Here is a 461373-nt window from a genome sequence, read left to right as displayed (position 1 = left end):
ATCGCAATTGCCTGCGCCTATGCCTTCCCGGAAGCCGAAGTGGACGCCGTGGATATCTCCACCGGTGCGCTGGCGGTAGCCGAACAGAACATTGAAGAGCATGGACTCATCCACCAGGTGACGCCGATTCGTGCTGACCTGTTCCGCGAACTGCCACAGCTGAAATATGATTTGATCGTCACCAATCCGCCGTACGTTGATGCGGAAGATATGGACGATCTGCCGAACGAATATCGCCACGAACCGGAGCTTGGCCTGGCGGCTGGCAGCGACGGCCTGAAGCTGGTGCGCCGCATTCTGGCCTGCGCGCCCGACTATCTTAGCGAGCAGGGCGTACTGGTCTGCGAAGTGGGCAACAGCATGGTGCACATGATCGAGCAGTATCCCGATGTGCCCTTTACCTGGCTGGAATTCGACAACGGCGGCGACGGCGTCTTTACGCTGACGCGCCAGCAGATTGTCGACGCACAACACCATTTCTCTTTTTACAAAGACTAAAAGTGGGGCGAAGCCTCGCCCGCCGAACTCTGACAAGGAAACAGCATGGCCGGAAACAGCATCGGGCAATTTTTTCGAGTAACGACTTTTGGCGAGTCCCACGGTCTGGCACTGGGCTGTATCGTTGACGGTGTGCCGCCTGGCATCCCGCTGACCGAAGCAGATATTCAGCATGACCTCGATCGCCGCCGTCCTGGCACGTCGCGCTATACTACGCAGCGCCGCGAGCCGGATCAGGTGAAAATTTTGTCCGGTGTCTTTGAGGGTGTGACCACCGGCACCTCGATCGGCCTGCTGATTGAGAACACCGATCAGCGCTCGCAGGATTACGGTGCCATCAAAGATCTTTTCCGTCCGGGCCATGCTGATTACACCTACGAGCAGAAATATGGTCAGCGCGACTATCGTGGCGGCGGCCGCTCATCGGCGCGTGAAACCGCGATGCGCGTGGCGGCTGGTGCCATCGCCAAGAAATATCTGCAGATGAAACACGGTGTCGTGGTACGTGGCTATCTGTCGCAGATTGGTGATGTCGCTTGTGAGCTGAAAGACTGGAGCATCGTGGAAGAGAACCCGTTCTTCTGCCCGGATGCCGACAAGCTCGAGGCGCTGGATGAACTGATGCGCGGCCTGAAAAAAGAGGGCGACTCCATCGGTGCCAAAGTCACGGTTATGGCAGACAACGTGCCGCCAGGCCTGGGCGAGCCGGTTTTTGACCGACTGGACGCCGATCTGGCGCACGCGCTGATGAGCATCAATGCGGTGAAAGGCGTCGAAATTGGCGACGGCTTTGCGGTGGTTAACCAGCGCGGCAGTCAGCATCGTGACGAGATCCGCCACGATGGTTTCCAGAGCAACCACGCCGGCGGCATTCTGGGCGGCATCAGCAGCGGGCAGACCATCAGTGCCAATCTGGCGATGAAACCAACCTCCAGCATCACCGTGCCAGGTAAAACCATTACCCGCGACGGCGAAGAGGTGGAGATGATCACCAAAGGTCGCCACGATCCCTGCGTCGGGATCCGCGCTGTGCCGATCGCCGAAGCGATGATGGCGATCGTCCTGATGGATCATCTGCTGCGCCAGCGGGCGCAGAACGGTGACGTCAACAGCTCTGTACCGCGCTGGTGATGGCATGAAGGCTATTTTGCTTACGCTGAGTGCGCTGCTGATCAGCGCCTCCAGCCTGGCCGCAACGCCGTGGCAACAGATTCAGCAGCCGATCAGCGGCGCACCGCAGTCAATTGGTGGCTTTGCCAACGGCTGTATTGTCGGCGCGCAGGCACTGCCGCTGAATTCACCGCACTATCAGGTGATGCGTCAGGATCAGCGGCGCTTCTTTGGCCATCCCGATCTGATTCAGTTTATTCAGCGGCTCAGCACCCAGGTGCATAACCTGCAACTGGGTAACGTGCTGATTGGCGACATGGGCATGGCGGCCGGCGGACGCTTCAGCAGCGGTCACGCCAGTCACCAGACCGGGCTGGATGTCGATATCTGGCTGCAACTGCCAAAAACACGCTGGAGCGCGCAGCAGTTGCTGAAGCCGCAGCCGCTGGATCTGGTCGGGCCGGGCGATAAGAATGTGATTGCGCGTCACTGGCAGCCGGAAATCGACAGCCTGATTAAACTGGCCGCAAAAGACGACGATGTTACGCGTATCTTCGTCAATCCGGCGATTAAAAAGCAGCTTTGTGCGGACGCGGGTAATGATCGCGACTGGCTGCGGAAAGTGCGCCCGTGGTTCGCGCATCGTGCCCATATGCATGTGCGACTGCGCTGCCCGGCGGGCAGTATCGGCTGTGAAGATCAGCCTGCACCGCCGGCTGGCGATGGTTGTGGCGCCGAGTTGCAGAGCTGGTTCCTGCCGAAACAGCCTGGGTCAGGCGCACCGGTGAAACGTGAGCCGCCGCCGTTACCGCCTGCCTGTCAGGCTCTGCTGGATAAACATCTACTGTAAGGGATTCCATGGAGTGGTTTGTTGTCAGCCCGCTGCTGGTCGGGCTGCTGTTTTTAATCGCCATGCTGGCTGGTTTTATTGACTCCATCGCCGGTGGTGGGGGGCTACTGACGGTACCTTCACTGCTGGCAGCGGGCCTCTCTCCGGCGCAGGCGCTGGCGACCAATAAACTGCAATCGGTTGGCGGCTCGTTTTCCGCTAGCCTCTACTTTGTCCGGCGCGGTGCGGTCAATCTGAATGAGCAGTGGCTGAACATCGCCATGACGCTGCTGGGGTCCATTCTGGGCGCGATACTGATTCAGCGCCTGCAGGCTGACTTCCTGCGCCAGATGCTGCCGCTGTTTTTGATCGCGATTGGCCTGTGGTTCCTGCTGATGCCAAAACTGGGCGAAGTCGATCAGGCGCGCCGCCTGCACGGCCTGCCTTATGCGCTGGTGGGCGGCGGGGCAGTGGGATTTTATGACGGATTTTTCGGGCCGGGCGCAGGCTCGTTTTATGCGCTGGCTTTCGTTACCCTCTGCGGCTACAACCTGGCCAAAGCGACCGCGCATGCCAAGGTGCTCAACTTCACCTCAAACATGGGCAGCCTGCTGTTCTTTATGTTCGGCGGCAAAGTGGTGTGGGGAACCGGTCTGATCATGATGCTCGGTGCCTTCTGTGGTGCGCGTCTGGGCGCACGGCTGGTGCTGAGCCGCGGACAGAAACTGATCCGCCCGATGGTGGTGATTGTTTCTGCCGTCATGAGCATTAAATTATTGTGGGATAGCCACGGCAGCGAAGTTCTGGCCTGGCTTGCCACGCTGCATTCGTAACCTGAAACGCGATACCGTCATGAACCCGACCCATCATTATGAACAGCTGATCACGCTGTTTGATCGCTGCTTCAGCGATGAATTTCAGACCCGCCTGATTAAAGGCGACGATGAACCGATCTATCTTCCTGCTGATGCCGGGTCGCCGTGGAACCGCGTGGTCTTTGCCCACGGTTTTTACGCCAGCGCTCTGCATGAGATCTCACACTGGTGCATCGCCGGTGAAGCCCGCCGCAAACTGGTCGATTTTGGCTACTGGTACTGCCCGGATGGCCGCGATGCGCTGACCCAGAGTCAGTTTGAAGCGGTTGAAGTGAAGCCGCAGGCACTGGAGTGGATGTTTTGTATGGCGGCAGGCTTTCCCTTCAACGTGAGTTGTGACAATCTCGACGGAGATTGTGAGCCGGATCGCATTGCCTTCCAGCGTAAAGTGCATGCTCAGGTCATGAGCTATCTGACGTCGGGCATTCCCGACCGTCCCGCGCGTTTTATTACCGCTCTGGCGGAATTTTATGGCAGGCCTTCATTAACAGCGTCGCAGTTTCCCTGGCCGGACGATCTGTGATGCAGGAAGGCATTATTAATAGAGGAATTGAGATGATCGCAGAATTTGAAGCGCGTATTCTGGCCCTGATTGACGACATGGTCGAGCATGCCAGTGACGATGAGCTGTTCGCCAGCGGTTATCTGCGCGGACATCTGACCCTGGCCGTCGCTGAAGTCGAGCAACTGGGCGAACATACGCCAGAAGCGCTGCAGATTCAGGTCTCCCGCAGCCTGCAAAATGCTATCGCTGCCGGAGAACTCTCACCGCGCGACCAGGCATTAGTGGTCGGAATGTGGGACAACCTGTTTGTTCAGGCACGCCAGCTCTCCGCATAACGTTGCAGGGCGGCGTGCCGCCCTCAGCATCGGCTAAACTGCTTTTCCCTTCAGTAATTTCCTCACCCAGTAACGATTCGGATTAAGCGCTGCCAGCGTACTCGCGTCCAGCGGCTGCGGCTCGCCCGTCAGCTGGGCTGCCAGCACTTCGGCTGCCAGCGGCGCACTGCACAGGCCGCGCGATCCCAGCGCACCAAACAGATACAGGCCCGCCAGATCGGGCGCATCAGCGATATCGTGACTTGCGGCCAGCTGAGCCGGTAAATCAGCGTACTGCAGAAGCGTAGCGTCATAATCCGGCACGCCGCCCACCATCGGCAGATGATCCCGCGTGGCGCAGCGCACACCCATTCTTGCTTCACCGTCACTGACATCAACCGTCGCTGCCCAGCCGCTGTCAGGCAGACACTGCAGCAGGCGACTGCGGTTCTCCTGCTGGTCCTCTTCCCGGTAATCTGTTGCGGTATCGCCACGGTGATAGCTGGCGCCGATACAGTGGGTGCCGAACTGCGGGCTGACGGGCGTCAGATAGCCGTCGTAACAGAGCACGGTCTGCAGCGCGTCGAGGCCCGGGGTTGACGGAACATGGCTCACCTGACCGGCCACCGGATAGGTCGGCAGCGGGGCGCTCTGCGCAACGTCGGCAATCGCATGTCCGTTAGCCAGCACCACCGTCGGATGACGGACCGCCGGACGATCGCTGAACGTCAGCGTCCAGTGATCATTATCCCGTGAAAGGCTGCTCACCCGGTGCAGCCAGTGAATGCGTAAACCCTGGGTTTCGCCATAAGCCAGCATCGCGGTGGTCAGCTCGGCCGGTGAGAGCCAGCCACCTTCAGGGTAGAAAATGCCGCTACAGCCATGGTCAACATTCGCCAGTTTCTCTGCCTCTGCGACATCCACGCCACGAGCGATGGATTCAGGCAGGCCCATCGCCAGCATCTGATCAATCTTCTTACGGCTTTTCTCATCCCAGCCCAGTTGAAGCACGCCGCTCCAGTGATGCTCATAGGTGACGGTTAACTGATCGTAGAGCCGACGGGCGAAGCTGAAGGCCGCCGGGAAAAAGGTGGCGAGCGCCGGGTCGTGCTGATTGAGCAGCGGATAGAGCGCGCCCTGACGATTACCGGACGCGCCCAGCGCGGGGGCTTCGTCGGCACAGTAAAGCGTGACCCGCCAGCCGCGACGCAGCAGCGCCAGCGCTAAAGTGGCACTGGCGACGCCGCCGCCAATCAGGGCAATATCACGCTGCTCCGCAGATTGACGATGATACCAGGGCTGCGGGCTGGGTAACGGAGGTGCATCCTGCAATGGTCCGCACAGCATTTCGCGCTTCGGTCCAAATCCCTTGCGGCGGATAACGTTAAAGCCTGCCTCCTGCAGGCCGCGCCGGACAATACCTGCGGCGGTAAAGGTCGCGAAGGTCCCTTGTGGACGCGCCAGTGTTGCCATCATGCTGAACAGCGCCGGCGTCCACATATCCGGGTTCTTCGACGGCGCGAAACCATCCAGGAACCAGGCATCCACCTGACGATGCAGGCTCTCATCCAGCTCTCCCATCAGCTGGTTGATATCGCCCAGCCACAGGTCGAGCGTGATGCGTCCGCCGTCAAACAGCAGGCGCTGACAGCCGGGCAGGGCAGCGGGCCACTGTGCCTGTAGTGACTCCGCCCATGGCGCCAGTTCCGGCCAGTGCTGCTGGGCCGCAGCCAGATCGTCACGGGTTAACGGAAACTTCTCAAAGCTGATGAAGTGCAGACGTTTTAAAGTGCCATCGGGCTGTTCGCGCTGAAACGCATCGAACGCCTGCCACAGCGTCAGAAAGTTGAGGCCGGTACCAAAACCGCTTTCCGCCACGATCAGCAGATCGCGCGGATGCTCTGCAAAACGCTCGGGAAAACCGTTGCCGCCAAGGAAGACATAGCGTGTCTCTTCCAGACCATTGTCATTAGAGAAATAGACGTCACCAAACGCTCGGGAAACAGGTGTACCCTGTTCATTCCAGTTTAGCTGTGCATGTTCAACCGGGGTTAATTTCACGGTAAAGGCTCGTTTTTCAGGCAGTGGCGCGATTCTAACGACCCACGTGACATGACGCAAATTTACAAAAGGAAATAGCTGATCGGACTTGTTCGGCGTACAAGTGTACGCTAGAGTGCATGCCAATTAAGAAGAAGTGGATGAGGAAGATTGAATGAAACGTGCTGTGATTACTGGCTTAGGGATCGTTTCCAGTATTGGTAATAACCAGCAAGAGGTGCTGTCATCTCTGCGTGAAGGACGCTCTGGCATCACCTTTTCTGAAGAGATGAAAGATTCCGGCATGCGTAGTCACGTCTGGGGTAACGTTAAATTAGATACCACCGGCCTCATCGATCGCAAAGTTGTGCGTTTTATGAGTGATGCGTCCATCTATGCTTATCTTTCCATGGAAGAAGCGATTAAAGATTCCGGCCTCACCACTGAAATGTATCAGAGCAACCCACGCGTGGGTCTGATTGCGGGTTCAGGCGGCGGTTCTCCACGCTTCCAGGTGTTTGGTGCGGATGCGATGCGCAGCCCACGCGGCCTGAAAGCGGTTGGCCCCTATGTGGTCACCAAAGCGATGGCTTCTGGCGTTTCTGCCTGCCTCGCCACGCCATTCAAAATTCATGGCGTAAACTACTCGATTAGCTCCGCCTGTGCCACCTCTGCGCACTGTATCGGTAATGCCGTTGAGCAGATTCAGCTCGGAAAACAGGATATCGTTTTTGCGGGCGGCGGCGAAGAGCTGTGCTGGGAAATGGCCTGTGAGTTCGACGCCATGGGCGCGCTCTCTACCCGTTACAACGACACGCCAGAGAAAGCGTCACGTACTTATGACAATGAGCGCGACGGCTTTGTTATCGCCGGTGGCGGCGGCATGGTGGTGGTTGAAGAGCTGGAGCATGCGCTGGCACGTGGTGCGCACATTTATGCTGAAATCGTCGGTTACGGTGCGACGTCAGACGGTGCAGACATGGTTGCCCCATCAGGTGAAGGCGCAGTGCGCTGCATGAAGATGGCGATGAACGGTGTCGATACGTCAATCGACTATCTGAACAGCCACGGAACCTCTACTCCGGTAGGTGATGTGAAAGAGCTGGGTGCGATTCGTGAAGTGTTTGGCGATAACACGCCATACATCTCTGCCACCAAAGCGATGACCGGACACTCACTGGGTGCCGCTGGCGTGCAGGAAGCGATCTACTCGCTGCTGATGCTGGAGCATGGTTTTATTGCGCCAAGCATCAACATTACCTCGCTGGACGCTGCCGCAACCGGTATGAACATCGTCACTGCGCCGATGGAAAAAGAGCTGACCACCGTGATGTCTAACAGCTTTGGTTTCGGCGGCACCAACGCCACCCTGACCATGCGTAAATATCAGGCGTAATCAGTACGTCAGTACGCTGAAGGGCCGGCTTGCCGGCCCTTTTTGTTTTTCAGCCCCTCTGCGTGACCTCGTTTACCCCTCGGTACTAAGCCTCCCGCTGCAGCAGTCGCAGCAACTTATCGCATCCTGCCACAATCTCGTCAGGCGTCAGCGCGGCGAAGCCCAGTATCCAGCCTTGCTGCGACTCAGATCCGGCATAGAGCGGACTGAGACGCGGCAGCAGCAAACCCTCTTGTGCCGCCAGCGCGGTTAAGCGCGCTTCATCTTTGTTGATTTTCACTGTGACCTGTAATCCGCCACCGCTGGCTATCGGCGTGAGCCATGGCGAGAGCCGCTGCTCAATCTGCTCAAGTAACCGATCGCGACGGCTGCGATAGAGCTGACGCATCAACCGCAGATGGCTGGCGAAATGTCCCTGCTGCAGGAAGGCGGCGGTGACAGCTTGTGGCAGCAGGGCGCTGTGCCCATCGAGCACGCTGCGTGCCTGACCGATGGGCGTAATCAGCGCGGGCGGCACCACCATCCACGCCAGGCGCAGAGAGGGAAACAGCGACTTCGAGAAGGTGCCCAGCGTGATCACCCGCTGATGGCGATCCAGTCCCTGCAGCGCAGGAACAGGCCGTTCGTCGTAATGAAACTCACTGTCGTAGTCATCTTCGATTAACCAGCACTGGTTGCGCTGCGCCCCGTCGAGCCATGCCAGCCGCCTGGGCAGGCTGAGCGTGACGCCGGTAGGGTAATGATGCGAGGGCGTCAGATACATCAGCTTCGGACTGCCGCTGGCAGGGATAGCACCTTCGGCATCGACCGCAATCCCGCGCACCTGTGCACCTGCCGCCATAAAGGCATTTCGTGCTCCGGGATAGCCAGGCTCCTCCATCCATACCTCATCACCTGGATCGACGAACATCATCGCCAGCAACTGCAGCGCCTGCTGTGAACTGGTCAGAATGATGACCTGCTCCGGCTGGCACGTTACGCCTCGTGAGAGCGCCAGATAATCAGCGAGTGCGCTGCGCAACGGCAGATAGCCGCAGGGATCGCCGTATCCCATTGCCGCGCTGCCCAGTGAACGCTGCACGCTGTTGCTCAGGCGCCGCCAGGTATCGTGAGGAAAAGCACGTAACTCCGGTGAACCGGCGGCGAATGCGTGCGGAAAAGGGGGATCCTGACAGCCGCCGGTTGCCAGCACCTGCTGGCCCCGCGCCGAAAAGCGGGCGGGCTGAGGCCGGGCCGGTAAGGTTGAAGGACTGGCAGGGATAACGATAGCGACAAAAGTTCCTCGGCCGGTTTCGCGTCGCAGGTAGCCCTCACTTTCCAGCTGTCCGTAGGCGGCTTCAACCGTCACACGAGACACCTGCAGATCCTGCGCCAGCTGCCGGCTGGAAGGTAACTGCTGACCGGCGTGCAAATGGTGACGGTTGATCGCCAGCCGCAGGGTAGAGCAGAGCCGCTCACGCACGCCGCCACTGGCCTGGTGCTGGAAAAGTTGTAACAGTGGTGAAGGCATATGGGTCTTAACCCTGCTGAATAATGGGTATCAGTAAGCAGTCCACTTTGCCGTAAACTGCGACTTCACCACAACAGGAGAATCGCTATGTCATCGGTTTTACAAATTCCGGCCGCCACGCCGCAGCAAAGCCTCGACTATCTGCAGGCAAAACTCGCTTATTACACCGACGCCTGGGATCTGGCGGAAGATCTGGCCCGTCAGGCACCAGAAATTGTGGTGATCGATGCCCGTGCGCCGGAGGCTTATCGTGCCGGTCATATCTGCGGCGCGATAAACTTTCCGCATCGCGGGATGGACGCCACTACGACGGCGCGGCTTGACCGCAGCAAAGTGTTTGTCACCTATTGTGACGGCATTGGCTGTAATGGCTCGACGAAAGCGGCCTGGAAACTGGCATCGCTGGGATTTCAGGTGAAGGAGTTAATTGGCGGGCTGGATTTCTGGAAACGTGACGGTCATCCGCTGACCTGGGGTGATGCAGCGGGCGAATGGCCTGCTGCCGCGCCCATAGCATCCTGCGGCTGCTGACTCAGAGTACCAGCCAGAGTAAAAGGGTGATGACCACCAGTGCAACAAAGAATCCCAGCAGGGGACGCTGCGCCAGCGGCTGTATCGCGGGCGGCAGCGATGCAACAAACGGTGACCAGATCGGCTGAGGTTTAATCTCGCTGGGTGCCAGCGGCTGCTCGAGAAGTTTTTCTGCCCGGTCAGCGCGACGGCTGAACAGGAAGTTCAGCAGATCCTGCGTCTGTGCCGTGGTCAGAACCATTTGCGGCGTCGCCTGAAAACGCTGCTGGCTGTAATCCTCCAGCTGCTGCCTTTCCTGCTGATCGAGCGGCTGCTTCAGGGACGCTTCCAGCAGTTGCAGCGTCGGCGCGCTGTGCTGACTCAGCGTCTGGCGCACCTGCAGATATTGTGTCAGCAGCGGGAAGTGGCGTGAGGGGATCGGGTCGCCGCTGGTCAGATTCACCAGTTTCAGCGCCGCCGACCACAGCTTACCGGTGGATTCGCCGGTGGCGGCGGCCAGACGCACCACCTGCTGATTCAGGGTATGGTGCTCGGCAGGCAGCAGCGTGCGATCGCTGACGCGGATCTGCTGCGGCTGGGGAATCGTCATCTGGCCGTTCTGCAGCATCGTCAGCACCTGGCGCAGCTGATCCTGGCTCAGCGCGCTCAGAACGGTCTGACCAAACTGCTGACGGATAAAATCGCTGACGGCCTGGCGGTTATTACCTTTCGGCAGCAGCTCGGTGAGCTGAGTCATCAGCTGGCGGGTGCCATGCCCGTTCTGCGCCTGCGTCAGGCGACTATTCAGATACTGTTCTGCCGCCGGAAAATGACGCGACTGTAACTCGGCTTCACTCTTTACACCCACTTCATGACGGACGCCCGCCCAGAGTTCAGGCGCTTTAAGATTGCTGAGCGATAAGATACGCACGATCAGACGCTCTAACGTCGTGCGCTGGGCAGGGGAGAGAGGTTGTTCGCCCGCCACAGAACCGTGACGGGTCACGCCGGTTTGCGGATTGACAGATGAACGATCGACCGGCGCACCGGGGCCGCTGAGAGGTTGCATGGCGGATTCCTTGGGAAAACAGAACAGCGTGGGGTGCGCCGGAAAACGAATAGGCCATGATAGCAAAAGCCCCCGGGAAATCCCACGGGGGACTCACGTTTCGGCGCGAGATTTACGCTTCAGTTGTGAACCTCAGCCGCCTTTATTTACCACTACCTTCAGCTGCATCTTTACTCACCGCAGCCATCCTCCGTCATCCGCAGAGGGTGCGATTCAGGATGGTGACTGAGTTACCGGTTTATGCCGGGTTAAAGGTGTACGCAGCCGCTGCGCCAGTATCACACCGCCCAGCGTCAGACCCCCGCCAATCCAGTGGTAACTGTGCAGTTGCTCATGCAGAAACAGTACGGCGATAAGTGCGGTGAATAGCGGCGTCAGATTCATAAAGATGCTGGTGGTGCTGGCCCCAAGGCGCTGCACGCCGTGGATCCATAAAAAGGGCGCGATGATGGAGGCGAACAGTCCGGCAAATGCCACCAGTGGCAGGTTATGCCAGTTTAGCGACACGTCTGGTGCCAGTAAAAAGCCGGGCAGTAACAGCAATACGCCAAATAAGATCTGCACATAGAGACTCTGCCAGATCGGCAGTGGCAGCGCCCAGCGTTTCGTCAGGACGCCATACAGCGCATAGGAGGTGGAAGCGGCCAGCATCATCAGTTCACCGTTGCCCATGCCGTGATTCAGCAGTTGCATCACGTCACCCTCACTGACCAGCCACACCAGCCCGCAAAAAGAGATGACACTGCCGAGCAGGATACCGAGCGTTGGCGCAATTCGCAGGATAACCACGCTCAGCAGCACGGTGAGCAGCGGGATCAGCGCGCCGATAATGCCCATAAAAAGCGCGCTGACGCTGTGTGCAGCGTAATAGGCGAGGCTTTGATAGAGCACCATGCCGAGCAGCCCAAGGATCGCCAGCCGCCAGAGGTGCGGTCTGATGATCTTACGCGTGCGCCACACCCCAGGCAGCACAAAGGGGGTCAGCACCAGCAGCGCCAGCAGCCAGCGATAGAAGGAGATCGCTGCCGGATCGATCGCACTGGCCGACAGTTTGCTGACAATTGAGTTGATCGACCAGATCATCACCGCAAAGAGTGGGTACAGGAAAAACATGCTGACTCTCCATACATCATCACACACCATTAATGAGGCGCAGTGTACGCTTGTCCGGATTTATCCAGATAGTTAATATCGGACAAAATGAGCAAATGAGCGGACAGAATGAGCCTGAAAGTGACCTACCAGCCGCCGGTGAATGCACCGCAGCTACGCTACTTTATGCGCTATGAACAGGCCAATGCCCGCACCGAATATCTGCCACATTCACATGCCTGGGGCCAGCTGATCATGGTGAAAAGCCACGTCCTGGAGATGCAGGTCGAGGGCGAGCGCTTGCTGACGCCGGCCGACATTCCGGTCTGGATCCCGCCAGGTCAGCTGCACAGTAGCTATAACCATCGTCAGGCGCAGTTCCGCACTTTTAATCTGGCGGCCTCGCTCTGCGCCGATTTACCCCGGCGCGCCTGTCTGATGCTGGTGGATCCCATTGCACACGCCATCATGGACGATTTCGCTGAGCAGCAAATCGAGCAACCCGCAACGGATGCGCAGTGGCGGCTGTGCGAGGTGCTGCGCGATCGTCTGAAGCTGGCGCAGGTGCAGGAGAGTTATCTGCCGACTTCAGATGATAAATTTCTGGCACCGGTGTTACATGCACTGGAAGCGCATCCTGGCGATAACACCACGCTGGCGGGCTGGGCGGCGCGGGTCTTTACCACCGAACGGACGCTGGCTCGGCGCTGCCAGCAGCATCTGCATATGACATTTGGTGAGTGGCGGCAGCGCCTGCGTTTTCTGCGCGCTATCGTGCTGCTGGAGCAGGGAGAAAGCGTGCAGAGTATCGCCCATGAGCTGGGATACAGTTCCGCCTCGGCGCTGATTGTGATGTTCCAGCAACAGGCAGGCACCACGCCCGATCGCTACCGTGCGCGGTTAGGCTAACGCGTCGCTTTGTGCCAGAATAATTGCCTCACATGTAACAGACAGGAAAGCCGTGGTGAAAATTCTGGTCGATGAAAATATGCCTTATGCCCGTGAGTTATTCAGCCGCACCGGCGATGTGGTCGCGGTGCCTGGGCGTCCGCTGCCGGTGGCTGAACTGGCCGATGCCGATGGCCTGATGGTGCGCTCAGTCACCCAGGTGAATGAATCGCTGCTAGCTGGAAAGCCGGTGAAGTTTGTCGGCACCGCGACGGCGGGCACCGATCATATCGACGAGAACTGGCTGCAGCAGGCGGGCATTGCGTTCTCTGCCGCTCCCGGCTGTAACGCCATCGCGGTGGTGGAATATGTTTTCTCTGCGCTGCTGCTGCTGGCGGAGCGCGATGGTTTTGAGCTGCGTGACCGCACAGTCGGCATTGTCGGCGTCGGTAACGTTGGCGGGCGACTGCAGAAGCGGCTGGAAGCCTGGGGCATTAAAACCCTGCTGTGCGATCCGCCACGCGCCGATCGCGGTGACGAAGGCGATTTCCTGTCGCTGGAGGCTGTGACAGAGCAGGCGGATATTCTGACCTTCCACACGCCGTTGTTTAAAGACGGCCCCTACAAAAGCTGGCATCTGGCAGATGCAGCGCTGCTGATGGCGCTGAAGCCCAACACCATCCTGATCAACGCCTGTCGCGGCCCGGTCGTGGACAACGGCGCGCTGCTGGAGGTGCTGAAAATGCGCCATGACCTCAGCGTGGTGCTGGACGTCTGGGAGCCGGAGCCGGATCTCTCGCTGCCGCTGCTGGATAAGGTCGACATCGCCACGCCGCACATTGCGGGCTACACGCTGGAAGGCAAAGCACGTGGCACCACGCAGGTTTTTGAAGCCTGGTGTGACTTTATCGGTCAGCCGCAGCAGGTGCCGCTCAGCACTTTACTGCCGGAGCCGGAATTCAGTGAAGTTACCCTGAATGGCCCGCTGGATCAGCCAACACTGAAACGCCTGGCGCATCTGGTGTATGATGTGCGCCGCGATGATGCCCCGCTACGTAAAGTGGCGGTGAAACCCGGCGAGTTTGATCGCCTGCGCAAGCAGTATCTGGAGCGCCGCGAATGGTCTTCGCTGCAGGTCAACTGTGATGACGCCTCAACGGCTGAGATGCTGAACCAGCTGGGCTTTAACGCAATCTACTCTCCGAAATAACGGGCGCTGCAGGCATGGCACCGTTTTCTGCACTGAATCAGTCGGTGACCAGAAAACGCGCATAATCCATGCCTGCCAGTGTGGCGGCAGGTTTCGGGGGGATAAATCTGAATCCCTGGGCGGTGAATATCACCGCCTTCTGTTTTTATGTCATTGTCTGGAGTAAACCAACATGTCTGACGGCTGGAATATTGCGCTACTGGGCGCAACAGGCGCAGTAGGGAACGCTGTACTGGAACTGCTGGCGGAACGCCAGTTCCCGGTTGGTGAATTATATTTGCTGGCCAGCGAAAACAGCGCGGGCGAAATCAAGCGTTACGAGGGCCGCTCGGTGCGGGTCGACAACGCAGAGACGTTCGACTGGTCACAGGCGCAGCTGGCCTTTTTCGTGGCAGGCCGTGACGCCTCGGCACGTTTTGCCGATGAAGCGGCCAACGCGGGTTGTCTGGTGATCGACAGCAGTGAGCTGTTTGCGCTGGAACCCGATGTGCCGCTGGTTGTGCCGGATGTGAACCCGCAGGTGCTGGCCGATTATCGTAATCGCAACATCATCAGCGTGGCGGACAACCTGGTGAGCCAGCTGCTGACCGCAATTAAACCGCTGGTAGATGCAGCCGGATTGAGCCGTTTACAGGTGACGAATCTGATCTCGGTTTCCAGCTACGGCAAAGTGGCGGTCGATGCGCTGGCGGGGGAAAGTGCCCGCCTGCTGAATGGTATTCCGGCTGATGAACATCACTTTGGTCGTCAGCTCGCGTTTAACCTGATGCCACAACAGGCCGACGCAGAAGGCAGCGTGGAAAGTGAACGCCGACTGATTGATCAGGTGCGCAAAGTCCTGCAGGACGAAGGCTTACCGATTGCGGTCAGCAGCGTTCAGGCCCCGGTGTTCTACGGTAATGCGCAGATTGTGCATATCGAAAACCTGCGCCCGCTTTCTGCAGAAGAAGCACGTGCCGAGCTGGCGCTGGCGTCAGATATTCGTCTGAGCGAAGAGGATGACGTGCCGACGCCGGTGACGGATGCTTCTGGCAACGGCGAACTGAGCATCGGCGCAGTGCGCAACGACTACGGTATTCCGGAGCTGCTGCAGTTCTGGTCAGTGGCGGACAACATTCGTTTTGGCGGCGCGCTGATGGCGGTGAAAACCGCTGAGAAACTGGTTCAGGAGTATCTGTAAGCATGTCCGACGGTCAGACGCAAAAACTGGCGCTCGGCATTGAGTATGACGGCAGTCGTTACTACGGCTGGCAGCGCCAGAATGAAGTCCGCAGCGTGCAGGAGAAGGTAGAGCGCGCGCTGTCGAAAGTCGCCGATCATCCGGTCAGCATTTTTTGCGCTGGCCGCACCGATGCGGGCGTGCACGGCACGGGGCAGGTGGTCCATTTCGAAACCACATCGCAGCGGCCTGATGGCGCCTGGACGCTGGGCGTCAACGCCAATCTGCCGGCAGATATTGCCGTGCGCTGGGTGAAAGCGGTGCCGGATGAATTCCATGCCCGCTTCAGCGCCACGGCCCGACGCTATCGCTACCTGATCTACAATCAGCGTCTGCGTCCGGCGGTGCTGGCGCAGGGCGTGACGCACTTTTACCATCCACTGGATGCGGAGAAGATGCAGCGCGCCGGGCAATGTTTGTTAGGCGAGAATGATTTCACCTCATTCCGCGCGGTGCAGTGCCAGTCACGCACACCCTGGCGCAACGTGATTCACCTCAACGTGACGCGTCAGGGTCCCTACGTGATTGTGGATATTAAAGCCAACGCGTTTGTGCATCACATGGTGCGCAATATCGTGGGCAGCCTGATGGAGATAGGCTGCGGCAATAAGCCGGAGTCATGGATGGCAACGCTGCTGGCGGCGAAGGATCGGACATTAGCCGCAGCCACAGCCCGGGCAGAGGGGTTGTATCTGGTGGCGGTGGATTACCCATCCCACTTTGCGTTACCACAGCCGCTGATGGGACCGTTGTTCCTCGCGGATTAATTCACTTTCAGGACTTAAAAGGGCGCGCTATGGAGTTTCTCCATTTTCTGGTCGATTTTATTCTGCACATCGATGTGCATCTGGCCGAGCTGGTTGCACAGTACGGTATCTGGATTTACGCTATTTTGTTCCTGATTCTGTTTTGCGAAACCGGGCTGGTTGTGACGCCATTCCTGCCAGGCGATTCGCTGCTGTTTGTGGCGGGTGCACTGGCTGCACTGCCGGGTAACGATCTCAATGTGCACGTGATGGTGGCACTGTTAGTAGTGGCCGCGGTACTGGGTGATGCAGTGAACTACACCATTGGCCGCCTGTTTGGCGAGCGGTTGTTCAGTAATCCAAACTCGAAGATTTTCCGTCGCAGCCATCTGGATAAAACCCATGCGTTTTATGCCCGTCACGGAGGAAAAACCATTATCCTGGCGCGCTTTGTGCCGATTGTCCGCACGTTTGCGCCGTTTGTTGCCGGTATGGGCCATATGTCCTATCGCCATTTCGCGCTGTTTAACGTAACCGGTGCGCTGTTATGGGTGCTGCTGTTCTCCTATGCCGGCTACCTGTTTGGCGATCTGCCGGTGGTGCAGGAAAACCTGAAGCTGCTGATTGTGGGCATTATCCTGGTCTCGATTCTGCCGGGTGTAATTGAAGTCTGGCGTCATCGCCGTCAGGCGAAGCAGCAGAAGCTGCCGTAAGGCTTCGCTCAGGGGTAAGACCAGATTTTTATCCACAGTCTGAACAGGTTGTGGTTTAATGAGCGACATTTACCGTCTGCTGAAGCGGTTTTCAGCAGTATCAAGACGACTGGACCAGGTCAGTTTTAAACAGAAAGGTCATCAATGAGCTGGATTGAACGCATTCTTAATAAAAGCACCACGACGCCAACGCGCAAAGCCAGCATCCCGGAAGGGGTCTGGACCAAGTGCGACAGCTGTGGCCAGGTTCTTTACCGCGCCGAGCTGGAGCGTAATCTTGAGGTTTGCCCGAAGTGTGACCACCACATGCGGATGCACGCGCGTGAGCGCCTCGGCAGTTTCCTCGATCAGGGCACGATGGTTGAGCTTGGCAGTGAACTTGAACCCAAAGATCTGCTGAAGTTTCGCGATTCCAAGAAGTATAAAGATCGTCTGGTCGCCGCACAGAAAGATACCGGCGAGAAAGATGCGCTGATCGTGATGAAAGGTCAGCTGCACAGTATGCCGGTGGTTGCGGCAGCTTTTGAATTTGCCTTTATGGGCGGTTCAATGGGCTCTGTCGTCGGTGCACGTTTTGTACGTGCAGTTGAGCAGGCGCTGGAAGATAACTGTCCGCTGATCTGCTTCTCCGCCAGTGGCGGTGCCCGTATGCAGGAAGCGCTGCAGTCGCTGATGCAGATGGCGAAAACCAGTGCGGCACTGGCCAAAATGCGCGAGCGCGGTCTGCCCTACATTTCCGTGCTGACTGACCCGACCATGGGCGGTGTTTCGGCCAGTTTCGCCATGCTGGGTGACCTCAACATCGCGGAGCCTAAAGCGCTCATCGGCTTTGCCGGCCCACGCGTCATCGAGCAGACCGTGCGTGAAAAACTGCCGCCGGGCTTCCAGCGCAGTGAGTTCCTGATTGAGAAGGGCGCGATTGATATGATCATCCGCCGCCCGGAAATGCGCTACAAACTGGCAAGCCTGCTGGCCAAAATGATGAACCTGCCGGCACCGCTGCATGACGGTGAACCGTCCGCTCCCGCGACGACTGAATCGGAAAGCAACGAGGCCTGACAGGAGATAGAGAGGCGCGCCTGTCGCGCCTCTTACCAATGCACCGTATACCGCAGCACCAGTCTGCCAGGTATAAATAAGCAAAACGGGACATATGGACAATCTTCACCTTCCTCAAGCCACGTCGCCTTTGGCCACGTGGCTTTATTATCTTGAGCACCTGCATACTCAGGCCATCGAACTGGGTCTGGACCGTATTCGTCAGGTAGCGCTTCGTCTCGACCTGCTGAAACCCGCTCCTTTTGTCTTTACCGTGGCCGGTACGAATGGCAAAGGCACCACCTGTCGCACTCTGGAAACGCTGCTGATCGCTGCGGGCTACCGCGTTGGCGTCTACAGCTCGCCGCATCTGGTGCGTTATACCGAACGCGTCCGGGTTCAGGGCGAGGAGCTTGGTGAAGCGCAGCACTGCGCCAGCTTTGCGGAGATTGAAGCCGGACGGGCTGATATTTCGCTGACCTACTTCGAATTCGGCACGCTCTCCGCACTGAATCTGTTCCGCCAGGCGCAACTGGATGTCGTGATCCTCGAAGTCGGCCTCGGCGGACGACTGGATGCCACCAACATCGTGGATGCCGATGTCGCCGTAGTCACCAGCATCGCGCTGGATCACACCGACTGGCTGGGCCCGGATCGCGAAAGCATCGGGCGCGAGAAAGCGGGTGTGTTCCGGGCAGGGAAACCGGCAGTAGTCGGTGAACCCGATATGCCACACAGCATCGCTGTGGTCGCGCAGGAAAAAGGCGCTCAGCTGTTACAGCGCAACCGCGACTGGTCCTGGCATGCCCAGGCCGAAAGCTGGTCGCTGCGTGATGCGCAGGGCGAGCTGAACGATCTGCCGCTGCCTCAGGTGCCGCTGCCTAACGCGGCGACCGCGCTGGTGGCGTTGCGTGTTTCAGGGCTTGAGGTCAGTGAGATGCAGATTCGCGCCAGCCTGCCGCTGGCGATGTTGCCAGGGCGGTTCCAGACGATAAGTGAATCACCGCGCGTGATTCTGGATGTCGCTCATAACCCGCACGCGGCAGGCTATCTGGCGTCGCGTCTGGCGACGCTGCCGAAACGCGGCAAAGTGCATGCCGTCGTGGGCATGTTGCATGATAAAGATATCGCCGGAACGCTCGCGGCATTGGCTCCAATGGTTGATGCCTGGTACTGTGCACCGCTTGACGGTCCGCGCGGTGCCAGTGCAGAGCAGCTGCTGGACGCGCTGCCGCAGGGCGAGGCCTTTGGTTCAGTTGAACTCGCCTGGCAGCAGGCGCGCGAGCGGGCTGTGCCGCAGGACACTGTGCTGGTCTGTGGTTCATTCCACACGGTGGCACAGGTCATGGAATCGATTGAAACGGAGAAAGGACGTGGCTAGTAAGTTTCAGAACCGTTTAGTCGGCACCGTTATTCTGGTCGCCGTTGGCGTGATTGTGCTGCCAGGGCTGCTGGATGGTCAGAAAAAGCATTACAAAGAGGAGTTCGCCGCCATTCCGCTGGTGCCGAAACCTGACGATCAGCAGGACAGCGAAATGGTGCCGCCGGTAACCCAGTCGCTGCCGGCTCAGCCGCCGGAAGGCGCAGGCAGCGCCGTCAATAGCAGCAATGGCAATGGTAAAACCAACGCCACGGCGGAGCAGGGGCGGACGCAGCCGGATGAAGAGAGCGATCCGGTCGTGGTCTCGCCGCCGCCGGTTCATCAGTCTGTGCCTGCGCAGACGGTGACGAAGCCGAAAGTGGCAGAGCAGCAGAAACCGAAGGCCATCGAGCAGCCTAAGCAGAAGCCGGTTGAACAGCAGAAGCCAAAAATCGTTGAGCAGCCCAAACCGAAGCCGGTTGAGCAACCTAAAGCGGTTGAGCAGCCGAAGCAGGAAGAAGCGCCAAAAGCGGCAGAGACCACGGCTCCGGCGGGGCAGGCTTATGTGGTGCAGTTAGGTGCGCTGAAGAACGCCAGCAAAGTAAATGAGATTGTCGCGCAGTTGCGGCTGTCGGGTTATCGCGCCTTTACCGTGCCGTCAACGCCGGTTCAGGGCCAGATTACCCGTATCTACGTTGGCCCTGATGCCTCGAAAGCTAAAATGCAGAGTGCAGTGGGTGAACTGAAAAACATCTCAGGACTGGGCGGTGTCGTAAAACCCTACAGCGCCCGTTAGCGCGGTGATTGGCGCTGCCGATAGCAGTAACAGGCTGCGTCTTTTACCGGGCAGGCAGCGCGCTTAACGCGCGCTGCCACGAAGAATAGTGACGATTTTCAACGGCCTGTCCGGTTGAGAATCATCCGGGCGATTGCGGTTTTTTTCATCGCCTTTTTTATGGATGCAGAAAAAGAAAACCGCTACGCAAACGTTTTCTTTTTCTGTTAGAATGCGCCCCGAACTGGATGCAGGGGTGCAATTGCACTGGCGCTGGAAGAGTTCATGATCTGGATTGATTACGTCATTATTGCGGTAGTTGGTTTTTCGGCTCTGGTCAGCCTGGTTCGTGGGTTTGTCCGGGAAGCCTTATCTCTCGTTACCTGGGGATGCGCGTTTTTTGTCGCCAGTCATTACTACGCCTACCTTGCAGTCTGGTTTACAGGTTTTGACGACGAACTGGTTCGTAACGGTATCGCCATCGGTGTGCTGTTTGTGGCGACCCTGATTGTGGGCGCCATTGTGAACTACGTTATCGGCACGCTGGTGGAAAAAACCGGCCTGTCGGGAACCGACCGGGTGTTGGGCGTCTGTTTCGGGGCGTTGCGTGGTGTGCTGATCGTAGCCGCTTTGCTGTTCTTCCTTGATACATTCACTGGCTTTTCTAAAAGTCCGGACTGGCAACAGTCTCAACTCATTCCCGAGTTCAGTTATATCATCAGGTGGTTCTTTGATTACCTGAAAAGCACGTCGAGTTTTTTACCCCGGTGATGTGACCGGGTGTGCGGCTAAATGAGGAAATGACAACATGTGCGGTATTGTCGGTATCACCGGTTTCATGCCGGTCAACCAGTCGATCTATGACGCGTTAACGGTGCTCCAGCACCGCGGGCAGGATGCCGCAGGCATTTGTACTATCGATGCGCTGAAATGTTTTCGCCTGCGAAAGGCAAACGGCCTGGTCAGCGACGTTTTCGAAGCACGCCACATGCAGCGACTGCAGGGCAATATGGGGATCGGTCACGCGCGTTATCCCACCGCGGGCAGCTCCAGTGCCTCTGAAGCGCAGCCATTCTACGTAAACTCCCCGTATGGCATCACCCTGGCGCACAACGGTAACCTGACCAACGCCCATGTGCTGCGTAAGCACCTGTTCGAAAAGGGTCGCCGTCACGTTAATACCACCTCAGATTCTGAAATCCTGCTGAACATTTTTGCGCAGGAGTTAGATCGTTTTCAAAACGATCCGCTGGAAGCTGACAACATTTTTGCTGCGGTGGCTGCGGTACATCAGCAGGTTCGCGGTGCCTACGCCGTCGTAGCGATGATTATCGGCCACGGCATGGTGGCCTTCCGCGACCCTAACGGCATCCGTCCGCTGGTGCTGGGCAAGCGCGTTATCGCCGATGGCCGCACCGAATATATGGTCGCCTCCGAGAGTGTCGCGCTGGATACGCTGGGCTTTGAGTTCATCCGTGACGTTGCACCGGGTGAAGCGGTTTATGTCACTGAAGCCGGCCAGCTTTCGACCCGCCAGTGTGCTGAAAACCCGAAAAGCAATCCGTGCCTGTTCGAGTATGTCTACTTTGCGCGTCCGGATTCCTTCCTGGACAAGATTTCGGTCTACAGCGCTCGTGTCCGCATGGGTACTAAGCTGGGCGAGAAAATTGCCCGCGAGTGGGAAGATCTCGATATCGATGTTGTGATTCCGATTCCGGAAACCTCAACCGATATCGCGCTGGAAATCGCCCGTATTCTCGACAAGCCTTATCGTCAGGGCTTCGTGAAAAACCGCTACGTTGGCCGTACCTTTATCATGCCGGGACAGCAGTTACGTCGCAGCGCAGTACGCCGCAAGCTCAACGCGAACCGCGCTGAATTCCGTGATAAAAACGTGCTGCTGGTGGATGACTCTATCGTGCGCGGTACGACTTCAGAGCAGATTATTGAGATGGCGCGTGAAGCAGGTGCAAAACGCGTTTACCTGGCCTCAGCGGCACCGGAAATTCGTTTCCCTAACGTCTACGGCATCGATATGCCGAGCGCCACGGAACTGATTGCGCACGGCCGCGAAGTGGAAGAGATTCGCCAGCTGATTAAAGCCGATGCATTGATTTTCCAGGATCTCGACGATCTGATTGAAGCGGTGCGTGAAGAGAACCCGGACATTGCACAATTTGAGTGCTCGGTGTTCAACGGTATTTACGTGACGAAAGATGTTGACCAGCAGTATCTGGAGTATCTGGAGTCGCTGCGTAATGATGATGCCAAAGCGCTTCAGCGCCAGAACGAAGTCGAAAACCTTGAGCTGCACAACGAAGGCTGATACCCATCCATAGTCGGGCAGCATAAAGCAGGGCGGGAGCAATCCCGCCCTGTTTGTTTTCAGAAACCCGCTGGCCGCGTATGATGGCGCATTGGCTGACATAAGGTTGGAATATGAAACGACTCATCATTGGCATCTCTGGCGCAAGCGGGGTGATCTATGGCGTGCGCATGCTGCAGGTGTTGCAGCAGGTGGAAGAGGTAGAAACGCATCTGGTCATGAGCCAGGCGGCACGTCAGACGCTGGGGCTGGAGAGCGACTATTCGCTGCGTGACGTGCAGGCGCTGGCCGATGTGGTGCATGACGTGCGCGATATTGCAGCAAATATCTCGTCGGGATCGTTCAAAACGCTGGGCATGGCGATTTTACCCTGCTCAATGAAAACGCTTTCAGGCATTGTGCACAGCTACAGTGACTCATTGCTGACCCGTGCGGCTGATGTGGTATTAAAGGAGCAGCGTAAGCTGGTGTTGTGCGTACGCGAAACCCCGCTGCATGTTGGCCACCTGCGGATGATGACCACCGCGGCTGAACTGGGTGCCATTATCATGCCGCCCGTGCCGGCGTTTTATCATCGGCCTGAAACCATCGATCAGCTCATCGACCAGACCGTGAATCGGGTAATCGATCAGTTCGATATCGAATTACCGGAAGATCTCTTTATGCGCTGGCAGGGTGCATAAAGTTCCGCTGGCGCACTCATTTAGTGCATAAGCGCGCCTCGGATCACTCTTCGTGCATTTGACGCACCAAAAGTTAACAACGTCGCTTTTTCTCTTTTACTTCACTGCTATATTCCCCTCACAAACACAGCGTTTTCGCCTGTCTGTCATCACGTTAACGCCGTGGATAACTTGCAGAACTGGCATGAAACATGCAAATTACTTTGCGCAAACACATCACGAACCACATAACAAAAAGCACTTCACTTGAGGGTAATCTATGAAAAAGCGTGTTCTGGCTCTTTCCCTGATGCTGGGCTTAACCAGTGCTGCCAGCGTCTTCGCTGCAGTTCCGGGTTCAATCCGTATCGGCACAGATCCAACTTACCCACCGTTTGAGTCGAAAGACGCACAAGGCAAGTTAGTGGGCTTTGATATCGATCTCGCTAACGAAATCTGTAAACGTATTCATACCCAATGTACCTATGTTGAAAGCGACTTTGATGCGCTGATCCCCTCGCTGAAAGCGAAGAAAATTGATGCCATCATCTCCTCACTTTCCATCACAGCAAAACGTCAGGAAGAGATCGCCTTCTCGGAAAAACTCTATGCGGCGAACGCGCGCTTAGTGGCACCGAAGGGATCGAAAATTGAGCCGACCATTGAGTCGCTGAAAGGCAAAAACATCGGTCTGTTGCAGGGCACCACCCAGGAAACCTACGCCAATCAGAACTGGCGGCCAAAAGGGGTGAATGTTACGCCTTATGCTAACCAGGATCTGGTTTATCAGGATCTGAACGCCGGTCGTATTGATGCGGCCTTCCAGGATGAAGTGCAGGCCAGCGAAGGTTTCCTGAAGCAGCCAGTCGGTAAAAACTACGCCTTCGCCGGTCCGGCGGTTAAAGATGACAAGATCTTTGGCGTTGGTACGGGTATGGGACTGCGTAAAGATGACAGCGAACTGAAAGCCGCCATCGACAAAGCCTTTGCTGATATGCGCAAAGATGGCACCTACGACAAGATTGCGAAGAAATACTTCGATTTCAATGTGTACGGCGACTAACCATCCTGTCGCTTTATCCTCTGTATGCTGAAGCCCGCCGGAACGGACGGCTTAATGCCGCTGCGCCCTGGCGGGCAGATGGCAGAGACGCCAGAGTGATAAAGCTAAACTGCCCGTCTCGCTGGCGGGCAGCGTTTTGTTTTCACCCCACGACAGGACCCTCTCAATGCTGTATGGCTATTCTGATGTAATTCTTCGGGGCACGCTGGTGACGCTGGAGCTGGCGCTCACTTCCGTCGTGCTGGCAGTGCTGCTGGGCCTGATTGGCGCAGGCGCGAAACTGTCGCGCAGCCGGCCACTGGCGATGATTTTTGAAGGCTACACCACGCTGATTCGTGGCGTGCCAGACCTCGTACTGATGCTGCTGATCTTCTACGGTCTGCAGATTGTCCTCAACCAGGTTACCGACGCACTGGGCATGGCGCAGTTTGATATCGACCCGATGGTCGCCGGTATCATCACGCTCGGCTTTATTTATGGTGCTTACTTCACCGAAACATTCCGCGGCGCCTTTATGGCGGTGCCAAAAGGGCAGATTGAAGCGGCCACTGCGTTTGGCTTTACCGGCGCGCAGGTGTTCCGCCGCATTCTGTTTCCGGCCATGATGCGCTATGCGCTGCCGGGCATCGGAAATAACTGGCAGGTGATCCTGAAAGCCACCGCGCTGGTTTCGCTGCTGGGACTGGAAGATGTGGTGAAGGCGACGCAGCTGGCGGGGAAAAGTACCTGGCAGCCGTTCTACTTCGCCATTGTCGCCGGTGTGATCTATCTGGTGTTCACCACGCTGTCGAACGGCGTGCTGTGGTGGCTGAACCGTCGCTATACGGTCGGTGTGAAGAGGGCGAGTTATGATTGAGATTATTCAGGAATACTGGAAATCGCTGCTCTGGACGGACGGTTATCGTTTTACCGGTGTGGCTATCACCCTCTGGCTATTAATTCTCTCAGTCACTATTGGCGGCTGTCTGGCTATTCTGCTGGCGATAGCCCGGGTTTCGCCAAACCGGTTTATCAGCTTTCCGGTCTGGCTCTTTACCTACGTATTTCGCGGCACGCCGCTCTATGTGCAGCTGCTGGTCTTCTATTCCGGCATGTATACGCTGGAAATTGTCAAAGGCACAGAACTGCTGAACGCCTTTTTCCGCAGCGGCCTGAACTGTACGCTGCTCGCCTTTACCCTGAATACCTGCGCTTACACCACGGAAATCTTTGCGGGTGCGATTCGCTCGGTACCCCACGGTGAGATTGAGGCGGCGCGGGCTTACGGCTTCTCCACCTTCAAACTCTATCGCTGCATTATCCTGCCTTCCGCGCTGCGTACGGCTCTGCCCGTCTACAGCAACGAGGTGATTCTGATGCTGCACTCCACGGCGCTGGCCTTCACCGCCACGGTGCCGGATCTGCTGAAAGTCGCACGAGATATTAACTCAGCAACTTATCAGCCGTTTACCGCCTTTGGTCTGGCGGCAGTGTTGTACCTGATTATCTCTTACGTGTTGATCAGCCTGTTCCGCCTGGCGGAACGTCGCTGGCTGGCCCACGTGAAACCCTCTTCATCGCATTGAGTAGAACTATGGCTGACAATAAATTAAGCGTCACCGAATTGCATAAGCGTTACGGTGAACATGAAGTGCTGAAAGGGGTCTCGTTAACTGCGAAAGCGGGCGATGTGATTAGTATCATTGGATCATCCGGTTCAGGGAAAAGTACCTTTTTACGCTGCATCAACTTCCTCGAAAAACCGAGTGAAGGCAGCATCGTGGTCAACAACCAGCAGATTACGCTGGTACGTGACAAAGATGGTCAGCTCAAAGTGGCTGACAAAGAGCAGCTGCGCGCATTGCGAACCAGCCTCACCATGGTGTTTCAGCACTTCAATCTCTGGAGCCACATGACCGTGCTGGAAAACGTCATGGAAGCGCCAATTCAGGTGCTGGGGCTGAGCAAAGCAGAGGCGCGTGAGCGGGCCATCCGCTACCTCGATAAAGTCGGCATTGATGCGCGGGCGCAGGCCAAGTATCCGGTGCACCTTTCCGGTGGTCAGCAGCAGCGTGTGTCGATTGCGCGCGCACTGGCGATGGAGCCGGAGGTGTTGCTGTTTGATGAGCCGACCTCGGCGCTGGATCCGGAACTGGTCGGTGAAGTGCTGCGCATCATGCAAAAGCTGGCGGAAGAAGGCAAAACGATGGTGGTGGTGACCCATGAGATGGAGTTTGCCCGTCACGTCTCAAACCACGTGATTTTCCTGCATCAGGGTAAAATCGAAGAGCAGGGGCCACCTTCGGAGGTGTTCGGCAGCCCGAAAAGCCCGCGTTTACAGCAGTTCCTCAAGGGATCGCTGAAGTAATCATGCGCCCGCGTCTGTGAGGCGCGGGCGTCAGGTTAATGCTTCACCACATCCTGCAACGCCTGCTGCAGATCGTACCAGCGGAAGCTAAAACCCGAGGCTTCAAGCCGCTTTGGCAGCACATGCTGTCCTCCCAGCACCAGCACCGACGATTCGCCCATCATCAGTTTAATGGCGCTGGCTGGCGTGCGCATAAAGGCAGGGCGGTGCATAACCTGGCCCAGCGTGGCGGCAAACTGCTCATTGCGCACGGCGTAAGGCGCGACCATATTGAATGGACCACGCAGATCATCATGTTCCAGCAGCCAGATAATGGCGTTAAGCATGTCATCAAGGTGGATCCACGGCATATATTGCTTGCCACTGCCGATAGGTCCGCCGATGCCGAGCTTAAAGGGCAACTTCATTTTGCTGAGTGCGCCACCTTCGGGGGCCAGCACCACGCCGGTCCGCAGCAGGCAGACGCGGGTGCGCTCACTTTCTGCTGCAAGCGCCAGCTGCTCCCAGCGGGCGCAGAGCTGATGCGTAAACTCATCCTGCCCCTGATCCTCTTCAGTCAGCACCAGATCGCCGGTATTGCCATAAAAGCCGGTTGCCGAACCTGAGATCAATACAGAGGGCGGCGTGGCGCTGGCGTTGATTAGTGAAGCGATCTGCTCAGTGATCTGCCAGCGGCTTTCGCACAGCTGCTGTTTATGCGGCTCCGTCCAGCGCTTGTCGGCGATGGGTTCTCCCGCCAGATTAATCACCGCATCGATGTTATCCAGATTCGACTGTTGCGCCAGGCCTGACCAGAGTGCGACGTTCTCGCCCAGCTTTTCACGCGCGCTGACCACGTCACGTGTCACCACGCTGATCTGATGCCCCAGCTGCTGCAGTCGCGGGATCAGGTGACGGCCAATCAGTCCCGTGCCACCGGTAATTAGAATGTGCATGTTGCGGCTCCCTTGATGTTTTTGTTATTTGCACCTTTCAGCATAGAAGAGTCGAGCCATTCCAGAGTGAGTCGCGTCGCGCTTTCTGGTTCCCGTGGCAGAGATCGGAGCAGCTCAGCGTTGCCTTCGCAAAAAAAAATCGGTAAACATGATGCAACCCTGACAGCCAATTGAGGTAACCGATGAATTATCCGTCCATCACCCTGTGGTCAGATTCATCATTTTTCAGTCCTTACGCTATGTCTGCCTATGTTGCTCTTACCGAAAAAGGGATCCCTTTCCAGCTGAAACGTGTCGATCTGTCGCAGAATCAGCAACACGCCGCAGCATACCGCGAGCTGTCGCTGACCTGCCGCGTGCCGACTCTCCAGATTGATGACTTCCTGTTAAGCGAATCCTCGGCGATTACCGAATATCTCGAAGAGCGTTTTCAGGCACCCGAATTTGAGCGCCTCTATCCACGCGACCGGGAAAAGCGCGCCCGTGCCCGTGAGATTCAGGCCTGGCTGCGCAGTGACTTCCTGTGGATCCGTCAGGAGCGTCCGACAGAAGTGCTGTTCGCCGGTGAACGTTTTGCGCCACTGACTGCGTCAGCGCAGCAGGCGGTGGATAAACTGGTTACCGCTGTCGATCGTCTGCTGCCTGAGGGGCAACAGAACCTGTTTGGTGAGTGGTCCATTGCGGATACCGATCTGGCTGTAATGCTTAACCGGCTGGTATTACATGGCGATCCTTTGCCCGCCCGTCTGCGGCATTATGCTGAGTTTCAGTGGCAGCGAGCCTCGGTACAACTGTGGTTAGCAGAAAGTGGTAAAAATCGGTAACAGCCAGGGCTTGCTCAGGCTGTCGGAAGTGATTACCTTACGCCACATAAAAATAACGACGTGGCAAACTGCGTACACAACTGTACGCCAAACAGGAAAGGGTTACTGATGGTGGATCAAACTGCGGATGACGGCATCGAGTGGGTCGATATCGTAAACGAAGAGAATGAAGTCGTTGCTCAGGCGACACGTGCGCAGATGCGTGCTCAGTGCCTGCGTCACCGCGCTACCTATATTGTGGTTCATGACGGTATGGGTAAGATTCTGGTACAGCGTCGCACCGAGATAAAAGATTTTATGCCGGGCAAACTGGACGCAACCGCGGGCGGCGTGGTGCAGAGCGGTGAAGATATGCTGGAATCTGCGCGACGTGAAGCAGAAGAGGAGTTAGGGATTGCTGCGGTGCCGTTTGCTGAACATGGCAAATTCTACTTCGAAGATCAGCACTGTCGTGTCTGGGGCGGTCTGTTCAGTTGTGTATCACACGGGCCATTCGCCATGCAGGAATCGGAAGTCGATGAGATTATCTGGATGACGCCTGATGAGATCACCGCGCGTTGTGATGAGTTCACCGACGATTCGCTGAAAGCGCTCTCCCTGTGGATGAGCCGCAACGGCGATAACCGGGCCTGAAAACAGGCGTTTTAATTCAGGTTATTCATCCGCATCAGACAGAGCCGCTTTATTACCGGCGAAAAAAAGGCATGCTCTGGGGCATGCCTTTTTCGTTATGACCCGCCGCTTAGCCTTCAGCCTGCTGGGACTGAATCGCCGTCAGGGCGATGGTATAGACGATGTCATCCACCAGCGCACCGCGCGACAGGTCGTTGACCGGCTTACGCATACCCTGCAGCATCGGTCCGATTGAGATCAGATCGGCTGAACGCTGCACCGCTTTGTAGGTGGTGTTACCGGTGTTGAGATCCGGGAAGATAAACACGGTGGCGCGCCCGGCAACCTGTGAGTTCGGCGCTTTGGATTTCGCCACATCTTCCATGATCGCGGCGTCATACTGCAGCGGACCATCGATCACCAGATCAGGCCGTTTCTCTTGGGCAATGCGCGTTGCTTCACGCACTTTCTCAACGTCGCTGCCTGCACCTGAGGTGCCGGTAGAGTAGGAGATCATCGCAACACGCGGATCGATACCAAAGGCGCTGGCAGAATCAGCTGACTGGATAGCGATTTCAGCCAGTTGCTCAGCGGTCGGATCCGGGTTAATTGCGCAGTCGCCGTAAACCAGCACCTGCTCCGGCAGCAGCATAAAGAACACCGAGGAAACCAGTGAGCTGTTAGGCGCGGTTTTGATCAATTGCAGCGGCGGACGAATGGTATTGGCAGTGGTGTGAACCGCACCTGACACGAGGCCATCCACTTCGCCGCTCTCCAGCATCATGGTGCCGAGTACCACGTTATCTTCCAGCTGCTCCTGAGCAACCACTTCGGTCATGCCTTTGCTCTTACGCAGCTCAACCAGACGCGGCACGTAGTTTTCGCGAACCTGTTCCGGGTCAACAATCTCAACGCCTTTGCCCAGTTCAACACCCTGAGCCGCAGCGACACGCTGAATCTCCTCCGGGTTGCCTAACAGTACGCAGGTAGCGATACCGCGTTCGGCACAGATAGCGGCCGCTTTAACCGTACGCGGCTCATCGCCCTCTGGCAGTACCACGCGTTTGCCCGCTTTACGTGCCAGCTCGGTAAGCTGATAGCGGAAGGCAGGTGGTGACAGGCGACGGCTGCGCTCAGATGTGGCAGTCAGTGACTCAATCCACTCTGCATTAATGTAGCTGGCGACATATTCCTGCACTTTCTCGATGCGCTGCGTGTCATCAGCAGGCACTTCAAGATTAAAGCTCTGCAGGCTCAGTGAGGTCTGCCAGGTATTGGTTTTCACCATAAACACCGGCAGGCCGGTCTGGAAGGCACGGTCGCAGAGACGGGCAATGCGATCGTCAATCTCGTAGTTACCGGTCAGCAGGATTGCGCCAATCTCAATGCCGTTCATCGCAGCCAGACAGGCGGCGACCAGCACATCCGGACGGTCAGCCGAAGTCACCAGCAGTGAGCCAGGACGGAAATGCTCCAGCATGTGCGGGATACTGCGGGCGCAGAAGGTAACGGATTTAACCCGGCGGGTCTGAATTTCACCTTCGTTAATGATGCGTGCATCCAGGTGGCGGCACATATCGATCGCGCGGGTGGCAATCAGATCAAAGCTCCACGGCACGCAGCCCAGCACGGGCAGCGGGCTGTCTGAGAAGAGCTGCTTAGGATCGATATTGGCGATGCTGGCTTTTGAGGAATCATCAAAGATTTCTGACAGGTCAGGGCGGGTACGTCCCTGATCGTCGACCGGCGCGTTGAGTTTGTTGATGATCACGCCAGTGATGTTTTTGTTCTTCTGACCGCCGAAGCTGCTTTGCGTCAGTTCAATGCGCTCTTTCAGCTGTGCCGGAGAGTCATTGCCCAGTGCCATCACGAAGACGATTTCCGCGTTCAGGGTTTTGGCGATTTCATAGTTCAGCGCGTTGGCAAACTGATGCTTACGGGTCGGCACCAGACCTTCAACCAGCACCACTTCCGCATCCTGGGTGTTGGCATGGTAACGGGAGATGATCTCTTCCATCAGCACATCCTGCTGGTTGGAACCCAGCAGTGACTCAACACGTGACATCTGCAGCGGTTCTGCGGCAGGAATTGATGAGTTCTTACGGATGATGGTGGTGGTTTGATCCGGAGTGTCGCCGCCAGCACGTGGCTGAGCAATCGGCTTAAAGACGCTAAGGCGAACACCTTTGCGTTCCATGGCGCGGATAACGCCAAGGCTGACGCTGGTCAGGCCGACGCTGGTGCCGGTCGGAATGAGCATAATTGTACGTGACACGTTTGAACCTCTCAGTAATGGCAGGGTGTCAGAAACAACTCCGTCAGCCTGAGCTGACGGAGAGAAGTGTTTTACGCAGTCAGACGCGCGGCGTCCTGGGCGATGACCAGCTCTTCGTTGGTCGGAATCACCAGCGCCGGGCGGGTGCCTTCTTTATTGATGTAGCCTGATTTGCCGAAACGGGCTGCCAGGTTGCGCTCGTGGTCGACGTCGAAGCCCAGCAGTGCCAGTTTTTTCAGTGAAAGTTCACGGACCATCGCGGCGTTTTCACCGATGCCGCCAGTGAACACGACGGCGTCAAGACGGCCATCCATCAGCGCGGTGTAGCTGCCGATATATTTCGCCAGGCGATGACAGAAGACATCCATTGCGCGCTTCGCATCTTCTTTGGTGGTGTAGTTATCTTCTACGTAGCGACAGTCGCTGGTAACCTCGGTCAGCCCTAACAGGCCAGACTCTTTGGTCAGCAGTTTATTGATGGCGTCAACGCTCATACCCAGCGTATCGTGCAGGAAGAAGATGATCGCCGGATCGATGTCGCCACTGCGGGTTCCCATCACCAGACCTTCCAGCGGTGTCAGGCCCATTGAGGTGTCTACGCACTCGCCATTACGAATGGCAGAAACTGAACCACCATTACCGAGGTGACAGGTGATAATGTTCAGTGACTCAAGCGGCTTATTAAGCATTTTGGCGGCTTCGTGAGTCACATAGAAATGGCTGGTGCCATGCGCGCCATAGCGACGAACGCCATGCTCTTTATATAATTTGTACGGCAGCGCATAGAGGTAAGACTCTTCCGGCATTGTCTGATGGAAAGCCGTGTCGAATACCGCGACATTCTTATCTGACAGGTGGGGGAAGTTTTTCATCGCTTCATCAATACCGATCAGATGAGCCGGGTTGTGCAACGGTGCAAAAGAAGAGGCGTCTTTGATGCCCTGTACCACGTCTTCAGTAATGATGACTGACTGAGTCAGCTTCTCGCCGCCATGAACGATACGATGGCCGATTGCAGCAATTTGTGCCGAAAGCTCAGGTTTTTGTGCCAGAATGGTTTTAACAATAAAGTTCAGCGCTTCGCTATGCGCTGCGCCAGCACCCAGAGGCGCTTCCTGTTTTTCGCCTTCCAGCTTCCATTTGATGCGGGCCTCAGGAAGGTGGAAACATTCCGCCAGGCCTGACAGGAACTCTTCACCGCTGGCAGGGTTGAGAATGGCAAACTTCAGGGAAGAGCTGCCACAGTTCAGAACCAGAACTAACTTACTCGACATGGAAGTACCTATTTTTTGAGAGTGGCTAAATAAAACGCAATCAGACTAACAGCGTAGCCCATGAAAGCTGGTAGATTAATGACAAACATCATGCGGTAGACAGAAATCTGCATTTCCGCAAAAAATTTCAGCAATCTTACGCGAAAATTTGAAGATTGCCTTGTCGAAATATGGCTCAGGCCTCTTCCCAACGGCGCATCCCGCGTGCGGAAAGGTGTTAAAACGGCGTCAGAATAGCTGGAGTCATCTTTAAATACAAAAATAATTGAAGGATGTTACGTAAAGTTGTGTGGTTATAACTATTTTTTAATCTTTGCAGTATTAGTTGAGGTGAGCCATGGCGAATGAATCTGGCAGTACCAGTTGGTTTCGGATGTTTCAGCGCGGCCAGCACTATATGAAGACCTGGCCTGCTGATAAGCGCCTGGCCCCGGTGTTCCCGGAAAACCGCGTTTCATCAGCAACGCGTTTCGCCATTCGCTTTATGCCACCACTGGCGATTTTTACGCTGACCTGGCAGATCGCGATGGGCGGTCAGTTAGGTCCTGCCGTGGCGACGGCGCTGTTTGCCTGCAGCCTGCCGATGCAGGGATTGTGGTGGCTGGGCAAGCGTTCAGTCACGCCGCTGCCGCCGACGCTGCTTAACTGGTTTCATGAAGTGCGTGCCCGGCTGGAAGAAGCGGGGCAGGCGATAGCACCGGTTGAAGGCAAGCCGACCTATCAGGCGCTGGCCGATCTGCTTAAGCGGGCGTTTAAACAACTCGACCGCACCTTCCTGGACGATCTCTGACTCATCCCGGGCTGGCGGTAAAATAATTACCGCTAACCTGCGGCCAAATCAAAGAAAGGCGATACGGCGATTTCCGTGTCGCTAACGCTGTGCAATCATTTCTCCATTGTCGATTAACTGAGCGGTCTCTGACCGGGAGAGAATGATGGAAATGACCCATGCGCAGCGTCTGATTCTTACTAACCAGTACAAAATCATGGCCATGCTTGAGCCGGAAAATGCTGAACGTTTTCGCCGTTACCAGACCATTATCGAACGCGGTTATGCGTTGCAGATGCGCGAGCTGGATAAAGAGTTTGGCGAACTGAGTGAAGCGATCTGCCGGACCGTGATCGATATAATGGAGATGCATCATGCGCTCCACGTCTCCTGGTCGAATCTTAAAGATAAAAGTCAGATTGAGGAGCGCCGTCTCGCCTTTCTGGGTTTTGATGCGGCAACGGAAGCACGCCTGCTGGGTTACGTCCGTTTTATGGTCAATACCGAAGGGCGTTATACCCACTTTGATTCCGGTACCCACGGTTTTAACGCGCAGACCCCGATGTGGGAAAAGTATCAACGTATGTTAGCTTTGTGGCAGACTTGTCCGCGCCAGTACCATTTAAGTGCAAACGAAATTGCGCAAGTGATTAATGCCTGATGAGGAGGAGCGCGTGACCTACAGAGGTTTTCTATTTGATTTAGACGGCACGCTGGTGGACTCACTGCCAGCGGTTGAACGAGCCTGGAGCCAATGGGGTGCCCGTCATGGTATCGACGCTGATGAGATCCTGGATTTCATCCATGGCAAACAGGCGATTACCTCTCTGCGTCATTTCATGGCAGGCCAGTCGGAAGAGGCTATTCAGGCGGAGTTTGTCGCGCTGGAGCAGGCTGAAGCGGCAGACACCGACGGTGTGCAGGCGCTGCCAGGCGCCCATGCGCTGCTGAACCGGCTGAACGAGCTGCAGATTCCCTGGGCGATAGTCACCTCTGGCTCGGTGCCGGTCGCTCATGCCCGGCACAAAGCCGCAGGATTACCAAAGCCCGCCGTCTTCATTACCGCTGAGCAGGTCGCTAAAGGCAAACCTGAGCCCGATCCTTATCTGCTTGGTGCAGAGAAGCTGGGATTAGCGGCGACGTCATGCGTGGTGGCAGAAGATGCACCCGCCGGTATTCTGTCTGGCCTGAACGCCGGCTGTGCGGTGATTGCCATCAACGCCCCGGCGGAAACGCCACGGCTGGATGAGGTGGCGCTTCGGCTCGACTCCCTGGTGTCTCTGATTATCACCCGCGAGTCTGACGGCAGCTTTACCTTCAGCCAGCAGGCTTAAAGATCCGCCCGGCGGCCATGCCGTCGGGTTTACAGTGGCGTATCCTGCGAAATTTCATCCAGCGACAGGCTGAAGCTCGGAATAAACACCTCAACGAAGTAATCCATCTCTGGTGAACGCCGCTGCGCTAAGGTCTTTTCCAGCCGCGCTTTGGCCAGCAAGAATTCGTTATTGCCGGCAGACAGCTCCTCAAGACATTTTACATAGGCACAGAGCGCATCCGCCTGTTTCACCACGGCCTGCTCCTCTTCGCTATGCAGATGCTCGTCGATCAGCGGGCGATAGATCGCCTGAAACTCTTCAGGCAGCATCTCAATCAGTTTCTGCTGGGCAATCTTCTCGATTTTCTTATATTCGTGGGCAATCTGTGCGTTGTAATACTTGACCGGCGTTGGCAGGTCGCCGGTCAGCACTTCGCTGGCGTCATGATAAAGCGCCAGCATGGCGATGCGGTCGGCGTTAAGCGACCCGCTGAATTTAAGGTTTTTGATAACGGCCAACGCGTGCGCCACCATGGCGACCTGCAGACTGTGTTCAGAAACATTCTCGGTACGCACATTGCGCATCAGTGGCCAGCGGTTGATCAGCTTAAGACGGGAGAGGTGAGCAAAGAAGTGGCTTTGTGTCATGCGCGTTCCTGTTAGCAGGCAGGGGAGAGACAGGCTCTCCCCAAATAGCGTCAGTATACGCGGGCGTGATTACTGGCGATAGCCTTGCAGGAAGCGACCAAATTTATTAATCGCCATCTCCAGATCATCCACACGAGGCAGCGTAACAATACGCAGGTGATCGGGCCATGGCCAGTTGAACGCGCTACCCTGTACCAGCAGCACCTTCTCCTGAAGCAGAAAATCCAGCACCATTTTTTGATCGTCAAAGATATTGAATTTTTTGGCGTCAATTTTCGGGAACATGTAGAGCGCGCCCTGCGGCTTCACACAGCTGACGCCAGGAATATCGTTGATCAATTCCCAGGCACGCTGGCGCTGCTCATAAAGACGACCACCAGGCATGATAAATTCGCTGATGCTCTGGTAGCCGCCCAGCGCCGTCTGGATAGCATGCTGGGCCGGTACGTTGGCACACAGGCGCATAGACGCCAGCATCTCCAGCCCTTCAATGTAGCCTTTCGCATGTTTCTTTGGCCCGTTCAGTACCATCCAGCCCTGACGGAAACCGGCTACACGATAGGTTTTAGAAAGGCCATTGAAGGTCACGGTCAGCAGATCGGGGGCCAGGGCTGCGATGCAGTGGTGCTGTGCCTCGTCGTAAAGGATCTTATCGTAGATCTCATCGGCAAAAATAATCAGGTTATGCTGACGCGCAATCTCAACCACCTCTAACAGCAGCTCTTTGCTGTAGACCGCGCCGGTCGGGTTATTCGGGTTGATAATCACGATACCGCGGGTACGCGGGGTGATCTTGCTGCGGATATCATCCAGGTCAGGGAACCAGCCTGCTGACTCATCACACAGATAGTGCACCGCTTTTCCGCTGGAAAGGGAAACCGCAGCTGTCCACAACGGATAGTCAGGCGCTGGCACCAGCATTTCGTCGCCGCTGTTCAGTAACGCCTGCATCGCCTGCACGATGAGCTCTGAAACGCCGTTGCCAATGTAGATATCTTCTACCGTGACATCACGCATGTCGCGCGCCTGATAGTGCTGCATGATCGCTTTACGGGCGGAATAGAGACCCTTGGAGTCGCAATAGCCCTGAGCACTGGGAAGATTACGAATCACATCAACCAGAATCTCATCCGGTGCTTCGAAACCAAACGGCGCCGGATTGCCGATGTTCAGCTTAAGAACTTTATTGCCTTCTTCTTCGAGGCGCTTCGCCTCTTTCAGGACCGGGCCACGGATGTCATAGCAGACGTTATCGAGTTTTCCGGATTTATCTATTTGAAAAGTCATTGTTACCGCCTTAACGGGCAGAATCCTTTTTGGCTGCCACTGAAATCGAACCAGCACAATGTACTCTCCTGTCGGTCACAAATGAAGGGTGCCGCCCCGTTTTGGCGGGTTCAACAACTTTTTAGACGGTGAGTAGCGTAAAAAATATTTACCAGTGCATGATGTGGTTGATAAAACCAAAAATGATGCATATAGAAATATTTTAAACTATCTAAAGCGGGGCTGAGACAACATATGGCTTGGGTATTGTGAAATGAAATATGAACGTTATGGAAAGGACGCTTTTCTTTGCACCTGAAATATACACTCAGGTAAATAGTTAAAGGATATTTTATAAATGTTCACTTTGTGGACAATTTTATGACGCGTACAACGACTACGCCTTAACACTGCTTAAGAGTGGCCTGTTTAAGGCCTTGTGATCGCCGGAAAAGTACCAAATGAAGAGGTGTTTCTGGCACGCTTTTATCAGGATTGTGAGCAGTACTTAACACTTCTTCACTAAATTTGGGAACGCTGAAGGCTTAAAAAGTGATCAATAATGTGGCATAAGGGTCCGGAAATGCCTTTAGCACAAAATTTACAGCGCTTTTCACAAAATCATTTCCATTTTGAAGTCAAAAATGATTAAGTATAATTTATTATTTAATGCACATGGCCGCTTCGTCTTGCTGGCCTGAAAAGTGCGATTTTTATCCCGCCCGATTATTTCTGGTGGGAATAAGACAACTACGCAGCTTCCTGCATTTGCGCACCCCAGCGCCATCGGTTCAGAAGTTGTACCTGTCTTGAGAGCACCGTGACCCTTTCAGTTGAGTCAGCAGTGCCGGTTCCAGATGAATTTTTTTGTGTCAGTCTTCACACAGGACTGTCATTAAGCACCATTACTGCTTATCACTTTGATAAGCTTGTAATAACACCAGGGTAGTAGTTCGTAAAAATCTTATAAGTGAAGAAAAAACATGACTAATGCAAATCGTCCGATACTCAATCTCGACCTCGATCTGCTGAGAACTTTCGTTGCCGTTGCGGATTTGAATACCTTTGCAGCGGCCGCTGCAGCGGTCTGCAGAACCCAGTCAGCAGTCAGTCAGCAGATGCAGCGTCTGGAACAATTGGTAGGTAAAGAGCTGTTTGCCAGACATGGACGTAATAAGCTGTTAACAGAGCACGGGATCCAGCTTTTAGGCTATGCCAGAAAAATCCTTCGTTTCAACGACGAAGCCTGCACTTCGCTGATGTACAGTAATATTCAGGGCGTGCTGACCATTGGTGCCTCTGATGACACCTCTGACACTATTCTGCCTTTCCTGTTAAACCGGGTAACCTCGGTTTATCCGAAACTGGCAATCGATGTTCGTGTTAAACGTAATCCGTTTATGATGGAAATGCTCAATCAGGGTGAAGTGGACCTGGTTGTGACGACCTCCAGCCCGGGTAACTTTACCTATCAGGTACTGCGTACTTCACCTACCTTGTGGTACTGCGCAGCGGATTATATCTTCCAGCGCGGCGAAGCTATTCCATTGGTGCTGCTGGATGAGCCAAGTCCTTACCGCGATATGGCGATTGACCATCTCAATGAGGCTGGCATCCCGTGGCGTATCTCTTACGTCGCTTCTACACTGGCTGCAGTACGCGCCGCGGTGAAAGCGGGACTGGGCGTGACAGCGCGTCCGGTAGAGATGATGAGCCCGGAACTGCGTGTTATGGGTGCGGCGGAAGGGCTGCCGGTCCTGCCGGATACGCAATATCTACTGTGCCGCAATCCTGACAGCGATAATGAGCTGGCACTGGCTATCTTCAACGCCATGCAGTCCAGCAACGACCCGTATAACCTGAGCAATAATCCAGACGGTACGCTGTTACTGGATGACGAAGAGTAATTTCGCTAACGTGTTGTACTCAACATTGGCGCAGTTGTCTTAACAAACGCTTATAAATAGGCCTCTCATTCCCTGAACAGAACGAGAGGCTTTTTTATGTCTGCGCCTCGCCCGACTCTCCTCACCAGCTCTTCTCCCTGACGTTACCCTCCTGAATAATTTCATCCTGCAATGAACTGAAACGTAAAGACCGAAAAAACGAACCATTTGTTCCGGATCGCTGTTTCGTGTGGAGAAAATTAGCGCATAAAGGACAGAAGTGTGTTCTGGATCAAGAAAATACCCCTGCGAAGGGGAAGGAAAACAGGATGATACCTGTCAAAATATGTTTGTTAAATGCACGATCAATGCATGTGAATACCCGCTACACTAAAATTAACCCTACAGACTGAAGCGATTTAGCTGGAAAGCGGGGCATCATTTGTTAATAATATGATGCAGGTGTGAAATAATGTTTGGATACTTTTGTCAAAGTTGACAAAAGGTTATAGAAAGGAGTAAAAAACCCCATAAAATGGCTGCTTATTACCTGATAACAGCAACATTTAAAAGGTTTTTACCCTTCCCTTGAATCGATGTGGTCAGTTTGCTGCGGGAAACGCGTGCAGGATGCCAGCGCCACTTTTGATGAGTAAGCAATGAGTATGTCAACTACCACCGAAATCATCGCTCAGCACTGGGCGTTTATCGTATTTATCGTTATTGCCTTTGGCCTGTGTGCTTTCATGCTGACCGGAGGATGGCTGCTTGGCGGCAGAGCGCGCGCCCGCTACAAAGACACGCCATTCGAATCGGGCATTGAATCCGTTGGTGATACCCATATCCGCCTGTCGGCGAAATTTTATCTGGTTGCGATGTTTTTCGTCATTTTCGACGTCGAAGCCCTCTTTTTATACGCATGGGCGACTTCAATCCGTGAAAGCGGTTGGATCGGCTTTGTGGAAGCCGCAATTTTCATTTTGGTGCTCCTGGCGGGTCTGGTCTATCTGGTACGCATTGGCGCACTGGACTGGGCGCCAGCTCGCCGTCGCGTGGTGGTGAAAACCACTACGGTCAGCCACACCAATCCTCATAAGCAGTAAAAGAGAGGCAATAAGATGGACTATACGCTCACCCGCATAGACCCGAACGGTGGTGAGAACGACCGTTATCCTCTGCAAAAGCAGGAAATCGTCAGCGATCCGCTGGAGCAGCACGTTCATCGCAGCGTTTATATGGGCAAACTCGAAAATGCCCTCCATGACATGGTGAACTGGGGACGTAAAAACTCCCTCTGGCCCTATAACTTCGGCTTGTCCTGTTGTTACGTAGAGATGACAACGTCGTTTACCGCGGTTCACGACGTGGCGCGTTTTGGTGCGGAAGTGATGCGCGCCTCACCACGTCAGGCGGATTTCATGGTTATTGCCGGTACGCCGTTTACTAAAATGGCCCCGGTTATTCAGCGTTTGTACGATCAGATGCTGGAACCAAAATGGGTGATCTCTATGGGTGCCTGCGCCAATTCGGGCGGCATGTATGACATCTATTCGGTGGTGCAGGGCGTCGATAAATTCCTGCCGGTCGATGTTTACATTCCTGGCTGTCCGCCACGTCCTGAAGCCTACATGCAGGCACTGCTGCTGTTGCAGGAGTCGATCGGCAAAGAGCGCCGTCCGCTTTCGTGGGTTGTCGGCGACCAGGGCGTTTACCGCGCCAACATGCCTTCAGAGCGTGAAAGAAAACGCTCAGAGCGCATCGCAGTCACAAACCTGCGCAGCCCGGACGAAGTTTAAAACCGTATGGATGGAAAACCGCGCCTGCAGCAGAACATCACAATTTAATGCATGGCCCCATCCTGACGCCTTCATTTGAGTGCCTGAGACCAGGCCGGAATGGTGAGTAACGTATGACAGATTTGACCACGCAAGATCTCGCTCAGCCTCTATGGCAAACCCGTGATCACCTTGATGACCCGGTGATCGGCGAGTTGCGTAACCGTTTTGGGCCGGATGCCTTCACTGTTCAGCCAACCCGCACCGGGATTCCGGTGGTCTGGGTTAAGCGTGAACAGATACTGGAAATCACCGAGTTTCTGCGTAAATTACCTAAGCCTTACGTCATGCTGTATGACCTGCATGGCGTGGATGAGCGTTTGCGTACCCACCGTGCAGGCCTGCCTGCGGCGGATTTTTCCGTTTTCTACCACCTGCTGTCGATCGAGCGCAACCGCGACATCATGCTTAAGGTGGCACTCTCTGAAAACGACATGCATTTGCCGACCATCACCCGTCTTTTCCCGAATGCCAACTGGTATGAGCGTGAAACCTGGGAGATGTTTGGTATTACCTTTGATGGCCACCCGCACCTGACCCGCATCATGATGCCGTCAACCTGGGAAGGTCATCCGCTGCGTAAAGATTACCCGGCGCGCGCCACCGAATTCGATCCTTTCACGCTAACCAAGCAGAAAGAAGATTTAGAGATGGAGGCGCTGACCTTTAAGCCCGAAGACTGGGGCATGAAGCGCAGTACCACCAACGAAGACTTCATGTTCCTCAACCTCGGGCCAAACCACCCGTCGGCGCACGGTGCATTCCGCATCATTCTGCAGCTGGATGGTGAAGAGATTGTCGACTGCGTGCCTGACATCGGTTATCACCATCGTGGTGCCGAAAAGATGGGCGAGCGTCAGTCGTGGCACAGCTACATTCCTTACACTGACCGTATCGAATACCTTGGCGGCTGTGTAAACGAAATGCCGTACGTGCTGGCAGTGGAAAAACTGGCCGGTATCGTGGTGCCCGATCGCGTTAACGTGATCCGCGTAATGCTCTCTGAGCTGTTCCGCATCAACAGCCATCTCCTCTATATCTCCACCTTTATTCAGGACGTCGGTGCCATGACACCGGTGTTCTTTGCCTTTACCGATCGCCAGAAAATCTATGACGTGGTTGAAGCCATTACCGGTTTCCGTATGCACCCGGCCTGGTTCCGCATCGGTGGCGTCGCACACGACCTGCCGCGTGGCTGGGAACGTCTGCTGCGTGACTTCCTGGACTGGATGCCGAAGCGTCTGAAGGAATATGACAAAGCTGCACTGCGTAACACCGTGCTGATTGGTCGTTCTAAAGGCGTTGCTGCGTACAACATGGAAGAAGCGCTGGCGTGGGGCACCACGGGTGCCGGCCTGCGTGCGACCGGCCTCGACTTTGACGTGCGTAAATGGCGTCCCTATTCAGGTTACGAAAACTTCGATTTCGAAATCCCGGTCGGCGACGGCGTCAGCGATGCTTACAGCCGCGTTCAGCTGAAGATGGAAGAGATGTGGCAGTCGCTGCGCATTCTTGAGCAGTGTCTCAATAATATGCCAGAGGGGCCGTTTAAAGCGGATCACCCGCTAACCACGCCGCCACCGAAAGAGCGCACGCTGCAGCACATTGAAACGCTGATTACTCACTTCCTGCAGGTTTCATGGGGACCGGTGATGCCAGCCAATGAGTCGTTCCAGATGATTGAAGCGACGAAAGGGATCAACAGCTACTACCTGACCAGCGATGGCAGCACCATGAGCTACCGCACCCGCGTGCGTACGCCGAGCTTCCCGCATCTGCAGCAGATTCCTTCCGTAATCCGTGGCAGCCTGGTATCCGACCTGATCGTATATCTGGGTAGTATCGATTTTGTTATGTCAGACGTGGACCGCTAATTATGCACGATCAACACATTGCCATTAAAACGATCGACCCTAACGAGGTCTTCGTGCTGAGCGCGGAAGAGCATCACGCTATTGAGCACGAAAAACACCACTACGAAGATGCGCGTGCAGCCTCGATTGAAGCGCTGAAGATCGTGCAGAAACAGCGCGGCTGGGTGCCGGACGGCGCGATCAACGCGATCGCGGATGTGCTGGGTATCCCGGCAAGCGACGTTGAAGGTGTGGCGACGTTTTACAGCCAGATCTTCCGTCAGCCGGTGGGTCGTCATGTGATCCGTTACTGTGACAGCGTGGTCTGTCATATCACCGGTTATCAGGGCATCCAGTCCGCACTGGAACAGCAGCTGAATATCAAACCGGGTCAGACCACGGCTGATGGCCGCTTTACGCTGCTGCCAACCTGCTGTCTGGGCAACTGCGACAAGGGCCCAACGATGATGGTGGATGAAGACACGCATGTGCATCTGACGCCGGAAGGCATTCCTGGTTTACTGGAGCAGTATCAATGACAATTAAACAGATCATTCGTACTGCTGAAACCCATCCGCTGACCTGGCGGATGCGTGACGACAAGCAACCTGTCTGGCTTGATGAATACCGCAGCAAAAACGGCTATGCCGGTGCGGAAAAAGCGCTGAAAAGCATGTCACAGGATGAAATCGTCGCGGCAGTGAAAGATTCCGGCCTGAAAGGGCGCGGCGGTGCGGGCTTTTCCACCGGGCTGAAGTGGAGCCTGATGCCGAAAGATGAGTCGATGAACATCCGTTACCTGCTGTGTAACGCCGATGAGATGGAACCCGGCACTTATAAAGACCGCCTGCTGATGGAGCAGATGCCTCACCAGCTGGTGGAAGGGATGCTGATCAGCGCCTTTGCGCTGAAAGCTTACCGTGGCTATATCTTCTTACGTGGCGAATACATTGAAGCCGCGGTGCATCTGCGCCGTGCGATTGCTGAAGCGACGGAAGCGGGTTATCTCGGTAAAAATATTCTGGGCACCGGCTTCGACTTTGAGCTGATCGTCCACACCGGCGCAGGGCGTTATATCTGCGGCGAAGAGACGGCGCTGATTAACTCACTGGAAGGCCGTCGTGCTAACCCGCGTTCCAAGCCGCCATTCCCGGCAAGTGCGGGCGCGTGGGGCAAACCGACCTGCGTAAATAACGTGGAAACCCTCTCCAACGTCCCGGCGATTCTGGCCAACGGCGTGGAGTGGTACAAAAACATCTCTAAAAGCGAAGATGCCGGTACCAAAATGATGGGCTTCTCCGGACGAGTGAAAAATCCTGGCGTCTGGGAACTGCCATTCGGTATCACCGCGCGTGAAATTCTTGAAGATTATGCGGGCGGCATGCGTGACGGATTGAAGTTCAAAGCCTGGCAGCCGGGTGGGGCAGGGACCGACTTCCTGACCGACCAGCACCTGGATCTGCCAATGGAATTTGCCAGCATCGGCAAAGCGGGCAGTCGTCTCGGCACCGCGCTGGCGATGGCGGTCGATCACGAAATCAATATGGTCTCGCTGGTGCGTAACCTGGAAGAGTTCTTTGCCCGAGAGTCGTGCGGCTGGTGTACACCGTGTCGCGATGGCCTGCCGTGGAGCGTGAAAATTCTGCGTGCGCTGGAGCAGAAGCAGGGTCAGCCAGGGGATATCGAAACCCTGCTGCAACTCTGCCGTCAGCTCGGCCCGGGTAAAACCTTCTGTGCGCATGCGCCGGGTGCGGTTGAGCCGCTGCAGAGTGCGATTAAATATTTCCGTGAAGAGTTTGAAGCTGGCATGGCACCGCAGGTGTTTGGCAATACCCGCGCCATTGGCGGGATCCAGCCAAACCTGCTGAAAGCGCGCTGGTAATTCGCCACAGCATACGGAAAAGGCCTGGTGCCGCCGCCCCGACAGTGTCGTGCGTCGGGGCAAGAATATGATTAACGCTCGTTTCTGACGAGCCTTACGGAAGCATGTCACTATGGCTACAATTCATGTAGACGGTAAAGAGTATGATGTGAACGGAGCGGACAACCTGCTACAGGCATGTCTCTCTCTGGGCCTTGATATTCCTTACTTTTGCTGGCATCCGGCGCTGGGAAGCGTTGGGGCCTGCCGCCAGTGTGCGGTAAAGCAATTCCAGAATGCCGAAGATACCCGCGGCCGTCTTGTCATGTCCTGCATGACGCCGGCCTCTGACGGCACATTCATCTCCATCGATGATGGCGAAGCGAAAGAGTTCCGCGAAAGCGTGGTGGAGTGGCTGATGACCAACCACCCGCACGACTGCCCGGTGTGTGAAGAGGGCGGTAACTGTCACCTGCAGGATATGACAGTCATGACCGGCCACAGCTTTCGCCGCTATCGCTTCACTAAGCGTACCCACCGTAATCAGGATCTCGGTCCGTTCATCTCCCACGAGATGAACCGCTGTATCGCCTGTTACCGCTGCGTGCGTTATTACAAAGATTATGCCGATGGCAAAGATCTGGGTGTCTACGGCGCGCACGACAACGTCTACTTTGGTCGCCCGGAAGATGGCACGCTGGAGAGCGAATTCTCCGGCAACCTCGTTGAAATCTGCCCGACCGGCGTCTTCACCGACAAAACCCACTCCGAACGCTATAACCGTAAATGGGATATGCAGTTTGCGCCGAGCATCTGCCAGCAGTGCAGCGTTGGCTGTAACACCAGCCCGGGTGAGCGTTATGGTGAGTTACGCCGTATCGAAAACCGTTATAACGGCACCGTAAACCACTACTTCCTGTGTGACCGTGGCCGCTTTGGCTATGGCTACGTGAACCGTAAAGATCGCCCACGTCAGCCGATGCTGCTGCGCGGCAACGACTGGGTCACGCTGAACGCAGAGCAGGCAGTTAACGCTGGTGCAGATTTGCTGCGTCAGGCGAAGAAAGTGATCGGTATCGGCTCGCCGCGCGCCAGCATTGAAAGTAACTTCGCCCTGCGTGAACTGGTGGGTGCAGAGAACTTCTCAACCGGCATGCCAGCGGACGAGCAGGCCCGTCTTGAACTGATGCTCAACGTCCTGCGCGAGGGCGGTATCTATACGCCATCGCTGCGTGAAATTGAAAGCTACGACGCGGTGCTGGTGCTGGGTGAAGACCTGACACAGGTTGGCGCACGTGTAGCGCTCTCAGTGCGTCAGGCAGTCAAAGGCAAAGCGCGTGATATGGCCGCTGCACAGAAAGTCGCAGACTGGCAGATCGCCGCCATCATGAACATCGGTCAGAACGCCAAACATCCGCTGTTTGTTACCCATGTTGATGAAACCCGTCTGGATGATATCGCGGCATGGAGCTATCGTGCGCCGGTTGAAGATCAGGCGCGCCTCGGCTTCGCTATCGCCAGTGCACTGGATGAGTCTGCACCTGCGGTTACCGATTTCGACAGCAAACTCAGCGGGAAAATGGATGTTGTCGTGCAGGCGCTGGCCGGCGCGAAAAAGCCATTAATTATCTCCGGTACCCACTCAGGCAGCAGCGCAGTGATTGAAGCCGCGGCTAACGTGGCGAAAGCCCTGAAGGCACGCGGTGCAGATGTCGGCATTACTCTGCTGGCAGGTCACGCGAACAGCATCGGACTGGGCATGATTGGCGGCAATCCGCTGGAGCAGGCGCTGGAGCAACTGAGCAACGGTGAAGCCGATGCGCTGGTCGTTCTGGAAAATGATCTCTATCGCCATGCACCGAAAGCTTTGGTGGATGCGGCGCTGGCCCAGACCACAAACGTGATTGTAGTGGATCATCAGCGTACCGCCACGCTGGAGAAAGCGGGCCTGGTGCTTTCAACCGCCAGCTTCGCCGAAAGCGATGGTACCTCGATCAACCATGAAGGCCGCGCACAGCGTTTCTTCCAGGTTTACGATCCTTCTTACTATGACAACAACGTAGTGATGCTGGAGAGCTGGCGCTGGCTGCATTCGCTGCACAGCACGCTGGAAAGCCGTCACGTCGACTGGACGCAGCTCGATCATGTGATCGATGCGGTGGTGAGTCATCTGCCACAGCTGGCCGGAATCAAGGATGCGGCACCGGATGCCAGCTTCCGTATTCGCGGACAGAAACTGTCGCGTTCACCGCACCGTGCCAGTGGCCGTACCGCGGCGCGCGCCAATATCAGCGTGCACGAACCGCGTCAGCCGCAGGATCAGGACACGATGTTCGCTTTCTCAATGGAAGGGAACAACCAGCCAGGCGCACCGCGTTCGCAGATTCCGTTTGCCTGGGCACCGGGCTGGAACTCACCGCAGGCGTGGAACAAGTTCCAGGTTGAAGTGGGCGGCAAACTGCGTCATGGCGATCCGGGCGTGCGCCTGTTTGAAGCCAGCGCAGGTGAGTTACCCTGGTTCACTACTGTACCAAAAGCCTTCGTCAGTGATGCGCAGTGGCGCGTGGCACCTCTTCACCGGTTGTTCGGCAGCGAAGAGATGTCACAGCGTTCACCGGTCTTCCAGCAGCGTATGGCTGAGCCTGCGCTGGTGATTAACCCGGAGGATGCGGCGAAGCTGGGCGTTAATGATGGCGCGGCGGTGGAATTCAGCTGTGCCGGTGAGACAGTGCGTCTGCCGGTCCGTTTCTCGGCGTCACTGCAGGCGGGACAGATTGGCCTGCCGCTGGGTATGCCGGGCGTTCCGCTATTCCTGGCGAACGGTAAAATCGACACTCTGCAGGAGGCGGCGCAATGAGCTGGTTAACACCGGACGTTATCGACATTCTGCTGGCCATTGTTAAAGCCATCGTGATTCTGCTGGTGGTTGTGGCCTGCGGCGCGTTCATGAGCTTCGCCGAGCGTCGTCTGCTCGGCCTGTTCCAGAACCGTTACGGGCCAAACCGCGTAGGCTGGGGCGGCTCGCTGCAGCTGGTGGCGGATATGATCAAAATGTTCTTCAAAGAGGACTGGGTCCCGCCGTTTACCGACCGCTTTATCTTTACCCTTGCGCCGGTCATCGCCTTTGTTTCACTGCTGCTGGCCTTTGCTATCGTGCCGGTTTCGCCAACCTGGATGGTAGCAGACCTGAATATCGGTCTGCTGTTCTTCCTGATGATGGCGGGCCTGGCGGTCTACGCGGTGCTGTTTGCCGGCTGGTCGAGTAACAACAAATACTCGCTGCTGGGTGCGATGCGCGCCTCGGCGCAGACCCTGAGTTACGAAGTGTTCCTGGGGCTGTCGCTGATGGGTGTGGTAGCACAGGCGGGCTCGTTCAATATGAACGATATCGTCAACAGCCAGACGCATCTGTGGAACATCATTCCGCAGTTCTTCGGTTTCGTGACCTTCTGTATTGCGGGCGTGGCGGTGTGTCACCGTCATCCGTTTGACCAGCCAGAAGCGGAGCAGGAACTGGCGGACGGCTACCACATTGAATATGCCGGTATGAAGTTCGGCCTGTTCTTTGTCGGCGAATATGTGGCGATTACCACCGTTTCAGCGCTGATCGTAACGCTGTTCTTTGGTGGCTGGCACGGACCTTTCCTGCCGCCGTTCATCTGGTTCGCCCTGAAAACGGCGTTCTTTATGATGATGTTCATCCTGATCCGTGCTGCGCTTCCGCGTCCACGCTACGACCAGGTGCTGTCATTCGGCTGGAAAGTGTGTCTGCCGTTGACGCTGTTGAACCTGCTGGCGACTGCCGCAGTGATTCTCTACACAGCGCCGTAAGGGGTTAACAAATGACTTTGAAAGATATTGTCGTAGGCTTTGGCACGACAGTTCGCAGTATCTGGCTGATCGGGCTGCACGCCTTCGCCAAACGTGAAACGCAGATGTACCCGGAAGAGCCGGTTTATCTGCCACCACGCTATCGTGGCCGTATCGTGTTAACCCGCGATCCGGATGGTCAGGAGCGTTGTGTCGCCTGTAACCTGTGTGCGGTTGCCTGCCCGGTTGGCTGTATCTCGCTGCAGAAAGCCGAAACCAAAGATGGCCGCTGGTATCCGGAGTTCTTCCGCATCAACTTCTCACGCTGCATCTTCTGCGGCATGTGTGAGGAAGCCTGTCCGACCACGGCGATTCAGCTGACCCCCGATTTCGAACTGGGTGAGTTTAAGCGACAGGATCTGGTGTATGAGAAGGACGATCTGTTGATTTCGGGGCCGGGTAAATATCCGGAGTACAACTTCTACCGCATGGCAGGTATGGCGATTGACGGTAAAGATAAGGGCGAAGCGGAAAACGAAGCCAAGCCTATCGACGTCAAAGGCTTATTACCTTAAGGAGCAAGGCATGGAATTTGCGTTTTATCTTTGCGGGCTGGTGGCGGTGCTGACGACGTTGCGCGTCATTACCCACACTAATCCGGTACATGCGTTGCTGTACCTGATCGTTTCGCTGTTATCGATCGCGGGCGTCTTCTTCTCTATGGGGGCCTATTTTGCCGGTGCGCTGGAGATCATCGTCTACGCCGGTGCCATTATGGTGCTGTTCGTCTTCGTGGTCATGATGCTGAACTTAGGCAAGCAGACCGAGAAGCAGGAGCGTGAGTGGCTCAGCCCGTCACTGTGGATTGGCCCGGGTATCGTCTCATTGCTGCTGCTGGTTGTAATGGTCTACGCCATCCTGACAGCCAATGATCAGGGCATCGATGGCACCATCATCGACGCCAAAGCGGTCGGCATCAGCCTGTTTGGTCCTTACGTACTGGCGGTTGAACTGGCCTCAATGCTGCTGCTGGCGGGTCTGGTCGTGGCGTTCCATATCGGTCGTGAAGAGCGTCAGGGCGAAGTCCTGAGTAACCGTAATGCTGACGCCGCTCAGGTGAAAAAGGAGAACGCATGATCCCGTTACAACATGGATTGATTCTTGCTGCCGTGCTGTTTGTCCTTGGACTGACGTCGCTGGTGATACGCCGCAATCTGCTGTTTATGCTGATTGGCCTTGAAATCATGATCAACGCCGCCGCTTTAGCTCTGGTGGTTGCCGGGAGCTACTGGGGTCAGGCAGATGGACAGGTGATGTATATCCTGGCGATCAGCCTGGCGGCAGCGGAAGCCAGTATTGGTCTGGCACTGCTGCTTCAGCTCTATCGTCGTCGTCAGACGCTGAACATTGATACTGTGAGCGAGATGCGCGGATGAATCTTCTCTATTTAACTGTCTTGTTTCCGCTGATCGGCTTTCTGCTGTTAGCGTTTTCCCGCGGTCGCTGGTCAGAGAACCTGTCGGCCACGGTGGGTATGGGATCGGTGGGTCTGGCAGCACTGACTACGGCAATGATCGGTTTCGACTTCTTCGCCAATGGTCAGCAAGCTTACACTCAGACACTCTGGACGTGGATGCATGTCGGCAACTTCGACATGAAGGTGAATCTGACGCTGGATGGCCTGTCGCTGACCATGCTGTCGGTCGTGACCGGTGTCGGCTTCTTCATTCATATGTTCGCCTCCTGGTACATGCGTGGAGAAGAGGGCTACTCCCGCTTTTTCGCCTACACCAACCTGTTTATCGCCAGCATGGTGGTTCTGGTGCTGGCCGATAACCTGATGCTGATGTATCTGGGCTGGGAAGGGGTAGGGCTCTGCTCTTATCTGCTGATCGGTTTCTACTACAGCAATCCGGAAAACGGCAAAGCGGCGATGAAAGCGTTCATCATTACCCGCGTGGGCGACGTCTTCCTGGCATTCGGTCTGTTCATTCTCTACAACGAGCTGGGCACGCTGAACTTCCGCGAGATGATGGAACTGGCTCCGGCGCACTTCGCCGCAGACAACCATATGCTGCAGTGGGCGACGCTGATGCTGCTGGGTGGCGCGGTCGGTAAATCGGCACAGCTGCCATTGCAGACCTGGCTGGCCGATGCGATGGCGGGTCCGACACCGGTTTCGGCGCTGATTCACGCCGCGACCATGGTGACGGCGGGTGTTTACCTGATTGCCCGCAGCCACGGTCTCTTCCTGCTGACGCCGGAAGTGCTGCATCTGGTCGGCATCATCGGGGCGGTTACCCTGGTGCTGGCGGGCTTTGCCGCGCTGGTGCAGACCGACATCAAACGCGTTCTCGCTTACTCCACCATGAGCCAGATTGGCTACATGTTCCTGGCGCTGGGCGTTCAGGCGTGGGATGCGGCGATTTTCCATCTGATGACGCACGCCTTCTTTAAAGCATTACTGTTCCTCTCCTCGGGTTCAGTGATTCTGGCCTGCCATCACGAGCAGAACATCTTCAAAATGGGTGGCCTGCGTAAGAGCATTCCGCTGGTTTACACCTGCTTCCTGGTCGGTGGCGCGGCGCTGGCGGCACTGCCGCTGATTACGGCGGGCTTCTACAGTAAAGATGAGATTCTGTTTGGTGCACTGGCTCATGGTCACATCAATCTGATGGTCGCGGGTCTGGTGGGAGCGTTCCTGACCTCTATCTATACCTTCCGCATGATCTTTATTGTGTTCCACGGCGAAGAAAAAATTCATGCACACGCCGGTAAAGGCATTACCCATCATCTGCCGCTGATTGTGCTGCTGCTGCTCTCCACCTTTATTGGTGCGCTGATTACGCCACCGCTGGCGGGTGTCCTGCCAGCCAATGAGTTCGGTGAAGCGGGCAAAGTGGGACTGGAAATCACCTCGGGTGTGGTCGCGATCGTTGGCATTCTGATCGCAGCCGCACTGTGGCTGGGCAAACGTGAGCTGGTAATCCGTATCGCAAACAGTGCACCAGGCCGTTTCTTCGGCACCTGGTGGTTTGCGGCATGGGGCTTCGACTGGCTCTACGATAAAGTGTTCGTCAAACCTTATCTGGGTATTGCGTGGCTGCTGAAGCGCGACCCACTGAATGGTCTGATGAACCTGCCTGCGCTGCTGTCACGCATTGCCAACAAAGGTCTGGTGGTCAGTGAAAATGGCTACCTGCGCTGGTACGTGGCGTCAATGAGCGTGGGTGCCGTGCTGGTGCTGGCTCTGCTGCTGGTGATTTAAAGATTGATGAGCGGGGCAGGTTAGTTAATCTGCCCATTGAGAATGTCAAAAATTGTCCTGAGCAAGGGCGTTATCGTCGCAGCCAGTTTGGTTACCGCCAGCGCGCAGCAATCGCAGCATACCGAGGTATGTGAGGATTGCGAGCACTGCCGGGAATCAAAATGGCAAGTAAGATAGCCCGAACTAAGACAAAGAAAAGGGAAGTGTGCCGTGTTATTACCTTGGCTAATTATCATACCCTTCGTCGGCGGTCTGATCTGCTGGCTCACTGAGCGCCTTGGCGCGAAGGTGCCACGCTGGATCGCGCTGATCACCATGGGGCTGACGTTGGCGCTTTCACTGCAACTCTGGTTGCAGGGAGGCTATTCACTGACGCAGGCAGCGGGCATTCCGCAGTGGCAGTCAAGTTTCTCCGTTCCGTGGATCCCACGCTTCGGCATCAGCTTCCATTTAGCCATTGATGGCCTGTCTCTGCTGATGGTGGTGCTGACCGGCCTGCTCGGTCTGATGGCGGTGCTCTGTTCCTGGAATGAGATTTCAAAGTATCAGGGCTTCTTCCATCTGAACCTGATGTGGATCCTGGGCGGCGTAATCGGTGTGTTCCTCTCCATCGACCTGTTCCTGTTCTTCTTCTTCTGGGAAATGATGCTGGTGCCGATGTACTTCCTCATCGCGCTCTGGGGTCATAAAGCATCGGACGGTAAAACCCGTATTTCCGCTGCGACCAAATTCTTCATCTATACCCAGGCTTCGGGTCTGGTGATGCTGATTGCGATTCTGGGCCTGGTGTTTGTCCATTACAACGCGACCGGCGTCTGGACATTCAACTACGAACAGCTGCTGCAGACGCCAATGTCGAGCGGTGTTGAATATCTGCTGATGCTGGGCTTCTTTATCGCCTTTGCGGTCAAGATGCCGGTAGTGCCCTTGCACGGCTGGCTGCCGGATGCGCACAGTCAGGCACCAACGGCCGGTTCTGTTGACCTGGCGGGTATCCTGCTGAAAACCGCGGCTTACGGCTTACTCCGTTTCAGCCTGCCGCTGTTCCCGAACGCGTCAGCCGAGTTTGCGCCAATCGCCATGTGGTTAGGTATCATCGGTATCTTCTACGGTGCGTGGATGGCCTTCTCGCAGACCGATATCAAACGTCTGATTGCCTATACCTCGATTTCGCACATGGGCTTTGTGCTGATTGCCATCTACACCGGCAGCCAGCTGGCGCTGCAGGGTGCGGTGATCCAGATGATTGCACACGGTCTGTCCGCAGCGGCACTCTTCATTCTGTGTGGTCAGCTGTATGAGCGTCTGCATACCCGTGATATGCGTCAGATGGGTGGCCTGTGGTCGCGCATCAAATGGATTCCGGGCCTGTCGCTGTTCTTTGCTGTTGCCAACCTCGGTATGCCGGGCACCGGTAACTTCGTCGGCGAATTTATGATTCTGACCGGCAGCTTCCAGGTGGTGCCGATGATTATTGTCATCGCAACCTTTGGTCTGGTGTTCGCCTCCGTCTACTCGCTGGTGATGATGCAGCGCGCTTACTACGGCGAAGCGAAATCTAAAGATCCGCTGCCAGGCATGTCACCGCGTGAGTTTATGACCATCGGTGTTCTGGTGGTGCTGCTGGTGCTGCTGGGCGTCTATCCACAGCCGATTCTGGATACTTCGCACGCTGCCATGAGCAATATTCAGCAGTGGTTTACCGCTTCAATTTCAACTACAAGGCCGTAATTCGCCATGACAATAACTCCTCACCAATTGATTGCGTTACTACCGCTGTTAATCGTCGGATTGACGGTGGTGGTTGTGATGCTGTCCATTGCCTGGCGACGCAACCACTTCGTTAACGCCACGCTAACGGTAGTTGGCCTGAACCTGGCGCTGCTCTCGCTCTACTTTGTTGGTCAGGCCGGGGCAATGGATGTCACGCCGCTGCTGCGCGTCGATGGCTATTCGATGTTCTATACCGCGCTGGTAATGCTGGCGAGTCTGGCAACCTGCACCTTTGCCTATCCGTGGCTGGCAGGCTACCCGGACAACAAAGATGAGTTCTATCTGCTGGTGCTGATTGCAGCGCTCGGTGGCATCGTGCTGGCCAGCGCTAACCATCTGGCCTCGCTGTTCATCGGTATTGAGCTGCTGTCGCTGCCGCTGTTTGGTCTGATTGGCTACGCTTTCCGCCAGAAACGTTCGCTGGAAGCCGCACTGAAGTACACCATTCTTTCTGCGGCGGCCTCATCGTTCCTGCTGTTTGGCATTGCGCTGATCTACGCTGATTCCGGTAACCTGAGCTTCGTTGCGCTGGGTCAGAGCCTGACAGACAGCATGATCCACGAGCCACTGCTGCTGGTGGGTCTGGGCATGATGATTATCGGTCTGGGCTTCAAGCTCTCACTGGTTCCGTTCCACCTCTGGACGCCCGATGTTTATCAGGGTGCGCCTGCACCGGTTTCAACCTTCCTGGCCACCGCCAGCAAGATTGCGATCTTCGGTGTCATCATGCGTCTGTTTATGTATGCGCCGGTGACCGACAGCGAAGCGGTGCGTACGGTGCTGGCCATGATCGCCTTTGTGTCGATTCTGTTCGGTAACCTGATGGCGATTTCGCAGAGCAACATCAAGCGTCTGCTGGGTTACTCCTCTATCGCCCACCTCGGTTATCTGCTGGTGGCGCTGATTGCAGTGAAAGATCATCAGCTGTCGCTGGAAACCTCGGGTGTTTACCTGGCGGGTTATCTGTTCAGCAGCCTGGGTGCCTTTGGTGTGGTGAGCCTGATGTCCAGCCCGTATCGTGGCCCGGATGCCGACTCGCTCTACTCCTATCGTGGTCTGTTCTGGCATCGTCCTATCCTGTCAGCGGTCATGACGGTGATGATGCTATCGCTGGCAGGTATCCCGATGACGCTGGGCTTTATCGGCAAATTCTACGTTATCGCGTCAGGTGTCAGTGCTCACCTGTGGTGGCTGACCGGTGCCGTGGTCGCGGGCAGTGCGATAGGTCTCTACTACTATCTGCGCGTGACGGTCAGTCTCTACCTCAGCCCGCCGGAACTGCATACCCGTGACACCCCGGCTAACTGGGCATTTACGGCCGGTGGTGTGGTCGTGCTGATCTCCGCCATTCTGGTGCTGCTGTTAGGGGTTTACCCGCAGCCGCTGATCAGACTGGTGCAGATGGCTCAGCCGCTGATGTAAGCAGGTATCTGCAACTGATGAATCAGGCCTCCGGGCCTGATTTTTTTTGCCTTAAAGACAAGGTGACCCGCAGATGCTGGATGGCGGCACTGTTCTGATGTAGCGTGTTGTGATTAGCAAGGAGAGACCATGAACATTGACTGGCAGGATAAACACCATAGCGAACTCACCGCCCGGGAACTTTACGACTTACTGGCATTGCGCAGTGCCGTGTTCGTCGTGGAACAGCAGTGTGCGTATCAGGATGTGGATGGCAAAGATTTGCAGGCGGAAAACCGGCATCTGCTGGGGATAGCGGATGGTCAGCTGGTGGCCTATGCGCGACTTCTCTCACCGGAAGATAAGAGCAGCCCGGCAAAAATCGGGCGGGTGATTGTGTCCGATCGGGTGCGTGGTGCGCGGCTGGGCAGCCGTCTGATGGAGAAGGCGATCAGCCGTTGTCAGCTACACTGGCCGGGTCAGGATCTGTTTCTCTCCGCTCAGGCACATCTGGAAAAATTTTACGGACAGCATGGCTTTGTGGCGGCAGGGGAGAGCTACCTGGAAGATGGCATTCCGCATATTGATATGGTGAAGACCGCGCTATAAAAAAGGCGAGGCCTGAGCCTCGCCTCATACTGCCGACAAACCCAGGTCAGAGTGAAACTGACAGCTACCTCTCAACTCAACGCGAAGGAAACACGGTCAGAGGAGGAAAGCGTCCCGCGCCTGGGACAAAAACGCCGGGAGCGTTTTGAACAACGTAACGCGTTGGCCCGGCTACGGGCGCACCTCAGGGATGAGGTGCGTACTAAAAACGCCGGGAGCGTTTTTGAACAACGTAACGCGTTGGCCCGGCTACGGGCGCACCTCAGGGATGAGGTGCGTACTAAAAACGCCGGGAGCGTTTTTGAACAACGTAACGCGTTGGCCCGGCTACGGGCGCACCTCAGGGATGAGGTGCGTAATCGCGCGGGCCGAGCATGTCATGGATTGGCATTAGCGACTTTCCGATCTGATCGTGTTCCCTGAGCAGACTCGCTCTCATCGCAAATCGTTGCAGACTTTGTCAGAAAAAAAGGCGAGGCCTAAGCATTGCCTGTTTCCATCAACCCACCGTCATCTGACGGTCATCTACATATTTGCGCTGATCCGGCGCAGGCGGGAAATACTGATAAAGCCACGTTTCGCTCAGCGTTTCATCCTTGCTACGCAGGAACAGACGCATCTCCACCGGCTGGGTGGAATCACTGTTCGGATACCAGTCAAACAGAATGCGGTATCCCTTCAGCGGATCGACATACAGAATTTCAACCTGCTTCACGGTGCCGGATGAGACAGTAATCACCGGCTCAATGCCTTTCGGCGCGGCAGCCTGCAGATCACCACCAATAAAATCGATGGCGAAGCGACGGCACCAGGTTTCAGGGAAGTGCTCGCCAGGCGCCCAGCCTTCCGGGAAGCCACCGATACCGGTGCGGGTGGCATCCACACGCGCCAGACCGCTTCGCACTGGCGGCAGACCACTCCAGTAGAGTTTGTAGGAGAAATTCAGCTCACTGCCCGCTTTGACCGGTTCCGCCGGTTGCCAGAAGCAGACGATGTTATCCAGCGTTTCACCCGTGGTTGGAATCTCCATCAGGTTGATCGCGCCTTTGCCCCACTTGCCGACCGGCTCAACCCACAGGCTCGGACGTTTGTCATACCAGCCAATCACATCCTGATAATCTTTGAAGTCGTGATTCAGCTGCAGCAGGCCAAAGCCACGCGGATTCTCATCTTCATAGGCGTTGAACTGCAGACGCTGCGGATTATTCAGCGGACGCGCAATCCATTCGCCTTTACCGGTCCACATCGCGAGACGATCGGAGTCATGGATCTGCGGATGGTAAGTGTTGCACATGCGACGTTCGTTGGTGCCACAGCTGAACATGCTGGTCATTGGCGAGATGCCGATCTGACGGATCTCTTTACGGGCAAACAGGTGGTTTTCTACTTCCATCACCACGCGTTTCTCTTCGCAATGAATGATGAACTTATAAGCACCGGTAAGGCTGGCACCATCCAGCAGGGCGTAACAGGTGAAAGTGGTATCTTCCGCTTTTGGCGTTTCAAACCAGAAGGCGGTGAAGTCCGGGAACTCTTCCTGACCGTTGCTGAAAGTGTTAATCGCCACGCCACGCGCCGAGAGACCGTACTGGAAGGTATCGTCAACGGCACGGAAGTAGCTTGCGCCGAGGAACGAGACGATGTCGCGACGGGCCAGCTCCGGCTTTTTAAAGGCGCGGAAACCGGCGAAGCCGAGGTCAGTTTTGCCCTCCAGCTGCTTTGTATCCACGTGGGCGTTGTTGTAGTTGAACAGCTCGGGGCGGAAATGAATTTCGCGCGCCTCGCGGCTTGCGCCGTCAACAGAGAACATACGGATGCGACGCTTAAAGCCCATACCAACATGGAAGAACTGCACATCCAGCTGACGGTCAGGCAGGTTATTCCACAGTGAGTGGTTAGCGTCATACTGAATTTCGTTGTACGCCTGCGGGGTCAGTGTAGCCAGCGTCTCCGGCAGCGCGCCTGGTGCACCGCCCCAGGGTTTTTTCGCCAGCGCGGCGGCGTTTTTCTTCAGTACGTCAAAATCGAAGCGTACGGCGGTTCCGTCAGCAATGCCATCTTCTGCCCATGCGGATTGCGCAAACAGCGTTGACAGGCCGGTCATGCCGCTGACGGCGGAGAAGGCCATTGACGCTTTCATAAACATTCTTCGATTCATGCCAGAGATCATTCCTTAGCTGTTCGAGGGTGTCGTGACTGTCGTGCAAAATGCACTTTCATGGCCCGATAATCACAGGCAACAGAGGGGTACGACAGTAGGGTTACTGGAAAATTCAGTCCCGACAAAATTTATCAGATTAATCAAAGAAGCGAAGCGAAATTCGGCGGTTGCCGCTGCGTCTTACACTTCTTTGTGCAGCGAAACGGCGCACCGCCTGAGTTGAGCAACTTTAGCAGATGAAAAATCAGGTGATTCCTGGAGCAGGAAAACAGCAGAGCGCCAGATTATGACTATAGTTAATGAACTGCTTTGCAATTCACACGGAGGAAACGATGGTAAATCAGACAAATCAATTCGAAACGGGCCTCGATGACGATATTGCGTTACTGACCGAAACGCTGGAAGAAGTGCTTAAGGCATCAGGCGATCCTGCCGATCAGAAGTACATTGAGCTCAAAAGCAAAGCCGAACAGGCGCTGAACGATGTGAAATCCCGTGTCAGCCAGGCGTCCGATAGCTACTACTATCGCGCTAAACAGGCGGCTTACCGCGCTGACGATTACGTGTATGAAAAACCGTGGCAGGGTGTCGGGATTGGCGCAACTGCCGGTCTGGTGCTCGGTCTGCTGCTGGCCCGTCGTTAATCGCGACCTGCACTGTAGCTGACAACCGTAGTAAAAAAACGGCGGGGAACTCCCGCCGTTTTTGTTGGTTTCTTATTGCCCTGAATTGACTCATCTGCGCCATTGAACCCCGCTCAACCCTCTGACTTTTAAGCGCAACGTGCTGCCTTAGCCGCAACAATCACAATCGCTGGTGATGCCGATTGTGTTTCCCGGGCGGACTTCATACAGTGAAGCAAACGTGAAAAGGAGAATCCGACGTGATTAGAGTAGAGATGCTGTCAACCGGGGATGAGGTGCTGCATGGCCAAATCGTCGACACCAATGCAGCCTGGCTGGCGGATATGCTGTTCCAGCAGGGTTTGCCCATGACCAGTCGCACCACGGTAGGGGATTCACTCGAGTCGCTGATCGCTACGCTGCAGGCGCGCAGTCATGAGGCCGATGTGCTGATAGTCAATGGCGGTCTGGGGCCAACCAGTGATGATCTTAGTGCGCTGGCCGCCGCGCGCGCCTGTGGGGTTGAACTGGCGATGCAGCAGGAGTGGCTGGAGCAGATGGAAGCCTGGTTCGCCAGCCGTGGACGGGTGATGGCGGCCAGCAATCGCAAGCAGGCTGAAATCCCGGCCAATGCGGAGCTGATTGATAATCCGGTCGGAACCGCCTGTGGCTTTGCCCTGCAACTCAATCGCTGCTGGATGTTCTTCACGCCTGGCGTGCCGTCTGAATTTAAAGTGATGGTGGAGCAGCAGATCATTCCGCGTCTGAAAGCAAAATTCTCGCCGCCCGAGCCGCCGGTTTGTCTGCGGCTGACCACTTTTGGTCGCGGTGAAAGTGATATTGCCGCCGAACTGGAGCCACTCGCCCTGCCGGAAGGAGTGCTGATGGGGTATCGCTCATCGATGCCAATCATTGAGATCAAACTTACCGGCCCGGCCAGCCAGCGGGTGGCGATGGAGCAGGTATGGCAGCAGGTGCGTCTGCTGCTGGCGGAGTGCACCATTTTTGAAGGCACCGAAGGCTTACCAGCGCTGCTGGCTCGCGAGCTGGAGCAGCGCGGTGAGCAGCTGGCGGTCAGCGAGCAATACACCGCCGGTCTGCTTTACTGGCAACTGGCGGCCGCCAGCGTGCCGTTGAGGGGCGCTGACATTCTGCCACCAAAGTCGGAGAGGCTGGAGCAGCAGGTAAGCCGCACCCGCGATCTTGCCGCGCAGCAGCAGGCAGCGCTGGCACTCTCTGTTGGCAGCCTGGAACAGGAAGAGATTTCGGTGGCGTTGCATACACCGGAGGGCAGTTTTGGTCAGCGCGTGAAGTTCAGCACCGGTCGCTATAACCTTGAAACGCGGCAGAAGGTGGTGGCGATGATGGCGATGAACATGCTGCGCCGCTGGTTGCACGGTAGTGAAGTGAGCACCGGTCACGGCTGGATGGATGTGGTTGAAACTGTCAGACAGTGAGAACAGGGAAAATAAAACGGGCACCTGAGGTGCCCGTTTTATTCTGACTGCTGGCCAGATTAGCCCTGATGGCTGCCAGATCGAGCCTGCGCAGAGAACCCGGTCAGATCGGAAAGACGCAAACAGCGTCATCCCTGACAGCTCGGCCCGCGCCGTCCATGGCGCGGGACGCTTTCCTTTACTGACCGGGTTCCCTGCGCTTTTGCTTAGCCATTGCGGTGAGTTTCACCCGCATTCAGGCAGCGTCGCAGTCAGAGAGATAGCTACCTCAGTTACAACTCAAGCTCAATCTCGCCTTTGGCCTTGCAGCAGCAGGGCAGGATCTCATCCTGCTGCACAAAGGCCAGCGGCCGCTGTGGGTAATGCACTTCGCCTTTCAGCAGCCGCATCCTACAGGAGCCACAGTAGCCTTCGCGGCACTGAAACTCCACGCAGAGATTGTTGGCTTCCAGCAGCGTCAGCAGGTTGGTGTGCTCGTCTGTGCATTCCAGTCGGGTGCCGGAACTGCGCAGAATAACAACGTCACGGCTCATGATTAAAGCTGGAAGTCGTCGAAGTCGTTAGCGCCTACTTCAGAGTCGATCTGACCGACCAGATAAGAGCTCACTTCCACTTCCTGCGGCGCGACCTGAACGTTGTCAGACACCAGCCAGGAGTTGATCCATGGAATCGGGTTAGAGCGCGTCTGGAAAGGCAGATCAAGGCCAACGGCCTGCATACGGATATTGGTGATGTACTCAATGTACTGGCAGAGAATGTCTTTGTTCAGGCCGATCATCGAGCCGCCGCTGAACAGATATTCTGCCCACTCTTTCTCCTGCAGCGCCGCCTTCTTAAACAGCTCGAAGCACTCTTCACGGCACTCTGCCGCAATCTCTTTCATTTCCGGATCGTCTTCACCGCTGCGCAGCAGGTTCAGCATGTGCTGGGTGCCGGTCAGGTGCAGCGCTTCATCGCGGGCGATCAGCTTGATGATTTTAGCGTTGCCTTCCATCAGCTCGCGCTCGGCGAAAGCGAAGGAACAGGCGAAGCTGACATAGAAACGGATTGCTTCCAGCGCATTGACGCTCATCAGACAGATATAGAGCTGCTTCTTCAGCGCACGCAGGCTGACCACAACCTGCTTATCGTTAACCTGATGGGTGCCTTCGCCCAGCTGATGCCAGTAGTTGGTCATCTCAATCAGATCGTCGTAATAGCGTGAGATATCCTGAGCACGCGCCAGAATCTGCTCATTGGTGACGATATCGTCAAACACCACCGCCGGATCGTTCACGATGTTACGGATGATATGGGTGTAAGAACGGGAGTGAATCGTCTCAGAGAACGCCCAGGTTTCAATCCAGGTTTCCAGTTCAGGAATCGAGATCAGCGGCAGCAGGGCAACGTTCGGGCTACGACCCTGAATCGAATCCAGCAGCGTCTGATACTTCAGGTTACTGATGAAGATATGCTTTTCGTGGTCCGGCAGCGCCTGGTAGTCGATGCGGTCGCGCGAGACGTCCACCTCTTCCGGACGCCAGAAGAAGGAGAGCTGCTTTTCGATCAGCTTTTCAAAGATGTCATATTTCTGCTGGTCAAAGCGCGCCACGTTGACTGACTGACCGAAAAACATCGGCTCTTTCAGCTGATCATTTTTGTTCTGTGAGAAAGTGGAGTAAGCCATAAAAGTTGTCCAAAAGTAGACGAAGCCAGGCCTCGTGAAATGAATGAGGCGGGAGAATCTCCCGCCTGACCATTAGATCTTACAGGCGCCGCTTTCGCAGCCATCATCCTGGATAGAAGGTGCCAGGTCATCCTGCGCATCTTCCGCACCGTCACGGGTGTTCTGATAGTAGAGCGTTTTCACGCCGAACTTGTACGCCGTCAGCAGATCTTTCAGCAGCTGTTTCATCGGCACTTTGCCGTTAGCAAAGCGTGACGGGTCGTAGTTGGTGTTGGACGAAATCGCCTGGTCGATGAATTTCTGCATCAGACCCACCAGTTGCAGGTAGCCGTCGTTGTTCGGCATTTCCCACAGCAGCTCGTACTGATCTTTCAGACGCTCATACTCCGGCACCACCTGACGCAGGATGCCATCTTTCGATGCTTTGATGCTGATGTGCCCACGTGGCGGCTCAATGCCGTTGGTGGCATTGGAGATCTGCGACGAGGTCTCAGACGGCATCAGTGCAGACAGGGTCGAGTTGCGCAGGCCGTGCGTTTTAATCTCTTCACGCAGGCTCTCCCAGTCGAGATGCAGCGGTTCGTTGCTGATCGCGTCCAGGTCTTTTTTGTAGGTGTCGATTGGCAGAATGCCCTGCGCATAGGTGGTTTCATTGAACCACGGGCAGGCACCTTGCTCTTTTGCCAGCTCGTTTGACGCTTTCAGCAGGTAGTACTGAATCGCTTCAAAGGTTTTGTGGGTCAGGCCATTAGCGCTGCCATCGGAGTAGCGCACACCGTGCTTCGCCAGATAGTAGGCGTAGTTGATGACGCCGATACCCAGGGTACGACGACCCATGGCACCACGCTGGGCAGCCGGAATCGGGTAGTCCTGATAATCAAGCAGGGCATCCAGCGCACGCACCGCCAGGGTCGCCAGCTCTTCCAGATCGTCGAGGCTTTCGATGGCACCGAGGTTAAACGCAGAAAGCGTACACAGGGCGATCTCACCGTTTTCGTCGTTAACATCTTCCAGCGGTTTGGTCGGCAGGGCGATTTCCAGGCAGAGGTTAGACTGGCGAACCGGCGCGATGCGCGGATCAAACGGGCTGTGAGTGTTGCAGTGATCGACGTTCTGAATGTAGATACGGCCAGTTGAAGCACGTTCCTGCATCATCAGCGAGAAGAGATCGACCGCTTTAACACGCTGCTGGCGGATGCTCTTATCCTGCTCATATTTGGTGTAGAGACGCTCAAACTCATCCTGATCGGCGAAGAACGCGTCATAGAGGCCAGGCACGTCAGATGGGCTGAACAGTGTAATGTCTTCGCCTTTCAGCAGGCGCTGATACATCAGCTTGTTGAGCTGAACGCCGTAGTCCATGTGACGCACGCGGTTGCCTTCAACACCACGGTTGTTTTTCAGCACCAGCAGGCTTTCGATTTCCAGATGCCACATCGGGTAGAACAGCGTCGCTGCGCCGCCACGTACGCCACCCTGAGAACAGGACTTCACTGCGGTCTGGAAATGCTTATAGAACGGGATACAGCCGGTGTGGAACGCTTCACCACCGCGAATCGGGCTGCCCAGCGCACGGATACGACCGGCGTTGATGCCGATACCGGCACGCTGAGAGACATATTTCACAATCGCACTGGAGGTGGCGTTGATGGAGTCCAGGCTATCGCCGCACTCGATCAGTACACAGGAGCTGAACTGACGCGTCGGGGTACGTACGCCCGACATGATCGGGGTCGGCAGCGAGATTTTAAACGTGGAGATCGCATCATAGAAACGCTTGATGTAATCCATACGCGTGTCGCGCGGGTAGCCAGAGAATAGGCAGGCAGCAACCAGAATGTAGAGGAACTGCGCGCTTTCGTAGATTTCACCCGAGACGCGGTTCTGGACCAGATATTTGCCTTCCAGCTGCTTCACCGCGGCGTAGGAGAAGTTCATGTCACGCCAGTGGTCGAGGAACTCGTCCATCTGTGCGAACTCTTCCTGGCTGTAATCTTCCAGCAGGTGGCGATCGTATTTGCCCAGATCGACCATCTTAACGACCTGGTCATAAAGCTTCGGCGGCTCAAACTGACCATACGCTTTTTTGCGCAGGTGGAAGATCGCCAGGCGGGCAGCCAGGTACTGATAGTCAGGGGCATCGCGAGATATGAGGTCTGCTGCGGCCTTGATGATGGTCTCATGAATGTCAGAGGTTCTGATGCCATCATAGAACTGAATGTGGGAGCGCAGCTCCACCTGTGAAACTGAGACGTTGTTCAGCCCTTCAGCTGCCCAGTCCAGCACACGGTGAATTTTGTCGAGGTCAATGCGCTCCTGGCGGCCATCGCGTTTAGTAACGAGCAGACTCTGGTTCATGTCGCGTTTTTACCTTTGCGTGAGTATCCAAAAATTAAAAGAAATCCCGGCTTATGCACAGCATATTCATTGTGAATAATGTGTGGATAAACACTACATCTTGGGGGTGATGGGAAGTACCATAACTACATGGGGGCTTATTTTAGTATTTTACGGCCGCTTAACAAGAGCAAAAAATGATGGATAGAGGGGTTGTATTTTTGGCGAAAATTCTTAGCCCGTGCCTTGTAAGGCCTGGCAACATGTCAACCAGATCACACTTTTTTTTCTAACTTTGATCGGACGCGTATTTCTTATTCAATCCTCCCTTTTCGGCCCTGCAGGGGAGGAAAAATAGCGAAAACAGACTACCTCCCCGGCGCGTTGCGAGATGGCGGGGACTGAAAACTAAAGCAGAAGTGAGTGGGTGTGACGTAACCCACTGGCAGATAACACTATGCCTCTGTTGCGTTGATTTCGGGGGGAGCAGGCGATGAAAAGTGGAAAGGGAAGAACAAGCCCGCCCTGATTCAGGCGGGCCGATTACTTATACGGCGCGGTGGGTGTGCACCATATAATTGACGTCAGTGCCGGGAGCCAGTTTGAAGCGGTTGGTCACCGGGTTGTAGTGCAGGCCAATGATGTGGCGTTCACGCAGGGCCGTTTCATCCACCCAGCCCAGCAGTTCGGAAGGACGGATAAATTTCTTCACGTCGTGAGTGCCGCGCGGAACCATGCGCAGTACATATTCCGCGCCGAATACTGCCAGCAGCCAGGCTTTAGGATTGCGGTTCAGCGTAGAGAAAAAGACTTCGCCGCCGGGTTTGACCAGCTTTGCACAGGCGTGAACCACCGAGCGTGGATCCGGCACATGCTCCAGCATCTCCATGCAGGTTACCACATCATATTTTCCGGCGTGCTGCTCCGCATGCTCTTCTACGGTCTGCTGCACGTAGTCCAGCGTCACGCCGCTCTCCAGAGCATGCAGGCGCGCCACGGCCAGCGGTTCAGCGCCCATATCCAGGCCCGTCACGACTGCGCCTTCACGCGCCATACTTTCAGCTAAAATGCCGCCGCCGCATCCCACGTCGAGCACGGTTTTACCAAACAAACCGTTGCTGTGCTGCGCGATATAGCCCAGGCGCAGCGGGTTGATACGGTGCAACGGTTTAAATTCACCCTCCAGATCCCACCAGCGCGAGGCAACGGCCTCAAACTTGGCAATTTCCTGCGCATCGACGTTCTGCTGATGATTCTGCGGTTGTGCATTCATTGAATCGTAACTCCTGACAAAATGTGCCCACAGTATAAACGCTTAACCGCAGTTGGCACACCTTTCAGGGGCAATGAAAAGCGGGGGAAATCGGTGGTTAACGTTCACCCGGGCATTGCAGTGTGATATACTTTCGCACCTTTAAAATCCGGGATTAAGTAGAGGGATAGCGGCTCCATGAGCGACCTTGCGAGAGAAATTACACCGGTCAATATCGAAGAAGAATTAAAGAATTCTTACCTCGGTTACGCCATGTCGGTCATCGTTGGCCGAGCTTTACCCGATGTGCGTGATGGCCTGAAGCCGGTTCACCGTCGCGTACTCTATGCGATGAGCGTATTGGGTAACGACTGGAACAAACCCTATAAAAAATCTGCCCGCGTCGTTGGTGACGTTATCGGTAAATATCACCCGCATGGTGATTCTGCTGTTTACGACACCATTGTACGTATGGCCCAGCCTTTCTCCCTGCGTTACATGCTGGTGGACGGACAAGGCAACTTCGGTTCCATCGACGGCGACTCCGCTGCAGCGATGCGTTATACCGAAATTCGCATGTCGAAAATCGCCCACGACCTGTTAGCTGACCTGGAAAAAGAGACCGTCGATTTCGTACCGAACTATGACGGCACTGAGCAGATCCCTGAAGTTCTGCCGACCAAAATCCCTAACCTGCTGGTGAACGGTTCTTCCGGTATCGCCGTAGGTATGGCAACCAACATTCCACCGCACAACTTGCGTGAAGTGATTAACGGCTGCCTGGCGTACATTGAAGATGAGAACATCAGCATTGAAGCGCTGATGGAGCACATTCCGGGGCCTGATTTCCCGACCGCCGCCATTATCAATGGTCGCCGTGGCATCGAAGAAGCGTACCGCACCGGACGCGGCAAGATTTACATTCGCGCACGTGGCGAAGTGGAAGCCGATGCGAAAACAGGCCGCGAGACCATCATCATTCATGAGCTGCCGTATCAGGTGAACAAAGCCCGCCTGATTGAGAAGATTGCGGAGCTGGTGAAAGAGAAGCGTGTTGAAGGCATCAGCGCACTACGCGATGAGTCTGATAAAGACGGCATGCGCATCGTGATTGAGATCAAGCGTGATGCGGTCGGCGAAGTGGTTCTGAATAATCTCTATTCACTGACTCAGTTGCAGACCTCGTTTGGTATCAATATGGTGGCGCTGCATCAGGGCCAGCCGAAGATTATGGCGCTGAAGGAGATTCTGGACGCCTTCGTTCGTCATCGTCGTGAAGTCGTAACGCGTCGTACCATCTTTGAACTGCGTAAGGCCCGTGACCGCGCGCATATCCTGGAAGGTCTGGCGATTGCGCTGGCGAATATCGATCCGATTATCGAGCTGATTCGTCGTGCGCCAAACCCGGCAGAAGCGAAAGCGGGTCTGATTGCTCAGGCGTGGGATCTCGGTAATGTGTCAGCGATGCTGGAACGTGCAGGCGATGACGCCGCCCGTCCGGAGTGGCTGGATCCGCAGTACGGCATCCGTGATGGTCAGTACTATCTGACCGAGCAGCAGGCTCAGGCGATTCTGGATCTGCGTCTGCAGAAACTGACCGGCCTTGAGCACGAGAAGCTGCTGGATGAGTACAAAGCGCTGCTGGAGCAGATCGCTGAGTTGCTGCACATTCTGTCGAGCGCTGAGCGTCTGATGGAAGTGATCCGCGAAGAGCTGGAGCTGATGCGCGATCAGTTTGGCGACGATCGTCGTACCGAGATCACCGCAAATACCGCCGATATTAATATCGAAGACCTGATCAATCAGGAAGATGTTGTGGTGACATTGTCGCATCAGGGCTATGTGAAGTATCAGCCGCTGACCGACTATGAAGCGCAGCGTCGTGGTGGTAAAGGCAAGTCAGCCGCACGTATCAAAGAAGAGGACTTCATTGATCGTCTGCTGGTGGCGAATACCCATGACACGATTCTTTGCTTCTCAAGCCGTGGCCGTCTGTACTGGATGAAGGTTTATCAGCTGCCGGAAGCAAGTCGTGGCGCGCGTGGACGTCCAATCGTCAACCTGCTGCCGCTGGAAGCCAACGAACGTATTACGGCGATTCTGCCGGTACGTGAGTATACCGAAGGCTTCAATATCTTTATGGCGACCGCGCTGGGTACCGTGAAGAAGACCGCGCTGAAAGAGTTCAGCCGTCCGCGCAGCGCCGGTATTATTGCCGTGAATCTGCGTGATGACGATGAGCTGATCGGCGTGGCGCTGACTAACGGCAACGATGAAGCGATGTTGTTCTCCGCAGCCGGTAAAGTGGTGCGCTTTGCAGAAACTGCAGTTCGTGCCATGGGTCGTACCGCTTCTGGCGTGCGCGGCATCAGGCTGGCTGAAGGCGATCGTGTGGTGTCGCTGATTGTGCCGCGTGAAGAGGGTGCCATTATGACCGTGACGCAGAATGGTTACGGTAAGCGTACGGCCAACAGCGAATATCCGACCAAGTCGCGTGCGACGCAGGGTGTTATCTCAATCAAAGTGACCGAGCGTAATGGTCCGGTGATTGGCGCGGTTCAGGTTGTCGATGGCGATCAAATTATGATGATCACCGATGCCGGTACGCTGGTGCGTACCCGCGTGTCAGAAGTGAGCGTCGTGGGTCGTAATACCCAGGGTGTGATTCTGATTCGTACCGCTGAGGATGAGAACGTAGTCGGACTGCAGCGTGTTGCCGAGCCGGTTGAAGAGGAAGAGCTGGATTCAATCGACGGCAGCGTGGCGGAAGGCGAAGATGATATTGCGCCGGAAGCTGAGATCGACGATGAAGAGATTGCACCGGAAGCGGATGCAGAAGATGAAGACGACGCAGCAGAAGACGAAGAGTAATTTGTCTGATGTAAGCTGAGGTTCGTTGCAGAAACGGCAGGTCAGGGGAAACCCGGCCTGCCGTTTTTTTTTTGGAGATCGGGTGTGGGTGGCTGTGAGCCGAGAGCCGCCGAAAGGCCCGCTATGCCCGATCGCAAAGGATTCCCGCATCCCTGCGGATCGGCCACGCCATCCCTGGCGTGGACGCTTTGCTCTTCGGGCATAGCCAGCCTTTCTCACTGGAATTACGGTGTTGCTTTGAGTGGAGGCAGGGTAGCAGATAACTAGCGTCGAAAGCCGGAAGCCGGAAGCCGGTGGCTGCGGGATGGGAGCCGCCGAAAGGCCCGCTATGCCCGATCGCAAAGGATTCCCGCATCCCTGCGGATCGGCCACGCCATCCGTGGCGTGGACGTTTTGCTCTTCGGGCTTAGCCAGCCTTTCTCACTGGAATTACGGTGTTGCTTTGAGTGTGGGCAGGGTAGCAGAGAACGGGAGCCGGAAGCCGGTGGCTGCGGGATGGGAGCCGCCGAAAGGCCCGCTATGCCCGATCGCAAAGGATTCCCGCATCCCTGCGGATCGGCCACGCCATCCGTGGCGTGGACGTTTTGCTCTTCGGGCATAGCCAGCCTTTCTCGCTGGAATTACGGTGTTGCTTTGAGTGGAGGCAGGGTAGCAGAGTACGGGAGTCGAAAGCCTGAAGCCGGTGGCTGTGAGGCGAGAGCCGCCGAAAGGCCCGCTATGCCCGATCGCAAAGGATTCCCGCATCCCTGCGGATCGGCCACGCCATCCCTGGCGTGGACGCTTTGCTCTTCGGGCTTAGCCAGCCTTTCTCACTGGAATTACGGTGTTGCTTTGAGTGTGGGCAGGGTAGCAGAGAACGGGAGCCGGAAGCCGGTGGCTGCGGGATGGGAGCCGCCGAAAGGCCCGCTATGCCCGATCGCAAAGGATTCCTGCATCCCTGCAGATCGGCCACGCCATCCCTGGCGTGGACGCTTTACTCTTCAGGCATAGCGGGTCTTTCTTGTCAGGACAGCGGTTTCGCTTTTTATTGGTGCACGTGTGAATGGCTTTGGGTCAGGGGTGAGACTGGCTTATTGAGTTACAGGCAGGGCTTTCGCTATCTTAAAAGATTCCCAAACCTTCCGCTAAGCCTGCGGCTGGCTGGCTTTTTTCGCCTGATAAAGCTAGTGTATGGGCATTAAAAATCGATGATGCGACTAACCTTGCCAACTGCGAGTTACCTTTGAAATATCCTGTCTCTTTCCGCACTACGCTTCGCATCTCGCGCTATCTTTTCCGCGCGCTGGCGCTGCTAATCTGGACGCTGGGCGCTGTTCTGACGGCGTTTTACATCATCAGTGTGCTGCACAATAAAGAGACGCAGGTCCGGCAGGAATTCGCCAGTAACTACGGCACGATTCAGTGGTATGTGCGTCATTCGGCGGACATGATGCGTGAGCTGAAATATATCACCGAGAACCGCCTGACCAACGCCAGCAGTGGTCTGGATGTACTGACCGGCATGATGCCAGGCAAAACTACGCAGCCGCAGTTTACGCCACTCTTTTCGGATGGCGACTGTACCTCAATGAGCAACACCTGGCGTAACTCGCTCGATTCCCTCAGCTACTACATCAATTACTGGAAGAGCAACTTCGCCTCGTCGTATGAGCTCAATCGGGTGTTCTTTATCGGTGGCGAGAGTCAGTGTCTGGCGGACTTTACCATTGGCAGCAGTAATGCCGATCGGGAACGCAGCCTGAAATCGCTGCGTGAGAATGTACTGCGCTATCGCAATAGCAGTGAGGAAGATCGCCGCAATCCGATGTACTGGATTAACAGCAGTGCGCAGCCCGGCGTCGGCACCTTCTATATGGTAGTGCCGGTTTATGTCGCCAATAAGTTACAGGCGCTGCTGGGTGTTGAGCAGAACATCCGGCTGGATGAGTTTATTCAGCCGGGCAGCCTGCCGATTATTGCGTCCATTACCGACGAAAATTACCGTCCGCTGCTTAACTCGCGGCGCGGCGGGCTGGGCTTCTCGCTGGATAATCTGCCGGATGATAAAACCTGGTTTGGTTATCTGAATGGTTATCGTCAGCTGGTGCTGAAGAAACCGCTGCCGCCGTCCGATCTTAACGTGGTGTGGTCGATACCCACAGACGTGATGGTTGATCAGCTTAAGCTGATGATTATCAATGCGCTGCTGCTTAATATTTTCAGCGCCGTAATCCTGTTTACTCTCGCATGGGTGTTCGAACGACGGATGTTCCTGCCAGCGGAGGAGAATGCCCACCGGCTGGAAGAGCATGAGCAGTTTAACCGTAAGATTGTTGCCTCTGCGCCGGTCGGGATCTGTATTTTACGTACCAGCGACGGCACCAATATTCTGAGTAACGAGCTGGCACACAATTATCTGACGTTGCTGACGCAGGAAGATCGTCTGAGGCTGAATGAGATTATTGGCGGGCAGCAGGTCAACTTTGTCGATGTGCTGACCGGCAGTAATACCAACCTGCAGATCAGCTTTGTGCATTCGCGCTATCGTAATGAGAACGTGGCGATTTGCGTGCTGGTCGATGTTTCGGCGCGCGTGCGAATGGAACAGTCTCTGCAGGAGATGGCACACGCGGCAGAGCAGGCCAGCCAGTCTAAATCGATGTTCCTGGCAACCGTCAGTCACGAGCTGCGCACGCCGCTATATGGCATTATCGGTAATCTCGACCTGTTACAGACCAAAGAGCTGCCCAGCGGCATCGACTCGCTGGTGACGGCGATGAACAACTCCTCCAGCCTGCTGCTGAAGATTATCAGCGATATTCTCGACTTTTCGAAAATTGAGTCCGAGCAGCTGAAAATCGAACCGCGTCCGTTTGCACCGCGCGAAATCGTCACCCACATCGTCGGCAACTATTTGTCGCTGGTGGTGAAGAAGCGGCTGACGCTCTACTGCTTTATCGAACATGATGTGCCGCAGGTGCTGGACGGCGATCCGCTGCGTCTGCAGCAGGTGATCTCCAACCTGCTGAATAACGCGATTAAGTTCACGCACACCGGCTGTATTATCCTCCACGCCTGGGTTGCCGAAGGCTATCTGGCCTTCCGCGTCCGTGATACCGGCGTCGGCATTCCGGCGAAAGAGCTGCCGCGTCTGTTTGATCCTTTCTTCCAGGTAGGCAGTGGCGTGCAGCGTAATTTCCAGGGCACCGGGCTGGGACTGGCGATCTGTGAAAAGCTGATCAATATGATGGACGGTGATATTGAGGTCGACTCAGAGCCAGGCATGGGCAGCCAGTTCATTGTGCGTATCCCGATCTACAAAGGGCAGAAGCCGTCACTGATGCTGCTGGAGGATTTGAAAGAGAACAAAATCTGGCTGGCGATGCGTAACGACTATCTTGCGGAGTTTATTACCCGCCAGATTCAGCAGCAGGGCATTGAGGTTGCGGAATATAACGGTAAGCCGGGTCACGACGATGTGGTGATGACCGATTACGACCTGGAAATCGACTTACCGCTGCGGGCGCTGATCACCTTTGATGGCTCGCATGTGGATATGCCGCGTGAACGTCAGCCGGGACGCTGGATCCACTCGACAGCCACGCTGCACGAGGTGCCGGCGCTGCTGGCGCGCATCTACCGTATTTCGCTGGGCCACGATGCGGCGGATGCGTTGCTGCTGGCCGCGCCAGTCGAAGAGAAAGTGCATAACGATGACATCATGGTGCTGATTGTTGATGACCATCCGATTAACCGCATGCTGCTGTCGGAACAGCTTGGCACGCTGGGCTATCAGGTGAAAACCGCGCAGGATGGTGTTGATGCGCTTAACGTGCTGAGTCGTAATGAAATCGACATCGTGCTGACTGATGTGAACATGCCAAACATGGATGGTTATCGCCTGACGCAGCGGTTGCGTCAGCTGGGCCATCTCTTCCCGGTAGTGGGCGTGACGGCGAATGCGCTGGCGGAAGAGAAACAGCGTTGTATGGATGCGGGCATGGATAACTGCCTGTCAAAACCGGTGACGCTGGATGTGCTGAAAGTGACGCTGGCCATCTATGCTGATCGGGTGCGCAAAACGCGGCCAGGATAAAGCAGGATAGGGCAGAGAAGAGGCGGTGCAGGCTGCACCGCCTCAGACGTAACTTAGTCTCTTTCTACCTGAGTCTGGCTGACAGACGACAGGTAGTTCAGCAGCGCGATATCATTATCCACGCCCAGTTTCATCATCGCTGATTTCTTCTGGCTACTGATCGTTTTGATACTGCGGTTCAGTTTTTTGGCGATTTCCGTTACCAGGAAACCTTCAGCGAACAGACGCAGTACTTCACTCTCTTTTGGTGACAGACGCTTGTCGCCATAACCACCTGCGCTGATCTTCTCCAGCAGTTTCGCAACGCTTTCCGGCGTATATTTCTTGCCTTTCTGCAGTGCAGCCAGTGCTTTCGGCAGATCGGTAGGCGCGCCCTGTTTCAGGACAATCCCTTCGATATCGAGATCCAGCACAGAACTCAGAATCGCCGGGTTGTTGTTCATGGTCAGAACAATAATCGACAGATCCGGATAGTGGCGTTTAATGTATTTAATCAGCGTAATGCCATCGCCATACTTCTCACCTGGCATAGAGAGGTCGGTGATCAGGACGTTAGCGTCAAGCTTGGACAGATTATTGATCAGTGCTGTTGAGTCTTCGAACTCACCTACAACGTTGACCCATTCAATTTGTTCCAGAGACTTTCGGATACCGAAAAGGACAATTGGATGGTCATCGGCAATAATTACGTTTAAGTTATTCATCTTATTGGTTACCTTGCTGCAGCAGTTGATTGACGTAAGCGTCAATATCACTGGTGGTATTTGTAATGTTTGAATCGTCACACGCTTTAATGTGGTGTTCTAACTCTTCACAAAGCTGTTTGCCGGGAGTCAGATTGAGCATGGCAAACACGCCCTTTAGGCGATGCGCTGTCTGAGCAAGCGAGGCGTAGTCCTTTTCCGCCGACTCAGTATACAGTCTCTTCACATCAACCGGTACTGTCTCCGTAAACAGCTGGAAATAGCCGCCGCTCATCAATGGCGTGGCCGTGTCGTCTTCCATGTCATTATCCATCACATCATGCGACAGTTGCTTCTCAATCAGGGCCAGTAAGGCATCCAGCATCGCATTACTGAGATTGAAATTGACCCGATACTGCTGGTCGTTCAGTGCATGATGACCCAGTTCATCTTCCGCCAGCAGCAGTGCCCAGCCGCTAAGCTTTGAGGGATCGTCGGTCACCAGCACATCGTGATCCTGACCGGAAATACGCTCATCGGGTGTCAGACATCGTGCGCCCCAGTTCTCCAGATGGCGGCAGACGATTTTATGCACGTCCTCCACGGTGATCTCCACCAGCGCGGTCACACCATCCAGAATCTTTTCCTCTTCTTCTTCGTGCTTCTGCTCCAGCACCAGCGGCAGCTGCATGTTATAGCGCGTGCCGATATCCGCTTTTGCCACGATATCGAGACTGCCACCCATCTGCTTGCAGAGCTGCTTACACAGGAAGAATGCCATGCCGGAAGCCTGTCCGTAGCGATCCTGACTGGTATCGCCCAGGAACGGGAAGTCGACATTCGCCAGCTCATCCACCGTCAGGCCCGCACCGGTGTCCACCAGTTCGATGATCACTCTATCGGCCTGTTTGTCCGCAGCCTTAACTTCCAGGGTGACTTTTCCCCAGCGGGTGGTGGTCAGAGCATAGTGCATCAGCGTGGTCAGCACTTTGCGCAGGGCGCGACGGTCGCCAAAGCGCGTCTCGTCATTCGCCAGATGATTATTCACCACCAGCGACAGCCCTTTGCGACGCATCAGCGGCAGGCTTTCCAGTGCGATTTCGTCCAGTAGCTCCTGCAGGTTAAAGACGGTGGCATCCGGTGACCAGTCATGCGCCTCAAGCCGGTTCAGCAGCACGATATCATCCACCAGGCGCGCCAGCCCCTGGCTCTCATCGAGCAGGTCCAGCACGGTCTCATCGGCGTCACGCTGGCTGAGTTGCACCAGCTGCGTCACCATCTTCTCCAGTGGCTGATTCAGCGCATGACCCAGATTGTGCAGCAGCTGCTGACGCATCTGATGGTTGCGGTCCAGCACCTGCTGCGCTTTCTGCAGTTTCTTGTTCACCAGCAGCTCACGATCCTGGTCACGCATCATAAACAGCTGGGTATGTGGCGACAGCACGCTGCGGGCGTGGCGAATTTCATACACTTCGTTATTGATAGTGGCCTGCAGCACGCCCTGATGCTGGTCGGACATATTAATAATCTTCTGCAGATTGAGATGCGGTAAAAGATGTTCAGCAATCTTATTGCTCAGCAGGGTGCGGTTGCTGGCAAAGTCATACACCAGCAGGCCGACCGGCAGGCTGGCCACAATCTCTTCGTTCAGTACCCGTAGCGAATCAAGTTCAGCGCTCTGATTTTCGCTGGGACGCAGCGACTGCTGGCGCAGCAGCACGATACCCGCCAGCGACAGCAGGAACAGCAGCAGGTTGATCAGCAGCGGCCAGAGCAGGTTGTGCAGGCTGTCGATAATCAGGCGGGTAATTGGCACCTGATAGACCAGCTGCAGCGACGTGCTGGGCAGGGTGGCCGTAATCTCAATATTGGGGTTAACCAGCGTGATGCGGGTGTTTTCCACCTCCTGCTGATCGGCTGTCGTGGCAGGCATTGAGCTGTCCTGACGCAGCTGGAAGTTTTCCAGCGGCATGTTCTGCGGAACAATATCGTTAACCGGCAGATCAAAGGCGACCACCGTGGCCAGATGGCCCGGCTGATTAAAGGTAGTGCGCAGCGTGAAATAGTGGTCGTTCTGGAAGGCGAGGTGGCGCAGCGGCGAGAAGCTCTCGCGTTCATCCAGCGCATTGGCCTGTTGCAGCATCTCCGCGCGGCGGCTATCCACCATTGCGCTGATAGCGCTCTCTTTATAACGCGTCGCCATATCTTTCAGCGGCAGGGTCGAGATCATAATCAGGCTGTTGTCCTGACCATTTAAAAAGTACATCGACCAGGTAGGATTTTCTGCGCCCCACAGCGTGTCGAGATAGTTCGACATCCGCATGGTCATATCCAGCGTGCTGCTGTCGTGTGAGCCGAAAATCAGCGCTTCAGTTTTACGGCGGGTTTTTTCCAGGTAATAGACGTCAGGACGCAGCCGCGTCTCCTGCAGGTTGCTGCCGGGTGTAGCGCCTGCCGCACTGGTGGAGAGATTTTCATAGATCTGCCAGGTGGCAAAGCGGTAGGCGTCGATGCGCTTCTGCACGTCACGCGCCAGATCGTCCATGGCATAGCGTTTGCCGGTCAGCCAGGCATTGACCGAGTTATGCACCATAAAGCCCAGCGCCAGCAGCAGCACCAGATTGAAAACCACAAAAAAGCGGGTGACATTGCCGGAGGTCAGTGGAAACTTATACAACATAGCGTGTCAGGTACCTGAATTATCGCGCAACTTTTCGCGCACTGGCGGCTACCGCTAACAGCAACAGCGCGATCATTAAAAATGCGCCGCTGAGGCTGATCCATTGCGAAATGAATCCGATTAAAGCCGGACCTGAGAGAATACCCGCATATCCCAGCGTTGTCATGGCAGAAATCGCCAGGTTTGCAGGCATATCCTGTTGATTCCCGGCAGCATTGAACAACATCGGCACCGTATTGGACAAACCAAAGCCCACCAGCAGAAATGCCAGCAGGGCGATCTCCGGCCACGGCAGCCAGACGGCCAGCGTCATACCTGCTGCGGCAGTCAGTGCGCCCGTCAGCATCACCGGATAGCGGCCAAACCGCTGGATGATCTTATCGCCGCTAAAACGTCCCAGCGTCATCGCTACCGAAAAGACCGCATAGCCCAGACCCGCATAAGCGGGTGACATCGCCGGATTCTGCAGCAACAGCAGTGCGCCCCAGTCCAACACTGCCCCTTCCGCCAGGAACAGGATAAAGCAGAGCAGGCCAAGAAATGCGACCCAGCCGCGTGGGATCACCAGCCAGGGCTGATCGGGCTGATGCAGGCGCTGATTCATTAACACCGGCAGTCGCCAAAGCAGCAGTAACAGCATCACGGCCATCACCACCAGGGTCGCGTGCAGCGGCGTAAACGCGCGGCTCAGCAACAGGCTCACCGTACCCGCCCCCAGAATGCCGCCCAGACTGAAGAAGCCATGAAAGCCGGACATCATCGGTTTATCGGCAGCCTGCTCAACCTGCACCGCCTGATAATTCATCGCCACATCCAGCATGCCCAGCCCGGCACCAAATAGCATCAGCGCCGCTGCCATCACCAGATGAGAGTCAGCGGTGGCCAGCAGCGGCATCATAAGCAGCACTAACAGCGTGGAGAAGCCCATGACCTGACGGCAGCCAAACCGTGCCACCAGCGTGCCGGTCACCGGCATCGCGACCAGCGAACCAATTCCCAGGCAAAGCAGTAACGCGCCCAATGACGCGCCGCTGAGCTGCAGACGATCGCGGGCAAACGGCACCAGCGGTGCCCAGGCTGACATCCCTAAACCATTAATCAGAAAGAGGGTGCGTGTGCCCCAATTCAGGCGGCTCTGATGCTTATGTTGTTGTGCAGCGTCCAGTGCAGTCATAGGTCAGATTCATCAAGGGTAAAGCGGAAAAGTGTAGCACTGGCCGTGAGTTCAGTGGCCGTTGCGCCTCTTATTAAAGTGGTGCAGCAACATCGTTTAAATGGCAAAACCGGGAGTTTACCGACTTTTGCCGCGCCGCGAATTTTTTCCAGAACTTTCCTGGTATGACCACCACCCACGCGGCGTGACTTAACTCAAATTTCAATGCTGCTTTTCAACAACTTGCTGCCCAAAAGGCGGAACAGGACCAGCCATAAATGATGGCTGAATCGCATAATTAACAAATTTATTTTTTCGCTCTCAGGTTTTTGAAAGGGTGGTTTTTTAACCGTTTTGCATCATTTGTGGAAACAGTCAGCAATAAATTGACATGAAAAAACAAGGGCAAAGCGAATTTTTCGAAAACTGAATTTCAGCTGTGGCTAATGTAATAAAGATTAAATCATAATGAAATCTGTACATTGAAATTGATTTTTACCACGGTTACGCTAAAAATTACTTTGTCAGAACCGTTACGTTTGGCATCAATCTGTACAACTAAATCTAACAATTATACCGCCACGCTTCGCTTTTTGATGGGGTTGTGACGCAGCTTTGCTTTGCCATTTCTACATACGCCAGGTTGAGACGCCTTCTGTCGTTCAGAAGGTGAAACTATGTGTGAAGGCTGTAACCATAAAATAATTTTATGTTTATAGATTCAGTATATTAGCTAATCTGGTGGAATAGAGGTTACAAATGGCAGAACTCACGCAAGGCCGTGTAGACATCATCTCGCGCGAAAACGGCACACTCCTCTCACAGACCGCTGGCGGTTCGTCGCAATCCATTAACCTCACCGAACCCAGCGTTGTGCGCATCAGCGGCACGCGCGACATGGTGACGCAGTTCGAGCGCCAGGGTAACGATCTGGTGCTGAAAATGCGTGACGGCAGCACGGTACGCTATCAGAAATTCTTCCTCGATGACGCCGATGGCCAGCACAGCGAACTGGTGTTCGATGATGGGGTTAATCCACCGGAACATGCACTCTTTCCGCAGACTGCCGAAGGCGCTGAACTCGCCTCCAGTTCGGTTACGCCCACCTATGAATCACTCGACAGCGTAGAGCCGCTACTGCTGGCGGATAACACCAACACCTCAATGGGCGTGATCACCGCGGGCGGTCTGGGTGTGCTCGGCTTAGCCGGGCTGGCCGTTGGCATCGGCGGTGGTGGTAGCGGTGGAGGAAATGGCGGCGGCAACGATGGTGGCACCGATCCCGGTACGCCGGTTACGCCAGGGACGCCTGCCATCACCCTGAATGCATTCGCTGGCGATGATGTACTGGATAACGCAGAAAAAAACACCGATCAGGTACTGAGCGGCACTACCAGCAATGTTGAAGCAGGTCAGATTGTTACCGTCACGCTGGGCGGCCAGACCTACAACGCCACCGTGGGTGCGGATGGCAGCTGGAGCGTTACAATCCCGGCTGCGGCGCTGGCGGGACTTGCGGCAGGCACCACCACCATTGACGTCAGCGTCACTAACGCAGCAGGCACGGCGGCCACCGGCAGCCTGCCGATTACCGTTGCCGCCGCCGATCCCGGCACGCCCGCGACCCCAGCTATCAGCCTGAACCCGTTTGCGGGCGATAACCTGCTGGATAACAACGAAAAAACTACGCCACAAACGGTATCCGGCTCCACCAGCAATGTTGAGGCGGGTCAGACAGTTACCGTCTCGCTGGGCGGCCAGACCTACAACGGCACCGTGGGTGCGGATGGCAGCTGGAGCGTTGCGATTCCGGCTGCGGCGCTGGCGGGACTCGCCGCAGGCACCACCACCATCGGCGTCAGCGTCACTAACGCAGCGGGCACAGCGGCCACAGGCAGCCTGCCGATTACCGTCGCCGCCGATCCCGGCACGCCTGCGACGCCGGTCATCAGCCTGAATCCGTTTGCGGGCGATAACCTGCTGGATAACAGCGAAAAAACCACGCCACAAACGCTGTCCGGCTCCACCGGCAATGTCGAAGCAGGGCAGATCGTTACCGTGACTCTGGGCGGCCAGAGCTACAGCGGCAGCGTAGCAGGCGACGGCAGCTGGAGCATCATCGTGCCTGCCGATGCGCTGAGCGCGCTGGCCTCCGGCACTACTACCGTCACGGCAACGGTCACTAACCAGGCGGGAACCGCTGCCAGCGGCAGCCTGACTCTTACCGTAGAGGCACCGCTGACCCAGCCGGGTACGCCGGTCATCACCATCGACCAGTTTGCCGGGGATGACATCCTCAGCAATGCTGAGAAAAGCAGTGACCAACTGCTGAGCGGCTCGACCACCAACGTTGAAGCCGGGCAGATTGTTACTATCACGCTGGGCGACCAGACCTATAGCGCGCTGGTGGATGCGCAGGGCAACTGGAGCATCACGCTGTCGCCTGCACAGCTGAATGCACTGGCCGCCGGGACGGTGGCCATTTCGGCGGTCGTCACCAGTCAGGCTGGCATTGAGGCCAGCGAAAACCGCGCCATCAGCGTCGATACGCCGGTGGTTACGGGCCCGCCAGCGGTCACCGTGGATGACTTTACCGGTGACAATCAGCTGAGTAACGCGGAGAAAGCCACCGACCAGACGGTGACCGGCAGCACCAGTAATATCGAACCCGGGCAGGTGGTGACGGTGACGCTGGGCGGTCAGACTTACAGCGGCAGCGTGGACGCGCAGGGCAACTGGAGCGTGACATTGCCATCAGCAGCCCTGAGCGCACTGGCGGCAGGTGAAACCACCCTGACGGTTTCGGTCAGCAATGCTGCCGGTAACACCGTGACCGGCAGCCTGCCGATCAGCGTGGAAGCGCCAGTGACGCAGCCGGGCGAACCGACCGTGACCATCGGTCAGTTTGCCGGGGATGACATTCTCAGCAACGATGAAAAAGGGACGGCCCAGACACTCTCCGGCACGACCACCAATATCGAAGCGGGCCAGACGGTAACCGTCACCCTGGGGGGGCAGACTTACCTGGGCACCGTCGATGGCAGTGGAAACTGGAGTGTGATTATTCCGGCAGCCGCGCTGGGCAATCTGCCTGCGGGCTCGAATGCCATTGGCGTCACCGTCAGTAACGCCGCGGGCGTCACCATCAGCGAAACACGCGATATTTCGGTGGATGCGCCGACAACAGAGCCAGGCGTACCGGCCCTGACTCTGAATGATTTCGCTGGCGATAACGAGCTGAGCAACGATGAAAAGGCGGTTGATCAGCTGGTCAGCGGCACCACCAGTAATGTTGAAGCCGGGCAACTGGTGACGGTTACCCTGGGCGGCCAGACCTACAGCGCCAGCGTGCAGGCTGATGGCAGCTGGAGCGTCACCGTTCCGTCAGCTGCGCTCAACGCGCTGGCAGCCGGCACGACCACACTCACCGTTTCGGTCAGTAATGCGGCGGGCGATGTCGCAACTGCCGCGCAGCCGATCACCGTCGAAGCCCCGGCAACGCAGCCGGGTCAGGCCACCGTGACCATCGACGCCTTTGCCGGGGATGACATCCTCAGCAACAGCGAGAAAGCCAGCGACCAGTTGCTGAGCGGCACCACCACCAATATCGCTGAGGGGCAGCAGGTTACTGTTACGCTGAACGGAGAGACCTTCACCGCCACGGTCGGCGCAGATGGCAGCTGGAGCGTCACGATTCCGGCCAGCTCGCTGGCTGCGCTGACAGCCGGAAGTGCGACCCTGAACGCTACCGTTAACGATCAGTCCGGCACGCCAGTCAGCGAAACCCGCGACTTCCTCGTAGAGTCATCAGGCACCGCGCCAGGCACCCCGACATTAACCATCAATGCCTTTGCTGGCGACAACGTCCTGAGCAACGATGAGAAGCTGGACGCTCAGGCGGTCTCGGGCAGCACCACCAATGTCGAAGCCGGACAGATTGTCACGGTGACGCTGGGCGGCCAGAACTACAGCGGCACGGTCGGCGCCGATGGCAGCTGGAATATCGCGATTCCGGCCAACGATCTCCTTGCCCTGGCTTCGGGCGCTGCCTCGCTGGTCGTGACGGTCAGCAATGCGGCTGGCACGCCCGTCAGCGATACGCTGGCGATTACGGTAGAACCTCTGGTTACCGAGCCAGGCCAGCCGGTGATCACAATTAATCAGTTTGCCGGTGATGACGTCCTGAGTAACGACGAGAAAACCAGCGACCAGCTATTGAGCGGTACCACCACCAACGTTGAGGCGGGCCAGATTGTCACGGTCACGCTGGGTGATCAGACCTACAGCGCCACGGTTGGTGCGGATGGCAGCTGGAGCCTGAGCGTCCCTGCCAGCGCGCTGGCGGCACTGGCGGCGGGCAGTGCCACTATCGCGGCCACGGTTACCAGTCAGGCGGGCGTAACGATAAGTGAAGATCGGGTGATCGCGGTGGAAGCGCCTGCGGAGCCGGGCACGCCGACAGTCTCGATCGCCCTGTTTGCCGGTGACGATCTGTTGGATAACAGCGAGAAGGCCGTCGATCAGACGCTGTCCGGCAGCACCAGCAACGTGGAGGCGGGCCAGACGGTCACCATTACCCTGGGCGGTCAGAATTACAGTGCGCTGGTCAACCCGGACGGCAGCTGGAGCACGCAGATCCCATCTGCGGCGCTCAGTGCCCTGGCGGCAGGCACCACGGCCATCACGGTGAGCGTCACGTCGGTAGCCGGTGCTTTAGCCACCGACAGCCGTGACATCAACGTCGCGCCGGCAGCCGGTGAACCGGGTGTGATCACTATCAGCGAGCCTGTCAGCGTTGATGGTTTCCTCAACCTGCAGGAGCTGAGCAGCGATCTGATCATCAGCGGCTCGGCGGTGGGCGTCAATCCGGGCCAGGCGGTGCAGCTTAACTTCAACGGCAACAATTACAGTGCGGTGGTGGGCAGCAACGGCTTCTGGAGCATCACCGTTCCTGCTGGCGACCTCAGTGGTATCACCGACGGCGTGAAACCGATCTCGGTTACCGCAACCGACGCCAGTGGTGCATTGCTGACCGACTCCGCTCAGCTGAATGTGGTCACCACCACGCTGCCGCAGATCACGCTGGATGAGAGCGCGCTTACCGATGGCATTCTTAATCAGACCGAAGCGGGCAGCGATCTGCTGATCGGTGGCAGCACCGGTAAAGCGGTGGCGGGCCAGTTGGTCGAAGTACAACTTAACGGCAAAACCTACAGCACCACGGTCAATGACGATGGCAGCTGGAACCTGACGCTGCCTGCCGCCGATCTCGCCTTACTGCCGCAGGGCGCTAACGGCCTGACCATTACCGCGATTGATGAGGCGGGCAACCGCGTGGACGAGACGCTGAACTTCAGCGTCGACTCGCTGCCACCGAACCTGATTGTGGCGGAGGTGGCAGGTGGCGATGGCATTCTTAACAGCACGGAAGTGGCTGCAGGGGTGCCGGTCAGCGGTTCAGGTGCGCTGCCGGGCGAAGGGGTGACGGTCTCGCTGAACAACGTCATTTATAGCGCAACCGTGGATGGGCAGGGCAACTGGACGGTGGATCTGCCGCCAGCGGCGCTGCAGGCGCTGTCAGATGGCAGCAGCTATACGCTGGTGGTTACCCTGACCGACGCCAGCGGCAACATCGCGACCCAGGCGCAGACGCTGGTCGTCAGCACGCAGCCGCCGGTTGCCACCGTCACTGCACCGGGCGGGGATGGCGTTCTGACCCGCAATGAACTCACGGAGCCGCTGTTGATCAGCGGAACCGGCACCGCGGGCGACAGTGTAGCGGTCGGGTTAAACGGTAAAACTTACGTTGTTATCGTGGACGAAAACGGTAACTGGAGTGCATCCGTCCCGGTTGCCGATCTTGCCACGCTAAGCAACCAGACTTATCCGGTTACCGTGACTGTGACCGATCCGGCTGGTAACAGCAGCACGCAGGATACCGATCTGCGGGTTGCTACTGAAGCGCCTGCTCTGACTCTTAACCCGCTGGACGCTGACGGCGTGATCAACATCAGCGACGCGCAGCAGCCGCTGATTGTCAGCGGAACCGGCGAAGAAGGTGACATCATTCGTGTCACGCTCAATAACCTGACCTACAGCGCCGTAGTGGCGCAGGGTGGCAACTGGAGTGTAACCGTTCCGGCTGCCGACCTGGCGGGTGTGCCCAACGGTACTCAGCTGGTCTCAGTCGTCGCGACAGACGCGGATGGCAATACCACCCAAGCCAGCAGTTCACTGATTTTCGCGACCACGCCGCCACTGCTGGACGTCTCGACGCCGGGCAGTGATGGTTATATCAACATCGCTGAACACACGCAGGATCTCACTATCGACGGGCGCGGGGGGACGCAGGGCGACACGGTGGCAGTGAGTTTCAATGGCGAAACCTACTCCGCTACGGTTGACACCAATGGCACATGGAGCGTGACGGTGCCCGCCGCCATCATCAGTCAACTGGGCGATGCACTCTACCCGGTTGATGTGGTAATCAGCGACGCTTATGGCAACAGCACGACCGTCGCCTCCAGTGTCACGGTGCTGGCGGCAACGTCACCGGCGCTGACCATTGATCCTGTGACCGGCGATAATCTGGTCGACAGTGCGGAACAGCTCACTGACATTCTCGTCACCGGTAACGTCACCGGCGTACCGGCAGGCCAGCCGGTATTACTGACCATTAATGGTCAGTCTTACGACGGGGTAGTTCAGGCGAACGGAAGCTGGAGTGTGACCCTGCCCGCCGGATCGCTGGGTGCCGCGGGCGATAAAACCTTTACCGTGGCGATTACCGACGTGGCCGGAAACCCGGCGCTGCCTGCTCAGGGCCAGTTCACCGTGATCACGACCAACGTACCGTCGCTGTCGATTGCCCCGATCAGTGACGACAACGCACTCAACGTGCTGGATGCACAGAGCGATCTGATCCTCAGCGGCGGTTCCGCAAACCTGCCGGCGAACAGCCCGATCAGCGTGACGCTGGTGCCCGGCGGCATCCTTTACAGCACCACAACCGATGAAAACGGCAGCTGGACCCTGACCGTGCCAGCTGCCGACCTGGCGAACCTGGCGCAGGGTAACACCACCGTTACCGTCACCTCAGGGGATGTACAGACCAGCCAGACGCTGCTGGTGGCAACGACGCCGCTGGCAGAACCCCAAATCAACACGCCTTTCACTGATGGCATTCTCAACACTGAGGAAGCCAGCACAGCGCAGACGCTGACCGGCTCCGTCCAGCCAGGCCAGGCCGTGAGCGTGACCCTGGGCGGCATCAGCTATCCGGCAACGGTAGCGGCAAATGGCGACTGGAGCGTCACGCTGCCGCCAGATGCGCTACAGGCACTGGCGCAGGGCAGCAATCCCGTTACCGTGACGGTGAGCGATGTCGCCGGTAACAGCACCAGCATCAGTGAGCCGATAACGGTGGATACCGGGGTACCGGCACTGACCGTTAACCCGATTGCCATCGATGGCATTATCAATGCGGCTGAAACAGCCAGCGATCTGACCGTCAGCGGCACCGTCGCCCCGGGCAGTAGCGTCAGCCTTGTGCTGAATGGTGAGACCTACAGCGCCACGGTTGCCGCGGATGGCAGCTGGACCGCCACCGTACCCGCTGCCGATCTGCAACAGCTGACGGATGGCCGTTACGATCTCAACGTGACCGTTACCAGCGTCAGTGGCAACGTTGCCACCACGCCATTGCCGGTCACCGTGGATACCACCGCACCCGACTTCAGCATTAATGCGCCCGCTGGCGATGGCGTGCTGAATATCGCGGAGCAGGCTGCTGGTTTCAGCTTCAGCGGCGCAGGCAGTGAAGGCGACCGCGTCAGCGTGACGCTGAATGGCGTCACCTACACCGGCACGGTTGATGCGGACGGAAACTGGGGGCTGGCCGTACCACCTGCTGCGCTTGCCGGTCTGACCAACGGCACCAGCTATCCGGTGGTGGTCACCGTCACCGACGCGGCTGGCAACAGCAGCAGCCAGAACAGTGCGCTGACGGTTGCTACCACGCCGCCGCCGCTGGTAGTCGCCCCGGTCAGCGGGGACAACGCGCTGAACACCGCTGAACTGGCGGAGCCGCTGGTCGTCAGCGGCAGCGGTCAGAACGGCGACATTGTTACGGTCCAGCTCAATGACCAGCTCTACAGCACCACCGTCGGCGTGAATGGGCAGTGGGCGCTGCAAATCGACGCCAGTGATCTGGCGGTGCTGCCTCCGGGCACGAATCCGCTGACCGTTACCGAAATCAATGCTAACGGCAACCAGAGCAGCCAGGTGGTTGATCTGAATGTGGCAACCTCGCCGGACGTGCAGCCTGTGCTGACCGTCGATAGCAGCACCTTTGCCGGTGACGGTATCGTCACGGCCGCAGAACAGTTACAGCCGGTTACGGTGCGCGGCAGCAGCAGTAACGTCGAGGCGGGCCAGCAGGTCGTCATCACCCTGAACGGCACGGACTACAGCGGCGTGGTCGGGGCCAGCGGCAACTGGAGCATTACGCTGCCTGCGGGCGCACTGGCGGAACTGGGCGAGGGCAGTCAGACGCTGAACGTCAGCGTGATCAACGCCGTCGGCAATACCGCCACCAGCCCGCTTAACTTCACTGTGGACAATACGCTGCCATCGATCGCGCTGGCACCGATCGGCGACGATAACTACCTCAATGCCCAGGAGCTGGGCGGTGCCGTTGTGGTCAGCGGCAGCACCAGCGGCCTGCCTGAGGGCAGCTTTATTACCGTGCTTGCCAACGGCACCACAGCAAGCACCAGCGTGGCGGCCGATGGAAGCTGGAGCCTGACCTTACCGGCAGGCACCTTTAACGGCGCAGCCGATGGCCCGCAGACGATTAGCGCTACGGCCACCGACGGCAGCGGACAACAGCTTGCCACCAGCGACGCTACCCTGACGGTGGTGGCCAGTGCACTGCCGGTGGCCACCCCTGGCGTGGCTTTTGATGACGGTATTCTCAACGGCGACGAAGCCGTCAGCGGCGGCGTGATCACCGGAAACACCGGCGTGCCTGGTGACGGCCAGACGGTTATCGTCACGCTGGGCGGTACGAACTACAGCGGTACGGTCGACGCAACGGGTAACTGGCAGGTCGCGGTTCCGCCAGCGGCGCTCTCTGCGTTGCCACAGGGCATCACGCCTTACACCGTGGTGGTCAGTGATGTAGCAGGCAATAGCAGCCAGGCTAACGGCAGCCTGGTGGTGGATACCCTGCCACCGGTGCTGAACTTCATCACTCCCTCCGATGGCATTATCAACGCCGCTGAGAGTCAGCAGCCGCTGACGCTGACCGGCAGCAGTGAAGCCAATGCGCTGATTGTGGCCAGCTTCAACGGCACCAGCCTGAGCACCACCGCAGACGTCAACGGTAACTGGTCGCTGGATCTGCCCGCCACGGTTTATACCGGGCTGGGCAACGGCACCTATCCTCTGACCGTGACCGCCAGCGACGCAGCAGGCAATGCCACCACCACCAGCCGCGATCTGGCGCTGAAAGTGGAAGCGGGCACGTTGCCGACCCTGACGCTGGATGCCTTTGCCGGTAACAATGTTGTCGATGGTGCGGAACGCCTCATCGATCAACGTCTGACCGGCACCACCACCAACGTCGAAGCGGGCCAGCTGGTCACCGTCACCCTTGATGGCACAGTCTACAGCGCCGCTGTGCAGGCGAGCGGAGCATGGAGCCTGATCGTGCCAGCCGGTGCGCTGGCGGCAATTGCGGATGGTAGCGCCAGTTTCACCGTGGCGGTCAGCGACGTGGCGGGCAACACCACCACCACTAATCTCACCTTTGACGTTAACAGCAATGCGTCTGGCCTGGCGATGGATGCCATCAGTCAGGACAACTATCTGAATGCGCAGGAGCTGGGTCAGCCGCTGATTGTCACCGGCACCTCGGCGAATGTGCCTGAAGGCAGTCTGGTCACGCTGCTGTTTAACAACATCAGCTACACCGCGCAGGTTTCGGCCAGTGGTCGCTGGAGTGTGATCGTTCCGGCTGAGTCACTGACGGCACTCGCCGACGGGCCTTACACCGTCACGGTCACCGCGACGGACAGCGGCGGGGCGACCCTGAGCAGCGAAGCCGCGCTCAGCGTGCTGGCGACGCTGCCAGCACCGCAGATCGTCTCTGCTTTTGGCGATGGTCTGCTTAACAGCAGCGAAATCACCACGCCACAAACTCTGAGCGGCACAACAGGTGTGACAGGTGACGGCCAGACGGTGAGCGTGGTTCTCAACGGCGTGACCTACAACGGCACGGTCGGCAGCAATGGCAACTGGCAGGTCAGCGTGCCTGCCTCCGCGCTGGCCGATCTGCCGGAGGAGACGCTTAACTACACCGTTAACGTGCAGGATGCGGCGGGTAACACCAGCAGCAGCCAGGGCAGCGTCACGGTCGATCTGACGCCACCAACCCTGTCGCTTGATCCGGTAGCGGGCGATAACAGCGTCAATATTGCCGAAAGCACCGCGCCGATTGTGCTCAGCGGCAGCAGTAATGCCGAAGCCGGTCAGCAGGTCACCCTTACCCTTAATAACCAGATCTGGACCACCACCGTGACCCAGGATGGCGACTGGAGCCTGACGCTGCCTGCGGGTGCCCTGGCAGGGATTCCGGCCGGTTCGTATACCCTGACCGTGACGGTCAGTGATGCGGCGGGCAATCCGGTTACTGAGACGCGTGAAATCACCGTCGCAACCGGTGCCCTGTCGGTCAGCATTAATACGCCGTTTGGCGACGGCTACCTTAGCCAGGCTGAAACGGCGGTCAGTCAGACGCTGAGTGGCAGTACCGGTGTGGCGGGCGAGGGCCAGACCGTCAGCGTGACGCTGGGCGATAATGACTACACTGCCGCAGTCGATGCGCAGGGCAACTGGACGCTGACCTTAACGCCAGCGCAGGTGCAGGCACTGGCTGAGGGCGTGACGACCCTGGTGGTCAATGCCAGCGATGCCGCCGGTAACAGCGGTTCGCTGACCAGCGCCGTCACGGTCGATCTCACCCCGCCTGCGTTAAGCATTAACCCTATCGGCGGCGACAACGTCATCAACTCAGTTGAGGTACTGGAAGCGGTCGCTATCAGCGGAACAGCTTCAGTCGCGGATGCCGGACAGACGGTCACCGTCAGTTTCCAGAATACCGATTACACCACCCAGGTACTCTTTGATGGTACGTGGCAGGTGACCCTGCCTGCCGGGGTTGTGCAGGGGCTGGCAGATGGGAGCTATCCGGTCGATGTAACGCTCAGTGATGCGGCGGGCAATCTGACCACGGCGACCCAGACGCTGACGCGTGATGCGGACAGCCTGAATCTGCCGACCCTGACCATCGGGGCAATCAGTGATGATAACTTCCTTAACCAGGCAGAGTCGCTGCAGGATCTGAGCATCGGCGGCACCAGCACCAATCTGGTGGAAGGCCAGCTGGTAACGGTAACGCTCAACGCCATTCAGTACAGCGGCACGGTGGCCGCAGATGGCAGCTGGACGGTGACCGTGCCGGCCGCCGATCTGGGCAATCTGCCGGATGGCGATCAGCTGCTGATCGTGGTCTCAGCGGATACCTCTGGCAACCCGGCCAGTGCCAGCGCCAGTCTGGTCGTGCTGGCCAGCGCGCTGGTTCAGCCAACGCTGACCCTGAACGTGGTGGCAGGCGATGATGTGATCAATGCTACTGAGGCTACTGCGGATGTCGTGGTCAGTGGTGCCAGCACCCTGCTGGCGGCAGGAACGCCGGTAACCGTGTCGTTTAACGGTACTGACTACAGCACCACGATTGACGCTGACGGTAACTGGACGGTGACGGTACCGTCTGCAGCCTTCATCAACGTTGCGCCGGGCAGCACGCAGACCTTTACCGTCACCGCCAGTGATGTCGCCGGTAACCCGGCGGTCGCCACACAGGAGGTCAGTTTCAGCACCACACCGCCTGTGCTGACGGATATTACGGTCAATGCGGGTGACACGCTAAACCTGGCGGAGTCGCTGCAGGATCTCACCATCAACGGCACCACCACCGGCGCTCTGCCGGTGACGGTGACGCTGAATAACGTCAGCTATACCACCACGGCGGATGCGGACGGGAACTGGACCCTCACCATTCCCACAGCCGATGTGCAGCAGCTGGCAGACGGCCCTAACGTCATTACCGTGTCGGTCACTGACGCGGCGGGCAATGTCACCACCGACACCACCACCACACTGGATGTGGCGTTTAATATCCTGCCAGCGCTGACCCTGAACACGCCGTTTGGCGATGCGCTGGTCAGTGCAGCAGATGCCGAAGGCGCGTTAACGCTGAGTGGTGACAGCACTAATCTGCCGGAAGGCAGCGTAGTGAATATTACCGTCGGCACACAGACTTTCAGCACCACGACCGATGCCAGCGGCAACTGGACGCTGAACCTGGCAGCGGGCGCACTGACGGGCCTGGACGACGGACTGACACAAGTGGTGGTCACCGCCACGGATGCGGCAGGAAATCCGGCGCAGGTTACCGCAGGCGTTGAGATCCTGCAGACCCCGCCGGTTTCCGCCGACTTTGCTGCAACACAGTTCGGCGATAACGTGATTAACATCAGTGAAGCGGGTTCCGTTCAGCTGGTCACAGGCACGTCTAATCCTGTTGCGGGCCAGACCCTCAGCGTCACAGTCGGCGATGACAACATCCCGCTGTCGGTGACGGTCGATGCCAGTGGCAACTGGACGGCCAGCCTGACACCGGAGGTGATCGCCAGCCTGGGTGCCGGTGAACACACGCTGACCCTCACCACCACGGATCGGGCCGGTAACAGCATCACAGAGACGCAGACCTTTGTCTCAGCGATTACCCCGATTGCCGCGCCAACGCTGGATACGCCGTTTACGGATGGCCGTCTTAACGCGGCGGAAGCGGCAACGGACGGTACCCTGACCGGTACAGTCAACAGTGCTGATCCGGCCTCGGTGGCGGTGACTATCAATGGCACCGTCTATGCTGCGACGCTCACTGATGGCGGTGCACGCTGGTCACTGACTCTGCCGCCTGCCGTATTGCAGTCACTGCCGGATGGCAACCTGCCGGTCAGCGTGACCGTCACCGACGTGAGCGGCAACATCGGCACCACCAGTGGTTCGCTGCAGGTCGCCGTCAATACGCTGCCGGATGTCACGCTGATCCTGCCGTTTGGTGACGGTGCGTTGAACGCCACCGAAGCGGGAACAGAGCAAATCCTCAGTGGCACCACCGGCATTACCGGTGCAGGACAGACGGTATCGGTGCTGATCGCCGGCTTTAACGGCGACCAGCCGCTGGCCGCCACGGTGCAGAACGATGGCAGCTGGTCGCTGACCCTGTCGCCAGCGCAGTTAGCCACCTTCACCAGCGGCACGCATACCATTACCGTGACCGCTACCGACATTGCGGGTAATAGTGACGTGACGGCCCTGAGTGTGGTAACCGAAGTAGCTGTGCCGGTGCCGACCTTCAACTCTGGCGCGTTTGGCGGCGATAACCTGCTGAACATCAGTGAAGCCGCGGCAGGGATTACCCTGACCGGCAACACCGGAAGCGTGGGAGATAATCAGGCGGTCAGCATTACTGTTGACTTCAATGGCAGCCTCTATTCCGGCACGGTAGATGGCAACGGTAACTGGAGCGTAGATATTCCGCCGAATGCGCTGAGTTCACTGCCGGGCGGTGCGCAGTCACTGACGGTTAACATTGTGGATGCGGCGGGTAACAGCGCATCGGCACAGCTTCCGTTCACTGCTGATCTCACAGCACCACTGCCTGCGGTCAATCCGGCATTCCTCGGCGGCTATGTGAATGGCGGCGATGTGGCCGCAGGGGTTACGCTGAGCGGCACCACCGGTGAGGCGGGCGCAAATCAGACGGTGCAGCTGACGCTGGGCGGCAACACCTACAGCGCCACAGTGGATGCGAATGGTAACTGGACGGTACCGCTGACCCAGGCGCAGCTTTCAGCGCTGCCGGATGCTACCTATCCGGTCACCGTGACGGCCACCGATGCGGCAGGCAACAGCACGACGATTAACAGCTCACTGGTGCTCGACACCACGCCACCGGTACTGAGCACTAACGCCTTTGCCGGTGACAACGCACTGAACTACGCCGAGAGCATTCAGCCGCAGATCCTCAGCGGCACGGCAACGGGTGCAGAGACGGGCGCCGTGGTCACGGTCTCGCTGAATGCCACGACCCTCGGCACCGCCGTGGTTGACGGTAACGGCAACTGGAGCGTGACGCTGACGCCAGAGCAGATGGCCACCTTTGGGGCATCCACAACCCTGGCGCTGGCAGTGACTGACCTGGCAGGTAACACCGCCAGCGGCAACGTCGCGGTGACGGTGGATCTGACGCCACCGCCAGGCCCGCTGGTGACGCTGGGCACGGTTTCGGGCGACAACATCATCAGCACCCAGGATGTCGCGGGTGGCGTCGTCCTGAGCGGCACCTCGGCTAACCTCGGTGCAGGTGGGGTAGTAACGGTGGTGGTGAATGGTGTGACCTACGCCACCACGCTGGATGGGTCAGGCAACTGGTCAACGGCTGCGTTGCCGGTCAGCGCCTTCGGCAATGCGGACGGCAGCGTCGCCATCACGGTGAATGCCACCGACGGTACGACCCCTGTCACCGTCAGCGGTAACGTGCTGATTGATCTGACGCCGCCGGCCCTGACGATCAATGCCTTTGCGGGTGACAACCAGGTCAATGGTAATGAAAGCGCCACCAGCCAGACCATCAGCGGCACCGCCGATGTCGCTGAAGCAGGCCGCACGGTGGTTGTGACCTTCAATAATCAGACGTACAGCGCAGTGGTGCAGAGTAACGGCAGCTGGTCCACCACCGTTCCTGCCGGCGCGATGCAGGCCCTGACCGATGGCAGTACGCCGGTGATCACCGCGCAGCTGGCAGATGTCGCCGGTAACGTGACGACTGCGACACAGCAGGTGACGGTGGATACCGCCGCGCCGCTGGTCCAGGTTGACGCGCTGGCGGGCGATAACGTGATTAACGCCGCTGATCTGGCCGTCAGTCAGGTGCTGACCGGCAGCGCACAGGGCGCAGAAGGCCAGACCATCGGCCTCTACCTGGGCGATGCCGCGCCGATCGCTACCGCAACGGTGGGTGCAGATGGCCGCTGGAGCATTGATCTTGCACCGAATGTCCTGTCGGGTCTCACTGACGGCGCGCTGGTGTTTGGCGTGCGGGTCAATGATTTAGCCGGTAACCAGACCGACGCCACGCTGACGGTCAACAAAGTGGTCAACAGTGCCCTGACGCTGGTGGTTGATTCGGTATTCGGCGACGGAACGCTCAGTGCGCTGGATACCACCGTCGCGCAGACCATCTCGGGAACTGCGACGTCGGCAGGTGTCGGGGCCACGGTATCGGTGGTACTGGGCGGCACCACGCTCTCTGCGTCTGTGGGTCAGGATGGTAAATGGGCCATCGTGGTGCCACCTGCGGTGCTGGATCTGGTCACCGACGGCAATCTTGCCGTTAACGTCACCCTGACCGATGCGGCGGGCAACACCCGCACCGTGGGTGAAACCGTAACGGCGATTGTCGATGCGGTACCGGTGGTGGGCGCGCTCACCGGGCTGTTTGGCGGCGATAACCTGCTGAACATTGCGGAAGCGGCAGCCGGGCAGCTGGTGGGTGGCGTAATCAGCAATGCGGCTGCAGGTTCACAGGTGACGGTGACCTTCGGCAGTAAAACTTACAACACCACCGTGCAGGCGGGCGGAGCATGGAGCGTTAGCCTGCCGGGCAGCGATCTCACCTCACTGCTGGATGGCAATCTGACGCTGGGCGTCAGCGTCCGGGATGCGGCGGGTAACGTCGCCTCGAATAGCGCGTCGATTGGCATCTTTACCCAGACACCATCCATTTCCCTGACCTCTCTGTTTGGCGATGGCGTGCTGAATCTGGCCGATATCGCCACCGGTCAGGTGATCAGCGGGGTGGTGAACAACGTTGCGCAGGGCAGTGTGGTGACGCTTTCGGTGGGCAACAGCCAGCTGACCGCGACCGTGGGTGCGGGCGGTGCCTTCAGCGCCACGGTGACGCCGGATATCCTGGGCACCCTGGCGCAGGGCAACCTGACGGTGGGGGCGTCGGTAACGGATGCAGCGGGCAACACCGCCAGCACCAGCGCCGGTATTCGCGTCGATACACTGCTGCCAACCATCACGGTAAATCCGCTGTTTGGTGACGGTCTGCTGAACGTGGCGGATGCGCTGGTCACACAGGTGATTGGCGGCGTCGTCGGCGGTGCAGAAGCGGGATCGCGAGTCGTCGTATCAGTAGGTTCTCAGCAGTTTGTGACGGCAACCGATGCCAGTGGCAACTTTAACGTCTCACTGACGCCTGCGCTGCTGCAGGGGATTGCCGATGGCAATCTCACCGTCGGCGTCAGCGTCACCGACAGCGCCGGTAACACAAGCAGCACCACCGCCGGCGCGCTGGTGGGTATTCACAATCTGCCGAAGGTTACGCTCAATCCGTTGTTTGGTGATGGCGTGCTGAACCTGGCGGAATCGCTGGTGAGCCAGACTATCAGCGGCACGGTCTCCGGCGTGGCAGCGGGCAGCAGCGTCAGGCTGGCCATTGGCAACACAACGGCCACTGCGCTGGTCAACGCCGATGGCACGTTCTCCACCACCGTTTCGCCAGCCGTGCTCTCGACGCTGCTGAACGGTAACTTCACTGTCAGCGCGGCGGTCACTGACCCGGTCGGCAACGTCAGCAGCACCAGCGCAGGCGTGTCACTGGGACTGGTGCAGCCAACCCTGACGGTGAATACGGTGTTCGGCGATGGCGTTCTGAGCGCTGCCGATCTGGCCTCGAACCAGACCCTGAGCGGGACCTCCAGCCTGTCAGCGGGTTCTACTGTCAGCGCCACGCTGAATGGCCTGACCTACACCACCAAAGTGGCGAGTGGCGGCAACTGGAGCATCAGCGTGCCGAAAGCGGATCTTGCCGCCATCACTGACGGCAGTAAAACCGTGACGGTGACCGGCACCGATGCCTACGGTAACGTGGCGAACAGCAGCGGAACACTGAGCGTTATCAGTCAGTCGACGCCTGTGGTCGCCATTACCTCACTGTTTGGTGACAATGCCCTCAGTGCAGCCGATGTCAAAACCGCGCAGACTATTTCAGGTACCGCCAGCAACGCCGAAGGATCGGTGGTACGCGTTACGCTGGGTGGCCAGACTTACAGCACTACGGTGAGCAGTAACGGCAACTGGAGTCTCTCTGTGCCGGCGGCTAACCTCGCCGCGATTGCGGATGGTCTGCAGACCGTGACGGCCAGCGTCATCAACGGCGCGGGCAGCAACGGTTCCACCTCGGCGTCGCTGGGTGTGGTGAGTCACACCACGCCGACCGTCAGTGTGAACAGTTTCTTTGGTGGCGATGGTTATCTCAACATCGCGGAAGCCAATACGGCTGAAACCATCAGAGGAACCAGCACCAACGCGGCGGGCGGCACCGTAACGGTTAACGTGGCAGGTAATGTCCTCACTACGACCATCGGCGCGAATGGGGCATGGAGCATCAGCGTGCCGTCAGCGACGCTGAAAGGGATCGCAGATGGCAGCCATCCGCTGACCGTCACGGTGACGGACATTGGGGGCAATACCGCGACCAGCACCAGCAGCTTTACTGCGCTGTCCCATAATCAGCCGCTGGTCGGGGTTGATCCGGTGCTCAGCATCGTCGGTTCTCTGCTTACCGGTCTGGTCGTGCAGGGGGGATCCCTGAATGCATCTCAGGGATCGAAAGTCAGCGTGACGCTGCTGCTCTCCAACGGCAGCAACGGACCGACGCTGAATACCACCACCGATGCCCTGGGGCGTTACGCGGTTAACTTCTCACCGTCACTGCTGTCGGTGGGAGGACTGCTGCTGTCGCTGAACACGCTGGCAAAAGTCTCCATCACTGACGTGGCCGGTAACAGCTATACCACCACCAACACCCTGTTGCTGGGTTCACTGCTGCCGGTAACGCTGGCGGCCACCGAGTCTGTGGCACTCTTCTCGGTGGCGGACGACAGCGCTACCGTCGCCAGTGCCAGCGTGGAAACGCAGCATAACAGCAGCACCAGCAGCGACGATAACAGCGCCCATGTAGCCGTGGCCTCGACGCTGATTACCGAAGCGGATACGGTGACGCCGGTCACCAGCAGTGAAACCGTGGTGGCCAGTGAAACCGCTGTGGCGGCGGCACCGGCAGAGGAGGTGGGTTACACCATTGGCGGCGTCGTGATTACGCTGGCCGATGGCAGTACGGCAGAAGGCGCTTCGGTGACCGGCAGCAGTGGGGCAGATACCGTGACGGTCAGCGACCTTAACTTTACCCATATTGATGGCGGCGCAGGCACCGATACACTGGTGCTGAATGGTGAATATCTCAATCTGGATCTCACCGCGCTGGGCCTGAAAGTTGAACACATTGAAGTGCTCGATTTGGGTAAAACCGGCACCAACTCTGTGAAACTCGATCTCAATGATGCACTTAATATTACGGATAAACAGAGTGATGATTTGCTGATCAAAGGCGCTGATGGCAGTCAGGTGACACTGGCGAACAGTAATGGTGGTATCTGGGAAGTGACCGGCGAGCGCACGGTGGAGGGCAGAGTCTTTGAGATCTACCACAACTCGGCGCTGAGCAGTGAAAACACCCTGGGTGATGTGCTGGTGCAGCAGAACCTGCAGGTCCACGTGGCGTAGTCACAGCAACGTCTGTCAGGTCGTTCTGAGAAGCGGGTGCGCAGGCACCCGCTTTTTTTTGTTTTAGTCACGTAATAATTTCACTTTCCAGATTATCGCCACTATTCATTAGCAGAATGAAAGATTAGGGTAAGCGCAGCAAACGGCGTGACGCCGTAAATCAGCATTCTGGCTCCATTTGTCGCTTTTATCAGCGTCTTCTTTCATCATCCCTGTTACCTGCGGGTAATCAGTTCCGACCAGCGGAAACGGGCAGCGTCAGCTGACCCACTACCCATCGTCAGTCTTAACGTCCGGTTTATCCGGGCGTTTTGGTCTGCGTTTCTGTTCTGAACTGAGGTTACCTATGTCAACACGCGATACGCTTCGTTCCGTCCGGTTCGAATCCATTTTCCAGACGGCGGTGAGCGACTTTGCCGTCGCCGACAGCGCGCTGCCCGCCATTGCGCCAGTCGCAACGCAGAGTCTTAATCTGCCCGTCACCCCTTTCTCTGCGGAGTCACCGCATAGCAGCCCGCTCAACTACAGTGCCCTGGCGGTCAGCGCGGTTGAGAGTACGCCACCCGCTGCTCTGCGCCCCTATGAACCGATTGCCAGAGATGGCGTCATTGCCGCCTGGGAGGCGCAAAAGCCGGTGCATCTGCGCGGCAGGGCTGAAGGCGAAGCGGGCTCAACGGTCACGCTGACGTTTAACGACCAGAGCTGGCACAGCACCGTTAACAAGTGGGGCTACTGGAACGCCTCCATGCCGGCTGATGCCCTGAAAGGGGTGCCGGATGGCAATCACAGCCTGGCGCTGACCATCACCGATAAAGCGGGCCACAGCACCACGACCGACGTCGATTTTGGTCTCTATGTTGATCGCACCATCAAACCGACTCTGACAGTAGACACGGTCAGTGGCGACAACGCGGTAAATATTGCTGAGAGCATTTACGGCGTTGAAATCAGCGGCAGCGCAACGCACCTGCCGGCGGGGTCATTGCTGAAATTAACCCTGGGCACGCAGACCACTACTGCCCACATGGAAAGCGACGGCAAGTGGTATGGCACTTTCCAGGAAAGCGATATGCAGGCGCTGCAGGATGGTGTCTACAGCCTTAAAGTGACGGCGACCGATCCGAATGGAAAAACCGCAACCGATTATCATGACCTGACGCTGATTACCCACCTGAGCAGCCTGCCAAAAATTACCTTTGATAAGGTTACGTCGGACGACGTGATTAATCTGGCGGAAACCCAGCAGGATCTGCTGCTGAGCGGCACGCTCTCTTCCGTGATGCCGGGTCACCGGCTGGTGATCACCGGGGCCAACCAGAAAGATTATGCCGCCACAATAGGCGAGGATGGCCACTGGCAGGTGGTGATCCCGGCGGCAGAGGTAAACGCGTTTATCAACCTCGGCGAGATCCGCGCCTGGTCGATCGACGGGGCCAATAACTACACGGATGCCACGCATGAGCTGAATATCCACACCGGCTTTATTCCGATCTACACTGAAATGGATCTGGGCGATGACATGACGCTTAACTATCAGGAGGCGCAGCACGATCTGAGCTTCTACGTTGAGGGCTGCAACACGCTGGAGATCAACGGCAAAACCTACCAGCCCGATGCGCAGGGCATGGTGACGCTCACCTCCGGCGAGCTGATGGCGCTGCCGGATGGCCCGGTCGCCGCCACTTTTTATCGCCACGATGAGTATGGCAACAGCGATACTCAGAACTGGGAGACACTTTTTACCGTCGCCGTGCATCAGCGGCCGACGCTGACCCTCGACACCGCCTTTGATGACAACAAAATTGATTCCGCCGATGTGAACAGCTGGCATCTGATCCAGGGCAGCTCCAGCCATCTGCAACCGGGCAGCCTGGTAGAATTAACGCTGGGCGATCAGCACTACAGCGCCAGCGTAAAAGCGGATGGTGGCTGGGCGCTGACCATTCTGGCCGGACAGCTGGCACCGCTGGATGATGGTGAGTATCAGATGACGGTCAGCGGCAAAGACAGCGCCGGTAATCTGGCTACGGCCAGCCAGACGGTGCAGGTGGCATCGCATACCGAAACGGGCAGCCTGGTGGCAAATCAGACGGTGGATCACCTGCTGGAAACGGTCACTCTGACTCAGCAGGCGGAGACCGCGCACGTGGCGCACGCCTCCACGGCCTCTGCCGTTCCGCAGGAGAGTCATCTCTTCTCCGATGTTTCTTACACCCTTGCCGATCATCTGCTACAGCATCCTGCGGCACAGCCGATAGTCTGACGCCAACACATTAGTAAAATCACTGCCTTCCGGACAGGTCTGTTAAGCCTGTCTGCATTGGCATGGATTCCTTTGTTGGTTGTTTTTCGTCCATGCAGGAGAAATATTAAAGAATTCATCTGTTTTTAGCAGGAATATACGAGGGATATGATCTAATAATGTTAAAGGTCGTTTAGCGTCCCGCTTGCGAACCATAAATAAAATAACGTAATAATGCTGTCTGGCTCTGAGATACACCCCTTTTTGCTCGCTTTGTTCACCAGGAAAAACACCATGATGATAAGAACCCCTGCTGGTATGGATAATGAACAAAGCGCGATTGACTTTTTTGTTGTGCGCCCTGAGTGGCGTGGCAGTGCCCGCGGCCTTTGCCGCACCGTTACCGAAAGCTGAATTTAACTGGCGCGCCGCGCCAACCGAAGAACAGATTGCCAGCTTAACGCTGCGCGACGCCATTCTCCGGGCCTTTGCCCGCAATCCGAAAATCTCGGAAGCGGCGGCACAGATCCACGTCGGTGAGGGGGATCTGGATGCCGCCCGCAGCGCCTGGTATCCGCAGATCTCACTGCAGGGTGCCGCGGGACGCTCTCACCAGACCGACTCCGCTGGCAGTCTGAACAATAATGGCTCCGGCGGTATCACGCTCAGTCAGCTGCTTTACGACTTTGGCCGCACCGGCAGCGCCATTGATGAACAGCATGCCCTGTCAGAGGCCTATCGTTTCGGCCTGTTCGATTCGATGACGACCGTGGCGGAAGATACGCTACAGGCCTACCTCGAAGTCAAACGCTACCAGGCGCTGTCTGAAACGGCGCACACCAATATTGCCTCGCTGCAGCGGGTACGGGATATTGCGAAACTGCGTGCCGATGCCGGACTCAATTCCCAGTCAGATGTTTTGCAGGCGGAAACCCGCATCGCCGCGATGCAGGCCACGCTGGAGCAATATCGCGCCCAGCTGCGTTCCGCCACCGCGCAGCTGACCGTGCTGACCGGTGTGGTGCCCGCCACGCTGCCCGAACTGCCCCAGGCGTTGCTGAAACAGCAGATTACCCTCGACAAAATTGCCTATGAAAGCAGCGCCGCAGTACGCAGCGCGCAGTCTAAACAGGAAGCCGCCCGTGAGCGGGTGCGCCAGGCTCAGTCCGGGCACTGGCCGACCATCAAAGTGCAGGCGGGCCGGACCCGCTATGAAAACGATCGTTCGTCTTACTGGGATGATGAAGTACAGCTGCAGGTGGAAGCGCCGCTTTATCAGGGCGGCATGGTGAATGCCAAAACTGAGTCAGCGGAGGGCGATCGCGAAGCGGCACAGGCTGCGGTGCAGCAGGCCAAACTCGCCATCAATCAGAACGCCTCGACTGCCTATGCCGACATGATCGGGGCACAGCAGCGGCAGGCCGCCGGAGAAGTGCAGCTGGCCAGCGCCGACCATACCCGTAATGTCTACGCCGATGAATATCGTCTGAGTAAGCGCAGCCTGAACGATCTGCTGAGCGTGGAACAGGATGTGTTTCAGGCCGACAGCTCACGTATCACCGCGCTTTACGATGGCTGGGACGCCACCGTGCGCTATGCCGCCGCGGTAGACAATCTGCTCGATATCATGGGTATCGATCGCCAGCAAAGCAGCGGCGATCTCCTTCCTTCGCTGCAATAGCGATAAGGCATTAATAATGAGTACATCAACCCTGAATACCGATAACTGGATTGCCGCCATGCTGCGCGTCGCCGCGCGATTCGGTAAACCTGCCGATGGCAAAACCCTGCGTCAGCAGATGCGCTGGTTTGAACATCTGCCGGTGTCGCAGCAGCTGGAGCGGCTTTCCGGGCTGCTCGGACTGCATCTGACCATGGTGCCGCAGAACAAACTGCGCTGGCGTCAGGAGATCACCCCGGTAGTGCTGGTGCTGGAAAATGCCAGCGTGGCGGTGCTGGAGAGCATCGATGCCGACGGCAGCGCACGCTACTGGCTCAGTGAAGGCGGTGATGTGGTGCGTGAAAGCGCCTTATCGGAACTGCTGGCCCGCGCTCAGGGCGATGTCGGCGTGATTGGCGTGGCGGCGCGTGGTCGGGATGCGCGCATCGACGAATTTGTTCAGCCCTATGAGCCACACTGGTTCTGGAAAAATTTTCGCGGCATGGGGCGCCGTATCACCGAGATCTCGCTGGCCTCGGTGATCAGCAATGTGCTGGCGCTGGCCGGTATCCTCTTTTCGATGCAGGTCTACGATCGGGTGATTCCGGCGCAGTCGCAGTCCACGCTCTGGGTGCTGTTTGTCGGGGTGCTGATCGCCGCGGCCATTGAGTATGTGATCCGGCTGATGCGAACCCAGGTGTCAGACCTGATGGGTAAACGCATCGACCTCAAAGTCTCGGCCATGCTGTTTGCCCGGGCGATGAGTATCCGTAATGAGGCGCGGCCAAAATCGACCGGCTCCTTTATCTCGCAGCTGCGTGAGATCGACCAGGTGCGCGAGTTGCTGACCTCAACCACGGTGGGTGCAGCAGCCGATCTGCCGTTTGTCATCCTGTTCCTGTTTATCATGTCGTTTGTGGGCGGCTGGCTGGTGCTGATCCCGCTGGCGGCGATTCCGCTGATCGTTATTCCCGGCCTGCTGGTGCAGATCCCGATGGCGCGGCTGGCTAAAGAGGGGCTGCGCGAGGGCGCGCTGCGCAATGCGGTGCTGGTGGAAACCATCGAAGGGATTGAGGATATCAAGGCGCTGCAGGCAGAACCCTATTTCCAGCGTCAGTGGGAACAGACCCACGAAGTCAGCGCTTCAATCAGCAATCAGCAGCGGTTATGGGGCGCACGCCTGACCGGCTGGGCATCGACCGTGCAGCAGCTCACCTATGCGGGGATGCTGGTGTTTGGTGTCTATCTGGTGCTCGATTCGCAAATCACCACCGGTACGCTGGTTGCCTGTAGCCTGCTCTCATCCCGCACCATCGCTCCATTAATGCAGCTGACCATGGTTTTCTCACGCTGGCAGCACGCCAAAATGGCGATGAAAGGGCTGGATGAGCTGCTGAAAAAGCCTCTCGATCAGCCTGAAGCCGCCACGCTGGCGCACTGTCCGACGCTTACCGGCCAGTACGATCTGCGCAATGTGCATTACAGTTATGATGAAGAGAATGAAAAAAATGTGCTCCACGTGCAGCAGCTGCAGATCAAGCCCGGCGAGAAGATTGCCATTCTGGGCAAAGTTGGGGCAGGGAAGTCGACGCTGCTGAAGATCCTGGCCGGTCAGGCGCTGGCCACTCAGGGCAAGGTCATTGTCGATGGCGTCGACATTGAGCGTATCGATCCTGTCGATTTACGCCGCCAGCTCGGCTGGCTGTCGCATGACACCCGTCTCTTTTTTGGCACGCTGCGGCAGAACCTGATGCTGGGTAATCCTCACGCCAGCGAACAGGAGATGCTGCAGGCGCTGCGCATCAGCGGCGCGCTGTCGCTGGTCCAGCAGGATGCCGCCAGTCTGGATCGCATTATCAATGAAGGCGGACGCGGGCTGTCAGGCGGGCAGCGTCAGATGGTGATGCTGAGCCGGATGATCCTGCGGCAGCCGCAGGTGGTGCTGCTGGATGAGCCGACTGCGGCCATGGATGAACAGCTGGAGGAACATGTGATCCGTCAGTTACAGGGCTGGATCAGTGGCCGGACGCTGGTGCTGGTGACGCACCGTCCGGCGCTGCTGAAGATGGTCGACCGTATTGTGGTGATGGATAACGGCCGGATTGTGGCCGATGGTCCGCGTGACGAGATACTGCGCCGTGCGACGACGCCAGCGACGCCAGGGAAAGGAGATGCTGTATGAGTCTGGTTATTGTTGATAAAGATCTTGCCCGTCATGAGCGCCGGACATCGGCAATTATCTGGCTCTGCACCGCCGCGCTGGCGATTTTTCTTATCTGGGCGCACTTCGCCATTCTGGATGAGGTGACCGTCGGCACCGGCAAAGTCACGCCCTCCAGCCGGGCGCAGGTGATTGACAGCCTTGACGGCGGCATCGTCAAACAGCTGAATGTGCATGAGGGCGATATTGTTGAGAAAGGGCAGGTGCTGGCGACGCTCGATCCGACGCGCTTCCAGTCCAACTTCGGCGAAGCGCAGGCCAAAGTGCGCACGCTGCGTGCCTCATCCGAAAGGCTTGAGGCGGAGTTGTCGGGCACGCCGCTGACGTTCAGCGCCGAAACCCTGAAGGAGCCGAATCTGGTCACGCGCGAACGGCAGCTCTACGAGTCGCGTCGTCGTAATCTCACCGAAACCATCAGTAACCTGCAGCAGTCGCTGAAACTGGTACAGGATGAACTGCGGCTGACGGAACCGCTGGTGGCTAAGGGCGCGGCAGGGCAGGTCGAGGTGATTCGTCTGCGCCGTCAGGTCAGCGATCTGCGCGGTAAAATTGATGAGGCGCGTAACGACTATCTGGTGCGCGCCCATGAAGAGCAGGTGAAAAACAATGCTGAACTGGATGCACAACTGCAGGTTGCTGCGGGCAAAGAGGATCAGCTGACGCGTGCTACGCTCTACTCGCCGGTACGCGGCATCGTCAAAGATATTCAGGTCACTACGGTCGGTGGCGTACTGGAGCCAGGCGGTAAGCTGATGGAAATCGTGCCGCTGGAGGATCAGCTGCTGATTGAGACGCGCATCAATCCACGTGATATCGCCTATATCCGCCCCGGTCTGGCCGCCACCGTAAAAGTGACCGCCTATGACTCTTCTATCTATGGCGACCTGCCCGGCGAAGTTGAAACAGTGTCGCCCGATACCCTGCAGGATGAGGTAAAACGCGATCAATATTACTATCGTGTTTACGTTCGTACCCAGAAAGCCGAGCTGACCAACCGTGCCGGACGAAAATTCCCGATTGTGCCGGGTATGGTGGCCAACGTGGAGATTAAAACGGGTCAGAAATCGGTCATGGACTATCTGATTAAGCCGCTGAATAAAGTCAAAGAATCGCTGCGCGAGCGCTGAAAATCAGCACCATCCCCCACTATCCGCCTGCTTAATTACGGTGATAAATTAACATGGCGGATATTTCATCATTCCGTGTGCAAAGCGTGCGCAATTTAACACTCTGTGCGGAAATGAGGCGTAGTTAATTTAACCCGCTTAAGAAAGTTTACGCGGATATAACGGAACGGCAAATTTCAGGCAAAAAAATGCCGGACGATTTGTCCGGCGGGAAATAATAAGTTGTACATCTCATTCGGGGAGAATGAAGGTAATAATGGAATAAATGATGATAGCGGGGTCTATTCTATTACCAGATCCCGCAAAAGTTTTATCATTCAGTGCTTCAGAAGTGTCTGATGCAACCTGTTGATAACAAAGAATACAAATTGAGATTGACGATTCGTGCGCTGATTTTTATCGATCCGTGCTGGTTATTAGTTCCCCGATATTTACATTAAGAAATAACTGTTTCGATCTGTGAAACACTTTTGGGAATTTAGTAGCATTTTCCTGGTGGATTATTGCCCGTTATATAACAACAATGGCCTGCCGGCTGAATTTTTAATCATTCAGTTCGCAGTGGCAAATAATAAAGGCACATAACAGAGGGTAATAAAATGAAACGTCGCGTTCTCTCCCTGGTGATCCCTGCATTGCTGGTTGCAGCAGGATCAGCAAACGCAGCTGAAATCTATAACAAAGACGGCAACAAATTAGACCTCTTCGGTAAAGTTGACGGTCTGCACTACTTCTCAGATAACGACAGTTCTGACGGCGACCAATCCTACGTTCGCTTCGGCTTCAAAGGCGAAACCGAAATCAGCAATGAGCTGACCGGTTACGGCCAGTGGGAATACCAGGCCGCGCTGAACAACGCCGAGTCTCAGGGCACTGCTGACAGCTTCACCCGTGTCGGCTTTGCTGGCGTGAAATTTGGGGATGCAGGCTCGTTCGACTACGGTCGTAACTACGGCGTAGCCTACGACATCGGCGCATGGACCGACGTGCTGCCAGAGTTTGGTGGCGATACCTATGGCGCGGATAACTTCATGTATCAGCGCGGTAACGGCATGGCGACCTACCGCAACAATAACTTCTTTGGTCTGGTGGATGGCTGGAACTTTGCAGTCCAGTATCAGGGTAAGAATGGCAACAGCAGCGAATCACCTAATGGCCGTGACGTACTGGGCCAGAACGGCGACGGCTGGGGTCTGAGCACCACCTATGATCTGGGTCAGGGCTTCGGCATTGGCGCAGCAGCTTTCCAGTCTGACCGTACCAACGATCAGAACAGCGCAACGTCAGGTATTCTTGGCCGCGGCGATAAAGCGGAAGTGTACACAGGCGGTCTGAAATATGACGCGAACAACGTCTATCTGGCAGCGATGTACTCACGTTCGTTTAACGCAACCCGCTTCGGCAGCAGCGACTCTGAAGCCTATGGCTATGCGGATAAAGCGGATAACTGGGAACTGGTTGCACAGTATCAGTTTGACTTCGGCCTGCGTCCATCTCTGGCCTATGTCACCTCACGCGGCACCGATGTTCAGAACTGGGGCAAACAGAATCTGAAAAAATATATCGATGTTGGCGCGACGTACTACTTCAACAAAAACATGTCTACCTATGTTGATTACCAGATCAACCTGCTGGACGACAACGCGTTCACCGACGCAGCCGGTATCAATACCGACGACGTGGTGGCACTGGGTCTGGTTTACCAGTTCTAAGCGTTCTGAGTTGTCAGGGAGCGCAGTTACCGCTGCGCTCCTGCATCGCCTTCCGGGCTAAGCGCTTCAGCCTTTCGCCACTTCGTGGGTTCTGGTGCTGTTGTTACCGACGACACAACACTGCCGAATCGTGCACCTTCAAATGCGACACCTGCCAGCGTAAAGGCTGAAAAGCTCAGCCAGTGATGCCACGCTGTTGGCCACTTCTGTGAATTTTTCATTCTGCACCTCTCAGAGATAAACACTGTTTCAACAGTGCAGAATTCATGCCAGCTTTACCGCTCTCACAGCCACAGACGGCGCGCCCGTTTTGGTACACTTGCCGCGCGCGTAAGAGAGGCATTGCCCCAATCAGGTGCAGCCAGGCCTGTTAATGGCGCGGCCGGGAAGGCGTCATATGACGATGACGACGCTGTTCGACCACTTTATAACTTCCGTAAACAAACAGACCCAGGGCAATAACGAGAATCGCATAAATCATCTGTAGCTCCTTACTTTGAATTAATGTTTATCGCCTGTCGGGAGGCGGGGTCAGGATAGATGACCGGTGAATGTTCTCGTGATTCAGAAAAAGATTCAACGCTATTTAAGCTAATTTACCCGAAGTTTATGCTTTGTAGCAGAGCTGAATAAAGTGTTACAAGTGAGGGAAGATGCGTTCTCAGATTAATCTGCTGTTTATAGCGATGTTAGTACTGATGTTGGCAGCCTGTGATAAGCCAGCGGCAACAACCGCACTGGTACTGGAAGGAAAAACGATGGGAACCGTCTGGCGTGTGAGCCTGGCGGGAGTGGAGAGCGAACGTAAAGCGAAGCTGCAGCAGCGCATTCAGCAGCGGCTGGACGCGGACGATGCCGAACTCTCAACCTGGAAAGCCGATTCCGTGTTATCGCGCTTCAACCAGAGCCGGGATATGTCACCGCAGCCGGTGAGTGAAAATATGGCGGATATTGTCACTACCTCATTGCGAATTGGCCGCAAAACCGGCGGGGCGATGGATATCACCGTCGGGCCACTGGTTAACCTGTGGGGTTTTGGGCCGACGAAACAGCCACGTCATACGCCGGATGCGGCACAGATCGCCGCCGCCCGGGCGCAGACCGGGTTACAGCATCTGCGGGTGGTGCAGGGCGCAGACGGGCAGTGGCTGCAGAAAGATCTGCCTGACCTTTATGTGGATCTCTCAACGGTGGGCGAGGGCTTCGCAACCGATCATCTGGCGCGGCTGATGGAGCAGCTCGGCATCAACAACTATCTGGTATCGGTCGGGGGCGCAGTGCTGAGTCGTGGTCTGAATGCGCAGCAGCAGCCGTGGCGGGTCGCGATTCAGAAACCGACCGATCGCGAAAATGCAGTTCAGGCGCGCGTTGATCTGCAGGGACACGGTATCAGCACCTCCGGCAGCTATCGCAACTATTATGAACTGGACGGCAAGCGCATTTCTCATGTGATCGATCCCGTTACCGGACGGCCCATTGAGCATAAACTGGTCTCCGCCACGGTGATCGCCACTACGGCACTGGAAGCCGACGGCTGGGATACCGGATTGATGGTACTCGGCACTGAAAAAGCCAAAGCGCTGGCGATAAAAGAGCATCTGGCGGTCTATCTGATTAGTAAGCAGGGCGATAAATTTGTCAGCTGGATGTCGCCGCAGTTTGCTGCCTTCCTGATCCCCGACAAATCCGGAGCACCCTGATGTTAGATCTTTTTAGTGAAGAGCAACCCTGGCAGGAGCCGCTGGCTGAAGGTGCTGTGATCCTGCGGCGTCGCGCGCGCGAAGATGCAGAAGCGCTTTATCAGCAGATCATGACGATTGCGGAACAGAACCCGTTTGCCCATCGTATTACGCCCGGCGGCCATCGCATGTCGGTGGCGATGACCAACTGCGGCGATTTTGGCTGGTCGGTGGATTCACGTGGCTACAATTATCAGCAGCAGGACAACCTCAACGGACGTCAATGGCCACCCATGCCGCCGCTGTTTCGTACTCTGGCACAGCAGGCGGCATCAGAGGCAGGATTCCCTGACTTTAATCCGGATGCCTGCCTGCTTAATCGCTATGAACCGGGCGCGAAGCTGACGTTGCATCAGGATAAAGATGAGAAAGATCTGCGCCAGCCTATCGTTTCGGTGTCGCTGGGCTTGCCGGCGGTTTTCCAGTTTGGCGGCTTCGAGCGCGGCGACACGACTCAGCGTGTGCTGCTGGAACATGGCGATATTGTGGTGTGGGGCGGGCCGTCGCGCCTGCGTTATCACGGCATCCTGCCGCTGAAGCCAGGCGTTCATCCGCTGGCCGGTCCCTGGCGTTATAACCTGACGTTTCGCCGCGCTTTTTGACCCGCCACGCCGGTCATGGCGTGGTGAGAATAACTATTGCTATCATTTGGCAGGCCATTACACTGCAGGCTGTTTTTAGCTGATGGATTGCCTGCATGACGTTGTTAAGCGTTGTTTTTCGCCAGTTCCGCTGGCCTTTTCTCGGGGTGATTGCGCTGACGTTGTTAAGCGCCGTGCTGGGTATCGGCATGATCGCCTTCATCAATCGCGAAATGATTGTCGCCATTAACACCTCCTTTGCGGTATTGCCGCAGTTTCTGCTGCAGCTGGTGGTGCTGATGGCGGTGACGCTGGCCTCGCAGCTGGCGCTGACGATGCTCGGCCATCAGTTTGTCTGGCGACTGCGCGGCGAGTTTATTAAGCGTATCCTCGATTCCCGGGTTGAGCGCATCGAGCAACTCGGCAGTGCGCAGCTGCTGGCGGGACTGACGAGCGATGTGCGGGCGATAACGCTGGCCTTTGTGCGCCTGCCGGAGCTGTTTCAGGGCGTCATCATTACGCTTGGCTCGGCAATTTATCTCGCCTGGCTGTCGCCCAAAATGCTGCTGGTGACCAGTCTCTGGTTGGGTGTCACGCTGGTGGGCGGCTGGATGCTGGTTTCACGTGTCTATCAGCACATGGCAAAGCTGCGGGAAATCGAAGATAACCTCTATCGCGATTACCAGACGGTGATTGAAGGGCGCAAAGAGCTGCAGCTTAACCGCTCCCGTGCGCAGCAGGTTTATGACACCGTGTATCAGGAAGATGCCCGCGCCTGGCGTCATCATATTGTACGCGCGGATACTTACCATCTCAGTGCGGTTAACTGGTCAAATATCATGACGTTAGGCGCTATCGGCATGGTCTTTTTTATGGCTAACAGCCTGGGCTGGGCTAATACCGCCGTCGCCGCCACCTTTTCCCTGACGCTGCTGTTCTTACGCACGCCGCTGCTCTCGGCGGTGGGTGCGTTACCGACGTTGCTCAGCGCCCAGGTCGCTTTCCGTAAGCTCAACGCCTTTGACCTCGCGCCTTATCAGCCCGGGTTTCACGCCCCATCTGCCGTCTCTGACTGGCAGACACTGGAGCTGCGCGACGTCTCTTTCCACTATGGTGATAATGGCTTCCAGGTGGGACCAGTTAACCTGACGCTGCGCCGGGGGGAGCTGGTATTTCTGATTGGCGGCAACGGCAGCGGGAAATCGACGCTGGCGATGCTGCTGACCGGACTTTATCAGCCGCAGTCCGGCACGCTGCTGCTGGATGGTAAAGCGATCACGGCTGACGAGCTGGATGTGTGGCGCAGCCAGTTCTCGGCAGTCTTTACCGACCTGCATCTGTTTGACCGGTTAATCGGACGGGAAGGGGTTGCGGCCAATCCGGCGCTGGTTCAGCAGTGGCTGGAGCGGCTGAAGATGCAGGATAAGCTGAAAATTGAAGGCAACAAAGTGCTGAACCTGCGGCTATCCAAAGGGCAGAGTAAGCGACTGGCACTGCTGCTGGCGGTGGCGGAAGAGCGCGATGTGCTGTTACTGGATGAGTGGGCGGCCGATCAGGATCCCCATTTTCGCCGCATCTTTTATCGCGAGCTGCTGCCGTGGTTGCAGCAGGCGGGTAAAACGGTGTTTGCCATCAGCCATGACGATCATTACTTCATTCATGCCGATCGGCTGCTGGAGATGCGCGAAGGCCAGTTAACGGAGCTGACCGGTAATGAGCGCGACCTCGCCACGCTCGACTCGGTAAAGCGCACTGACACCGGGCTTTGACGGCAGCTGGCAAAACTTAGCAGAAAAGCGCACTGGCGTGCTGCGCATCAGAAAGGCTACTTTAACAACCAGCAGAAACGTCGGTTTCTGCCATCCTGAAACGTCTTCTTTCGTCTGTGTTTACCCCGGCTAAATACTCTTGTTAAGCCGGTTTTTTAAAGCCGATGCGTGACCAGGGTGATGACCTGATTCTCCTGCCACATAAAGTCCGCTTGCAGTAACGTCCCCCTCGCAAAGCGCTCGCCGAAGTGCTGAGTCAGGCTCAGCGTGGCACTTTGCTGCGCGAAATCTACGGACACCAGTGCCGCATCCAGAAAGTCCATCGGCTGATGCAGTTGTGGCCATAGCGCTTTATATACGCTTTCTTTGAGCGAGAAGAGCAGGGTGGCGGCCGCACTGAAGGAGACGGGCAGCGTCCGCAACAGCTGCTGTTCCTGCTCGTTCATCAGCAGCGTTGCCGTTTCCTGTGCCGTGGTCTCGGACATCAACTGCTCGACATCGACGCCAACTGCGCAGGGCTGACGGGTAGCCGCCACGACGACGACACCACTACTGTGTGACAGTGACGCCTGAATGCCGGCAGGCCAGAGGGGAGATCGGTCAGGAGCGTTAGTCAGAATGAAATCATCAATGCCCAGTTCTGCCATTACTGACCGGGCAAGTAACCGGCTGGCGAGATATTCCGCACGTCTTTTATTGACCGCCTGCTGCAGTCGGGCGGGCAGCGGAATACCCCATTCGACAGCCAGCGCGTCATGATATTTTTGTGGGTCAAAGTGACTCACCGCCAGCAAAGGATCGCTGTGGTTAAGATGACAGGAAAGGATAAAGCCGCCTGCAACAGGCGGCAGCGGCAGGTCGGGATAGCGCATGCGAAACCATCATCAGAACCCAAAAAAGCATTTAATCAGGCGCGATGGTTCAGGGCAAGCAGCCCGCCGCAATCAGTCGTTGGGAGGAATGGCAAAACTTTTAAGAGAAACAACGAAATGGTGGTGACCCCTGCTGATGCGTGCACCCCGGTCGCACCAGTGGCTCGCCAGACGAAAGAAATCGTCGCTGCCAATGTCATACGCCAGTTCCACTTTGCTAATGCCTGAATGAAGTAACGCTTCTGCATCTTTCAGGCTTTTCGCTTTGATCGCCATAAAAATTATCCGTCAATTTCTGGGGAGTTCAGGGTAGTTATTTTCTGTGACATTTTTGTTTCAGTTTGATGAAAAAGCGCAGCGGGTGGCTACTTTTGTGAGGCGGATCAGGCTTTTTTGCAAGCTTTAACCTGATGATTACATAAGGAATGTTAACCCCGTTCGGGATTAATCTGAATATTAAGCAATGGGAAGCAGCGACAAAGAAAGGCCGCGTTAATCGCGGCCCTGTGGGTTACTTTTCGTCTGGCGGGGAAGGTTGCTTATCGCCGGACTCAGGTGCTTCGGTTGGATCGTCTTTTTCAATTACCGTCATAAACTCTCCTCTTGTTACCCACTTGCTATTCAGTATAGAACGTATTACGAAGGCGCGCGTAAAGTTAACCTTCGACGGCAGCCAGCCGGTGGCGTTCTTACTGACTGATGGTCTGCTGCAGGGCTGCAATGGATGAGGTTATCCCCGCGTCGACTGACATGGTTAAGTCTTCCATTTCCAGTGAGACCCAGTCGTTGTACCCCATCATGCGGACAACCGAGAAAAATTCCTTCCACCATTTAAGGTCCTGACCACAGCCTACGGCGACATAGTTCCATGCCCGGTTAGCGACATCTTCAACCGGTTTGGTTTCCAGCAGGCCATTGATCTCAACCAGCCCGCGCTCAAGACGGACGTCTTTACCATGACAGTGGTGAATTGCAGGGCCGAGTGCGCGTGCGGCGGCAATCGGATCGGCCCCCATCCAGATAAGGTGGCTGGGATCGAGGTTAAGACCGACCATCGGGCCAACCGCTTCCCGCAGCCGGAACAGCGTTTCCGGGTTCCAGACCAGCATTGAGCTGAAATTCTCCAGCGCGAACTTTTCTACGCCACAGGTTTTTGCCCGTTCCACCAGTCCCTGCCAGTAAGGGATGGCGACCTCGTTCCACTGATAGTCCAGACAGTTTTTCAGCGTGGGTGGCCAGCTGACAGTGTAGGTGATCCAGTTCGGGATGGTGTCTTCCGGGCTTGCCGGTGGCAGGCCACTCATCATCACGATCTTCTTCACGCCGAGTTCACCCGCCAGCCGCAGGGCATTTTCACTATCGCGCTTGTGTCGCTGACCCAGTTCGCCCGGGTCGAGCGGATTGCCCGATACGTTCAGTGCCGCAATCGACATACCGCGGCTTTCGATAGCCTGAAGAAACTGCTGACGTTTTGAGGCGCTTTCAAGCAGGGCGGTCGTTGGCACATGCGGTGCAGAGGACCAGCCGCCCGTCGTCATTTCAACGCCAGTCACGCCCAGCTCCAGCAGTCTATCCAGCATCTGCTCAAAGGGGAGGTGGCCCAGGCTGTCTGTACAGAAAGAGAGTTTCATCGTCTGTCCTTATTGGTAATCAACCCAGCTGGCGCCGTTGTCTGCCGAGCGCACGCAGTTTTCAATCCAGCGCACGCCTTCGGCGCCCGCATTCATGTCGGGATAGACCAGCGTTTCCAGTGTGCGGCGGTCACCGTTCTGCGTTGCGCTGATGGCTCGGGCAAACTTCAGGTAAATGTTGGCCCAGGACTCTGCCAGACCTTCCGTATGCAGTGCGCCCAGACGTTCATCCGCCAGCGCACTTTCATCAAGGTAGGGCATGCCGTGGTGAAGTATCTGGTTCGGCTGGCCCTGCACCTCAAATTTCAGTTCACCCGGGTTATAATCACTCCACTCCAGGCTGGCGCGTGAGCCGATGACGCGGATACTCTGACTGTCCATCGAACCGGCGTTAATGGCGGAAGCCCACATGCGGCCAACGGCGCCGTTTTCGTAGTGCATCAGCACCATCGCGTTGTCTTCCAGCGGCGCTCGTGAGGGAATAAAACTCTGGCGATCGCACAGCAGGCTTTTGATTTTTAAATCCGGCAGAACAAGCTGGGAAATGTAAAACGTATGTGTCGAGATATCACCCAGTACAAAAGAAGGCCCTACAATTTTTGGATCAACGCGCCACTTCTGTGCATCGCTGAACTTATCGGCATTGTCATTCGCACTGAAGCCGTGGGTATATTGCAACTCAACCATTCGAACATCGCCAATCTCACCTTTGGCGATCATCGCGCGCATCTGCATCAGCAGTGGATGGCCGGAGAAGCCGTAAGTCACGCCAACGATAAGGCCTTTTTCCGCCGCCAGTGCTTTTATTTCCCGGGCCTCTGCGGAGGTGAAAAATAGCGGTTTCTCACAGATAACGTGGATGCCGGCATTCAGGGCTGCCCGGGTAATCTCAAAATGCGTGCCGTTAGGTGTCGCTATTGTGACTACCTCAATGCCGTCGTCGCGCTTTGCCTCTTCTGTCAGCAACTGCTGATAGTTGTCATAGCAGCGTTCCGCTGACAGACCAAGATTGATACCGAACTCGCACCCCCGCGCAGCGTCAATGTCAAATGCACTGGCAACCAGCTGGTAGGCCGTGTTATCGCGCAGGGCACCTGAACGATGTTTATAGCCTACCTGGCTGAGGCGACCGCCCCCGATCATTGCCCAGCGTAGCGGGCGGGGAATCACTTTCTCACCGTTTAACATAATAACTCCTTTCGATTTTCTGCACCCGGGTGCAATTGGGGGTATATTTAAAGGCTATTTTTGTTGCTGCTGACTGAACTGCGGGTAATTCGTTTGGGTGACGGTCTGATAGGGGATCCAGTGATAGTTTGCGGTTTTCTGCTTATGGAGCAGTGCAGCGGCCACGCTCACGGCACCCGTCGCCTGCGCTCTGGCATCCTGGAAAACCGTCACCACCATTTCACCATTTTTGATAAATTGCAGGCCATCCGGCGTTCCATCGATGCCTGCCACCAGGACATCTTTTCTCTTCGCCTGATTCAGAGCCATGATGGCACCAATGGCCATTTCATCATTATTGGCAACAACGGCATTCACCGGCGTGCCGTTAAGAAGCCAGGCTGAGACGACATCCACGGCTTCATTGCGTTGCCATCGGGCGGTCTGCTTCTCAATGACCTTCATGTCGGGATGCTGTGCCACAAATTCTTCTACCGCACGCGTGCGCTCGCGGGCCTCCTCATTCGACAGTGCACCCATCAGAATCGCGATGTTGCCCCGATAGTTCATGATTTTAGCCAGTGCTTCGATCTGCATTTTCCCGCTGAGGGCTGAGTCAGAGCCCACATAGGCCATTTGCCCGGTCAGCGGCACTTCAGGTTTGCGATTAACAAAAACCAGGGGGATACCGGCACGCTTTACGGCGTTTATCATAGGCAATACGCCCTGGGTATCGACCGGATTAAGAATGATGGCGTCCACACCCTGGTTAATAAAATCATCAACCTGCTGTATCTGAAGCTCGACGTCACCCCTGGCGTCTGAGAACTGTCCTTTCATGCCCTGTGCATCCAGTTCATGAACCATCTGCGTGCGCAGTATAGAGACAAAGTTAAGGTCAAAACTGGCCAGCGCTACACCAATCCGGGCCGTTTTTGCCTGTAGGCCTGAAGAGAGCATGGCTGTTATCAGTAGCAGCACATTCAGTATCTTTTTCATCATCGGATCCTGTGGAATGGATGTCAGTCAGTCCCTGCTGCGAAGAGCTATAGCTTCCTGCCCGGTGTGACTTCTCTGCACCTAAGCCGCACTCTTAACTTCATGTTTGCACCCGGGTGCAAACATGAACTTAAGAGTGCATTCAGGAAATACAATTGCGTTGAAGATGCTACGAATGTGTAAGAGGTGTTAAATTTAGTCAATCATGTTTTAGACAATTACTGATGCGGGATCACAAAATATTTGCAACCGGGTGCATTTTTAAAATTTTCCTGTCATATTATTTTTCTTATCCATGCAGAAGATTTTGGCAGTATTAAAAGCCATTATAATCAGACAGTTAAACCTGATGACTACAATGAATACTTACCCAGGCACTGAATGAGCGATAAACCTTTAAAACGACAAAAAGTAACGGCCAGCGATGTGGCAGCTCGCGCTGGCGTTTCAAAATGGACAGTGTCACGGGCGTTTATTCCTGATGCCTCGATTTCTGAGAAAGCCCGTAACAGGGTGCTGGCTATCGCCAGTGAGCTTGGCTATCGGCCCAATCTGCTGGCTCGTGGACTATCACAAAAGCGCACCCATATTGTTGGTGTGGCCATTGATGAATTAAAAAATCCGCATTCCATGATGATGCTGGATGAAGTGACCCGTCAGCTTCAGCAGCGCGGCTATATGGCATTGCTACTGAATATTACCGGCAATAATTATTATTCCGTGATGTCACTGGCCGATCAGTTGCAGGTGGACGGCATTCTGTTTCTTGGAACTGTACTGACGCCTGAATTCGTGGCGATTGCTGCAGAAATGCACGATATTCCCCTGGTGCAGGTCTGCCGTAACACGGAAGGGCAGGAGATCGACGTTGTAAATATTGACGGGTATCAGGCCGGACGGACAATTGCGCGTCTGTTAATCGCGCAGGGACATAAGAAATTTGGCTATATGGCCGGACCGGGTGCGGGCGCACATCTGCAGCGCAAACAGGGTTTTTGTGATGAGCTTCGCGCTGCGGGCATCGAGCTGACGCTTGAACTCAGTACGGAATATTATGACCGACAGTTGAGCTATGGCTGCATAAACGCCTGGCTGCAGCACGCCTCTGAGTCTGAACGCATCGATGCGCTGTTTTGCGAAAACGATGAACTGGCACTCGGCGTGATGGCGGCCCTGCGGGACAGGGCAGGGAAGCCGGGCATCGCCGTCGTCGGCTTTGACGATATTGATGAAGCCGCGGCGCCAGGCTGGCAGCTTACAACGTATAGCCAGCGTCTGGATCTTCTGATGGAAGAGGCGCTTAATCGGCTAATTTCTGGTAAAGCAGTGCCGGACGGCCACTGGAGAAAGGGGGAGCTGCGTGTTCGTCACTCACATCTTAAGCCGCCATCCGAAGCAAACCGCTAACCCAAGGGGTCGCCTGGGGCGCAGCCAAAGCAGCGCCTGTTGTGAGGGTGCAAATAAGAGAGCGTAGCGCTATTGCGCACGGTGACGGACAAAACGGCCTGGGACGAGTCTGGAGAAACTGGAGCGCTGTAGAGATTCAGAGCAACCATAAAGTAAAAGGGCTAATCTTTCGATTAACCCTTTGACCTGTCAGAGTAATTTGGTCGGCACGAGAGGATTTGAACCTCCGACCCCGGACACCCCATGACCGTGCGCTACCAGGCTGCGCTACGTGCCGAACACTGGGAGATAAGTCTACTGGTTATCGTCATGAATGCAAGATACCCGCAAACTATTTGCCTGATAATTAATCAGTTAGCGATAAACCGCTTCTCCTCGGTGAGTACCTGCAACAGCAATGCCAGCTCTGGCTTGTGATCTTTAAGCGCGTTGCCCTGCGCATCATAAGCGCGATAGCTGCCATTGTTGTTGAGCACCAGCGTCACCTGCGGCGTGGTAATGACCAGTTTATTCTCTTCGCTGCTGGCGACCCAGTCATGGCGACGACGCGCTGCAAACAGATCTTCACCCTGCGAGTAATTCACCGGATTGGTCCGCACATGCAGCAGGCGCTGCATCAGCGTCGCCATCACATCCTGATGATCCGAAAGGCGATCAACCGTCTGCGCGGGGGTGTCAGGCCAGTGAATCACTAACGGCACCTGCAACGTCTGGCGGTTTCCGGCACTGTCAGGATTGCCGTCCAGCGCCAGACCACGCTGCGCGGTGATCACCACGACGGTGTTCTTCAGCAAATCACGTGCCTGCAGGCTGCTGAGCACCGCGTGAATCTGTTCATCAACAGCCGGAGCCTGACGCAGATAGCTGCGCTGACGCGCTTTGGCACTGTCGCCGGTCACATCAGGGCCGTTCAGGGCGATCCATGAGAACCAGGGCGCCTGTGAATCTTTCTGTTTCTCCAGCCAGTTCTGCCATTGCGCCACGGTGCTGGCGTTGGGCTGACTGCTGGTGGCAGGCAGTGAATAATCGGTCAGCAATGCCTGGCGGTAGAGCGGCGGATTAAAGCCTTCTGAGGAGAACAGGCCAAACTGATAACCCTGGGTACTCAATGCACCCAGCAGGGCAGACGGCGTCCGGGAAGCCAGGATTCCGTTCATGTAGCTGGAGGAGATACCGTAGAACAGGCCGAATAAGCCTTTCTCCGGGGTATCACCCGCGCTGTAGTGCTGCGTGAAACGCACGTTCTCGCTGGCAAACTGATTGAGTTGCGGCAGCGCTTTGGCCAGCGTGGCGTTGTTCAGACCATCGACGGTCAGCACCAGCAGGTTATTGCGTGTCCCGGCGTCACGGAACGTAATGTCGCTCAGTGGATATTCTACCGCCAGCGCTTCCGGATCCCCCTGCTGAACCAGACGGCGCTGATACTCCTGCGCATCCAGCAAGCCGTGACGCTCCAGGAAGCGGCGGGCGGTCATCGGATAAGAAAGCGGCAGATTGGCACGCTGCATGGTAATCGGGCGATAGAAGTTGGCATCGGCCCAGATATACATCAGGTGGCTGGCAAAGAAGGCGCTGATAAACAGAGCAGCGACAGGTTTACCAAATGAACGGCGATTGAGGCTGCGCAGCTTCTGCCAGCTCCAGGTCGCAAACAGCATCTCGACCAGGAAAATCAGCGGCACGCTGATAAACATCAGCTGCCAGTCACGCGCCATCTCGCTCTGATCGGGGTTAATGACCAGTTCCCACACCACCGGATTCAGGTGCAGGTGGAAACGGCTAAAGACCGCACTGTCGACCATCACCAGCGTCAGCCCGGACGTCGCAATCACCGCGGATAACACCCGCATCAGCCGCTGCGACATCACCACAAAGGTCAGCGGGAAAATAATCAGCAGATAAGCGGCAAACACGACAAAACTGAAGTGGCCAACCCAGCTGGTATAGGCGTAGATACGCCCCGCCAGCGAAGAAGGCCAGTCGGCGACCAACAGGTAGCGACTGCCTAAAATCAGCGCGAATAAGATATTAAACAGAGCAAACCAGTGCCCCCAACTGATCATCTGGGAGACTTTTTCGCGGTAGCGCTGCCGGTTGGTTACCATATTATGAAGTCAAATCAGCCAATTAATGAGCGTTGTCGTCGCGCACAGATGCCTGAAGGGCATCGGCGAAAGAGCGTGCCAGTGAACGACGTTGCGCCGGAGCGACATCGCTGTTAATTAAGTTGGTCACCATATTTCCCAGTACCATCAGGGAGAGGTCGGTGGGGGCTTTATCCTTGTGCAGGATTTGGGCCATTTCCGCGAGGAGTTGTTCCACGCGTTCGTCACTGTAGCGTGATGATTGTGCCATATCGTCGTCTAAGCTCATTTCAAAAGGCGATATATTACCGGAACAGCGCACTTTTTACCGCAATTTTATCGAAAGTACCGCGTTCGCTTTCAGCATGGAGTTGAAAGCCGATGCTGGCGGTGTTTGAATACGCGCCTGTGCTAAAAGGAGAGTCTACCATGAGTCTGGATATCGACCAGATTGCCCTGCATCAGTTAATCAAACGCGATGAAAACCAGCTTGAACTGGCGCTGCGCGATTCGCTGCTGCCTGCCACCAACACGGTCAACGCGATGGTGGAGGAGTTACACCGGGTTTACAGCGCAAAAAGCAAAGCCTATGGCCTGTTCAACGCTGAGAGTGAACTGGCAGAAGCGCTGCGTAATTGTCGTAAGGGCAACGATGATTTTCTCGCTTTTAGCCGTGCCGCGACCGGTCGTCTGCGCGATGAGCTGGCAAAATACCCGTTTGCGGAAGGCGGCGTGGTGCTGTTTATTCACTATCGCTATCTGGCGGTGGAGTACCTGCTGATTGCGGTGCTGAACAGCCAGTCCAGCATGCGCGTCAATGAGCAGCTGGATATCAGCAGCACGCATTATCTCGATATCAATCATGCGGACATCGTAGCGCGTATCGACTTAACCGAATGGGAAACCAACCCGGAATCGACCCGTTACCTGACCTTCCTGCGCGGCCGCGTTGGTCGTAAGGTTGCTGACTTCTTTATGGACTTCCTCGGAGCCGAAGTGGGATTAGACACTAAGGCGCAGAACCGCGGTCTGTTGCAGGCGGTCGATGACTACTGCAACGAATCGGAACTGGATAAGCAGGAGCGGCAGAACTATCGTCAGCAGGTTTACAGCTACTGCAACGAGCAGCTGCAGGCGGGCGAAGAGATTGCGCTGGAGGATCTGTCGAGCGAACTGCCACCGCTGGGCGAAAAAACCTTCCAGGCCTTTACCCAGGAGCAGGGCTACGAGCTGGAAGAGAGTTTCCCTGCGGATCGCAGCACGCTGCGCCAGCTGACAAAGTTTGCCGGAAGCGGCGGGGGACTGACGCTGAACTTTGATGCGATGTTGCTGGGTGAACGCATTTTCTGGGATCCGGCCACAGACACTCTGACGATTAAGGGCACACCGCCTAATCTGCGCGATCAGCTCCAGCGCCGTACCAGCAGCAAATAAAAAAGCCGGGCTTAGCCCGGCTCAAACTGCTGACCATCTCAAATCGGGTTTAAACTGGCCGCAACCAAATAATTGCGCAGAGAACACGGGCAGAGGAGGAAAGCGTCCCGCGCCATGGACGGCGCGGGCCGAGCGGCCAGGGAGTGGCATTAGCGTCTTTCCGATCTGACCGTGTTCTCTTCGCTGGCTCAATCTTTCAGCAAAGCCGATGCAGACGTTATCAAACCTAAGTCGGGCTTAGCCCGGCTTTGATTCCCTGCCCACGATGATGATTTGGCCTGGCAGCGACAAAATAAAAGGGCCGGTTTCTCAACCGGCCCTTCTGTTTTTCAACGTAATTCGCGATTAAGCGCGAACGAAGTCGATGTGGAACAGTTTTGGCTTGAACGGGTGACGCTGAACAGCCTGAACTTTCACTTTAGTTTCTTTACCGTCAACTGACAGGGTCAGAACTTCGTCGTAGAAACCTGGCTTAGCTTGCAGGTTCATGACTGAGTCGTGATCCAGATCGATGGCAACAGCCGCTTCAGAACCACCGTAGATGATGGCCGGGAAACGGTTTGCTGTACGCAGGCGGCGGCTCGCACCCTTACCCTGCTCTTTACGTTCTACTGCATTGATAGTGAGCATTAATATATCTCTTTATTTAATCCTGCTACAGGCGACCCAGTAACAGGCAGGTTATTCAATCCCGCTGATGCACATGCAAAAGCGGGCGGCAGTATAGCCGTTATGCCGGGTGGTAGCAAACGATATACCCGCCAGCAGGGATTACCGTAGCTCATTGGCGCGGCGATAACGACCCTGATAATCGAACATTTTCTCGCGGATTTGCCAGAACTGGCCTTTGGCGCGCGCCACGACAAAGTCGGGATGTCGCAGCAGGGGCTGCAACGCCAGCACGTCAGCGGCGGTCTGCCAGCCCAGCGGTACGCCGGGCGCGCGCTGATGCGGGCGCATAAAGAGCTGTTCAAACGCCTTACGCTGTGCGGGTGTCTGCAGGCGAAACCGTTCGCTGACGCTGGTGCCTTCCTCATCATGATAAGTTGCCTTCAGCCATTCACCTTTGGCGTCGTGGCCCTGTTCCAGCGTCATGCCGCCACAGCGCAGCACCAGCGCATCCTTCAGTTTCAGGGCAGCTTTAAGCATATCGTCCGGGTCGACCAGAATTTTGTCGCACTGATGGCAGCGCCGGGCGGCAATATCATTCTCTGCGCCGCAGTCGGGGCAGCTTTTAAAGCGGAAGCGGAAATCACACTGTTCGCGCTCACCCTCATCATCTTCCAGCACGCCCTGACAGCGTCGGCCAAAATGCTCAATCACCATGCCATCGGCGGTCGCCTTGCCCCAGAAGGTGTTGGCGAAACCGCAGGCGGGACAGAAAACCTGAACCGGCTGATTGTCGCTGGCCCCTTTAGGCGCGCCGACTTCGGGCGTAAAGAGATCGTGCGGATTACCGGCGTAATCCAGGATCAGACAGTCGGTTTTACCGGGCGAGAGTCGCAGCCCGCGTCCGACAATCTGCTGGTAGAGGCTCACCGACTCGGTCGGGCGCAGGATCGCAATCAGATCCACGTGCGGGGCATCAAACCCGGTGGTCAGCACCGCCACGTTCACCAGGAATTTCAGCTGCTGCGCTTTAAACGCCAGAATCAGGGCATCGCGCTCGCGGGCGGGCGTTTCGGCGGATACCAGCGCGCTGTTTTCAGGCAGCAGCTGCAGAATTTCCCGCGCATGCTCTACCGTTGAGGCGAAAATCATCACCCCCAGCCGATCTTCGGCGAACTCCACAATCTGACGGATGATATGGGGTGTCACGCGCTGCTGCTGTTTCAGTTCGCGATTCAGATCGGCTTCGCTGAACAGGCCGTTAGACTGTGCCGTCAGGCGGCTGAAATCATACTGCACCACAGGCATATCCAGCCGCTCAGGTGGCACCAGGAACTGATGCTTGATCATATAGCGCAGCGGCAGTTCATAGATGCAGTCGCGGAACAGCGACTTTTCGTCGCCACGCACCATGCCGTGATAGTGGAACTGATAAATCCAGCCTTTACCCAGCCGGAACGGCGTGGCGGTCAGGCCCAGTAAACGGAGCTGAGGATTGTGCTGACGCAGATGGTTGAAGATCTGCTGATACTGGCTCTCTTTATCATCGCCGATGCGATGACACTCATCGACGATTACCAGCGAGAAGGCGCTGTCGAACAGGTCGAGGTTGCGCGCCACCGACTGTACGCTGCCAAACACCACTTTGCGCTGGCTCTCTTTGCGCTGCAGGCCGGCGGCAAAGATATCGGCTTCCAGTCCGTAAGCCTGATATTTGCTGTGGTTCTGTGCCACCAGCTCTTTCACGTGCGCCAGCACCAGCACCCGGCCACGCGCCAGCCGTGCCAGCTCGGCAATCACCAGACTCTTTCCGGCACCGGTTGGCAGCACAATAACGGCAGGCTCCTGATGGCGACGGAAATGCGCCACGGTGGCATTCACCGCATCCTGTTGATAGGGGCGTAAGGTAAAAGACATGTTGCTCACTTTTATAAAACTGGGGGTAATTATGCCATGAAAGGGCGGTAAACGCGCTGTCAGGCTGGCGCGGATCACGTTATACTTCCCGCACATTTTCAACGGTTAACCAGGCCGTTTCAGATTCCCTCCGCAGTAACAGGCAAAACGAATTCATGCGACTCGACAAATTCATCTCTCAGCAACTGGAAATCAGCCGCGCTATCGCTCATCGCGAGATCCGTGGCCAGCGTGTCACCGTCAACGGTGAAGTGGTGCGCGACACCGCGTTTAAACTGCTGCCCGACCACGAAGTCGCCTACGACGGCAACGTGCTGCAGATGCTCACCGGCCCACGCTACTTTATGCTGAACAAACCGCAGGGCTACGTCTGCTCAACCGACGATCCCGATCATCCGACTATCCTCTATTTCATCGAAGAGCCAATGTCATTCAAACTGCACGCGGCAGGGCGTCTTGATATTGACACCACCGGGCTGGTGCTGCTGACAGATGATGGCCAGTGGTCACACCGCATTACCTCGCCACGTCATCACTGCGAGAAAACCTATCGCGTCACCCTGGAATCGCCGATCGGTGACGATACGGCCGCGCAGTTTACCGCGGGCGTGCAGCTCCACAATGAGAAGGACCTGACGAAACCGGCACAGCTGGAGGTGATTACCCCCACAGACGTGCGGCTGACCCTGAGCGAAGGCCGCTATCACCAGGTGAAACGGATGTTTGCGGCCGTCGGTAACCGGGTCATTGAGCTGCATCGCGAACGTATCGGTGACATTGCGCTGGACGACGATCTGGAACCGGGCGAATACCGGGCGCTGACAGAAGACGAGATCGCCAGTATCGGTCTGCCAAAAGAGCTGCAGGCAAAATAACCGGGCGGGCCAGGCGGCCCGTACCTGATTCATTTGTGCAGGAGAGGGTGTGCGTAAGGAAAAGAATTCGCCAACAGGACTGGTTGTCATCCTTGGTCTGTTAGCCATGCTGATGCCATTGTCGATCGACATGTATCTGCCTGCGATGCCGCAGATTGCGCGTGAGTTCGGCGTGTCAGCCGGTAGCGTGCAGATGTCGCTTAACCTCTACATCCTTGGCTTCGCGATTGGCCAGCTTATTTATGGGCCACTGGCAGACAGCTATGGGCGTAAGCCGGTGATTGCACTCGGCACCCTGATCTTCGCCTGTGCCGCCGCGGCCTGTGCGCTGTCGCAGAGCATCGACCAGCTGATTCTGATGCGCTTCCTGCACGGGCTGTCAGCTGCCGCAGCCAGTGTGGTGATCAATGCCCTGATGCGTGACAGTTACTCGAAAGAGGACTTCTCGCGCATGATGTCCTTTGTGATGCTGATTACCACCATTGCGCCGCTGCTGGCCCCGATTATCGGCGGCTGGTTGCTGGTGCTCTGGAGCTGGCATGCCATCTTCTGGGCACTTGCGGGCGCGGCACTGGTGACGACCGTGCTGGTCACTACCCAGATCCGCGAAACCCTGAAGCCGGAGCAGCGACAGCGGTTTCACCTGCGCACCACGCTGGGCAATTTCGTGACCCTGTTTCGCCACAAACGGGCGTTCAGCTATATGCTGGCGAGCGGCTTCTCTTTTGCCGGGCTGTTTACCTTTCTCAATGCCGGTCCCTTTGTTTACATCGAGCTGAATCACGTCTCACCGCAAAACTTTGGCTACTACTTTGGCCTTAACGTGGTGTTCCTGTTTCTGCTGACGCTGATTAACAGCCGCGCCGTGCGCCGCTTTGGCCCGGTAGCGATGTTCCGGCTGGGCCTGCTGATTCAGTTCTGCATGGGGATCTGGCTGCTGATTGTCAGCGCTTTCAGCCTCGGTTTCCTGCCGCTGGTGATGGGAATCGCGCTGTTTATCGGCTGTGTGTCGATGGTCTCATCGAATGCGATGGCGGTGATTCTGGATGAGTTCCCGCACATGGCGGGCACGGCCTCGTCCCTGGCGGGCACGCTGCGTTTTGGCGTCGGTGCGTTTGTGGGGGCGTTGCTGTCGCTGGTGAGTTTTAACAGCGCCTGGCCAATGGTCGGCACTATCGCGCTCTGCGCAACAATCTCTCTGCTGATCTTTTTCTACGCTTCACGTTCCCGCACTGCGCCCCGTTAATCGGGCGCAGTGGTTTCCCCGCCGTTGCCCGCAGTGATGCACATCTCGCCGGTTTTGTTTCTTACTTGTGAAAACTTTTAGCTAAAAAAGTAACCACAATGCGTCTAAAATGATTGTTAACGGCGTGTGAACGCGGTACATATAGGCTGAAGTGCGATGTAAGTCGCAAAAAATGCGCTTCTGCAATCCGCATGGACGGGCCAGTCATCCCTGTCCTGACTCTGCGGGGATCAACCCGTTTTCAGCCGGGCAGGTCGGTGTTGCGACATAAACTCATCGGGGAGAGTAACCTATGCTGCAACTTTCAATTGTGCATCGTCTGCCACAGCGTTTTCGCTGGGCCAGCGATCACCACAGTGCCATTGAATCCGATGACACAACGCTGGATGAGCAGGAGTTCGTGGCATTGCGTCTGATCAGCCATGACGGCATTCCGGCGTGGGAGATCCTGCAGCAGCTGAAAGAGGTGCTGGCGGATATTCAGGTCGATTGCAAAGTGGCCGAGTGCGAAGGGCAGCCCTGCCTGTTTATTCAGCGTCGCGACGAAAGCGCCACTAACTGCTGCCTGAAGAATCAGGGCGTGGCGATTGCGGAAACCTTTATCGCAGGTTGAGTTGCGCCGACTGCAGCAGCTCGCGGGTATACACAGCCGTCGGTGACGCAAACAACGTTTCACACTCTCCCTGTTCCACTACCTCCCCCTGACGCAGCACAATAAGCTGGTGGCATAGGGCGCGAACCACATCCAGGTCGTGACTGATAAACAGATAGCTGAGCTGACGCTGCTGCTGTAAGCGGCGTAACAGCGTCAGAATCTGCTTCTGCACCGTGCGATCCAGCGATGAGGTGGGTTCATCCAGTATCAGCAACTCCGGCTCCAGAATCAGTGCCCGCGCGATAGCAATACGCTGTCGCTGACCGCCAGAGAATTCGGCCGGATAACGATGCCGGCTTTCCGCTTCCAGTCCCACTTCTTCCATCACCGCAATCACCCGCTGCACCTGCTGGGCACTGTTCAGTTCGGGCTGATGCACCGCCAGACCTTCAGCAATAATCTGCTGCACCGTCATACGCGGATTGAGCGAGGAATTGGGATCCTGAAACACCACCTGAATGCGCTGACGCAGCGGCAGAAGTTGCCGGCGCGACAGCTGATGCAGCGGCTGGCCGTCAAACCAGACGTCGCCACGTGAGGAAATCAGCCGCAACAGCGCCAGGCCGGTGGTGCTTTTACCCGACCCGGACTCGCCCACCAGACCCAGACTTTCGCCCCGCCGCAGGCTGAAACTCAGCCTGGAAAGCACCTGCTTTTCGCTGGTCTGCCGCCGGAACAGTCCGCGCCGCTGCGCAAAACTGACCTGAAGCTGTTCGACCCGAAGAATGACCGGCGCGTCTGCGGGTAGCGGCAGCGCTTTTCCTTCCGGCTCCGCAGCCAGCAACTGCTGGCTGTAAGGATGTTGCGGCTGGTTCAGCAGTATCTGGCTGCGATTCTGTTCCACGATGTGACCCTGACGCATCACGCTGACGTTATCTGCCAGCTGACGCACGATATTCAGGTTATGGGTGATAAACAGCATGCCCATATTCAGCTCCCGCTGCAGTTCACGCAGCAGCGCCAGAATCTGCGCCTGTACCGTCACATCCAGTGCAGTGGTCGGCTCATCGGCAATCAGCAACTGCGGCTCGGTCAGCAGCGCCATGGCGATCATCACCCGCTGGCGTTCCCCGCCGGAAAGCTGGTGGGGGAAATCATTGAGCCGGGTGTCAGGCTGACGGATACCGACCCGATCAAGTACGCTGAGAATCTCACCGCGTGCCGCCGGACGACGCAGCCCGCGATGCAGTGACAGCACTTCAACCAGCTGCTTCTCCACGGTGTGCAGCGGATTGAGCGATACCATCGGCTCCTGAAAAATCATCGCAATCTGGTTGCCGCGAATCGCGCGCAGTCGTTGCTCGCGGGCGCGCAGCAGATCTTCACCGTTAAACAGAATCTCTCCACGGGGATAAACCACTGCCGCCTCATGCAGTAGTCGCATCACCGATAGCGCCGTAACGCTCTTCCCGGAACCCGACTCACCCACCAGCGCCAGCGTTTCGCCCGCGTCGATGCGCAGTGAAACGTCATCCACGACCTGGCGAAGCTGCTCGCCCTGACGAAAGGCGACCGAGAGGTGATTGATGGCAAGCAGTGGCGTTGTCATTCAGGCTCCTTTGCCCGGATCAAAGGCATCGCGCACCGCTTCACCGATAAAAATCAGCAGCGAGAGCAGGATCGCCAGGGTGAAAAAGCCCGCCAGGCCCAGCCAGGGTGCCTGCAGGTTATTTTTGCCCTGCAGCAGTAACTCGCCCAGCGAGGGCGAACCCAGCGGCAGACCAAAGCCGAGGAAGTCGAGGGAGGTGAGCGTGGTAATCGATCCGCACAAAATAAAGGGCAGAAAGGTCAGGGTAGCCACCATCGCGTTAGGTAGCATGTGACGCAGCATAATCCGGCCATCGCTGACGCCCAGCGCCTGTGCTGCGCGGATGTAATCAAAGTTTCGGGTTCGCAAAAACTCGGCCCGGACCACGCTCACCAGGCTCATCCAGCCGAACGCCACGGTGACCAGCAGCAGCCACCAGAAACCGGGCTGAATGACGCTGGAGAGGAGGATCAACAGAAACAGCGCAGGCATGCCGGACCAGACCTCAATCATCCGCTGCCCAATCAGATCAATTCTGCCGCCGAAATAACCCTGCACCGCGCCAATCACAATCCCGATGACGCTGGAGATAAGTGTCAGCAGCACGCCGAACAGCAGGGAGATGCGCGTGCCATAGAGCAGCCGGGCCAGTACGTCGCCACCGTTGGCGTCCGTGCCGAGCCAGTTCTGCGCAGAGGGCGGAGAGGGGAACGGCACCTGAGTAGCAAAATTGATGGTGCTGTCGCTGAAGCGAATCGGAGCCCATAAAGCCCAGCCGTTCTGCGCAATACGCTGCCGCAGCCAGGGATCCTGATAATCTGAAGCTGTCGCCAGTACGCCGCCATAGTCGGTTTCGCTGTAGTCAAACAGCAGCGGCACCGTCCAGCGCTGCTGGTAATGCACCAGCAGCGGCTTGTCATTGGCGATGAGTTCGGCACACAGCGATAGCAGGAAAATGACCAGAAAGATCCACAGTGACCAGTAGCCGCGCCGGTTATGGCGAAAGCGCTGCCAGCGCTGTTGATTCAGTGGAGAGAGCGTCATGAGCGGCTCCCGAAATCGATGCGCGGATCGACCAGCGTATAGGTCAGATCGCTGAGAATGTTCATCAGCAAACCGATCAGCGTGAAAATATAGAGTGTGCCAAACATCACCGGATAATCACGTTGCAGTGTCGCGTCATAGCCGAGCAGCCCAAGCCCGTTGAGCGAGAACATCACTTCGATCAGCACCGAACTGGTAAAAAACATGCTGATAAACGTGGCGGGGAAGCTGGCGATGACCAGCAGCATCGCATTACGAAAAACATGGTGATAGAGAATACGGCGTTCCGGCACGCCTTTGGCGCGCGCGGTCACCACATAGAGCTTGCGGATCTCATCCAGAAAGGCGTTTTTCGTCAGCATCGTCAGTGTGGCAAAGCCGCCAATCACCGTTGCCAGTACCGGCAGGGCGATATGCCAGAAGTAATCCACTACTTTGCCATACCAGGGCAGGGTGTCGTGCTGCGCAGACGTAAGCCCGCGCAGCGGGAACCAGTCGAGATAGCTGCCACCGGCAAACAGTACGATCAGCATGATGCCGAACAGAAAAGCCGGAATGGAGTAGCCAATGATAATAAACGCGCTGCTCCAGACATCAAAGGCGCTGCCGTTGCGCACCGCTTTGCGGATCCCCAGCGGGATCGACACCAGATAGATGATCAGCGTGCTCCATAATCCCAGACTGATGGAGACCGGCAGGCTCTCCTTAATCAGCCCGATCACCGAGGCGCTGCGAAACAGGCTGTCGCCAAAATCAAAACGCAGGTAGTTCCACAACATCTCGCCGTAGCGCTGCCACAGCGGTTTATCGAAGCCGTAACGCTTTTTAATTTCCGCAATCACTTCGGGATCCAGCCCGCGCGCGCCACGGTACTGATTATCGGCGGGATTAAGATGACTGACGCTGGCGCGTGAACTGGCGCTCTCCGCGCCGCTGCCGGGCAGGCCGGTGGTCTGACCAAACTCAATATTTGCCAGCGCCTGATCGACCGGTCCGCCGGGCGCGATTTGCACGATAAAGAAGTTAAGCGTGATGATCGCCCATAAGGTCGGGATAATCAGCAGCAATCTGCGCAGAAAGTATGCGGCCAACGGTCATCTCCTTAGCGTTTGCTGGCCGGCAGGTGTCCGGCTTTGTTTGTGTCGTACCACCAGTTTTCCAGCCCGGTGCTGTAGGCAGGCTTGCGGGCAGGGTGTGAAAACTTATCCCAGTACGCCAGCCGCTGTTCAGCGTTGTACCACATCGGGATCATATACGCATTCCACAGCAGTACCCGATCCAGCGCCTGTGCCAGCGGCCGCAGCGCGGCAGGGTCGCCCTGATGCGCGATAATCTGTTTCACAAAGTGGTCGACAATTGGGTCTTTGACCCGCGCGGTATTCCACGACGAGGTGATGTAGTCGGACTGCCAGAGGATCTGCAGACTGGAGGTCGGGATTGGCATCGCCCCATAAACGGTGGCAATCATGTCATAGTCGCCTTCACGCAGGCGCCGCAGATACTGCGAGCTGTCGATCTGCCGCAGGTTCAGCGTAATGCCGAGCCGCGCAAGGTTGTGCTGCAACGGTAACGCCCAGTCGTTGTTAGAACCGCTGCGCAACAGCAACTCGACGGTGAACGGCTGACCGGTTTTATCGTTAATCAGTCGGCGATTTTTAATCTGCCAGCCCGCCTGTTTCAGCAGGTCAAACGCGCTTAACAGACTGGCGCGGTCATAGCCGCTGCCATCGGTTTTGTGCGGCAGGTAAGGCTGGCTGAACAGCGCAGGTGGCAGCTGCGCGCGCCAGGGTTCAAGCAGCGCCAGCTGCTCTGCATCCGGCACGCCGTGGGCCGCATACTCTGTATTCTGGAAGTAGCTGCTGGCACGCTGCCAGGCACCGTAATAGAGCGCTTTGTTCATCCACTCGAAATCGAACATCAGTGACAACGCCTGGCGCACGCGGCGATCTTGGAATAGCGGTTTTTCATTGTTGAATGCCAGCCAGCGGGTATCGATAGCGGCGTCATTGGGCGCGGTTTCTTTAACAATGCTGCCATTGTCGAAATTGCGACCGCGATACTGGGTCGCCCATTTCTTCGCCGACGTCTCTTCACGCCAGTCGTACGCACCCGCTTTAAAGGCTTCGAACGCCACATTGTCATCCAGATAGTAGTCATAGCGCATGCGATCAAAATTAAAACGTCCGCGATTCACCGGCAGATCGGCGGCCCAGTAATCTTTTACCCGGCTGAACTCAATAAACTGGCCCAGCTTCCAGCGCGTGATGCGATAAGGCCCACTGGAAAGCGGTGGTGCGCTTAACGGCTCGTTAAACTTCTTATCGCGCCAGAACGACTCGGGGATAACCGGTAGCGTCAGTAACCCAAGCAGCAGATCTTTATCCGGTTTCTGTGCCTCGATGCGGACCGTGAGATCGTCCAGCGCCCTGACGGTCACGCCACGGTAGGCGACGCGGAACTGAGGCACGCCCTCGGTCATGAACTTCTGAAAGGTGAACGCTACGTCGCGGGCAGTGACTGGTGTGCCGTCATGGAACCGGGCGCGGGGATTCAGGCGGATCTCAATCCAGGTAAAATCGCTGGCGTAGCGGGCTGATTCAGCAATCAGCGGATAATAGCTGCCCGGTTCATCGTCTGAGCTGGTGTACAGGCCGTCATAAAGCGTGCCGGTGTTGATGCCCGGATTGCCGCGTGAGGCGTAGCGGTTAAAGTTGTCGTAAGTGCCCACTACCGCCAGGGTAATGCTGCCGCCTTTTGGCGCGCGGGGGTCAGCGTAATCGTAATGGCTGAAGCCGGGCGGATATTTCGCTTCGCCGGCCTGTGTGAAGGCGAACGTTTGCAGGACCGATGCAGCCAGCAGCGGGGCGCTGAAGAGGCCGCACAGCAGCAGAAATCCTAAGCGAAATAGCATGTTCTCTCCCGTTAAATGTTCGGCGCGATTCGGGCCAGAGAGTCTCAGGCGTTATGACGCCGGAAATAGTCTATCAGCGTTTCCGGTCGCAGCGGACGGCTGAAGATGTAACCCTGCAGATGAGTCACGCCACGATGGATCAGCCAGGCGGCCTGTTCGCCGGTTTCTACCCCTTCCGCCACACTTTTCAGATTCAGTTTCTTCGCCAGCTGCAGCACGGTGTCCAGCACCGGCGAGGTCAGGGTTTCTGTGCCGATGCTCTGGACAAAACCGCGATCGATTTTCAGGTAATCAAACGCATAACGTTCCAGATAGATCAGCGCACTGTGGCCGGTGCCAAAGTCATCTATGGCAATGTTAATATGCTGCTGATGCAGCCAGTCAAACAGTTCCCCGACGTTTTCATCGCGCACCATGGCGCGCTCGGTAATCTCAAACACGTAATTAAAGTGAGCTGCAGGCATGGTATCAAGCCAGCGCAGCACATCCTGCCGGAAACAGCTGTCAGCCAGATGCAGCGGAGAGATGTTGAGGCTGAGGCAGGCATGACGGGGAATGGTATGACACAGCTGGTGCGCATCACGGGAAACCAGCTGAAACAGATGCCGGGTCAGCGGAATAATCAGGTTCTGCGACTCGGCATACTGAATAAACACATCGGGCGGGATTGGGCCTTCGGTCGGATGGGTCCAGCGCAGTAACGCTTCCATACCATAAGGCTGACCATCATGGGAGGTGACCAGCGGCTGATATTCAACGTGAAACTCGCCGCGCTTCATGCCCCGAATCAGCTCTTTCCCCGGACGCTGATAAACAGATAACAGCAGCCAGCAGCCGCCGGAAACCAGCAGTGACAGCAGCAGGCTGCACAGCAGGATATTCTGATAATCACTGAACGCCAGAACCGAACCGAACAACACAAACTTCAGCGGATAGCCTGTCAGCGCCTGCTGATACAGCGGCGGCGGCAGACTTTTATTTTTCATCACGCCAGGCTGCCAGCTGGTTAAGGCACTCTTTTGCGCCATCAGCGCCATACCGGTAATTTCCGGATGCCCGGAGACCTGCAGCTGGTAGGGAGCCAGACTGATATTCAGCGTCGCGAAGACACCTGACTGCTTACTGCCAGGATTTTTAATCCACAATCCCAGCGCCGGTTTATTTGGCTGAAGCGGCGTGCCTGACATCAGCTGCAGATCGATGTCACGTGAGACATCACTATCAGGTGCGATCACATTAAGCGGCAGGCTAAAACTGCCGGTGGCCGAGGAGCAAAAGGCATTGCCGTCGTTAACCAGCAGGATGGCGCGGAGATTACCGGCAAACGCGGCGCGCGAGGTCAGTTCACGATTAATGGTATGACAGGCAGTGTGGGTGAACGGAAGCAGGGGACTGAGGGTGCTGTTGAGCAGGCTGGAAAGCGTTTGCTGTAATGCTGTGCGGCTGTTCTCCAGCAGTTGCTGATGCTGTCGTTCGCGCTTCTGCCAGGTCTGGTGAAATGACAGGGCGGCAAACAGCAGAAAGAATACGCCACCGGCCATCGCACTACTCCATGCGATTCGGCGAGGATAGGTGGCATGGCGCCTTAGCGCCCCCGACAGTGGCATGAGGAACTTCCCCTGATCAAATTATTATTATGTTATTGCACACGACTGCTTCGGTTTAAGCGACCGAGAATATAACGAGAGTGTCCGAAATGTCTCGTTATTAATCTGAAATACAATGCTTTTATCTGATAAAACGACTGCCGCTAAGAATAAGGCACGAAAAAAAACGCTGCGTAAGCAGCGTTTCATGTTCTCTGGCTGAGAGAAGATCGAAGGTGATAATCAGGTCGGGTTACGACTTAATACACGGCGTCCTTCACGGTAACGCTTTTTCCAGTAGTCATCATTGAGACTGGAGATCATGACGCCACTGCTGGTGGAGGCATGAACGAAATTGTCGTTACCCAGATAAATACCCACATGACGACCAGTCGAACCGGCACGGAACATCACCAGATCGCCAGGACGCAGTTTACTGCGGGTAATCTCTTTACCGGTGTCCTGCTGCTCAGAGGTCGAGCGCGGTAATTCTAAGCCAAACTGATCGCGGAAAGTGCGTTGTACAAAGGCGGAACAGTCGATCCCGCGTTTGGTATCGCCACCGAGGCGATAGCGCACACCTTTCCAGACGGCGTATTGTTCCATGATGCGCGACTTAACGTCGACGTTACGCACCATTTCTTCAAACTCATCCTGAGACGCCTGAAGTAAAAAACCATTGTGGTTGTTAACTTCATGATTCTCGTTATTCGCGTTTTGACTGCTATGTGTACTGCTACAAGCTGAGAGGAGTGTGGCCAGCGCCAGTGCGGGCACGATCCGCAAGATATATCTCAGTATTGGTTGAGACTTGACCATTATTCGGGTTTTCCTTCGATTTCCTTACGACAAAATTGTCGCCAGCCAGATGACAAAACAGAGAGATTAATAAGCGAAACAGCCTAAGACAAATCCTTAATTACTAAAATGTGTTAATGGACACATTTTAACGGTAAAAAATCCGAATTTTCTGCCGCTGTAGCCTCACTGCGACTGAGGTTAACTGATTACAGACGCCGTGGCGAGTGCTTTTAATCAATTTCATATAGGTTTTTTTGATGTGAAATCAAACCGTAACACACTGACTACAATAGCTACAATTGTGGTGAAATGATGATGAGAACAGGCAGTGAAAGGGGCGTCAATTCAGGGCATAGCCTCTTTTTTTGGAGTTTTCTTAATTGACAGAGGATATTGGTGGCTATTTAACCTGTCAGCAGGGTCATAACCTTTTCTTTTCGTGAATTTAATTAGCAGGCTAATAGTGGTGGGCTGTTTTTTATAAGCGCGGACGGTTAAGACCAGGGCGATTAAATCGTCCGCGCTTAACATTTACGTCACGGGCTTATATTTACCCGGTAATTTGCGATAAAACCAGTTAACCATCACGTCACTGGCCGGCGTTAATAGCCACCAGCTCAGCCCTACTAATATCACTGACATTGAACCGACGGCAATATCGGTAAACCAGTGTGCACCCGCCATGACGCGCGGCAGTGAAAATATCACCACAATAGCGGTGGCAATTAAAAAACGGCTGAAACCAAAATAACGCCAGATAAAGCAGGCGAAAATAATCAGCATCATACCGTGGTCGCCAGGGAAGCTGTCTTTCGAGGCATCTTTAGCGGGGATACCGGTCAGTTCACTGACGCGATGCACGTTCTCAAAGAACAGCGTCGGACTGGAGTGTTTCACCGGCAACAGGTGGCCCAGCTGGTTAAGCACCACGGCGGTGAGCAGCATAGTGATGCCGATAGCCAGCATCCGCCGCCGCGCCTGTGGCGTTTCACGTCGCCAGATCGACAGATAAAGCAGGCCCATGGCCAGCAATGACACCGCATCAAAACCACGAAAATTGGTAATAGCGACGATCAGTGCGAACAGCGGATGGCTCACCATCTGATTGTTGAAGCCATAGAATATAGTTTTATCAATGCCGAACCAGAAACCATGTTCTGGCGGCAGATACCACGAAAGAAAGAGCACTACGCCCAGTGCATTAAGCAGCAGGATAGTAATAAGGCGGGTTGCGCGCATAATCAAAACTCATTTAAAAAAAATAACCGCCGACAATACCTGTCTTAGCGTAAACGGCACTTCAACAACGCCGATTGTAGCCGATTCCAGTCAGCCTGCTGAGAATGGATGATCTCAATGCGGCTATCGGGTGGCAGTGTGGCGAGGGTTTCACTCTGCAACTCTTTTGCCTGGCAGTTAATACGCATTGTGCCTTCTGGCGTGCGCATCACACCTTTAACACGATCGACCGCTGCCTGCCGCACCCACTCCAGCAGTGCGCCGCTGTCGAACAGCGTATCAGCATCAAACAGCCAGCCGCAGGCGCTGTAACCCTGGCCGTGATTCAGCGCCCGACGCCAGCGCGTTTCGTCGTCAAGACGTAACGCTGCCAGACCGCTGGTAGGATTTGCCGGATGATGGTGATGCGACAGAGGGAGATCGCGGGGCTGATACGGCATATCCAGCAGAGAAAGGGGGACCTGACCAAATTCCGTCTGTATTAATGGACGCGGAGGCTGCATCTGCTGCTGCCAGTCAGCCAGGCGCTGACGGTCCGCTTCATTCCAGCAATCACGTTTGTTGGCGATGACAATATCGGCAGCCGCGAGCTGATCGCGGAAATTTTCATTGGCAACGATGCGGGGATCGGCCAGCTGACGCGCATCCAGCAGCGTCAGGGTGGCATTCAATTGCAACCACGCCTGATAAACCGGCGCGCTTAACATCTGCAACACCTGACGCGGATGACCCAGGCCAGTTGGTTCGATCAGCAGCCGATCGGGCTTGCTCCTGAGCAGCATATTCAGCCCGACCTGCATCGGCAGGCCATTTACGCAGCACAGGCAGCCGCCGGGGATCTCTTTCAGCGTGGCGCCACGATCGGCCAGCAGGGCGCCGTCGATCCCGATCTCACCAAATTCGTTGACCAGCACTGCCCACTTTTCCCCGGCGGGCCTGGCGGCCAGCAGATGGCAGAGCAGCGTGGTTTTGCCGCTACCCAGAAAGCCGGTGATCAGGTTAACGCGTGTCATAAGACCAACTCCTGCCAGAGAATAGCGTGATAATGTAATACTATAACATTATCACGCCAGGCAGAAGGCTACCGGTCAGTCTGCACGACCCATGTAGCGGCGTTCAGCGATATGGATACGGATGCGATCACCATTACTGAGGTATTCCGGCACCTGGATAGAGAGACCCGTGCTCATGCCGGCCGGTTTGGTGCGGGCACTAGCAGAGGCGCCTTTAATGCCGGGTGAGGTATCCACGATTTCCATATCCACGGTTTGTGGCAGTTCCAGTGCCAGCACCTGACCTTCCATCGTCAGTACGTGAATGCCAGGGATGCCGCCTTCAGGGATAAACAGCAGCTCTTCTTCAATCTGCTCCTGTTTAAAGGAGTAGGGAGTGTAATCCTCATCATCCATAAAAATGTATTCGTCACCATCTATATAAGAGAAGGTCACGCTACGGCGGCTGAGCGAAATCGCATCAATAATCTCGTCGCCCTTGAAGCGCTCTTCGACTTTTAAACCGGTGCGGACATCGGTAAAGCGCATTTTATACAGGGTGGCGGCACCACGTGCGCTGGGGCTCTGGACATCAATGTCCTTAACCAGCAGCAGTTTACCGTTGTGCGTGACGGCCATCCCTTTTTTGATTTCGTTGGCTTTTGGCATTGCTGTTCTCGCTATCTTGAGAGTGAAGTGCGCGCAACGTTACTCGCGCCGGTGAAAACTGGCAATATCGTGGATGCGAAATTTTGTGTCAGGCCGCGGCTTTCATGGTAATTAGCGCGGTGGACTGCTATTGTCGCCGCGACTTTCTCTGCCGGAGCACAGCATGCAATGCGGTGCCGGTTGCACAGTGCCCTCTGTTTCTTCACCGATTCCTGGCATGCCTGATGGTAAGCGATTAAAGCGGGAAGTTAAGTGTTGAAGGGTACAGTGTCGATCCCTCTGAGGTTCTGTTACTGTCTGTTGTATTCTGAAGGTCGCGTGAGAGGTATTAATGCAGTGTCGTATTGATTGTGGTGCATGCTGCATCGCGCCCTCAATCTCAAGTCCCATCCCCGGAATGCCGCAGGGTAAACCTGCTAATGTCCGATGTATTCAGTTATCGGATGAAAATTTGTGCATGATTTTCGGTTCAGACTTAAGGCCGAAAGTATGCGGAAGTCTGCAACCTTCTATTGATATGTGTCTTACAGACCGTACCTCAGCCATGACCTACCTGATTGAGCTTGAAGCCAGCACAAGCGCCTGAGAACCGATCCACACGGCTTACAATGAATCCAGACGCTTATTTGACCCAGTCTTCCAACTGCAATCCGGGTACCCGTTGAAACTCGCGTGTATTATTGGTCACCAGAATAGCCCTGGCCGCAATAGCATGCCCGGCAATCGCAGTGTCGTTAGGACCAATGGGCGTTCCGGCAGCAGCCAGCGCTGCTTTGATTTCAGTGGTTGCATCTACTGCTGCACGGTCCCATGACAGTACAGCATCAAGCCGTGCACAGAATGCATCTACCAAATGCATATGCCGCGGTGAAGCTTTCTTTCCGATCGCACCGAAACGCATTTCAGCATAAGTAATTGCAGAGACCACAATCCGATGGTTACGCAGCACCGCCTGTTCCAGTCGCCGGATGACTTCTTCAGGCTGCTCACGCATAATAAATGAGCAGATATTAGTGTCGAGCATGTAAGTGTTGTTCACAGGTCAAAACGTCCCTCATCGCTGATAACGTCTTCACGCTCTGTCATGAAGTCAGAGTCAGCTTTCTCAAGCTGGGTAAATGAACGCCATGTGGGTCTGACAGGACGCAGAATAATAGCATCTCCTTCCCTGATAATTTCCAGCTCGCTCACTCCCTCAAAATCCATGTCGCGAGGCAGGCGAATGGCGCGATTATTGCCATTTTTGAATACAGAGACGGTTCTCATGTTGGACGTTCCTCTTTAAAAATCTGGCCCGAACACAGGCGTCAGTAATAGCCTGGATAAACGTAGTGACTCAGTTTATGCCAGCCCTCAGTAAATGTATAGGTCAGGCATATGCTGCTGCTGCGAGAGTAATCTTACAGGCCGCTACAAAAATATTCAGGCACCAAGCCTGGGCAACGGTTCCCGCCATCAGGCGATGACCTGGCTGTTGCAACTCGAAGCGGATACCGCGCTCTGAGGCGCTGACGCTGCTGAAATTTCTGGTCCGGTAATCTCTGGTTTACAGCAACCGCGTCAGCCTGTTCACTTTTTATTCCCCTTAACCACCCCGAAATGTGCGTAACGTCAAAAATCTGTTACGCCATTTGCGCATTTTCTTGCCTACGGAAAGTTGCTGTACCACAATCCCTGAAACGTTTCAGCGGTGACTGCGCCACCTGTTTTCAACAGCATGGCGTAAAAAAATCCCCACTGGCTGAAACGATTCAATCTCAGCAAGCGAGGAGAATTATGTTCCAGCTCGAATTGCAGGCCATCCATACCGGAGCCAGCGCCCAGAACAAAGAAGAGGCCATTCGTCAGGTTGCTGCCGCGTTAACCGCTGCAGGCAATGTGACGGAAGGCTACGTCAACGGCATGCTGGCGCGCGAACAGCAGACCTCAACCTTCCTCGGCAACGGCATCGCCATCCCTCATGGCACCACCGATACCCGCGATCTGGTGCTGAAAACCGGTGTTCAGGTGTTCCAGTTCCCGCAGGGCATTGCCTGGGGCGATGATCAGACCGCCTATGTCGCTATCGGGATTGCTGCTAAGTCAGATGAACATCTGGCGCTGCTGCGTCAGTTGACGCATGTTCTGAGCGATGACTCTATTGCCGAACAGCTTAAAACCGCCTCTGCTGAAGATCTTCGTGCGTTGCTGATGGGCGAGAAACAAGCCGCCGAGTTCAGCTTCGACACTTCATTAATTACGCTGAACGTCGCCGCCAGCGATCTGATCACCCTGCAGGCAATGAACGCCGGTCGGCTGCAGTCCGCGGGCGTGGTGGATGCCAGCTACGTCGCAGACGTGGTTTCAACGACGCCGCTGAATCTGGGGCAGGGCATCTGGCTCAGCGACAGCAGCCTCGGCAACCTGCGCAGCGGCGTGGCTATCAGTCGCGCTGAACATGCCTTCGACCATAAGGGCGAACAGGCTGCACTGTTAATCAGCGTGTCGGCGACCGATGAGCGTCCGCTGGAAGTGCTGGGCTATCTCAGCGCATTACTGCAGCAGGGCAAAGCCGATCGTCTGCTGAAAGCCGATGCGGCAGGCATTTACGCGCTACTGACCAGCGAAGTCGATGAGCAGGCTGAGGTGCTGACCGCCGAATACACCATCCGTAACGAACATGGCCTGCATGCCCGTCCGGGCACCGCGCTGGTCAGCGTGATCAAGCAGTTCAACAGTGACATCACCGTGACCAACCTCGACGGCAGTGGTAAACCTGCCAATGGCCGCAGCCTGATGAAAGTGGTTGCGCTGGGCGTGAAGAAAGGCCATCGCCTGCGCTTCACTGCCAGCGGTGACGATGCACAGCAGGCGCTGAACGCGATTGAAGAAGCGATCACCAGTGGTCTGGGTGAGGGGGCATCATGAGCAGACGCGTCGCCACCATTACGCTGAATCCGGCGTATGACCTGGTGGGCTATACCCCTGAAATTGAACGTGGCGAAGTCAACCTGGTGAAAACCACCGGGCTGCATGCTGCGGGCAAGGGCATCAACGTTGCCAAAGTCCTGAAAGACCTGGGTATCGATGTCACCGTGGGTGGCTTCCTGGGTAAAGAGAATCAGGATGGCTTCCAGCAGCTGTTCAGCGAGCTGGGCATTGCTAACCGTTTCCAGGTGGTACCTGGCCGTACCCGTATCAACGTTAAACTTACTGAACAGACCGGCGACGTTACCGATCTGAATTTCTCCGGTTTTCAGGTGACGGGTCAGGACTGGGATCGTTTTACCTCCGACTCGCTGACCTGGCTGGGCCAGTTCGATATGGTCTGCGTCAGCGGCAGCCTGCCAGAAGGTGTCGATCACGATGCCTTCACCCGCTGGATGACCGAACTGCGCACCCACTGCCCATGCATCATCTTTGACAGCAGCCGCGAAGCACTGGTGGCAGGACTGAAAGCTGCACCGTGGCTGGTTAAACCGAACCGTCGTGAGCTGGAAATCTGGGCCGGCCGCAAACTGCCAACCCTGCAGGATGTCATTGGCGCGGCGCACGAACTGCGTGAGCAGGGCATCGCCCATGTGGTGATTTCGCTGGGCGCAGAAGGCGCACTGTGGGTCAACGCCTCAGGTGAATGGATTGCTAAACCGCCGGTGTGTGAAGTCGTCAGCACCGTGGGTGCAGGTGATTCCATGGTTGGCGGCCTGATTTATGGCCTGCTGATGCGCGAATCCAGCGAACACACGCTGCGTCTTGCGACTGCCGTGGCGGCAATGGCCGTCAGCCAGAGCAATGTCGGCGTTTCCGATCGTACTCAGTTGGCCGCAATGATGGCGCGCGTCGACTTACAACCCGTTAACTGACAGCAGGAGAGCGATAATGAAAACGCTGCTGATTAAAGACCCTGTACTGGGACTGGCTTCCGCTTATATGGCGCAACAACGTCTGACTGCTGCCGCACCTGCTGCAGGCCTGACTCTGACTGATAACCCTGCCGACGCTGAACTGGCGATCGTGCTGGGCAAAAACGTGCCGGACGATGCGGCGCTGAACGGCAAAGCGGTCTGGCTGGGCGATATCCAGCTGGCAGTTCGCGAGCCGGAAACTTTCCTGAACCGGGCGAAAGCCGAAGCCAAAACCTGGCAGGCAACCGCTGCGGTGGCCACTCCGGCTGGCGCAGCTGCTGCGGCACCGGCTCAGACTGGCGCGCCGAAACGCGTGGTTGCCGTTACCGCCTGTCCGACTGGCGTGGCGCACACCTTTATGGCTGCCGAGGCGATTCAGGCCGAAGCGACCCGCCGCGGCTGGTGGGTGAAAGTTGAAACCCGCGGTTCCGTGGGGGCCGGTAATGCGATTACCCCGGAAGAAGTGGCTGCTGCCGATCTGGTGATCGTCGCTGCTGATATCGAAGTCGATCTGGCGAAATTTGCCGGTAAGCCGATGTATCGCACCTCAACCGGTCTGGCGCTGAAGAAAACCGCGCAGGAACTGGATAAAGCGGTAGCAGAAGCGAAGCCGTATAAAGCGGCGGCTGCCGGACAGAGCAATACCAGTGAAGAAGAGAAGAAAGGCGGCGCGGGGGCTTATCGTCACCTGCTGACCGGTGTTTCTTACATGCTGCCGATGGTGGTCGCGGGTGGTCTGAGCATTGCCCTGTCGTTCGCTTTTGGTATCACAGCCTTTAAAGAGCAGGGCACACTGGCTGCGGCACTGATGCAAATCGGTGGGGGCAGCGCCTTTGCCCTGATGGTACCGGTGCTGGCGGGCTTTATCGCCTTCTCCATCGCTGACCGCCCGGGTCTGACGCCAGGTCTGATTGGCGGTATGATCGCCACCAGCATTAACGCGGGTTTCTTAGGCGGTATCATCGCAGGCTTTATTGCCGGTTATGCAGCGAAGCTGATCAGCGGCAAAGTTAAACTGCCGCAGAGTATGGAAGCGCTGAAGCCGATACTGATTATTCCGCTGTTTGCCAGCCTGATTACCGGCCTGCTGATGATCTACGTGGTGGGTAAACCGGTTGCAGGCATCATGAATGGCCTGACGCACTGGCTGGCCAACATGGGTACGGCGAATGCGGTCCTGCTGGGTGCGATTCTGGGCGGCATGATGTGTACGGATATGGGTGGTCCGGTGAACAAGGTGGCTTACGCATTTGGCGTTGGCTTACTGAGCTCGCAGACGTATGCCCCGATGGCCGCCATCATGGCCGCCGGTATGGTGCCACCGCTGGCGATGGGTCTGGCTACGCTGGTTGCCCGTCGTAAATTTAACAAAGGTCAGCAGGAAGGTGGTAAAGCGGCACTGGTTCTGGGTCTCTGCTTTATCTCTGAAGGGGCGATTCCGTTCGCTGCCCGTGACCCGATGCGCGTTCTGCCATGCTGTATCGTCGGCGGCGCGGTTACCGGCGCAATCTCCATGGCGATTGGCGCGAAACTGATGGCACCGCACGGTGGACTGTTTGTCCTGCTGATCCCTGGCGCAATCACCCCGGTTGTCGGCTATCTGATGGCGATTATCATCGGCACCGCGATTGCCGGTCTGAGCTATGCGGTTCTGAAACGTCCGGAAGAGCAGCTGGCGAAAGCCTGATGTGCAGAAGTGCCTAATCTGCTGAAGTGAAAATAACAGGGAGCCGGATGGCTCCCTGTTTGCTTTTACAGACGGCTCTCGAAATTAAAGCGATGGGAGCATACGCCTGGAGTAAAGCATCGCGGGCCAGGGATGGCCCGCGTTGAGCCTGCCAGGGATGGCGTTTATTGCGTCTTTACGGAAGGCGTATGCTCCCTGAGCCAGCGTTCGATCTAAACGAAAAGGGAGCCAACTGGCTCCCTTTTTCTATCCCTGCTGCTCGGCTTTCAGCCAGGCAATCTCATCTTTCCAGATATCGGGATTAATGGTTTCCAGAATCAACGGAATGCCATCAAACCGGGGATCTTTCATCAGCCAGCTAAACGCCGTTTTGCCGATATTCCCTTCACCCAGACTGTGATGGCGGTCAACGCGACTGTCAAAGGCGCTTTTGGCATCGTTCAGGTGCATGCCGCGCAGATAGTCAAAGCCGACAATGCGCTCAAACTCAGCAAAGGTCGTTTCGCAGTCCGCTTCGGTGCGCAGGTCATAACCGCCAGCAAATGCATGGCAGGTATCAATGCAGACGCCGACGCGCGACTTATCTTCGACATGCTCAATAATGGTGGCGAGATGCTCGAAGCGGAAACCCAGGTTACTGCCCTGACCGGCGGTATTCTCAATCACGGCGGTCACGTTCTGCGTCTGATCGAGCGCGATGTTAATCGACTCCGCAATCCGCTTCAGGCACGCTTCTTCTTCAATCTGATGCAGATGGCTGCCGGGATGGAAGTTGAGCAGCGTCAGGCCGAGCTGATCACAGCGTTTCAGTTCATCAATAAAAGCCGCGCGGGATTTCTCCAGCGCCTCTTCAACCGGATGACCAAGGTTAATCAGAAAACTGTCGTGCGGCAGGATTTGCTGCGGACTGAATTTGTACGTCTCGCAGGCGGCGCGAAAAGCATCAATCACCTCGGTGGAGAGCGGGGCGGCCTTCCACTGACGCTGATTTTTAGTAAAGAGGGCGAAGGCGGTGGCTTCTATTTCATGGGCGCGGATCACGGCCTGATCCACGCCACCTGCCGCACTCACGTGTGCGCCAATATATTTCATGCCTTTCTCCTGGGGGCTATGCACGGTTGAAGCGGCATGATACCCGATGCCGCTAGCCCATGAAATGTTGCACCAGCAGATTGATGGTGCCGCCGCCCGCGATTAACCAGCCAAATACCAGTGTGCCCAGCAGCAGCGGTTTAACGCCAGCCTCACGCAGCGCGCCAAAGCGGGTGGTTAAGCCCAGCGCGGCCATCGCCATTGCCAGCAGCAGACCCGCCAGCGCATTCAGCGTGGTCACCACCGCAGCAGGCAGCAGCTGCAGCGAGTTAAACAGCGCGACCGCGATAAACAGCAGGGCGAACCAGGGAAAGGTCACCGGCTGACGCGCCTGGCTCGCGTTGCGTTTGCCGCGGATTACCGCACTCAGGCAGAGCAGGAACGGCGCCAGCATCATTACCCGCAGCATTTTGGCAATCACGGCGCTGTTCTCAGCCTCCGGGCTGATACTGTGCCCGGCGGCTACCACCTGCGCCACTTCATGAATGGTTGAGCCAGTGAATACCCCAAACTGTGCGGCACTCAGCCCCGGAAACAGGTGATGCGCCAGCGGCCACAGCAGCGGATAGATAAAGATCGCCAGCGTGCCGAACAGCACCACGGTCGCGATAGCCACCGCAACTTTCGATGGCGCGGCTTTCACTACCGGCTCGGTCGCCAGCACGGCCGCCGCCCCGCAGATACTGCTGCCTGCGCCAATCAGCCAGACAGTATCGCGATCCAGCTTCAGCAGCCGGATGCCCAGCAGGCAGGTAACAAAAAAGGTGCTGCTCAGCGTCATCGCATCAATCAGGATGCCGCTGAAACCGACGTCAGCGATCTGTTGTAAGGTAATGCGGAAGCCAAACAGGATGATCCCCAGTCGCAGCAGCTTCTGTTTAGCCAGCGCCACGCCGCTGTCGCAGCGCGACGCCAGCGGCGTATAGACGCTATTACCGACCAGGATGCCCAGCATAATTGCCAGAGTCAGTGAACCCAGCCCTGCTGCTGCAATTGCCGGTTGCTGCGCCAGCCAGCTGGCAGCCCCGGCAATCGCGACAGTCAGCAGCAGACCAGGGAACCAGAGCGCAACGGGATGATGCGTTTTAGGGATGCTCAGTTCGGTCATGGTGTCACTCCTCGTGGTTGAGTCATGATCATGAGGGCGACTGGCTTAAAAGTGAAATTGATAATATATTTATAATTGACCAGAATAAACGATAAGGCAGTGATCATGATAGTTTCGCGTCTGCGCCGCTGGGCGACGCTGATCAAAAGAGATGTGTTCGTGCTGTGGTTCGCCTTTCGCGATCCGCGCACACCCTGGTGGAACAAGCTAGGCATGCTGGGGCTGGTTGCTTATGTGGTCAGCCCGATCGATCTCATCCCGGATGTGATCCCGTTTGTTGGTCTGCTGGATGACGCGGTGATTATTCCCTCGGGCGTCATGATCCTGCTGCGTCTGCTGCCACGAGAGGTGCGCATCAGCAGCAGCGAACGCGCGCAGTCCCAGCGTTCGCGCGGCAAAAAGATGGCAGGCTGGCTGGTGGTCATCGGGCTGATCTGGCTGGTGTTAATCATTTACCTTGTCAGGCACTCACTGAGTTAAGAGGCGACGATGCACATTACGCTGCGGCAAATCGAAGTGTTCACCGAAGTGCTGAAGAGCGGCTCTACCACTCAGGCGTCGCAACTGCTGGCGCTGTCGCAGTCGGCGGTAAGCGCGGCGCTGGCCGATCTGGAGAGTCAGCTCGGGGTACAGTTGTTTGATCGGGTCGGCAAACGGCTGGTGCTGAATGAGCATGGGCGACTGCTCTATCCGCGTGCGGTCGGGCTGCTGGAGCAGGCGGGCGAAATTGAGCAGCTGTTTAAAGAGGATAACGGCGCGATCCGCATCTTCGCCAGCAGCACCATCGGTAATTATCTGCTACCGGGCATGATGGCGGCCTATCGTCGCGATTTTCCCGGTCTGCCGCTGGAGCTGAGCGTCGGCAACAGTCAGGATGTGATTCAGGCGGTTTCCGATTTTCGCGTGGATGTCGGCCTGATTGAAGGGCCGTGCCATATGACCGAACTGGTCAGCGAACCCTGGCTGGAAGATGAGCTGGTGGTGTTTGCCGCGCCCGATGCGGCGATTCTGCAACAGCCGGTGACGCTGAAAACCCTGGCAGAAGCGCCGTGGATCCTGCGTGAACGCGGCTCCGGCACCCGGGAAATCGTCGACTATCTGCTGCTGTCTCACCTGCCAAGTTTTCAACTGGGTATGGAGCTGGGCAACTCCGAAGCGATCAAGCATGCCGTGCGGCATGGCATGGGGATCAGCTGTCTTTCGCGCCGGGTGATTGCCGATCTGCTGGAGGCGGGGACGCTGACAGAACTGACGATTCCGTTGCCGCGTCTGACCCGGACGCTCTATCGCATTCATCACCGGCAGAAGCATATTTCAAAGGCACTGACGCGCTTTTTGTCCTATTGCCGTGAGTGATTGCTAATAATTCGGGCGCGATCATGAACTTAACTTATAACAGCATGGCATCAGCTATACAGAGGCGGTCTGGCTGCTACAATCGCGCCTCATTTTTACCCAGCGTAGCGTTAACACATGCATAATGACTCAAAAACAACACAACAACCTGCATTACGACGTGCGTTAAAAGCCCGTCATCTGACGATGATCGCCATCGGCGGCTCCATCGGTACCGGCCTGTTTGTCGCCTCCGGCGCTACTATTGCTCAGGCTGGCCCCGGCGGGGCACTGCTCTCCTACATGCTGATCGGCCTGATGGTCTACTTCCTGATGACCAGTCTCGGTGAGCTGGCTGCCTTCATGCCCGTATCCGGTTCTTTCGCCACCTACGGCGCAAAATATGTCGAAGAGGGCTTTGGTTTCGCACTCGGCTGGAACTACTGGTACAACTGGGCGGTGACCATCGCGGTTGACCTGGTGGCGTCCCAACTGGTGATGACCTACTGGTTCCCCGACACGCCGGGCTGGATCTGGAGCGCGCTGTTCCTGGGACTGATATTCCTGCTTAACTACATCTCAGTGAAAGGCTTTGGCGAGGCGGAGTACTGGTTCTCGCTGATTAAAGTGGCCACCGTCATTATCTTTATCATCGTGGGCGTGCTGATGATCACTGGCATCATGCGCGGTGCAGAGCATGCGGGCTGGCAGAACTGGCAGGTGGGCGATGCGCCATTTGCGGGCGGCTTTGCGGCGATGATTGGCGTGGCGATGATTGTGGGATTCTCCTTCCAGGGCACCGAGCTGATCGGTATCGCGGCGGGCGAATCTGAAGACCCGGCAAAAAATATCCCGCGTGCCGTGCGGCAGATTTTCTGGCGTATCCTGCTGTTCTACGTGTTCGCTATCCTGATTATCAGCCTGATTCTGCCGTATACCGATCCGCAATTACTGCACAACGACATTGATGATATCAGCGTCAGTCCGTTCACTCTGGTGTTCCGCAACGCGGGTCTGCTCTCTGCGGCAGCGGTGATGAATGCGGTGATCCTGACGGCGGTGCTGTCTGCCGGTAACTCCGGTATGTATGCCTCAACGCGCATGCTGTACAACCTGGCCTCTGAAGGTAAAGCGCCGCGCATTTTCGCGAAGCTCTCAAAGGGCGGTGTACCGCGCAATGCCTTATGGGCGACCACCGTCGTGGCCGGGCTGTGCTTCCTGACCTCAAAATTTGGCAATCAGGAAGTTTATCTGTGGCTGCTGAACACCTCTGGCATGACCGGTTTTATCGCCTGGCTGGGTATTGCCATCAGTCACTATCGCTTCCGTCGCGGCTATGTCGCCCAGGGACGTGATCTGAACGATCTGCCATACCGTTCCGGCTTCTTCCCGCTGGGACCGATTTTTGCTTTCGTGCTCTGCCTGATCATCACGTTGGGTCAGAACTATCAGGCCTTCCTTAACGACAGCATCGACTGGTACGGCGTAGCAGCAACCTACATCGGTCTTCCGCTGTTCCTGATTATCTGGTTTGGTTACAAGCTGACGCGCGGCAGTCGTTTCGTGAAGTACAGCGAGATGGAGTTCCCGGTTCATAAAGATTAGCTCTGTGCGCTGACTCCTGCGCACGGTGCCTGCCGCAGTTCTGGCAGGCCGCAGGAATCGTGAAGCGATGGGAGCCTGTGCCTGTAGCAAAGCATAGCGGGCCAGGGATGGTCCGCGCTGAGCCCGCCAGGGATGGCGGGTTTTGCGTCTTTGCGAAAGGCGCAGGCTCCCTGAGCCATTCTCCCGCCTGCAACACCGTTTTTTACCCTTTTTTCACGTCTCGCTTATCTTCACGAATTGATAATTATTATCACCTGCACTATTGTGGCTGCGTTTTCTGACGTGATAGCCACACAGGGTTCAAACATGACTACCGAAACTTCGCTGCTGGCGGGGGAAGAGACGCTTCACCACACCATGCAAAATTACCATCAGGTGCTGCGCCGCCGCCTGATCTGGATTGGCGTATTACTGGTGGCCATTGTCGCCTCGCTGATCCTCGACTTCACGCTGGGTCCGGCCGGACTCTCACTTGAAACGCTGTGGAATACGCTGCTCAGCCCCGACAGCGTGGATGCCGGCACCCGCGTTATCGTCTGGGACATTCGTTTACCCTATGCGCTGATGGCGCTGGTGGTAGGGCTGTCGCTGGGCCTGGCAGGTGCAGAGATGCAGACCATCCTGAATAACCCGCTGGCCAGCCCGTTTACGCTGGGTGTCTCCTCGGCGGCGGCATTTGGTGCCGCGCTGGCGATCATTCTCGGCATCGGTATTCCCGGCATTCCTGATCAGTGGTTAATCTCTGCCAACGCCTTTGTCTTTGCGCTGTTTGCCGCGCTGATGCTGGATGCCGTGACCCGCTGGACGCAGGTTTCCTCGGCGGGCGTAGTCCTGTTTGGTATCGCGCTGGTCTTTACCTTTAATGCGCTGGTCTCAATGATGCAGTTCATCGCCAGCGAAGACACCCTGCAGGGTCTGGTGTTCTGGACCATGGGCAGCCTGGCGCGTGCTTCCTGGGAGAAGCTGGGCGTATTAACCGTCGCGCTCGCCATTCTGGTGCCGTTCTCGATGATGAGCAGCTGGAAGCTGACGGCGCTGCGTCTGGGCGAAGACCGCGCGGTGAGCTTTGGCATTGACGTGCGTCGTCTGCGGCTGACCACGTTGCTGCGTATCAGTATTCTCTCGGCACTGGCGGTGGCGTTTGTTGGCCCGATCGGCTTCATCGGTCTGGTGGCACCGCATATTGCCCGCATGATGTTTGGCGAAGATCACCGCTTTTACCTGCCCGCCAGTGCGCTGGTCGGCGCGCTGGTGCTGTCGCTGGCGTCGGTCGCCTCGAAAAACCTGCTCCCCGGCGTGATCATTCCGGTCGGCATCGTCACCTCACTGATTGGCGTGCCGTTCTTCCTGAGTATTATTCTGCGTCATCGGGGGACGGTGTGATGGAACAGGGTCTGACGTTACGCGGCTTCAGTGCCGGGTATCCCAAACATAAAGTCATTGAAAATCTCAACGTGGCACCGCTGCCACGCGGTGAGATCACCGTGCTGCTCGGGCCGAATGGCTGTGGTAAATCGACGCTGCTGCGCGCGCTGGCCGGGCTGAATAAAGGTCAGGGTGAGATGTGGCTCAACGGTGAAGATCTGATGACACAGCCGTTTGCCCGTCGCGCAAAGAACGTGGTCTATCTGCCGCAGTCACTGCCTGCGGGTGTGCATCTGCATGTGCTGGAGTCGATCATTGTGGCGCAGCGTGCTTCCGGTGGGCTGCACAGCGCCAGCAGCGAAGCGGAAATCATGCATCTGCTGGAACAGCTGGGGATTGCGCATCTCGCGATGCGTTACCTCGACCAGCTCTCCGGCGGACAGAAGCAGCTGGTCGGGCTGGCGCAGTCACTGATCCGTCGCCCTAAGCTGCTGCTGCTGGATGAACCGCTGAGCGCGCTGGACCTCAATTACCAGTTCCACGTGATGGATCTGGTCCGCCGCGAAACAGCCCAGCGCAACATCGTGACGGTGGTGGTGGTGCATGACATCAACATCGCGTTGCGTCATGCACAACACGCGCTGATGCTGAAGCAGGGCGCACTGGTAGCGGAAGGGCAGCCGGATGAGGTGATCACGCCGGCTACGCTGGCGAAAGTATATGGCGTCAATGGCCGTATCGAACACTGCTCGCGCGGCATTCCGCAGGTGATGATCGACGGGCTGACCGGACCGGCACTGGTCTGAGAATCGGGCAAGGCCTGACTTCGAGTCAGCGTTTGCGGCAGTACAGGATGCAGAAAAGTTCAGGGCCGCTATTGCGGCCCTGATGATTTACGCCAGCAGATGCTGTGCATGGAAGCGAAGATGATCTTCCACGAAGCTGGCGATAAAGAAGTAGCTATGGTCATAACCCGGCTGAATACGCAGCGTCAGCGGGAAACCGACTTCTCTGGCGATCTCCTCTAACCGCTCCGGTTGCAGCTGATCGGCCAGGAACTGATCGCTGTCGCCCTGATCGATCAGGACTGGCAGACGATGCGACACCTCCGCCATCAGCTGGCAGCTGTCATATTCCCGCCACGCTGCCTGGTCATCGCCCAGATAGGCCTGAAACGCTTTCTGGCCCCATGGCACCTGCATCGGGTTCACAATCGGCGCAAAGGCAGACGCCGAGGCAAAGCGGTTACCCAGACGCAGCGCCAGCATCAGCGCGCCGTGTCCGCCCATGGAGTGACCCATAATCGACTGACGTTCACTGACCTTGAAGTTGTCCGCAATCAGGGAGGGAAGCTCGCTGCTCAGATAGTCGAACATGCGGAAATGCGTGGCCCAGGGTTGCTGAGTGGCATTGAGATAAAATCCCGCGCCCTGACCCAGATCGTAGCCCTCATCGTTGGCAACGCCTTCGCCGCGCGGGCTGGTATCCGGCATAATCAGTACCAGACTCAGTTCCGCCGCCACGCGCTGCGCGCCCGCTTTGGTGGTGAAGTTCTCATCGTTGCAGGTCAGCCCGGCCAGAAACCAGACCACCGGCGGCGGCGCATCACCGTGCGGCTCAGGCAGATAGATGCTGAAGGTCATCGGGCAGTTCAGCACGGCCGACTGATGACGCCAGCGCTGCTGCCAGCCGCCAAAAATACGGTGTTCTTCCAGTAGCTCCAGAGTGGATGCCATAACGCCTCCTGATTATTTGTTAAAGTGCACGACCGAGCGAATCGATTTTCCTTCGTGCATCAAATCAAAGGCGTCGTTGATCTCTTCCAGCGGCATGGTGTGGGTGATGAAGTCGTTCAGGGCAAACTTACCATCAAGGTAATCCTGCACAATGCCCGGCAGCTGTGAACGGCCTTTCACGCCACCAAAGGCGGAACCGCGCCAGACGCGACCGGTCACCAGCTGGAACGGACGGGTAGCGATCTCTTCACCGGCACCGGCGACGCCGATAATCACAGACTCACCCCAGCCTTTGTGGCAGCACTCCAGCGCGGAACGCATTACGTTGACGTTACCGATACATTCAAACGAGAAGTCCACGCCGCCGTCGGTCAGCTCGACAATCACATCCTGAATCGGCTTATCGTAATCTTTCGGGTTAATCAGATCGGTGGCACCCAGTTTGCGCGCCAGATCGAATTTGCTGGTGTTGAGGTCGATTGCGATGATGCGGCCGGCCTTCGCCATTTTCGCACCGATGACCGCAGACAGACCGATGCCGCCTAGACCGAAGATTGCGACGGTGTCGCCTTCTTTCACTTTAGCGGTGTTCATGACCGCACCCATGCCGGTAGTGACGCCACAGCCCAGCAGGCAAACTTCTTCCAGCGGCGCTTCTTTACTGATTTTCGCCAGCGAGATCTCCGGGATGACGGTGTATTCTGAGAAGGTCGAGGTGCCCATATAGTGGAAAATCGGTTTGCCATCTTTAAAGAAGCGGGTGGTGCCGTCCGGCATCAGACCTTTACCCTGGGTGGCGCGGATCGCCTGACAGAGGTTGGTTTTGCCCGAGAGGCAGAACTTACATTTGCCACACTCTGGCGTGTAAAGCGGAATGACATGGTCACCCACTTCTACGCTGGTCACGCCTTCGCCCACGGCTTCCACAATACCGCCGCCTTCATGGCCGAGAATCGCCGGGAAAACGCCTTCCGGGTCAGTGCCGGAGAGGGTATAGGCATCTGTGTGACAGACACCGGTCGCGACGATGCGCACCAGCACTTCGCCTTTCTGCGGTGGCATCAAATCCACTTCTTCAATTTTCAGCGGTTCGCCAGCAGCCCAGGCAACAGCGGCACGGGTTTTGATCATGTTCATGCAATCCCTCTTCCAGTCAGATTGTGACGCGCGATGGCGTCGTGTGGTTATGGTTTAAACATAGCGTGGAACGCTTATTCCGCCGCCTGTAATGGGTGGATCAGCTCATCGTTGAGCGGACGATCGTCAAACTGTTCAATAATCAGGTACTTCAGCGCTTCAACATTCGGAGTAAAAGCATCGCGTCGCCACATCAGCCAGGTGGCGGTATCGCGATAAGCCGCAGGTAAGGTATGCGCCTGCACCCGCGACCGATCCGCCATCTGTTTCAGCACTGAAGCCGGGATCATCGCGACACCCGCACCGCCCGCCACACAGGCCAGCATGGCGTGATAGGACTGAATCTCCATCACGTTGTCGGGCGCGGTCTGGCTGTCGCGATACCAGCTCTCCAGCTTCACCCGATAAGAGCAGCTGTTGCGGAAGGCAAACAGGGTGTCGTCCTGCACGTCGCGCGCCGTGGTGATTGGCCCATGATCCAGCCCGGTGATCAGCACCATCTCCTCGCGAAAGGCGATACAACCATTCAGATCGTCATGGGAAACCGGGCCATCCACCAGCGCGGCGGCCAGGGTGCCTTCGCGGACCCGATCGATGATTTCGCCCGAGGTGCCGGTGATCAGCGACAGCGCCACTTTAGGGAAACGCTGGTGATAGGCGGCGAGCAGACTGGGCAGGCGGGTCGCTGCGGTGCTCTCCATGGAGCCAAGCGCAAAGTTGCCTGCCGGTTCGCCGGTGCGGGTCATGCTCATCGCTTCTTCGCTTAACGCCAGAATACGCTGCGCATAATTCAGGAAATTATGGCCCATCGGTGACAGGCGAATGCGCTGCTTCTCACGAATAAAGAGATCCACACCTAATTCTTCTTCCAGCTGGCGCAGCCGCGTGGTCAGATTAGAGGGAACGCGATGCAGCTGTTCGGCTGCGCGCGCCAGGGAACCCGTTTCGGCGACGGAACAGAACATACGCAGCTGAACTAAATCCATATCTTCTCTTCCCGTAAACAAGTTGGTTAATATTATTCACTTTCCGTGAGTTTAATCATCCTGCATGCTGTTAGCAAGTCAGAAGAGATCTCAGGGCAGAACAACAGGAGTTCAGCAATGGCGTTACGCGTCGCGCTCAGCGCGTTTTTGACCTTATTTGTGGCGATGGGCATTGGGCGATTCGCCTTTACGCCGCAGGTGCCGCTGATGATTCAGGCGCACCAGCTGACGCTCACGAGTGCCAGCCTGGTCGCTGCGCTCAACTATCTTGGCTATCTGTGTGGCTCGTTTGATGCCATGCGCGCGCACCGGCGGGTCGAGCTGCGACTGCAGGCGGGCGTGTGGGGCGCAGTGATCCTGACGCTGCTCTCTGCACTGGCAACCGGTCCATGGCTGCACGGTGCGATACGCTTTCTGATTGGCTGGGCCAGTGGCTGGGCGATGGTGCTGGTGGCGGCCTGGAGTAATGAACAGCTGCATCGGCATGGCCGGGCAGGGCTGTCGGCGGCCGTCTTTGCCGGGCCGGGCTGCGGCATTTTTGTCAGCGGTCTGCTGGGGGTGGCGCTGCACACATGGCAGGTCTCCGCCGGTCTGGCCTGGGCCGCTTACGGTGCGCTGGCACTGCTGCTGATTGCGCTGATTACGCGTAACCTGCCGCGTCGGGGCGAACTGCATCGCCCGGATCAGGCACCGGAGCCGCTGGTGCTGGATCGCAACCTGAAACGTCTGGTGCTGAGTTACAGTCTGGCGGGCTTTGGTTATATCCTGCCCGCCACCTTTTTGTCGCAGATGGCCGCTACGCGTTTTCCTGACGGTATCTTCGCGCAGTTTGTCTGGCCGATATTTGGCGGCGCGGCGATGATCGGCATCGTGCTGGGGATCCTGACACGGCGCTGGGGGCACAGTCACGTCCGTCTGGCGATAGTACTCTGGGCGCAGGCACTGGGCGTTTTTGCTGCGGCACTGCTGCCCGGCTTTAGTGGTCTGCTGGCCGGGGCGCTGCTGGTAGGCGGCGGCTTCCTCAGCGTGGTGCAGCTCTCGCTGCTCTGTGCCCGTGAACTGGCGCCCAACCATCTGCGATACATGGCTGGCCTGCTGACCACCGGCTACGCGGTGGGTCAACTGGTCGGTCCGCTGCTCTCTTTTCTCTCTACTGCCCTGTTACACCGGCTGGAGCCTGCCCTGTGGGTGGCCGGGGCCAGCCTTGTCTGGGCGGGCCTGCTGGTCTGGCGAAGAAGTGAGTGAAAAGCTTTCATCACCAATCTGATTGATTGCTGGATTCCCCGCAAAGAAAGTTTCACAATACGCGCCTGATTACAGGGCCCGCAGGCAAAAGCTTGCGGGCGCAACACCAGCCGGAGAAGAGTAGATGAGCACCCTAAGTCAGGAAGCTGCCCTGGTTCACGAAGCGCTGCTGGCGCGTGGACTGGAAACGCCGTTACGTGCACCGACGCGCGACATAGATAAAGAGACGCGTAAGAGCCTGATTGCCGGGCACATGACGGAAATCATGCAGCTGCTGAATCTGGATCTTGAAGATGACAGCCTGATGGAAACGCCGCACCGCATCGCCAAAATGTATGTGGATGAGGTCTTTTCCGGTCTCGATTACGCCAACTTCCCGAAAATCACCGTCATTGAAAATAAAATGAAGGTTGATGAGATGGTGACCGTGCGTGATATCACCCTGACCAGCACCTGTGAACACCACTTTGTGATTATCGATGGCAAAGCCACGGTCGCCTATATTCCCAAGGAAAAGGTGATTGGCCTGTCGAAAATCAACCGCATCGTGCAGTTCTTCGCCCAGCGCCCGCAGGTGCAGGAGCGTCTGACGCAGCAGGTTCTGGTTGCACTGCAGACGCTGCTGGGCACCAATAATGTGGCAGTCTCGATTGATGCGGTGCATTACTGTGTGAAAGCGCGTGGCGTCAAAGATGCGACCAGCGCCACTACCACGACCTCTCTGGGCGGCCTGTTCAAGTCCAGTCAGAATACCCGCCAGGAATTTTTGCGCGCGGTACGCCATAGTTGAGTTAACGGCGGGCACATGATGTTGCCCGCGTCGTCAATGCAGGGTGCCGCATGCAACAACGCTATCACGCGCTGGATTTCATTCGTGGATGTGCCATTCTCGGCATCCTGCTGCTCAATATTGTCGGCTTCGGCCTGCCTTCTGCTGCTTACCTGAATCCGGCCTGGCAGGGCAGCGTCAGCCTCTCCGATGTCTGGACCTGGGCACTCTCTGACGTCTTTGCTCAGCTCAAATTCCTCACCCTGTTTGCACTGCTGTTTGGCGCAGGTCTGCAAATGCAGCTGCCGCGCGGCAGTCGCTGGCTGACTGCCCGGCTTTCCATTCTGGTACTCATCGGTTTTCTGCACGGTGTCTTTCTCTGGGAGGGCGACATCCTGCTGGACTACGGCATCATCGGGCTGGTGGTCTGGCGGGTGCTGCGTGACGTGCCTTCAACCCGCAGCCTGATGAATACCGGCATTCTGCTCTATCTGGTAGGCTGCGGCGTGCTGCTGGTGTTTGGGTCGATCTCCGATCCCGAACCGACGCGATCCTGGCTGCCGGGCGCAGCCGATCTGCAATATGAGCAGTTCTGGAAACTGAGCGGCGGCTGGGAAGCGATACAGAACCGGCTGGACCATCTCTCGTCAGGGCTGATGGCGCTGGCGGCGCAGTATGGCTGGCAGCTGGCGGGCTTAATGATGATTGGTGGCGCACTGCTGCGCAGCGGCTGGCTGACAGGGGAGTTTCCTCTCCGCCACTATCGTCAGGCGGCGGCCCTGCTGCTGACAATGGGCTTCTCCATTGCGGTGGCCGGTGTGGCAGCGCAATGGCTGTTACATTGGGAATTCCGCTGGACCGCTTTTTACTTGCAGGCTCCGCGCGATTTCGCCAGCCCGCTGATTAGTCTGGGCTATGCCGCGCTCTGCCTGGCGTACTGGCCGCTGATCTCGCGCTGGCGCATCAGCCACGCCATCCAGTGCGTGGGCCGTATGGCGCTGACCAACTATCTGCTGCAAACGCTTATCTGCACCACGCTGTTCTATCGCTTTGGCTTCTATATGCACTTCACCCGGCTGGAGTTGGTGATGATGGTGCCTGCGGTGTGGCTCATCAATATCCTGTTTTCACTCATCTGGTTACATTTCTTCGCCCAGGGTCCGCTGGAGTGGCTGTGGCGGCGGCTTACGCTGCTCTCAGCCGGCAAATCACGCATCACCGACAACGCCAGATAATGACCGCCATCACAAAGGTTACAGAATTGTATGTAACCGTTTTCATTGATGTGACGCAATTCACGCTGCACGCCTCCCGCCCCTGACAGAATAGCGCCGGTGTTTAACCCGGCGTGATGCCCTATTTTTCCTTTCTGGAACTGCTGCATGATAACTATTCGTGATGTTGCCCGTCAGGCTGGCGTGTCAGTGGCGACCGTGTCGCGCGTTCTCAATCAGAGCAACGCTGTGACCTCTGATACCCGCGACGCCGTGTTGCAGGCGGTTGAGGCGCTGGGCTATCGCCCCAACGCTAACGCCCAGGCGCTGGCGACGCAGGTCAGCGATACGATCGGGGTGGTGGTGATGGATGTCTCTGATCCCTTCTTCGGGGCGCTGGTTAAAGCAGTGGATACCGTGGCGCAGCGCGTACACAAGCATGTGTTAATCAGCAACTCCTGGCATCAGGAAGAGAAAGAGCGTCATGCTATCGAGGTGCTGATCCGGCAGCGCTGCAGCGCCCTGGTGGTTCACGCGAAAACGCTGCCGGACGCGGAGCTGGCGGACTTTATGCAGCACGTGCCTGGCATGGTGGTGATTAACCGCATCGTCCCAGGATTCGAACACCGCAGCGTCAGTCTGGATAACGTCACCGGGGCGCTGATGGCCTCAAGAACCCTGTTGCAACAGGGGCATAGCCGCATTGGCTATCTCTGCTCCAGCCATCCCATCGAGGATGTCGCGCAGCGCCGTGAAGGGTGGATGCAGGCGATGGCAGAGCAGGGCACCCGGCCGCAGGAGAGCTGGATTGCCAGCGCAGAGCCAGATATGCAGGGGGGCGAAGCGGCGATGGTGGAGCTGCTGGGGCGTAACCTCAACCTGACTGCGGTGTTTGCCTATAACGACGGCATGGCGGCTGGCGCACTCACTGCGCTGAAGGACAACGGCATCCAGGTGCCACAGCATTTTTCTGTCATTGGCTTTGATGACATTCCGATTTCCCGTTACACCGACCCGCAATTGACAACCGTGCGCTATCCCATTGTATCTATGGCAAAAATCGCCACTGAGCTGGCGCTGCAGGGCGCAGCGGGACTGCTTGATGACACCGCAACCCACATCTTTATGCCAACCCTGGTGCGGCGTCATTCGGTGGCGCAGCGGCAAAATGTGGAGTCCGTCACTAATTCAGGCGATTCAGGCATGTAACCGTTTTCAATCTGTGATTGTATTCACAGTTAATTAACATTGCCCTCACTATGATGGCAGCGTCTTACCGGACTGAAACATTATGTAACGCCAGTGTAACGGCATCAGTTGTGGTCTCAGTAGCCGGTTAAAGGGTTTATACCCTCTTCATGGAAGCGTTCTGGCACAGGGAAGTCAGGTTTTAGACGGCGTTTAACAGCTTAACATCTTCATTATGTTAGCCAGCGCGCCGATCTGTTTTACCGATTGCGCTCCCGCACGTTTGGCGGTAGCGCTAAAAAGACCCTGCATAATAAAACCGGAGATACCATGAATAAGAAGGTTTTCACGCTTACAGCACTGGTTGCCAGCATGATGTTTGGTGCAACCGCGCACGCAGCTGACACCCGTATCGGCGTGACCATTTACAAATATGATGACAACTTCATGTCAATGGTGCGCAAAGACATTGAGAAAGAAGCGAAAGCGATCGGTGGCGTACAGCTGCTGATGAATGACTCGCAGAACGACCAGTCCAAACAGAACGATCAGGTTGACGTGCTGATGGCAAAAGGCGTGAAAGCGCTGGCGATTAACCTGGTTGACCCGGCTGCTGCTGCAGTAGTGGTAGACAAAGCGCGTGCTAATGATGTGCCCGTTGTCTTCTTTAACAAAGAACCGAACGCTAAAGTGCTGGCCGGTTATGACAAAGCTTACTATGTCGGCACCGACTCCAAAGAGTCAGGCATCATTCAGGGTCAGCTGATCGAGAAGCACTGGAAAGCAACACCAGCCTGGGATCTGAACAAAGATGGCACCATTCAGTTCGTCCTGCTGAAAGGCGAGCCGGGCCATCCGGATGCTGAAGCCCGTACTAAATATGTCATCGACACTCTGAACAAAGATGGTCTGAAGACGCAGCAGTTAGCGATGGATACGGCAATGTGGGACACCGCTCAGGCCAAAGATAAGATGGATGCGTGGCTGTCAGGCCCGAACGCTAAGAAAATTGAAGTCGTGATTGCCAACAACGATGCGATGGCGATGGGTGCCGTTGAAGCGCTGAAAGCGCACAACATGACCTCCATTCCGGTCTTCGGTGTCGATGCCCTGCCAGAAGCGCTGGCACTGGTGAAATCCGGTGCGCTGGCCGGTACCGTGCTGAACGATGCGGAAAACCAGGCGAAAGCGACGCTGGATATTGCCAACAACCTGGCAAACGGCAAAGCGGCAACTGACGGAACGAACTTCAAGATGGTCGATAAGATCGTCCGCGTTCCTTACGTTCCGGTTGATAAAGAAAATCTGTCTCAGTTCTCGAAATAAGATCGATTACGGGCGCGACCGCTGTCGCGCCTTTTTTATGTCACCACCGTTTTTTAGCCAGGTAAAATATGGCCAGTGATAACACGACCGCGCAGCGAGAATATTTGCTGGAAATGACGAATGTTTCAAAATCATTTCCCGGCGTAAAAGCGTTAGATAATGTCAATTTAAAAGTGCGGCCTCACTCTGTTCATGCATTAATGGGCGAGAACGGTGCCGGGAAATCCACCTTATTGAAATGCCTGTTTGGTATTTATAAAAAAGATACCGGCAGTATCCTGTTTCAGGGTCAAGAGATCGACTATAAAAGCTCCAAAGAGGCGCTGGAAAATGGCGTGTCGATGGTGCATCAGGAATTAAACCTGGTTCTGCAGCGTACCGTGATGGACAACATGTGGCTGGGGCGTTATCCGCGCAAAGGCTTCTTTGTCGATCAGGATAAAATGTACCAGGACACCAAAGCGATATTTGACGAGCTGGATATCGATATTGATCCGCGCGACAAAGTTGCCAATCTGTCTGTGTCGCAAATGCAGATGATAGAAATTGCCAAAGCGTTTTCTTATGACGCGAAAATTGTGATTATGGATGAGCCGACTTCCTCGTTAACCGAGAAAGAGGTGAATCACCTGTTCACGATTATTCGTAAGCTGAAAGATCGCGGCTGTGGCATTGTTTATATTTCGCACAAGATGGAAGAGATTTTCCAGCTCTGCGATGAGATCACAATTCTGCGTGATGGTCAGTGGATCACCTCTCAGCCGCTGGAAGGGCTGGATATGGATAAGATCATCGCCATGATGGTCGGCCGTTCACTGAACCAGCGCTTTCCTGACCGTACCAACGTGCCAGGCGAGACGATTCTTGAGGTGCGTAATCTGACTTCACTGCGTCAGCCATCGATTCGCGACATCTCATTTGATTTGCGTAAAGGGGAGATACTCGGCATTGCCGGGCTGGTGGGCGCCAAACGTACCGATATCGTCGAAACGCTGTTTGGCATTCGCGAGAAATCGGGCGGCACCATTAAACTGCATGGCAAACCGATTAATAATCACAGCGCCAACGAAGCGATTAACCACGGTTTTGCGCTGGTGACTGAAGAGCGTCGTTCGACTGGTATTTATGCTTACCTGGATATTGGTTTTAACTCACTTATTTCCAACATCAAAAAATATAAAAACAGTATGGGACTGCTGGATAATAAACGCATGAAGAGTGATACCCAATGGGTGATCGATTCAATGCGCGTTAAAACCCCTGGCCACCATACACAAATTGGTTCGCTTTCGGGCGGTAACCAGCAAAAAGTGATTATTGGCCGCTGGTTATTGACCCAGCCTGAAATCCTGATGCTTGATGAACCAACACGCGGTATTGATGTTGGTGCGAAATTCGAAATTTACCAGCTGATTGCTGAACTGGCGAAAAGAGAAAAGGGCATCATTATTATCTCCTCCGAAATGCCGGAGCTGTTAGGCATTACCGATCGTATTCTGGTAATGAGTAATGGTCTGGTAGCAGGCATAGTTGATACCAAAACGACCACGCAGAACGAAATATTGCGTTTAGCGTCATTACACCTTTAATGAAGCAAGGGCTGTTAACATGAAAGCGACTACAAAAAAGAATGCGCTAACCTGGTTAAAAGAGGGCGGCATTTATGTCGTTCTGCTGGTATTGCTGGCTATTATTATCTTCCAGGACCCGACATTTTTAAGTTTGATGAACCTGAGTAATATTCTGACCCAATCTTCGGTGCGCATTATTATTGCACTGGGTGTGGCGGGTCTGATTGTGACCCAGGGTACTGACCTGTCAGCCGGACGTCAGGTCGGTTTGGCGGCGGTCGTTGCCGCGACGCTGTTGCAGGCGATGGATAACGCGAACAAAGTCTTCCCGACGCTGGATACGGTGCCGATTCCACTGGTGATCCTGACCGTGTGCATCATTGGCGGCGTGATTGGTCTGGTCAACGGTGTGATTATTGCCTACCTGAAGGTGACGCCATTTATCACCACGCTGGGCACCATGATTATCGTTTACGGTATCAACTCACTCTATTACGACTTTGTAGGTGCCTCACCGATTGCCGGTTTTGATGCAGGGTTCTCGAAATTTACCCAGGGCTTCTTACGCTTTGGTGATTTTAAACTCTCATTCATCACGTTCTATGCCGTGATTGCCATTATTTTCGTCTGGATTCTGTGGAATAAAACCCGCTTCGGTAAAAACATTTTTGCTATCGGCGGTAACCCGGAAGCGGCGAAAGTGTCAGGCGTGAACGTGCCTTTGAACCTGATCATGATTTATGCCCTGTCTGGTGTGTTCTACGCCTTCGGCGGGATGCTGGAAGCCGGTCGTATCGGTTCTGCCACCAACAACCTCGGTTTTATGTATGAGCTGGATGCGATTGCGGCCTGTGTGGTCGGCGGCGTCTCTTTCGCCGGTGGTGTGGGTAGCGTGGCAGGCGTAGTGACCGGTGTACTGATCTTCACCGTTATCAACTACGGTCTGACCTATATCGGCGTCAACCCCTACTGGCAGTACATCATTAAAGGCGGCATCATCATCTTCGCCGTGGCGCTGGATTCACTGAAATATTCTCGTAAGAAGTAAGACTGATTCAACGCTAAGGAAGCGACCTTCGGGTCGCTTTTTTTATGGGCTGTGCTGGGGTAATGCTGGGATCGTTGCTTTAAGACGGAGTATGCGAAGGGAACACGGTCAGATCGGAAAGACGCAAAAGCCGCCATCCATGGCACGCTCGGCCCGCGCGATTACGCACCTCATCCCTGAGGTGCGCCCGTTGCCGGGCCAACGCGTTGCGTTGTTCAAAAACGCTCCCGGCGTTTTTGTCCCAAGCGCGGGACGCTTTCCTCTTCTGACCGTGTTCCCTGCGCTTCAGGCTTATTTATTGCTGTTAGATTCGCCTAAGCCTCAGGGAACTCAAACAGACGACTCACCCACTTAAAGCGATGGGGGCATACGCCTGGAGCCAAAGCATAGCGGGCCATGGATGGCCCGCGCTGAGCCTGCCAGGGATGGCGACCTTTGCGTCTTTGCGGAAGGCGTATGTTCCCTGAGCTAGCGCATGCCTGGCTGGCACTGCACCAGCCCCCCTCTTAATCGAAGATTTATTTCCGCAGCTTCTGTTCCAGCTCCAGCAGCTGCTCCGGCGTCACCGCCGGGTAACTCTGCGCATCTTCAGGCACATCGTGTACGGCGGGAATCGGCACCAGCGGGCCTAAGAAACGGGGTTCACGCTTAAGCAGGAAGAGATCCGCCAGCGCGCCCAGCCGGGCACCCACCTCACGGAAACGCACGCTCAGCATGTTTTTCGGTGAAGGCACCGCATAACACTGCGCCTGGATACCCAGCTGCAGGGCGATAAACAGCGCGCGCTCACAGTGGAAGCGTTGTGTGATAATAATGAAGTCGTTGGTATCAAACACTTTGCGGGTGCGGACGATTGAATCCAGCGTCCGGAACCCGGCATAATCGAGCACGATATCCGCCGGATCAACACCGGCTTTGATGAGATCGCGGCGCATCGTCATCGGCTCGTTATAGCTTTGCAGCGCGTTATCACCGCTGAGCAGCAGATAATTCACCTTGCCGCTGTTATAGGCATTGAGCGCACCTTGCATACGATAGAGGTAATACTGATTGATGACGCCGGTACGATAATATTTAGCCGTCCCCAGTACCACACCCACCTGACGATGCGGCAATGAAGCGACGTTTTCGTAGATAAAAGGCGCAGTTTTCCAGCTGATCCAGCGATCAAGGCCGAGCGCCGTTGCCACCATCAGTAAGATGATGAAAAGCAGACCAATGAGAACGCGTTTCAGCATGCGCCTGGAGACTCGATGTCAGAATGTTGAGATGGGACAAGGCTACTTGAGCAGCCGCAGCGAAGCAAGTTACTGCCGGCTGGCTGTACTCTTTTTGAACACTGCCGAATCAAGGGCGATCCGGCAGCGGGAAGATTAAATCGAGGTACGACGATAGTGACGATACTGCGGCAGCCAGAAGTTGTTGGCGATAGCCTGTGACAATACATCTTCTGAGGTCACCACGGCGACACCGGCCAGCTGAGCGGCTTTACCCACTTCCATCGCAATGATTTTCGACACGCCCTGAATATCTTTAATCTCAGGCAGCACCGGGCCTTCGCCTTCGTTCACCAGCGGAGAGCAGTCGGCGAGCGCGCGGCTGGCGGTCATCAGCATCGTATCGGTAACACGGCTGGCACCTGCGGCAATCACACCCAGACCAATGCCTGGGAAGATGTAGGAGTTGTTGCACTGCGCAATCGGGTAAGTTTTACCGTTCCAGCTCACCGGCGAGAACGGGCTGCCGGTTGCGACCAGCGCAGCACCGTCAGTCCAGGCGATAATATCGGCCGGCGTCGCTTCAACGCGTGAAGTCGGGTTCGACAGCGGCATCACGATAGGGCGCTTACAGTGCTTGTGCATCTCACGGATGATCTCTTCGGTGAACAGGCCTGGCTGGCCGGAAACACCAATCAGAATATCGGGCTGAGCATTACGCACCACATCCAGCAGCGAGATTGCATCATTGGTCACATCCCAGTGCTGCAGGCTTTCGCTCTTCTGCACCAGCTTGCTCTGGAAATCAAGTAGGTTAGGCAGCTTGTCCGTCAGCAGACCAAAGCGATCCACCATCATCACACGGCCACGGGCTTCCTCGTCGCTCAGGCCTTCTGATTTCATCTGCGCGATGATCTGTTCAGCGATACCACAACCCGCGGAACCGGCACCCAGGAACACTACTTTCTGCTCGCACAGGCGGCTACCGGCTGCGCGGCTGGCGGCAATCAGCGTGCCGACAGTAACGGCGGCGGTACCCTGAATATCGTCGTTGAAGCAGCAGACTTCATCGCGATAGCGGTTCAGCAGCGGCATGGCGTTCTTCTGGGCGAAATCTTCAAACTGCAACAGTACTTTCGGCCAGCGGCGCTTAACGGCCTGAATAAATTCGTTCACGAACTCGTCATACTCTTCGCCGGTAATGCGCGGATGACGCCAGCCCATATAGAGCGGATCGTTCAGCAGCTGCTGATTATTGGTGCCGACATCCAGCACCACCGGCAGGGTGTAAGCCGGGCTGATGCCGCCACAGGCGGTATAGAGTGACAGCTTACCAATCGGAATACCCATCCCACCGATGCCCTGATCGCCGAGGCCCAGGATGCGCTCGCCATCGGTCACCACAATCACCTTCACATTCTGCTTGGTGGCGTTTTGCAGCATATCTTCGATGCGGTCGCGGTTAGGGTAGGAGATGAATACGCCACGCGCACGACGGTAGATTTCAGAGAAGTGTTCGCAGGCTGCGCCGACGGTGGGCGTATAGATGATGGGCATCATCTCTTCAAGATGGTTATCCAGCAGGCGGTAGAACAGCGTTTCGTTGGTGTCCTGGATGTTACGCAGGTAGACATGCTTATCGTTATTGTTTTTGAAGTCCTGGAACTGACGCCAGGCACGCTGCGCCTGCTCTTCAATTGATTCCACCGCTTCTGGCAGCAGACCGTTGAGGTTGAATTCGTTACGTTCTTCGATGCTAAAGGCGCTGCCTTTGTTCAGCAGGGGAAATTCCAGCAAAATCGGGCCAGCATAAGGGATGTACAGCGGGCGTTTACTTTCGTAGTCGAGTTCCATGCGGTGATGCTCCGGTTGCAGTGTTGTCTGGCGTCACGCCGGAAAGGTAGCGCCAGTTTTCTCACCCGTTATAGCTCAGACTGCAGGTCCGGCAGCGGCAGGGTAACCGCTGCGGAAACATTCACGACCGTGCTGCTATCCTGCAACCTGAATTATTCAGAGTAATTTGTAATTGCGTGAATTCTGGCGCCAGATCCTATGAAATTTCCCGCAGAAGTACAGCGTTTGTTAATAAAAGCTCACAAAACTGTGGCCGCCCTGACAGCGGGTTATGCTTTGTACAGCGTTACCTGTAGCAGCTCACCGCAACCAAATGTCTCAAGCGTCGCCTGCGTGGCGGCGAACTGGCTTAACGTGGCATTTTCCACTTCGGCTAATACCGCTTTTTTTATCTGACGAACATCGCCGCCCTGCATGTTCAGCAGAACCAGTGCCGCCTGAAGCGGCGGGAAGCTCGGGTTAAACGCGGCATTTTCCGCATAACGACCAGCCACAATCTTGTCATCCGCGGTCAGCAGTGCAACACCGGCGTGTGACTGGCTGTAGGGTGCGTGGCTGGCATTGGCGGCGGCAACCGCAGCCTGCACCAGCTCATCGCCTTCGGCCACATAGCCGTGATCGACTTCGTCCATCAGGAAGGTGGTGATGTTGAGATCGCGCGGGCCAAACGCATCCGGCAGATAATCGGCCAGGGTGCTGGTGGCACGCTGCGGCAGGCTGATGCGAATGCTGGTGCCGCTGTTCAGTTCATTCATAAACTGACGGCAGTGACCGCACGGCGTGTAGTTAACGGTGATGGCCTCAAGCTGGCGCTCACCGCGCAGCCATGCATGAGTAATGGCGCTCTGCTCAGCGTGAACCGTCTGCTGCATCGGCGTGCCGACAAATTCCATATTAGCGCCAAAGTACCAGTTGCCGCTGACCCCACGGGCAATCGCCCCGACGTTGAAATGGGAGACGGTGGCAACGGCGCAGGACGCCGCCAGCGGCAGCAGCGTCAGCGCCAGCGTATCGGCATCCATCTGCGTCTGTTGCTGCAGTGCGGCGATCTGGTCGGCGCTGAGTACCGCGTGGAAGTCAGGATCGTCCAGCAGGGGAGTGAGTGCAGTTTGCAGCGTTGACGGCAGTGCCTCAAAAGCAGAGAGGAAACGGGAATGCATGTGAGCCTCATTAAATTCAGCAGGGCGATGTGCCAGTCACCGGTTTATATGTGATCCACATCGCTCTGACAATGTAACCTGTGTTGCATGTTTCAACTTTGCGAGATCTCTCGCAAACTTTCAGCCAAACCAGTGCATCAGCAGCGGAAAAATAAAGGGTGCCAGCAGGGAAGTGATGATGCCGCAGATCACCAGCGCCAGAGAGCTGAATGCCCCTTCCTGATAGTCAAGTTCCGCGGCGCGCGCGGTGCCCAGCGCATGCGACGCATTGCCAATTGCCAGTCCGCGCGCCGCTTTCGATTTCACGCCCAGCAGATTCAGCACCGTGTGTCCGAATACCGCACCCAGTACACCCGCAATCAGCACGCAGATGGCGCTGATGGCGGGGATGCCGTGCAGCGAGCCGGAGACGGCCATCGCGATGGGCGTAGTGACAGATTTAGGCACGATGGTGGCGGCAATTTCGGGTGTGGCACCCATCCACAGGGCAATGGCGGTGCCTGAGATCATAGCGGTCAGGCTGCCGATAAAGCAGACGCCAATAATCGATTTCCAGCGGGCACGAATCTGATGCATCTGCTCATACAGCGGCAGTGCCAGCGCCACCACCGCCGGTTGCAGCAGCTGATTAAGAATCTGGCTACCGGCGAAATAGCGCGAGTAAGGAAGCTGCAACAGCAGCAGTATCGGGATAATGATCGCCATCGCGACCAGCAGCGGATTAAGCAGCGAGATTTTCAGTCGTATCGCCAGCTTGCGCGCCAGAAAAAAAACCGCCAGGGTCAGTGGCAGTGACCACCACATGTCACTCATCGGCTGACTCTCCGGCTGGACGGCGGCTGTGAAGCTGGTGGGCGCTGACGCCGACAATAGAAAGCACCAGGAAAGTACTGACCACACAGGAGACAACAATCGGGCCAAACTGTGCGGAGAGGATATCTGTGTAGCTCATCACCCCGACGCTGATTGGCACAAACAGCAGCGCCATATAGCGAATCAGAAGATGACAGCCCGGTTTTACCCAGCTCACCGGCAGGATCTGCGATGCCAGCAGGGCGAACAGAATTAACATTCCCAGGATGCTGCCAGGCAGCTTAATAGGCAGCAGCGAAGCGATGCCGATGCCAGCGTATAAGCAGAGATAAATGATGATAAAGGCGCGAAGATAACGTCCGCAGACAGACAGCACGGTGAGCATGGCAGGCTCCTGTTTTCACTGAGCTTCATCATACGCATTAACCGCTTAGCGTGCTAGCGATCACATTTATGCCGCGGAGTAGCAGCAACGCGCAAAGCGTTTCAGCAGAAGGAAGCGGGGCAGTAGCGGTGAGAATGCGAAGCGGGAAAAATAACCCTTCGCGCCAGTGATACGGCGCGAAGGGTTCAGAACGGCACTGCGCTTAACCTGTTAAGCGTCGGCAGGCGATTACTTAACCGGCATACCCGGCACAGCACCGCTGTCGACGGAGAGCACGAACAGATCTTTGTCGCCCGGACCCGCTGACAGCACCATGCCTTCAGAGATACCAAAGCGCATTTTACGCGGCGCCAGGTTAGCCACGATAATAGTCATTTTACCGACCAGCACGGCGGGATCAGGATAGGCGGCACGAATACCTGAGAAGATCTGACGTTTCTCGCCGCCCAGGTCGAGTTGCAGACGCAGCAGCTTGTCCGAACCTTCTACCAGTTCCGCCTGCTCAATCAGCGCGACGCGCATATCGACTTTGGCGAAATCATCAATGGTGATGGTTTCACCGATCGGCGCATCGGCTAGCGGGCCCGTGGCGGCCGGTGCACTGGCGGCAGCGGCATCCTCTTTCGAAGCCTCAATCAGTCCTTCGACTTTCGCCATTTCAATGCGGCTGTAGAGCGCTTTGAACGGCGCAACCTGATGATCCAGCAGCGGCTGCGCAATCGCATCCCAGCTCAGTTCACAGTTGAGGAAGCCTTCTGCACGAGCGCTCAGTGATGGCAGTACCGGCTTCAGCCAGGTCATCAGAATGCGGAACAGGTTAATACCCATTGAGCAGATCGCCTGCAGATCGGCATCACGGCCTTCCTGCTTCGCCACCACCCAGGGAGCCTGCTCATCGACATAACGGTTCGCCAGGTCAGCCAGCGCCATGATTTCACGGATAGCACGGCTGTATTCGCGTGCTGCCCAGGCGTCACCAATCTTCTCTGACGCATCCACGAAGGTCTGATAGAGCGCCGGATCGGCCAGCTCAGCCGCCAGTTTGCCGTCAAAGCGTTTAGTGATGAAGCCCGCGTTACGTGACGCCAGGTTAACCACTTTGTTAACGATGTCAGCATTCACGCGCTGGACGAAATCTTCCAGATTCAGGTCGATATCATCGATACGTGAAGAGAGTTTCGCCGCGTAGTAGTAACGCAGGCTGTCGGCATCCAGATGCTGCAGCCAGGTGCTGGCCTTAATAAAGGTGCCGCGCGACTTCGACATCTTGGCACCGTTGACGGTGACATAGCCGTGTACAAACAGGTTGTTTGGCTTGCGGAAGTTGCTGCCTTCCAGCATCGCTGGCCAGAACAGGCTGTGGAAGTAGACGATATCTTTACCGATGAAGTGATACAGCTCGGTCGTCGAGTCTTTACGCCAGAATTCGTCGAAGTCGATGTCGCCGCGCTTGTCGCACAGGTTCTTGAACGAGCCCATATAGCCGATAGGCGCATCCAGCCAGACGTAGAAATATTTGCCTGGCGCGTCCGGGATTTCAAAACCGAAATAGGGCGCATCGCGGGAGATATCCCACTGCTGCAGACCCGACTCAAACCACTCCTGCATTTTGTTCGCCACCTGATCCTGTAGCGCACCGGAGCGGGTCCAGGCCTGCAGCATGGCGCTGAACGACGGAAGATCAAAGAAGAAGTGCTCGGAGTCGCGCAGGACTGGCGTCGCACCGGATACCACCGATTTAGGATCGATCAGCTCGGTCGGGCTGTAGGTCGCGCTGCAGACTTCACAGTTGTCGCCATACTGGTCAGGCGACTTACATTTCGGGCAGGTGCCTTTCACAAAACGGTCCGGCAGGAACATCCCTTTTTCCGGATCGTAAAGCTGCGAGATGGTGCGGTTCTTAATAAAACCGTTCTCTTTCAGACGGCCGTAAATCAGCGCAGACAACTCACGGTTTTCGTCGCCGTGAGTCGAATGATAGTTGTCATAGCTGACGTTGAAACCGGCAAAGTCGGCTTCATGCTCGCTTTTCATCTCTGCAATCATCTGCTCCGGTGCAATGCCTAACTGCTGAGCTTTCAGCATGATCGGCGTGCCATGCGCATCATCGGCGCAGATGAAGTAAACCTGATTGCCACGCATTCGCTGATAACGCACCCAAATGTCTGCCTGGATATGCTCGAGCATGTGGCCGAGATGGATTGATCCGTTCGCGTAAGGCAGTGCGCACGTTACCAGAATTTTTTTAGCGACTTGAGTCATAGTTTGCGTAGCTTTCTGTTGATTGAAAAAACGGGCTTAGATGGTAACTGAAGGCTTCTCCTGCGTAAACACAAGGGATTCACCCCTGCCAGTCGCCGCAGATCCACGAGCATCTGATATCATTGACAATACATCGCTGAAACACAGCGTAAGCACAGCAGAAATAAGGAGCAGGGGATGACAGTACAATCCCGGGAACCGCATACGCCAGAAGGCCTGCGCGCCATCGTGGCCGGCGTATTGAGAAGCTTTGAGCATCCGACCCTTAAGCAGAATCTCACCGCCCTGAAGGCGTTGCATCATGTGGCGCAGCTGGATGGAACGCTGCATGTGGAACTGCTGATGCCGTTTGCCTGGGCCAGCGGGTTCGACGACCTCAAAGAGCAGGTCAGCGCCGACCTGCTGCGTCAGACCGGCGCCAGTGCCATCGACTGGCGGCTCAGCCACGATATTGCCACCCTCAAGCGGGTGAAAAACCAGCCGGGTGTGAACGGGGTTAAAAACATTATTGCGGTCAGCTCCGGCAAAGGCGGCGTCGGTAAATCCAGCACCGCTGTGAACATGGCGCTGGCGCTGGCAGCCGAAGGTGCGCGTGTCGGGATTCTGGACGCCGATATCTATGGCCCGTCAGTGCCGAACATGCTCGGCACCCAGGATCAACGCCCGACATCGCCGGATGGCACCCATATGGCGCCGATTATGGCACACGGGTTGGCTACTAACTCCATCGGCTATCTGGTGACGGACGACAATGCGATGGTGTGGCGCGGGCCGATGGCCAGCAAGGCGCTGATGCAGCTGCTGAATGAGACGATGTGGCCGGAGCTGGATTATCTGGTGCTGGATATGCCGCCCGGCACCGGCGACATTCAGCTGACGCTGGCGCAGAACGTGCCGGTCACTGGTGCGCTGGTGGTGACCACGCCGCAGGACATCGCCCTGATTGATGCCCGCAAAGGCCTGGTGATGTTTGAAAAGGTCAATGTGCCGGTGCTCGGCGTGGTGGAAAACATGAGCCTGCATATCTGCAGTCAGTGTGGCTTCCACGAGCCAATTTTCGGCACGGGTGGCGCGCAGAAACTGGTGGAGGATTACCAGACTCAGCTGCTGGCCCAGCTGCCGCTGCACATCGATTTGCGTGAAGATCTTGATGAAGGTGAACCGACGGTAATTCGCCGTCCCGACAGCGAGTTTACCGCGCTCTATCGCCAGCTGGCCGGACGCGTTGCGGCTCAGCTTTACTGGCAGGGCGATGTGATCCCCGGCGACATCGCCTTCCGCGCGCTTTAAGCCCGACCCGACCCGCTGGCATAGTGTGAGGCCAGCGGGTAGTGCATCAACACGTAGCCGCCGTGCTCGCCTTCGCCCTGTGAAATCATCTTCCAGCCATGTTTCAGGTAAAAGTCCTGTGCCGCTTTGTTCTTCTGCAGGCATTTCAGCGCGCCGGTTGAGGTAAAGCGCGCCTCAACCGCCTCCAGCAGCGCGCTGCCCACGCCCCGTCCCTGCCAGTCAGGATCGACATAAAGACTGTGCAGAAAGTTGTCGTTTTCCAGCAGCCCCGCAAATCCAACGCGCTGTCCCTGAGCTTCCGCGACCAGCACGGTTTCCCCCAGAATCACTCCATCAAAATCTTCCAGCTGCCACTCGCTGCCGTCGAGCCAGCGCCAGTTGTGTCGCCGCGCCGCCAGAAACAGCGTGCGAAGAAAAGGACGATCGGCTTCCGTAAACGGACGAATCTCCACAGGTCAGCTCCCTTATCATCTTGTCTTACAAAACTAGCAGTGATTCGCGAAGACGGGCGAAAAGATAAAGCGGGTTAAATGTCACCAAAATCGCTGTACACTGCCTGCCGGGCCAGAGAGCATCAGGCTCTCAGCGTTTGATAGCTTTCGTTTATCAGATTGATAACGACCGCGTATTAGATGTTGGCCCGAAAATTATGTAACCTGCATCACATATTTTAACGGAGGCCACAGATGTCTATTATCAATACCAAAATCAAGCCGTTCAAAAACGCAGCATTCAAAAACGGCGAATTCATCGACGTAACCGAGAAAGACGTTGAAGGTAAATGGAGTGTGTTCTTCTTTTATCCAGCTGACTTCACCTTCGTCTGCCCGACCGAACTGGGCGACGTGGCTGACCACTACGAAGAATTCCAGAAACTGGGCGTAGATATCTACTCCGTTTCTACCGACACCCACTTTACCCACAAAGCCTGGCACGGTTCTTCAGACACAATCGCGAAAATTCAGTACGCGATGATCGGTGACCCGACTGGCGCGCTGACCCGTAACTTCGAAATCATGCGTGAAGACGAAGGTCTGGCTGACCGTGGTACGTTCATCGTTGACCCGGAAGGCGTTATCCAGGCTATCGAAATCACTGCTGAAGGCATTGGCCGTGACGCCTCTGACCTGCTGCGCAAAGTGAAAGCGGCTCAGTACGTGGCTTCTCACCCAGGTGAAGTGTGCCCGGCTAAATGGAAAGAAGGTGATGCAACACTGGCTCCGTCTCTGGACCTGGTTGGCAAAATCTAATTCCGCTTCGCCCTTTCGACCATTCTCCAATCGGGTGCTGCGGCACCCGATTTTTTGACCAGGATATCACTATGCTCGACACAAATTTGAAGACGCAGCTCAAGGCTTACCTTGAGAAATTAACCAAACCTGTTGAGTTGATCGCCACCCTGGATGAGGGTGCAAAATCAACCGAGATCCGTGAACTATTGGTTGATATCGCCGGCCTGTCTGACAAAGTCAGCTTCCGCGAAGAGAACGATCGTCAGGTGCGTAAGCCCTCATTTCTCATCACTAACCCAGGTTCGAACAGCGGCCCGCGTTTTGCCGGTTCTCCACTGGGTCACGAATTTACCTCACTGGTGCTGGCACTGTTACAGACCGGTGGGCATCCGTCGAAAGAAGCACAGAGTCTGCTGGATCAGATCGCGGCGCTGGACAGTGACTTCCATTTCGAAACTTATTATTCACTCTCATGCCATAACTGCCCTGACGTGGTTCAGGCGCTGAACCTGATGGCGGTGATTAACCCGCGCATCAGCCACACTGCTATCGACGGTGGCCTGTTCCAGAACGAGATTCAGGAACGCAACGTGATGGGCGTGCCAGCGGTTTACCTCAACGGTAAAGAGTTTGGTCAGGGCCGCATGAGCCTGGCCGAAATCGTCAGCAAAGTAGACACCAACGCCGATAAACGCGCAGCGGAAGAGCTGAACAAGCGTGACGCCTACGAAGTCCTGATTATCGGCAGCGGCCCGGCGGGCGCAGCGGCAGCGGTCTACTCAGCACGCAAAGGTATCCGTACTGGTCTGCTGGGCGAGCGTTTTGGCGGCCAGGTGCTGGACACGGTGGATATCGAAAACTATATCTCCGTGCCGAAAACCGAAGGGGCAAAGCTGGCAGGTTCACTGCGCGCACACGTTGATGATTACAACGTGGACGTCATCGAAAGCCAGAGCGCCATCAAACTGATCCCGGCGGCGAAAGAGGGCGGACTGCACGCCATCGAGACCGCCTCCGGTGCAGTATTAAAATCACGTAGCATCATCCTGGCGACCGGCGCACGCTGGCGCAACATGGGCGTGCCGGGCGAAGAAGAGTACCGCACCAAAGGCGTGACCTACTGCCCACACTGCGATGGCCCGCTGTTCAAAGGCAAGCGCACGGCGGTAATCGGCGGCGGTAACTCCGGTGTTGAAGCGGCTATTGACCTGGCGGGTATCGTTGAACACGTTACGCTGCTGGAGTTTGCCGGTGAGATGCGTGCTGACCAGGTGCTGCAGGATAAACTGCGCAGCCTCAAGAACGTTGATGTGATCCTGAACGCACAGACCACCGAAGTGAAAGGCGACGGCACCAAAGTGACCGGCCTGCACTATATCGACCGTACGACGCAGACCACCCACGAGCTGCCGCTCTCCGGTATCTTCGTTCAGATTGGTCTGCTGCCGAACACCCCATGGCTGGAAGGCGCGGTTGAGCGCAACAAAATGGGTGAGATCATTATCGATGGTAAATGCGAAACCAGCCTGAAAGGCGTGTTCGCTGCGGGTGACTGCACCACCGTGCCGTACAAGCAGATCATCATCGCCAGCGGCGAAGGTGCCAAAGCGTCTCTGAGCGCGTTTGACTATCTGATCCGTACTAAGTCGGCTGAATAACGTTTCGTCAGCCAGACAACAGCCCTTCAGCAGCCGTGCTGAGGGGCTTTTTTTATTAATAGCCCGCCAGCGTCATCAGCATCATCCATACTGGCGTCGTCACCGCCGCAAATACCGTTGAAAACAGCATACTCGCCGCGGCCGGGCCAGGAATGACATTGAACTTCTGCGACATCAGATAGACGTTAACTCCGACCGCCATCGAGCCCAGCAATACCACCACTTTACTCTCCAGCGGCGGCAAGCCGGTCAGCCAGGCAATCGCCCATACCGTCATCGGCTGCAGTATCAGCTTCAGCAGGCAGATGGTATAGCTCTCTTTAAGTCCTTCCCGCACCCGATAGTGCGCCAGGCTCATGCCCAGCGTGACCAGCGACAGGGGCGCGGCCAGTGAAGCCAGCATCTTTAACGGTTCTGCGGCGAGCATCGGCAAAGGACGTTGCAGAAAACTCCAGGCCGTTCCGCTGAGAATGCCGATGATGAGTGGATTTTTTACTACCCCAATCAGAGTGCGCCAGACGCCTTCCAGCGAGAAGCTGCCCTGTTTTGCCCACTCGACCGAAACGGTGAGTAAGGTCCAGAGGATCAGGCTGTTAAACACCAGTACCAGCGCCACCGGGGGCAGGGCTTCTGGCCCGAGCAGCACCGTAGCTACCGGGATCCCCAGCATCACGTTATTAGAAAAGATGCCGCCCAGGGCAAAGACCGAAGCCGCCACGCCATCCAGATTAAACAGCCTTGTTGCCAGCACTCTCCCCACGATAAACACCAGCAGGCAACTGCCGAAGAAGGCCAGGAGCAGACGCGCATCCACCGGCGGACTTTGCGAGAAGGTGCTCATCACCCGAAACAGCATGCAGGGCAGCGCGACGTTAAACACAAAGCGGTTCATCCCTTCACTGATGCTGGCGGGCCATTTTCCGAGGCGCGTCAGGCAGTATCCCAGCAAAATCAGGATAAACAGCGGAGCTGACAGATAAATTTGATGGCTAAGGCTTTCAAACAGCAGTGGCATAGGGAGAGTCTGGTCAGACGATGATTAGTTACCAGACTAACAAATTGCTAACTAACTGTTAACTATAACGGTGTCCGGATTGAGCGCAGCAGGGACGCTAGCCTAACCAGCGGCGTGCCTGCTGGTCACTGATATCGCGATAATAGACGCGATGAATGATTTCGCCGCAGCCCGCACAGTGTGCGGAAATATAGGTGGAAAGATAAGATCTGCCATTTGGCGCGATAGCACCCCGACGTTCAATAATAATATCCAGCCATCGATGGCGGTGAGGAATAAGCGCTGATAATCGCATCATACATCCTGAATAGTATGAAGTTCCGCTCCAGAAGTTTATTAACTCACTGAAATAAAGTGTTTTTTACGATGATGCTGCGGGCAGGTTAATTATTATAGGGTTACCAGAATCCCTGCGGAAAATATTACCCGTCAGGGTAATAAACAGGGCTACCTATAAAGAGGTATCTCGTTAACCCGCAGCATTAAGCCTTTTTTTGTACTGCTGAGAGTTGATCGGGATCATGTGAATTGTTCCAGTTCCGATTATTTTCCAGGCTTGCGTCGCTTGCTTTCGCTGCACAGCCCTCCTATGCTGCAAGCCGTAACACGACTCGGGGTGCCCTTCTTTGTGAAGGCTGAGAAATACCCGTATTACCTGATCTGGATAATGCCAGCGTAGGGAAGTCTGATGCCTGACCGCATTCGCCTTCTTGTTCGCCGGTTGGGAGCTACGATGACACATCAATCTCAACACCTTTCTGCTGCGCACTTCGCGCCCGTTCTGCACACTTTCCGCCGTCAGTCACCGCTGGTGCACTGCATGACCAATGACGTGGTCCAGAATTTCACTGCCAACGTCCTGCTGGCACTCAATGCCTCACCGGCAATGGTGATCGATGCTGACGAAGCGGCACAGTTCAGCCGCTTTGCCGATGCGTTGCTGATTAACGTCGGCACCTTAACCCGCGAGCGTCAGCAGGCGATGCAGGCTGCCGTCACCGCCGCCTGTGAGGCGGGTACCCCCTGGACACTCGATCCGGTCGCCGTCGGCGCGCTGACGTTGCGCAGTGACTTCTGTCAGCAGCTGCTCAGCCAGCAACCGGCGGTGATCCGCGGTAATGCGTCAGAGATTCTGGCGCTGGCGCAGCAGGCCAGTGGCGGGCGCGGTGTCGATACGTTGCATCAGGCGGATGCAGCACTCGATGCGGCACAGCAACTCGTTGAGACCTGGCACACGCTGGTCATTGTCACCGGCGAAGTGGACTATGCCACCGACGGTCAGCGAATCCTCGCCATCAGCGGCGGAAGCCCGTTAATGACGCGGGTGGTCGGGACCGGCTGCGCACTTTCGGCCGTAGTGGCGGGATTCAGTGCTCTGCCGGGCGATCGGCTGATGAACGTGGCGGCAGCCTGTCAGGTCATGGCCCAGGCGGGGGAAAAGGCGGCGGCGCAGGCAGCCGGGCCGGGCAGCTTTGCCACCGCATTTATTGATGCACTCTGGACGCTGGAGGTGGAGCATGAAGCGCATTAATGCTCTGACGATTGCCGGAACCGATCCCAGCGGCGGCGCAGGTATTCAGGCCGATCTGAAAACCTTCTCCGCCCTGGGCGCTTATGGCACCAGTGTGATTACCGCACTGGTGGCGCAGAACACGCAGGGCGTACAGTCGGTTTATCGCATTGAACCGAACTTTGTGGCTGCCCAGCTCGATTCGGTACTGGATGACGTGCGTATCGACAGCGCAAAAATCGGCATGCTGTCTGAAACGGCGATTGTGGAAAAGGTTGCGGCCCGGTTGAGGCGTGCTGAGATCCCATTTGTGGTGCTGGATACGGTGATGGTCGCGAAAAGTGGCGATGCGCTGCTCTCGCCAGACGCCGTGGCCAGCGTACGTGAGCAGTTATTACCACAGGTGTCGCTGATCACCCCTAATCTGCCGGAAGCGGCGGCGTTGCTGGATTGCGCTATCGCCACCGATGAGGCGGAGATGCGCGAGCAGGGACGGGCCTTGCTGGCACTCGGCTGCCAGGCGGTGCTGATGAAGGGGGGTCATCTGGCGGCGGCGGAGAGTCCGGACTGGCTGATTACTCACTCAGCGGAACAGCGATTCAGCACGCCACGCGTGCATACCCGTCATACGCACGGCACCGGCTGCACGCTGTCGGCCGCCTTAGCCGCGTTACGTCCGCGCCATAATGACTGGGCAGAGACGATTGAGGAAGCGAAAAACTGGTTGCAGCTGGCGCTGTTACAGGCGGATTCGCTGGAGGTCGGGAAGGGGATTGGACCGGTGCACCATTTTCACCAATGGTGGTAAAGGCGAAGGCCCGCATCGACCTGATATTCAGGCGGTGCGGGCAGTTTCAGGGCGCTTCAAACCAGGCGCTGTTACGCTCGGCAATCGGGGTAATTGAGAAGATCATCTCCTGCAGGTGACGACGCATCGCCGCTTCGGCGGCATCGGCATCATGGCGCTTCAGCGCGGCAAAAATCTCTTCATGCTGCTCAATCAGCCTCTCCGGGGGTGAGACTTCACTCAGCGTCAGAAACCGCACCCGGTCCATGGCCGCTTTGATGTTTTCCACCGTCTCCCAGGCGAGCTTGCAGTCAATGCTTTCAGCGATCAGGCGATGAAACTCATCGTCCAGAGTGAGGAAAGCCTGACTGTCATGCCGCCCGGCGGCCATGCGCTGCAACTGCAGATTGTGTTCCAGCGCCATCAGGGCGGGCTCGTCAATCTCCACCGCTGCCCGCCGTACTACCGACACTTCCACCGCCTCACGGATAAAGCGACCATCCGCGACACGCTTAGCGGAGATTTTGCGCACGAAGGTGCCGCGCTGCGGCAATACCTGTACCAGTCCGGCTTCAGCCAGCTTAATGAACGCTTCACGCACCGGCTGGCGCGAAACGTTGAAGCGTGCAGAGACCTCTTTTTCAGAGAGCAGCGAACCCGGCTGAATTGCGCAGGTGACAATATCTTTGCGCAGATAACGGTAAATCTGCTGATTTACCGGTTCGCTGGTAGTAATGGTATAGGCGATCGACATGCAGCAATATCCATATTACGGCTGGCATAGGCCAGCACGATGGGAAAGTGTCAGTCTAATCAGGGTACTGCGCCTGCGCCAGTGCTTTGTGACCGCAGCATTAGCTGCGGGTCAGGTACTGATGCACTGTAGCTCGTGCGCCCTGGGTGGTGAGTTGCTGATACCAGGCCGTCAGCCGGGCGACCACGTCGCCATTCTGCGCCAGATCCTCGCCGAAGACTTCGCGGATGGCGAGTAATGCCCGTACGCGAGCCTCACCCTCTTCGCTGGCGGCAACGCACTCTGCAAGCTGCGCTTTCATCGGATCACGGATCTCAATCGGCTGGCCCTGTTCATCAACGCCACCGACATAGCGCATCCAGCCCGCTATGCCCAGCAGCAGCAAATCGCAGTCACTGCCGCGCTGCAGGTGCCAGCGCAGGCTGTCGAGCATACGCTGTGGCAGTTTCTGTGTGCCGTCAGTGGCAATCTGTCCGGTGCGATGTTTAATCGCTCGGTTTTCATAACGGGCGATCAGCGAGTCGGCATAGGCATTGAGATCCACGCCCTGGGTGCGCAATGTGGGTGCCTGCTCATCGATCATCAGCGAACGGGCGGCGGCACGGAAATGGGGATCGGCCATGCAGTCGCTGATGTACTCATAACCTGCCAGGAAGCCGAGGTACGCCAGGAAAGAGTGGCTGCCATTCAGCATGCGCAGTTTCATCTCTTCATAGGGCAGGACATCACTGACCAGTTCTGCGCCCGCCTTTTCCCACGCCGGACGACCATTGACGAAGTTATCTTCAATCACCCACTGGAAGAAGGGTTCCGCTTCAACCGCAACCGGGTCGCTGGAACCCAGGCGCGCGCTCAGGGCCGCAAACGCCGCATCGGTCATCGCCGGAACGATGCGATCCACCATGGTTGAGGGGAAGGTCATGTGCTGCTGAATGTACTCTGCCAGTTCCGGATCCTGCTGCCGGGCCAGTTGCACAATCACATTTTGGGTGACGTGACCATTTTCCGGCATATTGTCACAGGACATCACGCTGAAGGCATGTAACCCCTGGTCACGGCGGCGGCGGATCGCGGCCAGAATCAGACCCGGCAGCGAGCGCGGCGCATCCGGATGCTGCAGATCATGGACGATATCGGGATGATCGGGATTTAAATTGCCACTGGCGGGCTGATGGCAGTAGCCTTTTTCAGTGACGGTCATGGAGACAATTGCCACTTCAGGCTGACTCATGGCGTTAATCACCGCCTCAATACCGTCACTTTTACCGTGCAGCGCCTGGGTAATAACGCCAATCACCCGGGTATGCAGGGAATCATCGGCCATCTCTGTCAGGGTATAGAGCAGATGCTGCTCACGCAGGGCCTGAATCAGCGCGCCGCTGTTGAGGTTCACTTCGCAGTATCCCCAGTCGCTGCCCTGTTCAGCCAGCTTATCGCTGCAGAGTGCCTGATGGGCGCGATGAAATGCACCAAAACCGATATGCACCATGCGGGTTTTTAACTGGCTGCGGTCGTAAGCGGGGCGCCGGACCTCAGCGGGCAGGCGATCAATCTGTAACATAGTCCGTCCTTATGGCAAACGGGGCGCAAAGCGCCCCAAAATCATCATTCTGTTAGCGGAACAACACTCAGACCGAAACCGGTTTATCCTCAGGTTTTGGACTGCGAATCACAAACAGCACCAGGAAAGCCCCCAGCGCGGCGACACAACCCGCCAGGATAAAGGCGCTATCGAACTTACCGGTGTGCTGAACGATAAAGCCGGTGACGATCGGCCCGATGATGCCGGAGAGGCTCCCTACCAGATGGATAAAGCCGCTGATGCTGCCAATACGGCTCTTGTGCACCACATCCTGAATAATTGCCCAGTAGATCGCGCCAGTGATGTAGAGAAAGAAAATGGACACCGACATCATCATCACGGCGGGAACCACCTCTTTTATCGTACCCGCCAGTGCCACACAAATTGCGGCTGCCAGCAGTGAGACCACCAGCACAATTTTGCGGGACAACAACAGTTTGCCGGTGATATTAAAGATTCTGTCAGAGATCCAGCCACCCAACGCCAGGCCAACGAAACCGACGATCCACGGGATCATGGTGGTGATGCTCATCGATTTGATATCCAGGCCGTGCGCCTGCACCAGATAGGCCGGGAACCAGCTCAGGAAGAAGAACAGGATGTAGTTGTAGCAGAAGAAGGCAAACGCCGTGACCAGGATAATCGGCTGGCGCAGATAGTAACCAAACGGATGTGGTGTCTCAGACAGGTCGACCTCGTCATTCGGGCTGGTGGCTTTCAGGCGATCGATCAGCAGGCGCTCTTTTTCGGTGACAAGTTTGCTCTTCGCCGGATTATCAGCGGCAAAGAAGAGCCAGAACGCCATCCATACCAGGCCGATACAGCAGACGATCACAAAGGCCGGACGCCAGCCGTAGGCCAGCGCCAGATAGCCGATGATCGGACCGGCTACCGCGCCACCCAGCGGTGATCCGGCACTGAGCAGGCCCATCGCCGTGGCGGCCTGCTTCTTCGGGAACCAGCCATTAATCGCTTTGTTAGCCGAAGAGCAGATCGGGCCTTCAGCCATGCCGAACAGCACACGCAGGATCAGCAGCGACCAGAAGCCGGTAGCCAGCGCGGTCATACCACAGAAAATGGACCAGGCACCCACGGCCACGGCCAGCACGATTTTGGGGCCATAGCGGTCAGTGGCGAGGCCACCGACAAAGTTAAACAGGGCGTAGCCGAAGAAGAAGCTGCCGAAGATCATGCCGAACTGCTCAGCATTAATCGCCAGATCTTTCTCTACCAGCGGCACGGTCAGGGACAGGGCAACACGATCGAGGTAATTGATCATGTAAACCAGGAACAGCAGCAAAACGAGGGTCCAGCGCAGATTCTTGAACATACAAACTCCGTGATCTGTTTTATCTTTTTAATTATGCCGGCGGGTACACACCGGCAAAGGACACCTGGTGTTCAGCGGGCATTAACCCATCTGAAGGATCACTTTGCAGCAGGTGCGCGGATCTTTTTCGAACAGGGTCATCGCGCGTTCAATCTCCTGCAGCGGGAAGTAGTGGGTGACCAGCTTCTCTGGCTGGATTAACCCTTTTTCCATCCATTCAATCACCTGCGGGAAGCGGTTGCTGTTAAGACGTGAGGTAAACAGCGACAGCTCTTTACTGGTAAGACTTTGCTGAGTGATGCTGCACGGTTCGCCGGAGAAGCCCAGCAGACCGATGCGCGCGGCCGGTGAGGCGAGGGCGGTGGCTTCTGCCAGGATGGCAGGATGGCAGGCCGCGTCGATAATCAGCGTGGGCTGCACGCCCTCAAGCTGTGCCGCTAACGGGATTTCGCTGTTATCAAACAGCTGATCGGCACCGCTCTGCTCAGCCAGCGCCAGACGTTCCGGCAGGCGATCTACCACCATCACCTTTTTCACCTGATAGACGCCCTTCAGCACCTGAATGGCGGTGAGCCCCATCGGGCCGGCGCCATAAATCAGCGCCACATCATCCGGCTGCGGCTTGAGAAACGCCGTGATGTTGGCTGCGATAGTGAAGGGCTCGACCAGGCTGGCGAGCTTATCGGGAATCGCGTCCGGCAGGTGCCAGGCATTTTTAGCCGGGGCCAGCGCATACTCGCTGAAGCCGCCGTCGCGGTGCACACCAATCACCTGCAGGGTGGTACAGACATTCGGACGGCCTACCGAGCAGGGATAGCAGTGCCCGCAGCTTACCACCGGATCGACTGCGACGCGCTGGCCCAATCGTGCCGCGTCGACACCGTCACCCACCGCATCGATCACGCCAAAAAATTCATGGCCAATCACTCGCGGATATTTCGCGAACGGGTTATGACCGTGCCAGATATGCACGTCAGAGCCACAGATGCTGGCATAGGCCACTTTAACCCGGACTTCGCCCGCCGCGGGTAGTGGCAGTGGACGTTCAGCTACCACCAGTTCACCTGGCTGTTCAATTACTACGCTTTTCATGGGTTTCTCCTTACCAGTTCCACAGGGTGCCATCTTCAAGACGGGCGACCGGCAGATAGGCAGGTTCATAGGGATATTTCGCCGCCAGTTTCTCGTTGAATTCAATGCCGAGGCCCGGCTTGTCGCCTGGATGCATGTAGCCCTGGTCAAAGGTCCAGTTAGCATCAAACAGCTCCATCATCTGTTCCGAGAAGCCCATGTACTCCTGCACGCCGAAGTTCGGCACCCAGAGGTCAAAGTGCAGCGCAGCCGCCATGCAGACAGGGGAGAGATCTGAAGGACCGTGCGAGCCGGTACGCACCTGATAGAGTGACGCAAAATCAGCGATACGACGCATCCCGGTAATGCCGCCCGCGTGGGTGATAGTGGTGCGGATGTAGTCGATCAGCTGCTCTTCAATCAGTTGCTTACAATCCCAGATGCTGTTGAACACTTCGCCTACCGCAATCGGCGTGACGGTGTGCTGGCGAATCAGACGGAAGCATTCCTGATTCTCAGCAGGCGTCGGATCTTCCATCCAGAACAGACGATAATCTTCCACGCTCTTGCCGAAACGTGCCGCTTCAATCGGCGTCAGGCGATGGTGCATGTCATGCAGCAGATGCTCATCGAAACCAAACTTGTCGCGGATCGCCTCAAACAACTTTGGCGTGAAATCGAGGTATTTCTCGGTTGACCAGAGCTGCTCTTCCGGCCAGTTACCTTTGGTCGCAGGTTCATAGGCCAGGCCTTTACCTTTTGCCATGCCATAGGTGGTTTTCATGCCCGGCACGCCGCACTGTGCGCGAATCGCTTTGAAGCCCAGCTCTTTGTGCTTCGCATAGTCATCCATCACTTCATCGATGGAGTGGCCGGTGGTGTGGCAATAAACCATCACGCCGGTACGTGAAGCGCCGCCCAGCAGCTGGTAGACCGGCATGTTGGCGGCTTTACCTTTGATATCCCACAGCGCCATGTCGACGGCCGAGATCGCAGACATGGTAACCGGGCCACGACGCCAGTAAGCGCCTTTATAGAAATATTGCCAGATGTCTTCGATCTGATGCGCATCGCGGCCAATCAGCTGCGGGCAGACGTGATCTTTCAGGTAGGAGGCGACCGGTAGTTCGCGGCCATTCAGCGTAGCATCACCCACGCCGGTCAGCCCCTGATCGGTGGTGATCTTCACGGTGACAAAGTTTCTGCCTGCGCAGGTTACAAATACTTCCGCCTTAACAATTTTCATCCTGGTTGCCTTTCAGTCAGCGTTCAATGATGAAAAAGTACGTGTTTTAATACTACCATACAAGTTAGTCTGGCAGAGTTGTGAAGCCAGTCACAGAGAGTTTTCTGGGGCGAAAGGGGGTAATGAACTGGCGTATTATTTGGCGACAAAAAGGGCGGCGTGGTAGTAAAACGACGGGCGGCCAGCGTGAAAAAGGGGCTTTCGCCCTCTTAAGATTATTGACAGCGTCTGCCCCTGCTGGCTGTAAGACCCAGCCGACGAAGGGAACACAGTCAGATCGGAAAGTCGCAAAAGCCGCCATCCCTGGCATGCTCGGCCCGCGCGATTACGCACCTCATCCCTGAGGTGCGCCCGTAACCGGGCCAACGCGTTGCGTTGTTCAAAAACGCTCCCGGCGTTTTTGTCCCGGACGCGGGACGCTTTCCTCCTCTGCCCGTGTTCCCTACGCTTTAAGCTAATGCGTTGCTGCTAAATTCGTTCAGCTGTGAGTTTGTCAGAAATCTGAAGGGGCTTTCGCCCCCTGACCCATACTCAGGATAGGAGTTCACACTGCGGCGGCAGGCGACAGCTCAGCGCGCCCGCCATCACCTCAATCACGAATTCGCGTCCGGAGAGCGGTTCACCATCCAGGTTAAAGGTCATCTCGTGTGGAGAGCGAATCGTCAGCGACTCCAGCTGCGTGGTGACGATGCCGGGGTTGTCATCGTCGCCGGTCAGCGAGTGCAGCAGCGTCGGCAGCAGCTCCTGCGCGGTGACAATACTGACGTCAAGCCGGCCATCGTTGATCAGCGCACCAGGGCATAAGCGCTGACCGCCGCCCGCCTGACGCCCGTTACCGATACCGATAACCAGCGCATCACCCTGCCAGGCGAAATCGGGACCGCTGATCTCGCAGGTATCAGGCTTCAGCGTATCCATGCGCATCAGGCCGTGAATAAAGTAGGAGACACCGCCCAGCGCCGACTTCAGCTTTTCCGGTGTTTCTGTGGTGATGCGAGTGCCAAATCCGCCCGTCGCCATATTGATGAAGTAGTGGCTCTGGTTCACTCTGGCCAGGTCGATGGCATGCGCTTTGCCCTGAATCGCCAGTCGCAGTGCCGGTTCCATCTCTTCCGGAATACCGACGCTGGTGGCAAAGTCGTTGGCAGTGCCCAGCGGCAGGATGCCCAGCACCGGACGATGCTCGGCATCTGATGCCGCCAGCGCAGTGGCAACCTCATTGATGGTGCCATCGCCGCCACCGGCGACGACGGTCTCCGCCTGCAGCGCAATCGCCTCTCTGACGTACCTGTCGCCATCGCCTTTTTCAAACGTGACACGCACCGCAATGTCGAAGCCTTCTTCACGCAGGGTGGTAATGGCTTCGCGCAGATCATCATTACCCGCGCCTTTCCCATTCAGGATGAGCAGCGTAAGCGGTTTATTGTCCATTTTGCGTTCCTTGAAGATCTACAGAGTAAGAAGGGAATGTATAGCACAGCTGCCAGCAGTAAATTATTGGCGAAAGAGAGAAAAAAGAAAACCCGCACGGGGGAGCCGGGCGGGTAAATGAGGTGGTTCCTGGTAAATCTGCCGTTTGTTGTTACTCGTTAGCAGCAGGCGGGACTATAAAGCAGCGCTGCGCAGGGGTCTGTGATCCTGTTCTGATTTCCTCAAATTGTTTCCGTTGGTAAACGATTATGAGGATCACGGGTATCTTCGCCGTGATCAAAATTGCGCAGCAGCAGCGCAAAACGCAGATCGACCTCTTCCGGCACCCGCAGCCAGACGCGATGGCCATCGCCGGGTGCAACCTCAGTGGGTTCGCCACGCGCATTCTGCAGCGCATCCAGCTGGCCATTCAGGTTGCCTTCGGGCGTCATGATCTCCACGCTGTCGTGCAGCATAAACTTGTTCTTCACAGTCACTTCCGCCCATTCGCCCCGACGCTCGCCGGTAAATTCACCGACAAACTGCTGGCGATCTGAGACCGAAAAGCCCTGCTGATAATTCTGGTAGCTGTCATGGGTATGACGGCGCAGGAAGCCTTCGGTATAGCCGCGATGGGCCAGGCCTTCCAGCGTTAACAGCAGTGAGGGGTCAAACGGCTTACCGGCCGCGGCATCGTCAATCGCCCGGCGATAAACCTGCGCGGTGCGGGCGCAATAGTAGTAGGACTTGGTGCGTCCCTCAATCTTCAGTGAATGCACGCCCATCTCGCTGAGCCGCTCCACGTGTGCCACTGCGCGCAGATCCCGCGAGTTCATGATGTAGGTGCCGTGTTCATCTTCGAACGCGCTCATCACCTCGCCGGGTTTCATCTTCTCTTCCAGCAGAAATACCTTGTCGGTGGGCTGACCGATACCCAGCGTGGGCGTCACATCCTGTACCGGGATGGGCTCATGAATACCGACGATATTCCCCACTTCATCCTGCTGGCCTTCAGCCACTTTATACTCCCAGCGGCAGGCGTTGGTGCAGGTGCCCTGATTCGGATCGCGTTTGTTCATATAGCCCGACAGCAGACAGCGACCGGAATAGGCCATACAGAGCGCACCATGAACAAATACTTCCAGCTCCATCTCCGGCACCTGCTGGCGGATCTCAGCGATCTCCTCCAGTGACAGCTCGCGTGACAGAATTACCCGAGTCAGCCCCATCTGCTGCCAGAATTTTACCGTGGCCCAGTTGACCGCATTGGCCTGTACCGACAGGTGAATCGGCATTGACGGGAACGCGTCGCGCACCAGCATAATCAGGCCGGGATCGGACATGATCAGCGCGTCAGGCTGCATCGCTACCACCGGCGTTAAGTCACGAATAAAGGTTTTCAGCTTGGCGTTGTGCGGCGCAATGTTCACCACCACGTAGAATTTTTTGCCCAGCGCGTGCGCTTCGTTGATGCCCAGCGCGAGGTTCTCGTGGGTAAATTCGTTGTTGCGCACCCGCAGGCTGTAGCGTGGCTGGCCGGCATAGACAGCATCGGCACCATAAGCAAAGGCATAACGCATGTTTTTCAGCGTGCCGGCGGGGGAAAGCAGTTCGGGTTTCATGATGTTCTCACTGATGTCAGGTCAGTATGCCGCCTTAAGCGACAGCAGCAGGGCCGTTAAGCCCTGCAAAAGGTGCGGAATTGTAGGCAGTGAGAAAAGGGAAGTAAATTGATCGGGATCAAACTAGATCAAATGACAGGCGTCGGCTTCCCAGCGATAGCCCATGCCGTAAACGGCACGGATAAAGGGTTGCTCGCTGTCGAGATTCTCCAGCTTGCGCCGCAGATTCTTGATATGGCTGTCGATGGTGCGATCCGTGACCACGCGATAGTCATCATAGAGATGGTTGAGCAGCTGTTCGCGTGAAAAAACCTTGCCCGGCTCCAGCGACAGGGTTTTCAGCAGCCGGAACTCCGCCGGAGTAAGATCCAGCGGCTTTTCGCGCCAGCTGGCGAAGAAGCGGCTCTCATCAACCCGCAGTAACGAGGCGCTTTGCGGCTCTTCCGCTGAACGTTTTACCCGGCGCAGAATCGTTTTCACTCGCGCCACCACTTCACGCGGGCTGAAGGGTTTGCAGATGTAGTCATCCGCGCCCAGCTCCAGCCCCAGCAGCCGATCAATCTCTTCGGTGCGGGCGGTGACCATAATAATCGGCAGTTCGGAATGACGACGGATTTCGCGGCACAGCGTTAAGCCATCAGTGCCCGGCAGCATCAAATCCAGCAGCATCAGGTCGGGTGGCGTCTGGCGCACATACTCGAGTACAGCATTACCGTCGGCGATGTGATGGGTACGGTAGTTCGAGGCGTGCAGATAATCGATCATCAGCTGCGCCAGTTTCGGCTCATCTTCGACCACCAGAATCAGCGGGTCGTGGTTTTCCTGGCTCATAAGCGTCTACACAGGGGGAACATAGCGCAAGTGTAGCGCGATTTTCAGTCCACCTAAATCAGAGTGCGCCGCATGAATATCGCCGCCGTGCGCATCTGCGATATTTTTACAGATGGCCAGGCCCAGGCCCGAACCGCCGCTGGCGCGATTGCGCGAGCCTTCGGTGCGGAAGAAGCGCTCAAAAATCTGCACCTGATGTTCTCCATCCACGCCGGGTGCGCTGTCGTCAAACTCAATATGCCAGTGGGGGGCTTCATACTTCAGCGTCACTTCAACCCGTCCACCGCTGTCGGTGTAGCGCAGGCTGTTTTCCAGCAGGTTAGTGAACAACTGCATCAGGCGGTCAGGATCGCCGAAGAAAGGCGCGTTGTCGGGCAGATTCAGCTTCAGCATCAGGCCGTGCGCGCGATAACGTTCGGCAAAGCTGCCGGCGGTCACTTCCAGCAGCTGCACCAGATCGGTCGCCTGCTTGCGGTAGGCGAGGGCACCCACGTCCGACAGCGACAGCTGATGCAGGTCTTCGACCAGCTTGGTCAGCACCACGACTTCACTCTGCAGTGAGGCGATCGCATCCGGCGTCAGTTTGCGTACGCCATCCTGCATCGCTTCCAGTTCACCGCGCAGGATCGCCAGCGGCGTGCGCAGCTCATGGGAGATATCAGCCATAAAGGCGCGGCGCATGCTTTCGTTTTTCTCCAGCGAGCTGGCCAGCAGGTTAAAGTCACCGGCCAGCTGGCCCAGCTCATCCCGGCTGCTGACCTCAACGCGGGTTGCAAAATTGCCGGCCGCCAGATGATGCGTGCCATCGACCAGCCGCTTGACCGGCGCCAGCAGGCCCCGCGCCATCAGCCAGGTCGCCAGCGCCGCCAGCAGCGTTGACAGCCCTACGATAATCCAGCTGGTGCGCCGCTGCTGTTGATCAAAGTTAATATCGGTACTGCGCGTCAGCCGCTCCGGTGGCGAGCCGATCACCCAGCCAACCACCTTACCGGTACTGGTCGTGATATTGCGTCTTGTGCCTTCCGGGGGCACCGGCCCCGGCGGTCCGACCATCACTTTATATTTCTGATCGAGGACCCAGAACTGGGTGCGCCAGCCGTGTGGCGGCAGCTGACTGCTGCTGTCAGGATTCTGCTCCAGCGAACGCAGCATGGTGAAGATCAGCCGATCGTTGTGGCGCAGAAAATCCCAGTTACCGTGTTGCTCATACTGATCGGCCAGCGCATCGCTGAGCAGATTCAGGCGCTGCTGATTGCCGCGCTTGATGTAGTCGACAAAGCCGTGTTCGAAACTGAGGCGAACGCCCCAGTGCATGGTGATCAGCACCAGCATGCAGGTGGCGAAAATCGCCATAAACAGTTTGGCCCCGATGCCCAGGCGCAGGTTAACTCTCATTTTTTTCTCCGGCGTCGCAGATCAACGTTGGTACTTACCTGTGGCGGGACGCGCCAGAACACCAGCGCGGGCAGGATGATAATCAGCGACATGCAAAGGTAGGTATAAATAAACATCTGGTGCTCCGCTGCGCTGTTTGCTGCGCTCTCCTGGGCAAACGCACCCAGCAGCAGACCGGCCACGGTGACGCCAATACTCATCGACAGCTGCATAATCATCGACAGCAGGCTGTTGCCGCTGGAGGCCAGCTCATCGGGCAACTCCTTCAGCGTCAGGGTATTCATCGAAGAGAAGCGGATGGCGTTGACCATGCCCTGCAGAAACAGCACCAGCGGCAGCAGCCAGACCCAGCCCATGAGCGCCACCACTGGGAACAGCAGGACCACCAGCGCCAGCGCTATGGTCGACATCACCAGCACATTACGGTAGCCATAGAGATTGACGATGCGCACCACAATGCGCTTCATTCCCATATTGCCCAGCACCATCGGAATCATCATCAGACCGGCGTGAAACGGGCTGTAGCCCATGCCGAGCTGCAGAAAGATTGGCGTCATAAAGGGCAGCATGCCGCTGCCGATGCGGCCGGTAAAACTGCCGAGCAGGCCAATAGAGTAAACACGATTATCAAACAGCTTCAGGCTGAACAGGGCGTTATCATTGCCACGCGCATGCATCAGGTAAAACAACAGAGAGAACATGCCAGTGAGGATCATGGCACCCAGCAGTAACGGCGAACCGCCGCTGCTGCGCTGACCATCCAGCGCCAGTGTCAGGGTAGCCATCCCGGCAGCCAGCAGGATAAAACCACCGAAATCAAAACGGCGCGTCTGCATGCGGTAGTTGGGCATCAGTATCAGGGTGGCGATAGCGCCTGCAATGCCGACCGGGATATTAATCAGAAAGATCCAGTGCCAGCTGGCGTACTCCACCAGCACACCGCCCAGAGCCGGGCCGAGCAACGGACCAATCTGGCCGGGCAGGGTCACAAAGGTCATGGCGGACATATACTGCTCGCGCGGCACGATTTTCATCACCGTCAGGCGACCCACCGGCACCATCATGGCCCCGCCAATCCCCTGAATCACGCGCGACAGCACCAGCTGATCCAGCGTGCCGGAGATTGCGCACAGCAGCGAACCCAGGCTGAACAGCACAATCGCGCAGAAGAAGATGTTGCGCACGCCAAAGCGATCCGCCAGCCAGCCGCTGACCGGCAGCATCACGGCCACCGTCAGCACGTAATAGACGATCACCGAGTGCATGTGTAGCGGGCTGACGCCCAGGTCGTCTGCCATCGACGGGATCGCGGTATTGACGATGGTGGTATCCAGCGTCTGCATAAAGAAACCGATGGCAACAATCCACAGTTGCCAGCGGACGTTAGTGCTTTGCGTAGTCATCAATCCCCCCGATCCAGGTGTCACATCCGCCGTCCGTCGCAGCCAGACCCATTACGGCTGCTGCGCGGCGGCCAGCGGGCGTTTTCTGCGCCGCAGCTTATCCATCATTAAATAGACCACCGGCGTTGTGTAGAGCGTCAGCAGCTGACTCATCACCAGGCCGCCCGCGATGGTAATCCCCAGCGGCTGGCGCAGTTCCGCACCGTCGCCGCTGCTCAGCACCAGCGGCAGCGCGCCAAACAGCGCCGCCAGCGTGGTCATCATAATCGGCCGGAAGCGCAACAGGCAGGCCTGGAATATCGCCTCCCGCGCGCTGAGCTGGCCGTTGCGTTCGGCTTCAAGCGCAAAGTCGACCATCATGATGGCGTTCTTTTTGACAATACCAATCAGCAGCAGAATCCCGATTAGCGCGATCAGGCTGAAGGGCGTATCAAACAGTTCCAGCGCCAGCAGCGCACCGACACCTGCCGAAGGCAGGGTAGAGAGGATCGTCAGCGGATGCACATAGCTCTCATAGAGGATACCCAGCACGATATAGACCGCCGCTATCGCCGCCAGCATCAGCCAGAGCTGACTGCTCTGCGACTGCTGAAACACCTGCGCGGTTCCGGCAAAGCTGCCACGCACGCTGGATGGCACGCCGATCGCCGTCATGGTGCGTTCAATCGCCTCCGACGCCTGCGACAGCGACACACCCTCTGGCAGGTTGAATGAGATGGTCGATGCCGCCGACAGCCCTTCATGATTGACCGAAAGCGGCGCATTCGCTGGCTGCCAGTGGGCGAACCACGACAGCGGTATCGCTTTGCCTTCGTTGTTAATTACGAACATCTGCGACAGGGCGCTTATATCCTGGGTGTAGCGTGGATCGACCTCCATCACCACTTTGTACTGGTTTAATGGCTGATAGATGGTAGAGATCTGACGCTGACCAAAGGCGTTATTCAGCAGGGCATTGGCCTGAGAGACGTCGATACCGAGCCGCGCCATGCTTTCGCGGTCATAGGTCAGCGCCATCTCGCTGCCTTTATCCTGCTGATCGGAGTTCACGTCCGCCAGCTGCGGCAGGGCAGAAAACGCCTCGCGGATTTTCGGCTCCCACGTCCGCAGGGCGGCGAGATCGTCCGACAGCAGTGAATACTGATAACCGGCATTCGACTCCCGGCCACCGACCCGCAGATCCTGCACTGCATTCAGATAGAGGCTGGCACCTGGCTCTTTTGCCAGCTTTGTGCGCAACCGCGCGATGATCTCAACGGCGCTCTCTTTGCGCTCTGACAGCGGTTTCAGGGAGATAAACATTGAGCCGCTGTTGGTACGCATGCCACCGGTAAAGCCCACTACGCTGTCAACAGCAGGATCGGCGCCGACAATCTCCATAAAATCCTGCAGCTTACTGCGCATCGCCTGAAACGAAATGCTCTGGTCGGCAGAGATAAAGCCGGAGAGCCGCCCGGTATCCTGTTCCGGCATAAAGGTTTTGGGGATATGAACAAACAGCCAGCCGGTCAGGAAGATGGTGGCGAAAAACAGCAGCATGACCCAGCGAGCATGGTTCAGCACCACGTTAAGCGAACGACCATACCCTTGCTGTATCGCCATCAGCAGCCGACCCGCGCCGCGCCGGCGGGGCTGGCTGCGTGGCCCGTGCGGCTTCAGCAGATACGCGCACATCATCGGTGTCAGGGTGATGGAGATAAACAGCGAGATAACAATCGACACCGACAGCGTAATGGCAAACTCAGAGAAGAAACGGCCAATCAGCCCGCCGATCATCAGCAGCGGCAGGAACACGGCAACCAGCGACAGGCTCATCGACAGCACGGTAAAGCCGACTTCCCGTACCCCTTTCAGCGCGGCGGCCAGCGGTTTCATGCCCGCTTCGACGTGGCGGGCAATGTTCTCCAGCACCACGATCGCATCATCCACCACAAAGCCGGTGGCGATGGTCAGCGCCATCAGCGACAGGTTATTCAGGCTGAAGCCGCACAGGTACATTGCGGCAAAGGTGCCGATCAGCGAAACCGGCACGGCGACGGCGGGGATCAGCGTGGCGCGACCGGAGCGCAGGAAAACAAACACCACCAGAATCACCAGCGCCACGGCGATTAACAGAGACTGCTCCACTTCATGCAGCGAGGCGCGAATGGTGGGCGAGCGATCCTGAGCAATCTGCAGATCGATGGCGGCCGGTATCACCTCATGCAGCAGCGGCATCTCGGCACGGATGCGGTCAACCGTATCGATAACGTTGGCTTCAGGCGTTTTGCGGATCAACAGCAGCACCGCCGGTTTACCGCGCGACATCCCGGCGTTACGCACGTCCTGCACTGAATCCTCGACGGTCGCCACATCTGACAGCTTCACCGCTGCGCCGTTGTTGTAGTGCACCACCAGCGGCTGATACTCACGGGCAGTCTGCAGCGCGTCATTGGTACGCAACTGCCAGCGCTGCTGCGCGTCGTCCAGTGCGCCCTGCGGCCGACGCTGGTTGGCGTTGGAGATCGCGGTGCGCACCGCATCCAGCGACACGCCCTGATTAAACAGCGCCTGCGGATTGAGCGCCACACGCACCGCAGGCAACGAACTGCCGCCCACGGTGACGTCGCCCACGCCCTCGATCTGTGACAGTTTTTGTGCCAGCTGGGTCGAGGCGTAATCATAGAGCTGACCGGGATTGTAGGTATCCGAGGTCAGCGTCATGATCATAATTGGCGCATCTGAAGGGTTCACTTTGCGATAAGTGGGACGCGACGGCATGCCGGTGGGCAGCAGGCTTTGCGCCGCGTTGATCGCGGCCTGCACATCGCGCGCCGCGCCGTTAATGTCGCGATCAAAATCGAAAACCAGAATGATGCGGGTGCTGCCCAGCGAACTGGTAGAGGTCATTTCACTGACGCCCGCGATGCGTCCCAGCGAGCGCTCCAGCGGCGTGGCCACCGACGACGCCATGATCTCCGGTGAGGCACCTGGCAGCGACGCCGAGATAACGATCACCGGGAAATCGACCTGCGGCAGCGGCGCCACTGGCAGCAGCCGGAAACCCAGCATACCCGCCAGGGCGATGGCCAGCGTCAGCAGCGTCGTCGCGACGGGCCGGTTGATGAACAGGGCAAAGAACTTCACTCTGCGGCCTCCGTGCGGCCAAAGCGACGACGGGTGGCGTGCGCCAGCCGATCAAACAGCAGGTAGATCACCGGCGTGGTGAACAGCGTCAGCACCTGGCTGAGAATCAGCCCGCCGACCATGGCAATGCCCAGCGGATGACGCAGTTCGGCCCCGACGCCGGTGCTGAGCATCAGTGGCAGCGCGCCGAGCAGGGCCGCCAGCGTGGTCATCAGAATCGGGCGGAAGCGCAGCAGGCAGGCCTGATAGATCGCATCATAAGGCTTCATACCCTGTTCACGCTCCGCCGCCAGCGCAAAGTCGATCATCATGATGGCGTTCTTTTTCACGATGCCGATGAGCAGGATGATGCCGATAATCGCCACGATATCCAGCTCATTGCCGCTGAGCATCAGCGCCAGCAGCGCGCCGACGCCCGCGGTGGGCAGCGTCGAGAGAATGGTGATCGGGTGAATAAAGCTCTCATAAAGCACGCCCAGCACGATGTACATCGCCACGATGGCCGCCACAATCAGCCAGACCGTGCTGCTGAGCGCCGCCTCGAAGGCCAGCGTGCTGCCCTGGAACTGGGTCATCAGCTCGGCAGGCATGCCAAGCTCCGCTTCCGCCTGTGACACGGCTTTTACCGCATCTTCCAGCGAATAGCCGTCAGCCACATTGAACGAGAAGGTCGCCGACGGGAACTGGTCGAGATGGTTAATGCTGAGCGGCGTGTGACGCTGTTCAATGCGGGCGATGGCGCTCAATGGCACGCTGCCGCCGTCGCTGCTGTTCAGGCGAATCGCATCCAGGCTCGCCAGCCCTGGCGTGGCATTATTATCCTGCTCCAGAACCACACGATACTGATTCGCCTGGGTATAGATGGTGGAGATCAGCCGCTGCCCAAAGGCGTTATACAGCGCGTTATCGACGTCCGCCATGCTGATGCCGAGGCGGCTGGCGCTGTCGCGGTCCACGTTGACATAAGCTTCCAGCCCCTGATCCTGCCAGTCACTGCTGACATCGCGCAGCTGTGGCAGGGTGCTGAGCCGGGTCAGCAGGGCCGGAACCCAGGTGCTGAGCGACGACAGTGAACCCGATTGCAGTGTGAACTGGTACGGTGTGCGGCTCGCCTGGGTATCAATGGTGAGATCCTGCACCGCCTGCAGCCACAGCTGCACGCCCGGCACCTCACTGACCTGCTGTTGCAGGCGCTGTTGTATAGCTGGAATCCGGTCGTCGCGCTGATCCAGCGGCTTGAGGTTGATCTGTAGCCGCGCGCTGTTCAGCGAAGCATTAGTGCCATCCACGCCGACAAACGAGGTCATGCTCTCAACCGCCGGATCTTTCATGATGATAGAGGCAACATCGCGGGTGCGCTGCGCCATACTGGCGTAGGAGACCGACTGCGGGGCCTGTAGCGTACCCTGAATAATGCTGTTGTCCTGCTGCGGGAAGAAGCCTTTCGGGATCACCATCCACAGCAGCAGCGTCAGGACCAGCGTGCCCAGCGCCACCGACAGCGTCAGCCAGGGGTGATTCAGCACCCGGCTCAGGCCTCGACCGTAGGTGGCGACGATACGATCAAACATCGCTTCACTGGCGCGCGAAAAGCGGTTCTGTTTGCGCAGCGACTCTGCGCTCAGCATCCTGGCGCACATCATCGGCGTCAGGGTCAGTGACACCACTGCTGAAATCAGAATCGCCACCGCCAGCGTGACGGCAAATTCACGGAACAGGCGGCCAATCACGTCGCCCATAAACAGCAGCGGGATCAGCACCGCAATCAGCGAGAAGGTAAGGGAGATGATGGTGAAGCCAATTTCTCCGGCCCCTTTCAGCGCGGCGGTCAGCGGTTTTTCCCCTTTCTCGATATAGCGTGATATGTTCTCAATCACCACGATGGCATCATCGACCACAAAGCCGGTGGCGATGGTCAGCGCCATCAGCGTCAGGTTGTTGATGGAAAAGCCGAGGAAATACATCGCCGCAAAGGTGCCAATCAGCGAAAGCGGGACCGCCACCGCCGGGATCAGCGTGGCGGGCACGTTGCGCAGAAACAGATAGATGATCATCACGACCAGCGCCATCGCCAGCATCAGCTCAAACTGCGTGTCGTTCACTGAAGCGCGAATATTGGTGGTGCGGTCGGTGAGCAGTTTAACGTCTACCGACTTTGGCAGGGCGGCGGTCAGGGCGGGCAGCATGGCACGGATATTATCCGCCGTGGCGATGATATTGGCGCCAGGCTGACGCTGAACATTGAGCACAATCGCCGCATCGCGGTTAGCCCAGGCTCCGAGCCAGCTGTTTTCAGCTCCCTGTTCGATAGTCGCCACATCACCCAGACGTACCGGCGCACCATTTTTATAGCTGATGATCAGCTGGCGATAATCTTCCGCCGATTTCATCTGGTCATTGGCTGACAGGGTGACGGAGCGGGTCGGGCCATCCAGGCTGCCTTTGGCAGAATTGACGTTGGCATTGCTGATGGCAGTACGCACCGTTTCGCTGGTCAGACCCAGCGCCGCCAGCGCTTGCGCATTCATCTTCACCCGCACCGCCGGACGCTGGCCACCTGAAAGCGTCACCAGCCCGACGCCGCTGACCTGAGAGATTTTCTGTGCGACACGCGTTTCCACCATGTCCTGCACCTGCGTCAGCGGCATGCTGCGCGTGGTGACGGCCAGCGTCATGATCGGCGGATCGGCAGGATTCACTTTGCTGTAGACCGGCGGATTAGGCAGGTCGTTGGGCAGCAGGTTGGTCGCTGAGTTAATGGCCGCCTGCACTTCCTGTTCGGCCACATCCAGCGGCAGCGTCAGCTGGAACTGTAGCGTCACGACTGAAGCACCGCCGGAGCTTTGCGACGCCATCTGTTTCAGCCCAGACATCTGACCAAACTGGCGCTCAAGCGGGGCGGTGATAGAGGAGGTGACCACATCCGGGCTGGCACCCGGATAGAGCGTGACGACCTGGATGGTCGGATAGTCGACTTCGGGCAGCGCCGAGACCGGCAGGAAGCGGTAGCCCAGTATCCCGGCCAGCAGAATCGCAATCATCAACAGCGTGGTGGCGACCGGGCGCAGAATAAACTGGCGTGACGGCCCGCCACTGTGATCGGGAGGCATGACCTGCATTACTCACGCTCTCCTTTTGACGGCAGGGTCGCGCGGGTGGCGCGCGGTGCGTTGCTCTGCGGCGCGACCACCTCAACTTTCGCACCTTCGGTCAGGCGATCCAGCCCGTCGGTCACCACGCGCTCACCCGCCTCCAGACCGGCGCTGATCACTACTTTGTCACTATCCTGCAGACCCGCAATTACGCTTTTTTTGCTGACCTTGTTGTCACTGTTGACCACCCAGACAAAGTGGCCCTCATTGCCCATCTGTAATGCGGCAGGCGGAATGACCACTGCATCCTGCAGGGTGTTGACCTTCAGTCGCACATTGACGAACTGGTTAGGGAACAGCGTGTCGTCCTGATTATCAAAACGCGCTTTGATTTTGATGGTGCCGGTAGTGACATCAATCTGGTTATCGAGGCTCAGCAGTTTGCCGCTGGCGATCAGATTCTGATTACTGCGATCCCAGGCCTCCACCAGCAACGGCTGGCCGCTTTTCTGCGCCTGCAGAATCGGACTGATGCTGTTTTCTGCCAGGGTAAAAACCACATCAATCGGGTGCGTCTGGGTGATCACCACGATACCGGTGGTGTCGCCGCTGGTGACATAGTTGCCAACATCCACCTGTTTCAGCCCGACCCGGCCAGCAATCGGCGCGGTGATCCGGCTGTAGGTCAGGTTGAGCTGCGCACTGGCGACGCCGCCCTCATCCGCTTTCAGGGTGCCGAGCGTTTCACTCACCAGTGAGCGCTGAGTGTCCAGTTCCTGTTGCGACACCAGCGAGGTTTTTGCCAGCTTCTCGAAGCGTGCCAGGTCGCGACGGACATTAGCCAGCGTCGCCTGATCTTTCGCCAGCTGGCCCTGAGCCTGGGTTAACGCCACCTGATAAGGCCGCGGGTCGACTTCTGCCAGCAGATCGCCTGCGTTAACCTGCTGGCCTTCGGTGAAGTGGATCGCCAGCAGGTCGCCATTGACCCGACTGCGCACCGTGGCCGTGTTAGCGGCGGTCACCGTTCCCAGTCCGCTGAGGAATTGCGGCACGCTCTGGCGGGTGGCTGTTGCCGCCTGAACCGGTGCGAGGGGACGACGCGCGCCATCACCCCCACCTTTGCTGCCACGTGGCGCTGGCGAATCCGTCTGGCTGCTGCTCTGCGGCTGGGCATTGCGCTGCCAGGCATAGTAGCCGCCAGCGGTCACGGCGATTAGGGCCAGCACGATCAGGGTTTTCTTCATAACAGGATGTCGGGTGCTCATGATTGTTGATGCTCTCCAGCAGTGACGTAGTCCCAGGCGCAGGCATGAAAGGGGTAGCCTGCAAACGAAAGATTGTAGTCGCCTCTGACGGGCAGAAGTTGAAGGAAATAAGGATATCTGTCAGGGCGAGGTAATTATGCCTGTTCCTGCATTAATCGCAGCACAATCGTCATAAAGGCGTGAAATGACTTTGCTATGCTAAAAAAACAGACCGTTTGTCAGGCAAATCAGGAGCAGATAATGAGTCAGAATCAAACCCGGCAGTTGGGTGATAGTGGTATTACGGTGCCGTTACTGACGTTTGGCGGCAACGTGTTTGGCTGGACAGTGGATCAAACCACCTCCTTTTCTCTGCTGGATGCGCTGGTGGATCGAGGCCTGTGGTTTATCGACACCGCCGATGTCTACTCCCGCTGGGCACCCGGTAACAAGGGCGGTGAGTCGGAAACCATTATTGGTGAGTGGCTGAAAAAAAGCGGCAAGCGCGATCGGATCGTGCTGGCAACTAAAGTCGGTATGGAACTGTCGCCGGAAAAAACCGGGCTGAAGCCGCAATATATCCGTCAGGCGGTCGAAGATTCACTGCGTCGGTTGCAGACCGACTACATCGACCTCTATCAGGCGCACCGTGACGATCAGGACACGCCGCTGGCGGACACGCTGAGCACCTTTGACAGTCTGATTCGCGAGGGGAAAGTCCGGGCTATTGGCGCCTCGAACTACAGCGCGGCGCGGCTTGAGGAGGCATTGCAGATCAGTGAAACGCAGGGGCTGGCGCGTTATGAAACCCTGCAACCGGAATACAACCTTTATGACCGACAGCCCTATGAGTCGGAACTGGAGCCGGTGGTCAGGGAGCACGGTTTAGGTGTGATCAACTACTACTCCCTCGCCAGCGGTTTTCTCAGTGGCAAATATCGTGATGCAGCGGATGCCAGTAAAAGCGCGCGGGGTCAGGGTGTGGTAGACAAATACCTCAACCCGCGCGGTTTGCGGATCCTTGACGCGCTGGATACGATCAGCGATGCGCATCAGGTGACACCGGCGCAGGTGGCGCTGGCCTGGCAGATTGCCCGGCCCGGTATCACCGCACCGATTGTCAGTGCTACCTCACTCAAACAGCTCGACGATCTGACTGGCGCGACGCAGCTCACGCTGACCCCGGCACAGATTGATCAACTGGACCAGGCCAGCCGCTAATTACAGGGGCGCTAGCGCCCCTTTTTACTTTGTGCCTGTTAAAAAGTGCGCATCCTGCCCGAAGAATAACCAATCAGCGATCCCGATCACAAATGCGCTAATAAACTGATGTTTCAGGAAATTATGCGCACGTATTTACAATAAATGAAGATTAGCCAGCATTATCCTCTGCCTGTCACTTTCCGTAACTTACATAAGAATAAGCAAGATGAAAAACAGACTCGCAGAACAGCGTTTTCCGCTGCGCCGTGTGGCAACCGGCACCCTGATCATGGCCATGTTTTCCGCACAGGCCATCGCCGCTGATGCTTTCAGCCCGGACTCTGAATGGATGTTTGGTGACTGGGGTGGTTACCGAACGCAGTTGCAGGACGACGGCATCAAGTTTGACGTCAACTACACCATGGAAAGCGCCGCTAACTTAGGCGGCGGAGCCGATACCAATACCACCATGCGCTACAGCGATCAGTGGACGTTCGGCACCAATTTCGATTTGCAGAAGCTGCTGGACTGGCAGGATGCCGAGTTTCAGATGACCGTCACCAGCCGTAACGGGCAGAATCTTTCCGATCAGGTCGCCGATCAGCGTACCGGTATGCTCTCCTCGGTGCAGGAAGTTTATGGTCGCGGTCAGACCTGGCGTCTGACGCAGTTCTGGTTGCGCAAAGGCCTGTTTAACGATGTGGTCGATATCAAAGCCGGACGGGTAACGGTGGGTGAAGATTTCGACAACTTCGATGGCAATCTGTTCCAGAACCTGGCGCTGGGCAGCGGACAGGCGGGTAACTGGCGTGGCGATCGCTGGTTCAACTGGCCGGTGTCGCAGTGGGGCGGCCGGGTGAAGTTTACTATCACGCCGGATGTCTTCTTCCAGGTCGGTTTCTATAATCAGAACCGCGCTAACTACGATCGCGGCGATGGCTTCCGTCTGGATACCAGCAACTCCGAGGGGAATCTGGTGCCGGTGGAACTGGGCTGGAAACCGACGTTCGGGCCGGAGAAATTACCGGGTAACTATCGCATCGGTTATTACTATTCGTCAGTGGATGGCGATGTCTATGGCAGCTGGCGCAACGGCGGCTATCAGGATCAGGCGCATTCCTACGGCGGCTATCTGTTATTGCAGCAACAGCTGACCGCGCAGGATGGCGATGTGAACCGTGGTCTGGGCGTACGTGTTCAGGCGGTGATGAACGATCATAAGACCTCGAAGACCGATAACTATCAGTCTATCGCCTTTACCTGGACAGGGCCGTTCGATGCCCGTCCGCAGGATGAGATCGGTGTGGGCGCGTCGCGTATTCATGTGAACAGCGACTATACCCGCTCACTGCGTCAGCAGAATCAGGCCAATGGCGAGAGCCGCTTTGACAGCCCGACTTATCTGCCGATTCAGGAAGGTTCAGAGTACAACTATGAGGTTTACTACAACGCCAAAGTGACGAACTGGATGTCACTGCGACCTAACCTGCAGTATGTGGTGGCGCCGGGTGCGGTGAGTGAAGTGAAGGATGCGTTTATCGGCGGTATCAGCGCCAATATTGCCTTCTGATAGCAGGCTAAAACGGCATCCTTAAAACCATTGCGGGGAGATCGTGCACAGGCTCAGGGAGCATACGCCTTCCGCAAAGACGCAAAAGACGCCATCCCTGGCGGGCTCAGCGCGGGCCATCCGTGGCCCGCGATGCTTTGCTACAGGCGTATGCTCCCATCGCTTTAAGATTCTGAGCTGTCTGTACGGAAAAGCGAGGAGCCGTTTTTACATCGATGCGCCGCATTAGCGGAACATCACTTCCGCCCAGCGGGCCAGGCCCGCGGTGACGGAGGCGAAATCATCGCCGCCGGCAATCGGCGTATCCGGCAACGTCTGCTGCAGTGCCGCGCGCAGCAATGGTGAACGCGCACTGCCGCCGGTCAGGTAAATCACATCAGGCTTGATCTGGCTGGTGGCCAGCGCGAGCTGCACCTGCTCCAGAATTTTCTCCAGCGGCTGACTGATGGCATCCTGCAACTGATCCACCCCAATCTCTGTCTCTAAAGCGGCAGCAATAAAGTCGAGCGAGGCGGTATGCGCCGGGCTGGCTGACAGCGCAATCTTGCTCTCTTCCGCGGCGCGCACCAGGCGATAACTGAGCTTCTGCTGCCACACTTTCAGCAGGCGAGCCACGACGTCACCCTGTTCAGCATCCCGCACCAGATCCCGCAGCCACTTACCGCAGGCCGGACTGTAAAAGTCACTCTGCGCCGGAACATCATTGATGGCGATGGCGTTCCACCACGGCAGGGCAGGCAACGCGGTGCCTTTCAGGGTATTACCGCCCAGGCCCAGCAATGGCATCAGGGTCTTAAACGTCAGCATAATATCCAGGTCGTTCCCGCCCACGCGGCAACCGCTGTGACCCAGCAGGCTTTCACGGCGGTCCGCCTTATCACGCCATTTTGGTCCCATCAGCAGCATCGAGCAGTCGGTCGTACCGCCGCCGATATCCACCACCAGAACCGTCGTTTCCTGCTTCAGCGTCGCTTCGAAATCGAGTCCGGCGGCGACCGGTTCAAACTGAAACTCCACGTCACGGAAACCGGCGCGGTGAGCGGCGCGCAGCAGAATGCCTTCTGCCTGCTGGTTAGACTCTTCGCTGCCTAAGCCCTGAAAGTTGACCGGCCGCCCGATCACCGCCTGATCGATGGCCTGATCAAGCTGGCTTTCACCCTGCTGGCGGATGTGCAGCATCATGGCGCAGACCAGATCTTCAAACAGGGCGATCTGCTGCGGCTTCAGTCCACTGGCACCGAGGAACGATTTGGGGGATTTAACGAACCAGACATCTTCGGGGTCGACCATGTAATGCTGCAGCGCGGTGAGGCCGAACTGCACGCTGTTGGGCTGGACTTCGATATCCTCTTCGCGGTTATAACGCATGGCACGCTGCAGCAGCGCCGTCGTTTCGCTGTCCGGTGTCGCCACCTGATGATGACGATAAAGCCATTCGCTAATCGACTCGCGGGTCGGCGCACAGATCATTGACGGCAGCAGGCGCTGATCATTTTCCAGCGTTAACAGACGTGGCGTGCCATTTTCGCTGACTGCAATAGAGCAGTTAGCCGTGCCGTAATCGAATCCTATGAACATTTTCGCCCCCATGCCGGAAAAAAGGGGGCGACTTTAGCGCAGCTTCAGCAGGGTGGCAAGCAGGCAGCGCGGGAATTAACGGATAGCGAAGATGCGATCTTCAGCCAGAGAACGCAACGGCTGACGCCCGGCCACGGCACTGCCCCAGACGCCATCCACATCAAGGGTCGCCAGCGTGCTGAGTACAGCGGGTACTGAAATCGGACCGGCCAGCACCAAGATATTGCGCTGCGTTGCCTGGCCCTGAATGATGGTCAGCAGCATCTCATCCATCAGATTATTATGGACGTTAGCAACCAGTTCAGGGGCCAGCACCAGATAATCAACCACTTCGTTACTCAGCAGATTGAAGGCATCCAGGTTACGGCCAAAATGCTGCAACACGACACGACAGCCACACTGCCGCAGTTGCATCAGCGCGGCATAGAGCTGATCGCCTTTGCTCAGCACGCTGGCGGCAGGGAAAGCGAAACCACAGCGGCTGTCAGAGAGTCCCTCGGCAACAAAGCGCTGACAGAGTTGCTGCACGAAGGCGGCATCGTTCAGTACCTGTGCATTGAGTGGCAGGATCACCGGAATGCCTTTGTTATTCAGCCTCTGCACATCGTGACGGAAAAAAGCATCCAGAATATTGTTATCCAGCCGACGACGCAGCGAATCGTCAGGCAGGTTATTGCGCAGCAGGGTTTCATCCACCAGCAGCCCGTCAGCCGTTAACAGCTGCACCTCAAGCAGCCAGATAAAGGCCGCCTGCGGTGTTTTAGGTGGCGCAACGGCCCAGGCCGGCAGTTCGATCTGCAGCGCATCAATCATTGCTGCATCCATGCCCTGATGATTACCGGGCAGCGGTAACCGATGCTGTTCGTAGATGACCAGTCGTCCGCGCCCGCTGCGTTTGGCGTTGTAACAGGCGATATCCGCCTGCGAAAGCACGTCGCCGCTCTGGCAGTTATCCGCTGAAATCTGCGTGACGCCCGCGCTGGCACCCACATGATAAAGGCGGCCCAGCCACTGGAACCGGTAATCATTGACCGCGGCGACGATGCGCTGCACCACGTCATGCGCCTGTGCGACTTCGCAATCGGGCATCAGCAGCGCAAACTCGTCGCCGCCCAGCCGGGCCAGGAAATCGCTGCTGCGTAGGTGGTGCTGCATTAAATCGGAGAGCTCACGCAGTAACGCATCGCCTGCGGCATGTCCGGCGCTGTCATTGACCGCTTTAAACTTATCCAGGTCGATAAACACCAGCACATGCTGATGCTGATGTTCAGCCGCATCAAACAGCAGACGTTTAAGCTGAAGCTCGAAACTGGCACGGTTCGGCAGGCGGGTCAGGGTGTCATGCAGCGCGCTATAGCTCAGCCGCTTCATCAATTTGCGCGACTCACTCACATCCTGAATAACCATTACGGCACCCTGTTCCAGGCCCGCTTCGGAGCGCAGCGGTGTGATACTGTAGTGAATATCAATATGGCCGCCATCGGGCGTATGCAGCACCAGATCGTCCGCCAGACCGGGGGTGATTTTTTCCGCCGGTAGCTGGCATAACAGCAGATTCTCGACTTCGGGGCCGTTACGCCCCTGAGTGATATGCAGCAGTTCACTCAGCGGCTGACCGGCTGCCTGTTCCTGCGACAGGCCACTCATCTTCTCCGCCACCGGATTCATAAAGGCGACGCGCATCTCTTTATCGGTGCTGATCACCGCTTCGCCGATGGAATCCAGGGTGATCGCCATGCGCTCTTTCTCCTGAAACAGCGCCTCATTAAGATTGCGCAGCGGCGTGATGTCCTGGCAGATGCCTAGCATGCGCTCAATGCGCCCCTCTTTGCTCAGTTGCCGGTTAGCCTGCGTGCGCACCCAGCGCTGTCCCTGGGCATCGACCACGCGGTACTCCATATGAAAAGCGCTGCGCAGCTCAATCGCCTGCTGCACCGTCAGCGCGGCATACTCGCGATCGGCGGGATGGAGCAGATGGACCCAGAGGTCATAGCTGGGTGACTCATGCGGCGCAAGGCCAAACAGGGCGTACATGCGCTTGTCCCATAACATCTCGCCGGTCAGCAGGTTCCACTCCCACACGCCGATGCCGCCCGCCTCGTTGGCCAGCGTAATACGCTCCATCAGCCGGCGGTTCACCTGCTCACTCTGCTTCAGTTCTGAGATATCGATAATCTGCGCAATAAAGTAGAGCGGTGCATGACTGCTGTCGCGCACCAGCGAGACCGTCAGCCGCGCCCAGACAATTTCGCCATCCTTACGGAAATAGCGCTTTTCGAAGGTATAAGTATCAATCTCGCCTTTCAGCAGCCGACTCACATGCTGCAGATCGAGTGACAGATCGTCGGGATGGGTAATCTGCTGAAAGGTCAGACGCTTCAGCTCTTCTGCCGGATAACCCAGAGTCTGACACAGAGATCGATTCACCTGCAGCCAGTTGCCCTCCGGTGCGACGAGTGCCATACCGATGGCGGAGTACTCCATAGCATGTCGGAAGCGGGTTTCGCTGTCGGTAATGTGGAGTTTTTCGCGTCGGGACGCATCCATCACCAGCGACATAATGTGGCTGGGGATTAACACCAGCAAAAAGGGCAGCCAGCTGGAGACCGGGCCGAGGGCGCTGTTGTTATTGACCACGTAGACCAAATCAAACGCCAGCAGCATCGAGATAAAACTGGCGTTCAGGAAGAACAGGACAAACGCCTGCAGCTTGGGCAGGCGAACGGCGCACCAGAACAGGATCACCACAATAAAGGTAAAGGGCCACGGCAAAAAACGCAGTGCCAGATAACTGGCTCCGAGGGTAAGCAGCAGCGTCAGCAGGGATTCGGCCAGGCGCAGATCGCTGAACTGCGCGCGCCGCAGCGGCCAGGGCAGCAGCAGCAGCATCGGGCCTAACACCAGCATCCCGATGATCTCGGAGATGACCCAGGTATAGAAGAAGGGAAACGAGGCATGGCCGCTGACCTGCAGCGTCCAGATCGCCAGCACGCCGCCGAGCAGCGGGGTCACGATGCCGACTGACACCACCATCCTTGCCCAGTCATGCAGCGAATTCAGCGGCGCGCGCCGATCCAGCAGGGCGCGCAGCAGCATGCCACCCACGCCTGCCTGAATAAGATTAAGCAGCGCGAATTTAATATTAGAGAGGGCAGGTCCGATGATGATGGCATTCGCCCCCGCGGTGCCCAGCACACAGGCGGTCAGCAGCAGCGGCAGCTGTCGTGACGGGCAGCGGAAAACCACGACGGTCATTAAGGTGGTCGGGAACCAGAGCGGGGAAATCTTCCCACTGACAACAATCAGTTCTAGACAGAACATCGTCAGGACAAACACCACGCAGCCAAGCACCAGGGCCGAGAGCCAGCGGTTTGGCGGGTTATTTTGCGGGGACAGGATCTCTATCGTCATGCGGACTTCCGGCAGGGTGCAGGGCTCCGCAACGGCGAATCAGGCACCAGTCATTCTCTGACTGCATGCTAGCACATTCGGCAAAGAAAAAAGGTGTGAAATCAATATTGCCCGTTATTCGGCGAATTGACGGGCAGGGTAAAATTGATTGCCAGCGTATTGATTACTGGCGGAAAAGATCGGCGCGGGTATAGGGTTTCTCCAGGCCCGCGAGGCTGGCGGAGAAGCGCTCCAGAAACTGCTGCGTCGTCGCGACGCGACCGTGACTCATCAATACAAACGGCACTAATAGCGCAGCACCCACCTGCGGCCAGCTGAAGCCTTTTAATGAGGTGCGACGCTGCGTAATCAGAAACGCGGTGCTCAGCGTAAAGCCCAGCAGCAGACCGGTAGCGACCTCACTTTTAGAGTGAGCGTGGATCACCAGACGGGAGAAACCGACCATCAGTGGGATCAGGTAACCGACGCCAATCGCCGCGATACGCCATATGGCTTTCCAGCGTCCGGAAATCAGCCATAACATGACCGGCCATAGCGTCGCGGACATGGCGCTGTGACCGCTGAAACCGGTGAAATTAAACCGGGCGCTGCCAATGCCAAATCCCAGAAACAGAATTTTCGAGAGGCTGACGGTCAGGCCAGCCAGGCCAAAGGCCACAATCCAGTAAAAGACCGTAAGACGATTGTCACTCTTCCACGGCAAAATCAGCGCAATAATCACCGCTGTCGGAATCAACAGCATGCTGTCGCCAAAATAGGTCAAAGTCTTCCAGTGCATACCACTCCTGATGCATCATTCGGTCGAAACGTTTGCGGCGCGCGTCGTCAGAACAGCGCGCCGCGCAGGCCATTTTATTTATAGTATGGTGTGACGTTAGTTTATCGGTGAAATGAGTGGCGTCCAAAGGAGAAAGTCTGAAAAGTCGCCGACGCCATTTTTGTGGCATCAAAAGGCCGAAATCCCTATACTTAGCGCGAACACACCCTCTCCATTTCGGCCCGTCCGCTGCCCGCGTAATGTGTGACCAGTGGCAGGCTCCAGTTATCAGGTCCTAAAATAGTATGACTGACAAGTCTCATCAGTGCGTGATTGTAGGCATTGCCGGCGCTTCCGCATCCGGTAAAAGTTTAATTGCCAGCACGCTCTATCGTGAAATCCGTGATCAGGTAGGTGACGAGCACATCGGGGTGATCCCGGAAGATGCTTATTACAAAGATCAAAGTCACCTCACCATGGAAGAGAGGGTTAAAACCAATTATGACCATCCAAGTGCGATGGATCATGATTTGCTGTTGCAGCATCTGCAGGCGGTGAAAGCCGGCCAGGATATTGAGCTGCCGGTTTACAGCTATGTTGAACACACCCGCACCCAGCAGACGCATCACCTGAAGGCCAAAAAGGTCATTATTCTTGAAGGCATTCTGCTGTTGACTGACGCCCGTCTGCGTCAGGAACTCAACTTCTCTATCTTCGTAGACACGCCGCTCGACATCTGTCTGATGCGCCGCATGAAACGTGACGTCAACGAGCGTGGCCGTTCAATGGATTCGGTAATGAGCCAGTATCAGAAGACCGTGCGTCCGATGTTCCTGCAGTTTATCGAGCCATCAAAACAGTACGCCGATATTATTGTGCCGCGCGGCGGAAAAAACCGTATCGCCATCGATATCCTCAAGGCGAAAATCAACCAGTTTTTTGAATAACGCACGTCCGTCCGGACGTGGTGCAGACCGGCGGCAGGCACGCATGCCGGTTTGCTACACTTATGTCATGGAGTTACCGCAATGAGATTATGCGATCGCGATATTGAAGCCTGGCTGGACACTGGCAAACTGGCCATTGAGCCACGTCCGCCGGTCGAGCGCATCAATGGTGCCACGGTCGATGTGCGTCTGGGTAATCAGTTCCGTACTTTCAGCGGTCATACCGCGGCTTTTATCGACCTGAGCGGCCCGAAACAGGAAGTGAGCGCGGCACTGGACCGGGTGATGAGCGATGAGATCGTGCTGCCTGATGGCGAAGCCTTTTTCCTCCATCCGGGTGAACTGGCGCTGGCGGTGACGCTGGAGTCTGTAACACTGCCTGACGATCTGGTGGGCTGGCTGGATGGCCGCTCATCGCTGGCGCGCCTCGGGCTGATGGTTCACGTGACGGCTCACCGTATTGATCCAGGCTGGCAGGGTCGTATCGTGCTGGAGTTCTACAATTCAGGTAAACTGCCGCTGGCGCTGCGTCCCGGCATGTTAATCGGCGCGCTGAGTTTTGAACCACTTTCAGGCCCGGCTGCACGCCCCTACAACCGGCGTGAAGATGCAAAATATCGCGGTCAGCAGGGCGCTGATGCCAGCCGTATCGATAAAGACTGATTTGAGGATGTAATGAAAAGAGTGATAACCACGCTGGCCATCCTGTTAGTGGTGGTCGTAACGGGAATGAGCGCGCTGGTGCTGCTGGTCAATCCCAACGACTTTCGTGCCTATATGGTGCAACAGGTCGAACAACGCAGTGGTTATCGCCTTGCAGTCAGCAGCGATTTGCGCTGGCACGTCTGGCCTCAGCTCAGTATCCTGGCAGGGCGGATGAGCCTCACCGCGCCGGGTGCCAGCCAGCCGCTGGTCTCGGCAGAAAATATGCGGCTTGATGTCGATCTCTGGCCACTCTTATCCCACCAGCTCAGCGTCAGTCAGGTGCTGCTGAAAAATGCGATCGTGCGGGTCACGCCAGAGAGCAGCGCGCAGCGTGCTAAAAATGCGCCCCAGGGTCCGCGCGATGCGGAGCCAGCCCCGGCGTCCAGCGGCTGGTCATTTGATATTGCTAAGCTGCGGGTAGCCGACAGTCTGCTTATCTGGCAGCAGCCGGGCGGAGACGAATATAATTTCCGCGACCTCAACATCAATATGGAACAGGACGCGAACAAGCTGGCGACCCTGTCGCTGAGCACCAGCCTGATGCGCAATCAGCGCAACGCGACCCTGAATCTCAAAGGCCAACTCGATGCCGCGCAATATCCTCATCGTCTCAGTGGCCAGCTGCAGCAGCTTGATTACACGCTTTCCGGTGCCGATATCCCGGTTCAGGGAATTAAAGGGTCACTGAGCCTGCAGGGCGAATGGAATGGCGACCGCCAGCAGTTCTCCTTCAGCAATCTGCAGCTCACCGCCAACGACAGTACGCTGACCGGGCAGGGCAGCGGACAGACTATTCCGCCACAGCAGCTTGCGCTGGATCTGAAAGCCAGCACGCTGAATCTGGATAATTTACTCACCAGCACGCCGGTCTCTGAAACGCCTGGCGTGCAGCATGCCACTGTGGCCCGTTCGCCGGTGATTGCGGCACCACGGGAGCGCAGCAACGCCGACTCTCCACTGAATGACCTGAACCTGGCGCTGAAATTACAGGCGGACAGTGTGGTATGGCGCGGCCTCACCCTGACCAGCCTTGCGGTAAACGCCAGCAATCAGCAGGGGCTGATGACGCTGAACACGCTCAGCGGCAAACTGGGCAATGGCAGCTTCTCGGTTCCCGGCAGCATCGATATTCGTCAGCCGGAAACGCAGGTCAGCCTGAAACCTCAACTCCGATTGATTGCCATTCAGCCACTGCTTAAAGCGTTTGAACTGCCGGAAAGCCTGCAGGGAAACCTGAGTCTTGACGGCGAGCTGTCGGGCAATACGCTGACGGTTGAGGCGGCAAAACGAAGCTGGCAGGGCAGGGCGACCATCAGCGCCAGTAACCTGAAGCTGGCACAGCTTAATCTGCAGCAGATGGTGCAGCGTGCCGTGGCTCGGGTCAGTGATAAAGTCAGCAGCCAGGACGCCGTCGATGAAGGCATTGAGTCGATCAGTGGTCAGGTCGCGCTGAATAAAGGGGTACTAAGCTTCAGCGATATCAATGGCAATGGTCAGAATCTGGGCCTGCAGGGCGCAGGTAAAGTCGACATGGTGCAGCAACAGCTGGACGTTACGCTGGGACTGAAAATCAGCGGCTGGCGTGGCGACGATGCGCTGGTGAAGACACTCTCCAGTCAGCCGGTTCCGCTGCGTATGTATGGTGACTGGAACAGTCTGCAATATTCCCTGCCGGTGGATGCCGTGCTGCGAGACCGTCTCCAGAGTGAAGCGAAGTCCCGGCTGAATCAGTGGATCGATCGTCAGAAAGAGGGCGAGAACAAAGAGAACCTGAAGAAAATCATGCGCCCGTAGCGGGCGCATGCTGTCAAACCGGGTGACGGGTTAAACCTCGTAATCGCTATCAGGCTGCAGCAGAATTTCGACTTTCTGAACCCGATGATTTTCCACCTGCAGGGTTCTCAGCAGATAATCACCCAGCTGCAACACTTCCCCTTCCTGAGGGATATGCTGCAGCTTATCCATCAGTAAACCGGCCAGCGTATGATAGTCACGCTGCTCGTCCAGCGGCAGTTTCACATAGAGCGCCAGATCTTCCAGCGGCATATGGCCGTTGGCAATCCAGTGGCCTTCACCCTGGATCTGAATATCGTAGCGGGCATCAATCTCTCCCGCCTCATTCGGCAGATTGCCCGCGATGGTTTCCATCACATCGCTCAGGGTTACCACGCCCTCTACTGAACCAAACTCATCCACCACAAAAGCAAAGTGAGTATGGGCCTGCCGGAACTGTTCCAGCGCCTGCAGCAGCGTGAGACGTTCAGGAAAGACCAGCGGCTGCCGAATCAGGGCGCGCAAATCGAGCGAATTATGGTGCAGCGACTGGTGCAGCAGATCAATAACGTGCACCACGCCCAGCGGTTCGCTGGAGTTGTCCGTTATCAGGATGCGCGTGTGCTGATTGCGGTCGAGGCGTGACATGATCTCTGCCGGATCGTCACTGAGGTCGATATGGTCGACGTCATGGCGCGAGGTCATGATGCTGTTGACGTGGCGCTGGCCCATACCCAGCACCCGGGCAATCATCACCCGTTCCTGGCGGTTGAACAACATGCTGGCGTCGCTGTCAGCAATCATTGACGACGTTTTCGCATCCAGTTCCGCCGGTTCCGCTGCACCCCGCAGCATGCGTAACACCGCTTCCGCCGTGCGCTGGCGCAGCGGGCGACCCGCTGACAGCACACGCCGACGATTGAAGTGAGCCAGCTGGTTCAGTGCCTCAATGATGACCGAGAAGCCGATAGCCGCATAGAGATAGCCTTTAGGAATGACAAAGCCAAAGCCTTCCGCCACCAGGCTGAAGCCAATCATCAGCAGGAAGCTTAAACAGAGGATGACAATCGTAGGGTGGTTATTCACAAAGCGGGTCAGCGGCTTGCTGGCAAGCAGCATCAGCAGAATGGCGATGGTGACCGCAATCATCATGACCGGCAATTCATTCACCATGCCGACGGCGGTAATCACCGCATCCAGCGAGAAGATAGCATCCAGCACCACGATTTGCGCCACCACCGGCCAGAATTTAGCGCCGCCTTTTTGTTGACCGGCATCTTCATCATGGCCTTCAAGGCGCGCATTCAACTCTGTTGTGGCTTTAAATAGCAGGAAAATCCCGCCTGACAGCAGCAGTAAGTCGCGCGCACTGAAGGGGTGGCCCCCCAGAGTAACCCAGGGTTCTTTCAGCGTAACCAGCCAGGAAAGCGAAGCCAGCAGCAATAAGCGGCACACTAACGCCAGCAGCAGTCCGATGACGCGCGCGCGGTCGCGAAGGGGGCCGGGAAGCTTCTCAACCAGGATGGCAATGAAGATCAGATTGTCGATGCCTAAAACCAGTTCCAGAACGATTAGCGTTACTAATCCCGCCCATAGCGAGGGATCTGCAATTACCTCCAGCATGCCTTGTTCACCTGAATGTCTTAAATTGGGTTTTCTCTGATGATAGTGGAGTGCGAAGCCGCGTACAAATGGCAGGGCAGGGGGGTGATAACCGGCACAGCCCGATATATTGTGCAAAATCTGAACATAACAGTGTGACGCTTTGATTAAATTCGCAGGGTTCAGGGGAGACTATTCTGAGTCATTTTGTCACGGCAAAGCGATATTCACCTGCCGGGCTTATGCGATTTATCTCAACGCGAGTATGGCATTAATCCGAATTGTACAGAAAGGATTGCACTGCCTGTCAGGCATCAATACTAATTGCTGGTAGTCTTTTTCCTAAAATAGTCCAGGGATGGCGGGACCTGCTTGTAAACAAGCCAGTAATAACTAGTATAGCAACAAGTTAGCAAACTCTGCCCCAGAGTCGTAATTTGCGTACCGATTCTACATTAATCGCAATGTAAGGAATCAGTAATTCATCTATGAACACTTGTATGATGCGTTACGGTTACCTGTTACGGGGAGCAATATGAATGATGACAGCGATATTGGCAGCGACAGCCAAGGGCGGTAGCGTGCCTGAATCGCGTTTTTCGTTGATAAAATGAGCAATGCTGGCGGTGATTAAAGTCAGAGTAATCTGTTGGTATTCATCACAATATTATTGGTGTCATGGTTAAGATCACGGGCGTAAACGCCGCAGGAGCTCCCCTTAGAAACGGCTCAGTCTGGAAAGGTTTTATCGCTTAACGATTAAACGGGCGATAGCCGTTGCGGGTTTAAGGAAATAAAATAAAGAGTTAAATATGCGCGATACAGAATTTACGTTTAAAAGTCTTATTACCAAATTAATGCTGGCATGTTCAGATTTAATTTGTTTCAACGCAGCGTTATTTGTGGCGATGATGCTAATTAATGTTCAGTCAGGTTCGCCGCTGGCAGATATTTCTGAAAAAGAAATGAATTTAAAAATTGCCACACACATTTGTCTGTCGGTAATTTGTATTGGCTGGTTCTGGGTAAGGCTGCGTCACTACACATACCGCAAACCTTTCTGGTTCGAATTAAAAGAAGTTTTTCGTACCATTCTTATATTTTCTGTTATCGACCTGTCGATTACCGCGCTGTCGCAATGGCAGATGTCGCGTTTCGTCTGGCTACTGACCTGGGTACTGGCGCTGATTTTAATTCCGACCTGCCGCGCGCTGGCTAAACGTCTGCTGAATAAAAATGGCTTGTGGAAAAAACAGACCATTATTATCGGCAGCAGCAAAAATGCGCACGAAGCCTGGCAGGCGCTGCAAAGCGAAGAGGTTATGGGTTTTGACGTCATCGCCTTCTATGACGTTGACGGAACCTGTCCGCAGGAGATCATGAACGGTGTGCCGGTTCTGCGCGACGAGCAGGAGCTCTGGAGCCTGACGAACAGCGAAACCCAGTTTATCGTGGCAGTAGAATATGAGCAGAGCCAGTATCGTGATGTGTGGCTGAAATCGCTGGCGATGCACAACTGCCGTTCAGTCTCTGTCATCCCGACGCTGCGTGGTGTACCGCTTTACGGTACTGATATGGCCTATATCTTCAGCCACGAAGTGATGATCCTGCGGGTTCAGAATAACCTGGCAAAACGCACCTCGCGTTTCCTGAAGCGAGCCTTTGATATCGTCGGTGCGCTGTCGATTATTCTGATGCTGATGCCGGCGCTGCTGGTGCTGGGCTTCCTGGTTGGCCGTGATGGCGGACCCCCGATTTATGGTCACGAACGTGTCGGCATGAATGGCCGTAAATTCAAATGCCTGAAATTCCGTTCGATGGTGATTAATTCAAAAGAAGTGCTGGAAGAAGTGCTTCGTACCGATCCGATTGCGCGTGCGGAATGGGATAAAGATTTCAAACTCAAAAATGATCCACGTATTACTAAAGTGGGCCACTTCATCCGTAAAACAAGCCTCGATGAGTTACCTCAGCTCTGGAATGTGGTGCGCGGTGATATGAGTCTGGTCGGGCCTCGTCCGGTCATTGAAGATGAACTCTGTCGTTATGCTGGTGATGTTGATTATTACCTGATGGCTAAACCAGGCATGACGGGATTGTGGCAGGTCAGCGGTCGTAATGATGTTGACTATGAAACCCGCGTCTATTTCGACTCGTGGTACGTGAAAAACTGGTCACTGTGGAATGACATCGCCATTCTGTTTAAAACAGTGGGCGTGGTGTTGAAACGCGACGGTGCCTATTAATCGTGAGTCGGAATGAGCGTGCTCACGCGCGCTCCGAGGTGTTGTGCCGTTGTCAGGCGTGTCGTTAATAGCGGCCATCATCAGGGATATCGCAGTGCATCTATAGTCCGCTATGATGCAAGGCGTTTCGGGTACACCCTGGTTGATGGCCACTACTTATAACAAGTGGAGCAAGGATAATGAACGACAGGTTCAGAGCTTAAGGCTTAAGTCAGCCAGGATTTACTTTTTGTTGGACGCTTACACAGCGGCGGTTTCGCCTCTATCAATAAATAACTGATAGCGAAGATCTAAATGATTACAATCAAAATGAAATTGATACCTTTGCTGGTATCCGCCACATTCCTTGTCGGGTGTACAGTCGAACCCGGTTCTCGTCTTTCTACATCAGGAAAAGATGTTATTGAGCAACAGGATAGCAACTTTGACATCGATAAATATGTCAACGTCTTCCCGTTAACGCCTTCACTGGTTGAGAAAATGCGTCCTAAGCCTCTGGTGGCTCAGGCGAACCCTTCACTGCAGAACGAAATTCAGAACTACGAATACCGTATCGGTGTGGGCGATGTCCTGACCGTGACGGTCTGGGATCACCCGGAACTGACGACGCCTGCGGGTCAGTACCGTAGCGCCAGCGACACCGGTAACTGGGTGCATTCTGACGGCACTATCTTCTATCCCTACATTGGCCGTGTACGTGTAGCGGGCCGTACTGTTGGCGAAGTGCGTAACGAAGTGGCACGCCGCCTGGCACAGTACATTGAAAGCCCACAGGTTGATGTGAGCATCGCCTCGTTCAAATCACAGAAAACCTATGTCACCGGTTCGGTAACGACCTCAGGTCAGCAGCCAATCACTAACGTGCCATTGACGATTCTGGACGCAATTAACGCCGCTGGCGGTCTGGCCGCGGATGCTGACTGGCGTAACGTCGTGCTGACACACAACGGACGTGAACAGCGCGTCTCGCTGCAGGCACTGATGCAGAATGGCGACCTGAGCCAGAACCACCTCCTCTATCCGGGCGATATCCTTTATGTTCCGCGTAACGATGATCTGAAAATCTTCGTGATGGGTGAAGTGAAGCAGCAGGCGACCCTGAAAATGGACCGTAGCGGCATGACGCTGGCGGAAGCACTGGGCAACGCGGCCGGGATGGATCAAACCACCTCTGACGCCACCGGCGTCTTCGTTATCCGTCCACTGCGCGGTACCGATCGCAATAAGATTGCCAACATCTATCAGTTGAACACCAAAGATGCGGCATCCATGGTGATGGGAACCGAATTCCAGCTTCAGCCATATGACATTGTCTATGTCACCTCAACGCCGCTGACGCGCTGGAACCGTGTGATCTCGCAATTACTGCCAACCATTGCGGGTATCAACGATGTGAGCGAGAGCGCACTGCGTATCCGCAACTGGTCGAACTAAGGTCTGACCATGATTACGTCCGTGTTAGTCGTTTGCGTAGGCAACATCTGCCGCTCTCCGACCGGAGAGCGCCTGTTTAAACGTGCGCTGCCCGATTTAGATGTTCGCTCTGCCGGCCTGGGGGCCCTTGTCGGCCACCCGGCCGACAAAATGGCATCTTCCGTTGCCGAAGCGCAGGGTCTGTCGCTGGAAGGCCATCAGGCACAGCAGTTGACGGCCGAAATGTGCCGCAACACTGACCTGATTCTGGTCATGGAGAAGCGACATATTGAACAGGTGAATCGCATCGACCCCGCCGCACGTGGCAAAACCATGTTGCTTGGGCACTGGCTCAATCAGAAAGAAATTGCGGATCCGTACCGAAAAAGCCGTGAGGCCTTTGAAGAGATTTACGGATTACTGGAAAACGCTACCCAGAAATGGGTCAACGTATTAAGCCGATAGTTGGGATTATCCATGAATATAAAAAATAAGGTCAGAACCGCGCCGGGAGAGGAGTCGAATGGATGGGATCTGGCGCATCTTGTGGGACAGCTAATTGACCATCGCTGGATCATTGTTGCCGTTACTGCTTTTTTCATGCTGGCGGGAACACTCTACACACTATTTGCGACACCGATTTATAGCGCCGATGCGTTAGTTCAGGTTGAGCAGAAGAATGCCAGCACCGTTCTGAACGAAATTGACAGCATTCTGCCACCGACGCCTGCCTCTGATACGGAAATCGAGATTCTGGAATCCCGTATGGTCATCGGCAAAACCGTTGACGATCTGGGTCTGGATACCGTGGTTGAGCAGAACTACTTCCCGGTCATCGGCAAGGGTCTGTCGCGCCTGATGGGCAACAAACCGGCCAGTATCGCGATTTCGCGTCTGGAAATCCCACGCACTATCGACAAACGTAACGTTGAACTGGAAGTGAACGGTCCGGATAGCTACACGGTCTCTAAAGATGGTGATGAGCTGTTCAAAGGTAAAGTCGGCCAGCTGGAGTCGCACGGCGACATCAGCATGCTGGTGAGCGAGATTCACGCCGATGAAGGCACCAGCTTCACCGTGACCAAGCTGAATGACCTGCAGGCGATCCGTTCTGTGCTCTCTAACCTGACCGTGGCAGACAAAGGTAAAGATACCGGCGTGCTGGGTCTGGAATATCTGGGTGAAGATCCGGAGCAGATCAGCAAAGTGCTGAACCAGATCGTAAACAACTATCTGTTACAGAATGTTGAACGCAAGTCAGAGCAGGCCGAGAAAAGCCTGGAGTTCTTACGCACTCAGCTGCCTGCCGTTCGCAGCAAGCTGGATGAAGCGGAGAACAAGCTGAACACCTTCCGTCGTCAGAACGAATCTGTTGACCTGTCACTGGAAGCAAAATCTGCCCTGGACTCTTCTGTCAGCGTGCAGAGTCAGCTGAACGAACTGACCTTCCGTGAAGCAGAAGTTTCTCAGCTGTTTACCAAAGATCACCCGACTTACCGCGCGCTGCTGGAAAAACGCAAAACGCTGGAAGGTGAGCAGGCTCAGCTGAACAAGAAAATTTCTGGCATGCCACAGACTCAGCAGGAAATCCTGCGTCTGACCCGTGACGTTCAGTCAGGTCAGGAGATCTACATGCAGCTGCTGAATCGTCAGCAGGAGCTGGGCATCAGTAAAGCCAGCACCGTAGGTGATGTCCGCATCATCGACAACGCGCAGACGGCTAACGCGCCGGTTGCACCGAAGAAGATGCTGATCATTGCCGCCAGCCTGATTCTGGGTCTGTTCGTGTCAGTGGGTCTGGTTCTGTTGAAAGCGCTGCTGCATCACGGCATCGAGAACCCGGATCAGCTGGAAGAGCTGGGCATGAATGTCTATGCCAGCGTTCCCCTGTCTGACTGGCAGCGTAAGAAAGATACCGAAGCACTGGCGCGTCGTGGCAGTAAGGTGAAAACCGATCCGCACGAAACGCTGCTGGCGCTGGGTAATCCGACTGACCTCTCCATCGAAGCGATTCGTAGCCTGCGTACCAGCCTGCACTTCGCCATGATGGAAGCCAAAAACAACATACTGATGATCACCGGTGCCAGCCCGGGTATTGGTAAAACCTTTATCTGTGCCAACCTGGCCACCCTGATTGCCAAAGCAGGCCAGCGTGTCCTGTTCATCGATGGTGACATGCGTCGTGGTTATACCCACGAACTGCTGGGCGCGGATAACAAATCTGGCCTGTCCAACGTGCTGTCCGGTAAAACCGAATTCAGCCCGGCGCTGATTCAGCAGGGCGTGTACGGTTTCGATTTCCTGCCACGTGGTCAGGTTCCGCCGAACCCGTCTGAGCTGCTGATGCATCGTCGCATGGGTGAGCTGCTGGATTGGGCGAGCAAGAACTACGACCTGGTGTTAATCGATACGCCGCCAATCCTGGCCGTCACCGATGCGTCAATTATCGGTAAGCTGGCCGGCACCTCACTGATGGTGGCGCGTTTCGAAGCCAACACCACCAAAGAAGTGGACGTCAGCTTCAAACGCTTTGCCCAGAACGGTATTGAGATTAAAGGTGTGATCCTCAACGCCGTAGTGCGCAAAGCCGCGAATGCCTACGGTTATGGCTATGACTACTACGCCTATGACTACGGTAAGACCAACAAAAGCTGATCATTAAGTAACAACGAGGGGGCGGTCTGACCGCCCCTTTTTATCGTCCCTTTGAATGACGACACGCATCAATTTACACAGGTTATTCTGTCCAAACCCACAAAAGCGATACCTCTATAAATCGCATGGCGAGCGTCACTCAACAGAATTCATGACCGGCAGGGTATCGCCCGCACGCATAGCCGCTATCAGGCTCGCTGAAAAGCCAGCCGGAAAGGCGAAGCGTCATTGTTGCTGGCATGAGAACTTGTGGAATTAAGGAATCACACCATGGCTCCCTATTGGTATGTATCAGGCTTTTTGCTGCTGCTTTCGCTGTTTGAAATAGCGCTGAAAAAAGACGAACGCACAAATCATATTTTGACCTGGCTGCTCTGTTTTGCTGCCGTTTTGCTGATTATCTTCGGGGGGATACGCGGTCTCGGCACCGGCATGGATGATTTTCAGTACCGGAGCTTCTTTGAAGACTTTGTAAGACGCATTGAAATTAACGGCTTCTTTAAAACCGTTGCGTTTTTCCGTTACGAACCGCTGATTTTTGCGATGGCCTGGCTCACCAGTCTGGTTTCGCACAATGCCAGCATCTTCCTGTTTGTTTTCTGTGCCACGGCCGTTTCCATCAATACCTGGTTTTTCAGGAAGATGTCACCCTATCCGGTGCTGGCGCTGGTGCTCTATTCGGCCCACATCTTTATCAACAAAGACATTAACCAGATTCGCTTTGGCCTCAGTTCGGCACTGTTCCTGGGCGTACTGTGGTCGATCTATCTCAAGCGCTACTGGTGGGCGTTTACCTTCTTCATTCTGTCGTTCACGAGTCACAACACCGGTGTCATGGTCGTCACGCTGATACCGTTCCTGTTTATTCGTGACTGGCGCTGGTGGCCGGTCATTATCATCGTTGCCAGTCTGCCGCTGTCCGTGGTGGGCGGTTCCAGCTTCATTGCTCTGATTGCCGGTCATCTGGGGTCGCTGGGGGAGAGGGCATCGGGCTACAACAATGACCCGTCCTATGCCATGGGTGGCAGCATCCTGGCCGTGTCAAACCTGAAGAACATTATGCTGGTGTTCGTCTTCTTCTACTTCATGCTGACCGACGAGCTGAAGCGCGAAAACTACGCCCAGTATCGCCTTAACTACCTGCTGATTCTGAGCTTTGCTATCGGCGGTGCGATCAGGATCTTCCTGTACAACTTCCCGTCAGGTTCGCGTCTGTCCAACTATCTGCAACAGGTCGAGCCGATCATCCTGACCTCGCTGATTTACCAGGCCAGACGATCGTGGAAGCCCGCGCTTTACGCCATGCTGGTCTTCTTCCTGCTCTATTACCTTTACTACAACACCATTTCGACCAAGCAGGCGGTTACCGGCTATGAAGTGGCGCGTGAGTTTTGGCTTGTCCACTAATTAACCCATCGATTGCCCCTGCGTGAAGAGATTCACACAGGGGCGGTCGACGGTAAGCACACCGGTTTTTTGTCGACCCTTGTCGATTGAACGGATTATTTTTGAACTATTTTAATGAGGTGCTGGCAATGAAGGACATTCGTTTCTCCATCGTAATTCCGGCTTATAACGCGTCAGAATCGATTGTCACGACGCTGGATTGCGTTAAAGCACAAACGTATCGCAATTTTGAAGTCATCATCGTGGATGATAAATCTGCGGATGCCGCCGCGCTGGCGGAGGTGGTTCGCAGCGACCGCTACCAGGATCTCGACATCAATCTGGTGCTCTCTGAGGTTAAGCTCAACGGGGCCGGTGCGCGTAACAAAGGCATTGAGCTGGCGACCGGTGACTATGTCAGCTTCCTTGACGCCGATGATGAGTGGGCGGCAGATAAACTGCAGCAGGTGAGTGAAAAGATCGCTCAGCTGGAAGCCCAGGGCAAAAAGAACTTCGTCATTTTCAGCCAGGTGAACATTTATCAGGACGGCACCTTCCTGAAAGTGATGCCAATGCAGCCACCGGGCAAAAATGAAACCGTCGCCGAGTATCTGTTCGGCTGCTACGGCTTTATCCAGACCAGCACCATTGTGCTGAAGCGCGAAGATGCGGCGAAGATTCAGTTCGATACCCGTTACATCCGTCATCAGGATTATGATTTCTGCATTCGTGCCGATCGCATGGGCTATGACTTTGTGATGATCGCCGCACCGCTGGCGAACTACCACCTGGTCACTAAGTTTGGCTCAAAACATAAAGGCGAATCGGTGAACTACTCGATGTTCTGGCTCGATAGCATGAAGCCGCATCTTACCCCGCGTGATATCCACACCTACAAAGCCTTTAAGCTGCCGCTGCGCTATAAAATGGATGGCAAGTCGCTGATGGCGAGCCTGAGCTTTGCGCGCTACTTCTTCCTCACCAACAAAGACAACCGTGCTTATTTTATGAACCGGGTTAAAGACAAGGTCAAAGCACGTTTCGGCGGTGAGAAAGCACTCTCCTGACGCGCGCCGCGCCTCGTTCTGCTCCTGACGCCAGGAGCACCTCTCTTTACGTTTAATTCAGGGTTGAAGATGAATACTTCTGTTGGAACCGTTGGCATTGTCATGCCTATGTATAATGCACGTCAGACGGTATTACGCGCTGTGCAATCGGTTATCAATCAGCACTATACCGACTGGCACCTCTATCTGGTCAACGATAAGTCCACGGATGACTCGCTGGAATTTGTGCGTGAGCATTGTCAGGATCCGCGCATTACCATTCTGGATAATGCGGTCAATATGGGCGCAGCAGAGACCCGCAACGTCGGACTGCGCGCGGCGACTGAAGAGATTATCGCTTTTCTCGACAGCGACGATGAGTGGCATGCCGATAAGCTGAGCCAGCAGGTTGCGGCCATCGCGGCCGGTGATGATTTTGTGATTACCGAATATCACTATAAAACCCGCAAAGCCGAGCACGACATTACCTACAGCAAACCGTACCTGCAGCAGGAAAACTTTGTGAAGAAGCAGTATCGCGTCTGCTTTTCTTCCGTCTGTTTCCGCCGTCCACCGCAGGGGCTTTTTTTCCAGCGCAAAGGCCACGAAGATTTCCTGTTTTTGTATGAATTATTCACCCGCTATAAGCAGGCACGCGTAATTCAGACGATTCTGGTCAACTATTACGAATTAGGCGATTCCCTTTCACGTAATAAGAACAAAGCCGCCCAGTGGCACCTTGAATTATTAAGAATTATCTATAAAAACAATCCTTTAAAAATCTATTACTATTACGCCTGGTATATGGTGAATGGTGTGCTGTTTACCCTTAAGCATCGTTAAGCCTGTCGGCAGGATTGTCTTTAAAATTTGAGGTGGATAGCGTTTCATGAAAAAAATTGTCCTGGTGATCAAAGATGCTTATTCGTATGCGGGCACCGAGAACATCTGTAACTTTATGTCAGAGTGTCTTGGCGAAACGCATGACGTCACCATCTACTCGCTGGAAGGCAGCGGTAAAACCTTTTATTCGTTTGAGCATGTCAAAGAGATCGTCAGCTTCGAAGGGCAGAGCAACCCGATTAAAAGCGCGGTAGCGCGAATCAACGAAGAGGGTTTCGATACCGTCTTCCTAATCAGCATGGGTCGCCTGAGCGTGATGTTCGCTTTCTGGAATCTGCTGGCCATGAAGAAGAAGCGGGGCAAAGCCTACGCCTGCGAACATATCGCCATTAACTCCTTCAGCAAACCGATTAAGTTCCTCAAGTTTCTGCTGCTGCGCTACTACGACCGCGTGATTGTTCTGACCGAAAAAGATCATCAGGTGTTCAGCCGCTGGCGTATTCCCAGCAAGCCTATCCCCAACCCGGTGGTATACAAAGCCTATCAGCGTCAGACCCGTCATCGTCAGGCGCTGGCTGTGGGCCGTCTGGATAACCAGAAGGGCTTTGATCTGCTGCTGGATATCTGGCGCGACTTCGCCCGCACTCATGCCGACTGGACGCTGGTGATTGCCGGTGACGGCGAACTGCGTCAGCAGCTGCACGACCAGGCGGCCGTGCTGGGCATTACCGACAGCGTGAAGTTTGTCGGCAAGGTCAGCAATATCAATGACTACTATCGCGACAGCGACATGGCGCTGATGACGTCGCGCTATGAGGGCTTGCCACTGGTGCTGCTGGAAGCGAAATCCTGGTCACTGCCGGTGGTGGCGTATGACTGCCCGACCGGGCCACAGGAGATCATCAACCACGGTGAAGATGGATTCCTGGTCCCGATGAATGACAAAGCCACGTTTCTGGTTCGAATGGAGCAGCTTGCCAGCGATGACGCGCTGTTCTATGCCATGAGCGAGAAAACGAAACAGACCGCGCTGAAATTCGACGGTAACCAGATTAAGCAAAGCTGGCTGTCATTGGTTTAACCGGAGCTGGAAAAGCTCACTTGCGACGTGCCTCAGGGACACCGCCATGGCCAGTGGCCTTATTGACTACGGGAATTGATGCATGAAAAGAAGAGAAGTTTTACAGACCGCCGCCTCCGCTCTGGTGGGGGCTCTCTCCGTGAGCACCTTTTCCAGCTACGCTGCAAAAAGTAACGGCATTGCCCTGAAGCCGGTTGATGCGGCGGCTATCCCTAAAGGCGACGTGCCTATCCTGACGCCAGAGAATGTCTACGCCATGCCACCACAGTTCTGGCAGGGCTTTGAGGGCAAACTCTGGATTGGTAAAGCGGGTGTGGATGCCAGCAAACCGGGTAACCAGATTCCGGTCTTCCTGCGTGATGCCAGCGGGAAAGTGTCTGAGATTGCTCAGCCTATCACGCTGAACAAGGGCAACTTTGCCCAGTTTATTCAGGACAACGCTGCACTGATTGCCGATCCTTCGCATTCGATGACGGTCGAGGACAACAACGGTCAGACCCTGTTTAACATCGCCGATGTCAGCCGTCCGGGTGCCGCCGATTTCAGTCAGCGTCTGGCGCAGCCGGCGGGTTATCAGCTGATTGGTGAAATCCCGTCCGTGGCGGAGTTACGCAAAACCCGTCCGCTGTTTGAAGGGGCCAAGGTTAAGCTGAAAAGCTGGCATGAAGGACGGGAAGTGGGCGGCGGCGAGTTTGTCGGCAGCTTCCAGACCGTTCCGAATGATGGCGGCGTAAATTTTGCCGGTGAGGGTTTCTCCTGGCGTCGCGTTGTCGATGATTTTAACCGACTGACGCTGTTTGATTTCGGTGCGATTGCCGATGGCCAGACCGATACGGCGCCCGCCATTATGGCGATGTTCAACTGGTCGCAGCAGGCCAACCAGCAGATCTGCGTCCAGTTCCCGGCCGGGACCTTCATGGTTTCCGCCTGTAACCTGGGCGACAAGTATCTTAACTTCTTCCGCATGTCCGGTGCGATGGTGAACTTCGGTTACTTCCCGGCGACCACGATTGTCTCGGATGGTAAGTCAGAGTTCGTCTTCCAGATGAATGCCCGTCGTGTTGAACTTTCCAACCTGAATTTCAACGGCAACAGTGATAAGAGTCCGAACCAGCAGGGCTTTTTCCATAACACCTGTCCTGGCGGACAATATTTCCGTGGTGCCTGCCTGCGCTTTAACGCCGTTGGCGGCACGGCCATCAGCCTGCAGGATACCCTCGATTGTAAAATCGACCAGTGGTACGCCTCACGCTGCAGCGGCGATGTGATTAAATCGGGCTGGTCCGGGCAGAAGCAGGGCAAATGGGACCACAGTACCGCGATTGAGCTGTCAAACTTCAATGCGCAGTACTGCCGTGGCGGCAAAGTGCTTAACCTGCCGCGCTGCGGCCAGTCGATTATCCATAATGGCTGGATTGAACACTGTGATAATCCGGGCGACCTCTCTAACGGTCAGTGGATCGTTGATGCGCTGAGCCTGGAGGATTGTAAGAATCCGCTGATCGCGCACAACACCCGTCTGAATATGCGTCAGACCAGCCTGCAGTCGGGCAGCTGGATCGACAACTCCATGCAGGGCGACCGTCTGCTCAGCATCTGGGAGATGGGATCGACCCGCGTCGAGTCCTATGGTGTCGCGCTGGATGGCAGCCTGAAGTACAACTACATCACCTCGCGCTGGCGCTTAGAGAACAATACCAACCAGGAGACCTGGTTTGATCTCGGCAGCCTCTACTCACCGACGGTGGGAGATTCGTGGGAGATCGAAATCTTTGGTCAGTCGCAGTTCAGTAACGGCAGTGGCGATAAGCCGCTGATGAATCTGATTGGTGACAAGACCACCGGCGGTCGCGCAGTGATCCACGTGCAGCGTAAGAAAGACCTGTCGGAAGCGAGCTGGTCGGCCGAAGGCAGCAGCCCGATTCTGGATGTGCGCTATGTGGCCGAGCATAACACCGATGTCCGTATCTTCGTCAAACTGGCGGGCTGGACGCCGTCGGCTGCTGTGCTGGTGAAAACCACCGGTAAAGATCGCTTTGTGACCGGTCGCTGTGCGCGGGTCAACGCGAAGATGGAGAAGGGCAATCCGCCATCGGGCGACGCCACCAAACGCGCGCCACAGCGTTTCAGCCTGCATAACGGCAAAGCGGGCGTGGGGGCCAACGAGCAGGGCGATCTGCTGATGGCTTCCCGTCCGCTCTCCGCCGATCAGGTCGATACCAGTAAGCCGGAAGGCTTTGTTTCCGTGGTGATCAACGGTAAACAGGTTGCGCTGCCTTACTTCGCGATTAAGTCATAACCCCTTGTGTCAGGGCCGCCACAATGGAGGCGGCCGGTTTAACAGGAGCAGTACCTTTGGGTGCGTTATCCCGTAAAGCATTACTTTAAACAGAGTTCATTTTGCCCATTTCGGATCTGGGCGGCTTACAGAATTAAAAAAATTCATTCGGAGTTGTTATGAAAATTTTATTGGTGGGTAACCATACGTGTGGAAATCGCGGGGATGGCGCGATTCTTCGTGGACTGATCGATTCGATGAAGTCTGCACGCAGTGATTTAGACATTGATGTTATTAGCCGTTATCCAACCAGCTCCGGTTATCTGCTCCAGCAGGATATTCAGCAGGATGCGCTGTATCTGCACAACAGCAAATCGGGTAAAGGCCTGGTCGGTTCGTTTAAGCGTAAAGTGGCGAACCGCCTGATGCCCGATATCATGATGGCGCACCTGGGCAAAGGCGGGATCTTTAAGTCGTTCGCTGTGCCGCCTCACCTGAAGGCCTTTACTGAAAGCCTGGCAAAATATGATGCGATTATTCAGGTGGGCGGATCCTTCTTCGTCGATCTCTATGGCGTGACCCAGTTTGACCATGCGCTCTGTGCGCTGATGGCGAAAAAGCCGATCTACCTGATCGGCCACTCAGTGGGACCTTTCCAGAACCCGCGCGTCAATGCGCTGGCGAACTTTGTCTTTGATCGGGTCGACAGCCTGGTACTGCGTGAGTCGGTCAGCCTTGATCTGATGAAGCGCGATGGCGTGACCAGCTCTAAAGTGGCCTCTGGCGTGGATACTGCATTCCTGGTGCGTGCGCGTGACGTGGAGAACCCGAGCCACAACCTGCGCTACTGGCAGGGCATTATCGATGGCCGAAAAACCATCGCGATCACCGTGCGTGAACTGGCGCCATTTGATAAACGTCTGGGCGTGACGCAGAAAGAGTATGAAGCAGCCTTTGGCCGGGTAATTAATGCGATGATTGCCGAAGGCTATCAGGTTGTGGCGTTCTCCACCTGTACCGGCATCGACAGCTATGCCAAAGATGACCGCATGGTGGCGCTGACGCTGCGTGACCACGTGGCGCAGCCAGAACATTACCATGTCATCATGGACGAGTTTAACGACCTGGAGCTGGGCATCCTGCTGAGTCACTGCCATCTGACCATCGGTACCCGCCTGCACTCGGCGATTATCTCCATGAACTTTGGCACCCCGGCTGTGGCGATCAACTACGAGCACAAGTCGATGGGTGTGATGAACCAGCTTGGTCTGCCGCAGATGGCAACCGATGTGAAAAGCCTGATGGACGGCTCGCTGATCGACAAGGTGAAAGCGGTCCTTGCCGATTACGACAACATTAAGCTTAGGGTCGACACGGCCGTTGCGAATGAAAGGGAAATTGGCAACCGGATCACTGAAGAGATTCTCAAAGTATTAGGGTAATGTGATGAAACTGACTTTTTTCACCATGCGTTTCCCGGTTGCCTCTGAGACATTCGTACTAAATCAGGTGACCCATTTTATTGATGCCGGTTACGAGGTGGAGATTATTTCAGTCTTTCCCGGCGATTTAGTGAACCGGCATGCGGCGTTTGATGAGTATGGTCTGGCCGCGAAGACCCACTATCTGCTGCCGGAAGAGAAGATCTCAATTGTCGATAAGCTCAACCAGCGTATCAAGCTGGTGCTGCCAAAAGTGACGAAGCCGTCGCTGCTGCGTTCGCTGAATGTGCGTCGTTATGGCGCGCAGTCAAGCAAACTGCTGCTGCCGTCGATTGTGGCGAATGCTAAGCAGACCTTTACCGCAGATGTGTTTCTGGTGCATTTCGGCTATGCCGGTGCCCTGGCAAACAAGCTGCGTGAACTGGGTGTGCTTAAGGGTAAACAGGCGACCGTGTTTCATGGCGCTGATATTTCCCGTCGTCACATTCTGGAAGAGCACAAACTCGACTATGTGAATCTGTTCCGCCAGAGTGAGCTGATGCTGCCTATCAGCCATCTGTGGGAGAACAAGCTGATTGAGATGGGCTGCCCGCCGGAGAAAATTCACGTGACGCGTATGGGCATTGAGCCGGAGAAGTTTAACTTCCAGCCGCGCCAGGCGTTCCATACGCCGCTGCGTATCGTTTCGGTGGCGCGTCTGACTGAGAAAAAAGGCCTGGATGTGGCGGTAAAAGCCAGCGCCATTCTGAAACAGCGTGGCGGTCAGTTTCAGTACACCATTATCGGCAACGGCGATCAGGATGAGATGATGCGTGATTTCATCGCCCGCGAGGGGATGGAAGATTGTGTCAGCATGCCGGGCTTTAAGCCGCAGGAGGAAATCCGTCGTGCGCTGAGCGAGGCTGACATCTTCCTGCTGCCGTCCAAAACCGCCGCAGATGGCGATATGGAAGGGATCCCGGTCGCTCTGATGGAGGCGATGGCGGTCGGATTGCCGGTGGTCTCAACGTTCCACAGCGGCATTCCGGAGCTGATTGAGAACAACGTGTCTGGCTGGCTGGTGGAAGAGGACGATCCTGAAGCGCTGGCGGAAACGCTGCTGAAACTGTCTCAGGGTGAAGTGGATGTGGCGCCGGTCGTCTCAGCCGCACGTCACAAAGTTGAGACTGAATTTAATCAGCATATCGCCTATGGCGAACTGGCACAGATTCTGGAGCGACTGGTGTGAGTGGATTTAAGTCACAGGCGATTTGGCTGTTTGGCAGCACCTGCTTTTCCGCGGTGCTGCAGGTTGCACAGCTGAGCTTTCTCGCCCGCAAACTGGAAACCCACGAGCTGGGGCTGTTAGCCATCATCAACGCCATCCTGGCGGTGGCAGGTGTGCTGCAGGATATGGGGATGAGCAGTTATCTGGTGCATCGCCAGAACATTACCCGTCGTGAGCAGAGCACCATCTATTGGGTGAACGTCTCTCTCAGCCTGTGTACCGGGTTAATCATGTTGCTGATCGCCTTCCCGGTCTCCTGGTTCTATCACCTGCCGGAGCTGACCGGGCTGATCATGCTGACCAGCCTGAACTTCCTGGTGCTGGGTCATCTGTCGCAGTATCAGGCGCACTACATCAAAACCAAGCGGATGGTCTCGCTGGCGAAGATTGAGATGGGCACCAAGTTGTTTGCTTTCCTCTGTGTGGTCGCGATGCTGGAGTTCACCTCGCTGACGGTGGCGGCAGCGATTCTGGGTCTGTTCATCAACGCCTTTACCCGCATCCTCTGCATGATTGCGCTGGGTGAGAAGTCATGGCGTCCGACCTGGGAATTCGACAAAGCGACTTTCTTCGGCGCAATTCGCTATGGCAGCTATCAGCTCGGTTCGCAGACCATTAACCAGCTGCGTACCCAGGCCGATGCGCTGGTGGTCGGTAAAGTCATGGGCGCAGAGATGCTGGGCGTTTACTCACTGGCGAAAGAGCTGGTGCTGCAACCGCTGAAGCTGGTGACGCCGGTGATTAACCGTCTGGCCCTGCCGCGCTTTGCTGAGAAACAGCACGATGCCGAGCAGCTGAAAAAGCTGTTCCTGAAAGGTACGCTGGGGATCATGCTGTTCAGCAGCGCCATGTATCTGGCTATTGGTATCTTCTCGCCGGTTATCGTGCGTGTGCTGTATGGCGCATCACATGAGCAGGTCTATCACCTGATCCCACTGATGCTGCTGTTTGGCATGCTGCGGCCGATGGGCGGACTGACCGGGGCGATTTCGCAGGCCAACGGACGCACTAATGTGGAGTTCTACTGGAACATCGTGGCGAGCATCGTGGTTCTGGCGGTACTGGCGACGACCTTTATCTGGCCGAACGTGCTCTACGTCGCACTGACGCTCTCTATCTCGCAGATCCTGATCTCGGCACTGGCGCATCCGTTCTTTATCAAGCCGGTGATTGGCATTCGGTTTATCCCGTATGCCCGGCAGTGGGTGGCCGTGTCGGTGGTATTTGTTGGCGTGATGATGCTGGTAAATCACTTTAATCTGTTCGTGATGCCAGAGTGGTTTGAAGGCTGGCTCTGATTACAAAGCGTTATATAAGCGGGCGGCCTCAGGGTCGCCCGTTTTCATTTATGGCTGGCCTCAGCCCTGCAACGAAGAGTGCTCCGGATCACAGTAGCAATATTCGATTACTGATTGTCTTTGTTCAGTTTATGGTGTCGCTGGCAATGGGCAAAATGCCGAATTTCCAAGTTATGACAGAGAGTTACTGTCCGCTTTTCAGATAAAGATTATACTTGCTCTTCCGGCCGATCCTGCATAATCGACCCACATCTTCATTTTATTAAACGGAATAAATATGACCAAGCTTAAAGCAGTAATCCCGGTTGCGGGCCTCGGTATGCATATGCTCCCTGCGACTAAAGCCATTCCGAAAGAGATGCTGCCTGTCGTCGACAAACCGATGATCCAGTACATCATTGACGAGTGTGTTGCCGCAGGTATTAAAGAGATTGTGCTGGTCACGCATGCATCGAAAAATGCCGTAGAAAACCACTTCGACACCACCTATGAGCTGGAAGCGCTGCTTGAAGCGCGCGTGAAGCGTCAGCTGCTGAGCGAAGTGCAGTCTATCTGCCCGCCAGGCGTCACCATCATGAACGTGCGCCAGGCGCAGCCGCTGGGTCTGGGCCACTCCATTCTCTGCGCCCGCCCGATGATTGGTGATAACCCGTTCGTGGTCGTACTGCCAGACGTCCTGCTGGATGACTCTACCGCTGACCACATGCGTTATAACCTCGCTGCGATGGTTGCCCGTTTCGAAGAGACCGGCCACAGCCAGGTGCTGGCGCAGCATATGCCGGCTTCCGATCTCTCTGAGTACTCTGTCATCACGACCGAAGAGCCGATTGATCATCCAGGCGACATCAGCACCATCACCGATTTCGTTGAGAAGCCTGAAGATACAGCCGGACTGAGCTCTGACCTGGCTGCGGTAGGCCGCTATGTGCTTTCTGCTGATATCTGGGCAGAACTGGAGCGCACTGAGCCAGGCGCATGGGGCCGCATCCAGCTGACCGATGCGATTGCCAGCCTGAGCAAGCACAAAACGGTTGATGTCTCTCTGCTGACCGGTCACAGTTTCGACTGCGGTCGTAAACTCGGTTACATGCAGGCGTTCGTCTCTTACGGACTGCGCAACAACGCGCAGGGTCGCGATTTCCGCGAAGCTATCCAGACGATTCTCGCAAAACAAAAGTAATTAAATCGCCGCGTCCTGCGCGGCGGATTGAAAGGAGCTCACATGGCAATTTTAGTAACGGGTGGAGCAGGCTATATCGGCTCCCATACGGTACTGGCGCTGTTGCAGCGCGGTGATGATGTTGTGGTTCTGGATAACCTCTGCAATGCCTCACGCGAAGCGATTAACCGCGTTGAGAAACTGGCGGGTAAAAAAGCGACCTTCGTTGAAGGCGATATCCGTGACCGTGCCTGTCTGCGTGACCTGTTTGCTGCTAACAGCATTTCAGCCGTCATTCACTTCGCAGCGCTTAAAGCGGTGGGTGAATCGACGCGTATGCCGCTGGAGTATTACGAGAACAACGTGGCGGGCACCGTGGTGCTGCTGGAAGAGATGCGTAATGCCGGCGTCTGGAACTTCATCTTCAGTTCATCCGCGACCGTCTATGGCGCAGATGCACCGGTTCCTTACGTTGAGACCACCCCGATTGGCGGCACCACCAGTCCATACGGCACCTCAAAGCTGATGACCGAATTCGTGATGCGCGACTTCGCCAAAGCAGAGCCGAAGTTTAAGGCGATTGCCCTGCGTTACTTCAACCCGGTTGGCGCGCACGAGTCTGGCGAAATCGGTGAAGACCCGACAGGCATCCCGAACAACCTGCTGCCGTACATCGCGCAGGTCGCAATTGGCCGTCTGGAGAAGCTGGGTGTGTTTGGCGGCGATTACGATACGCCAGACGGTACCTGTCTGCGTGACTACATCCATGTGGTTGACCTGGCGGAAGGCCACCTGAAAGCGCTGGACCACCTGAACAAAGTTGAAGGCTACACCGCCTTTAACCTGGGCGGCGGCAAAGGCTTCTCCGTGCTGGAGATGATCAAAGCGTTTGAGAAGGCTTCCGGCAAGGCGATTCCGTTTGAAATCAAGCCACGCCGTGACGGCGACCTGCCTGCATTCTGGGCCGATGCATCACTCGCAAACAGTGAGCTCGACTGGCGCGTGACGCGCGGCATCGATGAGATGATGCGCGATACGTGGAACTGGCAGAGTAAGAACCCGGATGGGTTTCGGTAGTTGAAAAAATCTGCAAACACCCGGCTTCGGCCGGGTTTTTTTTTGCCTGTGTTAAGAGGAACTGCATATTTCTCCGCTACATTTTCACCCATAAGCCAGCCATAGACCGGTTAATAACTTAATACAGAGTTATCCTGGTCAGGATTTCGTTCAGTTTTAATAAAAGCAGAACGTAAACCCACTCTGTGAACAGATGCAAAGTGTGATTCTTCAAACGCTACTATGCTGTTTTGCCGGTTTTTATTTTTATTAAAGCATCTCTGAGCCAATGTTTAGTCACTCTTAAGTTTTATCAGTGGCAATGAAAGATTAGGCATATTATTTTTGCCGCACAAAATGTACTATTTGCAGTTATCCCGGAACCCGTATGCGTTTGAATAAAATATAATCAGCGCATCGACAAGCTAACCTGTGAAGGGTGATTCCCATCACACAGCGCATTGGTTGCTGCAAGCCAGGGGCGGTAGCGTGGTTGTTTATTCGTAATGAGTAAAATTTGACCCGCGTATATGCATAGCATGTTTAAATTTGTTAGAGGATGTGGAATGTTACTTCCCGTAATCATGGCCGGAGGAACCGGCAGCCGCTTATGGCCCCTTTCCCGCGAACTTTACCCTAAGCAGTTCATCTGTCTGCACGGTGAGCACTCGATGCTGCAGGAGACGGTAAATCGTCTGAGCGGCGTCGAAGCCCGCGCACCGATGGTCATCTGCAACGAGGAGCATCGTTTCCTGGTGGCTGAGCAGTTGCGACAAATTAACAAGCTGTCCCATAACATTATTCTCGAGCCGGTAGGGCGTAACACCGCTCCGGCAATTGCGCTCGCTGCATTGAACGCTGTGGATCAGGGTGATGATCCGGTTCTGCTCGTGCTGGCTGCCGATCACGTGATTGAAGACCGTGCTGCGTTTCATCAGGCCATCAAAGTGGCCACCGCCTATGCCAAACAGGGCAAGCTGGTGACTTTCGGCATCGTGCCAACCGGTCCGGAAACCGGATACGGTTACATTCAGCGTGGCGAAGCGCTGCCAGGCGCAGAACACGGCCCTTATCAGGTTCAGCGATTTGTCGAAAAACCGAACCAGAGCACTGCTGAAGAATATCTGCAATCTGGCGAATACTACTGGAACAGCGGCATGTTTATGTTCCGTGCCAAGCGCTATCTCCAGGAACTGGAAAAGTTCCGCCCGGATATTCTTGAGGCCTGTCGTCGTGCCATGGCGAACGTCAAAGAAGGCAACGACTTTATCAGTATTGATAAAGATGATTTTATCGCCTGTCCTGATGAGTCAGTCGATTACGCGGTGATGGAACAGACCGATGCCGCTGTTGTTGTACCGCTGGCGGCAGGGTGGAGTGATGTAGGCTCCTGGTCCGCCCTATGGGAAGTCAATGAGAAAGATACTCACGGTAACTCTCTCAAAGGCGATACGTTCCTGCACAATACGAAAAACTGCTACATCAATAGTGAAGATCAGCTGGTGGCGGCGATTGGCGTGGAAAACCTAGTGATTGTAAACACCAAAGACGCTGTTCTGGTTGCGCGTAAAGACCAGGTGCAGGATGTGAAACGTGTGGTTGAGTTTCTTAAAAGCGAGTGTCGCAGCGAATACCGCCGCCATCGTGAAACTTACTGGCCATGGGGACGCTGCGACCTGGTGGTAAACACCGGCCGTTTTAACGTCAACCGCATTACGGTTAAACCTGGTGAGGCCTTCCAGTTACAGATGCACTACCACCGCACCGAACACTGGGTGATCCTGTCCGGTACAGCGAAAGTGACTATCCAGGATAAGACGCTGTTACTCACAGAAAACCAGTCAACCTTTATTCCAATCGGTCATCCACATACTTTAGAAAACCCTGGCAAAATTCCATTAGAGCTGTTGGAAATCCAGTCTGGTTCCTATCTTGGCGATGACGACCTCATTTTGATTAAACAACAGTTTGCAAGTAAGTAAGGACAGACACGATCATGGCAGCACTGACCTGTTTTAAAGCTTATGACATCCGTGGCGAATTAGGCACTGAACTGAACGAAGATATTGCCTACCGTATTGGCCGCGCCTATGGCGAATTTATTCGCCCGAAAACTATCGTGGTGGGCGGTGATGTCCGACTGACCAGCGAATCGTTAAAGCTGGCACTGGCCAATGGACTACGGGATGCAGGTACTGATGTTCTGGACATTGGTATGAGCGGAACAGAAGAGATCTACTTCGCTACCTTTCATTTAGGCATTGATGGCGGCATTGAAGTGACAGCCAGCCATAATCCGATGAACTACAACGGGATGAAACTGGTACGGGAAGGTGCGCGTCCGGTAAGCGGTGACACCGGTCTGCGCGACGTTCAGCGACTGGCAGAAGCCAACGATTTTGCTCCGGTTGAAGAGGGCAATCGCGGCAGTTATAAACAAATCTCTGTGCTGGATGCCTATGTCGATCATTTGATGGGCTACATCGACCTTAATAATTTCACTAAGCCGATGAAGCTGGTGATCAATTCAGGTAATGGTGCTGCCGGCCATGTGATTGATGAACTTGAGAAGCGCTTCCAACAAACTAATGCGCCGGTTTCATTTATCAAAGTGCATCACGAAGCGAATGGCAATTTCCCCAACGGTATTCCCAACCCGCTGTTGCCAGAGTGTCGTAAAGACACCTCTGATGCAGTGCGTGAGCATCAGGCCGACATGGGCATCGCCTTTGATGGTGATTTTGACCGCTGCTTCCTGTTTGATGAAAATGCAGAGTTCATCGAAGGCTACTACATTGTCGGTCTGTTAGCCGAAGCGTTTCTTAAGAAAGAGCCTGGCGCGAAAATTATTCACGATCCGCGTCTGACATGGAACACCATTGATGTGGTGACGCAGGCAGGCGGTATCCCGGTTATGTCTAAAACCGGCCATGCGTTTATTAAAGAGCGTATGCGTGAAGAGGATGCGGTTTACGGCGGTGAAATGAGTGCGCACCACTATTTCCGTGACTTCGCATACTGCGACAGTGGCATGATTCCGTGGCTACTGGTGGCAGAGCTGCTGGCAGTGAAAGGCCAGACTCTGTTTGCGCTGGTCTCCGAACGAATGGAAGCATTCCCTTGCAGCGGTGAGATCAATTCTAAAGTCGCCAATGCCAAAGAAAAGATTGAAATTATTAAAGAGCGCTATGTATCTGACGAGTGCGAACTAAATCTGACCGATGGGATTAGTGTGGATTTCTCAGACTGGCGTTTCAACTTGAGAACTTCTAATACCGAACCTCTGGTTAGATTGAACGTCGAGTCAAAAAATAATTTAGCGCTGATGAATGAGAAAACAACAGACATCCTGGCTTTGCTAAATGGGGTCCAGAAGTGAGAGAGATACTAATAGCGATATTAAGGTATCGTGGCTTTATATGGAGTAGTGTAAAAAGAGATTTTCAGTCTCGCTACCAAATGAGCATATTAGGGGCAGCATGGTTAGTCTTGCAGCCTCTCGCGATGATCACTGTTTATACCGTAATCTTCTCGCAACTTATGCAGGCAAGGTTACCTCAGTCAACCGGGCCTTTTGCATACAGTATTTACCTCTGTTCCGGTATTCTCACCTGGGGTTTATTCGCTGAAATACTATCCAGAATGCAGGTAGTGTTTATTGAAAATGCAAACTTGTTGAAAAAGGTTACATTTCCAAGAATCTGTTTACCGGTCATCATCATTTTATCGTGCATACTCAACTTCTTGATAATATTTTCGCTATTTTTGTTTTTCCTGGCCGTAACGGGGAATTTTCCCGGAGTTGAATTTTTCTATATTATTCCAATATTGATCATTCAGGTATTATTCGCAAGCGGGCTTGGCATTACGCTCGGCGTACTGAATGTATTTTTCCGTGATGTGGGGCAGTTTGTCACCGTTCTCCTTCAATTCTGGTTCTGGTTTACGCCAGTGGTGTACGTCTATACAACACTGCCTGTTTGGGCTCAGGGATGGTTAAATTACAATCCAATGACAGCCATAATAAACGGGTATCATGAAATTTTCGTACATAACACCGTACCAGACTTTTTTGCTATGAAATGGACTATTGCTGTCGCGGTGATTTTTTGTGTGTTAGGTCTTTATCTCTTTCGGAAACACGCGGCTGATATGGTGGATGAATTATAATGTACAGCATAAAAGTTGAAAACGTCAGTAAGAGTTATAAACAATATCCACGAAAAATTGATCGGCTATTAGAGTGGGTTTTGCCAGGCAAAAAAAAACGTTTTCATGAAAAACATGTTTTAAATAATGTCTCTTTTGAAATAGAAAAAGGGGAAGCTGTTGGTATTATTGGCGTCAATGGCGCTGGTAAAAGTACCTTATTAAAAATTATCACGGGTACCACAGCAGCGACATCAGGACAGGTAAAATCACAAGGGCGTATTGCTGCACTCCTTGAATTAGGTATGGGATTCCATCCCGATTTTACCGGCAGGCAAAATGCTGTAATAGCGGGCCAACTCCTGGGTATCAATGAAGAAGATATGGATGAAGTCATCCGTGATGTAGAAAACTTTGCGGGTATAGGTGAATATTTCGATTCTCCTGTACGGACATATTCAAGTGGTATGCAAGCCCGCGTAGCATTCTCAGTAGCGACCGCAGTTAAAGCTGATATATTGATTGTCGATGAAGCACTCAGCGTTGGCGACCTGGCTTTTCAGGCTAAATGCATGCAACGCATGAATAAGATGCTTGAAGACAATGTAACTATTCTCTTTGTCAGTCATGCACTTTTCCAGGTGAGACAGTTTTGTTCTCGCGCAGTCTATATCGCCGACGGTGAAGTAAAAGCGTTTGGTGCCGCTGCAAAAGTATGCGATCTCTATCAAAATTCTCTGGTAGAAAATAAAATTTCTATTAAAGAGCAGGAAAATACGGGATTAATTGTCAATCATAAACTCGATCCCGATATTACAGTTAACCCTAATCTCCGCCAGAATTCTCTACAAGAGAATGCCGGGAGTCTGGATCTGGAGTTTCTGGATTTCAAAATGCTGAACGCGGCGGGGGAGGAGGTTGCTACCCTTTACGCGAAAGATAAAGTTACCGTTCAGGCTGTTATCAGATGTAACAGAGATGTCCCTGCTGAGGCATGTGTTGGCATGTTGATCGGTGACAAAAATGGTTTTCCTGTATTGAGCATGAATTCCAACTATTATGATACTCGCCTGGAGAGTCTCAAAGCTGGTGAACACGTCATTATCAGCTGGGATTTTGTCATCCCCTTTTATATGGGCGAGTATCGCATCGATATTGGCATTAAGCCTGAACCTTATTCGTCTGATTTTTATGATCGAATCTTCTGCGTAAAAGTTTTCACAGTAAATACGCCAGTTGAGCTTTTGAAAGAAAACTTTGGTGGTATGCTTCACATCCCGGCAGAAATGAAAATCGTAAAAAAATAAATTCAGTCTGAATTTCAGGAAAGATGCATTAATCACATGAGGTGAGTGCGAATAATGTCAAATAAGAAATCAAAATATCTATTTTTTTGGCTTCCCTATGACGTCAAATATTCCTATGAAACATTTCTAACCGCTTTTTACCTGAGCGTTAAGCGTTTCTCTTGTAATGACGCAATACATATCGGACATGAGAAGATTTTTCAGGATGTGCCGCCGCATTTACCTGAGAACTGGCTGGCAGGTTTTAATACTTCCTTGCCAGATAATGAAGAGTTAAAAAATCTGGATAAAATTATCTGGAGCAGCGATCTTTTTTCTGCTCTGGAAGATAAGCTTAAATCTAAAAACCTCGTATGGCAGCATATCCTAACCCATGAGTATGAGCCATTAATGGAGCTTTTTGAGTCTGAAATTGTCAGACTCAAAGAAACGTTTGATATTAAAGCTGTGATATTGTGGTCAAACTGTCCTTCAGTAAAAAAAATTGCAAACAAGCACCAGATTCCTGTTATTCATAATGAACTCGGACCATTACGAGAACCTGTTTATTTGCCTACTTGCTATTTCGATTTTAGTGGGGTTAACGGGAATACTGAGGCTGCCCGCCGGTTTGAAAATTATGAGATAAGAAACGATCGATATGCAAATTTTGGGCGAGTAGCGCTGCTTAGTCTTTTTCTTAAAGTCGTAAAACCTATTCGTAAATTCGATAATTACGAAATTGGTGTACCTCTTCAAGTAGAAGATGATTCAAATATTATTGCTTATAGTAACGGATTTAATAATCCAGAAATTGTTGATTACGCCAAAAGTAAAACCAGTAGCGTTTTGATTCGCAAACACCCTTACGGGCGGGTCAATTATAAAGATATAGAAAATGGAAGTGAGGACTTAACGCCTCAGGAATTTATCGCTTTATGCGAAAAAATAATTACTATTAATTCGAGTGTGGGTTTCGAAGCATTGTTATGGGGAAAACCAAGCGAGATTTTAGGCGATTCCCCTTTTTCATTTATTAGCCGTGACAGTACAGTGTTTGTCGATGCGCTAAGATTCGCACTGCTTAACTATCTGGTCCCATTCGATTTCCTCTTCAATAAAGAATACTACGACTGGCGTATCACGATGCCTGATGAAGATAGCATCAGGGAAAAGCATCTGTTATATTATCTAAACTTAAAACACGGCTGGAATAAAACAAATATAAACATCGATACAATTCCTGTTGAGCTGGAAAATATTTTTTTCAGAAATCTCAATTTGCAGTTTGTTGAAAATGAAAATTATTTTCGTTCTGAAACTGAAGAATTAAATAAAAAGTTAATGAAATTCAATTCTGACAGGGCGAAAGAAGCGGATTTGCTTAAGTCGGAACTGAGTAAAAAGAAACAAGAGCTGGATAGTGAGGTCAATAAAAATAAACATCTGGCAGATGAATTATGGCGTCATCAGCATCTTCTTGAAAACATCTATGCAAGTAAATCATGGCGACTTACGAAACCACTGAGAGTTATAAATAGTCTGAAATCTGATAAAAAAACAAAATTTCCCTTTAAAGGCAAAATCGTTGCGCTGGCGTTGCCTATAGCCAGGAAGGTGCTTGCGAATTATCAGGCTCGAAAAGTAGTTATAGCTGTAACAAAGAAGATTGGCCTTTACGGTAAGTTAAAAAGTATTTATTTACAAAGTACAGTTCCAGTCGCCTCACCATTAGTTGATGTTTCAAATGAGATTCACAAATCCAGAGACACTGTTATCAATATTAAAAAAATCAAGATGCTTAAAAGTCAAAGAGGGAACGATTGATGCGCATAGCAATTGATATGCAGGGTTTGCAGTCAGAGAGTCGGTTCAGAGGGATTGGCCGTTATACACGCGCGATAATTAAGTCTTTGGTTAAACTGGCATTTAATAAAAAATATGAAGTTATCTTAATCGGTAATGGTGCTTTCCCGGTAAAAGATTTAGTCAACGAGTTTTCACCACTGGTTGGTCGTGATGCTGTCAAGTTCTGGTATCCGGCAGGACCCTGTGCATTTGAAAATCCTGCTAATCATCATAATAATGCAAATGCAAAAATTATTCGGGAAGCATTTTTTAAAAGCCATAAGCCTGACATCATCTATGTACCGGCTATGTTTGAAGGCTATCAGGATGATAGCGTTTTAAGCGTTAATGAATTCGACACGGAAACCCCCGTTGTAACAACCCTTTATGATCTGATTCCACTACACAATCCTGCACAATATCTGGACCCTAATCCCAACTATAAGAAATTTTATCTTGAAAAGATTTCTTATTTGCAGGCATGTAAAAAGTTACTGGCTATCTCTGCTTTTTCCAGACATGAAGGACAAGAGTATTTTAAGGTTCAAGCTGATGACATCGTTAATGTCTCTACAGCCTGTGACGATATTTTCAGGGTTATAGAGTCAGATCAAAATGAAATCAATGAGCTGAAACTTAAATTTAAAATAACCAAACCATTTATTATGTATTCTGGCGGGGCGGATGAACGGAAAAACCTTCCCGCGCTGATAACAGCACTCAGTGAGCTTCCTGTTGAAATACAGAAACAATATGATTTTGTATTAGCGGGTAAATTATCGCAATTTGACATTGATAAACTTAATCATCATGCTCGTCAGTGTAAGTTAGAACACATGTCGATGATCATGACGGGTTATATTACTGATGAAGAGCTGGTTCAGCTCTATAACACCTGTAAACTTTTTGTGTTCCCCAGTTGGCATGAAGGGTTCGGCCTGCCGGCTTTGGAAGCGCTGGCTTGCGGTGCCGTTGTGATTGGTGCAGGTAATACCAGCTTACCTGAAGTAATTGGTATCGAAGAAGCGTTGTTTGATCCGTTCAGCGTGTCAGACATCAGAGAGAAGATTATCAATGTGCTTACAGATGAATCACTTTATTCTTCTTTGAAAAAAAAAGGCTTATCGCGAGCACGAGCCTTTTCATGGGATACTTCTGCTGCTATTGCGCTTTCTGCATTTGAAGACGTCATTGAAGGTAAAGACGCGACCGTCATGCAGGACGTCATGAAGGATGCTGGCAGCCTTAAGAAGACATTAGCATTTTTTACACCTCTGAGTCCTGCGCGATCAGGTATTTCTTTATATAGTGAAGAGTTACTTCCAGCGTTATCGAAATTTTATGATATTGATGTAGTTATTGATGAAAGTCAGTCAGATAGAAGAGAGAATAGTGATTATTCTGTCATTACAGCGAGCGAATTTTTAAATAGCTCAAAAATTTATGACCGAATCATTTATCAAATGGGTAATTCCATATTCCATGATTATATGCATGAAATTCTGGAAATTTATCCCGGCATCGTTTGTATGCATGATTTTTATCTCAGTAACTATTTCCGCTATAAAGAAACCTTTGCTGGTTATGAACGTTCGTGGAGCGAACAGTTACTTGCTTCTCATGGTTATAATGCGCTTATTCAAAGAGAGAATGTTAATGACGATGAGAAAATAATGTATCAATACCCGTCTAATTTTAATGTGCTAAGTAATGCTACGGCCGTTATAGTACATTCCGATTATTCGAGAAAATTAGCAAAACAGTGGTATTCAAACAGTCGCGCGCTTGACTGGGAACGTATTCCATTGCTGCGTGCTGAACCTGTTTCTCTGGATAAGCAACAGGTCAGAAAAGAACTCAATATTTCTGAGGATACAATATTAATTTGTTCATTTGGTATTCTTGACGCTTCTAAACTCAACCACCTTATAATTCAGGGGTTAGGGGCTTTAAATAATGAGCTAAAACAAAAGAGCAAAATGGTTTTTGTTGGAGAGTTGGGTGGTAGCTATAAAGATCGGATTGAGTCACTAATAAAAGAGTATCATCTTGAGTCGGTTGTCGAGATCACCGGGTGGGCCTCTGATGCTCTTTACCGGCAGTATCTGGTTGCCGCGGATATTGGCGTTCAGCTCCGTGCTTTATCACGGGGAGAAACCTCTGCCGCTGTTTTAGATTGCATGAATTATGGTTTAGCAACAATTATCAATGCTAATGGTTCAATGGCCGAGCTCCCTGATGACAAAGTTATTAAGCTCGCTGACGAATTCATGCTGAGTGATTTGATCACGGCTATTGATAAATTGTGCGAAGATAGACAATTCAGAGAAGATCTTGGCAAAAGCGCACACCATTATATTTCAGCCGAGCACAGCCCCGAAAGATGTGCTGAGTCATGTTTTAATCATATCGAGGCTGCATATAGTAAAAATAATCTTACTGTTAATCAGATTATCAACAAGCTGGATATTCTGGAAAAACAGTATGAACCTTATGCTAATCTTATAGCCAATAATTTTCCCCGCCTGAAATCGAACAGAAAGTTATTCTTTGATGTATCTCTCATTAAAGATTCTGATCTATGGACCGGGATTGAGCGTGTTACCCGAGCCCTGCTGATTGAGCTGATCAAGCTATCAGATAATCGTTTTAACGTAATACCCGTATATCTGAATAAAGAGCAAAGTGGTTATACTTTACGTGAAGCCAATGGTTTCATGGCAAAACTCTACCCTGGCATTGCATCTTATGTTGATTACGATAGATGTGTCGATTTTAACTCAGGCGATGTTTACTTTTCATCCGAGCTAGCCTGTGATTTAGTCATAGATGCCCAAAAAAATGGATTTTATGACCATCTCTTAAAAAACAGTGTTAATGTCACATTCATGATTCATGATATTTTACCTGTTACCAAAAATCATTTCTTCCCGCCTGGAAGTAATGAAGGTTTTTCAGCATGGCTTAATATTATAATCGAGTATTCTGATAAAATAATTTGCGTTACTGATGCTGTTGTTAGCGAAGTTAAAAAATATATTTTGTCCAACAAACTTGATAATCCACGTTTGCAGTTAGAGTATTCTCATCATGGTGCGGATATTTCCTCAACTATACCTTCAGGTGGCATTAATTCGGGCGATGTTGACAAGGTTAACCTGATTAAACAGAATCTCTCTTTCCTCATGGTCGGTACACTGGAGCCACGTAAGGGGCATTTGCAGGCTGTGGCTGCTTTCGAACTGCTTTGGGCAGCAGGTAATGAATCCCACTTGGTTATCGTGGGCAAAGAAGGCTGGAAGGGGCTGCCAGATAATGCGAGGCGTACGATCCCTGAGATTGTCGATAAGATTAAAAATCATCCGTTTTTAAACAAAAAACTCTTCTGGTTTGATAACGCCAGCGATGAATTACTAAATGAGCTTTATCAGAACGCTGACTGCTTACTTTATCCATCTGAAGACGAAGGTTTTGGTCTTCCGTTAATTGAAGCTTCACAGCACAACAAGCCATTGATATCACGTGATGTTCCGGTGCTTCGTGAAGTTGCTGGTGAGGGCGCTTTTTATTTCCAATCCAATAAGCCTGAGGTATTAGCTCAAGCTATAGAAGAGTGGATCGAACTCTTCAAAAACAATGCACACCCTGATTCAGCTGAGATTAGTTGGTTAAGTTGGGCGCAAAGTGCAGAAAATCTTGTAAAAAAACTCTTTGATTAGAAGGTTATCTATAAATGAAAAGTGCAGTTATTACAGGCATCACTGGTCAGGATGGCGCATATTTAGCCCAATTGTTACTTGATAAAGGTTATAAAGTCTATGGTACTTATCGCCGTACAAGTTCAGTGAACTTCTGGCGTATCGAAGAATTAGGGATTAAAAGCAATCCTAATCTTTACCTGGTCGAATATGATCTGACTGATCTTTCATCAAGCATTCGTTTACTTCAGGAAAGCAAAGCGACCGAAGTTTACAACCTTGCGGCTCAGAGCTTTGTAGGTGTTTCTTTCGACCAGCCGCTGACCACCGCTGAAATTACCGGTATTGGCCCGGTAAACCTGTTAGAAGCTATTCGCATCGTTAACCCTAAAATTCGTTTCTATCAGGCGTCTACTTCAGAAATGTTTGGTAAAGTTCAGGCTATTCCGCAGAAAGAAGATACACCCTTCTATCCGCGTAGCCCGTATGGCGTTGCAAAATTGTATGCCCACTGGATGACGATTAACTACCGTGAGAGCTACAACATCTTCGCATCAAGCGGCATTCTGTTTAACCACGAATCACCACTGCGTGGACAGGAGTTTGTCACCCGTAAGATCACCGATTCAGTAGCCAAAATTAAGCTCGGTAAGCTGGATGTGCTTGAGTTAGGGAACATGGACGCCAAGCGTGACTGGGGCTTTGCTAAGGAATATGTTGAAGGTATGTGGCGTATGCTGCAGGCTGATGAGCCAGATACATTTGTCCTGGCAACCAACCGCACTGAAACAGTCCGTGACTTCGTTTCAATGGCGTTCAAAGCTGCTGGCATTGAATTGCGCTTCGAAGGCAAAGATGATCAGGAAGTTGCCATCGATGTCGCCACTAACAAAGTGGTGGTTAAGGTCAATCCTAAGTTCTATCGTCCTGCTGAAGTAGAATTACTGATTGGTAATCCACAGCGCGCGAAAGACATTTTGGGCTGGGAACCAAAAACCACACTCGAAGAATTGTGCGCGATGATGGTAGAAGAAGATCTGCGCCGCAATAAACAAGGGTTCTCCTTCTGATATGACTAATGGCAAAAAAGCATTGATCACTGGGATCAAGGGCTTTACCGGCCAATATATGGCAGCGGATTTATCCGCTGCCGGATATGAAGTTTATGGTTTCGGTTCAACTCCCGCCCAGAATTCCTCACGCTATTTTCAGGTTGATCTTACGAATGCAGCACAGGTAAAAAATGCTGTAGACAATATTCAGCCTGACGTCGTTGTTCATCTTGCAGCCATCGCTTTTGTTGGTCATGCTGACCCAAATGCGTTCTATAGTGTTAACCTTTGCGGTACGCGTAATCTGTTACAGGCGCTTAGCGAATCAGCAAAAAGGCCTGATGCAGTTTTGATCGCCAGCAGTGCTAATGTTTACGGTAATAACACGCTGGGAAAATTAGCAGAGTCGGTTCCAGCCAGACCTGCAAATGACTATGCGGTAAGCAAGCTGGCCATGGAGTACATGACCAGTCTGTTTTATGAAAAGTTGCCGATTATTATTACCCGGCCATTCAATTACACCGGTGCCGGTCAGGCAGAAAATTTCCTGATCCCGAAAATCGTCAAACATTTTCGTGAGAGAAAAGATGTCATTGAGCTGGGCAACGTAGATGTTTGGCGTGATTTTTCTGACGTGCGTGACGTCGTTAAAAGCTATTTAGCGTTACTTCATTCCCGCTCATCTGGTCAGACTGTCAATGTCGCTTCAGGTAAAATGCATTCATTGAGGGAAGTCGTCGATCTCTGCCAATCCCTGACAGGCCATGATATTAAGATTGAAGTTAATCCTGATTTTGTACGGCCTAATGAAATTAAAGAACTTTGTGGCGATATCACTTTGCTCAATAGCTTAGTCGATGAGACCTCGTCTAAAATTCCTCTTAGAGATACCCTGAAATGGATGCTGGAAGCAAAGCAATAAACGTCGTTTACTCTACGGACTGTATTAAATATCCTTTAACCGGTATTGGCCGTTATGCGTTTGAGCTTGCTAAACAGCTTCAGGAAAGAAAAAACGTCTCACTGACGTTTCTTCATGGCACGAAGACTCGCGACTCACTTGCAGTCGCGAGTGAGTCTGCTCAATCGGTTCAATCTCTGAAACGTAAGTTACAAAGAAGCAAAACAGTAAGTGAAATATATCGCCTGACTTTTCCGGTAATGAAAATGATAGCGCTGAGGGATTTTAAGAATCATATATTTCATAGTCCTAACTACTATCTACCGCCTCGCGTGAAACATTGTGTTGCTACCTTTCACGACCTGTCAGTATTCCATTGGCCTCAATTTCATCCGGCTGGCCGTGTTCATCTGATGCAAAAAGAGTTAAGGAGTACTGTTTCGCGTGCGTCGATGTTGATTACTGACTCTTATTACACAAAGAATGAGTTAATGGATTTCTTTGGTATTGAAGATAATAAAATTGCCGTAGCACCTCTGGCCTGCAATGAACATTTTCATCCCCGTGATGAAGCAGAAACACAACAGGTTCTTGAAAAATATAATCTTAAGTGGCGACGTTTCTTTCTTTATACCGGCACTATTGAACCAAGAAAGAATATACTGACGCTACTTCAAGCGTATGATCGTCTGCCCGCTCAGGAAAAATCGGCCTTCCCGTTAGTCATTAGTGGTTATAAGGGTTGGGAAAATGAGCAACTCTTTAAGCTCTTTGACAAGGGCGAGAGAGAAGGGTGGCTAAAATATTTAGGTTTTGTGCCCGGTAAAGATCTGCCGTTTTTATTCAGTGCTGCAACGAGCTTTGTTTTCCCATCAATCTATGAAGGTTTCGGCCTGCCGGTTCTTGAAGCGATGGCATCAGGAACACCCGTGATCTGCTCAAATGCAACATCACTTCCGGAAGTCGCTGGAGATGCAGCATTAATGCATGAACCTCAGGACGTTCATGCTTTGACAAATTACATCCAGATGATGATTGAAAACGCTGATGAAAAGCGCCGAATGATTGATACGGGGTTAGCGCGTGCCCGCGAATTTTCATGGTCACTGTGTGCGGATAAAACCATTGAAGCTTATGAGCAGGTCGCAAAATATATATGATTAAAGTTCTACACTGTTACAAAACCTACTACCCTGATACTTTTGGCGGCATCGAGCAGGTTATTTATCAGCTCGCAGAAGGTGGTTTTAAATCAGGTATCGAATCTGTTGTTTTTACTCATAGTCCCCAGTTTGAAAACAAAAAAAACAGCCTGAATAATCATCAGATTCATCGGGTCAAAACGCAGTGTGAGTTTGCCTCAACGCCATTCTCTTATTCAGCCATAAAAGAATTCAGGGAATTGGCCCAGAATGCGGATATTATCCATTATCACTTCCCGTATCCCTTCATGGACTTTATGCATTTTGCCGCTGGCATCAACAAGCCATCCGTAGTTAGTTATCATTCTGATATCGTTAAGCAGAAGGTGCTGTTAAAGCTCTATACACCATTAATGAATCGCTTTCTTTCAAGTGTCGATCGCATCGTTGCCGCATCGCCAAACTATGTTGAAAGCAGCCCGGTATTACAACAGTTCAAAGATAAAGTTGAAGTTATCCCTTACGGTCTTGATAAACAGTTTTATCAAAACAACGATCCTGCCGTTCTGCAAAAATGGCAGGCAAGATTTCCGGATGGCTTCTTCCTGTTCATTGGAACGTTTCGTTATTACAAAGGCCTGCATATTTTAATCGAGGCGGCAAAAAACAGCCGTTACCCCATCGTCGTGGTGGGTGCAGGTCCTATTGAGGCTGAGCTGAAAGCGCAGGCACAGCAACTGGGCGTGGACAATATCCATTTCCTGGGTGCGCTGGAAGACAGTGAAAAATCTGCCTTGCTGCAGTTATGTACCTGTCTCGTCTTTCCTTCTCATTTACGTTCCGAAGCTTTCGGCATCTCATTGCTGGAGGGCGCGCTCTATTCAAAACCGCTCATCTCCAGCGAGATTGGGACCGGAACAACCTTTATCAATATTGATCGTGTCACCGGCTTAGTCGTCCCTCCATCCGATCCTGTGGCATTAAGAAAGGCAATGGATGAAATATGGCAGAACCCCGAGCTGGCTACGACCTATGGTGCTGCGGCGCTGGCACGTTTTGAAGCCCTTTTCACAGCAGATAGAATGATTCTAAGCTATACCAAACTTTATAAATCCTTGCTAAGTGTGTGATTTATTTTCAGATAATTTCATCTGCGCGACCGCACCATTCATTACCTTTAATCCGCTATCCTGAGTTAACATACTGATCACTTACAAACTGGTGTTACGGGTAACACCATGCGAGACCACAGACAGGAGTATGTAATGTCCAAGCAACAGATCGGCGTTGTAGGTATGGCAGTGATGGGCCGCAACCTGGCTCTTAACATTGAGAGCCGCGGTTACACTGTTTCAATCTTCAACCGTTCACGCGAAAAGACTGATGAAGTCATCGCCGAGAACCAGGGCAAGAAACTTGCTCCTTTTTACACCGTTGAAGAGTTTGTTGAATCGCTGGAAAAACCTCGTCGTATCCTGCTGATGGTTCAGGCGGGTGAAGCGACTGACAAGACTATCGCCTCACTGACTCCACATCTGGATAAAGGCGACATTCTGATCGATGGCGGTAACACCTTCTACAAAGACACCATCCGTCGTAACAAAGAACTGTCAGACCAGGGCTTCAACTTCATCGGTACCGGTGTTTCCGGTGGTGAAGAGGGCGCACTGAAAGGCCCATCTATCATGCCCGGCGGCCAGAAAGAAGCTTATGAACTGGTTGCACCGATTCTGGATAAGATCGCGGCACGTGCTGAAGATGGCGAAGCCTGTGTGGCCTACATCGGTCCGGACGGCGCGGGTCACTATGTGAAGATGGTTCACAACGGCATCGAGTACGGCGACATGCAGCTGATCGCAGAAGCTTATGCGCTGCTGAAAGGCGCGCTGGGCCTGAACAACGAAGAGCTGGCTGAAACCTTCACCGAGTGGAACAACGGCGAGCTGAGCAGCTACCTGATCGACATCACCAAAGATATCTTCACCAAGAAAGACGAAGAAGGTAAATATCTGGTTGATGTGATTCTGGATGAAGCAGCGAACAAAGGCACCGGTAAATGGACCAGCCAGAGCTCACTGGATCTTGGCGAACCGCTGTCACTGATCACCGAGTCTGTCTTCGCTCGTTACCTGTCCTCACTGAAAACGCAGCGTGTTGCGGCCTCTAAAGTACTGAGCGGCCCACAGGCGAAGGCTTTCACCGGTGATAAAGCAGAGTTCATCGAGAAAGTTCGTCGCGCTCTGTACCTGGGTAAAATCGTCTCTTATGCGCAGGGCTTCTCACAGCTGCGTGCTGCGTCAGAAGAGAATAACTGGGATCTGCACTACGGTGAAATCGCTAAGATCTTCCGTGCTGGCTGCATCATCCGTGCCCAGTTCCTGCAGAAGATCACTGATGCTTATGCAGCAGATGCAGGTATCGCTAACCTGTTGCTGGCTCCGTACTTCAAAGATATCGCGGATCAGTATCAGCAGGCGCTGCGTGATGTGGTTTCTTACGCAATTCAGAACGGTATCCCGACGCCTACCTTCTCTGCTGCAATTGCTTACTACGACAGCTACCGTTCAGAAGTACTGCCTGCTAACCTGATTCAGGCGCAGCGTGACTACTTCGGTGCGCATACTTACAAGCGTATCGACAAAGACGGTGTGTTTCACACTGAGTGGTTAGATTAATTAACCACAGCAGTAAAAACCCGGCTTTGCCGGGTTTTCTTTTATCATAAAAATATTTCAAAAATATAAAAATACTTTTCAAATGGTGTTGGCGAATGAAAAACAAGGTAGCAGAAAAACATATTACTTACCATCCATTTATTGATGGATTACGAGCCCTGGCAGTATTATCTGTAGTTCTTTTTCATCTTAATTCGAAAATACTACCTGGCGGTTTTGTAGGTGTAGATGTTTTTTTTATTATTTCAGGATTTATTGTCAGTGCTTCAGTTGCAGCCTTTCAGGGAGCGACAATATTGCAGTTTTTTGCAATATTTTATAGTCGAAGAATAAAGCGTATATTTCCTGCATTAATATTTATGCTTCTGGTTGTTTTTTTTACATCTACAGCATTAATTCCTGGATCGTGGTTAAGTTGGGTTAATCAGTCAACGGGTTTCTATGCTTTTTTTGGTTTCAGTAATTTCATCCTCGCTTCTACAGGTAGAGATTATTTTGCACCGACCACCGATTTCAATCCGTTTACGCATACCTGGTCACTGGGTGTTGAAGAGCAATTTTATCTTGTTTTTCCTTTTCTTTATATCTTCTGGTTGTCATCAGGTAAGAGATATCTATCCTCCCTGATTTACCTAATTCTGTGTATAGCCTCTTTAGTACTCTCCTTTAAATTATCAGCAACACAGCCAACTCAGGCATACTATTTTACACCTGGCCGCTTTTGGGAGTTAGCGTCGGGTGTTTTATTATATCAGTTTATGACAACATTCAGGCAGCAGCTGATTTCACGCGAATGGATAATCTGGCTTAAAAGAGTGGTTGGTGTTCTTTCCTTAGCAGGTCTGCTTGCATCATTTGTTATAACAGATACCAATCGTTTCCCAATGCCTGGTGCATTACTGGCAACAATCAGCACGCTTGGGCTATTTTTTAGCCTTTACTTTGGTGTTGCGCTATCTGGAATTAATAAATTATTAAGTAATAATTATCTGACATTCGTTGGCAAGATATCATTTTCACTTTATTTATGGCACTGGCCCATCTTCGTATTGTTTCGCTGGACCTGCGGACTAGAAACTGCATCTCAACAATTGCTTGCGTTATTGATAACAGCATTGTTTTCGCTTTTTTCTTACTTTTTTATTGAAAAACCTATTCGCTCGTCCCGATTTATCGCTAAGAGAAACAATTGGGTGGTTTTATCGGCAGGGATTTTGATTATTAGTGCATCATATGTCGTGGCTTTAAAAATTGACTCACATGTTGGCAAAATTTCTCAAAGTGTATTAACTAAATCTCCACAGGATTGGTATCCAGAAGGGAGCGGGTTTGTTGAAGGCTATCCGGGGTGTCAAGCTGAACCTGAACATGTTGATGTAAATGGTGGGTTATTACTCATCTACAAATCGCAGGGCTGTCTCAATCCCGTCTCACCAGACTCTCATCAGCTTTTCGTTATTGGCGATTCACATGCACTGGCATATGCAGGATTGTTCAAGAGTTTTGCGATAAAAACGAAGACGACAATTTATGCCTATAACAACGGTGGCTGCCCGTTCTTAAGTTTTACACCGGAAAGAGATCTGGATGTACCTCAATGTCGGCAGTATTCAGATTCATCGCTTCAGGATATACTGAAGAGAATAAAACCAGGTGACGTTCTATTCCTGGCTTCATTAAGACTTCCAAGATTTGTAGATCAGTGGGCCTATTTTGGCGATAAGCAGCATGCTGAAATACTCTTTAGTGAACATGCTGAACAAGGGCGTAAGCGTACCATAGACTACGCTAAGATCGCTTTGAAACCATTTGTGGATAAGGGTGTAAAGATAGTCTTCGAAGCACCAAAGCCACTGTTTAAGATCCCTGTCTATCGATGCGCTGATTGGTTTAATAAGACAAACCCTATCTGCAAGGGAGGCGATTCTATTTCACGTGAAACTATTGAACATAATCGTGCTCCGATATTAGCCAGTTATTCTGAGTTACAAAAAAGTATTCCATTGAATATATGGGATCCTTTACCAACATTGTGTGATAAATCTACCTGTAGCGCTTACAAAAATGGAAAGCCGTTATTTTTTGATGGAGATCATTTAAGCGGATATGGTAATAAAGTTTTGTTGCCTTCTTTTATGGAATTTATCAATTCACTTGAAAATGGTAAGCGTCAGAAGATCAATTTTTCTGATAAGAAAATAAATATCGATTTTACTCAGTCGAGCTATCCATCATTTATATCGGAGGTTGAGGGGCTTTCACAGCATGAAGCGTGGGGTCGCTGGTCTGATAAAAATGAAGCTGAAGAAGTGTTAATAAGATTTAAAAACGACTTACCAAAGCACTTGACTCTTACCATCAAAGCCCATGCTTTTGGACCGAATGTAAATAATATTATCAAGATAAAATATGCCGGTCTGACACATAATATTAAATTGGATCAGAATGAGTCTGTTCAATCTATCGAATTTAACTCGGATGAGACTTCAAATGAAATTGTTATTGTTCCGCCTGTGCCGACGACACCAAAATCTCTTAACCTTGGAGAAGATGTGCGGATGCTAGGTATTGGCATAGTTAGCCTTGAAATTAGTAAGTTAAAATACTGAAAATTGAAAATTTATTAGATATGGATTGCTAAAAATGATTGAACAAAAAGATTATGATATTGCAGTTATTGTACCCTGTTACAATGAAGGTGTTTCAATTTGTCAAGTAATAAATGATTTTAGGACACATCTGCCATCCGCATCCATTTATGTTTTTGATAACAATTCAAGTGATGATACAGCTGAAAGAGCGATTGAAGCAGGTGCAAAAGTTTTTACTGTTAAAGAACCTGGTAAAGGAAACGTTGTCAGGCGCATGTTTGCTGATATTATCGCTGACATTTATATTATGGTAGATGGCGATGCAACCTATGATGCAGCAAGCGCTCCAAAAATGATCGAAAAGTTGATTTCTGAGCGTCTTGATATGGTAGTTGGTGTTAGGAAACATGAAGATAAAGAAGCTTATCGTCTGGGCCATACGTTTGGTAATAAGATGTTAACTGGCTGTGTAAAAAGTATATTTGGTGGTAAGTTTTCCGACATGTTATCGGGATATCGCGTTTTTTCACGTCGTTACGTTAAATCATTTCCGGCAATGGCAAAAGGCTTCGAAACAGAAACAGAACTTACTGTACATGCCTTGGAACTAAGAATGCCATATGGAGAAATCGACACGCCTTATGGCGCCAGAATGGAAGGATCAGAGAGTAAACTGAACACGTACAGAGATGGAATTCGTATTGCTAAAATGATTCTAAGACTATACGCGACCGAGCGACCACTAATGTTTTATGGAATTTTGGCGCTAATCTTCAGTGTTACAGGAATTGTTTTAGCTTTTCCTCTGACCATCTATTATTTTGAAACGGGACTTGTTCCACGCTTACCAACTGCGGTGCTATCGACAGGATTAATTCTTTTAGCAGCGATTTCATTTGTAACCGGATTGATTTTAGAGAGTGTTACTGTAGGAAGGCGTGAACTTAAGCGACTTTCTTATCTTTCTGTTCCTGTAAAACGTATTTAATTTAATATGATGAAATTAACTTCAAATAGCATTGTCAGAATTATGTTATTTATTCTGGCGTTTATCGTAACTTTAAGTGTTGTTTTCCATACTCAACTGTCAACGGGATTTGATTTCGTTGTAGGCAGTCGATTCGATGGTATGATTGAAACCAGTATTTTGCATCACTGGTACAACGTTTTAACGGGTCATGCAAAATGGGACCAGGTAGCTTATTTTTATCCTTATAAGGATACTCTTGGTTATAATGATGGGTATTTTATCTTTGGATTAATTTACTCTATATATAAGCTGCTGGGTTTCGATGTTTTTCTTGCTTCTGAATTTGTAAATTTATCTATTAAATGCATCGGGTTTTTATCTTTCTTTTATCTGACGCGTCATGTGTTGAAATTGGGCTTTTATACATCCCTTTCTGGCTCAATAGTTTTTACCCTGAGTAACTCCCTGACTGTACAAATGCATCATGCTCAATTGCTGAGCCTGGCCTTTGCACCGTTGTTAACTGCCTTGCTCCTGAAATATTTTTCAGCCCTTAGCAAAGGCGATAGGAAAGGTTCTGTTGTTACCGGGATTTGCGCAGCAATTTTCCTGTCAGCCTGGCTGATAACAACCTTCTATATGGCTTGGTTCTACCTTCTTTTTGCACTTATTTTCATTTTGTTATTTATGTCGTCCGTTATCTTTAGTAAAGATGCAAGGCGTACACTTTTCGGAAAGTTTGATCTCTACTCTATTTTTATACCCTCTGCCTTTTTTATTGGCTCTTTAATTCCTTTTCTGATTGTTTACTTGCCAAAAGCTAAAGAGACGGGTGGGCAAAATCTGGATTCAGTTACCTATTATGCTCCTAAACTTGGTAACCTTCTTGATCCAGGAACAACAAACTTTCTTTTTGGTAAGATTGCCGATACTCTGTTCACCATGCATTTCTCTTCTGTTCAACGAGTAGGTGAACTTAATGTTGGATTCCCACCCTTTATCCTGATTATCTTCATTTTTTCCCTATGTTATTTATTATTTTTAAAAAATAAAGATATCTCGACGAAATTAGTTGTTAGTTTAACTATGGCATTATTTATATCCTTTGCCGTAATGATTAAACAGGGTGATTTTTTCCTGTGGGAGTATATCTGGAAATTTGTTCCCGGCGCTAAAGGCATGAGGGTTACTTCGCGCTATGCATTATTCCTTATCTTTCCACTGGCGCTTTTAGCTACCTTATTTATCTCAGGCAGAATAGTCAGGATATCAAAACCCTTAGCATTCTTGTTTGGCGCACTACTTATTACTGAGCAAATAAATGTTTCGCATAGCGCTAACTTCGATAGAAAAAGCAATCTGACATTCTTAAATAGTTTGCCAGCGCCACCCGTAGAATGTAAATCATTCTATGTTTTAGGTCAGCGAAAAGGCGAGTTTGATGCAGATAGCGATAAGATTGACATTGACCTTTACCCCCATAATGTCGATGCTATGTTTATTGCTGAAATTTTTCACCTGCGAACTATTAACGGTTATTCCACTTTTAATCCCAAGGATTGGGATTTTGCAAAAAATCCATTAAATACTTATCTTCCCAGAGTTCTCAGGTATGCGGATGCTCACAATATCCGACAAGGTTTGTGCGAGTTTGATCTAAATAGACTCGAATGGTCATATTTTACCGGCCCTCTGTTGCCTGGCGTATCAGCGAAGATAAAAGGGGGGCTATCCTTAAAGCTCAAATCGTATTCACCACCAACTGACACTACCTCTGGCCAGACACTCCTGGTAACCATTGTTAATCAGAGTGATTCGGACTTAGGGCAAAAGACCTATTATCCATTGAATGTCGGCGTGCAGCTATTAGGGCCGGGCAATAAAATTATTAATCAGGACTTTTTACGCGTTACCATGCCCCATGTAGCCGCTCATGGCGGACAGGCTGATTTATCGATTACACTGCCTGCTAAGATCAATCATGGAGAGAGTATACAAATCATTCCGGTTGAAGAAGGAATTACCTGGTTGGACAGTCAGGGCATTAAACCTTTACGTGTATCCTTTTAATTAATATGACCAACCACCATTAAGATGGTTGGTCATAACTTAATCATTATTTTTAGAGTATTTATGAAAAAACTTATATTTTTTTGCTTTGTAGGTGTTGCTGGATTTATAGTTGACGCACTTGTACTTTATTTATTTAAAGATTACCTGGGTTTATATATTGCAAGGTTAATCTCATTCATGGCTGCAGTCGTTGCCACATGGATTTTGAATCGACAACTTACTTTTCGAGAGATGACGTCGGCATCAAGTAAGAAAAAAGAGTTCGCTAATTATTTCTTTTTTATGCTTTTCGGAGGAGCGGTAAATTACATTGCCTATAGTATTTCCGTGTATAATTTTTCCTGGATTGCACAATATCCTATTGTTGCTGTGGCTATAGGAAGTCTATGTGGTCTGGCGGTCAATTTCACAACATCATCACTTTTCGTATTTAAAAATAAACGCGATGAAATCTGATGGTGAACTGACCCGCCAGTAGATGATGTTAACTACACCACCAGCAAATCTCCGCTCCGAATCTCTCGCTCTCCTGCCAGCCGCACAACCAGCATGCCTGCCGTCGCAAACCTCACCCAGTGCCTTGCATAGAGAATACCGCCATACTCCGCCACCAATGGGGTGATGTGGTCCGTAAGCGGATCAATAATCTCAGCAACTACTTCTCCCGGGCGAATCTGCGCACCGAGCGGTTTACGGTGCAGAATCAGCCCTGACACCGGTGAATGAATGTATTCACAGCCTGATAGCGGCGTAGCAGGATTTTTCAGGGAAGGGGAGGCCGTCGCCATTCCCTCGCTGTGACGTTCTTTAATCACACCGGCTTCTCCCGGTGCTTCAGCCACGTCAGGCACGGTTAAGCCAATCGGCCCGTCATTGATCGCCACAACATCATCACCGCCCGCGTTGGCAGGAACCAGTTCATCACCACCGATAACGGGTGCGGCCACTTCCACAGAAATTGACGGTTCGCTGTAGCCGATGTAACCGCCTTCCTGCAGCGCCGAAATAATCGCATTTGCATCTTTCTCCGCCTGTTCAGGCGACACATCACGCATGCCACGCAACTCCAGCGTCACCGGCAATAAGCCACGAGGCATCGGGTAATCTTTGCCGAACCGCTCTGCCAGCGTCAGCCAGGGTTCGCAACAGGCTTCATCAAACGGCTCACCGCCAGAGATCTGGGCCAGCAACTGCACTTCACTGCCTAACCAGCGTGCCAGCGGTTCAATATCCGGCCAGGCATGCGGCGTGGTGTAGAGATGTGGTACAGCTTCCCAGTCACAGTGCAGGTCAATCATCAGATCGGCCTGACTGGCCATCCGCATCAGCGTATAGCGCTGCGCATCCAGCTCGGTTTTCGGCACGGTATCGCGATAATGACGATCAATCGCATCGCGGATAAGGTTCCTGTTCTGTGATTCACTTTGGGTCAGACTCTCAGCCAGCCCTGCAGCCAGAGTATTGCCCAGTGACGGAAAACGGCGATTGAAGTCCTGACCGGAGAGGGTATGAAAGCGGCCCAGATGGGTGCCGTGCCAGTGCTGTCCCAGTGCCAGCGGATTAGCTACCGGAACCAGGGTAAATGCAGCTTTAAGCTGTCCGGCGGACTCCAGCGCCTGCAGCCGCTGCTTTAAATACCAGGCAACCGCCATACCGGGCAGTTCGTCGCCATGCAGCGCAGCCTGGATATAAACCTGACGTTCATTGTCTTCAGCAAAGTGAAAACTGATGATTTCACGCTGGGTGCCTAAAGAGGCGCTTAACAGTGGATGATGTTGTTGATGCATACCGTGTTAATGTCCTTTAATCGGCAAAGGACGACAGCGCGCCGTCCCGAAAAAGTTAGAGTATAGTGCCGGATCGCGGTGAGGACGAAAAAGGGCGACCGCGAGGTTACTGCTGGATAGAGATATCCGTGGCGAAGTAGCGCTTCTGAATCTGATCGAAGGTGCCATTCTTTTTAATTTCGGCAAAGGCGTTATCCAGCGCCGTTTTCAGTTCGGTATCGCCTTTGCGCAGGCCAATTGCCGTGCCGGGGCCGATAATCGGATCCTGAATAATCGGGCCAGCCAGTTCAAAATCTTTGCCCTGCGGATGCTTCAGGAAGCCAATCGCTGCCTGTGCCGCGTCGGTAAAGACGGCATCCAGTCGGCCTGAAACCAGATCGCTTTCAACCTGTGCCTGGTCGCCATAGGGCACCACGGTCACACCGTAGGGCTGCCATTTCGCCAGCGCATAACGCTCCTGAACCGTTCCCTGTTCCACGCCAACCGTTTTACCTTTCAGAGACTCGACGGTGGGCAGGATGCCGGCGCCTTTACGGGCAATCAACTGGGTGTGGGTGTCATACAGCGGCACGGTAAAGTCGATCTGCTTCAGGCGCTCTTCGGTAATACCCATGTCAGACAGAATGGCATCAAACTTACGTGCTTTCAGCGCCGGGATCATGCCGTCAAACTGGCTTTCAACCCAGACACATTTCGCCTGCATCTGCGTGCAGAGCGCATTGCCCAGATCGATATCAAAGCCGACCAGCTTGCCCTGTGGCGTTTTTGATTCAAACGGCGGATAGGTCGGATCGACTGCAAAACGCACCTGTTCGATTTTCGCCTGAGCGCTAAACGCGCAGCCTGCCATAACCGCCACAGCCAGCGTCTGAAGCAGGCGTTGAGTGAAAATGTTCATGATTTTGCTCTTATTCTGTCGTGATGAGTGATTATGCAGAGTATCGCCGGGCTGCCGGGATGGCAATTATTGCGTTATCTCTATCACGTCAGCCTTGCACAGCGCCCGGTAGTCTTCGGTGTTCAGGATCACTGAGCGCTCCAGCAGACCGGCGTTAAATGCGATCTCCGGATAACGTTCAAAAAGCGCGGGGTCCACAATCAGTCGGAGGTCGGGATGAAAGCTGAACGGCGGAATCGCGCCAAACACGCAGCCGGTCAGCAGATCGGTCTCCGCCGGGCTGGCGAGTGAGGCGCGTCGTCCACCGACCGCTGCGGCGACTTTGCCCAAATCGGCCTGCTTATCGGCCGGTAAAACCGCCAGCACATGCTGTTTAACGCCGTTGCCCTTTACATGACAGACCAGCGCTTTCGCGCCCTGGCCGACTTCGGTGCCGCGTATCGCCGCCACGGCTTCACATTTACCGGTCGCCTCATGTTGCATCAGGCGATAGCGCGCCTGGTGCTGGTCGAGCAGGGCGATTAATTTTTCATGGGTGGTCACGGTTCTCTCCTGCGGTCAGTTGCAGCATCAGTGTCTGCAGCATATGCGATTGACGCGGCACGATGCCGGTTTTCAGACCCAGCGGCTTAAGTGCCCGGTTGAGGGTAGCCAGCGTGGTATTCTCCCTGTCCTGTTCGATATCTGACAGTGTCCGGCGGCTAATCCCTGCCAGCGCGGCATAACGTTCCTGAGAGAATCCCAGCACGTTTTTGCGAAGCTGCATCAGGAGTTCGCCCTGTGACAATTTCTCTTCAAGAAACTGCTGAAGAAGGTCCAGCAGCATCGCTTCACGTTCAAAAGGTGACAGAATTTTTTTCATAGTTGCCAGCCTTCAATACGCTGCTCCAGATAATCGAATCCCATCGCTGGCATAGTCAGAATTGATGCCGGAACGCCTCGCTGTTGCAGGCGCTCTCTGAGTCCGGTTAGCTGGCGGGCCAGCGCGGCCAGTTCGGCCAGTAATCTGTCAGATGGGATCAGATCATTTAAAGCCTCAGCAATCAGCCGCCATTGATAATGTCCCCCCTCTTCAAACGGTGATCCCCACTGCGTCGTTCGTACCACGCCTTCGGGATCGGCTTTCATCGGGGCAAAATCATAGATGGGGGCAAGCCACATACCGGTGTTCTGTTTCAGGATTGCGCTGTTACGGCCATGATTATCAGAATTGCCAAACGCAATATTCAGCATGTCGCGTCTTACCCACTCAATGACGAATCCCTCCTGCACAGCCCTTTCAGGATTAAGTCGTTTAATCAGCGTACGGATCACCTCGAAATGATTGAGATAGCTGCCCGGCGGCTTCTGGAGTATCGAATAGACAGACTCGAGGCCGTACAGCACTTTCTGGCCTTCGATATAAGCCACATCAAAGCGAGGCAACCATAAAGAGGGATAGCGGCTACCTTCGCGCAACTTCATGTGCTCACAAGGGATTGTGTCAAAACCCATTGCCTCAAGCTCATGATAGTAATGGTATTCGGCGCGAAGTATGTCGCAGTCGATTGCACTGCGTGTTCCGCGCGGATACTTGACCAGATAATGGGCATCCTGATTGTGTAAATCATCCTGCCAGGTATCTATCCAGACCTCATCCTGCGGCGTACAGCGTAATAAGAGTTTTGGTGCCTCACCGCCGGCCCCGGTCGCTCCGCCGCTGGCTGCACCCATTTGCTGTGCGTACGCCAGAAAATCACTGTCACGTTCGATGACCCATTCAGAGGGGAAGCGCCGATCGCGCAACTGACTCTGAGCGGGCAATGCGGGTACTGACTCTTTAATACGCAGATTTCCCACTGGCGCAATCGTGCCGGATTTCAACAGCCAGTAGTCCTGTTCAGCCGCAGATTTTCCCTGCAACCCCAGTTGCTGAACCCAGTAACGTCGGCTGGCACCGGCAGGTATGATGTCATCAAGGAACGTAAACCACGGACGTGCGGCATAACTGCCAATAAGCATGACCGGATAATTCAGACTGCAGCTGGCGTAATCATTCCGATCGAGATAATCAACAGCGTAGTCAAAGTCGTAAGCAAGTAAGGCGGCGCTTTCACGCCCCTGGAGGGGATGCTGAATATTGAGTTGAGCGGCATCAGACCAGCGGCCTTTAATAAATAGCTGGAGTGTGAGCATGGCAACACCTGTTGAGCAATATTATGCTCAACAATAGCGTTTAATTTGATTTTTGAGAAGGATTCTGCTCAAAATCCGTATAAAAATGAGATTCTGAGCAGGTTATTGCACAATTACTTGTGGCGCGCACGCAGGTTATTAATCACGGCACTGAAGTCGAGATTCTGATCCTGCAACAGCACCATAAGGTGATAGACCAGGTCAGAGGCCTCATTGGTGAGTTCATCCCGATCGTTGACGGTCGCTGCCAGCGCAGTCTCCACGCCTTCTTCGCCCACTTTCTGCGCGATGCGCTTGGTACCGCTGGCGTAGAGTCGTGCTGTATAAGAGCTGTCAGGGTCGGCCGTTTTACGCGACGCCAGCAGCTCTTCCAGCTGATAAAGGAAGGTCCACTCAGGCACGGCCGGCGAGAAGCAGCTGGTGGTGCCCAGATGGCAGGTCGGGCCAATCGGATTCGCCAGCACCAGCAGCGTGTCATTGTCGCAGTCAGGCGTAATGCTCACTACCTGCAGAAAGTTGCCGGACGTTTCGCCTTTGGTCCACAGACGGTTTTTGGTGCGCGAGAAAAAGGTGACATTGCCTTCTGCCAGTGTTTTTTCCAGCGCCTCCGGGTTCATGTAGCCATGCATCAGCACTTCGCCTGAGACGTTATGCTGAACGATGACCGGCATCATGCCCTCTGTTTTGTCCCAGTCGAGAAGAGCCTGTTGTTGTTGAGTTAGCACGCGCGAATCTCCACTCCGTTGTCGATCAGAAAGCTCTTCAGCTCACCAATATTAATAATCTGCTTATGGAATACCGAGGCGGCCAGAGCACCATCGACATTCGCCTCGGTAAACGCCTCCAGGAAGTGCTGCATGGTGCCTGCGCCGCCAGAGGCGATCAGGGGCACGTTGCAGACTTCACGCATTTTCTTCAGCTGCACCAGGTCATAGCCGTTACGCACGCCATCCTGATTCATCATATTCAGCACGATCTCGCCTGCGCCCAGCTTCTGCACTTCCTGTACCCACTCCAGCGTTTCCCACTGTGTCACGCGGGTACGCGCTTCATCACCGGTGTACTGATTCACCTGATATTTGCCGCTGGCTTCGTCAAACCAGGTATCGATGCCGACCACAATACACTGCACGCCAAAACGGTCCGCGAGGCGGGTGATGAGCGTAGGATCGGCCAGCGCTGGTGAGTTAATGGAGATCTTGTCCGCACCAAACTCAAGAATGCGCGCCGCGTCCTCCGGGGTTTTGATGCCGCCCGCGACGCAGAACGGGATATCGATCACTTCCGCAACGCGTGACACCCAGCTTTTGTCAACGACCCGGCCATCGGATGAGGCGGTGATGTCATAGAAGACCAGTTCGTCGGCACCTTCAGCGGCGTAGCGCTGCGCCAGCGGCACGATGTCGCCGATGATCTCGTGATTACGAAACTGTACGCCTTTGACCACCTGGCCGTCACGTACGTCCAGGCAGGGAATTATCCGTTTTGCCAGCATGAGATCGCCTCCGAAACTGTGAATTTATCTTCCAGCAGCGCACGTCCGACAATCACGCCCTGAACACCGCTGCCGCGCAGTGCGGCGATATCATTGAGGTCGCCGATGCCACCCGATGACTGGAAAGCGATCGTCGGGAAGCGCGCCGTCACTTCCTGATAGAGCGCGACGTTAGATCCGCTCAGGGTGCCGTCACGAGAAATGTCGGTACACAGCACGTGTTTCAGGCCCACCTGCTGAAAATCGGTAATCACCTCTTCCAGGGTGACGCCCGCCGCTTCCTGCCAGCCACTGATCGCCACTTCTTTGCGGTTGCTGGCATCAATGCGCACATCTAACGCGAGCACAATCGCCTCTGCGCCAAACTCCGCGAACCACCGTTTGACCTCTTCAGGCTCTTTCACGGCAGTGGAACCGACCACCACACGACTCGCACCCGCTTCAAGCAGTGCATGAACGTCATTACGGCTGCGAATGCCGCCACCGACCTGCACCGTGACATCAACGCCGTCAAGCAGGGTTTTCAGCAGCGCGATCTGGCGTTTCGCCGGATCTTTCGCGCCGGTTAAATCCACCAGATGCAGCACGGTCGCGCCCTGGCTGACGTAATCCTGCAGACGTGGCAGCGGATCGCTGCCGTAATCGCGCTGCTGGCCATAATCGCCCTGATGCAGGCGAACCACTTTGCCGTCAATTAAATCTAACGCGGGGATAATCATTACATCTCCAGGAAGTTTTTCAGCAGCTGCGCGCCCGCTTTGCCCGAGCGTTCCGGATGGAACTGGACGCCGAAGAAGTTATCTTTCTGCACTGCGGCGGTGAAGGCTTCACCGTAGTGACACTGAGCGATGGTGCTGGCGTTGACCGGCATCGCATAGCTGTGAACGAAGTAGAAATACGATCCTTCATCAATGCCGCGGAACAGATGATTGCCCGCCTGCGCGGTAATCTGGTTCCAGCCCATGTGCGGCAGCGGCAGGCCATGGGTGTCCATGAGTGACACCGGCTCATCGATAATGCCCAGCGTCGGCACGCCGCCGTTTTCATCGCTGCCGCGTCCCAGCAGCTGCATACCCAGACAGATGCCCAGCACCGGCTGGGTACAGGCTTTCACCAGATCGATCAGGTCACGCTCTTCCAGCTGATTCATTGCCGCCTGCGCGGTACCGACGCCAGGCAGAAACAGTTTATCGGCGCGCAGCACCACATCGGAATCGCGGCTCACTTCCGGGGTATAGCCCAGACGTTCAATCGCCCATTTCACTGAGGAAAGGTTGGCGCAACCGGTATCCATGATCACCACGTTCATCACAGCACTCCCTTCGAGCTCGGCAGGGTATTACCCTCAACGCGGATCGCCTGACGCAGCGTACGACCAAAGGCTTTAAACAGGCTTTCGACGCGGTGATGATCGTTCTTGCCTTTGGTTTTCAGATGCAGGGTGCTCATCATGGCGTAGGAGAGCGAGCTGAAGAAATGCTCGACCATCTCAGTGCTGAGGTCGCCCACGCGCTGATAGTTGAATTCGGCTTTGAACTCGATGTGCGGACGGCCGGAGATATCCAGCGCGCAGCGCGCAAGGCATTCATCCATCGGCAGCACAAAGCCAAAGCGGCCAATACCGCGTTTGTTGCCCAGCGCTTTCAGTAATGCTTCGCCCAGTGCCAGGCCGGTATCTTCCACCGTGTGGTGATCGTCGATATAGAGATCGCCTTTCACTTCGATGTTCATGCGGAAGCCGCCGTGCACCGCAATCTGGTCCAGCATATGGTCAAAGAAACCCACGCCGGTATTAATCTTGCTGCCGCCTTCGCGGTCCAGCCACAGTTCGACCCGAACCTGCGTCTCTTTTGTATTACGCTGCACCAGTGCATGGCGGTCACGCTGAGTCAGACGCTGCTGGATAGTCTGCCAGTTCTCGCCGTCGGCACCGTAGCGGATAGGCTGAATGCCCATGTTCTCCGCCAGCTGCACGTCGGTCAGACGATCGCCAATCACATAACTGTTGGCGGTATCCAGTGCGCCTTCTGCCAGCCAGGCTTCTACCATTCTGGTTTTCGGCTTGCGGCAGTCGCAGTGATCGTCCGGCATGTGCGGGCAAATCAGCACATCGTCAAACGCAATGCCCTGTGAGGTCAGGACCTGCATCATCAGATTGTGTGGACCATCGAAATCCGCCTGCGGGAAACTGGCGGTGCCAAGACCATCCTGGTTGGAGATCATCACCAGGTGATAACCGGCGGCCTGCAGCGCCAGCAGCGCCGGGATAACGTCTGGCTCAAACGCCAGCTTATCCATACGGTCGACCTGATAATCCTCAGGCGGCTCAGAGATTAACGTCCCGTCGCGGTCAATAAAAAGGGTCTTCTGACTCATGCTTGCTCCAGAGAAAAGGCTTGCAGCGCGGCGATCGCTCGTTCGCACTCTTCACGCGTGCCGATGGAGATGCGCAGGCATCCCGACAGGCCCGGATTTTTGTTCTGATCACGCAGGATAATGCCCTGATCCCATAAGGTTTTGAAGACTTTTGGAGAATCGGTAAAGCGCGCCAGTACATAGTTGGTTTCGCTGGGGAAAACCTGCTCAACGCAGGCCAGCTGCGCCAGTTCAGCCAGCAGCCAGCCGCGATTGTCATTCAGCTGGGCCACATGTTCGCGCATCAGCGCAATTCCCTGCTCGCTCAGCGCCTGTCCGGCGACGTCGGCAACCGGTGTCGCCAGCGGGTAGGGCGCAATCACTTTCATCAGCAGGTCGATCACCGGCTTATTCGCCAGCGCAAAGCCGCAACGCAGGCCCGCCAGCGCAAAAGCTTTTGAAAGGGTACGCAGGATCACCAGGTGCGGATAATCCTTCAGCCAGCCGGTCAGCGTTGCCTGCGGGCAGAACTCAATATAGGCCTCATCGGCTACCACCAGCGCTTTACCGGCGGTCATCGCCAGCAGCTGACGGATGTCGTCCTGATTAATCAGGTTGCCGGTCGGGTTGTTCGGGCTGCAAAGGTAAACGACTTTAACGCCATCAAGCTGTTCCGCAATAGCAGGCAGGTTCAGCTGCCAGTCATTCAGCGCCGGCGCGGTGCGATATTCAATGCCGATAGTTTCGGCGCTGACGCTGTACATACCATAGGTCGGCGGGCAGAAGAGAATGGCATCCTGTCCCGGCTCACAAAAGGCGCGCATGATTAGTTCGATGGCTTCATCCGCGCCACGGCTGACCAGCACCTGCTCCGGCGTTAAACCTGCGTAAGCCGCATAACGCTCAATCACCAGCTTAGGCTGACATTCCGGATAACGGTTCAGCGTCTGCTGCGACAGCTCAAACGGCACCGGCAGCGGGAATTCGTTGGCATTAAGCCAGACATCTCCGTTACCACCCAGACGACGCGCCGACATATAGGGCGTCAGGGCGCGTACATTGGCACGCGCCAGCTGCTCAATATCCTGACTCATGCTTGCTCCTTCAGTGCGGCAACGCGCAGGGTGACGGCATTTTTGTGGGCATCCAGCTGCTCTGCGGCGGCCAGGGTTTCAATCGTGGCGGCCAGATTCAGGAAGCCCTGCGGCGTCAGCTCCTGCACCGTCATGCGTTTCTGGAAGTCGGCCAGGCCCAGGCTGGAACAGGTCGAGGTATAACCGTAGGTCGGTAACACGTGATTGGTGCCCGAGGCGTAATCGCCCGCGGACTCCGGCGACCAGTCACCTAAGAAGACTGAACCGGCGCTGGTGATCGACTCCACCAGATCGCGCGGCTGACGGGTCTGCAGAATCAGGTGCTCCGGGCCGTAGAGATTAGAGATGGCGACACACTGCGCCAGATCACGCGCCACAATCAGGCGACTGCTCTCCAGCGCCTGACGCGCCGTGGCCGCACGTGGCAGCTGCGCCAGCTGCTGTTCAACCGCGTCGGCAACCGCCTCAGCCAGCGTCAGTGAAGGCGTCAGCAGAATCACCTGCGAGTCAGGACCGTGCTCGGCCTGTGAAAGCAGATCGGAGGCGACAAACGCGGGCGTGGCACCTTCATCGGCAATCACCAGCACTTCGGACGGACCGGCAGGCATATCAATCGCCGCGCCATCGAGTCGCTGACTCACCTGACGTTTCGCTTCGGTCACCCAGGCATTGCCCGGGCCAAAAATCTTGTCCACGCGTGGCACGGTTTCGGTGCCAAAGGCCAGCGCGGCAATAGCCTGCGCACCGCCCACCTGGAACACCTCTTCTACACCGCACAGCTGCGCAGCATAAAGGATCTCATCGGCAATCGGCGGGGGCGAACAGAGCACCACACGACCACAACCGGCGATGCGGGCAGGCGTCGCGAGCATCAGTACGGTAGAGAAGAGCGGGGCGGAACCGCCAGGAATGTAGAGCCCGACCGATTTCACCGGGCGGGTGATCTGCTGGCAGCGCACGCCGGGCTGCGTTTCGACATCCACCGGCGGCAGAATCTGCGCGTTGTGGAAGGTTTCGATATTGCCCACCGCGACGGCCATCGCCTGCTTCAGCTCGTCACTCAGTAGGGCGCTGGCGTCTGCGATTTGCTGCGGCGTCACGCGCAGGTTTTCCACCTGCGCCTTGTCGAAGCGGGCGCTGAAGTCGCGCAGCGCGTCATCACCGTTCAGCTTTACCTGCTCCAGCACATTGCGCACCGTCAGCGTGACGTTTTCAGAAGCGGCGATGGCAGGACGCAACAGCAGCGCCTGCTGCTGTTCGGGGGTGCACTGCTGCCACTCAATCGGGGTAGAAAAGGCCATGGCTTACTCCATCATCTTCTCAATAGGCAGCACCAGAATTGAACTGGCACCCAACTCTTTCAGTTTTTCCATGGTTTCCCAGAACAGGGTTTCGCTGCTGACCATGTGCATTGCCACGCGGCTGACATCGCCTGCCAGCGGCAGAACGGTCGGACGCTCCGCGCCAGGCAGCAGGCTGATTACCTCTTCCAGCCGTTCACTCGGCGCGTGCAGCATGATGTACTTCGATTCACGCGCTTTAATCACGCCCTGAATACGGGTCATCATCTTGTCGATCAGCTCCTGCTTGGCGGCGGGCATCTCGCCGTCGCGCTGGATCAGGACGGCTTTTGAACGATAGATGACTTCCACTTCACGCAGGCCATTGGCTTCCAGGGTGGCACCGGTAGAGACCAGATCGCAGATGGCGTCTGCCAGACCGGCGCGGGTCGCCACTTCCACGGAACCATTCAGCATACAGGTTTTAAAGCTGACGCCTTTTTTGTCGAGATACTGTTTGAGCAGATGCGGATAGGAGGTAGCGATGCGGGATTTATCGAGGCATTCCGGGCCAGTGTACTCGGCGTCTGTCGCCATCGCCAGTGAGAGACGGCAACCGCCGAAATCCAGGCGGCGCAGCGTAAAGTAGCGCGGGTCTTCGCCCTGAGCGCGGCGTGAGAGTAACTCTTCTTCCAGCACGTTTTCACCGATGATGCCGAGATCGACCACACCGTCCATCACCAGGCCAGGGATATCGTCATCGCGCACACGCAGGATGTCGATCGGCATGTTCTCCGCAAACGCAATCAGGCGCTGTTGCTGAAGGTTGATTTTAACGCCGCAGCGTGCCAGCAGTTCGCGTGAATCATCACTTAAACGGCCAGATTTCTGCATAGCTATGCGTAAACGGGTGTTATCTAACATGGTTCCTGTCCTCTTAATCCTGTCCTGAATGTGTGGTTGCGTCAGCCCATAAAAAAACCCCCGGAAGACGATCTTCCGGGGGTTCTCTTGCGTTCACACCACTGGAAGATCTTAAAAGTCTTCCAGCACCAATCGCCTGAAAGACTAGTCAGGATGATGGTGGTGATGATGGTTGAACTGAACGCGTATCATAATAATCTCGTCGATGAATGAGTATTCATTTGTGGGGATTAACCTAGCGAAGATGGCAGCACTTGGCAACACTTTTTTAAACAGGCGGTTCGGAAAGCGCTGAAACAGGTTGTTCTGGTTTGCAATCCGGGGGCAAACTACGGTGAAGTCAGGGTTGATGTTTCACGTCAGGAGTCAAAATGAAGAAGGTCGCGATTGTGGGACTGGGCTGGCTGGGTATGCCGCTGGCCACGGCGTTAACGGCGCGAGGCTGGCAGGTCACCGGTAGCAAAACCACGCCAGACGGTGTTGAAGCCGCACGCCGCTGCGGCATTGAGGCGTTCCAGCTGGAACTGACGCCGGAACTGCTGTGTGATGCTGCCGATATCGAGCCGCTTTTCAACGTCGATGCATTAATTGTCACGTTACCTGCCAGCCGTACTGCGGAAGGCGGTGAAGCTTATCTGCAGGCGGTGCAGAATGTGGTCGATACCGCGCTGGTGTATAAAGTGCCGCGCATTATCTTTACCAGCTCAACGTCGGTCTATGGCGGCAGCTCTGGCATTAAACGGGAAAACAGCCCGCTGACCGCCGAAACGGTAGCTGGTAAAACGCTGGTTAAGCTGGAGAGCTGGCTGCACGATCTGCCAGGGACCAGCGTGGATATTGTGCGTCTGTCCGGTCTGGTCGGGCCAAAGCGTCATCCGGGACGCTTCCTCGCCGGTAAGCAGGATGTGGCGAATGGCTCGCAGGGCGTGAATCTGGTCCACCTGGATGATGTGGTTGAGGCGATTACGCTGCTGCTGCAGTCGCCAAAAGGGGGCCGGGTGTATAACCTCAGTGCGCCGAAACATCCGACGCGTGACACCTTCTATCCCGCCGTTACGCGCCAGCTTGGTCTGCAGCCGCCGCAGTTCGCGCCAGAGGCCATAAAGGATAGTGGGAAGCTGATTGATGGGTCACGTATCTGTAATGAACTCGGGTTTGAGTATCGCTATGACGATCCGGTGAAGATGCCGCTGGAGTAACAGGCGGCTGTCGTTGATGTGGGGGCAGGGCGCCCCCGCTGAAAGGCTTCTGTTTTGTTATCTTAATAGTTACAACATACTTTGTTATCTTAGTCTGCAGGGCAGAATGTGCCCCGCAGAAAGACCGTTATCCGGCTGGCCAGATGCAATGCCTGGCCCTTAGTCTTACACCCCTAGCCGATCCCTCAACGCATACCATACCGCGCCCATCGCCGTCAGCGGCACCTTGAAGCGTCGGCCACCCGGAAACGGCAGGTGAGGCAGGCGGGCAAATGCGTCAAACCGCTCGGCATCGCCGCGTAATACTTCGCTAATCAGCTTGCCGGAAAGATGGGTACTGGTGACGCCATGACCGCTGTCGCCCTGCATAAAATAGACATTCTTCTCCATCCGACCAAACTGCGGCATACGCGACAGCGTCAGCAGGAAATTGCCACTCCAGCTGAAGTCCAGCTTCACGTTCTGCAACTGCGGGAAAGTGCGGCGCAGCTTGGGCCGGATTAGCGCTTCAATGTCAGCCGGTTCCCGCGCGCCGTAGACCACACCGCCGCCATAGAGCAGCCGGTTGTCAGCGGTCAGACGGAAGTAATCCAGCAGATAGTTACAGTCTTCCACACAGTAATTGTTCGGCATCAGCGACAGTGCCTGATCGAGTGTCAGCGGCTCAGTCGCCACAATCTGCGATCCGCACGGCATGCTTTTCCTGCTCAGGCGCGGCTCCAGTTGCGGTGAGAGATAAGCATTACCAGCAAAGATCACAAACGTCGCACTGACCTCGCCGTGAGCGGTTTTCACCCGGTTAGGGGAGCCATAAACCACATTTGTCGCTGCGGACTGCTCATAGATGCGTCCGCCATGTCGCCGGATGGCTTCCGCTTCTCCCAGCGCCAGATTCAGTGGATGCAGATGGCCGCCACGTCGATCCAGCAGTCCGCCGACGTAACGTTCGGTGGCAACTTCGCGGCGAATAGCGCGTTCGTCCAGCAGCTCCAGATCGTGATTGCCATACTGCTGCCATAGCGTTTTTTGCTTTTGCAGATGCGCCATCTGTCTTGGATTCAGCGCTGCAAAAATGCCGCCGGACCGGTAGTCGCAGTCAATCGCATACCGCTTAATGCGATCGCGGATAATCTCAGCGCCTTCAAACATCATGCTGCCCAGCATGCGGGCGCTCTCTTTGCCGTAGCGTTGTTCAATCACATCCACGTCGCGGCTGTAGGAGTTCACCACCTGACCGCCGTTTCGCCCGCTGGCACCAAAGCCGACGCGCGCCGCTTCCAGCACGACCACGTCGTAGCCCACCTCAGTCAGATGCAGTGCCGCTGAGAGACCGGTAAAACCGCCGCCAATAATGCAGACGTCGCACTGAATGCTCTCCTGCAGGGTCGGCCAGGGCGCATGCGGATTGGCGGTCGCTGCGTAATAACTCTCCACATAATTCATAACAACCTCCGGGAAGCGCCTAAAAGTTGGCTGGCGTGTGGGCACTGACAATGCGGCAGGGGATTTCAGCCCTGTTGGTGAAGCTGTGCGGTAAGCCGGTATCAATCACATAGCTCTCTCCGGCGGAGAGATGAAACTGCTGACCGTTAATCACCAGCGTAATTTCACCTTCCAGCAGCGTGCCGGTCTCTTCGCCTGGATGACGCAGCTTCTCGCCGGTGCTGGCACCGGGTTGATAGGTTTCCAGCAGCATGCCCAGCGTGCGTTGCGCACGGCCATTGTCGATGAGCTTCAGCGACACACCCTGGCTGCCAATTTCCAGCAGATCGCTGGCGCGGACAATCACCTTTGGCTCTGCGTGGGGTTTGGGTTCTGAAAAGAATTCCGACAGCGACAGCCCATAGACTTTCAGCAGCTTCTGCAGGGTGCTGACCGCCGGGCTGACCTTATCCTGCTCAATGGTGCTGATGGCGCTGTGGGTCAGTCCGGCCAGTTCGGCAACGCGACGTTGCGACAATCCCATCGTCTGCCGAATCTGCGCCAGCCGTCGTCCCGGTGCCAGCGTGACATCACTCATCTGCTTTTCCCCTGTGATAGCGAAGGGCGGCCTGAATAAAACCGCTGAACAATGCCTGCGATCCCGCCGTGCTTTCCGGCTGCCATTCGGGATGCCACTGCACCGCGAGGGCGAAGGGATGATGACGCAGACTCACCGCCTCAATCAGGCCATCCGGCGCGCGGGCCTCAACGCGCAGCTGCGGCCCCGGTTCACGTACGCCCTGATGATGCAGAGAATTGACCGAAAGCGGCTTGCTGCTGTCCAGCAGCGTTGCCAGCAGGCCATCCGGTTCGATAGCGATCGGATGCGCTGGCGCATACTGCTGATCCAGTGGCAGCGTCTCATCTTCATGATGACGCTGAAATTCTGACTGCTTACTGAGATCCCGCCACAGCGCGCCACCATTGGCCACCACCAGCTCCTGCAGTCCACGGCAGATCCCGAACATCGGCATTTTGTGGCTGGTGGCCCAGGTGATGAGCTGAAAGGCGAGACGGTCGCGGCCCGGATCGGCGTGCGGTTCTTCACCGGCTTCACCATAATGCCAGGGTTCGATATTGCTGGGACTGCCGGTGAACAGCAGACCATCCAGCACAGCCATAGCGTTTTCTGATAGATGAGGCGCATTAATAAGACTATGGGGCAGGGCGAGAGGCACGCCACCCGCCAGGACAATCGCATCAATATATTTGTTATGCACCGTCTGAGTCGCATGGTCGCCCAGATCTTTCTGGCACATCACTACGCCAATCAACGGTTTGTCAAAAATAATGCCCATCTTACGTCCTCGCATTACTGGTCGAAATATCTACCGAAAGGGCACGTCTGGCGGTTAAGTGTGCAATATTTTTTCAATCTAGCAATCTGCTGTTTGTTCTTCAAACAGATTTGTTACATTTGCACACTTTTTATGTTGGCGCTATGTTAGTGGTGTGGCTGTTATTTTGAGCATTACGCAAACCTAATAGGGGCGGGTGAGATCATGACTAACCTGGTAGAAGTGGAAGACTTCACGCTTCACAGTGAAGAGAAACGAACCAGCGCGTTCCAGCTTGAGGTGAAAGCCTGGCTGGAGCGCCATCCTGAAACGCAGTATGTCGACATCCTGTTAAATGATTTAAATGGTGTGTTCCGCGGCAAGCGCATTCCGGTTTCTGCGCTGCCTAAGCTGGAAAAAGGCTGTTATTTTCCCGCCTCAGTGTTTGCCATGGATATCCTCGGCAATACGGTGGAAGAAGCGGGACTCGGCCAGTCTCTTGGTGAACCCGATAATCTCTGTCTGCCCGTTAGCGGCACGTTAGTTCCCTCCGCCTCTGACCCTCAACACATTGCTCAGTTGCTCTTAACCATGTGCAACCAAGATGGCACTCCCTTTGACGTTGAACCCCGAAATGTCCTCAACCGGCTGTGGCAACAGTTGCGTAACCGAGGTCTGTTTCCGGTGGTAGCGGTAGAGCTGGAGTTCTATCTGGTGGACAAAAAGCGCGATGCTGAAGGCTTTATCCAGCCGCCCTGTTCGCCCGGCAGCGATGAACGCAATATGCAGAGCCAGGTCTACTCGGTCGATAATCTCGATCACTTCGCTGATGTCCTGCGCGATATTGACGATCTGGCCCGTCAGCAGGGCATACCGGCTGATGGTGCGCTGGCGGAAGCCTCCCCCGGACAGTTTGAGATCAACCTGCATCATACCCGCGACGTGCTACGCGCCTGCGATCATGCGGTGCAGCTGAAGCGCCTGATTCGTCAGGTCGCGGAGAATCACGGCATGACCGCCACCTTTATGGCGAAGCCTTATGAGGAGTATGCGGGCAGCGGAATGCACGTGCATATCAGCATGCTGGATGCCGCCGATCACAATGCCTTCGCCTGCGATGACGGCAGCGATTCACCGCTGATGAAACGTGCGCTGGCGGGCATGATCGACCTGATGCCGGCGTCAATGGCGCTGCTGGCACCCAACGTGAATGCCTATCGCCGCTTTGTCCCTGAAGCCTATGTGCCGTTGCAGGCTTCGTGGGGGCATAACAACCGGACCGTCGCGCTGCGCGTGCCGTGCGGAGATATCGACAACCATCGTATTGAGTATCGGGTGGCGGGCGCTGATGCCAATCCCTATCTGGTTGTCTCGGCTATCCTGGCCGGGATGCTGCATGGGCTTGATACGCAGCTGCCATTGCCGAATCCGGTCACCGGCAACGGACACCATGCCGAAGGGCTGGCCCTGCCGATACGGCAGAGCGATGCGCTGTATGAGTTTGACAGCAGCTATCCGCTGCAGAAGTTACTGGGCGAACGCTTTGCCAGCGTCTGGCACAGCTGCAAAAACTATGAACTGATGCAGTTTGAACGACTGATTACGTCTACGGAAATAGACTGGATGCTGAAAAACGCCTGATGGGCTTCTCAGCGTGACTCTGTTCTGCTTTTTTTTGCATAAGGTGCCCCAACGGCTTGTATTACTGCCACGGGTTAGGGCAGAATACGCGGCCTGCAAAATCAGATGATAACCGACGCTTAACGCGCCGGTTATTTTTTTGCATCCAGTTTTAACAGAGCGTTTTTGCTGACTTAACCGAGGCCGGGCACGCACCCGGATAGATAAACACTGAAAACACGCGTAAGCGTGAGATTGAGGATTACAAAGATGGGGATGTTTTTCACTCTGCCAGCCAACGCTGGTACGCGTTTTCGTGATGACTACGGCGCCGCGTCAACCGCTAACCTTACTCCCTGTCGCTTAATGCGCAGTTGCCCTGTGACCCAGCCCAGCCAGGTTGTCGCACAGGGGGGACTGAAGCATGTCGCTTAATACCTCCGCCGCACCGCAGCGTGCGCAACTCAAAAAGACGCTTACGTTACTTCCGGTCGTCATGATGGGCTTAGCTTACATGCAGCCTATGACCCTGTTCGATACCTTTGGCATCGTTTCCGGGCTGACCGATGGTCACGTCGCCACCGCTTATGCTTTCGCGCTGATTGCGATTCTGTTCACTGCCGTGAGTTACGGTAAGCTGGTACGCCGCTTCCCCTCTGCGGGCTCCGCTTATACCTACGCTCAGAAGGCGATCAGTCCGCACGTCGGCTTTATGGTCGGCTGGTCATCACTGCTGGACTACCTGTTCATGCCGATGATCAACATCCTGCTGGCTAAAAACTATTTCGAATCGCTGGTGCCGGGCATCCCATCTTGGATTTTCGTGGTGTTGCTGGTCGGCTTTATGACGCTCTCTAACCTCAAGGGCATCAAAACCGTCGCCAACTTCAACAGTGTCATTGTGGTGCTGCAGGTCATTGTCATGGTCGGGATCACCGGCATGGTGATCTACGGTGTGGCAAGCGGCGTCGGCTCCGGTACGCTGGTGAGCAGCCGTCCGTTCTGGTCTGAGAATGCGCATGTGGTGCCGATGATTACCGGTGCGACTATACTCTGCTTCTCGTTCCTCGGCTTTGATGGCATCAGTTCGCTGTCGGAAGAGACCAAAGATGCAGAACGCACCATCCCGCGCGCGATTTTCCTGACGGCGCTGATTGGCGGTGTGATCTTTATCGCAGCATCTTACTTCCTGCAGCTCTACTTCCCTGACATCACCCGTTTCCAGGACCCGGACTCCTCACAGCCTGAGATCATGCTGTTCGTAGCCGGTAAAGCGCTGCAGGTCGGTATCCTGATCTTCTCGGTGGTCACGGTACTGGCATCCGGTATGGCGGCGCACGCAGGCGTATCGCGTCTGATGTATGTGATGGGCCGTGATGGTGTGTTCCCGGAGCGTTTCTTCGGTTACATCCATCCAAAATGGCGTACCCCGTCGCTCAACGTACTGCTGGTGGGTGCGATTGCGCTGATGGCGATTAACTTTGACCTGGTCACCGCGACCGCGCTGATTAACTTCGGTGCGCTGGTAGCGTTTACCTTCGTGAACCTGTCGGTGATTGCACAGTTCTGGATCCGTGAGAAGCGTAACCGCACGCTGAAAGATCACGTTCAGTATCTGCTGCTGCCGCTGCTCGGCGCGATGACGGTCGGTGCGTTGTGGGTGAATCTGGAAGAGAGTTCTATGGTTCTGGGCCTGATCTGGGCCGCTATCGGAATTATCTACCTGGCATTCGTGACCCGCAGCTTCCGCAATCCGGTGCCGCAGTTCAGCGAAGAAGTTTAATTGCGCTAACGTTGCCGCCTTCCCGGTCTCAGGGAAGGCGGCGACAGCTTAACCAGCCAGTACCAGTTCACAGCTCCCCGCACTTAACAACTCCCGCGCCGACTCACTCAGATGCGTGTCTGTCACTACCCGATCAAAGCTCTCCAGCGGTAAAGCCAGAAACGTCGCAATCCTGTTGTACTTCGAACTGTCACTCAGCAATACCCGCTTACTGCTCACTTCACTCACCGCCTGCTTCACCATCACTTTATCTTCATCCGGCGTAAACAAGCCACGCGGCCCCCAGCAGGAGGCGGAAATAAAGGCAATATCAATGGCCAGATGACGCAGGCTGCGTGCCGCCGACTCGCCGACACAGGAGCGGTTCTCCCGGCATACGGTGCCGCCCGTGTGAATAACCCGGCACTGACTGGCCTCCATCAGCAGATTCGCCACCATAAAATCATTGGTCACCACCAGCAAATCATCGCGATCCACCACTTCTCTTGCCAGGGCTAACGTGGTGGTTCCGGCATCCAGGTAGATGCAGCTGTTACGTGGGATCTGTCGGGCGGCGGTGCGACCAATGGCGCGCTTTTCATCGTTGTAGAGGGTGCTTTTCGTCAGATGGGACGGTTCCGCCGCCAGTCGATCGGCGGAGCGCACGCCGCCGGAAACCGACAGCACGGCGCCTTGTTCTTCCAGTTTCTGCACATCCCGGCGTATCGTCATGTGCGATACGCCCAGCCGCTCAGTTAACTCTGCAATGCTCACCACGCCCCGATCGGCCACCAGTGCCAGAATCTGTTGATGACGTTCAACCGGAATCATATCTGCTCCCTGATAATTACCATTTTTTCACATTATAAAGTATCTGCCGGTCAACCAGAACAAAAAATAACAGCTGATATAGGGCGGGCAGCTGCACTCACCGGGCTAACGTAAGGTGAGGCCGGTAAAACAGGCTGTGTTAAAAATTGTTCCCGTTCACACTGGTGATGTTTTTTTGTGAGGAGTGACACATTTTTACCGACAGGAAGCTGGCAGGATTAACAGTAACAAACAAATAATCACTTAATTTAACAGTGGAGGCGTAACGTGCCAGCTGAAAACATCTGCGTTATCGGATTAGGTTCCATGGGTATGGGCGCGGCGAAGTCCTGTCTGCGCGCCGGTCTCAACACCTGGGGCGTCGATTTGAATCCTGCGGCCCTGGAGAGCTTACGTCAGGCCGGCGCACGTGATGCGCAGTCATCCGCCTCAGCCTTTGCAGATCAGCTCGATGCCGTTTTGCTGCTGGTGGTCAATGCAAAGCAGGTGAACGCCATTTTGTTCGGTGAAGATGGTCTGGCCGCAAAACTGCGTCCGGGCACGGTGGTGATGGTCTCATCCACACTCTCAGCGCAGGATGCGCAGCAGATTGAACAGCGGCTGGCTGAACATCAGTTGCTGATGCTGGATGCCCCGGTGTCGGGCGGCGCGGCCAAAGCGGCCAGCGGTGAAATGACGGTGATGGCATCCGGCAGTGATGCGGTCTTTGCACAGCTGCAGCCGGTGCTGGATGCGGTGGCTGCCAAAGTCTATCGCGTGGGCAATGAAATTGGCCTCGGGTCAACCGTCAAAATTATTCATCAGCTGCTGGCGGGCGTTCACATCGCGGTCGGCGCAGAAGCCATGGCGCTGGCGGCGCGAGCCGGTATTCCGCTGGAAACCATGTATGAAGTGGTCACCAATGCCGCGGGCAATTCGTGGATGTTCGAGAACCGTATGAAGCATGTGGTAGACGGTGACTACAGCCCGAAATCAGCCGTCGATATCTTTGTGAAAGATCTCAACCTGGTGGCCGATACCGCAAAATCGCTGCACTTCCCGCTGCCGCTGGCTTCAACCGCCCTCAACATGTTTACCGAAGCCAGCAACGCCGGTTATGGCCGGGAAGATGACAGTGCGGTGATTAAGATCTTCAGCGGCATCACGCTGCCGCAGGCAGGGGAGAACAGCTGATGCGTCTTGGCGTAATAGCGGACGATTTTACCGGCGCTACGGATATCGCCAGTTTTCTGGTGCAGAACGGCCTGACCACTATCCAGTTCAACGGCATCCCCGCCAGCGAAGAGAGGACAGAGGCGCAGGCGATTGTGGTCAGCCTCAAGAGCCGTTCCTGCCCGGCTGATCAGGCGGTTGCGCAGTCGCTTGCCGCGCTGGCGTGGCTGCAGAAGCAGGGCTGCGAGCGCTTCTACTTCAAATATTGCTCCACCTTCGACAGCACCGCGCAGGGCAATATCGGTCCGGTGACCGATGCGTTGCTGAATGCGCTGGGTGAGGCGCAGACGGTCATCTGCCCGGCGCTGCCGGTGAACGGGCGCACCGTCTATCAGGGTTATCTGTTTGTCGGCGATCAGCTGCTGTCCGATTCCGGCATGCGGCACCATCCGGTTACGCCGATGCAGGACAGCAACCTGATGCGTCTGATGACCTCGCAGGCAACCGGCAAAGCCGGGCTGATCGCCGCAGCACAGATCGATCAGGGCGCGGAGTCAGTACGTCAGGCGCTGGACCAGCTGGCGGAGCAGGGCATTAATTACGTCGTCACTGACACCCTGCATCAGGCGCATCTGCTGACGCTGGGTGAAGCACTCAGTGACAGGCGGCTGGTGACCGGCGGTTCCGGGCTGGCCATCGGCCTGGCGCGGCAGTGGGCAACGGCTGAGACGGATGCAGAGGCAGAGCAGGCAGGTCGTCCGCGCGGCGATCGCGCTGTGGTGCTGTCCGGATCCTGTTCGCAGATGACCAATCGTCAGGTTGCTGCGTACCGCCAGCTGGCACCGGCCTGCGAAGTAGAGATTGAGCATTGTCTGGAAGATGCAGAAGGGTATGCCCGGAAGTTGTGCGACTGGGTGGAAGCTAACAGCCATCAGACGCTGGCCCCGCTGCTGTTTGCCACCGCGGACGCGCAGCAACTGCAGGTGATTCAGCAGCGCTATGGCGCGCAGCGCAGCAGCGAAGCCGTTGAGCAGCTGTTCGCCGCCGTCACCCGCGAGCTGAAAGGGCGCGGCTGGCAGCGCTTTATTGTGGCGGGAGGGGAAACCTCCGGCGTAGTCGCGCAGAGCCTGGGTGTAACCGCCTTTCACATCGGCCCGACCATTTCGCCCGGCGTGCCCTGGGTGCGCGACATCCATCAGCCGCTCTCGCTGGCACTAAAATCGGGCAATTTTGGCGACGAAGATTTCTTCCGCCGCGCGCAAACGGAGTTTACCTATGTCTGAATCTCTCCTTTTAGCGGAACAGCAGGCGCGTGACGAAATGGTCCGTTTCGGCGCCTCGTTCTTTCAGCGCGGCTATGCCACCGGCTCTGCGGGCAACCTCTCAATGTTGCTGGCGGATGGCAATCTGCTGGCGACCCCTACCGGCTCCTGCCTCGGGGAATTACAGGGTGACCGGCTGTCGAAAGTCACGCCTGAGGGGGAATGGCTCTCCGGTGATAAACCCTCAAAAGAGATTGCGTTTCACCGCGCGCTCTACCTGAATAACCCCGACTGCCGCGCAGTGGTGCATCTGCATAGCCACTACCTGACGGCGCTCTCCTGTTTACAGGGGCTGGATGCGGACAACTGCATCCGTCCGTTTACCCCCTATGTGGTCATGCGCGTCGGTGATGTGCCGGTCGTGCCTTACTACAAACCGGGCGATGGGCGTCTGGCCGAAGATCTGGCGGCGCTGGCGCCGCGTTACCGCGCCTTTTTGCTGGCGAATCACGGCCCGGTGGTGGTGGGGAAATCCTTACAGGAAGCGGCGGACAACACGGAAGAGCTCGAAGAGACCGCCCGTCTGATCTTTACCCTGGGCGACCGCCCGATCCGTTATCTCAGCGATGCCGAAGTGTCAGAACTCAGGAGCCGATAATGCCGAAGTTTGCTGCTAACCTTTCGACGCAGTTTAATGAATATCCCTTTGCCGAACGCTTCGCTGCAGCGGCGAAAGCTGGTTTTACGGCGGTCGAATTTCTGTTTCCTTATGACTATCCCGCCACGCAGATAAAACAGTGGCTCGATGATAACCAGCTGCAACTGGTGCTGTTCAATACCGCGCCGGGCAATGTCGCAGCGGGTGAGTGGGGCGTCTCCGCCATCCCCGGACGGGAAGCGGAAGCAAAGGCGGATATCGACCGCGCCCTGAGCTATGCGCTGGCGCTGAACTGCCCGCAGGTTCACATTATGGCGGCGACGGTGCCGCCCGGTGCCGATCGTCAGCGCTACGTTGAGACCTTTATCAGCAACATGCGCTATGCGGCTGAACGCTTTGCACCGCACGGCATCAACCTGCTGATAGAAGCGCTTAACCCGATTACCAAGCCCAACTATCTCTACGCCAGTCAGTATCAGACGCTGGAGATGGTAGAACAGATCGACCGGCCGAACGTGTTCACCCAGCTCGACCTGTTTCATGCACAGCGGGTAGACGGCAACCTCAGCCATCTGATTCGCCACTATGCGGGACGTTATCGACACGTACAGATTGCGTCAGCACCGGATCGTCATGAGCCGGATGAGGGTGAAATCAGTTATCCGTACCTCTTCTCGCTGCTGGATGAGGTTGGCTATTCCGGCTGGGTCGGCTGCGAATATATCCCGCGAGGCAGCACGACCGGGGGTCTTGGCTGGTTTGCTCCCTGGGCGCAAAAAACCTGATTTAACAGGCTGAAAAACCGGTGTTACAGCACCGGTCGGGAGCGGCTTGCCCTTTTTCTGACTCTGCACCTGCTATTTCTGTACGCCTGAAACCCAAAAAATATAACAATTTCTGAGGTTTACTATGTCCACCGCACTGCTGTTAGCCATAGCGACCGCCAGCATCGTGATCCTGCTGCTGCTGGTCATCAAAGCCAAAGTTCATCCGTTTGTCGCCCTGCTGATTGTCAGCCTGCTGGTGGCTATCGCGACCGGCATTCCGGCTGAGAAAATCATGGAGACGATTATCACCGGGATGGGCGGGTTGCTCGGTCATATCACTATCATCATCGTGCTGGGTGCCATGCTTGGGGCGATTATTGAAGCCTCCGGCGGTGCCGAGTCGCTGGCGCAGCGTTTCAGTAAAACGCTGGGGCTGAAGCGAACCGTTGCGGCATTGACCATGGCAGCCTTTATCCTGGGCATTCCGGTCTTTTTCGAAGTGGGCTTTATCATCGTCATCCCGTTGATTTATGGCTTCACTAAGGTGGCGCGGGTCTCACCACTGAAGTTTGGCCTGCCGATGGCGGGCGTAATGCTGACGGTGCACGTGGCGCTGCCAACCCATCCGGGTGCGGCGGCGGCGGCCGGGATCCTGCAAACCGATATGGGCTGGCTGATGATGCTGGGTATCGCGATTTCCGTGCCGGTCGGGATCATTGGCTACTACGTAGCGAAAGTCATGAACCGTCGCCATTACCATCTGTCTGTTGAGGTGCTGGAGCAGTTGCAGATGGCGAAGCCTGAGGGACAGGAAAAGAAAAATGAACCGGCCCCGCCTGGCGCGCTGACTATCAGCGGTCTGATTGTGGTCCCGATTGTATTGATCGTGCTGGGAACGCTGTCCCACACCCTGCTGGCGGAAGGCAGTCTGCTGCGTAACGTCATGACCGTGATCGGCACGCCGCCGATTGCCCTGCTGATTGCCTTAGGACTGGCGGCCTGGCTGCTGGGCGTGCGGCGTGGCTGGAGTAAAGATAAGCTGGAAGATCTCACCGGGCGGGCCATTCCCACCTCTGCCAGCGTAATTCTGGTGGCCGGTGCGGGTGGGGCATTTGGCAAAGTGCTGGTGGAGTCAGGGGTAGGTAAAGCGCTGGCGGTCACGCTGGAAACGCTGCATCTGCCGCTGGTGCCGGCTGCCTTTATCCTGTCGCTTGCGCTGCGCGCCTCACAGGGGTCCGCCACGGTAGCCATCCTGACCACCAGCGGTCTGCTGACGCAGGCGGTGACCGGCGTAACGGATATGCAACGGGTACTGGTGACGCTGGCAGCCTGTTTCGGCGGGCTGGGGTTGTCACATGTCAATGATGCGGGATTCTGGGTAGTGACGCGCTATCTGGGGCTTTCCGTGGCCGACGGTTTACGCACCTGGACGGTGCTGACGACGATAATGGGGTTAAGCGGTTTTGTGCTGACCTGGCTGGCGTGGACGGTGCTCTGATTCAGCAAGACAGGAAAGCCTGCCCCTGCAGGGTCAGGCTTTCTCATTGGTTCAGGAGACCAGTTCCTGCGCATAAAGATAGAGCGCTTTGAGCTGCCCAACCTTTTCTGCATCCGCTTCATGCAGATTAGCCAGTCCCTCCAGCTCCTGCATAAATGCCTGCACCCGATCACCATTCAGTACTTCACGGCGATGCTGCAACCAGCGCTGCTGCTCGGCATCATCCAGCGTGCCGGGGAAGTTACGCGCCCGGTAGCGGAAAAGCAGTTTCGCCACCCGCGCACTCTCAAAGCTCAGGTCCAGCGCAGGCAGATTGGCGGGCGCGGTCTGGCGGATAATATTCATTCCGGCACGGTCGGCATCACTGAAGAACCCATCATAGAGTTGCGTGTCCACGTCGTCTGACGGCGTAAACGGCTCGGCTTCGGCAAACAGCGTGACCAGTTTTTCCCGCACGTCAGGCTGCTGGCGCAGCAGCGCCAGATTCGCCAGGCAGTGCTGACGATCAATGCCCAGCCGGGCCGCATCTTCCGGACGCAGCGTACTGGCAGGTGCCAGCACCGGACACTTGTTAATATGTACCAGTTTAACCGGCACCGCAGGCAGATCGCCGAGGTCGTTTTTCGGCGTGTAAAGACGCTCACGCAGGGTATCGGCATCCAGTTGCAGCAGCGGCGACATATCGCCCGCCAGATCCACCACGATCAGCGCATTGCGGTTATCGGGATGCCAGGCCAGCGGCACGATCCAGCTGGTGTTGCCGCGTGCGGCGCCGAACATGCCGGAGACATGGACCAGCGGTTTCATCTGGGGAATGTCGATCAGGTTCATCAGCTTGTTTTTGTTGCGATGGGTAAACAAAAACTCAAACAGTTTCGGCTGCTTCTCTTTTACCAGCTTCGCCATCGCCAGCGTGGCGTAAACATCGGACATCGCATCGTGCGCATTTTCATGGGCCACGCCGTTGGCTTTGGTCAGATGCTCCAGCCGAAAGCTCGGAAAGCCTTCTTCATTTTCCGGCCAGTTGATTCCGTCGGGCCTCAGCGCATAGCAGGCACGCATCACGTCAAGCAGGTCCCAGCGTGAGTTGCCGTTTTGCCAGGCCCAGCCGTAAGGGTCGTAAAAGTTGCGATAGAAGATATTGCGCGTCACTTCATCATCGAAACGCACGTTGTTGTAGCCCACCACGCAGGTTTGTTCGGTGGTGAACAACGCATGGATGCGTTCAGCGAACTCAGCTTCGATCACGCCGCGGCTCATCGCTATCTGCGGGGTGATGCCGGTAATCATTACCGCTTCGGGCTGTGGCAGATAGTCATCAGGCGGACGGCAGTAGAACACTTCTGGCTCGCCGACCGGATTAAATTCACTGTCGGTGCGCAGGCCGGCAAACTGGGCGGGCCGGTCACGAGAGGGGCTGGTGCCGAAGGTTTCGTAATCGTGGAACAGAAAAGTGGGCTGTACGCGGTCGTTATTCAAATTTCATATCCGTTCATTGCGTTCACTGACTTTATAAACAGAAAGCCTGCGGCTTTCTGTTCGCTCTGAATTTATCTGCGCGCAGCAGGATGAGTTTTGATCGTTGTGTCTGATGCGCACTGACTGTGAGGTCTGCTGTGTGGGAACATTATAGCGGCTCCTTACTGCGGCTGGCTCAGCCCTGTATGGTAAACCATATTCCACCACGTCTGAAGTTAAGGGTTTAGCCAGCCTGAAGACTGTTTTTGCCGCCAGTCAGCAACGACAGCTGTTTCAGACGCATAAACCTCTATTACCGGAGCCTGTACCCGTTCTGAAACCGGAAGCCGTTACGCATTTTTTCAGTGCCCTGGATCACTACTCCCAGGCTATTTTACAGTACCAAACCGCCATCTCATCTTCCCTGATGACGCCAGCCGACTTTTGTTGGCCGCCAGCCTCGCTCGTCTGACTTCAGTCCGGTTCATACTTTTTTTCAATTTATTCAAACCTTCACAACGCTTTTGCCGTAAAACGTGCGGCTGTTTCCGTTTCGTTTTAGAAATTTTCTCTCCCGTGCAATTAAGGATGAAGTGTTGAAAAGGCGTCTGTTGTTCACCGTTACCGCTACTGTTTTTTGGGCCTCGCTGGCGCAGGCTGATGCGATCCCCTTTCCTGTGACGCCTCCGGCGATTGATGCGGCTTCCTGGGTATTGATGGATGCCACTACCGGGCAGGTGCTGACGGCGGGCAATCCTGATGAACGCCGCAATCCCGCCAGCCTGACCAAACTGATGACCGGCTACGTAGTCGACCGCGCTATCGACCAGAAGAAAATCAGCCGTGACGACATGGTCACGGTCGGTAAAGATGCCTGGGCGGCGGGAAATCCGGTGTTTAAAGGCTCCTCACTGATGTTCCTGAAGCCAGGCGATAAGCTGAGTGTCCGGGATCTAAGCCGCGGCGTAATTATCGATTCCGGCAACGACGCCTGTGTTGCACTGGCGGATTACGTGGCCGGCAGCGAAGCGAACTTCGTCGGCATGATGAATCATTATGTTGAGAAGCTCGGCCTGCAGAATACCCACTTTGAAACCGTTCATGGTCTGGATGCGCCAGGTCAGTACTCCAGCGCGCTGGATATGGCGAAGCTGTCACGCGCGATTATCGATGGTGAGCCTGACTTCTATGCCATGTACAGTGAAAAAACCCTGAGCTGGAACGGCATTACTCAGAACAACCGTAATGGCCTGCTGTGGGATAACAACCTTCACGTTGATGGGCTGAAGACCGGTCACACGGAAACTGCGGGCTTTAACATCATCGCGTCAAATGTGGTGGGTAAACATCGCCTGATCGCCGTCGTGATGGGCGGTAAAAGCCCGAAAGGTCGCGAAGAGCAGGCGCGTAAATTGCTGGTCTGGGGTCAGAATACCTTTGATACCGTTCAGCTGTTCCATGCCGGTAAGAAGATTGGCAGCGAAAACGTCTGGTACGGCAATCCGCATCAGGTAGAGGTGGGAACGGCAGAAGATGTCTATCTGTCACTGCCGCGCAGTGAAGTGCAGAACGTGAAGGCGAAGTACGTCATCGATCGCAAAGATCTGGAAGCGCCGCTGAAAGCCAATGAAGTAATCGGTGAAATTCAGGTGATGGATAAAGATCAGCAGATTGCTCACTATCCGCTGGTGGCGCTGAGTGCGGTAGAACCAGCAGGGGTGATTACCCGCCTGACGGACTATCTTAAACAGAAATTCTGATTAATCGCCGGGCAGTACAGAAACGGGCAGCCTGCGGGCTGCCCGTTTTCACATTTACACCCTGAGCCTGTTACTGATTCCTGAGAAAGGTTAAAAAGCCGTATTCAGTTGTTCATGACTTCCGGTCAGGTATGTGAGGCGGATGTTGATAATTGTAAGCGAACGTCAAAACTGTTTTGAAATATCCGGCCCGCGCTAAGTCCAGGCCGCGTTCAGGGTTAAGATAGCCCCATCATGTTCCCGTAACCGGAAAGTCACTTTGCGTCCTGACAAGCCCATCTCGAAACTGGAGTTCTGGTTTTATCGCCATTACCGATCCGTCCACGGCGTGCGCATTGCCATCGCCTTTTTACTCTGCTTTATCTTTGTCCGGGCAACCGGTATTCCGGAAGGCACCTGGCCGCTGATCACGCTGGTGGTGGTGATGGGGCCCATTTCCACCTGGGGAAATGTCTTTCCGCGCGCCCTGCAGCGCATCTGCGGCACGGTGGCGGGGTCGATTTCCGGTCTGATTGCCCTGAAGCTGGAGCTGATCTCCATGCCGGTGATGCTGGCCTGGTGCGGCATTATCATGGTGATCAGCGGCTACCTGACGCTGGGCAAACATCCCTACATGGCGCTGCTGATTGGGATTACGCTGAGCGTGGTGGTGGGCGCGCCAACCGGCGATTTCACCGTGGCGCTGTGGCGCGGCGGAGATGTGATTCTGGGATCGCTGATGGCGTTGCTGTTTACCGCGATCTGGGCGCAGCGCGCCTATACACACTGGCGCATTCAGCTCTCCGACACGCTGGCGGGCATGGCAAAAATCTATCACGCCGGCTTCTCGCCTAACCTGGTTGAAAAGCCACGCCTCAACAAGCCGCTGGGCAAATTGCTGACCAGCGTGATCAAAATGCGGGCGCTGCTGGAGCCGTCGAGCAAAGAGACCCGCATCCCGAAGTCGGTGCTTGAAGCGATACAGACCATAAACCGTAATATGGTTTACACCATTGAGATGCAGATTAATGCCTGGTGGGCATCGCGTGAGAGCCACCTGATTATGCTTAACGCGCCTGCACTCCGCCGCACGCAGCAGATGACAGAGAACACGCTACGGGCGCTGTCTGTAATGGCGATTGAGGGCGAAACAGAAGAGGTGATAGCCAACAGCCATGAGCTAACCGAAATCAGCGGCGAACTGCGCAGACTGATCGCCGAAGCAGGCAGCGACGGGCTGGAAGAGACGCCAATCTACGGCTACGTCTGGCTGACGCTGGAACTGGCGAAACAGCTGGAACGCATGACCGATCTGATGCGGATGGCGCTGCGCAAATAATCACCTCAGACAATGACTTAATGTGAAACCGGGTTTCTTTGCGCTAAGATAAGAGCCAGTCTGAATTTAGCTGTGAAAATTGCTTACCTGGCGGGCTAGCCGCTAAGCTGATCGTTTTGACTCTCTCCCTGCGTCAGCAGGCTTAAAGAAAGGTGCCATCATGGAAAATGCCAAGCAGTCATTTCAGGACGTACTGGAGTTCGTGCGTATGTTCCGCCGCAAAAACAAACTGCAGCGTGAAATTGTCGATAACGAGAAGAAAATCCGCGATAACCAGAAGCGCGTTCTGCTGCTCGACAACCTGAGCGAATATATCAAACCCGGCATGAGCGTTGAGGCTATTCAGGAAATCATCGCCAGCATGCGTGTGGATTATGAAGACCGCGTGGATGAGTACATCATCAAAAACGCCGACCTGTCGAAAGAGCGTCGCGAGCTGTCGAAAAAAATCAAAGCGATGGGCGTGGGCGAACACCCGAAAGCATAAGAACAGAGCGCTTATGCGTTTTGCGTTTCATGCGAACCCGCATTCACTTCGGTGGTGCGGGTTTTTTATTGCCTGTCTCAGCGCAGAATTATTTACCCGCCAGCCTGCGGGCAATCTCCTGTAGCTGACGGGAGAGCGCCACTACATCGACCCGCTCATCCGCGGGCGGGGCGGTGGTCTCACGGATCACCAGCGTGGTTTCCAGCGCGTTGTCTGGTGCCTCTTCATCCTGAAGCCGCGCCAGCATCCGCTCAACACTCTGTGCGCCAAGATAGTGTAAATCCTGCCGCACCGTGGTCAGCGGCGGCTGATACCACGCGCTCTCGGCGGTATCGTCATAACCAATCACGGAGATCTCGCCAGGAATGGCGACACCATACTGATGCAGCGCCCGCATTGCACCCAGCGCCATCTGATCGTTGGCGACCAGCAGCGCCTGCGGCAGGTCATCGGGCAACTGCGTCAGCAGCGCCTGATAACCCGATTGCGCGCTCCAGTCACCGCGCAGCGCGCAATGCGGCGTTAGCTGATGATCGGCCAGCGCCTGACGCCATGCGTTTTCGCGCTGACGGGCTGACACCGAGCGCAGCGGCCCACTTAACAGGCCAATCTGACGATGCCCCAGCGCCACCAGATGTTCAACGGCGGCACGTGCGCCGGACTCATTGGGATACTGACACTGCGCCACCGCCGCCTGCGGTTCGACATCCAGAAACAGCACCGGCTTGCCGCCGCACAGCAGCTGGATCTGCTGTGCTTCATCGGCATCCAGCGGCAGGTTAATCAGCAGCCCATCGACCCGCTGAGCCAGCAGTTCATTCACGGTGGCGGCCGCATCGTGGCCGCTGTCCATCGCAATCACCAGATGATAACCCGCCCGTGCAGCACGCTGCTGAATCGCCGAGGCGATCTGCGCCGGTGCCATCAGGGCCAGGTCGCTGGTCGCGAGACCCAGCGTGCGCGTCGCCTTGCCCGCCAGCTGCTGCGCCACCCGATTGGGCACATATTTGAGCTGCTGCATCGCCGCCTCAACCCTTTCCCGCGTGCGGGCTGACACCTGTTCAGAACGATTTAAAACACGTGAAACGGTTTGATATGAGACGCCGGCCAGTTGAGCGACATCATCAAGGGTCACGGAGCGGGAAGTCATTGAACTCTCCAGAATATGAAGCGACGAGTGTAACAAATTTCATGCTGTGCTGCTGCTGCCAGCCACACGCTCACCGCCACGCCAGCGGGAAACGTGGCGGCAGCCGACCCGCGAACGCTGCCGGTTGTTAACGCTGCTGCAGATAGACCTGCAGGTTTACATCCACCGCATTCAGCAGCGGCGTGGCAAGCCCGTTTCGTTTCGCCCGCAGCAGCAGGTCGCCGATGATCTGATCGGCTTCAATATCATAACCCTGGGTGAGATCGCGGTACATTGAGGAGGTCATCGGGGTCGCGGGATTGTTTAACAGTTCAAAAATGCGGGCCGTCACCGCCGGGCGCGGCTGATAGCCTTCGGCAGTAATGACGGACAGAATCTCCGTAAAGATCCCCTGTAGCAGCGCTTCGCCGCCGCGCGCGGTGAGGATCTGCCGGGTATCGCCGCGTGCCAGGCAGCAGACTGCGCCGAGGGTGCTGAGCAGCAGCCACTTTTCCCACAGCTCATCCATAATGTTATCGCTGAACAGGGTATCAACCTGACAGTCGCGCAGCGCAACATCAACCCGCTGCAGCCGTTCATCATTGTTGCCGTCCAGCGCGCCGTATAAGAGCTGGTGCAGTGGCGTCATCTGGATGACTTCGCCCTGTTCACCCAGCGTGGCGTTGATTTTGCACAGGCCACCAATCACCTTATCTTCGCCGAAACGCTGTTGTAGCGTTGCGATATGCCGCATTCCGTTGAGAATTGGCATGATCAGCGTGTCCGGGCCGACGGCCGGCGCAATGTCCTCCATCACCTGATCAAGGGCAAAGCTTTTTACCGTCACAATAATCAGATCAAAGTGACCTGCCAGGGTGCTGGCCTGCGTCAGCTGCGGCTGTAACTTTTCGGTGCCCTGCGGCGTCTGCAACACCAGCCCATTGTTTTGCAGCTGCTGATAACGGCGTTCACGCACCAGAAAAGTCACGTCCTGACCCGCCTGAGCCAGTCGTGCACCAAAGTATCCACCGGTCGCGCCGGCGCCTGCCATCAGAATCCGCATTCCACTCTTCCTTTGCTGAAAACCTTTACCTTAGAACGCCGTGAGCGCGCTTACCAGCGTTAGCCGCTGGCGCAGCGTATCGGGGTGCGTGAAAAAACAGGCAGGGAAAGCGTGAGCAGTGAGGCGGGGATGCAGAAAAATCAGATTTTCCCGGAGAGAAGGGCGAATCAGCGTGCGGCGTTAAAGCCGGGTAACGCCCAGCGCGGCGGCCTGCTGTTCCCACGCCAGCACGTCCTGATAATCGTCTCGCTGCACAGGGCTGAATCCACTGATGAGATTGTCGTTGCAGACGCCGCGCCAGGCGGGATCGCTTACCAGCTGATGCAGCGCCGTGCGTAATGTCGCCAGCCGGGCCGCTGACGTTGAGGCGGCCGTAATCAGCGGCAATCCGGGTGCGGCGGGCGTCTCACCGATGATATGCAGGCCGCGCAGTTCATCCGGCGCATAGCGCGCCAGCAGCGCCCAGCTCACACAGTCGATAGCAGCGATATCTGCCTGCGAATCACGCAGCGCTGCCAGCGACTGACGGTGTCCGCCGCTCAGCAGCAGCTGTGAAAAGGTCACGCCCTGACGCGCCGCCACAAACCGCAGCGCGTTATAGCCGGATTGTGAGTCCGGGCTGTTAGCCACGGCCCGCTGACCGTTGAAATCGGCCAGCGTCGGCTGTTTATCCCGCGCCACCAGCCAGCTGCGATAATCGCGCCCGCTGCAGCCCGCAGCCTGATAGTGAAAGGTGCCGACCAGCTGAACCGCCGGTAACTGGCTGACCAGCGGATAGCCGCAGGTCTGACTCAGCAGCAACCGGTCATCCCGCCAGTGGACCAGCAGATCGTCAGGCCAGACCGGCTGCGCGTCGGTGTTGTGCTGCGCCAGCAGCGTAACCACAGCCTGCATCAATGCCCGCGTGGCAGGCGGATGGAGGGCATACATGGGCAAAGCGAGCAGATTATTCATGGGTTTTCTCCCCTGAGCGGCCCGGATGGGCATTGACGCTAACCGGTCTGGCCCAGAACTGGCGCAGCCAGACTCGATAGCCCGCCACCCGAAAACCGTGGTTGCGCTGATAGTAATGCTCGCGGTCGCGCAGATAGAGCGGGCGCAGGCCATACCAGGGAACGCCAGGCAGATCGTGATGCACTGAATGGTAGTTCAGATTCAGGAACAGTAAGCGCCAGGGCCAGGCCGCTTCATTATTCACCGAACGTGCCAGCGGGTCTTCCGCTGCACGATGCTCGTAAAAGGATCGTATTTTGGTCAGCGCCAGCGCCGGATAACTTACCGCCAGCAGATACCACAGCGGCGAAAACCCGAGCTCCGCCATCCAGTAAAACAGCAGAGCCAGTAGCGCGCCATGCAGCAGCCACATGCCCGTCGCAGAGCGATCACCACGTCGCAACGCCTGCCACATCCCGCCAAAGGTCGACGCGATATCCATTAGCGGGCCAAGCAGCAACCGTCCCGGAAACGTGTTGCGCAGATGAATCAGCCGCTGCTGCCAGCGCGGCAACTGCGCCCAGCGGGCAGCGGAAAAATAGTAGGTTTCCGGGTCTTCGTCCGGCTCGGTCAGGGTGTGATTGCGATGATGGGCAAGATGAGAGTCACGATAGAGCCCATAGGGATACCAGACCGCCAGCGGCAGGGTGCCGAACAGCTGATTCACCCGCGGCCAGCGTGTGGGATGACCGTGGATCAGCTCATGCTGCAGTGACATATACCAGGTGGTGAAAACGATCAGCAGCAGGGTAGCGGGCATTTGTCCCAGCGTCTGCCAGTTCAGCATTACCGAGAACCAGCCACCGTAAATCACGGCCATCAGCAGGCAGGTTGGCAGTTCGCTGCGCCAGAGCCAGCTGCGCGCGCGCTGTTTCAGCCAGGCGCGCTGCTGTAAAGAGAGATAACCGTTGTGCATCGTTCACCTGACAGCAGAAGCGGGAGTCTGGAGAGTGAAAGAAAGCGCGGATAAAGACAAAGTGGATAATCTGCTTAGCTATGTCGAAATTCCTGAATATGGCGCTTAAAGATATTGACTATCAGTAGCCGCGCGGAGGGCGTAACCTTTCCCTATCAAAAATCGACTCATGCCCACAGGCGTTTATCGCCTGTCAGGAGAAATACAGATGAAAAATATCGGCTTCTTATCCTTTGGTCACTGGACGCCTTCGTCGCAGTCCGCCACCCGTACCGCGCAGGATGTGTTACTGCAATCGATTGACTTAGCGGTCGCCGCCGAAGAGCTGGGCGCAGATGGTGCTTATTTCCGTGTCCACCATTTTGCCCGCCAGCTTAGCTCGCCGTTTCCGCTGCTGGCTGCCGTGGCAGCGCGCACCAAAACGATTGAGATCGGCACCGGTGTCATCGACATGCGCTACGAAAACCCGCTCTACATGGTGGAAGACGCCAGCGCGGCAGACCTCATTTCCAACGGTCGTCTGCAGCTGGGTCTGAGCCGCGGTTCCCCTGAGCAGGTGATCGATGGCTGGCGCTACTTTGGCTTTGAACCGAAAGCGGGTGAAAGCGATGCGGATATGGGCCGTCGCCACACCGAAGAGTTTCTGGAGGTGCTGCGCGGCGAAGGCTTTGCTAAGCCGAATCCACAGCCGATGTTTCCGAATCCGCCAGGTCTGCTGCGCCCTGAGCCGCTTTCGGAAGGGCTGCGTGACCGTATCTGGTGGGGATCCGGCTCCAACGCCACCGCAGAATGGGCGGCGAAAATGGGCATGAACCTGCAAAGCTCAACCCTGAAAGATGATGAGACCGGCGAGCCGTTCCACATTCAGCAGGCGAAACAGATCCGCGCCTACCGCGAGGCCTGGAAAGCGGCGGGGCATCAGCATGCACCACGCGTTTCCGTCAGTCGCAGCATCTTTGCGCTGGTAAATGATATGGACCGCGCCTACTTTGGCCGCAGCGGTAACGATCAGGATTCCGTTGGTTTCCTGGATGAGAAAACCCGCGCCATCTTTGGCCGCAGCTATGCCGCAGAGCCAGAAGTATTGATTAAGCAGCTGGCACAGGATGAGGCGATTGCCGAAGCGGACACGCTGCTGCTGACCGTGCCTAATCAGCTTGGTGTCGCCTACAACGCCCATGTGATTGAGGCGATTCTGAAGTACGTCGCCCCGGAACTCGGCTGGCGTTAAGTCTGAAGTCGAGCGCCCGCGTAAGCCGGGCGCTCTGTTGTTTCTTCATAAAGCGGTGTTACCTGCCATTCACCTCTGCAATCGGTAACGCTTTTTAATCATTTTCTCTTCTCGTATTTCTGCCGTTTCTGCTTCGCATCAGTTCCGTCCATTCCTGCAACTACACCGGTTTAGCCAGCGAACGCGGCCATATCAGGTCTGGCCGCTGCTCAGCCAGCCATGAATAAGACGGTTGTGTAACCGGTTGTGCCGGAATAGTCTGATTAGCATCGATGCCGCTTCGTTGATGATTCCGGGTAGTAAAATCCGTTGCGCCATTGCTGGAAGCTGTTGAAACAAACCTTATTCAAAGGGATAAGCTATCAATCTTATAGGATGAGACAGGTGTGAGTTCCTGAAAATCCTCTATAGAGTAGCGATGAAAATACAAAAAGAGGTGTGACCATGAGCAATTCCATTGATGAAGATGCAAAAGATGCAAAGCCTATTGTTGAAGCCGATCGCGAAGCGCCTGAAAGCAAATGCCCCTTTCATGCGGGCAAGCCAGCGCAGCCCAATCAGGCGCCGGGTGGCGGCACAACCAACCGCGACTGGTGGCCTAACCAGCTCCGCGTTGACCTGCTGAACCAGCACTCATCCCGTTCGAACCCGCTTGATGAATCCTTCGACTACCGTAAAGAATTTGCCAAATTAGATTACTCTGCGCTGAAAGCTGACATTAAAGGGTTGCTCACCGAGTCACAGGCCTGGTGGCCCGCTGACTGGGGCAGCTATATCGGCCTGTTCATCCGCATGGCCTGGCACAGCGCCGGAACCTATCGCTCCGTAGACGGACGCGGTGGTTCAGGCCGTGGTCAGCAACGCTTCGCGCCGTTAAACTCCTGGCCGGACAACGTCAGCCTGGATAAAGCGCGCCGCCTGCTGTGGCCGATTAAACAGAAATATGGTCAGAAAATATCCTGGGCTGACCTCTACATCCTGGCGGGTAACGTTGCGCTGGAAAACTCCGGCTTCCGTACCTTTGGCTTTGGTGCCGGACGTGACGACGTCTGGGAACCGGATATGGATGTGAACTGGGGCGAAGAAGCCGCCTGGCTGGAACACCGTCACCCGGAATCCCTGGCACAGTCGCCACTGGGTGCCACTGAAATGGGTCTGATCTACGTGAACCCGGAAGGCCCGGAACACAGCGGCGATCCTGCCTCTGCTGCCCCGGCAATTCGTGCCACCTTTGGCAACATGGGCATGAACGACGAAGAGATCGTGGCACTGATCGCGGGTGGACATACGCTGGGTAAAACCCACGGTGCCGCACCGGCCAGCCACGTGGGTGTCGATCCGGAAACCGCACCGATTGAAGCGCAGGGCCTGGGCTGGGTTAACAGCCACGGCACGGGCGTCGGCGCAGATGCGATTACCTCTGGCCTGGAAGTCATCTGGTCGCAGACACCGACCCAGTGGAGCAACTACTTCTTCGAGAACCTGTTCAAATATGAGTGGGTCCAGACGCGCAGCCCGGCGGGTGCGATTCAGCTCGTGGCAGCTGATGCGCCGGATATCATCCCGGATGCGTTTGATTCCACTAAGAAACACAAGCCGACCATGCTGGTCACCGACCTGACGCTGCGTTTTGACCCGGAGTTTGAAAAAATTTCGCGTCGTTTCCACAACGATCCGCAGGCGTTCAACGAAGCCTTTGCGCGAGCGTGGTTTAAGCTGACGCACCGTGATATGGGACCGAAAGCGCGCTACATCGGACCTGAAGTGCCACAGGAAGATCTGATCTGGCAGGATCCGCTGCCTGCACCGGTTTATCACCCAACCGTGGCAGATATCGCCCAGCTGAAAGAGAAGATTGCCGCATCCGGCCTCAGCGTCAGCGAGCTGGTCTCTGTTGCCTGGGCTTCGGCATCGACGTTCCGTGGTGGCGACAAACGTGGCGGGGCCAACGGTGCCCGACTGGCACTGCTGCCGCAGCGTGAGTGGGACATCAATGCCGTCGCAGCACGCGTCCTGCCTGCGCTGGAAGCCATTCAGCGCGAAGCCCATAAGGCGTCACTGGCGGATGTGATCGTGCTGGCGGGTGTTGTCGGTGTTGAGCAGGCGGCGAAAGCGGCTGGCGTCTCGATCGACGTACCCTTTACCCCGGGCCGTGTCGATGCGCGTCAGGATCAGACCGACATTGAGTCGTTCGATCTGCTGAAACCGCGTGCGGATGGTTTCCGTAACTACGGCACCGGCTTCGGCAAAACCACCACCGAAAGCCTGCTGATCGATAAAGCGCAGCAACTGACCCTGACCGTGCCGGAGTTAACGGTGCTGGTGGGCGGGATGCGTGCCCTGGGCGCTAATTTCGATGGCAGCCAGCACGGTATCTTCACCCACCATGTGGGTTCGCTGAACACAGACTTCTTCGTGAATCTGCTGGATATGCGTACCGAGTGGAAAGCGACTGATGGCAGCAATGAGAAATTCATTGGACGCGATCGCGTGAGTGGTGAAACCCGTTTTACCGCCACCCGCGCCGATCTGGTGTTTGGTTCCAACGCGGTATTACGCGCCTCGGCGGAAGTCTATGCCAGCAGCGACGCCCGTGAAAAATTCGTCAAAGACTTTGTCGCCGCCTGGACCAAAGTGATGAATCTGGATCGGTTCGATATCTGATAGCTGTTGACGCTATAAACGGAAAGCCCGCTGTTTTAGCGGGCTTTTTTATGGCTAATCAGCAGGGGTATGCTGCTGATTAGCGATTCTGCATCTCTTCTAAATTTCGGTCACGGCCAGTAATGTGATTCTTCGGGCAACATAATCAAGTACTGCTTTCCGCTGTGATTCAGGCATATGACTTTCAGTATAGGTGTCGATAATAAGCTGATGATGACTCACCACTTCGGAAAGCCATTTTCGTGCCAGAGCGGGCTTAATATCCATACCTTCTGCAAGCAGAATAAAGTCTGCGCCCAGATATTCTCCGTAATCTGAATTCATACCCGGCGCGTTTCCTGCATCATTTTCTTCCCGTTCCAGCAGGGGCAAAGCTAAATACTCTCCAAACGCTGTGGGGTAGGGTACTACGCTGATAAAGTCATAAACTGGGGCGAGAAAGGGGGTGCTCGTTTCAGGATGGATGATCCCGATATTGCGCAGATGAAAATCATTGTTGCCCAGCACATACGCATAAACGATGCGCAAAAAGAGATCGCGCTTACTCTTTAAACTTTTGCTCACGCTGGCGTTCAGAAATTTAGCCGCTTTCTCGTAACTGATGGCTTTATTATTATTAATCCTGCCATATTTATCGCTGAGATTCATCGCGCCATCCAGCTGTTCCTGGTGTAGTCGCGCGTGATCTGAACCCAGGCGGTCATATCTTTTGATGACAAACGTCAGTTCATCTCGCCGGTTTTCATCATGTCTGAATGGGATAAGCCCGAACGGGGGAACGTTAAATTTCAGACGCTGCATAACGCACATCGTGGCATGCTCATTCTCTGCAAGATGCGGATACTCTTCCGGAGAGGGTTTTAGAATATAGGTGCCGTTATTGCTGACGACCACCAGCTCTCCTTTTTCCAGACGAAGCGACAGTTTAGGCTGATAGCCCGAAATGCTCATCCCTTTCTGACGTTCGGGGAGTTCCTGAATAAACTGACTGCGCGTGAAAGGAAGGCTAAGGGCCACGTCACGGCTACCCAGCAGATGCTGTATGCCTTTTGATGAGTAGCCGGTTTTTAATTCCGATTCTTTAAGCCGGTTCAACGTGATCAGGCAGCGTTCTGGATTCATCATGTTATCTCTCTGAAGACGACGGCCCCAAGCATATCGTTACCATTTTTCATCAGTAAACCGAACAGATCATTATCATCAATTTTTTGAATTTCAGAATAGCGTTTTCGCAGCCAGCCCTCCGGCGCTAAACCTTTAAAGAAAGGATGCAGCTCTTCACTTAAATAGGGCTCTGGTCTTACCGGCATGCTGAGAGATATTGCACCGCCGGTATAGGCAGGCAGGTAGCAGAACGCATAACCACTTTGCTCTTCACTCAACGTTCCTGCGAGTTTGTTATAAAGCCACACTTCTATTTTTCGAGCCATACTTTTACACCCAGTTCTTTAAGCAAGGCATAGAGGTTGATTGCCTTAGCAGAGGATGGCTTAGCGATCAGTCGTTTAAATGTTGATAGTGATACACCAATCTGAATCGCCATCTCTTCATAGGTGATATTTTGTCGTTTAAGTTCACTGACCAGCAGGTGTGGCAGCGTCTGGAACGTCAACTCACTCAACTCTGATCGGGTGCCCGGTGGGTATGCTTTTATTGCCACTTTTTTGGCTTCTGTACTGAAAGCAACCTCCGCGAGTATCTGTTGCCGATCTGACTCAGAAAGGCTTATCAGCGAAGATTTAATTTCATTAAGGTTCATTTTTGAACTTTCCTGCATTTTCAGCACGCTTCTGATACAACATAATGCGACTATAATCTGGAAAGAGTCAATTTTGAACTGTTGGTTGATATGATTCTGACGTTTCTTTAGCTGCAGACAAATTACGCCGTTAAAAGGTCATTTATGACCCTTTAAACGAAGATTGCTGGTTTTGAAGAAAGGAATGAGAAGCTAAGTGTCAGAAATGAACCTTTGAGGCTTGTCTGTTTTGCTTGTTATAAGCGTCAGGTAACGACGAAAGGGTCGATGAGCCAGTAGGAAAACGAATGTGTAGGCCGCAGGAATTTTATCAGATAAACGAAAAGCAAAAAGCCCGCTCAGTTTCCTGAGCAGGCTTCTCGAATTTGGCTCCTCTGACTGGACTCGAACCAGTGACATACGGATTAACAGTCCGCCGTTCTACCGACTGAACTACAGAGGAATCGTTTGAACGGGGCGCATAGTAACGGCCACGCCGGATCATGTCAAAGCTCTTTTTCACAAATCTGCGCGACTGCTGAAATAGTCACCACAATAGCGATTCGGACCATGAATGAATGGTCATCTCAGCGGCTTCCTGCGCTTAAAAGAGGCAGGTCAGACTGAGGTGTTTATGAGGTGTTCTGACGCGGCAAAGCCCTTGTCAGACCGCACTACGCATGATTTAACCGGATAGTTTTTTACAGGCGTCACAAAGTCTCGATTCTGACTTTGTCAGCAACAAAAACGAAACGTAGATTCCATTTCAACCCTGAAATGAATATCCGGAGTTGAAATGAACAAAGTCAGAATCGGCATGATTGGCAGCGGCTATATCGGGCGCTGCCACGCAATAGCCTATGCCCAGGCCCCCACTGTATTCGCGCTGAAAGGCGAAATCGTGCGGGAGATGCTGGCCGAAGTGAATCCTGAGCTGGCGGCGCGTCAGGCGGCGACCTTTGGTTTTGCGCGCTCCACCGGCGACTGGCGCGCGCTGGTCAGCGATCCGGCGATTGATGTGGTAGACATCTGCGCGCCTAATTTTCTGCACAAAGAGATGGCGCTGGAGGCGATACGCCACGGCAAGCACGTCTATTCAGAAAAGCCGCTGTCGTTAAGCGTGGCGGATGCGCAGGAGATGGTCGCAGCTGCTGAGGCGGCAGGGGTAAAAACTCTGGTCGGCTTCAACTACATGAAAAACCCGACCAGCCAGCTGGCACAAGAGATTATTGCCAGAGGCGAGATTGGCGACGTGGTGCATTTCTACGGCACCCATAACGAGGATTACCTCGCCAGACCGGAGACGCCGCTCGACTGGCACTGCCAGAAAGCGCTGGCAGGCCTTGGCGCGCTGGGCGATCTGGCGGCGCACATCGTCAATATGGCCCACTATCTGGTCGGTGATATTGCTGAGGTGAGTGGCGATATGATGACGGTGATCACCTCACGGCCTGATCCAAAAGAACCCGCGCGGCAGTTACCGGTTGAAAACGAAGATCAGGCCAGTGCGCTACTGCGCTTCCGTAATGGCGCCCACGGCGTGATTGAAACCTCACGCATTGCCTGTGGCGCAAAAATGGGCCTGACCTATGTTGTCACCGGCACCAAAGGCACGCTGCGTTACACCCAGGAGCGCATGGCGGAGCTGGAGCTTTATCTGCATGACGAACCGGCCGGGCGACAGGGATTTAAAACCATCCTGACCGGACCGGCCCATCCGGACTACGTGAACTTCTGTGTCTCTGCCGGGCACGGCATCGGCTTTAACGATCAGAAAACGGTGGAGATCCGCGACCTGATTAACGGTATCGCAGCCGGCGATCGCATGTGGCCCGATTTTGCCGAGGGACTGCAGGTTCAGAAGGTGCTGGAAGCGATTGCACACTCCGCTGAGCAGCGCCGCTGGGTCGAGGTGTAAGACAGAATCTGAGTAAGAGAGGATTAGGCGAAATGGCAGGCTACAGGGTTGAATGAACAGGCGGGAAGGGCGGGAGTATCCCGCCCGTATACAGTCAGATCAAACCGCTTTTTTCCCACCACAGCTTATCCAGCGCATAGAAGCGATCGCGATCACTTTCGGGCTGGTTGAGATCGCGCTTCCACGGCTTCGCCAGAATATAGTGGAGATTCTTCACCTCATCACCCTGCCACAGCCCGCTGTGCTGGAATGGCAGCGTTTTTAACGCATTGTAGATATAAGAGAGCGGCTTCCAGCGTTCGGCAAACACTTCATTCAGCAGATCCTGCTCGGAGAAGGGATAGGCGCTGAGATCATCAATCGCGGCAATGCGCTTCTCAAGCATATCGAACACCGCATTGTCAGGTTTCAGCACCAGAAAACCGCCGTTCAGATAGAGGTCGACATTTTCCGGAGCCTGCTCACCGCGTGCCTGCCAGGTATAGTGACACTGCTCTGGCTGCCACTCCGGCGGATAAGAGGCGATCTGGTTGGGATTACAGCGGCAGGCGTGACAGGCCGCCAGCGGATTATCGCCCAGATCCAGGGTAAACAGCTCATCCATGTTCTGCAGCACCAGCATATCGGCATCCAGAAACACCACGCGCTCATAATCGGTAAGCTGCCAGGCACGCAGCTTGGTCCAGACCTCGCCAAACTGCGCCGAGGCGTAATGCTGAGCCAGATCGGCGCGCGGATAGAGTGGGTCGACCGGTTTAATCACACAGCCTTCATCCTGCAAAATCTGACAGTCGGCGTCAGAAATGGCTGGCGTAGTCATCACCACCAGCGGCCACTGGCTGTGGCTCTCCTGCAGCGAACGGTGCAGCGCTTTGACGCCCACCAGATAGTCGGGTTGTGTTAACAGTGTTACCCAGGCAAACATAGCTTTCCTCAATCAGTCAAAAAGTGGCGTGATGTAGTCGTTCCCCAACCGGCCCTGCGGGTCGAGCTGGTGGCGCAGGGTGCGGAAGGCATCCCACTGCGGATAGATCTCACGCCAGTTGTAGCGTTCTTCATCGTAATACTTGCCCCAGTGCGGGCGTCCGCCCTCTTCGGCCAGCAGTTTTTCCACTTCAGTCAGGAAGTGCAGGCCTTCCTGTGACAGCGAGCCATCGTCGGCGTAATAGACTACGAAGCCGAAGAAACAGGTTGGCTGGTCAGCGGCCGGACTGAGCCAGGCTGAGGACGCACCGGTGCAGCGCAGGATAATCGGGTAGTGCATATGCGGACGGTTCTCCGCATACCACGCCTTAATCCGGCGGATGATGGCCGGGGTTTTTGCCAGCGGCACGCCGATTTCCACATTAATTTGTGGCACCGCAATGCCGCGACAGAAGAGCTGGTAGATGTCACCGGTAACATCGGTGAAGTCGCGAAAGCGGGTGACGGTACGAAACTGCTTGCCGCCTTTGCCCTGAATCTGCGTGTCGCGGTGCATGTGCGCCAGCGTCTGGTCGATGGTGTCATTGAGACTGTCGTCAGCTTCACCCTCATGTTCCACCACCTGACGCCCCTGCGCTTCGTAACGCTGACGCTCTTCGTCACTTGCCTCATGGGCGTTCCAGACGTGCATCAGGTTGTCATCAACAAACCACCAGGCTTTGCTCAGCGGATAGTCATTGTTCCAGCGCAGCAGATCCTCTTCCAGCGTATCGGCAGAGACAGCATTTTTGTGGCAGGTGAAGATTTTAAACGGCTGAGTGCGCAGGGTGACGGCAGTGACAATGCCCAGCGCACCTAAAGAGACCTGCGCCGCCGGAAAGTCAGCGTCGCCGCGGACAAACTCACGCACGCTGCCGTCGGCCAGCACCATCCGTATCGCCAGCGCTTCATCGGCAATCGAACTCTGCTGTAAGCCCTGACCGTGCGTGCCGGTCGCCATTGCGCCTGCCAGCGTCTGAATCGCAATCACGCCTGGTGATGAGGCCAGCATCCGGTTCATGTCAGTCAGGCTACGATAAACCTGCTCAAGCGGGGTCGCGCCACCAAAGGTCACGCTCTGCTCATCACTGGCTATCAGACCGCGCAGGGCGCTGAGATCCAGCAACAGATCGTCTTCAGCGACATGCAGCATCCGGCCAGGCGACAGCTTGCTGCCGATCACCCGGATCTTACCGCGTGACTCGCGGATCAGTTTCTGCAATTCCGCTTCGCTGGCGGGACACTTAACCTGCTGACGGCTGCCGATTTGCGCATTCTGCGCCCAGTTCCACAGCGCATCATCATCGGGTTCAATATGGGTCTGGCGGAGCGGATAGAGGCGTGCGTCTTTGCTCACAACAGCATTCCTTTTATGGCGGTTTCATGACAAATGTTTACTAAGCGTAGACCATGAGTAAGCGAAGCCCGGGTTGCGGGCATTTATTTGCGGATGTAGCGTAACGTTGCAGTAACAGCGAGCTGACGATTGCGGCGGATACTCTCGGCTTCACTGTTGTCAGGACTGAACAGGGCGTTGAAGGTGTAGCGGTTTGAGACGTGATGAACGCAGATACTGCTGATTAGGCGATGAACATCGATGGTCTGCACATCGCCAGTAAATACCCCCTGTTGCTGGCCGCGCGCCAGGATGTCATCCAGCAGATCCAGCGCGCTGCGGTTCAGCGCTTTAATCTGCGGCGACTGGGTGATGTAGCGACCGCGCAGCAGGTTCTCACTGCAGACCAGCCGGATAAAATCGGGATGCTCGACGTGATAGTCAAAACTGGCTTCTACCAGTCGGGTCATAGCCAGTTCCGGCGTCATCGACGCCAGGTTCAGGCCGGTTTCATGCTGACGTATCTGCTGATAAACCCGCTCAAGCACGGCGATATAAAGCTGCTCTTTACTGCCAAAGTGATAGACCACCATGCGTTTCGTGGTTTGCGCATGCTCAGCAATCTGCTCCAGTCTGGCACCCTGCATACCAAATTCAGCGAAGGTTTTCAGTGCGCCTGCGATGATGCGTTTTTTCAGCCCTTCAGGGTCATTTTTACGTTTTGTTAGCTCTGACATGGTGCTCAATAAGGTGATTTTGACCGGGGAATGTTAGCACAGTGTTGAGGCGTAACCCGCAATCGCGGCGTCAGCCTGGCACAGCCCGAAAGATTACAGGTATAATCCCGGACAAAATTTCACAGGTTCAGAGACGACAATGACAAAACTCACCTTGCAAGAGCAGATGCTGAAAGCGGGCTTAGTATCCAGCAAAAAAATGGATAAGGTTCAGCGTACCGCGAAGAAATCCCGGGTTCAGGCGCGCGAAGCCAGAGCGGCGGTAGAGGACAACAAAAAAGCGCAGCTTGAGCGGGATAAGCAGCTGAACGAACAGCAGAAGCTGGCTGTGCTGTCGAAAGAGTACAAAGCGCAGGTCAAGCAGCTGATTGAAATGAACAAAATCGAGGTGGCGCGAGGCGACATCAGCTTTAACTTCACCGACAACAACCTGATTAAGAAAATCATGGTGGATAAGCTGACGCAGACGCAGCTGATCAATGGTCGTCTCGCCATTGCCCGCCTGACTGCTGACAAAAGTGGCGAGAGCCAGTACGCCATCATCCCGGCCAGCGTGGCGGATAAAATTGCCCAGCGTGATGCCAGCGCCATCGTCTTAAACAGTGCGCTGAGCGAAGAAGCACAGGACGAAGATGATCCTTATGCAGATTTCAAAGTGCCGGATGATCTGATGTGGTAATTGCGTGCTGATGCAGTCAGAAGGGGCTGGCGGCAGAGAGAGACAGCGTCTCGCCGCTGACAGGATGAACAAACGTTAATCCGCTGGCGTGCAGCATCAGCCTCTCTGCCTGCTCTGCGCCTGGCAGCAACAACCCGCCGTAAAGATCACAGCCCAGAATCGGGTGACCCAGTTGCTGACAGTGAATGCGCAGCTGATGGGTGCGTCCGGTTTCTGGTGTCAGCTCAACCCGCGTAACCGGCAATTCCTTTCCCTCTTTTCCCTGGTAATAACTGCGTTCAGTGACCCGATAGCGTGAGCGCGCGGGCTTGCCCTGAGCGGCGCATATCACCATCCGGGGAAACAGCGCCGGATCTTTGGCTATCGCGGCGTCAATCACGCCTTCATCATCGGCAAGGTGTCCGCACAGCAATGCCTGATAGGTTTTGCTCACCGTGCGCTGGCTGAACTGCTGACAAAGTGCGGCGTTAATGGCTTTGTTACGTGCCACCACCATCAGACCGGAGGTGCCAAAATCGAGCCGATGAACCAGCGTGCAGCCTGGAAAACGTTTTACCAGCCGATGATGCACTGAATCGAGGTTTTGCGGATTTTTACCTGACAGGCTCAGCAGCCCGCCGGGTTTGTTGATCACCAGCAGATGATCGTCCTGAAACAGGAGAGTGATCTCATCAAAACAGGGTGGGGCGATAAACGTATCGATAATGGCAGACATCGGGCAACCGGCAGCAGAATGGCAGAGGATCATAACCGATTGCCGATGCACTGACGACGCCGGACTTACCCTTATTCTTCCGTAACCGTTTCACCGCTTTGAGTGGAAAGCGACAAGCTGGCCTGATGCGTGCCGAATCCACCATGGGCAGCAAACACCAGGTAGACCGTTGCGGCTAACAACGTGAGAAGAACAGAGAGTTTCATAGGTGCATCCGTTGCTGATAAGGCCAGCCAGTCTGGCAGGATGAACGGCAGAGACAAACAGAACAATCCGGAAAAAAACATTAAGTGTATTCGATCAGCAGGTTGCGAGATTTTTAGTGATTTATTCGGGCAGGTCTTGCTTTTACGACTACAGTCTCTGGTGAGGTTGTCATCAATTCGTACTAATGGAGGATTTTCTGTGTTAATTCAAAACGACGAGAAAGGCCACGTCATTATTGGCGAAGCGGCACTAAGCCTTGCCCTGGGTGAGAAAGAAATCAGTATCGCATCACTCTTTACTCAGCTGGGTTTTATGGCGAAATCTGAAAGCAACGCCGATCGGCTGACGCAAATCTCAGAAGCCAGGCGCTGGCTGAGTAGTTTTAAGTCACCGTCGCTTGCCCAACAGCAGGTGCCGTATCTGCAGACCCTCGCAGGCCTGAACGAAGAACTGAACTAGCAGTAACTGAACTGATGCCAGTGGACGTAGTCCGGCTCCGGCCGGAAAACGACGAAGCGGACGACCTCATCGGTTGCGCGAAAGCGTATACCGGCCGGAGAAACTGTCATGGACGACACTTCTCCTGCCGCCGCGATTTGATACCCATCTTAAAAGCCTTCTAAGCCACAACCCTGCCGGACCCGAAACAATCAGCAGACCCGGGCGAATACGCGCCCGTGCTGGCTTTTTTCTGTGATTACTCTGATGCCTTGTCTGTGGCGGATGTGTACTTCAGCCAGCCTCATTAAATCAGGCTGGCTGTATCCGCATGACGCTTAAATCAAAGCAGCGCGGTGTATCAGAAGCTTTCCCAGCTGGATTCTGCTGATGCTTTAACCGGCATCGCGGGCACTAAACGTGGTGCCAGGGCAGGTGCAGCCCGGCTGATGCTGTTTTGCCCGGCTGATAAGCGGAACACCGCCACCGTTTTTTCCAGATCGTCCGCCTGCGCTTCCAGGGAACTGGCTGCGGCAGAAGACTCTTCAACCAGCGCGGCGTTCTGCTGCGTGGTGGTATCCATTTCGGCCATTGCTGTCGCAATCTGGGAAATACCGCGATTCTGCTCGTCGGATGCGGCAGCAATCTCACCCATGATGTCTTTGACCTGACTGACCGAGCGGACAATATCATCCATGGTGCTTCCGGCGCGTTCCACAAACTCCGAACCATCATGAACCCGATCAAGTGACTCGCGAATCAGCGTTTCAATCTCTTTGGCAGCCAGCGAACTGCGCTGGGCCAGATTTCTGACTTCACCGGCCACCACCGCAAAGCCGCGACCCTGTTCACCGGCGCGAGCCGCTTCAACCGCAGCATTTAATGCCAGAATATTGGTCTGGAAGGAGATGCTGTTGATGACGTGAATGATTTCGCCGATTTTGCCTGAACTCTGGCTGATGTTATTCATGGTGACGATAACGTCACGGATAATCTCACCACCGCGTCCGGCATTTACCGACGCATCGGTTGCCAGCTGGCTGGCATGGTGAGCATTTTCCGCATTCTGTTTCACCGTAGATGAGAGCTCTTCCATGCTGGCAGCCGTCTGAACCACGGCGGCAGACTGCTGTTCGGTGCGGGAGGAAAGGTCGGTATTACCTGCTGCAATTTCCGCCGAGGCACGCGCCACGCTGCTGACGCCATCGCGCACATTGGTAATGATATTCTGCAGGCTGAGATTCATTGCATCGACGGCCTGCATCAGCTGGCCCAGCTCATCACCCCGGGTGGTGTTCAGTGAGGTGGTTAAATCACCGCTGGCAATACGCTGCGCTGCATTCAGCGTCTCTTTCAATGGCAGCGTAATGTTGCGGGTAATCCGCCAGGCGATCAGCAGGCTCAGGACGACACAAATCAGCGCAGCAAAGGCGATGCGCCACTCTGCCTGCTTGATAAATTCAGACGACAGACGGGACTGGAAGGCAAAGGTATCAGAAACGGCTGCATTGAGCCGCTCTGCGGCTGCGGTCAGGCCCGCAGATTCGCTCTTTTCTTTCTCTGAAGCATCAACATACTGCGTCAAAGCCTGACGCTGCTGCGCAAGGGTCGTGATGACATTTTGCGTAACGGCATTGATCGCTGGCTGATTAAAACTGTCCAGTTGCTCACTCAGCGTGTTGATGGCGGTGTACTCCTCAATAACCGCATCTCTGCTGGCTGCTGTGGGCTTATCAAGAAACGCTTTTTCAATATTTGCGGCATCGAACAGCGCGGCGGCCAGTTTCATAACCGGCAGCGCGGCGTCGGGTGCCTCAGCCATATCGAGTAATTCAGACTGATGAGCAAGACCGATCAGCGCGCCCGGTTTAATGGCAGCAAAGGCGGCAGATGTCACCTCCGCAGATGCCACAAACTTCTGGCGCTGACTCTGATAATCATTAAGTAACTGGCCCATCAGCGTAATTTTCTGCTGACCTTCATCATCCCACTTAAATCCACTCAGTCGTTGATAAAGGGTATCCAGCTCCTTAAGTGCCTGAACGTTCTTCGCGGCAAATTCAGGATTTTTGGTGTACTGGTAAAGCGTGCGATTAAGACGTGCCTTGCTTAACGTATTTACCATTTCCACGGTTGTCGTGCGGCGTGCAGAGTTGTCTTTAATACTGCGGAAACAGTCAAAAGCGATAAAGGTTATGGCAAGAGACGCCGCGATGACGACGATAAAACCGACGCCAAGTTTTTTTCCGATTTTAATACTGGAGATGCGTTGAGCCAGGCCCATGAGGTTCACCTTTGTTGAGGTTCAAAAGCAGACAAAAGAAATTCAAATAAATCATTCCTGATCTTTTTTATCGTCAGCTTCTGATAATCCTTTAAGGGTGTTTATCATTAATTCAGTAATCTTATTAATTAGAACTCCATTGTTTTGCGATGTAATTATCTGCCTGCTAATTGATGTACTTTATATTTAACTTATTGATTGATATGGGTTATTAGGGCGAATTGGGTAGCATATAAGAGTTTTCACATTACCTGAATAAATATTTATTGATTTTGGTCAATTAAATGAATGATGAAAATTCGCCTGAAAATATTCAGGCGATTTTAAAGATAAACTTATCAATGAAATGACACTTTCAGAGGTTGTTCGGCGGTTAACGAACCGCTGCGTAAACCAGTATTATTTCGCCAGCGCCTGCAAACCTGCCCCATGTTGTTGCCCTGCAACATCTCACTCCCCGATTAAAAAGCGGAGAAACCTCTTTATTGCCATATTCCGGCTAAATAATCCCGGTTTTAGCATTTGTGATCGCCGTCGGTCTTCACTGAGAATGACAACAGAACGTTACGAGGATGATAAAAGCACTGAAGCCCGCTGCTTCTCTGGCTTCCGGTGCTGACAACAGATCGCGATAACTTTTCCCTCTGGGGGGAACATTTTAACTATCAGGAGAAAGGTTCCAGTGAAATATATAAAAGGAATGACCCTTTTTGCCCTCGCGCTTAGTGCGCACGCCAGTTTTGCAGCCGAACCTTCAGTGCCTGCTGAAAGCAGCTTACATGTCAAAGCCGATCCGGCGCTGAAAAGCCTGATACCCGCGGAAATCCTTAAGCGTGGCTATATTGTGGCGGGTACTAACCCGAACACGCCGCCCACCACCTTCTATAAAGAAGACAACAAAACGCTGGCTGGTCGTGAAATCGACATCATGAATGCGGTTGGTGAGCGTCTGGGCATCACCGTTCAGTGGCGCGACACCGGCGGCTTCGACAATATTATTCCTGGCCTGAAGACCGGACGTTACGACGTGGCGCTGTCAAACATCAATGCCACGCCGACCCGCCTGAAACAGATCGACTTTGTCGGTTACTACAATGCCAGCCTGCTGGGCATTATTTCCCGTAAAGACGCTGGCGTTGCCCCCTTTAAATCCCTGAGCGATGTGTGTGGCAAAGAGGTGGGCGCCGGCTCCGGTACGACTCAGGTGACGCGGCTGGAAGAGGCCAGCAAAGCCTGTGAAGCCGCCGGTAAACAACCGATCAAGGTAGCGATATTCCCGGATCGTCCGGCGGGCGTGCAGGCCGTGGTCAGCGGTCGCGTTCCCTTGTTCCTCGGTCCTTATGAAGGGCTGTTGTGGCAGACCAAAGTCATCGAACCGCTGACCATGAGCGGTGAAATCACCGTGAATGATGCACCGGTCTCGGTCGCGTTCCCGAAAGACTCGCCGCTGGAGCCAGCCGTACAGGCGGCACTGAATTCGTTAATCAAAGATGGCAGCTACCGGAAAATTCTCGATAACTGGGGAATCGGTTTTGGTGCCGTGACCGAAGCCCGACGCAACGAAGAGATCTTTAAATGAGAGAAACTCCGGACCACACCGACGACCTGAGAATCGTCGGTAAACGCTACTACGGACGCTGGCTGAGTGCGCTGGTGGTGCTGTTATGCGTGGTGGCGATGGCGCATTCGATGATTAACAATCCGCGCTTTGAATGGCAGGTGATTGCAGAGAACTTCACTGCGCCCTCCATTCTGCAGGGTGTGTTAATGACGCTGCAGCTCACGGCCATCTCAGTGGTGCTGGGATTCGCTTTTGGCACGGTGCTGGCGCTGATGCGCCTCTCTACTAACCCGGTGCTGGTGGCGGTGAGCTGGGCTTACACCTGGTTTTTCCGTGGTGTGCCGATGCTGGTGCAGCTGTTTCTCTGGTACAACATCGCCGCGCTTTATCCCCGCATCGCGCTGTCGATCCCGGGATTGGGCGAACTCTGGAGCGCGCAGTCCAATGCGCTGGTGAGTCCGTTTAGCGCGGCGGTGATTGCGCTGGTGATGCATCAGTCTGCCTATGCCGCAGAAATTGTGCGTGCTGGTATTCAGAGCGTGGGCAATGGACAGATTGAAGCGGCTCGCGCCCTGGGATATCGCCCGGCGCAGATTTTCCGCCATACCGTCTTACCGCAGGCGATGCGCGCCATTATGCCGCCAGCGGGCAATGAGATTATCGGCCAGCTGAAAACCACTGCGGTAGTGTCGGTGATCTCTCTGCAGGATGTGCTGTTTTCGGCGCAGATTATCTATCAGCGCACCTATGAAGTGATCCCACTGCTGCTGGTCGCAACTTTGTGGTATCTGCTGATGACCTCCGTGCTCTCTGTCGGCCAGTACTATGTCGAACGCTATTTTGGTCGCGGTGTGACGCGGCGAGAAAAGCGCAGCCTGCTGTCATCACTACCGCGCTTTTCGCTGCCGAAAACGCAAAGGAGCGTGAGCAATGGCTGAAGCAATCGCGCTGCGCAAAGTCACCAAGCGCTTCTCCGGCGTCACCATCCTCGACGAGGTTAATCTCGATATTCCTGCCGGATCGGTGACCGTAATCCTGGGGCCATCGGGTTCCGGTAAATCCACGCTGCTGCGCTGTATTAATCATCTTGAAAAGCTGGATGGCGGTACGATCCGCATCGGCGGCCAGATGGTGGGATACCGGCAAAAAGGCCAGGCGCTGCACGAACTCAGCAGCAGTGCCATTGCCCGACAGCGGGCGGAAATCGGCATGGTGTTTCAGCAGTTCAACCTGTTTCCGCACCGCACCGTGCTGCAGAACATTACGGATGCACCGATGCGGGTGAAAAAGCAGAGCCGTCATCAGGCCACGACCAAAGCGCTGGCGCTGCTGAAGCAGGTGGGGCTGTCTGGCCGCGAAGATGAGTGGCCGCAGAACCTCTCCGGTGGTCAGCAGCAGCGGGTGGCCATTGCCCGTGCACTGGCGATGGATCCCGGCGTTATGCTGTTTGATGAACCGACCTCGGCACTTGACCCGGAGCTGGTAGGGGAAGTGCTGCAGGTGATTAAGCAGCTGGCGCACTCCGGTATCACCATGGTGGTGGTCACGCATGAGATCGGCTTTGCCCGCGAAGTTGCCGACAACATCGTTTTCATGGAGAGCGGCAGAATTGTCGCAGCGGGTCCGACGCAGCAGGTCCTTGACGATCCGGACAACGGACGTGTCAGAAACTTTATTGCAACGGTGCTTTAGGCACCGTTTCTTTTTGGCTAATCAGGAATCCGCATGACGCAGAAACCGGTAATGCACAGCGCCCACTGGGGCGCTTTTCACGTCCAGCAAACGGACGATCAACTGCTGATTGAGCCGTTCCACCGCGATCCCGATCCCAGCCCGCTATTGCAAAACTTCCGTCATGCACTCAATCATCCGGCGCGTGTCGCGCAGCCGATGATACGGCGTGGCTGGCTGGAAAACGGGCCAGGCCCGGATCAGCGTCGTGGTGCTGATGAGTATGTCGCGGTCAGCTGGGAGGAGGCCAGTCAGCGGGTGGCGCAGGAGCTCAAGCGGGTTAGTGAAGCATACGGCCCGGAAGGCATCTTTGGCGGATCGTACGGCTGGTCAAGCGCAGGCCGTTTTCATCATGCGCAAAGCCAGGTGCACCGATTTCTGAACACCACGCTGGGCGGCTACGTTCGTTCAGTTAACAGCTACAGTTCCGGCGCGGCATCTGTCCTGCTGCCACACATTGTCGGTGACATGAACGAGATCGCCCGACGTGGTGTGAGCTGGGAGGAGATCGCCGCGCACAGCGAGGTGGTGCTGGCGTTTGGCGGCCTGGCGCTGAAAAATGCGCAGGTGGCAAGCGGCGGCCTGAGCGAACACACCGAGCGCGGTTTTATGCAGCGAGCGGCACAGCGCGGTACCCGGTTTATCTCAGTGAGCCCGCTGAAAAGCGATCTGCCTGAAGAGGCGCAGGGCGAGTGGCTGGCGCTCCGGCCCGGCACGGATGCAGCGTTTATGCTGGGTCTGCTGGCGGTGCTGATTGCAGAAGATTTAACCGATGAGGCGTTTCTGGCGCGCTATTGTGTCGGCTGGCCGCAGATGGTCGCTTACATTCGCGGTGAAGAAGATGGCTTAGTCCGTGACGCGCACTGGGCGGCTGAAATCTGCGGCGTCAGCAGCGATCTGATCGGTCAGTTTGCACGGCAGCTGCACGATAAGCGTGTACTGGTGACCGTGGCTCATGCTTTGCAGCGTGCCGAGCATGGCGAACAGCCGGTGTGGCTCGGCCTGGTGCTGGCGGCGGCGCTCGGACAGCCAGGGCTGCCCGGCGGTGGATATACTTATGCACTGGGTGCGCTGGGCCATTATGGCAAGCATCATAATCTGGTCAGCTTTCCGGCCCTGCCGCAGGGCAAAAATGGTATCGACCGCTTTATTCCGGTGGCGCGTATCGCCGACATGCTGCTCAATCCCGGCACAAAGTTTGACTACAATGGCCGCCAGCTGACCTATCCCCACATCCGTCTGGCTTACTGGGCGGGAGGCAATCCGTTTCACCATCATCAGGATCTGGCGCGGCTGCGTCAGGCTTTCTGCCAGCTAGATACGCTGATCGTGCATGAAAGCGCCTGGACCGCCACGGCGCGTCATGCCGATATCGTCCTGCCTGCCACCATGACGCTGGAACGTGAGGATATCGGCGGTGCGCCGACCGATCGCCATTTAATCGCCATGCAGCCGGTGGCTGAGCCTTACGCCCAAGCCCGGGATGATTATACGATTTTTCGTGACCTGGCCCGGCGGCTGGGCAGGGAAGCGGCATTCAGCGAAGGGCGCGATGCGCGTGGCTGGCTGCAGCATCTTTACGGCCAGCTGCAGGAAAAACTGGCCGCTCACCAGGTGCAGACACCCGATTTCAGTCAGTTCTGGCAGGAGGGCGTGCTGGAGCTGCCGCAGTTAAAGGATGGTGGCCGGATGATCAATGCGTTCCGCGCCGACCCCGACGCCGCGCCACTGCCAACGCCAGGCGGAAAAATTGAGATTTTCTCCGCTACTATCGCCAGCTTTGGCTATGAAAATTGTCCCGGCCATCCGGTATGGCGTGAACCGCAGCAAAAACCCAGCGCCGACTATCCGTTCTGGCTGATTGCCAATCAGCCCGCGACACGTCTGCACAGCCAGCTCGATTTTGGTGATTACAGCCAGCGCAGCAAGCGAGGCGGGCGCGAAGTCTGTAGACTGAACCGGGACGATGCGGCCGCACAGGCGATCGCGGATGGCGACATCATCGAACTCTTTAACGCGCGCGGCCATGTGCTCGCCAGCGCGCGTCTCACCGACACCATCATGCCTGGCGTGGTTCAGCTGCCAACCGGCGCCTGGTACGATCCGGTCGAGCCTGCTGCCGCCCGTCCGTTATGCCGCCACGGTAATCCCAATGTGCTGACCATGGATATCGGCACTTCGTCGCTGACGCAGGGCTGCAGCGGCCAGATTACGGTAGTGCAGGTGCGGAAATTTGCCGGTGAGGTTACGCCGGTTCAGGCCTTCGTTCCGCCGCACTAAGTCACTATCGGGCTAGCGCCCCGGTCAGCCTCTGCAACTCTGCCGTGGAATGCAGCGCAGTGGCAGCAAGCAGTTCTGGCGACGCGTCACCCAGCGCCTGATGAAGCTTACTGCTGACATTCACGCCCTCCGCCAGCGATTGCTGGCGCGTACGGCGCTGATGCAGCGTTGTGCCATCCGCGAGCGTCAGCGTGACGACGTGAAAGCGCAGCGCGGGATTGAGTGCATCGGGCGGCGCACTCTGATCCGGCGTCCGTCGCACACGAGCGGCCAGCGGCATAACCTGATGATTGAGATCGCCTTCCGCAAAATCCTGCAGGCGCAAATCGCCATAAATCAGCATGGCGGCAATCACATATTCCAGGCTGAAGCGTGCTTCAATACCGTTAACCGGCACCTGTATCGAGGCGGCGATGTCACCGCCTGGCGGGAAGGCGACGGTGATATCAACAATCTGGCTCAGCAGCGCATCCAGCGGTTTACCCGCCGCCAGCCACTGCTTGCGCAGGATGCGGGCCGCTTCTGCCGCACTATGCGTACCGGCGCAGGTCGGGAAGGGTTTGAATTCCAGTCCCGGCGAGCTGATCCGCCACGGGCTGCCCCAGTTCTCCAGCAATTTCTCCGGCTGTGCCTGGTCCGCGCTGCTGGCGGCAACAAAGGCTTCAATAACCCCCTGCTGGCGGCCATCGATTCCGGCAAGCGTCAGCTGAGCCGCTGTCACGGCCCGTTCGGCGGCAAAGCCTGCGTGCAGCGGTTTTACCGCCGAACCAAACTGAGCGCGTAAACCGCTGGCCTGGGTCGCCGCAATACCCAGCAGGGTGGCCGTGGCATCACTCTTCATCCCCAGCAGACGCGCCAGCGCCCCTGCCGCCGCAAGGGTCCCCAGCGTCGCCGTGTTGTGATAGCCCAGTGCGTAATGTTGCTGGCTGACCGCCAGCCCCAGACGACCGGCCATCTCTACCCCCGTGACGTAAGCATCCAGAAACTGCTCCAGGCTTCTGGGCTGAACCCGTTGCCAGGCGAAAAGTGCAGGCAGGATCACGACGCTGGGATGACCGCGAAAATCGGCATGAAAGTCGTCGTAGTCCAGCGCATGTCCTGCATAGCCTAGCAGCAGCGCCTGTGAACGCACGCTGCCATCGCTGTAGAGGGTGCGCAGAGCCGGTAAGCCGCTATCCGGTACTGCGCCCTGCAGCACCGGCCAGCTCACCGCCAGAAAATCCCGGATGCCTTCGCGCGCATGCTCACGTGCCGGGGCATCCGGCTGGCCGCTGAGAATCGCATCCGCCAGCGCGGCAGTCAGGCTCATTGTGGTCGCTCCGGAGAAAGGAGCGCCGCCCGTGCCAGGTCGGCCAGATAGCGCGCCGTTGGCAGCAGCACCTCATCATTGATGCGAAAAGCAGGGTGATGCAGCGCATAGGGTTCACCGGTGCCCACCATCATAAAGGCACCGGGCAACTGTTGCTGATAGAAGGCAAAATCTTCACCAATCGGACTCGCCTCGGCCACGCGTGCTTCCAGTCCGCTGTTCTCAGCCTGCTGCAAAGCAAAGTCCGCCCAGTGCGCATCATTTACTACCGATGGCGGCCCGGCGTGCCAGGTAAAGCTCACCTGCGCATCAAAGGCTGCCGCGATGCCCGCCACAATCGCCCGGAAGCGCTGCTCAAGACGCTGGCGGGTGGATGATGAAAACGAGCGCACCGTGCCCTCCAGCCAGGCACTGTCCGGGATGACGTTCCAGGTGCTGCCGCTGTGGATCTGGGTGATAGAGACCACCGCGTTATCGGCAGAAGGGGCATTGCGGCTGATCAGCGTCTGCGCCGCCGAGACAATCTGTGCCGCGATGACAATCGGATCGTTGCCCTGATCGGGTTTGGCGGCATGGCTGCCGATACCGGTAATCGCAATTTCAAAACGGTCGACGGCGGCAGTGAGCGGCCCGGCTTTGGAACCGATGACGCCAGCAGGCAGTGAAGGATCGTTGTGGATACCGAAAATCGTCAGCGCGTCAGTTAAAGCGCCGCTGGCAATCACCTCTGGCGCACCCTGGCCGGTCTCTTCTGCGGCCTGAAACAGAATCCGTACCCGGCCTGGCAGGTTCGCTTCCTGCTGCTTTAACAGGATCGCCGCGCCCAGTGCCGCTGCGCTGTGAAAATCATGACCGCAGGCGTGCATCACGCCCGGACGCTGCGAGCGAAAGCTGACGCCAGACTGCTCTTCAATCGGAAGCGCGTCGATATCGGCCCGCAGTATAATCAGCGGCCCCGTTGACGCCCCGATTTCCGCCACCAGGCCGGTTTTCAGCGGCAGATCGAGAATACGTATCTGATGCTGTTCCAGCTGATCACGCAGTCGGCGCGTGGTCTCAAACTCCTGATTCGACAGTTCCGGAAACTGGTGCAGTTCGTGACGGAAGGTGATCAGCGGTTCGCCTAATGTCAGGGGGATAGTGATGCTCATTGTAGGTTTCCTTGTGCTGCTGTCTGGCGGCTCAGCCAGGCATCGTGTGCCACCGGGTCCAGTACTTTCTTCATATAGAGGGTGATATGACCCTTGCCGAGGTCGCGGGTATGCATTGGCTGGAAGCCGCGCTTCAGGTACATCGCCTGCAGCCAGGGGTGACTGGTGGCGGTTCCCAGCGAGACCGCAGGAGCACGCAGCTGACCGATCAGAATCGCCTGTTCGACCCGTTCCAGCACCTGACGACCAAACTGCTGGCCGGGATAGTCAGGGTGCGCGCCGAACCAGCCAATATGCGGCAGACCAAACGGGCCGGGCAGCGGCCCCCAGGGATAGCGGACGGTCACTGACGAGACCATCTTCTCATCAGCATAGAGCGCATACACCCCGTGGCTCTGCAGATGGCGCAGAGCCATTGCGCGGTCTGCGGTGGCGGCATCAAAATTAATGCCCAGCGCTTTCACCGGCGCATAGGCCGCATGCATCAGTGCCAGATAAACATCTGTTTCATCTTCTCTGACCTGACGAAAATTGAGTTGCATATTCTTTCCCGGAACACTGCCTGATAAGCAGTTAATTAATTCAGTCAGGGGGGCAGGTTAACAGTAAAAAGCCGGGGCGCTATATGTGAAAAATAACTAACCTCATGCAGATTTGTGAATAAACAATGGCCGGTTTTCAATTGCTTAAATTGCTGGTTGTCGTAGTATTTAAAAAAAGAAATAACAGTACCCTCTCGTTAATAAATAAATGTAATTAAAGCCTTTTTGGCCTAATTCTTATAATCAGGATGCCGCTGTGTTAGCGATTACTTCTCCGCGAGCCTATGCACATGAGGCGGGCCTGCGTGCACGCGTCGGTGAGTTTATTAAACCCTACGCCAGCCATATCCGGATATTGACCTCGCCGCACGCGTGGCAGGCGGTTAATCCGGAATTAAGCCAGAGTCTTGAGGCATCGGGCATTCACTGGCAGCTGGATTATTTAGCGGGTGAATGTACTGAAGAGGCGATTGCCCGCGTAAAACAGCAAACCGAACAGCAGGGCGCAGAGTTGCTGCTGGCGATTGGCGGTGGACGGGTGCTGGATGCTGCCAAAGCCGCCGCCAGCCAGTTACCGGCACTTACGCTGGTTAACTTTGCTACTCAGGCAGCGACCTGTGCCGCCTGGTCACCGATTGCCATCATCTATAACGAAGCGGGCGGGCATCTGCGCAGCCAGCCTCTGGGCAAAATGCCGGAACTGTTGCTGGTAGACAGTGAGGTCATTGCCCGAAGCGACGTGCGCTTTCTGAAAGCGGGCATTGTGGATGCGCTGGCAAAATATTACGAATTCCGCCCTTACCAGCGGCATAACCCCGACGATCTGGCGCTGGATTTAAAGGTGATGACCGCGCGGCAGGCAGCAGATGTGTTTCAGCAATATGGTGAGGCCGCGATAGCCGCCTGCCAGCAGCAGCGGGTCACACCCGAACTGGTCAAAGTCATCGATGCCAGTATCGTGCTGGCCGGGCTGGCGAACAGCGTGCGCGACGCGCTGCCGACGCCAGGGCTGGCGCATGCCATCCATAATCGTCTGACCCACCAGCCGGAACTCCATCACTGGCTGCATGGTGAAAAAGTGGGGTTCAGCCTGCTAGTGCAGTCGCTGATTGAGCATGGCGGGGAGCCGGATGCTGAACTGCTGGCGCTGCTGCGTTATTACGGCATGCCACTAAAGCTTCCCGCGTTGCCGGGCGATCGTGACACCGCGCTGCGTCACATCGCACAGCAGATTAAATTTCCCAAAGCCTGCGCAGAACGCCTGCCGTTTACCGTCTCTGCCAGCACGCTGGAACAGGCCCTGCTGGCGACCGACACCCTTCTTTAAGCGCGCTGCGGCGCGCTTTTTCATCTTTCAGACCAGGAATCGTTTATGAACTCTGCAACTTCACCACGTCGCCTGCGGCTCGGCCTGTTTGTTCAACCTGTGGGTCAGCACGTCAGTGGCTGGCGTCTGACCGAACAACTGGGCGATCCCACCGATATTGACTGGCTGATTACCCTGGCGAAAAAAGCCGAAGCGGGTAAGTTCGACCTCTTCTTTGTGGGTGATGCCCTGGCAACCAGCATGTATCGTCTGCCGTCCACCATGGCCCGTCTTGAACCTCTGACGATGCTGGCGGCGCTGGCAGTTAATACCCGGCGCATTGGCCTTGCCGCGACCGCCTCCACCACCTTCAGCGATCCTTTTACCCTGGCGCGCAGCTTCTCATCGCTGGATCACATCAGCCGGGGCCGTGCCGCGTGGAACGTCGTGACCTCGTTTTCGACAGACGTTGCACGTAACTTCAGCCGCAGCGACATGCCCGATCATGCTTCACGCTACGCCCGTGCGCGTGAATTCCTTGAGGTAGCCTGTAAACTGTGGGCGGGCTGGGAAGAGGGTGCCGTGCAGCCGGATAAAGCGACCGGAAACTATTTTGTTGATGAGAAGATCCAGCCGATTAATCATCAGGGCGAACATTTTCAGGTGCAGGGTCCACTGAATATCACCCGTTCGCCGCAGGGCCGTCCGGTGATTATCGAAGCGGGTTCTTCGGCGGATGGTCAGAAGCTGGCGGCGGAGACGGCGGAAGTGATCTTTACCGCCTCTGCCAGTCTGGAGGAAGCGCAATCTTTCTATGGCGCGCAGAAGGCGCAGGTGGTGGCTGCCGGGCGCAATCCGGATCAGGTGGTGATCATGCCTGGCGTCATGCCGATTATTGGCCGCACGCGCGAAGAGGCTAAGGCGCTGTGGAAAGAGCTGAATACGCTGGTGGATATTGAGAATGGGCTGCGTCAGCTCTCACTGCGGTTCAGCATGGATCTCAGTCAGTATCCGCTGGATGGCCCGGTGCCGGAGGTGCCGCTGGGCGAAGGGAACCAGAGCCGTGTTAAGCTGATGACCGATATGGCAAAACGCGAAAACCTGACGCTGCGCGAACTGGCCGCCGTCGCCGCCGGTTCACGCGGACACCGCGTGATTGTCGGTACGGCTGAAGATATCGCCGATGATTTCCAGCTGTGGCTGGAGCAGGGCGGTGCGGATGGCTTCAACATCATGCCCGCCATCATGCCGGAACAGCTCGATCTGTTTGTGGAACTGGTGATCCCGGAACTGCGTCGTCGCGGGCTGTTTCGTGAGGAGTATGAGTTTGCCACGTTGCGGGAGAATCTGGGGCTGGACGTGATTTAAGAGTCGGGCTTATTCTCATCGCGTGGAATGTTGTCGCCTGTACCGCACGGAGTCTGCCAGAAGATGACGTGCGGTTAGTTTAACCAGCACGAAATCTGTATCGTGCGTCATGCTTTACTAAAACCGTTTTGCAAATCACTGCCTGCCCGATATAACAGACATTCACTCAACTTACCGCGAGCTCACTGAATGTCAGACTACAAATTCTACTCCAGAGGGAAACACACCGTTGCATTGAAAAGATCAGACGTAAACCGGGCTTCAGATCTGACAGAGCAGGGGTATAAAAAAGAGTTTGAGGAAGTGCGTGCATCAGATGAAACAGAGGCGCTGGCACGCTTCGCGGATATCCGCAGGAACCAGCGTATCGACCAGCACAACTTCCTGGCGGGCGCCGCTACAATGCCGCTGATTGGCATGCTGACAGCCGTAGTCACCTTTCTCTTCTGGCGTAAAAGAGCAGGAAAGTAGGGCTAACCTGATGCAGAGAATCAGGGTTTAGCTGTTCTGATTTCCCGCTTCACCAGGGCACAGATTCCGTCGCCTCTTCACTTAAAAGGATTTACCCATGAAAACGGTCATCGCTATTTTCTGCTGCATTCTGTCAGCCGGTTGTGCCCCTCTCACACCACATGAATGTATTAAAAAAAGCGCACTTGATAGTTGTAGTTATAAACGCTCAGGAAAAGTCAGCGACAAAGATATCTATGGCCAGCAGGCATCGGGTATTAAAAAATCACTGGATGCCGCGCTGTCAGCACCGCACGCCTGGAACGGGAAGCGCTGTAATGTGCATCTGGATTTTAAAAAGGATGGCACTCTGGAGAACTTTATTATTAAAAGGGGCGATAAAGATTACTGTCAGGCACTAGCCGAGGCAGCAAAACGCGCCACATTCCCGGCGTTTACCGATCAGCATGTTTTTGACGAGATGGGATCGGCGCGCTGGAATATGGAAGGGCAACCCTGACATGCATTAAACCGTTTATTCTGAACGCCCGCCCGGTTACGCCCGAGCGGGCTTTTTTATTTGCAGACACATTCTTCATCCCGCAGCAAATACGTTACCGCTCGCAAATCATTGCAAATTTTATGCGCAGAACACAGACAGAATAGAACCCCTCTCTGCTATTTGATTAAAGACCGCTGCCTTCCACATTCCGCTACATCACACTCGGTTATCGCTTTACACCTATATAGCATCTGGACTATATTTATAAGGAGATTCCGTGTGGATGATTAAAACGACAGAGCGGTTTGATCGCTGGTTTACGTTGCTTAATGACAGCGATCGCGCCTGCGTGCTGGCTGCATTGATGGTGTTGCGGGAAAAGGGGCCGGGATTAAGCCGACCCTATGCGGATACGATTAAAGGTTCCGCTTATATCAACATGAAAGAGTTACGTATCCAGAGCCGCGGCGACCCAATAAGGGCTTTCTTTGCTTTTGACCCGAACCGCATGGCAATTGTGCTGTGTGCCGGTAATAAGGCGGGCAATGAAAAGCGATTTTATCGGGAGATGCTTCCGGTTGCCGATCGGGAATTCACACACTGGCTAAAAAGCTTTAACCATAAGGAGTAACGTGATGGGCAGAACGCTGGAACAGCTTATTGCGGATGAAAAACCGGAAGTCGTTGCTGAAGCACAGGCCATGGCGACCGAAATCCTGCTCAACATTCACCTTGCCGAGCTGCGTGAGAAGGTGCAGAAAACGCAGGTCGAAATGGCGCAGGCGCTGGGCATCACACAGCCGACCGTGGCGGGCATGGAAAAGCCGGGGCGTGACCTGAAGCTTTCCACGCTCAAACGCTATGTGGATGCGGCAGGAGGGAAACTGCGGCTGGTGGTGGAGCTGCCGGATGGTTCCCACTACGGGTTCGTGGTGTAAGCTTCTGGCGGGAAAACCACGCCGCCGTGATTAAAAATCATAAATGCAAAAAGCCCGCTCAGGTTTCCCTGAGCGGGCTTTTCTAATTCTGGCTCCTCTGACTGGACTCGAACCAGTGACATACGGATTAACAGTCCGCCGTTCTACCGACTGAACTACAGAGGAATCGCTTGAACGGGGCGAATATTAACGGCGCTGATCCCGCTTGTCAAAGCCCTGTTTACTGAATTGCGTTCAGATGCTCGTAAAAGCAGCGGATTGGCGGTTTTTACGCAAATCTGCTGGCTTTTCAAACTGCCAACAGGATCTCACTTTGCGGGCATTTCTCGGCAGATGTTAGAGGCATGTCAAAGTTTTGTTGTTTGCCGATGTTAAAACAACCGTTTCAGTGCTTTTATGATAAAAATTTCAAAACGACATTATATGGAACAAATAAACTGCTTATCATCACGGTCGTGATTATCATCCGGAAATGAAACGGCATTTTTAAACTAACTGTTTGCAGATCAAGTGATTGTGAAAAGGAGTGGTCGATCACAAAAATAGCCATAACCTGAAGTCTTACCTCAAATTTCCCGAAACAGACGCCAGACAGGCTGGGTGAATGTAAAAGATATTTTTCATTCGCGGGTACAGCCGCTGAGCAAGTTAACAAATAAGAAGGGTCCCTATGAACATTAAAAAAACGATTGTCGCCTCACTGTTAGCCTGCATGTTACCTGCCGCGGTTATGGCAAAAGATATCTCGGTGGGCGTCTCAATGGCGCTGTTTGATGATAACTTCCTGACGATTCTGCGTACTTCAATGCAGAAGGAGATGCAGAAGGATGGTGTTAAAGGCCAGGTTGAGGATGCAAAAGGTGACGTTTCACAGCAGCTTCAGCAGGTTCAGAACTTCATCGGCCAGGGTGTTGATGCCCTGATCGTTAACCCGGTCGACACCAACGCAGTAAAACCGATTATGGATCAGGCGAGCAAAGCGGGCATTCCGCTTGTCTTTGTTAACCGCCGTCCAGGGGCTGAACTCACCGGCAAAATGGCCTATGTGGGTTCCGATTCAGAACTGGCCGGGCGGTTACAGATGGAAGCGCTGGCTAAAGCAATGAACGGCAAAGGCAACGTCGCCATTCTGATGGGTGACCTGGCGAATGAATCGACCCGCGACCGTACCAAAGGTGTGGAAGAAGTGGCCGCTAAATATCCTGGCATCAAAATTGTTCAGAAGCAGACTGCCAAATTTACCCGTAACGACGCGGTGGATGTGGTCAGTAACTGGATGACGGCCGGTGATGAAATCAATGCTATCGCGTCGAACAACGATGAAATGGCAATCGGTGCGCTGCAGGCACTGGGTAAAAACCCGAACAAAATCCTGATTGCTGGCGTCGATGGCACGCCAGATGCACTGCAGATGCTGAAGCAGGGCAAGATGGTCGCCACCGTATTCCAGGATGCGCAGGGCCAGGGTGAAGGCTCGGTACAGACGGCCATCAAACTGGTGAAAGGCGAACAAGTCCAGAAAATTATCAATATTCCTTACCAGCTGATTACCAAAGAAAATATGGAACAGTTTACCCAGCGTAACCTGAAATAATCGTTCCCGACCCAGCTGTACGGAGGTGATGTATGAACGCGTTTGCGCTTGAAGCCGAAGGCATCAGCAAGTTCTTCCCCGGCGTCAAAGCCCTCGACAACGTGTCGTTGCGGGTGCGTCCGGGAACGGTACATGCCTTGATGGGCGAAAATGGCGCGGGCAAATCCACTTTAATGAAGTGCCTTATCGGGATGTATCGTCCCGATAAGGGCACCATCAAAATTAAAGGGGAGCCGGTGCAGTTTCAGGACACCATGGACGCGTTGCGTTCCGGCATTTCAATGATCCACCAGGAACTCAATCTGGTGCCTTACATGACCGTCGCCGAGAATATCTGGCTGGGCCGTGAGCCGATGAAGTTTGGCTTTGTCGACCATGCCCGACTTAATCAGAAGACGCAGGAACTGCTCAACCGCCTGAATATCCGCCTGAAAGCCGATCGGATGGTGGGCGAGCTGAGCATTGCGTCGCAGCAGATGGTCGAGATTGCCAAAGCGGTCTCCTGGGATTCAGACATCGTTATTATGGATGAGCCGACCTCCGCGCTGACGGAAACCGAAGTGGCGCATCTGTTTACCATCATTCGCGATCTGCGGGAGCAGGGTAAAGCCATCATCTACATCAGCCACAAGATGGATGAGATTTTCAACATCACCGATGAAGTCAGTATTTTCCGCGACGGCAGCTGGATCGCCAGCGATCAGACGGCGAAATATACCCGTCAATCGCTGATTACACAGATGGTAGGACGCGAGCTGACGCAGTTGTTCCCGAAATTCAACAGTGCTATCGGCGAAGATGTGCTGACGGTGCGTAATCTCACCTGCAAAGATCGTTTCACCGATGTCAGTTTCAGCGTGCGCCGGGGTGAAATCCTCGGCGTCGCCGGGCTGGTGGGGGCCGGTCGCAGTGAGGTGATGGAGAGCCTGTTCGGCATGGAGAGTTTCGACAGCGGTGAGATCCTGATTGATGGCGTACCGGTGACGATCGACTCACCCTCAACCGCGATTGAAAAGGGCATGGCGTTCCTGACCGAGGACCGTAAAAAGTCCGGCCTGTTTCTGGTGCTGTCGGTGATGGAAAACATGAGCATCGTGAACATGCCGGAGTACAGCGGTAAAAGCGGTTTTGTCAGTCATGTGAAGATGGCGCAGGACTGCATGGACCAGATCCGTCGGCTCAATATCAAAACGCCGACCATGGATCAGATCATCAATAACCTCAGCGGCGGTAATCAGCAGAAGGTTCTGATTGCCCGCTGGCTGCTGGCACAACCGAAGATTCTGATTCTGGACGAACCGACGCGCGGTATAGACGTCGGTGCAAAAGCGGAGATTTACCGCTTAATCAGTGAACTCGCCAACCGTGGCGTGGCTATCATCATGGTCTCCTCTGAACTGCCGGAAATCCTTGGCATGAGCGACCGGGTGATGGTGATGCATGGCGGGCGTATAACCGGCATCCTCGATAAAGAAGAAGCCGATCAGGAAACCATTCTGTCGTTGGCATCCGAGTGAGGCACGAGACCACTATGAGCAATATGAAAGCTACTGCTACCCCGGCAGCCCCGCAGCAACCTTCTTTTTTTGCCAGCCTGCGCCATAAACTGCCGAAAGATACCGGCATTTTTGTGGTGATGGTGGGGATTGCGTTGATTTTTGAAATGTTCGGCTGGTACGTGCGTGACCAGTCTTTCCTGCTCAACACCAACCGTCTGATCCTGATTGTCCTGCAGGTGGCGATTATCGGGATTATCGCCGTTGGCGTGACCCAGGTCATTATCACCACCGGTATCGATCTCTCGTCCGGTTCCGTCATCGCCCTGGCGGCGGTGGTCGCCGCCAGTCTGGCGCAGACCTCTGACAGCCTGTCGCCGATGTATCCGTCGCTGGTTAATATGCCTGCGGTGATCCCTATCGCGGCCGGTATCGGTGTTGGTCTGCTGGCGGGTGCGGTCAATGGTGTACTGATTACCCGCACCGGCATTCCGCCCTTCATTGCCACGCTAGGCATGATGGTGTCGGCACGCGGTCTGGCGCAGTATTACACCCAGGGCAATCCGATCAGCTTCCTTTCCGATGGCTTTACCTCAATCGGTCAGGGTGCCATGCCGGTCGTGATTTTCCTGGTGGTGGCACTGCTGTTCCACATCGCCCTGAAACATACCCGCTACGGTAAATATGTTTACGCCATCGGCGGCAACATGACCTCGGCGAAAGTCTCCGGTATCAACGTTAATAAGTATCTGATCATCGTCTACACCATTGCCGGCGCGCTCTCTGGCCTGGCGGGTGTGGTACTGGCGGCGCGCGTCAGCAGCGGCCAGTCGAGCATGGGGATGTCCTACGAGCTGGATGCGATTGCCGCAGCCGTTATCGGCGGCAGCAGCCTGATGGGTGGCGTGGGCCGTATCACCGGCACATTAATCGGTGCCGTTATCCTTGGCCTGATCAAAAGCGGTTTCACCTTCGTGGGTGTCGATGCCTATATTCAGGACATCATCAAAGGGGTGATCATCGTCGCTGCGGTCTCTATCGACATGCACCGTAACCGTAAAAAACGTTAATCAGCAGGCGTTGCCTTCTTCCGCAACGGGGGAGGGCAACGGTTGCTTTTTTGTTTTCAGGAAGCGTCAGCGATAAGAAATCCCGCTGATAGCGGTTACATTCTCAGCTTGTTGGTTAATGCTTTCCTGTAAGCCCGGCGAGCCTTCATCCGGTGCAATACGTTTCCACTGCACTAAAACTGTACAGCCCGTCATCACTTTTCTGCACGTCTGACTCGCAGCATCTGCACTGCCACAGTGCGCCCGCTCGACTCCTCTGTTGCTATTACGCATTCCTGATCCTTATTAACCCTTAAGAGGTAATCAGAAACGCTTATTTTCCGGGCCGTTAGGAAAAATCTGGCTTACGGGCAAGGCGCAGGATTTAAACCTGGCCTGCATCTTGCAAAATCTCTGTCATCAGAGCGATGGGCCAGACCCCTTTCGCTATTCAGGGTAAGTGACGGAGGCAAGATGAATTTAAGACGACTGAAGTACTTCGTGAAAATCGTCGATATCGGCAGTCTGACGCAGGCAGCGGAAGTGCTGCACATCGCGCAGCCTGCACTCAGTCAGCAGGTGGCAACGCTGGAGAATGAGCTGGATCAGCAACTCCTGATCCGCACCAAGCGCGGCGTCACGCCAACGGAAGCCGGAAAGATTCTCTATGGTCATGCGCGTACTATTCTGCGCCAGTGCGAGCAGGCCCAGACGGCGGTCATTAATGCCGGTCAGGTGCTGAGCGGCCAGGTATCAATTGGTCTGGCACCCGGCACAGCAGCCTCCTCGCTGACCATGCCGCTGCTGCAAACCGTTCGCGATCAGTTTCCTGAAGTACTGGTCTACCTGCACGAAAACAGCGGCAGCGTGCTGAATGAGAAAGTGATGAACGGTCAGCTGGATATGGCGGTGCTTTACGATCGTGCACCGACTGCCGGCATCAACAGCATGCCGCTGATGAAAGAAGATCTCTTCCTGGTCGGCGCTACCGACTACCCTGGTGCCAGCGTCGATCTGGCCGATGTGGCGCAGATGAGCCTGTTTTTACCACGCGACTACAGCGCAGTGCGCAAACGGGTTGATGAGGCATTTTCACTGCGTCGTCTGAGTGCGCGTATCATTGGTGAGATCGAATCGATTTCAACCCTGACCGCAGCCATTTCCAGCGGCATGGGTGTCACCGTATTACCTGAATCGGCCGCCCGTGCGCTGGTAGGTTCAACCGATGCCTGGATGTCACGCATCAACAGCCCGTCACTGAGTCTTCCGCTGTCGCTGAACATCTCAGCCCGTCTGCCGCTGTCGCCTTCTGCACAGGCCGTGAAAAATATCCTGCTGTCGCTGCTGAATAAGCCGCTGAGCGAGGAGCGGGAGCTGATGTTAGTGGGGTAGGGGGCGCGCTTTGCAGCGGTCTGAGTCTGAGCAGGTTACGCCCGCCAGGCGGTGGAGAGTTTCAGGTTCTCCGTGCAGGCGGACGCGTCAAGGGGCGGACGCCCGCCCCTTAACAATCCCGGCGTCCGGCAGCCTGCGCGCCCCACTTCGCGGGGTGCCTTCGTCACGCCCTGCGGCCAGCGGACCGTCCGGACGCGCCATCCCTGGCGCGAACCGTCCTTTCGCCGACGTCCTGTCGGCTCATCCTCGCCTCCGGTTGTTCCTCAGCGCTACGGATGCCTCTCACAAAACCCCGCCTGTGATTTCTGTACTTCTTTTTCTTCAAATTGTCTGTTGGATGAACCGAACAAATCTTATCTACTACAACATCATCTAAATGTTATTTCACGGGTGATGAATCCCGGTTGCCGTAAAAGATGGCTGCGCGATGGTCAAACTATTCTGATTAGCTTTTGGGTTCGTTTTTATATCTGTGATACCGGATTATTTCAGGTTTTTTATATCTGGAACAATAAAGTGTTAATCAGGCTTTTTTGCTACTGTATGAAAATTGATCTGATGTTTGCCGGGGTATAGTTTAATCAAGCTATGAATGTAGCGGGGTTGTCAGCAGATTGGATGCTGGCTTTGTTTTTTAAAGGGAGTTTAAAACTATGGCTATTCCAGCTTATCTCTGGCTCAAAGATGACGGTAACAACATGATTGCTGGATCCGTTAATGTGGCAGGTCGTGAAGGCGCAATTGAAGTCCTCGGCCTGAATCACGGCATCATGCTCTCAACAGACAACGTGACGGGTAAAACAACAGCTGTCCGCGAACACTCCTCTTACAGCTTTGATAAAGAGATCGATAAGTCCAGTCCCTGGCTTTACAGGGCTGTGACCTCAGGTCAAAAGCTTCGCTCAGCAGAAATACGGTTCTACCGGATAAATGACGCAGGGCAGGAAGTTGAATATTTCACTACCCTGATGGAAGGCGTAACCGTTATCTGTGTGGGACCGATAATATATGACGTTCAATCCCGCTATGGTGAGGCGCGTAATCATCTGGAAGCGGTAGAGCTGATTTACGAAAAAATAACCTGGCGATATGCAGACGGAAACATTATCCACTCGGACAGCTGGAATGAACGAGTAACCGCATAAAGGAATATAACGATGACATGGAGATATGAGCAAAGCACGGGTCGCTTATACCATAACAGTGAATTTATTGAGGTTGGCTACTCAGGAAATCTGACTAATAAAAATAATCCCGATCGCCAGCACGTCAGAGGAATGGGACCCCTCCCACAGGGAACGTACAGAATTGCAGGACACTCGACATCCAAAGGACCCCTGACCATTATTCTGGAGCAGACATCCGGAGAATCTTTTGGCCGTTCGGCGTTCCGCATTCATGGTGAAAGGGTGAATAAGCCAGCGGGTTATGCCTCACAAGGCTGCATCATTATGTCATTTGCGACCCGGCGACGTGTGCTGCGGGAAGGCGGGACGCTGGAGGTGGTCCGATGAAAAATCTGATACTGATTAGCCTTCTGCCCTGTCTGGTCTGGGCGGGAGCAAACACACCCGACCGTGAAGATCCAATAAAGGGCATTGCATCAGGAGAGCAGGGCTGGCTTGCCAGGGTACCGCAGTTGGCAGCGACAGCTGATGTTCAGCAGGCAATCCGGCTGGAAGATGCTCTGGCCTCTGCTCTGGCGAAGAATACCCCGGCCGTGCTGGAGACGTTACGCGTTATTGACGGCAGAACGTGGCCCCATATGGCAGGTACAGACATTATCTGCAGCATTCCGGCTGAGCGTCCGACAGCCGCTATTGAGGATTTTTATCAACTAACACGTATGGCGCTACTGACAACAGACAAAGGTTCGACCTGTCTTTGGATCCTTGAAGCAAGCTATGAAGAGTGGAAAGCAGATATGGCCAGAATGCGTAAACTATCAACTCCGGTGAAATAGCTTCTCCACCAGGCCGGGTTTCAGTCAGAAACTGAAGTCCGGCCGCCTGCCTCAACCTTCTGAATACCGCTCTTTCTCAATTTGTATATTCCCTAAAGTCATAAAGCCAAATTTTTTAGTATTTCCTGTTATCAATAATAGTTCTTAACATCAGGGAATCAGATTATGTAAAAGGAGGTAAATGTCGTGAATTTCCAGCAGCTTAAAATCATCCGCGAGGCGGCCCGCTGTGAGTTTAACTTAACGGAAGTCGCTAACACGCTGTTTACCTCCCAGTCAGGTGTCAGTCGGCACATTCGTGACCTGGAAGATGAACTGGGTGTTGAGATTTTTATTCGTCGCGGTAAGCGCCTGCTGGGAATGACCGAACCGGGTAAAGCGCTGCTGACGATCGCCGAACGCATCCTGGATGAAGCGGGAAAAGTGCGGCGGCTGGCCGATGTCTTTACCAATGAAACCAGCGGCATTCTGACTATTGCAACGACCCATACTCAGGCGCGCTACAGCCTGCCGAAAATCATTAAAGCGTTTCGTCAGCTCTATCCCAACGTTCGTCTGGAACTCAATCAGGGATCGCCGCAGGAAATTGTCACCATGCTGCTGGCGGGTGAAGCGGACATCGGCATCGCCAGTGAAATGCTGGTCAATAACAGCAGTCTGGCGGCATTCCCCTGGTTCAGCTGGCATCATGCGTTGCTGGTGCCGAAAGACCATGAGCTGGTGCAGAATCAACCGGTTTCACTGAGCACCCTCAGCCGTTATCCCCTCATTACTTACCGCCAGGGTATCACCGGTCGTTCGCGGGTTGACCGTGCCTTCCAGTCGGCGGGTTTAAAACCGGACATTGTGCTCAGCGCCCAGGACTCCGACGTGGTGAAAACCTACGTTAAACTTGGTCTGGGCGTCGGGATACTGGCCGATCAGGCGTGTGAAACGGAAGAGAGTGAAGAGCTGGTACGCATCGACGCCACGCATCTGTTTGATGCCAGCACCGTCTGGCTCGGCCTCAAGCGGGGACAGCTGCAGCGCAATTACGTCTGGCAGTTCCTGGAACTCTGCAATGCCAACCTGTCGCTGGAGGAGATCAAACGTCAGGCACTCTCCTACAGTAATGATGACGAACCCGTCATCGACTTCCAGATTTAAGGCGCGTGCGCATCCCACCGGATGCGCGCCCATTTCCGCGCAGCATAAAATTTCAAATCCCCGCGAAAAACTCGCTTAGCGACCTTTCTGACCCCGTACAACAACATCCTGCGCTGACCCGGCGCGATAAAGTGGAATCAGCTGACCACAAGGGGATGTTATGTCGCGATTACAACTTAAAGACAGCGATCTGCTGCGCCAGCAGGCGCTGTTTGCCGGACGCTGGCAGGATGCACATCAGGGTGCCACTCTGCCGGTTACCGATCCCGCCACGGGCGAAACGCTGGCGACCATACCGGCGCTGGGCCGTGCGGAAACAGAGCAGGCGATAGCCTATGCGGAAACGGTTCGCATCAGCTGGGGAAAAACCACTAACGCCAGCCGTGCCGCACTGCTGGAAAAATGGCATCAGCTGATTATTGAACATGCTGACGACCTGGCGATCATCATGACCGCCGAGCAGGGAAAACCGCTGGCGGAAGCCAGAGGTGAAGTACTCTACGGAGCCAGTTTTGTGAAATGGTTCGCGGAAGAGGCGCGCCGTATCTATGGCGACACCATTCCTGCGCCCAGCGATGACCGGCGCATTCTGGTGCTGAAACAGCCGGTAGGCGTTGCCGCCGCCATCACACCCTGGAACTTCCCGATTGCGATGATCACCCGCAAGGTGGCCCCCGCGCTGGCCGCCGGATGCCCGATTATCGTCAAGCCTTCTGAATTAACGCCGCTCTCGGCGCTGGCGCTGGCAGTACTGGCAGAGCGTGCCGGTTTCCCGTCAGGCGTATTACAGGTACTCACCGGCCTGCCCACGGAGATTGGCGCGGCACTGACTGGTAGCCGTACGGTACGTAAAATCTCCTTTACCGGCTCGACCCGCATCGGGCAGTTATTAATGCAGCAGAGCGCTGACAGCATCAAACGTCTGAGCCTGGAGCTGGGCGGCAACGCGCCGCTGATCGTGTTCGATGATGCCGACATTGAGATTGCGGTCGCGGGTGTCATGCTCAGCAAGTTCCGCAACGCCGGGCAGACCTGCGTCTGCGCCAACCGCATCCTGGTGCAGCGCAATATCTATCCGCGCTTCACCGCGCGACTGCTGGAGGCAGTCGCCACTCTGAAAGTGGGCGATGGTTTTGCGCCCGACAGCACCATTGGTCCGCTGATCAACCCCCGCGCGGTAGAAAAAGTGAATGGTCACATCGATGATGCGCTCAGCCAGGGGGCCACGCTGCTGACCGGCGGCATCAGCCAGGATAATGGTACTTTTGTTCAGCCCACGGTGCTCGGCGAGGTCACGTCCAGCATGCGCATCGCCCATGAAGAAACATTCGGTCCGGTCGCGCCCCTGTTTATCTTTGATAATGAAGAGGAGGCGATTGTGATGGCAAATGACACGCCTTACGGCCTGGGCGCCTACTTCTTTACCGAAAATATCCGGCGTGCCTGGCGGGTGGCGGAGGCGCTGGAGTTTGGCATGATCGGCTTTAATACCGGCGCGATTTCTCTTGAAGTTGCTCCCTTTGGTGGCGTGAAACTTTCCGGTATTGGCCGGGAAGGATCCCGCTACGGAATTGATGAATATCTGGAACAGAAAACGTTTCACATTGGCAGTCTGTAATTAAATATGACCTGAACGCCAGCCGGACGATCCGGCTGGCGTTTTTTTTTTGCCTGACGCACAGAATTATTTCTGGGGCGTCAAATAATCCTCTTTAAAAAGTAAAGAATTTATCAGGGATGTGAGGCCGGTCGGTAAATCGGTGTGTCATGAGCGCAGAAGTGAGCAGCCTGAGCCGGAATATCCGCTTTGGTGCAATTTCCGTGCAGGTTGCACCAGCAGGGCGCATAAATTTTGTGAAGTAAATCATCTGTTTAATTGTTCGGCAAATCCGCAAAAATTACCCCGGTAATACGGCAGAAAATTTTTTTGCGCTGTTTTAAACGCATTTTTATTTTTTGCCCGGCTGGCATACTTTCTGCATTAGCTTATTAACAGCGCAGAAATCGCCAGTTAAAAACGCTAATAAGCCAGCAACTGATGGGTGTTACAAATAAGGAATTCTTCCATGTTAAGTTTCGACCCTGAAAAAGTTTCTCTTCCGGCTGGCCATTATATTGGCGGCCAGCACTGCCAGAGCCAGGGCGCAGCCTTTGAGGTTAAACGTCCCTCTGATGGCAGGGTCTATGCCACGCTGCAGGACGCCACGCCGCAGGATGTTGATCGTGCCGTCACCGTGGCGCATCAGGCGCTGAAAACCAGTGGCTGGTCTGGCTGTCCGCCGCGTGAACGCGGTCGCGTGTTACGCCGCTGGGCTGACCTGATTGAGCAGGATGCGCTGCTGGCTCAGCTGGAAGCGCTGGGTTCAACGCGGCCCATCAGCGACGTGGTGCTGCACGAAATTCCGTTTACCGCCGAAGCAATTCGCTTTTACGCCGAATGCGCCGACAAATACAGCGGCGATCTCTTTCCCACCCGCGACAGCAGCCTCGGCATGCTGATTGCGGAACCCTATGGCGTCATCGCCGCGATTACTCCGTGGAATTTCCCGCTGTCGATGGCGTCGTGGAAATGCGGACCGGCGCTGGCAGCAGGCAATGCGGTGGTGCTGAAACCCTCTGAACTGACCCCGTTTTCGACGGTGCGCATGGCCGAACTGGCGATTCAGGCGGGTTTGCCAGCGGGCGTGCTGAACATTGTGCAGGGCAGTGGCGCGGTGACCGGCAGCGCGCTGGTGAAACATCCACTGGTGCGCAAAGTCTCGTTTACCGGCTCGACCCTGACCGGCGCGCGCATCATGAGCGATGCTGCACAGCACGGCATGAAACCGGTGACGCTGGAACTGGGCGGCAAAAGCCCGCAGCTGGTGTTTGATGATGCGGGTGACCTTGAGGTGCTGGCTCAGCGCATTCTGCGCGGCTTCACCGCCAACGGCGGTCAGGCCTGCGTGGCGGGTACCCGTCTTATTGTGCAGCGCAATATTGCCGATCCGCTGGTTGAGCGGCTGGCCCAGCTTTGCCGGGAAGTGAAACCGGGCGTTACCTGGCAGGAGGGCAGCCGCTACGCGCCGCTGATCGATGAACGTCAGGGCAACAAAGTCTGCTCGGTCATTGAAGCCGCAAAAGCGCAGGGCGCAGAGGTGCTGGTGGGCGGAGAGCGCTTTGCCGACACCGACAACGGCTGGTTCTGGCAGCCGACGCTGCTGAGCCATGTATCGCAGGATAACCCGGCGGTTCAGCAGGAGATTTTTGGCCCGGTGCTGACGGTACAGACGTTTAATGATGAAGAGCAGGGGCTGGCGATGGCAGCACACGACACCTATGGCCTCTGCGCCGGTGTCCACACCCTGAGCCTGCCACGCGCGCTGCGGGCGATGCGGGCGATTGACGCAGGCACCGTCTGGATTAACCGCTATGGCCGCTCCGGCGACTTCATCATTCCCACCGGTGGCTTTCTCGGCTCCGGCATTGGTAAAGATTTAGGGCGTCAGGCGTTTCAGGCCTGCCAGCGCCAGAAGAGCGTACTCATCGATTTCTAAGCGCAACTGACAAGACGAGGGTGTTACATGGCACTGTTTAAACCGAAATTCATCACGTTTGACTGTTACGGCACGCTGATTCGCTTCGATATGGCCGGTGCGGCGGAACGCTGTTTCAGCGACCGCGTCGACCCTGAAGCCATGCATGCCTTCACCACCGACTTTGCCAGCTACCGGCTGGATGAGGTGCTCGGCGCATGGAAACCTTATTACGACGTGGTCAGCAATGCGATCCAGCGAACCTGCAAAAAGTGGGGCGTTGAGTGGGATAAAGCCGACAGCGACTTCATTTACACCGATTGCGCCAGCTGGGGTCCGCATCCCGACGTGCCGGCCGGGCTGGCGAAAGTCGCAAAAGAGTTTCCGCTGGTGCTGCTGACCAACTCGATGAAAGACCTGATCCCGCACCATATACCGCGTCTGGGCGCACCGATCCACATGACCATCACGGCGGAAGAGGCGGGTGCCTACAAACCGCAGATGAAGGGCTTCGAGTACATGCTGGATAAGCTTGGCTGCGGCCCGGAAGAGATCCTGCACGTCTCCTCCAGCTTCCGCTATGACCTGATGACCGCCTACGATCTCGGCATCAAAAACAAAGTCTGGGTCAATCGCGGTCATGAACCGGCGAACCCGTACTACCAGTACACCGAAATCAAAGATATCGGCGGCCTGCCTGGCGTCGTCGGACTCTGAGGAACCCCCCATGAAACTGGAATCGTTCTGGCAGGCCACGGCTCCGGCCTTTGCCGGTGCTGCCCGCGAACCGCTGCCCGCCCAGGCGGACGTGGTGGTGATTGGCGGCGGCTTCACCGGCGTCTCGGCAGCCCTTAACCTGGCGCGCAGCGGCATCAGCGTGGTGCTGCTGGAGAGTGGCGACGTCATGAGCCAGGCATCGGCGCGCAACGGCGGTCACTGCAATACCGGTGTGGCGCAGAACTTCGCCTCGCTGGTGGCGAGTCAGGGCCTGGAGCAGGCCAGCCGCTTCTATCGGGCATTTGACGACGCGGTGAGCTACGTCCAGCAACTGATTCAGGATGAAGCGATCGACTGCGACTTTCGGCTGTGCGGCAAACTTAAGCTCGCCAGTAAAGCCTCGCATGTCGCCGGGCTGCGGGAGGCGTATGAACTGATGCGCCGCACCGTGGACCCGGAGATCGAACTGCTCGACAAAACGGCGGTGCGCGACGAGATCGCCAGCGACGATTTCTACGGCGGCCTGCTGCAGAAGCGTGGTGGTCAGATGCACATGGGCAAGTTTGGCATCGGGCTGGCTGAAGCTGCCGCGCGCAGCGGGGCGAAGATTTATCCGCATCATGCCGTGATGAAGCTGGAACGTCTGAAGGGCTATCAGCACCGGATTCACACTGCAAACGGCACCCTTCTGGCGGATAAGGTGCTGATGGCGACCGGCTGCTCCAACGTCGGCCCTTTTCCCTGGTTTCAGCGCCGCATCGTGCCGGTCGGCAGCTTTATTGTGGTGACGGAAGCGCTCGACCCGTTGCTGCTGCGCCAGGTGCTGCCCAACAATCGGACCTACGTGACGTCGCTGAATATCGGCAACTACTTCCGCACCACTGCCGACAGCCGGCTGGTGTTTGGCGGCCGGGCGCGGTTTGCGGTCAGCAACCCGACCTCTGATTCGCGCAGCGGCGAGATCCTGCGCCACGCGATGACGCAGATGCTGCCGCAGCTCGGCCAGGCAGCGCTGGATTACTGCTGGGGCGGCATGGTCGATATGACCGCCGACCGTCTGCCGCATGCGGGTGAACAGGATGGCCTCTTCTATTCGCTGGGCTACAGCGGCCACGGCACGCAGATGTCGGTGTGGATGGGACGGGTAATGGCCGATCTGCTGGCCGAAAAGCGCACTGAAAATCCCTGGCAGCGCGACGCATGGCCCGCGCTGCCCGGTTATCACGGTAAGCCATGGTTTTTACCGCTCGCAGGACTCTATTACAAAGCAAAGGATCGCCTTTCTTAACGTCCCGTCGGGTGCTGGCCGCCAGGTTGCCAGCACTGCCAGAACATGATCCCGGTTCGCCTGACTATTGAGGGTAGAGAGATGAGTAAATTTGATAATAACGACGCTGATGCGGTAAATCCGGCACTGACGCGCATGATCACCGAAGGCTCGCTGTCACGTCGCAGCCTGATGAAGATTCTTTCCGCCGGTGCGGTGATGAGCAGCGGGCTGGTGGGCTTTTCCGGGGCGGCACTGGCCGAAGACAAGCCGGTCAAAGGCGGTAAACTGCGGGCGGCAATGTCGAATGCCTCCGCTACCGACACACTCGATCCGGCGAAAAGTAACAACAGCGCGGACTATACCCGTCAGTTTATGTTCTACAGCGGCCTGACCGAACTGGACAAAAACCTGATGGCCCAACCGGCGCTGGCCGAATCAGTGGAATCCAGCGACGGCATCACCTGGCATATTAAACTGCGTAAGGGCGTCACCTTCCATGATGGCAAACCGCTGACCGCTAAAGATGTGATCTTCTCGCTCAGCCGACACAAAGATCCGGCCATCGCCTCAATCGCCTTCAAGCTGGCCGATCAGTTCAAAACCTTCAGTGCGGTCAATGATAATGAGGTACAGCTGGAGCTGAACAGCGCCAACTTCGACGTCCCTTACATGCTGGCGACGCCGCCGTTTTTGATTGTCAAAGACGGCACCACCGATTTCAGTAAAGGCATCGGCACCGGTCCGTTTGTCTGCAAAACCTTTATGCCAGGCACGCGCACCATCGGCACCAAAAATCCCAACTACTACAAGCCCGGCCTGCCGCATCTGGATGAGGTGGAGCTGATTGGCGTCACTGACAACGCGGCGCGTGTCAATGCCCTGATGTCGGGTGATCTGCAGATGGTCTCCACCCTGAGCGCCGCGGACTGCAAACGCATTAAAGCCAGCAGCGAGTTTGGCATACTGGAAAGCAAATCAGGCATGTACACCAACCTGATTATCCGCACCGACGTGAAGCCAGGTAACAACGAAGATTTCGTGCTGGCGATGAAATATCTGCAGGCGCGCGAAATGCTGGTGAAAACGGTACTGCAGGGTTACGGCGACGTCAGTAATGACACCCCGGTGCCGCCGTGGCATCCGCTTTACAACGCCGATCTCAAACCGCGTCCGCTCGATATAGAAAAAGCGAAGTTCCACATTAAAAAAGCGGGCATGGCGGGCGCTACGGTAGAGATCATCACGACGCCCAACATTGAAGGGGCGAACGAAGGCGGGCAGATGATCCAGCAGATGGCACGCGGGGCGGGGCTGAACATAAAAGTGCGACGCGTGCCGTATGACGGTTACTGGTCTTCGCACTGGATGAAAGATCCGGTGGGATATGGCTCGATAAATCCGCGTCCGACGCTCGACATGCTCTTCTCACAGTTTTATCTCTCTACCGCACCGAATAACGAGTCGGGCTGGAAAAATCCGCAGTTTGATCAGCTGGTGGTCGCCGCGCGCGGAGAACGCGATCAGGCAAAGCGCAAGCAAATGTATGGCGACATGCAGACGCTGATTTATGACCACTGCGGCACGATCATCCCGACCTTTATCAGCTCCACCGATGGCTACAACAAAAAGGTCAAAGGGGTCGAAGCCTGGCCGTCAGGCATGATGATGGGCTATCGCTTCCATGAGTTTGCCTGGCTGACCGCCTGATCTCAGCCTGTCCCATCAGGCTATTTATAAGGAGTTCGCCGATGAACCGATACATGCTGTTCCTGATTGCCCGGCGCATTGGTGCCGGCATCCTGACGTTGCTTATCGTCTCGGCGGTGGTGTTTTTCATCACCAGCCTGCTGCCGGGTGACGCGGCGCAGATGATCCTCGGCCAGAACGCCACGCCGGAAACGGTGGCGGCGTTACGGCAGCAGCTGGGTCTCGATCAGCCTCTACTGGTCCGCTATCTCCACTGGCTGACGGGTATGGTGCAGGGTGACTTTGGCATCTCGTTTGCCAGCCATCTGCCGGTCTCGCAGCTGGTGGCGCAGCGCATACCTGCCACCTTCGAACTGGCGGGCATCACCACGCTGATCTGCGTGCCGCTGGCGCTGATTATCGGCATTATCGCGGCGATGAACCGCGGTTCAAGACTTGATCGGGCGCTGGTTATCGGCACCATGGCGACGGTGGCCGTGCCGGAGTTCCTGGTCGCGACCGTGGCGGTGCTGATTTTCGCCGTCAAACTGCACTGGGTGTCGGCGATGTCGTTCGGCAGTCCGGACAGCGACCTGCTGAGCTACCTCAAAGCCTATGCGCTGCCGGTGCTGACGCTCTGCTGTGTGCTGGTGGCGCAGATGGCCCGCATGACGCGGGCCGCCATTATCAACCAGCTCGACAGCCCCTACCTGGAGATGGCGCTGCTGAAAGGGGTGTCGCCGCTCCGCGCGGTATTACGTCACGCACTGCCCAACGCGGTCGGACCCATCGCCAACGCGATCTCTCTCAGCCTCTCCTATCTGTTTGGCGGGGTGATCATCATCGAAACCATCTTCAGCTATCCCGGTCTGGCCAGCCAGCTGGTGGATGCGGTCAGCAACCGCGACCTGCCGGTGGTGCAGCTCTGCGTGATGCTGTTCGCCGCCTGCTACCTGGTTCTGCTGCTGGCGGCCGACATTCTGACTATCGCCTTTAACCCGAAATGGAGAAGCGCATGAATACACTCTTGTTGCCCTGGCGTTTCTTACAGTCGCTCTCCTGGTCGGGCCGGCTGGGTCTGATCATGTCGCTGTTCTGGCTGCTGATGGCGGTGTTTGGCACGCCACTGGCCCCGCACAGCATTGATGACATCGGCGGCGGCCCGCTGATGGGCGGCATGACGGCCGAGAACCTGCTGGGGACCGACTACCTGGGGCGCGACATGCTGAGCCGTATTCTCTATGGCGCGAAATTCTCTATCGGCCTGGCCCTGAGTGCGGCGCTGCTGGCCAGCCTGATCGGCACGCTGCTGGCACTGCTGGCGGCGGTAACGGGACGCTGGCTGGAGGAACTGCTGGGCCGCGTCAACGATGCCCTGCTGGTACTGCCGGGCAAAGTGCTGTCGCTGATGATTGTCGCGGTGTTTGGCTCCTCGCTGCCCATGCTGATCCTGACGGCGGTATTCACCTACTGGCCGGGCGCATTCCGCATTGCTTTTGCCATGGCCAGCTCGCTGCGCAGCATGGACTACGTCCGGGCGTCACGGCTGCGGGGCGAAAGCCGCTGGTATATCGCCATTCACGATATCCTGCCTAACATGGTGCACCCGATGCTGACGGACTTTGGCCTGCGCTTTGTCTACATCGTGCTGCTGCTGAGCGGTCTGAGCTTCCTCGGCCTGGGGGTGCAGCCGCCGTACGCTGACTGGGGCACGCTGGTACGTGAAAATATGCAGGGGCTGTTTGATGGCTCGCCCGCGGTACTGATGCCCGCACTGGCAATTGCCAGCCTGACCATTGGCGCCAACCTGTTTATTGACAGCCTGCAGGCGATGCGTCCGATGACGCTGGCGAAGGAGGGAGCATGAACGTGACACCACATACCGCTATGCCGGTGATTTCGGTGGATAAACTGCGCGTCACCGCGCAGTCCGATCGCGGTGAAGAGCTCGACCTTGTGTCGGACATTCACTTCACGGTGCAGAAGGGCGAGGTGCTGGCGCTGATTGGCGAATCCGGCTCCGGAAAAACCACTATTGCCATGGCACTGATGGGCTATGCCCGCAACGGCTGCCGCATCGCTGAGGGCAATATTCACGTTGCCGGCACCGACGTTAACAGCCTGACGCCGGGCCAGCTGCGCGCGTTTCGCGGCAACAAGGTCGCCTATATCGCCCAGAGCGCCGCGGCATCATTTAATCCGGGCATGAAGATCCTCGACCAGGTGATTGAGCCGGTGGTTATTCACGGCACGATGACCCGCAAAGACGCGAAAGCCAAAGCGATTGGCCTGTTCCGTGAGCTGGCGCTGCCCAATCCCGAAACCATTGGCGACCGGTTCCCGCACCAGGTATCGGGCGGTCAGTTACAGCGCCTGATGACGGCGATGGCGCTGATTGGCGATCCCGACGTCGTGATCCTGGATGAGCCCACGACCGCGCTGGATGTCACTACGCAGGTGGAAGTGTTGAAGGCGTTTCGCCGCGTGGTGGTGCAGCGCGGCGTCACCGCGATTTACGTCAGTCACGATCTGGCCGTGGTGGCGCAGATGGCTGACCGGATTCTGGTGCTGCTGCGCGGTAAAATGGCGGAGTATGGCAGCACCGCGCACCTGATTGGCGCGCCGCAGGCGGAGTACACCCGACTGCTGATGGACGCAGCACGGCAGAAAGAGCGGCCCAGCAACTGGTGTCCGGCTGCCACCGATATTCAGCCGCTGCTGGAAGTGCGCGATCTTAACGCCGGTTACGGCCCGCGTGACAGCGACGGCCAGCCGAAAATACGCATTCTTGAGGAGATTAACCTTAAGCTGTGGAAAGGGCAGGCGATTGGCATCATCGGCGAGTCAGGCTCCGGCAAAACGACGCTGGCTCATGCGATTGCCGGTCTCAACGCGCCAAGCCACGGCCATATTCTGTTCAACGGCCACTATATTGCCGGCGATATGCAGAAACGTCCTGACAACGAGCTGCGGCGCATTCAGTATGTATTCCAGATGGCAGATACCGCGCTGAATCCGGCCCATAGCGTTGAGCGCATCCTGTCGCGACCGCTGACGCTGTTTCATGGCCTGAGTGGGGCAGCCCGACAGCAGCGCCTTTATCAGCTGCTGGATCTGGTGCAGCTGCCGCGCAGCGTGCTGTGGCGGCGTCCCTGGGCGCTCTCCGGCGGTCAGAAGCAGCGCGTCAATCTGGCGCGTGCGCTGGCAGCGGAGCCGGATCTGATTTTGTGCGATGAAGTGACCTCGGCGCTGGATACAGTGGTCGCCGCCGCAGTCCTCGACCTGATCAGCGAACTGCGCCGCGAACTGGGACTCTCGGTGATCTTCATCAGCCACGATATGCATGCGGTGCGCGCGGTGTGCGACGAAATTGTGGTGATGAAAAGCGGTCGCATCGTCACCCAGCTGGCACGCAATGACTACGACAAGCCGACCAGCGAGTTGTATTTCGAGCGGCTGAAACGCGCGGTGCCGGAGCTGCGTCAGGGCTGGCTGGATGAACATGAAGAGATTTTAAAAGCGGAGTGAGTGGCCGCTGAGCCTTACGGGCACCTGAATTTATCCGTCTGCATAGCACTGATGTGCAAGGCAGGCGGCGTGGGTCAGCGTACAGCGGCGATGTCGCCGTGCGCCTGACCCGATACTGACAACAGAGGTCATCTTGTTATGCCCGCACCGATTCGTTATGTACAGGACAGTGCTGACTTTCCCGATTCCGCCGATGTGGTGGTGATTGGCGCCGGTATCGCCGGTGCCGCCGCCACCTGGGAGCTGGCGAAGCAGGGAGTGAAGGTGGTGCTGATTGAAAAAGGGCTGGTCGGCGCTGAGCAGTCGAGCCGCAACTGGGGCTGGTGCCGCCAGCAAAACCGCGATGAGCGTGAGTTGCCGCTGATTATCTATGCGCTGCAACGCTGGGGTGAGCTAAATGAAGAAACCGGTGAAGAGCTGGGTTTCCGCCGCAGCGGGCTGGTTTACGCCACCCAGGAAGAGTCGGATATCGCGGCCTGGGATAAGTGGAACCAGATGGCGAAAGGCTATGGCATGCGCAGTTCGATACTCACCGCAGAGCAGGCCAAAGCGATGACGCCCGGCAGCACCACAAACTGGCTGGGCGGTCTCTCGTCGCCGACCGATGGCCACGCCGAGCCGCGCCTGGCCGCGCCAGGGCTGGTAGCGGGCGCGCAGAAAAAGGGCGCACTGCTGTTTCAGCAGTGCGCAGTCCGCGGGCTGGATATCGCCGCCGGACGGGTCAGCGGCGTCTGGACCGAGCGCGGTTTGATCAAAACCAGCCGGGTCATTTGTGCCGCCGGGGCCTGGACCTCCATGTTCTGCCGTCGTCACGGCATCGACCTGCCGCTCGGCAACGTGATTGGCACTGCCTTCCGCACGCAGCCTATTGAGCAGGCGATCGCCATGCCGCTCTACACACCGGGCTTTGCCTGTCGCCCACAAATGGACGGCAGCTATACCGTCTCAGTATCTGGTCGCGGTCGTCTGGAGCCGGGCGCACAGGGGCTGCGCTATGCCCGTCAGTTCTATCCGACCTTTAAAAGCCGCCGCAAGAATCTGACCCTGAATCTCGGCCTGTCACCGTTCTTCAATGGCCCTGAAGCGATGGGGGGCTGGTCATTCGACCGCGAGTCGCCGTTTGAGCGGATGCGCATTCTCGATCCGGCAGCGGATGCAAAAATCGTGGAAGAGGGCCTGGCGGCAATGCGGCGTGAATATCCGGCGCTGGCGAATCTCCGGCTGGCGCAGTCGTGGGGCGGCATGATTGACAGCACCCCGGACGCGATTCCGGTGATCTCAACCGTGGCGAAACTGCCGGGGCTGGTGCTCTCGGCGGGTTACAGCGCCCACGGCTTCGGTATCGGACCCGGTGCCGGACGACTGGCGGCTGACCTGGCGACCGACGCCACACCCATCGTTGATCCTCAGCCATACCGCTACAGCCGTCTGGTTGACGGCAGCGGACTTGAAACGCCAGGCATGATGTAAGGAGAACGCGAATGAGCCTGACCATACGCGCAATGACGCCAGATGATATTGAAACGTGTTTCACCTTAACGCAGCTGCTGAAATGGCCCCATCGCCGTGAAGACTGGCAGCTGGCGCTGCAGCTGGGCGAGGGCACGGTAATAGAAGAGCAGGGCAAACTGATTGGCAGCGCGGTGCTCTGGCGCTGGGGTGACCATGCCGCCACGGTGGGGCTGGTGATTATCGATAACCAGCAGCAGGGACGCGGCTTGGGCAAGCAGCTGATGCTGGCGCAGCTGGAAAAAGTGCCCGACGTTAACGTGCGTCTGCACGCCACCGAAATGGGCAAAGGGCTGTATGAGAAGCTTGGGTTTGTCAGTTGTGGTGAGATCCGCCAGCACCAGACGCGTGCCGTGACCACGCTGCCAGAGGTTGTGATCCCCGAGGAGCTGAAACTGCGCCCGGCGACGGCAGACGATCATGGCACGCTGGTGACGCTGGATCAGCAGGCACACGGCATGCATCGCCCGGCCCTGATTGAGCATCTGCTGCGCGACTGCCAGACAGTCCTGTTGCAGGATACGCAGCAGCAGATTCAGGGCTTTGCCAGCCTGCGCCGCTTTGGTCACGGCTGGGCGATAGGCCCGGTGATCGCAGCAGACTTTCCGATGGCTCAGGCACTGGTCGCCTCGCTGATGCAGTCGCTGCAGGGTGAATTTCTGCGCATCGACACCGACGCCGTGCTGCCGATGGCGGCCTGGCTTGAAAGTCTTGGTATTCCTCAGGTCGATGCGCCCACCACCATGGTGCGCGGCACGCCCTGGACGCCGCAGGGTATGCAGGCATTTGGACTGATGACGCAGGCGATGGCCTGATGCATATCGTCTATAAATCGGAGCCGGAACGAGGCCGGATCTGGCAGCGCTGGCTTGCGGAACATGCGCCTGATATTCAGCTGCATCTCTGGCCGGAGACCGGTGATCCGGAGCAGGTTGAGGCGCTGGTCGCCTGGCAGCCACCCGAAGACATTCCGGCACTGTTTCCCCGGCTGAAACTGCTGTTCTCGGTGGGGGCGGGTGCCGACCAGTTTGACTTCAGCGCGCTGCCGCCTGACCTGCCGGTGATCAGAATGATCGAGCCGGGCCTGACGCAGGGCATGGTGGAATATGTCACCTTCGCGGTGCTCGGTCTGCATCGCGACATGCCGCGCTATTTCCATCAGCAACGGCAGCAGCAGTGGCAGCCTCATGCAGCCATACCTGCCGGGCAGCGTCGTGTCGGCGTGATGGGGCTGGGCGAACTGGGGCAGGCCGCGTTAGCGCAGCTGGTGGCGCTGGGCTTTGACTGCGCAGGCTGGAGCCGCACACCGCGCGAGTGCCCCGGCGTGCGCTGCTGGCATGGCAATGATCAACTCGCTGACTTCCTGGCGCATAGCGAGATTCTGGTCTGCCTGCTGCCGCTAACCGACACCACCCAGGGTTTGCTGAATCAGTCGCTGTTCAGCCAGCTACCGCACGGCGCGGCGCTGGTGCAGGCCGGGCGCGGCCCGCAGCTGAATCAGGACGATCTGCTGCGGGCACTGGAGAGCGGTCAGCTGCGTGCCGCCGTCATTGACGTCACCGAACCGGAGCCGTTACCGCCGGGCCATCCCTTCTGGCACCATCCCGCCATCTGGCTGACGCCGCACATTGCCAGCCAGACGCAGAATGAGAGCGCCATCGCGGCCCTGCTGGAGAACCTGCGGCGCTACCAGTGTGGCGAGCCGCTGCACGGTGAGATTGACCGTTCGCGAGGATATTAAAATGGAACATTTAGTGGCACTGCGCCGCGACCTGCATGCGCACCCGGAACTGGGTTTTCAGGAACAGCGCACCAGCGACATGGTGGCGAACTTCCTGCACCAGCTGGGCATTGAAGTGCATCGCGGTATCGGTAAAACCGGCGTTGTCGGGATACTGAAGAAGGGCAGCAGTGAACGCATGATTGGCCTGCGCGCCGACATGGATGCACTGCCGATGCAGGACCAGAGCGGCACGGAATGGCAAAGTCAGGCAGATCAGGTGAGTCATGCCTGCGGCCACGATGGTCACACCGTGATGCTGCTGGGTGCCGCTGAAAAACTGGCGCGGGACGTCAGCTTTGACGGCAACGTCTGCTTTATCTTCCAGCCTGCTGAAGAGGGACTGGCGGGTGCAAAAGCGATGATCGACGACGGTCTGTTCAGCCGCTTTCCCTGTGAGGCGGTCTACGCCATTCACAACTGGCCGGAACTGCCGCTTGGTCAGGTAGAGACCCGCCCTGGACCGATTATGGCAGCAGCCGACCGCTTTGATATCCGGGTGCTGGGCGGCGGCGGTCACGCCGCGCAGCCTCACCTGACGCGTGACACTCTGCTGGCGACCAGCGAGCTGGTGGTGCAGCTTAATACGCTGGTTTCACGCGCCCTGGATCCGTGCGAAACCGCGCTGCTCACCGTCACGCGGATGCAGGGCGGCTTTTCACACAACATGATCCCGGCCGAGGCGAGTATTACCGGCACGGTGCGTACCTTCAGGCCGGCGGCGCAGGATACGATTGAAGCACGGCTGCGCCAGATGGCGGAGCACGTCACGGCGGCTCATGGGTTGCACGCAGAAGTGAGCTATCAGCGTTACTACCCGGCGACGATGAACAGCGCGACGGAAGCGCAGTTTTGCCTTGCGGCGCTGACGCAGGCAGGTATCCCGGCTGACACCGCGGCCAGACCCGCACTCACCTCGGAAGATTTCGCTTTTATGCTACAGGTGCGTCCCGGAGCTTATCTGTGGCTGGGATCGGCACCCTGTAAACCATTGCACCATGCCGCATATGACTTCAACGATGCGCTGATCCCGCATGGCGTTAACGTTTTTGTCGCGTTGGTACGCCAGGCGCTGGCAGAGAAATTTCCCTGCTGAATGCAGCGGGATTTTGACAGGAAATGCCGCTGCCTGAGGAATTACGGCAGCGTGAGAAACCAGCGGGTTGCGATACTTGAGCCAACCGAACGTTACGTGGATGAGGGTTTAAAATGCAGAATGTCATGGCAGAGCAGCAAGCATACTCCGATAACAGCCTGTTACTGGATGCACGCGAGCAGAACGTACCGCGCGGTGTAGTGACCGCCCATCCGCTGGTGATTGAACGCGCCAGAGGCAGTGAAGTGTGGGACGTTGAGGGCAATCGCTATCTCGACTTTGTTGGCGGCATCGGCGTGCTGAATGTCGGCCACAATCACCCGGCGGTAGTCAATGCGGTGACCCGCCAGCTTGGTCTGGTGTCACACGCCTGTTTTCAGGTGGTGGCCTATCCGGGCTACATCGAGCTGGCGCAACGGCTGAACAAACTGGTGGGCGGCGATGAGGCGTACAAAAGTGTCTTCTTCACCAGCGGTGCGGAAGCGGTGGAAAATGCGGTGAAGATTGCCCGCTCACACACCCAGCGCCCAGGCATTATCGCGTTTGATGGCGCGTTTCATGGCCGCACCCTGCTGGGCGTTACCCTGACCGGCATGTCCGCGCCATACAAACAGAACTTTGGCCCGTTCCCCGGCGACATCTATCGTCTTCCCTTCCCGAATCCACTGCACGGGGTGACGGAAGCGGACTGCCTGAAGGCGCTGGATCAGCTGTTCGCGGTACAGATCCTGCCTGAGCGTGTGGCGGCGATTATCATCGAGCCGGTTCAGGGCGATGGCGGCTTCCTGCCCGCCGGACCAGCCTTTATGCAGGCGCTGCGTCGCATTACCAGCCAGCACGGCATTCTGCTGATTTGTGATGAAGTGCAGTCCGGCTTCGGACGTACCGGTACGATGTTCGCCTTCCAGCAACTGGGTATCAAACCGGATTTAATCACTCTGGCAAAAAGCCTGGGCGGCGGTCTGCCGATTTCCGGCGTGGTGGGACGGGCGGCGATCATGGATGCGCCCACGCCTGGCGGCTTAGGCGGCACCTACGGCGGCAACGCACTGGGCTGTGCGGCAGCGCTGGCGGTGCTGGATCTGTTTGAACAGGAGAACCTGCTGCAGCGTTCCTGTCAGCTCGGCGAACAGCTCAATGCCCGTCTGCGACAGCTGGCCGATAAATATGCCTGTATCGGTGACGTGCGCGGCGTGGGCTTCATGCAGGCGGTGGAGATTCTCGATTTCGAAACCGGTCGTCCCGATGCGGCGCTGACTCAGAAGATCCTCGACAGCGCCTGTCAGGAAGGCCTGCTGCTGATCAAGTGCGGCCTGCATCGCAACACCATCCGTTTCCTGGCACCGCTGGTCACCACCGACTCACAGCTTGAAGAGGCGCTGCATATTTTCGATATTGCGCTGGCCCGTGCCACTGGCCGGCTGGGTTAAGCAGCATTCCTCATTGATTTTGTTAGAGTAATTTGAAAATCTCCCGCTGGTATAACCACTGCGAAGCGCTGGCGCGTTTACGGTAAAGCATGTTATATCTTCGGGAGGTTCTGAACATTTGATTGAGCGCCTGGCCCAACAGGCTCTGACAATGAGGGGGGTGCTATGAACGGCTTAATGAAACTCGACCGCATCGACATCAACATCCTGGTGCAACTCCAGAAAGATGGCCGTATCAGCAACGTTAACCTCGCCGACGCCGTAGGCCTCTCGCCCAGCCCCTGTCTGCAACGGGTCAAACGTCTGGAACAGGCCGGTTTTATCACCGGTTATGAAGCGCACATTAATCTCACCCGCATCACCGATTCAGTGACCGTCTTTACCGAAGTCACCCTGTCTGGCCATCGCCGCGAAGACTTTATGAAATTTGAAAGTGCGATGCGTGACGTCGATGAACTGATGGAGTGCCATCTGATCACCGGCGGCTATGACTATCTGCTGCGCTTTATTACCCGCAGCATTGAACATTACCAGGAAGTGATTGAGAAGATGCTCGATGCGCAGATCGGCATCGATAAGTACTTCAGCTATATCGTCATCAAATCCCCCATCATGAAAAGCAGCGTGCCGTTACGATCGCTCATCGGCAAACATAACTCAGTCGAATTCGGCGTGTAACGGGCGGTCGCCCCTCGCCACCTTCCCGGTGGAGAGGGCGGCCACACGCATTGTCTCTGTCTGCTGTTCACCACACCCGCCTTTGCTCACAGACCGGCTTCCTGCCCCTTTAACCTTTGCGATTTTTCCCTCAGCATAAAATTTTTTCCCTGCCCAAAATTCAGTCGCTCTGTCCGGTTTTGTCGCGTGCTACGGCCTCAATCGTTGAGCGAACCCTTTTACACTGAATTCAACCGATACAAGGAGTTGTCATGGACTCATTACAGATTGCTGACCAGCAGTGGCAGCGCGATGCGTTCACTGTCTCTACCGATCGCCAGCGGCTCGATCTGGCCTGGATCCACATCCAGCTGGCGGAGAAGTCATACTGGGCCAAAGGCCAGCCGGAAGCGAAAACCCGGCGGGCGATTGCCGGTTCGCTGCCGTTTGGCCTCTATCACCAGCAGGAACAGATTGGCTTTGCCCGACTGATCACCGACTACACCCGCTTTGGCTGGCTGTGCGACGTGATGATTGATGAAAACTGGCGCGGTCACGGACTGGGTAGCTGGCTGGCGACCTGCGTCCGGAAACACCCGGAGCTGCAAACGGTGCATCGCTGGATGCTCTCAACCCAGGATGCGCATCAGGTCTACCAGCGGCTCGGCTGGCGTGTGGTGCAACATCCCGAGACGCTGATGGAATTTCCCCCTTCCTGACACTGGAGTTAACCCGATATGCGATACCGCGTTGGCGTGGATATTGGTGGTTCCTTTACCGATTTCGCCGTGCTCGATCAGCAAACGAACCAGATCCACACCCTGAAGGTCCTGTCGCGACCGGACAAGCCTGGCAGCGAAATCTTAACCGGACTGGCGCAGTTTCAGCAGCAGCAGGGCATTGTTCCCGCTGAAATTGGCTACTTCACTCACGGCACCACGGTAGGCATCAACGCGGTGATCCAGCGGCGCGGGGTGCGGCTGGCGCTGTTTGCCACCGAGGGCTTCTGCGATGTGCTGGAACTTGCCCGGCTGAAAATCCCGCATATCCATGACCTTTTCTCACGGCGTGCAGCACCGCTGATTACCCGCGACAGGGTATTTGCCATCCGCGAACGCAGCGACGCGCAGGGCAACATACTGCAACCCGTGGATCGCCAGAGCGTGCTCGATGCTATCGAACAGGCACGTGCCGCCGGCTGTCAGGGCATCGTGGTCTCGCTGCTGCACAGCTATCGCAACCGGCACAATGAAGCGGCGGTAAAAGCGATTATCGATGAGGTGGCGCCTGAACTGCTGACCTCCTGTTCCGCCGACATCTGGCCGATTATCCGCGAATATGAACGCACCATCACCGCCACCATCAACGCCTACGTGCAGCCGATGGTGATCCACTACCTGGAATCCTTTGAGCAGGCGCTGAAACGGCTTGGCGTGAAGCCGCCGCCGCGCATTACCAAATCCAACGGCGGGGTAATGGGCGTTGACCAGGCGAAGCGCGAATGCGTGCAGATGGTGCTCTCCGGCACCGCCTCCGGCGTGATTGGCGCCAGCTATCTCGCCAGCGCCTGCGGTTTTGACAAAATTCTCAGCCTGGATATCGGCGGCACCAGCGCCGACGTGGCGGTGATCATCGACGGCAAGGTGGCGCAGGGCAACGGCGAAATCATCGGGGATTTCCCGATCTTTATTCCTTCCGTCGCTGTGACCTCGGTGGGTCAGGGCGGCGGCTCGCTGGCGTGGATTGATGGGCAGGGCGTATTGCAGATGGGGCCGGACAGCGCCGGTTCGCTGCCGGGTCCGGTCTGCTTCCAGCGGGGCGGCACGCAGCCGACCGCCACCGATGCTTTTGCCGCCTGCGGCATGATGGGCCACGGTGCGCTGGGTTATGACGCGGTGACGGTGGATGTCGCCGCCGCCTGTGCGGCCTGGCAGCCGCTGGCGGATGCGCTCGCTATTTCGGTCGAAGAAACCGCCGAAACCGCTATCCAGCTGGCCATCTCCAGCATGTACAGCGACACCAGCGGCCTGCTGTCACGCTTTGGCCTCGATCCGCGTGAATTCTGGTTCCTGGCCTTTGGCGGCGCCGGGCCGATGATGGGCTGTTTTCTCGCCCGCGAACTGAACATGAAAGGGGTGATCGTGCCGCCGACGCCGGGCGTGCTCTCCGCGCTGGGCGGACTGGTGGCGGACATCCGCAACGACTTTATCCGCACACTCTACGGCGATCTGACGCCTGCGCTGGCCGACACCTTAGCCAGTGAAGCCAAAGCCTTGCAGCAGCGCGCCTGCGGCTGGCTGGTGCAGGAGCACGGCAGTGACATGCCATACAGCCTGCAGTTCAGCGCGGATATGCGCTATCGCGGTCAGTCATTTGAGATCGACGTGCCGCTGGAGGCGAGCTGGCTGACGCAGGCGGACTTCACTGAGCTGCATGACGCCTTTGATCGTCAGCATCAGCAGCTGTTTGGTCACTGTGACCCGCAGGCACCGGTGCAGCTGATCAACCTGCGGCTGGTCATCGCCTCGCCGACGCCGAAACCGGTGATCAACACACTTTCCCCCGCCACAGCACCCGTGCCGGTGCTGAAACAGACCCGAGCCTGGATCGACGGCGGCTGGCATCAGGTGGACTTAGTGCTGCGTTCGGTGCTGCGCGCCGGACATCAGCTCAGTGGCCCGGTCATCATCGCCCAGGACGATTGCACCACCTGCGTGCCGCCCGGCATGGGCGTCACGGTCGATTCATTCGGTAACCTGCTGATCACGGCGAACGAGGCATAACATGGCGATTGATGGACGTAACTTACAGATTCTGGCGAACTACTGCGCCGCCGCTGCCGATGCGATGGCCTTCACCCTGATGCGCACCGCGCACTCCACCTTCGTGAAAGAGACGGAAGACTTTTCCTGCCAGATTGTCAGCCGCAGCGGGCTGGCGTTTGCCTCGCCGCGCAGCTTTGGCGCGCCCTGGTACAGCGGTATCGACTATGCGCCGGTGCTGGCGCTGATAGAGGAGTACGCCGAGGGCGATATCTGCATTACCAACGACGCCTATGCTGGCAACGTGGCGACTCATTCGCCCGATATCCACATCTGGAAGCCGGTGTTCCATCAGGGCGAAATCGTCTGCTTCGTGGTGGGTCACATTCATAACACTGACGTCGGCGGCGCAGTGCCTGCCTCGCTGTCGCGCTCGCTGACCGATATCGTGCAGGAGGGGATCCGCATCCCGCCGCTGAAGATCATGCAACAGGGGCAGCTCAATGAAGAGGTCGCCAGTATTATGCGGCTCAACGTACGGGTGCCAGACCAGAACTGGGGCGACTTCAAGGCGCAGCTGGCGTCGGTGAATGTGGGCGAGCGCAAAATCCACGACATCATTGCCCGCTTTGGGATTGATGATTTTTTGCAGGGCATTGAGGGCATTCTCGATTACGCCGAAGCGCAGGCGCGCACGATTATCAGTACCATTCCCGACGGTGAATACTTTTATGCTGACTACGCCGATGAAGATGGCGAGGGCGGCTATCCCTGTCGCATCGCCATTACGCTGCGGGTGCAGGGCGATCGGCTGGAGCTGGACTACACCGGCAGCGACCCGCAGCTGGCGTCGTCGCTGAACATGCCGACCGGCGGGCGCGAGCGGCATCCGCTGGCGCTGGTGGGCGTTACCTATGTGCTCTCCACCCTTGATCGTTCACTGCTGCTCAACGCCGGTACGCTGCGGCCGACCCGGGCAATTCTGCCGCCTGGCACAGTGATGAACTGTGAGGCGCCTGCGGCAGTAGGGATGCGCTCGCTGACCTGTGCGCTGTCGCAGATTGCCACTATCGGCGTCTTCTCGCTGGCGATGCCGGAGCGTCTGCCCGCGAATTCACCCGGTGGCAACTCGATCATGAACATCCGTACCCAGACGCACAACCGCAGCGTGGTCGCCTCACTGGGTCCGGTGGGCGGCGGCGCGGGCGGCACGCTGCGTCATGACGGACCCGACGGTTCCGGCGGCCTGTCTGCCTTCCTGAAAAATACCCCGATTGAGATCAACGAAGCGGAAGTGCCGATTCGCTTCCATCGCTACGGCCTGGCGCAGGACAGCGCTGGCGCCGGTCGCTATCGCGGCGGCTTAGCCACCGAAATGGCGTTCGAGATTTTCTCGCCCAACACCACCATTACCGCGCGCAACCGTAACCGGTCAGTGTTTGCCTCGGCGGGTGTAGTGGGCGGGCAGAGCGGCGCGCTGTCGACCTTCCGTACCCGGCGCAACGGTGAAGTTATTAATCACGGTAACACCGATGTGATCCACTGCCAGCCGGGTGACGTGGTCGACGTGCGCGGTCCCGGCGCGGGCGGTTACGGCCTGCCATCGCAGCGCGAGATTGAGGCAGTCATGCAGGATGTGCGCTGTGGCTATCTCAGCGTGGCGGCGGCCAGGGCGCAGTATGGCGTGGTGGTTGTTGATGACCGCGTGGATCGGGAAGCCACAGAACGCCTGCGTGCCGACATGCCACAGCAGCCCGCGTACCATTTTGAGCACGGCGAAGCACGTCAGCGCTTCGAAACGCTCTGGACGCCACAGCGTTATCAGTTACTGACCGCCTTTCTGACCAGCGCGCCAGTGAGCTGGCGTCACTTCCTGAAAACCCAGGTATTCCGGGCGGTGGAGGAGACAGGCGAAACGGCGGATATGAATCAAATATTCAGTGATTTGCGTCAGCGATACCCGGCAATGGCGAACAGTTAACGGCGATGGCTCATCGTCTACTACGCTTTAAGTCTGTAAGGACAACGAGGGGAAACGCGACGATGAGCATGAAAACCAGTGATTTTTTTGTCCGGCGCCTGAAAGAGTGGGGCGTCACACGCATTTACGGCTACCCGGGAGACGGGATTAACGGCGTGCTGGGGGCGATTCAGCGCGCGAATGCCAAAGGCGACGGCATCGAATTTATTCAGGTGCGCCATGAAGAGATGGCCGCCTTTATGGCGGCCGGACACGCGAAATTTACCGGCGAGCTGGGCGTCTGCCTGTCGACTGGCGGACCGGGTGCAACCCACCTGCTGACCGGACTCTATGACGCCAAAATGGACCATGCCCCGGTGCTGGCAATTGCCGGACAGGCAGAAGCGACCGCGCGGGGTGCCAGCTACCAGCAGGAAATGAACCTGGATCGCATCTTCTCGGACGTCGCCAACTTCGTTCAGGAAGCGTCGACCACGACGCAGGTGCGCCATCTGCTGGATCGCGGCGTGCGCATCGCCAAAGCGCAAAACGGTGTGGCGGTGATCATCATCCCTAAAGATATTCAGGATGAAGAGTGGCAGCCGCCACAGCATCTGCACGGCTTTACCCATTCCGGCAGCGGCTATCAGCGTCCTAAAGTCATTCCTTACGAAGCGGACCTGCAACGCGCCGCCGAGGTGCTTAACGCTGGTAAGAAAGTGGCGATTCTGATTGGCGCAGGCGCACGCGACGCCGCCGTGGAAGTGGTTCAGGTCGCCAATGTGCTGGGTGCAGGCGTGGCAAAAGCGCTGCTTGGCAAAGATGTATTGCCGGACGATGCGCCTTTTGTTACCGGCTCGATTGGCCTGCTCGGCACCAAACCTTCATCTGATTTGATGCAGAACTGCGACACCCTGCTGATGATCGGCAGCGGCTTCCCGTGGACGGAGTTCCTGCCGGAAGAGGGCAAGGCGCGTGCCGTGCAGATTGACATCGATCCGGCTATGCTCGGCCTGCGCTATCCCAGCGAAGTCAATCTGCATGGCGATGCGGCTGAAACGCTGCGCGCGCTGCTGCCGCTGCTGACCCACAAAGAGGATCGCAGCTGGCAGGAGGATATCGCGGTTCAGGTGCGTGACTGGTGGACGCTGATGGAAGAGCGCGCCATGGCACCCGCTAATCCGGTCAATCCGCAGCGGGTGGTGTGGGAGATGTCACCGCAACTGCCGGACAACGCGATTGTCACGTCGGATTCCGGCTCCTGCGCCAACTGGTTCGCCCGCGACTATCGGGTGAAGCAGGGGCAGCGTGCCTCGCTCTCCGGCGGCCTGGCCTGTATGGGCGCGGCGGTGCCCTACGCCATTGCGGCGAAATTTGCTCACCCGGAGAAACCGGTGGTGGCGCTGGTGGGTGATGGCGCGATGCAGATGAACAACATGGCTGAGCTGATCACCATCCAGAAATACTGGCAGCAGTGGGCCGATCCGCGCCTGATCGTCTGCGTGTTCAACAACCAGGATCTTAATCAGGTCACCTGGGAGCAGCGCGTGATGGAGGGTAATCCGCGCTTCGACGCCTCGCAGCAGTTGCCGGACGTGAAGTATGCCGAGTTTGCGCAGTCGCTGGGGATGGTCGGAATTTTTGTCGATAACCCTGACGATCTGGCCGGTGCATGGCAGCGTGCGCTCAGTGCCGATCGCCCGGTCTTGCTGGAGGTGAAAACCGATCCGGAGGTCGCGCCATTACCGCCGCACATCACCTTTAAGCAGGCAAAAGCCTTTATGGCGTCGATGGTGAAGGGCGATCGCGGGGCCGCGCAGATCATCAGCGACACCGCCAGTCAGCTGTTTCATAAAAAGCATTAAGGGCTAAGTGAGGCGGTCGCGCCTCGCTAACCTTGATCCCCGGATGCACGCGCGTCCGGGTCTTAAACCACATCATCAAACTTATCGGGAGTCTTAACATGACTGCTCATTCCAGCCCTGTCTGGTTAATCTCGGGATGTTCGACCGGTTTTGGTCGTGAACTGGCGCAGCAGGCCATCGCGCGTGGTTTTAAGGTCGTCGTGACGGCGCGTGATACGTCGTCGATTGCCGATCTGGTTGAAGGACACGACAACGCACTGGCGGTGGCGCTGGATGTGACCCGTCAGGCGAGCATCGACCAGGCCGTCAGCGCGGCACTGGACGCGTTCGGCACCATTGATGTGTTGGTAAACAACGCCGGTTACGGCTATCAGAGTTCGGTGGAAGAGGGTGTGGAAAGTGAAATCCGCGCCCAGTTTGATGCCAACGTTTTTGGCCTGTTCGCCCTGACGCGCGCCGTACTGCCTGCGATGCGCAAGGCGCGCAGCGGTCATGTCATCAACATTACCTCCGTGGCAGGCCTGATTGGTTTTGCCAGCTCAGGCTACTACTCTGCCAGCAAACATGCGGTGGAAGGCTGGTCCGATTCACTGGCGCTGGAAGCGGGGCCGCTGGGCATTCATGTCACCTGCGTCGAGCCAGGTCCGTTCCGCACCGACTGGGCCGGACGCTCACTGCATCAGACGCCGAGTAAATTGCCGGAATATGCAGAGACCGCGGCTGCGCGAATGAAAGCCACCGCCGAATACAGCGGTACTCAGAAAGGCGATCCGGCACGGGCCGCCACGGCGATGATCGCCATCACGGAACATGACAACCCGCCACGCCATCTGGTGATGGGAGCCTGGGGCCATGACGCCGTAACCAGCAAGCTCAAAGAGCGTCTGGCTGAGATCGAAGCGTGGAAACAGACATCGGTGGAGACGGATTTTCCGGAGTAGAAGTGAGTGCTCTGTGGGTGGCCGGAAGCCGTTAAAATACGAAAGGCCCGTTTATCGGGCCTTTAAGCGCTAATCGAATACCTTAGCTTGCTGCGTTTCACGCGCATTCAGCTCTTTCAGCTTACGGCGCAACAGGGCAGATGAGGAACGTTTTCTCGCCTGAGCTAACTGGGCTTTAATGGCGGGCAGATCGGGCCTGGCCAGCCACTCAGCAATCAAGAGTGCCCTTAACTCCTTATATCGGGTTTCAACCGGAGCCAAAGGGGTTGTTTCATCGTGTGTATCATAAAACGACATAGCAAGCTCTCCCTGTAGTCACTACTTTATAAGCCTGGAAACAGTCCGGGATTAAAGGTTGCGGCGCTTTCTTCGGCAACCCTGTTCGGCGATTGTAGCGTAGTTCATTTTTTAACCCAAGCATGGCGTCATAAATCTCTTCAAGGGGAGTCGGACGATTGCGTTCAGCGATCTCTCCCGACGCAGGCTGGAAAACAAAACCGCCGATAGAGAAGCTTTCATGGTGTGCCATTAACGCAAGTACTACGCTTTTTAAAACGACTGCACTACCTAATCCGGGAATGCTGATGTGGCGAAAATCGCCCATGCAATCCAGACCATCGAACACGTCAAAACAGACCTCAGCCAGGCCATTAACCGGAAAGGAGATACCTGTTGGCATCCGATATCCGATGCGGATAAAGGTCTGTTCATCTATCCGGTCGCCAACGATGACAGTGTAAGTTTCGCTACCGACAACAAAAACGTAGCTGTGATAAATCTGGCGATCATAAATGAATCTTTTTCGCCTGATTTCGTAGTTTTCGAGATAAATATCTTCTTCAATGCGCACTTCTCATCCCTGCCGTACCATATGAATCCCTGAAACTCGATTTTTCAGTTGCTGCTGAGATCCGTCAAATATCCATATCAAGAGTGTGGTTATTCATTCCAGCATTTCATCTGCTCTTGCTGATTAACAACATCGTTTTGTAAGCCAGCCCGCAAACCATTCACCTATCACGCCCCCTTATCGCGCAGTCCTGCGCCATCATCGTGCTGAAAAAATAAACAGCTGCCCGTTCCCGACATCATAAGAATTCGATCTTGTATCCCAGCCCGTATTCCATCTGGCATCCCTGTCTCAGACCGCTGGCATCACGGCTATCTGGCACGCTTCATGCACTAGCTGACGGGTACAATTCTGGCGAGGTAACCCATGTTTGACTCCTTATTAGACGAAGATGCCACCACGATGGCCGCACTGATCCGCAGCGGGGAAGTCTCGGCCTGCGAGCTGACCGGCGCGGCGCTGGCGCGGATGGAGCGGCGGGAACCGGTGATACAGGCCTTTTGTACCCCGACACCGGAACTGGCACTGGCACAGGCCAGAGAAGTGGATGCCCGACGGGCGCGTGGAGAAACGCTGGGCGCGCTGGCGGGCGTGCCGCTGGCGGTGAAAGATTTAATCTGCACCGCAAACGTCAGAACCACCTCCGGTTCGGCGGCGTACAAAGATTTCGTACCGGAAGATGACGACATCACGGTGGAGCGATTGCTGGCCGCCGACGCCATCCTGCTGGGCAAAACCACCGCGCCGGAGTTTGGTTACAGCGGTGTCGGACACAATCCGCTGTTCCCGTCGCCGCGCAATCCCTGGGATCTGGCGATGACGCCAGGCGGTTCCAGCGCCGGCTCCGGCGCGGCGGTAGCGGCGCGGCTCTGCCCGATTGCACTGGGCAGCGACGGTGGCGGCTCGGTACGCATTCCGGCAGCGCACTGCGGCATTTTTGGCTTTAAGGCATCCATGGGCCGGGTGCCGTTGTGGCCCGGCTGTCGTGATGAACGCTATCCCGGCGTATCGAGCTGGGAGTCACTGGAGCATATCGGGCCGATGACGCGCAGCGTGCGCGATGCCGCCCTGATGATGTCGCTGATGGCCGGACCGGATATGCGTGACCGCCACTCGATCCCCTGTAGCGACGTTGACTGGCTGGGTGCACCAGAGCATCTGCCCGGCAAACTGCGCATCGCCTTCAGCGCAGATTTTGGCTATGTGGCGGTTGACCCGGAGGTGCGGGCGGTGGTCAGCGCGGCGGTGCAACGCTTTGCCGCTGAAATCGGTGCGGAGCTGGAACTGGCCGATCCCGGCTTCCCGGATCCGGCTGCCGCCTTTGGCGCGCTGGTGGCGATGGAGAGCGATCTCACCGGCATGCGCCAGATGATGGCGGAGCAGGGCAGCGCGATGTCGCCGCATCTGGTCGCCATGCTGCAGCGCGACTGGCGAGCGGAAAACTTCACCGATGCCATCGCCACCCGCAAAGCGGTCAGCAACAGCCTGTGGCGCTTTATGCAGCGCTTTGATCTGTTGATCACCCCAACATTGGCAGTACCACCGTTCCCGCTGGGGATGCAGGGACCGGAGATCATCGATGGCCGTATGGTCCGCAACGATCACTGGCTCTCGTTCTGTTACCCGTTCAACTTCACCGGCCAGCCCGCCGCGTCCGTGCCCGCCGGTTTTACCGCCAGCGGCCTGCCCGTCGGTCTGCAGATTGTCGGACGTCATCTTGATGATGCGTTAGTGCTGGCTGCCAGTGCCGCTTTCGAGCGCATACAGCCGTGGAATCACCTTCAACCCGGAATCGCACAATGAAAAAGTCTGATACACCTGCGCTGGAGCAGGAGTTTGAACATGAGCCGGTGCCGCTGTCGCATCGTCATTCGACCCGCTCCGTCTCAGCCGTCTGGTTCGGATTCCCGATGATCCTCACCAACGCGTTGTTTGGCGGCATCATCACCTGGCATCTTGGGTTCTGGCCCGCGCTGATTGCAATTCTGCTGGGCAACCTGGTGCTGTTCGCCTATGTCGGTGCGCTGAGCTGGTTCGCCGGTAACAGCGGGATGAACTTTGCTTTGCAGGCCAGACGCACCTTTGGCAGCAAAGGCTACATCCTGGTCTCGGGTTTTCTCTCGACGGTGGTGATCGGCTGGTATGCCTTCCAGACCGGTCTTACCGGCACAGTAATCAATCAGACCTTTGGCTGGAATGCGCTGGCGGTCACGGCCTTTGCCATGATCCTCTATACCGGCATCACGTTCCTGGGCGTGCGGGCGCTATCGGTGCTGGGGATGATCGCCGCGCCGCTGTTTGTGGTGCTGGGGATGGTGGCGCTGTGGCTGATCGGCAAACAGCACGACTTCTCCATCGTGACGCAGTGGAAAGGCAGCGCCAGCGCAGCCGGTGCGATGAGCATGGGTACTGCCGTCACCATGGTGGTGGCCGGTTTTGCCGACTCCGGCACCATGACCGCTGACTTTACCCGCTGGTCAAAGAATGGACGCTCAGCGGTAATTGCCGCGTTCTCTGCGTTCCCGGTCGCTAATGTGATCTCCTATCTGTTCGGCGTGGTGATTGTGGCAGTGGGCGCGGCGGTTGATCCGCTGACCAACGGCGGCAACTTCCTGCCGATGCTGATGGGACACAGCGCCTTCCTGTCGGTAGTGGCCTGTCTGTTTGTTTTTATCAACCTGGGATCGGTCTGCACCCACTGTCTCTACAACGGTGCGGTGGGTTTCAGTCATTTGTTCAGCAGCAAAATGCGGATCTGGACGCTGATCCTCGGTGCCATTGGCGGCGTGCTGGCGCTGGCGGGCGTCTGGTCTTACTTCCTGGAGTGGCTCAGCCTGCTGGGAATGGTCGTGCCGCCGTTTGGTGCTGTGATGATTGTGGATTTGATCTTTATGGCGCGCATCAGCGAGCAGCGTCCGGCGCAGCGTTTCCGTGGCACCGCATTTGCCGCCTGGGCGATTGGCAGCCTGTGTGCGGTTATCGCCCACGTGGCTTTCCCGCAGTTCGGTGAAGCGGTGATTGGTCTGGTGACCGCTGCCATCAGCTACAGCGTGATCACTAAAATGCGCATGCCGCGCCCGGTAATGGAGAACAGCAATGCCCGACTACAGCGTTAATTCAACCCCCTACGCATGGCCGTTTGACGGCAGCTTTACCCCGGCTGACACGGCGCTGGTCGTGATTGATATGCAGACCGACTTCTGTGGCGTCGGCGGCTATGTCGATAGCATGGGTTATGACGTGAGCCTGACCCGGGCACCCATCGCCCCGTTGCAGCAGGTGCTGGCGGCGATGCGCGCCCGGCAGTTTCCGATTATCCATACCCGCGAAGGACACCGTCCCGACCTGAGCGATCTGCCCGCCAACAAACGCTGGCGTTCACGACGGATGAACGCCGGGATTGGGGATGTAGGACCGTGCGGCCGTATTCTGGTGCGGGGGGAACCGGGCTGGGAGATTATTCCGGAGCTGGCGCCGTTGCCGGATGAAGTGGTGATTGATAAACCGGGTAAGGGGTCGTTTTACGCGACCGATCTGGAGCTGGTATTGCGCAGTCGCGGCATCCGTAATCTGATCCTCACCGGCATTACCACCGACGTCTGCGTCCACACCACGCTGCGTGAAGCCAACGATCGCGGCTTTGAATGCCTGGTGCTCGCCGATTGCTGTGCCGCAACCGAGCGGCGTCATCATGAGGCGGCGCTGAGCATGATCCATATGCAGGGCGGCATCTTTGGCGCGGTCGCTACGTCGGCCGCGCTGCTGGATAGCCTGGGCGTGTAGCGTTGCCGGCGGATAGCCTGGGCAATTAACCGCGCTCAGGCTATCCACACAGACCATTATCCCAGCTTTTCCTGCGCGGATGATTTCATCAGCGCTTCAAGCTGATCGGCAGGCACCGCCTGACTGAACAGATAGCCCTGTAACTGATTACAGCCCGCATCGGCCAGTGCAGACATCTGCCCGGCGGTCTCCACGCCTTCTGCCGTCACCATCAGACCCATGGCGTGACCCAGTTTCACCACGGACTCGACAATCGCCACGGAATTTTCCGCCACGCCCAGCGACTGGGTGAATGAGCGGTCGATTTTGATTTTGTCCACCGGGAAGGTGCTGAGGTAGTTGAGGCTGGAGTAGCCGGTGCCGAAGTCATCCAGCGCGATGCGCAAGCCCGCCTCACGCAGCGACACAATAATCTCGCGTGCTTCGCGTTCATCCTCGATTAACACGCCTTCGGTGATCTCCAGCTCCAGCCGCTTTGGGTCACCGCCGTGCTCACTGACAATCGCCATCACCCGCTCAACAAAGCCGCTGGAGCGGAACTGAACCGGCGAGACATTAACCGCCACCAGCAGCTCGGGAAAACGCTGCTGAGTGGCACAGGCTTCCGCCAGCACCCACTCGCCCAGTGGGATAATCAGGCCGGTCTCTTCGGCAATCGCGATAAATTCACCGGGTGCGATCAGGCCGCGCGTCGGGTGATGCCAGCGCAGCAGCGCCTCGATGCCGACCATCTGCTGACCGCCAACGTCCATCAGGGGCTGATACCACACCTCCAGTCCCTGACGGGTTTGCAGTGCCGTACGCAGATCGGCGGCAATGGTCTGCCGCGTCTGGACTGACTCATCCATCGCTCGTTCAAACTGACGAAACCGGCCACGTCCGCCACTTTTGGCTTCATACAGCGCGATATCGGCTTTGCGCATCAGCTCCAGCCGATCGATGCCGTCTTTAGGTGCCAGCGCCAGTCCGATACTGGCTCCGCTCCAGACATCGCTGCCGAACAGGGTAAACGGCTGAGCCAGCTCGTCAATCATGCGCTGCGCCAGGCTATTCACCTGACCGATGTTATCGACCTCCGGCATCACCACGATAAACTCATCGCCGCCGATGCGTCCCACGGTATCGCTGGCACGCACGATACGGTTCAGGCGCTGTGCTACGGCAATAATCAGCTCATCCCCGGTGTGATGACCGTGGGTATCGTTGACGGCTTTAAAGCGGTCGAGATCGATCAGCAGCAGCGCTACCCGCTGATCGTTGCGCGTCGCCAGGGCCAGCGCCTGGGTTAAGCGGTCTTCCACCAGGGCGCGGTTAGGCAGGCCGGTCAGCACATCATGAAACGCCAGATGCTGCGCCTGTGCTTCTGACGCGCCGAGCCTGAGCATCGATTGTGAGAGGTTAACCGAGGAATTCCAGAGTCGTCGCACCATATACAGGCAGAGCAGCGATATCGCCAGCACCGCCAGCCCGGTAGAGGGCCCGATAGTACGCAGCATCTGCGCGCCCGGACGGGAGGGGATCCAGTTGAGATAGCCGACCGGCTCGCCCGCCTGGGCTATCAGCAGATAGCGCGCGCTGGTGCCGGACTGAGGCGATCCGTCGGAGAAGTGCAGTCCTTCCAGCTGATTGCGCTCCGCCAGGCTCGCCAGATAACCGTCATCGAGAAATTTCAGGCTCACCAGCCGGAAGCGCGGCAGGTCGTCGCTATCCCGCTGGATGTTACCCACGGCAAGCGCCGCAGCACGCTGAGTGATACGGGCATAATCGGCGTTATCCTGGCGCCTGGGATCCTGGATCAGCGTGTTTTGCAGCACCTCACCAATCAGCGGATCACTTTCTGCTGCGGAGACCGTCTGGCCTTCACGCCAGACTCTGACGATCTGGTTTTGCGCATCCAGCACCATAATCAGCTGATGGCCGAACATCTCATACAGCCACTGCCCGATGTTCTCATCCAGCCACCTGTCACTGTTGCCCTCTGCCAGATGCTCCTCAAAGGGACGCCAGCGTGACAGGCTATGCAACTGGCGCAGATGCTCATTCAGACTTTGCGAAAAAGAGGCCTCAATCATCCTTTGCTGCTGATGCCGGGCCTCAGTATTAGTGAGTGACGTGCCAATAAACAGTGCCGCACCCGCACCGGCAAACGTCAGCACCAGGATAGCCACCAGCGGCACCAGCACTTCGCGAAGGAAACTGCGGCGAAAATCAGAGGAAAGTTTAAAGGTATTAATCATATTTTTGTTTTTCTCTGCAGCAGGGGAACAGAATAAAAATTAGCAGATGCTAAAAAATCTTTCACGTAAACCGTTATGGATAGTGAGTGCTGCAACGTTTTTTTATTGACTTAAGTCGTAGAGTGCCAAAAAGAGTGAGCAAAAAAGCGAAGCGGTCATATCAGATTTTTTAATGTAGTTGCGCGGGAATATCAGGGACTTCAGCGCTGAAAGAGTTCGTTGCAGTACTGTTGCAGAAATCTGTGATGTGGACTGGCAAAAGAACTGAGATCCGCAGCATCGCGCATTTCCTGCCAACTTCGCTGCTATGGTTCATACTCATGAGCGCTGATTGTGTTACAGACGGATAACCGTGCAGACAACGGTTACTGAGTGGGTCACTTATCTGACAGCTTTAGCCTGTCAGCTAACGAAAAGGGAAAATAATGCCATTGTTATTCGGTGAGTTATCTGGTTTCCCGTCATGGGTGCCTGTTGTATTACTCGTCTCGCTTTCATTTGTACTGGGTTTTCTGGCTCGCCTTATCCTGCTTGCCTTTATCCGCTACTGGCAGGGCCGTGACAGAAAGCTGTTCAAATCCCTGGAAAAGCACCTTAGCGGTTCAATGTTCTTTTTCGTGCCGTTATTAATGATCAATGTCGGGATTAATTACATCGATTTTCATCCTGAATCACTCGATCTCATCACCAATATCATCAACGTCTTTATTATTATGTCATTCTGCTCGGTCTTAATCCGGTTGACCAACGTGGCGCAGGATATGCTTTATATCCGCTATGACATTAATATTTCCAATAACCTGCGCGCGCGTAAAATCCGCACCCAGATTATCTATGTTAAGAAAGTCGTTATTGTCATCCTGGTGCTGTTCTGCGTTTCGCTGATTCTGCTGAGCTTCCCCGGCGTCCGTAAATTCGGTACCACTATTCTGGCCGGTGCGGGTGTGGCTGGTATCATTATTGGTTTTGCCTTACAGAAGTCGCTGGTTAACCTGTTCGCCGGTATTCAGATCGCCTTTACCCAGCCCATCAAGATTGATGATGCGGTAGTGGTGGAAAAGGAGTGGGGCTGGATTGAGGAGATTAACCTGACCTATGTAGTAGTGCGCATCTGGGATCTGCGCCGTCTGGTGCTGCCGATTACCTATTTCACCGAGAATCCGTTTCAGAACTGGACGCGCAACAACGCCCAGATTTTAGGCTCGGTGTTCCTCTACGTGGATTACTCAATGCCGCTGGAGCCATTGCGTAAGCATTTCGACAAAATCCTGAGTGAAACCAAACTCTGGGACCAGGAAACCTCGGTGCTTCAGGTGACCGATACTACCGAAAAAACCATGACCATCAGGATGCTGATGACCGCGCAGAACTCTCCGATTGCCTTTGATTTACGCTGTTATGTGCGTGAAAAGATGATTGAGTTTATTCAGCAGAATTACCCGGAAAGCCTGCCACAGGTCAGGGCGTCGCTGACGGAGAGTGGATCGGAGAAGGCGGTGAGAGGGGGAGTGGAATAAATTTTTTGAAGAGTTTGAGAGGGAGGGAGTAATAGTCTTAGAGGAATGTAAGCATTCTGATGGCTATTGCTCAGTTATCTTTCAGGGGAGATGAAGCATTGGTGTGTATGTCTGCTTTGTGTCAGTAGCAGACGTCGTTAACAGCGTGATACGTTGATTGATAGCGAAGTGAATACCTTAAAATGGAGAAAGGATTGTCAGATAAATTCATAAACTGCGCGTTTAAGGCCCGTTGGGAGAAATCCGGATTTTCGTGGTGGGCTATCAATTAAAGGCTCTCTGTCGGCGCCATCGTTGTGCAGCATGCCTCTAACAGGATGGTTAAAGCATTCTTATTAAGAGGTCCTTAACTTTCCCAGCTCATGAGTGTCCTGTTCTTGTGGAGTTTTGCGCCAGAACCCCATATGATTGATTAATAATGGTCAAGTAAAGGACGCTCTGATGCAACTCATAAAAACTGAATATGCCCTTAATTCCGGTTATCCGATTGTCAGGCGCACGCTGGAAGACAAAAAGAAATTAGTGAAACAGCCAGGGTTCGGTCCTGAGTCCTGCTGTGCAGTAGTCGAGTATAGGCTCCGGGGTAATATTCGCTATGCGTTCGGAAACAGTCAGATGCATGTAAGCATGCCGCCAGGCATCTATACCCATGACTGGGTCAAACTGCATGGTGAAATGGCCGCGCTGGTTGCCGCGATAAACCGCATAGAACGCTTTTCCACGGATGATGTCATACCCATCACTGGCGCCTATATCGAATTGCGGCCCTGTGAGGCCCACTGCCTGCAGGCACTGCATAATATTCTGCCTGAGGACGCTAGCGTCTATTACTCTTTTGACCACCCCACTCAGGTTGACGAATGGAAAGTACGTGCTCACGAGCTTTGTCGCGTTTGAAACTTTTCACCACGCCCTTTTCCCGGATAAATCAGAAAGGCTAGCCCTGAGAATTCAGGTGATGGGAGGGATGAATGGAAACGCAGACTCTCCCTTTAAACGTTACCCCGCGGATTGCTCCCAGCGTAAATTGCACTGCGATCATCTCCGTTACGTGCCAGGCGCGGACGTTGAAGCCATAATGCCATCTTTGCATGATGTAACAGATGACGGCAGGGTATTTTAAGAGAGATAAAACCTGACCAGAAGTGTGTTTATTAAAGGATCGTTGCCCATGCTAATCCCCACGCTTACAACCGATCGGTTGATATTAAAACCATTAGTTGCCGAAGATGCTCAACAGATCCAGAAGCTTTATACTCGCTGGGAAATCGTTCGTTATATGGTGGCGTCGGTCCCCTGGCCTTATCCAGAGAATGGTGCTGAGAATTACGTCAATAACGTTGCGTTGCCTGACATGGCCAAAGGAATTGCATGGTGCTGGACGATCAGACATTGTGAAACACCGGACAAACTCATGGGCTTGATCTGCCTTTACGACGCAGAAGATAACAATCGCGGATTCTGGCTCGCACCGGAATATCAGGGGCACGGCTTTATGCGTGAGGCGAGTATTGCGGCTACGGATTACTGGTTCAATGTGTTGAATAAGGCGGTATTACGCGCACCTAAAGCCGCCGCTAACAGACGCTCTCAGCGTATTTCAGTCAGTAGCGGAATGCGGCTTATTAAAACTGTTAAGAAGGAATATGTCAGCGGCCTTCTGGATTCTGAGCTTTGGGAAATTACCCGCGCTGAGTGGAATGCGCAATGTCGTCAGCGAGCGGCCTCATTAACTAAGTTGAGATAGCGTGAGCCAGAGATATTTCTGCCGCTTACGACGCAGACAACCTTACGCCCGCTCAGCTCTTTCGCATAACGAAGGACTGCTGCAACCGCAGGTACGCCTGAAGGCTCTATGACATGGCGGTGCTGATTTAGCATGAACAGCATTGCTGCTTTAATTTCGGCTTCTGAAACAAGAAGAACACGATCAACGCGGTCACGTATCAGTGGCCAGGTCATCGCTTCAGGCTCTATATAACCACTGATGCCTTCCGCGATTGACGCCGTTAATTCGACAGGAATCGTTTCCCCTGCCTCTTTCCATTTGGCAAAAGTCGGGCTCGCTTCACTTTGCACAGCCCATACTTCGGTAGCAGGGTTTATGGCTTTGATGGCCGTTGCAATGCCTGAGGCCAGCCCGCCGCCGCCAATGTTGACGAGAATAACGTCGGCATCTGCCCATTCCTCCATGATTTCCAGACCGACGGTGCCGGCCCCGACAATCATCTGCTCATTATTGTAGGCTGAGACGAATGTCGCCCCGGACTGTTCCGCTGTGACAATGGCGGCCTGCCTTGCTTCTTCAATGTCTTCAAAAAAGGTTATCTGAGCACCATAACTTTTCATTGCCGAGACCTTTATAGGGTCTGCGGAATAGGGCAGGAATATGGATACAGGTATGCCAGCTGCATGACCTGCACAGGCGAGTCCTAAGCCATGGTTTCCCGCTGTGGGGGCGATGACACCTGCACTTCGCTGATCCGCAGCGAGACTGGCAAGAACGTTTACGGCGCCCCTCAGTTTAAAGCTACCCGTATGCTGGAGATTTTCCATCTTAAGCCTGACATCCGCTCCGACAAGGGCAGACAACGTCTGCGCAGGCTCCAGTGGGGTTCTGCATATGGTTTGCCTGATTCGCCCTGCGGCTGCATAGATAGCTTTCAGTGTGACACCGTCCATTGGCCTTTGAGTCTGAGTTGTCATAATATGCCCGCTTAATTTATATAAGAAAATGACTATATAGGAGATTGGCTATATGAACAACGCAAAGACATCGATGGCCGATATTTTCCGCGCCCTGGGCAACGAGCATCGGCTCGTCATTGTTGAATGGCTTTCCGATCCCAGGTCACATTTTCCGGAGCAGCAGGACGGCGATCTGGTTGAGGATGGTGTGTGTGTCGGGTTCATCACTGAAAAAATTGGTCTGAGTCAGCCTGCTGTGACAGGTCATCTACAGATTCTTGCTAAAGCGGGAATTATGACCTCGAAACGCATCAAGAACTGGGTATTCTATAAACTGGATCGTCAGCGGATGGATGAAGCTACTGAAATGTTGTCGGGCTATGGGAAGCTGGCGACGCGTCCACCTGCAGAGTCATAGTTAAGTATGGCGCACTTCAGGCGAACAAAGCCGGTATGCGTGTTCATCTCGCGCATCATGTGCTCGACTGGCAGACTGATTTATTGCAACGTCCTGATTAACTATCATCTTTTGCCAACCCGCCGTGTCACCCTTTAAGCACTTAGCTTATCTTCACGGTTGTTCACATTGCGTATGCCTTAGCCTGTGAACCACTGCACGCAATGTGACTTGCTTCCTGACAATTATCACCTGTCACTTCAGTGATCCATGTTTAATAACAGACAGTTACGTCTGCTATCCCTCATGGCGCGATGTGTGTTGTCACGGAGGCGTTATGCCAGCAGCAGACTGGATAAGAATCGAATTCAGCTTGCTGATAACGTGTTTATCTGCGTATCATATGATTCTATATGCAATTTTAATGCATATAAATTCAATTAGATGAGAGTGCCATGTCAGTAGATTCGCCAGTAAAGGCGCAGTTTGAAGCCTACAATGCCCATGATATTGACGCGTTCATCGCTTGCTTTTCAGAGGATTTCAAAGGTTATCGGATGCCAGGTGAAAGTCCTGCTACCACCGGGAAGGAGTCCTTACGTGAATTTTACGTGAATAACCGTTTTAATAATCCGAATCTTAAAGCAGAACTTATTTCCAGAATCGTAATGGGGAATAAAGTTTTCGATCATGAATTAATACACGGTTTATCGGATCAACCGCTGGAAAGTTTTGCTGTTTTTGAAATTAAAAACGACCTTATTGCTACTGCCTGGTTCTATTTTCCTGATTAAACGTCTTTAAATAAGCACCCGCCAATTTTAGTTCCAGATTTTTTAATGCTGGAAAGTGACGTTTCGCCTGGAACACACAGGTTCCTGATCTGACCCGGAGTGCTTCTTCTACCCTCTCAGAGATCATACTGATATCGTCGCTTTGACCTGAGCGAAGAGAGTGACGATAATTTTTCTAATTGGCTTCAACCCTGAGGGCCTGACGCGATGCTCCGCTCAGTTCAACTCATTCAGCGCAGTCAATAGTTCGGTCCAAAGGCGCTCAGGTGTGACATCTGACCTTAAGAATCTCCTCAACACACTCAGCAGGCGTTAACCCCACCGTATCCAGCTTCAAATGTTCTCTCCCCCAAGGCTCATAAACACGATCCATAACGGCCTGCCAGTCGGGCACTTTTAAGCCGGGAATATCAGAGATTCTGCTCTCTACACGCGCACGATGCTGTTCGGGATCCGAACAGAGGATTTCAATTTCCAGAAAGGGAACACCTGAAGATATTGCGATATCCCGAAAACTATCACGCACCAGATTAAGGTCATTCACCGAATCAGTGATAACCGGTAATCCCAGTTTCAGGTTGTCCCGTGCAAGCTCATACAGGATGAAATAGCCTTCCGGGCCAATGTCCCTCGAAGCCGCTGAACCATTACGCAATGCCTGTTCAATCGTATCGACGCGTAAATATACTGCTTTTAATTTTTCAGATAACAGTTTAGCGATAGTGCTTTTTCCACAACCCGGAAGACCACTAAAAATGTAGAGCATAACGACTCCCGTTTTAACCTGCGCTCCAGTGATAATGCCGATACGTTTGCATACCAGCCTGAGCGAATTTCCCATTGCTTAACGGTAAGTGTCACCGTTTTCCCCTGACGAACGTTGATGAGTCTGCACAACTATTCGGCTGGCAAGGCGTCGAGGTCTGCGGAGATGATTGCCGGAAGGTGTAGGGTGATCTTTTCTACAGGCCAGTCCCACCAGGCCAGCTTCTCCAGTGTTGATATGGTTTCATCGTTAAAACGCTGCCGGATAACTCTGGCCGGATTACCTCCCACAATCGAATAGGCCGGGACATCCGACGTGACGACAGAACGTGACGAAATGATCGCGCCGTTGCCGATGTTAACGCCTGGCATAATCAGTGCCTGATAACCCATCCAGACGTCATTCCCAATCACCGTATCACCTTTAGTGGTCAAATCGCCGGGCTGATGCTGACCTGTTTCCCATCCATTTCCGAAGATGTAGAACGGATAAGTGGAGAACCCCGCCATGCTATGATTCGCGCCATTCATCATGAACTGAACGCCTTTCGCTATCGCGCAGAATTTACCAATGATGAGTTTGTCGCCAATAAACGGGAAGTGATAAAGGACATTGCGCTCGAAGTTTTCTGAGTCGTCGGGGTCATCATAATAAGTAAAATCACCGATGATGATATTGGGGTTCTTCACCGTGTTTTTGATAAAACAAAGCTGTGGGAAGCCTTCCATTGGATGGGGATTGGCCGGATCCGGTCCGTACATATTCTCTCCTTAAACGCTAAATGAGTTCGTTCCAGTGTACACCAGGCAGGCAGCCGTCCTGTGTGCACAGACTCAATGCCTGCTTGCTGTAAATCCCTGACTACCACATTCACCCCACCTTCACCCCCGCGTCACCATTCTGTCATCTGCTTCCCTCAGGCTAACCCCATCCCGCAGCGTCTTATCACTGCGTTCACACTCTGTAACCCGTGAGGATTTCATCGTGATGGAGTTATCCAGACATCCGACCACTGTCTATCAGGCTGTTGCCGCACAACTGGAGCAGGCGCTGAAAGAGCGCTACCGCTGCGGCGACTATCTTCCTTCCGAACAACAGCTGGCCGATCACTATGAGGTGAATCGCCACACGCTGCGCCGGGCCGTCGATGAGCTGGTGCACAAAGGGCTGCTGCAGCGCCGGCATGGCGTTGGCATTCTGGTGCTGATGCGCCCTTATGACTATCCGCTGCATGCCCAGGCGCGCTTCAGTCAGAACCTGATGGAGCAGGGCAGTCACCCGACCAGCGAACGGCTGCTGGCGGTGCTGCGTCCGGCCAGCAACGACGTCGCCAGTGCGTTAGGCGTAAAAGAGGGCGACAACGTCATTCATCTGCGCACCCTGCGCCGCGCCAACGGCGTGCCGCTCTGCCTGATCAACCACTTCCTTGCCGACCTCAGCTGGTGGCCACAACTGCAGCAATTTAACAGTGGATCGCTGCACGACTTCTTAGTGGAGCACACCGGCAAGCAGCTGGTGCGCACCCAGACGCGTATCAGCACCCGTCGGGCGCAGGCGAAGGAGTGCCGTCAGCTGGATATCGCGCTGCATGCGCCACTGCTCTGCGTGCGGACCCTGAACAAAACCAGTGATGGCGCACTGGCGGAATACTCCGTCAGCCTGACGCGCGGCGACATGATCGAACTGACTCTGGAGCACTAATGGAACAGCAAACGGATCGTCAGCGCTGGCTGTCGGTGCTGGCGCACAGCAGCGCCGCCCTGCTTGAACAGCACTGGCAGGCGCTTAACCTCCAGCCGGAATTCACCCTTGTTCGTCCGGCGGAGATCGGGCTGACACGGCTACAGGCGCGGATGGGGGCCACCGGCAAACGCTTTGTGATGGGTGATGCCACGGTGACGCGCGCGGTGGTGCAGCTGGGCGACGGCACCCTGGGTTACAGCTACCTGTTAGGGCGTGACAAAGCCCATGCCGAACGCTGCGCCCTGCTGGATGCGCTGTTGCAGCAGCCGGAAACCCGGCCCCTGCTGGAAGAGAAGATTATTACCCCGCTGGCGGCGTGGCGCGATGAGCAGCGACAGCTGCGCGCCCGTGAAATCGCCAGCAGCAAAGTGGATTTCTTTACGCTGGTTCGCGGAGATAACTGATGACATTACTGGCAAGTTTTAACCATCCGGTCGCGGATGCACAGCGCGCGTTTCGCCGCATTCTTAAAGCGATGAGCGAGCCGGGCGTGATGGTCTCGCTGCCGCTGCAACAGGGCTGGGGCGCGCTGTCACCGGCGGCGACGGCGCTGCTGCTGACGCTGGTCGATCAGGAAAGCCCGGTCTGGCTGGATGCGCAAATCGACAACGAACAGCTGCGCAATAATCTTCGCTTCCACACCGGCGCGCCCATCACTTCGCAGCAGGACGCACCTTTTGCCCTGAGCCATGCAGCGGCGCAGCCGGATCCCACGCAGTTCGCGGCAGGTGACAATATGTCGCCGGAAAAAAGCACCACGCTGATCATCGAAGTGCCGTCGCTGAATGGCGGATTAACGCTGCGTCTCTCCGGGCCTGGCCTGCGGGAAACCCGCGCCATTGCGCCACAGCTACCGGAAAGCGTACTGCAATACCTGCGCACCCGTCCGCATCCCTTCCCGCAGGGCGTTGATCTCATCTTCACCTGTGGCGAAGCGATCATGGCCGTGCCGCGCACCACCGTTGTGGAGGTGTGCTGATGTATGTCGCGGTGAAAGGGGGCGAAAAAGCGATTTCAAATGCCCACCAGCTGCAGGCCGATCTGCGACGCGGCGACAGGGCTGTGGCCGAACTTGGCTGCGATCAGGTGGCGCAGCAGCTGGGGCTGGCGGTGGATCGGGTGATGACCGAAGGCGGAATATACGATCCGGAACTGGCGGCGCTGGCGATCAAGCAGGCCAGCGGCGATCTGGTCGAGGCGATCTTTTTGCTGCGCGCCTATCGCACCACATTGCCACGGCTGGCAGAGAGCATACCGCTGGCGACCGGTGCGATGCGCATCGAACGCCGCATCTCGGCGGTCTATAAAGATCTGCCGGGCGGCCAGGTGCTGGGTCCAACCTATGACTACAGCCACCGGCTGCTCGACTTCACTCTGCTGGCTAACGGCGAAACGCCAGCTGCGCCGCGTGACGATTACACGATGCCTGACCACTGCCCGCACATGTTCAGCATGATGACCGACGAAGGGCTGGCCGCGGGCGAGGTGGATGACGGCAGCGAGCCGGTTGATATCACCCGTGAACCAGTGAGCTTTCCCGCTTCACGCGCCGCGCGGCTGCAACAGTTGGTGCGCGGCGACGAAGGTTTTCTGCTGGCGCTGGGCTATTCAACCCAGCGCGGCTATGGCCGTACCCATCCGTTTGCTGGCGAGATCCGCACCGGCACTCTCAGCGTCAGTATCTGCCCCGAAGAGCTGGGTTTTGAGCTGGAGATCGGGGAACTGCTGCTGACGGAGTGTGAAATGGTTAACGGCGTCGCCCACAGCGATGCCGCTGCGCCGCAGTTTACCCGTGGCTACGGGCTGGTGTTTGGTCGCGCCGAGCGCAAAGCGATGGCGATGGCGCTGGTGGACCGGGCGCTGCAAAGCCGCGAGCAGAATGAGCGCGTGACCAGCCCGGCGCAGGATGAAGAGTTTGTGCTGTCGCACGCCGACAACGTCGAAGCCGCGGGTTTTGTCTCGCACCTTAAGCTGCCGCATTACGTCGATTTCCAGGCCGAGCTGGAATTGCTGAAACAGCTGCAGCACGATTATCAGGAGCGCAACCATGGCTGAACTCACCGGCTATAACAACGGCTATCTCGACGAGCAGACCAAACGCACCATCCGTCGCGCCATCCTCAAAGCGGTGGCGATCCCCGGCTATCAGGTGCCGTTCGCCGGACGCGAGATGCCAATGCCTTACGGCTGGGGCACCGGCGGCATTCAGATCACCGCCAGCGTGATTGGCGATCAGGATGTGCTTAAGGTGATCGATCAGGGCGCAGATGACACCACCAATGCGGTGTCGATCCGCCAGTTCTTTAAGCGGGTCAGCGGTGCGGCGACCACCGAGCGCACCGCCGATGCCACGCTGATCCAGACCCGGCACCGCATTCCGGAAACGCCGCTGGAAGAGGATCAGATCCTGATTTTCCAGGTACCGATCCCGGAGCCGCTGCGTTTTATCGAGCCACGCGAAACCGAGACCCGCACCATGCATGCGCTGGAGGAGTACGGCATCATGCAGGTGAAGCTGTATGAAGATATCGCCCGCTACGGCCATATCGCCACCACCTACGCCTATCCGGTGCGGGTCAACGATCGCTACGTGATGGATCCGTCGCCCATCCCCAAATTCGACAACCCGAAGATGCACATGATGCCCGCGCTGCAGCTGTTTGGTGCCGGGCGCGAAAAGCGCATCTACGCCTTGCCGCCTTACACCCGCGTGGAGAGTCTCGACTTCGACGATCACCCCTTCACCGTGCAGCAGTGGGATGACCCCTGCGCGCTGTGTGGCTCGCGCCACAGCTATCTCGATGAGGTGGTGATGGACGATCAGGGAACGCGGATGTTTATCTGCTCCGACACCGACTTTTGCCATCAGCAGCAGGAACAGCAACATGCACAGTGAACAGCCGCTGCTTGCGGTGAACCAGCTCACCCATCTTTATGCGCCGGGCAAAGGGTTTGAGCAGGTCAGTTTTGATCTCTGGCCCGGCGAAGTGCTGGGGATTGTCGGCGAGTCCGGTTCCGGTAAAACCACGCTGCTGCAGAGCCTGTCGGCGCGTCTGACACCGCAGCAGGGCAGCATTCTCTATCAGAACCGCGACCTCTATCAGATGAGTGAAAGCGAGCGCCGTCGTCTGCTGCGCACCGAGTGGGGCGTGGTGCATCAGCATCCGATGGACGGGCTGCGTTCGCAGGTCAGCGCGGGCGGCAACATCGGCGAACGGCTGATGGCAACCGGACAGCGCCACTATGGCGACATCCGCGCTGAGGCGAGTCGCTGGCTACAGGCGGTAGAGATAGACGCCGGGCGCATCGACGATCTGCCGACCACCTTTTCCGGCGGGATGCAGCAGCGTCTGCAGATTGCCCGCAACCTGGTGACGCAGCCGCGGCTCATGTTTATGGATGAGCCGACCGGCGGGCTGGATGTCTCGGTGCAGGCGCGACTGCTGGATCTGTTGCGGACGCTGGTGCGTGAGCTGAATCTGGCGGTGGTGATTGTCACCCACGATCTCGGCGTGGCGCGCCTGCTGGCGCATCGCCTGCTGGTGATGAAACAGGGACGGGTGGTGGAGAGCGGTCTTACCGACCGCGTGCTGGACGATCCTCATCACCCTTACACTCAACTGCTGGTCTCTTCGGTGCTTAATTAAATGACGACTATCACTCCGCGCCTGCGGGTAGAGAATCTGTGTAAAACCTTTGTGCTGCACAACCAGAACGGCGCTGCGCTGCCGGTGCTGCACAACGCCAGCCTGACGGTAGGCGAGGGCGAATGTGTGGTGCTGCACGGTCATTCCGGCAGCGGAAAATCTACGCTGCTGCGCGCGCTTTATGGCAACTATCAGCCCGATAGCGGCCACATCCGGGTTGCCCATCAGGGCGAGTGGATCGATATGGCGCAGGCATCAGCGCGCCAGATTATCGCCCTGCGTCGCGACACGCTGGGCTGGGTGAGCCAGTTTCTGCGGGTGATCCCGCGCGTGCCGACGCTGGAGATTGTGATGCAGCCGCTGCTGGAGCGGGGCGTGGATCGCGAAATCTGCGAAGCGCGGGCCGCTGAGCTACTGACCCGGCTGAATGTGCCGCAGCGTCTCTGGTCGCTGGCCCCGTCCACCTTTTCCGGCGGTGAGCAGCAGCGGGTGAATATCGCACGCGGCTTTATCGCCGACTATCCGGTGCTGCTGCTGGATGAACCCACCGCCTCGCTCGATAGCGTCAACAGCGCGGCCGTAGTGGACTTAATTGAACAGGCGCGCGCCCGGGGTGCCGCCATCGTCGGTATTTTTCACGATCGGGCGGTGCGCGAGCGGGTAGCCGACCGGCTGCACCTGATGCACCCGATCGACACAGGAGTGCAGGCATGATTATCAATAACGTCAGACTGGTGCTGGAAAACGAGGTGGTGACCGGATCGCTGGAGTTTCGCGATGAGCGCATCAGCAGCTTCAGCGAAACCACCAGCCAGCAGCCCGATGCGCTGGACGGCGAAGGTGCCTGGCTGCTGCCGGGCCTGGTGGAACTGCACACCGATAACCTCGACAAGTTTTTCACCCCACGCCCGAAAGTGGACTGGCCCGCGCACTCGGCGATGAGCAGCCACGATGCACTGATGGTTTCAAGTGGGATTACCACCGTGCTGGACGCGATTGGCGTGGGTGATGTGCGCGACGGCGGGCACCGGCTGGATAACCTCAGCAAGATGATCGACGCCATCCGCGACAGCAACCGCAAAGGGCTGAACCGCGCCGAGCATCTGCTGCATCTGCGCTGTGAACTGCCGCATCCCACCACCGCGCCGCTGTTTGAAGCGCTGATGGGCACGCCGGAGCTGGCGCTGGTGTCGCTGATGGACCATTCGCCGGGCCAGCGTCAGTACGCCTCGCTGATCAAATATCGCGAATATTATCAGGGCAAATATCAGCTCAACGACGCCGAGATGGATCAGTTCGAGCATGACCAGCTCACCCTGGCGGCGGAGTGGTCGCAGCCCAATCGTCAGGCGATTGCCGGGCTGTGCCGGGAACATGGCATCGCCATTGCCAGCCACGATGACGCCACGGCGGCGCACGTGGAAGAGTCTCACGCGGCAGGCAGCCGCATTGCGGAGTTTCCGACCACGCTGGAGGCGGCGCGTGCCTCGCGCTATCGCAACATGCAGGTGCTGATGGGCGCGCCCAACATCGTGCGCGGCGGCTCGCACTCCGGCAACGTTGCCGCCTGGGAGCTGGCGTCACACGGCCTGCTGAATATTCTCTCCTCCGACTACTACCCGGCCAGCCTGCTGGATGCGGCGTTCCGGCTGGCGGCTGACGAGCGCAATAGTCTCGGCATGGCGCAGGCCATCGCGCTGGTGACCTGTAACCCGGCTCGCGCATTAGGGCTATTCGATCGCGGCGTCATCGCCGAAGGCTGCCGCGCCGACCTGGTGCTGGCGCACACCGCCCACGGCTACCCGCACGTGCGGCACGTCTGGAGCAAAGGCCGGCAGGTGTACTGATGGCGCGGCTGATCTGGCTCACCGGTCCCTCCGGCTCCGGCAAGGACAGCCTGCTGGATGCGCTGCGGGCGGCACCGCCGCCCCGGCTGCTGATCGCCCATCGCTATATCACCCGCGCCGCCGATGCGGGCGGTGAAAACCATGTGGCGCTGACTGAAACGGAGTTTGAGCGTCGCGCCGCACTCGGTCTGTTCGCGGTGAGCTGGGAGGCGCACGGTTTCCGCTACGGCATTGGCTGCGAGACGGAACAGTGGCTGCTGCGCGGGCAGAATGTGGTGGTGAACGGGTCGCGGCTGCATCTGGCCCAGGCACAGGCGCGGTTTGGATCGCAGCTGCTGCCTGTCTGTCTGCAGGTGACGCCCGCGGTGCTGGCGGCGCGGCTGCGTCAGCGCGGGCGCGAAGATGAGGCGGAGATCGCCCGGCGGCTGGCGCGCGCTGTCCAGCCACAACCCGATGGCTGCCTGATTCTTAACAACGACGGCGCGATGGCGGAAACCGTCTGCCAGCTACGCCAGATACTGGAGGCGCATCAATGACACCTGGCACCCGCGGAAACCGTCCGGCAGCGACATCCGTAACCGGAGACGCATCCATGAAACTCACTTTTCTCGGCACCGGCGGGGTGACGGCCGCGCCACTGCCGGGCTGCGACTGTCCCGCCTGCCAGCGGGCGCAGCGTAACAGCGCCCATGCGCGTGCACCCTGCAGTGCGCTGATAGAGTTCGGCCACGAGCGCATCCTGCTGGATGCCGGTCTGCCGCAGCTGGCGTCGCGCTTTCCGCCCGGCACGCTGACGCGCATTCTGCTGACCCATTATCACATGGATCATGTGCAGGGCCTGTTTGCGCTGCGCTGGGGAAAGGGTGATCCGATTCCGGTCTGGGGGCCGCCCGATCCGCGCGGCTGTGACGACCTCTACAAACATCCCGGCCGGCTCGATTTCCGTCCCGCCTTGACGCCGTTTGTGGCGCACGCCTTTGGTGAACTGCAGGTCACGCCGCTGCCGCTGCAGCACTCGAAGCTGACGCACGGCTATCTGTTCGACTGGCACGACACCCGGCTCGCCTGGCTGTGCGACACCTGCGGACTGCCGCCCGACACCGCCGATTTCCTGCGCGGCCAGCCGCTGGATCAACTGGTGATTGACTGCAACGACCCGCCGCGTGCAGAGGCGGGTAATCACAATGATGTGACCCGGGCGCTGGCGATTGCGGCGCTGCTTCAGCCGCGTCAGACCTGGCTGACCCATCTCAGTCATGAGATGGATAACTGGTTAGCGGAAAATCCGTTGCCGGCGGGTGTGCAGCCTGCCCGTGATGGCCAGACGCTGCTGTGCGGTGCGCACTGGCCTGTCACGGTTTGATCATCTCGCTGTCATCCCGCGTTCATCGCGTCACGCCTTAATAACCGGCAGACGCAATCAGCGATGACGGAGAACAGCATGGCACAGGCACTTCTGAAAACGGTGGTCGATAACGATGCACCACCGGCCAGCCACAGCGGACAAAAAGTGTTGTCGGTGCAGAAACTGAGCAAAGCCTATGGCGACACCCAGGTGCTGGATCAGGTCAGTTTCGACCTGCACGCCGGTGAGCTGGTGGCGGTGATTGGCCGCTCTGGCGCGGGTAAATCAACCCTGCTGCATATGCTCAACGGCACGATTAACGCTACGTCCGGCGCGATTATCAGCCTGCATGAAGGCGAAGCCGATCGTAACGTGGTCACGCTCAGCAGCCGTCAGATGCGCGAATGGCGCAGCCAGTGCGGCATGATCTTTCAGGACTTCTGTCTGGTGCCGCGCCTCGACGTGCTGACCAACGTGCTGCTGGGCCGTCTGAGCCAGACCAGCACGCTGAAGTCCTTCTTTAAAATCTTCTCTGACGAGGATCGGGCGCACGCCATCGAACTGCTGCAGTGGATGAACATGCTGCCGCAGGCGCTGCAGCGGGCAGAAAACCTCTCAGGCGGGCAGATGCAGCGCGTGGCGATCTGCCGCGCCCTGATGCAGAACCCGAAAATTCTGCTGGCCGATGAGCCGGTGGCGTCACTCGACCCTAAAAATACCAAACGCATCATGGATGTGCTGCGTCAGGTCAGCGAGCAGGGGATCAGCGTGATGGTCAACCTGCACTCGATTGAGCTGGTGAAAAGCTACTGCACCCGGGTGATTGGCATTCAGCGCGGCGTGGTGCTGTTTGACGGACATCCTTCCCGACTCACCGACAGCCTGCTTCACCAGCTGTACGGCGATGAACTTAACCAAATCCATTAACGTCCACAGCAAGAGAATAATTCCGAATGAAACTGACTTCTTTAGCACTTCTGACCCCTGTCATGGCGTTTGGTGTCAGCGCAGCGGATGCGCCGAAACAGCTTAATCTGGGGATTCTGGGCGGGCAGAACGCCACCCAGCAGATCGGCGACAATCAGTGTGTGAAGACCTTTTTTGATAAAGAGCTGGGTGTGGATACCCAGATGCGCAACGCCTCTGACTATTCGGGCGTGATTCAGGGCCTGCTGGGCGGCAAGATCGATATGGTGCTGAGCATGTCTCCGGCCTCGTTTGCCTCGGTCTACCTTCAGGACCCGAAAGCGGTGGATGTGGTCGGCATCGTAGTCGATGACAAAGATCAGTCACGCGGCTACCACTCTGTCGTCATCGTTAAAGCCGACAGCCCGTATAAAAAGCTGGAAGACCTGAAAGGCAAATCATTCGGGATGGCCGATCCTGACTCGACGTCCGGCTTCCTGATGCCCAACCAGGCGTTTAAGAAGATGTTCGGCGGCTCGGTGGATGACAAATATAACAACACCTTCTCCAGCGTGACCTTCTCCGGCGGCCATGAGCAGGACATTCTGGGCGTGCTGAACAACCAGTTTGATGGCGCGGTCACCTGGACTTCACTGGTCGGTGACTACAACAGCGGCTACACCTCTGGCGCGTTTGGCCGTCTGATCCGCATGGACCATCCGGACCTGATGAAGCAGATCCGCATCATCTGGCAGTCGCCGCTGATCCCCAACGGGCCGGTGCTGGTCAGCAACAAGCTGCCCGCTGACTTCAAAGCGAAAGTGGTGTCGGCAATTAAAAAGCTGGATAAGGAAGATCACGCCTGCTTCGTCAAAGCGGTAGGCGGTGAGCAGCATATCGGTGAGGCGACGGTCGCTGATTACAAAAATATCATCGATATGAAACGTGACCTGATGAAAGGCAGCCGCGGCTAAGGCCGGACTTCCTGACTTTTCCTGCCCAGGCGGGGAAGGCGGGACGCGGCAACCCCGCCAGCGTCCCGCTGCTTTAGCGCCGGAGAACCCCCTTTGACCGACTTCGAACACTATTACCAACGCATCCGCCGCCAGCAGAAACGTGACACGCTGCTCTGGTCACTGCTGCTGGTGGCGCTTTATCTGGCAGCGGGCAGGGTGGCAGAATTTAATCTGCTCACCGTCTGGCAGTCGCTGCCGCACTTCTTCGACTATCTGCATGAAATCCTGCCGGTGCTGCATCTGCCGCTGCTGTTTGCCGACGGTAAGACCGAAGGCTCGCTGGCTTACTGGGGCTACCGTCTGCCGATTCAGCTGCCGCTGATCTGGGAAACGCTGCAGCTGGCGCTGGCCTCGACGCTGGTGGCCGTCGCCCTGGCAGCGGTGCTGGCCTTTTTCGCCGCCGATAATACCCAGACGCCGGTCAGCGTGCGGATGACGATTCGCGCCTTTGTTGCCTTTCTGCGCACCATGCCGGAGCTGGCGTGGGCGGTGATGTTTGTCATGGCGTTTGGCATCGGGGCGATCCCCGGCTTTCTGGCGCTGGCGCTGCACACCGTGGGCAGCCTGACCAAGCTGTTTTACGAGGCGATTGAGTCAGCGTCGGATAAGCCGGTGCGCGGCCTGGCCGCCTGCGGTGCCAGTAAGCTGCAGCGGATGCGCTTCGCCTTCTGGCCGCAGGTGAAACCGATCTTTCTCTCCTACAGCTTTATGCGGCTGGAGATTAATTTTCGCTCCTCCACCATCCTCGGACTGGTCGGCGCGGGCGGCATCGGCCAGGAGCTGATGACCAACATCAAACTGGACCGCTACGATCAGGTCAGTATCACACTGCTACTGATCCTGATTGTGGTGTCACTGCTGGACACGCTATCCGGCCAGCTTCGTCGCCGTGTCACAGGAGATCGGACATGATAAGCCACGCACCGGATGTCGCACTGCTGAAGCAGCAGCATCGTGAACTGTTCGCCGCGCAGCCGCGCTATCTGCGCCGCATCGGGCTGATGGCGCTGGCGGTGCTGCTCTATTACCTCTTTTTCTTCTCGGTCTTTGGACTGGAGTGGTCGCGCCTGCTGATGGGCTGCCAGCAGCTGGGGCGCTATTTCCTGCGGATGTTTGTCTGGCACGATTTCCTGAACTGGCCGTTTGGTTACTACCTGTCGCAGGTCGGCATCACGTTAGGGATTGTCTTTGCCGGGACGCTGACCGCCTCGTTGCTGGCGCTGCCGCTGTCGTTTCTGGCGGCGCGCAATGTGATGCACGATCGCGCCGCGAAGCCGCTGGCGTTTCTGGTGCGGCGTCTGTTCGATGTATTACGCGGCATCGACATGGCGATCTGGGGACTGATATTCGTGCGTGCGGTGGGTATGGGGCCGCTGGCCGGGGTGCTGGCGATTATCCTGCAGGATGTGGGACTGCTCGGTAAGCTTTATGCCGAAGGGCACGAAGCGGTGGAGCGCTCACCCAGTCGCGGGCTGGGTGCGGTTGGCGCCAACAGCCTGCAGAAACACCGGTTCGGCATCTTCACCCAGTCATTCCCGCAGTTCCTGGCGCTGAGCCTTTACCAGATCGAGTCCAACACCCGCTCGGCAGCGGTACTGGGCTTTGTCGGTGCGGGTGGCGTCGGCCTGGTCTATGCCGAGAACATGCGGCTGTGGAACTGGGACGTGGTGATGTTCCTGACGCTGATTCTGGTCGTGGTGGTTATGGTGATGGATGTGATCTCCAGCCGCCTGCGTAAGCGTTACATCAGTGGCAAGCCGGTGCCGTTGTGGCAGCCTGCTGCGCGCGATTAAGTCGTTCACTGCGCTGCCAGGCGCGCTGAAGCGCCTGCACCAGCTGAACCTGCTGCCAGGGTTTTGCCAGCCGTTCGCACAGCGGCAGCGTCACCGGCTGGTGACGCAGATCCTGACCGCTGATCAGCAGCGTCGCCAGCTGCGGCCAGTTCTGCTGCGCCTGGCGGATCACTTCCGCGCCATTAATTTCGCCGGGCAGCATCAGGTCGCTGATCAGCAGGTCGATATCGGGCGTCTGGCGCAGCAGCGCCAGCGCCGCTTCACCGTCGCCACACTCCAGCGTCAGATACCCCAACTGGTGCAAATGCTCGCACAGCGTCTGGCGCACCGCCGGTTCATCATCCAGCACCAGTATCAGCCGGTTGTTCGCTGCCTCTGCCTCCGCGGGCTTTGGCGGTGGCGGGGCGATGATGGCAGTGGCGGCGGCTTCTGCTGCGCGCGGCAACAGCAGCCGCACCGTGGTGCCCTGGCCCGGCGCGGTTTCCAGTTCAATCTGCCCGCCTGACTGCCGCACAAAGCCGTAAACCATCGACAGCCCCAGTCCGCTGCCGCTGCCGGTGGCTTTGGTGGTGAAAAAGGGCTCGAAAACCTGCTCACGAACGTCGGCCGACATGCCGCAGCCGCGATCGATAACCTCAATTGTGACCCGGTCACGTTTTTCATTCCCTTGCGGCTGGCGCTGATTCCGGATGCGCAGCCGGATTTCACCGCTTTGCTGATGCATCGCATCACGTGCGTTAACCACCAGGTTCATCAGCGCATTCTCCAGCTGGCTGGCATCAATCCAGGCCAGCCAGCCGGGACGCTGTGCATCAATAATCAGCTGCTGTCCCGGCAGCAGCGAGTGCTGCAGCAGCCCCTGCAGGTTATCCACCAGCGTGACCACCGACACCGCGCGCGGAAAGAGCGCCTGCTTGCGTGAAAACGCCAGCAGACGCTGCGTCAGCTGGGCCGCACGGTCGGCCGCCTGCCGCGCCCGTTCTATCCGGGTGGCCAGCGGGCCGGGCATCAGATGGCCTTCGGTCAGCGCCAGACTGCCAATAATCACCGCCAGCAGATTGTTGAAGTCGTGCGCCAGGCCGCCGGTCAGCTGGCCGACTGCCTTCATCTTCTGACTGTGCTGCAGCGCCTCCTCCAGCGTTTTACGTGAGGTCCGGTCCAGCACGGTATTGACCATGCCGCGCCGCGGGATCGGGCTGAAGCGCAGCTCCAGCGTCCGGCCATCGGCCAGCCGGATCTCCTGAGGTTCACCGGGATCGTGCAGATCCACCGCCAGCGGGGCCAGCAGCTGCTGATAATGGACGCCACGATGCAGTTCACGCGGCGCGATACCCAGCAGTTCGGCATACTGGGCGTTCCACACCACCAGCTGCCCGTTGTTATCAAACAGGGCAAAACCGTCGCGCATCGCCAGAAACGTGGACTCCAGCTGGTTGCTCTTCTCTTTCAGCAGCCGCGAAGTGTGGGCCAGCGAGGCGGTATTGCGGGCAAAGACGTTAAATGCCCGCGCCAGCTCGCCCAGTTCGTCGCGCCGTTGCAGCCCCGGCACGCTGACGTTCTGTTCGCCCTGCGCCAGCCGTGTCATCGCCCCGGCAATCGCCGTCAGGCTGGAGCCGAGATTGCGGTAAATATAGATACCGGCATAGCCGGTGATCGCCAGCGCCAGCAGCACAAACAGCGCGATAAAGCTGATGATGGAGTCGAGTTCGTGGTGGGTAGCCTGGGTGCGCGCCTCGCTCTGCAACGCGACCTGCTGCACCGACGCAGTGATATCGTCGTTCAGCATCGCTACCAGCGCTTTAATCCGGTAGGTGGCGTAGGCGATCGCCAGGTCGCTCTGCTCCAGCGCCTCCGCCAGCGGCAGCAGGCGCTGCTGAGTATTAAGCAGCCGCTGTACCTGCTCGCCAGTGACACCTGTCAGCGGCACCGTGCGCCACTGGGTCATCACCTGCTGAAGCTGCTCAATCACGGCGATGGGTGAGGGCGTGCGGATGGCAATGGTGATCAGCCGTTCGGTCTGCTCGCGCAGTGCGGCATCCGGCTGCGTCCGCTGTTCCCGTTGTACCCGCTGGTCGATATGACCGAGCAGGATCTGCGTCTGCCACAGATCGCTCAGCATGTTGTTGCGCTGCAGATGGCGCTGATGGCTGTTCAGCAGCAGGCTGTTAATCGTCTGTTCCAGCATCAGGCTGCGGGCGCGGATCCGGGCGATGCGCTCCGGCTGACGGGCCGCCAGCGGCGCGCTGGCCAGCAGGCTCAGCGACTGCTGTAACGCCTGCTGATTCTGCTGCAGCCGCTGTGATTCGCTCTGATACTCCAGCGCCCCGACCACCTGCGACAGCCGTACGGCCGCCGTCGCGACGTTGGCGGTGTCGCGTGCCAGCGCCAGGCTGCCGTTCATATCCGCCAGCGTCTGCGCCTGTGCCTGCTCCTGAATCGCCCCGGCGTGACGAAAGCCCACGATCGCCACCACGCTCACCATCAGCGTGACCGACACCACCAGCAGATTGAACATCAACAGGCGTCCCCGCGCCCCGGCCTGCCACGGATAACTGTGCTGCATTCCACGACCTCTTCTTCACGGCAACCGTGGGCCGAGTATAGGAGCGTGACGTCGGGCATTTATGACAAATATGAATGGCCGCTGACATTTTCCGTTTATCTGGTATTGCTTAACTGGCGGCTATCCACAGTCCGCAGGAGCAGGGCGATGACAGCCACACCGATACTGGAAATGCGGGGCATTACCCGACGCTTCGGCAATTTTTATGCCCTGAAGGGCGTCGATCTCACGGTTTATCCGGGCGAGGTTCATGCGCTGATGGGAGAGAACGGCGCGGGTAAAAGCACACTGATGAAGATTCTGGCCGGTGCCTATACCGCCAGCAGCGGGGAGATTCTCATTGAAGGTAAGCCGTATGCACTTAAAGGGCCGAAAGAGGCGCTGGCTGCCGGAATTACCCTGATCTATCAGGAGATCAACCTGGCACCCAACCTGACGGTGGCGGAGAACATTTTTCTCGGCAGTGAAATCGCCCCCGGCGGGCTGGTGAAGCGGCGGCAGATGGCCGAAGAGGCGCAGCGGGTGATAGACCGGCTCGGCGCGCAGTTCAGCGCCTGGGATCTTGTCAGTCGGTTGAGCATCGCCGAGCAGCAGCAGGTCGAGATCGCCCGCGCACTGCAGCGCAACAGCCGCATCCTGGTGATGGATGAGCCCACCGCCGCGCTCTCTAACCGCGAAACCGAACAGCTGTTTGCGCTGATTAAACGGCTGCGCAGCGAAGGCATGGCGATCATCTACATCAGTCACCGCATGGCGGAGGTCTATGAGTTGTCCGACCGCGTCAGCGTGCTGCGTGACGGGGAGTATGTCGGCAGCCTGACGCGTGAACAGCTTAACGCCAGCGAACTGGTGCGGATGATGGTCGGGCGGCCGCTCAGTGACCTGTTTAACAAAGACCGCGGGATCCCGCTGGGCGACATCCGGCTGGCGGTGAATCATCTGACCGACGGCGGCAAAGTGCATCCCAGCAGTCTGGCGGTGCGGGCCGGCGAAATTGTCGGCCTGGCCGGGCTGGTGGGTGCGGGGCGCAGCGAACTGGCGCAGCTGATCTTCGGCGTGCACAAGCCGAAAGAGGGTGAGATCTGGATCGACGGCGAGAAGGTCACCATTCATTCCCCGCGCGATGCGATTGCGCGCGGCATCGGTTTCCTCACCGAGAACCGCAAAGAGCAGGGGCTGTTTCTGGAGATGGCGGCGCAGGAGAACATCGTGATGGCGACGCTGGAGCGCGACGCCAGTTACGGGATGCTCAACCGCCGCAAAGGACAGACCATCGCTACGGAGGCGATCGCCTCCCTCAATATTCGTGTACCCCACGCTCAGGTCCGGGCGGGCGGCCTGTCAGGTGGTAACCAGCAGAAACTGCTGATCTCGCGCTGGGTGGCGATTGGCCCGCGCATCCTGATCCTTGATGAGCCAACGCGCGGCGTCGATGTCGGCGCGAAAAGCGAGATTTACCGCATGATGCAGGAGATGGCGCGGCAGGGCGTGGCGATTTTAATGATCTCCAGCGAACTGCCGGAAGTGGTCGGCATGAGCGACCGCGTTTACGTGATGCACGAAGGCACCCTCGTCGGTGAACTGGAGGGCAGCCACATCAGTCAGGAAAACATTATGACGCTGGCAACCGGTGCGCACAGCACGTCAGCAGGCGAAATCTGAGGAGACCACCATGTCACAACTGGCCCGCACTAACGCGCCGACGCTGAAACGCGCCCTGATGGGCGATCTGCTGCAAACGGTAGGTATTCTGCCGATTCTGATCCTGATCGTGGCGGTATTTGGTTTCGTTACGCCGAACTTCTTTACCGAAGCGAACCTGCTGAATATCACCCGCCAGGCGTCGATCAATATCGTGCTGGCGGCGGGCATGACCTTTGTCATTCTCACCGGCGGCATTGACCTGTCGGTAGGGTCGATGCTGGGCACCACGGCGGTGGTCGCGCTGGTGGCGTCGCTGGATCCGATGCTCGCCTCGCTGACCATTCCGATGGCGCTGGGCGCGGGGCTGGTGATGGGGCTGTTCAACGGCATCCTTGTCGCCTGGGCCGGCTTGCCGCCCTTTATCGTCACGCTCGGCACCTACACCGCGCTGCGCGGAGCGGCTTATCTGCTGGCGAACGGCACCACGGTGATTAACTCCGATATTAACTTTGAGTGGATTGGTAACGGCTATCTCGGGCCGGTGCCGTGGCTGATTGTGATTGCCTTTGCGGTGATCGCCATCTGCTGGTTCATCCTGCGTCGCACCACGCTGGGCGTTCATATCTACGCGGTCGGCGGCAACATCCAGGCGGCGCGTCTTACCGGCATCAAGGTTGGCGTGGTGCTGCTGTTTGTCTACGGCATGAGCGGCCTGCTGTCGGGGCTGGGCGGCTTAATGAGCGCCTCGCGGCTCTACAGCGCCAATGGCAATCTTGGCGTCGGCTATGAGCTGGATGCGATTGCGGCGGTGATCCTCGGCGGCACCAGCTTTGTCGGCGGCATCGGCACCATCACCGGCACCCTGATTGGCGCACTGATTATCGCCACGCTGAACAACGGCATGACGCTGATGGGAGTCTCCTATTTCTGGCAGCTGGTGATCAAAGGCGCGGTGATCATCATCGCGGTCCTGATCGACAAATACCGCACCCGTCATCATGTGAGCTGAGGCTTAAAAGGGCGGATGCGCCGTGTCGCCGCCGCCACCCAAAAAAACGCCATTAAGCAGTTGGCACCTTGAAAACAGCAGGAGAAGGTCTATGCGTTTTAATCCGATTGTAACCGGGCTGCTGGCGGCGACGCTGCTCAGCACCGGTCTGGCTCAGGCAAAAGAACTCAAATCTATTGGCGTCACGGTCGGTGACCTGGCTAACCCCTTCTTTGTGCAGATCACCAAAGGCGCAGAGATGAAGGCGCGTCAGCTGGCGGGCGACAAAGTCAACGTCACGCTGGTCTCCAGCGGCTACGACCTCGGTCAGCAGGTCGGCCAGATTGATAACTTTATTGCGGCCAAAGTCGACATGATTATCCTCAACGCCGCTGACTCCAAAGGGATCGCCCCGGCGGTGAAGCGGGCGCGTGACGCCGGTATCGTGGTGGTGGCGGTTGACGTGGCCGCCGATGGCGCCAATGCGACCATCACCTCCGATAACACCGAGGCGGGCGCGATGGCCTGTAAATATATTTCTGACCGCCTGAAGAACAAAGGCAATGTGGTCATCATCAACGGACCGCCGGTTTCAGCCGTACAGAACCGTGTTGAAGGCTGCATGACCGAGCTGAAAACCCATCCTGACATCAAGCTGCTCTCGTACAACCAGAACGCCAAAGGCAGTCGTGAAGGCGGACTGGAAGTGATGACCGGTCTGCTCTCGGCTAACCCGAAAATTGACGCCGTGTTTGCCATCAACGACCCGACCGCCATTGGCGCGGACTTAGCCGCGAAACAGGCGCAGCGCAGCGAATTCTTTATCGTGGGCGTCGATGGATCGCCGGACGGGGAAGAGGCGCTGAAGCGTAAAAACTCGCTGTTTGTCGCCACGCCAGCCCAGGACCCGCAGGTGATGGCGGCTAAAGCGGTTGAGATTGGTTATGACATCCTGCAGGGCAAACCGGCTCCGGATAAGCCGGTGCTGATCCCGGTGAAACTGATCGATCGTAATAATATCGGCAGCTATCAGGGCTGGACGGTGAAATAGGCTTTAATGCGGCACCCTCCGGGTGCCGCGCCCAGGAGGCCATCATGCAACGTTCAGAGGTTAACTATTACCTGCAACATACCCGCGAGTTTTTCCGCCAGCAGGATGTGCATCTGCCGCCGTGGGCCGATTACAGCGTCAGCCAGTGGCGTGCGCAGGATCGCGACGTGATACAGGAGATTCTGGCGCTGCGGCTGGGCTGGGATCTCACCAGCTTTGGCGCAGCAGATTTTATGCAGACCGGCCTGACGCTGTTTACTCTGCGTAACGGCTCGCCAGGCGGACAGCCGTGGCATAAACCCTACGCCGAGAAGATCATGCACGTGCGTGAAGGGCAACTGACGCCGATGCACTATCATCCGCGCAAGATGGAAGACATCATCAATCGCGGCGGCGGCAACCTGATTGTCGAACTGCATAACCGCGACGGCGACGGGCTGGCAGATTCGCCGGTGGTGGTGTCGCTGGATGGCCTGCGCCAGACCCATGCCGCCGGTTCACAGCTGCGACTCTCTCTGGGTGAAAGCGTGACGCTGGAGGCGGGCGTCTGGCACAGTTTCTGGGGCGAAAACGGCTTTGGCGACGTGCTGGTGGGTGAGGTATCGATGCCCAACGATGACGAAAACGACAATGTATTTCTGACGCCGCTGGCCCGTTTCAACCCGCTAAATGAAGATGAAGCGCCGCGCTGGCTGCTGTGTAATGACTATGCGAACGGCTTTCTGTGAGCTGCCCTCCACTAAGCGCAGAACGGCAGGGCGCATCAAGTCCGCTGACCTGTCATATTTCAGTGCCGGTCAGCCTGAGTTTTCTGATGCTGCGGGCGGGCGGCTCACCGAACAGGCGCGCATATTCCCGCGTAAACTGCGTCAGACTCTCGTAGCCCACATCTGCCGCGACGGCGGCGACATTGCCGGGCCGCAGCACTAACGCTTTTCGCGCCTCATAGAGCCGGAGATGTTTGATACTGCAGCGGCGAAAGCCCGGTGCTGGCCCGGAAGCCACGATGGAAGGCCGACAGACTCATGCCCGCCATTGCTGCCAGATCCTCAATGCGAAACGCGGTGGCATAGTGTGCGCGCAGGCAGACCTGCGCCTTTCTGATCTTCGCAAAATGCCCGTTTACCTCTGCTGCCTGACGCAGCACGCCGCCCTGCGGACCCAGCAACAGCCGGTAAAGCATCTCGCGCTCCACCAGCGGCGCCATCACCGCGATCTCCTCCGGTTTTGCCAGCAGGCGCACCATCCGCAGCCAGGCATCCGCCAGCGCATCATCCACCCTGTTAACCGAAATGCCTTTGTTCGTAGCGGGAAGAACGGTCACAGGCATCTGATGCAGCAGATCGCTGATGGCGGCGAAATCGAGCATCAGGCGTACGGCGAGATAGGGCGAAGCTTCGCTGGCTTCAGTGATGTCGCCAGTGGCGGGCAGATCGAACGACGCGGTAAACATTTCACCTGCGGAATAGCGAATGGATTGTGCGCCCACCTGCAGCCTTTTTTCTCCCTGCAGGATCAGGCTGACGAACGGTAGATAGATTTCCGGTGGCAGAGCCATCGGCTGACTAACGCGATAGAGATCCACGCGCGGAATCGTCGTCACAGTGAGGGCGTCTGCCGCGCACGCCAGCACTTCATCTCTTAACGCTTCAAGGCCTTTCATATTGCGTAACTCCGGCGGATTCAGCGCCTGACAGGAGAAAAGCAGGAATGGGCAAATTTTAGGCAGGATTGCAGCCGCCGCGCAACCGGCTGAGGATTATTCTCGCTCTCTGGTCGTTGAGCAGGATGGTATGAAATGAAAATTGAAGAAGCAGTAATCATGATTACCGGCGCATCGTCGGGGATTGGTCAAGCCACGGCGCGTGCGGCGCTGCAGGCGGGTGCGCGGGTTATCTTACTGGCACGACGCAAAGACCGACTGGATGCTCTCGCGGATGGATCAGGCAAAGCGCTGGCAGTAGCCTGCGATGTGACTCAGCCCGACCAGATTGCAAACGCCGTCAGACAGGGGCTGGCACGCTTTGGCCAGATTGATGTACTCATCAACAATGCCGGGCAGGGGCTGTACGCGGCGGTTGAGGAAATAGAGGCGGCGAAATTCAGGGCGCTGCTTGAGCTGAACCTGATTGCCCCGCTAATGATGATGCAGGCGGTGATCCCACCGATGCGGCGACAGGGTGGAGGGCGCATTATCAACGTCAGCTCCGGGGCGACGCTGGCAACGTATCCAGGGGCAGCGGCCTACACCAGCTCCAAAGCGGGGCTGAATATGCTCTCCGATGTGGCGCGGCTGGAACTGGCTGAGGCCGGGATTACGGTTTCCGTCATTCACCCGTTTATGACCGCCTCGGAATTTTATCAGTCGGTGAAGTCGGGACAGGACGTGGCGATTGCGCAGGCTGAGCAGAGCGCCGCATTCGCGCACGCGCCTGAGCGCGTGGCGGAAAAGATTCTGGCAATGGTCGAAAGCGGAGAGGCGCAGGGGGATCTGGTGCCGCGTGCCTGGGGCGGAACGTGTGACGACTGAGGTGAGCACGCCTGTCACTGGCAGGCCGCTCAGAATGACTCAGGCGATCTGGCTGGCGCGCGGTGCGATTTCCGGTTTCATCACGTCAGCCGAAAAGACGTAACCCAGCCCGCGAATAGTGCGGATCAGATCAGGCTGATGCGGGTTGGTTTCAATTTTGCGGCGCAGTCGCATGATCAGCACGTCGATGGTGCGGTCAAACACATCGAGGCTTTCGCTGTGGGTCAGCTCCAGCAGCTGATCGCGGGTCAGTACTTTGCGGGCGTGGCGCACCAGCGCGCGCAGCAGACTGTATTCTCCCTGGGTCAGCGGCACCAGTTCGCGCTGCGGATTAAACAGCTGGCAGCGGCCATCGTCCAGTTGCCAGCCGCCAAAACGCCAGCCTGCCTGCTCAGGATCGGCCTGTGCGATACGCCCGTTGCGGCGCAAAGCGGCACGGGCGCGGGCCACCACCACGCGGGGATTAAAGGGTTTGGCGATGTAATCATCTGCCCCCATCTCCAGACCCACCACCATCTCCGCTTCGGAACCCATACCAGTCAGCATAATCACCAGTACCTCGGGTCGCTGACGCTGGAGCTGCTGTAACACCAGCAGCCCGTTGGTATCGGGCAGCATCATATCCAGCATCACCAGTGAAATCTCCGGGTGTTCGCTGAGCATTGATAGTGCCTCGCGTCCCTGATGACAGCGGTAGACCGTTAACAGATGTTCACTTAACGCATCCTGCAGGACGTCGCAGACAGCAGGATCATCATCCACCACCAAAATCGCTGGCTTCATGGCGCGGCCTCAATGTTACGAAAGAGTTAATTCTGGAGTCTACACAGGCCTGAAAAGGTTGCTGAGGCAGCGTGCTGAAACGTGACCAGCTTCGCCTGTGAGAGTATGGAAGCGTGCGCTGGCGCAGAGTTTTTGGCGGTTGCTGATTTGCCGCAGGAAAACGATTGCGCGGGATCGGTGCATTGCACCATAATCGCGCCCTGTTTTGATTCGGAATCTTCTTAGGCGTGTCCGGCTCTGCCAGGTAATCGATTGCGTCGGCAGATGGCATGGCAATTGCTTCGGGCTGTGGGTAACGCAGGGATTTCAGGCGGTTCTGGCACGCAAGTATGCAGCGGCCGGCATCCATGTCCCGGAAACAGAATAATCAGCATACAAACCCCTTTGGCAAGAGAGACGGCTGTCTCCTGTATCGAGAGATGATGATGTTAGAAAAACTATTCAAACTCAAAGCGCATAACACCACGGTTCGTACCGAGATTATCGCCGGGATCACTACCTTCCTGGCGATGGCCTATATTCTGTTTGTGAACCCGAGCATTCTGGGCGCAACCGGCATGGATAAGGGCGCGGTGTTTGTCGCGACCTGTCTGGCGGCGGCGATTGGCTGCGTGCTGATGGGGCTGATTGCGAACTACCCGATCGCGCTGGCACCCGGCATGGGACTGAACGCCTTCTTCACCTATACCGTGGTGCTGCACATGGGCTACACGTGGCAGGTTGCGCTGGGCGCGGTGTTTCTCTCGGCGGTAATTTTCTTCGCGATGTCGCTGTTTAAAATCCGTGAGTGGATTATTGCCAGTATCCCACTGCCGCTGCGCGCTGGGATTGGAGCAGGTATCGGGCTGTTCCTGGCGATTATTGCGCTGGAAGGGGCGGGCATCGTGGTCGATAACCCGGCGACGCTGGTGGGCATTGGCGATCTGACCAAACCGGGTCCGCTGCTGGCGATGCTTGGCTTTGTGGTGATCGTGGTACTGGAAGCGCGTCGCGTCACGGGTGCGGTGCTGATCGGTATTCTGCTGGTGACCTTTATCTCGATGGGCATCGGGCTGTCGCCGTTCGCGGGCGTCTTCTCTGCGCCGCCATCCATTGCACCGACCTTCCTGCAGCTGGATATCGCCGGGGCATTTAACGTCGGCCTGATCAGCGTGATTTTTGCCTTCCTGTTTGTTGATGTGTTTGATAACACCGGCACGTTGCTGGGCGTGACGAAACGTGCCGGTCTGGCGGATGAGCAGGGCAATGTGCCGAAGATGGGCCGTGCGCTGATTGCCGACAGTGCGGCTGCACTGTTTGGTTCGCTGCTCGGTACCTCGACCACCACCAGCTATGTGGAATCGGCGGCGGGCGTGAGTGCCGGTGGCCGTACCGGACTGACCGCGATCGTGGTGGGTGTGCTGTTTCTGCTGGCGCTATTCTTCTCGCCGCTGGCCTCCAGCGTGCCGGTTTACGCCACTGCGCCTGCGCTGCTGTTTGTGGCGGTACTGATGGCATCGGGACTGGCGGATATCGACTGGAAAGATATCACTACCGCTGCGCCGGTCACTGTGACTGCGCTGACCATGCCGTTGACCTATTCTATTGCTAACGGCATCGCGTTTGGTTTTATCACCTGGACGCTGGTGAAGCTGCTGAGTGGTCGTGTGAAAGAGGTAAATGCGGCGCTGGTGATCCTGTCGATTTTGTTTGTGATTAAGCTTGGGTGGTTAAGTGCTTAATTTACCGCGTTGCGGTTAAGGAACGCTTTGCAGCGGGCTGGCACTGAGAAGGTTACGCCCGCCAGGCGGTGGGGAGTTTCAGGTTGCCGGTGCAGGCGGACGCGTCAAGGGGCGGACGCCCGCCCCTTAACAATCCCGGCGTCCGGCAGCCTGCGCGCCCCGCTGTGCGGGGTGCCCTCGTCACGCCCTGCGGCCGACGGACCGTCCGGACGCGCCATCCCTGGCGCGAACCGTCCTTTCGCCGACGTCCTGTCGGCTCATCCTGGCCTCCGGTTATTCCTCAGCGCTTCGGATGCCTCTCCCAAACCCCTGCCGGTGGGACTCTTGCCCGGTTCCGGGGGGGAAGCCGCTGAAAGCGGATTGAGACCTGAAAGGTACACTGTTCGGCGGGCTGCCTATGAGCAGGTTTCGCTTTGCAGCGGGCTGGCTTTGAACAGGTTACGCCCGCCAGGCGGTAGGGAGTTTCAGGTTCTCCGTGCAGGCGGACGCGTTAAGGGGCGGACGCCAGCCCCTTAACAATCCCGGCGTCCGGCAGCCTGCGCGCCCCGCTGTGCGGGGTGCCCTCGTCACGCCCTGCGGCCGACGGACCGTCCGGACGCGCCATCCCTGGCGCGAACCGTTCTCTCGCCGACGTCCTGTCGGCTCATCCTGGCCTCCGGTTGTTCCTCAGCGCTACGGATGCCTCTGGTGAAAACCTGCCGGTAGGTGCGTTTCGCTTTGCAGCGGGCGGGCTCTGAGAAGGTAACGCCCGCCAGGCGAGGGGGAGTTTCAGGTTGCCTGTGCAGGCGGACGCGTTAAGGGGCGGACGCCCGCCCCTTAACAATCCCGGCGTCCGGCAGCCTGCGCGCCCCGCTTTGCGGGATGCCCTCGTCACGCCCTGCGGCCGACGGACCGTCCGGACGCGCCATCCCTGGCGCGAACCGTCCTCTCGCCGACGTCCTGTCGGCTCATCCTGGCCTCCGGTTGTTCCTCAGCGCTTCGGATGCCTCTGACAAACCCCCGCCTGTGAAATTTTTATATTTTTTTAGTGCAGCGTTGTCTGCTGCCTAAAGACCCTTCCGGAAACGTAAAGCGATAACGTGCCTAACAAAAAATGAAGAGATAACAGCGAGGGGTCAGGGAGGCCATCTGAACCGCTGAGCGGATGAGGGATTTCAGGACGAGCGACAGGGATGTCGCGAAGAGGCGGGTTCGCGCCAGGGATGGCGCGTCCCGGCGGTCCGTGAGAAATCCTGAAGAAGTGAAGGGACCGCGAAGCGGCGGTGAAGCAGGCCGGAGCCCGGGGTCAAGGGGCGCGGCGACTGGCGCCCCTTGTCGGTCGCCTGCAGAGGCGTGTCTGAAACTGCCCAACAGCTCAGGCGAACGAAACCCCTCTCAGAGCCCGTTCGCGCAGCGAACATCCCAGCATCAGCTCTTCTGCCAGCCCGTTCGCGCAGCGAACATCCCAGCATCAGCTCTTCTGCCAGCCCGTTCGCGCAGCGAACAATCCCAGCATCAGCTCTTCTGCCAGCCCGTTCGCGCAGCGGACAAACTCTAGCCTCAGCGCCACAGCAGCCCGTTCGCGCAGCGAACAAACCTCCCCGAGCCAGCGGCGATACACCTACCGGAAAGGCGGCTCATTAAACGTCCGCAGCTTACGCGAATGCAGCTTATCGCCTTCGGCGCGCAGCAGCTCAACCGCATGAATACCAATCTGCAGATGCTCTGAAATCGCCCCCTCATAGAAGCGGTTCGCCTGACCGGGCAACTTGATCTCGCCGTGCAGCGGCTTGTCGGAGACGCACAGCAGCGTGCCGTAAGGCACCCGAAAACGATAACCCTGTGCGGCAATGGTAGCGCTCTCCATATCGACCGCTACCGCACGGCTCAGGTTAAAGCGCAGGGCGGACGCGGAGTAGCGCAGCTCCCAGTTGCGATCGTCGGTGGTCACCACGGTGCCAGTACGCAGGCGCTGCTTCACCTCTTCGCCTGGCATGCCGCTTACCGATTTGGTGGCGTCATACAGTGCGCGCTGCACTTCAGCAATGCTTGGCACCGGGATGTCTGGTGGAAGCACGCTATCGAGTACGTGATCGTCACGCAGATAGGCGTGGGCCAGCACATAGTCGCCGATCCGCTGGCTCTCGCGCAGACCGCCGCAGTGACCAATCATCAGCCACGCGTGCGGACGCATCACCGCCAGATGATCGCAGATGGTTTTGGCATTCGACGGGCCGACACCGATGTTAATCAGCGTGATGCCGCGACGATTAGGTGAGGTGAGATGCCAGGCAGGCATCTGATGCTTCTTCCACGCCAGATCAGAAAGCATCGACTCGCTGTTGGCGGTGTCGGCCGTCAGCACCACGTCACCCGCACAGGCCAGACTGTCGTAAGGGGTATTGGGATCGCGCACCTGCTCAATTGCCCAGCGCACGAACTCATCTACATAACGGGTGTAGTTGGTGAACAGCACAAACGGCTGGAAATGCTCTACGCTGGTGCCGGTGTAGTGACGCAGGCGGGCCAGCGAAAAGTCGGTGCGCAGCGCATCGAAGTGCGACAGCGGGAATTTGGCGTCGGCGTGGAACAGACCGTCGGTGGTCTCATCGCCAATCTGTGACAGCTCGGTAGTCGGAAAGTGGCGCGCAATACCGGCGCTCATGGTGCGATCCAGCGACAAATCGGAACCGTCGATCACGTAAGGATAGGGGATCTCCTGTCTGGACGGCACCACGTCGATCTCCAGCTGATACTCCTTTTCCAGCATCTGAAGCTGTTCCGAAATATAGTGGCGCAGTAACGCCGGACGGGTAACGGTGGTGCTGTAACTGCCGGTATGGGTAAAGCGGCCCCAGGCACGCGTGCGGTTCTGCTGCGGACCTTCACCGTGCCAGGTGATGCGCAGCTCCGGGTAAACGAAGAGTCCTTTTTCTCGTTCCGCGGCATCGGGCAGCGTTCCGTTTTCGGTAAACACTTTAATTGCCGCACGCAGCGCATCAACGGCACCATCGTAAAGGCGTTCAAGTTCATCCAGCGCCTGCTGGCTGGTCAGGTTTTTCCGTAGTGTCGGCATGGTTTCTCCTTCCATTTTTTTCCGCAATTTTCCCCAAGCTTAGCGGGTTTGTTGCAGAGATTGGTGAAGAATCTGTGATCGCCTTTTTTTTGCGCTAACGACGCGCGTAATCTGACCAGTGCGGCATTGAGCCGGAACACACATCATTAAAATTCGTTAAGAAAATCTTTATTATCGAAACAGGCGGTGTCGCCGTGTCTGTTGCGCTGAAAATGATAAAATAGCGGCAGCGCAGCCAGTGGCACCGTGATGAAAGGCGATCGTAACATCCCGGGAATAATCAGGTTTGCTACAGCGGACGGCCCGGCGAGGCAGAATCTGCCGAATCTGAACTAAAAAGTTTGTAACCATGATTAATTTGTCCCGGAAAGACTTTGCATATTTCTCTGCTCACTATCATCATTAGATCTCGTCAGTCCCTTCTGATTTGGTAATCCTTTGCAAAATCCCGGCGTAGCAGTGATGCAGGCGATTAAGCGCACGGCGTGGTACCCAAAACGCCGCTCTTATCGCACGCTCTACTGGCGTGAAATATCGCCATTAGCAGTGCCTATCTTCTTCGAGAACGCCTGTGTGCTGTTGATGGGCGTACTGAGCACCTTCCTGGTCAGCTGGCTGGGCAAAGAGGCAATGGCGGGCGTAGGCCTGGCCGACAGCTTCAATATGGTGATCATCTCGTTCTTTGCGGCTATCGATCTCGGCACCACGGTGGTGGTGGCATTCAGTCTGGCAAAACGCAACGGCAAGCGCGCCCGCGCCGCCACGCGTCAATCGCTGGCCATGATGACGATACTCGCCTTTGTGCTGGTGATCGCCATTGAGTTCTGGGGCCATCTTATCGTCGATGCCATCGCCGGTGCCGCCGAACCCAAAGTTAAAGCGCTGGCGCTGAGCTATCTGCAGACCTCTGCCTGGAGCTACCCGGCAGCCGCCATTACGCTGATCGGCAGCGGGGCGCTGCGTGGCGCGGGTAACACCAAAATCCCGATGCTGATTAACGGCGGCATGAACATCCTCAACATCATCATCAGTAGCGTGCTGATCTATGGCTGCTTCTCGTGGGACGGTTTAGGGTTTATCGGTGCCGGGCTGGGTCTGACCATCACCCGTTATATCGGGGCGATCGCGGTGATTTACGTGCTGATGATCGGCTTTAATGCCTCGCTGAAAATCACGCTGTCGAGCTATTTCCGGCGCTGGAACAGCAGCATTCTGATGGAAGTTTTAGGGATAGGTGTGCCTGCCAGTATCGAGTCGGTGCTGTTCAACGGCGGTAAATTGCTGACGCAGGTGTTTGTAGCAGGCATGGGCACCAGTGAGATTGCGGGTAACTTTATCGCGTTCTCGGTCGCCTCGCTGATCAACCTGCCGGGCAATGCGCTGGGTTCAGCCTCAACCATCATTACCGGCACCCGTCTGGGTAAAAATCAGGTCTTCCAGGCGGAGCGTCAGGTACGGCATGTTTTCTGGCTGGCGACGTTGTGTCTGAGCGCGATAGCACTGCTGACGGTGCCGCTGGCCGGATTACTGGCGCGCTTCTATACCAGCGATCCGGAAGTCATTAATGTGACTAAGCATCTGCTGTGGCTGAACGCGCTGTTTATGCCACTGTGGGCCGCGTCCTGGGTGCTGCCCGCCGGACTCAAGGGCGCACGCGATGCGCGCTACACCATGTATGTGTCGATGTTCAGCATGTGGTGCGCGCGCGTGGTGGTCGGTTATCTGCTGGGCATTCAGCTTGGCATGGGCGTCACCGGCGTCTGGCTGGGGATGTTCCTTGACTGGACGGTGCGTGGCATCTTCTTCTGGTGGCGACTTAACAGCGGCAAGTGGCTTAACCGCTACTATAAAATGATCGCGAAAACCGGGTAGCAGCATGCATATGCCTTCTCCTTTCACCGGGGGAAGGCATCACCTCTCAACCCCGCCCTTAAAATAACATCTCCGTCACATCTCCAGGCTTTCAGGTATAATTTCAGTCAGTTGCACAAAGCCAGTCTCATCAGACAGGGTTAGCGTAATTCCTGCTGCGCATTGACGCAGACACTACTTATCAAGGTGACCCTATGATCCGTCTGAAAACGGCGCTGGCACTTCTGCCGCTGCTGTGTAGCACCCCGCTGTGGGCGACAACCTTTGTTTATGTGTCGAATGCCGAATCCGGCACGGTATCCCGCTATCAGCTCAGCGAGGCGAATGGCAGCCTGCAATGGCGGGGCGATACGCCCGCTGGGAAAAAGATTATGCCGCTGGCGGCCAGCCCGGATGGTAAACATCTCTATGGCGCGCTGCGATCGCCGCCTTACGCAATCATCAGCTGGCGCGTCACCCGTCCACACGGTGATCTGCAGAAGCTGGCGGTGACGCCGGTCAAAGCCAGCTTTCCGTGGATCACCACCGATAAGCGCGGGCGCTACCTGCTGGCCGCCTCCTATGACAGCGATATCGTCACCAGCAACCGGATTGATGATAAAGGCATTGTGACGACCCAGGTTACGGGCGAAGTGAAAACCGGGCCGCATGCTCATTCGGTGATCACCGACGTCAGTAATCATTCGCTCTACGTAGGCAACCTTGGCGCGGATCGGGTACTGCAATATGCCTTCGCCAGTGACGGGGCCATTACTCCGCTGGGGACGGGATTTGTGCAGGGCGAGAAGAACAGCGGTGCGCGGCATTCGGTGATATCGCCGGATAATCGCTTCCTCTACAATCTCGCGGAGATGAGCGGCACCATTACGCAGTTCCGGCGTGCAGCCGATGGCACGCTGACGCCATTAAATACCTGGCCCAACGCGGTGGCGAAGAAATATAACCTGCAGCATGGCGAGCAGCGTCCTGCGGGCTACAGCGATCCGACGCCGCGTATCTGGGCGGCAGACATTAAAATCACGCCGGATGGGCAATTTATCTATGTGACCGAACGCACCTCCAGCACCGTCAGCGGTTACCGGGTCGATAATCAGTCGGGTGAGTTAGCGCTGATCGGCAGTTGGCCGGTGGAAAAACAGCCGCGCAGTATCGCGATTGATGCGCAGGGCAAATGGCTGATCGTCAGCGGAGAGAAGAGCGCCGTGATTGGCAGCTACGCCATCGATCCCGCCAGCGGTGAACTTAAACGTGTGGCGGAGGCCCCAGCTGGCAAAGGGGCAAACTGGGTGACACTGATAACGCAGTAAATGTTCTGAGCAGCCGGTGTCTGGCGGCGGCTGATGGTGTACCAGGCAAGGTGCGTTATGCCATTTTCGGCATAAGCAGCGCAGAAATTTTTGGTTCTGATCGGGCGCATAAGCGGGTTTACTCAGGGCATCAACTGATGCGGAGAACCCGAGATGAAACAGAAACTGATAGCCTGGTTTGAACAGCTGCTGAGCGGCCCTGTGGCGAGTGAGCGTGTACATGATATTAACGTCGAACTGCTGCTGCCACTGAGCCAGCTGTATGGACTGGAATACTATCCGGCAGTGCATCGCTACCATGAAAAATAACGGTTGTTGTGCTTTGTCTGGTTAAAGGCCCGCTACTTTGCGGGCCTTTTTGCGTTTAGGGTGAAGTGTCATTTAAACGCTCATGTCTGAACACGAAGATATCTCCATCGCTGTTTTTAAACCTGTTAATACCTTCGCACTGCTATAAGAAACAACAATCCTGCGAGAATAAATAGTTAAGCATGCAGGACAATACTTTCATTCCCTTATCAATCAAAAAGAGCGGCATCCTGCGAAAGTTGCAAGACAGCTGTTGATTTGATTTAAGGATTAATTATTTACCGATAATTTCACTTTTTCTGAAATTACATCTTTTTTTTAAGTCAATAAGGAACTTCTGATTGTTAAGGTGGTAGTCTGCACGCCTGTCCTTACACAAAACTTACAATAAGTGCCGTTAATACTTCGATGAAAATGCCTCATACAGGGAAGTGGCTGGTTTTCGGAGCCAGTTTGTTTATCAGCCATCTCATGGCTGCGCCGGTTACGCCCGGTGACCTTGACGTTATTCAGAATCAGCAGCAGCAGCGTCTGCAACAGGATCAGCAGCAGCGCGACGCGTTAACGCAGGCGCATCAGGTTGAACTGCAACAATCAGTGCCGGTTCCTGCTCATGGTCCCTGCTTCGCTATCCGCCAGATTACCCTGCAACAGGCGACCTTAATTACGCCAGATAAGCAGGCGAAACTCGTCGCGCCTTACATCAATCAGTGTCTGAGTCTGGCGCGCATTAATCAGCTGGTACGCGAAATATCAGAATGGTACGTCCAGCGGGGCTATATCACCAGCCGGGCCTTCCTGACAGAACAGAACCTGTCTCACGGAATTTTAACGATTACCGTGCTTGAGGGAAGGCTGGAAGAAATTCGGTTGCAGGGTGCCCGTTCACGTCAGTTGAAAATGGCGTTCCCGACCAGTGCCGGTCGCATTTTAAATTTACGCGACATTGAACAGGGTATGGAGCAGATAAACCGGCTGCGTACCACGCCGGTTCAGATTGAAATCATCCCGTCAGCTAAGCCCGGTTATTCCATCGTCAATCTGACCAGCACGCCTGAATTCCCGCTGACGCTGGGGCTGAATATGGACAACAGCGGCCAGCGAACGACAGGCACTGGTCAGCTTTCCGCCTCGCTGGTGGGTAATGACCTGCTAGGCATTGCCGATCGCTGGTTTGTCAGCGGTGGTCGCAGCAGTGCGTTCAGCGACTGGCGTGACGCGCAAAATTTCCAGGCGGGCGTCAGCGTGCCTTATGGCTATGGGCTGCTGGATTACAGCTATAGCTGGAGCAATTATCACAGCCGCTTTAACGCCAATAATTTCGACTGGTATAGCAATGGCGATAACATTTCTAACCGGCTGAACGGCTCATGGGTGCTGTTCCGCAACGGGCAAATCAAAACCGGCGTTCAGCTCGGTCTGAACCATTATGTCAGCCATAACTGGCTGAACCAGACGCTGTTGCAAAGCAGCAGCCGCAAACTGACCAGTCTGCAGATCGGTTTTAACCATACGCAGAAAGTCGCAGGCGGGGTGGCCACGCTTAACCCGATGCTGAGTCGCGGGATGCCCTGGTTTGATGCTGAAAGCGACAGCGGTAAAAATGACGATCTCCCCAAAGCTCAATTCCGCAAATGGAGTGTCAGCAGCAGCTATCAGCGGTCGGTGACGCAGAAAATGTGGTGGCTGAGTAGTCTGTATGCCCAGTGGTCGCCCGATCGGCTTTATGGCAGCGAACGTCTGACGATTGGTGGTGAGAACTCGGTTCGCGGCTACAAAGAGCAATATCTTTCCGGCGATGTTGGCGGCTACCTGCGCAACGAACTCAACTACATGCTGTTTACCCTGCCAGCTATTGGCGAGGTCAGTACCACGCTGGCGCTGGATGGTGGATGGCTTCAGAGCGACAAACAGGATCGCTACGCCGCTGGCACCTTGTGGGGCAGTTCGCTCGGACTGGGTACCCGAAAAGCGCACGTCTCCACTCAGCTGTCGCTGGGCATTCCTGTCAGCTATCCCGATTACCTTGCGCCTGATCGCCTCAGTGTGTACGCGCGTATTGGACTCGTTTTTTAAATAAAGGCCCCGATTATGGATGATCAATTAACGCTTTCACTGCCGCGTCGTCTGCTGAGCTATCTCATCTGCTCACTGATCGCGTTTCAGCCCCTGCTGCCTGCTTTTTCGGCTGTGATTACGCCTGCTACACCGGGTACCCAGGTCGATGCTGCCGGTAATGGCGTGCCGGTTATCAACATCGCGACGCCAAATGCGTCAGGTCTGTCGCACAACCAGTATCAGAATTACAACGTCGGCCAGGAAGGGCTGATCCTGAATAACGCGACCGACCGGTTAACGCAGACGCAACTTGGTGGACTCATCCAGAACAACCCGAATCTGAAAGCGGGGCAGGAAGCCCGGGCAATCATCAACGAAGTGGTCGGGGCCAATCGTTCGCAGCTTCAGGGCTACACCGAAGTGGCGGGTAAAGCGGCAAACGTTATGGTCGCTAACCCCTATGGCATCACCTGTAACGGTTGCGGCTTTATCAATACGCCAAACGTGACGCTCACCACCGGTAAGCCGCAGCTTGATGCACAGGGCAATCTGCAGTCGCTGGAAGTGACCAAAGGTGCCATCAGCATTGAGGGTAAAGGGCTGGATGGCAGCCAGGCCGATGCGGTTTCGATTATCGCGCGCGCAACAGAAATCAACGCGGGCATTCATGCCAGAGATCTCAATGTCACGCTGGGCGCAAACCGGGTCGGTGCTGATGGCAGCGTGACACCCATTGCGGGCGAGGGTGCTGCGCCCTCCGTCGCCGTTGATACCGGTGCGCTGGGTGGCATGTATGCCAACCGTATCCATCTGGTCTCCAGCGAAAACGGCGTCGGCGTCAATCTCGGTAATCTGAATGCCCGTCAGGGCGATATGGTGCTGGATGCGCAGGGTCGCTTAAGCATCAACAATAGCCTGACCAGCGGCACGCTGACGGCAAAAGGCAGCAGCATCGCCCTGCAGGGAGAACATAAAGCCGGGGGCAACGTCGCGCTGACAGCGCAGCAGGATATTGCTTTAACGGGCGCAAAACTGGGTAGCGATGCGGCGCTCGACCTGAACAGTCAGGGGCAGATAACGCTTAAGGGCAGCAGCCTGACGGCAGGCCAGACTGCCCGTCTTAGCAGCAATTCTCTGGATATTGATAACAGCAGCAGCGGCAATGCGGCAGACGCGATGCAGCTCTCTGCCACCGCGCAGCTACAGAATAGCGGTCAGCTCACCGCCGCTAAGAAACTTGATCTTCAGGCCGCGCAGATCGTCAACAGTGGCAGCCTGATCAGTCAGGGTGACCTGCAGGTTCGCACCAGCACGCTGCAGCAGCAGGGTATGTTACTGGCTCAGGGTAATAACAGTGTCGTTGCCGGACAGCTCAGCAATGACGGTGAGATCAGTGGCAGCAGCCTGAACGTCCAAAGTGGTGCAATCAATAACGGGGGCAAGCTGTTAAGCCGCGGCGATGCGCTGATCACTGCAGACAGCGTGCAGCAGCGCGGCACCCTTTCAGCCAGCAACATTAATCAGCTTAACGTTACCGGCACGCTGAACAACAGCGGTGAAGTGAGCGGGAGCAGTCTGACTATCCACAGTGGAGCGCTGCTTAACAGCGGGAATCTGCTGGGCAGTCAGCAGACAGATATTACCTCTGGCATCCTGCAGCAGGATGGAACGCTCTCATCCCAGGGCAGACTGCAGCTGAAAGTCGCCGATCGGTTAAGTAACAGCGGTGAACTGAGCGGAAACAGCCTGGATATAACCAGCGGCACGCTCGACAACAGCGGAAAAATGATCAGCAGCGGCGATGCCCTGCTCACCGCTAATCGTCTGAATCAGGACGGCACGCTCTCCGTGCAGGGGAATGCAGCGCTTAATATCGCTGACACCTTCAGCAACAGCGGCAATATGGTCAGTCAGCGTCTGCAAATTGATGCCCCGACACTGATTAACAGCGGCGAGATGGTGAGTCATGGCGATGTTGTGATGAACGCCGATACGCTGCAGCAAAACGGCTCTCTCACGGCCCGGGGTGACGCACAGCTGACCGCCCGTGGCTGGCTAGAAAATCAGGGCGCCATCAGTAGTCAGAACGCACTCATCCTGAACAGCGCGCAGCTGCGCAATACAGGTTCATTAACTGCACCCAATCTGACTCTCACCGCCGGGCAAATCACTAATAGCGGCCTGCTGCAGGGCACTAGGCTGCTCTCCTTCCATACCGGGCAGTTGGATAACCTGGCTGCGGGTACGATCAGCTCTGACAACGACTTTGCCCTCGCGCTGCCACAGCTCAATAACAGCGGATTGATCACCAGCGGCAAAACACTGACTGTCACAGGCGACCAACTGAACAACAGCGGAGAGATCAACGCTGCCAGCCTGAACACCACACTCAAAAACTTACATAATCAGCAGGGCGGTAAATTGCTGGCAGATGATCAGCTCCGGTTGCAGGGCGATGCGCTGATCAATCAGGGAACGATGGCTGCCGGCACGCTGAACAGTGATGTCAGTCAGATCACGAACAGCGGGACGATCCAGGGTGACAAGGCATTGTCGTTGCAGGGCAACGCGTTAACCAACAACGGCACGCTGCTGAGCGCAGGCCAGCTCGGTGTGAAACAGCAGACGCTGGATAACAGCGGACTGATGCAGGGTAAACAGCTGACAGTGAATGCTGACCGCTGGCAGAACAGCGGCAATGCCCTGAGCGAAGCCGACGCCGATCTGCATAGCAACACACTGGTCAACAGCGGCAAAATTCTGGGGCAGCAGGGCATCGCACTGAAATCTGACCACACCGATAACAGCGGCTGGCTGATTGCCCAGGCGCTGACGCTGCGTGGCGACATGGTTAACAGTGGCCTGATTCAGGGTAATCAGCAGATGACGCTGCAAGGCAACCAACTGGACAATCAGCAGGGCGGCCAGTTGCTCAGTGACGGTACTCTGGACGGTGACTTTGTTGCTTTGAATAACCACGGCGCAATGCAGGCCGGGGAGATGACATTAAACGCGGGGACGTTGCAGAACGACGGTACTGTTCTTGCCGGAAAAGCATTCACCGCTGTGATTAACGGTGCGCTGACTAACAGCGGCAGTCTGCTCAGCCAGCAGCAGATGAATCTGCAGGCAGCGGAGATTGATAATCAGGGCACACTGGCGGCGGATAACCTCAGCCTGCATGCGCCAGTACTCAGCAACGCCGGACTGCTGCAGGGCAACAGCACCTTGATGCTGGATCATCAGCAGCTGCATAACCTCAATGGCGGGCAGTTGATCGCCGGAGGACCGCTGACGCTGACCTTAGATCAGCTGGATAACGCCGGGCTGCTGCAGGTTAACGGTAAGCTTGCGGTCAACGGCAACCGTCTCAACAACAGCGGACGTTTGTTGAGTGACAACCTCACTCTTCAGATTGGCGATACGCTAACGAACAGCGGGACAGGTCAGATCGTGACCGGTCAGCAGGCCGATCTGCACGCACAAACACTCAGTAACAGCGGTCAGATTGCGGCACAGCAACTCAGCGCCAGCGGCAATACGCTGGAAAACGGCGGGCTGCTACAGGGCGACGCGCTACTGGATCTCGGATTTGCTCAGACCCTCAATCATAACAATGGGCAACTGCTGAGCGGCGATCGGCTGATCGTCAGCGGTGGCAGCGCGACCAATGATGGCAGCTGGCAGGGTCAGCAACTCGACGTCACGCTGGATTCGCTTACCAATCGCGGCAGCATCAATGGCATCAGCGCCTTGCGCGCTGACATCGCCAGCGATCTGATCAACAGTGGCTCGCTGGTCAGTCAGGGAGAAAGCGACCTGAATGCCAGCACGCTGAGCAACAGCGGCAAAATCATGGCGAACCGGCTGGGGTTACAGACCACCAGCCTGAACAACGACGGTCTGTTACAGGGCAATACGGCGCTGACTGCTCAGGCTGATAACATCACGCAATCTGCCGGTGGCAAAACGCTGAGCGGCGGAACACTGACGCTCAATGCAGGCCAGATCAACACTCAGGGGCTGCTGCAGGGCGAGCAGGCAACGGTTATTGCGGATAACTGGCTGCATCAGGGATCGCTGCTGGGCAGCAAAGATCTGAACGTCAGCATCAGCAATGAATTGCATAACACCGGCTCTCTGCTGAGTCAGGACAAAGCCCAGGTTGCGGCTGGCACGCTGAACAACAGCGGCTCACTGCTCAGTGAAGGGGCAATGACGCTCAACGGTGCCGCGCTGAATAACAGCGGATCGGTGCAGGGTAAAACCCTGACCATTACCCCCGCCAGCGTGATGAATCAGGGCAGCCTGATTGGTCTCCAGGCATTAACGTTTGCGGCGATGCCACAGGTGAGCGGACGAATGCTGCTCAGGGCGCTGGCCGCGCCAGCACGTCAGCTGATGAATAATCAGGGTGGATCACTGTTGACGCAGGGTACGCTGAACATCAACGGCGGAGACGTTGTGAATAACGGCAGCTGGCAGGGTCAGCAGATCCTGCTGAATGCCCGGCAACTGACCAATAATGGCGCGATCCAGAGTGCGGATGCGCTGCAACTGATTCTGGCGGACCGCCTTGATGCGGGCGCGGGCAGCAAGATTTCGGCGAATGGTTCGGCGGCACTGCAGGCACTGTCACTGACCAATCAGGGCGAATGGATAGCCAGAAACCTGACGCTGCGCGGTGACACGTTAAACAATAACGGCGCCGTGACCGGTGTCGAGGCGCTGACGGTGGGCATCAACGGTGCTCTGACCCAGCAGCAGGATAAAACGCTGCTCAGCGCGGGCAGGCTGACCCTTCAGGCATCGTCGCTCAATAATGCCGGACGCGTGCAGGGCGGCGACCTGCAGGTCACTTCGGGCGAGGTGGATAACAACGGGCGCTTACAGGGCGACAACAGCCTGCTGATCAATGCCGGTGGGCGCATCACTAACGGCGGTAACGGTACCGTGATCACCCAAAACGCCCTGACGCTGACCGGGCCGGAACTGTTCAACTATGGTCTGATTCAGGGCAGTGGCAACGGTTTCGCGACGATTACCGGTTTAACGCAAAATGATGGCCGGTGGCTCTCGGGCGGTGCGCAGACACTCAATACGGCGCAGTTGAATAACAACGGCTGGCTACAGGCATCACAGCTGATTCTCAATGCGACCAATGCCAGCAACAATGGAACGCTGCTGGCCGACGGCCAGGGCACATTTACCGGCAATGGCTTCAGCAACCAGGGCACAGCCCAGGGCGGCATCCTTGAGGTTAATTATCAGCAGCTAAATAATAGCGGCACGCTGCTGGGTAACAACCGGCTGAGTGTGATGGCCGCTCAGGTCGGTCAGCAAGGTAGTGGTCGTCTGTTTAGCGGCGGCGACCTGCTGGTTCACAGCAACGGCTTTGACCAGAGCGGTCAGGTGGTGGCGCTGGGTAACGCCACGCTGGAGATCGCGAATGGCTTTACGGGTCGCGATGTGCTGGCGGCGGGCGGACGACTCACCGTCAGCAGCAATGGCGCGATAGATAACCAGGGCACGATGCAGGGCGGGGCGCTGACGCTGAGTGCAGGCGGCGATCTCACCAATAATGGTCAGCTCACTACCGGTTCGGGTGACAGTGCCTTAAGCGGCAACCGCATCGCCATGAACGGAAATGGCAGCCTGCAGGGTGGCGGTAATATCAGCCTGAACAGCCGCAGTGACATCACTGTTGATGGTTTTACGGGTACGTTGGGCAATCTGACCCTCAGCGCACCGGGCAGCATCGTTAACACCGCGCTGCTTTATGCGGGCAGCAATCTCTCGCTGTTTGCTAACAGTATTCGTAACCAGCGTGCCGATATGCTGGCAGGCGGCAGTATGTGGCTTCAGGGCGATGCCACAGGTAATGCCAACGGCGAGGTGATCAATAACTCCGGCACCATCGAAACGCAGAACGGCGATATCACGATTAATACGGGGCATCTGCTAAATACGCGGGATGGGTTGAGTACCCATGAAGGAATAACTCAGCTTGCTACCCCGTCATGGGCTAAGGGAACAAATGTCAGGATTCCGTTCTCATGGTTTAAACCCGGTGATTACTACCAATACGTTAGTGGGACTCAACAACATCACGGACATGGTGATGACTGGGAGACCAAAACATACAGCTATGCACCGAATGCTGATGTCCAGGTGCAAAAAGTTGCGTATCAGTCCATCGCGGTAACTGCAAATGCAAGAGGAGGAGCAGGTCGCATTGCGGCTGGGGAAAACCTGAATGTGCAGGCCGCACAACTGGATAATTCCGCCTCCTCTTTGCTTGCACGTAATAATATGGCGCTTTCAGGGAATGAATTGAATAACCAAAGCTGGACGGATGGTACGACAACGGTTTATCAGATTTACCGTTATAACGGTGGCGCTACGTCGAGTTCCTTTAGCTATACACTTGATGGCAGTCCGGTTTTCGAAACCACCGGAAGCGGCAACGTTTACCGAAGCGTTATTCAGGCAGGTAACAATATTGATGCTGCCTTTAGCCAGAACATTAGTAATACTTCCAGTGATTCGCACGTTATTGGAACGATCAACACGTTAGCGACACCCGAATTAACACGCCTCAGCCAGCAGTCAATCAGCGGTGGGGTACAGAACAAATCGTTCAGTTCGGCCGATAAAATGGCTGTTAACTCGCCTGAATGGAAAGATCAGCTGCAGAATGCACTTCAGCAAATTATCGGCGGAAGTCAACTGGACACAACCAGCGATAAGAATATTTCACTGACCCAAAACGCGGTTTCTCAGAAAGGCCATGCCAACCTCGGTTCGTCGGGCGTACTCAAAGATGCAAGTGGGTCACTTGTACCTTCGTCACTCAAGTCATACCAGGCGAAAAACGTTGACAGTAGTGCCTACCCGGTACCTGCCAGCGACAATGGCTATTTTGTGGTTTCAACCAACCCCTCAAGCCGCTATCTGATTACCGTTAACCCCAAACTTAACGGCCTTGGTCAGCTGGATCAGAGCCTGTTCGGCGAGCTGAACGCAAAACTCAGCAAACAGCCTGCTACCACGCCATTACAGGAAACACGTCCTCAGTATACCGACGAGAAGGCTTTCCTCGGCTCCTCGTACATGCTCGATCGCCTGAACCTGAAGCCAGATTATGATTATCGTTTTCTCGGTGATGCGGCATTTGATACCCGCTACGTCAGCAATGCGGTACTGAACCAGACCGGTAATCGCTATATCAATGGCCTGGGATCCGATCTCGCCCAGATGCGCTATCTGATGGACAACGCGGCGGCGGCGCAGCAGTCGCTGGGACTTGAGTTTGGTGTTTCACTCTCTGCTGATCAACTCGCCTCGTTAGACAAGAGCATGATCTGGTGGGAAGCCACCACGATCAACGGTGAAACCGTGATGGTGCCGAAGCTCTATTTGTCGACTAAAGATGTGGAAATGCGCGATGGCAGCGTGATTGCCGGGAACAACGTGACGCTGAACGGCGGGAACTTCACGAACACGGGTAGTAGCGTGATGGCCAAAAACGATCTGACCATCGACAGCCAGAATACGCTCAGTAACCTCAACGCTGGTCTGCTCCATGCGGGCGGCGATCTGCAACTTAGCGCGTTGAACGATATCAACAATGTCAGCGCGACTATCAGCGGTAAAAAGGTTGTGCTTGAGAGTCTTAACGGTGATATCAACAACCTGACCACGTCACAGCTCTGGCATCTGGATGCAGGCAACGGCAAAGGCGTACAAAAATCCTTTACCGAAACCATGATCGGACCAACGGCGAGCATCACTTCACTGGATTCGCTGAGCCTCAAGGCGGGCAACGATATTGCGGTCACCGGCGCGAACCTCAAAGCAGGTAGCGATCTGCTGCTGAACGCATGGAATGATATTGCCATTACCGGCAATCAGAATGTCACTGGCAGCGCGCAGTCCGGTTCCGGAAATCGCTGGCAAAAAGTTGATGCGACCAGCACTAAGACCGTTAATACGGTCGGCAGCCAGATCGCTGCAGGCGGCAACATGACGATGCAGGCGGGCCACGATCTGACGGTTACCGCCAGCGGCATCAACGCCGGTAAAAACGCGGTGCTGGCAGCCGGTAACGATCTTAATCTCAACAGCGCGACGACCAGCCAGAATGATGTGCAGGGTAAACGAGAAACTCATTCAACCGGTCTGGATCGCACGACGCTGACCAGCGGCGGCAATTTAGCCCTTCAGGCCGGACGCGATCTTAATAGCCAGGCGGCAGGCCTTGCCGCAGACAAAGACGTCACCTTACAGGCAGGGCGTGACGTCAATCTGCTGGCGGCTGAAACCGGTTCCGGTAATAGCTACAAATCCGGCAAAAAGGTTGAGATTAATGAGTCGGTACGCCAGCAGGGCACTGAAATTGCCAGCGGCGGCAGTACGACGGTTAAAGCTGATAGGGATGTTAACAGTGAAGCGGCTCAGGTTACCGCCAGCGGTGATATCGCGGTGGGTGCCGGACGTGACATCAACCTGACCACCGCAACTGAAAGCGATTATGCCTACAAAGAAGAGACCAAAACCAAAAAAGGATTCTTAAGTAAAAAGACCACTCATACCATCAGCGAAGACAGTGATACCCGTGAAAATGGCACCCTGCTGAGCGGCGACAATGTCACACTTAATGCGGGCAACAATTTACTGGTCCAGGGTTCACAGGTCGCAGGCGATGGCACCGTAGCGCTCAAAGCCGGTAACAACGTGGATATCGTTGCTGCGACCAATACGGATTCAACCTGGCGTTTTTCAGAAACTAAAAAAAGCGGCCTGATGGGAACCGGCGGCATTGGCATCACGGTGGGCAGCAGTAAATCGGTCCATGACTTACGTGACAAGGGCACCACTCAAAGCCAGAGCGCCAGCATTGTTGGCAGCACTGGCGGTAACGTCAGCATTGTTGCGGGTGGACAGGCTCATGTCAGCGGCTCAGATCTGGTGGCGGGGCGCGATCTCGCCATTACCGGCGACAGCGTGATCATCGATCCGGGCCATGATAAACGGACTCATGATGAACTGTTTGAGCAGAAGAAGAGCGGGCTGACACTCGCATTATCCGGTGCCGTCGGTGATGCCATCAACAATGCCGTTGCCGCCGCACAATCCTCGAAAAAAGAGAGTGATGGTCGTCTGGCAGCACTGCAGGCAACAAAGGCTGCGCTCTCCGGCGTTCAGGCGGCCCAGGCCAGCCAGCTGGCGGAAGTGAGTGCCGATCCCAGCAATGGAATTGGCGTCAGTCTTTCACTGAATACGCAGAAATCCAAATCGCAGCAGCATCAGAGCACGGACAGCGTCTCGGGATCTACGATCAATGCCGGCAATAATCTCGCGATCACTGCCACAGGAAAAAATAACAGTGCGCACAGTGGTGATATTCAGATTGCCGGAAGTCAGCTGAAAGCAGCAGGCGACAGCAGTCTGAATGCGGCTAATGATATTTTACTGACCGGCGCAGCAAATACTCAGGAGAGCAGCGGTAAGAACAGCAGCAGCGGTGGCGGGGTGGGCGTCAGTATTGGTGTCGGCCAGGGCAGTGCAGGCATCAGTATTTTTGCCAGCATCAATGGTGCTAAAGGCAAAGAGAGCGGCAACGGCACGCGATGGACTGAGACCACACTGGACAGTGGCGGCAAACTCAACCTTATCAGCGGGCGGGACACTACACTGGAGGGCGCACAGGTCAGCGCTGACCAGGTCATCGCAAACGCAGGCCGCGATTTAACCCTGACCAGCCAGCAGGACAGCGATCGTTACGATTCAAAACAGACCAGCTACGGCGCGGGCGGCAGCTTTACCATTGGTTCGATGACGGCTTCCGGGTATGCCAGCATCAATCAGGACAAAATGCACAGCAACTACGACAGTGTGCAGGAGCAAAGCGGTATCTATGCCGGTAAAGGCGGCTTCGATATCACCGTTGGCAATCACACGCAGCTTAATGGTGCAGTGATCGCCAGCCAGGGTGATGCCGCAGACAACCGTCTGGATACCGGCACGCTGGGCTTCAGCGACATCGGTAACTCTGCTGATTATAAAGTCAGTCACAGCGGCGGCAGCATTGCGCTGTCGAATGGTGCTGGCATGGGTAAACAGATGCTTGCCAATGCCGCCTCCAACAGTGCCAGCACGCTGTTATCGGGTCTGAATAATAAAGGGCACGCCGAAGGCACCACCCAGGCCGCCGTGGCAAATGGCACTATCATTGTCCGCGATCAGACCAGGCAGACCCAGGACGTATCGGCGCTCAGCCGTGACACCGAACATGCTAACGACAGCATCAGCGCGATCTTTGACAAAGAGAAAGAGCAGAAGCGGCTTCAGACCGCTCAGTTAGCCGGTGAAATCAGCGGCCAGATGACAAATATCGTCACGACCATGGGCGATATCAAAGGCCTTGAGAAAGCGCAGAGTGCGAAGAACGCCGAGACGCTGCCCGCCGGTGCAACGGAAAAAAGACGGGGAGAATGGCTGGAGAAAATGCGTGATTCGCCAGAGTATCAGGCGGAGATGAAGCAGTGGGGTATCGGCAGCACGTCGCAGAAGGTCGCACAGACGGTTGGCAGCATCCTGACGGGGCTGGTGACCGGCAATGCAGGTCAGGCGGTCGCAGGCGGCCTTAATCCGTGGGCAGCGCAGCTGATTAAGAAGGAAACGACCGATGCTTCCGGCAACGTTGATGTGGCAACCAATGCCATGGCGCATGCGGTATGGGGTGCGGTATCATCGCAGATGTCCGGGGGAAGTGCGGCGGCGGGTGCGGCGGGTGCGTTCAGCGGCGAGCTTGCCACCCGCTACATCGCAGAGAAATACTGGGGCGCGGACACCCCGGAGAAGATAGCGGCACTGGGGCAGGAAGAACGTGAGCAGCTGAGCCTGCTGGGCACGCTGGCGGCAGGACTGGCGGGCGGCATGGCGGGTAACAGCAGTGCTGCGGCGACGAGTGGCGCGGTCGCGGGGAAGAATGCGGTTGAGAATAATGCGCTGAGCGTGCCAGACAACAAAGAGCGTGCTCAGGAGATGACTCAGTGCCGGGGCGGTGCTGACTGTGAAAATGCCGTTATTGAGAAGTACAAGAAAATCAACGCAGAACAGCATGAAAGCGTCGTGGGATGTAAAGGCGCTCAGGACTGTGTTGACAAAGCGAATGAAGTTGGCAGATTGCAGGCCGATTATGCTAACCGTACCAGTGAGTTGCTGGAAAAAGCCCGAGCTGATGGTGGTCTGAGTCAGGCAGCACAGAACGAGCTTTCCTTCCTTCAGGTAACGACGATCCAGCTTGAGGCGGACAGAAATGCAGCGATTCATAATGCGTTGATGTCCGGTGATTCAGATGAGGCGAAGCAGCTCGCGATAAACTCGCTGGCACAAGTGGCAGGAACCAGTGCAGCGGGAATAGCGGCAGGGGCTGGGAAGGCTGGAAATCATTCATCTGGAATCAAAGATAATAGATTACCAATTTCTGAAGTAACAGTTGCAAAAAATGGATTTAAAATTGAATCTAATCCTAAGCATACACCGGGTGCGCCTGGTTCCAGACCTAATGCCGGGATAGAACCAAAGAATTCTTTGTCGCTCTTTGAGAATTCGATTGCTACAAAAGATCCTAAGATAAGACTATCAATTGATAATGATGGAAATATTCATCGATTCTTTAACACTAGCAAAGATGGCTCTGGCACTTATCATTGGAGTGGTAGCACTGGTGATAGTAAAAATGCTTTAGGTAACAGAGAGCTGGGTAGCTTCAACAAAGAAATTAAAGAATTGAAGGGTAAAAAATGATCTTTGGCCAACCTTTTGAATTTGCTGTTTTTTATGAGATTTTAGAAAAAACAGAGGATAACCACTGGAAGTATGGAATCTTTAGTTTTTTTATTGAGGATGAAATATATCCGTCGAAAGGATCAAACTATACATTACATATGGCTATTAATTATTTAAAAGATAGCCTGCAAGAAATAAATAGCTGTAAGAGTGTCGGTCTATCCTTATCAGAAAATGCATCTGAGTTGATAACGAAGTTGGCTCATTCACATGGTATGCTTCTTGATAGTGATCCTGATGATCTTGAATTACCTGATTCTGAAACGTTAGGGGTTTTTTTAAGCCCTATTGAAATATCAGATGTTGGATTTTATTTATTTTATTACCCCAAAGATAACGATGAAGAGTGTTTAATATATAGTTCAGATTATGGTAGCACTGCTAAAAAAACCACGTTAAAGAAAGGAACAGTTAATAACGTGCTCCAAAAACTTCCCTATCAAGAAACTATATAGAAATAAATCCCAGCCCCGGCTGAAGTGAACCCCGAAAGTTGGACATCCAACAAGCAGGGATTCACTTCAAACCGGCTGGGATTTTGCTTTTTATCAGCCAGTTACCCTTCAGCCGCCAGCCGGATAATCAACTGTCCCGGCCCGGTGATCACCTTGATCTTTTGCCCGGTGGTAAATCCCAGCGCTTCCAGCCAGCGGCCCTTGATAGTGAGTTGGGGCAGGGGATTCGGCTGGCCCCTGTTAGGCCGATATCCGACTCTGTAATAATGCGCAGCGGTTGTGGCCGTGCGTGTTCCTGACTTATGATGCTTATCAGCCATAATTAACTCCCGTATAGTTAGTTGTGGTCAGCGGCTGCTGCGGGTTGCCCCCCGCTTCAGCCGCGCTAAAAATCTCTTCTTGGGCTCTTACTGTTCCGTTTTCACCTGTTTAAAGATACACCTTATGTCGGGAAAACTCTCTCAAAGCTAAGACATAAAATGCGAGTCGCCTCTGAAAAATGGATTCTTTTTCCCGGTCTGCAATTCGCTTATTACTTCGTCCTGTAGCCTTCTGGAATATCAGTTGCGGGCGGGCTTTCATGCTATAAATCCGCGTTAACCTGTCTTCAGTCTGTCTTCCTGATTACCCACGTATCGCCGCCGAAAATGATAACGAAAAGATTTCCCTGCTGGTGAAAATAGCGGCAGCAATGAGCGCTTCCGTCAGCGGTAGCCCGGAAGTGACAGCTACTATCTGAGCGAGATCGATCAGCGATTTGTTAATCAGACCGTCACGCCGCCAGATTGCACACAGAAGACTGATGCCGGAACATGCATCACCGCCAGCAGTGGCTTCAGCTTTACGTTCGGCAGTATGACCGGCTCCGCTGGCCTTAGCCTTAGCCTGAGCCAGAGCAAAGTGAACAGTGAGTACGCCAGCGTCGGCGATCAGAGCGGCCTGTTTGCAGGGAATGGCGGCTATGACATCTATGTTGGCAACCACACCCAGCTGAATGGCGCGGTCATCGCCTCAACGGCGCAGTCCGCGAACAATGCGCTCTCCACCGGTACGCTGGGCTGGTCTGACATCGACAACCACGCTTCTTACAAAGCCAGCAGCTCATCGATCAGCATGAGTGGAGGCTATGAACAAAAGCAAATGTCAGGCGGCGCGATACCCACCTCTGCAAATACTCATGGCAGTGCATCCGGCACCACCCGTTCAGCCGTGGCGGACGGCGCCATCACTGTACGTAATGGTCAGGCGCAGACACAGAACGTCGCGGACCTGAGCAGAGATACCGACAACGCCAACGGCCATATTGACAAGATCTTCGACAAAGATAAGGTCTCACGCAAGCTTGAGTTCGCTCAGGGAATCCAGGAGCTGGGCCAGCATGTAGCAGGCGATGTCAGCAGCTATCAAATGCAGGCAGCTGAAAAAGAGACCTTAGAACGGTTGCTAAAAGCGAACCCGCAAAATGCCACTTTATCCAGGGCGGCATTAAACGATCTGATTGTAAAAGATGCGGGCTATAAGGCGGTTGCAGAGAAGTGGGGCACAGGCGGCAGCTATTCCATGGCGGCAGCAGCGGTGACCGGCGTGCTGGGCGGCCTTGGCGCAAGCAACCTGGGCGCAGCCGCAGCAGGTGGGATGGCACCGTATATCGCCAATAAAATCAAGCACGCTACCAGCGAATTTGTTAACGGACAGGAACAGACTAACGTCCTGGCTAACACCATGGCGCACACGGTCGCAGGTGCAGTGCTGGCTCAGCTGGCAGGAAACAGCGCAACAGCGGGTGCAGCCGGGGCAGCAGGTGGCGAGTTGATGGCCAGAGCTATCCTCAGCTCAATGTATCCTGGTAAGCAGGCCAGCGACCTGACGCAGGAAGAGAAGCAGGTTGTCAGCGCGCTTGGCCAGCTGGCAGCGCAGTTGTCTGCGGGTGTGGCATCCGGTTCTGTTGAGGGTGGGATTCAGGGGGCTGTAGCAGGGAAGAATGCGGTTGAGAATAATGCGCTGTCAGCCACAGACGATAAGAAACGTCAGGATGCGAAGTGGTCACTGCCTTATCTGGACGGTGAAAAGAAACAGCAGGCAGAGAGGTTAATCAGTGACCTGAATGCGAAGGACAAGGCATTCGATGCAGCGCTAGACTCAGCCTGTAAAGGACTTTATTCAGCAGCCTGCCAGGGAATGCGGCAGGAACTGGCAGCGATGTCGAAGAGCTATGACCAGCAACTCGACGGCCAATATATCGGCACGATGGGCAGCGTATATAAAGAAGGGAAAGGTCATGTTGACGCGCTGCGGAGCGTGAAGCTAATGTTAATCGTATCGCTGAAAACTGGGGTGTGAGTAAGGAAACAGCAGAAGGCCTTTATACCGCGATGGCTGGCGTTCATACCACGGCGGCGATTGGTGGCGCGATTTATGGAATGAAGGGTACAGGAGCAAGTGGTGAGAATGTTGGCTCTATAAAAAATGTTAACCCAGGATACCCGGAACCAGGGAGAACACATAACTGTGTGAACTGTTCTGTTGCCACTGATGCTACTTTGGCTGGAAATCCTGCATCGGCGTTGCCTGTGAATCATAATAACGGTATCCCGTTGGCCGTTTTGGAAAACCAATATGGGACGAAATTTAAATATATTTCTTCGTCCGAAAGCATTACACAGCAAATGTCAAGTGCAGGCTCTGGTTCCCGAGGAATTGTTTTTGGTTCATATGGGCCAGGTCAACCTGGACATGTGTTTAATGTTGTAAACCAGAACGGAACAGTTCGATTCCTTGATGGGCAAACAGGTAAGTCTGCTGATCTCAGCCAGTTTAAATCATTCCAATTATTGAGGACGAACTAATGGTTAATTTTAGAGAGGCCGTAGAAAAAGCGACGGAATATTTAAAAGATACTGATATTCCGGTTGTTATTACCCTTCAGGGACGTTTTTCTGAAGGATGGTTTTTTTGTTTTCAATCTCGAGAATATCTGGAGACGGGAGAGTTTTCTGCTCAACTCGTAGGTAATTCGCCATTTCTTGTTGATAAAGATACAGGTGAAATACATGAACTTGGGACGGCGTATCCTATTGAAAAGTATTTACAAGAATACGAAGAAAAGAAAAATAATCTAAGTTAGAAATATCCCGGCTACCGAGCCGGGATGTGATTATCTATCGATTACACCTAGGCCGGCCGGATGATCAACTGTCCCTGCCCGGTGATCACCTCGATCTTCTGCCCGGTCCTAAATCCCAGCGCTTCCACCCAGCGACCCTTGATGGTGAGCTGTGGCAGCGGGTTCGGCTGGCCTTTATCAGGCCTGTATCCCACTTTGTAATAATGCGCCCGTGATTCACTGGCGGCGGTTGTGGTCGTGGGTATCTCAGACTTATGATGCGTGCCACCTATAATCAACCCCTTGGCAGATGGTTATGGGCCGCGGGCTTGGGCGCTCGAACTTTTCCTGACCGGCGCAGCGAATACTCAGGAGAGCAGCGGTAAGAACAGCGGTGGCGGGGTGGGCGTCAGTATTGGTGCCGGACAGGGCAGTGCAGGCATCAGTATTTTTGCCAGCATCAATGGTGCTAAAGGCAAAGAGAGCGGCAACGGCACGCGATGGACTGAGACCACACTGGACAGTGGCGGCAAACTTAACCTCACCAGCGGGCGCGACACCACACTGGAGGGTGCACAGGTCAGCGCTGACCAGGTCATCGCAAACGCAGGCCGCGATTTAACCCTGACCAGCCAGCAGGACAGCGATCGTTACGATTCAAAACAGACCAGCTACGGCGCGGGTGGCAGCTTTACCATTGGTTCGATGACGGCTTCCGGGTATGCCAGCATCAATCAGGATAAAATGCACAGCAACTACGACAGTGTGCAGGAGCAAAGCGGTATCTATGCCGGTAAAGGCGGCTTCGATATCACCGTCGGCAATCACACGCAGATTAACGGTGCAGTGATCGCCAGCCAGGGTGATGCCGCAGACAACCGTCTGGACACCGGCACGCTGGGCTTCAGCGACATCGGTAACTCTGCTGATTATAAAGTCAGTCACAGTGGCGGCAGCGTTGGGATGTCCAATGGCACCGGCATGGGCAAACAGATGCTTGCCAACGCCGCCTCCAACAGTGCCAGCACGCTGTTATCGGGTCTGAATAATAAAGGGCACGCCGAAGGCACCACCCAGGCCGCCGTGGCAAATGGCACTATCATTGTCCGCGATCAGACCAGGCAGACCCAGGACGTATCGGCGCTCAGCCGTGACACCGAACATGCTAACGACAGCATCAGCGCGATCTTTGACAAAGAGAAAGAGCAGAAGCGGCTTCAGACCGCTCAGTTAGCCGGTGAAATCAGCGGCCAGATGACAAATATCGTCACGACCATGGGCGATATCAAAGGCCTTGAGAAAGCGCAGAGTGCGAAGAACGCCGAGACGCTGCCCGCCGGTGCAACGGAAAAAAGACGGGGAGAATGGCTGGAGAAAATGCGTGATTCGCCAGAGTATCAGGCGGAGATGAAGCAGTGGGGTATCGGCAGCACGTCGCAGAAGGTCGCACAGACGGTCGGCAGCATCCTGACGGGGCTGGTGACCGGCAATGCAGGTCAGGCGGTCGCAGGCGGCCTTAATCCGTGGGCAGCGCAGCTGATTAAGAAGGAAACGACCGACGCTTCCGGCAACGTTGATGTGGCAACCAATGCCATGGCACATGCGGTATGGGGTGCGGTATCATCGCAGATGTCCGGGGGAAGTGCGGCGGCGGGTGCGGCGGGAGCGTTCAGCGGTGAACTTGCTACCCGCTACATCGCAGAGAAATTCTGGGGCGCGGACACGCCGGAGAAGATAGCGGCGCTGGGGCAGGAAGACCGTGAGCAGCTGAGCCTGCTGGGCACGCTGGCGGCAGGACTGGCGGGCGGCATGGCGGGCAACAGCAGTGCTGCGGCGACGAGCGGCGCGGTTGCAGGGAAGAATGCGGTTGAGAATAACTCGCTGAGTGATGAAGATATCAAAACCTTCACTGAGAAATATGCTGCTGCAAAGACGGAGGCTGAGAAAGAACACGTTCTGGCAGACCTGAAAAAACGGGATGCAGAGAACCAGAAACAGGCATTGTCTACCGGGATATCAATAGCTGACCAGAAAGGGGTACTGGCCGACCTTAGAGCGCTAGCGGCCTCACCAGACTGTACTGCACAGTGTCAGGAACTCACTGCTTACTCCATCTCAGAGCTGGCTCCGGTCACTGCTAATACGCAACTGCACAAAGACAATCTGACAAAAGGAATACTGGCTTCGGTTATCATTGCGTTGACGGTGGATAAACCGCTCAGTAGCAGGTCAATGTCCGGTTTGTCCTCTTTGACAAAAGAGCAGCGCCAGTTAATCAATAATGCCGAGTACATCACGACAGCGAAGGGGATACAGAATCCGTTCCCACGTGATTTGAATGAGAAAGTCTTGTGGAATGGTGTTAAGGCTAATCCATCGGCTGGAGATGTGCTTAAGGGAATGAATAAGGACCCCCGATTCCCTGCATCAGCGGGATTCCAGAAAATGCAGGTTACTCATGAATTACCTGATGGTTCCAATATCACAATACATTATCAATATAATTCTAATACCGGTATGGCTTATGATATGAAAATGGTGACGCCGCAGGCTAACCCATTGCAGCCGGGTCCATCGTTAAAGGGTAAGTAATGAAAATTAGAAATGATAGATCTGAAAAGCTTATTGATGTTTATGCTATTTACTGGAGCAACGGAGAAACTTATTTTTATGGTTTTTCAAAGGGATACAACGGACTGCTTGCTTATAAAGCTAGCAATGTGAAGATCATTGATCATGAGATATCTGGTGATTTTATCTTCTTTGAAGATGGGATTTTTTATAAACCGCTGATAGAAGAAAAGCTTCTTGATGATCTTCTTGAATATGATGATATGGCCTATAAACGCTTCCTTGAAATCTTGAAATCTGAAGGTCGTATAGATCCAGACTTTTATTAATCATTAAATATCCCGGCCACCGAGCCGGGATATTTTTACCTGCCGCTCATTCCTCAGCTAGCCGAATAATCAGCCTGGCGGGCGGTAACGTCAGCGGCGCGGTGGCGGCAGGCACAGCACCACTGCTGGCGCAGATGGTCAAGCAGGTGTGCAGGGTAACGAGCCTATGCGCGTGCTGCTGCACACGCCGGCGTCAGGGCTGATTGCTAAAGCGCAGGGTGGAGCGCTATTGGCGGCGCGGCGGGCGGACTGACTGCAGGGATGCTCAGCTATAACGACGCGCTCAGACACCTGCTATACGGCAAGGATGCTTAGGAACTTTCAGCCGATGACAGGATGCTGATTGCCAACATTGTAACGCTGGCAGGCGCAACTGCGGGCGGTGCGGTTGATGGCAGCGCTGGGGTCGGTAGCGGGGCATCTGCGGGTAGAACTGAGGTTGAAAATAACTATCTGAGCAGCACCGAGAAGAGCCGCCAGACATATCTCAACAACAAACAGAACCTGACGCCAGAAGAGCAGAAAGATAAGGAGAGGTTAAATCGTAAGGATCTGGAAAGCGATCTGGCTGTTTACGCGGCCTGTAGTGGCACAGGTGCTGACTGTCAGGCAGAAAGAGCGAAAGCGAAGGCCGCGCAGGATACTTACTTCAACCAGACTTACCAGAATCCGAAAGAATTTCAGGCGGGTTATCAGCAGATAGTGAACTTGCTGAACTCCACAGATCCGAATGCGAAGGAAGTATTAAATATTCTGGAAGGATATACTCAGGCATTCATCTCGTTTGGGTACACGCCGGATGAGGCCAAAGCAAGAGCAGGAGCCTATGTTGGTTCCATGTACATCGCAAATGGAGTGAGTGCTGTAGTGGCGTCTGGTGCACTGACGAAGCAGTTTGGGAAGGATGTAGCCCCAAGTTCGAAACCAGGAAACTCGACGGCAAAACTTATAGAAAATGTACCAAATTCATCTGAAACTTATTTTAGGGTTGAAGGTGGAGGAAATGGTACACAAACTAGTCAGAACAGAATTAATGTAAATTCTGACGGCAGTGTAACTATTAACTCAGGTTGTAGTGGGCAATTGTGTGTTAGTACTAATGGACCAAATCATGCCGCTTATTACCTGACTAATAGAAGGCAAGATGGTAGCGTAGTGGTGTTTGAAGTTGATGCGGCTCTCCATAAGCAAATAATGGATGCAGCAGTACCTCAAAAGCCAATTCCTGGGGTGCCGAAAGATCCAGACGCTCCTAAGGTTGTAGATCCTACAAAAGGTCAACCAAGTGTTTCGCTTGAACTACCTAAGGTGTGGATAGGCTGATAGAGCAAAATTCATCAAAAGCTCGCGTATTAATAAAAGAGGAATTTCTGAATGAATTTAACAAATGAGCATCAGAATTTACTCGATTCCATTTTTAATGGCGATAAAGATATAGCTATTTTTGTTGTGGATGGGATTCATCACTTTCTGGTTGATAATAAAGACAATTTCTGCATAGATGTTAAGCCGGAATATAAGGCGTATATAGCTAAAGGATGGATGAAAGAGTCTCTTTATAACGAGGCAGTCAGTTCATTTAGAAATGGAGTTCCTGTATTAACTAAGGGTAGCTTTAAAGATTACATAACCAGAAATGATGTCGCTACTTATACAGTCGATTGGATGAGATCGTTCTTCACATTGGGTAGAAATGACAGGCAGCTTGTCAACTTTTATGATTATGTTGAGCAATTTCTATCTACATTAACAGACCCAGTATCAGTTGAATGGGATAGCTGGAGAATGCGGCTACCTAAGTTTTATATCAACTTTGACAAGAAAATATATCGCCACACTGATTGGGATAGAAGTCACGAAGCATCTGTACCTTCTGATTGGAACGCTCAAGCAAATAGTGATTTTGGCTTGTTAGTGCCAGATAAACAGCAATACTGGCTTATTGATGGCATGAATTTTTGGAAATTAAATATGTAAATGACGAAATCCAGCCCTTGATTTTTTATACATTTCAGATGGTTATGCTTCTGCAGCGAGTCGGGTGACATCGGATAACTCTTCGCCATGAACATGGCGGGGATTGGATGCTGGCGGAGCTAAGCGTGAGCGGCTGCGCGGACAGCACCACGAAGTCGGCAGTGAGGGAAGGCACTATATCATCCGCGATAATATAAAACAGGTGGAGGTCATTTCGGATCTGGGCCGCGACGTGGCGAATGCAAATCCGGGTCTTGAGATTATCTTCACCAATAATAAATAGCAGCACCGACTCAAGGGTTCGCAGCTTATATGGGAAATCGATTGGAAGTGGAGTGACTATTGGTGTTGGACAAGGTCTTATGATCAAACAGAAAGTAGCATCATCGTTGTAGTATGTGTTCGATGGGTTATTATTGCTCGATAAAATCGCTCAACAGTTACTCCTAACAATCACACCTCAACTCTAAAAGATAAAAGCCCAAACTTTAACCGCGGGCCTTTATCTTCCAATTTCATCATCCTCAGTGCATTAACTGACTGACCAGACTGGTGAGATCGGCTTTTTTATCAATCACACCTGCAGATGACGCTTTATCCACCAGCTGTGGCAGATATTTGACCAGCAGATTCAGTGCATCGCTGGTGTTGATACCCATCCGCGTAGCCAGTTGCTCAATCGCTTCAGAGTTAATCATCTTCTGCACCAGATCGCTGCTCAGGGCAACGTTCTGCTGATCGCCGAGCCAGGAGTTAACCACCTCACTGTACTCACCGCTCTGAAGATGGCTTACGATGGTGTGTAAACCGCCTTGCTGCTCCACCCACTCCAGCACACCTTTCACTTCCTGACTGGTCTGAGTATTCAGGCCGCACATCGCAAGCACCGTTTCCAGTAAACTCATTTTATTTCCCCTGAATAGTAATCGCTTAAGACTGTTTACATGATCTAATTTTATGAATGACAAATAGCACAATAATTGAACCCAGGGTTGCAATCGCAATGCTGTAAATATTGAAACCACTGACCTTGCCAAAGCCCAGAGCCGTACTGGCGACACCGCCAATCAGCGCGCCGATAATACCCAGAATCATGGTCATGAAAATGCCCATATGTTCTTTACCTGGCATAATACATCTGGCGATAATACCGGCGAGCAGACCAAATACAACCCATGACAATATACCCATCATTAACATCCTTCTTTTTATATAAATTACTGCACGTTTAGCAGTGGTTTAATCCACGAAATAAAAGCAGGTGTATCGTACGCCGCGCAGTATTTGTCTGGCAATCCTGTTTTTTTAATTAAACTAAACGTATCGGAAACGATAGGGGAGTAATTATGAGCATTCTGGATAATATTAAAAATATTGGCGATGAGTTGTTACATAGCGTTGATAAAAATGTTGAGAATAAGGGCGATGCTTCAGCTTCAGGTGTCCGCACTTATACGGTGAAATCCGGGGACACGCTCAGCGCAATCGCTAAGCAGTTTTATAATGATGCATCAAAATATATGAAAATCTTTGAGGCGAATAAAAACATCCTCAGCAACCCGGATAATATTGCGCCGGGTCAGGTACTGACTATTCCCGAGTAATCGTTAGCCGAGGGGACAAGCCAGCCAGAGCAGGGATTGCCCGGCTGGTTTTTTGCAGTTATGGCGCCGGACTCATCAGGAATGTGCGGGTAACAGCAGGCGGGTCCGGATGGATAATCAGAAAGGAGGAGAAAATTGGCAATACTGAAAAGCAAAAAGCCCGCTCAGGTTTCCCTGAGCGGGCTTTTCTAATTCTGGCTCCTCTGACTGGACTCGAACCAGTGACATACGGATTAACAGTCCGCCGTTCTACCGACTGAACTACAGAGGAATCGTTTGAACGAGGCGAATATTAGCGGCGTCGCACTGAGGTGTCAACAGCAAAAAATACATTATCATTCAACTGGCTAGCTTTAGCGCAATGCGATCGGGATTTAAGCAGTTTGAGCCGTGTCAGAAGCTATCCGGCTCAGGGGATCCTGCTGGTAGAACTGGCGCAGATGCTGATACATAGCGGGAAAGCGTTCGGCCAGCAGAACCGGAGCCGTAAAGAAATATTCAGAGAGTACGGCGAAGCACTCAGCCGGATCGCTGGCCGCGTAGGGATCGATAGTCGCAGCCTGTTCACCTGCCAGTTCCACTTCACTTTCAATCTCTGCCATCGCGGCTCGCAAATCCTTTTCCCACTGGGCTACGTCACGCAGCGGTATGACCGGAACGCCGCTGGTATAACCGCTGCCGCGCGCATCCAGTTTGTGTGCCACCTCATGGATCACCAGATTAAAGCCGGAGAGATCGAAAGAGTCCTGAATATCAAGCCAGTTGAGGACGACCGGTCCCTGGGTCCAGCTCTGTCCGGCGTGAACGGCAGGCGCGCTGTGAACCAGCCCATCTTCATCCTGCCACTGATCGTCAACCTCAAACGGTTCGGGATAGATCAGCACCTCATGAAAACCGTCCAGCCACTCCAGACCCAGCTTCAGCACCGGCAGAGAGAAGAGCAGGGCGATCCGCACGCTGCGCAGTTCATCCAGCTGAACGCCCCCGAGAGGCACCAGTTTTTTCTGTTGCAGAAAGCGCTTTGCCAGCTCCACCAGCGCCTGCTGTTCAGACTCATCCAGCGGGCTGAAGACAGGCTGTGACAGCGCCTGTTGCCACGGCAGTGCCGCCAGCATGGTGTCGTTATGCGTTTTCCAGGGCCATTTAAACATCGCAACTCCTGCACAGAACCGGGCTATGTGATTATCCTGACGCGGCAGACATAAAAATGCCAGCATCGAATGCTGGCATCTTCTGTCTGACTTCAGGGCTGAAGGCTGTCTATTCAACCCGTTAGCGCGGCCGTTGTCTGTGATTCAACCCGCAAAGCGCAGGGTTGAGGCATTACCTGCGTTCAACGCGCTGAAATTCAATGACCCAGACCCAGGGATTCACTTCCCAGCTGGTCGCACCATACTGTTTTTCCCAGGCTTTGCGATACGCCTCTTTAGGTGACTCAGAATTAACGTTCATGGTGAAGAAGTTATTAAGGAAGTGCGAGTCGGTCTGTACGCCCTCCGCCATAATGTCATCTTCACTGATATCCTGAATCTTTTCCGCGCGCACGCCAGTAATTTCCAGGTTGATACGACTGGCCCAGCGCGGCATGTGGATGGCGGTCTGCCAGCCAAACTCCTCGGCTTCCGGGGTGCTCATCGCATGCTGACCCAGCTCATTACTGTCGGCACGATACTGGCAATATTCCGGCAGGCGAAACGGCGTCGGGTCACGTTCATATTCGGCCAGATCGCTTTCTGGCACCATCGGGCCGCGCCAGGTTTCACGCACCCAGAGGATGTCGCCCGGTTTGCCGTAGGGACACTGATAGCTGATGTCGGTCATCGACATCATCTTGTAGCCATGCAGATGGTTAGCACTCACGTCGAAAGCATGAACGCCTTCGTGATGATCCTGTCCCGGCCCGAAAGCCTGAGTTTTCATAATGCGCCGGGTTTGTGTTTGCTGGCCAACCAACAGGGCACGAACACGCTGTTCGGAAAAAAGAATCGGCCGTTCTTTCATGGATTACCTCTTTTTATTAGTAGAACCCGGTTACTGCTGTAAACGTCCATTTGCTTCACATCTGAGAGTTATCATAAAAGCTTTAAATCATTTTGCTTAATAATTTGTCGCCTGACAGTCACTTTAAAATTGTCACGTTGGGTGTTAAAAACCAGCAAAATGCAAAAAGCGCACCAAAGCTTATCACGCAATCGGCAGAACGCGACGAACAGCCCGGATACAGTACGTTATAACAATAAAAATAGGAACCTTTTCAGATTTTTTCACCTGCTGTTGCCCACACTTTTACAATTAATTGCGTGACAAAAAAAAGCTAAGCACGGCTGGTTTAACTGGTTCAGAATGAATCAAACATTACTGCTGTTAAACTAATTTTCTTAGCAGCAATTCACTGAGGAAAGGCTGAAAACCGCCGAAATTGCGGTATTTATGTAACATAGGTGCTATACAGATGATCCAGATCTCATTTTTCTGCCCGAAATCGCTGGCAGCGCCGCTCTTTTCAACAGCACTGTAAAAAAAGTGTCATTAGCCAGTCGCTATGATGGCTTGCCGTTTGCGCACTGATCACGACAGAGAATCGGCTGTCGATCACTACAGGGAGAAAGATTATGTCACTTACACTCTGGCAATCCCGCTATGAAAGCTGGTTTCAGGCGAACTGGATCCACGATGACGGCGCGCACGATATCGCCCATCTGCGACGCGTCTGGATGAGCGCGCAGCGAATCATGACCGGCACGAAGGCGGACCCGCTGGTGGTGCTCACCGCCTGCTATTTTCATGATGTAGTGAATCTTCCCAAGAATCATCCGGAACGGCATCTCGCTTCTACTTATGCCGCAACGGAAACGCAGCGCATTCTGCAGCAGGATTTTCTCGACTTCCCTGCAGAAAAGATTGATGACGTGATGCATGCCGTTAAAACCCATAGTTTCAGCGCCGGTATCCCGCCAGAGACGCTCGAAGCCAGAATCGTGCAGGATGCAGACCGGCTGGAGTCGCTGGGCGCAATCGGGCTGGCGCGGGTCTTTTACACGGCCGGTGCACTGAATCGCCCGTTATTCGACAGTCAGGATCCGCTGGGTAAAGATCGCGAGCTGAATGATGTTAAGTGGACGCTGGACCATTTCCAGAAGAAGCTGCTGCGTCTGCCGGAAACCATGCATACCGAAACTGGACGCATGCTGGCTGAGCATAACGCCGATTTCCTGGTGCGCTACATGGCAAAGCTTTATGCCGAGCTTCAGGGCAATCTGGTGGGGATGGATGAGGGCGTACTGCGGGATTTCACCCCATTGAAAACCGAATATTAAATTTTTATGACAGTATGTTAATCGAAACGGTCATCCGGTAGCGTGTGAGCAATAACAAAAAGGAGCTGCCCGATGACCGAAACTGTTAATTTAACGATTAAAATTGATCCCGAGCTGAAAGAAACGATTAAACAGCTGGCGCTGGAAAACCAGATTTCAATGAGCCAGGAAATTGTGCAGCGTTTGCAGGCCAGTCTGGAAACGCATCCGCATCCTGCCATTGATAATCAGGACATCACTGAAGAGGGCGCCGATGAAACGGGTGCTACTGACGTGAAAACCGATGGACTGAGCGCCAGCGAGTTGAAGCAGATTCGCCTGCTGCTGAAGAAGCAGGGCAAGAAGAAGAAATAAAACAGAAACCCGTCGCCAGACGGGTTTTTACTTTGGAAAAAGGCTGGACCGTTTCGCTATGAGACTGTGCCTGCTCAGGGAACACGGTCAGATCGGAAAGACGCAAAAGCCGCCATCCATGGCATGCTCGGCCCGCACCGTCCTGGCGCGGGACGCTTTCCTCTTCTGACCGTGTTCCCTGCGAGTTGAGCTTATTTGTTGCTGTGAGTATCGTCAGATGTAAGTTCTTCATCAGCCTGAAACCCGTCGCAAGACGGGTTTTTTCATTTCAGAACGATGACGACTTCAGCTGACGAATATGCGGCAGCAGCAGCTGGGCGACCGCTGCGAATACCGGCACGACCACCGAGTTACCAAACTGCTTATAGGCCTGAGTATCTGAGACCGGAATGCGGAACGGCTCGCGGCCCGGTACATCAAAGCCCATCAGGCGGGCGCATTCGCGCGGAGAAAGGCGACGCGGACGTCGTGCCATATTATCCGCATCCTGAAACTCCGCTTCACCCAGCGCGCTGTCCCAGCCGCGGTCGATCAGAATCTCTGAGCCATCTTTGTAGTAGCGTGCTGACAGCGTTCGCACGCAAGAGTCAGGATTACGCGGATCGTTAAGGCCAAAACCAAAGCCGTTACCTTTCGCTTTATGCTTTTTTGCATACTGATAGAGATAACGCCACAGCACCGGCGACAGAATATATTTGTCGTCTGGTGCCTTCTCTAACAGGCTCTGCAGGCTGGGCACCTGTGCAGGATAGAAACGACGGATATCGCGTAGCGTGAAATCCTGCTTTTTCAGGTCACGGCGAATCCCCACCAGCACAATGCGTTCGCGATGCTGCGGCAGGAAGTGACGCGCATCGATCACTTTGGCATCCGGGCTGCCGGCTCCGGCATCGGCCACGTCATAGCCCAGCTCATCCAGCGTCTCCATGATAATGGCGAAGGTACGGCCCTTATCGTGGCTCTTGAGGTTTTTCACATTCTCCAGCACAAAAAATGGCGGCTTCTTGGCGGCCAGAATGCGCGCAACATCGAAAAACAGCGTGCCCTGCACCTGACACTCAAACCCGTGGGCGCGGCCCAGCGCATTTTTCTTGCTGACGCCCGCCAGCGAAAAGGGCTGGCAGGGAAAACCGGCCAGCAGCACCTGATGATCGGGGATTGCCGCATCAATCGCGCGGTATATCTCTTTGTCTTCAGTCAGACCTTCCGGCTGGGTCACCTGACGAATATCGGTATTGAAGTGATGCTCCAGCGGATCGCTATAGTGGTTGGCTTTATAAGTGCGAACCGCCTCTTTATTCCATTCACTGGTGAACACACACTTGCCGCCGATCGCCTCAAATCCTTTTCGGATGCCGCCAATCCCGGCAAAGAGATCGATAAATCGAAACTCAGGATTATCATAGTGGGCGGGCCGGGTCGGCAGCAGACTCTGCAACAGCGACAGCTCCGCCTCACACAGCGGCGGCAGGGCGCTTTTACCCTGACGGATCCGGTTCAGCAGGGCTGGCGTCCAGCAGGAAAATCCCGCCTGCTGCAGTCGGGCCGTGAGATCACGAACCGAATAGATATCCAGCACCTGTCCAAAGAGTTCAGACGCATCAGCAGATGAAAGTGCAGCAGAGAGTGGTTCAGCGAGGGCGGCGGGATGCATGCGTTTTTCCTTAACAGTAAGGAGCCTATGCTAACACTCCAGAGGCTGCGAGGAAATTGCCGGGATGTGCCCTGTGCCAGACCGCCGGAAAGTTCTGTTTTTGCGGCGTAATCTCCGAAGTCGCCCGGCAGCGGCTTTCGCTTTTCGTGGCGCAGGCTAAAGTTACAGAACCAGCAAAAAAGGAGACGTTATGGCTGATGTTCACTCCAGCGAAACACGCAGCAAAAATATGCGTGCCATTCGCGCTCAGGATACGGCCATTGAGCAACGTATTGCGCTGTTGCTGAAAGATCGGGGATTCAGCTTTCGCGTGCAGGATAAAAACCTGCCGGGACGGCCTGATTTTGTCCTGACCGAACAGCAGGCGATTATTTTTGTTCATGGCTGCTTCTGGCATCGTCATCACTGCTATCTGTTTAAGCTGCCGGCGACGCGCACGGAATTCTGGACCGGAAAAATCAACAGCAATGTTGAACGTGACCGGCGTTATGTGCGCCAGCTGCAGGAAAGCGGCTGGAAAGTGCTGATCATCTGGGAGTGTGCGCTACGTGGCAAACTGCGCCTGGCGGATCAGGATCTGCTGGAACGGCTGGAGGAGTGGTTGCTGGCGATGTCGGAGAGTGCCGAGATCGACCATCAGGGCATTCATCATTACAACGCGGATTGCTAATCAAGACCATAATTGGTTAGATCTGCGCTTTCTCCGTGGCCAGGAGCCTGACATGAGCAGCATAAAACTGACGGTTAAACGCCTTTACCAGATTCGTGACGAGCGGATGGTAAACACTAAAGCCACTGCACGGGTCTATTGCGGCGACAGGCTTATCGCTACGGAGGAGATCACCGGCATGACCGAAAGCCCGGTCAGCAAATACCTGCATGCTGAAGGCGCAGAAGGCGATGCGGTGCGGGTGGAGTGGGATTGTGAGGGCATCGCTGAGATGACCGTAACGGAAATTGAGCGCTGCCCATGTTGTCAACATAACGAACCAGACTAAGGATAAGATTTTGGCGGGCACCAGTTTACTGACTTTACTTGATGATATTGCAACACTTCTGGACGATATTTCCGTCATGGGAAAAGTGGCGGCAAAAAAGACCGCTGGCGTACTGGGCGATGATTTGTCGCTGAATGCACAGCAGGTTACCGGCGTAAAAGCCAACCGTGAGTTGCCCGTGGTGTGGGGCGTGGCGAAAGGATCGTTTCTTAACAAACTCATTCTGGTGCCGCTGGCGCTGATCATCTCCGCATTTGCGCCCTGGCTGATCACGCCATTGCTGATGCTGGGCGGTGCCTATCTCTGCTATGAAGGCGTGGAAAAGGTGATGCACAGTCTGCAGCACGACAAGCAGAGCAAATCACCGGAAGCACGCCAGCAGCGCCTTGATTCGCTGGCGAATCAGAACGCGGCAGAGTATGAGAAGAAAAAAATCAAAGGTGCGGTGCGCACTGATTTCATCCTCTCGGCAGAAATTGTTGCGATTACCTTAGGGATTGTCTCGGAAGCGCCGCTGCTCAGCCAGGTGATCATCCTGGCGGGCATCGCCATTCTGGTCACCATTGGCGTCTACGGCATCGTAGCGGGTATCGTAAAAATTGATGATCTTGGCTTCTGGCTGCGTGAGAAACCATCGCGCGTTGCGCAGGGTATCGGCAGCGTGCTGCTGGCCGCCGCGCCCTGGCTGATGAAGATCCTCTCGGTGGTCGGCACCCTGGCGATGTTCCTGGTCGGCGGCGGTATCGTGGTTCATGGCATTGCGCCGCTGCATCATCTGATTGAGGAAGTCAGCGGCGGATTCAGCGGCTGGATCGCGATGCTGCTTAGCAACGGCGCAAACCTGGTGCTGGGCTTTATCATTGGGTCGATCGTGCTGTTAGTGGTCAACCTTATTGCCAGAGTGCGCGGAAAATCGGTATAAAGCGCACTGTGATTTACGGTCAGGAGAATGACGATGAACGACGACATGTTTGAATTTGATATCGACGCACAGCTTGAGCAGGCTGAAGCGAAAGCAGAGAAAAAAGCCAGCGAAGTGCCGGATGATCTCGGTGACGAAGCCGATTGCGAAGGCTGTAAAATCTGACGTCAGCGTCAACACTTCATCAAAGCGGATAAGTTTTATCCGCTTTTTTTATTTTCCGCATATCCAGCTGCTTAATTCTGAATTTGCCCGTTTTTTGCGTGCCTTAACAGGCAAGGGTCGGCTTTGCCTGCTATAAAGAAAATAGTCACTCAGGTTAATAACACGCATGAAAGGAGCGCCCCATGGTTTTCGCAATCAGTGAAGAAGTGCAGCACAAGGAAGAAGGACACACGATGGTGGTGACCGGCTACGCCAGTGGCATGGTGGAATGCCGCTGGTATGACGGCTATGCCGTGCGCAGCGAGGCTTTTCGCAGTGATGAACTTTGCGCGCTGAATCCTGCGCAACAACTGGCAAGCTGAGAGCCTCAGGCCTGAGGGTCAGATGACCCGACAGGCCCGGTTTCTGACTGCCTGAGGCCCGGCACACTCCCTGTGCCGCCCTGTTTCAGACGTTACCGTCATTATCCTCTTCAACCGCCTGATAGATGCGCTGCAATACATCCGGGAACGCCGACTGAACCCGGCTCCAGCTGGGTATAAACGGCTTATCGTTAGGACGTTCAATAAACGCCTGTCCCGCTTCCAGAATCGACTGAGTAAACATCTCCACCGCGGCCTCTTCGACGTGCTGATCAAACTTCAGTCCGTTCATTGCCGCCTCGTGGTTATAGGTCTCCATCATATCCAGCGCATTACGGTAATAGGTTGCCTTCAGCACCCGGAATGAATCGCTGGTCAGCGGTACACCCATGGTCGCGAGCTTACGCAGCAGGGACTGGACGATATCGCTGCTCATACGCTTCAGGCCGCCGGTGCCATCATCTTCGGCCAGCGGCTGATGCTTGTGATCGTAGTTATCGGCGATCTCAACCTGGCACGACTGGCGGGTAGTGTAGTTACGGTAAATCTCCGATAGCACGCCAATTTCCAGACCCCAGTCACCGGGAATTTTGATGCCGTTCAGCACATGCGTACGCATGGCGAACTCGCCGGAGAGCGGATAGCGGAAGCTTGTCAGATAATCCAGATATTCCGAATGACCATAGACTTTCTGCAATGAGCGCAGCAGCGGCCCGACCAGCAGACGTCCGACGCGGCCGTTAAGCTTGCCATCCGCGACACGCGCATAGAAGCCCTTACAGAACTCATACTGAAACGCCGGGTTGGCCAGCGGATAGAGCAGGCGGGCCAGCATGCCGCGCTCATAAGTGACGATATCGCAGTCATGCAGCGCCACGCAGCTGGTGCGGTCGGAAGCCAGCGTATAACCGGTGCAGAACCACACGTTGCGCCCTTTACCGGGATTGGTAGGCGACAGACCCTCTTTATCCAGTTCCGCATCAATCGCTTTCAGACGCGGGCCGTCGTTCCACAGAATGCGATGCCGTTGCGGCAGGCGGGAGAAGAACTCGCGGGCAAACAGGAACTGGTCGCGGTCGGCCCGATCCAGACCAATCACGATCTCATCCAGATAGGGCACTTTCGCCAGCTCATCGACGATTTTCGTCAGCGCCGGGCCTTCAAGTTCGGAAAACAGCGATGGCAGGATCAGCCCCATTTTGCGTTTGCGGGCAAAGCGTACCATCTCTTTTTCCAGCGACTCCACGCTGCGGTGGGTAAGGTTGTGGAAGTTGGTGATTACGCCATTCTGATAAAAGTCACTCATCGCATCATCCTTTTAATGCCCGTGGGCAGCTTATTGAGGTTGAGTCAAAAAATAGTCCAGTCCTTCACGCCAGCCTTCGGGGCCATGGTGAGCGGTGTGATAGACCTGCTGCTGATCGGTCCGGCTGAGTGTTACCGGTGTTTTACTGTAGCCCTTAATCACTACGGCATAATCAACTGCATCCAGCATCGGCGCATCATTCGGCCCGTCACCGAGGCCAATTGTAATGGCCGCTTCACCGGGAGAATGGTCCAGCAGCCAGCGCAGCGCTTCGCCTTTGCCGCAGCCTGCTGGCATCACATGCCAGAAACGGCCGCCCTGCGTCAGTGCCAGCCCTTCAGCACACAGTGCCGTCTGAAAGCTATCGAAAGCCTCGTCACTGTCGCGCCAGACAATCACTTCAGACGCGTCGCGCTGGCGTGACAGCGCGGCATCTGCCTCACTCAGTCCGGTCATTGAGGCCACTTCCGGATCGGAGAAATCATGAAAGCCGGTAAAACGGTAGGTTTTTTTCAATACGGCCAGCCGCTGGCAGAGTGCGTCATAGGTCAGCATATTATCAGGCAGACGGATACGCTGCTGATCCTGCGTCTGGACCACGGCCCCGTTTTCGGCAATAAAGGGTGAACCACTGATCCCGAGCTTTTTTTGCAGCGGAATGATTTCGGCGGCCGTCTTACTGGAACAGATCACCAGCGGAACCTCGTGCTGTTTCAGGGTGGTAAGCCACTCAGTGGCCGCATCCCAGCGATAGGTATGGTGGTCGAGTAGCGAACCATCGAGATCGGTAATAATCATTAACGGCTGTTGAAGATCGGGCATTAACAGACTCCTTTCATCACGTTCGCGGCTAAAGCAGCGATTTTTCAATATTATAGTTGAATATGGCTCACACTTTTTTTCCTGCCACGCTGACTAAAAATCTAGGATAAATCTTAAAAAACAAATGGAGAGAAGCGAGGGATGCAGGAAGTGTGCAGGCGCTAAGTCACTGGCTGGCGCGGTTTTTTCGGTAACTATTGCCGCATAACGACCCGGTTCGTTGCAGAAACGTGCATATCTGATACTTGTTTTGGTGACGCGTTCGCGTAATCTGCAGAGGTGTTAAGAATTCCCTGGTGTAACGAATTGAATTTTTACCCGGCCTTCCCGCCGGGTATTTTTTTGAAATCGATTTCAGCGGTTAGCTTCATAAGCGCGATAGTCACAGATGTCGATTTCAAACGCTTCTGCCAGTTCGGTATACGAGTGAAAAATCTGGCCTTCAACTTCAAGCCGTGGCATCTGGCCCTGCTCCATATATTCCCGTATCTCTCCTGACGTTTTCGCCTGAATCGCCGCCAGTAAACCTTCAACATCCACCTTCAGATCGGACGCCGGCATATCGGTGTGCTGCTTTTCGTCTGTCATTTTCTGACTCCTGAGAGCAAACAGAATAATCAGTATAGAACGCGGGGAAGAAAGAGGGGATCGGGCAGATCGCAGGCAAAAAAAAAGCCCGCGCTGCGCGGGCAAAATCCTTGTTACTTTAGGTTGTGGCTGCACCTATGGGGTGGTGCAGTAGAGGGAGTGTAAAGGCCAGGCGCGTAAGAAGTCTTGCGGTGAAATGTTAAGAAATTGCAAAAATGGTCCTTACTCAGTTTTACCTGACTTTGCCCCTTAACAGAGCAGATTCAGCTATAGTTACTGATAAAGCTGATTTTTTTCAATACCTAAAGGAATGGTTATGGACATCTTAAGAATTATTATCGCAATTCTGCTGCCACCGCTGGGCGTATTCATGCAGGTCGGTTTTGGTGGTGCTTTCTGGCTGAATATTCTGCTGACGATCTGTGGTTATATCCCTGGTATCGTTCATGCCGTCTGGGTCATTGCCCGTCGCTAACGCGCTGCATCGCGCCGGTTCTTCGTTTAGACTGTACGCAGTAAATAATCAGGAGAACCGAAATGAAGGTAAATGACCGCGTCAGCGTCAAAACCGATGGCGGCCCGCGTCGCGTTGGCACCATTCTGGCAATGGAGCCGTTCAACGAAGGCACCATGTTTCTGGTCGCGCTGGAAGATTATCCACTGGGCATCTGGTTTTTTAATGAAACGCAGCAACCGGATGGCATTTTCGTCGAGCCTTACCACGACGCCTGAGCCTGACGTGCATAAAAAAGCCCCGTTACGCATAGCGTAACGGGGCTTTTTGCGTTCAGCGCCGCTGCCGTTGACGACAGCCGCTGATGCTTACCAGCATAGCATCAGAAGGTTTCCCAGTTATCACTACCGGTGGCCAGCACCGGACGCGGTGTCAGAGCCGGTGTGCTGGCTGGTGAAGTGACGCGCGCGGCCACACTTTTCGTGGCAGGCGAATCCTGCAGACGGAATGCCGCCACTGCCTGTGTCAGTTTGCCCGCCTGATCTTCCAGCGAGGCCGCTGCCGCTGAGGCTTCTTCCACCAGTGAGGCGTTCTGCTGAGTGACGTTGTCCATCTCAGTGACCGCCTGGCTAACCTGCTGAATACCCCGGCTCTGTTCGTCCGATGCCGCTGCGATCTCCGACATGATATCGGTGACGCGACGTACCGCCTCGACAATCTCACCCATAGTACTGCCCGCTGCGCCAACCTGATGCGACCCGTCATTAATCAGTGTGACGGACTCAGCAATCAGGGATTCAATCTCTTTGGCCGCCTGCGCACTGCGCTGGGCCAGATTGCGCACTTCGCTTGCTACCACCGCAAAGCCGCGACCCTGTTCTCCGGCACGCGCGGCTTCAACCGCTGCGTTCAGCGCCAGGATGTTGGTCTGGAACGCGATGCTGTTAATGACGTTGGTGATCTCAGCGATTTTCTTCGAGCTGCCGGAAATGTTGGTCATGGTTTTCACCACGCTATCGACAAGATCACCCCCGCTGCGCGCCTTGCCAGAAGCATCCGCGGCCAGCTGGCTGGCGTGATGGGCATTTTCGGCATTCTGTTTTACCGTGGCGGTGAGCTGTTCCATGCTCGCTGCGGTCTGCTCCAGTGCTGCCGCCTGCTGCTCGGTGCGTGAAGAGAGATCGGTATTACCGGCGGAGATTTCGCTGGAGCCCTGGTAAATCGCGACCGCACCTTCACGAACTGTCCCGACGGTGGTCACCAGCGCCTGCTGCATCAGTTGCAGATTGTGGATCAATGTACCAATCTCACTGCGGCCAAAGGGCAGGGGAGCAGAGGTCAGATCACCCTGTGCAATGCGTTCAATGCGCAGCACAGACTGACGCAGCGGGTTAATCACTACACGGCGCAGGAAGACAAAGGTCATCAGTACCAGCACCAGTGCGGCACTAAACGCCACGGCCATCGAGATAAAACCGATGCGCGACTGATGATCGGCTTCTGCGGTAATGGCATTGGCGCGGTCAGTACGGATTTTTATCGCCTTCAGTAATACCGCGTTATAGTCGTCATCCAGCTTACGGGTAACGTCTGTTTCCTGCGCGATGATGCCCTCAAAGCTACCCTGTTTACCGGCATTAATCATCGGTATCAGGCCTTTATTAATGTAATTATTGAAGCGTGCCTGTAGCGTAGCATCCAGTTCAGTGTCAGCCGGAGACTTCACTTTGCGCGCTTCATAAACTGCAAAACCATCTTTAGCCTGCTGAATACGTTTTTCAGCCGCCGCCACGTTGGCGCGAAATTCGTCCATGTCACCAATACGCGCGGCGGCACCGGCCTGGATAATGGTCAGGCGTGCCGTACGCAGGTGGTTGGAGCTGTTAGCAAGGCCCATACGAACCTGGATTTCGTCCGTAGCATCATCGAGGGAGTGGTTGCCTGAAATAAGAAAGTAACTGGCGACACCAATACAGAGTGCGAACAGCAGCAAAATGCCGCCGAAGATCAGGCTAAACAGCGGTACCAGGCGGAGATTCTGCCAGATGCCAGCGCTTTTCTGTCCATCATTATCTAATGCAGTGTTCATATCCTTGCTCTCTTGAGGCTGTTGTTATAAGGCTTAACATCGGCAAAAGAGCGTAAAGGCTTAGCGGCAAGAGTGAGACCTGGCTCCCAATTCAGCGCAAAAAAAAAACCGGCCATTAAGGCCGGTTCTTCAGGGCTGACGATCAGCGAATATTAACGTAAATACCCGAGGTCACATTATCGGTTAAACGCACCACATGATAAATAACCTGTTTATTATGGGTTTTGATTTTGCGTTTAATATTACCTTTATGTGACGATACCGTTTTGGCCTTAATTTGCATTTTATCTGAGATCTGAATGGTGTCATGACCTGACATCCACATCTTCAGCATGTTTGACTCAGTCTGGCTCAGCGTCAGCGGGTGAACATCCATGCCCGAAGAGATGCGCGCAGACTGGTTAAGCTTCTTCTGCAAATAGGTGCTGAGTAAGGAATCCAGGGTCGATGTCTTCATCGATTTTGATGTAATAATCAGGTTCTTACGAACGTAGAGATATTCCTCAAAATGGATATTACTAATCGCCATGAATATAAAGAACAGCGTATCAGGATGCTGCGTAATAATACTGCGGATACGTTCACTGGAATCTGACTCATGAATGAAACAATCTTCATTAATAAAGACGACACCAGGATTTAATTGCTCACATTTTTGCTGTAGTTGCTCAATATCGGAGACAGAAGAGATATTTTTCTTCTTAACTCCTTTTGAAGACATGTAGTCTGATAATCCCAGGCGTGTGTAGTTGCAGGAATCCATAATAATAGTTGGCATAATAGCGACCCTCACCAATTTGTTATCCGTTTAAATCAACGATGAATACGCGTTGCGGTACGAGAGAGATTTCTTAGGTACTTTTTTATTCTGCTCGTGCAGTGTGGCAACAGGCAAACGCCCGTAAAAGTCTTCATCCCTGACCCGTTCTGCAAAAAATTTGTGCTGCCATGACGTCACACATTCTCCGGCAATGGCGGGGAATGCCAGTGAAGTGCCGGAGATTCAGTAAAGCTCATTTTTTGAGACCTGTGTCACTATCCCTGAAAACAGGAAGTTTTCTGATAGGACAATTCTCAAAAACATTTGTTTTACGAAAGTGTGATGTCTCAGCGTGCGATGACAATGCCGGAAAAAACATTTTTTAACAAGAAAAATCACTTAAAGTTTTTTTCCCTGTAAATTCAGTGCATTGCCGGTTTTGTCTGCACATTCACAGTCTGACCGCTTCTGTGAACCACCCAACTAAAATACGCGAAGCCCGGTTTAATAAGAATTATTTTCAGACTCTTAGCACATTTATCAGAATTTCCTTAGTTGCATTCTGGAAAACATGGTTCGGAAAATGCACGGATGGTTTTGCGATACTTAAGTGTCACTGAGCGAAGGTAGTTAGAAACTTAATGTTCAGGGGCGGGATAGTTCTGTCAGAAACAGGGCGAGTAAATCAAATATTTCACTGAACAAATGCTCACAGAACGGGGCCAGCAGGGGCATCAGCAGGCTGATGGTTAAAATTCCGACTGATAAGGTAATCGGGAAGCCAATTGCGAAGATTGATAACTGTGGTGAAACACGGTTTAACAAACCCAGTACCAGATTTACCATGAGTAACAAAACGATTAAGGGCAGCGCTAACATCATGCCATTAAGGAAAATTAATCCGCCGGATTTCACCAGCGCCATAAAGGCGTTGGCATTTAGCGGGTGACCGCCAATCGGCAGCGTATGAAAACTGTCCGCCAGCAGTGAGATCAGCCAAAGATGTCCGTTAAAGGTCAGGAACAGCAGCATGGCCAGCATGTCGAGAAAACGGGCCAGCACCGGCATGTTAAGACGGCTGCCAGGGTCAAAAAAGGTGGCGAACGAAATGCCCATCTGCAAACCAATGACTTCTCCGGCAAGGCGCACAGCCGCAAACGCAAACTGCATGGTAAAGCCCAGTGCGATGCCAATCAGCATCTGCTGGATCAGCAGCCAGAATCCGGCAGGGGAAAACAGGGTCACATTCACAGCAGGTAACAGCGGCATCAGCAGCCAGGTGATCATCACCGCCAGACCGATTTTGACACGTTTGCTGACGGATCGTTCACTGAGGATGGGTGCGGTGGCGAACAGCGCCATGATGCGCACCAGTGGCCAGAAGAACTGGCTGACCCACTGAACCAGCTGGCTGCTGTCGAGAGTAATCATCAGCCGATGATATATGGCAGGTTGGTGAAGACGGTGCGGATATAGTCCAGCAGCAGATTCAGCATCCACGGGCCGGCAATAATACCGGTGGTGGCAACCGCCAGGATCTTAGGAATAAAGGATAAGGTCTGTTCGTTGACCTGGGTCGCCGCCTGGATCAGGCTAATCAGCAGACCGCTGACCAGGGCGGCCAGCAGCAGCGGGGCGGCCAGCATCAGGGCGACGCGCATCGCTTCCTGTCCCATTACCATTACTGATTCGGGTGTCATGTCGTGCTCCGGTAAGAAAAGGGGGATCAGGAGTAGAAGCTTTGCGCCAGTGAACCGACCAGCAGTTGCCAGCCATCGACCAGAACAAACAGCATCAGTTTAAACGGCAGCGCAATGGACGCTGGCGGAACCATCATCATCCCCAGCGCCATCAGCACGCTGGCGACCACCAGGTCGATGATCAGGAACGGGATAAACACGGTAAAGCCAATCTGGAACGCGGTCTTCAGCTCGCTGGTCACATAGGCGGGCAGCAGAATACGCATGGGCACCGCTTCAGGACCGGCAATCGGCGCGATATTCGCCAGACGGGCAAACAGGGCTAAATCCGCTTCACGGGTCTGACGCAGCATAAACTCGCGCAGCGGCTGGGCACCTTTATCAATCGCCACATCCATGCTGATCTTGTCCTGGCTGAACGGCAGATAGGCATCCTGATAAATTTTGTCGAAGGTCGGCGCCATAATAAAGAAAGTCAGAAACAGCGACAGACCGAGCAGCACCTGGTTAGGCGGTGCCGAAGGCGTGCCCAGGGCATTTCGCAGCAGGCCAAACACAATGATGATACGGGTGAAGCTGGTCATCATCAGCAGCACGGCCGGAATAAAGGTCAGCGCAGTGATAAAGACCAGTGTCTGAACCGGCAGTGACCAGCTCTGACCGCCGTTAGGCAGCGAGTGACTCACCAGGCCCGGCAGCTGGGCATGGGCAACCGGTGCCAGCAGCAGCAGTGGCAGTAAAGGAAGCAGTCGACGCATCATTGTGGTTTTCCGGGACGTTTAACCAGATTCTGTAACAGCTGACGAAAATCCTGTGGCGCACGGTCAGCCGGCGTCACAGCGACCGGCTCACCCGGCGGCAGCGTATGCAGATGAGTAATCTGCTGTGCAGTGACGCCCAGCACCAGACGCGCGTCAGCAGTATCGATAATCACCACTCGCTCACGCTGGCCCACTGAGACGCTGGCCGTGAGCTTCAGCTCCTGACCACTCACCTTTTTCGGCGCAAAGCCGGCACGGCGTGCCAGCCAGGCGCAGGCCAGAATCAATAAAATAATCACTGCTAACACGCTGCTGACCTGGGCCAGCATAGAACCGGTCGAAATCGCCTGTGCATGGGGTGCAGCCGGTTGCAGCGTTTGATTCTGGCTATTCATAATGTGACTCTTAGCGACTCAGACGACGCATACGTTCAGACGGGGTGATGATGTCAGTGATACGAACGCCATATTTGTCGTTCACAACCACTACTTCACCCTGTGCAATCAGGTAACCGTTGATGAGGATATCCAGCGGCTCACCTGCCAGGCCGTCCAGTGCTACCACCGAGCCCTGCGCCAGGCGCAGCAGCTCTTTGATGGTCATCTTGGTGCGGCCCAGTTCGACGGTGAGTTTCACCGGGATATCCATAATCAGATCGATATCCTGCAGCGAGCCCGCAACGTTGCCGCTGTCGAATGACTTAAAGACGTCATCGGTTTGCGGCGCACTGCTGCTGCCGACCTGCTCGTTCATCGCTTCAGCCCACAGATCGTCCGCAGAGATATCGTCAGACGGTTTATTACTGTCAGTCATGGGGCTGTTCCTCGTTAAGCGAATTCAGAATCGGGTTAATCAGGTGTTCGACACGGAGCGCATATTGCCCATTCATCGTGCCATATTGGCTGGTTAAGACCGGGACGCTATCGACATGGGCGATAATGCGTTCCGGCTTCTCAATCGGCAGCACATCACCGGGTTTCAGCTGCAGAATCCGTGACAGACGCAGTGAGGTTTCGGCAAAGTGAGCAATCAGTTCCAGCTCAGAGTGCTGCACCTGTTTAACCAGGTTATCGCGCCAGTGGTTATCTTCCTGACGGGAGTTTTCGAGCGGTGGGTTCACCAGCAGCTCGCGCAGCGGTTCAATCATTGAAAACGGGATGCAGATATTAAACTCACCCACCAGGTTACCAATCTCCACCTGGAACGGCGTGTTAACCACGATGTCGTTCGGTGAAGTGGTGATGTTGGTGAACTTCACCTGCATCTCTGAACGTACATACTCGACGTCCAGTGGATAAATGGCCTTCCATGCGTCGCTGTAACCATCCAGCGCCAGCTTCAGCATGCGGCGGATAACGCGCTGCTCGGTATGGGTAAACTCACGGCCTTCGACTTTCGTCGGAAAACGTCCGTCACCACCAAACAGGTTGTCGACGGCGATAAACACCAGGCTGGGTGAGAACACCACCAGCGCCGTGCCGCGCAGCGGTTTCAGGTGGATCAGATTCAGGTTGGTTGGCACCGGCAAATTGCGGGCAAACTCGTGGTACGGCTGAATCTTGATCGCCCCGACGCTGATGTCCGGGCTACGTCGCAGCAGGTTAAACAGCGTCATACGGAAACTACGGGCAAAACGCTCGTTAATAATCTCCAGCGCCTGCAAACGCTCGCGCACCACGCGGCGCTGGGTATTCGGGTCGTAAGGACGAATATCGCCCTCCGGCCCGTTTTGTTTCTTTTCTTCTTCCGCGCTGCCACTATCGCCGTTTAAAAGGGCGTCAATTTCAGCCTGGGAGAGAATGCTATCGCCCATTGATTCACCTCAAAATGAAGGCAGTAAACAGCACGTCGTTTACGGCCTGCGGAGGTTGACCTTTTACCAGCGGAGGTGTCAGCGCCTGTTTGATTTGTTCAACAAGCGCCTGTTTTCCTTGCTCTGTCGCCAGCGCCGCAGCACTCTGACGCGAGAGCAGCAGCAGCAGACGGCTGCGCACCTCAGGCAGATAGTCATTCATCCGACTCCGGGACTCCTCATCGGCCAGACGCAGGGTAAAGCCTACGTAAAGCACGCGGTCAGGATCGTTGTCGGGATTGACCAGGTTAACCGTAAATGTATCAAGTGCAAAAAAGACCGGAGCGGGAGGCGGTTCAACTTTCGCCACCTCAGGCTTATCGCCCTCGTGTTTATTCATCATTCGCCAGACTGCATAGCCTGCCACGCTGCAAGCGGCCAGCGTCAGAATGATCAACACTGGTATTAAGATTTTACGTTTGCTGCCTTTTGCTTTCGCGTTATCAGACATGGTGCAGTTACTTCCTGTGAATTATGGGCAAGCCTCTCGGCTCACGGGACAGATTATCCGCGTCTTAAGTCAAACCAATGGGTAGAAAAGACGCGGGTTTTACGCTTACCTTCAGCGTTTGCCGCTGTCAGGCGAAAGTGTCGACGGCGCTGTTGCCGCTAACGCGAGCCTGAAGGGCAGCGGGAACGGCGATCGGCGTAATGTCGGTGTCACTGTCCTGGGTGAGGGAGAAGCGGCCATGCTGTCCGTCGCGGCGCGCCTCCTGTTGTTGCTGGAATTGCTGGCCCTGCGCGGAACTGTCACTGCTCACCTGACTCTCGCCCAGGTTGATACCGCTTTCTGCCAGCGCGCTGCGCAGCTGCGGTATCGCGGCTTCCAGTGCCGATCTGACGTGGCTATGGCTGGAAACCAGACTAATTTTTGCCTGGTCGTTATCCAGTTTCAGGCTGATCTGGATAGCGCCAAGGTCTTCCGGATGTAAACGCAACTCCGCGTTCTGCTGGCCGTTGCGGCTGAACATCACAATCTGCTGACTCAGCGCCTGCTGCCACTCGTCGCTGCCCAGCTGTGAATTCAGCATCGGGGTGGACGGGGTGCTGCTGGTCGCGGAGGCGGTCACAGGCGCGGGCAGGCTGCTGGCGCTGGCGAACGGTGTAGCGCTGATCGCGTTGTCGCTGGTGCTGGCTTTAATCGCACTCTGATCCTCCTGCTTCACCATAGTGCTCAGCGCCTGCTGGAAACTGCTGTCGAGCGTCAGGCCGCTGCTGGTCGCACTTTGCGCGGCGGGCTGACTCTGACTGGCAGTGCTGTTCACGGCAGGTGAGTTCTGTGTGGCAATTTTAGCGTCGTGCTTCTCATCTTTACCCGGCGCAGGGCTCTGCTGTGCGCTGTTCAACAGTTGCGTCAGCGAAGTCTGACTTTTCCGGCCGGTGTCGGTCTGGGCAATCAGCTCACCTGCTTCACTGCTGACTGGCGTAGAAGGCGTCGCTGCTGGCGTCACCGCACCCGGTAACATGGCAAACAGGGCCTGCACATTCTGCATGTCACTGGCGCTTAAGGGTGTAGCCTCCGGCTTGTCTTTATCATCGGCTGATTTTGACCCAGCTTTAGTATTTTCCGGTTTAAACAGGGCGGTCAGTTCAGCAGGATTATCCAGCGCCGCCATCAGCGCATTCAGCGGCGCCTTTGGTCGGGCGTCGTCGACAGTTTCTGCTTTTACATCAGCGGATTGCGCCGCTTTTCCCTGCTGTTTAGCCAGGCCTGCCAGCTGATTTCCCAGCGTGGTCAGAAAGTCCTTTGGCAGGGCATCAGCCCCTGCTGCAAGGTCCGTCGCGCCTGATGGTTCCGCGTCGGTTTTAGCCGCCGCTTTTATGCCAATGTGTGGCAGCGTAATCATTCGCCTCTCCTCGATGCGGCCCGTTGGGCAAATTCATCCATCCGTTTCTGATCGAGACGGTTTTCCTGTCGTAATGCATTTTCCGCTGCCCGCGTTATCAGGGTCTGATAGGCGTTCAGCCGCTGCTGTTTGTCGCGCCAGTTGATCAGCGCCTGCTCCAGTCGCTGATTCCAGTTATTAAGCTGGTTGCGATGCTGCTCAATCGCTTTTTCCAGCGTCTGAATAAACTGGTGATAATTCGTCCAGCGGGTGCTGGCGATGCCGGACGACATGTCATCGTTAAGTTTGTTGCGATACTCGTCCTGATAATCAAGCAGCATCGTCAGCTGCTCGTTGGCGGCGTGCTGGCCGCGGCGCATATCGCCTAAATAGATGGCGGCACGTTCGAGATCCTGCTCCGCTAAGTCGCGCAGCGTATCAATGGCATTTGCAGTTTTCATTGCCGTTACCTCGCGTTAATTACTGTGACGAGCCAAACAGCGCATGCAGATGCAGGCTGGCGTCGTCATAATCGCTGCGCTCAAAGATGCCCTGTTGCAGGAAGGCTTCCATCTGCGGATAGAGCCTGATGGCTTTATCGAGCATCGGATCGCTGCCGGCGGCGTAGGCCCCGACGCTGACCAGATCGCGGTTACGCTGGAAGCTGGAGAGCAACTGCTTAAACTGGCGCACCTGCGCATAGTGGTTCTCATCGATCAGCGAGGTCATCGCACGGCTGATCGAGGCCTCGATATCAATAGCCGGATAGTGACCCGCTTCGCCAAGCCGGCGCGACAGCACGATGTGGCCGTCAAGGATGGCGCGCGCGGAGTCCGCGATCGGATCCTGCTGATCGTCGCCTTCAGTCAGAACGGTATAGAAGGCGGTGATCGAACCGCCGCCGTCGATGCCGTTACCGGCACGCTCAACAAGCGCAGGCAGTTTGGCGAACACGGAAGGCGGGTAGCCTTTGGTCGCCGGTGGCTCACCAATCGCCAGCGCGATCTCACGCTGCGCCATGGCGTAGCGGGTCAGTGAATCCATAATCAGCAGCACATGCTTGCCGCGATCGCGAAAATCTTCAGCGATACGGGTGGCGTAAGCGGCACCCTGCATACGCAGCAGCGGCGACACATCCGCCGGGGCAGCAATGACCACCGAACGGGCGCGGCCTTCAGCACCCAGAATGTTTTCAATAAAATCTTTAACTTCGCGGCCACGTTCGCCAATCAGACCGACCACGATAACGTCCGCTTTGGTGTAGCGCGCCATCATGCCGAGCAGCACGCTTTTCCCCACGCCTGAACCGGCAAACAGACCCATACGCTGCCCGCGACCGACCGTCAGCAGGGCATTAATGGCACGCACGCCGGTATCCAGCACGTCGGTAATCGGCGTACGTTGCAGCGGGTTAAACGGTGGGGTGATCAGCGGTGCGCGATAGCCGGTATCCGGCGACGGCAGGCCGTCCAGCGGTCGGCCGCTACCGTCGAGCACGCGGCCCAGCAGTTCCGGCCCCAGCATCAGCTGTTTGCCCGCCTGCGGGTTGTCGCCGTTCTGACGCGCATAGACCCGCGCACCCGGTAAAATGCCGTCCACTTCTTCCAGTGGCATCATCAGCAGTTTCTGACCGTTGAATCCCACCACTTCACTTTCGATTTCGCTGATGGTTTTACCATCGTTGCGTTCGATGATGCAGGTCGCACCCAGCGGCAGCTGTAAACCGGTCGCTTCCAGCACCAGGCCGGTCGCGCGGGTCAGGCGGCCATAGCGGCGCACCGGCTGCACCTGGGTGATGCGTTTTTCAAAGGCGTCGAGCGAGCCCAGCCAGCGGTTCAGACGGGTAGTCATCAGATTTCTCCCGGCGCGGCAAGGCGGCAGAGTTCCTGCCAGCGCGTTGCGACGCTGGCATCCAGATCGCCATCTTCAGCGCTGAGTTTGCAGCCGCCAGGATGCAGGGTGCTGTCTGCGATCAGCCGCCAGCCGTGCAGATCCAGCGTCGGACCTAAAGTCTGTTCAATACGCTGTAAGTCGTCCGGGTGAACACGCAGCTGCGGTTTGCCGCTGAACATCGGTTCCTGCTGCAGCAGACCCTGAATCTGGCGGAGCAGGGCGGTGCCATCCACCGTGGTGGCCTGACCAATCACCGAGCGAGCCGCTTCCAGCGCCAGCTGCATCAGACGTGCAGCAATCACGCTGTCCAGTGACTCCAGCGTGTTCTGGAACTCCGTCACCAGCTGCTGCATCCGCGCCTGAAGCGGCGCCTGCTGCTGCTGGGCATCGGCCAGTCCCTGCTGAAAACCAGCGTCGTAGCCCGCTTTCTGACCTTCGGTCATACCCTGCTGATAGCCTTCGTTGTAACCCTGGCCCTGTGCCTCTTTGCGCATCTGCTGCTGCAGACGTTCGAGCTGCTGTTGCTGCTCATCTACGCCGTCTTCAGCTTCGAAAATTTCTGGCTGCAGCTCCGGTTCAGGCTCGTCAAAACGGCCTAAATCAGTGGGCTGCCACAGCTGCCAGGGACGGGCAGAAAATGCATCAGACATAGGTTTCCTCGCCACCACCAATCACCATCTCGCCCGATTCTGCCAGGCGACGGACCACCAGCAGGATCGCTTTCTGTTCGTTTTCCACGGCGGACATACGCACCGGACCGCGGTTGGCCAGATCGTCGCGCAGGATATCGGCCGCACGGGCTGACATGTTCTTGAGGAACTTCTCGCGCAGAGGCTGTTCGGAACCTTTCAGTGCAACCAGCAACTGTTCGGACTCCACTTCCTGCAACAGGCGCTGGATGCTGCGGTCGTCCACTTCCACCAGGTTTTCGAACAGGAACATCTCGTCGATAATTTTCTGCGCCAGTTCGCCATCGAAGTCGCGTACCGCTTCGATAACGGCCTCTTCCTGCTGCGTTTTCATCAGGTTGATGATCTCGGCTGCGGTTCTCACGCCGCCCATCTTCGCGCGCTTGAGGTTGGTGCCATCCAGCAGGCCATTCAGCACTTCGGTCAGTTCGGCCAGCGCGGCTGGCTGCACACCACCAAAGGTGGCGATACGCAGCATCACATCGTGACGCAGACGTTCGTCGAACAGCGCCACAATATCGGCGGCCTGACCACGCTTGAGGTGGACCAGGATGGTGGCGATGATCTGTGGATGCTCGTCGCGGATAAGGTCGGCGGCCGCCTGCGGCTCCATAAAGTTGAGCGTTTCCATCCCGCTGGTGGTTTCGCGCGTTTCGAGAATGTCCTCCAGCAGGCTGGAGGCACGCTCTTCGCCCAGCGCCCGGGTCAGCACCGAACGCAGGTATTCGTTGGAGTTCAGGCTCAATGCAGCAAACTGCTCAGCATCGGTTTCGAACTCACGTAATATCTCAGTCAGCTGCTTGTGTGACACCTGACGCATGTTGGCCATCGCCGCGCTGAGGTGCTGTACTTCACGCTGGTTCAGGTGTTTGAAAACTTCCGCGGCGCGCTCTTCGCCGATGGTCATCATCAGGATGGCGCTTTTTTCGGTTCCGGTCAGACTCATAGCTCTTTACTCATCCATTCGCGAATCACCAGCGCAACAACGCGCGGATCGTTTTCTGACATGTCGCGGATGCGTTGACTCATCACTTCTGCGCTCATGCGGTTGTTAGACTTACGTTCCTGATCCAGCTCATCTTTGCTGAGCTGCACATTAAAGGCTTCTTCTTCTGGCTGTTGTGCAGCGGCGCGGGCAGCAACGGCTTCTGCAGCGGCTTTCTCGGCGGCCTGCTTACGAACCAGGTGCGGACGAACCAGTTTGCGGTAGAGGATAAAGGCTACCAGGGCAATCAACAGCCACTTACCGGCGTTCATCAGCTGATCAAAGAAGGACTGCTGTTGCCAGAAGGGCAGATCGGCGGTCACTGCTTCAGTGGTGTTGAACTGCGAGTTCACCACGTTGACGCTGTCGCCACGCGTCTGGGAGTAACCCATCGCTTCGCGGGTCAAATCTTCAATCTGCTTCAGCTGCTGTTCGTTCAGCGCAACCGCTTTGCCTTTATCATCTGCACGGAAGTTCACGACGACCGCAACCGACAGACGCTGTACGTCGCCGACGTTAACTTTGGTATGACGAATGGAGCGATCCAGCTCGTAGTTCACCGTGTCGTCACGACGCGAGTTAGTCGGTGCTGAGCTCGCTGCTGCTGTGCTGGTGGTCTGGCTGGCATTGTTCGCCGCGTTGTTCTGACCATTAGCATTCTGACCATTGGCCGCATTGTTGTTTGGCGTCGTGACCGGCGCGGTGTTGGCTGGCGCAGGCTGGTTAGAGAGCGCGCCTGGCACGCCACCCGGATAAGGGCTGCCCGACTGGTCGCTGGTGCTGGTCTGACGCGAACGGATCGCCGTGTTCGACGGGTTAGCGTTAGGCTGATATTTCTCGTCGGTCTGCTCGCTGGTGTCGAAGTTAATCTGCGCGGTAACCTGCGCATGCACATTGCCCTGGCCAAGAATCGGATTCAGGATCGCTTCGATACGTTGCTGGTAGCGTGCTTCAACTTCAGAGGAGTACTTCAGCTGCGCGTCATTCAGATCGCGACCGGCGTTATCAGAACGGGTCAGCAGGCGACCGGTCTGATCGACCACGGTGACGTTGCCCGGCGGTAAACCGGCGACGCTGCTTGAAACCATGTGGGCGATGGCCTGAATCTGGCCTTCATCCAGCGCACGGCCAGGCTGCAGGGTTAAGGTGACAGAGGCGGATGGCGCTTTCTGCTCACGCACAAATAAGGTTGGTTTTGGCATCGCCAGATGAACGCGGGCGCTTTTGACCGGACCCAGTGATTCGATGGTGCGGGCCAGTTCGCCTTCCAGCGCGCGCTGGTAGTTAACCTGCTCGCTGAACTGGCTGATACCGAACTTCTCTTTATCCAGAAGCTCAAAGCCCACCGAGCCGCCTTTTGGCAGACCCTGCTGAGCCAGACGCAGACGCAGCTCATGCACATTCGCTTCCGGCACCATCAGTGCGCCGCCATTTTCGGCGAAGCGGTAGGGGATGTTCATCTGCGTCAGCTGGGTGACGATGGCGCCGCCATCTTCATCAGTGAGGTTGTTATAAAGGACGCTATAGCTGGGCTGCTTTGCCCACAGCACCATCGCGATCACGATCGCCACCACGGCTGCCGCCGCGACGATTAAAGGAATACGCGGATTTGCGCGCAGGCGAGCGAGCAGGTCACCGAAGCCTTTCTTTTCTTGTTCTGTTGTGGCGGCTGTGCTCGCATTCATGACCGATTCCTGCCTGACGTAATTGACCGGGTAAGTTGAGATGGCAAAACAGACTCCCTGACCTGCGTAGATAAAATTTCCACTTCAATGCCAGGCATTATTAGGTGATAAGCAAAATTCGATGGCTGGATAAGGTAGGTTTTTTGCTGTCATTTAGCGGCTTTGTCTCATTGACAACGTGCTAACTTTTCCTCACATCAAAAATGTCATCCTCTTTAATAAGGTATCGTTCATGTCCATTCAGGCAATTGACGGCGTACTGCAGCAGCTGCAGGCGACCTCACTGCAGGCCAGTAACCGCAGCAGTGAAGCCACTAATCAGATCGATTTCGGCGCGACCATGAAAGCGGCGCTGGATAAGATCAGCGAAACGCAGACCACCGCACGCACCCAGGCGCAGGATTTTGAAATGGGGAAACCCGGCATTGCGCTGAATGATGTGATGGTCGATCTGCAGAAATCATCCATCTCTATGCAGATGGGGATTCAGGTCAGGAACAAGCTGGTGTCGGCGTACAGTGAAATTATGAATATGCAGGTTTAGGTATCTGATTAACATAATTGTCTAAGATAACTAATTTTGGACCTGCCAGGCTATATGCCTTACTGATTTTTGCTATTAACATGAAAGTTAATGTGCTGGATTTTGTCGACATCAGAAGCTAAAAACCTGACGAATCATTAGCGATCCTGAGTGATATGCCGGGCTCGCGAAATGTGTCAGGTTTTGTGCTGTATAATGAATATGTTCATGTGCAGACTGGCAAAGTAACAACTTAGTGACTTCATTGCGAAGGAATAAATGTATCCTTTGCTACCGTGAACCTTGTTATAAACTGCCTGATTTAACAGTAGGTAGTGTGTCATGATAAAAATTCAGAAGGACTTGACCATCGCTTTCTTAACGGGTGTGATGTGATCCTTCTAAATATAGGCTGCTCACAATAAACAATACCTGAGGAAATGCGAACCGCATTTACGGCTATGTACGGATTAAAACTCACTGGCGTGTCAGGGATAGCAAGGCTGTACAACAATCACCAACATTCTCGTTACTGCAACGATCATCCCACTGACACCAAAACGGTCATCCCTCATGTTTAACATGAAATACTTGCCTGTTATGTTAGGCAAAATGAAAAAAAACTGGAAAATTGCAAGCAATTGAGACTATTCTGGAAGCTCTGTTGATGGAGTAAATGATAGTGTGCAGGAGGTTGCATGATTTTTTCGGTGCCAAAAATAAAGGGAATTGCGCAAAATTTATCTTTAATCAATGATAAATCAGGCGTTTTTTATTTTGAGCTGGATAAAGAAGTGGATGTGCGCTGGGAAAACCTTTTCAGTGGTTATATCTCGCTCTATAAGCCGCCTATCTTTTCCCTGTTTAGCCCTACGATTATCGGAAGCAGATTTATACGGGTTCATGCAGACCTGGATGGTGTTATGGGGATTGAAAATGTACTTCTTCATTTGCAGGCAATGATCAGTTTCGCAAACTCGCATTGGGTGAAGATGACGCAACAACCAAAAGCTAACGAACTGTTATCAGCCAGAAAAAGCGATGGAGTGAACGAGATAAATAACAGACTGTCAGGCCTTTATTTTCAGTAAATTGAAATGCCGCCCTAGGGCGGTTTTATCAGCCAATAATAAAGGTTGCTGGAAATAATATCTGGGACGGATGGCAGCACTTCATCTATATCAGCATTAGCCTATATAAATCCCCCAGCTTTATTGTTTAGGGTAGATTATCTCATTCACTCATCTTCGTTTTTCTGAAAAATTTTTCTGGTTACATAATGAGATTTTAATTTTAGACTGAAGGATATCGGAATGATAAAATTCATCGGTCCAGCCTATTTAGAATTAGGGTTTTTTAATTTTAACGCATTACTGGAAAGAACGTGCTGAAATTTCAGAGGTAACTTTAATATTAAAAGTTAAAGTTAAATTGTTGAATGGTATTTGTAAGTCCTTATAAGTAATTAATAGCTCTTGTGCCATAATCGGAAAATAAAAAATCTGTTCTATATTATATTATTAAGCTAAAGTGAGTTTCAGTATTCTATTGAAATAAAAGGGTTTAACACTAATAAGTCAGCTTAGCTAACTCATGTTATCTCTTATGTCTCAAATAGACCATGTCAGCTAAACTGTATCTGATCTAAAACCCTATTTATGTACGCAACACGTGACTTTTCACCCCCATCAGCTAACAGCAGGACGCCAATGTGATGATAAGAAATTCAGTCTGGATAACTATGTTGATTTTTCTGACAGCCCCAGCTTTTGCCGCCACACAGTGCGGGCCGTTTAACCTTCAAACTGATAAGAGTGGCTGGTTCTCAGTCAACGGGGAACGCGCGAAGACCCAGAAAGTCACGTTTTCAAAAGAGAAGGGCGATTACGACAACGCCACGATAAAACTGCTGGTTAAAAACAGCAAAGCGCCGGGGATGGTAGACATGGAGCTAACGAATTTAGAGGGCAAAGGAATGTTAAGGGCGCAAATCGTCCGCACCAGTCAGAGTCAGATCCGCATACGGGGACTCTATGATTGCGAACCGGCAAAATAGCCTGACCAGCAAACAGCATGGTGATGCCGCTAACGGATGGTTTTGCAGTTTGTAATCATCGCTGAAACCAGAGCGCTGATATCCGGCGCTTTTGGATCGTAGTAAAACGTTGCGCTGGTCTGATGATGGCTGAACTTCGCAATTTCAATCCAGGCGACGGTTTCATTATCCTTTTCGAGGTTATATCGCTTCGTGCCATCTGGCAGCGGATCATCCTGCTCCAGATAAGCCCGCTGATTCTGTGCCATTTCAGTAAGACAGGACTCAACCTGATGAGGATGACCCTCGAACCAGGCGGTCTTCGTTTCCGGGTGCAATCCAACCCGTCCCATATCCACGCATCCACCCAGCAGGTAAACGCTCAGTGCGATGAGTAATCTTTTCATGGCATCCACTTTCATTATTATTTTCCAGTCTGATCTCGCCTTTCGACACACGGATACGAATCTGTGATTCAGCCACCCTGAACCAATAGTACAACACTTAGCGTCACCGATTCATGAACACAACGCCTGTGCGCCTTGTTTTCAGGTAACTGAGACCGGATGGCATGGTCAGTCTACGGCAAATGAACCTAAGGGTTCAGTGAACAGACTGTCAGAAGGGTTTAGCCGTGGTAAAAGCAGTAAGGTAACGAAACGGTGATAAACGTTAGTACACAGAAACTTTTCTGCCCTGAAGGTCCGCCGTAACCTTTGCCGAAAGCTTCCTTAAGCAACACTAATCAGCGCGCCCATCGGGCGCGCCATCTGCATATCAACCTGCTTTGTAAGGATCTTTTTTATCATCCTGGCTGTCATCATTTTTGCGCGGCACTTCACCATGATCTTTCGGCGCGTCAGTGGCAGGATGATCGTCTTCTTCATAGGCATTGCCCGCGTTTGGCGCAGCTTCTGGCAGGCTTTTGCTGACATCACCTTCTTTCTTACGTTCTTCATTCGTATTGTGCTTAAACATAACTCACTCCTTTTGTTCCAGTGCCTTAAGTCTAGACCAGCCCTGACATCGCGCATTACATCGGGATCAGGAGAGCAAAAAAAGCCCGCCAGAGGCGGGCTAATCGGAGTTTCTCTCATACTGAACACGTCATTTTCGATGTTCGGGTGTGTGCAGCACAATCATGCTAACGGGAAAGGTTTGATGCATAAATGGACAAATCTGTCATATCACCTGCGGCAGGTCACATTCCCGACGATAAAAGTGTCGATAAATAAATTAGATTGAATAGATTAATAAAAGGCATATAGTGACCTGCGTTACCAGGAGATAGAAATTATGTTACGAGACTATTTAAAGATTGAAGCGGAAGACCAGCTAATTGAACAACGTACACTGAGCCTGAGAAATCGCGGTCAGGAAGAGGTGACGGAGTGGATCATTGTGAGCCGTCAGGGTGTCAAAAAAGGCGGCGTGACCCTGTTCGACAAACTCAGCACCCGCCGCTCATGGCCAGTCAACTATCGCATTATGCAGACCGACCTGTAGGGCAAAGTAGTGGTGGATCAACTTGTCGACGCCCTGTAGTTGCACGGCTATGACTCTGGCGAATGTTGTTCGCTGAAAGGCTAACCCGCACCCGGCGGGTTTTTTTATGGCTGCCGATAGCGGCGTAATTCAACCAGTGTTCCAATCAGCTGCAGGCTGTCGCGGCTTGAATGCAGCTCGGGGAAGTTGATATTGACCGGAGCCAGTTCAAACTGCGCAACACCGTTTTCACTGCCACGCTGGCGCCAGGTGCGCAGCAGGGCATTCTGCTGCTGTAATGCCAGTACGCAGTCACCAGGCTGAGGTGCCACACTGGGATCAATGATCACCACATCCCCCCGCAGAATCGCGGGCGTCATCGCTTGTTCTTCTACCCGGATGGCAAAACTCTGCTGCGACAGCGCCATGTCATTGTGCATCAGTAGCTCTTGCCGCACAGAGCTGGCGTCACTCAGCCATTGTGCGACATCACGCTGAGCAATCAGCGGGATCTGATGCAGGCCAGCCCAGGTATTTTCGCTGAAAACAGGACCATCCCCATCTATCAGATAAGCTGGTGCGCAGCCCAGCGCTTCGGCAAGCCGCAGCAGGTTCTCACCGCGCGGCAGCGTCTCTTCTTTTTCCCATTGCGAAATGGCCACATGGGAAACTTTTACCTGTTGCGCCAGTTGCTTCTGCGTTAACTGCAGTGATTTACGTCGGAGTCGGATGCGGTCACCCAGCGTTTCGTTTTTCATCAGCTTGACTTTTTGGTTAAGAGTGACTTAAGTATACTTAACTCTGGCATTTAAGCAATCTTAAATTCAGGGCGGAGGACGTGGCTGTTCAGCACGCAGTGTGTTCCAGAGACCTTACCGGAAAAAGGGGTGTGGCATGGAAAGTAGTCTGATTACCAGTATGGGTGCGTTAGTTCTGGGTGGGGGGGCAGCAGCACTGTTCTGGAAACCGTTATTGGCGGGTATTGCGTCAATCGTAACCAGTAATCGAGCCGGCGGCGAAATTATTACCAGCTACAAAGAGCAGGTGGTGTTGCTGAAAGAGAGCAACCTGATGATACGGGAGGAGAACGATGAGTTACGAGAACGTCATGACAGGAATCTGCGACGTATTGCGACACTCGAAACAGATCTGCGGTTAATCAAGAATGCCGTAGGCATTTTACTGGCAATGACCGAAACCGGTCAGAACGATAAATTTCGTAATGAGATTGATCGGCTGATCTCAACTCTGGAGGATCGCAGCGATGGCAACGATTAACAGCCTTAAGGCACCTATGTCTTACCGGCGCAAAGTTATCCTCGGCTGCATTCTGCTGAGCTGTTCGATGATTTGCATCCTGATGACGATTATTTTTCTCTACGTCAGTAACACGGCAAATAAGCGGGTCGAGGAGATTCGGGCGGATTATCGGGTTATCGCGGCACGACGTGATGACCGGGTGGATTTGCTGACCAGTCAGGTCGCAGCGTTACAGCACAAGCTCGATGTGATTCCGGATCGCGTGGCTGACAAAACGATCACAAAAGTAAAAGAAGTCGTGATTGAGAAGGAGGTGCCATCAGTCAAACCGGCGGAGAAACGTTAACTTCCGATTATTCTTAGTGCGGCTTCGCTATTATCGACTAGTTTTAAATCTCCGGGCGACATTTTGTATCTGAACTGACGCCCGCTGATTGGCCGGTTGATGAACCGCTAAGCCTAATCACTTTTGATAACTGACCAGAAGGAAATTTAGCATGAGCGATTCAACAGAAACCAAAACTAAAAATGACTATCTGCGCGATGTGACTTCGCAGCTGAAAGAGATGCGCCACTACGCGCAGACCAACACCGAAACCCTGTCCAGCCATTGGTTAGCGTTTGATGCCGGTGAGTATAAAGACAAGACGAACGCCGATCGTATTGATGCGTTGCTGAATAAGCAGGGGAAACTGCTGGAGGACCTGGATGCCACCATTCAGGACATTGAGATTGAAATCAATCACAGCGAGCAGGAGAGCTGATTCATCTCCTGCTAACTGATACGGTAGCCGCTAAAGGATTAGTCGGCTACCAGCCACATTTCCGCTTCGTCGAACATCTCTTCAACAATACGCGCAACTGTCGCCTTATCGTTCTTACTTAAATCAGTATCAATCGCGTTACGTTCCATCGGCTTGACCTTGACTTCGATGTCAGGAAAAACCCGATGCACCCGCTTTTCCAACTCCTCACGAATCATCTCGCGAGCACCCGGTAAACCGGCAACGTTGCGCTTGTCATAAATCAACTCAACAAACATGATGGCAATCCATTCAGGGCAAAATCGCTGATATATAATACTGTAAATAAAAACAGTAGCAAGGCGGCGCGCCTGATTTCGCCTAAATTTTTATCTCGCGTAAACCTCAATCTTCGACTAGCAAAATGTGCATGCATCGCGACATAATGCTGGCTTACTTTTCAGGAGGTCCGCGATGCGACAACTGGTAATTGATATTCTGCTAAAGCTGGCAAAGATGGACGTCGATGCAAAAGAGCTGACGGCGCAGCTTGAAGCGCAGTCCCTGCTGGTTGCAGCGCTGCTTGTGCAGGCGAAACAGGACAACTCGCTGACCATTACAGAAACGGTGCAGGATGCCATCATTACCGCTTCGCAATCATCGACCGAGTTTCTGCAGTCGGATGTTGATCTGCTGCTGACGCACATCAATCGTCTGCTGGCGGTTGCAAGCTATGTAGAAGTGAAAGGCAAAGCCACGGAAGAGCGAGAGTAGGGCCATTTATCAATACACCTCCGGAGAGGAAAGCCCGGCAATCTCTCCGGAGGCAGTGAAGGTGCTCTGCCCGTAAGGGCAATCATCGCCTGCGGCATGACGTGAAGGTATCGCGTTTTGCTCTACTGCTTTATCCGATGCTGTACGGCAGGCTGAATGGTGTAATTTACACCTGTTCAGTGCATTGAAATCACAGCTCGTTTTTGATGCAGAACTCTTCCCAGCTCATTCCCAGCGACTCAGCATGAGATTTGAGATAGGTCTCGATAGCCTCAGCCGCTACCGCTTTATCCGGCTCAGCGAGCTGAATAGAAAAAATCATCCCATCCAGATTTTTCTGCCGTAAAAAGGCTGCATAGATGCGTTCGGCATGCCATTCGCGCAGCTGTCGCAGCGACAGATTAGCGGCACGGGCATCGCTCTCCGTTAACTCATCCAGTGCAGACTGAAAGTCGGGATGCGCGGTAAAAAACATTTCACGTGCCTGGGCATAGTAGGCTTCTGGCGTTTTCATATTTATATTCCTGAAAGTCTGATGCAGCGCGTCAGTGTATCGGGTTGTCTTCCGCTTGTCAGGCGTGCCAGAGCCCATTCAGATGGCGAGTTGCCGATCAAAAGGCTGACCGGTCTCCTGGCTCAAGGATAAATTCTGCTGTAAACAGCCGCTCGTGGGTATCTGAACAGCCAGATACCTTGCGCTAGTCGGTGGAAAAATTATAACGTAGCCGCCATTGACGCGATCTTAGGGATTAAACATGAAAAAGTGGATGCTGATTGCCGCGCTGGCACTGAGTGGCTGTGCGCAAATCAACGATTATGAAAATGCGGTACAGACGCCGGCACCGGCTGAGTTGCAGGGGAACTGGCAAACCGTCGGCCCGCAGAGCAGCCTGATCAGCGAACAGGCCATGGCCAGTCTGATTATCAATGCGGATGGCAGCACGCTGGATTGCCGTCAGTGGATGCGTGTGATTGCGAAGCCAGGCAAACTGACCCGTCTGAATGGTGACTATGTCAACGTGACGCGCAGGATTCGCGTGATGCCGCTGGTCGTCGATAACAGCGAACTCAACTATGACGGGCTGACCCTGCGCAAGGTGGCGCGTCCGACAACAGAGTGTCAGCAGGCACTGGAAGAAGTGGCAAAACAGCCGAAAGCCGCGGTGATTCAGAATATTGAACCGCAGCTGCTGCGCACGCCGATTACTGAGCACAACGCGCAGTCGTAACAGCAGCCCATAAAAAAACCGCCCCGGCAGCGCGTACACGTCTGCCGGGGCGGTTTTACGTTTATTCAGTCAGTTATTCTGCTATTACCCAGACACTGACGCTGCCACCGTTACAGGCAAAGAGTGCGGTACCGTGCTCGTCTGCGGTAATGGTCTCTTCACGGTTGCCCAGATGATCGCGCCAGACCTTACCGGCAAAGCCTTCGCCCATCGGCACACTTTTCTCGCCCGCATCGCCGTTCGACATGATCACCACACAGCCAGGCTGCGTTTCAGTACCGCTGCGGCTGAACGCCACGCAGTTGGGATGATCAAAATAGTCGGTCTGCACGCCCCAGCCATACTGCTGACGGGCCCGGATTAATCCTTCGAGTTCAGGAATGACCGGCATCTCAATTTTGTGCGTCTCGCCGTCGCCGCCCTCATCTTCGTAAGTCGCCCCGAACAGGTCAGGATAGAAAATGGTCGGCACGCCCTGCTCACGCAGCAGGATCAGCGCATAGGCCAGCGGTTTGAACCAGGCCTCTACCGGCGCTTCCAGCGACTGCAGCGGCTGGGTGTCATGGTTGGCCACGATCGTCACGGCATGCCAGGGATCAGCGACGACCAGCGAGTTAGCAAAAATCTGGCTCATGTCGTAGGCGCTGCCTGCGGTTGAGGCCTGATGGAAGTTCATGTGCAGTGGCGCATCAAACAGCATGGTTTTGCCTTCCACCTGATGCACATACTCCTGCAGCTTCTCGGTTTCGAACGACCAGTATTCCGCGACGATAAACATCGGTTCTTCAGCGACTTCCTGAATATGATCGATCCACTCTTTATAGAACCAGGCCGGGATATGTTTTACCGCATCCAGACGGAAGCCGGTGCAGGGCACCTGTTCCATCACCCAGCGCGCCCAGTACTTCAGCTCTTCCCTGACCGCATTGTTGCGGAAATCGATGTTGGCACCCATCAGATAGTCGAAGTTGCCCAGTTCGTTATCGACCTGATCGTTCCAGCCTTCGGCGGTGTAATCGTTGATGATTTTGAATACGCCGTTTTCGTCCGGGTTTTCGATGTGATCTACGCCGCTAAAGCATTTGTGGTCCCAGACAAATTTCGAATACTCACCGGCGCGTGCCGGAAAGGTGAATTTCGTCCAGGCTTCACATTCGACGACCTCGTCATAAATTTCATCGCGGTTGTCCGGGTTGACGCGGTTTACGCTGATCGCCTCTTTCTCGTCAGCACCCATTTTGTGGTTCAGCACCACATCCAGCAGCACCCCAACGTTGTGGCTGCGCAGAGCTTCTGTCGCCGCCAGTAATTGCGTTTTGTCGCCATATTTCGTGGCAACGCCGCCTTTCTGATCAAATTCCCCGAGATCGAACAGATCGTAGCTGTCGTAACCGACAGAAAAGCCACCCGAATCCCCTTTATAACTTGGCGGCAGCCACGCCATGGTGATACCAATTTCGCTGAGCCAGGCCGCGCGATCGGCAACTTCCGGCCACAGTTTGCTGCCATCCGGGTAATACCAATGGAAAAACTGTAATAACGTTGGGTTTTGCATATACCACACTCCAGGGGATGATGAAAATCAAGTATGGAGTAAGCGGCAGAAAAGAGACGCCGCGCAGAAAAATAAATCTGGCGGCGTAGCAGAGCAGGGGATCAGGAGAGGGTTTCGCGCGGCACCATTACAATGCCGCCCTGACTGGCATAGGCGGACATCACCGATTTCTGACGGCTGTTCTGACCGACCAGCGAGGCCAGCTCATCCATCCGCGCTTGCAGCAGGCGTTTCACTTCGCTTTCGTTGTCGAGGATACGGCGCAGTACCGGACGTAACTGCTCCTGCGTCTGCGACGAGGGCGATACCGCCTCTGTCGACTGGGCTAAGTTCTGCACCGCACTGACATACTCCATCTCCCGGCTGATCAATTCATCCCATTCGCCTTTTACTGCATGACGCAGCATTCCCTGGCTGAGATCGAGTAACTGTTGGTAAACGGCAATCAGATGCGGTGCAGTAGTCATTAAACGGCGTCCTGAATCAGGTTAGGTTGAACCACTTCTTTCCACGCGTCTGCGATGTTGCGCAGCAGGCCTTCGACCTCCTCGACCGCTGCAACATCATTGTGCAGGTTAGCCTGCAGCAGGCGACGCGTCATGTAGTTGTAAAGATCCAGCAGATTGTCTGCCAGCTCATCACCACGGTTTTCAGCCAGACCCTCTTTCAGGCCCGCTTCGATAATATTGATGGCTTTGGAGATGGAGCTGCCTTTGCCTTCGATATTGCCATCCTGCATAAACAAGCGGGCGCGGATTAACGCACTCAGTGCGCCGTCGAACAGCATCACGACCAGCTGCTGCTGGCTGGCGCTCATCACGGCGCTTTCTACGCCAATTTTTGCATAGGCTTTGGTGCCTGTAGCGGTGTACATGGTCACTCCTATGATTTGTCAGAAGAACTTGACGTATCAAACTGCTGCGTCAGGTATGTACTTGTTGAGTTAAGTTTACTGATGGCCAGATCCAGCTGGGTAAACTGTGTTTTGTAGCGTGCGATATCCGCATCAATGCGATCGCTGGTGGTGTTGTAGAGGGTGGTTAAGTTATTGAGCGTTTTGCTGACACCATCAGTAGCCGCCTGAACAATCCCTTTAGACGATAACCATCCGGTAATGTTGGTAGCAATTTTGGTGGTAATACCAGTGGTTTTACCGTCACCCACGATCATCTCTTTCACGCCTGCGGCATCTTTATCCAGCGCAGCGCTGACCTTCGTTGAGTCAATCTTCAATGAACCGGTTGTGGGATCCGTGGTGATGCCAATCTGGCCCAGTGATTTATAGGAAGACGAACTTTGCGCGTTAGTCAGCATACTTTTCAACTGAGTCTCGATAGTGCGAAGCGTACTGTCACCCAGCAGGGCACCATTACTGGAGTCCTGAGAATCGGTGTTAGTATCAACCTTGGTATATTTGGTCAGAGTATTGAACTGATCCAGCAACGTATTGTAGGCATCTACCCAGGCGCTGATAGCACTGGAGGCTTTCGACGTATCTTTGGTGATCGTCAGTGTTTGATCACCAACTGTCTGTGCGGTCAGATTTAAGGTTATCCCTTCCAGTGCATCACTAATCTGGTTGCTGCTGTTCTCAATCGCAACGTTGTTCACAGTAAGTTTGGCATTCTGCGCCGCGACGCTCTGGGTCATCGCGTTGCTGCTGGCGCTGGCGTCGAAGCCCACGATCCCCTGTAACGTGTCGTCGCCAGTAACGGCTATAGAGGCAACCGCATTGTCACTGCCGGTTTTATTGGCGCTCATGGAAAGGCGGAAACTGCCGTCTGACACCTTAATGATACTGGCGGTGATACCCGCATTCGCGCCATTAATGGCGTCACGCATACCGGTCAGCGAGGTTTGATCAGCCGAGAGCGTTATGCTTTTGCTGGTGCCATCTTTTAAGGTAATGGCAATGCTGCGGCTGGCTACGGAGCTATCGCCCAGTGCGGCGGTATTGCTGCTCTGCACTGACGAGGTCAGGACCTGCGCCTGCGCAAGTTGAGTGACGCTAATCGCATATTTACCCGCCACGGTACTGCCTGAGGTGGTGGCGCTGAACGCCGTAGAGCTGCTGGTTGCGGTGGTGGCAGTAAACAGGTCGGCACTGTTCAGCTTGGTGTTAGCAGTCTGAAACGTCGTCAGTGAACTTTTCAGGGTGGCATAGGCACTGAGCTTAGCCGTATAAGCCGTCTGCTGTTTTGAAATTGGTGTGAGAGCAGCTTTTTCAGCGGTGGTCAGACTGTCAAGCATGGTACTGAGGGGCAGGCCGGAACCTACACCCAGGTTACTTATACTAGCCATGTTAATTCCTTTATAAGGTCGACAGGGAAATTGATACCTGGGTTATCGGCCTTGAATAAGGAAAGTTTAACGTTATTTGCCTTAGGGCAATGAGGTAAATAAGCACTATAGAGAAGGGTAATTCAGTGACTAGAAAATTAATGAATTAAGTCTAAAGAAGTCGGGATCGGTGGCGATAACTTAAAACGTGACAGGCTGAAGCAGAAAAATTCGCCTGGTACTAAAAAAATTCTAAAGGTTGTTAAACGGCAGACGATAACAACTTTGACGGCGCTGAAGCCGGCGGGTTGAAGCCCACACCTTAACCGAAAGACTTGATTAACAGGAAAATTTATCATGGCCCAAGTCATTAATACCAACAGCCTCTCGCTGATCACTCAGAACAACATCAACAAGAACCAGTCAGCTCTGTCTACTTCAATGGAGCGTCTGTCTTCTGGTTTACGTATCAACAGCGCGAAAGATGACGCTGCTGGTCAGGCGATTGCCAACCGTTTCACCTCTAACATCAAGGGCCTGACTCAGGCTGCTCGTAACGCCAACGACGGTATCTCTGCTGCGCAGACTACTGAAGGTGCGCTGTCAGAAATCAACAACAACTTACAGCGTGTTCGTGAGCTGACTGTACAGTCTCAGAACGGCACCAACTCTGATTCCGACCTCTCTTCAATCCAGGACGAAATCAAATCACGTCTGAGCGAAATCGACCGCGTATCGGGTCAGACTCAGTTCAACGGCGTGAACGTGCTGGCTAAAGACGGCGCAATGAAAATTCAGGTTGGCGCAAACGACGGCGAAACCATCAACATCGACCTGAAGAAGATTGACTCTTCTACTCTGGGCCTGTCAGGTTTCGGCGTCTCTAAAAACGCACTGAAAACCAGCGATGCAATCACTCAGGTTGGCGCAAGCGGTTCACTGAAAGATGTTGACCTGTCAGCTGTTGCCACTGCGCTGAAAGTAGATGCAAGCTCACTGTCACTGAAAAACGTACAGACTTCAGCTGGCGCAGCGACTTCAACTTACGTTGTCTCTTCTGGCAGCGACAACTATGCCGTTTCTGTTGATGATACAACCGGTAAAGTTGCACTGAACACCACTGACGTTTCTTACACCGACTCAGCTAACGGCGTTACTGCTGGTACTATGTCTGGTCAGTTCGTTAAAGTTGGCGGCGATGCAACTGGCGCAGCACAGGGTTATGTGACTGTTCAGGGCAAAGACTACAACACCGCAGCGGGTGCTATCGTTAACGGTGGCGCAACCGGTACTACTGCTGTAGCAAGCAACATCGGTGACATCGCTTCTGCGACCAACACCAACGTGCACACTGGTTCAGCTACCGCTAACCCACTGGCACTGCTGGACAAAGCTATCGCATCTGTTGATAACTTCCGTTCAAGCCTGGGTGCAGTACAGAACCGTCTGAACTCAGCGGTAACTAACCTGAACAACACCACGACTAACCTGTCTGCAGCGCAGTCTCGTATTCAGGATGCTGACTACGCAACTGAAGTTTCAAACATGTCTAAAGCGCAGATCGTACAGCAGGCGGGTAACTCCGTGCTGGGCAAAGCGAACCAGGTTCCACAGCAGGTTCTGTCTCTGCTGCAGGGCTAATCGCCTTCAACGCAAATTCAAAACCCCGCCTCGGCGGGGTTTTTTTATGCGTACGATTAGCCTGGTTTTTAATCCTTTCTCTGCCAATCACTCTCCTCGCTTTCCTTTATCCTGACATCAACCCTCATGTTTTTAAGCACCCTGGTTGAGCAGGTAAAAAATGAAAAATATTACAGTTGTGGAACCGCTGTTTGTCACTGCTTTTAAATGTATTGGCAGTGAGTGTCGCGATCACTGCTGCAAAGGCTGGGATATCAATCTGGATAAGCCCACGGTGAAGCGCTATCTGAAATCCTCACAGATTGAAATAAGAACCCTGGCGACCGAAAACATCGTCATTACCGGAAAAAGCGTCGCCAACTGGGGCACCATGAAGCTGAATGCCTCTGGCAGCTGTGCGTTTATGGATGAAGAACTGCTATGCAAGGTGCACTCCACTCTGGGCGCCGAGGCATTGAGCAAGACCTGCTCTACTTATCCGCGCTCAGCCAGGACATTTAAATATGAACGGCAAAAGACGCTGGTGCTTTCCTGCCCGGAAGCCACCCGGCAGTTATTAGCTTCACCCGATGCCATGCTTTTCGCACAGACCATTCAGACTCAGCCAGAAGCCAATAAGGCCAAAGATCTCGATCAGCACAAGAAGCTGCTGAATCTGATGTGTCTCAATATTGTTAAAATGAGCGGTGAGAAGCTTGATGAAGCTTTTTACGCGCTGGCCACCTTTTTGCTGGCGGCTGAAAGAGTCAGCCCCAACGAGAATTGGCTGGAAAAGATGGAGCGTCATTTTTCTGACGTGCTCGATAATCTGGCACAGGGCGAAATCAGGTTGCAGCTTGACCAGATTAAGCCTGACCATAATCTGCAATGGTCTTTACTGTTGAGATTGCAGACCTGGTTCGGCGGAAAGACATACAGGCGTGCCTTTCCTACTCTTGATCACTATCTGAATAAGCTGATTTATATTTTGTCGGAAGGAGCTAAAACCGATGACGTCAGCCAGTCGATGATCCGGCTGGACAACGTCTGGCAGAATCAGGTTATGCCGTGGCTCGCTGAGCGCCCGTGGATAATGAATAACTATATTCAGTACCGCATTTATGATGAGTTTTTCCCTAATGACGAAAGTCGCAGCCCGTTGCTGAGCCTGTATCTTCTGACGGCAGAATGGTTCCAGCTTAAGTCACTGATAGCCGCCAGTGTTGAGTTGGTCGGAACGATTGATGAAGAGGATATTATCAATATCATCTACAGCTACCACTCAATAACAAAACACAGTACACAGTCGGTGAGTGCCTTTCTGGCAGAGATTAACAAGGTTAAGGTCAATGACGATTTGTCGCTGATTTACCTGCTTAAGTAAATAAAGACTCCGCTTCAGCGGAGTCTTTATTTATCCCACTCCCAAAAGAGACTCAAATTTTATCTCAGGTCAGGGTTTAGCGCTCGTTTAACGCATTCCGGGTCATGTCATGGGCAGTATGCTGGCTGTTCAGGCATAATCACTACCCGGAATACAGATCCTGCATGAAGACCTTTATCATTAATCTCGCCTCATCAACCGAGCGTCGCGCCACTATTTCTGCGCAATGCGATGCCGCCGGACTTGACTACGAATTTATTAGCGCCGTGAATGGCTATGCATTAACAGACGCGGAGATTGCGCAGCATACCCGTGCGGTTAATTATGCGTTCAAACCGGGCGAAATAGGGGGTGCATTAAGCCATATCGCTATTTATCGAAAAATGAAGGATGAAAAAATTGCACAGGCGTTGATTCTGGAAGATGACGCCTTATTTACCGGGCAGCTCGGCGCGGTATTATCCAGTCCGGCAATGCAGTTATCCCCGGATAACCCGACGCTGGTGCTGTTATCACGCGTCAATAGATACGTTGATAAAGCGATCGCCGCGGTAACGGAAACTTCTCATCTCTATCCAGTCTACAGTGCCACCACCGCACACGCTTATGTGATCAATCTTGAGGCCGCTATACGACTGCTTAAACTGCTCTATCCGGTCTGGATGGTTGCCGATAAATGGTGCCTGTTTGAAGAGTATGGAGCCATAAAGCTATTGGCAGTGCATCCCGCACCGGTGCTGCTGCATGATCTGGCGCAGCAGACCACCATCCAGCATTTCAGCGATGTTGCTCAGCATAACCAGCAGAAACGAGACATCTGGGCAGGGTTAATGGCACGTCGGTCATTCAGCGTCAGACTGCGTCATCGTTATCGTCGGGCTATGCTTCCGCTGCTTCATCGCATCGTTGATGTCAACGCCGGTGCAGATCGTCAGAAATAACGAAAATCCGTTCAGTGCGGTGCGGGCGCGAAGAGGGCCAGCGCCGCCGGTCGCAACGCAGATGATCGCCCATCCCGTTACAGTTCCCCCCCAGCCTGCCGATAACTCTCCACAGAACAACATCATTTTTGATTTTAACTTTGTGGAGTGTCTATGCGCTTCAATTATGATCTTTTACCGGGCGAGCAGCTGACCTTCGATGAGATCGCCCGGCGTTATGCGCTGCAATACCCTGATGATAAAGAGTTGACGGCGCGTGCCTTGCTGAGTCCGTCAACCGGCCTGCGCACGCTGAAAATCCGTGCAGTGTTCGCGCGGGAGGAGAGCAACAGTCCGCTGGAAGATCTGCTGTTCATCTCCCATGACAACGAACGTAAAAATTATCTGCGACGGTTTGAGCACTACCTTAAGCAGAATCTTTCTTTCCTCTATTTCCGTCGCAGCGACAACGAGAAGCGCGACAACCTCTGGAAAGTGATGGGCAGCAGTCAGGTCTTCGCGATGATCGATCCACAATCTGCCACGGCACAGAACCTGTTAAACAGTCGCGGCTACAAACTGGTGCTGATGCATCAGGATGATGAAGACATCTACTGGCAGCTCTTTAATCCGCAGGCGGACCCCTGTTTTCCGCAGTCGCAGCGTATTCAGTTCATCGTGGTGCTCAGTACGCCGCAGCACAAAGTCCCTGCGGCAGTGATGCCAGGCACTGAAGTGGGGCGTCGCGTCAAAGCACGGGTGCTGCAGCGTGCAAGCCAGGCGGAATTTAGCGCCGGTGTCAAAGCCCGCTACGGTGCCTGCGTGATGACCGGCACCGAGCTGACTGAACGGCACAACTGGCCGTGGGTGGAAGCCTGTCATATCGACACGCAGGAGGGTGATGACGGCGTCCTGGCAGACAACAGCATCGATAATGGCCTGTTTTTACGCAGCGATCTGCAGCGGCTATTTATTAACCGACTGATTAGCATTGATGCTGAATCAGGAACGATTCAGGTGCATCCCGGCGAGGAGGCGCGGCAGCACATTGCGCCCTGGTATCAGGAGCTGGAAGGGCGTGTCTGCAGTTTGTGGGCCGCGGTGCCGCCCGCTACACGTCAACGGCTGCGCGCCCGTCGTTAATTTCAGGAAGCGTGCAGAAATAACTGCACGCTGACTTAACAAAAATCAAATAGCCTCGTTTTACCCCGCCTATTCAGCCAATCGAAAACGCTACAGAATTGGATAATCATGCCGATAACTTCATTAACGCAGGGTAGTCAACGTGAACGATTTCTATACCGCCGAAGGCGTGATGGACAAGCATTCGCTCTGGCAGCGCTACGTGCCGCTGGTGCGCCATGAAGCGTTGCGTCTGCAGGTTCGCCTGCCGGCCAGCGTTGAGCTTGACGACTTGCTGCAGGCAGGTGGAATAGGGCTGTTAAATGCCGTAGAGCGTTACGACGCGCTCCAGGGCACAGCTTTCACCACCTACGCCGTGCAGCGTATTCGTGGCGCAATGCTCGACGAGCTTCGCAGTCGGGACTGGGCACCACGCAGCGTGCGTCGTAACGCACGTGAAGTGGCGGGCGCAATGCACAGAGTGGAACAGTCGCTGGGGCGTTCTGCTTCCGAGCAGGAAGTGGCGCAGCAGCTGAATGTTTCCATGGAGGAGTACCGGCAGATCCTGCTGGACACCAACAACAGTCAACTCTTCTCCTACGACGAGTATCGGGAAGAGCACGGCGACAGCGCGGAGCTGGTGACGGAAGGCCATGAAGAGGCCAATCCGCTTCACCAGCTGTTAGAAGGGAGTCTGCGTGAGCGCGTCATTGAAGCGATCGAAGCGTTACCCGATCGTGAAAAGATGGTGCTGACACTGTACTACCAGGAAGAACTGAACCTGAAAGAGATTGGCGCGGTACTTGATGTGGGTGAATCCCGTGTCAGCCAGCTGCACAGTCAGGCGATTAAACGCCTGCGGGCCCGACTTGCGGGAGCGCGCTAGCAGTATCAGTTCCTGGCGATTCAAAATTATAAGAAACCGGGGACTCAGTAATGGGAGCCAAGACCAAGGCCAGACCGTTAAGTCGTTATCTTAAAGACTATAAACACAGCCAGAGCAACTGTTCACACTGTGGCAAGGTATTAGATCGAATGGCGCTCGTTTTTCGTGGCCAGATCATCAATAAAGAGGCCATCGCACGGATGGACCAGATGATTGATGAGCAGCTGTGGCTGAAACTTCAGCCCGAACTGACCGCGCTTTGTCGTTTTTGTAGTGATATTTTTTGTAATACCCATCCTAATTACTTCGACATTATGGCGTTTAAACAATATTTGTTTGAACAGACAGAGATGAGCCCCAGCACGATTCGTGAATATGTGGTGCGTCTGCGTCGACTGGATGAGATGCTGAAAGCCAAAAATTTCCCGGCCGAAAAGCTTAAAGGAAATAGCTGGCATCAGTGTCTGGAAAGCGATCTGCCCGATGCCGGTAATAACAATTACCGTATCGCACTGCGCAAGTACGATCAGTTCTTAGGCTGGCAGCAGGCGTAAGCCTGTTCTGCACCGATTGCTCCCCCGCGTGCCTCCGGCACGTTATCTCTTACCCGCCAGCCGGGTTAAGGGAAGGGGGAGCACGGCGCTTCCTTCTTCTCGTCTTTTTATTTCCGCATCTGCTGTTACCTGAATCAGAGTGATCCTTTTCGCATCTTCTGCAACACTGTAAGGATAATTTTCATGCCCGACCGGAGGCAGCATTGTCTTTACATCTGTTACATCAATTCCCGCGTCTTGAACTGCTTGGCGCACCCACACCGTTAGAACATCTGCCACGCCTTTCCGACTATCTGGGTCGCGATATTTTCATCAAACGTGATGACTTCACGCCGGTAGCGATGGGCGGCAACAAGCTGCGCAAGCTGGAGTTCCTGGCAGCTGATGCGCTGCGCGAAGGTGCCGATGTGCTGCTGACCGCGGGCGCAATCCAGTCTAACCATGTGCGTCAGACGGCGGCCGTCGCGGCCCGGCTTGGGCTGAAGTGTGTGGCGCTGCTGGAAAACCCGATTGGTACCCATTCTGAAAACTACCTGAGCAACGGCAACCGTCTGTTGCTGGACCTGATGGACGCGGAAGTGATTATGGTTGATGCACTGCACAACCCCACGGAACAGCTGGCAGAAGAGGCTACGCGTCTGGAAGCGCAGGGATTCCGCCCTTACATTGTGCCGGTCGGCGGCTCAAATGCGCTGGGTGCACTAGGCTATGTAGAGTGCGCGCAGGAGATCGCCCATCAGAGCGAAGGCGTGGTTGATTTCGCCGCCGTGGTTGTCGCCTCGGGCAGTGCCGGCACCCATGCCGGACTGGCGGTAGGCCTGGAGCATCTGCTGCCGGAAACTGAGCTGGTCGGCGTCACCGTTTCACGTCAGGTCGACGCGCAGTTGCCGCTGGTAGAGCGTTTACGTCAGTCGCTGGCGGAGACGCTGGAAGTGCAGGCCACGGCACCGATCACGCTGTGGGATGACTATTTTGCGCCACGCTACGGTGAACCCAATGATGAAGGCAGGGCGGCAGTTAAACTGCTGGCGCAGCTGGAAGGCATCCTGCTCGACCCGGTGTATACCGGCAAGGCGATGGCCGGATTGCTGGATGGCATCAGCCAGAATCGTTTCCGCCGTGAAGGCCCGCTGCTGTTTATTCATACGGGCGGCGCACCGGCGTTATTTGCTTATCATCCTTCGGTCTGAGACAAGCGAATAAAACAGTTTATACTCCGTGCGTTATCATTCTGGACTGGCAGCAACACACGGTGCTGCCCTTATAAGAACACACACACAATACTGTCAATAATGGGGTGAATATGTCCTTTTCTCGTGCAGGTCGTCAGATGGTGATGGGCGTCATGGCTGTGGCGCTGATTGCAGGCGTCAACGTTAAAACCTTTGCAGCCGAAAACCTGCTGAACAAAATTAAAGAGCGCGGCACGCTGCTGGTGGGCCTGGAAGGCACCTATCCGCCATTCAGTTTCCAGGATGAAAAGGGTAAGCTGACCGGCTTTGAAGTGGAGTTCGCGGAACAACTGGCGCAGCACATGGGCGTTAAGGCGAGCCTGAAACCGACCAAGTGGGACGGCATGCTGGCCTCACTTGACGCGAAGCGTATCGATGTCGTCATCAATCAGGTCACCATCTCTGATGAGCGTAAGAAGAAGTATGACTTCTCTACGCCATACACGGTTTCCGGCATTCAGGCACTGACGATGAAAGCCAACGCGGGCACCATCACTAAACCGGCCGATCTGGCGGGCAAGAAAGTGGGCGTGGGCCTCGGCACTAACTACGAGCAGTGGCTGCGTGAGAACGTGAAGGGCGTTGACATCCGTACTTATGATGATGACCCGACAAAATATCAGGATCTGCGCTCAGGCCGTCTGAATGCCATTCTGGTTGACCGTCTGGCTGCGCTGGACCTGGTCAAGAAAACCGGCGATACCATGGCGGTTGCGGGTGATGCCTTCTCCCGTCAGGAATCGGGCGTGGCAGTGCGTAAAGGTAACGACGATCTGCTGAAAGCGATCGACCAGGCCATTGCTGATATGCAGAAAGATGGCTCGCTGAGCAAGCTGTCTCAGAAATGGTTTGGCGCGGACGTGACGAAATAATGCAGGAAAGTCTTCAACTGGTGCTGGATTCAGCACCTTTTTTATTAAAAGGCGCGCTGTTTACGCTGCAGCTCAGCATCGGCGGCATGTTCTTCGGTCTGCTGCTGGGCTTTATTCTGGCGCTGATGCGTCTGTCGCGCTTCTGGCCGGTTCGCTGGCTGGCGCGGATTTATGTCTCAATTTTCCGTGGCACCCCGCTGATCGCCCAGCTGTTTATGATCTACTACGGCCTGCCGCAGTTTGGCATTGAGCTGGATCCGATCCCCTCCGCGATGATTGGTCTTTCCCTTAACACCGCTGCGTATGCCTCTGAGTCACTGCGTGGCGCAATTGCATCGATCGAGCGTGGACAGTGGGAAGCGGCGGCGAGTATCGGTATGACCCGCTGGCAAACCCTGCGCCGGGTGATCCTGCCGCAGGCGGCCCGCACCGCGCTGCCTCCGCTGGGCAACAGCTTTATCAGCCTGGTGAAAGATACCTCGCTGGCGGCGACCATTCAGGTGCCGGAACTGTTCCGTCAGGCGCAGCTGATCACCTCGCGCACGCTGGAAGTCTTCACCATGTATCTGGCGGCCTCGCTGATTTACTGGGTGATGGCAACGGTGTTATCTGCGTTGCAGAACAGGCTGGAACAGCATGTTAATCGTCAGGATTCGGAGTCGAAATGAGCGCCATCGAAGTCAGAAAGCTGGTTAAATCCTTTAACGGCCAGAAGGTGCTGCACGATATCGACCTTGATGTGGCCGCCGGTGAAGTGGTGGCGATTATCGGCCCCAGCGGCTCGGGTAAAACCACGCTGCTGCGCAGTATCAACCTGCTGGAAGTACCGGATAGCGGCACCATCCGCGTCGGGGAGATTACCGTGGATGCGGCGCTGGCACAGAGTAAGCAAAAGGAGCAGGTGCGTCGTCTGCGTCAGCAGGTCGGGTTTGTTTTCCAGAACTTCAATCTGTTTCCCCATCGTTCGGTGATGGAGAACATCATTGAAGGGCCGGTTATCGTTAAAGGCGAAGCGAAAGCGGATGCGGTAGCCCGCGCCCGCACGCTGCTGGAGAAGGTCGGGCTGCACGGCAAGGAAGAGAGCTATCCGCGTCGTCTGTCGGGTGGACAGCAGCAACGCGTGGCGATCGCGCGTGCGCTGGCAATGAGGCCGGAAGTGATCCTGTTTGATGAACCGACCTCGGCGCTGGATCCGGAGCTGGTGGGTGAGGTGCTCAGCACCATTCGCGCACTGGCTGAAGAGAAGCGCACTATGGTCATCGTCACGCATGAGATGAGCTTTGCCCGCGACGTCGCTGACCGCGCTATTTTTATGGATCAGGGACGCATTGTGGAGCAGGGCGAGGCAAAAGCGTTGTTCAGTAATCCTCAGCAGCCGCGTACCCGTCAGTTTCTCGATAAGTTCCTCAGTCAGTAACCTCACTGCCTTCCCTGGAAGGCAGTTTTAACCGCCTTAAAAATCTCACTTTTTAAACGATAACGGGCGGTTGTCAGCATAATGCGCGCCGTAATATCACAACCTATTATTCAGTCGTTAAACCTTTTGCCACATCTGACAAATCTTTTCCTTTCATCGGATATTTAATGGTTTTTCCTGATGCCGCTTTCTCTTATTTATATTTGCTGCAATATGAAACATTATTACCCATTAGCGTGGCTGTGGCGCTGATAATTAGCCTGTTTGCATTCTGATTAATAAGTGTAAGGAAAGGTTCTGCTGAGTAAATAACTGTGGCATCAGGGCCACACTGCGGCTTTTAAGAGTTTCGCTACATTCATCATCGGTTCAATGGCGAATAATCGCTGGATAATCATAAAAGCAATACTGATTTCCTCGCTTTTACTTTCCAGCATTCTGACCTACATAGCAGGAGTCATTGAATGAGCCAGACTAAGTCAGACCAGATATTATGGGTAGATACCCTGAAGGGCGCCTGCATATTGCTGGTGGTCCTGTACCACACGGTGTTACCGGGTTTTGAAGGGACGATAAAATATCTCACTGCCGGGTGGATACCCGCTGAAATATGGATACAGTTTAATACGGTCCTGTCGCCGCTGCGTATGCCCGCTTTTTTCTTTGTGTCGGGCTTGCTGGCGACCAATGGTATTCTCAATCGTCCCTGGAAGCAGGTGTTTACCAGTCGTATCACCAATCTCTTTTATCTCTATATTCTGTGGGGGTTTATTCAGTGGTGGTCCATTATCGGCATCTCCACTGAAATTACCGGTCAGCGTATTTCGCAGAATCTGAATGCCGCCTATGCCGGTTCGCTGTTTGAATTTCTCAAGCTGACCTTTATGGCCATGAGTACCTCGTGGTATCTCTATGGGCTGGGACTCTATTTCCTCTGCGCCAAAATTTTCCGTCAATATAAGCTGGCCCTGGTGGCGGTGGCGATTCTGCTGAATTATCTGGCGGTTGAAAAAGTGATCCCGCTCTGGGGGCCGCAGAGCCTGGCGCAATATTTCCTGTTCTTCCTGTTAGGGGCGTTCTGGAGCCAGACGATGCTGCGCCTGAGTGAATGGCGGCGGGAGAACGTGGTGTCCTGGGCGCTACTGGCGGTAGTCGCCGGGATTCATGTGATATTCGGCCTGGATAAGAGCCTGTTCCTGTGTGTGCTGGCGGTGTTGTTCAGTATCGCTGCCTGCCGCTGGCTGAATCAGCATTTCAGCATGCGCTATCTCAACTGGGTCGGCCGCAATACGCTGCAGATTTACGTCATCCACCGTATTTTTATCGAGTTCTTTGGGATGTCGGCCATTCTGTTCGCGCAGCGGCATCATCTGTTTGAGCAGGCGTGGTTTTCGTTCCTGTGGGCCTGTTTCTATCCGGTGGCTATCGTGGGGCTCTGTTCGCTCTGCTCAGTGGCGATCTGGTCGCTGACCAATCGCGGGGTGGGGCAGTCGCTGTTTGTGTTTCCGACTTTGGTTAAGCGGGCACATAGCGGGTGAGTTTCGCTTTGCAGCGAGGTGCACCTGGCGGCAGGCAGGTTTCGCGTTGCAGCGGGCTGGCTCTGAGAAGGTTACGCCCGCCAGGCGATGGGGAGTTTCAGCGTGCCTGTGCAGGCTGACGCGTTAAGGGGCGTACGGCCCTTAACAATCCCGGCGGGAAGCGGCCCGCCAGGTCTTGAGTTCGCTGCGCGAAAGGGCGCTGAGAGGGGTTTCATTCGTCTGGCGCGCTGGGCATGCTTTGCAGCGGGCTGGCACTGAGAAGGTTTCGCCCGCCAGGCGGTCGGGAGTTTCAGGTTATCCGTGCAGGCGTACGCGTTAAGGGGCGGACGCCCGCCCCTTAACAATCCCGGCGTCCGGCAGCCTGCGCGCCCCGCTGTGCGGGGTGCCTTCGTCACGCCCTGCGGCCGACGGACCGTCCGGACGCGCCATCCCTGGCGCGAACCGTCCTTTCGCCGACGTCCTGTCGGCTCATCCTGGCCTCCGGTTGTTCCTCAGCGCTTCGGATGCCTCTGGCAAACCCCCGCCTGTTATCTCTTTTGTTTTCTCTGGTGCTGTGTTGTCTGCTGAACTGAAAGCCAAAGCCAAAGCCAAAGCCAATTCCGGAAACGTAACGCGATAAAGTACCCGACATAAAAAGAAGGTATAACAGCAGGGGTCAGGGAGGCCGTCAGAACCGCTGAGCGGATGAGGGATTTCAGGACGAGCGACAGGGATGTCGCGAAGAGGCGGGTTCGCGCCAGGGATGGCGCGTCCCGGCGGTCCGTGAGAAATCCGGAAGAAGCGAAGGGACCGCGAAGCGGCGGTGAAGCAGGCCGGAGCCGGGGGTCAAAGGGCGCGGCGACTGGCGCCCCTTGTCGGTCGCCTGCAGAGGCGTGTCTGAAACTGCCCAGCTGATCAGGCGAACGAAACCCCTCTCAGAGCCCGTTCGTGCAGCGAACACCCCCAGCCTCAGCGCCGCAGCAGCCCGTTCGCGCAGCGAACACTCCAGCGCAGGTTCGCCGCAGCGAACAAATCCCCCTTAAGCCTCAGCGCTACCCAATGGTCATCAGACTCGCATTACCACCCGCCGCCGCGGTATTCACACTCAGCGAGCGCTCAATCAGCAGACGCTCCAGCAGCAGATTGCTCTCGCCACGGGCGAAGCCCTGCACCGAGACAATCGCGCCGTCACGCGCTGCGATCTGTTCGCACAGGGTGCGCAGCTGATCGGCATCGCCGTGATAGATGACGGCATCAAACTCTGCCGCTAATGGGTCACGTGCCAGCGTGATGCGCGCTTTTACGGCATCAGGCAGCGAAGCCCGCAGAGCACGATGCAGCTCATCATCCTGCCACAGCGCTTTACTGCCGACACTGGTCACAGCAGCCAGCTGGATCAACGCATCCTGCTCATTATCCGCCAGACAGAGCACCAGATCGCGCGGCAGCAGCGAGAAGGTATTGCGCTCGCCGGTCGGGCCAGGCAGCAGACGGACCACGCCCGCCTGGGCCAGCTCGCCATAGCGCTGGCAGAGCTCAGCCAGTTCAGGCTTGTCTTTCGCCCAGCAGCTCAGCGCCTGATGCGGTGCCAGCAGAGACTGACGCAGCGTGCTGTCTGCCGGACGCTCGGCATCCTGACGATCAAAGGTCAGACGCAGCGCGCCATCCGGACGACTGGCCAGCAGGCGGTAGAGATAAAGCGGACCGCCCGCTTTCGGACCGGTTCCGGATAAGCCTTCGCCGCCAAACGGCTGAACGCCAACCACCGCGCCCACCATGTTGCGGTTAACGTAGAGGTTACCGACACGGGCGTTGGCCGTAACCTGTGCGATGGTCTCGTCGATGCGGGTATGAACACCCAGCGTCAGGCCATAGCCGGAGGCGTTGATTTGCTCAACCAGCTTCGGCAGGTTGTTGCGGGTGAAGCGCACTACATGCAGCACCGGTCCAAAAATCTCTTTATCCAGATCGCTGACCTGATTCAGCTCAATCAGCGTCGGTTTGACAAAGGTGCCGCTGGTCCACTCTTTGCTGTCCTGCGGGTTTTCCTGTACCGCCTGGTAAACTGTGAAGCCCTTGTTACGCATCGCCTGAATATGGCGATCGATATTGGCTTTTGCCTCGGCATCAATCACCGGGCCGATGTCGGTTGAGAAGCGCTCCGGATTGCCCATGCGGCACTCAGCCATCGCACCGCGC

Annotated in this window: 390 protein-coding genes, 4 tRNA genes, 1 pseudogene, 1 riboswitch and 1 other annotated feature (2 of these 397 only partly in view); of the genes and pseudogenes, 240 read left to right on the top strand and 155 right to left on the bottom strand. The window is 55.5% G+C overall.

All coding sequences use genetic code 11. The features are described from left to right. The 6 genes in view from prmB to AC6I8C_RS13230 are tightly spaced (at most 45 nt apart) and all read left to right on the top strand, a layout consistent with a single transcriptional unit that may run on beyond the window. Positions 1–498, top strand: partial view of a 50S ribosomal protein L3 N(5)-glutamine methyltransferase gene (gene prmB / locus AC6I8C_RS13255; protein ID WP_497822746.1) — the 3' portion only. Its footprint begins 435 nt before the window's first position; the window shows 498 of its 933 coding nt (coding positions 436–933); its start codon lies beyond the left edge, outside the window; its stop codon occupies positions 496–498. A gap of 45 nt (positions 499–543) precedes the next feature. Then, complete coding sequence (gene aroC, locus AC6I8C_RS13250) at positions 544–1629, top strand: chorismate synthase (protein WP_013358608.1); 1086 nt, start codon at positions 544–546, stop codon at positions 1627–1629. A 4-nt stretch (positions 1630–1633) separates the two neighbouring features. Continuing rightward, positions 1634–2458 carry a penicillin-insensitive murein endopeptidase gene (gene mepA / locus AC6I8C_RS13245; RefSeq protein WP_098052724.1) on the top strand — a complete coding sequence of 275 codons (825 nt, stop codon included), beginning with the start codon at positions 1634–1636 and terminating at the stop codon, positions 2456–2458. Positions 2459–2466: 8 nt separating this feature from the next. Further along, positions 2467–3270, top strand: coding sequence for a sulfite exporter TauE/SafE family protein (locus tag AC6I8C_RS13240; RefSeq protein ID WP_497822745.1), 804 nt, complete (start codon positions 2467–2469; stop codon positions 3268–3270). 19 nt (positions 3271–3289) lie between these two features. Beyond that, positions 3290–3835 carry an elongation factor P hydroxylase gene (locus AC6I8C_RS13235; RefSeq protein WP_497822744.1) on the top strand — a complete coding sequence of 182 codons (546 nt, stop codon included), beginning with the start codon at positions 3290–3292 and terminating at the stop codon, positions 3833–3835. Between the two features lie 32 nt (positions 3836–3867). Then, the gene (locus tag AC6I8C_RS13230) at positions 3868–4152 is read left to right on the top strand and encodes a YfcL family protein (protein ID WP_003854283.1); all 285 of its coding nucleotides are present in this window, start codon (positions 3868–3870) and stop codon (positions 4150–4152) included. A gap of 33 nt (positions 4153–4185) precedes the next feature. Here AC6I8C_RS13230 and mnmC read toward each other — a convergent pair whose 3' ends face one another. After that, complete coding sequence (gene mnmC / locus AC6I8C_RS13225; protein WP_497822743.1) at positions 4186–6192, bottom strand: bifunctional tRNA (5-methylaminomethyl-2-thiouridine)(34)-methyltransferase MnmC2/FAD-dependent 5-carboxymethylaminomethyl-2-thiouridine(34) oxidoreductase MnmC1; 2007 nt, start codon at positions 6190–6192, stop codon at positions 4186–4188. Between the two features lie 154 nt (positions 6193–6346). Between mnmC and fabB the strand changes: the two genes are divergently transcribed. Beyond that, on the top strand, positions 6347–7567 hold the full coding sequence (fabB, locus tag AC6I8C_RS13220) for a beta-ketoacyl-ACP synthase I (RefSeq protein ID WP_497822742.1): 1221 nt from the start codon (positions 6347–6349) through the stop codon (positions 7565–7567). Positions 7568–7652: 85 nt separating this feature from the next. Here fabB and pdxR read toward each other — a convergent pair whose 3' ends face one another. After that, positions 7653–9077, bottom strand: coding sequence for a MocR-like pyridoxine biosynthesis transcription factor PdxR (gene pdxR / locus AC6I8C_RS13215; RefSeq protein ID WP_497822741.1), 1425 nt, complete (start codon positions 9075–9077; stop codon positions 7653–7655). Between the two features lie 87 nt (positions 9078–9164). Here pdxR and AC6I8C_RS13210 point away from each other — a divergent pair, with 87 nt between their 5' ends. Next, positions 9165–9608 (top strand): rhodanese-like domain-containing protein, encoded by a 444-nt coding sequence (locus tag AC6I8C_RS13210; RefSeq protein ID WP_497822740.1) that lies wholly within the window; start codon positions 9165–9167, stop codon positions 9606–9608. 1 nt (position 9609) lies between these two features. On the opposite strand, the gene flk is transcribed toward AC6I8C_RS13210, so the two are convergent. Together flk and AC6I8C_RS13200 are read right to left on the bottom strand one after the other, a co-directional pair. Then, on the bottom strand, positions 9610–10656 hold the full coding sequence (flk, locus tag AC6I8C_RS13205; RefSeq protein WP_266308069.1) for a flagella biosynthesis regulator Flk: 1047 nt from the start codon (positions 10654–10656) through the stop codon (positions 9610–9612). 213 nt (positions 10657–10869) lie between these two features. Next, positions 10870–11769, bottom strand: a complete 900-nt coding sequence (locus AC6I8C_RS13200) for a DMT family transporter (protein WP_497822739.1) — start codon at positions 11767–11769, stop codon at positions 10870–10872. A 108-nt stretch (positions 11770–11877) separates the two neighbouring features. Between AC6I8C_RS13200 and AC6I8C_RS13195 the strand changes: the two genes are divergently transcribed. The 15 genes from AC6I8C_RS13195 (at position 11878) to hisP (ending at position 26095) form a co-directional block, all read left to right on the top strand. Continuing rightward, on the top strand, positions 11878–12657 hold the full coding sequence (locus AC6I8C_RS13195) for an AraC family transcriptional regulator (protein WP_033733393.1): 780 nt from the start codon (positions 11878–11880) through the stop codon (positions 12655–12657). 55 nt (positions 12658–12712) lie between these two features. Continuing rightward, on the top strand, positions 12713–13846 hold the full coding sequence (gene pdxB / locus AC6I8C_RS13190; RefSeq protein ID WP_497822738.1) for a 4-phosphoerythronate dehydrogenase PdxB: 1134 nt from the start codon (positions 12713–12715) through the stop codon (positions 13844–13846). Positions 13847–14018: 172 nt separating this feature from the next. Then, positions 14019–15026, top strand: coding sequence for an aspartate-semialdehyde dehydrogenase (locus tag AC6I8C_RS13185; RefSeq protein WP_013358595.1), 1008 nt, complete (start codon positions 14019–14021; stop codon positions 15024–15026). Positions 15027–15028: 2 nt separating this feature from the next. Next, positions 15029–15832 carry a tRNA pseudouridine(38-40) synthase TruA gene (gene truA, locus AC6I8C_RS13180; RefSeq protein WP_013358594.1) on the top strand — a complete coding sequence of 268 codons (804 nt, stop codon included), beginning with the start codon at positions 15029–15031 and terminating at the stop codon, positions 15830–15832. Positions 15833–15861: 29 nt separating this feature from the next. Beyond that, positions 15862–16524 carry a DedA family protein gene (locus AC6I8C_RS13175; RefSeq protein WP_033783739.1) on the top strand — a complete coding sequence of 221 codons (663 nt, stop codon included), beginning with the start codon at positions 15862–15864 and terminating at the stop codon, positions 16522–16524. A gap of 144 nt (positions 16525–16668) precedes the next feature. Then, a complete protein-coding gene (gene accD, locus AC6I8C_RS13170; RefSeq protein WP_013358592.1) occupies positions 16669–17583 on the top strand; it encodes an acetyl-CoA carboxylase, carboxyltransferase subunit beta in 915 nt (304 codons plus the stop codon). 94 nt (positions 17584–17677) lie between these two features. Beyond that, positions 17678–18943 (top strand): bifunctional tetrahydrofolate synthase/dihydrofolate synthase, encoded by a 1266-nt coding sequence (gene folC / locus AC6I8C_RS13165; RefSeq protein WP_497822737.1) that lies wholly within the window; start codon positions 17678–17680, stop codon positions 18941–18943. After that, entirely contained in the window at positions 18936–19718 is a 783-nt protein-coding gene (dedD, locus tag AC6I8C_RS13160) for a cell division protein DedD (protein ID WP_497822736.1), read from the top strand. Before folC ends, dedD begins: the two co-directional genes overlap by 8 nt. A gap of 264 nt (positions 19719–19982) precedes the next feature. After that, positions 19983–20468 (top strand): colicin V production protein, encoded by a 486-nt coding sequence (gene cvpA, locus AC6I8C_RS13155; RefSeq protein ID WP_003854265.1) that lies wholly within the window; start codon positions 19983–19985, stop codon positions 20466–20468. A gap of 37 nt (positions 20469–20505) precedes the next feature. After that, entirely contained in the window at positions 20506–22023 is a 1518-nt protein-coding gene (gene purF, locus AC6I8C_RS13150) for an amidophosphoribosyltransferase (RefSeq protein ID WP_013358590.1), read from the top strand. Positions 22024–22136: 113 nt separating this feature from the next. Continuing rightward, complete coding sequence (locus AC6I8C_RS13145) at positions 22137–22706, top strand: UbiX family flavin prenyltransferase (protein ID WP_013358589.1); 570 nt, start codon at positions 22137–22139, stop codon at positions 22704–22706. Positions 22707–22965: 259 nt separating this feature from the next. Then, entirely contained in the window at positions 22966–23748 is a 783-nt protein-coding gene (gene argT / locus AC6I8C_RS13140) for a lysine/arginine/ornithine ABC transporter substrate-binding protein ArgT (RefSeq protein WP_150010572.1), read from the top strand. A gap of 166 nt (positions 23749–23914) precedes the next feature. Continuing rightward, entirely contained in the window at positions 23915–24604 is a 690-nt protein-coding gene (locus tag AC6I8C_RS13135) for a histidine ABC transporter permease HisQ (protein WP_033733384.1), read from the top strand. Then, the gene (locus AC6I8C_RS13130) at positions 24597–25313 is read left to right on the top strand and encodes an ABC transporter permease (protein WP_013358586.1); all 717 of its coding nucleotides are present in this window, start codon (positions 24597–24599) and stop codon (positions 25311–25313) included. The genes AC6I8C_RS13135 and AC6I8C_RS13130 overlap by 8 nt, the downstream gene beginning before the upstream one ends. Positions 25314–25321: 8 nt before the next feature. Further along, a complete protein-coding gene (hisP, locus tag AC6I8C_RS13125; RefSeq protein ID WP_497822735.1) occupies positions 25322–26095 on the top strand; it encodes a histidine ABC transporter ATP-binding protein HisP in 774 nt (257 codons plus the stop codon). A gap of 35 nt (positions 26096–26130) precedes the next feature. Here hisP and AC6I8C_RS13120 read toward each other — a convergent pair whose 3' ends face one another. Then, entirely contained in the window at positions 26131–27030 is a 900-nt protein-coding gene (locus AC6I8C_RS13120) for a TIGR01777 family oxidoreductase (protein ID WP_497822734.1), read from the bottom strand. Between the two features lie 182 nt (positions 27031–27212). Between AC6I8C_RS13120 and yfcF the strand changes: the two genes are divergently transcribed. Both yfcF and yfcD read left to right on the top strand, forming a co-directional pair. After that, positions 27213–27854, top strand: a complete 642-nt coding sequence (gene yfcF, locus AC6I8C_RS13115; RefSeq protein ID WP_497822733.1) for a glutathione transferase — start codon at positions 27213–27215, stop codon at positions 27852–27854. Positions 27855–27962: 108 nt separating this feature from the next. Continuing rightward, positions 27963–28487: an NUDIX hydrolase YfcD gene (gene yfcD, locus AC6I8C_RS13110; RefSeq protein WP_497822732.1), complete on the top strand. Its 525-nt coding sequence runs from the start codon at positions 27963–27965 to the stop codon at positions 28485–28487. A 109-nt stretch (positions 28488–28596) separates the two neighbouring features. On the opposite strand, the gene pta is transcribed toward yfcD, so the two are convergent. After that, positions 28597–30726: a phosphate acetyltransferase gene (pta, locus tag AC6I8C_RS13105; protein WP_033733375.1), complete on the bottom strand. Its 2130-nt coding sequence runs from the start codon at positions 30724–30726 to the stop codon at positions 28597–28599. Positions 30727–30812: 86 nt separating this feature from the next. Further along, positions 30813–32015, bottom strand: a complete 1203-nt coding sequence (gene ackA, locus AC6I8C_RS13100) for an acetate kinase (protein ID WP_033733374.1) — start codon at positions 32013–32015, stop codon at positions 30813–30815. Between the two features lie 337 nt (positions 32016–32352). Here ackA and yfbV point away from each other — a divergent pair, with 337 nt between their 5' ends. From yfbV to AC6I8C_RS13085, 3 genes are all read left to right on the top strand, one after another. Next, positions 32353–32805 (top strand): terminus macrodomain insulation protein YfbV, encoded by a 453-nt coding sequence (gene yfbV / locus AC6I8C_RS13095; RefSeq protein WP_013358580.1) that lies wholly within the window; start codon positions 32353–32355, stop codon positions 32803–32805. 145 nt (positions 32806–32950) lie between these two features. After that, entirely contained in the window at positions 32951–33445 is a 495-nt protein-coding gene (locus tag AC6I8C_RS13090) for a YfbU family protein (protein WP_497823341.1), read from the top strand. Positions 33446–33458: 13 nt separating this feature from the next. Then, positions 33459–34118: a sugar phosphatase gene (locus tag AC6I8C_RS13085; RefSeq protein ID WP_497822731.1), complete on the top strand. Its 660-nt coding sequence runs from the start codon at positions 33459–33461 to the stop codon at positions 34116–34118. A gap of 29 nt (positions 34119–34147) precedes the next feature. Here AC6I8C_RS13085 and yfbR read toward each other — a convergent pair whose 3' ends face one another. Continuing rightward, positions 34148–34747, bottom strand: a complete 600-nt coding sequence (gene yfbR / locus AC6I8C_RS13080; RefSeq protein WP_013358577.1) for a 5'-deoxynucleotidase — start codon at positions 34745–34747, stop codon at positions 34148–34150. 69 nt (positions 34748–34816) lie between these two features. Then, entirely contained in the window at positions 34817–36034 is a 1218-nt protein-coding gene (locus AC6I8C_RS13075) for a pyridoxal phosphate-dependent aminotransferase (RefSeq protein WP_033733369.1), read from the bottom strand. 962 nt (positions 36035–36996) lie between these two features. Between AC6I8C_RS13075 and lrhA the strand changes: the two genes are divergently transcribed. The 15 genes from lrhA to AC6I8C_RS13000 all read left to right on the top strand — a co-directional run bounded on the left by lrhA (position 36997) and on the right by AC6I8C_RS13000 (position 54309). Continuing rightward, positions 36997–37920 carry a transcriptional regulator LrhA gene (gene lrhA, locus AC6I8C_RS13070; protein WP_497822730.1) on the top strand — a complete coding sequence of 308 codons (924 nt, stop codon included), beginning with the start codon at positions 36997–36999 and terminating at the stop codon, positions 37918–37920. Positions 37921–38558: 638 nt separating this feature from the next. Continuing rightward, entirely contained in the window at positions 38559–39002 is a 444-nt protein-coding gene (locus AC6I8C_RS13065) for an NADH-quinone oxidoreductase subunit A (RefSeq protein WP_010258058.1), read from the top strand. A gap of 15 nt (positions 39003–39017) precedes the next feature. Continuing rightward, complete coding sequence (locus AC6I8C_RS13060; protein WP_013358574.1) at positions 39018–39695, top strand: NuoB/complex I 20 kDa subunit family protein; 678 nt, start codon at positions 39018–39020, stop codon at positions 39693–39695. A gap of 113 nt (positions 39696–39808) precedes the next feature. Then, on the top strand, positions 39809–41608 hold the full coding sequence (gene nuoC / locus AC6I8C_RS13055; protein ID WP_013358573.1) for an NADH-quinone oxidoreductase subunit C/D: 1800 nt from the start codon (positions 39809–39811) through the stop codon (positions 41606–41608). Positions 41609–41610: 2 nt separating this feature from the next. Further along, positions 41611–42126, top strand: a complete 516-nt coding sequence (nuoE, locus tag AC6I8C_RS13050; RefSeq protein WP_033733367.1) for an NADH-quinone oxidoreductase subunit NuoE — start codon at positions 41611–41613, stop codon at positions 42124–42126. A gap of 2 nt (positions 42127–42128) precedes the next feature. Beyond that, positions 42129–43469, top strand: coding sequence for an NADH-quinone oxidoreductase subunit NuoF (nuoF, locus tag AC6I8C_RS13045; protein ID WP_175501446.1), 1341 nt, complete (start codon positions 42129–42131; stop codon positions 43467–43469). A 112-nt stretch (positions 43470–43581) separates the two neighbouring features. Then, positions 43582–46305 (top strand): NADH-quinone oxidoreductase subunit NuoG, encoded by a 2724-nt coding sequence (nuoG, locus tag AC6I8C_RS13040; RefSeq protein WP_497822729.1) that lies wholly within the window; start codon positions 43582–43584, stop codon positions 46303–46305. Continuing rightward, on the top strand, positions 46302–47279 hold the full coding sequence (gene nuoH / locus AC6I8C_RS13035; protein WP_497822728.1) for an NADH-quinone oxidoreductase subunit NuoH: 978 nt from the start codon (positions 46302–46304) through the stop codon (positions 47277–47279). The genes nuoG and nuoH overlap by 4 nt, the downstream gene beginning before the upstream one ends. Before the next feature lie 11 nt (positions 47280–47290). Next, positions 47291–47833 carry an NADH-quinone oxidoreductase subunit NuoI gene (gene nuoI / locus AC6I8C_RS13030; RefSeq protein WP_003854239.1) on the top strand — a complete coding sequence of 181 codons (543 nt, stop codon included), beginning with the start codon at positions 47291–47293 and terminating at the stop codon, positions 47831–47833. 10 nt (positions 47834–47843) lie between these two features. Continuing rightward, entirely contained in the window at positions 47844–48395 is a 552-nt protein-coding gene (gene nuoJ, locus AC6I8C_RS13025) for an NADH-quinone oxidoreductase subunit J (protein ID WP_010258075.1), read from the top strand. Next, positions 48392–48694 (top strand): NADH-quinone oxidoreductase subunit NuoK, encoded by a 303-nt coding sequence (gene nuoK, locus AC6I8C_RS13020; protein ID WP_003854236.1) that lies wholly within the window; start codon positions 48392–48394, stop codon positions 48692–48694. The genes nuoJ and nuoK overlap by 4 nt, the downstream gene beginning before the upstream one ends. Beyond that, positions 48691–50526: an NADH-quinone oxidoreductase subunit L gene (gene nuoL / locus AC6I8C_RS13015; RefSeq protein ID WP_497822727.1), complete on the top strand. Its 1836-nt coding sequence runs from the start codon at positions 48691–48693 to the stop codon at positions 50524–50526. Before nuoK ends, nuoL begins: the two co-directional genes overlap by 4 nt. 210 nt (positions 50527–50736) lie before the next feature. Further along, positions 50737–52257, top strand: coding sequence for an NADH-quinone oxidoreductase subunit M (nuoM, locus tag AC6I8C_RS13010; protein WP_033733363.1), 1521 nt, complete (start codon positions 50737–50739; stop codon positions 52255–52257). 6 nt (positions 52258–52263) lie between these two features. Then, positions 52264–53721: an NADH-quinone oxidoreductase subunit NuoN gene (gene nuoN / locus AC6I8C_RS13005; RefSeq protein ID WP_315310594.1), complete on the top strand. Its 1458-nt coding sequence runs from the start codon at positions 52264–52266 to the stop codon at positions 53719–53721. 129 nt (positions 53722–53850) lie between these two features. Then, a complete protein-coding gene (locus AC6I8C_RS13000; protein ID WP_497822726.1) occupies positions 53851–54309 on the top strand; it encodes a GNAT family N-acetyltransferase in 459 nt (152 codons plus the stop codon). A 499-nt stretch (positions 54310–54808) separates the two neighbouring features. On the opposite strand, the gene AC6I8C_RS12995 is transcribed toward AC6I8C_RS13000, so the two are convergent. Then, positions 54809–56467, bottom strand: a complete 1659-nt coding sequence (locus tag AC6I8C_RS12995; RefSeq protein ID WP_497822725.1) for a glucan biosynthesis protein D — start codon at positions 56465–56467, stop codon at positions 54809–54811. Between the two features lie 335 nt (positions 56468–56802). On the opposite strand from AC6I8C_RS12995, the gene elaB reads away from it, so the two are divergent. Next, positions 56803–57114 carry a stress response protein ElaB gene (gene elaB, locus AC6I8C_RS12990; protein WP_497822724.1) on the top strand — a complete coding sequence of 104 codons (312 nt, stop codon included), beginning with the start codon at positions 56803–56805 and terminating at the stop codon, positions 57112–57114. 239 nt (positions 57115–57353) lie between these two features. Continuing rightward, positions 57354–58550, top strand: coding sequence for a nicotinamide mononucleotide deamidase-related protein YfaY (locus AC6I8C_RS12985; protein WP_497822723.1), 1197 nt, complete (start codon positions 57354–57356; stop codon positions 58548–58550). A 272-nt stretch (positions 58551–58822) separates the two neighbouring features. Here the strand turns inward: AC6I8C_RS12985 and yfaE are convergent, their stop codons facing one another. From yfaE to ubiG, 4 genes are all read right to left on the bottom strand, one after another. Then, complete coding sequence (gene yfaE, locus AC6I8C_RS12980; protein WP_010258095.1) at positions 58823–59083, bottom strand: class I ribonucleotide reductase maintenance protein YfaE; 261 nt, start codon at positions 59081–59083, stop codon at positions 58823–58825. A 2-nt stretch (positions 59084–59085) separates the two neighbouring features. Next, positions 59086–60216 carry a class Ia ribonucleoside-diphosphate reductase subunit beta gene (gene nrdB / locus AC6I8C_RS12975; protein ID WP_013358563.1) on the bottom strand — a complete coding sequence of 377 codons (1131 nt, stop codon included), beginning with the start codon at positions 60214–60216 and terminating at the stop codon, positions 59086–59088. A 72-nt stretch (positions 60217–60288) separates the two neighbouring features. Next, complete coding sequence (gene nrdA, locus AC6I8C_RS12970) at positions 60289–62574, bottom strand: class 1a ribonucleoside-diphosphate reductase subunit alpha (protein WP_497822722.1); 2286 nt, start codon at positions 62572–62574, stop codon at positions 60289–60291. A 526-nt stretch (positions 62575–63100) separates the two neighbouring features. Continuing rightward, positions 63101–63826 carry a bifunctional 2-polyprenyl-6-hydroxyphenol methylase/3-demethylubiquinol 3-O-methyltransferase UbiG gene (ubiG, locus tag AC6I8C_RS12965; RefSeq protein ID WP_497822721.1) on the bottom strand — a complete coding sequence of 242 codons (726 nt, stop codon included), beginning with the start codon at positions 63824–63826 and terminating at the stop codon, positions 63101–63103. 177 nt (positions 63827–64003) lie between these two features. Between ubiG and gyrA the strand changes: the two genes are divergently transcribed. Further along, on the top strand, positions 64004–66676 hold the full coding sequence (gyrA, locus tag AC6I8C_RS12960) for a DNA topoisomerase (ATP-hydrolyzing) subunit A (RefSeq protein ID WP_497822720.1): 2673 nt from the start codon (positions 64004–64006) through the stop codon (positions 66674–66676). Between the two features lie 1222 nt (positions 66677–67898). Further along, a complete protein-coding gene (rcsC, locus tag AC6I8C_RS12955; protein ID WP_266308675.1) occupies positions 67899–70751 on the top strand; it encodes a two-component system sensor histidine kinase RcsC in 2853 nt (950 codons plus the stop codon). Between the two features lie 53 nt (positions 70752–70804). On the opposite strand, the gene rcsB is transcribed toward rcsC, so the two are convergent. The 3 genes from rcsB to AC6I8C_RS12940 are packed head-to-tail and all read right to left on the bottom strand — an operon-like array spanning position 70805 to position 75288. Beyond that, positions 70805–71455 (bottom strand): response regulator transcription factor RcsB, encoded by a 651-nt coding sequence (gene rcsB, locus AC6I8C_RS12950; RefSeq protein WP_009089068.1) that lies wholly within the window; start codon positions 71453–71455, stop codon positions 70805–70807. 1 nt (position 71456) lies between these two features. Continuing rightward, the gene (gene rcsD / locus AC6I8C_RS12945; protein ID WP_497822719.1) at positions 71457–74114 is read right to left on the bottom strand and encodes a phosphotransferase RcsD; all 2658 of its coding nucleotides are present in this window, start codon (positions 74112–74114) and stop codon (positions 71457–71459) included. A gap of 19 nt (positions 74115–74133) precedes the next feature. After that, complete coding sequence (locus AC6I8C_RS12940) at positions 74134–75288, bottom strand: MFS transporter (protein WP_497822718.1); 1155 nt, start codon at positions 75286–75288, stop codon at positions 74134–74136. Between the two features lie 738 nt (positions 75289–76026). Here AC6I8C_RS12940 and AC6I8C_RS12935 point away from each other — a divergent pair. The 6 genes from AC6I8C_RS12935 (at position 76027) to ompC (ending at position 102994) form a co-directional block, all read left to right on the top strand. Further along, positions 76027–94032: an Ig-like domain-containing protein gene (locus tag AC6I8C_RS12935; protein ID WP_497822717.1), complete on the top strand. Its 18006-nt coding sequence runs from the start codon at positions 76027–76029 to the stop codon at positions 94030–94032. Between the two features lie 346 nt (positions 94033–94378). After that, on the top strand, positions 94379–96295 hold the full coding sequence (locus AC6I8C_RS12930) for an Ig-like domain-containing protein (RefSeq protein ID WP_497822716.1): 1917 nt from the start codon (positions 94379–94381) through the stop codon (positions 96293–96295). Positions 96296–96599: 304 nt separating this feature from the next. Beyond that, positions 96600–97955: a TolC family outer membrane protein gene (locus tag AC6I8C_RS12925; protein WP_013358552.1), complete on the top strand. Its 1356-nt coding sequence runs from the start codon at positions 96600–96602 to the stop codon at positions 97953–97955. A 16-nt stretch (positions 97956–97971) separates the two neighbouring features. Then, positions 97972–100116, top strand: a complete 2145-nt coding sequence (locus AC6I8C_RS12920; RefSeq protein WP_497822715.1) for a type I secretion system permease/ATPase — start codon at positions 97972–97974, stop codon at positions 100114–100116. After that, a complete protein-coding gene (locus AC6I8C_RS12915; protein ID WP_013358550.1) occupies positions 100113–101282 on the top strand; it encodes a beta-barrel domain-containing protein in 1170 nt (389 codons plus the stop codon). Before AC6I8C_RS12920 ends, AC6I8C_RS12915 begins: the two co-directional genes overlap by 4 nt. A gap of 599 nt (positions 101283–101881) precedes the next feature. After that, positions 101882–102994 (top strand): porin OmpC, encoded by a 1113-nt coding sequence (gene ompC, locus AC6I8C_RS12910; protein WP_497822714.1) that lies wholly within the window; start codon positions 101882–101884, stop codon positions 102992–102994. Positions 102995–103020: 26 nt separating this feature from the next. On the opposite strand, the gene AC6I8C_RS12905 is transcribed toward ompC, so the two are convergent. Continuing rightward, positions 103021–103215 carry a hypothetical protein gene (locus AC6I8C_RS12905; protein WP_497822713.1) on the bottom strand — a complete coding sequence of 65 codons (195 nt, stop codon included), beginning with the start codon at positions 103213–103215 and terminating at the stop codon, positions 103021–103023. A gap of 149 nt (positions 103216–103364) precedes the next feature. Then, positions 103365–103475, bottom strand: a complete 111-nt coding sequence (locus tag AC6I8C_RS12900) for a hypothetical protein (RefSeq protein WP_013358547.1) — start codon at positions 103473–103475, stop codon at positions 103365–103367. Positions 103476–103647: 172 nt separating this feature from the next. Here AC6I8C_RS12900 and apbE point away from each other — a divergent pair, with 172 nt between their 5' ends. The 3 genes from apbE to AC6I8C_RS12885 all read left to right on the top strand — a co-directional run bounded on the left by apbE (position 103648) and on the right by AC6I8C_RS12885 (position 107083). Further along, positions 103648–104694 (top strand): FAD:protein FMN transferase ApbE, encoded by a 1047-nt coding sequence (gene apbE / locus AC6I8C_RS12895; RefSeq protein ID WP_497822712.1) that lies wholly within the window; start codon positions 103648–103650, stop codon positions 104692–104694. Beyond that, positions 104694–105335, top strand: coding sequence for a DNA oxidative demethylase AlkB (gene alkB / locus AC6I8C_RS12890; RefSeq protein WP_098052776.1), 642 nt, complete (start codon positions 104694–104696; stop codon positions 105333–105335). The genes apbE and alkB overlap by 1 nt, the downstream gene beginning before the upstream one ends. Before the next feature lie 95 nt (positions 105336–105430). After that, on the top strand, positions 105431–107083 hold the full coding sequence (locus AC6I8C_RS12885) for a multidrug ABC transporter permease/ATP-binding protein (RefSeq protein WP_497822711.1): 1653 nt from the start codon (positions 105431–105433) through the stop codon (positions 107081–107083). Between the two features lie 155 nt (positions 107084–107238). On the opposite strand, the gene AC6I8C_RS12880 is transcribed toward AC6I8C_RS12885, so the two are convergent. From AC6I8C_RS12880 to AC6I8C_RS12860, 5 genes are all read right to left on the bottom strand, one after another. Next, entirely contained in the window at positions 107239–107955 is a 717-nt protein-coding gene (locus tag AC6I8C_RS12880; RefSeq protein WP_497822710.1) for a 4'-phosphopantetheinyl transferase family protein, read from the bottom strand. Positions 107956–108027: 72 nt separating this feature from the next. Beyond that, on the bottom strand, positions 108028–108231 hold the full coding sequence (locus tag AC6I8C_RS12875; protein ID WP_003854174.1) for a hypothetical protein: 204 nt from the start codon (positions 108229–108231) through the stop codon (positions 108028–108030). 413 nt (positions 108232–108644) lie between these two features. Beyond that, positions 108645–109586, bottom strand: a complete 942-nt coding sequence (locus AC6I8C_RS12870; protein WP_497822709.1) for a sugar phosphate isomerase/epimerase family protein — start codon at positions 109584–109586, stop codon at positions 108645–108647. Positions 109587–109595: 9 nt separating this feature from the next. After that, entirely contained in the window at positions 109596–110774 is a 1179-nt protein-coding gene (locus AC6I8C_RS12865; RefSeq protein ID WP_497822708.1) for a Gfo/Idh/MocA family protein, read from the bottom strand. A 54-nt stretch (positions 110775–110828) separates the two neighbouring features. After that, positions 110829–111752, bottom strand: a complete 924-nt coding sequence (locus AC6I8C_RS12860; protein ID WP_497822707.1) for a substrate-binding domain-containing protein — start codon at positions 111750–111752, stop codon at positions 110829–110831. 381 nt (positions 111753–112133) lie between these two features. Between AC6I8C_RS12860 and AC6I8C_RS12855 the strand changes: the two genes are divergently transcribed. Further along, on the top strand, positions 112134–113159 hold the full coding sequence (locus AC6I8C_RS12855; protein WP_497822706.1) for a LacI family DNA-binding transcriptional regulator: 1026 nt from the start codon (positions 112134–112136) through the stop codon (positions 113157–113159). Between the two features lie 200 nt (positions 113160–113359). Here the strand turns inward: AC6I8C_RS12855 and AC6I8C_RS12850 are convergent. From AC6I8C_RS12850 to AC6I8C_RS12840, 3 genes are all read right to left on the bottom strand, one after another. After that, positions 113360–113436: transfer RNA gene (locus AC6I8C_RS12850), tRNA-Pro, on the bottom strand. 73 nt (positions 113437–113509) lie between these two features. Then, positions 113510–115264: an LPS biosynthesis-modulating metalloenzyme YejM gene (yejM, locus tag AC6I8C_RS12845; protein WP_497822705.1), complete on the bottom strand. Its 1755-nt coding sequence runs from the start codon at positions 115262–115264 to the stop codon at positions 113510–113512. A gap of 22 nt (positions 115265–115286) precedes the next feature. Next, positions 115287–115514, bottom strand: coding sequence for a YejL family protein (locus AC6I8C_RS12840; protein WP_010248348.1), 228 nt, complete (start codon positions 115512–115514; stop codon positions 115287–115289). Positions 115515–115672: 158 nt separating this feature from the next. On the opposite strand from AC6I8C_RS12840, the gene yejK reads away from it, so the two are divergent. After that, complete coding sequence (gene yejK / locus AC6I8C_RS12835) at positions 115673–116677, top strand: nucleoid-associated protein YejK (RefSeq protein ID WP_013358541.1); 1005 nt, start codon at positions 115673–115675, stop codon at positions 116675–116677. A 345-nt stretch (positions 116678–117022) separates the two neighbouring features. Here the strand turns inward: yejK and rplY are convergent, their stop codons facing one another. Together rplY and radD are read right to left on the bottom strand one after the other, a co-directional pair. Then, positions 117023–117307 carry a 50S ribosomal protein L25 gene (gene rplY / locus AC6I8C_RS12830; RefSeq protein ID WP_013358540.1) on the bottom strand — a complete coding sequence of 95 codons (285 nt, stop codon included), beginning with the start codon at positions 117305–117307 and terminating at the stop codon, positions 117023–117025. A gap of 141 nt (positions 117308–117448) precedes the next feature. Continuing rightward, positions 117449–119203 (bottom strand): DNA repair helicase RadD, encoded by a 1755-nt coding sequence (gene radD / locus AC6I8C_RS12825; protein ID WP_497822704.1) that lies wholly within the window; start codon positions 119201–119203, stop codon positions 117449–117451. A 155-nt stretch (positions 119204–119358) separates the two neighbouring features. On the opposite strand from radD, the gene rsuA reads away from it, so the two are divergent. From rsuA to AC6I8C_RS12810, 3 genes are all read left to right on the top strand, one after another. Next, entirely contained in the window at positions 119359–120078 is a 720-nt protein-coding gene (rsuA, locus tag AC6I8C_RS12820) for a 16S rRNA pseudouridine(516) synthase RsuA (protein ID WP_033733312.1), read from the top strand. A gap of 49 nt (positions 120079–120127) precedes the next feature. Beyond that, positions 120128–121324 (top strand): Bcr/CflA family multidrug efflux MFS transporter, encoded by a 1197-nt coding sequence (locus tag AC6I8C_RS12815; RefSeq protein ID WP_497822703.1) that lies wholly within the window; start codon positions 120128–120130, stop codon positions 121322–121324. A 292-nt stretch (positions 121325–121616) separates the two neighbouring features. Continuing rightward, positions 121617–121937 (top strand): YejG family protein, encoded by a 321-nt coding sequence (locus tag AC6I8C_RS12810; protein ID WP_098052788.1) that lies wholly within the window; start codon positions 121617–121619, stop codon positions 121935–121937. Here the strand turns inward: AC6I8C_RS12810 and yejF are convergent. The 9 genes from yejF to yeiP form a co-directional block, all read right to left on the bottom strand. Further along, positions 121924–123528 carry a microcin C ABC transporter ATP-binding protein YejF gene (gene yejF, locus AC6I8C_RS12805; RefSeq protein ID WP_497822702.1) on the bottom strand — a complete coding sequence of 535 codons (1605 nt, stop codon included), beginning with the start codon at positions 123526–123528 and terminating at the stop codon, positions 121924–121926. The genes AC6I8C_RS12810 and yejF overlap by 14 nt on opposite strands. Then, the gene (locus AC6I8C_RS12800; protein WP_497822701.1) at positions 123529–124551 is read right to left on the bottom strand and encodes an ABC transporter permease; all 1023 of its coding nucleotides are present in this window, start codon (positions 124549–124551) and stop codon (positions 123529–123531) included. Further along, the gene (locus AC6I8C_RS12795; RefSeq protein WP_497822700.1) at positions 124548–125642 is read right to left on the bottom strand and encodes a microcin C ABC transporter permease YejB; all 1095 of its coding nucleotides are present in this window, start codon (positions 125640–125642) and stop codon (positions 124548–124550) included. Before AC6I8C_RS12795 ends, AC6I8C_RS12800 begins: the two co-directional genes overlap by 4 nt. Before the next feature lie 11 nt (positions 125643–125653). Then, complete coding sequence (locus AC6I8C_RS12790) at positions 125654–127462, bottom strand: extracellular solute-binding protein (protein ID WP_497822699.1); 1809 nt, start codon at positions 127460–127462, stop codon at positions 125654–125656. A gap of 44 nt (positions 127463–127506) precedes the next feature. Continuing rightward, complete coding sequence (pdeN, locus tag AC6I8C_RS12785) at positions 127507–129069, bottom strand: cyclic di-3',5'-guanosine monophosphate phosphodiesterase PdeN (protein ID WP_419963693.1); 1563 nt, start codon at positions 129067–129069, stop codon at positions 127507–127509. A gap of 222 nt (positions 129070–129291) precedes the next feature. Then, positions 129292–129867: a bifunctional murein DD-endopeptidase/murein LD-carboxypeptidase gene (gene mepS / locus AC6I8C_RS12780; protein ID WP_013358530.1), complete on the bottom strand. Its 576-nt coding sequence runs from the start codon at positions 129865–129867 to the stop codon at positions 129292–129294. A gap of 513 nt (positions 129868–130380) precedes the next feature. After that, positions 130381–131088, bottom strand: coding sequence for a phosphatase PAP2 family protein (locus tag AC6I8C_RS12775; RefSeq protein ID WP_497822698.1), 708 nt, complete (start codon positions 131086–131088; stop codon positions 130381–130383). Between the two features lie 44 nt (positions 131089–131132). Beyond that, on the bottom strand, positions 131133–132101 hold the full coding sequence (locus tag AC6I8C_RS12770; RefSeq protein ID WP_497822697.1) for a CobW family GTP-binding protein: 969 nt from the start codon (positions 132099–132101) through the stop codon (positions 131133–131135). Positions 132102–132176: 75 nt separating this feature from the next. Then, complete coding sequence (gene yeiP / locus AC6I8C_RS12765; protein WP_003854146.1) at positions 132177–132749, bottom strand: elongation factor P-like protein YeiP; 573 nt, start codon at positions 132747–132749, stop codon at positions 132177–132179. Positions 132750–133080: 331 nt separating this feature from the next. Between yeiP and AC6I8C_RS12760 the strand changes: the two genes are divergently transcribed. Then, positions 133081–133335, top strand: a complete 255-nt coding sequence (locus AC6I8C_RS12760; protein WP_071822187.1) for a YkgJ family cysteine cluster protein — start codon at positions 133081–133083, stop codon at positions 133333–133335. 36 nt (positions 133336–133371) lie between these two features. Here the strand turns inward: AC6I8C_RS12760 and AC6I8C_RS12755 are convergent, their stop codons facing one another. Both AC6I8C_RS12755 and vapB read right to left on the bottom strand, forming a co-directional pair. Then, positions 133372–133788 (bottom strand): type II toxin-antitoxin system VapC family toxin, encoded by a 417-nt coding sequence (locus AC6I8C_RS12755; protein ID WP_497822696.1) that lies wholly within the window; start codon positions 133786–133788, stop codon positions 133372–133374. Beyond that, positions 133785–134015, bottom strand: coding sequence for a type II toxin-antitoxin system VapB family antitoxin (gene vapB / locus AC6I8C_RS12750; protein WP_013358526.1), 231 nt, complete (start codon positions 134013–134015; stop codon positions 133785–133787). Before vapB ends, AC6I8C_RS12755 begins: the two co-directional genes overlap by 4 nt. A gap of 510 nt (positions 134016–134525) precedes the next feature. Between vapB and fruB the strand changes: the two genes are divergently transcribed. Genes fruB through fruA form a run of 3 tightly spaced genes read left to right on the top strand, consistent with a single transcriptional unit; the run spans position 134526 to position 138320 of the window. Next, positions 134526–135656: a fused PTS fructose transporter subunit IIA/HPr protein gene (fruB, locus tag AC6I8C_RS12745; RefSeq protein WP_013358524.1), complete on the top strand. Its 1131-nt coding sequence runs from the start codon at positions 134526–134528 to the stop codon at positions 135654–135656. Continuing rightward, on the top strand, positions 135653–136591 hold the full coding sequence (fruK, locus tag AC6I8C_RS12740; protein WP_013358523.1) for a 1-phosphofructokinase: 939 nt from the start codon (positions 135653–135655) through the stop codon (positions 136589–136591). The genes fruB and fruK overlap by 4 nt, the downstream gene beginning before the upstream one ends. A gap of 16 nt (positions 136592–136607) precedes the next feature. Beyond that, positions 136608–138320: a PTS fructose transporter subunit IIBC gene (gene fruA / locus AC6I8C_RS12735; protein WP_497822695.1), complete on the top strand. Its 1713-nt coding sequence runs from the start codon at positions 136608–136610 to the stop codon at positions 138318–138320. 246 nt (positions 138321–138566) lie between these two features. Here fruA and nfo read toward each other — a convergent pair whose 3' ends face one another. Further along, on the bottom strand, positions 138567–139412 hold the full coding sequence (gene nfo / locus AC6I8C_RS12730; protein WP_497822694.1) for a deoxyribonuclease IV: 846 nt from the start codon (positions 139410–139412) through the stop codon (positions 138567–138569). A gap of 52 nt (positions 139413–139464) precedes the next feature. Further along, on the bottom strand, positions 139465–140520 hold the full coding sequence (locus tag AC6I8C_RS12725; RefSeq protein WP_497822693.1) for a YeiH family protein: 1056 nt from the start codon (positions 140518–140520) through the stop codon (positions 139465–139467). Positions 140521–140625: 105 nt separating this feature from the next. On the opposite strand from AC6I8C_RS12725, the gene AC6I8C_RS12720 reads away from it, so the two are divergent. From AC6I8C_RS12720 to AC6I8C_RS12700, 5 genes are all read left to right on the top strand, one after another. Continuing rightward, positions 140626–141000: a YkvA family protein gene (locus AC6I8C_RS12720; protein WP_497822692.1), complete on the top strand. Its 375-nt coding sequence runs from the start codon at positions 140626–140628 to the stop codon at positions 140998–141000. Between the two features lie 9 nt (positions 141001–141009). Beyond that, positions 141010–141876, top strand: coding sequence for a DNA-binding transcriptional regulator YeiE (gene yieE, locus AC6I8C_RS12715; RefSeq protein WP_003854133.1), 867 nt, complete (start codon positions 141010–141012; stop codon positions 141874–141876). A gap of 117 nt (positions 141877–141993) precedes the next feature. Next, a complete protein-coding gene (locus AC6I8C_RS12710; protein WP_222925216.1) occupies positions 141994–143460 on the top strand; it encodes an amino acid permease in 1467 nt (488 codons plus the stop codon). A 306-nt stretch (positions 143461–143766) separates the two neighbouring features. Continuing rightward, the gene (locus AC6I8C_RS12705) at positions 143767–144843 is read left to right on the top strand and encodes a FecCD family ABC transporter permease (protein ID WP_419963687.1); all 1077 of its coding nucleotides are present in this window, start codon (positions 143767–143769) and stop codon (positions 144841–144843) included. Further along, positions 144843–145631 (top strand): ABC transporter ATP-binding protein, encoded by a 789-nt coding sequence (locus tag AC6I8C_RS12700; protein ID WP_497822691.1) that lies wholly within the window; start codon positions 144843–144845, stop codon positions 145629–145631. Before AC6I8C_RS12705 ends, AC6I8C_RS12700 begins: the two co-directional genes overlap by 1 nt. 87 nt (positions 145632–145718) lie before the next feature. Here AC6I8C_RS12700 and fghA read toward each other — a convergent pair whose 3' ends face one another. The 3 genes from fghA to ptrR all read right to left on the bottom strand — a co-directional run bounded on the left by fghA (position 145719) and on the right by ptrR (position 148684). Continuing rightward, complete coding sequence (gene fghA, locus AC6I8C_RS12695) at positions 145719–146561, bottom strand: S-formylglutathione hydrolase (protein ID WP_497822690.1); 843 nt, start codon at positions 146559–146561, stop codon at positions 145719–145721. A 12-nt stretch (positions 146562–146573) separates the two neighbouring features. Further along, positions 146574–147698: an S-(hydroxymethyl)glutathione dehydrogenase/class III alcohol dehydrogenase gene (locus tag AC6I8C_RS12690; RefSeq protein WP_497822689.1), complete on the bottom strand. Its 1125-nt coding sequence runs from the start codon at positions 147696–147698 to the stop codon at positions 146574–146576. A 74-nt stretch (positions 147699–147772) separates the two neighbouring features. After that, a complete protein-coding gene (gene ptrR / locus AC6I8C_RS12685; protein WP_497822688.1) occupies positions 147773–148684 on the bottom strand; it encodes a putrescine utilization regulator PtrR in 912 nt (303 codons plus the stop codon). Between the two features lie 117 nt (positions 148685–148801). On the opposite strand from ptrR, the gene AC6I8C_RS12680 reads away from it, so the two are divergent. The 7 genes from AC6I8C_RS12680 to mglC all read left to right on the top strand — a co-directional run bounded on the left by AC6I8C_RS12680 (position 148802) and on the right by mglC (position 157045). Beyond that, positions 148802–149929 (top strand): YbfB/YjiJ family MFS transporter, encoded by a 1128-nt coding sequence (locus AC6I8C_RS12680; RefSeq protein ID WP_033783690.1) that lies wholly within the window; start codon positions 148802–148804, stop codon positions 149927–149929. 124 nt (positions 149930–150053) lie between these two features. After that, on the top strand, positions 150054–150719 hold the full coding sequence (gene folE, locus AC6I8C_RS12675) for a GTP cyclohydrolase I FolE (protein ID WP_013358511.1): 666 nt from the start codon (positions 150054–150056) through the stop codon (positions 150717–150719). Between the two features lie 50 nt (positions 150720–150769). Further along, the gene (gene yeiB, locus AC6I8C_RS12670; RefSeq protein ID WP_497822687.1) at positions 150770–151933 is read left to right on the top strand and encodes a DUF418 domain-containing protein YeiB; all 1164 of its coding nucleotides are present in this window, start codon (positions 150770–150772) and stop codon (positions 151931–151933) included. Positions 151934–152080: 147 nt separating this feature from the next. After that, positions 152081–153121 carry an HTH-type transcriptional regulator GalS gene (gene galS / locus AC6I8C_RS12665; RefSeq protein WP_497822686.1) on the top strand — a complete coding sequence of 347 codons (1041 nt, stop codon included), beginning with the start codon at positions 152081–152083 and terminating at the stop codon, positions 153119–153121. A 309-nt stretch (positions 153122–153430) separates the two neighbouring features. Then, a complete protein-coding gene (mglB, locus tag AC6I8C_RS12660; protein ID WP_497822685.1) occupies positions 153431–154426 on the top strand; it encodes a galactose/glucose ABC transporter substrate-binding protein MglB in 996 nt (331 codons plus the stop codon). Between the two features lie 68 nt (positions 154427–154494). Continuing rightward, positions 154495–156015, top strand: coding sequence for a galactose/methyl galactoside ABC transporter ATP-binding protein MglA (mglA, locus tag AC6I8C_RS12655; protein ID WP_497822684.1), 1521 nt, complete (start codon positions 154495–154497; stop codon positions 156013–156015). A 19-nt stretch (positions 156016–156034) separates the two neighbouring features. Beyond that, entirely contained in the window at positions 156035–157045 is a 1011-nt protein-coding gene (mglC, locus tag AC6I8C_RS12650; RefSeq protein WP_013358506.1) for a galactose/methyl galactoside ABC transporter permease MglC, read from the top strand. Positions 157046–157563: 518 nt separating this feature from the next. Here mglC and sanA read toward each other — a convergent pair. From sanA to metG, 6 genes are all read right to left on the bottom strand, one after another. Next, complete coding sequence (gene sanA, locus AC6I8C_RS12645) at positions 157564–158283, bottom strand: outer membrane permeability protein SanA (protein ID WP_013358504.1); 720 nt, start codon at positions 158281–158283, stop codon at positions 157564–157566. Positions 158284–158418: 135 nt separating this feature from the next. Further along, positions 158419–160116 carry an NAD-dependent malic enzyme gene (locus AC6I8C_RS12640; protein ID WP_285720294.1) on the bottom strand — a complete coding sequence of 566 codons (1698 nt, stop codon included), beginning with the start codon at positions 160114–160116 and terminating at the stop codon, positions 158419–158421. 269 nt (positions 160117–160385) lie between these two features. Then, on the bottom strand, positions 160386–161276 hold the full coding sequence (gene cdd / locus AC6I8C_RS12635) for a cytidine deaminase (RefSeq protein ID WP_497822683.1): 891 nt from the start codon (positions 161274–161276) through the stop codon (positions 160386–160388). A 120-nt stretch (positions 161277–161396) separates the two neighbouring features. Then, positions 161397–162089: a CidB/LrgB family autolysis modulator gene (locus AC6I8C_RS12630; RefSeq protein ID WP_013358501.1), complete on the bottom strand. Its 693-nt coding sequence runs from the start codon at positions 162087–162089 to the stop codon at positions 161397–161399. Then, complete coding sequence (locus tag AC6I8C_RS12625; protein ID WP_497822682.1) at positions 162082–162474, bottom strand: CidA/LrgA family protein; 393 nt, start codon at positions 162472–162474, stop codon at positions 162082–162084. The genes AC6I8C_RS12630 and AC6I8C_RS12625 overlap by 8 nt, the downstream gene beginning before the upstream one ends. A gap of 228 nt (positions 162475–162702) precedes the next feature. Continuing rightward, positions 162703–164736 carry a methionine--tRNA ligase gene (gene metG, locus AC6I8C_RS12620; RefSeq protein ID WP_497822681.1) on the bottom strand — a complete coding sequence of 678 codons (2034 nt, stop codon included), beginning with the start codon at positions 164734–164736 and terminating at the stop codon, positions 162703–162705. Positions 164737–164913: 177 nt separating this feature from the next. Between metG and apbC the strand changes: the two genes are divergently transcribed. Further along, positions 164914–166026 carry an iron-sulfur cluster carrier protein ApbC gene (gene apbC, locus AC6I8C_RS12615; RefSeq protein ID WP_033733277.1) on the top strand — a complete coding sequence of 371 codons (1113 nt, stop codon included), beginning with the start codon at positions 164914–164916 and terminating at the stop codon, positions 166024–166026. Here apbC and AC6I8C_RS12610 read toward each other — a convergent pair. Beyond that, positions 166023–166478, bottom strand: coding sequence for a GNAT family N-acetyltransferase (locus AC6I8C_RS12610; protein ID WP_497822680.1), 456 nt, complete (start codon positions 166476–166478; stop codon positions 166023–166025). The genes apbC and AC6I8C_RS12610 overlap by 4 nt on opposite strands. 234 nt (positions 166479–166712) lie before the next feature. Here AC6I8C_RS12610 and ahpC point away from each other — a divergent pair, with 234 nt between their 5' ends. Together ahpC and ahpF are read left to right on the top strand one after the other, a co-directional pair. Then, positions 166713–167276, top strand: coding sequence for an alkyl hydroperoxide reductase subunit C (ahpC, locus tag AC6I8C_RS12605; RefSeq protein ID WP_013358496.1), 564 nt, complete (start codon positions 166713–166715; stop codon positions 167274–167276). A gap of 71 nt (positions 167277–167347) precedes the next feature. Beyond that, complete coding sequence (gene ahpF / locus AC6I8C_RS12600; protein ID WP_098052825.1) at positions 167348–168916, top strand: alkyl hydroperoxide reductase subunit F; 1569 nt, start codon at positions 167348–167350, stop codon at positions 168914–168916. A gap of 55 nt (positions 168917–168971) precedes the next feature. Here ahpF and AC6I8C_RS12595 read toward each other — a convergent pair whose 3' ends face one another. Continuing rightward, the gene (locus AC6I8C_RS12595; RefSeq protein ID WP_497822679.1) at positions 168972–169931 is read right to left on the bottom strand and encodes an AEC family transporter; all 960 of its coding nucleotides are present in this window, start codon (positions 169929–169931) and stop codon (positions 168972–168974) included. Between the two features lie 97 nt (positions 169932–170028). Next, complete coding sequence (locus tag AC6I8C_RS12590) at positions 170029–170226, bottom strand: hypothetical protein (RefSeq protein ID WP_497823340.1); 198 nt, start codon at positions 170224–170226, stop codon at positions 170029–170031. Positions 170227–170533: 307 nt separating this feature from the next. Beyond that, positions 170534–170630, top strand: a riboswitch (TPP riboswitch). Between the two features lie 34 nt (positions 170631–170664). Between AC6I8C_RS12590 and thiM the strand changes: the two genes are divergently transcribed. Then, a complete protein-coding gene (gene thiM, locus AC6I8C_RS12585; RefSeq protein ID WP_497822678.1) occupies positions 170665–171462 on the top strand; it encodes a hydroxyethylthiazole kinase in 798 nt (265 codons plus the stop codon). After that, positions 171449–172249, top strand: a complete 801-nt coding sequence (gene thiD / locus AC6I8C_RS12580; RefSeq protein ID WP_497822677.1) for a bifunctional hydroxymethylpyrimidine kinase/phosphomethylpyrimidine kinase — start codon at positions 171449–171451, stop codon at positions 172247–172249. Before thiM ends, thiD begins: the two co-directional genes overlap by 14 nt. Before the next feature lie 46 nt (positions 172250–172295). Here the strand turns inward: thiD and AC6I8C_RS12575 are convergent, their stop codons facing one another. The 13 genes from AC6I8C_RS12575 to AC6I8C_RS12515 all read right to left on the bottom strand — a co-directional run bounded on the left by AC6I8C_RS12575 (position 172296) and on the right by AC6I8C_RS12515 (position 192355). Continuing rightward, entirely contained in the window at positions 172296–172982 is a 687-nt protein-coding gene (locus AC6I8C_RS12575) for a GntR family transcriptional regulator (protein ID WP_497822676.1), read from the bottom strand. Between the two features lie 100 nt (positions 172983–173082). Beyond that, entirely contained in the window at positions 173083–174543 is a 1461-nt protein-coding gene (locus AC6I8C_RS12570) for a mannitol dehydrogenase family protein (RefSeq protein WP_497822675.1), read from the bottom strand. A gap of 67 nt (positions 174544–174610) precedes the next feature. Further along, entirely contained in the window at positions 174611–175894 is a 1284-nt protein-coding gene (locus AC6I8C_RS12565) for an MFS transporter (protein WP_033733262.1), read from the bottom strand. Positions 175895–175975: 81 nt separating this feature from the next. After that, on the bottom strand, positions 175976–176986 hold the full coding sequence (locus AC6I8C_RS12560) for a Zn-dependent oxidoreductase (protein ID WP_497822674.1): 1011 nt from the start codon (positions 176984–176986) through the stop codon (positions 175976–175978). Positions 176987–176996: 10 nt separating this feature from the next. Further along, positions 176997–178211, bottom strand: a complete 1215-nt coding sequence (manD, locus tag AC6I8C_RS12555; protein ID WP_266306907.1) for a D-mannonate dehydratase ManD — start codon at positions 178209–178211, stop codon at positions 176997–176999. 531 nt (positions 178212–178742) lie between these two features. After that, positions 178743–179642 carry a lipid kinase YegS gene (yegS, locus tag AC6I8C_RS12550; RefSeq protein ID WP_497822673.1) on the bottom strand — a complete coding sequence of 300 codons (900 nt, stop codon included), beginning with the start codon at positions 179640–179642 and terminating at the stop codon, positions 178743–178745. A gap of 221 nt (positions 179643–179863) precedes the next feature. Next, on the bottom strand, positions 179864–181243 hold the full coding sequence (gene trhP, locus AC6I8C_RS12545; RefSeq protein WP_497822672.1) for a prephenate-dependent tRNA uridine(34) hydroxylase TrhP: 1380 nt from the start codon (positions 181241–181243) through the stop codon (positions 179864–179866). A 123-nt stretch (positions 181244–181366) separates the two neighbouring features. Beyond that, positions 181367–182074 carry an envelope stress response regulator BaeR gene (baeR, locus tag AC6I8C_RS12540; protein WP_013358483.1) on the bottom strand — a complete coding sequence of 236 codons (708 nt, stop codon included), beginning with the start codon at positions 182072–182074 and terminating at the stop codon, positions 181367–181369. A gap of 6 nt (positions 182075–182080) precedes the next feature. Continuing rightward, a complete protein-coding gene (gene baeS / locus AC6I8C_RS12535; protein ID WP_497822671.1) occupies positions 182081–183469 on the bottom strand; it encodes an envelope stress sensor histidine kinase BaeS in 1389 nt (462 codons plus the stop codon). Beyond that, on the bottom strand, positions 183466–184872 hold the full coding sequence (locus AC6I8C_RS12530; protein WP_497822670.1) for an MFS transporter: 1407 nt from the start codon (positions 184870–184872) through the stop codon (positions 183466–183468). Before AC6I8C_RS12530 ends, baeS begins: the two co-directional genes overlap by 4 nt. A gap of 51 nt (positions 184873–184923) precedes the next feature. Beyond that, positions 184924–187998 (bottom strand): multidrug efflux RND transporter permease subunit MdtC, encoded by a 3075-nt coding sequence (mdtC, locus tag AC6I8C_RS12525; protein ID WP_497822669.1) that lies wholly within the window; start codon positions 187996–187998, stop codon positions 184924–184926. Next, a complete protein-coding gene (locus AC6I8C_RS12520; protein ID WP_497822668.1) occupies positions 187995–191117 on the bottom strand; it encodes an MdtB/MuxB family multidrug efflux RND transporter permease subunit in 3123 nt (1040 codons plus the stop codon). Before AC6I8C_RS12520 ends, mdtC begins: the two co-directional genes overlap by 4 nt. Next, positions 191117–192355 carry an MdtA/MuxA family multidrug efflux RND transporter periplasmic adaptor subunit gene (locus AC6I8C_RS12515; protein ID WP_497822667.1) on the bottom strand — a complete coding sequence of 413 codons (1239 nt, stop codon included), beginning with the start codon at positions 192353–192355 and terminating at the stop codon, positions 191117–191119. The genes AC6I8C_RS12520 and AC6I8C_RS12515 overlap by 1 nt, the downstream gene beginning before the upstream one ends. 240 nt (positions 192356–192595) lie before the next feature. Between AC6I8C_RS12515 and AC6I8C_RS12510 the strand changes: the two genes are divergently transcribed. Both AC6I8C_RS12510 and AC6I8C_RS12505 read left to right on the top strand, forming a co-directional pair. Continuing rightward, positions 192596–193555 (top strand): aldo/keto reductase, encoded by a 960-nt coding sequence (locus AC6I8C_RS12510; RefSeq protein WP_497822666.1) that lies wholly within the window; start codon positions 192596–192598, stop codon positions 193553–193555. A gap of 208 nt (positions 193556–193763) precedes the next feature. After that, complete coding sequence (locus tag AC6I8C_RS12505) at positions 193764–195107, top strand: carbohydrate porin (RefSeq protein WP_497822665.1); 1344 nt, start codon at positions 193764–193766, stop codon at positions 195105–195107. Between the two features lie 225 nt (positions 195108–195332). Here AC6I8C_RS12505 and yegD read toward each other — a convergent pair whose 3' ends face one another. From yegD to AC6I8C_RS12490, 3 genes are all read right to left on the bottom strand, one after another. Then, entirely contained in the window at positions 195333–196685 is a 1353-nt protein-coding gene (gene yegD / locus AC6I8C_RS12500; RefSeq protein ID WP_315310362.1) for a molecular chaperone, read from the bottom strand. Between the two features lie 75 nt (positions 196686–196760). Continuing rightward, positions 196761–200096 carry a diguanylate cyclase gene (locus AC6I8C_RS12495; protein ID WP_497822664.1) on the bottom strand — a complete coding sequence of 1112 codons (3336 nt, stop codon included), beginning with the start codon at positions 200094–200096 and terminating at the stop codon, positions 196761–196763. 163 nt (positions 200097–200259) lie between these two features. Further along, entirely contained in the window at positions 200260–200874 is a 615-nt protein-coding gene (locus AC6I8C_RS12490; RefSeq protein WP_497822663.1) for a phosphatase PAP2 family protein, read from the bottom strand. Positions 200875–201158: 284 nt separating this feature from the next. On the opposite strand from AC6I8C_RS12490, the gene udk reads away from it, so the two are divergent. The 3 genes from udk (at position 201159) to asmA (ending at position 204299) form a co-directional block, all read left to right on the top strand. After that, on the top strand, positions 201159–201800 hold the full coding sequence (udk, locus tag AC6I8C_RS12485) for a uridine kinase (protein WP_013358471.1): 642 nt from the start codon (positions 201159–201161) through the stop codon (positions 201798–201800). An 81-nt stretch (positions 201801–201881) separates the two neighbouring features. Continuing rightward, on the top strand, positions 201882–202463 hold the full coding sequence (gene dcd / locus AC6I8C_RS12480; RefSeq protein WP_013358470.1) for a dCTP deaminase: 582 nt from the start codon (positions 201882–201884) through the stop codon (positions 202461–202463). A gap of 12 nt (positions 202464–202475) precedes the next feature. Continuing rightward, positions 202476–204299: an outer membrane assembly protein AsmA gene (gene asmA, locus AC6I8C_RS12475; protein WP_497822662.1), complete on the top strand. Its 1824-nt coding sequence runs from the start codon at positions 202476–202478 to the stop codon at positions 204297–204299. A 30-nt stretch (positions 204300–204329) separates the two neighbouring features. On the opposite strand, the gene AC6I8C_RS12470 is transcribed toward asmA, so the two are convergent. After that, positions 204330–205901 (bottom strand): TerC family protein, encoded by a 1572-nt coding sequence (locus AC6I8C_RS12470; RefSeq protein WP_497822661.1) that lies wholly within the window; start codon positions 205899–205901, stop codon positions 204330–204332. A gap of 791 nt (positions 205902–206692) precedes the next feature. Between AC6I8C_RS12470 and wbaP the strand changes: the two genes are divergently transcribed. The 29 genes from wbaP (at position 206693) to AC6I8C_RS12325 (ending at position 247891) form a co-directional block, all read left to right on the top strand. Beyond that, a complete protein-coding gene (wbaP, locus tag AC6I8C_RS12465) occupies positions 206693–208126 on the top strand; it encodes an undecaprenyl-phosphate galactose phosphotransferase WbaP (protein WP_033733245.1) in 1434 nt (477 codons plus the stop codon). Between the two features lie 294 nt (positions 208127–208420). Next, complete coding sequence (locus tag AC6I8C_RS12460; protein ID WP_013358466.1) at positions 208421–209560, top strand: polysaccharide export protein; 1140 nt, start codon at positions 208421–208423, stop codon at positions 209558–209560. Between the two features lie 9 nt (positions 209561–209569). Further along, complete coding sequence (locus AC6I8C_RS12455) at positions 209570–210004, top strand: arsenate reductase/protein-tyrosine-phosphatase family protein (protein ID WP_013358465.1); 435 nt, start codon at positions 209570–209572, stop codon at positions 210002–210004. A gap of 12 nt (positions 210005–210016) precedes the next feature. After that, positions 210017–212194: a tyrosine-protein kinase Wzc gene (gene wzc, locus AC6I8C_RS12450; RefSeq protein ID WP_497822660.1), complete on the top strand. Its 2178-nt coding sequence runs from the start codon at positions 210017–210019 to the stop codon at positions 212192–212194. A 270-nt stretch (positions 212195–212464) separates the two neighbouring features. Next, positions 212465–213601, top strand: a complete 1137-nt coding sequence (locus tag AC6I8C_RS12445; protein ID WP_013358463.1) for an EpsG family protein — start codon at positions 212465–212467, stop codon at positions 213599–213601. 128 nt (positions 213602–213729) lie between these two features. Continuing rightward, entirely contained in the window at positions 213730–214647 is a 918-nt protein-coding gene (locus AC6I8C_RS12440; protein WP_135908099.1) for a glycosyltransferase family 2 protein, read from the top strand. 69 nt (positions 214648–214716) lie between these two features. After that, on the top strand, positions 214717–215469 hold the full coding sequence (locus tag AC6I8C_RS12435; RefSeq protein WP_013358461.1) for a glycosyltransferase family 2 protein: 753 nt from the start codon (positions 214717–214719) through the stop codon (positions 215467–215469). Between the two features lie 46 nt (positions 215470–215515). Beyond that, complete coding sequence (locus tag AC6I8C_RS12430) at positions 215516–216550, top strand: glycosyltransferase (RefSeq protein ID WP_497822659.1); 1035 nt, start codon at positions 215516–215518, stop codon at positions 216548–216550. Positions 216551–216632: 82 nt separating this feature from the next. Beyond that, on the top strand, positions 216633–218849 hold the full coding sequence (locus tag AC6I8C_RS12425; RefSeq protein WP_497822658.1) for a phage tailspike protein: 2217 nt from the start codon (positions 216633–216635) through the stop codon (positions 218847–218849). Positions 218850–219007: 158 nt separating this feature from the next. After that, the gene (gene wcaK, locus AC6I8C_RS12420) at positions 219008–220270 is read left to right on the top strand and encodes a colanic acid biosynthesis pyruvyl transferase WcaK (protein ID WP_497822657.1); all 1263 of its coding nucleotides are present in this window, start codon (positions 219008–219010) and stop codon (positions 220268–220270) included. 4 nt (positions 220271–220274) lie between these two features. Then, entirely contained in the window at positions 220275–221498 is a 1224-nt protein-coding gene (locus tag AC6I8C_RS12415) for a glycosyltransferase (protein WP_497822656.1), read from the top strand. Continuing rightward, complete coding sequence (locus AC6I8C_RS12410; protein WP_098052856.1) at positions 221495–222835, top strand: lipopolysaccharide biosynthesis protein; 1341 nt, start codon at positions 221495–221497, stop codon at positions 222833–222835. The genes AC6I8C_RS12415 and AC6I8C_RS12410 overlap by 4 nt, the downstream gene beginning before the upstream one ends. Positions 222836–223112: 277 nt before the next feature. After that, a complete protein-coding gene (galF, locus tag AC6I8C_RS12405; RefSeq protein ID WP_013358455.1) occupies positions 223113–224015 on the top strand; it encodes a UTP--glucose-1-phosphate uridylyltransferase GalF in 903 nt (300 codons plus the stop codon). A 42-nt stretch (positions 224016–224057) separates the two neighbouring features. Continuing rightward, complete coding sequence (gene galE / locus AC6I8C_RS12400) at positions 224058–225071, top strand: UDP-glucose 4-epimerase GalE (protein ID WP_147789766.1); 1014 nt, start codon at positions 224058–224060, stop codon at positions 225069–225071. Positions 225072–225616: 545 nt separating this feature from the next. Further along, a complete protein-coding gene (locus AC6I8C_RS12395; protein WP_497822655.1) occupies positions 225617–227032 on the top strand; it encodes a mannose-1-phosphate guanylyltransferase/mannose-6-phosphate isomerase in 1416 nt (471 codons plus the stop codon). A 14-nt stretch (positions 227033–227046) separates the two neighbouring features. Then, positions 227047–228429 (top strand): phosphomannomutase CpsG, encoded by a 1383-nt coding sequence (gene cpsG / locus AC6I8C_RS12390; protein ID WP_497822654.1) that lies wholly within the window; start codon positions 227047–227049, stop codon positions 228427–228429. 5 nt (positions 228430–228434) lie between these two features. After that, positions 228435–229220, top strand: a complete 786-nt coding sequence (locus AC6I8C_RS12385; RefSeq protein ID WP_436370166.1) for an ABC transporter permease — start codon at positions 228435–228437, stop codon at positions 229218–229220. Beyond that, positions 229220–230506, top strand: a complete 1287-nt coding sequence (locus AC6I8C_RS12380) for an ABC transporter ATP-binding protein (RefSeq protein WP_436369932.1) — start codon at positions 229220–229222, stop codon at positions 230504–230506. The genes AC6I8C_RS12385 and AC6I8C_RS12380 overlap by 1 nt, the downstream gene beginning before the upstream one ends. 54 nt (positions 230507–230560) lie before the next feature. Beyond that, complete coding sequence (locus AC6I8C_RS12375; protein ID WP_497822653.1) at positions 230561–232312, top strand: GT99 family glycosyltransferase N-terminal domain-containing protein; 1752 nt, start codon at positions 230561–230563, stop codon at positions 232310–232312. Further along, positions 232312–236052, top strand: a complete 3741-nt coding sequence (locus AC6I8C_RS12370; RefSeq protein WP_497822652.1) for a glycosyltransferase — start codon at positions 232312–232314, stop codon at positions 236050–236052. The genes AC6I8C_RS12375 and AC6I8C_RS12370 overlap by 1 nt, the downstream gene beginning before the upstream one ends. A gap of 14 nt (positions 236053–236066) precedes the next feature. Beyond that, on the top strand, positions 236067–237101 hold the full coding sequence (gmd, locus tag AC6I8C_RS12365; RefSeq protein WP_497822651.1) for a GDP-mannose 4,6-dehydratase: 1035 nt from the start codon (positions 236067–236069) through the stop codon (positions 237099–237101). 1 nt (position 237102) lies between these two features. Beyond that, a complete protein-coding gene (locus tag AC6I8C_RS12360) occupies positions 237103–238005 on the top strand; it encodes a GDP-mannose 4,6-dehydratase (RefSeq protein WP_497822650.1) in 903 nt (300 codons plus the stop codon). Next, positions 237981–239144 carry a glycosyltransferase family 4 protein gene (locus tag AC6I8C_RS12355; protein ID WP_497822649.1) on the top strand — a complete coding sequence of 388 codons (1164 nt, stop codon included), beginning with the start codon at positions 237981–237983 and terminating at the stop codon, positions 239142–239144. The genes AC6I8C_RS12360 and AC6I8C_RS12355 overlap by 25 nt, the downstream gene beginning before the upstream one ends. After that, positions 239141–240256, top strand: a complete 1116-nt coding sequence (locus tag AC6I8C_RS12350) for a glycosyltransferase family 4 protein (RefSeq protein WP_497822648.1) — start codon at positions 239141–239143, stop codon at positions 240254–240256. The genes AC6I8C_RS12355 and AC6I8C_RS12350 overlap by 4 nt, the downstream gene beginning before the upstream one ends. A gap of 135 nt (positions 240257–240391) precedes the next feature. Further along, on the top strand, positions 240392–241801 hold the full coding sequence (gnd, locus tag AC6I8C_RS12345; RefSeq protein WP_419138606.1) for an NADP-dependent phosphogluconate dehydrogenase: 1410 nt from the start codon (positions 240392–240394) through the stop codon (positions 241799–241801). Between the two features lie 95 nt (positions 241802–241896). Then, positions 241897–244410, top strand: coding sequence for an acyltransferase family protein (locus AC6I8C_RS12340; protein WP_497822647.1), 2514 nt, complete (start codon positions 241897–241899; stop codon positions 244408–244410). Between the two features lie 34 nt (positions 244411–244444). Beyond that, entirely contained in the window at positions 244445–245380 is a 936-nt protein-coding gene (locus tag AC6I8C_RS12335) for a glycosyltransferase family 2 protein (RefSeq protein ID WP_497822646.1), read from the top strand. Positions 245381–245422: 42 nt separating this feature from the next. Further along, positions 245423–247432 carry a hypothetical protein gene (locus AC6I8C_RS12330; protein ID WP_497822645.1) on the top strand — a complete coding sequence of 670 codons (2010 nt, stop codon included), beginning with the start codon at positions 245423–245425 and terminating at the stop codon, positions 247430–247432. 63 nt (positions 247433–247495) lie between these two features. Further along, positions 247496–247891 (top strand): GtrA family protein, encoded by a 396-nt coding sequence (locus AC6I8C_RS12325; protein WP_497822644.1) that lies wholly within the window; start codon positions 247496–247498, stop codon positions 247889–247891. Between the two features lie 32 nt (positions 247892–247923). Here the strand turns inward: AC6I8C_RS12325 and AC6I8C_RS12320 are convergent, their stop codons facing one another. The 14 genes from AC6I8C_RS12320 to hisL form a co-directional block, all read right to left on the bottom strand. Continuing rightward, positions 247924–249222 (bottom strand): succinylglutamate desuccinylase/aspartoacylase family protein, encoded by a 1299-nt coding sequence (locus AC6I8C_RS12320; protein WP_497822643.1) that lies wholly within the window; start codon positions 249220–249222, stop codon positions 247924–247926. A 106-nt stretch (positions 249223–249328) separates the two neighbouring features. Next, positions 249329–250120 (bottom strand): ABC transporter substrate-binding protein, encoded by a 792-nt coding sequence (locus tag AC6I8C_RS12315; RefSeq protein WP_497822642.1) that lies wholly within the window; start codon positions 250118–250120, stop codon positions 249329–249331. A 66-nt stretch (positions 250121–250186) separates the two neighbouring features. Beyond that, complete coding sequence (locus AC6I8C_RS12310; RefSeq protein WP_497822641.1) at positions 250187–250663, bottom strand: YbaK/prolyl-tRNA synthetase associated domain-containing protein; 477 nt, start codon at positions 250661–250663, stop codon at positions 250187–250189. After that, positions 250650–250982, bottom strand: a complete 333-nt coding sequence (locus AC6I8C_RS12305; protein ID WP_497822640.1) for a helix-turn-helix domain-containing protein — start codon at positions 250980–250982, stop codon at positions 250650–250652. Before AC6I8C_RS12305 ends, AC6I8C_RS12310 begins: the two co-directional genes overlap by 14 nt. Continuing rightward, a complete protein-coding gene (locus tag AC6I8C_RS12300) occupies positions 250979–252295 on the bottom strand; it encodes a type II toxin-antitoxin system HipA family toxin (RefSeq protein ID WP_497822639.1) in 1317 nt (438 codons plus the stop codon). The genes AC6I8C_RS12305 and AC6I8C_RS12300 overlap by 4 nt, the downstream gene beginning before the upstream one ends. A gap of 113 nt (positions 252296–252408) precedes the next feature. Beyond that, the gene (hisIE, locus tag AC6I8C_RS12295; protein WP_013358441.1) at positions 252409–253020 is read right to left on the bottom strand and encodes a bifunctional phosphoribosyl-AMP cyclohydrolase/phosphoribosyl-ATP diphosphatase HisIE; all 612 of its coding nucleotides are present in this window, start codon (positions 253018–253020) and stop codon (positions 252409–252411) included. Further along, the gene (hisF, locus tag AC6I8C_RS12290; protein WP_033783632.1) at positions 253014–253790 is read right to left on the bottom strand and encodes an imidazole glycerol phosphate synthase subunit HisF; all 777 of its coding nucleotides are present in this window, start codon (positions 253788–253790) and stop codon (positions 253014–253016) included. The genes hisIE and hisF overlap by 7 nt, the downstream gene beginning before the upstream one ends. Continuing rightward, a complete protein-coding gene (gene hisA, locus AC6I8C_RS12285) occupies positions 253772–254509 on the bottom strand; it encodes a 1-(5-phosphoribosyl)-5-[(5-phosphoribosylamino)methylideneamino]imidazole-4-carboxamide isomerase (protein ID WP_497822638.1) in 738 nt (245 codons plus the stop codon). Before hisA ends, hisF begins: the two co-directional genes overlap by 19 nt. Further along, positions 254509–255099, bottom strand: a complete 591-nt coding sequence (hisH, locus tag AC6I8C_RS12280; RefSeq protein WP_033733213.1) for an imidazole glycerol phosphate synthase subunit HisH — start codon at positions 255097–255099, stop codon at positions 254509–254511. Before hisH ends, hisA begins: the two co-directional genes overlap by 1 nt. Further along, entirely contained in the window at positions 255099–256166 is a 1068-nt protein-coding gene (gene hisB / locus AC6I8C_RS12275) for a bifunctional histidinol-phosphatase/imidazoleglycerol-phosphate dehydratase HisB (protein ID WP_497822637.1), read from the bottom strand. The genes hisH and hisB overlap by 1 nt, the downstream gene beginning before the upstream one ends. Continuing rightward, on the bottom strand, positions 256163–257239 hold the full coding sequence (gene hisC, locus AC6I8C_RS12270) for a histidinol-phosphate transaminase (protein ID WP_497822636.1): 1077 nt from the start codon (positions 257237–257239) through the stop codon (positions 256163–256165). The genes hisB and hisC overlap by 4 nt, the downstream gene beginning before the upstream one ends. Continuing rightward, entirely contained in the window at positions 257236–258540 is a 1305-nt protein-coding gene (gene hisD, locus AC6I8C_RS12265; RefSeq protein WP_497822635.1) for a histidinol dehydrogenase, read from the bottom strand. The genes hisC and hisD overlap by 4 nt, the downstream gene beginning before the upstream one ends. Before the next feature lie 3 nt (positions 258541–258543). Next, the gene (hisG, locus tag AC6I8C_RS12260; protein WP_098052877.1) at positions 258544–259443 is read right to left on the bottom strand and encodes an ATP phosphoribosyltransferase; all 900 of its coding nucleotides are present in this window, start codon (positions 259441–259443) and stop codon (positions 258544–258546) included. Between the two features lie 48 nt (positions 259444–259491). Continuing rightward, positions 259492–259612, bottom strand: a sequence feature (His leader region). Continuing rightward, positions 259588–259635 carry a his operon leader peptide gene (gene hisL, locus AC6I8C_RS12255; RefSeq protein ID WP_187495778.1) on the bottom strand — a complete coding sequence of 16 codons (48 nt, stop codon included), beginning with the start codon at positions 259633–259635 and terminating at the stop codon, positions 259588–259590. (Overlaps the previous feature by 25 nt.) A 179-nt stretch (positions 259636–259814) precedes the next feature. Here hisL and AC6I8C_RS12250 point away from each other — a divergent pair, with 179 nt between their 5' ends. Next, positions 259815–260642, top strand: a complete 828-nt coding sequence (locus AC6I8C_RS12250; protein WP_497816968.1) for an SDR family oxidoreductase — start codon at positions 259815–259817, stop codon at positions 260640–260642. Between the two features lie 165 nt (positions 260643–260807). On the opposite strand, the gene AC6I8C_RS12245 is transcribed toward AC6I8C_RS12250, so the two are convergent. The 3 genes from AC6I8C_RS12245 to puuD are packed head-to-tail and all read right to left on the bottom strand — an operon-like array spanning position 260808 to position 263422. Further along, positions 260808–262085, bottom strand: coding sequence for an NAD(P)/FAD-dependent oxidoreductase (locus AC6I8C_RS12245; RefSeq protein ID WP_497822634.1), 1278 nt, complete (start codon positions 262083–262085; stop codon positions 260808–260810). Between the two features lie 19 nt (positions 262086–262104). Continuing rightward, a complete protein-coding gene (gene puuR, locus AC6I8C_RS12240) occupies positions 262105–262662 on the bottom strand; it encodes an HTH-type transcriptional regulator PuuR (protein WP_013358432.1) in 558 nt (185 codons plus the stop codon). After that, entirely contained in the window at positions 262655–263422 is a 768-nt protein-coding gene (gene puuD, locus AC6I8C_RS12235) for a gamma-glutamyl-gamma-aminobutyrate hydrolase (RefSeq protein WP_497822633.1), read from the bottom strand. Before puuD ends, puuR begins: the two co-directional genes overlap by 8 nt. A gap of 204 nt (positions 263423–263626) precedes the next feature. Here puuD and AC6I8C_RS12230 point away from each other — a divergent pair, with 204 nt between their 5' ends. Both AC6I8C_RS12230 and AC6I8C_RS12225 read left to right on the top strand, forming a co-directional pair. Beyond that, the gene (locus tag AC6I8C_RS12230; RefSeq protein ID WP_013358430.1) at positions 263627–265042 is read left to right on the top strand and encodes a glutamine synthetase family protein; all 1416 of its coding nucleotides are present in this window, start codon (positions 263627–263629) and stop codon (positions 265040–265042) included. A 403-nt stretch (positions 265043–265445) separates the two neighbouring features. Then, entirely contained in the window at positions 265446–266804 is a 1359-nt protein-coding gene (locus AC6I8C_RS12225; RefSeq protein WP_013358429.1) for an APC family permease, read from the top strand. Between the two features lie 48 nt (positions 266805–266852). On the opposite strand, the gene ygbI is transcribed toward AC6I8C_RS12225, so the two are convergent. Continuing rightward, complete coding sequence (gene ygbI / locus AC6I8C_RS12220) at positions 266853–267614, bottom strand: DNA-binding transcriptional repressor YgbI (RefSeq protein ID WP_497822632.1); 762 nt, start codon at positions 267612–267614, stop codon at positions 266853–266855. A gap of 267 nt (positions 267615–267881) precedes the next feature. On the opposite strand from ygbI, the gene ltnD reads away from it, so the two are divergent. From ltnD to AC6I8C_RS12195, 5 genes are all read left to right on the top strand, one after another. Beyond that, positions 267882–268787, top strand: a complete 906-nt coding sequence (ltnD, locus tag AC6I8C_RS12215) for an L-threonate dehydrogenase (protein ID WP_497822631.1) — start codon at positions 267882–267884, stop codon at positions 268785–268787. Next, a complete protein-coding gene (otnK, locus tag AC6I8C_RS12210) occupies positions 268787–270049 on the top strand; it encodes a 3-oxo-tetronate kinase (RefSeq protein WP_497822630.1) in 1263 nt (420 codons plus the stop codon). The genes ltnD and otnK overlap by 1 nt, the downstream gene beginning before the upstream one ends. Beyond that, a complete protein-coding gene (gene otnC / locus AC6I8C_RS12205; RefSeq protein WP_497822629.1) occupies positions 270042–270686 on the top strand; it encodes a 3-oxo-tetronate 4-phosphate decarboxylase in 645 nt (214 codons plus the stop codon). Before otnK ends, otnC begins: the two co-directional genes overlap by 8 nt. After that, complete coding sequence (locus tag AC6I8C_RS12200) at positions 270686–271471, top strand: HPr family phosphocarrier protein (RefSeq protein ID WP_497822628.1); 786 nt, start codon at positions 270686–270688, stop codon at positions 271469–271471. Before otnC ends, AC6I8C_RS12200 begins: the two co-directional genes overlap by 1 nt. Positions 271472–271595: 124 nt before the next feature. After that, on the top strand, positions 271596–272951 hold the full coding sequence (locus AC6I8C_RS12195) for a GntP family transporter (protein WP_497822627.1): 1356 nt from the start codon (positions 271596–271598) through the stop codon (positions 272949–272951). A 51-nt stretch (positions 272952–273002) separates the two neighbouring features. On the opposite strand, the gene sbcB is transcribed toward AC6I8C_RS12195, so the two are convergent. Continuing rightward, complete coding sequence (sbcB, locus tag AC6I8C_RS12190; protein WP_497822626.1) at positions 273003–274430, bottom strand: exodeoxyribonuclease I; 1428 nt, start codon at positions 274428–274430, stop codon at positions 273003–273005. A gap of 575 nt (positions 274431–275005) precedes the next feature. Here sbcB and dacD point away from each other — a divergent pair. The 3 genes from dacD to tmaR all read left to right on the top strand — a co-directional run bounded on the left by dacD (position 275006) and on the right by tmaR (position 277974). After that, positions 275006–276169, top strand: coding sequence for a serine-type D-Ala-D-Ala carboxypeptidase DacD (dacD, locus tag AC6I8C_RS12185; RefSeq protein WP_179291158.1), 1164 nt, complete (start codon positions 275006–275008; stop codon positions 276167–276169). A gap of 259 nt (positions 276170–276428) precedes the next feature. Then, entirely contained in the window at positions 276429–277487 is a 1059-nt protein-coding gene (locus AC6I8C_RS12180) for an FUSC family protein (RefSeq protein ID WP_033733196.1), read from the top strand. Between the two features lie 160 nt (positions 277488–277647). Then, complete coding sequence (tmaR, locus tag AC6I8C_RS12175; protein ID WP_004571340.1) at positions 277648–277974, top strand: PTS system regulator TmaR; 327 nt, start codon at positions 277648–277650, stop codon at positions 277972–277974. Between the two features lie 88 nt (positions 277975–278062). Here tmaR and AC6I8C_RS12170 read toward each other — a convergent pair whose 3' ends face one another. From AC6I8C_RS12170 to AC6I8C_RS12155, 4 genes are all read right to left on the bottom strand, one after another. Then, positions 278063–279124 carry a LacI family DNA-binding transcriptional regulator gene (locus AC6I8C_RS12170; protein WP_497822625.1) on the bottom strand — a complete coding sequence of 354 codons (1062 nt, stop codon included), beginning with the start codon at positions 279122–279124 and terminating at the stop codon, positions 278063–278065. A 127-nt stretch (positions 279125–279251) separates the two neighbouring features. Next, complete coding sequence (locus tag AC6I8C_RS12165; RefSeq protein WP_497822624.1) at positions 279252–280166, bottom strand: ketopantoate reductase family protein; 915 nt, start codon at positions 280164–280166, stop codon at positions 279252–279254. 180 nt (positions 280167–280346) lie between these two features. Then, on the bottom strand, positions 280347–281120 hold the full coding sequence (locus tag AC6I8C_RS12160) for a phosphate/phosphite/phosphonate ABC transporter substrate-binding protein (protein ID WP_497822623.1): 774 nt from the start codon (positions 281118–281120) through the stop codon (positions 280347–280349). After that, positions 281113–282075, bottom strand: a complete 963-nt coding sequence (locus tag AC6I8C_RS12155; protein WP_497822622.1) for a fatty acid desaturase — start codon at positions 282073–282075, stop codon at positions 281113–281115. The genes AC6I8C_RS12160 and AC6I8C_RS12155 overlap by 8 nt, the downstream gene beginning before the upstream one ends. Positions 282076–282283: 208 nt before the next feature. Here AC6I8C_RS12155 and AC6I8C_RS12150 point away from each other — a divergent pair, with 208 nt between their 5' ends. Together AC6I8C_RS12150 and katG are read left to right on the top strand one after the other, a co-directional pair. Continuing rightward, complete coding sequence (locus AC6I8C_RS12150) at positions 282284–283306, top strand: LLM class flavin-dependent oxidoreductase (protein ID WP_013358412.1); 1023 nt, start codon at positions 282284–282286, stop codon at positions 283304–283306. A 444-nt stretch (positions 283307–283750) separates the two neighbouring features. Beyond that, positions 283751–285970: a catalase/peroxidase HPI gene (gene katG, locus AC6I8C_RS12145; RefSeq protein ID WP_497822621.1), complete on the top strand. Its 2220-nt coding sequence runs from the start codon at positions 283751–283753 to the stop codon at positions 285968–285970. 99 nt (positions 285971–286069) lie between these two features. On the opposite strand, the gene AC6I8C_RS12140 is transcribed toward katG, so the two are convergent. From AC6I8C_RS12140 to AC6I8C_RS12125, 4 genes are all read right to left on the bottom strand, one after another. Continuing rightward, positions 286070–287092: a type II toxin-antitoxin system HipA family toxin gene (locus AC6I8C_RS12140; protein ID WP_278498606.1), complete on the bottom strand. Its 1023-nt coding sequence runs from the start codon at positions 287090–287092 to the stop codon at positions 286070–286072. After that, positions 287092–287400: a HipA N-terminal domain-containing protein gene (locus tag AC6I8C_RS12135; RefSeq protein ID WP_278498571.1), complete on the bottom strand. Its 309-nt coding sequence runs from the start codon at positions 287398–287400 to the stop codon at positions 287092–287094. The genes AC6I8C_RS12140 and AC6I8C_RS12135 overlap by 1 nt, the downstream gene beginning before the upstream one ends. Then, on the bottom strand, positions 287385–287729 hold the full coding sequence (locus AC6I8C_RS12130; protein WP_497822620.1) for a helix-turn-helix domain-containing protein: 345 nt from the start codon (positions 287727–287729) through the stop codon (positions 287385–287387). The genes AC6I8C_RS12135 and AC6I8C_RS12130 overlap by 16 nt, the downstream gene beginning before the upstream one ends. A gap of 366 nt (positions 287730–288095) precedes the next feature. After that, positions 288096–288171, bottom strand: a tRNA-Asn gene (locus AC6I8C_RS12125). A gap of 333 nt (positions 288172–288504) precedes the next feature. Between AC6I8C_RS12125 and AC6I8C_RS12120 the strand changes: the two genes are divergently transcribed. After that, positions 288505–289626, top strand: a complete 1122-nt coding sequence (locus AC6I8C_RS12120; RefSeq protein WP_497822619.1) for a Gfo/Idh/MocA family protein — start codon at positions 288505–288507, stop codon at positions 289624–289626. A gap of 94 nt (positions 289627–289720) precedes the next feature. Here AC6I8C_RS12120 and AC6I8C_RS12115 read toward each other — a convergent pair whose 3' ends face one another. From AC6I8C_RS12115 to AC6I8C_RS12105, 3 genes are all read right to left on the bottom strand, one after another. Then, positions 289721–290551, bottom strand: a complete 831-nt coding sequence (locus tag AC6I8C_RS12115) for a glycosyltransferase family 8 protein (RefSeq protein WP_497822618.1) — start codon at positions 290549–290551, stop codon at positions 289721–289723. Positions 290552–290563: 12 nt separating this feature from the next. Beyond that, complete coding sequence (locus AC6I8C_RS12110) at positions 290564–291946, bottom strand: D-arabinono-1,4-lactone oxidase (RefSeq protein WP_497822617.1); 1383 nt, start codon at positions 291944–291946, stop codon at positions 290564–290566. A gap of 83 nt (positions 291947–292029) precedes the next feature. Further along, on the bottom strand, positions 292030–292662 hold the full coding sequence (locus AC6I8C_RS12105; RefSeq protein WP_497822616.1) for a TetR/AcrR family transcriptional regulator: 633 nt from the start codon (positions 292660–292662) through the stop codon (positions 292030–292032). Positions 292663–292801: 139 nt separating this feature from the next. Here AC6I8C_RS12105 and AC6I8C_RS12100 point away from each other — a divergent pair, with 139 nt between their 5' ends. Next, complete coding sequence (locus AC6I8C_RS12100; RefSeq protein WP_285720356.1) at positions 292802–293341, top strand: DUF2058 domain-containing protein; 540 nt, start codon at positions 292802–292804, stop codon at positions 293339–293341. A gap of 16 nt (positions 293342–293357) precedes the next feature. Here AC6I8C_RS12100 and AC6I8C_RS12095 read toward each other — a convergent pair whose 3' ends face one another. Together AC6I8C_RS12095 and AC6I8C_RS12090 are read right to left on the bottom strand one after the other, a co-directional pair. Then, the gene (locus tag AC6I8C_RS12095; protein ID WP_497822615.1) at positions 293358–294056 is read right to left on the bottom strand and encodes an RluA family pseudouridine synthase; all 699 of its coding nucleotides are present in this window, start codon (positions 294054–294056) and stop codon (positions 293358–293360) included. 71 nt (positions 294057–294127) lie between these two features. Continuing rightward, a complete protein-coding gene (locus AC6I8C_RS12090) occupies positions 294128–294262 on the bottom strand; it encodes a hypothetical protein (RefSeq protein ID WP_255359531.1) in 135 nt (44 codons plus the stop codon). 199 nt (positions 294263–294461) lie between these two features. On the opposite strand from AC6I8C_RS12090, the gene AC6I8C_RS12085 reads away from it, so the two are divergent. Further along, complete coding sequence (locus AC6I8C_RS12085) at positions 294462–294722, top strand: hypothetical protein (RefSeq protein ID WP_497822614.1); 261 nt, start codon at positions 294462–294464, stop codon at positions 294720–294722. Between the two features lie 340 nt (positions 294723–295062). Here AC6I8C_RS12085 and AC6I8C_RS12080 read toward each other — a convergent pair whose 3' ends face one another. After that, positions 295063–296985, bottom strand: coding sequence for a methyl-accepting chemotaxis protein (locus tag AC6I8C_RS12080; RefSeq protein WP_497822613.1), 1923 nt, complete (start codon positions 296983–296985; stop codon positions 295063–295065). A gap of 682 nt (positions 296986–297667) precedes the next feature. Between AC6I8C_RS12080 and AC6I8C_RS12075 the strand changes: the two genes are divergently transcribed. From AC6I8C_RS12075 to AC6I8C_RS12060, 4 genes are read left to right on the top strand one after another with little or no spacing between them, the layout of a single operon-like run. Beyond that, positions 297668–298564, top strand: coding sequence for an ABC transporter substrate-binding protein (locus AC6I8C_RS12075; protein ID WP_497822612.1), 897 nt, complete (start codon positions 297668–297670; stop codon positions 298562–298564). Beyond that, positions 298561–299484 carry an amino acid ABC transporter permease gene (locus AC6I8C_RS12070; RefSeq protein ID WP_497822611.1) on the top strand — a complete coding sequence of 308 codons (924 nt, stop codon included), beginning with the start codon at positions 298561–298563 and terminating at the stop codon, positions 299482–299484. Before AC6I8C_RS12075 ends, AC6I8C_RS12070 begins: the two co-directional genes overlap by 4 nt. Next, positions 299477–300238, top strand: a complete 762-nt coding sequence (locus AC6I8C_RS12065; protein ID WP_013358395.1) for an amino acid ABC transporter ATP-binding protein — start codon at positions 299477–299479, stop codon at positions 300236–300238. The genes AC6I8C_RS12070 and AC6I8C_RS12065 overlap by 8 nt, the downstream gene beginning before the upstream one ends. 33 nt (positions 300239–300271) lie before the next feature. Then, positions 300272–302557: a molybdopterin-dependent oxidoreductase gene (locus tag AC6I8C_RS12060; protein ID WP_497822610.1), complete on the top strand. Its 2286-nt coding sequence runs from the start codon at positions 300272–300274 to the stop codon at positions 302555–302557. A 4-nt stretch (positions 302558–302561) separates the two neighbouring features. On the opposite strand, the gene AC6I8C_RS12055 is transcribed toward AC6I8C_RS12060, so the two are convergent. From AC6I8C_RS12055 to AC6I8C_RS12045, 3 genes are read right to left on the bottom strand one after another with little or no spacing between them, the layout of a single operon-like run. Continuing rightward, positions 302562–303866 carry an MmgE/PrpD family protein gene (locus tag AC6I8C_RS12055; RefSeq protein ID WP_497822609.1) on the bottom strand — a complete coding sequence of 435 codons (1305 nt, stop codon included), beginning with the start codon at positions 303864–303866 and terminating at the stop codon, positions 302562–302564. After that, positions 303863–305017 (bottom strand): amidohydrolase, encoded by a 1155-nt coding sequence (locus tag AC6I8C_RS12050; protein WP_497822608.1) that lies wholly within the window; start codon positions 305015–305017, stop codon positions 303863–303865. Before AC6I8C_RS12050 ends, AC6I8C_RS12055 begins: the two co-directional genes overlap by 4 nt. Then, the gene (locus AC6I8C_RS12045; protein ID WP_497822607.1) at positions 305014–305559 is read right to left on the bottom strand and encodes a GNAT family N-acetyltransferase; all 546 of its coding nucleotides are present in this window, start codon (positions 305557–305559) and stop codon (positions 305014–305016) included. The genes AC6I8C_RS12050 and AC6I8C_RS12045 overlap by 4 nt, the downstream gene beginning before the upstream one ends. Before the next feature lie 256 nt (positions 305560–305815). On the opposite strand from AC6I8C_RS12045, the gene AC6I8C_RS12040 reads away from it, so the two are divergent. The 6 genes from AC6I8C_RS12040 to proR all read left to right on the top strand — a co-directional run bounded on the left by AC6I8C_RS12040 (position 305816) and on the right by proR (position 310123). Next, positions 305816–306886 (top strand): iron-containing alcohol dehydrogenase family protein, encoded by a 1071-nt coding sequence (locus tag AC6I8C_RS12040; protein ID WP_497822606.1) that lies wholly within the window; start codon positions 305816–305818, stop codon positions 306884–306886. A 45-nt stretch (positions 306887–306931) separates the two neighbouring features. After that, a complete protein-coding gene (locus AC6I8C_RS12035) occupies positions 306932–308233 on the top strand; it encodes an LLM class flavin-dependent oxidoreductase (RefSeq protein WP_497822605.1) in 1302 nt (433 codons plus the stop codon). A gap of 303 nt (positions 308234–308536) precedes the next feature. Beyond that, complete coding sequence (locus tag AC6I8C_RS12030) at positions 308537–308704, top strand: hypothetical protein (RefSeq protein ID WP_497822604.1); 168 nt, start codon at positions 308537–308539, stop codon at positions 308702–308704. Between the two features lie 97 nt (positions 308705–308801). Then, positions 308802–309203, top strand: a complete 402-nt coding sequence (locus tag AC6I8C_RS12025; protein WP_497822603.1) for a cell envelope integrity TolA C-terminal domain-containing protein — start codon at positions 308802–308804, stop codon at positions 309201–309203. Positions 309204–309462: 259 nt separating this feature from the next. Then, complete coding sequence (locus AC6I8C_RS12020) at positions 309463–309816, top strand: type II toxin-antitoxin system RelE/ParE family toxin (RefSeq protein ID WP_497822602.1); 354 nt, start codon at positions 309463–309465, stop codon at positions 309814–309816. Positions 309817–309820: 4 nt separating this feature from the next. Beyond that, positions 309821–310123, top strand: a complete 303-nt coding sequence (gene proR / locus AC6I8C_RS12015) for a transcriptional regulator ProR (protein WP_315310138.1) — start codon at positions 309821–309823, stop codon at positions 310121–310123. An 89-nt stretch (positions 310124–310212) separates the two neighbouring features. Here the strand turns inward: proR and AC6I8C_RS12010 are convergent. Continuing rightward, positions 310213–310288, bottom strand: a tRNA-Asn gene (locus AC6I8C_RS12010). 505 nt (positions 310289–310793) lie between these two features. Between AC6I8C_RS12010 and AC6I8C_RS12005 the strand changes: the two genes are divergently transcribed. From AC6I8C_RS12005 to AC6I8C_RS11875, 27 genes are all read left to right on the top strand, one after another. Beyond that, positions 310794–311717 (top strand): sugar ABC transporter substrate-binding protein, encoded by a 924-nt coding sequence (locus AC6I8C_RS12005; protein WP_497822601.1) that lies wholly within the window; start codon positions 310794–310796, stop codon positions 311715–311717. A gap of 32 nt (positions 311718–311749) precedes the next feature. Then, entirely contained in the window at positions 311750–313234 is a 1485-nt protein-coding gene (locus AC6I8C_RS12000; RefSeq protein ID WP_497822600.1) for a sugar ABC transporter ATP-binding protein, read from the top strand. A gap of 23 nt (positions 313235–313257) precedes the next feature. Further along, positions 313258–314283 carry an ABC transporter permease gene (locus AC6I8C_RS11995; RefSeq protein ID WP_179291192.1) on the top strand — a complete coding sequence of 342 codons (1026 nt, stop codon included), beginning with the start codon at positions 313258–313260 and terminating at the stop codon, positions 314281–314283. Positions 314284–314736: 453 nt separating this feature from the next. Next, positions 314737–315654: a nitrogen assimilation transcriptional regulator NAC gene (gene nac / locus AC6I8C_RS11990; RefSeq protein WP_033783480.1), complete on the top strand. Its 918-nt coding sequence runs from the start codon at positions 314737–314739 to the stop codon at positions 315652–315654. A gap of 653 nt (positions 315655–316307) precedes the next feature. Continuing rightward, a complete protein-coding gene (tssD, locus tag AC6I8C_RS11985; protein ID WP_497822599.1) occupies positions 316308–316799 on the top strand; it encodes a type VI secretion system tube protein TssD in 492 nt (163 codons plus the stop codon). Between the two features lie 12 nt (positions 316800–316811). Continuing rightward, positions 316812–317168, top strand: coding sequence for a tlde1 domain-containing protein (locus AC6I8C_RS11980; RefSeq protein WP_497822598.1), 357 nt, complete (start codon positions 316812–316814; stop codon positions 317166–317168). Next, positions 317165–317617, top strand: a complete 453-nt coding sequence (locus tag AC6I8C_RS11975) for a hypothetical protein (protein ID WP_497822597.1) — start codon at positions 317165–317167, stop codon at positions 317615–317617. Before AC6I8C_RS11980 ends, AC6I8C_RS11975 begins: the two co-directional genes overlap by 4 nt. A 186-nt stretch (positions 317618–317803) precedes the next feature. Beyond that, positions 317804–318763 carry an HTH-type transcriptional regulator Cbl gene (gene cbl, locus AC6I8C_RS11970; RefSeq protein WP_013358380.1) on the top strand — a complete coding sequence of 320 codons (960 nt, stop codon included), beginning with the start codon at positions 317804–317806 and terminating at the stop codon, positions 318761–318763. A 160-nt stretch (positions 318764–318923) separates the two neighbouring features. Then, positions 318924–320381, top strand: a complete 1458-nt coding sequence (locus AC6I8C_RS11965; RefSeq protein WP_497822596.1) for an NAD-dependent succinate-semialdehyde dehydrogenase — start codon at positions 318924–318926, stop codon at positions 320379–320381. A gap of 448 nt (positions 320382–320829) precedes the next feature. Then, positions 320830–322299 carry an aldehyde dehydrogenase family protein gene (locus AC6I8C_RS11960; protein ID WP_497822595.1) on the top strand — a complete coding sequence of 490 codons (1470 nt, stop codon included), beginning with the start codon at positions 320830–320832 and terminating at the stop codon, positions 322297–322299. 27 nt (positions 322300–322326) lie between these two features. Continuing rightward, positions 322327–322995 carry a haloacid dehalogenase type II gene (locus tag AC6I8C_RS11955; RefSeq protein WP_201253101.1) on the top strand — a complete coding sequence of 223 codons (669 nt, stop codon included), beginning with the start codon at positions 322327–322329 and terminating at the stop codon, positions 322993–322995. 10 nt (positions 322996–323005) lie between these two features. Then, complete coding sequence (locus AC6I8C_RS11950; protein WP_497822594.1) at positions 323006–324283, top strand: NAD(P)/FAD-dependent oxidoreductase; 1278 nt, start codon at positions 323006–323008, stop codon at positions 324281–324283. 81 nt (positions 324284–324364) lie between these two features. Next, positions 324365–325972 carry an ABC transporter substrate-binding protein gene (locus AC6I8C_RS11945; RefSeq protein WP_497822593.1) on the top strand — a complete coding sequence of 536 codons (1608 nt, stop codon included), beginning with the start codon at positions 324365–324367 and terminating at the stop codon, positions 325970–325972. Positions 325973–326013: 41 nt separating this feature from the next. Beyond that, on the top strand, positions 326014–326970 hold the full coding sequence (locus tag AC6I8C_RS11940; protein WP_013358372.1) for an ABC transporter permease: 957 nt from the start codon (positions 326014–326016) through the stop codon (positions 326968–326970). Further along, positions 326967–327818: an ABC transporter permease gene (locus AC6I8C_RS11935; RefSeq protein ID WP_497822592.1), complete on the top strand. Its 852-nt coding sequence runs from the start codon at positions 326967–326969 to the stop codon at positions 327816–327818. Before AC6I8C_RS11940 ends, AC6I8C_RS11935 begins: the two co-directional genes overlap by 4 nt. Beyond that, on the top strand, positions 327815–329479 hold the full coding sequence (locus AC6I8C_RS11930) for an ABC transporter ATP-binding protein (RefSeq protein ID WP_497822591.1): 1665 nt from the start codon (positions 327815–327817) through the stop codon (positions 329477–329479). Before AC6I8C_RS11935 ends, AC6I8C_RS11930 begins: the two co-directional genes overlap by 4 nt. A gap of 138 nt (positions 329480–329617) precedes the next feature. After that, positions 329618–330949, top strand: a complete 1332-nt coding sequence (locus tag AC6I8C_RS11925; protein WP_497822590.1) for an NAD(P)/FAD-dependent oxidoreductase — start codon at positions 329618–329620, stop codon at positions 330947–330949. Positions 330950–330960: 11 nt separating this feature from the next. Further along, a complete protein-coding gene (locus tag AC6I8C_RS11920; protein ID WP_497822589.1) occupies positions 330961–331803 on the top strand; it encodes a GNAT family N-acetyltransferase in 843 nt (280 codons plus the stop codon). Beyond that, positions 331803–332729, top strand: coding sequence for a 2-hydroxyacid dehydrogenase (locus AC6I8C_RS11915; protein ID WP_497822588.1), 927 nt, complete (start codon positions 331803–331805; stop codon positions 332727–332729). Before AC6I8C_RS11920 ends, AC6I8C_RS11915 begins: the two co-directional genes overlap by 1 nt. Position 332730: 1 nt before the next feature. Next, positions 332731–333864, top strand: a complete 1134-nt coding sequence (locus AC6I8C_RS11910; protein ID WP_497822587.1) for a M20 aminoacylase family protein — start codon at positions 332731–332733, stop codon at positions 333862–333864. A gap of 113 nt (positions 333865–333977) precedes the next feature. Beyond that, positions 333978–335294 (top strand): 4-aminobutyrate--2-oxoglutarate transaminase, encoded by a 1317-nt coding sequence (gene gabT / locus AC6I8C_RS11905; RefSeq protein ID WP_266306995.1) that lies wholly within the window; start codon positions 333978–333980, stop codon positions 335292–335294. 165 nt (positions 335295–335459) lie between these two features. Then, complete coding sequence (locus AC6I8C_RS11900; RefSeq protein WP_010247853.1) at positions 335460–335972, top strand: Lrp/AsnC family transcriptional regulator; 513 nt, start codon at positions 335460–335462, stop codon at positions 335970–335972. Between the two features lie 251 nt (positions 335973–336223). Further along, the gene (locus AC6I8C_RS11895; protein WP_497822586.1) at positions 336224–336670 is read left to right on the top strand and encodes a GNAT family N-acetyltransferase; all 447 of its coding nucleotides are present in this window, start codon (positions 336224–336226) and stop codon (positions 336668–336670) included. Positions 336671–336688: 18 nt separating this feature from the next. Beyond that, positions 336689–338734, top strand: coding sequence for a hydantoinase/oxoprolinase family protein (locus AC6I8C_RS11890; RefSeq protein ID WP_497822585.1), 2046 nt, complete (start codon positions 336689–336691; stop codon positions 338732–338734). Between the two features lies 1 nt (position 338735). Further along, positions 338736–340694, top strand: coding sequence for a hydantoinase B/oxoprolinase family protein (locus AC6I8C_RS11885; RefSeq protein ID WP_497822584.1), 1959 nt, complete (start codon positions 338736–338738; stop codon positions 340692–340694). A 62-nt stretch (positions 340695–340756) separates the two neighbouring features. Further along, positions 340757–342538, top strand: coding sequence for a thiamine pyrophosphate-requiring protein (locus tag AC6I8C_RS11880; RefSeq protein ID WP_497822583.1), 1782 nt, complete (start codon positions 340757–340759; stop codon positions 342536–342538). Between the two features lie 98 nt (positions 342539–342636). After that, entirely contained in the window at positions 342637–343479 is an 843-nt protein-coding gene (locus tag AC6I8C_RS11875; RefSeq protein WP_497822582.1) for an oxidoreductase, read from the top strand. Positions 343480–343548: 69 nt separating this feature from the next. On the opposite strand, the gene AC6I8C_RS11870 is transcribed toward AC6I8C_RS11875, so the two are convergent. Both AC6I8C_RS11870 and AC6I8C_RS11865 read right to left on the bottom strand, forming a co-directional pair. Continuing rightward, entirely contained in the window at positions 343549–343776 is a 228-nt protein-coding gene (locus tag AC6I8C_RS11870) for a hypothetical protein (protein WP_497822581.1), read from the bottom strand. Further along, positions 343763–344329, bottom strand: coding sequence for a hypothetical protein (locus AC6I8C_RS11865; RefSeq protein WP_497822580.1), 567 nt, complete (start codon positions 344327–344329; stop codon positions 343763–343765). The genes AC6I8C_RS11870 and AC6I8C_RS11865 overlap by 14 nt, the downstream gene beginning before the upstream one ends. Positions 344330–344695: 366 nt before the next feature. On the opposite strand from AC6I8C_RS11865, the gene AC6I8C_RS11860 reads away from it, so the two are divergent. The 3 genes from AC6I8C_RS11860 to biuH are packed head-to-tail and all read left to right on the top strand — an operon-like array spanning position 344696 to position 348112. Continuing rightward, positions 344696–346132: an amidase gene (locus tag AC6I8C_RS11860; protein ID WP_497822579.1), complete on the top strand. Its 1437-nt coding sequence runs from the start codon at positions 344696–344698 to the stop codon at positions 346130–346132. After that, on the top strand, positions 346129–347445 hold the full coding sequence (locus AC6I8C_RS11855; protein WP_497822578.1) for a purine-cytosine permease family protein: 1317 nt from the start codon (positions 346129–346131) through the stop codon (positions 347443–347445). The genes AC6I8C_RS11860 and AC6I8C_RS11855 overlap by 4 nt, the downstream gene beginning before the upstream one ends. Continuing rightward, on the top strand, positions 347426–348112 hold the full coding sequence (biuH, locus tag AC6I8C_RS11850) for a biuret amidohydrolase (protein WP_497822577.1): 687 nt from the start codon (positions 347426–347428) through the stop codon (positions 348110–348112). Before AC6I8C_RS11855 ends, biuH begins: the two co-directional genes overlap by 20 nt. 56 nt (positions 348113–348168) lie before the next feature. Here the strand turns inward: biuH and AC6I8C_RS11845 are convergent, their stop codons facing one another. Next, complete coding sequence (locus AC6I8C_RS11845) at positions 348169–350349, bottom strand: putative bifunctional diguanylate cyclase/phosphodiesterase (protein WP_497822576.1); 2181 nt, start codon at positions 350347–350349, stop codon at positions 348169–348171. A gap of 425 nt (positions 350350–350774) precedes the next feature. Here AC6I8C_RS11845 and AC6I8C_RS11840 point away from each other — a divergent pair, with 425 nt between their 5' ends. From AC6I8C_RS11840 to AC6I8C_RS11830, 3 genes are all read left to right on the top strand, one after another. Continuing rightward, a complete protein-coding gene (locus AC6I8C_RS11840; RefSeq protein WP_497822575.1) occupies positions 350775–351866 on the top strand; it encodes a mechanosensitive ion channel family protein in 1092 nt (363 codons plus the stop codon). Positions 351867–352307: 441 nt separating this feature from the next. Further along, a complete protein-coding gene (locus tag AC6I8C_RS11835) occupies positions 352308–352763 on the top strand; it encodes a hypothetical protein (RefSeq protein ID WP_497822574.1) in 456 nt (151 codons plus the stop codon). 274 nt (positions 352764–353037) lie between these two features. Beyond that, entirely contained in the window at positions 353038–353613 is a 576-nt protein-coding gene (locus tag AC6I8C_RS11830; RefSeq protein WP_497822573.1) for a GNAT family N-acetyltransferase, read from the top strand. Here the strand turns inward: AC6I8C_RS11830 and AC6I8C_RS11825 are convergent. Continuing rightward, complete coding sequence (locus AC6I8C_RS11825) at positions 353580–354572, bottom strand: threonine ammonia-lyase (RefSeq protein WP_497822572.1); 993 nt, start codon at positions 354570–354572, stop codon at positions 353580–353582. The two genes, AC6I8C_RS11830 and AC6I8C_RS11825, sit on opposite strands and share 34 nt — an antisense overlap. A gap of 52 nt (positions 354573–354624) precedes the next feature. Here AC6I8C_RS11825 and AC6I8C_RS11820 point away from each other — a divergent pair, with 52 nt between their 5' ends. Both AC6I8C_RS11820 and AC6I8C_RS11815 read left to right on the top strand, forming a co-directional pair. Continuing rightward, on the top strand, positions 354625–354972 hold the full coding sequence (locus AC6I8C_RS11820) for an ArsR/SmtB family transcription factor (protein ID WP_095706976.1): 348 nt from the start codon (positions 354625–354627) through the stop codon (positions 354970–354972). A 434-nt stretch (positions 354973–355406) separates the two neighbouring features. Continuing rightward, positions 355407–355745, top strand: coding sequence for a nuclear transport factor 2 family protein (locus AC6I8C_RS11815; protein WP_497822571.1), 339 nt, complete (start codon positions 355407–355409; stop codon positions 355743–355745). 262 nt (positions 355746–356007) lie between these two features. Here the strand turns inward: AC6I8C_RS11815 and AC6I8C_RS11810 are convergent, their stop codons facing one another. Continuing rightward, positions 356008–356511 (bottom strand): P-loop nucleotide/nucleoside kinase family protein, encoded by a 504-nt coding sequence (locus AC6I8C_RS11810; protein WP_497822570.1) that lies wholly within the window; start codon positions 356509–356511, stop codon positions 356008–356010. Between the two features lie 131 nt (positions 356512–356642). After that, complete coding sequence (locus AC6I8C_RS11805) at positions 356643–357272, bottom strand: Vat family streptogramin A O-acetyltransferase (protein WP_497822569.1); 630 nt, start codon at positions 357270–357272, stop codon at positions 356643–356645. Between the two features lie 226 nt (positions 357273–357498). Between AC6I8C_RS11805 and phnF the strand changes: the two genes are divergently transcribed. The 14 genes from phnF to phnE (AC6I8C_RS11735) all read left to right on the top strand — a co-directional run bounded on the left by phnF (position 357499) and on the right by phnE (AC6I8C_RS11735) (position 368808). Beyond that, a complete protein-coding gene (gene phnF, locus AC6I8C_RS11800; protein WP_033733116.1) occupies positions 357499–358212 on the top strand; it encodes a phosphonate metabolism transcriptional regulator PhnF in 714 nt (237 codons plus the stop codon). After that, entirely contained in the window at positions 358212–358658 is a 447-nt protein-coding gene (gene phnG / locus AC6I8C_RS11795) for a phosphonate C-P lyase system protein PhnG (RefSeq protein WP_061062788.1), read from the top strand. Before phnF ends, phnG begins: the two co-directional genes overlap by 1 nt. Continuing rightward, complete coding sequence (phnH, locus tag AC6I8C_RS11790; protein ID WP_497822568.1) at positions 358658–359233, top strand: phosphonate C-P lyase system protein PhnH; 576 nt, start codon at positions 358658–358660, stop codon at positions 359231–359233. Before phnG ends, phnH begins: the two co-directional genes overlap by 1 nt. After that, the gene (locus AC6I8C_RS11785) at positions 359233–360309 is read left to right on the top strand and encodes a carbon-phosphorus lyase complex subunit (protein ID WP_497822567.1); all 1077 of its coding nucleotides are present in this window, start codon (positions 359233–359235) and stop codon (positions 360307–360309) included. Before phnH ends, AC6I8C_RS11785 begins: the two co-directional genes overlap by 1 nt. Then, positions 360302–361150 (top strand): alpha-D-ribose 1-methylphosphonate 5-phosphate C-P-lyase PhnJ, encoded by an 849-nt coding sequence (locus AC6I8C_RS11780; protein WP_497822566.1) that lies wholly within the window; start codon positions 360302–360304, stop codon positions 361148–361150. The genes AC6I8C_RS11785 and AC6I8C_RS11780 overlap by 8 nt, the downstream gene beginning before the upstream one ends. Further along, positions 361140–361901, top strand: a complete 762-nt coding sequence (gene phnK, locus AC6I8C_RS11775; protein WP_497822565.1) for a phosphonate C-P lyase system protein PhnK — start codon at positions 361140–361142, stop codon at positions 361899–361901. The genes AC6I8C_RS11780 and phnK overlap by 11 nt, the downstream gene beginning before the upstream one ends. Then, positions 361902–362615 carry a phosphonate C-P lyase system protein PhnL gene (gene phnL / locus AC6I8C_RS11770; protein WP_497822564.1) on the top strand — a complete coding sequence of 238 codons (714 nt, stop codon included), beginning with the start codon at positions 361902–361904 and terminating at the stop codon, positions 362613–362615. Then, positions 362612–363748: an alpha-D-ribose 1-methylphosphonate 5-triphosphate diphosphatase gene (phnM, locus tag AC6I8C_RS11765; protein ID WP_497822563.1), complete on the top strand. Its 1137-nt coding sequence runs from the start codon at positions 362612–362614 to the stop codon at positions 363746–363748. The genes phnL and phnM overlap by 4 nt, the downstream gene beginning before the upstream one ends. Further along, the gene (gene phnN, locus AC6I8C_RS11760; protein WP_497822562.1) at positions 363748–364284 is read left to right on the top strand and encodes a ribose 1,5-bisphosphokinase; all 537 of its coding nucleotides are present in this window, start codon (positions 363748–363750) and stop codon (positions 364282–364284) included. Before phnM ends, phnN begins: the two co-directional genes overlap by 1 nt. A gap of 56 nt (positions 364285–364340) precedes the next feature. Then, positions 364341–365111, top strand: coding sequence for a phosphonate metabolism protein PhnP (gene phnP, locus AC6I8C_RS11755; protein ID WP_497822561.1), 771 nt, complete (start codon positions 364341–364343; stop codon positions 365109–365111). Positions 365112–365189: 78 nt separating this feature from the next. Then, complete coding sequence (gene phnC / locus AC6I8C_RS11750; protein ID WP_497822560.1) at positions 365190–366020, top strand: phosphonate ABC transporter ATP-binding protein; 831 nt, start codon at positions 365190–365192, stop codon at positions 366018–366020. A gap of 26 nt (positions 366021–366046) precedes the next feature. Continuing rightward, entirely contained in the window at positions 366047–366973 is a 927-nt protein-coding gene (phnD, locus tag AC6I8C_RS11745) for a phosphonate ABC transporter substrate-binding protein (RefSeq protein ID WP_497822559.1), read from the top strand. A gap of 93 nt (positions 366974–367066) precedes the next feature. Beyond that, positions 367067–367927, top strand: coding sequence for a phosphonate ABC transporter, permease protein PhnE (gene phnE / locus AC6I8C_RS11740; RefSeq protein ID WP_107319863.1), 861 nt, complete (start codon positions 367067–367069; stop codon positions 367925–367927). Next, on the top strand, positions 367924–368808 hold the full coding sequence (gene phnE, locus AC6I8C_RS11735) for a phosphonate ABC transporter, permease protein PhnE (protein WP_497822558.1): 885 nt from the start codon (positions 367924–367926) through the stop codon (positions 368806–368808). The genes phnE (AC6I8C_RS11740) and phnE (AC6I8C_RS11735) overlap by 4 nt, the downstream gene beginning before the upstream one ends. Here the strand turns inward: phnE (AC6I8C_RS11735) and AC6I8C_RS11730 are convergent. Beyond that, positions 368762–371371: an ATP-binding protein gene (locus AC6I8C_RS11730; protein WP_497822557.1), complete on the bottom strand. Its 2610-nt coding sequence runs from the start codon at positions 371369–371371 to the stop codon at positions 368762–368764. The genes phnE (AC6I8C_RS11735) and AC6I8C_RS11730 overlap by 47 nt on opposite strands. Positions 371372–371518: 147 nt before the next feature. Between AC6I8C_RS11730 and AC6I8C_RS11725 the strand changes: the two genes are divergently transcribed. The 4 genes from AC6I8C_RS11725 (at position 371519) to AC6I8C_RS11710 (ending at position 375782) form a co-directional block, all read left to right on the top strand. Then, positions 371519–373033, top strand: a complete 1515-nt coding sequence (locus AC6I8C_RS11725) for a sugar ABC transporter ATP-binding protein (protein WP_497822556.1) — start codon at positions 371519–371521, stop codon at positions 373031–373033. Positions 373034–373043: 10 nt separating this feature from the next. After that, positions 373044–374024, top strand: a complete 981-nt coding sequence (locus tag AC6I8C_RS11720) for an ABC transporter permease subunit (RefSeq protein WP_013358325.1) — start codon at positions 373044–373046, stop codon at positions 374022–374024. Positions 374025–374115: 91 nt separating this feature from the next. Further along, entirely contained in the window at positions 374116–375054 is a 939-nt protein-coding gene (locus AC6I8C_RS11715) for an ABC transporter substrate-binding protein (RefSeq protein ID WP_497822555.1), read from the top strand. A gap of 44 nt (positions 375055–375098) precedes the next feature. After that, complete coding sequence (locus AC6I8C_RS11710) at positions 375099–375782, top strand: D-lyxose/D-mannose isomerase (RefSeq protein ID WP_497822554.1); 684 nt, start codon at positions 375099–375101, stop codon at positions 375780–375782. A gap of 52 nt (positions 375783–375834) precedes the next feature. Here the strand turns inward: AC6I8C_RS11710 and AC6I8C_RS11705 are convergent, their stop codons facing one another. Both AC6I8C_RS11705 and AC6I8C_RS11700 read right to left on the bottom strand, forming a co-directional pair. Then, on the bottom strand, positions 375835–375981 hold the full coding sequence (locus AC6I8C_RS11705; RefSeq protein ID WP_497822553.1) for a helix-turn-helix domain-containing protein: 147 nt from the start codon (positions 375979–375981) through the stop codon (positions 375835–375837). Positions 375982–375997: 16 nt separating this feature from the next. Beyond that, positions 375998–376717, bottom strand: a complete 720-nt coding sequence (locus AC6I8C_RS11700; RefSeq protein WP_497822552.1) for an AraC family transcriptional regulator — start codon at positions 376715–376717, stop codon at positions 375998–376000. 135 nt (positions 376718–376852) lie between these two features. Here AC6I8C_RS11700 and AC6I8C_RS11695 point away from each other — a divergent pair, with 135 nt between their 5' ends. Continuing rightward, on the top strand, positions 376853–377584 hold the full coding sequence (locus tag AC6I8C_RS11695) for an SDR family oxidoreductase (protein ID WP_497822551.1): 732 nt from the start codon (positions 376853–376855) through the stop codon (positions 377582–377584). Between the two features lie 39 nt (positions 377585–377623). On the opposite strand, the gene AC6I8C_RS11690 is transcribed toward AC6I8C_RS11695, so the two are convergent. Further along, on the bottom strand, positions 377624–378367 hold the full coding sequence (locus AC6I8C_RS11690) for a response regulator (protein WP_497822550.1): 744 nt from the start codon (positions 378365–378367) through the stop codon (positions 377624–377626). A 422-nt stretch (positions 378368–378789) separates the two neighbouring features. On the opposite strand from AC6I8C_RS11690, the gene AC6I8C_RS11685 reads away from it, so the two are divergent. Beyond that, on the top strand, positions 378790–380088 hold the full coding sequence (locus AC6I8C_RS11685; RefSeq protein WP_218832237.1) for an NCS2 family permease: 1299 nt from the start codon (positions 378790–378792) through the stop codon (positions 380086–380088). 1600 nt (positions 380089–381688) lie between these two features. On the opposite strand, the gene AC6I8C_RS11680 is transcribed toward AC6I8C_RS11685, so the two are convergent. Beyond that, complete coding sequence (locus tag AC6I8C_RS11680; protein ID WP_497822549.1) at positions 381689–383143, bottom strand: AMP nucleosidase; 1455 nt, start codon at positions 383141–383143, stop codon at positions 381689–381691. 462 nt (positions 383144–383605) lie between these two features. On the opposite strand from AC6I8C_RS11680, the gene AC6I8C_RS11675 reads away from it, so the two are divergent. The 6 genes from AC6I8C_RS11675 to AC6I8C_RS11650 all read left to right on the top strand — a co-directional run bounded on the left by AC6I8C_RS11675 (position 383606) and on the right by AC6I8C_RS11650 (position 401000). After that, the gene (locus AC6I8C_RS11675; RefSeq protein ID WP_497822548.1) at positions 383606–385015 is read left to right on the top strand and encodes an EmmdR/YeeO family multidrug/toxin efflux MATE transporter; all 1410 of its coding nucleotides are present in this window, start codon (positions 383606–383608) and stop codon (positions 385013–385015) included. 194 nt (positions 385016–385209) lie between these two features. After that, positions 385210–386322: a lactonase family protein gene (locus AC6I8C_RS11670; RefSeq protein ID WP_497822547.1), complete on the top strand. Its 1113-nt coding sequence runs from the start codon at positions 385210–385212 to the stop codon at positions 386320–386322. Between the two features lie 153 nt (positions 386323–386475). Then, a complete protein-coding gene (locus AC6I8C_RS11665) occupies positions 386476–386631 on the top strand; it encodes a hypothetical protein (protein ID WP_010670871.1) in 156 nt (51 codons plus the stop codon). A gap of 408 nt (positions 386632–387039) precedes the next feature. After that, complete coding sequence (locus AC6I8C_RS11660; protein ID WP_497822546.1) at positions 387040–388707, top strand: ShlB/FhaC/HecB family hemolysin secretion/activation protein; 1668 nt, start codon at positions 387040–387042, stop codon at positions 388705–388707. Positions 388708–388722: 15 nt separating this feature from the next. Then, complete coding sequence (locus AC6I8C_RS11655) at positions 388723–400503, top strand: hemagglutinin repeat-containing protein (RefSeq protein WP_497822545.1); 11781 nt, start codon at positions 388723–388725, stop codon at positions 400501–400503. Beyond that, entirely contained in the window at positions 400500–401000 is a 501-nt protein-coding gene (locus tag AC6I8C_RS11650) for an immunity 42 family protein (RefSeq protein WP_497822544.1), read from the top strand. Before AC6I8C_RS11655 ends, AC6I8C_RS11650 begins: the two co-directional genes overlap by 4 nt. A gap of 101 nt (positions 401001–401101) precedes the next feature. Here the strand turns inward: AC6I8C_RS11650 and AC6I8C_RS11645 are convergent, their stop codons facing one another. Next, entirely contained in the window at positions 401102–401320 is a 219-nt protein-coding gene (locus AC6I8C_RS11645) for a SymE family type I addiction module toxin (RefSeq protein WP_497822543.1), read from the bottom strand. A gap of 535 nt (positions 401321–401855) precedes the next feature. On the opposite strand from AC6I8C_RS11645, the gene AC6I8C_RS11640 reads away from it, so the two are divergent. From AC6I8C_RS11640 to AC6I8C_RS11630, 3 genes are read left to right on the top strand one after another with little or no spacing between them, the layout of a single operon-like run. Then, positions 401856–403340, top strand: a complete 1485-nt coding sequence (locus tag AC6I8C_RS11640) for a VENN motif pre-toxin domain-containing protein (RefSeq protein WP_497822542.1) — start codon at positions 401856–401858, stop codon at positions 403338–403340. Further along, positions 403337–403846 (top strand): toxin glutamine deamidase domain-containing protein, encoded by a 510-nt coding sequence (locus AC6I8C_RS11635; protein WP_497822541.1) that lies wholly within the window; start codon positions 403337–403339, stop codon positions 403844–403846. Before AC6I8C_RS11640 ends, AC6I8C_RS11635 begins: the two co-directional genes overlap by 4 nt. Next, positions 403846–404124 (top strand): YrhB domain-containing protein, encoded by a 279-nt coding sequence (locus AC6I8C_RS11630; RefSeq protein ID WP_497822540.1) that lies wholly within the window; start codon positions 403846–403848, stop codon positions 404122–404124. The genes AC6I8C_RS11635 and AC6I8C_RS11630 overlap by 1 nt, the downstream gene beginning before the upstream one ends. Before the next feature lie 47 nt (positions 404125–404171). Here the strand turns inward: AC6I8C_RS11630 and AC6I8C_RS11625 are convergent, their stop codons facing one another. Further along, positions 404172–404396: a SymE family type I addiction module toxin gene (locus AC6I8C_RS11625; protein WP_497823339.1), complete on the bottom strand. Its 225-nt coding sequence runs from the start codon at positions 404394–404396 to the stop codon at positions 404172–404174. Positions 404397–404451: 55 nt separating this feature from the next. Here AC6I8C_RS11625 and AC6I8C_RS11620 point away from each other — a divergent pair. The 4 genes and pseudogenes from AC6I8C_RS11620 to AC6I8C_RS11605 form a co-directional block, all read left to right on the top strand. Further along, positions 404452–406695 (top strand): annotated as a pseudogene (locus AC6I8C_RS11620) (hemagglutinin repeat-containing protein); the annotation flags it as partial. Further along, a complete protein-coding gene (locus tag AC6I8C_RS11615; RefSeq protein WP_497822539.1) occupies positions 406695–407003 on the top strand; it encodes a hypothetical protein in 309 nt (102 codons plus the stop codon). The pseudogene AC6I8C_RS11620 and the gene AC6I8C_RS11615, both read left to right, overlap by 1 nt. Before the next feature lie 336 nt (positions 407004–407339). Beyond that, on the top strand, positions 407340–408326 hold the full coding sequence (locus AC6I8C_RS11610) for a VENN motif pre-toxin domain-containing protein (protein WP_497822538.1): 987 nt from the start codon (positions 407340–407342) through the stop codon (positions 408324–408326). 51 nt (positions 408327–408377) lie between these two features. Next, positions 408378–408980 (top strand): hypothetical protein, encoded by a 603-nt coding sequence (locus tag AC6I8C_RS11605; protein ID WP_497822537.1) that lies wholly within the window; start codon positions 408378–408380, stop codon positions 408978–408980. A gap of 524 nt (positions 408981–409504) precedes the next feature. On the opposite strand, the gene AC6I8C_RS11600 is transcribed toward AC6I8C_RS11605, so the two are convergent. Then, positions 409505–409885, bottom strand: a complete 381-nt coding sequence (locus tag AC6I8C_RS11600; RefSeq protein ID WP_497822536.1) for a YidB family protein — start codon at positions 409883–409885, stop codon at positions 409505–409507. 25 nt (positions 409886–409910) lie between these two features. Further along, positions 409911–410171 carry a GlsB/YeaQ/YmgE family stress response membrane protein gene (locus AC6I8C_RS11595; protein ID WP_497823338.1) on the bottom strand — a complete coding sequence of 87 codons (261 nt, stop codon included), beginning with the start codon at positions 410169–410171 and terminating at the stop codon, positions 409911–409913. 155 nt (positions 410172–410326) lie between these two features. Between AC6I8C_RS11595 and AC6I8C_RS11590 the strand changes: the two genes are divergently transcribed. Further along, the gene (locus tag AC6I8C_RS11590) at positions 410327–410584 is read left to right on the top strand and encodes a LysM peptidoglycan-binding domain-containing protein (RefSeq protein WP_497822535.1); all 258 of its coding nucleotides are present in this window, start codon (positions 410327–410329) and stop codon (positions 410582–410584) included. 195 nt (positions 410585–410779) lie between these two features. On the opposite strand, the gene AC6I8C_RS11585 is transcribed toward AC6I8C_RS11590, so the two are convergent. The 3 genes from AC6I8C_RS11585 to AC6I8C_RS11575 all read right to left on the bottom strand — a co-directional run bounded on the left by AC6I8C_RS11585 (position 410780) and on the right by AC6I8C_RS11575 (position 412585). Next, positions 410780–410855: transfer RNA gene (locus AC6I8C_RS11585), tRNA-Asn, on the bottom strand. Between the two features lie 103 nt (positions 410856–410958). Next, positions 410959–411735, bottom strand: coding sequence for a DgsA anti-repressor MtfA (mtfA, locus tag AC6I8C_RS11580; RefSeq protein ID WP_497822534.1), 777 nt, complete (start codon positions 411733–411735; stop codon positions 410959–410961). A gap of 172 nt (positions 411736–411907) precedes the next feature. After that, entirely contained in the window at positions 411908–412585 is a 678-nt protein-coding gene (locus AC6I8C_RS11575) for an ASCH domain-containing protein (RefSeq protein WP_013358305.1), read from the bottom strand. A gap of 611 nt (positions 412586–413196) precedes the next feature. On the opposite strand from AC6I8C_RS11575, the gene AC6I8C_RS11570 reads away from it, so the two are divergent. Both AC6I8C_RS11570 and AC6I8C_RS11565 read left to right on the top strand, forming a co-directional pair. Further along, positions 413197–413901, top strand: a complete 705-nt coding sequence (locus AC6I8C_RS11570; RefSeq protein WP_497822533.1) for a phosphohydrolase — start codon at positions 413197–413199, stop codon at positions 413899–413901. A gap of 72 nt (positions 413902–413973) precedes the next feature. Further along, positions 413974–414255, top strand: coding sequence for an Arc family DNA-binding protein (locus AC6I8C_RS11565; RefSeq protein ID WP_497822532.1), 282 nt, complete (start codon positions 413974–413976; stop codon positions 414253–414255). A gap of 268 nt (positions 414256–414523) precedes the next feature. Here AC6I8C_RS11565 and dcm read toward each other — a convergent pair whose 3' ends face one another. Continuing rightward, positions 414524–415909, bottom strand: coding sequence for a DNA (cytosine-5-)-methyltransferase (gene dcm, locus AC6I8C_RS11560; RefSeq protein WP_497822531.1), 1386 nt, complete (start codon positions 415907–415909; stop codon positions 414524–414526). Between the two features lie 190 nt (positions 415910–416099). Here dcm and AC6I8C_RS11555 point away from each other — a divergent pair, with 190 nt between their 5' ends. The 5 genes from AC6I8C_RS11555 (at position 416100) to AC6I8C_RS11535 (ending at position 418356) form a co-directional block, all read left to right on the top strand. Further along, a complete protein-coding gene (locus tag AC6I8C_RS11555) occupies positions 416100–416579 on the top strand; it encodes a very short patch repair endonuclease (protein WP_013358301.1) in 480 nt (159 codons plus the stop codon). A gap of 52 nt (positions 416580–416631) precedes the next feature. After that, positions 416632–416907, top strand: a complete 276-nt coding sequence (locus AC6I8C_RS11550; RefSeq protein WP_033733066.1) for a hypothetical protein — start codon at positions 416632–416634, stop codon at positions 416905–416907. A 10-nt stretch (positions 416908–416917) separates the two neighbouring features. Next, positions 416918–417829: a DUF808 domain-containing protein gene (locus AC6I8C_RS11545; protein ID WP_497822530.1), complete on the top strand. Its 912-nt coding sequence runs from the start codon at positions 416918–416920 to the stop codon at positions 417827–417829. A 33-nt stretch (positions 417830–417862) separates the two neighbouring features. Further along, positions 417863–417994: a hypothetical protein gene (locus tag AC6I8C_RS11540; RefSeq protein ID WP_003854444.1), complete on the top strand. Its 132-nt coding sequence runs from the start codon at positions 417863–417865 to the stop codon at positions 417992–417994. 182 nt (positions 417995–418176) lie between these two features. Next, positions 418177–418356: a YodC family protein gene (locus AC6I8C_RS11535; RefSeq protein ID WP_013358298.1), complete on the top strand. Its 180-nt coding sequence runs from the start codon at positions 418177–418179 to the stop codon at positions 418354–418356. An 85-nt stretch (positions 418357–418441) separates the two neighbouring features. On the opposite strand, the gene AC6I8C_RS11530 is transcribed toward AC6I8C_RS11535, so the two are convergent. The 3 genes from AC6I8C_RS11530 to AC6I8C_RS11520 all read right to left on the bottom strand — a co-directional run bounded on the left by AC6I8C_RS11530 (position 418442) and on the right by AC6I8C_RS11520 (position 421072). Beyond that, positions 418442–419662, bottom strand: coding sequence for a glycosyltransferase family protein (locus tag AC6I8C_RS11530; protein ID WP_013358297.1), 1221 nt, complete (start codon positions 419660–419662; stop codon positions 418442–418444). Positions 419663–419692: 30 nt separating this feature from the next. Beyond that, positions 419693–420484: a mannosyl-3-phosphoglycerate phosphatase-related protein gene (locus AC6I8C_RS11525; RefSeq protein ID WP_497822529.1), complete on the bottom strand. Its 792-nt coding sequence runs from the start codon at positions 420482–420484 to the stop codon at positions 419693–419695. A gap of 354 nt (positions 420485–420838) precedes the next feature. Then, a complete protein-coding gene (locus AC6I8C_RS11520; protein ID WP_013358295.1) occupies positions 420839–421072 on the bottom strand; it encodes a DUF2525 domain-containing protein in 234 nt (77 codons plus the stop codon). Positions 421073–421388: 316 nt separating this feature from the next. Between AC6I8C_RS11520 and AC6I8C_RS11515 the strand changes: the two genes are divergently transcribed. After that, complete coding sequence (locus AC6I8C_RS11515; protein ID WP_013358294.1) at positions 421389–421547, top strand: YqaE/Pmp3 family membrane protein; 159 nt, start codon at positions 421389–421391, stop codon at positions 421545–421547. A 62-nt stretch (positions 421548–421609) separates the two neighbouring features. Then, positions 421610–421804, top strand: coding sequence for a protein DsrB (gene dsrB, locus AC6I8C_RS11510; RefSeq protein WP_013358293.1), 195 nt, complete (start codon positions 421610–421612; stop codon positions 421802–421804). A 104-nt stretch (positions 421805–421908) separates the two neighbouring features. Here dsrB and AC6I8C_RS11505 read toward each other — a convergent pair whose 3' ends face one another. The 15 genes from AC6I8C_RS11505 to fliF all read right to left on the bottom strand — a co-directional run bounded on the left by AC6I8C_RS11505 (position 421909) and on the right by fliF (position 435766). Then, positions 421909–423615 carry a methyl-accepting chemotaxis protein gene (locus AC6I8C_RS11505; RefSeq protein ID WP_497822528.1) on the bottom strand — a complete coding sequence of 569 codons (1707 nt, stop codon included), beginning with the start codon at positions 423613–423615 and terminating at the stop codon, positions 421909–421911. A gap of 142 nt (positions 423616–423757) precedes the next feature. Beyond that, positions 423758–424393, bottom strand: a complete 636-nt coding sequence (gene rcsA / locus AC6I8C_RS11500) for a transcriptional regulator RcsA (RefSeq protein ID WP_013358291.1) — start codon at positions 424391–424393, stop codon at positions 423758–423760. A gap of 627 nt (positions 424394–425020) precedes the next feature. Continuing rightward, positions 425021–425806: a flagellar biosynthetic protein FliR gene (fliR, locus tag AC6I8C_RS11495; protein WP_061062740.1), complete on the bottom strand. Its 786-nt coding sequence runs from the start codon at positions 425804–425806 to the stop codon at positions 425021–425023. Then, complete coding sequence (gene fliQ, locus AC6I8C_RS11490) at positions 425806–426075, bottom strand: flagellar biosynthesis protein FliQ (RefSeq protein WP_003854466.1); 270 nt, start codon at positions 426073–426075, stop codon at positions 425806–425808. Before fliQ ends, fliR begins: the two co-directional genes overlap by 1 nt. A gap of 26 nt (positions 426076–426101) precedes the next feature. Then, on the bottom strand, positions 426102–426833 hold the full coding sequence (gene fliP / locus AC6I8C_RS11485) for a flagellar type III secretion system pore protein FliP (RefSeq protein ID WP_033733762.1): 732 nt from the start codon (positions 426831–426833) through the stop codon (positions 426102–426104). Further along, positions 426833–427231, bottom strand: coding sequence for a flagellar biosynthetic protein FliO (fliO, locus tag AC6I8C_RS11480; protein ID WP_033733056.1), 399 nt, complete (start codon positions 427229–427231; stop codon positions 426833–426835). The genes fliP and fliO overlap by 1 nt, the downstream gene beginning before the upstream one ends. Positions 427232–427241: 10 nt before the next feature. Continuing rightward, positions 427242–427649: a flagellar motor switch protein FliN gene (gene fliN, locus AC6I8C_RS11475; protein ID WP_033733054.1), complete on the bottom strand. Its 408-nt coding sequence runs from the start codon at positions 427647–427649 to the stop codon at positions 427242–427244. Then, positions 427642–428649: a flagellar motor switch protein FliM gene (gene fliM / locus AC6I8C_RS11470; protein ID WP_013358287.1), complete on the bottom strand. Its 1008-nt coding sequence runs from the start codon at positions 428647–428649 to the stop codon at positions 427642–427644. Before fliM ends, fliN begins: the two co-directional genes overlap by 8 nt. 4 nt (positions 428650–428653) lie before the next feature. Next, entirely contained in the window at positions 428654–429139 is a 486-nt protein-coding gene (gene fliL, locus AC6I8C_RS11465; RefSeq protein WP_013358286.1) for a flagellar basal body-associated protein FliL, read from the bottom strand. Between the two features lie 127 nt (positions 429140–429266). Continuing rightward, complete coding sequence (locus AC6I8C_RS11460; protein ID WP_497822527.1) at positions 429267–430535, bottom strand: flagellar hook-length control protein FliK; 1269 nt, start codon at positions 430533–430535, stop codon at positions 429267–429269. Beyond that, positions 430532–430975 (bottom strand): flagellar export protein FliJ, encoded by a 444-nt coding sequence (fliJ, locus tag AC6I8C_RS11455; RefSeq protein WP_003854478.1) that lies wholly within the window; start codon positions 430973–430975, stop codon positions 430532–430534. The genes AC6I8C_RS11460 and fliJ overlap by 4 nt, the downstream gene beginning before the upstream one ends. Before the next feature lie 19 nt (positions 430976–430994). After that, positions 430995–432365 (bottom strand): flagellar protein export ATPase FliI, encoded by a 1371-nt coding sequence (gene fliI / locus AC6I8C_RS11450; protein WP_013358284.1) that lies wholly within the window; start codon positions 432363–432365, stop codon positions 430995–430997. Then, positions 432365–433057: a flagellar assembly protein FliH gene (gene fliH / locus AC6I8C_RS11445; RefSeq protein WP_107319850.1), complete on the bottom strand. Its 693-nt coding sequence runs from the start codon at positions 433055–433057 to the stop codon at positions 432365–432367. Before fliH ends, fliI begins: the two co-directional genes overlap by 1 nt. Further along, the gene (gene fliG / locus AC6I8C_RS11440) at positions 433050–434042 is read right to left on the bottom strand and encodes a flagellar motor switch protein FliG (protein WP_013358282.1); all 993 of its coding nucleotides are present in this window, start codon (positions 434040–434042) and stop codon (positions 433050–433052) included. Before fliG ends, fliH begins: the two co-directional genes overlap by 8 nt. Continuing rightward, complete coding sequence (fliF, locus tag AC6I8C_RS11435; protein ID WP_033783387.1) at positions 434039–435766, bottom strand: flagellar basal-body MS-ring/collar protein FliF; 1728 nt, start codon at positions 435764–435766, stop codon at positions 434039–434041. The genes fliG and fliF overlap by 4 nt, the downstream gene beginning before the upstream one ends. 232 nt (positions 435767–435998) lie before the next feature. Here fliF and fliE point away from each other — a divergent pair, with 232 nt between their 5' ends. The 3 genes from fliE (at position 435999) to AC6I8C_RS11420 (ending at position 438345) form a co-directional block, all read left to right on the top strand. Continuing rightward, entirely contained in the window at positions 435999–436310 is a 312-nt protein-coding gene (gene fliE / locus AC6I8C_RS11430; RefSeq protein ID WP_013358280.1) for a flagellar hook-basal body complex protein FliE, read from the top strand. Positions 436311–436987: 677 nt separating this feature from the next. Continuing rightward, positions 436988–437380 (top strand): hypothetical protein, encoded by a 393-nt coding sequence (locus AC6I8C_RS11425; RefSeq protein ID WP_497822526.1) that lies wholly within the window; start codon positions 436988–436990, stop codon positions 437378–437380. Positions 437381–438030: 650 nt separating this feature from the next. Beyond that, complete coding sequence (locus AC6I8C_RS11420) at positions 438031–438345, top strand: hypothetical protein (RefSeq protein ID WP_497822525.1); 315 nt, start codon at positions 438031–438033, stop codon at positions 438343–438345. Positions 438346–438374: 29 nt separating this feature from the next. Here the strand turns inward: AC6I8C_RS11420 and AC6I8C_RS11415 are convergent, their stop codons facing one another. Beyond that, complete coding sequence (locus AC6I8C_RS11415; RefSeq protein WP_497822524.1) at positions 438375–438731, bottom strand: hypothetical protein; 357 nt, start codon at positions 438729–438731, stop codon at positions 438375–438377. Positions 438732–439101: 370 nt separating this feature from the next. Next, positions 439102–439302 (bottom strand): hypothetical protein, encoded by a 201-nt coding sequence (locus AC6I8C_RS11410; protein ID WP_095707010.1) that lies wholly within the window; start codon positions 439300–439302, stop codon positions 439102–439104. Positions 439303–439620: 318 nt separating this feature from the next. On the opposite strand from AC6I8C_RS11410, the gene AC6I8C_RS11405 reads away from it, so the two are divergent. Next, positions 439621–439830 carry a hypothetical protein gene (locus tag AC6I8C_RS11405; RefSeq protein ID WP_497822523.1) on the top strand — a complete coding sequence of 70 codons (210 nt, stop codon included), beginning with the start codon at positions 439621–439623 and terminating at the stop codon, positions 439828–439830. Between the two features lie 104 nt (positions 439831–439934). On the opposite strand, the gene AC6I8C_RS11400 is transcribed toward AC6I8C_RS11405, so the two are convergent. After that, on the bottom strand, positions 439935–440567 hold the full coding sequence (locus AC6I8C_RS11400) for a helix-turn-helix domain-containing protein (protein ID WP_497822522.1): 633 nt from the start codon (positions 440565–440567) through the stop codon (positions 439935–439937). A 136-nt stretch (positions 440568–440703) separates the two neighbouring features. On the opposite strand from AC6I8C_RS11400, the gene AC6I8C_RS11395 reads away from it, so the two are divergent. From AC6I8C_RS11395 to AC6I8C_RS11385, 3 genes are all read left to right on the top strand, one after another. Beyond that, positions 440704–441087, top strand: a complete 384-nt coding sequence (locus AC6I8C_RS11395; protein ID WP_098052998.1) for a hypothetical protein — start codon at positions 440704–440706, stop codon at positions 441085–441087. Beyond that, a complete protein-coding gene (locus tag AC6I8C_RS11390) occupies positions 441074–441415 on the top strand; it encodes a hypothetical protein (RefSeq protein WP_497822521.1) in 342 nt (113 codons plus the stop codon). Before AC6I8C_RS11395 ends, AC6I8C_RS11390 begins: the two co-directional genes overlap by 14 nt. Before the next feature lie 151 nt (positions 441416–441566). Beyond that, positions 441567–441833, top strand: coding sequence for a hypothetical protein (locus tag AC6I8C_RS11385; protein ID WP_497822520.1), 267 nt, complete (start codon positions 441567–441569; stop codon positions 441831–441833). A gap of 38 nt (positions 441834–441871) precedes the next feature. On the opposite strand, the gene AC6I8C_RS11380 is transcribed toward AC6I8C_RS11385, so the two are convergent. Then, positions 441872–442111 (bottom strand): DinI-like family protein, encoded by a 240-nt coding sequence (locus tag AC6I8C_RS11380; protein WP_003854508.1) that lies wholly within the window; start codon positions 442109–442111, stop codon positions 441872–441874. A 175-nt stretch (positions 442112–442286) separates the two neighbouring features. Between AC6I8C_RS11380 and iraP the strand changes: the two genes are divergently transcribed. Then, positions 442287–442586 (top strand): anti-adapter protein IraP, encoded by a 300-nt coding sequence (iraP, locus tag AC6I8C_RS11375; protein WP_013358264.1) that lies wholly within the window; start codon positions 442287–442289, stop codon positions 442584–442586. 190 nt (positions 442587–442776) lie between these two features. On the opposite strand, the gene AC6I8C_RS11370 is transcribed toward iraP, so the two are convergent. Next, on the bottom strand, positions 442777–443100 hold the full coding sequence (locus tag AC6I8C_RS11370) for a DUF6388 family protein (RefSeq protein WP_008926858.1): 324 nt from the start codon (positions 443098–443100) through the stop codon (positions 442777–442779). Between the two features lie 241 nt (positions 443101–443341). Here AC6I8C_RS11370 and yedD point away from each other — a divergent pair, with 241 nt between their 5' ends. Further along, a complete protein-coding gene (gene yedD, locus AC6I8C_RS11365) occupies positions 443342–443815 on the top strand; it encodes a lipoprotein YedD (protein ID WP_497822519.1) in 474 nt (157 codons plus the stop codon). Between the two features lie 73 nt (positions 443816–443888). Here the strand turns inward: yedD and amyA are convergent, their stop codons facing one another. From amyA to fliD, 4 genes are all read right to left on the bottom strand, one after another. After that, positions 443889–445370: an alpha-amylase gene (gene amyA / locus AC6I8C_RS11360; protein WP_497822518.1), complete on the bottom strand. Its 1482-nt coding sequence runs from the start codon at positions 445368–445370 to the stop codon at positions 443889–443891. A gap of 101 nt (positions 445371–445471) precedes the next feature. Then, entirely contained in the window at positions 445472–445837 is a 366-nt protein-coding gene (fliT, locus tag AC6I8C_RS11355; protein ID WP_033783364.1) for a flagella biosynthesis regulatory protein FliT, read from the bottom strand. Then, a complete protein-coding gene (fliS, locus tag AC6I8C_RS11350; protein WP_033733039.1) occupies positions 445837–446244 on the bottom strand; it encodes a flagellar export chaperone FliS in 408 nt (135 codons plus the stop codon). Before fliS ends, fliT begins: the two co-directional genes overlap by 1 nt. Positions 446245–446252: 8 nt before the next feature. Next, on the bottom strand, positions 446253–447671 hold the full coding sequence (fliD, locus tag AC6I8C_RS11345) for a flagellar filament capping protein FliD (RefSeq protein WP_497822517.1): 1419 nt from the start codon (positions 447669–447671) through the stop codon (positions 446253–446255). A gap of 336 nt (positions 447672–448007) precedes the next feature. On the opposite strand from fliD, the gene AC6I8C_RS11340 reads away from it, so the two are divergent. The 11 genes from AC6I8C_RS11340 (at position 448008) to AC6I8C_RS11290 (ending at position 459195) form a co-directional block, all read left to right on the top strand. Beyond that, positions 448008–449291 carry a FliC/FljB family flagellin gene (locus tag AC6I8C_RS11340; RefSeq protein ID WP_013358258.1) on the top strand — a complete coding sequence of 428 codons (1284 nt, stop codon included), beginning with the start codon at positions 448008–448010 and terminating at the stop codon, positions 449289–449291. Between the two features lie 160 nt (positions 449292–449451). Continuing rightward, on the top strand, positions 449452–450654 hold the full coding sequence (gene fliB / locus AC6I8C_RS11335; RefSeq protein ID WP_497822516.1) for a flagellin lysine-N-methylase: 1203 nt from the start codon (positions 449452–449454) through the stop codon (positions 450652–450654). A gap of 164 nt (positions 450655–450818) precedes the next feature. Further along, entirely contained in the window at positions 450819–451595 is a 777-nt protein-coding gene (locus tag AC6I8C_RS11330) for a glycosyltransferase family 25 protein (RefSeq protein WP_497822515.1), read from the top strand. 153 nt (positions 451596–451748) lie between these two features. Then, a complete protein-coding gene (locus tag AC6I8C_RS11325; protein ID WP_013358255.1) occupies positions 451749–452717 on the top strand; it encodes an HNH endonuclease signature motif containing protein in 969 nt (322 codons plus the stop codon). Positions 452718–452859: 142 nt separating this feature from the next. Continuing rightward, a complete protein-coding gene (locus AC6I8C_RS11320; protein ID WP_003854529.1) occupies positions 452860–453582 on the top strand; it encodes an RNA polymerase sigma factor FliA in 723 nt (240 codons plus the stop codon). 50 nt (positions 453583–453632) lie between these two features. Continuing rightward, positions 453633–454136 carry a flagella biosynthesis regulatory protein FliZ gene (gene fliZ, locus AC6I8C_RS11315; protein WP_008926851.1) on the top strand — a complete coding sequence of 168 codons (504 nt, stop codon included), beginning with the start codon at positions 453633–453635 and terminating at the stop codon, positions 454134–454136. 203 nt (positions 454137–454339) lie between these two features. Further along, entirely contained in the window at positions 454340–455326 is a 987-nt protein-coding gene (locus AC6I8C_RS11310; RefSeq protein WP_497822514.1) for a D-cysteine desulfhydrase, read from the top strand. 113 nt (positions 455327–455439) lie between these two features. Next, entirely contained in the window at positions 455440–456240 is an 801-nt protein-coding gene (gene tcyJ / locus AC6I8C_RS11305; RefSeq protein WP_013358252.1) for a cystine ABC transporter substrate-binding protein, read from the top strand. Next, on the top strand, positions 456240–456908 hold the full coding sequence (gene tcyL, locus AC6I8C_RS11300; protein ID WP_013358251.1) for a cystine ABC transporter permease: 669 nt from the start codon (positions 456240–456242) through the stop codon (positions 456906–456908). The genes tcyJ and tcyL overlap by 1 nt, the downstream gene beginning before the upstream one ends. Continuing rightward, on the top strand, positions 456905–457657 hold the full coding sequence (tcyN, locus tag AC6I8C_RS11295) for an L-cystine ABC transporter ATP-binding protein TcyN (protein WP_497822513.1): 753 nt from the start codon (positions 456905–456907) through the stop codon (positions 457655–457657). Before tcyL ends, tcyN begins: the two co-directional genes overlap by 4 nt. Positions 457658–458121: 464 nt before the next feature. Beyond that, a complete protein-coding gene (locus tag AC6I8C_RS11290; RefSeq protein WP_497822512.1) occupies positions 458122–459195 on the top strand; it encodes an acyltransferase family protein in 1074 nt (357 codons plus the stop codon). A 1031-nt stretch (positions 459196–460226) separates the two neighbouring features. On the opposite strand, the gene putA is transcribed toward AC6I8C_RS11290, so the two are convergent. Beyond that, positions 460227–461373, bottom strand: partial view of a trifunctional transcriptional regulator/proline dehydrogenase/L-glutamate gamma-semialdehyde dehydrogenase gene (putA, locus tag AC6I8C_RS11285; protein ID WP_497822511.1) — the final stretch only. The gene runs 2801 nt beyond the window's last position; 1147 of the gene's 3948 nt are visible here — the last part of the coding sequence; its start codon lies off the right edge, out of view — the gene reads right to left on this strand; it ends in the stop codon at positions 460227–460229.

It is taken from the genome of Pantoea sp. X-Soil-YNGN-844, from assembly GCF_059730595.1.
Note: the sequence above shows the minus strand (reverse complement) of the source record. Positions and strands in the feature narration are given on the sequence as shown.

Coding starts and splice junctions, on each gene's coding strand:
- aroC (WP_013358608.1), top strand. CDS start 544: ATGGCCGGAAACAGCATCGGGCAATTTTTTCGAGTAACGACTTTTGGC.
- mepA (WP_098052724.1), top strand. CDS start 1,634: ATGAAGGCTATTTTGCTTACGCTGAGTGCGCTGCTGATCAGCGCCTCC.
- AC6I8C_RS13240 (WP_497822745.1), top strand. CDS start 2,467: ATGGAGTGGTTTGTTGTCAGCCCGCTGCTGGTCGGGCTGCTGTTTTTA.
- AC6I8C_RS13235 (WP_497822744.1), top strand. CDS start 3,290: ATGAACCCGACCCATCATTATGAACAGCTGATCACGCTGTTTGATCGC.
- AC6I8C_RS13230 (WP_003854283.1), top strand. CDS start 3,868: ATGATCGCAGAATTTGAAGCGCGTATTCTGGCCCTGATTGACGACATG.
- fabB (WP_497822742.1), top strand. CDS start 6,347: ATGAAACGTGCTGTGATTACTGGCTTAGGGATCGTTTCCAGTATTGGT.
- pdxR (WP_497822741.1), bottom strand. CDS start 9,077: ATGCCTTCACCACTGTTACAACTTTTCCAGCACCAGGCCAGTGGCGGC.
- AC6I8C_RS13210 (WP_497822740.1), top strand. CDS start 9,165: ATGTCATCGGTTTTACAAATTCCGGCCGCCACGCCGCAGCAAAGCCTC.
- flk (WP_266308069.1), bottom strand. CDS start 10,656: ATGCAACCTCTCAGCGGCCCCGGTGCGCCGGTCGATCGTTCATCTGTC.
- AC6I8C_RS13200 (WP_497822739.1), bottom strand. CDS start 11,769: ATGTTTTTCCTGTACCCACTCTTTGCGGTGATGATCTGGTCGATCAAC.
- AC6I8C_RS13195 (WP_033733393.1), top strand. CDS start 11,878: ATGAGCCTGAAAGTGACCTACCAGCCGCCGGTGAATGCACCGCAGCTA.
- AC6I8C_RS13185 (WP_013358595.1), top strand. CDS start 14,019: ATGTCTGACGGCTGGAATATTGCGCTACTGGGCGCAACAGGCGCAGTA.
- truA (WP_013358594.1), top strand. CDS start 15,029: ATGTCCGACGGTCAGACGCAAAAACTGGCGCTCGGCATTGAGTATGAC.
- AC6I8C_RS13175 (WP_033783739.1), top strand. CDS start 15,862: ATGGAGTTTCTCCATTTTCTGGTCGATTTTATTCTGCACATCGATGTG.
- accD (WP_013358592.1), top strand. CDS start 16,669: ATGAGCTGGATTGAACGCATTCTTAATAAAAGCACCACGACGCCAACG.
- folC (WP_497822737.1), top strand. CDS start 17,678: ATGGACAATCTTCACCTTCCTCAAGCCACGTCGCCTTTGGCCACGTGG.
- cvpA (WP_003854265.1), top strand. CDS start 19,983: ATGATCTGGATTGATTACGTCATTATTGCGGTAGTTGGTTTTTCGGCT.
- purF (WP_013358590.1), top strand. CDS start 20,506: ATGTGCGGTATTGTCGGTATCACCGGTTTCATGCCGGTCAACCAGTCG.
- AC6I8C_RS13145 (WP_013358589.1), top strand. CDS start 22,137: ATGAAACGACTCATCATTGGCATCTCTGGCGCAAGCGGGGTGATCTAT.
- argT (WP_150010572.1), top strand. CDS start 22,966: ATGAAAAAGCGTGTTCTGGCTCTTTCCCTGATGCTGGGCTTAACCAGT.
- AC6I8C_RS13135 (WP_033733384.1), top strand. CDS start 23,915: ATGCTGTATGGCTATTCTGATGTAATTCTTCGGGGCACGCTGGTGACG.
- AC6I8C_RS13130 (WP_013358586.1), top strand. CDS start 24,597: ATGATTGAGATTATTCAGGAATACTGGAAATCGCTGCTCTGGACGGAC.
- hisP (WP_497822735.1), top strand. CDS start 25,322: ATGGCTGACAATAAATTAAGCGTCACCGAATTGCATAAGCGTTACGGT.
- AC6I8C_RS13120 (WP_497822734.1), bottom strand. CDS start 27,030: ATGCACATTCTAATTACCGGTGGCACGGGACTGATTGGCCGTCACCTG.
- yfcF (WP_497822733.1), top strand. CDS start 27,213: ATGAATTATCCGTCCATCACCCTGTGGTCAGATTCATCATTTTTCAGT.
- yfcD (WP_497822732.1), top strand. CDS start 27,963: ATGGTGGATCAAACTGCGGATGACGGCATCGAGTGGGTCGATATCGTA.
- pta (WP_033733375.1), bottom strand. CDS start 30,726: ATGCTCATTCCGACCGGCACCAGCGTCGGCCTGACCAGCGTCAGCCTT.
- ackA (WP_033733374.1), bottom strand. CDS start 32,015: ATGTCGAGTAAGTTAGTTCTGGTTCTGAACTGTGGCAGCTCTTCCCTG.
- yfbV (WP_013358580.1), top strand. CDS start 32,353: ATGGCGAATGAATCTGGCAGTACCAGTTGGTTTCGGATGTTTCAGCGC.
- AC6I8C_RS13090 (WP_497823341.1), top strand. CDS start 32,951: ATGGAAATGACCCATGCGCAGCGTCTGATTCTTACTAACCAGTACAAA.
- yfbR (WP_013358577.1), bottom strand. CDS start 34,747: ATGACACAAAGCCACTTCTTTGCTCACCTCTCCCGTCTTAAGCTGATC.
- AC6I8C_RS13075 (WP_033733369.1), bottom strand. CDS start 36,034: ATGACTTTTCAAATAGATAAATCCGGAAAACTCGATAACGTCTGCTAT.
- lrhA (WP_497822730.1), top strand. CDS start 36,997: ATGACTAATGCAAATCGTCCGATACTCAATCTCGACCTCGATCTGCTG.
- AC6I8C_RS13065 (WP_010258058.1), top strand. CDS start 38,559: ATGAGTATGTCAACTACCACCGAAATCATCGCTCAGCACTGGGCGTTT.
- AC6I8C_RS13060 (WP_013358574.1), top strand. CDS start 39,018: ATGGACTATACGCTCACCCGCATAGACCCGAACGGTGGTGAGAACGAC.
- nuoC (WP_013358573.1), top strand. CDS start 39,809: ATGACAGATTTGACCACGCAAGATCTCGCTCAGCCTCTATGGCAAACC.
- nuoE (WP_033733367.1), top strand. CDS start 41,611: ATGCACGATCAACACATTGCCATTAAAACGATCGACCCTAACGAGGTC.
- nuoG (WP_497822729.1), top strand. CDS start 43,582: ATGGCTACAATTCATGTAGACGGTAAAGAGTATGATGTGAACGGAGCG.
- nuoH (WP_497822728.1), top strand. CDS start 46,302: ATGAGCTGGTTAACACCGGACGTTATCGACATTCTGCTGGCCATTGTT.
- nuoI (WP_003854239.1), top strand. CDS start 47,291: ATGACTTTGAAAGATATTGTCGTAGGCTTTGGCACGACAGTTCGCAGT.
- nuoJ (WP_010258075.1), top strand. CDS start 47,844: ATGGAATTTGCGTTTTATCTTTGCGGGCTGGTGGCGGTGCTGACGACG.
- nuoK (WP_003854236.1), top strand. CDS start 48,392: ATGATCCCGTTACAACATGGATTGATTCTTGCTGCCGTGCTGTTTGTC.
- nuoL (WP_497822727.1), top strand. CDS start 48,691: ATGAATCTTCTCTATTTAACTGTCTTGTTTCCGCTGATCGGCTTTCTG.
- nuoN (WP_315310594.1), top strand. CDS start 52,264: ATGACAATAACTCCTCACCAATTGATTGCGTTACTACCGCTGTTAATC.
- AC6I8C_RS13000 (WP_497822726.1), top strand. CDS start 53,851: ATGAACATTGACTGGCAGGATAAACACCATAGCGAACTCACCGCCCGG.
- AC6I8C_RS12995 (WP_497822725.1), bottom strand. CDS start 56,467: ATGAATCGAAGAATGTTTATGAAAGCGTCAATGGCCTTCTCCGCCGTC.
- elaB (WP_497822724.1), top strand. CDS start 56,803: ATGGTAAATCAGACAAATCAATTCGAAACGGGCCTCGATGACGATATT.
- yfaE (WP_010258095.1), bottom strand. CDS start 59,083: ATGAGCCGTGACGTTGTTATTCTGCGCAGTTCCGGCACCCGACTGGAA.
- nrdB (WP_013358563.1), bottom strand. CDS start 60,216: ATGGCTTACTCCACTTTCTCACAGAACAAAAATGATCAGCTGAAAGAG.
- nrdA (WP_497822722.1), bottom strand. CDS start 62,574: ATGAACCAGAGTCTGCTCGTTACTAAACGCGATGGCCGCCAGGAGCGC.
- ubiG (WP_497822721.1), bottom strand. CDS start 63,826: ATGAATGCACAACCGCAGAATCATCAGCAGAACGTCGATGCGCAGGAA.
- gyrA (WP_497822720.1), top strand. CDS start 64,004: ATGAGCGACCTTGCGAGAGAAATTACACCGGTCAATATCGAAGAAGAA.
- rcsB (WP_009089068.1), bottom strand. CDS start 71,455: ATGAATAACTTAAACGTAATTATTGCCGATGACCATCCAATTGTCCTT.
- rcsD (WP_497822719.1), bottom strand. CDS start 74,114: ATGTTGTATAAGTTTCCACTGACCTCCGGCAATGTCACCCGCTTTTTT.
- AC6I8C_RS12940 (WP_497822718.1), bottom strand. CDS start 75,288: ATGACTGCACTGGACGCTGCACAACAACATAAGCATCAGAGCCGCCTG.
- AC6I8C_RS12935 (WP_497822717.1), top strand. CDS start 76,027: ATGGCAGAACTCACGCAAGGCCGTGTAGACATCATCTCGCGCGAAAAC.
- AC6I8C_RS12930 (WP_497822716.1), top strand. CDS start 94,379: ATGTCAACACGCGATACGCTTCGTTCCGTCCGGTTCGAATCCATTTTC.
- AC6I8C_RS12925 (WP_013358552.1), top strand. CDS start 96,600: ATGAACAAAGCGCGATTGACTTTTTTGTTGTGCGCCCTGAGTGGCGTG.
- AC6I8C_RS12920 (WP_497822715.1), top strand. CDS start 97,972: ATGAGTACATCAACCCTGAATACCGATAACTGGATTGCCGCCATGCTG.
- AC6I8C_RS12915 (WP_013358550.1), top strand. CDS start 100,113: ATGAGTCTGGTTATTGTTGATAAAGATCTTGCCCGTCATGAGCGCCGG.
- ompC (WP_497822714.1), top strand. CDS start 101,882: ATGAAACGTCGCGTTCTCTCCCTGGTGATCCCTGCATTGCTGGTTGCA.
- AC6I8C_RS12905 (WP_497822713.1), bottom strand. CDS start 103,215: ATGAAAAATTCACAGAAGTGGCCAACAGCGTGGCATCACTGGCTGAGC.
- AC6I8C_RS12900 (WP_013358547.1), bottom strand. CDS start 103,475: ATGATTTATGCGATTCTCGTTATTGCCCTGGGTCTGTTTGTTTACGGA.
- apbE (WP_497822712.1), top strand. CDS start 103,648: ATGCGTTCTCAGATTAATCTGCTGTTTATAGCGATGTTAGTACTGATG.
- alkB (WP_098052776.1), top strand. CDS start 104,694: ATGTTAGATCTTTTTAGTGAAGAGCAACCCTGGCAGGAGCCGCTGGCT.
- AC6I8C_RS12885 (WP_497822711.1), top strand. CDS start 105,431: ATGACGTTGTTAAGCGTTGTTTTTCGCCAGTTCCGCTGGCCTTTTCTC.
- AC6I8C_RS12880 (WP_497822710.1), bottom strand. CDS start 107,955: ATGCGCTATCCCGACCTGCCGCTGCCGCCTGTTGCAGGCGGCTTTATC.
- AC6I8C_RS12875 (WP_003854174.1), bottom strand. CDS start 108,231: ATGGCGATCAAAGCGAAAAGCCTGAAAGATGCAGAAGCGTTACTTCAT.
- AC6I8C_RS12870 (WP_497822709.1), bottom strand. CDS start 109,586: ATGAAACTCTCTTTCTGTACAGACAGCCTGGGCCACCTCCCCTTTGAG.
- AC6I8C_RS12865 (WP_497822708.1), bottom strand. CDS start 110,774: ATGTTAAACGGTGAGAAAGTGATTCCCCGCCCGCTACGCTGGGCAATG.
- AC6I8C_RS12860 (WP_497822707.1), bottom strand. CDS start 111,752: ATGAAAAAGATACTGAATGTGCTGCTACTGATAACAGCCATGCTCTCT.
- AC6I8C_RS12855 (WP_497822706.1), top strand. CDS start 112,134: ATGAGCGATAAACCTTTAAAACGACAAAAAGTAACGGCCAGCGATGTG.
- yejM (WP_497822705.1), bottom strand. CDS start 115,264: ATGGTAACCAACCGGCAGCGCTACCGCGAAAAAGTCTCCCAGATGATC.
- AC6I8C_RS12840 (WP_010248348.1), bottom strand. CDS start 115,514: ATGGCACAATCATCACGCTACAGTGACGAACGCGTGGAACAACTCCTC.
- yejK (WP_013358541.1), top strand. CDS start 115,673: ATGAGTCTGGATATCGACCAGATTGCCCTGCATCAGTTAATCAAACGC.
- rplY (WP_013358540.1), bottom strand. CDS start 117,307: ATGCTCACTATCAATGCAGTAGAACGTAAAGAGCAGGGTAAGGGTGCG.
- radD (WP_497822704.1), bottom strand. CDS start 119,203: ATGTCTTTTACCTTACGCCCCTATCAACAGGATGCGGTGAATGCCACC.
- rsuA (WP_033733312.1), top strand. CDS start 119,359: ATGCGACTCGACAAATTCATCTCTCAGCAACTGGAAATCAGCCGCGCT.
- AC6I8C_RS12810 (WP_098052788.1), top strand. CDS start 121,617: ATGCTGCAACTTTCAATTGTGCATCGTCTGCCACAGCGTTTTCGCTGG.
- yejF (WP_497822702.1), bottom strand. CDS start 123,528: ATGACAACGCCACTGCTTGCCATCAATCACCTCTCGGTCGCCTTTCGT.
- AC6I8C_RS12800 (WP_497822701.1), bottom strand. CDS start 124,551: ATGACGCTCTCTCCACTGAATCAACAGCGCTGGCAGCGCTTTCGCCAT.
- AC6I8C_RS12790 (WP_497822699.1), bottom strand. CDS start 127,462: ATGCTATTTCGCTTAGGATTTCTGCTGCTGTGCGGCCTCTTCAGCGCC.
- pdeN (WP_419963693.1), bottom strand. CDS start 129,069: ATGCCACTGTCGGGGGCGCTAAGGCGCCATGCCACCTATCCTCGCCGA.
- mepS (WP_013358530.1), bottom strand. CDS start 129,867: ATGGTCAAGTCTCAACCAATACTGAGATATATCTTGCGGATCGTGCCC.
- AC6I8C_RS12775 (WP_497822698.1), bottom strand. CDS start 131,088: ATGCGCGCAACCCGCCTTATTACTATCCTGCTGCTTAATGCACTGGGC.
- AC6I8C_RS12770 (WP_497822697.1), bottom strand. CDS start 132,101: ATGACACGCGTTAACCTGATCACCGGCTTTCTGGGTAGCGGCAAAACC.
- yeiP (WP_003854146.1), bottom strand. CDS start 132,749: ATGCCAAAAGCCAACGAAATCAAAAAAGGGATGGCCGTCACGCACAAC.
- AC6I8C_RS12760 (WP_071822187.1), top strand. CDS start 133,081: ATGCAGTGTCGTATTGATTGTGGTGCATGCTGCATCGCGCCCTCAATC.
- vapB (WP_013358526.1), bottom strand. CDS start 134,015: ATGAGAACCGTCTCTGTATTCAAAAATGGCAATAATCGCGCCATTCGC.
- fruB (WP_013358524.1), top strand. CDS start 134,526: ATGTTCCAGCTCGAATTGCAGGCCATCCATACCGGAGCCAGCGCCCAG.
- fruK (WP_013358523.1), top strand. CDS start 135,653: ATGAGCAGACGCGTCGCCACCATTACGCTGAATCCGGCGTATGACCTG.
- fruA (WP_497822695.1), top strand. CDS start 136,608: ATGAAAACGCTGCTGATTAAAGACCCTGTACTGGGACTGGCTTCCGCT.
- nfo (WP_497822694.1), bottom strand. CDS start 139,412: ATGAAATATATTGGCGCACACGTGAGTGCGGCAGGTGGCGTGGATCAG.
- AC6I8C_RS12725 (WP_497822693.1), bottom strand. CDS start 140,520: ATGACCGAACTGAGCATCCCTAAAACGCATCATCCCGTTGCGCTCTGG.
- AC6I8C_RS12720 (WP_497822692.1), top strand. CDS start 140,626: ATGATAGTTTCGCGTCTGCGCCGCTGGGCGACGCTGATCAAAAGAGAT.
- yieE (WP_003854133.1), top strand. CDS start 141,010: ATGCACATTACGCTGCGGCAAATCGAAGTGTTCACCGAAGTGCTGAAG.
- AC6I8C_RS12710 (WP_222925216.1), top strand. CDS start 141,994: ATGCATAATGACTCAAAAACAACACAACAACCTGCATTACGACGTGCG.
- AC6I8C_RS12705 (WP_419963687.1), top strand. CDS start 143,767: ATGACTACCGAAACTTCGCTGCTGGCGGGGGAAGAGACGCTTCACCAC.
- AC6I8C_RS12700 (WP_497822691.1), top strand. CDS start 144,843: ATGGAACAGGGTCTGACGTTACGCGGCTTCAGTGCCGGGTATCCCAAA.
- fghA (WP_497822690.1), bottom strand. CDS start 146,561: ATGGCATCCACTCTGGAGCTACTGGAAGAACACCGTATTTTTGGCGGC.
- AC6I8C_RS12690 (WP_497822689.1), bottom strand. CDS start 147,698: ATGAACATGATCAAAACCCGTGCCGCTGTTGCCTGGGCTGCTGGCGAA.
- ptrR (WP_497822688.1), bottom strand. CDS start 148,684: ATGGATTTAGTTCAGCTGCGTATGTTCTGTTCCGTCGCCGAAACGGGT.
- AC6I8C_RS12680 (WP_033783690.1), top strand. CDS start 148,802: ATGGCGTTACGCGTCGCGCTCAGCGCGTTTTTGACCTTATTTGTGGCG.
- folE (WP_013358511.1), top strand. CDS start 150,054: ATGAGCACCCTAAGTCAGGAAGCTGCCCTGGTTCACGAAGCGCTGCTG.
- yeiB (WP_497822687.1), top strand. CDS start 150,770: ATGCAACAACGCTATCACGCGCTGGATTTCATTCGTGGATGTGCCATT.
- galS (WP_497822686.1), top strand. CDS start 152,081: ATGATAACTATTCGTGATGTTGCCCGTCAGGCTGGCGTGTCAGTGGCG.
- mglB (WP_497822685.1), top strand. CDS start 153,431: ATGAATAAGAAGGTTTTCACGCTTACAGCACTGGTTGCCAGCATGATG.
- mglA (WP_497822684.1), top strand. CDS start 154,495: ATGGCCAGTGATAACACGACCGCGCAGCGAGAATATTTGCTGGAAATG.
- mglC (WP_013358506.1), top strand. CDS start 156,035: ATGAAAGCGACTACAAAAAAGAATGCGCTAACCTGGTTAAAAGAGGGC.
- sanA (WP_013358504.1), bottom strand. CDS start 158,283: ATGCTGAAACGCGTTCTCATTGGTCTGCTTTTCATCATCTTACTGATG.
- AC6I8C_RS12640 (WP_285720294.1), bottom strand. CDS start 160,116: ATGGAACTCGACTACGAAAGTAAACGCCCGCTGTACATCCCTTATGCT.
- cdd (WP_497822683.1), bottom strand. CDS start 161,276: ATGCATTCCCGTTTCCTCTCTGCTTTTGAGGCACTGCCGTCAACGCTG.
- AC6I8C_RS12630 (WP_013358501.1), bottom strand. CDS start 162,089: ATGAGTGACATGTGGTGGTCACTGCCACTGACCCTGGCGGTTTTTTTT.
- AC6I8C_RS12625 (WP_497822682.1), bottom strand. CDS start 162,474: ATGCTCACCGTGCTGTCTGTCTGCGGACGTTATCTTCGCGCCTTTATC.
- metG (WP_497822681.1), bottom strand. CDS start 164,736: ATGACTCAAGTCGCTAAAAAAATTCTGGTAACGTGCGCACTGCCTTAC.
- apbC (WP_033733277.1), top strand. CDS start 164,914: ATGACAGTACAATCCCGGGAACCGCATACGCCAGAAGGCCTGCGCGCC.
- ahpC (WP_013358496.1), top strand. CDS start 166,713: ATGTCTATTATCAATACCAAAATCAAGCCGTTCAAAAACGCAGCATTC.
- ahpF (WP_098052825.1), top strand. CDS start 167,348: ATGCTCGACACAAATTTGAAGACGCAGCTCAAGGCTTACCTTGAGAAA.
- AC6I8C_RS12595 (WP_497822679.1), bottom strand. CDS start 169,931: ATGCCACTGCTGTTTGAAAGCCTTAGCCATCAAATTTATCTGTCAGCT.
- AC6I8C_RS12590 (WP_497823340.1), bottom strand. CDS start 170,226: ATGCGATTATCAGCGCTTATTCCTCACCGCCATCGATGGCTGGATATT.
- thiM (WP_497822678.1), top strand. CDS start 170,665: ATGACACATCAATCTCAACACCTTTCTGCTGCGCACTTCGCGCCCGTT.
- thiD (WP_497822677.1), top strand. CDS start 171,449: ATGAAGCGCATTAATGCTCTGACGATTGCCGGAACCGATCCCAGCGGC.
- AC6I8C_RS12575 (WP_497822676.1), bottom strand. CDS start 172,982: ATGTCGATCGCCTATACCATTACTACCAGCGAACCGGTAAATCAGCAG.
- AC6I8C_RS12570 (WP_497822675.1), bottom strand. CDS start 174,543: ATGTTACAGATTGATCGCCTGCCCGCTGAGGTCCGGCGCCCCGCTTAC.
- AC6I8C_RS12565 (WP_033733262.1), bottom strand. CDS start 175,894: ATGTTCAAGAATCTGCGCTGGACCCTCGTTTTGCTGCTGTTCCTGGTT.
- AC6I8C_RS12560 (WP_497822674.1), bottom strand. CDS start 176,986: ATGAAAAGCGTAGTAATTGAACAGCCAGGTGAACTGGTGGTAGCTGAA.
- manD (WP_266306907.1), bottom strand. CDS start 178,211: ATGAAAATTGTTAAGGCGGAAGTATTTGTAACCTGCGCAGGCAGAAAC.
- yegS (WP_497822673.1), bottom strand. CDS start 179,642: ATGGACAATAAACCGCTTACGCTGCTCATCCTGAATGGGAAAGGCGCG.
- trhP (WP_497822672.1), bottom strand. CDS start 181,243: ATGAAACCCGAACTGCTTTCCCCCGCCGGCACGCTGAAAAACATGCGT.
- baeR (WP_013358483.1), bottom strand. CDS start 182,074: ATGAGCCAGGAAAACCACGACCCGCTGATTCTGGTGGTCGAAGATGAG.
- baeS (WP_497822671.1), bottom strand. CDS start 183,469: ATGAGAGTTAACCTGCGCCTGGGCATCGGGGCCAAACTGTTTATGGCG.
- AC6I8C_RS12530 (WP_497822670.1), bottom strand. CDS start 184,872: ATGACTACGCAAAGCACTAACGTCCGCTGGCAACTGTGGATTGTTGCC.
- AC6I8C_RS12520 (WP_497822668.1), bottom strand. CDS start 191,117: ATGCAGGTCATGCCTCCCGATCACAGTGGCGGGCCGTCACGCCAGTTT.
- AC6I8C_RS12515 (WP_497822667.1), bottom strand. CDS start 192,355: ATGAGCACCCGACATCCTGTTATGAAGAAAACCCTGATCGTGCTGGCC.
- AC6I8C_RS12510 (WP_497822666.1), top strand. CDS start 192,596: ATGAGTCAGAATCAAACCCGGCAGTTGGGTGATAGTGGTATTACGGTG.
- AC6I8C_RS12505 (WP_497822665.1), top strand. CDS start 193,764: ATGAAAAACAGACTCGCAGAACAGCGTTTTCCGCTGCGCCGTGTGGCA.
- yegD (WP_315310362.1), bottom strand. CDS start 196,685: ATGTTCATAGGATTCGATTACGGCACGGCTAACTGCTCTATTGCAGTC.
- AC6I8C_RS12495 (WP_497822664.1), bottom strand. CDS start 200,096: ATGACGATAGAGATCCTGTCCCCGCAAAATAACCCGCCAAACCGCTGG.
- AC6I8C_RS12490 (WP_497822663.1), bottom strand. CDS start 200,874: ATGCACTGGAAGACTTTGACCTATTTTGGCGACAGCATGCTGTTGATT.
- udk (WP_013358471.1), top strand. CDS start 201,159: ATGACTGACAAGTCTCATCAGTGCGTGATTGTAGGCATTGCCGGCGCT.
- dcd (WP_013358470.1), top strand. CDS start 201,882: ATGAGATTATGCGATCGCGATATTGAAGCCTGGCTGGACACTGGCAAA.
- asmA (WP_497822662.1), top strand. CDS start 202,476: ATGAAAAGAGTGATAACCACGCTGGCCATCCTGTTAGTGGTGGTCGTA.
- AC6I8C_RS12470 (WP_497822661.1), bottom strand. CDS start 205,901: ATGCTGGAGGTAATTGCAGATCCCTCGCTATGGGCGGGATTAGTAACG.
- wbaP (WP_033733245.1), top strand. CDS start 206,693: ATGCGCGATACAGAATTTACGTTTAAAAGTCTTATTACCAAATTAATG.
- AC6I8C_RS12460 (WP_013358466.1), top strand. CDS start 208,421: ATGATTACAATCAAAATGAAATTGATACCTTTGCTGGTATCCGCCACA.
- AC6I8C_RS12455 (WP_013358465.1), top strand. CDS start 209,570: ATGATTACGTCCGTGTTAGTCGTTTGCGTAGGCAACATCTGCCGCTCT.
- wzc (WP_497822660.1), top strand. CDS start 210,017: ATGAATATAAAAAATAAGGTCAGAACCGCGCCGGGAGAGGAGTCGAAT.
- AC6I8C_RS12445 (WP_013358463.1), top strand. CDS start 212,465: ATGGCTCCCTATTGGTATGTATCAGGCTTTTTGCTGCTGCTTTCGCTG.
- AC6I8C_RS12440 (WP_135908099.1), top strand. CDS start 213,730: ATGAAGGACATTCGTTTCTCCATCGTAATTCCGGCTTATAACGCGTCA.
- AC6I8C_RS12435 (WP_013358461.1), top strand. CDS start 214,717: ATGAATACTTCTGTTGGAACCGTTGGCATTGTCATGCCTATGTATAAT.
- AC6I8C_RS12430 (WP_497822659.1), top strand. CDS start 215,516: ATGAAAAAAATTGTCCTGGTGATCAAAGATGCTTATTCGTATGCGGGC.
- AC6I8C_RS12425 (WP_497822658.1), top strand. CDS start 216,633: ATGAAAAGAAGAGAAGTTTTACAGACCGCCGCCTCCGCTCTGGTGGGG.
- wcaK (WP_497822657.1), top strand. CDS start 219,008: ATGAAAATTTTATTGGTGGGTAACCATACGTGTGGAAATCGCGGGGAT.
- AC6I8C_RS12415 (WP_497822656.1), top strand. CDS start 220,275: ATGAAACTGACTTTTTTCACCATGCGTTTCCCGGTTGCCTCTGAGACA.
- galF (WP_013358455.1), top strand. CDS start 223,113: ATGACCAAGCTTAAAGCAGTAATCCCGGTTGCGGGCCTCGGTATGCAT.
- galE (WP_147789766.1), top strand. CDS start 224,058: ATGGCAATTTTAGTAACGGGTGGAGCAGGCTATATCGGCTCCCATACG.
- AC6I8C_RS12395 (WP_497822655.1), top strand. CDS start 225,617: ATGTTACTTCCCGTAATCATGGCCGGAGGAACCGGCAGCCGCTTATGG.
- cpsG (WP_497822654.1), top strand. CDS start 227,047: ATGGCAGCACTGACCTGTTTTAAAGCTTATGACATCCGTGGCGAATTA.
- AC6I8C_RS12380 (WP_436369932.1), top strand. CDS start 229,220: ATGTACAGCATAAAAGTTGAAAACGTCAGTAAGAGTTATAAACAATAT.
- AC6I8C_RS12375 (WP_497822653.1), top strand. CDS start 230,561: ATGTCAAATAAGAAATCAAAATATCTATTTTTTTGGCTTCCCTATGAC.
- AC6I8C_RS12370 (WP_497822652.1), top strand. CDS start 232,312: ATGCGCATAGCAATTGATATGCAGGGTTTGCAGTCAGAGAGTCGGTTC.
- gmd (WP_497822651.1), top strand. CDS start 236,067: ATGAAAAGTGCAGTTATTACAGGCATCACTGGTCAGGATGGCGCATAT.
- AC6I8C_RS12360 (WP_497822650.1), top strand. CDS start 237,103: ATGACTAATGGCAAAAAAGCATTGATCACTGGGATCAAGGGCTTTACC.
- AC6I8C_RS12355 (WP_497822649.1), top strand. CDS start 237,981: ATGGATGCTGGAAGCAAAGCAATAAACGTCGTTTACTCTACGGACTGT.
- AC6I8C_RS12350 (WP_497822648.1), top strand. CDS start 239,141: ATGATTAAAGTTCTACACTGTTACAAAACCTACTACCCTGATACTTTT.
- gnd (WP_419138606.1), top strand. CDS start 240,392: ATGTCCAAGCAACAGATCGGCGTTGTAGGTATGGCAGTGATGGGCCGC.
- AC6I8C_RS12340 (WP_497822647.1), top strand. CDS start 241,897: ATGAAAAACAAGGTAGCAGAAAAACATATTACTTACCATCCATTTATT.
- AC6I8C_RS12335 (WP_497822646.1), top strand. CDS start 244,445: ATGATTGAACAAAAAGATTATGATATTGCAGTTATTGTACCCTGTTAC.
- AC6I8C_RS12330 (WP_497822645.1), top strand. CDS start 245,423: ATGTTATTTATTCTGGCGTTTATCGTAACTTTAAGTGTTGTTTTCCAT.
- AC6I8C_RS12325 (WP_497822644.1), top strand. CDS start 247,496: ATGAAAAAACTTATATTTTTTTGCTTTGTAGGTGTTGCTGGATTTATA.
- AC6I8C_RS12320 (WP_497822643.1), bottom strand. CDS start 249,222: ATGCATCAACAACATCATCCACTGTTAAGCGCCTCTTTAGGCACCCAG.
- AC6I8C_RS12315 (WP_497822642.1), bottom strand. CDS start 250,120: ATGAACATTTTCACTCAACGCCTGCTTCAGACGCTGGCTGTGGCGGTT.
- AC6I8C_RS12305 (WP_497822640.1), bottom strand. CDS start 250,982: ATGAAAAAAATTCTGTCACCTTTTGAACGTGAAGCGATGCTGCTGGAC.
- AC6I8C_RS12300 (WP_497822639.1), bottom strand. CDS start 252,295: ATGCTCACACTCCAGCTATTTATTAAAGGCCGCTGGTCTGATGCCGCT.
- hisF (WP_033783632.1), bottom strand. CDS start 253,790: ATGCTGGCAAAACGGATAATTCCCTGCCTGGACGTACGTGACGGCCAG.
- hisA (WP_497822638.1), bottom strand. CDS start 254,509: ATGATTATCCCCGCGTTAGATTTAATTGACGGCAAAGTGGTTCGCCTG.
- hisH (WP_033733213.1), bottom strand. CDS start 255,099: ATGAACGTGGTGATCATGGATACCGGTTGCGCCAACCTTTCCTCAGTG.
- hisB (WP_497822637.1), bottom strand. CDS start 256,166: ATGAGTCAGAAGACCCTTTTTATTGACCGCGACGGGACGTTAATCTCT.
- hisC (WP_497822636.1), bottom strand. CDS start 257,239: ATGAGTCAGGATATTGAGCAGCTGGCGCGTGCCAATGTACGCGCCCTG.
- hisD (WP_497822635.1), bottom strand. CDS start 258,540: ATGGCCTTTTCTACCCCGATTGAGTGGCAGCAGTGCACCCCCGAACAG.
- hisG (WP_098052877.1), bottom strand. CDS start 259,443: ATGTTAGATAACACCCGTTTACGCATAGCTATGCAGAAATCTGGCCGT.
- AC6I8C_RS12250 (WP_497816968.1), top strand. CDS start 259,815: ATGAAGAAGGTCGCGATTGTGGGACTGGGCTGGCTGGGTATGCCGCTG.
- AC6I8C_RS12245 (WP_497822634.1), bottom strand. CDS start 262,085: ATGAATTATGTGGAGAGTTATTACGCAGCGACCGCCAATCCGCATGCG.
- puuR (WP_013358432.1), bottom strand. CDS start 262,662: ATGAGTGATGTCACGCTGGCACCGGGACGACGGCTGGCGCAGATTCGG.
- puuD (WP_497822633.1), bottom strand. CDS start 263,422: ATGGGCATTATTTTTGACAAACCGTTGATTGGCGTAGTGATGTGCCAG.
- AC6I8C_RS12230 (WP_013358430.1), top strand. CDS start 263,627: ATGACTAACCTGGTAGAAGTGGAAGACTTCACGCTTCACAGTGAAGAG.
- AC6I8C_RS12225 (WP_013358429.1), top strand. CDS start 265,446: ATGTCGCTTAATACCTCCGCCGCACCGCAGCGTGCGCAACTCAAAAAG.
- ygbI (WP_497822632.1), bottom strand. CDS start 267,614: ATGATTCCGGTTGAACGTCATCAACAGATTCTGGCACTGGTGGCCGAT.
- otnK (WP_497822630.1), top strand. CDS start 268,787: ATGCGTCTTGGCGTAATAGCGGACGATTTTACCGGCGCTACGGATATC.
- otnC (WP_497822629.1), top strand. CDS start 270,042: ATGTCTGAATCTCTCCTTTTAGCGGAACAGCAGGCGCGTGACGAAATG.
- AC6I8C_RS12200 (WP_497822628.1), top strand. CDS start 270,686: ATGCCGAAGTTTGCTGCTAACCTTTCGACGCAGTTTAATGAATATCCC.
- AC6I8C_RS12195 (WP_497822627.1), top strand. CDS start 271,596: ATGTCCACCGCACTGCTGTTAGCCATAGCGACCGCCAGCATCGTGATC.
- tmaR (WP_004571340.1), top strand. CDS start 277,648: ATGGAAAATGCCAAGCAGTCATTTCAGGACGTACTGGAGTTCGTGCGT.
- AC6I8C_RS12170 (WP_497822625.1), bottom strand. CDS start 279,124: ATGACTTCCCGCTCCGTGACCCTTGATGATGTCGCTCAACTGGCCGGC.
- AC6I8C_RS12165 (WP_497822624.1), bottom strand. CDS start 280,166: ATGCGGATTCTGATGGCAGGCGCCGGCGCGACCGGTGGATACTTTGGT.
- AC6I8C_RS12160 (WP_497822623.1), bottom strand. CDS start 281,120: ATGAATAATCTGCTCGCTTTGCCCATGTATGCCCTCCATCCGCCTGCC.
- AC6I8C_RS12155 (WP_497822622.1), bottom strand. CDS start 282,075: ATGCACAACGGTTATCTCTCTTTACAGCAGCGCGCCTGGCTGAAACAG.
- AC6I8C_RS12150 (WP_013358412.1), top strand. CDS start 282,284: ATGAAAAATATCGGCTTCTTATCCTTTGGTCACTGGACGCCTTCGTCG.
- katG (WP_497822621.1), top strand. CDS start 283,751: ATGAGCAATTCCATTGATGAAGATGCAAAAGATGCAAAGCCTATTGTT.
- AC6I8C_RS12140 (WP_278498606.1), bottom strand. CDS start 287,092: ATGAATCCAGAACGCTGCCTGATCACGTTGAACCGGCTTAAAGAATCG.
- AC6I8C_RS12135 (WP_278498571.1), bottom strand. CDS start 287,400: ATGGCTCGAAAAATAGAAGTGTGGCTTTATAACAAACTCGCAGGAACG.
- AC6I8C_RS12130 (WP_497822620.1), bottom strand. CDS start 287,729: ATGAACCTTAATGAAATTAAATCTTCGCTGATAAGCCTTTCTGAGTCA.
- AC6I8C_RS12120 (WP_497822619.1), top strand. CDS start 288,505: ATGAACAAAGTCAGAATCGGCATGATTGGCAGCGGCTATATCGGGCGC.
- AC6I8C_RS12115 (WP_497822618.1), bottom strand. CDS start 290,551: ATGTTTGCCTGGGTAACACTGTTAACACAACCCGACTATCTGGTGGGC.
- AC6I8C_RS12105 (WP_497822616.1), bottom strand. CDS start 292,662: ATGTCAGAGCTAACAAAACGTAAAAATGACCCTGAAGGGCTGAAAAAA.
- AC6I8C_RS12100 (WP_285720356.1), top strand. CDS start 292,802: ATGACAAAACTCACCTTGCAAGAGCAGATGCTGAAAGCGGGCTTAGTA.
- AC6I8C_RS12095 (WP_497822615.1), bottom strand. CDS start 294,056: ATGTCTGCCATTATCGATACGTTTATCGCCCCACCCTGTTTTGATGAG.
- AC6I8C_RS12090 (WP_255359531.1), bottom strand. CDS start 294,262: ATGAAACTCTCTGTTCTTCTCACGTTGTTAGCCGCAACGGTCTACCTG.
- AC6I8C_RS12080 (WP_497822613.1), bottom strand. CDS start 296,985: ATGGGCCTGGCTCAACGCATCTCCAGTATTAAAATCGGAAAAAAACTT.
- AC6I8C_RS12070 (WP_497822611.1), top strand. CDS start 298,561: ATGAGAGAAACTCCGGACCACACCGACGACCTGAGAATCGTCGGTAAA.
- AC6I8C_RS12065 (WP_013358395.1), top strand. CDS start 299,477: ATGGCTGAAGCAATCGCGCTGCGCAAAGTCACCAAGCGCTTCTCCGGC.
- AC6I8C_RS12060 (WP_497822610.1), top strand. CDS start 300,272: ATGACGCAGAAACCGGTAATGCACAGCGCCCACTGGGGCGCTTTTCAC.
- AC6I8C_RS12055 (WP_497822609.1), bottom strand. CDS start 303,866: ATGAGCCTGACTGCCGCGCTGGCGGATGCGATTCTCAGCGGCCAGCCG.
- AC6I8C_RS12050 (WP_497822608.1), bottom strand. CDS start 305,017: ATGAGCATCACTATCCCCCTGACATTAGGCGAACCGCTGATCACCTTC.
- AC6I8C_RS12045 (WP_497822607.1), bottom strand. CDS start 305,559: ATGCAACTCAATTTTCGTCAGGTCAGAGAAGATGAAACAGATGTTTAT.
- AC6I8C_RS12035 (WP_497822605.1), top strand. CDS start 306,932: ATGAACTCTGCAACTTCACCACGTCGCCTGCGGCTCGGCCTGTTTGTT.
- AC6I8C_RS12025 (WP_497822603.1), top strand. CDS start 308,802: ATGAAAACGGTCATCGCTATTTTCTGCTGCATTCTGTCAGCCGGTTGT.
- proR (WP_315310138.1), top strand. CDS start 309,821: ATGGGCAGAACGCTGGAACAGCTTATTGCGGATGAAAAACCGGAAGTC.
- AC6I8C_RS12005 (WP_497822601.1), top strand. CDS start 310,794: ATGAACATTAAAAAAACGATTGTCGCCTCACTGTTAGCCTGCATGTTA.
- AC6I8C_RS12000 (WP_497822600.1), top strand. CDS start 311,750: ATGAACGCGTTTGCGCTTGAAGCCGAAGGCATCAGCAAGTTCTTCCCC.
- AC6I8C_RS11995 (WP_179291192.1), top strand. CDS start 313,258: ATGAAAGCTACTGCTACCCCGGCAGCCCCGCAGCAACCTTCTTTTTTT.
- nac (WP_033783480.1), top strand. CDS start 314,737: ATGAATTTAAGACGACTGAAGTACTTCGTGAAAATCGTCGATATCGGC.
- tssD (WP_497822599.1), top strand. CDS start 316,308: ATGGCTATTCCAGCTTATCTCTGGCTCAAAGATGACGGTAACAACATG.
- AC6I8C_RS11980 (WP_497822598.1), top strand. CDS start 316,812: ATGACATGGAGATATGAGCAAAGCACGGGTCGCTTATACCATAACAGT.
- AC6I8C_RS11975 (WP_497822597.1), top strand. CDS start 317,165: ATGAAAAATCTGATACTGATTAGCCTTCTGCCCTGTCTGGTCTGGGCG.
- AC6I8C_RS11965 (WP_497822596.1), top strand. CDS start 318,924: ATGTCGCGATTACAACTTAAAGACAGCGATCTGCTGCGCCAGCAGGCG.
- AC6I8C_RS11960 (WP_497822595.1), top strand. CDS start 320,830: ATGTTAAGTTTCGACCCTGAAAAAGTTTCTCTTCCGGCTGGCCATTAT.
- AC6I8C_RS11955 (WP_201253101.1), top strand. CDS start 322,327: ATGGCACTGTTTAAACCGAAATTCATCACGTTTGACTGTTACGGCACG.
- AC6I8C_RS11950 (WP_497822594.1), top strand. CDS start 323,006: ATGAAACTGGAATCGTTCTGGCAGGCCACGGCTCCGGCCTTTGCCGGT.
- AC6I8C_RS11945 (WP_497822593.1), top strand. CDS start 324,365: ATGAGTAAATTTGATAATAACGACGCTGATGCGGTAAATCCGGCACTG.
- AC6I8C_RS11940 (WP_013358372.1), top strand. CDS start 326,014: ATGAACCGATACATGCTGTTCCTGATTGCCCGGCGCATTGGTGCCGGC.
- AC6I8C_RS11935 (WP_497822592.1), top strand. CDS start 326,967: ATGAATACACTCTTGTTGCCCTGGCGTTTCTTACAGTCGCTCTCCTGG.
- AC6I8C_RS11930 (WP_497822591.1), top strand. CDS start 327,815: ATGAACGTGACACCACATACCGCTATGCCGGTGATTTCGGTGGATAAA.
- AC6I8C_RS11925 (WP_497822590.1), top strand. CDS start 329,618: ATGCCCGCACCGATTCGTTATGTACAGGACAGTGCTGACTTTCCCGAT.
- AC6I8C_RS11920 (WP_497822589.1), top strand. CDS start 330,961: ATGAGCCTGACCATACGCGCAATGACGCCAGATGATATTGAAACGTGT.
- AC6I8C_RS11915 (WP_497822588.1), top strand. CDS start 331,803: ATGCATATCGTCTATAAATCGGAGCCGGAACGAGGCCGGATCTGGCAG.
- AC6I8C_RS11910 (WP_497822587.1), top strand. CDS start 332,731: ATGGAACATTTAGTGGCACTGCGCCGCGACCTGCATGCGCACCCGGAA.
- gabT (WP_266306995.1), top strand. CDS start 333,978: ATGCAGAATGTCATGGCAGAGCAGCAAGCATACTCCGATAACAGCCTG.
- AC6I8C_RS11900 (WP_010247853.1), top strand. CDS start 335,460: ATGAACGGCTTAATGAAACTCGACCGCATCGACATCAACATCCTGGTG.
- AC6I8C_RS11895 (WP_497822586.1), top strand. CDS start 336,224: ATGGACTCATTACAGATTGCTGACCAGCAGTGGCAGCGCGATGCGTTC.
- AC6I8C_RS11890 (WP_497822585.1), top strand. CDS start 336,689: ATGCGATACCGCGTTGGCGTGGATATTGGTGGTTCCTTTACCGATTTC.
- AC6I8C_RS11885 (WP_497822584.1), top strand. CDS start 338,736: ATGGCGATTGATGGACGTAACTTACAGATTCTGGCGAACTACTGCGCC.
- AC6I8C_RS11880 (WP_497822583.1), top strand. CDS start 340,757: ATGAGCATGAAAACCAGTGATTTTTTTGTCCGGCGCCTGAAAGAGTGG.
- AC6I8C_RS11875 (WP_497822582.1), top strand. CDS start 342,637: ATGACTGCTCATTCCAGCCCTGTCTGGTTAATCTCGGGATGTTCGACC.
- AC6I8C_RS11870 (WP_497822581.1), bottom strand. CDS start 343,776: ATGTCGTTTTATGATACACACGATGAAACAACCCCTTTGGCTCCGGTT.
- AC6I8C_RS11860 (WP_497822579.1), top strand. CDS start 344,696: ATGTTTGACTCCTTATTAGACGAAGATGCCACCACGATGGCCGCACTG.
- AC6I8C_RS11855 (WP_497822578.1), top strand. CDS start 346,129: ATGAAAAAGTCTGATACACCTGCGCTGGAGCAGGAGTTTGAACATGAG.
- biuH (WP_497822577.1), top strand. CDS start 347,426: ATGCCCGACTACAGCGTTAATTCAACCCCCTACGCATGGCCGTTTGAC.
- AC6I8C_RS11845 (WP_497822576.1), bottom strand. CDS start 350,349: ATGATTAATACCTTTAAACTTTCCTCTGATTTTCGCCGCAGTTTCCTT.
- AC6I8C_RS11840 (WP_497822575.1), top strand. CDS start 350,775: ATGCCATTGTTATTCGGTGAGTTATCTGGTTTCCCGTCATGGGTGCCT.
- AC6I8C_RS11835 (WP_497822574.1), top strand. CDS start 352,308: ATGCAACTCATAAAAACTGAATATGCCCTTAATTCCGGTTATCCGATT.
- AC6I8C_RS11830 (WP_497822573.1), top strand. CDS start 353,038: ATGCTAATCCCCACGCTTACAACCGATCGGTTGATATTAAAACCATTA.
- AC6I8C_RS11825 (WP_497822572.1), bottom strand. CDS start 354,572: ATGACAACTCAGACTCAAAGGCCAATGGACGGTGTCACACTGAAAGCT.
- AC6I8C_RS11820 (WP_095706976.1), top strand. CDS start 354,625: ATGAACAACGCAAAGACATCGATGGCCGATATTTTCCGCGCCCTGGGC.
- AC6I8C_RS11815 (WP_497822571.1), top strand. CDS start 355,407: ATGTCAGTAGATTCGCCAGTAAAGGCGCAGTTTGAAGCCTACAATGCC.
- AC6I8C_RS11810 (WP_497822570.1), bottom strand. CDS start 356,511: ATGCTCTACATTTTTAGTGGTCTTCCGGGTTGTGGAAAAAGCACTATC.
- AC6I8C_RS11805 (WP_497822569.1), bottom strand. CDS start 357,272: ATGTACGGACCGGATCCGGCCAATCCCCATCCAATGGAAGGCTTCCCA.
- phnF (WP_033733116.1), top strand. CDS start 357,499: ATGGAGTTATCCAGACATCCGACCACTGTCTATCAGGCTGTTGCCGCA.
- phnG (WP_061062788.1), top strand. CDS start 358,212: ATGGAACAGCAAACGGATCGTCAGCGCTGGCTGTCGGTGCTGGCGCAC.
- phnH (WP_497822568.1), top strand. CDS start 358,658: ATGACATTACTGGCAAGTTTTAACCATCCGGTCGCGGATGCACAGCGC.
- AC6I8C_RS11785 (WP_497822567.1), top strand. CDS start 359,233: ATGTATGTCGCGGTGAAAGGGGGCGAAAAAGCGATTTCAAATGCCCAC.
- AC6I8C_RS11780 (WP_497822566.1), top strand. CDS start 360,302: ATGGCTGAACTCACCGGCTATAACAACGGCTATCTCGACGAGCAGACC.
- phnK (WP_497822565.1), top strand. CDS start 361,140: ATGCACAGTGAACAGCCGCTGCTTGCGGTGAACCAGCTCACCCATCTT.
- phnL (WP_497822564.1), top strand. CDS start 361,902: ATGACGACTATCACTCCGCGCCTGCGGGTAGAGAATCTGTGTAAAACC.
- phnM (WP_497822563.1), top strand. CDS start 362,612: ATGATTATCAATAACGTCAGACTGGTGCTGGAAAACGAGGTGGTGACC.
- phnN (WP_497822562.1), top strand. CDS start 363,748: ATGGCGCGGCTGATCTGGCTCACCGGTCCCTCCGGCTCCGGCAAGGAC.
- phnP (WP_497822561.1), top strand. CDS start 364,341: ATGAAACTCACTTTTCTCGGCACCGGCGGGGTGACGGCCGCGCCACTG.
- phnC (WP_497822560.1), top strand. CDS start 365,190: ATGGCACAGGCACTTCTGAAAACGGTGGTCGATAACGATGCACCACCG.
- phnD (WP_497822559.1), top strand. CDS start 366,047: ATGAAACTGACTTCTTTAGCACTTCTGACCCCTGTCATGGCGTTTGGT.
- phnE (WP_497822558.1), top strand. CDS start 367,924: ATGATAAGCCACGCACCGGATGTCGCACTGCTGAAGCAGCAGCATCGT.
- AC6I8C_RS11730 (WP_497822557.1), bottom strand. CDS start 371,371: ATGCAGCACAGTTATCCGTGGCAGGCCGGGGCGCGGGGACGCCTGTTG.
- AC6I8C_RS11725 (WP_497822556.1), top strand. CDS start 371,519: ATGACAGCCACACCGATACTGGAAATGCGGGGCATTACCCGACGCTTC.
- AC6I8C_RS11720 (WP_013358325.1), top strand. CDS start 373,044: ATGTCACAACTGGCCCGCACTAACGCGCCGACGCTGAAACGCGCCCTG.
- AC6I8C_RS11715 (WP_497822555.1), top strand. CDS start 374,116: ATGCGTTTTAATCCGATTGTAACCGGGCTGCTGGCGGCGACGCTGCTC.
- AC6I8C_RS11710 (WP_497822554.1), top strand. CDS start 375,099: ATGCAACGTTCAGAGGTTAACTATTACCTGCAACATACCCGCGAGTTT.
- AC6I8C_RS11700 (WP_497822552.1), bottom strand. CDS start 376,717: ATGAAAGGCCTTGAAGCGTTAAGAGATGAAGTGCTGGCGTGCGCGGCA.
- AC6I8C_RS11695 (WP_497822551.1), top strand. CDS start 376,853: ATGAAAATTGAAGAAGCAGTAATCATGATTACCGGCGCATCGTCGGGG.
- AC6I8C_RS11690 (WP_497822550.1), bottom strand. CDS start 378,367: ATGAAGCCAGCGATTTTGGTGGTGGATGATGATCCTGCTGTCTGCGAC.
- AC6I8C_RS11685 (WP_218832237.1), top strand. CDS start 378,790: ATGATGTTAGAAAAACTATTCAAACTCAAAGCGCATAACACCACGGTT.
- AC6I8C_RS11680 (WP_497822549.1), bottom strand. CDS start 383,143: ATGCCGACACTACGGAAAAACCTGACCAGCCAGCAGGCGCTGGATGAA.
- AC6I8C_RS11675 (WP_497822548.1), top strand. CDS start 383,606: ATGCAGGCGATTAAGCGCACGGCGTGGTACCCAAAACGCCGCTCTTAT.
- AC6I8C_RS11670 (WP_497822547.1), top strand. CDS start 385,210: ATGATCCGTCTGAAAACGGCGCTGGCACTTCTGCCGCTGCTGTGTAGC.
- AC6I8C_RS11665 (WP_010670871.1), top strand. CDS start 386,476: ATGAAACAGAAACTGATAGCCTGGTTTGAACAGCTGCTGAGCGGCCCT.
- AC6I8C_RS11660 (WP_497822546.1), top strand. CDS start 387,040: ATGAAAATGCCTCATACAGGGAAGTGGCTGGTTTTCGGAGCCAGTTTG.
- AC6I8C_RS11655 (WP_497822545.1), top strand. CDS start 388,723: ATGGATGATCAATTAACGCTTTCACTGCCGCGTCGTCTGCTGAGCTAT.
- AC6I8C_RS11650 (WP_497822544.1), top strand. CDS start 400,500: ATGATCTTTGGCCAACCTTTTGAATTTGCTGTTTTTTATGAGATTTTA.
- AC6I8C_RS11645 (WP_497822543.1), bottom strand. CDS start 401,320: ATGGCTGATAAGCATCATAAGTCAGGAACACGCACGGCCACAACCGCT.
- AC6I8C_RS11640 (WP_497822542.1), top strand. CDS start 401,856: ATGACCGGCTCCGCTGGCCTTAGCCTTAGCCTGAGCCAGAGCAAAGTG.
- AC6I8C_RS11630 (WP_497822540.1), top strand. CDS start 403,846: ATGGTTAATTTTAGAGAGGCCGTAGAAAAAGCGACGGAATATTTAAAA.
- AC6I8C_RS11615 (WP_497822539.1), top strand. CDS start 406,695: ATGAAAATTAGAAATGATAGATCTGAAAAGCTTATTGATGTTTATGCT.
- AC6I8C_RS11610 (WP_497822538.1), top strand. CDS start 407,340: ATGCTGATTGCCAACATTGTAACGCTGGCAGGCGCAACTGCGGGCGGT.
- AC6I8C_RS11605 (WP_497822537.1), top strand. CDS start 408,378: ATGAATTTAACAAATGAGCATCAGAATTTACTCGATTCCATTTTTAAT.
- AC6I8C_RS11600 (WP_497822536.1), bottom strand. CDS start 409,885: ATGAGTTTACTGGAAACGGTGCTTGCGATGTGCGGCCTGAATACTCAG.
- AC6I8C_RS11595 (WP_497823338.1), bottom strand. CDS start 410,171: ATGGGTATATTGTCATGGGTTGTATTTGGTCTGCTCGCCGGTATTATC.
- AC6I8C_RS11590 (WP_497822535.1), top strand. CDS start 410,327: ATGAGCATTCTGGATAATATTAAAAATATTGGCGATGAGTTGTTACAT.
- mtfA (WP_497822534.1), bottom strand. CDS start 411,735: ATGTTTAAATGGCCCTGGAAAACGCATAACGACACCATGCTGGCGGCA.
- AC6I8C_RS11575 (WP_013358305.1), bottom strand. CDS start 412,585: ATGAAAGAACGGCCGATTCTTTTTTCCGAACAGCGTGTTCGTGCCCTG.
- AC6I8C_RS11570 (WP_497822533.1), top strand. CDS start 413,197: ATGTCACTTACACTCTGGCAATCCCGCTATGAAAGCTGGTTTCAGGCG.
- AC6I8C_RS11565 (WP_497822532.1), top strand. CDS start 413,974: ATGACCGAAACTGTTAATTTAACGATTAAAATTGATCCCGAGCTGAAA.
- dcm (WP_497822531.1), bottom strand. CDS start 415,909: ATGCATCCCGCCGCCCTCGCTGAACCACTCTCTGCTGCACTTTCATCT.
- AC6I8C_RS11555 (WP_013358301.1), top strand. CDS start 416,100: ATGGCTGATGTTCACTCCAGCGAAACACGCAGCAAAAATATGCGTGCC.
- AC6I8C_RS11550 (WP_033733066.1), top strand. CDS start 416,632: ATGAGCAGCATAAAACTGACGGTTAAACGCCTTTACCAGATTCGTGAC.
- AC6I8C_RS11540 (WP_003854444.1), top strand. CDS start 417,863: ATGAACGACGACATGTTTGAATTTGATATCGACGCACAGCTTGAGCAG.
- AC6I8C_RS11535 (WP_013358298.1), top strand. CDS start 418,177: ATGGTTTTCGCAATCAGTGAAGAAGTGCAGCACAAGGAAGAAGGACAC.
- AC6I8C_RS11530 (WP_013358297.1), bottom strand. CDS start 419,662: ATGAGTGACTTTTATCAGAATGGCGTAATCACCAACTTCCACAACCTT.
- AC6I8C_RS11525 (WP_497822529.1), bottom strand. CDS start 420,484: ATGCCCGATCTTCAACAGCCGTTAATGATTATTACCGATCTCGATGGT.
- AC6I8C_RS11520 (WP_013358295.1), bottom strand. CDS start 421,072: ATGACAGACGAAAAGCAGCACACCGATATGCCGGCGTCCGATCTGAAG.
- AC6I8C_RS11515 (WP_013358294.1), top strand. CDS start 421,389: ATGGACATCTTAAGAATTATTATCGCAATTCTGCTGCCACCGCTGGGC.
- dsrB (WP_013358293.1), top strand. CDS start 421,610: ATGAAGGTAAATGACCGCGTCAGCGTCAAAACCGATGGCGGCCCGCGT.
- AC6I8C_RS11505 (WP_497822528.1), bottom strand. CDS start 423,615: ATGAACACTGCATTAGATAATGATGGACAGAAAAGCGCTGGCATCTGG.
- rcsA (WP_013358291.1), bottom strand. CDS start 424,393: ATGCCAACTATTATTATGGATTCCTGCAACTACACACGCCTGGGATTA.
- fliR (WP_061062740.1), bottom strand. CDS start 425,806: ATGATTACTCTCGACAGCAGCCAGCTGGTTCAGTGGGTCAGCCAGTTC.
- fliQ (WP_003854466.1), bottom strand. CDS start 426,075: ATGACACCCGAATCAGTAATGGTAATGGGACAGGAAGCGATGCGCGTC.
- fliP (WP_033733762.1), bottom strand. CDS start 426,833: ATGCGTCGACTGCTTCCTTTACTGCCACTGCTGCTGCTGGCACCGGTT.
- fliO (WP_033733056.1), bottom strand. CDS start 427,231: ATGAATAGCCAGAATCAAACGCTGCAACCGGCTGCACCCCATGCACAG.
- fliN (WP_033733054.1), bottom strand. CDS start 427,649: ATGACTGACAGTAATAAACCGTCTGACGATATCTCTGCGGACGATCTG.
- fliM (WP_013358287.1), bottom strand. CDS start 428,649: ATGGGCGATAGCATTCTCTCCCAGGCTGAAATTGACGCCCTTTTAAAC.
- fliL (WP_013358286.1), bottom strand. CDS start 429,139: ATGTCTGATAACGCGAAAGCAAAAGGCAGCAAACGTAAAATCTTAATA.
- AC6I8C_RS11460 (WP_497822527.1), bottom strand. CDS start 430,535: ATGATTACGCTGCCACACATTGGCATAAAAGCGGCGGCTAAAACCGAC.
- fliJ (WP_003854478.1), bottom strand. CDS start 430,975: ATGAAAACTGCAAATGCCATTGATACGCTGCGCGACTTAGCGGAGCAG.
- fliI (WP_013358284.1), bottom strand. CDS start 432,365: ATGACTACCCGTCTGAACCGCTGGCTGGGCTCGCTCGACGCCTTTGAA.
- fliH (WP_107319850.1), bottom strand. CDS start 433,057: ATGTCTGATGCATTTTCTGCCCGTCCCTGGCAGCTGTGGCAGCCCACT.
- fliG (WP_013358282.1), bottom strand. CDS start 434,042: ATGAGTCTGACCGGAACCGAAAAAAGCGCCATCCTGATGATGACCATC.
- fliF (WP_033783387.1), bottom strand. CDS start 435,766: ATGAATGCGAGCACAGCCGCCACAACAGAACAAGAAAAGAAAGGCTTC.
- fliE (WP_013358280.1), top strand. CDS start 435,999: ATGTCCATTCAGGCAATTGACGGCGTACTGCAGCAGCTGCAGGCGACC.
- AC6I8C_RS11425 (WP_497822526.1), top strand. CDS start 436,988: ATGATTTTTTCGGTGCCAAAAATAAAGGGAATTGCGCAAAATTTATCT.
- AC6I8C_RS11420 (WP_497822525.1), top strand. CDS start 438,031: ATGTTGATTTTTCTGACAGCCCCAGCTTTTGCCGCCACACAGTGCGGG.
- AC6I8C_RS11415 (WP_497822524.1), bottom strand. CDS start 438,731: ATGAAAAGATTACTCATCGCACTGAGCGTTTACCTGCTGGGTGGATGC.
- AC6I8C_RS11410 (WP_095707010.1), bottom strand. CDS start 439,302: ATGTTTAAGCACAATACGAATGAAGAACGTAAGAAAGAAGGTGATGTC.
- AC6I8C_RS11405 (WP_497822523.1), top strand. CDS start 439,621: ATGTTACGAGACTATTTAAAGATTGAAGCGGAAGACCAGCTAATTGAA.
- AC6I8C_RS11400 (WP_497822522.1), bottom strand. CDS start 440,567: ATGAAAAACGAAACGCTGGGTGACCGCATCCGACTCCGACGTAAATCA.
- AC6I8C_RS11395 (WP_098052998.1), top strand. CDS start 440,704: ATGGAAAGTAGTCTGATTACCAGTATGGGTGCGTTAGTTCTGGGTGGG.
- AC6I8C_RS11390 (WP_497822521.1), top strand. CDS start 441,074: ATGGCAACGATTAACAGCCTTAAGGCACCTATGTCTTACCGGCGCAAA.
- AC6I8C_RS11385 (WP_497822520.1), top strand. CDS start 441,567: ATGAGCGATTCAACAGAAACCAAAACTAAAAATGACTATCTGCGCGAT.
- AC6I8C_RS11380 (WP_003854508.1), bottom strand. CDS start 442,111: ATGTTTGTTGAGTTGATTTATGACAAGCGCAACGTTGCCGGTTTACCG.
- iraP (WP_013358264.1), top strand. CDS start 442,287: ATGCGACAACTGGTAATTGATATTCTGCTAAAGCTGGCAAAGATGGAC.
- AC6I8C_RS11370 (WP_008926858.1), bottom strand. CDS start 443,100: ATGAAAACGCCAGAAGCCTACTATGCCCAGGCACGTGAAATGTTTTTT.
- yedD (WP_497822519.1), top strand. CDS start 443,342: ATGAAAAAGTGGATGCTGATTGCCGCGCTGGCACTGAGTGGCTGTGCG.
- amyA (WP_497822518.1), bottom strand. CDS start 445,370: ATGCAAAACCCAACGTTATTACAGTTTTTCCATTGGTATTACCCGGAT.
- fliT (WP_033783364.1), bottom strand. CDS start 445,837: ATGACTACTGCACCGCATCTGATTGCCGTTTACCAACAGTTACTCGAT.
- fliS (WP_033733039.1), bottom strand. CDS start 446,244: ATGTACACCGCTACAGGCACCAAAGCCTATGCAAAAATTGGCGTAGAA.
- fliD (WP_497822517.1), bottom strand. CDS start 447,671: ATGGCTAGTATAAGTAACCTGGGTGTAGGTTCCGGCCTGCCCCTCAGT.
- AC6I8C_RS11340 (WP_013358258.1), top strand. CDS start 448,008: ATGGCCCAAGTCATTAATACCAACAGCCTCTCGCTGATCACTCAGAAC.
- fliB (WP_497822516.1), top strand. CDS start 449,452: ATGAAAAATATTACAGTTGTGGAACCGCTGTTTGTCACTGCTTTTAAA.
- AC6I8C_RS11330 (WP_497822515.1), top strand. CDS start 450,819: ATGAAGACCTTTATCATTAATCTCGCCTCATCAACCGAGCGTCGCGCC.
- AC6I8C_RS11325 (WP_013358255.1), top strand. CDS start 451,749: ATGCGCTTCAATTATGATCTTTTACCGGGCGAGCAGCTGACCTTCGAT.
- fliZ (WP_008926851.1), top strand. CDS start 453,633: ATGGGAGCCAAGACCAAGGCCAGACCGTTAAGTCGTTATCTTAAAGAC.
- tcyJ (WP_013358252.1), top strand. CDS start 455,440: ATGTCCTTTTCTCGTGCAGGTCGTCAGATGGTGATGGGCGTCATGGCT.
- tcyL (WP_013358251.1), top strand. CDS start 456,240: ATGCAGGAAAGTCTTCAACTGGTGCTGGATTCAGCACCTTTTTTATTA.
- tcyN (WP_497822513.1), top strand. CDS start 456,905: ATGAGCGCCATCGAAGTCAGAAAGCTGGTTAAATCCTTTAACGGCCAG.
- AC6I8C_RS11290 (WP_497822512.1), top strand. CDS start 458,122: ATGAGCCAGACTAAGTCAGACCAGATATTATGGGTAGATACCCTGAAG.